This window comes from Spirillospora sp. CA-142024, assembly GCF_050942325.1.
GTDB lineage: Bacteria > Actinomycetota > Actinomycetes > Streptosporangiales > Streptosporangiaceae > Spirillospora.
The window spans coordinates 1,908,765-2,361,115 of sequence record NZ_CP192077.1 but is presented as its reverse complement, the minus strand read 5'-3'; the positions used below and the strand labels follow the sequence as shown (position 1 = coordinate 2,361,115).

The 452,351-nt window shown below is 71.4% G+C and carries 427 protein-coding genes, 2 tRNA genes and 3 pseudogenes (2 of these 432 cut by a window edge); 199 read left to right on the top strand and 233 right to left on the bottom strand.

Going from position 1 to position 452,351, the window contains the following annotated elements; all coding sequences use genetic code 11:
* The 10 genes from ACQPZP_RS11410 to ACQPZP_RS11365 all read right to left on the bottom strand — a co-directional run.
* On the bottom strand, positions 1-1,597 hold the 5' portion of the coding sequence (locus ACQPZP_RS11410) for a glycoside hydrolase family 38 C-terminal domain-containing protein (protein ID WP_433477604.1). Its footprint begins 1,478 nt before the window's first position; 1,597 of the gene's 3,075 nt are visible here — the first part of the coding sequence; the start codon lies at positions 1,595-1,597; its stop codon lies off the left edge, out of view.
* A 31-nt stretch (positions 1,598-1,628) separates the two neighbouring features.
* Positions 1,629-2,447, bottom strand: a complete 819-nt coding sequence (locus ACQPZP_RS11405; protein WP_433477603.1) for a carbohydrate ABC transporter permease — start codon at positions 2,445-2,447, stop codon at positions 1,629-1,631.
* Between the two features lie 59 nt (positions 2,448-2,506).
* The gene (locus ACQPZP_RS11400; protein WP_433477602.1) at positions 2,507-3,472 is read right to left on the bottom strand and encodes a carbohydrate ABC transporter permease; all 966 of its coding nucleotides are present in this window, start codon (positions 3,470-3,472) and stop codon (positions 2,507-2,509) included.
* Positions 3,473-3,481: 9 nt separating this feature from the next.
* Complete coding sequence (locus ACQPZP_RS11395; RefSeq protein ID WP_433477601.1) at positions 3,482-4,753, bottom strand: ABC transporter substrate-binding protein; 1,272 nt, start codon at positions 4,751-4,753, stop codon at positions 3,482-3,484.
* 112 nt (positions 4,754-4,865) lie between these two features.
* Complete coding sequence (locus ACQPZP_RS11390) at positions 4,866-5,570, bottom strand: FadR/GntR family transcriptional regulator (RefSeq protein WP_433477600.1); 705 nt, start codon at positions 5,568-5,570, stop codon at positions 4,866-4,868.
* A gap of 37 nt (positions 5,571-5,607) precedes the next feature.
* Positions 5,608-6,555, bottom strand: a complete 948-nt coding sequence (locus tag ACQPZP_RS11385; RefSeq protein WP_433477599.1) for an alpha/beta hydrolase — start codon at positions 6,553-6,555, stop codon at positions 5,608-5,610.
* Between the two features lie 119 nt (positions 6,556-6,674).
* A complete protein-coding gene (locus ACQPZP_RS11380; RefSeq protein ID WP_433477598.1) occupies positions 6,675-8,024 on the bottom strand; it encodes a DUF4185 domain-containing protein in 1,350 nt (449 codons plus the stop codon).
* Between the two features lie 89 nt (positions 8,025-8,113).
* Positions 8,114-8,917, bottom strand: a complete 804-nt coding sequence (locus ACQPZP_RS11375) for an SDR family NAD(P)-dependent oxidoreductase (protein WP_433477597.1) — start codon at positions 8,915-8,917, stop codon at positions 8,114-8,116.
* Positions 8,914-9,963, bottom strand: a complete 1,050-nt coding sequence (locus ACQPZP_RS11370; RefSeq protein WP_433477596.1) for a DUF4432 family protein — start codon at positions 9,961-9,963, stop codon at positions 8,914-8,916. The genes ACQPZP_RS11375 and ACQPZP_RS11370 overlap by 4 nt, the downstream gene beginning before the upstream one ends.
* A complete protein-coding gene (locus tag ACQPZP_RS11365; protein WP_433477595.1) occupies positions 9,963-10,727 on the bottom strand; it encodes a phytanoyl-CoA dioxygenase family protein in 765 nt (254 codons plus the stop codon). Before ACQPZP_RS11365 ends, ACQPZP_RS11370 begins: the two co-directional genes overlap by 1 nt.
* Positions 10,728-10,842: 115 nt before the next feature.
* On the opposite strand from ACQPZP_RS11365, the gene ACQPZP_RS11360 reads away from it, so the two are divergent.
* The 3 genes from ACQPZP_RS11360 to ACQPZP_RS11350 all read left to right on the top strand — a co-directional run bounded on the left by ACQPZP_RS11360 (position 10,843) and on the right by ACQPZP_RS11350 (position 13,144).
* On the top strand, positions 10,843-11,895 hold the full coding sequence (locus ACQPZP_RS11360) for a sugar kinase (RefSeq protein ID WP_433477594.1): 1,053 nt from the start codon (positions 10,843-10,845) through the stop codon (positions 11,893-11,895).
* Positions 11,892-12,320 (top strand): anti-sigma factor, encoded by a 429-nt coding sequence (locus tag ACQPZP_RS11355; protein WP_433477593.1) that lies wholly within the window; start codon positions 11,892-11,894, stop codon positions 12,318-12,320. The genes ACQPZP_RS11360 and ACQPZP_RS11355 overlap by 4 nt, the downstream gene beginning before the upstream one ends.
* Before the next feature lie 65 nt (positions 12,321-12,385).
* Positions 12,386-13,144, top strand: a complete 759-nt coding sequence (locus tag ACQPZP_RS11350; RefSeq protein WP_392901449.1) for an RNA polymerase sigma factor SigF — start codon at positions 12,386-12,388, stop codon at positions 13,142-13,144.
* 45 nt (positions 13,145-13,189) lie between these two features.
* Here ACQPZP_RS11350 and ACQPZP_RS11345 read toward each other — a convergent pair whose 3' ends face one another.
* Positions 13,190-13,714 (bottom strand): hypothetical protein, encoded by a 525-nt coding sequence (locus ACQPZP_RS11345; RefSeq protein WP_433477592.1) that lies wholly within the window; start codon positions 13,712-13,714, stop codon positions 13,190-13,192.
* Positions 13,715-13,803: 89 nt separating this feature from the next.
* Between ACQPZP_RS11345 and ACQPZP_RS11340 the strand changes: the two genes are divergently transcribed.
* Positions 13,804-14,745, top strand: coding sequence for a diacylglycerol/lipid kinase family protein (locus ACQPZP_RS11340; RefSeq protein WP_433477591.1), 942 nt, complete (start codon positions 13,804-13,806; stop codon positions 14,743-14,745).
* A 291-nt stretch (positions 14,746-15,036) separates the two neighbouring features.
* On the top strand, positions 15,037-15,291 hold the full coding sequence (locus tag ACQPZP_RS11335) for a WhiB family transcriptional regulator (protein ID WP_433467702.1): 255 nt from the start codon (positions 15,037-15,039) through the stop codon (positions 15,289-15,291).
* Positions 15,292-15,521: 230 nt separating this feature from the next.
* Here the strand turns inward: ACQPZP_RS11335 and ACQPZP_RS11330 are convergent, their stop codons facing one another.
* Entirely contained in the window at positions 15,522-17,195 is a 1,674-nt protein-coding gene (locus tag ACQPZP_RS11330; RefSeq protein ID WP_433477590.1) for a histidine kinase N-terminal domain-containing protein, read from the bottom strand.
* A gap of 75 nt (positions 17,196-17,270) precedes the next feature.
* On the opposite strand from ACQPZP_RS11330, the gene ACQPZP_RS11325 reads away from it, so the two are divergent.
* The 3 genes from ACQPZP_RS11325 (at position 17,271) to ACQPZP_RS11315 (ending at position 20,045) form a co-directional block, all read left to right on the top strand.
* Positions 17,271-18,434, top strand: coding sequence for an 8-amino-7-oxononanoate synthase (locus ACQPZP_RS11325; RefSeq protein WP_433477589.1), 1,164 nt, complete (start codon positions 17,271-17,273; stop codon positions 18,432-18,434).
* 112 nt (positions 18,435-18,546) lie between these two features.
* Positions 18,547-19,275, top strand: coding sequence for a GntR family transcriptional regulator (locus ACQPZP_RS11320; protein WP_433469944.1), 729 nt, complete (start codon positions 18,547-18,549; stop codon positions 19,273-19,275).
* A gap of 113 nt (positions 19,276-19,388) precedes the next feature.
* Entirely contained in the window at positions 19,389-20,045 is a 657-nt protein-coding gene (locus ACQPZP_RS11315) for a Uma2 family endonuclease (protein WP_433477588.1), read from the top strand.
* 164 nt (positions 20,046-20,209) lie between these two features.
* Here the strand turns inward: ACQPZP_RS11315 and bioB are convergent, their stop codons facing one another.
* Positions 20,210-21,205, bottom strand: coding sequence for a biotin synthase BioB (bioB, locus tag ACQPZP_RS11310; protein WP_433477587.1), 996 nt, complete (start codon positions 21,203-21,205; stop codon positions 20,210-20,212).
* Positions 21,202-21,933 (bottom strand): dethiobiotin synthase, encoded by a 732-nt coding sequence (bioD, locus tag ACQPZP_RS11305; protein ID WP_433477586.1) that lies wholly within the window; start codon positions 21,931-21,933, stop codon positions 21,202-21,204. The genes bioB and bioD overlap by 4 nt, the downstream gene beginning before the upstream one ends.
* Positions 21,934-22,078: 145 nt before the next feature.
* On the opposite strand from bioD, the gene ACQPZP_RS11300 reads away from it, so the two are divergent.
* Positions 22,079-22,840, top strand: coding sequence for a hypothetical protein (locus tag ACQPZP_RS11300; RefSeq protein ID WP_433477585.1), 762 nt, complete (start codon positions 22,079-22,081; stop codon positions 22,838-22,840).
* Between the two features lie 132 nt (positions 22,841-22,972).
* Entirely contained in the window at positions 22,973-23,443 is a 471-nt protein-coding gene (locus tag ACQPZP_RS11295) for a GNAT family N-acetyltransferase (RefSeq protein ID WP_433477584.1), read from the top strand.
* Here the strand turns inward: ACQPZP_RS11295 and ACQPZP_RS11290 are convergent.
* The 7 genes from ACQPZP_RS11290 to ACQPZP_RS11260 all read right to left on the bottom strand — a co-directional run bounded on the left by ACQPZP_RS11290 (position 23,440) and on the right by ACQPZP_RS11260 (position 30,523).
* Positions 23,440-23,640: a hypothetical protein gene (locus tag ACQPZP_RS11290; protein WP_433477583.1), complete on the bottom strand. Its 201-nt coding sequence runs from the start codon at positions 23,638-23,640 to the stop codon at positions 23,440-23,442. The two genes, ACQPZP_RS11295 and ACQPZP_RS11290, sit on opposite strands and share 4 nt — an antisense overlap.
* 4 nt (positions 23,641-23,644) lie before the next feature.
* Positions 23,645-24,988 (bottom strand): acetyl-CoA carboxylase biotin carboxylase subunit, encoded by a 1,344-nt coding sequence (locus ACQPZP_RS11285; protein WP_433477582.1) that lies wholly within the window; start codon positions 24,986-24,988, stop codon positions 23,645-23,647.
* 133 nt (positions 24,989-25,121) lie between these two features.
* On the bottom strand, positions 25,122-25,943 hold the full coding sequence (locus ACQPZP_RS11280) for an SCO6745 family protein (RefSeq protein ID WP_433477581.1): 822 nt from the start codon (positions 25,941-25,943) through the stop codon (positions 25,122-25,124).
* A 128-nt stretch (positions 25,944-26,071) separates the two neighbouring features.
* Positions 26,072-26,818 (bottom strand): XdhC family protein, encoded by a 747-nt coding sequence (locus ACQPZP_RS11275; RefSeq protein WP_433477580.1) that lies wholly within the window; start codon positions 26,816-26,818, stop codon positions 26,072-26,074.
* A complete protein-coding gene (locus ACQPZP_RS11270; protein ID WP_433477579.1) occupies positions 26,815-29,187 on the bottom strand; it encodes an aerobic carbon-monoxide dehydrogenase large subunit in 2,373 nt (790 codons plus the stop codon). The genes ACQPZP_RS11275 and ACQPZP_RS11270 overlap by 4 nt, the downstream gene beginning before the upstream one ends.
* On the bottom strand, positions 29,184-29,660 hold the full coding sequence (locus ACQPZP_RS11265; RefSeq protein WP_433477578.1) for a (2Fe-2S)-binding protein: 477 nt from the start codon (positions 29,658-29,660) through the stop codon (positions 29,184-29,186). The genes ACQPZP_RS11270 and ACQPZP_RS11265 overlap by 4 nt, the downstream gene beginning before the upstream one ends.
* Entirely contained in the window at positions 29,657-30,523 is an 867-nt protein-coding gene (locus tag ACQPZP_RS11260) for an FAD binding domain-containing protein (protein ID WP_433477577.1), read from the bottom strand. The genes ACQPZP_RS11265 and ACQPZP_RS11260 overlap by 4 nt, the downstream gene beginning before the upstream one ends.
* Positions 30,524-30,634: 111 nt before the next feature.
* On the opposite strand from ACQPZP_RS11260, the gene ACQPZP_RS11255 reads away from it, so the two are divergent.
* On the top strand, positions 30,635-31,558 hold the full coding sequence (locus ACQPZP_RS11255; protein ID WP_433477576.1) for a LysR family transcriptional regulator: 924 nt from the start codon (positions 30,635-30,637) through the stop codon (positions 31,556-31,558).
* 39 nt (positions 31,559-31,597) lie between these two features.
* On the opposite strand, the gene fusA is transcribed toward ACQPZP_RS11255, so the two are convergent.
* Both fusA and ACQPZP_RS11245 read right to left on the bottom strand, forming a co-directional pair.
* Positions 31,598-33,619, bottom strand: a complete 2,022-nt coding sequence (fusA, locus tag ACQPZP_RS11250; protein WP_433477575.1) for an elongation factor G — start codon at positions 33,617-33,619, stop codon at positions 31,598-31,600.
* Positions 33,620-33,728: 109 nt separating this feature from the next.
* Positions 33,729-34,349, bottom strand: coding sequence for a GntR family transcriptional regulator (locus tag ACQPZP_RS11245; protein ID WP_433477574.1), 621 nt, complete (start codon positions 34,347-34,349; stop codon positions 33,729-33,731).
* Between the two features lie 84 nt (positions 34,350-34,433).
* On the opposite strand from ACQPZP_RS11245, the gene ACQPZP_RS11240 reads away from it, so the two are divergent.
* Positions 34,434-35,195, top strand: coding sequence for a DUF1932 domain-containing protein (locus tag ACQPZP_RS11240; protein ID WP_433477573.1), 762 nt, complete (start codon positions 34,434-34,436; stop codon positions 35,193-35,195).
* 4 nt (positions 35,196-35,199) lie between these two features.
* Here the strand turns inward: ACQPZP_RS11240 and ACQPZP_RS11235 are convergent, their stop codons facing one another.
* The 5 genes from ACQPZP_RS11235 to ACQPZP_RS11215 all read right to left on the bottom strand — a co-directional run bounded on the left by ACQPZP_RS11235 (position 35,200) and on the right by ACQPZP_RS11215 (position 39,990).
* Positions 35,200-36,147: a catechol 2,3-dioxygenase gene (locus ACQPZP_RS11235; protein ID WP_433477572.1), complete on the bottom strand. Its 948-nt coding sequence runs from the start codon at positions 36,145-36,147 to the stop codon at positions 35,200-35,202.
* Positions 36,144-37,187 carry a 4-oxalomesaconate tautomerase gene (locus tag ACQPZP_RS11230; RefSeq protein ID WP_433477571.1) on the bottom strand — a complete coding sequence of 348 codons (1,044 nt, stop codon included), beginning with the start codon at positions 37,185-37,187 and terminating at the stop codon, positions 36,144-36,146. The genes ACQPZP_RS11235 and ACQPZP_RS11230 overlap by 4 nt, the downstream gene beginning before the upstream one ends.
* Positions 37,184-37,879 carry a 4-carboxy-4-hydroxy-2-oxoadipate aldolase/oxaloacetate decarboxylase gene (locus ACQPZP_RS11225; RefSeq protein WP_433477570.1) on the bottom strand — a complete coding sequence of 232 codons (696 nt, stop codon included), beginning with the start codon at positions 37,877-37,879 and terminating at the stop codon, positions 37,184-37,186. Before ACQPZP_RS11225 ends, ACQPZP_RS11230 begins: the two co-directional genes overlap by 4 nt.
* Positions 37,876-38,616 carry a PIG-L deacetylase family protein gene (locus tag ACQPZP_RS11220; RefSeq protein WP_433477569.1) on the bottom strand — a complete coding sequence of 247 codons (741 nt, stop codon included), beginning with the start codon at positions 38,614-38,616 and terminating at the stop codon, positions 37,876-37,878. Before ACQPZP_RS11220 ends, ACQPZP_RS11225 begins: the two co-directional genes overlap by 4 nt.
* A 159-nt stretch (positions 38,617-38,775) precedes the next feature.
* Positions 38,776-39,990: a YncE family protein gene (locus tag ACQPZP_RS11215; RefSeq protein WP_433477568.1), complete on the bottom strand. Its 1,215-nt coding sequence runs from the start codon at positions 39,988-39,990 to the stop codon at positions 38,776-38,778.
* Positions 39,991-40,072: 82 nt separating this feature from the next.
* Here ACQPZP_RS11215 and ACQPZP_RS11210 point away from each other — a divergent pair, with 82 nt between their 5' ends.
* Positions 40,073-40,774, top strand: a complete 702-nt coding sequence (locus ACQPZP_RS11210; RefSeq protein ID WP_433477567.1) for a TetR/AcrR family transcriptional regulator — start codon at positions 40,073-40,075, stop codon at positions 40,772-40,774.
* Here the strand turns inward: ACQPZP_RS11210 and ACQPZP_RS11205 are convergent.
* The 6 genes from ACQPZP_RS11205 to ACQPZP_RS11180 all read right to left on the bottom strand — a co-directional run bounded on the left by ACQPZP_RS11205 (position 40,722) and on the right by ACQPZP_RS11180 (position 46,780).
* Positions 40,722-41,534, bottom strand: a complete 813-nt coding sequence (locus ACQPZP_RS11205) for a VOC family protein (protein ID WP_433477566.1) — start codon at positions 41,532-41,534, stop codon at positions 40,722-40,724. The two genes, ACQPZP_RS11210 and ACQPZP_RS11205, sit on opposite strands and share 53 nt — an antisense overlap.
* Before the next feature lie 75 nt (positions 41,535-41,609).
* Complete coding sequence (locus ACQPZP_RS11200; protein WP_433477565.1) at positions 41,610-42,191, bottom strand: hypothetical protein; 582 nt, start codon at positions 42,189-42,191, stop codon at positions 41,610-41,612.
* A gap of 38 nt (positions 42,192-42,229) precedes the next feature.
* Positions 42,230-43,480 (bottom strand): alpha/beta hydrolase-fold protein, encoded by a 1,251-nt coding sequence (locus tag ACQPZP_RS11195; protein ID WP_433477564.1) that lies wholly within the window; start codon positions 43,478-43,480, stop codon positions 42,230-42,232.
* A gap of 143 nt (positions 43,481-43,623) precedes the next feature.
* Positions 43,624-45,174: an FAD-dependent oxidoreductase gene (locus tag ACQPZP_RS11190; RefSeq protein WP_433477563.1), complete on the bottom strand. Its 1,551-nt coding sequence runs from the start codon at positions 45,172-45,174 to the stop codon at positions 43,624-43,626.
* A 99-nt stretch (positions 45,175-45,273) separates the two neighbouring features.
* Positions 45,274-46,242: a TIGR03557 family F420-dependent LLM class oxidoreductase gene (locus ACQPZP_RS11185; protein WP_433477562.1), complete on the bottom strand. Its 969-nt coding sequence runs from the start codon at positions 46,240-46,242 to the stop codon at positions 45,274-45,276.
* A gap of 1 nt (position 46,243) precedes the next feature.
* Entirely contained in the window at positions 46,244-46,780 is a 537-nt protein-coding gene (locus ACQPZP_RS11180) for a ferritin-like domain-containing protein (RefSeq protein WP_433467674.1), read from the bottom strand.
* A gap of 252 nt (positions 46,781-47,032) precedes the next feature.
* Between ACQPZP_RS11180 and ACQPZP_RS11175 the strand changes: the two genes are divergently transcribed.
* The 4 genes from ACQPZP_RS11175 to ACQPZP_RS11160 all read left to right on the top strand — a co-directional run bounded on the left by ACQPZP_RS11175 (position 47,033) and on the right by ACQPZP_RS11160 (position 50,173).
* Positions 47,033-47,317 carry a hypothetical protein gene (locus ACQPZP_RS11175; RefSeq protein WP_433467673.1) on the top strand — a complete coding sequence of 95 codons (285 nt, stop codon included), beginning with the start codon at positions 47,033-47,035 and terminating at the stop codon, positions 47,315-47,317.
* Between the two features lie 97 nt (positions 47,318-47,414).
* Complete coding sequence (locus tag ACQPZP_RS11170; RefSeq protein ID WP_433477561.1) at positions 47,415-47,675, top strand: hypothetical protein; 261 nt, start codon at positions 47,415-47,417, stop codon at positions 47,673-47,675.
* Entirely contained in the window at positions 47,672-48,988 is a 1,317-nt protein-coding gene (locus tag ACQPZP_RS11165; RefSeq protein ID WP_433477560.1) for a hypothetical protein, read from the top strand. Before ACQPZP_RS11170 ends, ACQPZP_RS11165 begins: the two co-directional genes overlap by 4 nt.
* 210 nt (positions 48,989-49,198) lie before the next feature.
* Positions 49,199-50,173, top strand: a complete 975-nt coding sequence (locus ACQPZP_RS11160; protein ID WP_433477559.1) for an alpha/beta hydrolase — start codon at positions 49,199-49,201, stop codon at positions 50,171-50,173.
* Here the strand turns inward: ACQPZP_RS11160 and ACQPZP_RS11155 are convergent, their stop codons facing one another.
* Together ACQPZP_RS11155 and ACQPZP_RS11150 are read right to left on the bottom strand one after the other, a co-directional pair.
* The gene (locus ACQPZP_RS11155; RefSeq protein WP_433477558.1) at positions 50,174-51,376 is read right to left on the bottom strand and encodes a PP2C family protein-serine/threonine phosphatase; all 1,203 of its coding nucleotides are present in this window, start codon (positions 51,374-51,376) and stop codon (positions 50,174-50,176) included. It lies immediately after the preceding gene.
* A gap of 106 nt (positions 51,377-51,482) precedes the next feature.
* Entirely contained in the window at positions 51,483-53,324 is a 1,842-nt protein-coding gene (locus tag ACQPZP_RS11150) for a serine/threonine-protein kinase (RefSeq protein ID WP_433477557.1), read from the bottom strand.
* 273 nt (positions 53,325-53,597) lie between these two features.
* Here ACQPZP_RS11150 and ACQPZP_RS11145 point away from each other — a divergent pair, with 273 nt between their 5' ends.
* Genes ACQPZP_RS11145 through ACQPZP_RS11135 form a run of 3 tightly spaced genes read left to right on the top strand, consistent with a single transcriptional unit; the run spans position 53,598 to position 57,096 of the window.
* The gene (locus tag ACQPZP_RS11145) at positions 53,598-54,461 is read left to right on the top strand and encodes a HalD/BesD family halogenase (protein WP_433477556.1); all 864 of its coding nucleotides are present in this window, start codon (positions 53,598-53,600) and stop codon (positions 54,459-54,461) included.
* Between the two features lie 10 nt (positions 54,462-54,471).
* A complete protein-coding gene (locus ACQPZP_RS11140) occupies positions 54,472-55,281 on the top strand; it encodes a class I SAM-dependent methyltransferase (RefSeq protein WP_433477555.1) in 810 nt (269 codons plus the stop codon).
* A gap of 21 nt (positions 55,282-55,302) precedes the next feature.
* Entirely contained in the window at positions 55,303-57,096 is a 1,794-nt protein-coding gene (locus ACQPZP_RS11135) for a choline/carnitine O-acyltransferase (RefSeq protein WP_433477554.1), read from the top strand.
* On the opposite strand, the gene ACQPZP_RS11130 is transcribed toward ACQPZP_RS11135, so the two are convergent.
* The 5 genes from ACQPZP_RS11130 to ACQPZP_RS11110 all read right to left on the bottom strand — a co-directional run bounded on the left by ACQPZP_RS11130 (position 57,097) and on the right by ACQPZP_RS11110 (position 61,350).
* Positions 57,097-57,219, bottom strand: coding sequence for a hypothetical protein (locus tag ACQPZP_RS11130; RefSeq protein ID WP_433477553.1), 123 nt, complete (start codon positions 57,217-57,219; stop codon positions 57,097-57,099). It lies immediately after the preceding gene.
* 618 nt (positions 57,220-57,837) lie between these two features.
* On the bottom strand, positions 57,838-59,043 hold the full coding sequence (locus ACQPZP_RS11125; RefSeq protein WP_433477552.1) for an ABC transporter permease: 1,206 nt from the start codon (positions 59,041-59,043) through the stop codon (positions 57,838-57,840).
* Complete coding sequence (locus tag ACQPZP_RS11120; protein ID WP_433477551.1) at positions 59,040-59,720, bottom strand: ABC transporter ATP-binding protein; 681 nt, start codon at positions 59,718-59,720, stop codon at positions 59,040-59,042. The genes ACQPZP_RS11125 and ACQPZP_RS11120 overlap by 4 nt, the downstream gene beginning before the upstream one ends.
* Positions 59,717-60,841 (bottom strand): peptidoglycan-binding protein, encoded by a 1,125-nt coding sequence (locus ACQPZP_RS11115; RefSeq protein ID WP_433477550.1) that lies wholly within the window; start codon positions 60,839-60,841, stop codon positions 59,717-59,719. The genes ACQPZP_RS11120 and ACQPZP_RS11115 overlap by 4 nt, the downstream gene beginning before the upstream one ends.
* Positions 60,841-61,350 carry a hypothetical protein gene (locus ACQPZP_RS11110; protein ID WP_433477549.1) on the bottom strand — a complete coding sequence of 170 codons (510 nt, stop codon included), beginning with the start codon at positions 61,348-61,350 and terminating at the stop codon, positions 60,841-60,843. The genes ACQPZP_RS11115 and ACQPZP_RS11110 overlap by 1 nt, the downstream gene beginning before the upstream one ends.
* 154 nt (positions 61,351-61,504) lie before the next feature.
* Here ACQPZP_RS11110 and ACQPZP_RS11105 point away from each other — a divergent pair, with 154 nt between their 5' ends.
* Positions 61,505-62,161: a response regulator transcription factor gene (locus tag ACQPZP_RS11105; RefSeq protein ID WP_433477548.1), complete on the top strand. Its 657-nt coding sequence runs from the start codon at positions 61,505-61,507 to the stop codon at positions 62,159-62,161.
* Positions 62,158-63,417, top strand: coding sequence for a sensor histidine kinase (locus tag ACQPZP_RS11100; RefSeq protein ID WP_433477547.1), 1,260 nt, complete (start codon positions 62,158-62,160; stop codon positions 63,415-63,417). Before ACQPZP_RS11105 ends, ACQPZP_RS11100 begins: the two co-directional genes overlap by 4 nt.
* On the opposite strand, the gene ACQPZP_RS11095 is transcribed toward ACQPZP_RS11100, so the two are convergent.
* Both ACQPZP_RS11095 and ACQPZP_RS11090 read right to left on the bottom strand, forming a co-directional pair.
* Positions 63,392-64,021 (bottom strand): HNH endonuclease family protein, encoded by a 630-nt coding sequence (locus tag ACQPZP_RS11095; RefSeq protein WP_433477546.1) that lies wholly within the window; start codon positions 64,019-64,021, stop codon positions 63,392-63,394. The genes ACQPZP_RS11100 and ACQPZP_RS11095 overlap by 26 nt on opposite strands.
* A gap of 190 nt (positions 64,022-64,211) precedes the next feature.
* On the bottom strand, positions 64,212-65,462 hold the full coding sequence (locus tag ACQPZP_RS11090) for a D-arabinono-1,4-lactone oxidase (protein WP_433477545.1): 1,251 nt from the start codon (positions 65,460-65,462) through the stop codon (positions 64,212-64,214).
* Between the two features lie 168 nt (positions 65,463-65,630).
* Between ACQPZP_RS11090 and ACQPZP_RS11085 the strand changes: the two genes are divergently transcribed.
* Positions 65,631-68,411 carry a tetratricopeptide repeat protein gene (locus ACQPZP_RS11085; RefSeq protein WP_433477544.1) on the top strand — a complete coding sequence of 927 codons (2,781 nt, stop codon included), beginning with the start codon at positions 65,631-65,633 and terminating at the stop codon, positions 68,409-68,411.
* A gap of 100 nt (positions 68,412-68,511) precedes the next feature.
* The gene (locus tag ACQPZP_RS11080) at positions 68,512-69,561 is read left to right on the top strand and encodes a phosphotransferase (RefSeq protein WP_433477543.1); all 1,050 of its coding nucleotides are present in this window, start codon (positions 68,512-68,514) and stop codon (positions 69,559-69,561) included.
* On the opposite strand, the gene ACQPZP_RS11075 is transcribed toward ACQPZP_RS11080, so the two are convergent.
* Positions 69,460-70,254: a hypothetical protein gene (locus tag ACQPZP_RS11075; protein ID WP_433477542.1), complete on the bottom strand. Its 795-nt coding sequence runs from the start codon at positions 70,252-70,254 to the stop codon at positions 69,460-69,462. The genes ACQPZP_RS11080 and ACQPZP_RS11075 overlap by 102 nt on opposite strands.
* Before the next feature lie 64 nt (positions 70,255-70,318).
* The gene (locus ACQPZP_RS11070) at positions 70,319-71,158 is read right to left on the bottom strand and encodes a helix-turn-helix domain-containing protein (protein ID WP_433477541.1); all 840 of its coding nucleotides are present in this window, start codon (positions 71,156-71,158) and stop codon (positions 70,319-70,321) included.
* 316 nt (positions 71,159-71,474) lie between these two features.
* Here ACQPZP_RS11070 and ACQPZP_RS11065 point away from each other — a divergent pair, with 316 nt between their 5' ends.
* The 5 genes from ACQPZP_RS11065 to ACQPZP_RS11045 are packed head-to-tail and all read left to right on the top strand — an operon-like array spanning position 71,475 to position 75,357.
* Complete coding sequence (locus tag ACQPZP_RS11065; protein WP_433477540.1) at positions 71,475-72,797, top strand: ATP-binding protein; 1,323 nt, start codon at positions 71,475-71,477, stop codon at positions 72,795-72,797.
* A complete protein-coding gene (locus ACQPZP_RS11060) occupies positions 72,794-73,228 on the top strand; it encodes a roadblock/LC7 domain-containing protein (RefSeq protein ID WP_433477539.1) in 435 nt (144 codons plus the stop codon). The genes ACQPZP_RS11065 and ACQPZP_RS11060 overlap by 4 nt, the downstream gene beginning before the upstream one ends.
* The gene (locus ACQPZP_RS11055; RefSeq protein ID WP_433467650.1) at positions 73,225-73,581 is read left to right on the top strand and encodes a DUF742 domain-containing protein; all 357 of its coding nucleotides are present in this window, start codon (positions 73,225-73,227) and stop codon (positions 73,579-73,581) included. Before ACQPZP_RS11060 ends, ACQPZP_RS11055 begins: the two co-directional genes overlap by 4 nt.
* Entirely contained in the window at positions 73,559-74,158 is a 600-nt protein-coding gene (locus ACQPZP_RS11050; protein WP_433477538.1) for a GTP-binding protein, read from the top strand. Before ACQPZP_RS11055 ends, ACQPZP_RS11050 begins: the two co-directional genes overlap by 23 nt.
* Complete coding sequence (locus ACQPZP_RS11045; RefSeq protein WP_433477537.1) at positions 74,155-75,357, top strand: cytochrome P450; 1,203 nt, start codon at positions 74,155-74,157, stop codon at positions 75,355-75,357. Before ACQPZP_RS11050 ends, ACQPZP_RS11045 begins: the two co-directional genes overlap by 4 nt.
* Here ACQPZP_RS11045 and ACQPZP_RS11040 read toward each other — a convergent pair.
* The gene (locus ACQPZP_RS11040) at positions 75,326-76,747 is read right to left on the bottom strand and encodes an SPFH domain-containing protein (RefSeq protein WP_433477536.1); all 1,422 of its coding nucleotides are present in this window, start codon (positions 76,745-76,747) and stop codon (positions 75,326-75,328) included. The genes ACQPZP_RS11045 and ACQPZP_RS11040 overlap by 32 nt on opposite strands.
* A gap of 134 nt (positions 76,748-76,881) precedes the next feature.
* Between ACQPZP_RS11040 and ACQPZP_RS11035 the strand changes: the two are divergent.
* A pseudogene (locus tag ACQPZP_RS11035) lies at positions 76,882-78,564 on the top strand (cytochrome c oxidase assembly protein); the annotation flags it as partial.
* Between the two features lie 53 nt (positions 78,565-78,617).
* On the opposite strand, the gene ACQPZP_RS11030 reads toward ACQPZP_RS11035, so the two are convergent.
* From ACQPZP_RS11030 to ACQPZP_RS11010, 5 genes are all read right to left on the bottom strand, one after another.
* Entirely contained in the window at positions 78,618-79,946 is a 1,329-nt protein-coding gene (locus ACQPZP_RS11030) for an HD-GYP domain-containing protein (protein ID WP_433477535.1), read from the bottom strand.
* Between the two features lie 10 nt (positions 79,947-79,956).
* Positions 79,957-81,306 carry an HD-GYP domain-containing protein gene (locus ACQPZP_RS11025; protein ID WP_433477534.1) on the bottom strand — a complete coding sequence of 450 codons (1,350 nt, stop codon included), beginning with the start codon at positions 81,304-81,306 and terminating at the stop codon, positions 79,957-79,959.
* Positions 81,307-81,828: 522 nt separating this feature from the next.
* Entirely contained in the window at positions 81,829-82,755 is a 927-nt protein-coding gene (locus ACQPZP_RS11020; RefSeq protein WP_433477533.1) for an NAD-dependent epimerase/dehydratase family protein, read from the bottom strand.
* A gap of 19 nt (positions 82,756-82,774) precedes the next feature.
* Positions 82,775-83,071: a mycothiol system anti-sigma-R factor gene (gene rsrA / locus ACQPZP_RS11015; RefSeq protein ID WP_433477532.1), complete on the bottom strand. Its 297-nt coding sequence runs from the start codon at positions 83,069-83,071 to the stop codon at positions 82,775-82,777.
* Entirely contained in the window at positions 83,068-83,703 is a 636-nt protein-coding gene (locus tag ACQPZP_RS11010) for a sigma-70 family RNA polymerase sigma factor (protein ID WP_433479588.1), read from the bottom strand. Before ACQPZP_RS11010 ends, rsrA begins: the two co-directional genes overlap by 4 nt.
* A 342-nt stretch (positions 83,704-84,045) precedes the next feature.
* Here ACQPZP_RS11010 and ACQPZP_RS11005 point away from each other — a divergent pair, with 342 nt between their 5' ends.
* Complete coding sequence (locus tag ACQPZP_RS11005; RefSeq protein ID WP_433477531.1) at positions 84,046-84,831, top strand: methyltransferase domain-containing protein; 786 nt, start codon at positions 84,046-84,048, stop codon at positions 84,829-84,831.
* Positions 84,832-84,837: 6 nt separating this feature from the next.
* On the opposite strand, the gene ACQPZP_RS11000 is transcribed toward ACQPZP_RS11005, so the two are convergent.
* Both ACQPZP_RS11000 and ACQPZP_RS10995 read right to left on the bottom strand, forming a co-directional pair.
* Positions 84,838-85,164 (bottom strand): TraR/DksA family transcriptional regulator, encoded by a 327-nt coding sequence (locus tag ACQPZP_RS11000; protein WP_433477530.1) that lies wholly within the window; start codon positions 85,162-85,164, stop codon positions 84,838-84,840.
* Between the two features lie 32 nt (positions 85,165-85,196).
* Complete coding sequence (locus ACQPZP_RS10995) at positions 85,197-86,063, bottom strand: SOS response-associated peptidase (RefSeq protein ID WP_433477529.1); 867 nt, start codon at positions 86,061-86,063, stop codon at positions 85,197-85,199.
* Here ACQPZP_RS10995 and ACQPZP_RS10990 point away from each other — a divergent pair.
* The 7 genes from ACQPZP_RS10990 (at position 86,044) to ACQPZP_RS10960 (ending at position 93,758) form a co-directional block, all read left to right on the top strand.
* Entirely contained in the window at positions 86,044-86,874 is an 831-nt protein-coding gene (locus tag ACQPZP_RS10990) for a DoxX family membrane protein (protein ID WP_433477528.1), read from the top strand. The genes ACQPZP_RS10995 and ACQPZP_RS10990 overlap by 20 nt on opposite strands.
* 107 nt (positions 86,875-86,981) lie before the next feature.
* Positions 86,982-87,587, top strand: coding sequence for a sigma-70 family RNA polymerase sigma factor (locus tag ACQPZP_RS10985; protein WP_433467638.1), 606 nt, complete (start codon positions 86,982-86,984; stop codon positions 87,585-87,587).
* Positions 87,584-88,294 (top strand): zf-HC2 domain-containing protein, encoded by a 711-nt coding sequence (locus tag ACQPZP_RS10980; protein WP_433477527.1) that lies wholly within the window; start codon positions 87,584-87,586, stop codon positions 88,292-88,294. Before ACQPZP_RS10985 ends, ACQPZP_RS10980 begins: the two co-directional genes overlap by 4 nt.
* A gap of 76 nt (positions 88,295-88,370) precedes the next feature.
* Positions 88,371-89,642, top strand: a complete 1,272-nt coding sequence (gene aroA, locus ACQPZP_RS10975) for a 3-phosphoshikimate 1-carboxyvinyltransferase (protein ID WP_433477526.1) — start codon at positions 88,371-88,373, stop codon at positions 89,640-89,642.
* A gap of 29 nt (positions 89,643-89,671) precedes the next feature.
* Positions 89,672-90,667 carry a ribosome small subunit-dependent GTPase A gene (rsgA, locus tag ACQPZP_RS10970; RefSeq protein ID WP_433477525.1) on the top strand — a complete coding sequence of 332 codons (996 nt, stop codon included), beginning with the start codon at positions 89,672-89,674 and terminating at the stop codon, positions 90,665-90,667.
* Positions 90,668-90,706: 39 nt separating this feature from the next.
* Positions 90,707-92,215: a serine/threonine-protein kinase gene (locus ACQPZP_RS10965; protein ID WP_433477524.1), complete on the top strand. Its 1,509-nt coding sequence runs from the start codon at positions 90,707-90,709 to the stop codon at positions 92,213-92,215.
* 49 nt (positions 92,216-92,264) lie between these two features.
* Positions 92,265-93,758: an FAD-binding oxidoreductase gene (locus ACQPZP_RS10960; protein WP_433477523.1), complete on the top strand. Its 1,494-nt coding sequence runs from the start codon at positions 92,265-92,267 to the stop codon at positions 93,756-93,758.
* Here ACQPZP_RS10960 and ACQPZP_RS10955 read toward each other — a convergent pair.
* Positions 93,755-94,603 carry a hypothetical protein gene (locus tag ACQPZP_RS10955; RefSeq protein ID WP_433477522.1) on the bottom strand — a complete coding sequence of 283 codons (849 nt, stop codon included), beginning with the start codon at positions 94,601-94,603 and terminating at the stop codon, positions 93,755-93,757. The two genes, ACQPZP_RS10960 and ACQPZP_RS10955, sit on opposite strands and share 4 nt — an antisense overlap.
* Before the next feature lie 135 nt (positions 94,604-94,738).
* Here ACQPZP_RS10955 and hisN point away from each other — a divergent pair, with 135 nt between their 5' ends.
* From hisN to lhgO, 3 genes are all read left to right on the top strand, one after another.
* Entirely contained in the window at positions 94,739-95,542 is an 804-nt protein-coding gene (hisN, locus tag ACQPZP_RS10950; RefSeq protein WP_433477521.1) for a histidinol-phosphatase, read from the top strand.
* A gap of 130 nt (positions 95,543-95,672) precedes the next feature.
* Positions 95,673-95,864, top strand: a complete 192-nt coding sequence (locus ACQPZP_RS10945; RefSeq protein ID WP_141577897.1) for a hypothetical protein — start codon at positions 95,673-95,675, stop codon at positions 95,862-95,864.
* A gap of 75 nt (positions 95,865-95,939) precedes the next feature.
* A complete protein-coding gene (gene lhgO, locus ACQPZP_RS10940) occupies positions 95,940-97,127 on the top strand; it encodes an L-2-hydroxyglutarate oxidase (protein WP_433477520.1) in 1,188 nt (395 codons plus the stop codon).
* Here the strand turns inward: lhgO and ACQPZP_RS10935 are convergent.
* Both ACQPZP_RS10935 and ACQPZP_RS10930 read right to left on the bottom strand, forming a co-directional pair.
* Entirely contained in the window at positions 97,124-98,623 is a 1,500-nt protein-coding gene (locus tag ACQPZP_RS10935; RefSeq protein WP_433477519.1) for a carboxylesterase/lipase family protein, read from the bottom strand. The two genes, lhgO and ACQPZP_RS10935, sit on opposite strands and share 4 nt — an antisense overlap.
* A 78-nt stretch (positions 98,624-98,701) precedes the next feature.
* Positions 98,702-99,322, bottom strand: a complete 621-nt coding sequence (locus ACQPZP_RS10930; RefSeq protein WP_433477518.1) for a TetR/AcrR family transcriptional regulator — start codon at positions 99,320-99,322, stop codon at positions 98,702-98,704.
* A gap of 104 nt (positions 99,323-99,426) precedes the next feature.
* Between ACQPZP_RS10930 and ACQPZP_RS10925 the strand changes: the two genes are divergently transcribed.
* On the top strand, positions 99,427-100,290 hold the full coding sequence (locus ACQPZP_RS10925) for an oxygenase MpaB family protein (protein WP_433477517.1): 864 nt from the start codon (positions 99,427-99,429) through the stop codon (positions 100,288-100,290).
* Here the strand turns inward: ACQPZP_RS10925 and ACQPZP_RS10920 are convergent.
* The 7 genes from ACQPZP_RS10920 to ACQPZP_RS10890 all read right to left on the bottom strand — a co-directional run bounded on the left by ACQPZP_RS10920 (position 100,287) and on the right by ACQPZP_RS10890 (position 108,815).
* Positions 100,287-101,096 carry an SDR family oxidoreductase gene (locus ACQPZP_RS10920; protein ID WP_433477516.1) on the bottom strand — a complete coding sequence of 270 codons (810 nt, stop codon included), beginning with the start codon at positions 101,094-101,096 and terminating at the stop codon, positions 100,287-100,289. The genes ACQPZP_RS10925 and ACQPZP_RS10920 overlap by 4 nt on opposite strands.
* The gene (locus ACQPZP_RS10915; protein WP_433477515.1) at positions 101,093-102,451 is read right to left on the bottom strand and encodes a cytochrome P450; all 1,359 of its coding nucleotides are present in this window, start codon (positions 102,449-102,451) and stop codon (positions 101,093-101,095) included. The genes ACQPZP_RS10920 and ACQPZP_RS10915 overlap by 4 nt, the downstream gene beginning before the upstream one ends.
* A 100-nt stretch (positions 102,452-102,551) precedes the next feature.
* Positions 102,552-105,557 carry an AMP-binding protein gene (locus ACQPZP_RS10910; RefSeq protein WP_433477514.1) on the bottom strand — a complete coding sequence of 1,002 codons (3,006 nt, stop codon included), beginning with the start codon at positions 105,555-105,557 and terminating at the stop codon, positions 102,552-102,554.
* A 56-nt stretch (positions 105,558-105,613) separates the two neighbouring features.
* The gene (locus ACQPZP_RS10905) at positions 105,614-107,263 is read right to left on the bottom strand and encodes an AMP-binding protein (RefSeq protein WP_433477513.1); all 1,650 of its coding nucleotides are present in this window, start codon (positions 107,261-107,263) and stop codon (positions 105,614-105,616) included.
* A 95-nt stretch (positions 107,264-107,358) separates the two neighbouring features.
* Positions 107,359-107,733 carry a DUF3054 domain-containing protein gene (locus ACQPZP_RS10900; RefSeq protein ID WP_433477512.1) on the bottom strand — a complete coding sequence of 125 codons (375 nt, stop codon included), beginning with the start codon at positions 107,731-107,733 and terminating at the stop codon, positions 107,359-107,361.
* Between the two features lie 341 nt (positions 107,734-108,074).
* Positions 108,075-108,148 (bottom strand) — tRNA-Met (locus ACQPZP_RS10895).
* Positions 108,126-108,815 carry a helix-turn-helix domain-containing protein gene (locus tag ACQPZP_RS10890; RefSeq protein WP_433477511.1) on the bottom strand — a complete coding sequence of 230 codons (690 nt, stop codon included), beginning with the start codon at positions 108,813-108,815 and terminating at the stop codon, positions 108,126-108,128. Before ACQPZP_RS10890 ends, ACQPZP_RS10895 begins: the two co-directional genes overlap by 23 nt.
* A gap of 58 nt (positions 108,816-108,873) precedes the next feature.
* On the opposite strand from ACQPZP_RS10890, the gene ACQPZP_RS10885 reads away from it, so the two are divergent.
* Positions 108,874-110,079 (top strand): cytochrome P450, encoded by a 1,206-nt coding sequence (locus tag ACQPZP_RS10885; RefSeq protein ID WP_433477510.1) that lies wholly within the window; start codon positions 108,874-108,876, stop codon positions 110,077-110,079.
* Positions 110,080-110,091: 12 nt separating this feature from the next.
* Here ACQPZP_RS10885 and pruA read toward each other — a convergent pair whose 3' ends face one another.
* The gene (pruA, locus tag ACQPZP_RS10880) at positions 110,092-111,723 is read right to left on the bottom strand and encodes an L-glutamate gamma-semialdehyde dehydrogenase (RefSeq protein WP_433477509.1); all 1,632 of its coding nucleotides are present in this window, start codon (positions 111,721-111,723) and stop codon (positions 110,092-110,094) included.
* A 16-nt stretch (positions 111,724-111,739) separates the two neighbouring features.
* On the bottom strand, positions 111,740-112,648 hold the full coding sequence (locus tag ACQPZP_RS10875; RefSeq protein WP_433477508.1) for a proline dehydrogenase family protein: 909 nt from the start codon (positions 112,646-112,648) through the stop codon (positions 111,740-111,742).
* 116 nt (positions 112,649-112,764) lie between these two features.
* Between ACQPZP_RS10875 and ACQPZP_RS10870 the strand changes: the two genes are divergently transcribed.
* Entirely contained in the window at positions 112,765-113,862 is a 1,098-nt protein-coding gene (locus ACQPZP_RS10870; RefSeq protein WP_433477507.1) for a PucR family transcriptional regulator, read from the top strand.
* On the opposite strand, the gene ACQPZP_RS10865 is transcribed toward ACQPZP_RS10870, so the two are convergent.
* From ACQPZP_RS10865 to ACQPZP_RS10845, 5 genes are all read right to left on the bottom strand, one after another.
* On the bottom strand, positions 113,859-115,433 hold the full coding sequence (locus ACQPZP_RS10865) for an acyl-CoA synthetase (protein ID WP_433477506.1): 1,575 nt from the start codon (positions 115,431-115,433) through the stop codon (positions 113,859-113,861). The two genes, ACQPZP_RS10870 and ACQPZP_RS10865, sit on opposite strands and share 4 nt — an antisense overlap.
* 299 nt (positions 115,434-115,732) lie before the next feature.
* Positions 115,733-115,806: transfer RNA gene (locus ACQPZP_RS10860), tRNA-Met, on the bottom strand.
* A gap of 50 nt (positions 115,807-115,856) precedes the next feature.
* Positions 115,857-116,906 carry a YlbL family protein gene (locus ACQPZP_RS10855; protein ID WP_433477505.1) on the bottom strand — a complete coding sequence of 350 codons (1,050 nt, stop codon included), beginning with the start codon at positions 116,904-116,906 and terminating at the stop codon, positions 115,857-115,859.
* Between the two features lie 27 nt (positions 116,907-116,933).
* Positions 116,934-117,383 carry a molybdenum cofactor biosynthesis protein MoaE gene (locus ACQPZP_RS10850; RefSeq protein ID WP_433477504.1) on the bottom strand — a complete coding sequence of 150 codons (450 nt, stop codon included), beginning with the start codon at positions 117,381-117,383 and terminating at the stop codon, positions 116,934-116,936.
* Positions 117,384-117,409: 26 nt separating this feature from the next.
* Positions 117,410-117,940, bottom strand: a complete 531-nt coding sequence (locus ACQPZP_RS10845; protein WP_433477503.1) for a PPA1309 family protein — start codon at positions 117,938-117,940, stop codon at positions 117,410-117,412.
* Positions 117,941-118,058: 118 nt separating this feature from the next.
* Between ACQPZP_RS10845 and ACQPZP_RS10840 the strand changes: the two genes are divergently transcribed.
* Positions 118,059-120,980, top strand: a complete 2,922-nt coding sequence (locus ACQPZP_RS10840) for a UPF0182 family membrane protein (protein WP_433477502.1) — start codon at positions 118,059-118,061, stop codon at positions 120,978-120,980.
* A 41-nt stretch (positions 120,981-121,021) separates the two neighbouring features.
* Here the strand turns inward: ACQPZP_RS10840 and ACQPZP_RS10835 are convergent, their stop codons facing one another.
* Complete coding sequence (locus tag ACQPZP_RS10835; RefSeq protein WP_433477501.1) at positions 121,022-122,104, bottom strand: NAD-dependent epimerase/dehydratase family protein; 1,083 nt, start codon at positions 122,102-122,104, stop codon at positions 121,022-121,024.
* An 89-nt stretch (positions 122,105-122,193) separates the two neighbouring features.
* Between ACQPZP_RS10835 and ACQPZP_RS10830 the strand changes: the two genes are divergently transcribed.
* The 3 genes from ACQPZP_RS10830 to ACQPZP_RS10820 are packed head-to-tail and all read left to right on the top strand — an operon-like array spanning position 122,194 to position 124,374.
* On the top strand, positions 122,194-123,582 hold the full coding sequence (locus ACQPZP_RS10830) for a zinc-dependent metalloprotease (RefSeq protein WP_433477500.1): 1,389 nt from the start codon (positions 122,194-122,196) through the stop codon (positions 123,580-123,582).
* Positions 123,579-123,755: a hypothetical protein gene (locus ACQPZP_RS10825; RefSeq protein ID WP_433477499.1), complete on the top strand. Its 177-nt coding sequence runs from the start codon at positions 123,579-123,581 to the stop codon at positions 123,753-123,755. Before ACQPZP_RS10830 ends, ACQPZP_RS10825 begins: the two co-directional genes overlap by 4 nt.
* A gap of 52 nt (positions 123,756-123,807) precedes the next feature.
* Positions 123,808-124,374 (top strand): NUDIX hydrolase, encoded by a 567-nt coding sequence (locus ACQPZP_RS10820; RefSeq protein WP_433477498.1) that lies wholly within the window; start codon positions 123,808-123,810, stop codon positions 124,372-124,374.
* A gap of 23 nt (positions 124,375-124,397) precedes the next feature.
* Here the strand turns inward: ACQPZP_RS10820 and ACQPZP_RS10815 are convergent, their stop codons facing one another.
* The 3 genes from ACQPZP_RS10815 to ACQPZP_RS10805 form a co-directional block, all read right to left on the bottom strand.
* Complete coding sequence (locus ACQPZP_RS10815; RefSeq protein WP_433477497.1) at positions 124,398-125,057, bottom strand: DUF2064 domain-containing protein; 660 nt, start codon at positions 125,055-125,057, stop codon at positions 124,398-124,400.
* Positions 125,054-125,599, bottom strand: a complete 546-nt coding sequence (locus tag ACQPZP_RS10810; RefSeq protein WP_433469942.1) for a M48 metallopeptidase family protein — start codon at positions 125,597-125,599, stop codon at positions 125,054-125,056. Before ACQPZP_RS10810 ends, ACQPZP_RS10815 begins: the two co-directional genes overlap by 4 nt.
* A 182-nt stretch (positions 125,600-125,781) precedes the next feature.
* Positions 125,782-126,582 (bottom strand): enoyl-CoA hydratase/isomerase family protein, encoded by an 801-nt coding sequence (locus ACQPZP_RS10805; RefSeq protein ID WP_433477496.1) that lies wholly within the window; start codon positions 126,580-126,582, stop codon positions 125,782-125,784.
* Between the two features lie 172 nt (positions 126,583-126,754).
* On the opposite strand from ACQPZP_RS10805, the gene ACQPZP_RS10800 reads away from it, so the two are divergent.
* Positions 126,755-128,086 (top strand): ABC1 kinase family protein, encoded by a 1,332-nt coding sequence (locus tag ACQPZP_RS10800; protein WP_433477495.1) that lies wholly within the window; start codon positions 126,755-126,757, stop codon positions 128,084-128,086.
* Positions 128,087-128,270: 184 nt separating this feature from the next.
* Here the strand turns inward: ACQPZP_RS10800 and ACQPZP_RS10795 are convergent, their stop codons facing one another.
* The 4 genes from ACQPZP_RS10795 to ACQPZP_RS10780 all read right to left on the bottom strand — a co-directional run bounded on the left by ACQPZP_RS10795 (position 128,271) and on the right by ACQPZP_RS10780 (position 132,511).
* Complete coding sequence (locus ACQPZP_RS10795) at positions 128,271-128,546, bottom strand: hypothetical protein (RefSeq protein ID WP_433477494.1); 276 nt, start codon at positions 128,544-128,546, stop codon at positions 128,271-128,273.
* A 7-nt stretch (positions 128,547-128,553) separates the two neighbouring features.
* The gene (locus ACQPZP_RS10790) at positions 128,554-128,832 is read right to left on the bottom strand and encodes a WhiB family transcriptional regulator (RefSeq protein ID WP_433469941.1); all 279 of its coding nucleotides are present in this window, start codon (positions 128,830-128,832) and stop codon (positions 128,554-128,556) included.
* Between the two features lie 682 nt (positions 128,833-129,514).
* Complete coding sequence (locus ACQPZP_RS10785; protein ID WP_433477493.1) at positions 129,515-130,390, bottom strand: acyl-CoA thioesterase; 876 nt, start codon at positions 130,388-130,390, stop codon at positions 129,515-129,517.
* Positions 130,391-130,444: 54 nt separating this feature from the next.
* On the bottom strand, positions 130,445-132,511 hold the full coding sequence (locus tag ACQPZP_RS10780; RefSeq protein WP_433477492.1) for an ATP-dependent DNA helicase UvrD2: 2,067 nt from the start codon (positions 132,509-132,511) through the stop codon (positions 130,445-130,447).
* 175 nt (positions 132,512-132,686) lie between these two features.
* Here ACQPZP_RS10780 and ACQPZP_RS10775 point away from each other — a divergent pair, with 175 nt between their 5' ends.
* Complete coding sequence (locus ACQPZP_RS10775) at positions 132,687-132,968, top strand: mycoredoxin (protein ID WP_433477491.1); 282 nt, start codon at positions 132,687-132,689, stop codon at positions 132,966-132,968.
* 49 nt (positions 132,969-133,017) lie between these two features.
* Here ACQPZP_RS10775 and nudC read toward each other — a convergent pair whose 3' ends face one another.
* Entirely contained in the window at positions 133,018-133,935 is a 918-nt protein-coding gene (gene nudC / locus ACQPZP_RS10770; protein WP_433477490.1) for an NAD(+) diphosphatase, read from the bottom strand.
* 8 nt (positions 133,936-133,943) lie between these two features.
* On the bottom strand, positions 133,944-135,335 hold the full coding sequence (locus tag ACQPZP_RS10765; protein WP_433477489.1) for a dipeptidase: 1,392 nt from the start codon (positions 135,333-135,335) through the stop codon (positions 133,944-133,946).
* Between the two features lie 133 nt (positions 135,336-135,468).
* Between ACQPZP_RS10765 and ACQPZP_RS10760 the strand changes: the two genes are divergently transcribed.
* Complete coding sequence (locus ACQPZP_RS10760; protein ID WP_433477488.1) at positions 135,469-135,738, top strand: DUF4031 domain-containing protein; 270 nt, start codon at positions 135,469-135,471, stop codon at positions 135,736-135,738.
* A gap of 69 nt (positions 135,739-135,807) precedes the next feature.
* Here ACQPZP_RS10760 and ACQPZP_RS10755 read toward each other — a convergent pair whose 3' ends face one another.
* A complete protein-coding gene (locus ACQPZP_RS10755; protein ID WP_433477487.1) occupies positions 135,808-136,416 on the bottom strand; it encodes an HD domain-containing protein in 609 nt (202 codons plus the stop codon).
* Positions 136,417-136,619: 203 nt separating this feature from the next.
* Here ACQPZP_RS10755 and ACQPZP_RS10750 point away from each other — a divergent pair, with 203 nt between their 5' ends.
* From ACQPZP_RS10750 to ACQPZP_RS10735, 4 genes are read left to right on the top strand one after another with little or no spacing between them, the layout of a single operon-like run.
* Complete coding sequence (locus ACQPZP_RS10750) at positions 136,620-137,759, top strand: siderophore biosynthesis protein (RefSeq protein WP_433477486.1); 1,140 nt, start codon at positions 136,620-136,622, stop codon at positions 137,757-137,759.
* A gap of 55 nt (positions 137,760-137,814) precedes the next feature.
* Positions 137,815-139,389 (top strand): IucA/IucC family protein, encoded by a 1,575-nt coding sequence (locus ACQPZP_RS10745; protein ID WP_433477485.1) that lies wholly within the window; start codon positions 137,815-137,817, stop codon positions 139,387-139,389.
* Positions 139,380-140,981, top strand: a complete 1,602-nt coding sequence (locus ACQPZP_RS10740) for an IucA/IucC family protein (protein ID WP_433477484.1) — start codon at positions 139,380-139,382, stop codon at positions 140,979-140,981. The genes ACQPZP_RS10745 and ACQPZP_RS10740 overlap by 10 nt, the downstream gene beginning before the upstream one ends.
* Positions 140,978-142,081 carry an alanine racemase gene (locus ACQPZP_RS10735; RefSeq protein WP_433477483.1) on the top strand — a complete coding sequence of 368 codons (1,104 nt, stop codon included), beginning with the start codon at positions 140,978-140,980 and terminating at the stop codon, positions 142,079-142,081. The genes ACQPZP_RS10740 and ACQPZP_RS10735 overlap by 4 nt, the downstream gene beginning before the upstream one ends.
* Here ACQPZP_RS10735 and ACQPZP_RS10730 read toward each other — a convergent pair.
* Both ACQPZP_RS10730 and ACQPZP_RS10725 read right to left on the bottom strand, forming a co-directional pair.
* On the bottom strand, positions 142,044-142,682 hold the full coding sequence (locus ACQPZP_RS10730; protein ID WP_433477482.1) for a maleylpyruvate isomerase N-terminal domain-containing protein: 639 nt from the start codon (positions 142,680-142,682) through the stop codon (positions 142,044-142,046). The two genes, ACQPZP_RS10735 and ACQPZP_RS10730, sit on opposite strands and share 38 nt — an antisense overlap.
* Positions 142,683-142,720: 38 nt before the next feature.
* A complete protein-coding gene (locus ACQPZP_RS10725; protein WP_433477481.1) occupies positions 142,721-143,572 on the bottom strand; it encodes a PhzF family phenazine biosynthesis protein in 852 nt (283 codons plus the stop codon).
* A gap of 71 nt (positions 143,573-143,643) precedes the next feature.
* Between ACQPZP_RS10725 and ACQPZP_RS10720 the strand changes: the two genes are divergently transcribed.
* Positions 143,644-144,528 carry a LysR family transcriptional regulator gene (locus ACQPZP_RS10720; RefSeq protein ID WP_433477480.1) on the top strand — a complete coding sequence of 295 codons (885 nt, stop codon included), beginning with the start codon at positions 143,644-143,646 and terminating at the stop codon, positions 144,526-144,528.
* On the opposite strand, the gene ACQPZP_RS10715 is transcribed toward ACQPZP_RS10720, so the two are convergent.
* From ACQPZP_RS10715 to ACQPZP_RS10700, 4 genes are all read right to left on the bottom strand, one after another.
* A complete protein-coding gene (locus ACQPZP_RS10715; RefSeq protein WP_433477479.1) occupies positions 144,525-144,911 on the bottom strand; it encodes a hypothetical protein in 387 nt (128 codons plus the stop codon). The genes ACQPZP_RS10720 and ACQPZP_RS10715 overlap by 4 nt on opposite strands.
* 366 nt (positions 144,912-145,277) lie before the next feature.
* Entirely contained in the window at positions 145,278-145,613 is a 336-nt protein-coding gene (locus ACQPZP_RS10710) for a hypothetical protein (protein ID WP_433477478.1), read from the bottom strand.
* Positions 145,614-145,651: 38 nt separating this feature from the next.
* Positions 145,652-145,795 carry a hypothetical protein gene (locus ACQPZP_RS10705; RefSeq protein WP_433477477.1) on the bottom strand — a complete coding sequence of 48 codons (144 nt, stop codon included), beginning with the start codon at positions 145,793-145,795 and terminating at the stop codon, positions 145,652-145,654.
* Between the two features lie 328 nt (positions 145,796-146,123).
* Entirely contained in the window at positions 146,124-147,524 is a 1,401-nt protein-coding gene (locus ACQPZP_RS10700; protein ID WP_433477476.1) for a DUF222 domain-containing protein, read from the bottom strand.
* 916 nt (positions 147,525-148,440) lie between these two features.
* On the opposite strand from ACQPZP_RS10700, the gene ACQPZP_RS10695 reads away from it, so the two are divergent.
* Positions 148,441-149,934, top strand: coding sequence for an AMP-binding protein (locus tag ACQPZP_RS10695; protein WP_433477475.1), 1,494 nt, complete (start codon positions 148,441-148,443; stop codon positions 149,932-149,934).
* 56 nt (positions 149,935-149,990) lie between these two features.
* On the opposite strand, the gene ACQPZP_RS10690 is transcribed toward ACQPZP_RS10695, so the two are convergent.
* From ACQPZP_RS10690 to ACQPZP_RS10675, 4 genes are all read right to left on the bottom strand, one after another.
* Positions 149,991-150,299 carry a hypothetical protein gene (locus tag ACQPZP_RS10690; RefSeq protein ID WP_433477474.1) on the bottom strand — a complete coding sequence of 103 codons (309 nt, stop codon included), beginning with the start codon at positions 150,297-150,299 and terminating at the stop codon, positions 149,991-149,993.
* A gap of 70 nt (positions 150,300-150,369) precedes the next feature.
* Positions 150,370-151,149 (bottom strand): class I SAM-dependent methyltransferase, encoded by a 780-nt coding sequence (locus tag ACQPZP_RS10685; protein WP_433477473.1) that lies wholly within the window; start codon positions 151,147-151,149, stop codon positions 150,370-150,372.
* Positions 151,150-151,213: 64 nt separating this feature from the next.
* Entirely contained in the window at positions 151,214-154,705 is a 3,492-nt protein-coding gene (locus ACQPZP_RS10680) for an ATP-dependent helicase (protein ID WP_433477472.1), read from the bottom strand.
* Positions 154,706-154,827: 122 nt separating this feature from the next.
* Positions 154,828-158,052 carry an ATP-dependent helicase gene (locus ACQPZP_RS10675; RefSeq protein ID WP_433477471.1) on the bottom strand — a complete coding sequence of 1,075 codons (3,225 nt, stop codon included), beginning with the start codon at positions 158,050-158,052 and terminating at the stop codon, positions 154,828-154,830.
* Positions 158,053-158,326: 274 nt separating this feature from the next.
* On the opposite strand from ACQPZP_RS10675, the gene ACQPZP_RS10670 reads away from it, so the two are divergent.
* Together ACQPZP_RS10670 and ACQPZP_RS10665 are read left to right on the top strand one after the other, a co-directional pair.
* Positions 158,327-159,835 (top strand): hypothetical protein, encoded by a 1,509-nt coding sequence (locus ACQPZP_RS10670; protein WP_433477470.1) that lies wholly within the window; start codon positions 158,327-158,329, stop codon positions 159,833-159,835.
* On the top strand, positions 159,832-161,205 hold the full coding sequence (locus tag ACQPZP_RS10665; RefSeq protein ID WP_433477469.1) for an amidase: 1,374 nt from the start codon (positions 159,832-159,834) through the stop codon (positions 161,203-161,205). Before ACQPZP_RS10670 ends, ACQPZP_RS10665 begins: the two co-directional genes overlap by 4 nt.
* Positions 161,206-161,276: 71 nt before the next feature.
* Here the strand turns inward: ACQPZP_RS10665 and ACQPZP_RS10660 are convergent, their stop codons facing one another.
* On the bottom strand, positions 161,277-161,717 hold the full coding sequence (locus ACQPZP_RS10660) for a GlcG/HbpS family heme-binding protein (RefSeq protein WP_433477468.1): 441 nt from the start codon (positions 161,715-161,717) through the stop codon (positions 161,277-161,279).
* A 198-nt stretch (positions 161,718-161,915) separates the two neighbouring features.
* Here ACQPZP_RS10660 and ACQPZP_RS10655 point away from each other — a divergent pair, with 198 nt between their 5' ends.
* The gene (locus tag ACQPZP_RS10655; protein ID WP_433477467.1) at positions 161,916-163,667 is read left to right on the top strand and encodes a PucR family transcriptional regulator; all 1,752 of its coding nucleotides are present in this window, start codon (positions 161,916-161,918) and stop codon (positions 163,665-163,667) included.
* Between the two features lie 7 nt (positions 163,668-163,674).
* Here the strand turns inward: ACQPZP_RS10655 and ACQPZP_RS10650 are convergent, their stop codons facing one another.
* From ACQPZP_RS10650 to ACQPZP_RS10615, 8 genes are all read right to left on the bottom strand, one after another.
* Positions 163,675-165,015 carry an MFS transporter gene (locus tag ACQPZP_RS10650; protein WP_433477466.1) on the bottom strand — a complete coding sequence of 447 codons (1,341 nt, stop codon included), beginning with the start codon at positions 165,013-165,015 and terminating at the stop codon, positions 163,675-163,677.
* Positions 165,002-165,364: a Rieske (2Fe-2S) protein gene (locus tag ACQPZP_RS10645; RefSeq protein ID WP_433467575.1), complete on the bottom strand. Its 363-nt coding sequence runs from the start codon at positions 165,362-165,364 to the stop codon at positions 165,002-165,004. Before ACQPZP_RS10645 ends, ACQPZP_RS10650 begins: the two co-directional genes overlap by 14 nt.
* A gap of 76 nt (positions 165,365-165,440) precedes the next feature.
* Entirely contained in the window at positions 165,441-166,661 is a 1,221-nt protein-coding gene (locus ACQPZP_RS10640; RefSeq protein WP_433477465.1) for an NAD(P)/FAD-dependent oxidoreductase, read from the bottom strand.
* Positions 166,658-167,002 carry a Rieske (2Fe-2S) protein gene (locus tag ACQPZP_RS10635; protein ID WP_433477464.1) on the bottom strand — a complete coding sequence of 115 codons (345 nt, stop codon included), beginning with the start codon at positions 167,000-167,002 and terminating at the stop codon, positions 166,658-166,660. Before ACQPZP_RS10635 ends, ACQPZP_RS10640 begins: the two co-directional genes overlap by 4 nt.
* 67 nt (positions 167,003-167,069) lie before the next feature.
* Positions 167,070-167,783, bottom strand: coding sequence for a TenA family transcriptional regulator (locus tag ACQPZP_RS10630; RefSeq protein ID WP_433477463.1), 714 nt, complete (start codon positions 167,781-167,783; stop codon positions 167,070-167,072).
* Positions 167,784-167,806: 23 nt separating this feature from the next.
* Entirely contained in the window at positions 167,807-169,243 is a 1,437-nt protein-coding gene (locus ACQPZP_RS10625) for an aldehyde dehydrogenase family protein (protein WP_433477462.1), read from the bottom strand.
* 2 nt (positions 169,244-169,245) lie between these two features.
* Complete coding sequence (locus ACQPZP_RS10620) at positions 169,246-169,752, bottom strand: RidA family protein (RefSeq protein WP_433477461.1); 507 nt, start codon at positions 169,750-169,752, stop codon at positions 169,246-169,248.
* Entirely contained in the window at positions 169,745-171,361 is a 1,617-nt protein-coding gene (locus tag ACQPZP_RS10615; protein ID WP_433477460.1) for a gamma-glutamyltransferase, read from the bottom strand. The genes ACQPZP_RS10620 and ACQPZP_RS10615 overlap by 8 nt, the downstream gene beginning before the upstream one ends.
* A 255-nt stretch (positions 171,362-171,616) precedes the next feature.
* Here ACQPZP_RS10615 and ACQPZP_RS10610 point away from each other — a divergent pair, with 255 nt between their 5' ends.
* Together ACQPZP_RS10610 and ACQPZP_RS10605 are read left to right on the top strand one after the other, a co-directional pair.
* Positions 171,617-173,206: a hypothetical protein gene (locus tag ACQPZP_RS10610; RefSeq protein ID WP_433477459.1), complete on the top strand. Its 1,590-nt coding sequence runs from the start codon at positions 171,617-171,619 to the stop codon at positions 173,204-173,206.
* 8 nt (positions 173,207-173,214) lie between these two features.
* Positions 173,215-173,943 carry a YoaK family protein gene (locus ACQPZP_RS10605; protein WP_433477458.1) on the top strand — a complete coding sequence of 243 codons (729 nt, stop codon included), beginning with the start codon at positions 173,215-173,217 and terminating at the stop codon, positions 173,941-173,943.
* Here ACQPZP_RS10605 and ACQPZP_RS10600 read toward each other — a convergent pair.
* From ACQPZP_RS10600 to ACQPZP_RS10590, 3 genes are all read right to left on the bottom strand, one after another.
* Entirely contained in the window at positions 173,931-174,248 is a 318-nt protein-coding gene (locus tag ACQPZP_RS10600; protein ID WP_433477457.1) for an MGMT family protein, read from the bottom strand. The genes ACQPZP_RS10605 and ACQPZP_RS10600 overlap by 13 nt on opposite strands.
* Positions 174,249-174,252: 4 nt before the next feature.
* Positions 174,253-175,527 (bottom strand): S8 family serine peptidase, encoded by a 1,275-nt coding sequence (locus ACQPZP_RS10595; protein ID WP_433477456.1) that lies wholly within the window; start codon positions 175,525-175,527, stop codon positions 174,253-174,255.
* Between the two features lie 82 nt (positions 175,528-175,609).
* Positions 175,610-176,476, bottom strand: a complete 867-nt coding sequence (locus tag ACQPZP_RS10590; protein ID WP_433477455.1) for a hypothetical protein — start codon at positions 176,474-176,476, stop codon at positions 175,610-175,612.
* Between the two features lie 258 nt (positions 176,477-176,734).
* On the opposite strand from ACQPZP_RS10590, the gene moeZ reads away from it, so the two are divergent.
* Positions 176,735-177,916: an adenylyltransferase/sulfurtransferase MoeZ gene (gene moeZ, locus ACQPZP_RS10585; RefSeq protein ID WP_433477454.1), complete on the top strand. Its 1,182-nt coding sequence runs from the start codon at positions 176,735-176,737 to the stop codon at positions 177,914-177,916.
* A 70-nt stretch (positions 177,917-177,986) separates the two neighbouring features.
* Here the strand turns inward: moeZ and ACQPZP_RS10580 are convergent, their stop codons facing one another.
* Complete coding sequence (locus ACQPZP_RS10580; RefSeq protein WP_433477453.1) at positions 177,987-178,706, bottom strand: TetR/AcrR family transcriptional regulator; 720 nt, start codon at positions 178,704-178,706, stop codon at positions 177,987-177,989.
* A gap of 163 nt (positions 178,707-178,869) precedes the next feature.
* Here ACQPZP_RS10580 and ACQPZP_RS10575 point away from each other — a divergent pair, with 163 nt between their 5' ends.
* Entirely contained in the window at positions 178,870-181,029 is a 2,160-nt protein-coding gene (locus tag ACQPZP_RS10575; protein ID WP_433477452.1) for an MMPL family transporter, read from the top strand.
* A gap of 181 nt (positions 181,030-181,210) precedes the next feature.
* A complete protein-coding gene (locus tag ACQPZP_RS10570; RefSeq protein ID WP_433477451.1) occupies positions 181,211-181,513 on the top strand; it encodes a hypothetical protein in 303 nt (100 codons plus the stop codon).
* A gap of 27 nt (positions 181,514-181,540) precedes the next feature.
* Here ACQPZP_RS10570 and ACQPZP_RS10565 read toward each other — a convergent pair whose 3' ends face one another.
* The gene (locus ACQPZP_RS10565; RefSeq protein WP_433477450.1) at positions 181,541-182,449 is read right to left on the bottom strand and encodes a Ku protein; all 909 of its coding nucleotides are present in this window, start codon (positions 182,447-182,449) and stop codon (positions 181,541-181,543) included.
* Between the two features lie 112 nt (positions 182,450-182,561).
* Between ACQPZP_RS10565 and ligD (ACQPZP_RS10560) the strand changes: the two genes are divergently transcribed.
* The 8 genes from ligD (ACQPZP_RS10560) to ACQPZP_RS10525 all read left to right on the top strand — a co-directional run bounded on the left by ligD (ACQPZP_RS10560) (position 182,562) and on the right by ACQPZP_RS10525 (position 189,705).
* Positions 182,562-183,536, top strand: coding sequence for a non-homologous end-joining DNA ligase (gene ligD, locus ACQPZP_RS10560; protein WP_433477449.1), 975 nt, complete (start codon positions 182,562-182,564; stop codon positions 183,534-183,536).
* Positions 183,537-183,560: 24 nt separating this feature from the next.
* Complete coding sequence (gene ligD, locus ACQPZP_RS10555; RefSeq protein ID WP_433477448.1) at positions 183,561-184,469, top strand: non-homologous end-joining DNA ligase; 909 nt, start codon at positions 183,561-183,563, stop codon at positions 184,467-184,469.
* Between the two features lie 96 nt (positions 184,470-184,565).
* Positions 184,566-185,897 (top strand): dihydrolipoyl dehydrogenase family protein, encoded by a 1,332-nt coding sequence (locus ACQPZP_RS10550; RefSeq protein WP_433477447.1) that lies wholly within the window; start codon positions 184,566-184,568, stop codon positions 185,895-185,897.
* Between the two features lie 12 nt (positions 185,898-185,909).
* Positions 185,910-186,101, top strand: coding sequence for a hypothetical protein (locus ACQPZP_RS10545; protein ID WP_433477446.1), 192 nt, complete (start codon positions 185,910-185,912; stop codon positions 186,099-186,101).
* 213 nt (positions 186,102-186,314) lie between these two features.
* Complete coding sequence (locus ACQPZP_RS10540; RefSeq protein WP_433477445.1) at positions 186,315-186,944, top strand: TetR/AcrR family transcriptional regulator; 630 nt, start codon at positions 186,315-186,317, stop codon at positions 186,942-186,944.
* A 179-nt stretch (positions 186,945-187,123) separates the two neighbouring features.
* Positions 187,124-187,357 (top strand): DUF3107 domain-containing protein, encoded by a 234-nt coding sequence (locus ACQPZP_RS10535; protein WP_433467553.1) that lies wholly within the window; start codon positions 187,124-187,126, stop codon positions 187,355-187,357.
* Between the two features lie 124 nt (positions 187,358-187,481).
* A complete protein-coding gene (locus ACQPZP_RS10530; RefSeq protein ID WP_433477444.1) occupies positions 187,482-187,772 on the top strand; it encodes a GlsB/YeaQ/YmgE family stress response membrane protein in 291 nt (96 codons plus the stop codon).
* A 499-nt stretch (positions 187,773-188,271) separates the two neighbouring features.
* Entirely contained in the window at positions 188,272-189,705 is a 1,434-nt protein-coding gene (locus tag ACQPZP_RS10525; protein ID WP_433477443.1) for a DEAD/DEAH box helicase, read from the top strand.
* 53 nt (positions 189,706-189,758) lie between these two features.
* Here the strand turns inward: ACQPZP_RS10525 and ACQPZP_RS10520 are convergent, their stop codons facing one another.
* Complete coding sequence (locus ACQPZP_RS10520) at positions 189,759-190,484, bottom strand: glycerophosphodiester phosphodiesterase (RefSeq protein ID WP_433479587.1); 726 nt, start codon at positions 190,482-190,484, stop codon at positions 189,759-189,761.
* Between the two features lie 78 nt (positions 190,485-190,562).
* On the opposite strand from ACQPZP_RS10520, the gene ACQPZP_RS10515 reads away from it, so the two are divergent.
* Positions 190,563-191,447, top strand: a complete 885-nt coding sequence (locus ACQPZP_RS10515) for an alpha/beta fold hydrolase (RefSeq protein ID WP_433477442.1) — start codon at positions 190,563-190,565, stop codon at positions 191,445-191,447.
* Positions 191,448-191,480: 33 nt separating this feature from the next.
* Positions 191,481-192,314, top strand: a complete 834-nt coding sequence (locus ACQPZP_RS10510; RefSeq protein ID WP_433477441.1) for an NmrA family NAD(P)-binding protein — start codon at positions 191,481-191,483, stop codon at positions 192,312-192,314.
* 39 nt (positions 192,315-192,353) lie between these two features.
* On the opposite strand, the gene ACQPZP_RS10505 is transcribed toward ACQPZP_RS10510, so the two are convergent.
* Positions 192,354-193,280, bottom strand: coding sequence for an SDR family oxidoreductase (locus ACQPZP_RS10505; protein WP_433477440.1), 927 nt, complete (start codon positions 193,278-193,280; stop codon positions 192,354-192,356).
* A gap of 120 nt (positions 193,281-193,400) precedes the next feature.
* On the opposite strand from ACQPZP_RS10505, the gene ACQPZP_RS10500 reads away from it, so the two are divergent.
* Positions 193,401-193,967, top strand: a complete 567-nt coding sequence (locus tag ACQPZP_RS10500) for a TetR family transcriptional regulator (RefSeq protein WP_433477439.1) — start codon at positions 193,401-193,403, stop codon at positions 193,965-193,967.
* Positions 193,968-194,011: 44 nt separating this feature from the next.
* Here the strand turns inward: ACQPZP_RS10500 and ACQPZP_RS10495 are convergent, their stop codons facing one another.
* On the bottom strand, positions 194,012-194,452 hold the full coding sequence (locus tag ACQPZP_RS10495; RefSeq protein WP_433477438.1) for an N-acetyltransferase family protein: 441 nt from the start codon (positions 194,450-194,452) through the stop codon (positions 194,012-194,014).
* A gap of 194 nt (positions 194,453-194,646) precedes the next feature.
* Between ACQPZP_RS10495 and ACQPZP_RS10490 the strand changes: the two genes are divergently transcribed.
* A complete protein-coding gene (locus ACQPZP_RS10490; RefSeq protein ID WP_433477437.1) occupies positions 194,647-194,841 on the top strand; it encodes a hypothetical protein in 195 nt (64 codons plus the stop codon).
* A 116-nt stretch (positions 194,842-194,957) separates the two neighbouring features.
* On the opposite strand, the gene ACQPZP_RS10485 is transcribed toward ACQPZP_RS10490, so the two are convergent.
* The gene (locus ACQPZP_RS10485; protein WP_433477436.1) at positions 194,958-196,013 is read right to left on the bottom strand and encodes a TolB family protein; all 1,056 of its coding nucleotides are present in this window, start codon (positions 196,011-196,013) and stop codon (positions 194,958-194,960) included.
* Between the two features lie 303 nt (positions 196,014-196,316).
* On the opposite strand from ACQPZP_RS10485, the gene ACQPZP_RS10480 reads away from it, so the two are divergent.
* The 8 genes from ACQPZP_RS10480 to ACQPZP_RS10445 all read left to right on the top strand — a co-directional run bounded on the left by ACQPZP_RS10480 (position 196,317) and on the right by ACQPZP_RS10445 (position 203,909).
* Positions 196,317-196,679 (top strand): hypothetical protein, encoded by a 363-nt coding sequence (locus ACQPZP_RS10480; protein WP_433477435.1) that lies wholly within the window; start codon positions 196,317-196,319, stop codon positions 196,677-196,679.
* A gap of 291 nt (positions 196,680-196,970) precedes the next feature.
* Complete coding sequence (locus tag ACQPZP_RS10475) at positions 196,971-198,023, top strand: extracellular solute-binding protein (protein WP_433479586.1); 1,053 nt, start codon at positions 196,971-196,973, stop codon at positions 198,021-198,023.
* 24 nt (positions 198,024-198,047) lie between these two features.
* A complete protein-coding gene (locus ACQPZP_RS10470; protein ID WP_433477434.1) occupies positions 198,048-198,935 on the top strand; it encodes an ABC transporter permease in 888 nt (295 codons plus the stop codon).
* A complete protein-coding gene (locus ACQPZP_RS10465) occupies positions 198,932-199,786 on the top strand; it encodes an ABC transporter permease (RefSeq protein WP_433477433.1) in 855 nt (284 codons plus the stop codon). The genes ACQPZP_RS10470 and ACQPZP_RS10465 overlap by 4 nt, the downstream gene beginning before the upstream one ends.
* Complete coding sequence (locus ACQPZP_RS10460; protein ID WP_433477432.1) at positions 199,773-200,903, top strand: ABC transporter ATP-binding protein; 1,131 nt, start codon at positions 199,773-199,775, stop codon at positions 200,901-200,903. The genes ACQPZP_RS10465 and ACQPZP_RS10460 overlap by 14 nt, the downstream gene beginning before the upstream one ends.
* On the top strand, positions 200,900-201,706 hold the full coding sequence (locus ACQPZP_RS10455) for a hypothetical protein (protein WP_433477431.1): 807 nt from the start codon (positions 200,900-200,902) through the stop codon (positions 201,704-201,706). The genes ACQPZP_RS10460 and ACQPZP_RS10455 overlap by 4 nt, the downstream gene beginning before the upstream one ends.
* Positions 201,703-203,292: a class I adenylate-forming enzyme family protein gene (locus tag ACQPZP_RS10450; RefSeq protein ID WP_433477430.1), complete on the top strand. Its 1,590-nt coding sequence runs from the start codon at positions 201,703-201,705 to the stop codon at positions 203,290-203,292. The genes ACQPZP_RS10455 and ACQPZP_RS10450 overlap by 4 nt, the downstream gene beginning before the upstream one ends.
* Positions 203,292-203,909, top strand: a complete 618-nt coding sequence (locus tag ACQPZP_RS10445; RefSeq protein WP_433477429.1) for a TetR family transcriptional regulator — start codon at positions 203,292-203,294, stop codon at positions 203,907-203,909. The genes ACQPZP_RS10450 and ACQPZP_RS10445 overlap by 1 nt, the downstream gene beginning before the upstream one ends.
* Here ACQPZP_RS10445 and ACQPZP_RS10440 read toward each other — a convergent pair.
* On the bottom strand, positions 203,893-204,387 hold the full coding sequence (locus ACQPZP_RS10440) for an Imm21 family immunity protein (protein WP_433477428.1): 495 nt from the start codon (positions 204,385-204,387) through the stop codon (positions 203,893-203,895). The two genes, ACQPZP_RS10445 and ACQPZP_RS10440, sit on opposite strands and share 17 nt — an antisense overlap.
* A gap of 197 nt (positions 204,388-204,584) precedes the next feature.
* Here ACQPZP_RS10440 and ACQPZP_RS10435 point away from each other — a divergent pair, with 197 nt between their 5' ends.
* Positions 204,585-204,779: a DUF1059 domain-containing protein gene (locus ACQPZP_RS10435; RefSeq protein ID WP_433467540.1), complete on the top strand. Its 195-nt coding sequence runs from the start codon at positions 204,585-204,587 to the stop codon at positions 204,777-204,779.
* Positions 204,780-204,784: 5 nt separating this feature from the next.
* A complete protein-coding gene (locus tag ACQPZP_RS10430; protein WP_433467539.1) occupies positions 204,785-205,081 on the top strand; it encodes a hypothetical protein in 297 nt (98 codons plus the stop codon).
* On the opposite strand, the gene ACQPZP_RS10425 is transcribed toward ACQPZP_RS10430, so the two are convergent.
* The 4 genes from ACQPZP_RS10425 to ACQPZP_RS10410 are packed head-to-tail and all read right to left on the bottom strand — an operon-like array spanning position 205,059 to position 213,442.
* Positions 205,059-206,321, bottom strand: a complete 1,263-nt coding sequence (locus ACQPZP_RS10425; protein ID WP_433477427.1) for an RNA-guided endonuclease InsQ/TnpB family protein — start codon at positions 206,319-206,321, stop codon at positions 205,059-205,061. The two genes, ACQPZP_RS10430 and ACQPZP_RS10425, sit on opposite strands and share 23 nt — an antisense overlap.
* 10 nt (positions 206,322-206,331) lie before the next feature.
* Positions 206,332-207,222 (bottom strand): class I SAM-dependent methyltransferase, encoded by an 891-nt coding sequence (locus ACQPZP_RS10420; protein ID WP_433477426.1) that lies wholly within the window; start codon positions 207,220-207,222, stop codon positions 206,332-206,334.
* A 14-nt stretch (positions 207,223-207,236) separates the two neighbouring features.
* Positions 207,237-207,668: an acyl-CoA thioesterase gene (locus tag ACQPZP_RS10415; RefSeq protein ID WP_433477425.1), complete on the bottom strand. Its 432-nt coding sequence runs from the start codon at positions 207,666-207,668 to the stop codon at positions 207,237-207,239.
* Positions 207,665-213,442, bottom strand: a complete 5,778-nt coding sequence (locus tag ACQPZP_RS10410) for an SDR family NAD(P)-dependent oxidoreductase (protein WP_433477424.1) — start codon at positions 213,440-213,442, stop codon at positions 207,665-207,667. The genes ACQPZP_RS10415 and ACQPZP_RS10410 overlap by 4 nt, the downstream gene beginning before the upstream one ends.
* 574 nt (positions 213,443-214,016) lie before the next feature.
* On the opposite strand from ACQPZP_RS10410, the gene ACQPZP_RS10405 reads away from it, so the two are divergent.
* The gene (locus ACQPZP_RS10405; RefSeq protein ID WP_433477423.1) at positions 214,017-216,401 is read left to right on the top strand and encodes a SpoIIE family protein phosphatase; all 2,385 of its coding nucleotides are present in this window, start codon (positions 214,017-214,019) and stop codon (positions 216,399-216,401) included.
* 50 nt (positions 216,402-216,451) lie between these two features.
* Positions 216,452-217,360, top strand: coding sequence for an oxygenase MpaB family protein (locus tag ACQPZP_RS10400; protein WP_433477422.1), 909 nt, complete (start codon positions 216,452-216,454; stop codon positions 217,358-217,360).
* Here ACQPZP_RS10400 and ACQPZP_RS10395 read toward each other — a convergent pair.
* The 4 genes from ACQPZP_RS10395 to ACQPZP_RS10380 form a co-directional block, all read right to left on the bottom strand.
* Positions 217,357-218,352 (bottom strand): RecB family exonuclease, encoded by a 996-nt coding sequence (locus ACQPZP_RS10395; RefSeq protein WP_433477421.1) that lies wholly within the window; start codon positions 218,350-218,352, stop codon positions 217,357-217,359. The genes ACQPZP_RS10400 and ACQPZP_RS10395 overlap by 4 nt on opposite strands.
* 15 nt (positions 218,353-218,367) lie before the next feature.
* Positions 218,368-219,069 carry an MBL fold metallo-hydrolase gene (locus tag ACQPZP_RS10390; RefSeq protein ID WP_433477420.1) on the bottom strand — a complete coding sequence of 234 codons (702 nt, stop codon included), beginning with the start codon at positions 219,067-219,069 and terminating at the stop codon, positions 218,368-218,370.
* Between the two features lie 10 nt (positions 219,070-219,079).
* Positions 219,080-219,946 carry a PHP domain-containing protein gene (locus ACQPZP_RS10385; protein ID WP_433477419.1) on the bottom strand — a complete coding sequence of 289 codons (867 nt, stop codon included), beginning with the start codon at positions 219,944-219,946 and terminating at the stop codon, positions 219,080-219,082.
* Positions 219,947-220,016: 70 nt separating this feature from the next.
* Positions 220,017-220,664, bottom strand: a complete 648-nt coding sequence (locus tag ACQPZP_RS10380; protein ID WP_433477418.1) for a DUF6758 family protein — start codon at positions 220,662-220,664, stop codon at positions 220,017-220,019.
* Between the two features lie 83 nt (positions 220,665-220,747).
* Here ACQPZP_RS10380 and ACQPZP_RS10375 point away from each other — a divergent pair, with 83 nt between their 5' ends.
* Positions 220,748-221,137, top strand: coding sequence for an NUDIX hydrolase (locus tag ACQPZP_RS10375; protein ID WP_433477417.1), 390 nt, complete (start codon positions 220,748-220,750; stop codon positions 221,135-221,137).
* Here the strand turns inward: ACQPZP_RS10375 and ACQPZP_RS10370 are convergent.
* Positions 221,132-222,130: a lysostaphin resistance A-like protein gene (locus ACQPZP_RS10370; protein WP_433477416.1), complete on the bottom strand. Its 999-nt coding sequence runs from the start codon at positions 222,128-222,130 to the stop codon at positions 221,132-221,134. The genes ACQPZP_RS10375 and ACQPZP_RS10370 overlap by 6 nt on opposite strands.
* 84 nt (positions 222,131-222,214) lie before the next feature.
* Between ACQPZP_RS10370 and ACQPZP_RS10365 the strand changes: the two genes are divergently transcribed.
* On the top strand, positions 222,215-222,688 hold the full coding sequence (locus tag ACQPZP_RS10365) for a hypothetical protein (protein ID WP_433477415.1): 474 nt from the start codon (positions 222,215-222,217) through the stop codon (positions 222,686-222,688).
* Positions 222,689-222,744: 56 nt separating this feature from the next.
* Here ACQPZP_RS10365 and ACQPZP_RS10360 read toward each other — a convergent pair whose 3' ends face one another.
* The gene (locus ACQPZP_RS10360) at positions 222,745-223,683 is read right to left on the bottom strand and encodes an HpcH/HpaI aldolase/citrate lyase family protein (protein ID WP_433477414.1); all 939 of its coding nucleotides are present in this window, start codon (positions 223,681-223,683) and stop codon (positions 222,745-222,747) included.
* A 39-nt stretch (positions 223,684-223,722) separates the two neighbouring features.
* Here ACQPZP_RS10360 and ACQPZP_RS10355 point away from each other — a divergent pair, with 39 nt between their 5' ends.
* Positions 223,723-224,223, top strand: coding sequence for a hypothetical protein (locus ACQPZP_RS10355; RefSeq protein ID WP_433477413.1), 501 nt, complete (start codon positions 223,723-223,725; stop codon positions 224,221-224,223).
* Between the two features lie 7 nt (positions 224,224-224,230).
* Here the strand turns inward: ACQPZP_RS10355 and ACQPZP_RS10350 are convergent, their stop codons facing one another.
* Positions 224,231-225,136 (bottom strand): RNA polymerase sigma-70 factor, encoded by a 906-nt coding sequence (locus ACQPZP_RS10350; protein WP_433477412.1) that lies wholly within the window; start codon positions 225,134-225,136, stop codon positions 224,231-224,233.
* 100 nt (positions 225,137-225,236) lie between these two features.
* On the opposite strand from ACQPZP_RS10350, the gene ACQPZP_RS10345 reads away from it, so the two are divergent.
* Both ACQPZP_RS10345 and ACQPZP_RS10340 read left to right on the top strand, forming a co-directional pair.
* A complete protein-coding gene (locus ACQPZP_RS10345; protein ID WP_433477411.1) occupies positions 225,237-226,535 on the top strand; it encodes a magnesium transporter MgtE N-terminal domain-containing protein in 1,299 nt (432 codons plus the stop codon).
* Positions 226,532-227,029 (top strand): DUF1003 domain-containing protein, encoded by a 498-nt coding sequence (locus tag ACQPZP_RS10340; RefSeq protein ID WP_433477410.1) that lies wholly within the window; start codon positions 226,532-226,534, stop codon positions 227,027-227,029. The genes ACQPZP_RS10345 and ACQPZP_RS10340 overlap by 4 nt, the downstream gene beginning before the upstream one ends.
* Here the strand turns inward: ACQPZP_RS10340 and ACQPZP_RS10335 are convergent.
* Entirely contained in the window at positions 227,026-227,484 is a 459-nt protein-coding gene (locus ACQPZP_RS10335; RefSeq protein ID WP_433477409.1) for a MarR family winged helix-turn-helix transcriptional regulator, read from the bottom strand. The two genes, ACQPZP_RS10340 and ACQPZP_RS10335, sit on opposite strands and share 4 nt — an antisense overlap.
* A gap of 110 nt (positions 227,485-227,594) precedes the next feature.
* Here ACQPZP_RS10335 and ACQPZP_RS10330 point away from each other — a divergent pair, with 110 nt between their 5' ends.
* Complete coding sequence (locus ACQPZP_RS10330; RefSeq protein WP_433477408.1) at positions 227,595-228,734, top strand: Mrp/NBP35 family ATP-binding protein; 1,140 nt, start codon at positions 227,595-227,597, stop codon at positions 228,732-228,734.
* Positions 228,735-228,790: 56 nt separating this feature from the next.
* Here the strand turns inward: ACQPZP_RS10330 and ACQPZP_RS10325 are convergent, their stop codons facing one another.
* From ACQPZP_RS10325 to sigE, 5 genes are all read right to left on the bottom strand, one after another.
* The gene (locus ACQPZP_RS10325; RefSeq protein ID WP_433477407.1) at positions 228,791-229,141 is read right to left on the bottom strand and encodes a sec-independent translocase; all 351 of its coding nucleotides are present in this window, start codon (positions 229,139-229,141) and stop codon (positions 228,791-228,793) included.
* Between the two features lie 132 nt (positions 229,142-229,273).
* Entirely contained in the window at positions 229,274-231,076 is a 1,803-nt protein-coding gene (locus tag ACQPZP_RS10320; RefSeq protein WP_433477406.1) for a trypsin-like peptidase domain-containing protein, read from the bottom strand.
* A gap of 103 nt (positions 231,077-231,179) precedes the next feature.
* Positions 231,180-232,334: a sigma-E factor regulatory protein RseB domain-containing protein gene (locus ACQPZP_RS10315; protein ID WP_433477405.1), complete on the bottom strand. Its 1,155-nt coding sequence runs from the start codon at positions 232,332-232,334 to the stop codon at positions 231,180-231,182.
* Positions 232,331-232,972, bottom strand: a complete 642-nt coding sequence (locus tag ACQPZP_RS10310; RefSeq protein ID WP_433477404.1) for a zf-HC2 domain-containing protein — start codon at positions 232,970-232,972, stop codon at positions 232,331-232,333. The genes ACQPZP_RS10315 and ACQPZP_RS10310 overlap by 4 nt, the downstream gene beginning before the upstream one ends.
* Before the next feature lie 63 nt (positions 232,973-233,035).
* Positions 233,036-233,788, bottom strand: a complete 753-nt coding sequence (gene sigE, locus ACQPZP_RS10305; RefSeq protein WP_433477403.1) for an RNA polymerase sigma factor SigE — start codon at positions 233,786-233,788, stop codon at positions 233,036-233,038.
* 171 nt (positions 233,789-233,959) lie between these two features.
* On the opposite strand from sigE, the gene ACQPZP_RS10300 reads away from it, so the two are divergent.
* Positions 233,960-234,619 carry an O-methyltransferase gene (locus tag ACQPZP_RS10300; protein ID WP_433477402.1) on the top strand — a complete coding sequence of 220 codons (660 nt, stop codon included), beginning with the start codon at positions 233,960-233,962 and terminating at the stop codon, positions 234,617-234,619.
* 9 nt (positions 234,620-234,628) lie between these two features.
* Positions 234,629-235,234, top strand: a complete 606-nt coding sequence (locus ACQPZP_RS10295; RefSeq protein WP_433477401.1) for a hypothetical protein — start codon at positions 234,629-234,631, stop codon at positions 235,232-235,234.
* Here ACQPZP_RS10295 and ACQPZP_RS10290 read toward each other — a convergent pair whose 3' ends face one another.
* On the bottom strand, positions 235,235-236,695 hold the full coding sequence (locus ACQPZP_RS10290; protein WP_433477400.1) for a leucyl aminopeptidase: 1,461 nt from the start codon (positions 236,693-236,695) through the stop codon (positions 235,235-235,237). It abuts the gene before it with no gap.
* Positions 236,696-236,801: 106 nt separating this feature from the next.
* Positions 236,802-236,969 (bottom strand): DUF3117 domain-containing protein, encoded by a 168-nt coding sequence (locus ACQPZP_RS10285; RefSeq protein ID WP_083980698.1) that lies wholly within the window; start codon positions 236,967-236,969, stop codon positions 236,802-236,804.
* A 260-nt stretch (positions 236,970-237,229) separates the two neighbouring features.
* Between ACQPZP_RS10285 and ACQPZP_RS10280 the strand changes: the two genes are divergently transcribed.
* The 3 genes from ACQPZP_RS10280 to ACQPZP_RS10270 all read left to right on the top strand — a co-directional run bounded on the left by ACQPZP_RS10280 (position 237,230) and on the right by ACQPZP_RS10270 (position 239,663).
* Positions 237,230-238,015 (top strand): enoyl-CoA hydratase-related protein, encoded by a 786-nt coding sequence (locus ACQPZP_RS10280; RefSeq protein ID WP_433477399.1) that lies wholly within the window; start codon positions 237,230-237,232, stop codon positions 238,013-238,015.
* Positions 238,016-238,221: 206 nt separating this feature from the next.
* The gene (locus ACQPZP_RS10275; protein ID WP_433477398.1) at positions 238,222-238,887 is read left to right on the top strand and encodes an ABC transporter ATP-binding protein; all 666 of its coding nucleotides are present in this window, start codon (positions 238,222-238,224) and stop codon (positions 238,885-238,887) included.
* Between the two features lie 5 nt (positions 238,888-238,892).
* Positions 238,893-239,663 carry a hypothetical protein gene (locus ACQPZP_RS10270; RefSeq protein WP_433477397.1) on the top strand — a complete coding sequence of 257 codons (771 nt, stop codon included), beginning with the start codon at positions 238,893-238,895 and terminating at the stop codon, positions 239,661-239,663.
* Positions 239,664-239,711: 48 nt separating this feature from the next.
* Here the strand turns inward: ACQPZP_RS10270 and ACQPZP_RS10265 are convergent, their stop codons facing one another.
* Positions 239,712-240,908 (bottom strand): RNA-guided endonuclease InsQ/TnpB family protein, encoded by a 1,197-nt coding sequence (locus ACQPZP_RS10265; RefSeq protein WP_433477396.1) that lies wholly within the window; start codon positions 240,906-240,908, stop codon positions 239,712-239,714.
* Between the two features lie 108 nt (positions 240,909-241,016).
* Between ACQPZP_RS10265 and ACQPZP_RS10260 the strand changes: the two genes are divergently transcribed.
* Positions 241,017-241,439, top strand: a complete 423-nt coding sequence (locus tag ACQPZP_RS10260) for an ABC transporter permease (protein WP_433477395.1) — start codon at positions 241,017-241,019, stop codon at positions 241,437-241,439.
* Here ACQPZP_RS10260 and ACQPZP_RS10255 read toward each other — a convergent pair whose 3' ends face one another.
* The 5 genes from ACQPZP_RS10255 to ACQPZP_RS10235 form a co-directional block, all read right to left on the bottom strand.
* Positions 241,440-242,015, bottom strand: coding sequence for a DNA-3-methyladenine glycosylase I (locus tag ACQPZP_RS10255; protein ID WP_433477394.1), 576 nt, complete (start codon positions 242,013-242,015; stop codon positions 241,440-241,442).
* A 14-nt stretch (positions 242,016-242,029) separates the two neighbouring features.
* Positions 242,030-242,458, bottom strand: coding sequence for an SRPBCC family protein (locus ACQPZP_RS10250; RefSeq protein WP_433477393.1), 429 nt, complete (start codon positions 242,456-242,458; stop codon positions 242,030-242,032).
* Positions 242,455-242,886: a hypothetical protein gene (locus ACQPZP_RS10245; protein ID WP_433477392.1), complete on the bottom strand. Its 432-nt coding sequence runs from the start codon at positions 242,884-242,886 to the stop codon at positions 242,455-242,457. Before ACQPZP_RS10245 ends, ACQPZP_RS10250 begins: the two co-directional genes overlap by 4 nt.
* Before the next feature lie 193 nt (positions 242,887-243,079).
* Positions 243,080-244,396: an alkaline phosphatase PhoX gene (locus tag ACQPZP_RS10240; RefSeq protein ID WP_433477391.1), complete on the bottom strand. Its 1,317-nt coding sequence runs from the start codon at positions 244,394-244,396 to the stop codon at positions 243,080-243,082.
* Positions 244,397-244,525: 129 nt separating this feature from the next.
* A complete protein-coding gene (locus tag ACQPZP_RS10235; RefSeq protein ID WP_433477390.1) occupies positions 244,526-245,431 on the bottom strand; it encodes a Cgl0159 family (beta/alpha)8-fold protein in 906 nt (301 codons plus the stop codon).
* 116 nt (positions 245,432-245,547) lie between these two features.
* Here ACQPZP_RS10235 and ACQPZP_RS10230 point away from each other — a divergent pair, with 116 nt between their 5' ends.
* Positions 245,548-246,270: a GntR family transcriptional regulator gene (locus ACQPZP_RS10230; protein ID WP_433477389.1), complete on the top strand. Its 723-nt coding sequence runs from the start codon at positions 245,548-245,550 to the stop codon at positions 246,268-246,270.
* 13 nt (positions 246,271-246,283) lie between these two features.
* On the opposite strand, the gene ACQPZP_RS10225 is transcribed toward ACQPZP_RS10230, so the two are convergent.
* From ACQPZP_RS10225 to ACQPZP_RS10190, 8 genes and pseudogenes are all read right to left on the bottom strand, one after another.
* Entirely contained in the window at positions 246,284-247,105 is an 822-nt protein-coding gene (locus tag ACQPZP_RS10225; protein ID WP_433477388.1) for an inositol monophosphatase family protein, read from the bottom strand.
* A 45-nt stretch (positions 247,106-247,150) separates the two neighbouring features.
* On the bottom strand, positions 247,151-247,624 hold the full coding sequence (locus ACQPZP_RS10220; RefSeq protein WP_433477387.1) for a CBS domain-containing protein: 474 nt from the start codon (positions 247,622-247,624) through the stop codon (positions 247,151-247,153).
* A 48-nt stretch (positions 247,625-247,672) separates the two neighbouring features.
* Complete coding sequence (locus tag ACQPZP_RS10215; protein WP_433477386.1) at positions 247,673-248,275, bottom strand: TIGR00730 family Rossman fold protein; 603 nt, start codon at positions 248,273-248,275, stop codon at positions 247,673-247,675.
* Between the two features lie 27 nt (positions 248,276-248,302).
* Positions 248,303-249,961 (bottom strand): ABC transporter permease, encoded by a 1,659-nt coding sequence (locus ACQPZP_RS10210; RefSeq protein WP_433477385.1) that lies wholly within the window; start codon positions 249,959-249,961, stop codon positions 248,303-248,305.
* Positions 249,958-250,419, bottom strand: a complete 462-nt coding sequence (locus ACQPZP_RS10205) for a DUF4162 domain-containing protein (protein WP_433479585.1) — start codon at positions 250,417-250,419, stop codon at positions 249,958-249,960. The genes ACQPZP_RS10210 and ACQPZP_RS10205 overlap by 4 nt, the downstream gene beginning before the upstream one ends.
* A 33-nt stretch (positions 250,420-250,452) precedes the next feature.
* Positions 250,453-250,797: pseudogene (locus tag ACQPZP_RS10200) on the bottom strand (ATP-binding cassette domain-containing protein); the annotation flags it as partial.
* A gap of 77 nt (positions 250,798-250,874) precedes the next feature.
* Positions 250,875-251,543, bottom strand: a complete 669-nt coding sequence (locus tag ACQPZP_RS10195) for a TetR/AcrR family transcriptional regulator (RefSeq protein ID WP_433477384.1) — start codon at positions 251,541-251,543, stop codon at positions 250,875-250,877.
* 107 nt (positions 251,544-251,650) lie between these two features.
* Entirely contained in the window at positions 251,651-252,718 is a 1,068-nt protein-coding gene (locus ACQPZP_RS10190) for a S1C family serine protease (protein ID WP_433477383.1), read from the bottom strand.
* Between the two features lie 214 nt (positions 252,719-252,932).
* On the opposite strand from ACQPZP_RS10190, the gene ACQPZP_RS10185 reads away from it, so the two are divergent.
* Positions 252,933-253,559 carry a fasciclin domain-containing protein gene (locus ACQPZP_RS10185; RefSeq protein WP_433477382.1) on the top strand — a complete coding sequence of 209 codons (627 nt, stop codon included), beginning with the start codon at positions 252,933-252,935 and terminating at the stop codon, positions 253,557-253,559.
* Here the strand turns inward: ACQPZP_RS10185 and ACQPZP_RS10180 are convergent.
* Positions 253,528-254,727, bottom strand: a complete 1,200-nt coding sequence (locus tag ACQPZP_RS10180; RefSeq protein WP_433477381.1) for an MFS transporter — start codon at positions 254,725-254,727, stop codon at positions 253,528-253,530. The genes ACQPZP_RS10185 and ACQPZP_RS10180 overlap by 32 nt on opposite strands.
* A 130-nt stretch (positions 254,728-254,857) precedes the next feature.
* Here ACQPZP_RS10180 and ACQPZP_RS10175 point away from each other — a divergent pair, with 130 nt between their 5' ends.
* Together ACQPZP_RS10175 and ACQPZP_RS10170 are read left to right on the top strand one after the other, a co-directional pair.
* Entirely contained in the window at positions 254,858-255,367 is a 510-nt protein-coding gene (locus tag ACQPZP_RS10175) for a hypothetical protein (protein WP_433477380.1), read from the top strand.
* A 51-nt stretch (positions 255,368-255,418) separates the two neighbouring features.
* Positions 255,419-255,853 (top strand): archease, encoded by a 435-nt coding sequence (locus ACQPZP_RS10170; protein ID WP_433477379.1) that lies wholly within the window; start codon positions 255,419-255,421, stop codon positions 255,851-255,853.
* Between the two features lie 5 nt (positions 255,854-255,858).
* Here ACQPZP_RS10170 and ACQPZP_RS10165 read toward each other — a convergent pair whose 3' ends face one another.
* Positions 255,859-257,271, bottom strand: a complete 1,413-nt coding sequence (locus tag ACQPZP_RS10165) for an RtcB family protein (RefSeq protein ID WP_433477378.1) — start codon at positions 257,269-257,271, stop codon at positions 255,859-255,861.
* An 80-nt stretch (positions 257,272-257,351) separates the two neighbouring features.
* On the opposite strand from ACQPZP_RS10165, the gene ACQPZP_RS10160 reads away from it, so the two are divergent.
* Positions 257,352-258,317 carry an SDR family NAD(P)-dependent oxidoreductase gene (locus ACQPZP_RS10160; RefSeq protein WP_433477377.1) on the top strand — a complete coding sequence of 322 codons (966 nt, stop codon included), beginning with the start codon at positions 257,352-257,354 and terminating at the stop codon, positions 258,315-258,317.
* On the opposite strand, the gene ACQPZP_RS10155 is transcribed toward ACQPZP_RS10160, so the two are convergent.
* The 3 genes from ACQPZP_RS10155 to dapE are packed head-to-tail and all read right to left on the bottom strand — an operon-like array spanning position 258,318 to position 261,241.
* The gene (locus ACQPZP_RS10155; RefSeq protein ID WP_433477376.1) at positions 258,318-259,313 is read right to left on the bottom strand and encodes a LacI family DNA-binding transcriptional regulator; all 996 of its coding nucleotides are present in this window, start codon (positions 259,311-259,313) and stop codon (positions 258,318-258,320) included.
* 54 nt (positions 259,314-259,367) lie between these two features.
* Positions 259,368-260,168 (bottom strand): TIGR00730 family Rossman fold protein, encoded by an 801-nt coding sequence (locus tag ACQPZP_RS10150; RefSeq protein WP_433467482.1) that lies wholly within the window; start codon positions 260,166-260,168, stop codon positions 259,368-259,370.
* Positions 260,165-261,241 carry a succinyl-diaminopimelate desuccinylase gene (gene dapE / locus ACQPZP_RS10145; protein WP_433477375.1) on the bottom strand — a complete coding sequence of 359 codons (1,077 nt, stop codon included), beginning with the start codon at positions 261,239-261,241 and terminating at the stop codon, positions 260,165-260,167. Before dapE ends, ACQPZP_RS10150 begins: the two co-directional genes overlap by 4 nt.
* Before the next feature lie 29 nt (positions 261,242-261,270).
* Between dapE and ACQPZP_RS10140 the strand changes: the two genes are divergently transcribed.
* Complete coding sequence (locus ACQPZP_RS10140; protein ID WP_433479584.1) at positions 261,271-261,948, top strand: 4'-phosphopantetheinyl transferase family protein; 678 nt, start codon at positions 261,271-261,273, stop codon at positions 261,946-261,948.
* Here ACQPZP_RS10140 and ACQPZP_RS10135 read toward each other — a convergent pair.
* Positions 261,938-262,774 carry a 2,3,4,5-tetrahydropyridine-2,6-dicarboxylate N-succinyltransferase gene (locus ACQPZP_RS10135; RefSeq protein WP_433477374.1) on the bottom strand — a complete coding sequence of 279 codons (837 nt, stop codon included), beginning with the start codon at positions 262,772-262,774 and terminating at the stop codon, positions 261,938-261,940. The genes ACQPZP_RS10140 and ACQPZP_RS10135 overlap by 11 nt on opposite strands.
* 44 nt (positions 262,775-262,818) lie before the next feature.
* Between ACQPZP_RS10135 and ACQPZP_RS10130 the strand changes: the two genes are divergently transcribed.
* From ACQPZP_RS10130 to ACQPZP_RS10110, 5 genes are all read left to right on the top strand, one after another.
* Entirely contained in the window at positions 262,819-263,736 is a 918-nt protein-coding gene (locus ACQPZP_RS10130) for a hypothetical protein (RefSeq protein WP_433477373.1), read from the top strand.
* Positions 263,737-263,909: 173 nt separating this feature from the next.
* Complete coding sequence (locus ACQPZP_RS10125; protein ID WP_433477372.1) at positions 263,910-264,086, top strand: hypothetical protein; 177 nt, start codon at positions 263,910-263,912, stop codon at positions 264,084-264,086.
* A 337-nt stretch (positions 264,087-264,423) separates the two neighbouring features.
* Positions 264,424-264,957: a hypothetical protein gene (locus tag ACQPZP_RS10120; RefSeq protein WP_433477371.1), complete on the top strand. Its 534-nt coding sequence runs from the start codon at positions 264,424-264,426 to the stop codon at positions 264,955-264,957.
* Positions 264,958-265,114: 157 nt separating this feature from the next.
* Positions 265,115-266,287, top strand: a complete 1,173-nt coding sequence (locus ACQPZP_RS10115; protein ID WP_433477370.1) for a glycosyltransferase family 4 protein — start codon at positions 265,115-265,117, stop codon at positions 266,285-266,287.
* The gene (locus tag ACQPZP_RS10110; protein ID WP_433477369.1) at positions 266,266-267,540 is read left to right on the top strand and encodes an MFS transporter; all 1,275 of its coding nucleotides are present in this window, start codon (positions 266,266-266,268) and stop codon (positions 267,538-267,540) included. Before ACQPZP_RS10115 ends, ACQPZP_RS10110 begins: the two co-directional genes overlap by 22 nt.
* Here the strand turns inward: ACQPZP_RS10110 and ACQPZP_RS10105 are convergent.
* Together ACQPZP_RS10105 and ACQPZP_RS10100 are read right to left on the bottom strand one after the other, a co-directional pair.
* A complete protein-coding gene (locus ACQPZP_RS10105; protein ID WP_433477368.1) occupies positions 267,533-269,002 on the bottom strand; it encodes an MFS transporter in 1,470 nt (489 codons plus the stop codon). The genes ACQPZP_RS10110 and ACQPZP_RS10105 overlap by 8 nt on opposite strands.
* A gap of 14 nt (positions 269,003-269,016) precedes the next feature.
* Positions 269,017-269,649, bottom strand: coding sequence for a hemerythrin domain-containing protein (locus tag ACQPZP_RS10100; RefSeq protein ID WP_433477367.1), 633 nt, complete (start codon positions 269,647-269,649; stop codon positions 269,017-269,019).
* A 164-nt stretch (positions 269,650-269,813) separates the two neighbouring features.
* Here ACQPZP_RS10100 and sigJ point away from each other — a divergent pair, with 164 nt between their 5' ends.
* Positions 269,814-270,716, top strand: coding sequence for an RNA polymerase sigma factor SigJ (gene sigJ, locus ACQPZP_RS10095; protein ID WP_433477366.1), 903 nt, complete (start codon positions 269,814-269,816; stop codon positions 270,714-270,716).
* Positions 270,717-270,737: 21 nt separating this feature from the next.
* Here the strand turns inward: sigJ and ACQPZP_RS10090 are convergent, their stop codons facing one another.
* Positions 270,738-271,001, bottom strand: coding sequence for an ABC transporter permease (locus ACQPZP_RS10090; RefSeq protein ID WP_433477365.1), 264 nt, complete (start codon positions 270,999-271,001; stop codon positions 270,738-270,740).
* Positions 271,002-271,198: 197 nt separating this feature from the next.
* Here ACQPZP_RS10090 and ACQPZP_RS10085 point away from each other — a divergent pair, with 197 nt between their 5' ends.
* A complete protein-coding gene (locus ACQPZP_RS10085; RefSeq protein WP_433477364.1) occupies positions 271,199-272,104 on the top strand; it encodes a TauD/TfdA dioxygenase family protein in 906 nt (301 codons plus the stop codon).
* Positions 272,105-272,154: 50 nt separating this feature from the next.
* On the opposite strand, the gene ACQPZP_RS10080 is transcribed toward ACQPZP_RS10085, so the two are convergent.
* Together ACQPZP_RS10080 and ACQPZP_RS10075 are read right to left on the bottom strand one after the other, a co-directional pair.
* A complete protein-coding gene (locus tag ACQPZP_RS10080) occupies positions 272,155-272,634 on the bottom strand; it encodes a carboxymuconolactone decarboxylase family protein (RefSeq protein WP_433477363.1) in 480 nt (159 codons plus the stop codon).
* The gene (locus ACQPZP_RS10075) at positions 272,631-273,710 is read right to left on the bottom strand and encodes an NAD(P)H-dependent amine dehydrogenase family protein (RefSeq protein WP_433477362.1); all 1,080 of its coding nucleotides are present in this window, start codon (positions 273,708-273,710) and stop codon (positions 272,631-272,633) included. Before ACQPZP_RS10075 ends, ACQPZP_RS10080 begins: the two co-directional genes overlap by 4 nt.
* 215 nt (positions 273,711-273,925) lie before the next feature.
* On the opposite strand from ACQPZP_RS10075, the gene ACQPZP_RS10070 reads away from it, so the two are divergent.
* Positions 273,926-275,467 (top strand): GMC oxidoreductase, encoded by a 1,542-nt coding sequence (locus ACQPZP_RS10070; RefSeq protein ID WP_433477361.1) that lies wholly within the window; start codon positions 273,926-273,928, stop codon positions 275,465-275,467.
* 60 nt (positions 275,468-275,527) lie between these two features.
* On the opposite strand, the gene ACQPZP_RS10065 is transcribed toward ACQPZP_RS10070, so the two are convergent.
* The 3 genes from ACQPZP_RS10065 to ACQPZP_RS10055 all read right to left on the bottom strand — a co-directional run bounded on the left by ACQPZP_RS10065 (position 275,528) and on the right by ACQPZP_RS10055 (position 277,922).
* Entirely contained in the window at positions 275,528-276,871 is a 1,344-nt protein-coding gene (locus ACQPZP_RS10065) for a hypothetical protein (RefSeq protein ID WP_433477360.1), read from the bottom strand.
* A 74-nt stretch (positions 276,872-276,945) separates the two neighbouring features.
* Positions 276,946-277,122, bottom strand: coding sequence for a hypothetical protein (locus ACQPZP_RS10060; RefSeq protein ID WP_433477359.1), 177 nt, complete (start codon positions 277,120-277,122; stop codon positions 276,946-276,948).
* A 65-nt stretch (positions 277,123-277,187) separates the two neighbouring features.
* Positions 277,188-277,922 carry an AraC family transcriptional regulator gene (locus tag ACQPZP_RS10055; RefSeq protein WP_433477358.1) on the bottom strand — a complete coding sequence of 245 codons (735 nt, stop codon included), beginning with the start codon at positions 277,920-277,922 and terminating at the stop codon, positions 277,188-277,190.
* Positions 277,923-277,989: 67 nt separating this feature from the next.
* On the opposite strand from ACQPZP_RS10055, the gene ACQPZP_RS10050 reads away from it, so the two are divergent.
* Positions 277,990-279,372, top strand: coding sequence for an MFS transporter (locus ACQPZP_RS10050; protein WP_433479583.1), 1,383 nt, complete (start codon positions 277,990-277,992; stop codon positions 279,370-279,372).
* A gap of 30 nt (positions 279,373-279,402) precedes the next feature.
* Here ACQPZP_RS10050 and ACQPZP_RS10045 read toward each other — a convergent pair whose 3' ends face one another.
* The 3 genes from ACQPZP_RS10045 to ACQPZP_RS10035 form a co-directional block, all read right to left on the bottom strand.
* Positions 279,403-280,371, bottom strand: coding sequence for an NAD(P)-dependent alcohol dehydrogenase (locus tag ACQPZP_RS10045; protein WP_433477357.1), 969 nt, complete (start codon positions 280,369-280,371; stop codon positions 279,403-279,405).
* A 56-nt stretch (positions 280,372-280,427) separates the two neighbouring features.
* Complete coding sequence (locus ACQPZP_RS10040) at positions 280,428-280,802, bottom strand: glyoxalase superfamily protein (RefSeq protein ID WP_433477356.1); 375 nt, start codon at positions 280,800-280,802, stop codon at positions 280,428-280,430.
* A gap of 813 nt (positions 280,803-281,615) precedes the next feature.
* Positions 281,616-282,107 (bottom strand): hypothetical protein, encoded by a 492-nt coding sequence (locus ACQPZP_RS10035; RefSeq protein WP_433477355.1) that lies wholly within the window; start codon positions 282,105-282,107, stop codon positions 281,616-281,618.
* A gap of 60 nt (positions 282,108-282,167) precedes the next feature.
* On the opposite strand from ACQPZP_RS10035, the gene ACQPZP_RS10030 reads away from it, so the two are divergent.
* Both ACQPZP_RS10030 and ACQPZP_RS10025 read left to right on the top strand, forming a co-directional pair.
* A complete protein-coding gene (locus ACQPZP_RS10030; RefSeq protein ID WP_433477354.1) occupies positions 282,168-282,821 on the top strand; it encodes a response regulator transcription factor in 654 nt (217 codons plus the stop codon).
* A gap of 5 nt (positions 282,822-282,826) precedes the next feature.
* On the top strand, positions 282,827-284,107 hold the full coding sequence (locus ACQPZP_RS10025; protein ID WP_433477353.1) for a sensor histidine kinase: 1,281 nt from the start codon (positions 282,827-282,829) through the stop codon (positions 284,105-284,107).
* Here ACQPZP_RS10025 and ACQPZP_RS10020 read toward each other — a convergent pair.
* A pseudogene (locus tag ACQPZP_RS10020) lies at positions 284,092-285,699 on the bottom strand (FtsX-like permease family protein); the annotation flags it as partial. The gene ACQPZP_RS10025 and the pseudogene ACQPZP_RS10020 overlap by 16 nt on opposite strands.
* A gap of 596 nt (positions 285,700-286,295) precedes the next feature.
* On the bottom strand, positions 286,296-287,000 hold the full coding sequence (locus ACQPZP_RS10015; protein WP_433477352.1) for an ABC transporter ATP-binding protein: 705 nt from the start codon (positions 286,998-287,000) through the stop codon (positions 286,296-286,298).
* 162 nt (positions 287,001-287,162) lie between these two features.
* Here ACQPZP_RS10015 and ACQPZP_RS10010 point away from each other — a divergent pair, with 162 nt between their 5' ends.
* Positions 287,163-287,615: a hypothetical protein gene (locus ACQPZP_RS10010; protein ID WP_433477351.1), complete on the top strand. Its 453-nt coding sequence runs from the start codon at positions 287,163-287,165 to the stop codon at positions 287,613-287,615.
* A gap of 36 nt (positions 287,616-287,651) precedes the next feature.
* Here ACQPZP_RS10010 and ACQPZP_RS10005 read toward each other — a convergent pair whose 3' ends face one another.
* A complete protein-coding gene (locus tag ACQPZP_RS10005; protein WP_433477350.1) occupies positions 287,652-288,659 on the bottom strand; it encodes a MarR family transcriptional regulator in 1,008 nt (335 codons plus the stop codon).
* Positions 288,660-288,725: 66 nt separating this feature from the next.
* On the opposite strand from ACQPZP_RS10005, the gene ACQPZP_RS10000 reads away from it, so the two are divergent.
* Both ACQPZP_RS10000 and ACQPZP_RS09995 read left to right on the top strand, forming a co-directional pair.
* A complete protein-coding gene (locus tag ACQPZP_RS10000) occupies positions 288,726-289,364 on the top strand; it encodes a TetR/AcrR family transcriptional regulator (RefSeq protein ID WP_433479582.1) in 639 nt (212 codons plus the stop codon).
* Between the two features lie 181 nt (positions 289,365-289,545).
* The gene (locus tag ACQPZP_RS09995) at positions 289,546-291,624 is read left to right on the top strand and encodes a restriction endonuclease (RefSeq protein WP_433477349.1); all 2,079 of its coding nucleotides are present in this window, start codon (positions 289,546-289,548) and stop codon (positions 291,622-291,624) included.
* 25 nt (positions 291,625-291,649) lie between these two features.
* Here ACQPZP_RS09995 and ACQPZP_RS09990 read toward each other — a convergent pair whose 3' ends face one another.
* The 8 genes from ACQPZP_RS09990 to fdxA all read right to left on the bottom strand — a co-directional run bounded on the left by ACQPZP_RS09990 (position 291,650) and on the right by fdxA (position 298,198).
* A complete protein-coding gene (locus ACQPZP_RS09990; protein ID WP_433477348.1) occupies positions 291,650-292,792 on the bottom strand; it encodes an acyl-CoA dehydrogenase family protein in 1,143 nt (380 codons plus the stop codon).
* A gap of 77 nt (positions 292,793-292,869) precedes the next feature.
* The gene (locus ACQPZP_RS09985; protein WP_433479581.1) at positions 292,870-294,402 is read right to left on the bottom strand and encodes a polyamine aminopropyltransferase; all 1,533 of its coding nucleotides are present in this window, start codon (positions 294,400-294,402) and stop codon (positions 292,870-292,872) included.
* A gap of 86 nt (positions 294,403-294,488) precedes the next feature.
* On the bottom strand, positions 294,489-294,926 hold the full coding sequence (locus tag ACQPZP_RS09980; RefSeq protein ID WP_433467453.1) for a DUF350 domain-containing protein: 438 nt from the start codon (positions 294,924-294,926) through the stop codon (positions 294,489-294,491).
* A 10-nt stretch (positions 294,927-294,936) separates the two neighbouring features.
* Positions 294,937-295,371, bottom strand: coding sequence for a DUF4247 domain-containing protein (locus tag ACQPZP_RS09975; RefSeq protein WP_433477347.1), 435 nt, complete (start codon positions 295,369-295,371; stop codon positions 294,937-294,939).
* A complete protein-coding gene (locus ACQPZP_RS09970; protein WP_433467451.1) occupies positions 295,368-295,874 on the bottom strand; it encodes a DUF2617 family protein in 507 nt (168 codons plus the stop codon). Before ACQPZP_RS09970 ends, ACQPZP_RS09975 begins: the two co-directional genes overlap by 4 nt.
* A gap of 2 nt (positions 295,875-295,876) precedes the next feature.
* Positions 295,877-296,497: a DUF4178 domain-containing protein gene (locus ACQPZP_RS09965; RefSeq protein ID WP_433477346.1), complete on the bottom strand. Its 621-nt coding sequence runs from the start codon at positions 296,495-296,497 to the stop codon at positions 295,877-295,879.
* Positions 296,498-296,665: 168 nt separating this feature from the next.
* The gene (dapC, locus tag ACQPZP_RS09960) at positions 296,666-297,751 is read right to left on the bottom strand and encodes a succinyldiaminopimelate transaminase (RefSeq protein ID WP_433477345.1); all 1,086 of its coding nucleotides are present in this window, start codon (positions 297,749-297,751) and stop codon (positions 296,666-296,668) included.
* A 120-nt stretch (positions 297,752-297,871) separates the two neighbouring features.
* Positions 297,872-298,198 carry a ferredoxin gene (gene fdxA / locus ACQPZP_RS09955; protein WP_132203056.1) on the bottom strand — a complete coding sequence of 109 codons (327 nt, stop codon included), beginning with the start codon at positions 298,196-298,198 and terminating at the stop codon, positions 297,872-297,874.
* 112 nt (positions 298,199-298,310) lie between these two features.
* Between fdxA and ACQPZP_RS09950 the strand changes: the two genes are divergently transcribed.
* The gene (locus ACQPZP_RS09950; protein WP_433477344.1) at positions 298,311-298,571 is read left to right on the top strand and encodes a hypothetical protein; all 261 of its coding nucleotides are present in this window, start codon (positions 298,311-298,313) and stop codon (positions 298,569-298,571) included.
* Here ACQPZP_RS09950 and ACQPZP_RS09945 read toward each other — a convergent pair.
* The 3 genes from ACQPZP_RS09945 to ACQPZP_RS09935 all read right to left on the bottom strand — a co-directional run bounded on the left by ACQPZP_RS09945 (position 298,568) and on the right by ACQPZP_RS09935 (position 300,836).
* Entirely contained in the window at positions 298,568-299,458 is an 891-nt protein-coding gene (locus ACQPZP_RS09945) for a polysaccharide deacetylase family protein (RefSeq protein WP_433477343.1), read from the bottom strand. The genes ACQPZP_RS09950 and ACQPZP_RS09945 overlap by 4 nt on opposite strands.
* Positions 299,459-299,567: 109 nt before the next feature.
* Complete coding sequence (locus ACQPZP_RS09940; RefSeq protein WP_433477342.1) at positions 299,568-300,440, bottom strand: crotonase/enoyl-CoA hydratase family protein; 873 nt, start codon at positions 300,438-300,440, stop codon at positions 299,568-299,570.
* Between the two features lie 57 nt (positions 300,441-300,497).
* A complete protein-coding gene (locus tag ACQPZP_RS09935) occupies positions 300,498-300,836 on the bottom strand; it encodes a hypothetical protein (RefSeq protein WP_433477341.1) in 339 nt (112 codons plus the stop codon).
* A 45-nt stretch (positions 300,837-300,881) separates the two neighbouring features.
* Between ACQPZP_RS09935 and ACQPZP_RS09930 the strand changes: the two genes are divergently transcribed.
* Entirely contained in the window at positions 300,882-301,688 is an 807-nt protein-coding gene (locus tag ACQPZP_RS09930; RefSeq protein WP_433477340.1) for a class I SAM-dependent methyltransferase, read from the top strand.
* 20 nt (positions 301,689-301,708) lie between these two features.
* Entirely contained in the window at positions 301,709-302,371 is a 663-nt protein-coding gene (locus tag ACQPZP_RS09925; protein ID WP_433477339.1) for a hypothetical protein, read from the top strand.
* On the opposite strand, the gene ACQPZP_RS09920 is transcribed toward ACQPZP_RS09925, so the two are convergent.
* A complete protein-coding gene (locus tag ACQPZP_RS09920; RefSeq protein WP_433477338.1) occupies positions 302,372-304,279 on the bottom strand; it encodes a glycohydrolase toxin TNT-related protein in 1,908 nt (635 codons plus the stop codon).
* A gap of 210 nt (positions 304,280-304,489) precedes the next feature.
* Here ACQPZP_RS09920 and ACQPZP_RS09915 point away from each other — a divergent pair, with 210 nt between their 5' ends.
* The gene (locus ACQPZP_RS09915; RefSeq protein ID WP_433477337.1) at positions 304,490-305,578 is read left to right on the top strand and encodes an alpha/beta hydrolase family protein; all 1,089 of its coding nucleotides are present in this window, start codon (positions 304,490-304,492) and stop codon (positions 305,576-305,578) included.
* Here the strand turns inward: ACQPZP_RS09915 and ACQPZP_RS09910 are convergent.
* A complete protein-coding gene (locus ACQPZP_RS09910) occupies positions 305,562-306,518 on the bottom strand; it encodes a zinc-binding dehydrogenase (RefSeq protein ID WP_433477336.1) in 957 nt (318 codons plus the stop codon). The two genes, ACQPZP_RS09915 and ACQPZP_RS09910, sit on opposite strands and share 17 nt — an antisense overlap.
* Before the next feature lie 156 nt (positions 306,519-306,674).
* Between ACQPZP_RS09910 and ACQPZP_RS09905 the strand changes: the two genes are divergently transcribed.
* From ACQPZP_RS09905 to ACQPZP_RS09895, 3 genes are all read left to right on the top strand, one after another.
* On the top strand, positions 306,675-307,268 hold the full coding sequence (locus tag ACQPZP_RS09905; protein ID WP_433477335.1) for a hypothetical protein: 594 nt from the start codon (positions 306,675-306,677) through the stop codon (positions 307,266-307,268).
* 233 nt (positions 307,269-307,501) lie between these two features.
* Complete coding sequence (locus ACQPZP_RS09900; protein ID WP_433477334.1) at positions 307,502-308,053, top strand: hypothetical protein; 552 nt, start codon at positions 307,502-307,504, stop codon at positions 308,051-308,053.
* Positions 308,050-309,801 carry a serine/threonine-protein kinase gene (locus ACQPZP_RS09895; protein ID WP_433477333.1) on the top strand — a complete coding sequence of 584 codons (1,752 nt, stop codon included), beginning with the start codon at positions 308,050-308,052 and terminating at the stop codon, positions 309,799-309,801. Before ACQPZP_RS09900 ends, ACQPZP_RS09895 begins: the two co-directional genes overlap by 4 nt.
* A gap of 15 nt (positions 309,802-309,816) precedes the next feature.
* On the opposite strand, the gene ACQPZP_RS09890 is transcribed toward ACQPZP_RS09895, so the two are convergent.
* On the bottom strand, positions 309,817-310,305 hold the full coding sequence (locus tag ACQPZP_RS09890; RefSeq protein WP_433477332.1) for a cupin domain-containing protein: 489 nt from the start codon (positions 310,303-310,305) through the stop codon (positions 309,817-309,819).
* Positions 310,306-310,489: 184 nt separating this feature from the next.
* On the opposite strand from ACQPZP_RS09890, the gene ACQPZP_RS09885 reads away from it, so the two are divergent.
* From ACQPZP_RS09885 to ACQPZP_RS09855, 7 genes are all read left to right on the top strand, one after another.
* The gene (locus ACQPZP_RS09885; protein WP_433477331.1) at positions 310,490-310,894 is read left to right on the top strand and encodes a hypothetical protein; all 405 of its coding nucleotides are present in this window, start codon (positions 310,490-310,492) and stop codon (positions 310,892-310,894) included.
* Positions 310,885-311,028, top strand: a complete 144-nt coding sequence (locus ACQPZP_RS09880; protein ID WP_433477330.1) for a hypothetical protein — start codon at positions 310,885-310,887, stop codon at positions 311,026-311,028. Before ACQPZP_RS09885 ends, ACQPZP_RS09880 begins: the two co-directional genes overlap by 10 nt.
* 123 nt (positions 311,029-311,151) lie before the next feature.
* Entirely contained in the window at positions 311,152-311,490 is a 339-nt protein-coding gene (locus ACQPZP_RS09875) for a hypothetical protein (RefSeq protein ID WP_433477329.1), read from the top strand.
* A 377-nt stretch (positions 311,491-311,867) separates the two neighbouring features.
* The gene (locus tag ACQPZP_RS09870; RefSeq protein WP_433477328.1) at positions 311,868-312,200 is read left to right on the top strand and encodes a hypothetical protein; all 333 of its coding nucleotides are present in this window, start codon (positions 311,868-311,870) and stop codon (positions 312,198-312,200) included.
* Between the two features lie 200 nt (positions 312,201-312,400).
* On the top strand, positions 312,401-313,231 hold the full coding sequence (locus ACQPZP_RS09865; protein WP_433477327.1) for an NmrA family NAD(P)-binding protein: 831 nt from the start codon (positions 312,401-312,403) through the stop codon (positions 313,229-313,231).
* 155 nt (positions 313,232-313,386) lie between these two features.
* Positions 313,387-314,061 (top strand): methyltransferase domain-containing protein, encoded by a 675-nt coding sequence (locus tag ACQPZP_RS09860; protein WP_433479580.1) that lies wholly within the window; start codon positions 313,387-313,389, stop codon positions 314,059-314,061.
* 31 nt (positions 314,062-314,092) lie between these two features.
* On the top strand, positions 314,093-314,830 hold the full coding sequence (locus ACQPZP_RS09855; protein ID WP_433477326.1) for a VOC family protein: 738 nt from the start codon (positions 314,093-314,095) through the stop codon (positions 314,828-314,830).
* A gap of 10 nt (positions 314,831-314,840) precedes the next feature.
* On the opposite strand, the gene ACQPZP_RS09850 is transcribed toward ACQPZP_RS09855, so the two are convergent.
* Positions 314,841-315,716, bottom strand: coding sequence for an SDR family NAD(P)-dependent oxidoreductase (locus ACQPZP_RS09850; RefSeq protein ID WP_433477325.1), 876 nt, complete (start codon positions 315,714-315,716; stop codon positions 314,841-314,843).
* Between the two features lie 99 nt (positions 315,717-315,815).
* Here ACQPZP_RS09850 and ACQPZP_RS09845 point away from each other — a divergent pair, with 99 nt between their 5' ends.
* Positions 315,816-316,406, top strand: coding sequence for a TetR family transcriptional regulator (locus ACQPZP_RS09845; protein WP_433477324.1), 591 nt, complete (start codon positions 315,816-315,818; stop codon positions 316,404-316,406).
* Positions 316,357-316,524: a VOC family protein gene (locus ACQPZP_RS09840; protein WP_433477323.1), complete on the top strand. Its 168-nt coding sequence runs from the start codon at positions 316,357-316,359 to the stop codon at positions 316,522-316,524. The genes ACQPZP_RS09845 and ACQPZP_RS09840 overlap by 50 nt, the downstream gene beginning before the upstream one ends.
* Before the next feature lie 40 nt (positions 316,525-316,564).
* On the opposite strand, the gene ACQPZP_RS09835 is transcribed toward ACQPZP_RS09840, so the two are convergent.
* The gene (locus ACQPZP_RS09835) at positions 316,565-317,143 is read right to left on the bottom strand and encodes a hypothetical protein (protein ID WP_433477322.1); all 579 of its coding nucleotides are present in this window, start codon (positions 317,141-317,143) and stop codon (positions 316,565-316,567) included.
* Positions 317,144-317,280: 137 nt separating this feature from the next.
* A complete protein-coding gene (locus ACQPZP_RS09830; RefSeq protein WP_433477321.1) occupies positions 317,281-317,925 on the bottom strand; it encodes a TetR/AcrR family transcriptional regulator in 645 nt (214 codons plus the stop codon).
* A 94-nt stretch (positions 317,926-318,019) separates the two neighbouring features.
* Between ACQPZP_RS09830 and ACQPZP_RS09825 the strand changes: the two genes are divergently transcribed.
* The gene (locus ACQPZP_RS09825) at positions 318,020-319,471 is read left to right on the top strand and encodes an MDR family MFS transporter (RefSeq protein ID WP_433477320.1); all 1,452 of its coding nucleotides are present in this window, start codon (positions 318,020-318,022) and stop codon (positions 319,469-319,471) included.
* Between the two features lie 49 nt (positions 319,472-319,520).
* On the opposite strand, the gene ACQPZP_RS09820 is transcribed toward ACQPZP_RS09825, so the two are convergent.
* Positions 319,521-319,877 carry an ATP-binding protein gene (locus tag ACQPZP_RS09820; protein ID WP_433477319.1) on the bottom strand — a complete coding sequence of 119 codons (357 nt, stop codon included), beginning with the start codon at positions 319,875-319,877 and terminating at the stop codon, positions 319,521-319,523.
* 160 nt (positions 319,878-320,037) lie between these two features.
* Between ACQPZP_RS09820 and ACQPZP_RS09815 the strand changes: the two genes are divergently transcribed.
* The 4 genes from ACQPZP_RS09815 (at position 320,038) to ACQPZP_RS09800 (ending at position 322,430) form a co-directional block, all read left to right on the top strand.
* Positions 320,038-320,820 carry a helix-turn-helix domain-containing protein gene (locus tag ACQPZP_RS09815; protein WP_433477318.1) on the top strand — a complete coding sequence of 261 codons (783 nt, stop codon included), beginning with the start codon at positions 320,038-320,040 and terminating at the stop codon, positions 320,818-320,820.
* Positions 320,808-320,987, top strand: coding sequence for a DUF397 domain-containing protein (locus ACQPZP_RS09810; protein WP_433477317.1), 180 nt, complete (start codon positions 320,808-320,810; stop codon positions 320,985-320,987). Before ACQPZP_RS09815 ends, ACQPZP_RS09810 begins: the two co-directional genes overlap by 13 nt.
* 109 nt (positions 320,988-321,096) lie before the next feature.
* A complete protein-coding gene (locus tag ACQPZP_RS09805; protein ID WP_433477316.1) occupies positions 321,097-321,585 on the top strand; it encodes a hypothetical protein in 489 nt (162 codons plus the stop codon).
* Entirely contained in the window at positions 321,567-322,430 is an 864-nt protein-coding gene (locus ACQPZP_RS09800; RefSeq protein WP_433477315.1) for an alpha/beta fold hydrolase, read from the top strand. Before ACQPZP_RS09805 ends, ACQPZP_RS09800 begins: the two co-directional genes overlap by 19 nt.
* A 56-nt stretch (positions 322,431-322,486) precedes the next feature.
* On the opposite strand, the gene ACQPZP_RS09795 is transcribed toward ACQPZP_RS09800, so the two are convergent.
* From ACQPZP_RS09795 to ACQPZP_RS09785, 3 genes are all read right to left on the bottom strand, one after another.
* On the bottom strand, positions 322,487-322,873 hold the full coding sequence (locus ACQPZP_RS09795) for a peptidase inhibitor family I36 protein (protein ID WP_433477314.1): 387 nt from the start codon (positions 322,871-322,873) through the stop codon (positions 322,487-322,489).
* 134 nt (positions 322,874-323,007) lie between these two features.
* Positions 323,008-323,688, bottom strand: a complete 681-nt coding sequence (locus ACQPZP_RS09790; protein WP_433477313.1) for a response regulator — start codon at positions 323,686-323,688, stop codon at positions 323,008-323,010.
* Positions 323,658-324,989, bottom strand: a complete 1,332-nt coding sequence (locus tag ACQPZP_RS09785) for a sensor histidine kinase (RefSeq protein ID WP_433477312.1) — start codon at positions 324,987-324,989, stop codon at positions 323,658-323,660. The genes ACQPZP_RS09790 and ACQPZP_RS09785 overlap by 31 nt, the downstream gene beginning before the upstream one ends.
* Positions 324,990-325,276: 287 nt before the next feature.
* Between ACQPZP_RS09785 and ACQPZP_RS09780 the strand changes: the two genes are divergently transcribed.
* Positions 325,277-326,416, top strand: coding sequence for a GDSL-type esterase/lipase family protein (locus ACQPZP_RS09780; RefSeq protein ID WP_433477311.1), 1,140 nt, complete (start codon positions 325,277-325,279; stop codon positions 326,414-326,416).
* A 341-nt stretch (positions 326,417-326,757) separates the two neighbouring features.
* Here the strand turns inward: ACQPZP_RS09780 and ACQPZP_RS09775 are convergent, their stop codons facing one another.
* Positions 326,758-327,312 (bottom strand): TetR/AcrR family transcriptional regulator, encoded by a 555-nt coding sequence (locus ACQPZP_RS09775; protein ID WP_433477310.1) that lies wholly within the window; start codon positions 327,310-327,312, stop codon positions 326,758-326,760.
* A 42-nt stretch (positions 327,313-327,354) separates the two neighbouring features.
* Complete coding sequence (locus ACQPZP_RS09770) at positions 327,355-328,767, bottom strand: MFS transporter (RefSeq protein WP_433477309.1); 1,413 nt, start codon at positions 328,765-328,767, stop codon at positions 327,355-327,357.
* A 144-nt stretch (positions 328,768-328,911) separates the two neighbouring features.
* Here ACQPZP_RS09770 and ACQPZP_RS09765 point away from each other — a divergent pair, with 144 nt between their 5' ends.
* Positions 328,912-329,748: a thioesterase family protein gene (locus tag ACQPZP_RS09765; protein ID WP_433477308.1), complete on the top strand. Its 837-nt coding sequence runs from the start codon at positions 328,912-328,914 to the stop codon at positions 329,746-329,748.
* Between the two features lie 22 nt (positions 329,749-329,770).
* Here ACQPZP_RS09765 and ACQPZP_RS09760 read toward each other — a convergent pair whose 3' ends face one another.
* The gene (locus ACQPZP_RS09760; RefSeq protein WP_433477307.1) at positions 329,771-330,250 is read right to left on the bottom strand and encodes a GtrA family protein; all 480 of its coding nucleotides are present in this window, start codon (positions 330,248-330,250) and stop codon (positions 329,771-329,773) included.
* Between the two features lie 184 nt (positions 330,251-330,434).
* On the opposite strand from ACQPZP_RS09760, the gene ACQPZP_RS09755 reads away from it, so the two are divergent.
* Positions 330,435-331,970, top strand: a complete 1,536-nt coding sequence (locus tag ACQPZP_RS09755; RefSeq protein ID WP_433477306.1) for a hypothetical protein — start codon at positions 330,435-330,437, stop codon at positions 331,968-331,970.
* A 16-nt stretch (positions 331,971-331,986) separates the two neighbouring features.
* Here the strand turns inward: ACQPZP_RS09755 and ACQPZP_RS09750 are convergent, their stop codons facing one another.
* The gene (locus ACQPZP_RS09750) at positions 331,987-332,556 is read right to left on the bottom strand and encodes a hypothetical protein (RefSeq protein ID WP_433477305.1); all 570 of its coding nucleotides are present in this window, start codon (positions 332,554-332,556) and stop codon (positions 331,987-331,989) included.
* Between the two features lie 133 nt (positions 332,557-332,689).
* Between ACQPZP_RS09750 and ACQPZP_RS09745 the strand changes: the two genes are divergently transcribed.
* The gene (locus tag ACQPZP_RS09745) at positions 332,690-333,484 is read left to right on the top strand and encodes an IclR family transcriptional regulator (protein ID WP_433477304.1); all 795 of its coding nucleotides are present in this window, start codon (positions 332,690-332,692) and stop codon (positions 333,482-333,484) included.
* On the opposite strand, the gene ACQPZP_RS09740 is transcribed toward ACQPZP_RS09745, so the two are convergent.
* A complete protein-coding gene (locus ACQPZP_RS09740; RefSeq protein WP_433477303.1) occupies positions 333,472-333,825 on the bottom strand; it encodes an MmcQ/YjbR family DNA-binding protein in 354 nt (117 codons plus the stop codon). The genes ACQPZP_RS09745 and ACQPZP_RS09740 overlap by 13 nt on opposite strands.
* Positions 333,826-333,892: 67 nt before the next feature.
* On the opposite strand from ACQPZP_RS09740, the gene ACQPZP_RS09735 reads away from it, so the two are divergent.
* From ACQPZP_RS09735 to ACQPZP_RS09710, 6 genes are all read left to right on the top strand, one after another.
* Positions 333,893-334,228, top strand: coding sequence for a CU044_2847 family protein (locus ACQPZP_RS09735; protein ID WP_433477302.1), 336 nt, complete (start codon positions 333,893-333,895; stop codon positions 334,226-334,228).
* A gap of 7 nt (positions 334,229-334,235) precedes the next feature.
* Positions 334,236-335,906: a trypsin-like peptidase domain-containing protein gene (locus ACQPZP_RS09730; protein ID WP_433477301.1), complete on the top strand. Its 1,671-nt coding sequence runs from the start codon at positions 334,236-334,238 to the stop codon at positions 335,904-335,906.
* Positions 335,907-336,878 (top strand): AAA family ATPase, encoded by a 972-nt coding sequence (locus tag ACQPZP_RS09725; protein ID WP_433477300.1) that lies wholly within the window; start codon positions 335,907-335,909, stop codon positions 336,876-336,878. It abuts the gene before it with no gap.
* Between the two features lie 29 nt (positions 336,879-336,907).
* Positions 336,908-341,482 (top strand): SAV_2336 N-terminal domain-related protein, encoded by a 4,575-nt coding sequence (locus ACQPZP_RS09720; RefSeq protein WP_433477299.1) that lies wholly within the window; start codon positions 336,908-336,910, stop codon positions 341,480-341,482.
* Positions 341,483-341,524: 42 nt separating this feature from the next.
* On the top strand, positions 341,525-342,100 hold the full coding sequence (locus ACQPZP_RS09715; protein ID WP_433477298.1) for a TetR/AcrR family transcriptional regulator: 576 nt from the start codon (positions 341,525-341,527) through the stop codon (positions 342,098-342,100).
* 76 nt (positions 342,101-342,176) lie between these two features.
* Positions 342,177-343,361: a Cmx/CmrA family chloramphenicol efflux MFS transporter gene (locus tag ACQPZP_RS09710; RefSeq protein ID WP_433477297.1), complete on the top strand. Its 1,185-nt coding sequence runs from the start codon at positions 342,177-342,179 to the stop codon at positions 343,359-343,361.
* Positions 343,362-343,369: 8 nt separating this feature from the next.
* Here ACQPZP_RS09710 and ACQPZP_RS09705 read toward each other — a convergent pair whose 3' ends face one another.
* The 4 genes from ACQPZP_RS09705 to ACQPZP_RS09690 all read right to left on the bottom strand — a co-directional run bounded on the left by ACQPZP_RS09705 (position 343,370) and on the right by ACQPZP_RS09690 (position 347,875).
* The gene (locus ACQPZP_RS09705; protein ID WP_433477296.1) at positions 343,370-344,593 is read right to left on the bottom strand and encodes a hypothetical protein; all 1,224 of its coding nucleotides are present in this window, start codon (positions 344,591-344,593) and stop codon (positions 343,370-343,372) included.
* A gap of 117 nt (positions 344,594-344,710) precedes the next feature.
* A complete protein-coding gene (locus ACQPZP_RS09700) occupies positions 344,711-346,777 on the bottom strand; it encodes a M6 family metalloprotease domain-containing protein (RefSeq protein WP_433477295.1) in 2,067 nt (688 codons plus the stop codon).
* A 118-nt stretch (positions 346,778-346,895) separates the two neighbouring features.
* Positions 346,896-347,378, bottom strand: coding sequence for a ribonuclease E activity regulator RraA (rraA, locus tag ACQPZP_RS09695; RefSeq protein WP_433477294.1), 483 nt, complete (start codon positions 347,376-347,378; stop codon positions 346,896-346,898).
* Between the two features lie 38 nt (positions 347,379-347,416).
* Positions 347,417-347,875 (bottom strand): Lrp/AsnC family transcriptional regulator, encoded by a 459-nt coding sequence (locus tag ACQPZP_RS09690; RefSeq protein ID WP_433477293.1) that lies wholly within the window; start codon positions 347,873-347,875, stop codon positions 347,417-347,419.
* Positions 347,876-348,079: 204 nt separating this feature from the next.
* Here ACQPZP_RS09690 and rocD point away from each other — a divergent pair, with 204 nt between their 5' ends.
* The 4 genes from rocD (at position 348,080) to ACQPZP_RS09670 (ending at position 352,687) form a co-directional block, all read left to right on the top strand.
* Positions 348,080-349,246 (top strand): ornithine--oxo-acid transaminase, encoded by a 1,167-nt coding sequence (gene rocD / locus ACQPZP_RS09685; protein ID WP_433479579.1) that lies wholly within the window; start codon positions 348,080-348,082, stop codon positions 349,244-349,246.
* 129 nt (positions 349,247-349,375) lie between these two features.
* Positions 349,376-350,344, top strand: a complete 969-nt coding sequence (locus ACQPZP_RS09680) for an LCP family protein (protein WP_433477292.1) — start codon at positions 349,376-349,378, stop codon at positions 350,342-350,344.
* 97 nt (positions 350,345-350,441) lie between these two features.
* A complete protein-coding gene (locus ACQPZP_RS09675; protein WP_433477291.1) occupies positions 350,442-351,077 on the top strand; it encodes a PadR family transcriptional regulator in 636 nt (211 codons plus the stop codon).
* Positions 351,074-352,687 carry a DHA2 family efflux MFS transporter permease subunit gene (locus ACQPZP_RS09670; RefSeq protein ID WP_433477290.1) on the top strand — a complete coding sequence of 538 codons (1,614 nt, stop codon included), beginning with the start codon at positions 351,074-351,076 and terminating at the stop codon, positions 352,685-352,687. Before ACQPZP_RS09675 ends, ACQPZP_RS09670 begins: the two co-directional genes overlap by 4 nt.
* A gap of 35 nt (positions 352,688-352,722) precedes the next feature.
* Here ACQPZP_RS09670 and ACQPZP_RS09665 read toward each other — a convergent pair whose 3' ends face one another.
* The 3 genes from ACQPZP_RS09665 to ACQPZP_RS09655 form a co-directional block, all read right to left on the bottom strand.
* Entirely contained in the window at positions 352,723-353,226 is a 504-nt protein-coding gene (locus tag ACQPZP_RS09665; protein ID WP_433477289.1) for a DUF6113 family protein, read from the bottom strand.
* A gap of 54 nt (positions 353,227-353,280) precedes the next feature.
* Positions 353,281-354,180 (bottom strand): N-acetyl-1-D-myo-inositol-2-amino-2-deoxy-alpha-D-glucopyranoside deacetylase, encoded by a 900-nt coding sequence (gene mshB / locus ACQPZP_RS09660; RefSeq protein WP_433477288.1) that lies wholly within the window; start codon positions 354,178-354,180, stop codon positions 353,281-353,283.
* A gap of 84 nt (positions 354,181-354,264) precedes the next feature.
* Positions 354,265-355,698 carry a serine/threonine-protein kinase gene (locus tag ACQPZP_RS09655; RefSeq protein ID WP_433477287.1) on the bottom strand — a complete coding sequence of 478 codons (1,434 nt, stop codon included), beginning with the start codon at positions 355,696-355,698 and terminating at the stop codon, positions 354,265-354,267.
* 178 nt (positions 355,699-355,876) lie between these two features.
* Here ACQPZP_RS09655 and ACQPZP_RS09650 point away from each other — a divergent pair, with 178 nt between their 5' ends.
* Positions 355,877-357,958 (top strand): prolyl oligopeptidase family serine peptidase, encoded by a 2,082-nt coding sequence (locus ACQPZP_RS09650; protein ID WP_433477286.1) that lies wholly within the window; start codon positions 355,877-355,879, stop codon positions 357,956-357,958.
* On the opposite strand, the gene ACQPZP_RS09645 is transcribed toward ACQPZP_RS09650, so the two are convergent.
* Together ACQPZP_RS09645 and ACQPZP_RS09640 are read right to left on the bottom strand one after the other, a co-directional pair.
* Positions 357,947-359,683, bottom strand: a complete 1,737-nt coding sequence (locus ACQPZP_RS09645; protein ID WP_433477285.1) for an ABC transporter ATP-binding protein — start codon at positions 359,681-359,683, stop codon at positions 357,947-357,949. The two genes, ACQPZP_RS09650 and ACQPZP_RS09645, sit on opposite strands and share 12 nt — an antisense overlap.
* Entirely contained in the window at positions 359,680-361,308 is a 1,629-nt protein-coding gene (locus ACQPZP_RS09640) for an ABC transporter transmembrane domain-containing protein (protein WP_433477284.1), read from the bottom strand. Before ACQPZP_RS09640 ends, ACQPZP_RS09645 begins: the two co-directional genes overlap by 4 nt.
* Before the next feature lie 432 nt (positions 361,309-361,740).
* On the opposite strand from ACQPZP_RS09640, the gene ACQPZP_RS09635 reads away from it, so the two are divergent.
* The 5 genes from ACQPZP_RS09635 to ACQPZP_RS09615 all read left to right on the top strand — a co-directional run bounded on the left by ACQPZP_RS09635 (position 361,741) and on the right by ACQPZP_RS09615 (position 367,359).
* Positions 361,741-362,967, top strand: coding sequence for a PP2C family protein-serine/threonine phosphatase (locus tag ACQPZP_RS09635; RefSeq protein ID WP_433477283.1), 1,227 nt, complete (start codon positions 361,741-361,743; stop codon positions 362,965-362,967).
* A gap of 201 nt (positions 362,968-363,168) precedes the next feature.
* On the top strand, positions 363,169-363,858 hold the full coding sequence (locus ACQPZP_RS09630; protein ID WP_433477282.1) for a succinate dehydrogenase cytochrome b subunit: 690 nt from the start codon (positions 363,169-363,171) through the stop codon (positions 363,856-363,858).
* A gap of 2 nt (positions 363,859-363,860) precedes the next feature.
* Positions 363,861-365,798, top strand: coding sequence for a fumarate reductase/succinate dehydrogenase flavoprotein subunit (locus ACQPZP_RS09625; protein ID WP_433479578.1), 1,938 nt, complete (start codon positions 363,861-363,863; stop codon positions 365,796-365,798).
* 2 nt (positions 365,799-365,800) lie between these two features.
* The gene (locus tag ACQPZP_RS09620) at positions 365,801-366,553 is read left to right on the top strand and encodes a succinate dehydrogenase/fumarate reductase iron-sulfur subunit (RefSeq protein WP_433477281.1); all 753 of its coding nucleotides are present in this window, start codon (positions 365,801-365,803) and stop codon (positions 366,551-366,553) included.
* A 59-nt stretch (positions 366,554-366,612) separates the two neighbouring features.
* The gene (locus tag ACQPZP_RS09615; RefSeq protein WP_433477280.1) at positions 366,613-367,359 is read left to right on the top strand and encodes an arginase family protein; all 747 of its coding nucleotides are present in this window, start codon (positions 366,613-366,615) and stop codon (positions 367,357-367,359) included.
* Positions 367,360-367,377: 18 nt separating this feature from the next.
* Here the strand turns inward: ACQPZP_RS09615 and ACQPZP_RS09610 are convergent, their stop codons facing one another.
* Positions 367,378-367,815 (bottom strand): SgcJ/EcaC family oxidoreductase, encoded by a 438-nt coding sequence (locus tag ACQPZP_RS09610; RefSeq protein WP_433477279.1) that lies wholly within the window; start codon positions 367,813-367,815, stop codon positions 367,378-367,380.
* An 89-nt stretch (positions 367,816-367,904) separates the two neighbouring features.
* Here ACQPZP_RS09610 and ACQPZP_RS09605 point away from each other — a divergent pair, with 89 nt between their 5' ends.
* Positions 367,905-368,345, top strand: a complete 441-nt coding sequence (locus ACQPZP_RS09605) for a MarR family winged helix-turn-helix transcriptional regulator (protein WP_433477278.1) — start codon at positions 367,905-367,907, stop codon at positions 368,343-368,345.
* Here ACQPZP_RS09605 and ACQPZP_RS09600 read toward each other — a convergent pair.
* The 6 genes from ACQPZP_RS09600 to ACQPZP_RS09575 form a co-directional block, all read right to left on the bottom strand.
* A complete protein-coding gene (locus ACQPZP_RS09600; RefSeq protein ID WP_433477277.1) occupies positions 368,342-369,310 on the bottom strand; it encodes a LysR family transcriptional regulator in 969 nt (322 codons plus the stop codon). The genes ACQPZP_RS09605 and ACQPZP_RS09600 overlap by 4 nt on opposite strands.
* A 44-nt stretch (positions 369,311-369,354) precedes the next feature.
* Complete coding sequence (locus tag ACQPZP_RS09595; protein ID WP_433477276.1) at positions 369,355-370,053, bottom strand: Crp/Fnr family transcriptional regulator; 699 nt, start codon at positions 370,051-370,053, stop codon at positions 369,355-369,357.
* Positions 370,054-370,369: 316 nt separating this feature from the next.
* Positions 370,370-371,140: a succinate dehydrogenase/fumarate reductase iron-sulfur subunit gene (locus ACQPZP_RS09590; RefSeq protein WP_433477275.1), complete on the bottom strand. Its 771-nt coding sequence runs from the start codon at positions 371,138-371,140 to the stop codon at positions 370,370-370,372.
* Positions 371,137-373,143, bottom strand: coding sequence for a fumarate reductase/succinate dehydrogenase flavoprotein subunit (locus ACQPZP_RS09585; protein ID WP_433477274.1), 2,007 nt, complete (start codon positions 373,141-373,143; stop codon positions 371,137-371,139). Before ACQPZP_RS09585 ends, ACQPZP_RS09590 begins: the two co-directional genes overlap by 4 nt.
* 12 nt (positions 373,144-373,155) lie before the next feature.
* Positions 373,156-373,986: a hypothetical protein gene (locus ACQPZP_RS09580; RefSeq protein WP_433477273.1), complete on the bottom strand. Its 831-nt coding sequence runs from the start codon at positions 373,984-373,986 to the stop codon at positions 373,156-373,158.
* Positions 373,987-374,255: 269 nt separating this feature from the next.
* A complete protein-coding gene (locus tag ACQPZP_RS09575) occupies positions 374,256-374,915 on the bottom strand; it encodes a hypothetical protein (RefSeq protein ID WP_433477272.1) in 660 nt (219 codons plus the stop codon).
* A gap of 103 nt (positions 374,916-375,018) precedes the next feature.
* Here ACQPZP_RS09575 and ACQPZP_RS09570 point away from each other — a divergent pair, with 103 nt between their 5' ends.
* Genes ACQPZP_RS09570 through ACQPZP_RS09560 form a run of 3 tightly spaced genes read left to right on the top strand, consistent with a single transcriptional unit; the run spans position 375,019 to position 377,309 of the window.
* Positions 375,019-375,579 (top strand): hypothetical protein, encoded by a 561-nt coding sequence (locus ACQPZP_RS09570; RefSeq protein WP_433477271.1) that lies wholly within the window; start codon positions 375,019-375,021, stop codon positions 375,577-375,579.
* Positions 375,580-375,584: 5 nt separating this feature from the next.
* Complete coding sequence (locus ACQPZP_RS09565) at positions 375,585-376,142, top strand: OmpA family protein (RefSeq protein WP_433477270.1); 558 nt, start codon at positions 375,585-375,587, stop codon at positions 376,140-376,142.
* Positions 376,143-376,148: 6 nt separating this feature from the next.
* Positions 376,149-377,309: an OmpA family protein gene (locus ACQPZP_RS09560; RefSeq protein ID WP_433477269.1), complete on the top strand. Its 1,161-nt coding sequence runs from the start codon at positions 376,149-376,151 to the stop codon at positions 377,307-377,309.
* Positions 377,310-377,432: 123 nt separating this feature from the next.
* On the opposite strand, the gene ACQPZP_RS09555 is transcribed toward ACQPZP_RS09560, so the two are convergent.
* The 3 genes from ACQPZP_RS09555 to ACQPZP_RS09545 all read right to left on the bottom strand — a co-directional run bounded on the left by ACQPZP_RS09555 (position 377,433) and on the right by ACQPZP_RS09545 (position 380,075).
* Entirely contained in the window at positions 377,433-377,858 is a 426-nt protein-coding gene (locus ACQPZP_RS09555; RefSeq protein WP_433477268.1) for a hypothetical protein, read from the bottom strand.
* Positions 377,859-378,222: 364 nt separating this feature from the next.
* On the bottom strand, positions 378,223-378,789 hold the full coding sequence (locus ACQPZP_RS09550; RefSeq protein WP_433477267.1) for an N-acetyltransferase family protein: 567 nt from the start codon (positions 378,787-378,789) through the stop codon (positions 378,223-378,225).
* Complete coding sequence (locus tag ACQPZP_RS09545) at positions 378,786-380,075, bottom strand: hypothetical protein (RefSeq protein ID WP_433477266.1); 1,290 nt, start codon at positions 380,073-380,075, stop codon at positions 378,786-378,788. The genes ACQPZP_RS09550 and ACQPZP_RS09545 overlap by 4 nt, the downstream gene beginning before the upstream one ends.
* Before the next feature lie 139 nt (positions 380,076-380,214).
* On the opposite strand from ACQPZP_RS09545, the gene ACQPZP_RS09540 reads away from it, so the two are divergent.
* The 3 genes from ACQPZP_RS09540 (at position 380,215) to ACQPZP_RS09530 (ending at position 381,532) form a co-directional block, all read left to right on the top strand.
* The gene (locus ACQPZP_RS09540; protein WP_433477265.1) at positions 380,215-380,652 is read left to right on the top strand and encodes a hypothetical protein; all 438 of its coding nucleotides are present in this window, start codon (positions 380,215-380,217) and stop codon (positions 380,650-380,652) included.
* Complete coding sequence (locus tag ACQPZP_RS09535) at positions 380,649-380,852, top strand: hypothetical protein (RefSeq protein ID WP_433477264.1); 204 nt, start codon at positions 380,649-380,651, stop codon at positions 380,850-380,852. Before ACQPZP_RS09540 ends, ACQPZP_RS09535 begins: the two co-directional genes overlap by 4 nt.
* Before the next feature lie 263 nt (positions 380,853-381,115).
* A complete protein-coding gene (locus ACQPZP_RS09530) occupies positions 381,116-381,532 on the top strand; it encodes a radical SAM protein (RefSeq protein ID WP_433477263.1) in 417 nt (138 codons plus the stop codon).
* Here ACQPZP_RS09530 and ACQPZP_RS09525 read toward each other — a convergent pair.
* Positions 381,529-382,359, bottom strand: a complete 831-nt coding sequence (locus ACQPZP_RS09525) for a LysR family transcriptional regulator (RefSeq protein WP_433477262.1) — start codon at positions 382,357-382,359, stop codon at positions 381,529-381,531. The genes ACQPZP_RS09530 and ACQPZP_RS09525 overlap by 4 nt on opposite strands.
* A 94-nt stretch (positions 382,360-382,453) precedes the next feature.
* Between ACQPZP_RS09525 and ACQPZP_RS09520 the strand changes: the two genes are divergently transcribed.
* Complete coding sequence (locus ACQPZP_RS09520; protein ID WP_433477261.1) at positions 382,454-383,185, top strand: SDR family oxidoreductase; 732 nt, start codon at positions 382,454-382,456, stop codon at positions 383,183-383,185.
* A gap of 62 nt (positions 383,186-383,247) precedes the next feature.
* Here the strand turns inward: ACQPZP_RS09520 and ACQPZP_RS09515 are convergent, their stop codons facing one another.
* Positions 383,248-383,898, bottom strand: coding sequence for a PadR family transcriptional regulator (locus tag ACQPZP_RS09515; protein ID WP_433477260.1), 651 nt, complete (start codon positions 383,896-383,898; stop codon positions 383,248-383,250).
* 92 nt (positions 383,899-383,990) lie between these two features.
* On the opposite strand from ACQPZP_RS09515, the gene ACQPZP_RS09510 reads away from it, so the two are divergent.
* Positions 383,991-384,452: a cupin domain-containing protein gene (locus ACQPZP_RS09510; RefSeq protein ID WP_433477259.1), complete on the top strand. Its 462-nt coding sequence runs from the start codon at positions 383,991-383,993 to the stop codon at positions 384,450-384,452.
* Positions 384,453-384,517: 65 nt separating this feature from the next.
* On the opposite strand, the gene ACQPZP_RS09505 is transcribed toward ACQPZP_RS09510, so the two are convergent.
* Positions 384,518-385,366, bottom strand: coding sequence for a serine/threonine-protein kinase (locus ACQPZP_RS09505; RefSeq protein ID WP_433477258.1), 849 nt, complete (start codon positions 385,364-385,366; stop codon positions 384,518-384,520).
* A gap of 555 nt (positions 385,367-385,921) precedes the next feature.
* On the opposite strand from ACQPZP_RS09505, the gene ACQPZP_RS09500 reads away from it, so the two are divergent.
* Complete coding sequence (locus ACQPZP_RS09500; RefSeq protein WP_433477257.1) at positions 385,922-387,223, top strand: LCP family protein; 1,302 nt, start codon at positions 385,922-385,924, stop codon at positions 387,221-387,223.
* Between the two features lie 4 nt (positions 387,224-387,227).
* Here ACQPZP_RS09500 and ACQPZP_RS09495 read toward each other — a convergent pair whose 3' ends face one another.
* The 4 genes from ACQPZP_RS09495 to ACQPZP_RS09480 form a co-directional block, all read right to left on the bottom strand.
* A complete protein-coding gene (locus tag ACQPZP_RS09495; protein WP_433477256.1) occupies positions 387,228-387,848 on the bottom strand; it encodes a prepilin peptidase in 621 nt (206 codons plus the stop codon).
* A gap of 92 nt (positions 387,849-387,940) precedes the next feature.
* Complete coding sequence (locus ACQPZP_RS09490) at positions 387,941-388,360, bottom strand: DUF3592 domain-containing protein (RefSeq protein ID WP_433477255.1); 420 nt, start codon at positions 388,358-388,360, stop codon at positions 387,941-387,943.
* Between the two features lie 84 nt (positions 388,361-388,444).
* Positions 388,445-388,927 carry a hypothetical protein gene (locus ACQPZP_RS09485; protein WP_433477254.1) on the bottom strand — a complete coding sequence of 161 codons (483 nt, stop codon included), beginning with the start codon at positions 388,925-388,927 and terminating at the stop codon, positions 388,445-388,447.
* 125 nt (positions 388,928-389,052) lie between these two features.
* Entirely contained in the window at positions 389,053-389,655 is a 603-nt protein-coding gene (locus ACQPZP_RS09480; protein WP_433479577.1) for a ribonuclease III family protein, read from the bottom strand.
* A gap of 387 nt (positions 389,656-390,042) precedes the next feature.
* Here ACQPZP_RS09480 and ACQPZP_RS09475 point away from each other — a divergent pair, with 387 nt between their 5' ends.
* Entirely contained in the window at positions 390,043-390,483 is a 441-nt protein-coding gene (locus ACQPZP_RS09475; protein WP_433477253.1) for an ATP-binding protein, read from the top strand.
* Between the two features lie 510 nt (positions 390,484-390,993).
* Here the strand turns inward: ACQPZP_RS09475 and ACQPZP_RS09470 are convergent.
* Entirely contained in the window at positions 390,994-392,475 is a 1,482-nt protein-coding gene (locus ACQPZP_RS09470; RefSeq protein WP_433477252.1) for a helix-turn-helix domain-containing protein, read from the bottom strand.
* 120 nt (positions 392,476-392,595) lie between these two features.
* On the opposite strand from ACQPZP_RS09470, the gene ACQPZP_RS09465 reads away from it, so the two are divergent.
* From ACQPZP_RS09465 to ACQPZP_RS09435, 7 genes are read left to right on the top strand one after another with little or no spacing between them, the layout of a single operon-like run.
* Positions 392,596-393,657, top strand: coding sequence for a DUF917 domain-containing protein (locus tag ACQPZP_RS09465; protein WP_433477251.1), 1,062 nt, complete (start codon positions 392,596-392,598; stop codon positions 393,655-393,657).
* Positions 393,650-395,218, top strand: coding sequence for an ROK family protein (locus tag ACQPZP_RS09460; RefSeq protein ID WP_433477250.1), 1,569 nt, complete (start codon positions 393,650-393,652; stop codon positions 395,216-395,218). The genes ACQPZP_RS09465 and ACQPZP_RS09460 overlap by 8 nt, the downstream gene beginning before the upstream one ends.
* Positions 395,219-395,265: 47 nt before the next feature.
* On the top strand, positions 395,266-396,852 hold the full coding sequence (locus ACQPZP_RS09455; RefSeq protein ID WP_433477249.1) for an ABC transporter substrate-binding protein: 1,587 nt from the start codon (positions 395,266-395,268) through the stop codon (positions 396,850-396,852).
* A gap of 1 nt (position 396,853) precedes the next feature.
* Complete coding sequence (locus ACQPZP_RS09450) at positions 396,854-397,870, top strand: ABC transporter permease (RefSeq protein WP_433477248.1); 1,017 nt, start codon at positions 396,854-396,856, stop codon at positions 397,868-397,870.
* Complete coding sequence (locus tag ACQPZP_RS09445) at positions 397,867-398,760, top strand: ABC transporter permease (RefSeq protein WP_433477247.1); 894 nt, start codon at positions 397,867-397,869, stop codon at positions 398,758-398,760. The genes ACQPZP_RS09450 and ACQPZP_RS09445 overlap by 4 nt, the downstream gene beginning before the upstream one ends.
* Positions 398,757-399,521, top strand: coding sequence for an ABC transporter ATP-binding protein (locus ACQPZP_RS09440; protein ID WP_433477246.1), 765 nt, complete (start codon positions 398,757-398,759; stop codon positions 399,519-399,521). Before ACQPZP_RS09445 ends, ACQPZP_RS09440 begins: the two co-directional genes overlap by 4 nt.
* A 2-nt stretch (positions 399,522-399,523) precedes the next feature.
* Positions 399,524-400,471, top strand: a complete 948-nt coding sequence (locus ACQPZP_RS09435) for an ABC transporter ATP-binding protein (protein WP_433477245.1) — start codon at positions 399,524-399,526, stop codon at positions 400,469-400,471.
* Positions 400,472-400,718: 247 nt separating this feature from the next.
* On the opposite strand, the gene ACQPZP_RS09430 is transcribed toward ACQPZP_RS09435, so the two are convergent.
* The gene (locus ACQPZP_RS09430; protein WP_433477244.1) at positions 400,719-402,050 is read right to left on the bottom strand and encodes an EamA family transporter; all 1,332 of its coding nucleotides are present in this window, start codon (positions 402,048-402,050) and stop codon (positions 400,719-400,721) included.
* 1,303 nt (positions 402,051-403,353) lie between these two features.
* On the opposite strand from ACQPZP_RS09430, the gene ACQPZP_RS09425 reads away from it, so the two are divergent.
* Positions 403,354-405,189, top strand: coding sequence for a glycoside hydrolase family 15 protein (locus tag ACQPZP_RS09425; protein WP_433477243.1), 1,836 nt, complete (start codon positions 403,354-403,356; stop codon positions 405,187-405,189).
* Between the two features lie 807 nt (positions 405,190-405,996).
* On the opposite strand, the gene ACQPZP_RS09420 is transcribed toward ACQPZP_RS09425, so the two are convergent.
* Together ACQPZP_RS09420 and ACQPZP_RS09415 are read right to left on the bottom strand one after the other, a co-directional pair.
* Entirely contained in the window at positions 405,997-407,661 is a 1,665-nt protein-coding gene (locus ACQPZP_RS09420; protein ID WP_433477242.1) for a hypothetical protein, read from the bottom strand.
* A gap of 447 nt (positions 407,662-408,108) precedes the next feature.
* Positions 408,109-408,327 (bottom strand): DivIVA domain-containing protein, encoded by a 219-nt coding sequence (locus tag ACQPZP_RS09415; protein ID WP_433477241.1) that lies wholly within the window; start codon positions 408,325-408,327, stop codon positions 408,109-408,111.
* Between the two features lie 262 nt (positions 408,328-408,589).
* Between ACQPZP_RS09415 and ACQPZP_RS09410 the strand changes: the two genes are divergently transcribed.
* From ACQPZP_RS09410 to ACQPZP_RS09390, 5 genes are all read left to right on the top strand, one after another.
* Positions 408,590-409,386, top strand: a protein-coding gene (locus tag ACQPZP_RS09410; RefSeq protein WP_433479576.1) for an IS5 family transposase whose coding sequence is annotated in 2 segments (ribosomal slippage) — positions 408,590-408,932 and positions 408,932-409,386 — 798 coding nt in all. Because the reading frame shifts where the segments join, the coding sequence is not laid out codon by codon here.
* 455 nt (positions 409,387-409,841) lie between these two features.
* Complete coding sequence (locus tag ACQPZP_RS09405; RefSeq protein ID WP_433477240.1) at positions 409,842-410,735, top strand: trehalose-phosphatase; 894 nt, start codon at positions 409,842-409,844, stop codon at positions 410,733-410,735.
* A 247-nt stretch (positions 410,736-410,982) separates the two neighbouring features.
* On the top strand, positions 410,983-412,353 hold the full coding sequence (locus tag ACQPZP_RS09400; protein WP_433477239.1) for a CAP domain-containing protein: 1,371 nt from the start codon (positions 410,983-410,985) through the stop codon (positions 412,351-412,353).
* Positions 412,354-412,579: 226 nt separating this feature from the next.
* Entirely contained in the window at positions 412,580-413,923 is a 1,344-nt protein-coding gene (locus ACQPZP_RS09395) for a hypothetical protein (protein WP_433477238.1), read from the top strand.
* A gap of 207 nt (positions 413,924-414,130) precedes the next feature.
* On the top strand, positions 414,131-414,802 hold the full coding sequence (locus ACQPZP_RS09390) for a hypothetical protein (RefSeq protein WP_433477237.1): 672 nt from the start codon (positions 414,131-414,133) through the stop codon (positions 414,800-414,802).
* 145 nt (positions 414,803-414,947) lie between these two features.
* Here ACQPZP_RS09390 and ACQPZP_RS09385 read toward each other — a convergent pair whose 3' ends face one another.
* Entirely contained in the window at positions 414,948-415,502 is a 555-nt protein-coding gene (locus ACQPZP_RS09385; RefSeq protein ID WP_433477236.1) for a DUF4262 domain-containing protein, read from the bottom strand.
* 178 nt (positions 415,503-415,680) lie between these two features.
* On the opposite strand from ACQPZP_RS09385, the gene ACQPZP_RS09380 reads away from it, so the two are divergent.
* Positions 415,681-417,117, top strand: a complete 1,437-nt coding sequence (locus ACQPZP_RS09380; RefSeq protein ID WP_433477235.1) for a J domain-containing protein — start codon at positions 415,681-415,683, stop codon at positions 417,115-417,117.
* Positions 417,118-417,129: 12 nt separating this feature from the next.
* Here ACQPZP_RS09380 and ACQPZP_RS09375 read toward each other — a convergent pair whose 3' ends face one another.
* Positions 417,130-418,053, bottom strand: a complete 924-nt coding sequence (locus tag ACQPZP_RS09375; protein ID WP_433477234.1) for a S16 family serine protease — start codon at positions 418,051-418,053, stop codon at positions 417,130-417,132.
* A gap of 179 nt (positions 418,054-418,232) precedes the next feature.
* On the opposite strand from ACQPZP_RS09375, the gene ACQPZP_RS09370 reads away from it, so the two are divergent.
* Entirely contained in the window at positions 418,233-419,513 is a 1,281-nt protein-coding gene (locus ACQPZP_RS09370; protein WP_433477233.1) for an RNA-guided endonuclease InsQ/TnpB family protein, read from the top strand.
* Entirely contained in the window at positions 419,492-420,202 is a 711-nt protein-coding gene (locus tag ACQPZP_RS09365; protein WP_433477232.1) for a response regulator transcription factor, read from the top strand. The genes ACQPZP_RS09370 and ACQPZP_RS09365 overlap by 22 nt, the downstream gene beginning before the upstream one ends.
* On the opposite strand, the gene ACQPZP_RS09360 is transcribed toward ACQPZP_RS09365, so the two are convergent.
* A complete protein-coding gene (locus tag ACQPZP_RS09360; protein ID WP_433467313.1) occupies positions 420,159-420,902 on the bottom strand; it encodes a hypothetical protein in 744 nt (247 codons plus the stop codon). The genes ACQPZP_RS09365 and ACQPZP_RS09360 overlap by 44 nt on opposite strands.
* 10 nt (positions 420,903-420,912) lie before the next feature.
* Positions 420,913-421,686, bottom strand: coding sequence for a hypothetical protein (locus ACQPZP_RS09355; RefSeq protein WP_433477231.1), 774 nt, complete (start codon positions 421,684-421,686; stop codon positions 420,913-420,915).
* A 471-nt stretch (positions 421,687-422,157) separates the two neighbouring features.
* On the opposite strand from ACQPZP_RS09355, the gene ACQPZP_RS09350 reads away from it, so the two are divergent.
* Both ACQPZP_RS09350 and ACQPZP_RS09345 read left to right on the top strand, forming a co-directional pair.
* Complete coding sequence (locus ACQPZP_RS09350; RefSeq protein WP_433477230.1) at positions 422,158-423,087, top strand: sigma-70 family RNA polymerase sigma factor; 930 nt, start codon at positions 422,158-422,160, stop codon at positions 423,085-423,087.
* Entirely contained in the window at positions 423,084-424,247 is a 1,164-nt protein-coding gene (locus ACQPZP_RS09345; RefSeq protein ID WP_433477229.1) for a hypothetical protein, read from the top strand. Before ACQPZP_RS09350 ends, ACQPZP_RS09345 begins: the two co-directional genes overlap by 4 nt.
* Before the next feature lie 52 nt (positions 424,248-424,299).
* Here ACQPZP_RS09345 and ACQPZP_RS09340 read toward each other — a convergent pair whose 3' ends face one another.
* The 6 genes from ACQPZP_RS09340 to ACQPZP_RS09315 form a co-directional block, all read right to left on the bottom strand.
* Positions 424,300-425,013 (bottom strand): nuclease-related domain-containing protein, encoded by a 714-nt coding sequence (locus ACQPZP_RS09340; RefSeq protein ID WP_433477228.1) that lies wholly within the window; start codon positions 425,011-425,013, stop codon positions 424,300-424,302.
* A gap of 37 nt (positions 425,014-425,050) precedes the next feature.
* The gene (locus ACQPZP_RS09335; RefSeq protein ID WP_433477227.1) at positions 425,051-425,755 is read right to left on the bottom strand and encodes a hypothetical protein; all 705 of its coding nucleotides are present in this window, start codon (positions 425,753-425,755) and stop codon (positions 425,051-425,053) included.
* Between the two features lie 5 nt (positions 425,756-425,760).
* Positions 425,761-427,722, bottom strand: coding sequence for a helicase HerA-like domain-containing protein (locus ACQPZP_RS09330; protein ID WP_433477226.1), 1,962 nt, complete (start codon positions 427,720-427,722; stop codon positions 425,761-425,763).
* A 28-nt stretch (positions 427,723-427,750) separates the two neighbouring features.
* Positions 427,751-428,077 (bottom strand): hypothetical protein, encoded by a 327-nt coding sequence (locus tag ACQPZP_RS09325; protein WP_433467306.1) that lies wholly within the window; start codon positions 428,075-428,077, stop codon positions 427,751-427,753.
* Positions 428,078-428,107: 30 nt separating this feature from the next.
* Positions 428,108-429,301 carry a hypothetical protein gene (locus ACQPZP_RS09320; RefSeq protein ID WP_433477225.1) on the bottom strand — a complete coding sequence of 398 codons (1,194 nt, stop codon included), beginning with the start codon at positions 429,299-429,301 and terminating at the stop codon, positions 428,108-428,110.
* A gap of 76 nt (positions 429,302-429,377) precedes the next feature.
* Positions 429,378-429,956 (bottom strand): hypothetical protein, encoded by a 579-nt coding sequence (locus ACQPZP_RS09315; protein ID WP_433477224.1) that lies wholly within the window; start codon positions 429,954-429,956, stop codon positions 429,378-429,380.
* A gap of 101 nt (positions 429,957-430,057) precedes the next feature.
* Between ACQPZP_RS09315 and ACQPZP_RS09310 the strand changes: the two genes are divergently transcribed.
* From ACQPZP_RS09310 to ACQPZP_RS09300, 3 genes are all read left to right on the top strand, one after another.
* On the top strand, positions 430,058-430,702 hold the full coding sequence (locus ACQPZP_RS09310; protein ID WP_433477223.1) for a hypothetical protein: 645 nt from the start codon (positions 430,058-430,060) through the stop codon (positions 430,700-430,702).
* Between the two features lie 138 nt (positions 430,703-430,840).
* Positions 430,841-434,767, top strand: coding sequence for a hypothetical protein (locus tag ACQPZP_RS09305; RefSeq protein ID WP_433477222.1), 3,927 nt, complete (start codon positions 430,841-430,843; stop codon positions 434,765-434,767).
* Positions 434,768-435,082: 315 nt separating this feature from the next.
* The gene (locus ACQPZP_RS09300) at positions 435,083-435,667 is read left to right on the top strand and encodes a hypothetical protein (protein WP_433477221.1); all 585 of its coding nucleotides are present in this window, start codon (positions 435,083-435,085) and stop codon (positions 435,665-435,667) included.
* 105 nt (positions 435,668-435,772) lie between these two features.
* Here ACQPZP_RS09300 and ACQPZP_RS09295 read toward each other — a convergent pair whose 3' ends face one another.
* Positions 435,773-439,717: a hypothetical protein gene (locus ACQPZP_RS09295; protein WP_433477220.1), complete on the bottom strand. Its 3,945-nt coding sequence runs from the start codon at positions 439,715-439,717 to the stop codon at positions 435,773-435,775.
* Positions 439,718-439,830: 113 nt separating this feature from the next.
* Entirely contained in the window at positions 439,831-442,458 is a 2,628-nt protein-coding gene (locus ACQPZP_RS09290) for an ATP-binding protein (RefSeq protein WP_433477219.1), read from the bottom strand.
* Between the two features lie 152 nt (positions 442,459-442,610).
* Between ACQPZP_RS09290 and ACQPZP_RS09285 the strand changes: the two genes are divergently transcribed.
* Positions 442,611-444,389, top strand: a complete 1,779-nt coding sequence (locus tag ACQPZP_RS09285; RefSeq protein ID WP_433477218.1) for an AAA family ATPase — start codon at positions 442,611-442,613, stop codon at positions 444,387-444,389.
* A gap of 42 nt (positions 444,390-444,431) precedes the next feature.
* The gene (locus ACQPZP_RS09280) at positions 444,432-445,751 is read left to right on the top strand and encodes a hypothetical protein (RefSeq protein WP_433477217.1); all 1,320 of its coding nucleotides are present in this window, start codon (positions 444,432-444,434) and stop codon (positions 445,749-445,751) included.
* Positions 445,752-445,890: 139 nt separating this feature from the next.
* Here ACQPZP_RS09280 and ACQPZP_RS09275 read toward each other — a convergent pair whose 3' ends face one another.
* Together ACQPZP_RS09275 and ACQPZP_RS09270 are read right to left on the bottom strand one after the other, a co-directional pair.
* Positions 445,891-446,400, bottom strand: coding sequence for a hypothetical protein (locus tag ACQPZP_RS09275; protein ID WP_433477216.1), 510 nt, complete (start codon positions 446,398-446,400; stop codon positions 445,891-445,893).
* A 43-nt stretch (positions 446,401-446,443) separates the two neighbouring features.
* Positions 446,444-447,451 (bottom strand): hypothetical protein, encoded by a 1,008-nt coding sequence (locus tag ACQPZP_RS09270; protein WP_433477215.1) that lies wholly within the window; start codon positions 447,449-447,451, stop codon positions 446,444-446,446.
* A 274-nt stretch (positions 447,452-447,725) separates the two neighbouring features.
* Between ACQPZP_RS09270 and ACQPZP_RS09265 the strand changes: the two genes are divergently transcribed.
* From ACQPZP_RS09265 to ACQPZP_RS09255, 3 genes are all read left to right on the top strand, one after another.
* A complete protein-coding gene (locus tag ACQPZP_RS09265; protein WP_433477214.1) occupies positions 447,726-448,874 on the top strand; it encodes a hypothetical protein in 1,149 nt (382 codons plus the stop codon).
* A 210-nt stretch (positions 448,875-449,084) separates the two neighbouring features.
* A complete protein-coding gene (locus ACQPZP_RS09260; RefSeq protein ID WP_433477213.1) occupies positions 449,085-451,418 on the top strand; it encodes a protein kinase domain-containing protein in 2,334 nt (777 codons plus the stop codon).
* Positions 451,415-452,351, top strand: the 5' portion of a protein-coding gene (locus ACQPZP_RS09255) for a response regulator receiver protein (RefSeq protein ID WP_433477212.1). Its footprint extends 203 nt past the window's final position; the window shows 937 of its 1,140 coding nt (coding positions 1-937); its start codon is at positions 451,415-451,417; the stop codon falls past the right edge of the window. Before ACQPZP_RS09260 ends, ACQPZP_RS09255 begins: the two co-directional genes overlap by 4 nt.

The following is a 452,351-nucleotide window of genomic DNA, read 5'->3' as shown; positions in this document are numbered from 1 at the left end:
CCTGGTAGCCGACCTGCGACTTGCGGGTCCACTGCAGGCCGCCGGAGTCGCCGCCCTCCTCGGCGTCCTCCCACGGGTTCGCGGCGCCCCAGGTGTGCTCGTCGAACAGCGCGGCCCGGTCGTAGGCCTCGTCGATGGCTGTTGAGGCGCCCGTCCGGTCGCCGCTGCGGTCGTCGGCGAGGGCGTGCAGCGTCTCGGCGGACCGCAGGACGTTCTGGGCCCGCCGGACGTACCCGAGCGGGCGGGCGCCCGAGCCGAGGCCGTCGGCCCACCAGTCGGTCCAGTCGCCCTCGTGGGTCTGGAGCCTGTCGCCGTGGTGCTCCTCGACGTACTCGAAGAAGTCGGCGTTGGTCGCCATCCGCAGCCGCGGGTAGTCCCAGGTCTCGTTCCAGCGGTGCGCGATGTCGGCGGGGACGATCGACGGCCCTGCGTTGTCGGCGTGCGCGCCCTGGACGCGCAGGTGGACGGCGTCCAGGAAGTCGGGGTCCTTGGCCGCGCCGACCTGGCCCGGCGCGGCGTACCAGCCGAACGTGCCGGGCCCGTACGGGTAGGGCCGGTCGGCGAGGGAGCCGAGGTAGCGGGGCAGCAGGTCCTCGGCGAGGTCGTAGCCGTCGACGAGCCCGACCGTGTTGCCCTCCATGTAGGCCATGCCGTGCGGGGTGTCGGTGAACCAGACGATCAGCTCCCCGCCGCCCGGCGACCGCCACCGGAACGGCCGGGCGAGCCGGTCGCCGCCCGTGATGTACGGGACGGACCGTCCGGCCCAGTTGTGCGCGGCGGCGAGGTACCGGACGCCGGCCGAGTTCAGGGCGTCCACCGTCCCGGCGACCGCGCCCGGGATGTCGGTGTGCATGGCGGAGCGGACCTCGATGCCGTACTTGCGCCGCAGGTCCTCGACGAAGCGGAGCTGCCGGTACAGCTCTTCCGTCGAGCACGCCTCCGTGTGCAACTGCATCGGGAACGCGGTCACCTCGATGTTGCCCGCGCGGACCCGCTCGGTGAACTCGGCGACCTGGTCGTCGGGGCGGGTCGCGAGCCAGCGCAGCGCAGGCATCGACGACTCGACCGACCAGCGGAACCGCGCGTCGTCCGGCCGCCCGTCGGTCTCCCGCGACAGCCGGAGCGCCGCGTCGAGGTAGTCGAGGTGGTGCCGCAGGACGGTGCCCTGTGTGTCGGTGTAGCCGATGTCGAGATGCGAGTGGTGGACGACGAAGACGTTCCACTTGCGCTGAGGGGTGATGTCGAGCGGGGCGGCGCCGACCAGCCCGTCCGGGTCCCGGACCTCCAAGGTGACGCGGCGCGGGCCGTCCACCTCGGGGACCAGCAGGGTCAGCGTCTCGCCCTCCCCGGTCGCGGAGGCCGCTTCGGCGTCCCCGTCCTTGAGGACGACCTCGACCCGGCCGCCGCCGGAGAGCGTCACCCGGACGGCCTGCCGGAGCGCGCCGTCCTCACCTCGCTTGAACAGCGGCAGCACGGCGGCGCGGACGGACAGCCCCCGCACCGCGAGGACCTCGGTGGACGTGTCCTCCCGCAGCGCGGCGCGGATCCCGTCATAGTCAGGCGAGCCGAGGCTCGCCTGAAGCAGACGACTGGTCATTGTTATGCGTCAATCTTTCTCTGGGCGAGCACTAGAACTGGGCGAGGGTCAGGCCGCGGGTGAACAGCCGTTGTGTCGCGAGGAACAGCACGACGGTCGGCAGCGAGACCACCAGGCCGGCGGCCAGCGCGATCGGCACGGGCGTTCCGGCGTACACGTCGGTGGTCAGCGCGGACAGCTCGGCCCACACCGGCCGGACGGTCTGCGACTGCGAGAGCGTCAGGCCGAACAGCAGGTCGTTCCAGACGAAGGTGAACTCCAGGATGAACACGGCGGCGAGGGCCGCCGCCGACAGCGGCAGGTAGATCCGCCAGAAGATGCGGAACGTGGACGCGCCGTCCAGCCGCGCCGCCTCGAAGATCGAGACGGCGACGTTGCCGAAGAAGTTGCGCATCACCAGTGCGGCCAGCGGCACGTTGATCGCCGAGTAGATGACGATCAGCCCGAGCTGGTTGTCGTAGAGCGACACCTTGCTGTAGCCGACGAACAGCGGGACGAGCAGCATCTGGAACGGCACCACGGTCCCGGCGAAGATCACCACGAACCAGGCGAAGCCGTGCCTGAGCCGCAGCACCACGATCGCGTACCCGGCGAGCGCGCCCATGAGCACGGCCAGCGCCGGGGAGACGATGCTGTACAGCAGCGTGCTGAGCAGCGTGTCGCCCACGGCGGTGCGGTCCCACGCCTCCGCGATGTTGCCGAACAGGCCGATCGACGACGGCGGCTTCACCGCGTCCGACGGGTCGTAGTCGCCCGCCGGCCGGATCGCGTTCGCGATGATCAGATACGTGGGGAACAGCCACGCCACCCCCAGCACGGCCAGCACCCCGCGCCGCACGTTCAAGCTCACACGACGCGGTGCTCTCCGTGGGGGGGCGACCCCCCACACCCCCCGGTTCGCTCCGCTCATCATGAGAGTTCCTCCCTCCCGACCTGGCGGCGCAGGTAGACGTACGAGGCCAGGCCGGTGATGGTGGTGAGCAGCACCGCGACCGCCGACCCGTAGCCGTACTCGTTGGCGACGAACACGTCCCGGTACATGGTCACGGCCAGCGTCTCGGACGAGCGGCCGGGCCCGCCCTGCGTCATCACCCACACGATGTCGAAGTTCTTCAGCCCGGCGACGAGCGCGAGGCCGAGGACGACGGTGGTGATCGGCCGCATCAGCGGCCAGGTGACGTGCCGGAACATTGACCAGCCGGACGCGCCGTCGATGCGCGCGGCCTCGATCGGGGCCCGCGGGATCGACTGCAGGCCGACGACGAACAGCAGCATGTTGACGCCGAGCTGCTGCCACGTCCACACGACGATCATCGCGATGGTGTTGCCGGGGCCGTCCTGCAGGAAGGCGGTGTCACCGCCCGGCATGCCGAGCAGCGTGAGGATCTGGTTCGCCATCCCGTCGGGCTGCAGGATGAAGCCCCAGATCACGCCGAGACCGGCGCCCGACATCGCGTACGGCAGCAGGAACGGCAGCCGGAACCACGCGCCGCGCTTGAGGTCGTAGGACAGGACGGCGACGAGCAGCCCCAGCCCCACCGGCAGGACGATGGTCCCGACGACCCACAGCAGCGTGTTCCGGATCGAGGTGAGGAGCGCGTCGTCCTCGAAGAGCCGCCGGTAGTTGTCCAGGCCGCTGAACTCGGGTGACGCGAGCCCGTCGTAGCTGGTGAGGCTCAGGTACGCCGTCCACAGGAAGGGCAGGTACAGCAGGACGGCGACGAACAGCAGGGCCGGCGAGATGTAGAGGTGCCGGAACGTGCCGTGCAGCGCGAACCCCTTGCGGCGCCGGCCGCGCGCCTTGTGGCGGCCGGCACCCGGGGGCGGCACCACCGTCAGCTGCGGACGGTCGGTGGCGGCCTTGTGCATGCTCATTTCGGAGGATCAGCTTCCGGCCTTGTGCGACTTCCAGTAGTCCTCGTTCACCTTCTGGATGCTCTTGAGGACGTCCATGTAGGTCTCCGGCTTGTTGAGGAACTTGTCGAACCCGCTGAGCGCCTCGGTGAGCACGGGCGCGGGCGCGGCCTCGAAGTAGCGCAGGACGAGCCGGTTCCCGTTCGACGCGGCCTCCTTGGTGACCGCGGTCAGCTCGGGGTCGGCGACCTTCACCTTCGGGTTGCCGGACACGTCGCCGCGCGCGTTCGCCCACTTCTCCTGCGCGGCGGGCGTGATCCACCACTTGAGGTACTTGCTGCTGGCGGCCGGGTCGGGGGCCTTGCGCAGCGAGCACAGCGGGCCGCTCTCGAATATCAGCGACCGCTTCGGCAGCGCCGGGTTCGTGTTCGGGACGAAGAAGAACCCGTACTCCTTCCCCTGCTTGAGGCCGCGCTGGGTCATGCTCGTGTTGAACCACGTCCCGCTGATGACCATGGCGGCGTCGCCCGACTTGAAGTGGTCGGCGGGGTCGGCCTTGTCGCCCGGCTTGGAGAACCAGCCCTTGTCGATCATCGACTTCCAGCGCTCCATCACCTGCACGACGCCGGGGTCGGTGTAGGACGCCTGGCCCTTCGACAGCCGCTCGTACAGGTCGGGGTCGGTGCCGGCGAGGAGCTGCTCGAACCAGGCGAACGAGAACAGCGAGGTCGGGGTGGTGTGGTTGAAGGGCACCTGGCCCTTCGACTTGAGGGTCTGCGCGACCTTCTCCAGCTCCGCCCACGTCTTCGGCGGCTGCAGGCCGTACTTGGCGAAGATCTTCTTGTTGTAGAACATGCCCCAGTAGGCGGTGTTCAGCGGGACGCAGTACTGCTTGCCGCCGACCGTGTAGTACGTCTTCAGGTCCTCGGTCAGGTCGCCGCTCTTGATGGCGTCCTGCCAGATCTTCGTGGTCTCGGCGACCTGGTTCTGCTTGACGATCTCCTCCAGGCGCCCGCCGGTCGACCAGGTGAACAGGTCGGGCTTGACGTTCGTGCGGAAGGAGGTCTTGATGAACGCGGTGTAGGTCGGCTCGTCGGTGTAGCCGACCGGCGTCATGTCGAGCCCGGTCTCCTGCTTGCCGAGGGCTCCCATCTGCTCGAAGAAGGGCTTCCAGGCACCCTTGTCGTTGTAGAGCTTGAGCTCGGACTTGCTCCCGCCCGAGTCGCCGGATCCGCAGCCGGCGGCGAGCAGGACCGCGCTCGCGGTGAGCGCGGTCACCCGGAGTCGCGTGGACGGCACCATGGTGAGCCTCCTTCATCGGGCGCCGATGCCCGATCGGGGTGGTCGAAGGACTGAATCAGGGAATGGTGAACCGGCCGCACGGCGCGCGCCGGGCGGCGGGGGGTGCGGCCGCTCAGGCCAGCCGCTGCTCTATCACTTGCTTGATGTCGGCGAGGTGCGACCGCATGAGGGACTCGGCGTCCCGCTCCGCGCCCGACTCGATGGCGGCGAGGATCGCCGTGTGCTCCTCGAAGTCGCGGACGCGGTCGTCGAAGATGCGCTGTATCTCCCGCTGCTCGGACGCGTGCACCGACAGCAGCGAGTCGATGACCTCGCAGAGCACGGAGTTGCCGGCGACGCCGGCGACCTCCCGGTGGAAGGTCATGTTGGCCCGGTGCAGGCGCACTTCCGCGTCCTGCGCGTCGCCGCCGAGGTCCGCGCTCGCCTGGTCGAGGATCGCGTGGAGGAGTTCGACGTCGGCCGGCCCCGACAGCCGCGCCGCCCGGCCGGCCAGCGGCGGTTCGATCAGCAGCCGGGCGTCCAGCAGCTGGAGCAGCCGGTCGGCCTCCAGCTCCCGGACGTTGGGGTTGGGGATGACCACGCGTTCGAGGTCGGCGCCCACATAGATCCCGGAGCCGTGCCGGAGCTGGATGGCCCCGGTCGCCTCCAGCCGGCGCAGCGCCTCCCGCAGCGTCGGCGTGGTCACCGCGAAGCGCTGCGACAGCTCGCGCGCCGACGGCAGCCGGTCGCCGGCGCGCAGGCCGTCCGACCTGATCAGCTCCAGCATCCGCTCCGTGAGCGCGTCCGCCAGGCTCGGCCGGGCCACATCCTGTGACATCGCCACCTCGTTCCGCCAAAGAAGTAAAGTCATCTAATCACTTAGCGACTGTGCTGTCCAGCCTCCCGGTGAGACATCGCCGCAGGACGGCACGCTGTTCCGCGAACGCGAGCCGTCCCAGCCGCGCCGACAGGATGCCGTCGAAACCGTGGCAGGCGCCGGGCACATGGTGAAGCTCGGTGGGGACGCCCGACACGATCAGCCGGTGCGCGTAGCCGAGCCCCTCGTCCCGCAGCGGGTCGTACTCGGCGACCAGCACGTAGGCGCGCGGCAGCCCGGACAGGTCACCGGCCCGCGCGGGGGCCGCATAGGCGGGGACGTCGGCCCGTCCGCCCAGATAGTGCCGCCACATGTGCTCGACGTCGGTGCGGTTGAACAGCGGCGGCTCGGTGAACGCCCGCATCGAGGGGGTCTCCATCCGGTCGTCCAGGACGGGATAGAGCAGCATCTGGAACACCAGCGGCGGGCCGCCCTCGTCCCGCGCGCGCAGCGCCACGGCCGCCGCCAGCGCGCCGCCCGCGCTCCCCCCGCCGACCGCCACCCGCTCCGGATCGCCGCCGAACCCGCTCGCGTGCTCGTGCGCCCACACCGTCGCGGCGTAGCAGTCCTCGAACCCCGCCGGGTACGGATGCTCCGGCGCGAGCCGGTAGCCGACCGACACGACCGCGATCCCGTCCTCGGCGAACTCCAGGCATCGCCCGTGCTCGTTCTCCAGCTCTCCGGTCACGAAGCCGCCGCCGTGGAAGTACACGAGCACCGGCGCCGGACGCGCCGCCTCACGCGGCCGGTAGATCCGCACCCGGACGGGCGGCGCACCCGGCGAGCCCGGGATCGTCCGCTCCTCGACGCCGGAGCCGGCCGCGGCGGGGGGTTCGGCCAGCGCGGCGGCGAGGTCGCGCATGGACGCGCGGGCCTTGATCGGGTCGGCCAGGCCGACGTACGGCAGGCCGTCGAGGGCGGCGGCCAGTTCGGGGTCCAGCGTCATGGTCCGGCCTCCTGGGGTCGTGGACGGGACGCGCCCCCGGGCGGGAGGTCACCCGGGGGCGCGTGGGAGCGGTACCGCCGTGGACGGAACGGCGATGCCGCGGCTCGGGGGGGACGGGCTCAGCCGGAGACCGGGAGGCTGATGTACCGCGCCCGGTAGATGCTCACGTCCCGGTAGTTGTCGTTGGTCGGGCCCTTGGTGGCGTCCAGGCTGTTCACGTTGTAGGAGATGACCAGGCTGCCGTTGGACGACAGCGACGCGTGCTGGTGGGCGTTGTAGGTGAAGATGTCCGGGTCGCCGTACGAGCCGAACTGGCCGGTCTCGGGCGTCTGGTAGACGGTCTGCTCACCGGTGAAGGGGCCGTCCGCCGCGCACGACAGCAGGACGTCGATCTCGGAGCCGAACGCGATGTTCGCGTCCTGGTTGACCATGATGAAGTGCGAGCCGCGCTTGGCCACACTGAACTCGTTGGACACGCCGCTCATCAGCCGCGCCGAGTCCGTCTCCGCGTCCGACCAGCCGGAGGCCGTCCGGTACTCCCACGTTCCGCGCAGGTCCGTGCCGCTGACGCGCGCGATGTGCAGGTACTTCGTGTTCACCTGCGTCTCGGGATCGATGTAGTCCTCGGTGCCGTAGATGTAGGTGAAGCCGCCGTCCCTCAGGAGCGCCGACCCCCACTGGGTACCGGACGCCGACGGCATCGCCTTGACCTGCGTGGGCGTGGCCAGGTTGCCCGTGGAGAAGCGGGCCAGGACGTTGTCCTTGAACTTCATGTCCCACCCGGTGCCGTTGTCCGGGTCGGGGTCGTAGTACTCGCGGTAGAGCTGCTGGACCTCCGAGCCGCTCTGGGTGAGGTCGCCGGCCCAGTACCAGTGGGCGGCCTGCGCGGGCGGCATGACGGCCTTCGGCGCGGCGGCCGACCCGCCGTGCACGGTGGTGAGCGCACCTCCCGTCGCCTGGACGACGAACGAGTTGTTGATGAACGGCGTCGTCCCGCCCTCCTCGATGACGACCGGGCGTGAGCCGTTCGCGTTCACCTGGCCGAGGAAGGTGTCGGAGTAGGCGTAGACGATGCGTCCGTCCGAGAGCTTCAGGGAGTAGGTCGTGTCCGCGCCCGTCCAGTCGTCCAGGAGCGTGTTGCTGTTGCCGTACGAGGTGAACTTGCCGTTCAGCGAGGTGTTCTTTGTGGCCGTGCCGAACGTCGGCGGGGCGTGCCCGGAGCAGGTCGGCGCGGCGGCCTCGGCGGCATGACCCTGGCCGCGGGCCTTCTCGTGGCCCTTTCCGATGAACGGGCCGCGCCCGTTCGAAGGGCCGTGGCCGTGCGTGTCGGCGATCGCCGGCAGGGCGGGTGCGGCCGCGAGCCCGGCGCCGAGCAGCAGCGCGGAGGCGACGGCCGCGGCGCGCGTGCGGCGCCGCCCCGCGTGGACGGATGAGGGCCGATCGGGTGATGAAGGACGGGACTCCTGCATGGAAACCTCCGCGAGGTCGCTGTCACACGCCGCTCGTGCGCCCCACATCATGAGTCATCAAATGACTTGGTGTCTAGATCTTCAAGAAATCAGGTCCGGGTTTCCGGCAGCGCGGCGGGGTTGCGGGCCAGCAGGCCCCCGTCGACGCGATGCTCGGCCCCGGTCACGAAGGACGAGCGCGGCCCGGCGAGGAACGCCACCACCTCGGCGACCTCCGCCGCGGTCGCCACCCGGCCGAGCGGATGCGCCCGCCCCCACTCGGCCACCTGCGCGTCCTGGCCCGTCTCCCCGCGGAACAGGTCGGCGGCCCAGCGCAGCATCGGGGTGTCCACCGAGCCCGGGCAGACCACGTTCGCGCGGATCCCGTCGGCCGCGTGGTCCAGCGCCATCGCCCGGGTCAGCGCGTTGATCGCGGCCTTGCTCGCGCTGTAGGCGGCGACCCGGTCCTGGGACACGAACGCCTGCACCGAGGACATCGTGACGATCGTCCCGCCGCCCCGGCGGCGCAGCTCGGGCACGGCGGCGCGGCAGGCGAGGAAGACGCCCTTGACGTTCACGCCGAGCACCTCGTCCCACAACGCCTCGGACGTCTCCTCGACCGTCCCGTACCGCTGGACGCCCGCGCAGGTCACGACAACGTCAAGGCCCCCGTGCCGGGACACCGCCGTCCCGACGAGACCGTCCATCTGCGCGGCGTCGGTCACATCGGCCTCGACGCCGGTGACCTCCAGGCCGTCCGCGCGCAGCTCGTCCTCAGCCCGCCGGACCTCGTCCTCGCCGAGGCCGCAGAAGACCACGGCGGCGCCGTCCCGCGCGAGCCGTTCCACCACGGCCCGGCCGATGCCCAGCGACCCTCCGGTCACCACGGCGACCCTGCCCTCGAACTCCGTCATAGATCTCCTCCGATGACGCCCGCGCGCAGCCACAGGCTCCTCGTGGCGTGCGGGCCGAGCCTGAGCGCGGTGCCGTTGGCGACCGCCGCCGCCAGCCCGTCCGTCGGGTGTCCGGCGAACGGCTCCAGGCCCATCACGTACGCGCGCCCCCACCACGGATGGCCGGTGGTCGCTCCGGACTCCTGCCACAGCCACAGGTGCGGGAGGACCGCCGCGTCCCAGCGCACCCGCATCCCGAGCCCGCCGTCCGGGTCGACGACCTCGTAGCGGCCCTCGTCCAGGCCGGTGAGGTAGACGATCTCACTCGGCGCACCGTACTCGGGGACGACGCCGAGATCGACGACCCCGCCGCCGTCCGCCGGAACGCGCGGCCACGCGTGCGGCCCTCCCGCCCGGACACGCCTCCCGCCGGGGGCGATCGCGGTCTCGTGCGGGACGACCCGGACGCCGTCCGGGAGCCTGATCCGGTGCCCGGGACGCAGGAAGGGCGCGCCGAACACGATGTGGTGCCCCCACATCGCGCGCAGTTCCACCCCGGACTCGTTGGCCAGCTCCTCCTCGACGAGGAGCTCGGCCTCCCCCGACCGCAGCCGGAGCATCTTGGTCACCCGGAGCGGCATCCGGCGCGCCCGCACGGTCAGCCGGACGGCGACCTCCGCGGCGCCGTCGGCCACGATGTCGGCGTCCCAGGGCAGGCCCGCCACCTCGCCGTGCTGCGCGAACGCGGCTCCCTCGTAGGTGCTCGGCGCGCCGCCGTTCGGCAGGACCTCCTGCCACCCGCCCTCATAGCCGTCGAGGAACGCGGCGACGTCGTCGGCCGCACCGCCGGCGACGTCCCGCGGGTTGCGCAGGCCGTCCGGCGAAAGCCACACGAAGTCCATGTCGCGCGGCTTGTAGCAGAACTCGGCGATGTCGCCGCCCTTGCCCGCGAGGACGGTCACCCGCAGCAGCTCGTTCTCCAGCACCAGGGCGTCCAGGCCCGACCAGGTGATCTCGTGGACCCGGGCGCCCCAGTTGCGGGAGGGCCGGTGCCGGCGGTAGCCCATCAGCTCCAGTGCTCCGCGCCGTTGAAGGCGAAGTCCTGGCCGGGGACGTACATGGGGCGCGGCTGGTACTCGTTCACGCCCGGATCGCCGCGCAGCAGCAGCGCCGACGGGAACGGCAGCGGCTCCTCCGTGATCCTCGTCGACGTCGGGATGTACCGGATGGTCAGCCCGCAGCGCCGGTAGGGCGAGTCGTTGGCGTTGCTGCCGTGCATGATGTTCGGGTGGTGCACCTCGACGTCGCCGGGTTCGAGGACGAGGTCCACGGCGTCCGACTCGTCCACGCCGACCGCGCTCTCCACACCGAAGACGGCCTCGGCGTCGTCACGTTCGCGGACCTCGTGCAGCTCCTCCTTGTGACTGCCCGGAATGACGCGCAGGCAGCCGTTCTCCGGAGTCGAGCGGTCGATGGCGAGCCAGAGCGTCACGACGCGCATCGGGTCGAGCGGCCAGAACGCGCCGTCCTGATGCCAGAGGACGGCCTTGCCCGTGAAGGGCGGCTTCGAGATGTAGGCGGAGGCGAACAGGGCGATGTCGGGTCCGACGAACCGCTCCGCGACGTCCAGGAGGCGGTCGTCGGAGACCAGCCGCACCCAGAACGGGTCCCGCGCGACCAGTTCGGTGGACAGGTCCTCGCCGGTCCGCTCCGGGTGGCGCCGCTGCAGCCAGCGGACATGCTGGTCCGCCTCCGCGATCAGCGCCGGGTCCAGCACGTTTCTGAAGATCGCGTACCCGTCGTCGGCGTAGCCTCGCATCGGATCGTCCATGGGCGTCCCTTCTCCGTGCAGCTCTCCGTCAGCGCGACACCCGAAGTCTTAGTCATCAGATCACTTGCTGTCTAGATGTATCGTCTCCTCTGCCCGACCGAGGAGAGGAGCCGCCGTGCGCACACCGGACGACCGTCCCGCCCGGATCGCCCTGATCGGCGAGTGCATGATCGAACTGAGCCATGTCGCCCCGGACCGGCTCGCGGTCGGCTACGCCGGGGACGCCTTCAACGTCGCCGCCTACCTCGCGCGCAGCGCGGCCCCCGGCACGGCCGACGTCCAGTTCGTCACCCTCGTCGGCGACGACCCGTACAGCACGGAGATGCGGGAGTCCTGGGCCGCCCGCGGCGTCGGCTCGGAGCACACCCGCGCCGTCCCCGGCGGCCAGGCCGGCCTCTACCTGATCCGCACCGACGCGCACGGCGAGCGGACGTTCCACTACTACCGCTCCCGGTCGGCCGCCCGCGGCCTGTTCGGCCCCGCCCAGCCGGCCGAGATCGACGCGGCCGTCGCGGCGCACGACGTCGTCTACCTGTCCGGGATCACCCTGTCGATCATGACGCCCGGCGCCCGCGCCCGCCTCCTCGCGGTCCTGGACGAGACCCGCCGCCGCGGCGGGCTGGTCGCGTTCGACGGCAACTACCGTCCCGCCGGCTGGCCCTCCCCCGAGGCCGCCGCCTCCGCCATGTCCGCCGTCCTGGCCCGGACCGACATCGCCCTGCCCACCCTCACCGACGACCGGGCCGTCTTCGGAGACCGGACCGCCGCCGACGCCGTCGGGCGGCTGCGCTCCGCCGGAGTCGGCGAGATCGCCGTCAAGATCGGTGCCGAGGGCTGCGTGATCGCCGACCGCACGACCGCGGAGGCCGTCCCGGCCCTCCCGGACGTGACCGTGATCGACACCACGGCGGCGGGCGACGCGTTCAACGGCGGCTACCTCGCGGCCCGCCTGGCCGGCGCCGGCCGCCGCCGGGCGGCCGAGGCCGCGAGCGCCCTGGCCGCCGAGGTGATCACCCACCGCGGTGCCCTCCTCCCGGCCGATACGGAACACCTCCTTCCCCCCGCCGCGGACATTGGTGAGAAAGCCACGCGCGGCGGAGTCTCGTTGCACGGCTCGCAGGCGGTAGTTTCGAATGCAGCGGGACCATCCTGCGAGGGAGTGACGTGACAGAGGAAACCGCTGCAATACCGGCCAGTACGAAGTTGTCCGTCCGCGACGTGGTGACGGTGAAGCTGCCCGCCGCGAGCGCCTACCTGTCCGTTCTGCGGACCGCCACCGCGGGGCTCGCGGCCAGGCTGGACTTCACGCTGGACGAGATAGAAGACCTGCGCATCGCCGTCGACGAGGCGTGCGCGATGCTGCTCGCCCAGGCCCTGCCGGGAACCGATCTGACGTGCGAGTTCGAGCTGACCGGGGACGCCATGCGCATCTCCGTGTCGGTCCTCACGGTGGACGGCGAGGAGCCCAGCCGCGACACGTTCGCCTGGACCGTCCTGTCGTCCCTGGCGGGCGAGGTGGACGCCCGGGTGGGCTCCGACGACCGGGTCACCGTGACGCTGCAGAAGCGGCGCGGTGCGGCGGGGGCCCCGTGACGGAGAAGACGACGACGGAGCAGACGACGGTCGCCGGGGCGAGTACCGAGCGGTCGGAGAGCGCCGTGCCCGACCGCGCGCGGGCGCGCGCCCTGTTCGAGCGGCTCGCCGTGCTGCCGGAGGGCGACCCGGAGCGCCAGCGCATCCGCGACCAGCTCGTGGAGCTGCACCTGCCGCTGGTGGAGTACCTCGCCCGCCGGTTCCGCAACCGCGGCGAATGGCTGGACGACCTGATCCAGGTCGCCACCATCGGCCTGATCAAGTCCATCGACCGGTTCGACCTGGAGCGCGGCGTGGAGTTCTCCACCTACGCCACGCCCACGATCGTCGGCGAGATCAAGCGGCACTTCCGCGACAAGGGCTGGGCCGTGCGCGTCCCGCGCCGGCTGCAGGAGCTGAAGCTGTCGCTGACGAAGGCGATCAGCGACCTCGCCCAGCGCGAGGGCCGGGCGCCGACCGTCAGCGAGCTGGCCGCGCACCTGCAGATGAGCGAGGAGGAGGTGCTGGAGGGCCTGGAGTCGGCGAACGCCTACTCCACCGTGTCCCTCGACGCCCCCGACTCCGGCGACGAGGACGCCCCCGCGGTCGCCGACTCGCTCGGCATGGTGGACGAGTCGCTGGAGGGCGTGGAGTACCGCGAGTCGCTCAAGCCGCTGCTGGAGAAGCTCCCCGCGCGCGAGAAGAAGATCCTTCTGCTGCGGTTCTTCGGCAACATGACGCAGTCGCAGATCGCCGCCGAACTCGGCATCTCCCAGATGCACGTGTCCCGGCTGCTCGCCCGCACCCTCGCACAGCTCCGCGAGGGCCTGACCGCCGACGAGTGAGAACGTCAGGGCCCCGGGTCCGTTCCGGGGCCTCGGCCTGCCCGGTCAGTCCTTGGTGGGCTGTTCGTTCAGGCGGTCCCTGAGCCGGCGCCCGAGGGAGCGCGGCTCCTCGGCGGCCGGTGCACCGGCCGCGGCGGTCTTCGCGGGAACGGCTTCCTCCCGCACGTCGCCGTCACCGTCGTCCTCGTCATCGTGGTCCTCGACGAGCCAGGCGGTGCTCGGCGGGCTGAGCACGGCGATCAGCGCGAGGATCGCGACCACGCCCATCGGGATCGCGATGCCGGGACGCTCGCTCTGCCACAGCGACCAGGCGACCGGCAGCGCGAACAGCTGGGTCAGCACCGCGGGGGCGCGGCTCCACTGGCCGGCGCGCAGCAGCCCGCGGGCGCAGGCCAGCATGCCGAGGCCGCCGGCGAGGGCGAGCACGGTGACCCCGATGGCGCTCGCCGGGTCGACGGCCGCGCCGGTGGCCGTCTCGACGCCGGTGTAGGCGCCGAATCCGACGGCGGCGAGGCCCTCCGCGGCTTCGAGGGCGGCGGCGGCCTGCACGGTGATGGGACGCTTGGTCACACCCCGAAACCCTACTCGCACGGTGCCGCGGCCCGTCCCCCGGGCGAACCGCCGGAGAACGCATCCGGAACGATCGATACCCTGACGCCGTGCGCGCCATGCTCATCGCCAACCCCAAGGCGACCTCCACCTCCCGGCGGGCCCGCGACATCCTCATGCGGGCGTTCACCGGCGACCTCGACCTCGTCCTCGCCGAGACCGGCCACCGCGGCCACGCGACCGAACTGGCCCGGCAGGCGGCCGTGGACGGCTACGACGTCGTGATCGCGCTCGGCGGGGACGGGACGGTCAACGAGGCCGTCAACGGCCTCCTCGCCGACGGCCCCTCCCCCGACCTGCCGGCACTGGCGGTGCTGCCGTCCGGGAGCGCGAACGTGTTCGCCCGCGCGCTCGGCCTGCCCGACGACCCGATCGGCGCGACGAAGGCGGTGCTGGAGGCCCTGCGGGCCGGACGGCACCGCACGGTCGGGCTCGGCACGGCCTGCCACCCGGGCGGCACCGAGCGGTACTTCACGTTCTGCGCGGGCGTCGGGCTGGACGCGGAGGTCGTCCGGGAGGTCGAACGGCGGCGCGACGCCGGGTTCCGGGCCGACCCGTCGCTGTATGTGCGGACGGCGGTCCGGCATTTCTTCTCCGGAACGGACCGGCGGCGTCCCGCACTCACTTTGGAACAGCCAGGCCGCCCGCCGAAATCGGGCTTGTTCCTGGCGTTCATCTCCAATACGTCGCCGTGGACTTTCATGGGCCGGCTTCCCGTGAATCCGAGTCCGAAGGCGACCTTCGGGCGCGGCCTCGACGTGTTCGGAATGCGTTCCCTGGAGGTCGGCCCGACGCTCGGCGCGCTGGCCCAGATGCTGACGGCGCGCACCCGCCCCCTGCAGGGCAGGCACGTGGTGAACGTGCACGACGCGGCGGAGGTCACGCTGCGGGCCGAGCGTCCGGTGGCCTTCCAACTGGACGGCGACTACCTGGGCGAGCAGCACAGCGTGACGTTCCGCTCGGTGCCGAAGGCGATCCGCATCGTCATTTGAGGACGCTCGGGCCGCCAGGTGAGAGCCAAGCAACACGTTCGTCTCGCGGGTGTGACACATGCGACACCCATACTTTGAGAATCCTTTCTCAAAGGTCTTGCGTCGACCCTGCCCTCCTGAAACGCTCAAAGTGCGCCAGCCGACAGAGGCCCCAACGCCGCCGGTCGTCTGCTCGCGGCGCCGCCGAACAACCACCCCTGGACCTGGCCACAGCCACCCCGGGCGTTCGCGACATGTGAAACCGTTCACAAAAGTGGAGTGTCTCCACCACCTGACGAAGGAGTGGACCGCATGGACTGGCGCCACCGCGCAGCCTGCCGTGACGTGGACCCCGAGCTGTTCTTCCCGATCGGCAACACCGGGCCCGCGATCCTGCAGATCGAAGAGGCCAAGCAGGTATGCCGGCGCTGCGACGTCAGCGACGCCTGCCTCCGCTGGGCGCTGGAGTCCGGCCAGGAATCCGGCGTCTGGGGCGGCATGGGCGAAGACGAGCGCCGCGCCCTGAAGCGCCGCGCCTCCCGAGCCCGCGCACGAGCACGTATCTGATTGCGTTTCTCTCCTCCTTCGGGCCTGGCGGCCCTCCATCGTCGAGAAAAGCGGGCGATCGCCAGCATCGCTCCGACTCGCCTTGCGGCTCGCTGCGCGATCAGTTTCTCGCAAGCTCGAAACTGGCTTCGCACGCGATCGCAAACCCTAAGGTCGTCGACGGCTGAGGCGCCGGTCGCTCAATGTGCAGCAACGGGTTGCACCGTGCTGACACGGTGATCGGTGTGCGGTCAGGTGCGTGCTGGGCGGTGGTTGTGGTCCAGGGGGATGTCGACGACGACCTCGGTGCCGCCGCCGTCGCGGGGGCTGAAGTCCAGGCGGCCGCCCAGTTCCCCGACGATCAGCGTCCGGACGATCTGGAGCCCGAGGCTGTTGGTGCTCTCCACGTCGAAGTCCTCGGGGAGCCCCACGCCGTCGTCGGCGACGACGGCCACGAGCCGCCGGCCGGACGGCGGCTCCCCGCCGGTCTCGTCCGCGGGCGTCCGGGGCTCGTCGGCGCCGGGCGCGGACCACTCGCCCCAGAGCGGCACGCCGCCCGGCTTACGGGGCGGCTCGCCCTCGCCGTAGCGGTGCGCGACGACCTCCAGCGTTCCGAAACGGTGCGCGAGACCGTGCTCCAGGGCGTTCTGCAGCAGCTCGGTCAGGGCCATCGCCAGCGGTGTGGCGATCTCGGCGGGCAGGACGCCGAAGCTGCCGGTCCGCTTGGGCGCGACCTTCGTCTCCGGTGTGGACACCTCGCCCGCCATCGTGATCACCCGGTCCGCGATGTCGTCGAAGTCGATCAGCTCGTCCGGGGTGTGCGACAGCGTCTCGTGCACGATCGCGATGGATCCCACGCGCCGGACGGCCTCGTCCAGCGCGGCCCGGCCCTCCGGGATGCGCAGCCGCCGGGCCTGCAGCCGCAGCAGCGCCGCGACCGTCTGCAGGTTGTTCTTCACCCGGTGGTGGATCTCCCGGATGGTGGCGTCCTTGGTCATCAGCTCCCGGTCCCGCCAGCGCAGCTCCGTCACGTCCCGGCACAGGACGATCGCGCCGATCCGCGTCCCGCCGACGACCAGCGGGATCGTGCGCAGCTGCATGATCGAGCCGCGCGACTCGACCTCCACCTCGCGCGGGGCGCGGCCGGACAGCACGACGCTGAGCGCCTCCTCCCGCGGCTCGCCGGTGTCGCACAGATCCGCGGTGACCTGGCCGAGCGCCTCGCCGACCAGGTCGGCCGGGAAGCCGAGCCGCCGGTACGCCGACTGCGCGTTCGGGCTGGCGTAGGTGACCTTGCCGGAGCGGTCCAGCCGCATCAGCCCGTCCCCGACCCGCGGCGAGCGGACCATGTTCGGCTCCTCGCCCGGCACCGGGAACCGTCCCTCGGAGATCATCGTGGCGAGGTCGCTGGCGCTCTGCAGGTAGGTCAGCTCCAGCCGGGACGGGGTGCGCGCCGAGCTGAGGTTCGTGCTGCGCTGGATCACCCCGAGGACCTTGGCGCCGCGCCGCACCGGGATCGACTCCTCCCGGACGGGGATGCCGCTGCCCCACTCGGGGTCGCCCTCCCGGACGATCCGGCGCTCCCGCCACGCCACGTCGATCAGCCCGCGCCGGCCCGTCCGGACGACCTTGCCGACGAGGTCCTGCGGGTAGGCGGTGGGCCCGGTCGTCGGCCGCATCTGCGCGATCGCGACCCAGCCGGGCACGGTCGCGCCCGTGTCCAGCGCGCCCCGCTTGCCGCGGTCCGCGCGGGACGTCCCGCCGGCGGGCAGCGTGTCCGCGGACCGCAACGGCACCCACAGCAGCAGGTCCGCGAACGACAGGTCGGCCAGCAGCTGCCAGTCGGACACCAGCGCGTGCAGCCACTCCAGATCCGTCTCGGTGAGGTCGGTGTGGTCGCGGACCAAATCGGTCAATGTAGGCACGCGACCATCATCGCCCATCGGGTTTGGAGCGGGGGCCGCTGCCCCGCACCCTGCGCGACCTGGCAGGATTCCCGCATGACCGGTGAAGCAGACCCCCTGGCCCGGCTCCGGCACGCGGCCGCCCTGCGCGCCGAGGCCGGGCTGCGCAGGACGCTGCGCCCCCGTCCCGACGGGCTCACCGACCTGGCGTCCAACGACTATCTCGGACTCGCCGGCGATCCGCGGCTGGTCGAGGGCGCGGTCGCCGCCGCCCGCGCATGGGGCACCGGCTCCACCGGCTCGCGCCTGGTCACCGGGACGACCGGGCTGCACGCCGAGCTGGACCGGCGGCTCGCCGCGTTCACCGGCAGCGCCGCCGGCCTGGTGTTCTCCTCCGGCTTCCTCGCCAACCTCGGCGCCGTCACCGCCCTCGCCGGACCCGGCACGCTCGTGCTGTCCGACCAGGTCAACCACGCCTCGATCGTGGACGCGTGCCGGCTCTCGCGCGCCCGCGTGGTGATCGTCCCGCACCGGGACACCGCCGCCGTCGAGCAGGCCCTCGCCGACCGCGAGGAGGACCACGCCCTCATCGTCACCGACGCCGTGTTCTCCGTGGACGGCGATCTCGCGCCGCTGCGCGCCCTGCACGCTGCCGCCCGGGCGCACGGCGCGCTGCTGGTGATCGACGAGGCGCACGCGCTCGGCGTCGTCGGCGACCACGGAAGGGGCGCCGCGCACGCCGCGGGCCTCGCGGGCGAACCGGACGTCGTCCTCACCCTCACATTGTCGAAGTCGCTGGCCTCCCAGGGCGGCGCGGTGCTCGGCGCGCCCGAAGTGATCGAAACGCTGGTCGACACCGGGCGATCCTTCATCTTCGACACCGGGCTGAACCCGCCCGCCGCCGGCGCCGCCCTCGCCGCCCTGGAGATCCTGGAATCCGACCCGGAACTCCCCGGCCGGGCCCGCGAGCGGGCGCTCCGGCTGGCAAACCTCGCGGCCGGTTCCGGCCTGGAGACCACCGACCCCGCGGCGGCCGTCGTCCCCGTCTTCCTCGGCGAGCCGCACGCCGCCGTCCGGGCCGCCGAGATCTGCGCTGAGCACGGCCTCCGCGTCGGCTGCTTCCGTCCGCCGTCCGTCCCGAAGGGCCGCGCCTGCCTGCGCCTCACCGCCCGCGCGACGCTGGACGAGTCGGACCTCACACGGCTCCGGGCGGCCCTGGCGGAGGTGGCGTCTTCTACCGGCCGTAGTCTTCACACATAACATCGGGGAGAACCCGTGATGAACGTGAGGAGATGCCGTGACGGAGGTCAGGGGCGGGCCCCGGCACGGGGGCGGACTCGAGCACGGATTCGACCGGGCCTCGCTCGGCGACATCGGCAGGCGCCACCCTAACCAGGCGCCCCGGATCCCCAAGTACTACAAGCTCAAAGAGCTGCTCGTCGAGCTGATCCTCTCCCTGCCGGCCGGCAGCCCGCTCCCGCCCGAGCGCACGCTCGCCGAGAAGTACGAGACCTCCCGCACGACCGTCCGCCAAGCGCTCGCCGAACTCGTCGTCGAGGGACGCCTCCAGCGCATCCAGGGCAAGGGCACCTTCGTCGCCAAGCCGAAGGTCGCGCAGGAGCTCCAGCTCGTCAGCTACACCGAGGACATGCGGCACCACGGGCTGCGCCCCGAGACCCGCATCCTGGAGGCCGGCTACGTCAGCGCAGACGAGCGCCTCGCCGCCCTCCTCGGCATCCGCCCGGGCGGACGGGTCCTGCGCGTCCACCGGCTCCGCCTCGCCGACGGCGAGCCCATGTCGATCGACACCTCCCACCTCCCGGCCCGCCGCTTCCCCGGCCTGCGCCGCGAACTCCCCCGCCACCACTCCCTGTACGAGACGCTCGCCACCGCCTACGAGGTCCACCTGACCGAGGCCGAAGAGACCATCGAGACCGTCCTCGCCACCCCCCACGACGCGCAGCTCCTGGGCGTGGACGTCGGCCTCCCGATGCTCCTCCTCTCCCGCCACGCCTTCGACGCGACGGGCCAGCCCGTCGAATGGGCCCAGTCCCTCTACCGAGGCGACCGCTACAAATTCACCACCCGCCTCAGCCGCTGACCCCCGCCCGGCCCTCAAGATTTTCGACCACAGGTTCGAAGGATCCGACTACGCTGGGTACATCCCTTCTCTACGATGACCGGGAGCAGATCGTGAGGGAGGAGTCACACGGCGTGAAAATTCTTTCAGACGAAGAAGTGTCGCTGTTGCCCGATACGCCCTACAACCTGTGGGTGCGCGGGGACCTTGATGACTACGTCGACACCTCCGAAGGATCCCGGATCGAGATCATCGGAGGACAGGTCGTCGTGTCGCCGCCCCCCGAGTTCCCGCACAACGCAATCAGTGGGGACATCAACTACGCGTTCGTGCGCGCTCATGTGCTTCAGCCCGACTACGCCTGGAGGACCGACCAGGGGACTGGATTGTCTCTTATCGGAGTGGGAGACGGTTTCATCCCAGATCTGATGATCCTGGATCAGGAGGTCTTCCTGGCCGCGCGGCGCTCCGATGTGCGGACGCTGGTTCCGGACCAGGTCGAACTGGTCGTGGAGGTCACCTCCTACAGCAACGCGAAGTACGACCGGCAGCCCACCGGAAAAGGACGCGGCAACAACAAGTGGAACGGCTACGCCAGTGCCGAGATCCCTTACTACCTGCTGGTCGACCGCGATCCAAAGGTCGCGCAGTCCATCCTGTACACCATCCCGGACCAGACCCTGGGCGCGTATCTGCACCAGGAGGCTTGGGAGTTCGGCGAGACGATCCGCCTTCCAGACCCGTTCGACATCGAGATCGACACCGCCGAGTGGAAGCCCTGGAGCGAATAGGAATGGGCTACTACGTAGTACATCAGTTCTACTACATCGAACTCCCGGACAGGCCGTACAACCTCTCCAAGTCCCAAAATGGAGGCCTTGAAAGAGGAGTACCGCCGGGCATGGGAGGAGAAGGACAGCGACCCTGATGCTGGATTCTCCGAGCTGTGACGCCCCTACAAGGTCTGGCTCAGGGCCTTGACGGGCATTTGGAGGTCGGTGAGGAGGTCCAGGTCCTTCTGGGCGGGGCGGCCGAGGGTGGTCAGGTAGTTGCCGACGATGATGGCGTTGATGCCGCCGAGCATGCCGTCCCGGGTGCCGAGGTCGCCGAGGGTGAGTTCGCGGCCGCCCGCGTAGCGCAGGATGGTGCGGGGCAGGGCCAGGCGGAACGCGGCGATCGTCTTGAGGGCCTCCGTGCCCTCGACGAGCGGGTAGCCGGCGAACGGGGTGCCGGGACGGGGCGCGAGGAAGTTCAGCGGCACCTCGTCGGGCTCCAGCTCGGCGAGCTGCGCGGCGAACTCGGCGCGCTGCTCGATGGTCTCGCCCATGCCGACGATCCCGCCGCAGCACACCTCCATGCCGGCGTCCTTGACCATGCGGAGGGTGTCCCAGCGCTCCTCCCACGAGTGGGTGGTGACCACGTTCGGGAAGTGGGAGCGGGCCGTCTCCAGGTTGTGGTTGTAGCGGTGGACGCCCATCGCGGCCAGCTCGTCCACCTGCTCCTGGGTGAGCATGCCGAGCGAGCAGGCGATGTTGATCTCGACGGCGTCGTTGATGGCCTTGACGCCCTCGCGGACCTGCGACATCAGCCGCTCGTCCGGGCCACGGACGGCGGCGACGATGCAGAACTCGGTCGCGCCGGTCTTCGCGGTCTCCTTCGCGGCCTCGACCAGCTCGGGGATGTTCAGCCACACCGACCGGACGGGCGACTCGAACTTGCCTGACTGCGAGCAGAAGTGGCAGTCCTCCGGGCAGCCGCCGGTCTTCAGCGACACGATGCCCTCGACCTCGACCTCCGGCCCGCACCAGCGCATCCGGACGTCGTGGGCGACCGCGAGCAGGTCCTCCAGCCGGTCGTCCGGCAGGGTCAGCACCTCCAGGACCTGGTCTCGCGACAGGCCCTGGCCCTCGTCCAGTACCTGGCGGCGGGCGATGTCGAGGATGTCCGTCACGTGTTCTCCTTGTCGGGGCCGAAGCTGTCGCGGAAGGCGGCGGCGTCGAAACCGCCGCCGAACGAGGGGGCCAGGCCGCAGTGCGCGGCCAGCAGGAACTCCGCAGGGTCCAGGGCGCCCGCGCCGGCGGGCAGCGCGCCCGACAGCGGCCGGGCCGCGATGGTCTCCAGGTCACGGATGTTGCTGCGCATGGCGAGGTCCGGGTCGTCCGGCCAGGCGCCGATCACCACGCCGGCGAGCTGCACCCCGCGGTGCGCCATCGCCTCCAGGGTGAGCGCGGTGTGGTTGAGGGTGCCGAGGTCGGGGCGGGCCACGACGACGACGGCGGCGCCGAGCCAGCGCGCCAGGTCCGCGATCGTGGTGCCCTCCTCGTCGTAGCGGACGAGCAGCCCGCCCGCACCTTCGACCAGCACCAGGCGCCGGCTGCTCGCCAGTTCCTGGACGCGTTCGGCCACGTCCGGCAGCCGGACGGGCGGGACCCCGGCGCGGCGCGCGGCGGCGGCCGGGGACAGCGGGTCCGGGAACCGCGCGAACTCGTGCACGTCATCAAGCCCGGCGAGCCGGCGCACCTCCGCGAGATCACCGGGCTCACCGGCGCGGGCGCCCGTCTGGCCGGGCTTGACGACGGCGACCGGCGCGCCGCGCACGGCGGCGACCGCGGCCAGTGCCGCGGTGACGACGGTCTTCCCGACACCCGTGCAGGTCCCGGTGACGATGAGCACGCTCACAAGGCGGCACACTAGCGCGGGCCCTCGACCCGGTCCGCCGCCGGACCCCACAGTCTTCGACCGGGAGATTTTGTAACCGGCGGAACCCGGGCAGGCGCCGTGGCGTCCAAGCGTCATGGCCGGTCCGCACACACGCTCCCGCCGGGTGCCGGCACTCGCCTGCGCCGCCATGGCCGCCTGCGCCGCACTGACCGCGTGCGGCGACGACTCCGGCACGGCGGCGCCCGCGTCCCCCGCACCCGCCACGTCCGCGACGTCGTCGCCCGCCAAGGACTCCCCCACGGGCGAGAAGCTCGTCCTGCGCTGGCGCAAGACCGGCGGCATCGCCGGTCTCGGCCGCCCGGGAAGCCTCCCCGAGTTCTCCCTCTACTCCACGGGACGCGCGGTGGCCGCGTCCCAGAACCCCCAGGGCAAGCCGACCGAGTACCGCCTGAAGCCGGACGCGGTGCGGCGCCTCCTGGACGAGGCCCGCGCCGCCGGCCTCGACCGCTCCCACACGGTGGGCTCCGGCGAGATCGCCGACGCGATCACCACGGTCGTCACCATGGGAGACGCGACGACCCGGGTCGTCCAGCCCGAGTCGCAGGCAGGCCCGGAGGCGCGGTTCCTCAAGCGGCTCGACCCGGCCGGATGGTCCGCATCCGACCAGGCCGCCGAGCCGAGGCCGTACACGCCGGCGAAGACGGCCGTGCTGGCGGGCCCGGCCACAGGGGGCACCGTCAAGAACTGGCCGCTGGAGCCGCTCGGCAAGGGCGCCCAGGTGGGCGCCGCCGTATGCACTCTCGCCCATCCCAAGAAGGTCCCCGCGACCGGCGGCGAGGTCGCCTGGCGCAGCGAGGGCAAGACCTACTCCGTCCGCCTCCGCCCCCTGCTCCCCGGCGAGTCGTCCTGCCAGGACCTCGGCTGAGCCCGCCGGCCGTCCAGGTTGCCGCCACGGCCATCCTGGACGTATGAATTCCAAGGGAGAACGCCCTCCGCATGAGGGCGTCCCTTGATCGTCCGGAACAGGGTGGCGGAGAGTGAGACTGTGATCGTTCGGGTGGCTCGGACGGACGAGTACGAGCTGGTCGGCGAGCTGACCGTCGAGGTCTACGTACACGGCGGGCTGGTGAATCCCGCGTCGCCGTACGTGAGCACGTTGCGGAACGCCGCCGACCGGGCCGCCAACGCCGAGTTGCTCGTCGCCGAGGTCGAGGGCGAGGTGGTCGGCGCGGTCGCGTACTGCCCGCCCGGGAGCCCCTACGCGGAGCTGGCCGGGCCGGACGAGGCGGAGTTCCGGATGCTCGCCGTCCGGAAGACGGCGCGCGCCAACGGCGTCGGACGTGCCATGGTCCGTGCCTGCGCCGAGCGGGCCCGGACGGCGGGGCTCGCCGGGCTGCGGCTGTCGACGCAGCGGAACATGGACTCCGCCCAGCGTCTCTATGAGCGCATGGGGTTCGTACGCACCCCCGACCGGGACTGGGCGCCCGCCCCCGGCGTGGACCTGCTGACCTACGCGCTGTCCTTCTAGGACGCGTTCGCCATCGCGCCGTGGGCGGAGCAGCGGGCCGTCCAGCCCAGCGGCGTGACCTGGACGATCATGCGGCGGCGGCAGTGCGCGCAGTAGCGGGGCGGTTCCATCTCGCGGGCGGCGCGGCAGGACGCGTGGTCGCCCTCGGCGGCCGGGTCGCCGCAGCGGTCGCAGTAGATCGGGTCGTTCGGAGGCACGGCGTCACCCTACGCGGGCGCGCATGCGCCCGACGATCCCGGTGTCGTAGCCGCCGTCCGCGAACTCGGGACGGCCGAGGAGTTCGCGCAGGAAGCGCAGGTTCGTGGGCGGCCCCTCGATGCGGAACGCGTCGAGGGCGGCGCGGGCGCGTGCCAGCGCGTGGGCGCGGTCGTCGCCGTGGACGCACAGCTGGGCGAGCAGCGGGTCGTAGGAGGAGGTGACGGTGTTGCCCTCGGCGTATCCGGCGTCGATGCGGATGCCGTCGCCGACGGGCTCCTCCCACACCGTGATCTCGCCGGTGCCGGGCAGGAACCGCCGCGGGTCCTCCGCGTGGATGCGGAACGCGATCGCGTGGCCGCGCGGCGCCGCCTCGGTGAAGGAGACGGGCTCGCCGGCGGCGACGCGGAACTGCTGCTCCACGAGGTCGATGCCGGTGACCGTTTCGGTGAGGGGGTGCCCGGCGTCCAGGCGGGTGTTCATCTCCAGGAAGAAGAAGTTCTGCGTAGCCGGGTCGACGAGGCATTCGACGGTTCCGGCGCCGCGGTAGCCGACCGCCTCGCCCGCGCGGACGGCGGCGGCGAGCATCCGTTCGCGCAGTTCCGGGGTGATGCCCGGTGACGGTGTCTCCTCGACGACCTTCTGGTGGCGGCGCTGGACGGAGCAGTCGCGCTCGCCCAGCGCGAGGACGGTGCCGTCGGCGAGGCCGAGGATCTGCACCTCCACGTGCCGGGCGCCCTCCACGAACCGCTCCAGCAGGATGTCCCCCTGCCCGAAGAGCCGCTCGGCGCGGGTGCGGGCGGTCTCGAACGCCTCGCGCAGCGACTCCGCTTCGTACGCGGCGGCCAGGCCGATGCCGCCGCCTCCCAGGGCGGGCTTCACCATGACGGGGTAGCCGATGCGCTCGGCCTCCTCGACGGCAGTCGCGGCGTCCGGGACGGGCTCCCAGACGCCGGGCGCGACGGGGACGCCCGCCTCCTTCATCAGGTTCCGGGCGTTGATCTTGTCGCTCATCCGCGCGATGGCGAGCGGCGGCGGGCCGACCCAGACGAGGCCGTTCCCGGCCGCCTGCCGCGCGAACGCGGCGCTCTCGGCGAGGAACCCGTAGCCGGGGTGGACGGCCTGCGCGTTCGTCCGGCGCGCTGCCTCCAGCATCGCGGCGGTATTCAGGTAGCCGCGGGACGGGTCGGCGGGTCCGATCAGGACGGCCTCGTCCGCCTCCGCCACGAAGGGCAGGCCTTCGTCGGCCTCCGAGTACACCGCGATGGCCTTGAGCCCCATCGCGCGGGCGGTGTGCACGATCCGTCCGGCGATCTCCCCGCGGTTCGCCACGAGCACGGACTCGAACACCTGCGGACCCCCCTCGCGAATCGGGCGGGACGGGCGTCCCGACCCGGCCGAGACTAGTGGGGGCGGCCCCGTCGCGTCCGGCCGTGGGGCCCGCAATTGCCGGTCCGTTGATTTGCGCCGGCGGGTGGCCGCGCTACGCGGGGGTGAGGAGGCCGGCGTCCACGACGGCCCTGCCGAAGGGCCGGGCCAGTTCGGCGAGGCGCCCGCAGCCGTCCTCGCCGAGGGCCGAGTAGGCGGGGAGTGCCAGCGCGTCGGTGCGGTCCTCGATGTGCCGGCGGAAGTCCTCGCCCTCGGTGGTGAGGGATTCGCCGTCCAGCAGGCCCCGGCCCCGAAGACCCTCGACGGTCGCGTCCCATTCGGCGGCGGGCCACGCCCGGGTGGCCTTCAGGAAAGGCGTGGGGATGGTGCCGGTGGCGGCGTGCAGGACGAGGGCCTCCAGCGGGGTGACGCCCTCGGCGGTCAGGACGGCGACGTGCCCGTCGCCTCGGAACTCACGCAGCAGGGTCTGGGCCCACCAGAGCTGGAGGATCGGCTCGTCCGGCCAGGGCAGGGCCGCGTGCGCCGCGTAGAGGGGCCGGCCCTGCGCGTGGTCGCGAGCGCCCTCGGCGGCGCGGCGGGCCAGGGCGAGCGTCTCCTCCAGGCCGGAGAGCCGGTCGACGCCGGCACGGCGGAGGGCGGCGCCCGCCGCGTCCGCCCGCGCGGCGAGCAGTTGCTCCGGGGTCGCCTTCTCCCAGGCCGCCGGGAGCGCGCGGCGGACGACGGCGGGGTTGAAGTTGTAGAACGTCGCGATGACGACCTCGGCCGAGGCGCGTCCGAAGGCCGCCGCGCGGGAGGCGAAGTAGCCGGCCCGTGCGTCCAGGCCGAGTGCGGCGTACCGCTCGGGCGCCTCCGGCACGAAATAGATCATGCCGTGCACCGGTTCCAGCCGCCGCCATGCCTGCCGTGCCGCTCGCATCCGCCGCCTCCGTGTCGCCCTGTCGCGGTGTCGCGGTGTCGCCGCGCGCCGTGGTCGTCCGGACGGCGTGTGAGCATACCGACCGGTCGGGATGCGAATCTAATTCTAGTCGCGACCGCCGTCAACACTCAGTGGCAGCGCCCCGCCTCCGCCCCGGTGGAAGGCGCGGGCCCGGCCCCGTGAGCGGGGCGCGGACGCAGCGAGAGGATCTCCGCCAGCACCGACAGCGCGATCTCCGGGGCAGTGCGGGCCCCGATGTCCAGGCCAGCCGGGGTGTGGACGCGCTCACCGCCCTCCAGCGCCGAGGTCACCGCGGCGCCCCGCTTCCGGCTGGCGATCAGCCCGACGTAGCCGACGCCGGCGTCCAGCGCGGCCCGCAGGACGGTCTCCTCGTCCCGTCCGTGGGTGGCGACCACGACCGCCGCCGCGTCCGGCGACGGCGGGGCATCGGTGTCCGCCGGCCGCATGGCGAATCCCGCCGCCCGCCCCACCTCGGTGATCGCACGCGCGACCGGGCCGTCGCCGTACACGTCGACGAGCGCGGGCGGGATCACGGCTTCGAGGAACACGTCGAGCGTCCCGCCGGACAGGCACGGATTGCTGACCGTGACCAGCCCTTCGAGCGGGGCGGAGTCCTCGGCGGGGGTGATGCGCAGCAGGGTCGACTCGCCCGACCGCAGCAGCGTCAGCGCCTGGTCGCGCACCGCCGACTCGGCGCAGTGGCCGCCGACGAACCCCTCCATCGTCCCGTCGGGCAGGACGAGCGCGCGGTCGCCGGTCTTCGCGCTCGTCGGACGTTCCGCCCGCACGACGGTGGCCAGGACGTACGGCGTCCGTTCGCTGCGCAGCCGCTCGGCCCGGTCCGTGTCCGTCATGGGATCGCCAGGTCCGTGCGGAACGGCCGCCCCTGGACGACGCGCCAGACGTTCGCCGGGGTGAGCGGCATGTCGGCGTGCCGGACGCCGTAGGGCGAGAGGGCGTCCACCACCGCGTTGACGATCGCGGCGGGCGAGCCGACCGTCGCCGACTCGCCGACGCCCTTCGCGCCGAGCGGATGGTGCGGCGACGGCGTGACGGTCTCGCCCAGCTCCCACGACGGGCATTCCATGGACGTCGGCAGCAGGTAGTCCATGAACGAGGCGCCGAGGTGGTTGCCGTCCTCGTCGAACGCCATGACCTGCATGAGCGCCATCCCGACGCCGTCGGCGAGCCCGCCGTGCACCTGCCCCTCGACGATCATCGGGTTGATCCGGACGCCGCAGTCGTCGACCGCCACGAACCGCCGGACGGCGACCTTGCCCGTCCCCGGGTCGACGTCCACGACCGCGATGTAGGCGCCGAACGGGTAGGTGAGGTTGGGCGGGTTGTAGACGGTCGTCGCGTCGAGGTGGCCCTCCACGCCGTCCGGGAGTTCGAGGCTGCCGTGCGCGGCCATCGCGATCTCCTGCATGGTCGCGCCGGCCGACGGGTCGCCGCGGACGGCCCAGCGCCCCGGCGTCCATTCGAGGTCCTCCGGCGCGGCCTCCAGCATCGCCCCGGCGACGATCCGGGCCCGCTCGCGCACCTTCCGCGCGACGACGGCCGTCGCGGCGCCCGACACCGGCGTCGACCGCGACCCGTAGGTGCCGAGCCCGAACGGCGTCTGGTCGGTGTCGCCGTGGACGACCTCCACGTCGTCGACCGGGAGGCCGAGTTCGTGCGCGACGATCTGCGCGAACGTCGTCTCGTGTCCCTGCCCCTGCGTCTGGACGGAGATGCGCAGCACCGCCTTCCCGGTCGGGTGGACGCGCAGTTCGGCGCCGTCCGCCATGCCGAGCCCGAGGATGTCCATGTGCTTGCGCGGCCCGGCGCCGACCGCCTCGGTGAAGAAGCTGAGGCCTATGCCCATGAGCGGCTCGTCACCTGCCTGGCGCCGGTCGGCCTGCTCGGTGCGCAGCTTGTCGTAGCCGGCGATGTCCAGGGCCTTGCGCAGGGTGCGGGGGTAGTCGCCGGAGTCGTACTCCCAGCCGGTCGCGGTCGAGTACGGGAACTGGTCGGGGCGCAGCAGGTTGCGCAGCCGCAGCTCGGCCGGGTCGGCGCCCAGCTCCGCCGCCAGCACGTCGATCATGCGCTCGACCAGGTAGGCGGCCTCGGTGATGCGGAACGAGCAGGCGTAGGCGACGCCGCCCGGCGCCTTGTTGGTGTAGACGCCGGTGACGGCGCAGTGCGCGGCCTCGATGTCGTACGAGCCGGTGAACACGTGGAAGAACCCGGCCGGGAACTTAGTCGGCTGCGCGGTGCCGTTGAACGCGCCGTGGTCGGCGAGCACCTTCACCCGCAGTCCCCGGACGCGGCCGTCGCGGGTCGCGGCGATCTCCCCGCGCATGTGGTAGTCGCGGGCGAACGAGGTCGTCATGAGGTTCTCCGACCGGTCCTCCGTCCACTTGACCGGGCGCCCCGTCACGATCGACCCGACGATCGCGCAGACGTAGCCGGGGTAGATGCCGACCTTGTTGCCGAAGCCGCCGCCGATGTCGGGCGACACGACCCGGATCTTGTGCTCGGGCAGCCCGGCGACGAGCGCGTAGACGGTGCGGTGCGCGTGCGGGGCCTGGGTGGTGGTGTGGACGGTGAGCTTGCCGGTCACCTTGTCCATGTCCGCGACGATCCCGCACGTCTCCAGCGGCGCCGGATGCACACGCGGGTAGAGGACGTCCTGGGCCACGACCACCTCGGCCTCTTCGAAGACGCGGTCGGTGTGTTCTGCGTCCCCGGCCTCCCAGTCGAAGATGTGGTTGTCGGTGCGTCCCTCCAGGTCGTCGCGGATCAGCGGGGCGTCGTCGTCCAGCGCGCGGCGGGCGTCGATCACCGGGGTCAGCGCCTCGTAGTCGACGTCGATGAGCTCCAGCGCGTCCCGCGCGGCGTAGTGCGACTCCGCGACGACGAACGCGACCTCCTGCCCCTGGAAGCGCACCTTGTCGGTCGCGAGGACAGCCTGCACGTCACCGGAGAGCGTCGGCATCCACGCGAGGTTCAGGCCCGCCAGCGTCTCGCCGGTGATGACGGCCTTGACCTGCGGGTGCGCCTCGGCGGCCGCGGTGTCGACCGAGACGAGCCGGGCGTGCGCGTGCGGGCTGCGCAGCACCGCGCCGTACAGCATGCCCGGAAGCTTGATGTCATCGACGTAGGTGCCCTTGCCTCGGATGAACCGGGCGTCCTCCTTGCGCGGCACCCTGCCGAATCCGTGCTGCCCGTTCTCGCTCATGAGGTGGCCTCCCGCACGGAGTGCTCGGCCGCCCACCGCACGGAGCGGACGATGTTCTCGTAGCCGGTGCACCGGCAGATCTGGCCGGACACGGCCTCGCGGATCTCCGCCTCGGACGGGTCGGGATGATGGTCGAGCAGCCACCGCGCCGTCATCAGCATCCCCGGCGTGCAGAAGCCGCACTGCAGGCCGTGGCACTCGGTGAAGCCCTTCTGGACGGGGTCGAGCTCCCCGTCCCGCTCCAGGCCCTCCACGGTGCGGACCTCCTTGCCGGACGCCATCACCGCCAGCGCCGTGCACGACTTCACCGGCACCCCGTCGAGCCACACGACGCAGGCGCCGCAGTTGGACGTGTCGCAGCCCCAGTGCGTCCCGGTGAGGTCCAGTTCGTCCCGGAGGAAGTGGACGAGCAGCAGCCGCGGCTCCACATCGCGGGTGTACGGCCGCCCGTTGACGGTCACGGTGATGTTCATCCCAGGCACCTCTCGTAGGCGCGGCGCAGTGCGCGCGTGGTCAGCTCCCCGGCCAGGTGGCGCTTGTAGTCGGCCGGTCCGCGCTGGTCGGACCCGGGGTCGCAGTGCTCGGCGGCGATCCGCCCGGCCTCGGCGAACGCCTCCTCGGACGGGGCGGCGCCGCGCAGCGCGTCCTCCGCCTCGGCCGCGACGAAATGCTCGGCCCGCACCGCCGTCAGGCCGATCCCGGCCTCGGCGATGCGCCCGTCCGCCAGCCAGAGCGCGGCCCCGGCGGCGGCGAGCGGCCAGTCCCCGACCCGCCGCTCGACCTTCACGTACGCGCTCGAACCACCGGGCCTGATCGGCACCCGCAGCTCGGTCAGCAGCTCACCCGGCTCCACGACCGTCTCGTACGGGCCCGTGTGGAACCCGCGGACCGGCATCGTGCGCTCCCCGCCCGGCCCCCTGATCACGGTGGACGCCCGCAGCGCCGCGAACGCGGCCGACAGGTCCTCCGACGGGTCGGCCTGGCAGAGCGAGCCCCCGACCGTCCCCCGGTTGCGCACCACCGGATCGGCGATCACCCGCTCCGCGTCGTGCAGTATCGGGAAATGCACCCCGGCGACGGCCGAGTCCAGCAGCTCGGCGTGCCGGACGAGCGCGCCGACGCACAGCTCGTCGCCGTCGATCCGGATGCGGGCCAGCTCCGCGACGTCGTTGATGTCGATGAGGGCCTCGGGCTGCGCCAGCCGCAGCTTCATCATCGGGATCAGGCTGTGGCCGCCGGCCACCACCCGGGCCTCGTCGCCGTGCCGCGCCAGCAGCGCCAGCGTCTCCTCGACGGTCGTCGCCTTCGCGTACTCGAAATTCGCGGGTACCTGCACGGTGCCCCCTCAAGTCGGGTTTGGCGAGATTCTCACGCCGCCCGCCCGCGGGCACAACAGCCGGATAAGCGAAGGCTTAACGACGCTCGTCCGAGCGCTCACACTGGAGTCATGACGCTCACGCAGCTCGGCGCGTTCGTCCTCATCGCCCGGCTCGGGTCGGTGAAGGAGGCGGCGCGCGCCCTGAACGTGAGCGAGCCCGCCGTGTCGCAGGCGCTCACCGCGCTGCGGCGGCATCTGGGCGACCCGCTGCTCGTCCGGGGGCCGGACGGGATGACGCTGACCGAGGGCGGCGCCCGCCTCCTCCCGATCGCGTCGCAGATGGTGGTGCTCGGCGCGGAGGCCGAGAGCGCCGTCCGCGCGGCGCGGGGCGCGCCCGAGGCGCTGCGCGTCGTGGCCGTCCCCGCCATCGCCGAGTTCGTCGCGACCCCCCTGCTGGACGCGTTCGCGGCCCGTTCGGCGCGCAAGGTCGACGGCAGCGCGGGCGTGGTGTCCGGACGGGAGATGCCCGTCCTGCTGCACAACCGCCTCGCCGACGTCGCGCTCGGCCCCCGGATCTCCGGCGACCAGGGTCTCGTCAGCGAGCCGGTCTTCCGCGCCGGGCTCGTCGCCGTGGGCACCGCTCCCGCGCCGCACCCGTTGTGGCTGGTCGACCCGTCCGGCACCGACCCGTCCAGCGAGACCGCGGCGCTGCTGCGCCGCCTGAAGGTCCCGGAGGACCGGATCCGCGTCTACCCCAACCAGACCGCGGCGTGGGCGGCCGCCGCCGACGGCGACGGGCTGGCGATCGCGCTCGCCCACCTGGTGGCGCCCCGCGTCCAGCGCGGCGAGCTGCGCGTCATCTCCACCCCGGTGACCCCGGTGGAGATCGGCTGGCACGCCACGACGCTCGCCCCCGACCGGCGCCCGCCGCTGGCGGGCGCGTTCCGCCGGTTCCTGGCGACCGCCGAGGCGCTGCACATCATGCGCTCCCCCGGCTCGGGTGTTCCCCCGTCCCGCTTCCGGCCGCCGGTCTACGTGACCATCTGGAGCTGACCGGGGCCGCACGGTGTCATGCGGCCCCGGTACCCCCGATCAGCCCGCGGCGATGATCTTCTCGGCGACCTGCGCCGGGACCTCCGCGTAGGCGGCGAACTGCATGGTGAAGACGCCGCGGCCGGACGTCATGCCGCGGAGGTGCCCGACATAGCCGAACATCTCCGACAGCGGGACGAGGGCCTGGACGATCCACGCGCCCGCGCGTTCGCCCGTCCCCTCGATCCGGCCCCGGCGGGCGTTCAGATCGCCGATCACCGAGCCGAGGTACTCCTCGGGGGTGGTGACCTCGACGGTCATCACCGGTTCGAGCAGCACCGGGGACGCGCGGCGGACCGCCTCCCGGAACGCCAGCGAGCCGGCGATCTTGAAGGCGAGCTCGGACGAGTCGATGGGGTGGAAGTCACCGTCCAGCAGGGTGACCCGTACGCCCGTCATCTCGTGCCCGGCGAGGACGCCGGTCTGCATCGCCTCCTGGCAGCCCGCGTCCACGGACGGGATGAACTCCTTCGGGATCCGCCCGCCGGTGACCCGGTTGACGAACTCGTACCCGTCCTCGATGGGTTCGAGGGAGATCTGAACCTTCGCGAACTGGCCCTTGCCTCCGGTCTGCTTGCGGTGCGTGACGTCGACCCGCTCCACCGCCGACCGGACCGTCTCCCGGTAGGCGACGCGCGGCCGGCCGACGTTCGCCTCGACGCGGAACTCCTCCTTCATCCGGTCGATGAGGATCTCCAGGTGGAGTTCGCCCATGCCGCCGATGACGGTCTGCCCGTTCTCGTCGTGGACCTGGAACGACGGGTCCTCCTCCGAGAGCCGCTGGATGGCGACGCTCAGCTTCTCCATGTCGCCCTTGGACCTCGGCTCGATCGCGACCTCGATGACCGGGGCCGGGAAGTCCATGGACTCCAGGATCACGGGATGGGCGTCGTCGCACAGCGTCTCGCCGGTGGTGGTCTGCTTCAGGCCCATGACGGCGACGATGTCGCCCGCGCCCGCCGACTCGATCTCCTCCCGCGTGTCCGCGTGGATGCGATAGATCTTGCCGATCCGCTCCTTCCTCGACTTGACGCTGTTCAGCACCGGCGCGCCCGACTCCAGCCGCCCGGAGTAGATCCGGACGAAGGTGAGCCGGCCCAGATGCCGTTCGCTCATGATCTTGAACGCGAGCGCGGCCAGCGGCGCGTCGTCCCGCACGTCGGCGACGTCCAGCGGCGACGGCAGGTACCGCACGACCGCGTCCAGCAAGGGCTGGACGCCCTTGTTCTTGAACGCGCTGCCGCAGAGCACCGGGGTGACGGCGGACGCGACCGTGAGCCGCCGGATCGCCGCGTGCAGCTGCTCCTGCGACGGCTCCGCACCGCCCAGGTACAGCTCCATGACCTCCTCGTCGTGCTCGGCGACCGTCTCGACGAGCGCGGCCCGCCATCGGCGGACGTCCTCGGCCATGCCGGACGGGACGTCCGTGACCGCGTAGCGGTCGTCCGACCAGACGTGCGCGCGCCCGGACACGAGGTCGACGACGCCCGCGAACCCGGCCTCGGCCCCGATCGGCAGCTGCGTCACCAGCGGAACGGCCCCGAGCCGTTCCCGGATCATGTCCACGCACCGCAGGAAGTCGGCGCCGGCCCGGTCGAGCTTGTTCACGAAGCAGATCCGCGGCACGCCGTAACGGTCGGCCTGCCGCCACACCGTCTCCGACTGCGGCTCGACGCCCGCGACACCGTCGAACACGGCCACGGCCCCGTCGAGCACCCGCAGGCACCGCTCGACCTCGATGGTGAAGTCGACGTGCCCCGGCGTATCGATCAGATTGATCGTGTGCTCGGCGCCGTTGACGGCCCAATGGCATGTCGTGGCGGCCGACGTGATGGTGATGCCCCGGTCGCGTTCCTGCTTGGTGTAGTCGAGCGCGGTGTTCCCGTCGTGCACCTCGCCGATCCGGTGCGACACACCGGTGAAGAAGAGGATCCGCTCGGCGGTCGTCGTCTTACCGGCGTCGATGTGCGCCATGATCCCGATGTTGCGGACCTTGGTCAGTGCAAGGGTCGAGGTTGTCATCGGGGATCCTCCTCATCTCTCTGATGACGACCGCCGCCGGACAAGATCGTCCCTTAACGGCAAGGTGACGGTAACGGGGGGAAGGGGAGGACCGCGACGGGTTTTCCGGCTACGTGGCGATCTCGCGGAGGGTCCGGATGACGCTCTGGAGGTGGGCCCGGGCGGCCCGTTCGGCGGCGGGCGGGTCGTGCGCCGCTATGGCGTCGATGATCTCCAGGTGCTGCGGGAGGGAGACCTGGGGGCGGCCCGGGTGCATGGCCAGCCGGAACTGGTGGCGGACGTTCTGGGCGCGCAGGCGTTCGAGGACGCCGGAGGCGGTCCCCTGACCGCTGATCTCGCGGACGCGGCCGTGGAGGCGCTCGTTCAGCCGGGAGTACCCCATGACGTCGCCGGAGGAGACGGCGGCGCGCATCTCCTCGCCGATCGCCTGGAGGCCGGCGATGTCGGACGGGGTGGCGCGCTCGGCGGCCTTGGCGGCGCACAGGCCCTCGATCACCATCCGGACCTCGGAGATCTCGACGGCCTCCGTGAGCGAGACGGCGCGGACGCGCGCGCCGCGGTTCTGGACGCGCTCGATGAGGCCCTCGTTGGCCAGTTCGACGATGGCCGCGCGGACCCCGGCGCGGCTCGCGCCGAACCGCTCGGACAGGTCGGCCTCGATCAGCCGCTGGTTCGGGACGAACTCGCCGGTCAGGATCGCCTCCCGGATCCCGGCCACCACGTCGCTCACAGACTCCCCCAGATTGTCGCCAATTTTGTCGCTGATCTAGGGTAGCCCGTGGCAGGGGCATCCCGGTCGCGGAGGAGGGACGATATGGCGGTTGTCGCCGTACTGGGGCTCGGTGAGGCGGGCGGCGCGATCGCGCGCGACCTCGTCGCGGCGGGAGCGGTGGTGCGCGGATACGATCCGGCCGTCGCGGCGTCCGGCGGGATGGTCCAGGCCGGGAGCGAGGCGGAGGCCGCGGACGGCGCCGGTCTCGTGCTCAGCGTCAACAGCGCGCACGACGCGGTTGCGGCGCTGAAGGCCGGGATCGGCGGGGTCGGGGACGGCGTCGTGTGGGCCGATCTGAACACCGGGTCGCCGGGGTTGAAACGGGAGCTGGACGCGATCGCGGGGCAGGGCGGCGTCCGGTTCGCGGACGTGGCGATCATGGCGCCGGTGCCGGGCCGCGGGCTGCGCACGCCGATGCTCGCCTGCGGGGAGGGCGCCCGCGACGTCGCCGCGATCCTCACCCCGTCCGGTGCGGAGATCGACGTGCTGGACGCGGAGGCCGGCGTGGCCGCCGGACGCAAACTGCTCCGCAGCGTGTTCTTCAAAGGGCTGGCCGGCTCGGTGGTAGAGGCGCTGGAGGCCGCGCGGGCGGCGGGCTGCGAGGACTGGCTGCGCGAGAACATCGTCGCCGAGCTGGCTGCGGCCGGTGAGCACACCGTGGACCGGCTCGTCGGCGGGACGTACAAGCACGCCGTCCGCCGCGCCGCCGAGATGGAGGCGGCGGCGACCATGCTGGACGAGCTGGACGTCCCGCCGGCGATGGCCGCCGCCAGCCGCGACCTGCTGAGGCGCCTCTCCGGCTGACCTGTCAGCCGACCGGCGGGGTTCCGTGGGTGTGGAACGACTCGATGGTCCTCAGCCCCCATGCCTGCCCCTTGGCGCGTTCCGCCTCCGTCCAGGTGATCGTCTTCCAGTCGGGCGCGAGGACCAGCCGGGCGCACGGGTTGCACAGCTCGACGCGGTTGCCGCCCGGCTCGTAGACGTAGAGGAAGAACGTCTGCTGGATGGCGTGCTTGTGCGGTCCCGTCTCGATGAAGACGCCGTTGTCGAGGAAGATGTCGGCGGCGCGGAGGATGTCCTCACGGGTGTCGGTGGCGAACGCGATGTGGTGCAGGCGGCCGTTGCTGCGCGTCCGGTCGCGGGTGTAGACGAGGTCGTAGGACTTGTTGGTGAAGGTGACCCAGCGCCCGGCGATGATGCCGTCGTCCAGCCGGATCTGCTCGGTGGGGTGCCCGCCCAGGACGTCCCGCAGGAGATCGGTGCTGGGCTCGACCTCGGCGGCCAGGAAGTTGACGTGGTCGAGGCGGCGGACGCAGACGCCGAGCGCCGGGTAAGCCTGTGCCTGGTTCTTCAGGGCCGGCGCCAGCTCGGGCGGCGCCTGGTACCACTCCGACTCCCAGTAGATCTCCAGCTCGTGTCCGTCGGGGTCGCGGAAGACGTAGGTCGGGCCGATGCCGGGGTCGCCGTCCCGCCAGCCGATGCCGAGCCCGGCCGCCTCGATCGCCGCGACGCGCCGGTCCAGCGCCTCCTGCGAGGACGCGCGCAGGCCGGTCCGGCGGATTCCGGACGTGCTGTGCGCGGTGAGCTTGAGGGTGTGGTGCTCGTAGTCGTCCCACGTCCGCAGGTACACCGAGTCGCCCTCGGCGCCGACCTCGGTGAGGCCCATGACGCGGGTGAAGAACCACAGGCTCCGGTCCGGTTCGGGTGTCAGCAGCTCGACGTGCCCGACGTGCGCGATCTCGTGCTTGATGGTCACAGGGAACTCCGGGGGAAGACGGTGCCGTCGAAGAGTTTGCGGGCCGTCCGGACGACTCCGGCGCGCCGGACGGTCGTGCCGTCGAGCTCGACCGCCACGTCGAGTCGTCCGGTGGGGTGCTCGATGCTCATCGGCGCGCCGGGCGGCGGAAGCTCGGCGAGGTCGTGGCCGACGGCGCCGCCGATCAGCGCGGCGGTAGCGACGGTGACGGCGCCGAGCACGCCGATCGAGGTGTGCATGCGCAGCGGGATGAAGGTGCGGGTGCAGAGCGTCCCGCCGCCGCGGGGCGGCGCGACCAGCGTCGTCTTGGGCACCGAGGACGCCGAGACGTCGCCGAGGCCCATCAGCTCACCGGCCTGGAGCCGCAGCGACCGGATCCTGTCCCGCAGATGGGACAGGTCGGTCTCGTACCCGGTGACGCCGAACGAGGACGCGGCGGCGACCACGACCGGCATCCCGTTGTCGACGCACGTGACCTCGACGCCGTCGATCACATCGCGGAGACGCCCGGTGGGCAGCAGCGCCCCGCAGGACGCCCCTTCCGTCCCCGCCAAGTCGAGGTCGATCCGTGCGGCCGTGCCGGGCACCCCGGAGATCTCGGTGGCGCCCTCGTAGCCGACGGCTCCCCCGGGCGTCGGGAACGTCGCGGTCGCGACGCCTCCGGAGTTGAGCATCCTGATCCGGACGCTCGTCTCGTCCGGCTTCGCCGCGACCAGGCCGCGCTCGACCGCGAACGGGCCGACGCCCGCGAGCAGGTTCCCGCAGTTCTGCCGGTCGGAGACCGTCGCCTCCTCCACGCCGAGCTGCAGGAACAGGTAGTCGATGTCGGAGGCGCCGTCGGCGCTCGCCGACACGACCGCGACCTTGCTCGTCAGCGGGTGCGCCCCGCCGATCCCGTCGATCTGCCGGGGGTCCGGGCTGCCCATTATCCGCAGCAGCAGGCCGTCGCGCTCGGTGGCGGCGGACGGCAGGTCCCCGGCCAGGAAGTAGGCCCCCTTGGACGTCCCGCCGCGCATCAGCATGCAGCGCACGCCGTTCACGCGTCGTACTCGCCGTACTCGACGTACTCGATGCCCATCCCGGGCAGCCGGTCCCGCAGCCCGTACCGGTCGAGGCCGAGTTCGCCCTTCCGGAACGCCGCCCGGGTGGCGGCCTCCTTCTCCTCGCGGGCGCGGGCGGCGCCGGCGGCCTCCCGGACCGACGCGCGCGGGACGCACATCACCCCGTCCTCGTCGGCGAGGATCGCGTCGCCCGGCCGGATCAGCTGCCCGCCGATCGTCACCGGGACGTTCACCGCGCCCGGTGTCGCCTTCACCGTCCCCTGCGCGCTGACGGCCGCCGACCACACGGGGAAGCCCATCGCGCGCAGGTCGGCGACGTCCCGCACCCCGGCGTCGATGACGAGCCCGCGCACTCCCCGGTACTGCAGCGCGGTCGCGAACAGCTCGCCGAACATCCCGTCGGTGGACGGCGACGTGGTCGTCACCACCAGCACGTCGCCCGGACGGCACTGCTCGACCGCGACGTGGATCATCAGGTTGTCGCCCGGCCAGGACAGCACCGTCACGGCGGAGCCGGCGATCCGCGTCCCCGTCTGCACCGGGCGCAGGGACGGGCCGAGATACCCCGTGCGTCCGGTCGCCTCGTGGACGGTCGCGACCCCGTACGCGCCCAGCTCGTCCAGCGCGGCGGCCTCGGCCCGCGGAGGGTTCGTGACGACGACCGTCCTCACGCCAGCACCCCCGTCGTCTGCGGGTACAGCCGGACGTACGCCTCGGCCATCGTGTCGTGCGGCAGGCCCAGGTTCGGGCCCGCGTTCCGCTTCAGCTGGACGCCCCGCCGCTTCGCCAGATCGGTGTAGTAGTCCCACATGTGCACCTGCGCCGGAAGGCGCTCCATCGCCTTGCGCTTGCGCTCGAACACCGGCGTGATGTCCAGCAGGACGTCCGGTTTGAAGTCGCACTGCTCCGGCTGGTGCGGCTCGAAGAAGAACACCGGCGGGGCGCCCAGCGGCTCGCCCGGCGCCTCGTACCCGATGGCCTGTGCGAGCACCCTCGCCTGCAACGCCATCCGCGCGGCGGCCGGATGGTCGCCGTTGTACGGGTCGGCGAGCGTGTGCGTCAGGACGACGGCCGGCTCGAACTCCCGGTACACCCGGACGAGACGGTCGACCAGCTCGGGCGTCTCGCGCAGGGGGTAGTCACCGGCGTCCAGGAACTCGATCTCGGCGCCCAGTTCCGCCGCCGCGGCCTCCGCCTCGCCCCGCCGCAGCTCCTTGATCTCCTCCAGGCCCCTGCCCTCCCGCCAGGCGCGGGCCGACTCGCCGCGCTCGCCGTAGCTCAGGCACACGACCTTCGCCCGGTCACCGCGCGAGGCTGCCAGGGCGATCGCGCCGGCGGCGCGCCACACGAAGTCGCCCGCATGGGCGCTCACGACGAGCAGGGGGCTGGGCGGGGCAGAAGTACTCATGGCCCCACCCTCCAGCCTTGTAACCCAAATTGTCAACAATTCTGCAAACATTAGGGCGGCGGGTGCGGGCGTCGAACACGGAAGCCACCGCGCGGCTCGGCGGGGGATGTGACGAGCCGCGCGGTGGCCGGTCCGGGGGGTTACTCCTTGGCGGGGTGGTTACCCCTTGGCGGGGTCTAGCGAAGCCACGGCCGTGGGGGTGAGCTTGGCGGCGCGTTCCCGTTGCGGGAAGCGGCCGACGTCGATGCGGGCGACCTCCTTGGCCGTCCGGTAGTCGATCACGGAGATCTGGTCGTCCTCGGCCAGCGAGACGAAGCAGTCGTGGCCGTTCGGGCTCGTCTGCGTCCAGTACGGCAGGGCGTCGGTGGCGTAGTGGACGGTGCCGTCCGTGGTCAGGCCGGGACGGGACACGATGGAGACGTAGTCGTCGATCGTCCCCGCCATGCACAGCTTGGTCTCGTCGGCGTTCATGGCCATGCCGTGGTGCGCGGAGTTCTGCGGGTAGTCGTCCGGCTTCATCTTGGCGGCCTTGTCGCTGAACGGCATCTGCACCGTCCGTGTGGTCTTCCCCGCGGTCAGGTCGTACTCGATGAATCCGTTGAGGTAGGACAGCTGCGCGTACATCGTCTTGTTGTCGCGCGTGAACACCGCCGGGCGGATCCCGTAGTCGAAGGTGTAGGTGCGCAGCGGCTTGAAGGTCGCCGCGTCCACCGCCGTCACGGCCTTCGACCCTTTCAGCGCGTTGAGGAGTTTCGGTAGAGAGGTGATGCCGATGCTGGAGTTGTAGAGGATCCGGCCGTCCGGCGAGTAGTCGTTGGCGTGCGGGTACGTGCCGGTGGCGAAACTCGCTTCCAGCGACCCGGTGGCGGTGTCGATGACCTCGGCCTTGCTCGCGGTGGTGGCGCTGACGACGAACCGTTTCCCGTCCGGGGAGAGGGCGGCGTGGTCGGCCTTGAACCCCTCGGTCTTGTGCCGCCACAGCATCCGCTTCGTGGCGATGTCGAACGCGACGGCGTCCGACAGCGCGCCCCTGGACACGTAGATGGTGGCGCCGTCCGGTGACACGGCCATGTCGTCGACGAGCTTGCGGTAGCCCTGCGCGGCGTTGACGGCCTCGTAGCCGATGCGCTCGGCGGGCGTCATCGCGTCCAGGCGTTCCTGCAGGTCGGGGACGACGTTGATGGAGCCGAGGTTCGCGTAGGTGCCGGTGTCGATGAAGCTGACGGTGCCGCCCTGGCCGTTGCCGACGGCCATGACGTCCCGGAGCGCGGCGGCCTTGGCGGGCACGGCACCGGTCATCGCGGTCATCGCGGTCGCCGCCAGGACGGCGCAGCCGAGCAGCGCGGTACGCCTCCGGAGACTTCTGGAAGGCATGTCGTCCTCCTGGGGGTGGGGTCTCCAGTTTGAAAACGGCCGTGTTCAACCTTGTGGTTACTGGACAGTAAGCCAGGGTGGTGTGCGGCACAAGGCCCAGTTGCGGGAAAATGCCGTCCGGGCGAGCGGAGGGAACGACGTGGCGGGCAGGCGCGCGACACCGACCGGCAGGTACGGCGGCCGGTCCGCGGCCGAGCGGCGCGCCGAGCGCCGCCGCCGGTTCCTGGACGCCGGGCTGGAGATGTTCGGCCGCGGACCCGGCTACCGGGGCACCACCGTGGCCGCGCTGAGCGAGGCGGCGGGGCTGTCCACCCGCCAGTTCTACGAGGAGTTCAGCACCCTGGAGGACCTGCTCGCCGAGCTGCACCTGGAGGTCAACGACGCGGCCGAACGCGACGTCGTCGCCGCGCTCCCGTCCGTCGAGGGCCTCGGCCTGGCCGAGCGCACGGCCCGCCTCTTCCGCGCCTACGCCGCCAGCATCACCGGCGACCGGGCCCGGATCCGGATCGCGTTCGTCGAGATCGTCGGCGTCAGCCCGCGGATGGACCGGCAGCGGCTCACCCGCCGCGCCCGGTGGGTCGAGTTCATCTGCGCCGAGGCGGCCGCCGCCGCCGGGCGCGGCGAGATCGCCGACCGCGACTACCGGATCGCCGCCACCGCGTTCATCGGCAGCATCAACGGACTACTGCACGACTGGAGCGCCGGCTGGGTCGACGCGACCCTCGACGAGGTCATCGACGAGCTCGTCCTGATGCTCCTCGGCCGGCTTCACGCACCGGGGTGACGATGCCGAGGCGTGCTCCGGCGGGGTCGGTCATGACGGCGAACCGGCCGGGTTTGATGTCGGTCGGCGGAAAATGGATGCGCGCTCCCAGGTCCGCGGCCCGCGCCGCGGTGGCATCGCAGTCGGACACCCAGAAGAACGGCACCCAGTGGGCCTCGAAGTCGGCCGACCCCAACTCCTCCAGGGGGACCATGCCCGCCACGGTCCAGTCACCGATCTTCCAGTTGGTGTACGTGGGCGTGTAGTAGGAGCGGTCCACGGCCTTCCAGCCGAAGACGGCGCCGTAGAAGCGGCGGGCGCCCTCGATGTCGTGGGCTGCGAGTTCGACCCAGCACATGGCGGACGGTTCGTCGACGACATCGGCGCCCTGGAAGTCGTACGGCAGCCAGAGCGCGAAGTCGGCGCCCTCCGGGTCGCAGCAGTGGGCCATCCGCCCGAGGTTGGCGGCGTCGGTGGGTTCGCTCAGCTCCTGGCCCCCCATCGCGCGCACGGTCTCCAGCGTGGCCTCCATGTCGTCGGTCCGGAAGTAGCAGGTCCAGGTCGGCTGCATGGAGTCGTCCGCGAGCGGCTGCATGCCGGCGACCGCCGGGCCCCCGACGTCCCGCAGGGTGAAGACGTAGTACTCGCCGAGCGAACCGGTCAGCGTGTAGGCGTACCAGCCGAACACTTCGCAGTAGAAGCGCTTGGACGCGCGCACGTCAGGGCTGGCCAGTTCGGCCCATGTCGGGTAGCCGGGGGCGTGTGCGGTCACCTCGGGCATCGCCGGATCCTCGAAGCTCGCATACCACCACGCTAAGGACGCGGACGCAATCTACGGCCACGCAAATCACCAAGATCACCCAAACGTTCGACCTGCGCGGACGCTCACCACGGTCTGCAGGAGACCCCAGACGAAATGGGCGGTGCAGGCGGCCCCGTCCGGCCCGGTGAGAGTCGCGTGCCAGCGGCTCGGCACCTCGCCGTCGTCCTGGTGCGCGACGGCGCCGAACCGCTCGTCGACGTCCCCGACGACGCAGGACCAGGGGACGAGGTCGTGGACGCTCTCCAACCGCGGCACGGGGACGCCGTCGTCCCGGACGAGCCACTCGTGCAGGACCGCGCCGTCCGGCCCCATCATGATCTCGAAGCGCAGGCCGGGCCAGAGCGGCAGCGGCGGCCACCACGCCACCTCGCAGGCGACGTCACCGATCGGCCGCTCCTCGACGGCGGCGGGCGGGCCGAGGACGGTCTCGTAACGGCGCCGTCCCCGCGGGAACGTCCGGGACCGCACGATGCGCTGCCAGCGCGCGTTGACGCTCCGCATCTCCGTGCGGGACGCACCGAGCGACCGCATCGCGTCCTCGACGAGACCCGGCTGGTAGTCGGCCATCCGGCGGAGCAGCACGAGCTGGAACTCCCGCCGCGCGAATCCCTTCATCCCCGGTCACGCTACCGGGCGCCCGCGACGGCGCCGGGTCAGGACTTGCGGGCGCCGATGGCCTTGGCGATGGCGGGCCAGCTGCGGGACAGCTCGACGCGCCAGTACTTCCAGTTGTGCATGCCGGGCCCGTACAGGTGGGACGTGACCGGGACGCCCGCCCTCTTCGCGGCCGCGACGAAGTTGTCGTTCATCGTCCCGGCCAGCATCTCGCCGATGCGTCCCGCGTCCTGCGGCGGGGTGTTCGGGTTGTCGTAGGGGCCGGGCTGACCGTTGCCGGACGAGACGTAGACGCCGATGCCCTTCAGCTTGGACACCATGACGGTCGCGTCGTGCGCCCGCCAGTTCCCGCGCGCGGTGATCGGGTCGCCCCAGATGGCGGTGCCCGCCTGCCGGTTCACCGAGGTCAGGATGAGCGGCATGCCGGGGGCGGTGATGTTGAGGGCGCCGCTGTAGGACGCGGCGTACTTGAACAGGCGGTGCCGTTCGGCGTAGGTGATGGCGCCCTGCCCGCCGGACGACAGGCCGATCGCGGCGCGCACCGATCCCGCGTGGAAGTTGCGCTCCATCAGCGGGATGACCTCGCGGATGTGGAAGGTCTCCCACTCGGGGATGCCGCCCTTCCCGCCGTTGTACCAGTCGGTGTACGACCCGTTGGAGCCGCCCTCGGGCATCACGACCATCGCGTTGTACGGGCCGGCGACCTGCTCGATGTTCGAGTCCTTCGTCCAGGACGTGTAGTTGTTGTTGCCGCCGTGGTAGGCGTACACGGTCGGCCACGTCTTGCTGGTGTTGGACTTCCAGCTCTTCGGCACCATCACCCGGGTCTTCACCGCCGCGCCCAGCGCCGGCGAGGCGATCGTCACGTCGAAGATCCGCGAGCCGACCTTCTTGACGCCGGTGATGGCGGCGCCGTCCGGCGCCTTGGCGTACTTGCCGGACACGCCACCGCCGGGCATGTGCGGCTTCTTGCCGTGGCTGCCGGTGTCGGTGTCGGGGTCGGTGGAGCTCGGCGACCCGCCCGTGCCGAACGGGTTGCTGTTCAGCGGGACGTTCGGGAGCTTCGCCGCGCTCGGCGACTTCGTCGGCGACGCGGACGTCGCGCCGGGCGCCGACGGCTGCGTCGCGGGGCCGAACGAGGGGATCGGCTTGGAGTTGCCGGAAGCCTCCGACCTGCCCTTCGGCACGCCCACGCCCGCCTGCGCGAGCCCGACCATGACGGCGGGCAGGAGCACGGCCGCCGCCGCGGATCCGAAGATGGCGATCTTCCGGTCGGTACGCTTTTTCATGGACTCCCCAGCCGCCCGGGCCGCCCCGGCCCGACGCTCCGTTCGCCCGACGAAACTACTGTCCCGGACGTCACACCCGCAAGTATTGGCATCGAATGCAATAAAGGCGAGATGATCCGTGACTCTGCGCTACCGGACCCGTACTACTTTTTCGCCTTCCCGGAACGGATCGACTGGGCGTGCCGGAACACATCGCGCGGGTCCCAGTGCCGTTTGACCTCCTGGAGTTTCGCGTAGGCGTCCTTGTAATAGAGGGTCTCCCACGACTGGCCGGACCCGTTCCAGCGTCCGTCGTTCAGATCGGCGTCGGGATAGCCGATGTAGCAGCCGTCCGTGGTGTCGCCGTCCGCGACGGGCACTCCGCCGGTCGCGGCGAACGTCGCCTTGTAGATGTCGCGGATCCAGGCGATGTGCGTGTCCTCGTGGGCGTCATTCCGCGTCCAGTACACCTGGTACTGCAGTTTCAGAATGGAATCGCGCTGCCGCGACGCCGTCTGACGCAGCGGCTTGTTGACGGCGCCGCCGTACGAGTCGACCTGGATGAGCGCCTGTTTGTTCACGTAGTCGGTGTACTTCTCTTTGCCGAGATACGCCCACATCGCATTGATCTGCTGATCGGTGAACGGTTTCCGCAGGTAGGCGGACTTGTACTTTCCGCAGCGGATCTCGCCGCCGGAGTTCAGCGCCTGGGTCGCGGTCAGCCACGGCATCGCGCGCGGAATGTCCATGTGCACGAAGTGCTCGCCCATCGCCGACCGCATCCTCGTCGCCGCCGGGCCGATCCGCCCGTCGAGCGCGGCGACGAAGTCGGTCATCGCCTGCGGCCCGTCCGGGTCGTCGGCGTCCACCTGCGCGAGGAGCCCGATCTGCTCGTTGCTGACGTGGTTGAGATTCAGCATCGCGAACAGTTTCCCGGCCGCGGTGGACGGATTCTGGTGGTCGCGGAAGTACTCCCCGTAGGACCTCACGAGCGTGGCGAACTCGTCCTTGGTGAAGTCCTTCCAGTCCCACGCCAGCCCGGACAGCAGGACGTGTTCCGGCGGCTGCGGCAGCCCCCGGAACCAGAACCGGGTGACGAGCCCGAAGTTCCCGCCACCGCCTCCGGTGTGCGCCCACCACAGGTCGCGGAGCACCTGGTCCCTGGAGTCGCGTTTCGCCACCACGAGCTTGACGTTCCCGTGCTTGTCGACGACCGCGACCTCGACCGCATAGAGGTAGTCGACGGTGAGCCCGTGCTGCCGCGACAGCAGCCCGAACCCGCCCGCCGGAACGTGGCCGCCGAGCCCCACCGAGTAGCACGAACCACCCGGCAGCGCCTTGCCGCTGACCGGATACAGATGGTTGTAGACGTGCCGGTTCGTCGCCCCGGCCTCCATGCAGTACGCCCGCATCGCGCTGTCATAGAACACGCCGCACATCGGGCTGACGTCCAGGATCACCCGCACGTCGTCGCCGCAGACGAAGTCCTCGTAGCAGTGCCCGCCGGACTTCACGGTGATCCGCGTCCGGGCCGGGTCCGCCGGCTTCTCGCGCACCGCCTCGGCGAGCGCGGCCCGCGCCTCCTCGGGCGTCCGCACCAGCCGCACGTACTCCGGCTCGGCGATCCACCGCTGGTTGAACCCGCGGCTCAGCGCCGGATACCGCTTGTCACCACACCGGACGACCGTGCTGGGCAGCGCCGAGATCTCACTCATACGGCCAACGCCTCCGCGCCTCAGAAAGATACGCGCAGAACCCTTCCCACCCCACCCCGTGTGTAGTCGGCCAGTGACACTGCGATGACGCCGGCGGTGTCAGCCGAAGCGTTCGCGGAGGGCGGGGAGCAGATCCGCCTCGGCCCACGTCCGGAAGTCCTTCTGGTGGTCCGGCCCGGACTGGCAGAACGAGATGTGGGTGAAGCCCGCGTCCGCCCACTGCTGGACGGCCCGGAGGTAGTCCTCCACGTTGTTCCCGCACGGGACGGACTCGGCGACGTCGTCGGGGCGGACGGTCTTCGTCGCGGCCTCGAAGTTCACCGGCCCGGGAAGCTCCGCCATCACCTTCCACGCCGACGCGGAGAACTTCCAGACCCGGTGCGCGCGTTCCTTGCACTCGTCGTGGTCGTCGCCGTACGAGACGGAGATCTGCCCGTAGACGGGCTTCCCGGCTCCGCCGCCGTCCCGGAAGACGCCGACGGTGTCCGCGACGGGCTGGTCGGAGATGAGCAGGTCGGCGTGCTCGGCGGCGAGCCGCCCGGCGCGCGTGCCGTAGGCGGCCATGCCGATCCGGACGGGCTCGGACGGCAGGTCGTACAGCTTCGCGGAGTCGACGCCGAAGTGCCGGCCCCGGTAGTTGACGTAGTCGCCGGAGAACAGCGCGCGGATGATCTCGACGGCCTCGGTGAACATCTCGTGCCGGACGTCCACCGACGGCCAGCCGCGCCCGACGACGTGCTCGTTGAGGTTCTCCCCCGAGCCGAGGCCGAGCGTGAACCGGCCGTCCGACAGCACGCCCATCGTGGCCGCCTTCTGCGCCACCACGGCCGGGTGGTACCGCATGATCGGGCAGGTCACGAACGTCATCAGCGGGATGCGGTGGGTGGCCTGCGCGAGCGCGCCGAGCACCGACCAGGCGTAGGCGGAGTGGCCCTGGCTCTCCAGCCACGGGAAGTAGTGGTCGGAGATGACCGAGTAGCCGAACCCGGCCTCCTCCGCCTCGACGAGGTCGGTGACGAGCTGTTTGGGCGGTGTCTGCTCGCAGAGCAGCGTGTATCCGAACTCCATGTCAGTTCCCCAGCAGGTCCATGAGGTCGTCGGCGTGCTCTTCCTCCTCGGCGAGGATCTGCTCCATCAGCCGGCGCGTGGTGACGTCGCCGTCGCCGAGCCACCGGATGATCTCCTGGTAGGACTCGATGACGATCCGTTCGGCGACGAGGTTCTCCCGGAGCATGCCCTTCAGGTCGTTGTCGTCGAAGGTCTCGTAGGTGGTGTGGGCGCGTTCGGCGATCGTCTTCGGGTCGAAGTCGGGGTCGCCGCCGAGCTGGCTGATGCGCTCCGCGGCGCGCATCGCGTGGTCGCGCTCCTCGTCCGCGTGCTCGCCGAACTCCGCCGCGACCTGCGCGCGGTCGATCCCAGTCGCGCTGATCGCGTGCCGCGAGTACCGCATCCAGCAGACGATCTCGGTTGCGAGGACGTCGTTGAGGACGCCGATGACCTCCTCGGCGCTCCTGCGGTAGCCCTCGGTCACCGGGCCGTCGGTCATCTTCTGGCGGGCCCGGTCCCGGATCGCCGCGACGTCGATGCTGAAGCTGTTGCCGGCCATGCTCTCCTCCTGATCAGCGCGGACGTAGCCCTCCTACCCAGCAGGGGCCGCTCATGCGTCCGGGCCCCGGCGGAGGCCCCCGGTGGAGGGCCCGGCGGATGCGGCGCGAAGGAACCGCTGATCAACCCACACTTGGCCACGGTCCGTCACATCTGCTATACGTAGAGCTACCTCGCTTCGACCTGGAGCGGGGGAAGGGACATCCGGTATCCACCTTGAGATCCGGGCGTGACAAGGAAGAAAAGGAACCACATGAAGTCCTTCAGCTACACCGAACTGGACAAGCTGGCCGGCGAGGTTCTGCCGGAGCGCGCCGTGCTGTCCACCCTGCTCGTGGCCAACGGCGGCAACGACAACGACAACCTCAACCTGAACCACGGCGGCGGCCACGGCGACGGCACCACCGCGGTCGTGAGCACCTGCCAGAGCCAGCAGACCCGCGCCGACAGCGGCCTGCTGCAGCTCATCGGTCTGCACGCGCAGAACGACGCCAGCTCGCTCACCTGCACGCCGAGCACCGCGATCTCCGGCCACTGAGCCGAGCGCATGTAACCGCGGGCTTCGGCCCGTGATCGGAAGGGCTGGCGGTCTCTCGCCAGCCCTTCCCCCTTCCACCAAACGTGAAAGCGAACAAATGAGCGCTTCCAACCCACGACACCTCACCTACGCGGAGCTCGACCGGCTGACCGCGGAGGTCCTGCCGCGGCGGCTCCTGCTGTCCGCCGTCATGGGCGGCGGACACCGCGGCCACGACGGCCAGTCCGAGGTGTACTACGCCTGCCAGGCGACGCAGTCCGCCGGCACCACCGGGCTGCTCGGTACCGGCCTGCTCGCCGAGGCGCCGCACTCCACGATGACGTGCGTGCCCGCCGTGGTGATCACCCACGACTCATGACCGCGCCCGCCGCCCTCACCCTGCCCTCCCTCGTCGAGGGCGCCGAGCTCGTCGGCGAGTTCAAGAACTCCGGCTACCGCGAACCGCCGCAGCTCGTCTGCCTGCCCAACCGGCAGCTCGTCCGGCTGCCGCCGCTGCTGTTCCTGGTCGTCAGGACGCTGCACGAGCACCGGGACCTGACCGCAACGCAGGACACCGTCACAGCGCTCGACACCGTCGCCGACGCCGTCAGCCAGGAGGCCGGCGCGAGGCTGTCCGCCGAGCAGATCGTCTATCTGGTGGACCGCAAGCTCGCCCCGCTCGGCGTCACCACCTACAGCGACGGCTCCGCGCCGCCCGTCGTCAGGGCCGACCCGTTCCTGGGGCTGAAGTTCAAACTCGCCGTGTTCCCCGAGTCGGTGACGTGGGTGCTCGGCGGCCTGTTCTCCTGGCTGTTCCGCCCCCCGGTGATGGTCCTCATGATCGCCGCGTTCGTGGTCAGCGAGGGGTGGATCCTCACCTCCCGGTCGATCGCGGACGCGCTGTCGTTCGCGATCCTCACCCCGGTCAGCATCCTGCTGGTCATGGCCCTCGGAATCGCGTCGTGCGCGTTCCACGAGATCGGGCACGCCACGGCCTGCCGGTACGGCGGCGTCCGTCCGGGCGTCATGGGCTGCGGCATCTATCTCGTGTGGCCCGCCTTCTACACCGACATCACCGAGTCGTACCGGCTCGGGCGGGCGGGGCGGCTCCGCACCGACCTCGCGGGCGTCTACTTCAACGCCATCTTCGTCGTCGCGTTGACCCTGCTGTACCTGCAGACGGGATTCGAGCCGCTGCTCGCCGCCGTCCTTTACGTCAATCTTGAGATGATGCAGCAGTTGCTGCCGACGCTGCGGTTCGACGGGTACTACATCATGTCGGACCTGATCGGCATCCCGGATCTGTTCAAGTACATCGGGCCGATCCTGCGCCGCACCCTGCTGCGGCGCCCCGCCGACGTCCGGCTGGACGACCTGAAGCGCTGGCCGCAGATCTTCGTCACGTTCTGGGTGCTGACGGTGATCCCGCTGCTGGTGTTCCAGCTCGGGCTCATCATCACGCAGGTCCCCGCCCTGGTGGCCAAGGACTGGGGGATGATGCGCAGGCTCGCGTCCGCCGCCGCGGACGGGGCGGGCCCGCTCACGCTGGTCACCTCCGGGCTGCAGATCGTCCTGCTCGTGCTCCCGCTGATCGGCGTGGCGTTCATCCTGTACAGCGTGGGCCGTCAGCTGGTGCGGCGGGCCGTGCGCTACGTGAACGCGCCCGTCCAGGAGGCCGCGCCCGGGGCCTGACCCTCACGCTCGGACGCGCCGGGTGCCGCACAACGGCACCCGGCGCGTTCTCATACTCCCGGAAATGCATTTTATAAACTTTTACGGTAACGCTTCGAAGGGTCCGCGAACGGGGATCCACGCGGTGTAGGGAGAGAATGGCCGTATTACGGCGCTCCCCCTTTTCGAGGGCCGGCCCGCCCATGGCCGGTGTTCCCGGAAGGCCCCGCGTTGCTCCGTCGCATCACCCCCGCCGCATGGCTGGGGGCCTTCGTGCTGCTCCTCCCCCTCGTGTTCGCGGATCGCTCCACGGCGTCCGCCGAGGCCCGCGCCGAGGTCGTCGCCGAGACGGCCGTCGCGTCCCGGACCGTGGATCTCACCATCGCCTCACCGGCCATGGAAGGCCGCGAGAAGGTGCGCCTGCTGCTCCCGTCCGGCTGGTCGCGGCACGCCGTCCGCACCTGGCCCACGCTGTGGCTGCTGCACGGCGGCGTCGACGACTACACCGCCTGGACGCGCGACACCGACGTCGCCGAGCTCACCGCCCGCAGCGGCGTCATCGTCGTGATGCCGGACGGCGGCCGCTGCGGCAACTACTCCGACTGGTGGAACTACGGGCACGGCGGATCGCCGCGCTGGGAGACGTTCCACATGACCGAACTCCTGCGCATTCTCGAACGGGACTACCGCGCCGGGAGCGAACGCGTGATCGCCGGAAATTCCATGGGCGGGCTCGGCGCCATGCTCTACGCGGCCCGTTTCCCCGGGATGTTCGAGGCCGCGGCGGCCTTCAGCGGATACGTGGACACCCTGCACGACCACCGGCCGGGCGACAGCTCGACCGGCTGGGGGCCGTCCTTCGCCTGCCCCGGCACCGACTGGCGGCGGGTGTGGGGCGACCCCGACGAGCAGGCCGCGATCTGGCACGCGCACAACCCGACCGATCTCGCCGGGCGGCTGCGCGGCGTCCGGCTGTGGGTGGCGAGCGGCAACGGCAGGCCCGGGTCCCTCGGCGGGCTGCCGATCACCGACCCGGTGGAGGCCGCGGCGAACGACCACGCGCACGCGTTCGTGGACCGGCTGCACGCCCTCGGCATCCCGGTGACCGCCCGGTTCTTCGACGGGCAGCACGACTGGCCGTACTGGCAGCGCGACCTGCACGAGGCGTACCCGATGCTCATGGACGCCCTCGGCGTGCGGGGCTGATCAGGTCTGCCGCACCGCCTGCTCCGCGTCCGTGCGCGCGGACGTCCCGTGCCATTCGAGGACGAGAACGGTCGCGTCGTCGTCCAGGCGTCCCGCGTGGTGCCCCAGGATGCTGTGGATGAGACGCCGCAGCGTCTCGGGGACGGGCAGCCCGGCGGCGTTGTGGCGGATGATGAAGTCGACGAACCGGTCGAGGCCGAACTCCGCCTTCTCCGGGTCCCGGGCCTCCACGATGCCGTCGGTGTAGAGCAGGACGCGATCGCCCGGTTCGAGCTGCTCCGCGCAGACCCTGGCCGGGACTCCGAGATCGGTGCCGAGCGGGTGGCCCGGCTCGCATTGGAACGTGGTCACCCACCGCCCTCCGCGGATGACCACCGGCGCGGGATGTCCGTGCAGGACCCAGGAGAACATGCCGGTCCGCAGGTTCAGGTCCGCCAGCACGGCGGTGACGAACCGGCCGGACGTGTCGCGCTCCAGCAGCACCTCCTCGATCCGCCGCCCCACGTCCCTGAGGACCGTTCCCTGCAACCGGCTGTTGCGCCCCGTGGCGACGGCCAGGTTGGACGTCAGGCCGGCCGCGGTGTCGTGGCCCATCGCGTCGAACACGCTGAGATGGACGATGTCGCCGGCCAGGGCGTAGTCGAAGGCGTCGCCGCCGAGCCGGTACGCCGGCTCCAGGGCCGCGCCGATCGCCACCTGGTCGTTGGCGAAGGTCAGCGGCGGCATCATCCGCCACTGCATCTCGGCCGACACGCTCATCTCGCGGGTCCGCACCAGCCGCGCGTAGCCGTCGCTGTACGGCCTCTTGCTGACGATCATCAGTGCCACCAGGCTCGCGAGACACCCGGTCTCCCGCCGGGCGTTCTCGTCCTCCCGGCGGATGGTGACCCGGAGCACGCCGATCCGCTCGGTGCCGTCGAGGATCGGCGCCCAGTACTGGCAGGTCCCGTCGTCGAACACCTGGCCGAGCACCGGCCGCACGGTCTGGAACGCGCGGCCCGCCACGGTCCTGTCGATCTTGAGCTCCGCCTCGGTCCCGGCGTCCGGCCCCCTGCCCGGCAGCAGCCGGAGCACCGTCTGCTGCAGGTCCACGACGTAGATCACCACGTCCTGGAGGCCCGCCTTCGCGGCGGGACCGGCCACCGCGTCCGGCAGTTGCTCCATCGACATCAGATGGCTGGCCGCCAGCAACTCTCTCAGCATCGGCTCGCCGCCCCACGGTCTCGGCGCTTTCTCGGGCCCCGTCGCGGTATCTCCAGGTCACGGGCCTACCCGGTACGTCCCCCGATATGTCGGACGGCCGCCGATGCTAGGAGCGGGCCGGGGACGGCGTCTTGGGCAGCATCGCGGCGATCTCGGGCTTCAGCAGGGCCCGGACGCTCGCATAGGAGGCGCCGAAGTCCAGGTCGCCGCAGCCGTCACTGCCGGCGGCCAGGTAGGAGAGCTGGAACTCCCCAGGTGTGAAGAACGCGCTCAGGCGGGGCGGATCGTACTCGGCTCCACCGATGCCGCCCTTGCGGGGGGAGAAGTCGGCCGGTTCGAACCGCCCGTCGGGTGAGCAGTCGGTCCACTGCCGCTGGCCTTGCTGGAACGGGTGCTGCTTCATGAGCGTCTGCAGCCGGGCCAGGCCGCCGGCCGTGAGCGTCCCGGGCAGGAAGACGTCGCCGGCGGTGAGCCTGCGGCCGGTGCGCAGGTCCACGGTGATGACCTCGCCTCCGGGCGACCCGTCCGCCTGCTGGCACCAGTCGGAGAGCATGAAGTAGCGGACGGACACCAGCCGCGGGCCGCGCAGTCCGAGCCTTGTCTCCGTGCCCACCTTGATGGGTTTGCCCTGGCAGTTGGCCTTGCTCCCCTTCGCCATCGCGATGAGGCGGTCCAGGGGCCCGCGCAGTTCGGCGTTGATCCGGCGTTCCAGCGCCGGGTTCTTCAGCCCGCTGACCGTCGGGTACTGCGCGTTCTGGATCTGGATCGCCGGGTTGGTGAGCGTCCGGTTGTCGGAGACGAGCTTCACGACGGCGACCGGGGCGGGCGGCGGCGACTTGTGGTCCTGGACGGCGTAGACGGCCCCGCCCGCCGTCGCGGCGACCACGGCGGTGCCGGCGACGGCCATCGTCCCCTTGCCGGCCGCCGTGGCGAGGAAGCCCTTGCCGACGGCCGTTCCGGCCGTCCCGGCGCCCGACCCGGCGCCCCCGGCGCCGGCTCCGGAGGCGCCCACGGCGCCCGCGCCGCCCGCACCCGCCGCCGCGGACGCGCCCGGGGTGACGGCGAGCGCCCCCAGCGGGAACAGCGCGGCCAGGGCGACCGCGGCGGCGGCAAGCGCGCGGACGCCGCGCTGCTCCCAGTCGCTCCCGTAGGCGGCGACGGCGGTCGATTCGAGCCACGTCACGAACGCCGCCGCGCCGGGCGGCCGCTCCCCCGGGTCCTTGGCCATCCCCTGCAGGACGAGCGTGCGCAGCGGCTCGGGCACGTCCTGGACCTCGACCGGGGCGCTGAGGTGCTGGTTCATCAGGACCGCGCGCTCGGACGTCGTGAACGGCCGCCGCCCGGTGACGCATTCCATGAACACGCAGGTCGCGGCGTACACGTCGGTGGCGGGGGTCGCGGGCTCGCCGCGCCACTGCTCCGGCGCCATGTACACGGGGGTGCCCGCGAACGACCCCTCTCCGGCGAGAACGGCGACGCCGAAGTCGACCAGCTTGCTGAGCCCGTCGGAGCGCACCACGACGTTCGCGGGCTTGTAGTCGCGGTGGACGACCCCGACGGCGTGCGCCGCCGCGAGCCCGAGCAGCGACCCCTTCAGGACGAGCAGCGCCGCCTCCGGCGTCAGCGCGCCGTGCTCGAGCAGCACCTCCTTGAGGGACACGCCGTTGACCGCCTCCATCACGATCGCGGCGCCCTGCTCGCTCTCCACGAACTGGAAGAGGCGCGCCACGTACGGGCTGGTCAGCCGGCCGAGCATCTGCGCCTCGGCCCGCAGCCCCGCGACCGCCGCGGTGTCCCCGCCGGCGAGGTACTTGATCGCGACCGGTGTCCCGGACTCGTCGTGGTGGGCCAGGACCACCCGTCCCTGCGCCCCGCGCCCGAGCTCACGGTCCTCGGTGAACCCCGTCAGCCGCCATTCCATCCCGTGCTCCCGCCGCTCCTCGATCACGCTTCACAGGACGGTGACGCCGCTGCGTACCGAAAGGTTCGCGCAAGGTGCGGACCAGCGCCAGCCCCGGCGTGGCCGGGGCCCGGGAGGGCCGCGCGGTGAGATGGGACACATCGCCGTCGGCGCGGGCTCCGGCCCGGGACCGTTCGAAGGCACAGGTCACGGGCCGGGCTTATCGTTTTCTGACAAACCGCGACGGAAAAGCACGGTCATGAATTCGCCGGAGGAATGTGCTAAAACCCGTTTGGGGTTCGCCGACGCGAAAGGATCTTCATGGGCGCAGCGGAGGCTCTCGTCCAGGTCGTCGACACGGAGCGCTATCCGCTGGCCGCGCCGGACGGCGCCGGATGGGAGTCCGTCGTTTCCCGCACCCGGGCCGAGCTGGCGAAAACCGGATGCTGCGTGCTGCCCGACTTCATTCGCCCCGCATTGCTCGACGCGTTGCGCACCGAATGCGGGGCGATCGCGCCGCATGCTCATTACGACGTCGAAACGGTGAACGCCTACAACATCGATGTCCGCACTCCATTGCCCGAGGGACATCCGGGGCGCATCACCGTCGAGCGGGGCAACGCGTTCGTCGCCCGCGACCGCATCCCCGCGGACTTCATCGTCCACCGGCTTTATGCGAGCGGGCTCTTCCAGTGCTTCGTGGCGAGCTGCTTCGGGCTGCCGCGGGTGCACGAGCTGGCCGACCCGCTGTCGGGGCTGTGCCTCAACGTGGTCAACCCGGGGCTGGGGCATCCCTGGCATTTCGACACCAACGAGTTCACGGTCAGCCTGCTGACGCAGGAGCCGGAGGACGGGGGCGTCTTCGAGTACTGCCCGAACATCCGGTCGGCGGAGGCGGAGAACTTCGGCGACGTGCGGCGGGTGCTGGCCGGCGGCGGCGGGGATCTCGTCCGCCGGCTGACCCTCCGGCCGGGTGACCTGCAGCTTTTCAAGGGACGGTACTCGCTGCACCGGGTCGGCACGGTCCGGGGGGACACGGCGCGGCACACGGCGATCTTCGCCTACAGCGAGCGCCCGGGGGTCATCGGCAGCGTCGCGCGCACGAGGCAGCTCTTCGGCCGCGTCCTGCCCGAACACCGGGCGGCGGAGGGCCGCGCCGTCCGGGTCGACCGGCTGCTCGACTAGGAGGCCGCTGTTGCGCGTCGACGCGACTGGGAAGATCTCACTCGACCACATCTACACCCGCCCCGATCCGCGCGACTACTTCGGCACGCTGCGGGAACTCGACTACAACATCCCGGACCTGGCCAGACCGCACTTCCAGCGGCTCATCGCCGAATACCGGGAGGTCCAGGGGGTTCCGGCCCCGACCGTTCTGGATATCGGCTGCTCCTATGGCATCAATGCGGCCCTGGTGAAATACGGCCTCACCATGGGCGATCTGTACGACCGCTACGGTGGTCCCGACGCCGTCCGGCACACGCGCGCCACGCTGCTGGCCCGAGACCGGGAGTTGGTCCGTTCCCGTGCACGTACGAACCAGGTGCGTTTCCTGGGCCTGGACGCCTCGGAGAACGCCCTTTCCTACGGACTCGAAGCGGGCTTCCTCGACGGCGCCGTCCACGCCGATCTGGAGAACGTCGAGCCGACCGAGGAGCAGCGCGCGCAGCTCGCCGGAACGGACCTGGTCATATCGACGGGCTGTCTCGGATACGTCACCGAGCGCACCATTTCCCGCGTCGCCGGGGCGCACCCGGAGCGCAGGCCGTGGATGGCGCACTTCGTCCTGCGCATGTTCCCGTTCGACCCCGTCGCCGAGGCCCTCGACGCCGCCGGGTACGAGTCCGTCCAGCGCGGCGGCCTGTTCAGGCAGCGCCGGTTCGCGACCAGGGAGGAGCAGGCCCTCGTCCTCGACCGGCTCTCCGACGCCGGCGTCGACCCGAGCGGTCTGGAGACCGGCGGCTGGTTCTACGCGCAGCTCTACATCTCCCGCCCACGTGGCTGACCATCGAACGCGAGGAACGACTTGAACGCCGGTGAAGAACTCTCGTCCCGCACCTTCGGCAACGAGGAGCGCCTGCCGCGGGTGCCGCTGCCCACGCTCGACGCGACCTGCGAGCGGTTCATGGAGTGGTGCGGGCCGCTGCTGACCGAGGACGAGCGGGAGCGGACGGAGTCCGCGCTGGCCGCCTTCGTCCGTCCGGACGGGCCGGGCCGCACGTTGCAGGCGGCGCTCGAACGCTACGACGCGAGCGAGGGCGTGCACAGCTGGCTGGACACGTTCTGGCCGTACCGTTACCTGGGCCGCCGCGACCGGATCGCGCTGAACGCGAACTTCTTCTTCCTGTTCAAGGACTCCCCCGAGGGGCAGGTCGAGCGCGCGGCGGGGCTGATCGCCGGAGCGCTCGACTACAAGCTGCGGCTGGACCGGGAGGAGGTCCCACCGGTCGTCCAGCGCGGCCGGCCGCTGTCGATGGTGCAGAACAAGTTCCTGTTCTCGGCGACGCGGATCCCCGGCACCGGGCAGGACACCGTCCGCGTGCCCTACACGGACGAGTGGCCCGGCCCGTCGGACGCCCGCCACATCGTGGTGTTCTTCCGCGGCAACATGATCCGGATGGACGTGCTGGGCCCGGGCGGGCGCCCGCACACGCTGGACGAGCTGCGCACGGGTCTCGGCACGATCATGAAGGCGGAGGCCGCGCCGGAGCCGTCCGCCGGACATCTCACCACCAGGGCCCGCGCCGAGTGGGCGGCGAGCCGCGCGGCGCTCCTCGCCCTCGGCAACGAGAAGGCGCTCGACGACGTGGAGACCGCGCTGTTCTGCGTCTGCCTGGAGGACTTCGTCCCCGAGAACACCCTCGACGCCTGCGACCACCTGCTCCACGGCGACAGCGGGAACCGCTGGTTCGACAAGGCCGTGTCGTTCGTCGTGTTCGGCGACGGCACCGCCGGCATCAACGTGGAGCACTGCGGCCTGGACGGCACCACGATCCTCAGCTTCGTGGACGCGCTGCTGAGCGCGCCCCCCGAGAAGGCGTCGCAGCGGTCGGGCGCCAGGTCACAGGGCCTCCCGGCCATCGAGCCGATCGAGTTCGTCCTGGACGACGCCGTGCGGGGCGACATCCAGGACGCCGCGTCGTCCTTCGCCGCCTACGGCGCCGCGACGGCCACGACGACGGTGTCGTTCGACGGCTTCGGCACGGATGAGATCAAGCGGCTGAAGATGTCGCCGGACGCGTTCGTCCAGATGGCCTACCAGCTCGCCCACAAGCGCGCGAAGGGCCACGCCGGCGCCACCTACGAGTCGATCGCCACCCGCCAGTACCAGCACGGACGCACCGAGGCCATGCGCGTCGTCACCCCCGAGGTGCTCCGCTTCGTCGAGATCATGGACGATCCGGCGGCCGGTCCCGCGCCTCGCCGGGACGCGTTCCGCGCCGCCGCCGACGCCCACGTCCGCCGAGCGAAGGAGTGCCAGGCCGGGCAGGCGCCGGAGCAGCACCTGTGGGAGCTGCAGCTGATCCAGAAGCGGCGCGGCGCCGAACTCGGCGTGACCGAGCAGCCGTCACTGTTCGAGACGCCGGGCTGGACGGTCATGCGGGACGACTACCTGAGCACCAGCTCGGCGCCGTCGGTCAACATCCAGTACTTCGGCTTCGGTTCGACCAGCGAGCAGTGCATCGGCGTCGCCTACGTCCTCCTGCCCGACCGCTTCAACGTCTACCTCAGCACCCCGCGGGCGGTCGCGGACGCGATGCGGGTGTTCGCCGGCGGCCTCCGCGAGGCCGTCCGCGAGCTGCGCGAGCTGCTGCGGTGATCAGCGGCCGGGCCGCGCCGGCCGCTGCGCCCGCCCGATCGGGTACAGCCAGCGCCGGAAGGCCCGGCTCAGCGCCGGCATGACGAAGAAGGTGATCAGCGGGATCACGACGACCGGGAACACCAGCGCCTTCAGCCGAGAAGTGCGCCGAGAACCCCGAGGATGCCCGGTCTTCACACTGGAAAGAAATCGGACCATTGCGGAGCAAAAGCGGGAAACGGGGTTTCGCCTCCAAGGTTAAGACCGCCGATGCGACCCTTGGTAAGGTGTCTGACGTGCTTAGCGAGAACCAAGCTGGCACCGCAACAACAAGCTTGCAGTACCAAACCGGGCTGGTTCCAACCCGGCTGGTGTTGATCGTGGAAGACCCGATCGTTCGCTGAGCAACCGGGCAGCGTGAGCCAGGAATCCCTGCAGTACTCGTGAACGGGCGGAATCCCTCCGTTCAGGGAGGGGAGGGTTCAAGACGGTGTAGTACCGGTGACCCGCGCCCCCTCGGGCGCGCAGCCACGTCGTGTCCGGAGTACCGGGTCGCGACCTCGTGGAGTCGCTCCACTCACTCCTCGAAGCCGCGTTCCCGGCCGGGCCTGACGTCCCAGGTGAACACGATGGCGACGGGCTCGGTCGCCATTTTTCCCATACGTGCCTTTTCGCCGGCTCAGCCCGTTCCATGCGGAACCGCCGATCGCGTGCGGCCGCCGAACGCGGGACCCGGCCGCCGCGGGAGCCGCCGGGTCCGCGTCAGGTGGTCGCCAGGGCCTCGGTGGGGCTGAGGCGGGACGCCCTGATCGCCGGGTACAGTCCGGCGACCGCGCCGATGAGCAGGGTCGCGGCGACGCCCCCGAGGACCGCCCAGGCCGGGATGACGACGGGCCACCCCTGGTAGAGGGCGTAGATCGAGGTCACGATCATGCCGATCACCGCGCCGCCGACCCCGCCGAGCGCCGAGAGCAGCAGCGACTCGGAGAGGAACTGGGTGCGGATCTGGCCGCGGGTCGCGCCGAGGGAACGGCGCAGCCCGATCTCCGACCGGCGCTCCAGCACCGAGATGACCATCGTGTTGGCGACCCCCACGCCGCCGACCAGCAGCGCGACCGCGCCGAGGCCGAGCAGCAGCCCGGTGAACGCCTCGCCCGCGGCCTTCTTCGCCGCCAGCGCGTCCGACGGGCGGGACACCTGCACCTCGTTCGGCGCCTCCGGGTTCACGGTCGCGCCCAGCACGTCCCGGACGTCCTCGACGCTCGCGTCCTGCGACCGGGTGTAGATGGTGGTCGGATGCCCGTCGAAGCCCAGCCGGGCCTGCGCGGCGGGCCAGCCGACCAGCGCGGCGGTGTCCAGCTCGGGGGCCAGCGCCGCCGGTTTCAGGATGCCGATCACGGTGAACCAGCGTCCGCCGATGAGCACCTGGACGTCCGGCGCCGCGTGCCCGATCCCGAGGCGCTGCGCGGCGGTCGAGCCGAGGACGGTCGCGGGGAAGCTGCCGGTCGCGGCGTTCAGCCAGACGCCGTTGCCGAGCTCGGCGCCCGTCGCGGACCGCAGGTCGGTGCGGGCGGCGTACGTCGCGATCCCGTTGGTCTCGGTCTCGGGGATCTTGCCCGTCCGGTAGACCTTCGCTTCGTTCAGCAGGCCGATCGACGACACCTGCCGGACCGGGGCGATCCGCGACACCATGGCCTCGGATTCGTACGGCAGCTGCGCCGCCTCGCCCGTCAGGGTGCTGCCGGGCGAGACGGTCAGCAGGTTGGTGCCGAGCGAGGCCAGGGCGCGGTCGAGGTCGGCGCGGGACGAGGAGGAGACCCCGACGACCGCGACCATCGCGGCGATCCCGATCGCGATGCCGAGCGCGGACAGGAACGCCCGCATCGGCCGGGTCCGCAGGCCGACGGCGCCGACCTTGACCACGTCGCCCGGCCACAGCCGGGCCGGCTGCAGCGTGCCGGCCGTCATCGCGCCGCCCCGGTGAGGCGTGAGTCGTCCACCACGAGGCCGTCGCGCATCCGGACCCGGCGGGGCAGGCCCGCCGCGATCTCCCGGTCGTGCGTGATGATCACGACGGTGGTGCCGGCCGTGTTCAGCTCGCGGAGCAGCGCCATCACCCCGTCCCCGGACGCCGAGTCGAGGGCGCCGGTCGGCTCGTCCGCGAGGAGCAGGGCGGGCTCCCCGGCGACCGCCCGCGCGATCGCGACCCGCTGCCGCTCCCCGCCGGACAGCTCGTGCGGCTCGTGGTCCAGCCGGTGGCCGAGCCCGACCCGCTCCAGCGCCACCGCGGCCAGCCGCCGCCGCGCCGCCGGGCGCAGCCCGGAGTACAGCAGGCCGTCCGCGACGTTGTCGATCGCCCGGGTCCCGGCGGCCAGGTGGAAGTGCTGGAAGACGAACCCGATGCGGCTCGCGCGGAGCGCCGACAGCTTCGCGTCCGGCAGCCGTCCCACGTCGTGGCCGTCGATGCTGATGTCGCCCGAGGTCGGACGGTCCAGGGTGCCCAGCATGTTCAGCATGGTCGTCTTCCCCGAGCCGGACGGGCCGACGATCGCGACCAGCTCGCCCGCGTCGACGTGCAGCGACACCCCGGCGAGCGCGTGCACGCCGCCGGGATACGACTTCGTCACGTCCCGCAGTGTGATCATTTCGGCACCCCCACGAGCGTGCCCTCGGCGATCCCCGCGCCGGTGATCTCGACCTTGCCGTCCGCGAACATTCCCGTCTCCACCGGGACGTAGGACGATGTGGCGCCCTTGACGACCTCCACGCCGAAGCCGCCCTCGCGCAGCGCGACCAGCGCGGAGACCGGCACCGTCAGGACGTCCTTCCGCTCGCCCGCGGTGAACTCGACGTCCACCGAGGCGAGGGCGTAGGCGGCGGCCGCCTTCTTCGCCTTGGCGGAGTCGAGCCAGATGGTGACCTCCACCTTCGTCGTCGGATCCGCGCCCTGCTCGGCGGGCTCGATCACGGTCGTGACCTCGTCGATCTCGGCCGTGATCGTCTTGTTCTGGGGCAGCGTCACCTCGACGCGGGCGCCCTTCTTCGCCAGCCGCTGGTCGGCGGTGTCCAGCTCGACGGTGACGGCCTGCGTCGTCCCCGTGTATTCGAGCATCTTCTTGCCGGGTGCGGCCGGCTCCCCCGGATTCGCCGCGACCGACTCGATCCGGACGGGGCCGTTCGCGTAGGCGACCCGTCCGACGTCCACGATGCCGGTCTCGGCCACGCCGATGTCGTCCTGCCATTCCCGGACGGCCTCGGCGGTGTCGGACGTGTACTCGTCGTCCACGGTGAAGCCGTCGTAGCCGAGCGCGCCGAGGTTCTTCTCGAACCGCTCCACGTCGGACCCCTCGGTCCCGACCTGCAGCGGCCGGTAGGACGGCTTGGACCCGTACATCAGCACGACCGGGTCGCCGTCCACCTCGTACAGCGCGTGACCCCGGGTGATCACGTCCCCGCTCTCGGGAAGCTTGGTGATCGTGCCCTTCGTCTGGTTGGTCGCGGTCAGCGTCGGGCCGTAGCCGAGCTGCCCGTCCTCGGTCTGGGCGTCGCTGAGCGTCTGCTTCGCCACCTTCGTCGTGCTCGGCGGCAGGCCCGTCGCCCGGCCGCCGCCGTCGCCGCCGCCGCGGCCGAGCGCCGCCACGGCCGCGACGCCGCCGACCGCGACGATCGCGGCGACGGCCAGGGCGATCTTGAAGCGCGGCCGGCGGCGGCGCGCCCGGCGTCCCTCCTCCTTCGCCGGCGCACGTTCCGTGGTGGTCTCCCCCATCACTTCCCGCCGCCCTGAAGGACCTTCTGGCACGCCTCCTGCGCCTTCTCCAGGTCGGGGTCGTTGCCGACGGTGTTCCTGTCGATCCGGATGCCCGGCTGGTTCGGGTCCGGGTCCGGGAACTTCTCCACGCCGTTCTGGCGCATGCACTTGGCGAACTCGCGGGACCGCTCCTGCTGCTTCGGGTCGGGCGCGCCGGTGCGGTTGGCCATGGGGTTGTACTGCCGGCACGCCTCCATGGCCTTGTCGATGTCCTCCTTCTTGCCCTTGGTCCTGATCTGGATGCCCCCGCCCGGCTTCGGGTCCTCCATGTCGACGCCGTGCTCGCGCATGCACTGGGCGAACTTGACGCCCATCTCGTCCTGGCTCAGCTTCGGGCCGCCGCTCGCGCCGCCGTTCTTCGCGCCGCCCACCGAGGCCACCCCGCCGTCGCCCTTGTCGTCCGACCCGCAGCCGGTCAGCGCCAGTGTCAGCGCGAGCGGCAGCGCCGCCAGAATCTGCAGTCGCATGTCTTCCTCCTCGTCGCCGGCCGGAGCCGTTCCGGCCGTACGAGGAGCGATGCAACCGGGCGAAGCGTTTCCCCTGTGTTTCCCTTCCGGGCGGGCTGCCCCTTACGGAAACGAAACACCGAGCCCGGCACCATCGGCAATCGGAGGAGGCTTCATGAGAGTGCTGGTGGTGGAGGACGAACGGCTGCTCGCCGACGCGATCGCCGAGTGGCTGCGGGACGAGGCGCACGCGGTCGACCTCGCCTACGACGGGGCCGCGGCCCTGGAGCGCGTCTGCGTTAACGACTACGACGTGGTCGTCTTGGACCGCGACCTGCCGCTCGTCCACGGCGACGAGGTGTGCCGGGAGATCGTGCAGGACGGGACGACGGCGCGGATCCTGATGCTCACCGCCGCGGCGGAGGTCACCGACCGCGTCGACGGTCTCGGCCTCGGCGCCGACGACTACCTCACCAAGCCGTTCGCGTTCCCCGAGCTGGCCGCCCGCGTCCTCGCGCTCGGCCGCCGGTCCCGTCCCGCCGCGCCGCCCACCCTGCACCGCGCGGGCATCACGCTCGACCCGGCGCGCCGCGAGGTCTTCCGGGACGGGCGGTACGTGCCCCTGGCGAAGAAGGAGTTCGCCGTCCTCACCGAACTGCTTCGCGCCGACGGCGCCGTCGTGTCCGCCGAGCAGCTTCTGGAGAAGGCGTGGGACGAGCACGCCGACCCGTTCACCGGGGCCGTCCGCCTCACCGTCCTCAAGCTGCGCCGCAAGCTCGCCGACCCGCCCGTCGTCGAGACCGTCAAGGGAGCGGGGTACCGGATCCCATGAGGCTGTCGCTCCGCGCCAGGCTGACCTTCACCTACGCCGGCGTGTTCCTCGTCGCCGGCCTGGTCCTCCTCGGCGTCACCTACGCCCTGTTCAACCAGCAGCTCTCCCGGACGGGCACCACCAAGGTCCTTGCGACCCGGCTGAACCCCGGGCCGGGGTCCACCGGTGCCCCGCAGAACGTCCAGGCCGCCCCGAAGGACGCCCAGTCCGCCGCGGAGGCCAGGCTGCTGGCGGACTCCGAGCACTGGATGAAGAAGCAGCGCGAGGAGCTGCACGACGCCGCCGTCACGTCCCTCGTCACCCAGGGCTCCATCGCACTGCTGGTCGTCGGCGGCGCAGCCGCGGGCTTCGGCTGGCTCATCGCCGGCCGGGTCCTGACCCCGCTGCACCGCGTCACCGAGACGGCCCGCCGCATCGCCGGCTCCCCCGCCGCGGACCGCGGCCTGCACGAGCGCATCGCCCTGCGCGGGCCCCGCGACGAGGTCAAGGAGCTCGCCGACACCTTCGACTCGATGGTCGAGCGCCTCGACCGCTCCTTCGACGGGCAGCGCCGCTTCGTCGCCAACGCCTCCCACGAGCTCCGCACCCCGCTCACCCTGGGCCGTGCCCTGGTCGAGGTCGCGATGCACCGCGAGTCGGCGTCCCCGGACGTCCGGCAGCTCGGCGAGACCCTCCTGCAGATCAACTCGCGCCACGAGCGCCTCATCACCGGCCTGTTGCTGCTGGCCCGCTCGGAGAACGAGATCACCGCGCGGGCCCCCGTCGATCTCGCGGACGTCGTCGGGCACGTCGCGTCCCAGACCGCCGTCGAGGCCAAGGACGCCGGCGTCACCGTCGAGACGGCCACCGCCGAGGCCATGACGATGGGCGACGCCCTCCTTCTCGAACGCGTGGTGCAGAACCTCCTGGAGAACGGCGTGCGACACAACACCGAATCCGGCTGGGTCAGCCTGTCCTGCCGCACGGAGGACGACCACGCCGTCCTGGAGGTGGCCAACTCGGGCCCGGCCGTCCCGCCCTACGAGATCCCGGCCCTGTTCGAACCGTTCCGGCGGCTGGACAACGACCGCATCGTCACCGCCAAGGGCGCGGGCCTGGGCCTCTCGATCGTCCAGTCCATCGTCCGCGCCCACGAAGGCACCGTGACCGCCGAACCCCGCAAGACCGGCGGCCTCCACATCACCGTCACCCTCCCCGCGGCCCAGGCGGGGAGGGCGGACGCCGGGGAGCTCAGCAGGTCCCGAGCATCGTGGTGAGGGCGCTCTTCTCGGCGCTGTCGACGGTGAGCCCGTAGTACCACTTCACCTGGATCCAGGCGCGGGCGTAGGTGCAGCGGAAGGAGCTCACGGACGGCTGCCACTCGGCGGGGTCCTTGTCGCTCTTCGCCTGGTTGACGTTGTCGGTGACGGCCCACAGCTCGGGCCCGCCGAGGTCGTTGGCGTAGGTGCGGCGGCGGTCCGTGGTCCAGGCCCAGGCGCCGGACGCCCACGCCTCGGCGAGCGGCACCATGTGGTCGATGTCCAGATCGGACGCGGCCGTCCAGGTGGCGCCGTCGTAGGGCGAGTACCAGGACCCGGACGTCGCGGCGCAGGACGAGTCGGTGACGACGTTGGTCCCGTCCCGCTTCAGGACGGTCTCGCGCGTGTTGCACGACCCGGAGATCGTGATCCAGTGCGGGAACAGGTCGCGGTCGTAGGTGCTCTGGTGCGATTCGGCGGCGACCGTGAGGGTGGAGAGCCGGGACGTGGCCGTGGCGGCGGACGGGATGTTGGGCGGGGTGGCGGACGCCGGCGTCTCCAGGACGCCGATCAGTGCCGCGCCGAGGAGGGCCGGAAGCGAGAACAGGAGCAGACGTCGCATCGGGGGGAGCCCTTCTGCGGCCGTTCCCGGCCAGGGCCGGGGGCGCCCTGAGGGGGCGGGAACGGCGGCACTGCGACAGTGTCATTTACGGCAAATGCCAATAAATGTCACAATTCCCCAGCCGTGGCCCGGGCATTGGTCGGAAGCTGCCGTACGCCCCCACGGCCCTTTTCCTGACCTGCGGCGACCCTCACTCGAGCGGGAACAGCGCGGCCAGGAACGCGTTCCGGAACTTCCCCGCCGGATCGATTTTGCTCGCCAGTCGAGCAAAATCGCCGGCCCGCTCGTAGCGGGCGATGATCTCCGCGGCGGGCATGGTGGCGATCTTGCCCCAGTGCGGCCGGGCACCCAGCGGCACGAGCCTCTTCTCCAGCTCCGCGACCACGGGCAGCACCCCGCCGGGGTCGTTGCGCCACGTGAAATGGAGGGTCACCGTGTCCCGGCCGTACGCCGGGCTCAGCCAGAGATCGTCGCCGCGGACGGTGCGGATCTCGGAGATGTGCAGAACCGGCGCGACCCGCCCGGCGATCGCGCGGACCGCGGCGAGGGCCGCCGGCGCCGCGTCCCGGGGCAGGAACCACTCGGACTGGAGCTCGTCGCCCGCACTCGGGGTCATCTGCGGGCGGAAATGCGGAAGGCGCTCGTGCCACGGGCCGGGAATCCCCAGCTGGACGGTGCAGGACGCCGGCGCCATGCCGGGCACCGGATGCTCCGGCCCGGGGGCCTCGCGCCCGCCGGCCCAGGCCGGCTCGGGACGGCCGGTGCGGCGCTTGAGCCACACCCTGGCCTCGCCGCTGCGCCAGTCGGTGAACGCGCTGACGCTGTAGGCGGCGCCGAAGACCTCGTCGAACCGCGCCGCCAGGTCGTCGAGCGGCACCTCCAGCCGGACCCTCTGCTCCATTTCGAACGCGGGCTCGACGTCGAGCGTCAGCCGGGTGACGACCCCCAGCGCGCCGAGCGAGACGACCGCGCCCGGAAAGGCGTCGTCGGTGTCGCGGCGGAGCTCGAAGAGGTCGCCCTCAGGGCCGGCGAGTTCCAGCGCGGTCACGGACGCGGCCAGGCAGCGGAGGCCGTCGCCGGACCCGTGCGTGCCGGTGGCGCACGACCCGGCGACCGAGATGTGCGGCAGCGACGCCATGTTCGCCAGCGCGAACCCGTTCCGGTGCAGCTCGGCGGCGACGTCCGCGTACCGCATCCCGGCCCCGACGGTCACGCTCGACCGCGCCGTGTCGATCTCGACCATGGGCGGCAGCCCGTCGAGCAGGACGAGATCCCCGGTGGTGTCGGCGACGCGGCTGAACGAGTGCCCGCTCCCCAGCGCCCGCACCTGCTTGCTCCGCGCGACGACACGGCGCAGTTCGTCCACGGACTCCGGCCGATACGTCCGCGCGGCCCCGTACACGACGTTCCCGGCCCAGTTGCCGAGGCGCTCACGTGTCATCGGCTCCGCCTCCCGGCCGGCCCGGCCGGGCGACACGCCACGGCCTCACGGTGATCCACACCGGCACCGTACTTCCCCGCTCGGCCCGTGTGTGCATTTGTCCGCAGTGCTAGCAGATCGTCCCAGGTTACGGTGAGCTCAGGTCGATCTAACCGCGGAGGGCCCGGCATGACGACCTATCTCGGCGGGGCGAGAGCCGGAGGCGACCTGGTCTCGGGCGACAAGCACGTCCACATGGCCGCGGCGCCCGACGTGGAGGAACCCCCTCGGCAGCTTCCCCTCGACGTTCCCGGATTCGCCGGGCGGCAGGCGGTCCTCGCCCAGCTCAACGCGCTCGTGCACACGGCCGGCCCGGCCCCGGTGATCATCGCGCTCACCGGCATGCCCGGCATCGGCAAGACGGCGCTGGCGGTGCACTGGGCGCACCTGGTCTCCGACCACTTCCCCGACGGGCAGCTCTTCATCGATCTGCGCGGCCACTCCAGACGGGGCGCGCTCCCACCGCGCGAGGCGCTCGGCCAGGCGCTGCGGACGCTGCGGGTGCCGTCCAGCCGGCTGCCGGTCGACGAGGACGAACTCGCCGCGCTCTACCGTTCGCGGCTGGCCGACAAGCGCGTGCTGATCGTCTTGGACGACGCCGCGAACGCGCAGCAGGTCCACCCGCTGCTGCCCGGCACGTCGTCATGCGTCGTCGTGGTGACCGCCCGGCGGAAACTCACCGCCCTCGTGGCGAGAAGCGGTGCCCGGGCGACGGCACTGGACCTTCTGTCGGAAGAGGAGGCGTTCGAACTGGTCGGCGAGGTCGCCGGGCACGAGCGGACCCTGGAGGAGCCGGACGCCACCGCGGAACTCGTCCAGATGTGCGCACGGCTTCCGCTGGCGCTCCGCGTGGCCGCCGCGAACCTCGCCACCCGCCCCCAGCAGTCGGTGGCCGACACCGTGCACGCCCTGGCCGAAGGCGACCGGCTGTCGAAGCTGGCCCTGGGCGAGGACCCCGGCGAGGCCGTCGGCGCCGCCTTCGACCTGTCCTACCGGAGCCTTGCCCGGGAGTTGCAGCGCGCCTTCCGGCTCCTCGGGCTGGTGGAGGGGCCGAACGTCGCACCCCAGGCGGTGGGGGCGCTGCTGGGCACCACACCGGAGGCCGCCCAGCGGCTGCTCGACCGGCTGGAGACCGCCGGGCTCGTCCAGGAGATCGAGCGCGGCCGCTACCACCTTCACGACCTCCTTCGCGAGTACGCGCACAGCAGGGCGTTCAAGGAGGACTCCTCCCTCGTCCGGACGGCGGCGATACAGCGGCTCGCGATGTGCTACCTCACCACCGCCCAGCAGGCCGGGCGGTTCCTCGACAGGTACCGCCGGACGATCCGCCAGGAGCTGACCGCGCCGCCGGTGGACCCCGACCCTGCCGAACGGGCCCGCCACCTCGAATGGTTCGCCGCCGAACAGCAGAACCTGACCGAGCTCATCCGGCAGGTCGCCCGCCTCGAATGGAACCAGCTGACCTGGGAACTGGCCGACGCCGTCTACGACTTCTTCGAGCTGCGCCGGTACTGCCACGAGAACCTGGAGGTCCACCGTCTCGGCCTGGAGGCCGCCCAACGGGGAGCCAACCCGCTCGCCCGCTTCTTCATGCACCACCACATCGCGGTCATCTATCGAGAGCTCGGCCAGACTCGGGAGGCGCTCCTGGAGGCCGCGTCATCGCTGCGGCTCACCATCGAGACCGAGGACCGCTACGGCGAGTCGGCCGTTCTGGACAACATGGCGCGGACGCACCTCCAGCTCAGCGACTACAGGATGGCCTTGGAACTCGGCAGGCAGGCACTGGACATCCGCCGGGAGATCAGCGACCGGCATGCCGAGGCGACCACGCTCGACACCCTGGCCCGGGGCTACCAGGGGCTCAGCGAGTACGACGAGGCCTACGGGTGCGCCACGGAGGCCCTGGAGATCCGCAAGGAGATCGGGGACCTGCGGGGCGAGGCCGAGACGCTCGACAACCTGGCCAGGATCTACTACGGACCGGGACGGATCAGCGAGTCGCTCGCGTCCGCCGAACGCGCCCTCAAGATCCGCAGAGAGATCGGGGACCGGCACGGCGAAGGCGAGACCCTCGCGTTCCTCGGCTACCTCAACATGCGGATCGGCCGCCACCTCCAGGCCCGCGCGCACGCGGAGGAGGCGCTCAGCATCCGCCGCAAGATCACCGACCGCCAGGGCGAGGGCCAGGCCCTCGTGTACCTCTCCACGATCAGGCGCCGGCTCGGCTGGCACGAGGAGGCCGTGGAGGCCGGGCTGGAGGCGCTCGACATCCTCCAGGAGCTCCGGGACCGGCACGGCGAGGCGGAGGCGCTCGACAGCCTGAGCCGCTGCTTCCGCCGCATGGGCATGTACGAACGCGCACGCGAGGACGCGGATCGCTCGCTCACCATCCGCCACTCGATCGGGGACCGGCACGGCGAGGCCAACGTCCTGAACGCCCTCGGGCTCATCGAACTCAACACCGGCCGGCTCGACGGGGCGCGTCGCGCGGCGAAGCGTTCGCTCCGGCTCTGCTACATGATCGGTGACAAGCGCGGCAGCGCCGGGTCCCTCGACCTGCTCAGCAAGGTGTACCTCCAGATGGGCCTGGCCGAGAAGGCGCTGCGGACGGCCGATCGCGGCCTGAGCCTGGAGGACGATGTAGGTCACCGCTTCGGGAAGGTCGTCACGCTGCGCAATCTGGGCGAGATCCTCCTGCGCCTGGACCGGCCGGCCGAGGCGATGGTCCAGGCCCGGCGCGCGAGGGACCTCGCCGCGCAGATCGGCGTGCGGCACGAGGAGATCAAAGCGCTCACGCTGCTGGCCCGGATCTGCGACGCGGTCGACGCGCCGGACGAGGCCGCGGCCGCCCGCACCGAGGCCAAGACGATCACCCACGAGGTTGAGAAGCTTCTTGGGAACTCTTAGCCGTGGGGATATTTGGGTTCTGCACAATCAATGGTGCCGGTGTGGTGAAATTGCCGTCCGGGCCTAAGCGAGGCACGGACGCGATCACCTGGGACGTGCCTTGCTCGATCCGAATGACCGTTTTCTCACTTGTCGTGGGATTCTCAGATGGCATTACGGCCACCGGAGCCCTGAGTTCGACGGTCCTCCACGCCGGCACTACAGCCTGCACTATACGTATCGGAATGGCGACCAGATGTATGTGGCGTCAAAGGTGCGCAAGGAACGTGGGCGCGTTCCATTCCACCGCCAGTTCGCCATCCTGCGCGCCCTGGGAGACGGCGACCCGCAATCGGTGGTGCGGCCGCCGGTCCGCCCTCGCCGGGGTGGCCGTGACTGGGTGACGGGGCTGGGCAATCGCTGGTTCGTCCGCTCCTATACCGAACACGATCAGAGCCCCGACTGGCTCTCTTTATCACTGGTCAGGGACGCCGCCCGGAAGCTGGCGACCGTCCATCGGACATCGAGCACCATGGATGCCGACGTTCTGCGCACTCCCGCGCACAACCTGCGGGTTTACGACTGGCCGCTCCTGGACGTCCTCGGGCAGAGCGACGCCGTGGTCACCGATATGCGGACACGAGACCGCATTCCCAGACACATCGACATGGTCAGTGCCGGGCTCGGCCGGCTGCGGGCCGAGCGGCGGAGCCTGGATCTCGGACCCGAGGGGCTCACGCACCACGATCTGCGGACCGAGAACATCCTGGTGCGGGACGGCGAGGTCGTGGAGATCGTCGATTGGGACCGGGCGCACTGGGACGTCCAGTGGTACGACGTGACCTTGGCGGGCCTTCATCTGGCCAACCAGCGGCCGGGCGCTCCGCGCTGGGATCTGACGGACGTTTTCCTTGACGCCTATCGGGCCGAGTCCGGAACCGGGCTCTCGGCGGACGCACTGGCATGGCTGTTCCGCTTCACGGCCATCCGGAATCTCGCCGTTTCGCGTTCGCCGGACAAGTGGGCCCGGCTTTTGCCCAGAGTCGAGGAACGGTGGGGGGACGGCGGCCTAGCGTTCGTGAATGATTTTGTCGCCGAGGACCAGGTCGCCCCGGACTTGAACGTCACCGCTGAAGATGGTGGCACCGTTGGGGCCGTCACCGTCGGGTGAGCGTGGCGCGGGGGCGGCGGGACGGTCGCCTGCGCCGGCCAGGTACATCCAGGCGTCGGTGGTGGTCTCCTTGACCGTTACCGAGACGCGTTCGAAGGCTCGCGGGTCGATCGGGCCGTGCAGGTGCGCGACGAAGGCGTCGTAGACGAACGTTGAGACGATGAAGCCCAGGTCGGCGCCCGAGGCGGCGAGCGCCGCCTTCAGGACGGGGGCCTCCAGCAGGCGGGCGGTCTGGATGATGACCTGGCCGCCCAGGCCCTCGGCGTCCGGGATGACCGGGCCGACGTGCAGGGCGACGCGGAGCTGGACGCGGACGGAGTGGCTCGCGCGGTGGTTGTGCCCGCGGAGCGCCGCGGCCAGGTGGCCGGCGAGCGGGTCCACGAGGGACGCGGTGGGGACGGCGGGCGAGACGACGACCAGGGCTCCGTCGCCGCGGTCCTCGCGGTAGAAGTCCGCGGACGCGACGCCCGAGGCGTCCAGCGCGGACAGCAGGACACCATAGGTGACGTCGCGGACGACCCTGCGGTCGTCGTCATCGCGGGAGGGGTCGCCGAACCCGGCGACGTCGCAGAAGAGGACGGAGCAGTTCAGCCCCGACCAGGTCGCGAGGGCGCCCGCGGGGGCGCGGTCGAGCGGCGCGTCCACGGTACGAGTGAACGCCCCGGCGGGCCCGCCGTCCATGTCATGGGACACACATGGGATACAGAACGCCCGGCTTCGCCGCCGAGGCCGCTGGTGGGACACGTCGCCGGGGACGCTAGTGGGACACTCCGCGGGCGCCGTGGCGGCGGAGTTCGCGCGGGCTGACGCCGAAGCGCTGCCGGAACGCGTGGCTCAGCGCGCTGGCGGAGGAGAACCCGGTGGCGTGCGCGAGGTCGGTGATGGTGACGTGCCGGTCGAGCGGGTTGCGCAGCCGGTCCCGGACGAGCCGCAGCCGCTCCTCGCGGATCAGCTCGCGCGGCGTGGTCCCGGCCCGTTGCAGCGCGAGCTGCACCTGGCGCAGCGACCAGCCGAGGTCCTGCGCCATCGCGGCGCCGGTCAGGCCGGGGTCGGTGGCGTGCTCGCGGACGTAGCGGCGCACGACCGCCTCCACCTCGGCGAGATGGCCGGGCGCGGGCGGATGCTCGCCGCCGCCGAGGAGCAGGCACAGCAGCTCGGTGATCCGGTCGCAGGCGGCGTCGAACTGCGGCCCGGTGAGCGCACCGCGTTCCTCGCCGACGGCCCGCACCATGTCGGCGACGACGCGGCCGAGGCCGGTGGACAGGTCGAGCCCGGTCACCGGGAGGGACGGGGCGCTCAGCCGGCCGTCCATCTCGTGCGCGGGGATCGTCATGACGAGCGCGCGGGCGGGCCGCGGCTGGACGACCCGGAACGGGGCCGCCGGTGCGATGAGGCCGCCCGTCCCCGGCCGGAGCCGGGCCTCCCGGCCGTCCTGGAGCATCAGCATCTCGCCGTGCAGCGGCAGCAGGAACCGGTAGCCGCGGTCGCGGCGCGCCTGGCCCGCGGTGCGGACGTACTCGGCCTTGTCCGCCAGGTAGAGGACGAGCCGGTAGGCCGCGCCGCCCTGCCGGGCCGGCCCGCCGAGCACGTCGTCCACCGCAGGCCCTTCCGTCCGCGGCCGGGCAGGCCCGGCGTGAAGATCGCTCTCGCGTGAGAGTAGTACGATCGCCGTCGCCGAATCAGCCGAATACCCCGGAAAGTAGTGCGATTCAGACGGTGGGTGATCTTCCAATGCGCTCGGCGGCAAGTTCTCTGCGCGCGGGCACAAGCACCGCACCGGACACCCGTCCTACGGTGCCGAAACTGCGGCGTATCCGCGCCGTCCGAAACCCCCCACCAGCCACGAGACGGGCCGCCGGGTGTCGTGGAATCCGGCCGGTCCACCTCACCCGAATCCCTGCAGGGAGGATCTGATGGAGCTATTCCTCCTGGCGGCGGCGTTCGTCGTCGTGGCGGCCGCCGGCATCGCCGCCGCCGTCCAGCTGGTACGGCAGCGGCAGGAGACGGCCGGGCTCCGCGCGCAGAACGCCGTCCTGGCCCGCGGTCTCGACCTGCGCGAGAGGGAGCTGCGGCACCTGGCGGACGTCCGGCTGCCCGAGCTCATGGAGTCGCTGCACAACCCCGGCGTGCGCGTCGCCGGCCCGCTGCACGACCTGGACCGCGAGGCGCCCGCCTACGGTCAGGCGCTGCGGACCGTGATGGAGCTGTTCGCCGGCTCGGCCGCGCGCGTCCGGGAGCGGGCCGACCTGTCCGCCAAGTCGACGCTCCGGGCGATGATGCGCGCCGTGCAGAGCCTCGCCAACGAGCAGCAGCTCGCCATCTCGCACATGCAGGAGCGCCACGACGACCCGGACGTCCTGGAGGGCCTGCTCCGCATCGACCACATGAACGCCCAGCTCGGGCGGCGCGCCCAGGCCACCGCGGTGCTGTGCGGGTCGTGGCCGGGCCAGCAGCGCTCGGCGTCCTCGATGAGCGACGTGGTGCGCGGCGCGACCGGCCGCATCCGCGACTACCTGCGCGTCAACCTGCAGGGACCGCTGAACACCGCGGTGACCAGCCGGGCCGTGGAGCCGATCGTGCTGACCCTCGCCGAGCTGCTGGACAACGCGGCCCGGCACTCGCGTCCCGACACCACCGTCGAGGTCAACTTCCAGGCCACGCACAACGGCGTCGCCATCATGATCGACGACGCGGGCGTCGCGATGGACGTCGAGGAGATGCAGCGCGCGTCCGAGCTGCTGTCCGGCGACGCCTCGGTCGACATCCACCGGCTCGGCGACCCGCCCCGCGTCGGGTTCGCGGTCGCGGGCGTCCTCGCCGCCCGGTACGGGTTCCGGGTGTCGGTCGACACCCGCTCCCCCTACGGCGGCGTCCGCGCCGTCGTGTTCGTGCCGACCGCGCTGCTCGCCGCCGTCCCGGACGAGCGCAGAGCCGAACCGTCCGCCGCGCCCCGCCCGGCGGAGGAGCAGTCCGCGTCCACCGGGGCCGAGGCCCCCTCCACCTCGGGCGGCCTGCCCAAGCGAAGTCGCGTCGCGGTCGCCGAACGTCCCGCCGGGACGGCCGGCGAGGAAGCCGGCCCCGGCACGCGGGACACCGGGGAGCATCCGTCGGCCAGGCCGGCCCGGGACACCGCCGCCGGCCTCGGCGCCTGGCAGCGCGGAACCCGGTCCGGCCGCGCAGCCGCATCGCCCGACGACGACGGCCCGGGCATCGAGAGCAAGGATCTGCGGCCATGAACGAGGGATGGAACGGCGCGATGGACCACGGTACGAACCGGCTCGGCTGGATGCTGGACGACGCGCTGCGGATGCCGGAGACCCGCTACGCGATCCTGCTGTCGGCCGACGGCCTGCTCATGGCGCACTCCGAACGGATCAGCCGGGACGAGGCGGAGCGGCAGGCCGCGGGCATGGCGGGCCTGCAGTCGCTCGCCCGCAGCACCGCCGAGTTCTGCGGGAACGCCGACACGACCTGGCGGCAGACGGTGAACGAGTTCGACGACGGGTACGTGTTCCTCGTCGCCGCCGGGCCCGGCGCGTACCTGGCGGTGTCGGCGACACAGCACGTGGACATGGAGACCGTGTCGTTCCGGCTCCAGGAACTCGTGCAACGGCTGGGCAAGGAGATGACCAGCCCGCCGCGTCCCGGGGCGGGCCGTCCCGCATGACTCCGCGCCGGAATGAGCGGTCCCTCGTCCGCCCGCACGTCGTCACCGGCGGGCGCGCGCACCCGACCCGCAACGTGTTCGACCTCGTCACCCTCGTGATCGCCACCGGCGACCTGCCGCGCACCGGGCTGTCCCCGGAGAAGCTCCGCATCGTCGAGCTGTGCCGCGGCGGCGCGCTGTCGGTCGTCGAGATCTCCGGGCATCTGAGCCTGCCCGTCGGGGTCACCAAGGTGCTGCTCTCCGACCTCGTCGACAGCGGGCACCTCACCACCCGGGCCGCCGCGCCCGCCGCCCAGCAGTCGAAGGTCCGGCTCCTTCAGGAGGTGCTCGATGGACTCCGCGCTCGCCTCTGACTCGCGCTATCTGCGGGAGAGCGTCCGGACGGCCGTCAAGATCCTCATCGTGGGGCACTTCGCCGTCGGCAAGACCACCTACGTCGGGACGCTGTCGGAGATCCGGCCGCTGCGCACCGAGGAGCGGATGACGCAGGCCGGCGCGTCCGTGGACGACCTCGCCGGCATCAGGGACAAGACGACCACCACCGTCGCGATGGACTTCGGCCGCCTCACCCTCAGCGACGACCTCGTCCTGTACCTGTTCGGCGCGCCTGGGCAGCAGCGCTTCACCCGGCTGTGGGACGACCTGGCGCGCGGCGCCCTCGGCGCGCTGATCCTGGTGGACACCACCCGGCTCAAGGAGTCGTTCGCCGTCATGGACATCGTGGAGAAGCAGGGCCTCCCGTACGCGGTGGCCGTCAACCACTTCGACGGCTCGCCGGTGTTCCCGGACGCCGAGATCCGCGAGGCCCTCGACCTCGCCCCGGCGACGCCGCTCGTCACCTGCGACGCCCGCGACCGCAGATCGTCCACCAAGGCGCTGATCTCGCTCGTCGACCACCTGCTCACCCTGGACGAGGGGGAGACGCCATGACCACCGGCCACGTGCGCACCGAACCCGAGCGGATCGCGCTGTACGGCCCGGAGTTCGCCAGGGACCCGCAGCGCGCCTACGCCCGGATGCGCGCCTGCGGCGACCTCGCGCCCGTCGAACTGTCGCCGGGCGTCCCGGCCACGCTCGTCCTCGGCTACGACGCCGCGCTGGAGATCCTGCGCGACCCCGGCACGTTCCCGCGCACCAGCGAGGTGTGGGAGGCGGCGGTCGGCCCCGAGTGCCCGGTGCTGCCGATGATGATGGCGCGGCCCAACGCCCTGTTCACCAACGGCGCCGTCCACGCCCGGCTGCGGTCGGTGATCGTCGACAGCCTGGACCGGGTCGACCCGGTGTCGCTGCGCGAGTACGTCCAGCGCCACGCCGACACCCTCATCGACCGGTTCGCCGGCGACGGCAAGGCCGACCTCATCGGCCAGTACTCGCGGACGCTGCCGCTGCTGGTCTTCAACGAGATGTTCGGCTGCCCGCACGACATCGGCGACAAGCTCGTCCGGGGCATGAGCGCCATCTTCGACACCGTCTCCGCCGAGGAGGGCAACGCGCTGCTCGGGGAGGCCACCGGCGAACTGGTGGCGTACAAGCGCCGGAAGCCGGGCGCGGACGTGACGTCCTGGATGATGAGCCACCCCGCCGGGCTCGACGACCTGGAGATGGTCCACCAGCTCATCCTGCTGGTCGGCGCCGGCACGGAGCCGGAGCAGAACCTCATCGCCAACGGCATCCGGCTGCTGCTGTCGGACGAGCGGTTCGGCGGCGACCTGTCCAGCGGCAGCCTGCCCGTCGACGACGCCCTCGACGAGATCCTGTGGACCGACCCGCCGATGGCGAACTACGGGACGACCTTCCCCCGGCAGGACGTCGACTTCCACGGGTACCACCTGCCCGCCCACCAGCCCGTGCTGGTCAGCTACGCGGCGGCGAACACCGACCCGTCCCGGGCGACGGCCGACCGCAAGGGCAACCGGGCCCACCTGTCCTATGCGGGCGGGCCGCACACCTGCCCGGCCAAGGGCCACTCCCGGCTCATCGCGTCCGTGGCGATCGAGCAGCTCCTCGACCGGCTGCCCGACGTGGAACTGGCCGTCCCCGCGGACCGGCTGGAATGGCGGCCCGGCCCGTTCCACCGCGCGCTGACCGCGCTTCCGGTCACGTTCCCGCCCGTGTGGGACCGTCCGTAGCCGCACCCTCCGACGCGGCGCGGAGCGCTCCGACGACGGCGGTGAGCTGGGTGATCAGGCCGGCCACGCTGGTCTGGTCGACGCCGTTGACGGTGACGGTGCGCAGCTCGTCCGGCTTCGGCAGGGCCGCCATGATCTGCGGCAGCGCGGAGATGAGCCGCGTCTGGACGGCCGCCGGCGTCCGCTCGTTCTCCAGCGCGGCGCGGGCGCCGTCCCGCTCCAGGTCGAGGAGCGCCTGCTCGTGCCGGGACCGGGCGCGCAGGTCGGCGACGGCCAGCTCGCCCTCCGCCCGGAGCCGCGCCAGCTCGTGGTCGCGCTCGATCCGCAGCCGTCCCGTCTCGGCCTCCTCCTCGTGCCGCTCCCGCTCCATCCGCAGCGCGTGCCGCGTCGTCTCCGTCTGCAGCTCGGCGACCTCGCGGGCGTCGTCGTGCTCGCGCCGCGTACGGCGCGCCTTCTCCGTCGCCTCGGTGTCGAACAGCTGCGACTCGTTGCGGGCGCGCAGCTCGGCCAGCTCCCGCTCGTGCTCCAGCCGCTGCGTCTCCTTGATCCGGGCGGCGGCCATCTCGCGCTGCGCGACCGCCTCCTCGGCCTGCAGCTCGGCCAGCCGCGCGATCTGCCCCTGCTCGGCCCGGTACGGCTTCTGCAGGTTCTCCCAGAGCCGGGACGAGCTGACCACCGCCTCCTTGATCTGCACGGTGACGATGCGCAGGCCGAGGCCCTGGTCGCCGTTGTCCTCTCCCTCGGCCACCGCGCGCAGCCGGGCGGTCAGCTCCTCGATGATCGGCTGCTTGTCGCTGAGGACGTCCCGGACCCCCATCGTGGAGACCTTGTCCTTGATCGCCGCCTCCGCCTGCTCGCGGAGCTGCAGGTTGACCAGCCGCATCGGGTCGTCGGAGTCACCGAAGTCGAGCTTGCGGTAGGCGATGCCGAAGTCCTGGATGATCCACTGCACGTAGCCCTGGACGAGCACGCCCTGCAGCTCGCGGCAGATGCAGTACGCGTTGATCAGGATCGTCTGCGTCGCACCCGGCACCACGAGGAACGAGTCGGTGGACGGGTTGAACCGGAACGACACCCCGAGCCCGACGTGCAGCGGCTCGGGCCGCCCGCGCCGGGTGTGCACGACGAACGCGTTCGGCGGGACGAGCACGTTCTTCCACCGCCAGAACCCGCTGATCCGCACGTCCACCGGGCCGGGCGCCGGGCGGTCGCCCGCCCCGCCGCCGAGCGCACGGTCGCGTTTGGCCAGCGGGCCCGGCGGCGGCGGAACCGCGCCGGGCGCGGCGGGCGGCGCCGGCTGGGAGCGCCGGGCCCTCAGGTCGTCCTCCAGAACCGCCTGCTGCGCGACGACCTTCTCCAGATACGTGTTTCCCTGGTCGGGGGCGCTCATCTCGCTCCTCGGGATCGGCTTGGCCGATACATTAATGAACCCCCGGGGCCGGTGTGCGCGTATTTCCGGCCGTGACGACACATGAGGCGACACGGGCCTACGAGGCGGCACCGGAACCCCGGACCGACAAGCCGATGCTCGTCATCGGCGCCGCGGCGATCGCGCTGGTCGTCCTCGCGCTCGTGGTGCGGCTGGGCGGCGCGTTCAGCGACACCGCGACGCCGGGGCTGTCCCAGTCGGGGGCGCTGGCCAAGGTCGGCCTCTCGGTCGCGAAGCTCGGTGGCGACGTCGCCGCCGTCCTCACCGCGGGGTGGCTGCTGGTCGCCGCCGTGTTCGTCCCCGGGTCCTCCGAGGCCGGCCGGCGCTGCCTGAGCGCCGCGTCCCTGACCGCGATGGCCTGGGCCGTGTGCACCCTCGCGCTGATCGTTTTCAGCGTCCTGGACCTGTTCGGGACCGGCCTCACGAGCGTCACCGGCGACATGATGCGGACGTTCCTGATCGAGCTGCCGCAGGGCCGGGCGCTGTTCATCGTCCTCGCGGTCGCGGTCGTCCTGTCGGTCGCGGCGAGCACGCCCCGCGCCGGCGGCGGGGCCGGCTACCTGCTCGCCGGGGCGCTCGCCGGGATGCTGCCGCCGCTGTTCACCGGGCACGCCGCGAGCGGCGCGAACCACGCGCTCGCCGTCTACAGCCTCGTCGCCCATGTCGCGGGCGTCGCGCTGTGGATCGGCGGGCTCGTCGCCCTGGTCACCGTCGCGCCGTACGTCCGCGACCGGCTCCCCGAGGTCGTCGGGCGCTACAGCGGGCTGGCGCTCGTGTCGTTCGCCGTCGTCGGTGTCAGCGGCGCCGTGAACGCCTGGGTGCGGCTCGGCGGCGTCCACCTCGGCTCCCGGTACGGGATGCTGGTCGTCGCGAAGGCCGTCGCGCTCGCCGTTCTCGGCGGGCTGGGGTGGTGGCACCGCCGCGCCACGATCCCCGCGCTGCGGGACGGCAGGGGCGCGCGGCCGTTCCTGCGCCTCGGGACCGTCGAGATCCTCGTCATGACGGCGACGATGGCGCTCGCCGCCGGGCTGTCCCGCACGCCCCCGCCGGAGAACGTCCCCGACACCCTCGACCCGGTCACGCTGCGCCTCGGGTTCCCGCTGCCCGGCCCCGCCGGGCTCGGCCCGTACCTGGCGGACTGGTGGATCGACCCGCTGTTCTTCGTGCTGATCCTGGCCGGCGCCGGCCTGTACGGGGCGGGCGTCGCGCGGGTGGGCGACTGGCCGTGGCGGCGGATCGCCTCCTGGGACGCCGGGCTCCTCGTCGTGCTGGTCGCCACGTGCGGCGGCCTCTCCCGGTACAGCATGGTGCTGTTCGGCGCCCATGCCCTGCAGCACGTTCTCGTCGGGCTGGTGGCGCCCGCGCTGCTGCTCTACGGGGCGCCGGTCCGGCTGGCGCTCAAGGCGACGCGGGGCGAGACCCGGCGGCTGGTCGCGGCCGCCGCCGGATGCCGGGGGGTGCGCGTGCTCGGCCACCCGGTCGTCTCGTCGCTGCTGCTCCTGCTCAGCCTCTACGCGTGGTACCCGTCGCCGCTGTTCGGGCCGTCCCTCGGCAACCACGCACTGCACTCGCTCGCGATGGTCGCCTTCCTGATCGTCGGCCTGGCGTACTTCCATGGGACGACGGGCACGCTGATGCCGTTCGCCATCCTGCCGCTCCACGTCATCGCCGGGACGGCGCTGATGCGGGACGACACCGTCTTCGACCACTGGTACGAGCACCTCGGCCGCCGCTGGGGCGCGTCACCGCTGGAGGACCAGCAGCACGGCGTCCTGCTTCTCTGGACGGCCACCGCCGCCGTCACGATCGCCGTCGCGGTGGCCTACGAGCTCTACTGGCGGGGACGCCGGTCCACCACGCGGCTGAGCGCCTCCACCACGGTCGGGTCGTACTCGGCGGCCGAGTCCAGCCGCAGCCTCTCCAGCACGGCGGCGCCCCGGTCCCGGTCGGCCGAGTCGCCGACCAGGTCGTCGTAGGCGTTGGCGACCTTGATGATGCGGCCGGCGAGCGGCGGCGGGATCGGGCGCTCCCCCGAGTCGCCGGACGGCTCGCGTCCCGCCCGGTAGGGGTGCGACGACAGCTGGACGATGTGCGCGACCCGGTCCAGCACCCCGGTCTGTTTGATCACCTCGGCGCCCAGCTCGGCGATGCGGCGCTGCTCGGCCGGGGACGCCAGCACGGTCGCGCCGCCCGGGATCGGGTCGCCGAGGGACAGCTGCCCGATGTCGTGCATGAGCGCCGCGTACTCCAGTTCGAGCAGCTCCTCCTCCGACATCCCGAGCTCGCGCCCCATCTGCACCGCGAACATCGACACCCGGCGCGAGTGGCCCGCCTCCACGTAGCCGCCGACCTCGGTGACCCGGGACAGCGCCCGGACGGTCTGCAGGTATGTCGCGCGGATCCCGGCGTACCGGCGGAACGCGAACTGCGTCACCAGGATCGGCACCGTGAAGATCAGCAGCGCGGCCTTGCCCATCGCCGTCGTGGCGACCGCGATCAGCATGGCGGTCGCGCTGGTCGCGGCGCACAGCGCGATCTTCGCGTCGATCTCGTCCCGCAGCGCGATGCCGAACCGCGCCCGCACGGCCTCCGCCCGGATCATCGCGGCGATCAGCACGTCGGTGAAGCAGGACGCGGCCACCACCAGGCCCATCAGCGCCAGCAGCAGCTGCCAGGCGAGGCCGAGGGACAGCAGGGGCCGGAAGCACAGCGCGACGACCGCGACGGTGAACAGCCGGCGCGCCATCGCGTCCGGCCGCGGTGACCGGCCGACCGCGATGTGCGGCAGCGAGCCGACCAGCATCCCGACCGCGGTGACCGCGACGACCTGCAGCGCCGAGTGCTCGGCGGCGACGACGCCGAGCGGCGCGTCCGGGGGCGCGCCCTCCGGGCCGACGCCGACCAGCAGCGCGTATCCCATCGCGCCGGCGCCGGCGATCGGCGCGACCTCCCGGTTGCCCGGCATCACCATGCGGAACAGCTCGCCCAGCGCGATCAGCACGCCGAAGATGATCGCGATGTCGGGCTGCGCCAGCCCGACCGCGGCGACCTCGGCGATCGCGACGATGACGAACAGCCCGGCGGTGGCGATCAGCAGCAGCTGGCCGGAGTCGATGGTCTGCCACGCCGCCCGCTCGCGGGCGCGGATCTGACTGCTCATGGACGTCCCGTCACTGGCGCACTTCGTCGCCGCCGGCGACCCGCAGGGGGGTGCTCGGGTCGTCGTGGTCCTGCTGGGTGGTCTCGACGACGTCGTCGTCCGGCAGGACGACCGGCCGCGGCGGCTCCCAGCCGTCCCGCTCCAGCGCCCGCAGGAACGCCTCCACCATCGCCGGGTCGAAGTGGTCGCCCATCCCGCGGCGCAGCTCCTCGACGGCCTCCTCCTTGGTGCGCGCGGCCCGGTAGGAGCGGTTGGAGGTCATCGAGTCGAACGCGTCGGCGACGGAGATGACCCGGGCGAACTCGGGGATCTCGTCCCCGGCGAGGCCCATCGGGTAGCCGCGGCCGTTCATCTTCTCGTGGTGGTGCATGATGCCGGCGAGCGCCTCGTCCAGGAACCCGATCTCCCGGACGATCTCCAGCCCGCGCATCGGGTGCAGCTGGATCGCGGCGAACTCCTCCTCGGTGAGCGAGCCCGACTTCTGCAGCACCTTGGTGGGGACGCCGAGCTTGCCGACGTCGTGCAGCATCCCCGCGTACCGGATCGCCTCGACCCGGTCCGCGCGCATCCCGATCTCCTGCGCGATCATCACCGAGCCGCGGGAGACGCGCTCGGAGTGGCCGCGGGTGTAGAAGTCCTTGGTCTCGACCGCCTGGCACAGCGCGGCGAGGGTGGCGGCGTGCGCCTGCTGCTGCGCGTACGCCTGGTCCATCGCCCAGCGGGCGATGAACAGCGGGAGCAGGACGAGGACGGCTGCGAACGGCCCGACCCGCGGCCACAGCCCGGCGATCAGCAGCCCGACCATGCCGTAGCCGAGGCAGCCGACGGCGAGCTGGCCGCTCTCGTGCAGCAGCTCGCGGGGCGCGGCCTGCCGGCTGAGCAGCAGGACCCCGGCCATCAGGGCCAGGTTGACCAGGACGAAGGTGACCAGGGCGCCGAGGAACGGCCCGATGACGTTCTCCACCCAGCGAGCCTGCTCGGGATGGAACCGGTCACCGCCGAGGAGGTCGAACACCGTCCCGGCGACGAAGCCGCTGAGCGCGAACTGCGCGCCGTTGAAGACCCGCTTGACCGGGGCGAAGAACCGCTGCCCGGTGACCAGGGCGCACAGGCCGAGCAGCGCGGCGCCGACCGGGCCGAGCAGCACCACCGAGGCCAGGCTCGCGGCGAAGCTCAGCGACACCCTGGCCCGGGTGATGTTCAGCCGTGCGGGCGCCGAGTCGCAGATCAGGAACAGCAGGGCCAGGACGGCCAGCTTCGTCCAGTCGAGATCCGCGAAGGACGACGTCGCGATGAGACCCGCCGCAAGGGCGACCACACCACAGACGTACGCCCAGGCAGCGAGAGGTAGTCCACGCATTTGCCGCCCCTCGGGGAGTGACGAATGGCGGGCCGCCGCCGGGCTCACACGTGCCTGCCGGCACCTAGACCCAGGACACGCCCTTGGTCATCATCAGCGACGACGCCGGGGCGCCCGGGCGTCCGCCGCGTTCCTCCGGCATCACGCGCTTGAGCATGGCTCCTTGCCTCCCCCCAGCCGAACCGGGCCGTCCGGCCTCGCGGCCGGCCACCGGGACCGGTGCGGTCCAGGTTTCCCGGGCGAGCACATACCCCGAATTCACCGGAGTGCACGCGCTCCCGTCGCTGATTTCGGCACAAGCCTAACGCGAACTGCCCAGGTCACACAGGCATGCGGGAAAACGTGAGCAAAGCGTGAGTCATTCGTCACCTTAAGTGATCAATTGTCGCGGCGGAATACTCGCGCCGCACCCGCACAATCTGTCTGCACAACCAGAATGCACGTGCATCCGCGAATGCACCCTCATAAACCCAGGAAGGAGCCCCAAAACGGCATCTTGCGGGATTAGGACAAGGGGGCCATTCAGTCGTGCGCGGCGTCCCGCTCCCGCGCCCAGGCGACCGTCTCGGCGAGCCCCTCGGGCAGGCCGACCTCCGGCTGCCAGCCGAGCGCCTCCTGCGTCTCCCGCGGGTCGACGGACATCGCGGGCAGGTCGCCGAGCCGGGGCGGCGCGAACTCCGGATCGTCCGGCGCGCCCGCCGCCTCGGCGACGAGCGAGTGCAGGTCACGGTCGTTCGTCTGCACGCCGGTGCCCACGTTGAAGCGCCGCCCGCCGCCCACGTCCCCCGCCGCGCGGGCGAACGCGTCCACGACGTCCAGGACGTAGACGTAGTCGCGGGTCTGGGTGCCGTCGCCGAACACCTTGGTCGGACGGCCGGACAGCAGCGCGTCCGTGAAGATCGAGATGACGCCCGCCTCGCCCTCGGGCGTCTGCCGCGGCCCGTAGACGTTCGCCAGCGTCAGCGTCGTGAAGTCGATGCCGTGCAGCTGCCGGTACATCCCGGCGTAGACCTCGCCGGACACCTTCGACGCCGCGTACGGGGAGGCGGGCCGCAGCTCGGCGTCCGGGGGGACGGGCAGCGCGTCCGGCACCCCGTACACCGCGCAGCTGGAGGTGAACACGACCTTGCGCCCGCCGGCCGCCCGCGCGGCCTCCAGGACGTTGGCCGTCCCGACCACGTTGGTGCGGGCGTCGCCCAGCGGATCGGCCACGCTGAGCCGGACGCTGACCTGGGCGGCGAGGTGGCAGATCACCTCGGGGCGCCGGACCGCCGCCTTCTCCACGAGGGCCGGGTCGGTGACGTCCATCTCCCACAGCTCGAGGCCGGGGCGGACGTTGGCGCCGGACGACATGTCGTCGACGCCGATGACCTCGTGGCCGTCCGAGAGGAGCCTGTCGACGAGATGGGAACCGATGAATCCGGCCGCGCCGGTGACGAGTGCGAGCACACCGGCAAGATACCGGCGGTCAGGCGTTCTCGGTCTTGCCGGCGCTTCCGGACGACTGGATCTCGCCGCAGATCTCCTCGATGCGGCCGAGCACCTTGGCGCGCAGGTCGGTCGGCGCCTGCTCGCAGCCGCAGGACTTGTTCACGAGCTTCTTGACGGCCTCTTCGAGCCCGTACTCGCGCAGGCAGGGGCCGCACTCGTCGAGGTGCTGGCGTACCTCGCCGCAGCCGCCCTGGTCGAGCTCACCGTCGAGATAGGTGTAGACCCGGGCGAGGACCTCGTCGCACGGCGTCTCGTGGTGGTTGCCGCAGCTCATGATGACCCCCTGCTCGCGCGGGTGAGCCCGCGCTCTTCAGCGTAGTCCTCCAGCATGCCGCGCAACTGGCGCCGGCCCCGGTGCAGACGGGACATCACCGTGCCGATGGGCGTGCCCATGATCTCGGCGATCTCCTTGTACGCGAAGCCCTCGACGTCGGCGAGGTAGACGGCGATGCGGAACTCCTCCGGCAGGTCCTGCAGCGCCCGCTTCACGTCGGAGTCGGGCAGGTGCTCCAGCGCCTCGGCCTCCGCGGACTTAAGCCCGCTGGAGGTGTGCGACTCGGCGCGCGCGATCTGCCAGTCCTCGATGTCCTCGGTGGCGGCCTGCTGCGGCTGGCGCTGCTTCTTGCGGTAGGAGTTGATGAACGTGTTGGTGAGGATGCGGTAGAGCCACGCCTTGAGGTTGGTGCCTTCCTTGAACTGGTGGAAGGACGCGAACGCCTTGGCGAAGGTCTCCTGAACGAGGTCCTCGGCATCCGCCGGGTTGCGCGTCATGCGCAGCGCGGCCGAATAAAGCTGGTCCAAGAACGGGAGCACGTCGCGCTGGAAGCGCTCCTGGCGCTGCTCCACGGTCTCCGTGGTGCCCGGTACCTGACCCACCCCCTCGGCTGTGATGGCGCCCTTGCCCATGACCGGGCTGCCCTTGACAGGGCCGGCGGCGCCGTTTCCCACAGACGATATCGGTCCGCGCGGCCTGCTCACGCGGGCGGGTGCCCGCGCGCCGCCGCGGGGCGCCGCCGTACCCGCCCTCGGCTGCTGATCGGCGACGGCTGTGGTCATCTGGTTCGCACCTCCGCTGTACTGGGCTGTGAGACGGTGCAACACCGGAACTCCCCCGCCGATTCCCCGGCGATTCCCCGGCGGGGGAGGCCTGCCGGACACCGGGTCGCAGCAGCCCGTCCCTCACTCAGGGTGATGACCGGCCCTGGACGGGGAAAGATGTGACATACACGGCTAGAACAGGAGCAATTGGTGCACTCGGTGCCTTCGGCGCAACCTTCCGAGCCCACCGTCGCCAGCCTGCGTGACACCTCCGGAGACGGGTCGGCGGACTCCCTGGCGCGTTACTGGACGTTCTACCGGGCGGTGGCGGACGCCCAGCTCGCCCGGTGGCTGCCGCGCAGGCCGTCCCGCGTGCTGGACGTCTCGGGCGGGCACGGACGCAGCGCGGCCCAGGCCGCCGCGGCCGGTCACGCGGTGCTGGAGGTGCGCGACCCCGAACGCCGCGCCCGGCCCGCGTCCGGGCGCCCGGCCGAGGGAACGATCCCGCTGATCGGCGACACCGGGACGCTCTCCTACCTCGCCGACGCCTCGGTGGACGCCGTCGTCGCCGAGAACCGCGTGCTCTCCCGCCACCTGGCCACCGAGACCACGATCGCCGAGATCGCCCGCGTGCTGCGGCCCGGCGGCCGCGTCCTGGTCTGCGTCGACTCGCTCACCCTCGGCATGGCGCTGCTGGCCGAGCGGAACTACTGGGCGCACCTGTCGGACGTCCCGAGCGCCGAGGTCGTCCTCGTGCCCTGGCCGGACGGGACGATCACCCGCTCCTTCTCGTCCCACCAGCTCCGCGAGCTGCTCGCCGACGCGGGCTTCGAATGCGAGTGGATCAGGCCCCGCACCGTGCTGTCCCCCTCGACGGTCGAGCACGTCCTGGGCGAATCCCCGCGCGCTCTGCCCCGCCTCGTCCGCACGGAGCTCAACGCCCAGCAGACCGACGAGTCCCTTGGCATCCACCTGCTGGCCAGCGCGCGCCGCTAGGAGTGATCACCGGCGGTCGTGCTTGGTCTGGCAGGGGATGCAGCGGGCCGCGTCGGGACGTACCTCCAGGCGGCCCTCGGGGACGGGCCGGCCGCAGCCGACGCAGCGGCCGTAGGTTCCGGCGCCGATCCGCTCCAGTGCCGCGAGCACCCCGCCGCGGTGCCGTTCGAGCGAGTCCAGCGCCGCCTCGACGCGCTCGTGGGCGGTGAGGCCCGCCCCGGCGTCCGCGGCGGACGCGTCCCGTTCCGGGCTCTCCCCGCGGAGAATGGCGATGGAGCGGTCGAGATCTTCCAGCATGCCTCGAAGGCGGGAACGGGCGGCGGCGGCGTCCACGGTGCGGCGAACTCCTCCCGGTAAAGCCCCCGTCAGAACAGGCTGTCGGAATGGTTGCCGAAACTATCCCCAGAAATCGCCGGTTCTATGAGTTCCGGGCCGTTGTTTCGCACGCTGTTGACGGCCTTTGACACCGGGTAGGCGTCCATTGTCCCGGCCATGGCCGGGACCAGCAGGCCGCGCACCTGCTCGGTGTCGGTGAGCGCCGGATCGAGCCAGGCGTCCCAGCGGTCCGGCTCGACGATCATCGGCATCCGGTCGTGGATCCGGCCGAGGTCGTCCGGCGCGTCGGTGGTGATGACGGTGCACGTCCACAACCACTCGTCCTCGGGGGATTTCCAGAGTTCGTAAAGCCCGGCCATCGCCATCACCGCGCCGTCGCCGGGGTGGATGAAGTACGGCTGCTTCTGCGGCTTCTTCTTGGCCTTCTTCTCGCCCTCGGCCGGGTCCGGCGCGTCGCCCTGCTCCTGGATCGTGTACCACTCGAAATAGCCGTCGGCGGGCAGCAGGCAGCGCCGCCTCGCGAACGCGCGGCGGAACGACGGCTTCTCGTGCACCGTCTCGAAACGCGCGTTGATCATGCGCGAGCCGATCGACAGGTCCTTGGCCCAGGACGGGACGAGCCCCCATCGGACCGTCCGCAGCTGCCGCACCGCGGCGGCCTCCTCCGGCTCGTCCCTGGGCCGCCGCGTGAGGACGGCCGGGACCTGCTTGGTGGGCGCGACGTTGTAGTCGGGCTGGATGTCCGCGTCGACCGCGTCGAGCTGCACCTGGAACTCGTCCAGCAGCTCCTGCCGCGCGCGGGTGGTCGCATAGCGTCCGCACATGGGTCCCATCCTGCCGCGCTTGAGGCGCGGCGCGCTGGGCATGTAGCGGGTCATGCGACCCATCACGACCATGGCCCGCTCGTTCGTGGCGGCGCCGTACATCATGACCGGCCTGGACGCCCTCCGAGACCCGCGGGAACGCGCCGAGCGGGTCGGCCCGGCCGTCAAGCCGGTGGCCGACCGGATCGACTGGCTGCCGAAGGACGCCGAGACGCTCGTCCGGATGGAGGGCGCGCTCAGCGTCGGCACCGGCGTGCTGCTGCTCACCGGGAGGTTCCGGCGGCTGACCACGCTGCTGCTCGCCGCGCAGCTGGTCCCGGCCCTGGCGACCGAGCATCGCTACTGGACCGAGGACGACCCAGACCGCCGCGCCGGCGAGCGCTCGCACCTGCTGAAGAACGCCGGCATGTTCGGCGCGCTGCTCATGGTGGCGACCGAGCCGCGCCGCCCGCCGCGGACCGCGGAACTGCGCCGCGCGGCCCGCGAGACGCAGATCAGGACCGGCGCCGAGGCCAAGGCGCTGCGCCGGGAGGCCGCCGCCACGCTGCGGGAGGCGCGCCGGGAGGCGGCCCGGCAGGTGCGCATCGCCCGCGCCGAGGGCGGGCGCAAGGCCGCCAAGCAGTCCGCGAAGGCGGCGAGGTCCGGCAAGACGGTCAAGGCCCGCACCGCGTTCAAGGCGGGCCGGCTCGCCCGGGGCGGCTCGGACGTCCGGGCCGTGGCGGCCGCCCGCGCCGGAAAGGCGGCGAAGGCGGGCAGGTCCGCGGGCAAGTCGATCAAGGCCGGTACGGCGACGCGGACCGCCCAGGCGGTGAAGGCCGGCAAGACGGTCGGAACGGGAACCGCCGCGCAGGCGGGCAAGGTTCTTCAGGCGGTCAAACGCTGACTTTCCGAAGAGAACCTTAAAAGAACCTCAAAGGCGTTGAACCGCGGCCCCGGGCGGTCCCGTACTGCCTGGTGACCGCCTTCCACCACGACGGAGACGCCCCGGCCATGGCAGTTCCCGGATCGACCGGTCGCCAGAGCGGCGGGTTGCGGAGCCTGCTCCGCCGCCCCGGCCCGGCGCGACCCGCCCAGCAGTACGACGCGGCCGTGCAGGACGAGGAGATGGTGGCCGCGCTGTACCGCGAGTACCATCGGCCACTCCTCGCGTTCGTCCTCCGGCTGACGGGCGGTGACCGCCCGTGGGCCGAGGACGTCGTGCAGGAGACCATGATCAGGGCATGGCGCAGCGCGGACCGGCTCGACGACCGGACGTCCTCGCTGATGCCGTGGCTGGCCACGGTCTCCCGGCGTATCGTGATCGACAACCGGCGGCAGCGCGAGGTCCGGCCGCCGGAGGTCGGCGACGGCCCTCTGGAGAACCTGCCGATGGCGGACGAGATGGACGCGCTGCTTCGCAAGGTCGTGGTGACCGAGGCCCTGGACTCGCTGTCGCCCGCGCACCGGCAGGCGCTGACCGAGACGGTGCTGCGCGACCGGACGGTGAACCAGGCCGCCGAGTACCTGGGCATCCCGGTGGGGACGGTCAAGTCCCGCGTGTACTACGCGCTGCGCGCATTGCGCGTCGCCTTGGAGGAGAGGGGGGTGACGTCTTGAGTTCCCAGGTCGAGCACACCGATGTCGGCGCCTACGCGCTGGGCCTTCTCGAAGACGGCGACCGGCGGGAGTTCGAGGCGCATCTGCGGGAGTGCGGATCGTGCCGCGCCGAGCTGGCGGCGCTGTCCGGGACGGCCGGCGCCCTCTCCGGGCTGGCACCCGCCGCCGAACCCGGCTGGGAGGCGGGCGCGGACCGGCCGTCCACGGCCCCGGCGCCGGTGATCGACATGGTGCGCCGCAGGCGGCGCGCCGACCGGCGGTTCCGGCGCGGCGCGTACGTCCTCGGCGCCGCCGCGGCCGGTGTGGCGCTGGCCGCGGGCGTCGGCATCGGGACCGCGCTGAACGACGAGGGCTACGACCAGAAGCCGCCGGCGACGCAGGCCATCGCGGGCGACAGGTTCCACGCGACGAACGCGAGCACGGGCGCGTCCGGCACCGTCGGGCTCGTCGACAAGGGGTGGGGCACGCAGGTCGGGCTGGAGCTGCGCGGCGTCAAGGGGCCGCTGAAGTGCCACCTGGAGGCCGTGGGCAAGAACGGTGACCGCAGCGTCGTCGCCGGCTGGAGCGTCCCCGACAAGGGGTACGGCGTGCCGGGCTCGCCGAAGCCGCTGATCATGCAGGGCGGGACGGGGCTCGGCCGCGACCAGATCGACCATTTCGAAGTACGGCTCGACAGCGGCGGGACGCTGCTGACGATCCCGCTCTGACGCCGATCCCGCTCTGATGCCGATCCCGCTCTGATCGCCGTCGGGCCGGTGGCGGCCGGCCGGATAACCTTGGGGCATGTCCTCTCCGCACTGGTCCGCCCCGGTCGCCCATGCCCCGGTGGACGCCGTCGTGCCGCTGCCCGGCTCGAAGTCGATGACCAACCGGGCGCTGATCCTGGCCGCGCTGGCAGAGGCGCCGGTCTGCCTCACCCGGCCCCTGCACAGCCGCGACACCGAGCTGATGGCGGACGCCCTGCGCGCGCTGGGCGTGGGCATCGGGGAGGACGCCGCGGACTGGCAGGTGACGCCGGAGCGGCTGGCCGGCCCGGCCCGCGTCGACGTCGGGCTCGCCGGGACGGTGATGAGGTTCCTGCCGCCGGTCGCGGCGCTGGCGTCCGGTGAGGTGTCCGTCGACGGCGACCCGCGCGCCCGCGAGCGGCCGATGGGCCCGATCATCTCGGCGCTGCGGGCCCTCGGCGCCGAGATCGACGACGGCGGGCGGCGGGCGCTGCCGTTCACCGTCCGCGGCTCGGGCTCGGTGGGCGGCGGCCGTGTGACCATCGACGCGTCGGCGTCGTCCCAGCTGGTGTCGGGGCTGCTGCTGGCCGCGCCGCGGTTCGAGAAGGGCGTGGAGGTCAGGCACGAGGGACCGCCGGTGCCGTCCGCGCCGCATCTGGCGATGACCGTCCGGATGCTGCGCCAGGCGGGCGCGGAGGTCGAGACGGAGCACAACGTCTGGCGGGTGGCGCCCGGTCCGCTGCGCGGCGGCGAACGGGTGATCGAGCCGGACCTGTCGAACGCGGCGCAGTTCCTCGGCGCGGCGCTGGTCACCGGGGGGCGCGTCACCGTCCCGGACTGGCCGTCCGACACGACGCAGCCGGGCGACGCGCTGCGCGGGCTGCTCGCGGCGATGGGCGCCGAGGTGTCGCACGGGCCGGACGGCCTGACGGTGCGCGGCGCCGGCGGGTTCTCCGGGCTGGACGCCGACCTGCACGAGGTCGGCGAGCTGACGCCGGTGCTCGCGGCCCTCGCCGCCCTGGCGGACTCGCCGTCCCGGCTGACGGGCATCGCGCACCTGCGCGGCCACGAGACCGACCGGCTCGCCGCGCTGGCCGCCGAGATCAACGCGCTCGGCGGCGACGCCGCCGAGCTGCCGGACGGCCTGGAGATCCGGCCGAGGCCGCTGCGCGGCGGAGTGTTCCACACCTACGACGACCACCGCATGGTGATGGCCGCGGCCGTGCTCGGACTGGCCGTTCCCGGCATCGAAGTGGAGAATCCGGGCACCGTGGGCAAGACTCTTCCGAACTTCACCCGGCAGTGGGCGTCGATGCTGGCGCCCGCCTGACAGCAGGGACCGGACCACTGGCACGACGAGTGCACGACTATGACGAGGACGACGTCCGGGTGCGGCCCGGGCGCCGCGGGTCGCGGCCGCGCACCCGCCGCCGTCCCGCGCACGAGGACGCCTCGCCCGGGTTCGTGATCGCGGTCGACCGGGGCCGGTACCGCTGCCTGGCCGATCCCGGCACCGGCGACGAGCGCGCCGTGACCGCGATGCGGGCCCGCGAGCTCGGCCGCAAGGGCGTCGTCGTGGGCGACCGCGTGGCGCTGGTCGGGGACGTCTCCGGCGAGCAGGACACCCTCGCCCGGATCGTGCGGGTCGAGCCGCGCACGTCGTCGCTGCGCCGAACCGCCGACGACACCGACCCGTTCGAGCGGATCATCGTCGCGAACGCCGACCGGCTCGTCATCGTGACGGCGCTGGCCGATCCCGAGCCGCGCCCGCGGATGATCGACCGGCAGCTCGTCGCCGCCTACGACGCCGGGATGGACCCGCTGCTCTGCCTGACCAAGGCCGATCTCGCCGACGCGGACGACCTGGTCGCCGAGTACGCGCCGCTCGGCGTCCCGTACGTGGTGACGCGGCGCGGCGGCGACCTGGACGGGTTGCGCGGCCACCTGACCGGCCGGACGAGCGTCCTCGTCGGCCACTCGGGGGTCGGCAAGTCGACCCTGGTGAACGCCCTCGTGCCGGACGCGGAGCGGGCGGTCAGCCACGTCAACGCGGTGACCGGCCGCGGCCGGCACACGTCCTCGTCGGCGATCGCGCTGGAGCTGCCCGGCGGGGACGGCTGGATCATCGACACCCCGGGCGTGCGCAGCTTCGGTCTCGCGCACGTCGACCCGGAGAACGTGATCAACGCGTTCGAGGACCTCGCCGAGGGCGCGGCCGAGCGCTGCCCGCCCCATTGCGACCATCTTCAGGAGAGCTGCGGGCTGGACGGCTGGGTCGAGGAGGGCCGCGCCAGCCGCGCCCGCCTGGACTCCCTCCGCCGCCTCCTCGCCAGCCGCGAGGGAGAGGCCGAATAGCCCGCGACGGCAGGCCGTCCCGTCGGTATGGTCGCCTCTATGTCCCGGTTGATCGCAACGCGTTACGAGCTGGTGGAGGTGCTCGGCCGCGGCGGAATGGGCGCCGTCTGGCGGGCCCGCGACCGCACGCTCGGCCGCGAGGTGGCGATCAAGGAGGTGTCGCTGCCGCAGGGGCTGGACGACGCGCAGGTCGAGCGGATCTACGCGCGGACCTTCCGGGAGGCGCGGTCGGCGGCGCGGCTCGACCATCCCGGCATCGTGACCGTGTACGACGTCGTGGAGGAGGACGGCCGCCCCTGGATCGTGATGCAGCTCGTCCGGGCGGAGGGCCTGGACGCGGTCATCGCGCGGGAGGGGCCGCTGCCGCCGGGCCGGGTCGCGGCGATCGGCCTGGACCTGCTGGACGCGCTGGGCGCCGCGCACGCCGCCGGAGTGGTGCACCGGGACGTCAAACCGGGGAACGTGCTGATGCCGCGCGGCCGGGCCGTCCTGACCGACTTCGGGATCGCGACGATGGCGGGCGACGAGACCCTCACGCAGGCGGGGGCCATCGTCGGGTCGCCCGCGTACCTGGCGCCCGAGCAGGCCCGGCACCAGAAGGCCACCCCGGCGTCCGACCTGTGGTCGCTGGGCGGGACGCTGTACGCGGCGGTGGAGGGCCGGCCGCCGTACCGGCGCCCGGACGTGTGGGGCGTGATGGCGGCCCTCCTGTCGGACGACCCGGACCCCCTCCGGCTCGCCGGGCCCTTGGCACCCGTCCTCCACGGGCTGCTGCGCAAGGACCCCGAGCAGAGGATGCGCCCCGACGAGGCCGAGGGGATGCTCCGGCAGATCGCGCACGGTGCGCCGCTCCACACGCCGTCCGCGGCGCCGCCGCACAACGTGACGCTGCAGCCGCCGGCCGTCCCGCCGACGGTCGAGTCGCCCGCGTCCCCGCCGGCGGTGCCGCCGCGCGGGCGGCGGCGGATGCCCTGGCCGCTGCTGGTCCCGGCGGGGATCTTCACTGCCGCGCTGGTCGCCGCCGTGGTCGCGGTCGTGGTGTTCGCCAACGGCGGCGACAACGACGGCGGCAAGACGGGCGAGACCGGCAAGACCGGGGTGCCCGCCGGGTACGAGCTGTACCGGGGCTCGGCCTTCGAGGCGGCCGTTCCCAAAGGATGGAAGCAGGAGCCCTCGGGTGACGACGTCACCTTCCGCGACCCTGCCCCGGGCGTGACGCTCGGGTTCGCGATCCAGCGCATCGACTCCTCCGAAGCCGACCCCGGGGACGCTCTCGCCTCCGCGGTCAACGGCATGAAGAGCGACACCTCTCAATATCCCGACTTCAAGCAGGAGAAATTCACCCGGAACATCTCTTACCTGGGTGGGCAGGCGGCCGAGGCACAGTTCACCTTCACCAAGGACGGAAAGCCGGGCCGGGCGCGGGTGCGGGTGTTCAAGTTCGACAACGCGATGTACCAGGCGATCCTGGCCGGCGCGCAGAAGGACTGGGACCAGCGCGTACCGTACTTCGAGACGTTCCTCGACACGTTCCGGGCGCCGTCCTGAAAAGGAGAAGTTGCAGAAACTCGTGAGCGATCGCCGGGACAATGACGGCATGGAGCGGCGAGCGGTGCTCAAGGCGACGATCCTCGGCACGCTGGCCGTCGCGGGGTGTTCTGAGGAGAAGCCGAACCCGGGCGCTCACCGCCCCTCGCCGTCCCGGCCCGCCCCGACGGGTCCGGCCGACTGGAACGCCCTGGAACGCGGCCTGGACGGCAGGCTGATCCGGCCGTCCGACGCTTCCTACGCCGCGGCCAGGCGCCTCTACATCCCGCGCTACGACCGCGTCCGCCCGGCGGGCATCGCCTACTGCGAGACGCCACAGGACGTCTCCGAATGCCTTGCGTTCGCGACGTTGAAACGGATGCCGGTCGCGGTGCGTTGCGGCGGCCACAGCTACGCGGGCTGGTCGACGGGCACGGGCCTCGTCATCGACGTCTCCCCCAAGGACACGGTGAAGCGTGACGGCGACCATGCCGTCGTCGGCGCCGGGACCCGCCTGATCGACGTGTACGACAAGCTCGCCGACGACGGTGTGAGCGTCCCTGCCGGAAGCTGCCCCACGGTAGGCGTGGCGGGCCTGACGCTGGGCGGCGGCCTGGGTGTCACATCGCGCGCGTACGGGCTGTCGTGTGACGTCCTGGAGGCGGTCCAGGTCGTCACGGCGGACGGGCGTGTCGTCACCTGCGACGCACAGCGGAACGCGGACCTGTTCTGGGCGTGCCGCGGCGGAGGCGGCGGCAACTTCGGCGTCGCGGCCTCGTTCACGTTCCGGACGCACGAGGTCGGCGACGTCACGCCGTTCAGCCTGCGCTGGCCATGGTCGAAGGCCGCCGACGTGATCCGCGGCTGGCAGCGCTGGGCCCCGGCCGCGCCCGGCGAGGTCTGGACGAGCCTCCACCTCGACACCGAACCCGACCAGGGCACCCCGAGCATCGAGGTCACCGGGGTGGCGCTCGCCGACGCGGACGGGCACATGAACCGGCTGGCGGCCGCCGCGAACGCCGACCCCGCCTCATCCAGCGCGCAGAGCCGCTCCTACATGGACGCGATGAAGTTCATGGGCGGCTGTGCGGGCCAGACCGTCGGCCAGTGCCACGAGCAGGGCTCGCTGCCCGGCCAGAACCCCGCCGGCGCCTTTCCCCGGACCGACTACTCCGGAAAGTCGCACGTCGCCTACAAGCCCCTCCCCGACGACGCGATCAGCGCCCTCCTGGGCCGCTTCGGCAAGGGCAACGATGTCCGGAACCGGTCGGTGCTCATGGACGCGATGGGCGCCGCCATAGCGCGCGTAGGGCCGGGCGACACCGCCTTCCCGCATCGCAAGGGCCTGTTCTGCGTCCAGTACCTCTCGCCCGACGACGCCTGGCTGTCCGCCACCCACGACGCGATGGAGCCCTACATCGGTGGCGCGGCCTACGTGAACTACATCGACGCCGGCCTCAAGAACTGGGCGCACGCCTACTACGGCCCGAACGTGGACCGGCTCAGGAAGGTGAAGGCGGCTTACGACCCCGGACGGCTGTTCCGCTTCCCGCAGGCCGTCTAGCCCCTCGACTCCTCGAAGAGGCTCCGCGCCTTCGCCTCGGCCTCGTTCAGCGCCTGGACGTGCCGGGGCGCGAGTTCCTCCACGCACCGGGTCATCTCCTCGGTGACCTGGCTGAACGCGCTCTCCTCCGCGCCGCGCAGCGCGGCCCGGACGGTCGCCGACCGGGCGCCGAGCGCGGCCCACTCCAGCTCCAGCCGCGCGACGGCCTCGTCGAACGCACGGGACGTCTCGGCCCCGGCGGTCTTCAGCTCGTCCGGGACCGGGCCCCGCCCGGCCTTCCGCGCGTGGCTCGACAGGGTCGAGATCCGGCTGGCGAGGGTCAGGCCCTCGCGGGCCAGCGGGAGCACGTCGTGGATCAGGTCGGTGACCGCCTTGGCCAGTTCCTCGACCCGGGTCAGCAGGATCTGCGTCGCGCCCTCCAGCGCCCCGGAGGTGCGCTCGGCGACGCGCTCGGCGACGTCCTGCTGCTGCCTGGACAGCACCGGGACGACGTCGCGGTCGAGGAGCCGCCGCAGCTCCCGTTCCCGCGCGCCGCGGCCGCCGGGGCCCGCCCGGTCGGCCCAGTCCGCCCAGACCCGCTCGATGCGCTCCTCCCCGGACGCGGCGATCTCGCCGGTGATCTCGTCCAGGGCCTCGCCCACCCGGGCCTTCAGCCGTTCCACGCGCCCGTACAGCGCCTCGCGCTTGAACGGGTCGTTGAGCTCGTTGAGCTGCGCCTGCAATCGACGGGACACGTCGATGGCGTGCTCTGCCAGGGGGACGAGGCGGTCGGCGAGCTCGTCGAGCGTTTCCGCCCGGCGTGGGTCGGTCAGCTCGGCCACCCACTCGGGAAGGTCGTGCGCCATGGCCCCCATGCTGCCACCCCCCGTCCCGCGAAACCGCTCATCGCGCCCGGCGCGCCACGTCCGGCCGACCGAAAAGCCGGATCGAGCCGGGTAAGTGTGTCTGGACAGGCGGTGATCAGGGTAGCGTTGCACGCCGTGGCGGGCTATTCCGATGACCTGCGTCTCGCGCATGTGCTGGCGGACGGGGCCGACGACATCACGACCAGGCGTTTCCGCGCTCTCGATCTCAACATCGAGACGAAGCCGGACCTGACGCCGGTCAGCGACGCCGACCGCAGCGTCGAGGAGCAGATCCGCGGCACGCTGAAGCGGGCCCGCCCGCGGGACGCGGTGATCGGCGAGGAGTACGGCAAGACCGGCTACGGCAACCGCTGCTGGATCATCGACCCGATCGACGCGACGAAGAACTTCGTCCGCGGCGTCCCGGTGTGGGCGACACTGATCGCGCTGATGGAGAACGACGAGATCGTCGTCGGGGTCGTGTCGGCGCCCGCACTCAACCGCCGCTGGTGGGCGGCCCGCGGCGGCGGCGCTTGGACGGGCCGCAGCCTCACCCGCGCCACCCGCATGAACGTGTCGTCCGTGGGCGATCTCTCCGACGCGTCGCTGTCCTTCTCCAGCCTCAGCGGATGGGAGGAGCAGGGCCGCCTCACCCATTTCCTGGAGCTGACCCGGTCGGTGTGGCGGACGCGGGCGTTCGGCGACTTCTGGTCGCACATGATGGTCGCCGAGGGCGCGATCGACGTCTCGGCCGAGCCCGAGGTGTCCCTGTGGGACCTCGCCGCGCTCCAGGTGATCGTGGAGGAGGCCGGCGGCATGTTCACCGACCTGACCGGCGTCCCCGGCCCGGACGGCGGCAGCGTGGTCTGCACCAACGGCAGGCTGCACGCCGAGGTCCTCCGCACCCTGGGCGGCGGGCAGCTGTCGCTGCGGATCTGACCGGCCCGGATCTGAGGGCGGGATCTTACGGGGCGCGGCCTGGCCTTCGGCGAGACTCGCGACATATCGTGGAACAGCGGTCGCGGGACGGCCGTTGACATGATGGGCGGCCCGTAAACGGAGGTACCAGATGTCGACCCAGACAAAGCTCGTGATCGGCGGCGTCGTCGTCGGCTTCCTGACGCTGTTCGTGTTCCCGTGGTGGCTCAGCGCGCTGATCATTCTCGGGGTCCTCGGCGCACCGCTCGTCGGGTACATGATGCTCGACCCGTCCCAGCGCAAGCGGGTCCGCGCGCAGGGACGCAAGCGGCTCGGGAGCTGACGCGCCACACCGTCGGCGGGGGCAGGAGGGGGCGGCCCCCGGAGTGAGCAGGGCCCGCGCCGTTAGGGTGCGGGTGTGGCGGAGACACGGGCCGGCGTCGTCGGCGCGGGCATTCTCGGGCTGGCGATCGCGCGCCGGCTGGCGGAGACGCGTCCGGACGTGAAGGTGACGGTCCTGGACAAGGAGGACCGTGTCGCGGCCCATCAGACGGGCCACAACAGCGGCGTCGCCCACGCGGGCCTCTACTACGCGCCCGGCTCCCTGAAGGCGACGCTGTGCAGGCGCGGAATCGGCCTGCTCAAGGAATACTGCGCCGACCGGAACCTGCCGTACGAGGAGTGCGGCAAGGTGGTCGTGGCGCGCGACGCCGCCGAACTGGCCGCCCTGGACGAGATCGAGCGGCGCGCGACGGCCAACGGGGTTCCGGGGCTGCGGCGCCTGACGGGCGGGGAACTGCGCGAGATCGAACCCCACGCGGCCGGGGTCGCCGCCCTGCACTCCCCCACCACGGCCATCGCCGACTTTCCGGCGGTGGCCCGTTCACTCGCGGAGGACGTGACCAAGGGGGGCGGCGAGGTCCGGCTCGGCTTCGAGGTCGTCCGCATCGGCCGGGCGGGCGACCGCGTCACGGTCGCCTCCCCGCACGAGGAGCTGACGTTCGACCGGCTGGTGGTCTGCGCGGGCCTCCAGTCCGACCGGGTGGCGCGGCTGGCGGGCGACTCCCCGGCCCCGGCGATCATCCCGTTCCGGGGCGAGTACTACCGGCTCGTCCCGTCCAGGACGGACCTCGTCCGCGGCCTCATCTATCCCGTCCCCGACCCCCGCTACCCGTTCCTCGGCGTGCACTTCACGCGCCGCGTGGACGGCGGCGTGGACGTCGGCCCCAACGCCGTCCTGGCCCTGGCCAGGGAGGGCTACCGGCGGCGCGACGTCCGCCCCGCGGACCTGTGGGAGACCCTCCGCTGGCCGGGCTTCCGTCACCTCGCCCGGCAACACTGGCGGACGGGCGCGAGGGAGCTCTACGGCTCGGCGGTCAAGCGGGCGTTCGTCGCCGAAGCGCGCGGCTTCGTCCCGGAACTGACCGCCGCCGACGTCGTCCCGGCGCCCGCCGGAGTCCGCGCCCAGGCGGTGGACCCCGACGGCTCCCTCGTCGACGACTTCCGCATCGGACGTCTCGGCCCCGTCACCACCGTCCGCAATGCCCCGTCCCCGGCCGCGACGTCCTCTCTGGCCATCGCGGAGCACGTCACCGAGGGGTTCTAGTCCCAGAGCTTGCGGTCGTCGCCGTGCGGGTCGTTGACGACCTCGTCGGCCGGGTCGTCGAAGACGTTCACCAGGCGCGTGGACGGGTCGAACCGCGCCCAGCCGGGGTCTCCGGCGACGGCGAAGTCCACCCAGGCGCGGTGCATCCGGTCGGCGAGCGCCTGCGGCGGGTTCGGCCCGGTCAGGCCCTCGCGCTCTCCGGTCAGGTTGTCGAACACGAACCCCAGCTCCAGCGCGTGGCAGGCGCCGAGGTCGTGGTTGGGCGACCGCCAGGCGAACTCGTACATCCAGGTCCGCCCGCCCGATGCGGCGTGCCCGGCGGCGGCGCGGTCGGCGGGGATGCGGAACAGGCTGTCGGTGATGATCGTCGCCATCAGCTCGCCGGCCGTCATGTCCGGGTGGTGGTCGCGGTAGGCGGCGGGCAGCCCGGACGGGACGCCCATGCCCGCGGTGACGAAGCCCAGCACGTCGTCGGTGAGCTGGGCGGCGAGGCCGGTCGGCATCAGGAAGAACCGGAACTCCTCGGACGTGTAGCCGATGAGCAGGTCCACGCCGCTTCCGGCGCCGTCCGCGATGGCGTCCTCGGGGCGGCGGGTGAGCAGCTCGCCGTCCAGCACCGGGGTCAGCGACATCCCTCCCGCCGCGGTGGTGGCGCCCCAGCGGCCGGGGTCGGGCACCATCGAGACCTCGGCGGCGACGGCGTTCTGCACGGGGATGATCGCGGCCGGGTCGAGCGCGGCGAACGCCTTCGCGGTCGGCTCCACGCCGAGCCGCGCGGCCATCTCCGCGGTGACGAGCATCGCGTCGGCCGGGTCCTGGGCGATGGCGCCGGCGCCGCTCTGCGCGATGGCGCGGTGGAAGAGCCCGAGGTCGAGGGAGAGCAGGGTGGTGACGCTCATCCCGCCGGCCGACTCGCCGAACACCGTGACCCGGGAGGGGTCGCCGCCGAAGCCCGCGATGTTGTCGCGGACCCACTCCAGCGCGAAGATCTGGTCGCGCAGCCCCCGGTTGAGCGGCGCGCCGGGCAGATTCGCGAAGCCCTCGACGCCGAGCCGGTAGTTGATCGTCACGCAGACGACGCCGTCGCGCGCGAAGTTGTGGCCGTCGTACACGGGCACGGCGCCGGACCCGTTCCGGAACGCGCCGCCGTGGATCCACACCATGACGGGCAACCCCGGGCCGCCGGGCTCCGGCGACGCGTCGTCCAGGGGCCCTGAGAAACAGGGCGTCCAGACGTTCAGGTTCAGGCAGTCCTCGCCCGGGATGTCGGGGTCGGGAACGAGCTTGTCGAACGGCCGTGGGTAGCCCGGCTTGGGGGCGGTCGGCCCGTATTCGACGGTGTCGCGGACGCCGTCCCACGGCTCCGGCGGGCGCGGCGGCCGGAAGCGGTTCGGCCCGAACGGCGGCGCGGCGTAGGGGATGCCGAGGAAGGCGGTGACGCCGTCCCGTGCGGTGCCGCGAACCCTCCCATAGGACGTCTGAACGACCGCCGCCATGCCGCCGCCTCCGGCTCTAGAACGAAATTCGATAACCAGGAGCGTACGGGACGGGCGCGGGCGGCGGAACGTCCGGCGTCAGCCGTTTCCGGGGCGCAGCATCCGGGTGAGGTAGTCGCGGGCGAACGCGCGGATGGCGTCCTCGTCGTCCAGGGCGAGCCCGCCGCCCGGCAGGAGCAGCAGCGACACCGCGAGGCGCAGCAGCACCTCGGCGACGGTGTCGTGGTCCTCGGCGTCGCCGGGGCGGGCGCGGCGCAGCCGGTCGGCGAGGATGTCGCGGGCGGCGAGCATCACCGCGCCGCCGTTCATGCCGAGCTGCGGCAGGAACGCCTCCGGCTCGCTCGTCAGGACCCGCGTCATGAGCGGGTGGGTGCGGGCGCTCTGCAGCCCGACGACGAACCCCTCGACCACGGCGTCCTCGGGGGACGCCAGATCCTCGGTGGCCTCGGCGATCGCGGTGAGGAACCGGCGGCACTCGCGCAGGATCACGGCCTGGAGCAGCTGCTCCTTGTTGGTGAACCGCCGGTAGATCGTGGTGCGCGCGACCCCGGCCCGCTTCGCGACGTCCTCGACGCTGACCCTGCGCAGCCCGTAGGTCTCGAACTCCGCGAGCGCGGCGTCGAGGATGCGGGTGTCGAGATCGTCGGCGTCGGCCTCCGGGGTCGCGAGCCGGTCCCGCAGTGTCGCGTCCGTGGTCATAGCCGCACCCTAGCCGTCCGGGGCGCCCGGTTCGCGGCCGCCGAGCGCAACACAGTTACAATAATCGTCGTTCTGTAGTTCTGTCTCGGATCCCGGCGGTGCACATGACGGACCAGGCCGACGCGCGACCCCCGGCTCCCCTCGGGCTCGGCTCGCTGACCTGGCGGTACTTCGGCGACACCCGGATGGTCCTCGTCGGGCCGCGGGCGGCCGTCCTGCAGAACATGCTCCCCGCGCTCGGCCAGGGCGTCCTCGACCATTCGGTGTTCTTCTCCGACACGTTCGCGAGGGTGAAGCGGTCGGCCGGGCCGATCCTGGACACGGTCTACGGCGCTGAGCGGTCCGCCGAGACGGGCCGGAAGGTCCGCGACTACCACCGCGACATCAAGGGGACGATGCCGGACGGCTCCCGCTACCACGCGCTCGATCCCGAGACCTACTACTGGGCGCACGCGACCTTCCTCGACAACATGCTGTACGGCGTCGAGACGTTCATCAGGCCCCTGGACGAGGCGGAGAGGCGCCAAATCTACGAGGAGTCCAAGACCTGGTTCCGGATGTACGGGGTCAGCGACCGGGCCATGCCGGACGACTGGGAGGCGTTCCAGGCGTACTGGAAGCGGATGCTGGACGAGGGGATCGTCCCGCACAAGACCGCCAGGTACGGCGTCGGCTACGTCACGAAGGGCCTGCCCGCCCCCGCGAAGGTCCCGGCACCGGTGTGGCGGACGGTGTCGCCGCCGCTGAACGCGGTCGCCCGGTTCATCACGGTCGGCGGCCTGCACCCGCGGATGCGCGAACTGCTGGATCTCCCGTGGACCGCCGCCGACGAGCGCCGCTACCGGCGCTTCGCGGCGGCCGTCCGTGCGGCGAACCGCGTGTGGCCGCTGCTCCCCGAGGCCGTCCGCTACCTCCCCCAGGCCCGCCGCGCCTTCCGCAGGGCCCGGCGGGCGGCCGGGGCCGCCTAGGACCCGGTGCGGATCCTGGCGTCGTACGCCTTGCGGACCTCCGGGTCGTACTCCAGGAAGATCTTGTCGAGCCCGTAGCGGCGGGCGACGGCCCGCCTGACCCGGTCGGGCAGCAGCGCCCCGAGCCGCGCCTGCCTGCCGAGCTTCTTCGGGACGACGACCTGCGGGCGCGGGCGTCCGATCAGCTCGACGACGGCGGCGGCGATGTCCTCGGGCTCGCAGTTGCGCTGGCCCTTCGGGCTGCTCGTCCCGGCGACCAGGTCGGTGTTGGTGAACGTCGGCAGGACCGCGCTGACATGCACGCCCCGGTCCCGCACCTCCAGCCGGGTCGCCTCGGTGAACGCGATGACGGCGGCCTTGCTGGCGTTGTAGAGCGCGAGGCCCGGGGTGAACATCACGCCGGCCAGGGAGGCGACGTTGATGATGTGGCCCGAACCGCGCGGCAGCATCCGGCCGAGCGCGAGCTTGGTGCCGAGCATGACGCCGTGCAGGTTGATGTCGACGCAGCGGTGGGCGTCGGCATCGCTCTCGTCCGTGACCGGCCCGATCGGCATGATCCCCGCATTGTTGATCACGACGTCGGGCGGCCCGGCGGCCTCCTCGGCCCGGTCGAGGAACGCGGTGAACGACTCGCGGGAGGTGACGTCCACGGCCAGGCCCGTGACGCCGAGCGACTCGGCGGCCTCCTTGACGGCGGCCTCGTCGATGTCGCCGATGACGATCGTGGCGCCCTTCGCCTTCAGCGCGCGGGCGGTGGCGAGGCCGATCCCCCGCGCGGCCCCGGTGATGACGACGACCTTGCTCATGAGTTGTGCTCCAGACGGTCGAGACGAACGGGCAGGCCGTCCTTCGGCGACGGAAGGGACGTGGTGTCCAGCGGCCATTCGTACCGCGCGGGCACGCTCCACCGATACCGCTGCAGCACCTGGTGCAGGATCGTCTTCACCTGCATCCCTGCGAAGTGCAACCCGATGCACTTGTGCGCGCCGCCGCCGAACGGCGACCACGCGTACTTGTGGGCCTTGTCCTCGCGGCGCTCCGGGGAGAACCGCCCGGGGTCGAACTCGTCCGGGTCGGTCCACCAGTCGGCCATGTGGTGGTTGCCGAGCATCGGCACCACGACGGTCGTGCCCACCGGGATGTGGAACCCGAGGATGGAGGTGTCCTTGACGACCTTGCGCGGCAGCGCCGGGACGGGCGTGACCAAGCGCATCGACTCCTTCATCACCATGTCGATGCCGGTGAAGGCGTCCAGGTCGTCGAAGCCGGGCTGCGCCGTGCCGAGGTCCAGCGACTCCTCGCGCAGCCGTTCCTGCCATTCGGGATGCTTGGCCAGGTAGTACGCCATGGTCGTCAGCGTGATGGTGGTCGTGTCGTGCGCCGCCATCAGCGCGAAGATCATGTGGTTGACGACGTCCTCGTCGGTGAACCGCTCGCCGTCGTCGGTCTCGGCCTGGCACAGCGCCGCGAACAGGTCGTCTCCACCGTCACGGCGCTTGGCGGGCAGGTGCCGATGGAAGAACTCCTCCAGGACCTTGCGGGCCCGCAGGCCGCGGTGCCAGCGCAGGCCGGGGACGGGATACCGGACGTAGGCCGTCCCCGCGCGGACGGCGTCGATGAAGGCGCCGTTGATCCGCGCGCGTTCGGCGTCGTCCAGTTCGACGCCCATGAAGACGTCCGCCGCGAGGTCGAGCGTGAGCTTCTTGACGTGGTCGTAGACCTTGAATCCCTGGCCCGGCTCCCACGACTCGACGCCCTTGACGATGCCGGGCGCCATCGCGTCCATGTAGGCGCGCAGCCGGGGGCGGGTGAACGCCTGCTGCATGATGCGGCGGTGGTGCAGGTGCTCCTCGAAGTCGAGGAGCATGATGCCGCGGTTGAAGAACGGGCCGATGAAGTAGCTCCACGCGGGCCCGTTCGCGAAGGCCTTGTCCCGGTTGACCAGGACGATCTCGGCCGCCTCGGGGCCGTGGACGGTGACCGTCCGCTGGCCGAGCAGCCATCCCCAGGAGACCGCGCCGTACTCGGCGTACCGTTTGCGGGCCATCCCGATCGGGTCGCGCATCACGGCGAGCGTGCTGCCGATGTACGGGACGCCGGGCACCCCGGGGACCGGTTTCAGGCCGCTGCCCTGCGGCGGCGGCGCGAGGACGCTCGTCATGAACCCTCCGGAGGCGTGCAACAAAGAATCGAATTCTGTTGCTTTGTTCTTAACGTAGCGGGCGCCGGTAAGTCCAGGCTTATGGCCCGTGACTTGGCCGTCAGCGGGCCTCCCGGGCGGCGGGCGCCCTGAGCAGCCGCCGCCGCGCCGCCTCCGTCAGCGGCCGGTAGGCGCCCGCCTTGTCCCGGTAGTACGCGCGTCCGTCGCCGGCCGGCGGGACGCCCTCGTCCCGCAGCGGCGCGGTCCGCAGCCGCCGTCCCGCCGTGACGGGCACCTCGTCCACGACCCGGACGATCGAAGGCCGCAGCCCCGGCTCCACCCGCAGCAGCGCCTCCGACAGATCGACGGGCTTGAGCGCATCCCCTGTGGGGGGACGACCCCCCACACCCCCCGCCCGGCTCCGCCGGGAATCATCGACGCCGCGCAGGCTCACGGCCGCCGCCGCCAGCTCCGCGTCCCCCACCGGGATCCCGTAGACCGCCACGCTGTCGACATAGGGCAGGTGGCCGAGGGCGTCCCGGATCGGCTCGGGCGGGACGATCCCGTCGGCCGTGCGGATCAGCTCGGTCTCCCGCCCGACGAGCCAGTAGTCGCCGCCGGTGTCGCGCCGGAACAGGTCCCCGGTGATCGTCCAGGCGTCCTCGGGCCGGAAGACGCCCCGCACGGGACGGGCGGCCGTGCCGAGGGCCGACAGCCGCACCCGGGCGAGCAGCATGCCGATCTCGCCGGGCTCGCACTCGACGGCGAACCCGTCCGGCCCCTCGTCGAGCCGCCCGCGCTCCAGGTCGTACCGGGCGAGCCGCACCTCGGCGCTGCCCGGCAGCGGCCGGCCGAGCGACCCGGGCTTCTTGCCGCTCAGGTTGACCAGCACCGACTCGCCCTCGGTCGAGGCGTAGAACTCCAGCACCCGGGCGGGGGCGAACCGTTCCTCGACCCGCCGCCACAGGTTGCGCGGCATGCCGGAGCCGATGAACAGCCGGACGGCGTGGTGCCGCTCGGCCGGGTCCGGCGGCGCGTTCACGAGGTCGCGCAGCAGCGTCCAGGTGTAGGAGGCGACGGTCACGCCGTAGCGGCGGGCCTCGTCCCAGAACGTCTCCGGGTCGTAGGCGCTGGCGAGCGCGAGCCGCGCACCGCCCGCGACGGCGCCGCCGAGGCTCATCAGCAGCGCGGACGGATGCTGGAGCGGCGTGATGCTGTAGACGGTGTCGGACGAGGACAGGGCTGCCGAGGACGCGGTCCCGAACGCCGACAGGGCCCACCGCCGGTTGGTGATCCGGCTCGCCCGCAGCTGCTCCCCGTCACCGCGGAACACCACGAAGGCGAGATCGCCGGCACGTCCCGGATTCGGCCGGTACCACCCCGGCACCTCGACCCGCTCCGGGTCGATGGTCTCCATGTCCGTCAGCGACCCGCGCTCACCGCGCCCGGCCGCCCCCAGCAGATAGGTCCGGACGCCGTCCAGGTCAGCGGCCCGCGCGGCGTGCTCGGGGTCGGCGATCACCCGGGTGACCTGCCCGAGCCGCGCCTCCGCGGCGGGGTCGCCGTCGGGCCGCAGCAGCACCGCGACGGCGCCGAGCCGGTTGAGCGCGGCGACCAGCGCGAGCGCCGTCGGCCGGGTGCCCATGAGCACGCCGACGGCGTCGCCGCGCCGCACCCCGATGTGGATCAGCCCGCGCACGACGGCGTCGATGCGGCGCTTGGACGCCTCGTACGTGTAGGGCCGCCCCCGGTACAGGAAGAACACCTCGCCGGGCCTGCGGCCGGCCTGCTCGTCCAGGAGCAGCCCCATGGACATGCGGGTGTCGGACTGGATGCGTTCCAGCCGCGCGAGCCTCGGCAGGTTCTGCGCGGCCTCGCCGGACAGCTGCCGGGTGCCGTGCACGGCCCGCGACGCGGTCCGGTAGGCCGACCGGACGGCGCTCGTCCCGACGCCCATCGCGAGCTGCAGCCCGTATCCGGCGGGACCGCCGGGCAGTCCCGCCGGTTCGGCCTCCTCGTCCCCGGTGACGGGCGCGACGATCTCGGGAAGGCCGCCTTCGCCCGCCCGCCATCGCGCCCACGCCGCCACCGCGGGCCAGGTCCGCGCGATCGCGAGGCTGCCGACGACGAGGCCGAAGTGCCCGGCGCGCAGGGACGCCTCGTAAACCTGGGCGCGCGGCGCGGCCCGCCTGATCCCGCGCACCATCGGCGGCGGCGCGATCTCGTCCACCTCGCCGACGAAGGTCAGGACCGGGCAGGTGATGTCGGCGAGCGTGACGAGCCGGTCCCCGATGACGAACCCGCCGGTCAGCATCCTGTTGTGCTGGATGAACTGCCGGATGAACTCGGCCAGCGCCGGGCCGGGCCACGACACCCAGCCCTCCCGTTCCAGGAACCGCCGCTGCCGCTCCCGCGGAGCGAGCCGTTCCCGGTCGTGCAGCTGCAGGATGAAGTCGATCCGCGACCGCACCGACTTGACCGGGCTGAGCGCCTGGAACCCGAGCCGCGTCACCCACCCGGGCACCGCGAAGCCGCCCAGCAGCCAGTCGGGGACCCGCTCCACGCCCTCGGACGCGAGCCAGCCGGGCAGCCCGAACGGCAGCCCGACGCTCGTGTCGGCCGGGCTCCCGAAGGTCACGACGGACTCGATGCCCTCGCTGCGACGGTATGCGGCTGCCTGGTAGACGAACATGCCGCCCTGCGAGTACCCGGCGAGGTGCACGTCGCGCCCGGTCAGGGTGCGGATCCGGTCCACGGCGTCGCTGACGGCCAGCACATGGTCGGTGATCGTCCGCTCAAGGCCGCCCGGTTCCCGCTCGGGCGCCCCGAAGTCCACCACCCAGGGATCGACGCCGCTTTCACTCAGCACCCGCACCGCGCTGACCCGCGAGGAGATGTCGTACACCTCCGCGGTGATCATCAGCGGCGGGACGAGCAGCATCACCGGCCCGCCCGCCGACTCGGGGAAGTAGTGCCGCAGCCGGTACACCCGCTGCTCGGTCACCACCTCGCACGGGGAGGCGTCCTCGTCGGTGTCGAAGCCCCCGAACCGGGCGACCTCCAGGGCGTTCTGGGCGGTGGAGCCCAGGCGTGTGCCCAGGCGGAACAGCGTTTTGGCAACCGGCATCGTCGACCTCTCGCAGCGTCAACGCCATGTTGTCCTGTTATCACTGGCTTTAGCAATCAGGGCACGATGCGCGCGCCCTCCAGGTGCCCGCCCTGCAGCCGCTCCCACATGTAGCGGCGGCGCGGCTTGCCGCTGGACGTGCGCTGGATCAGCCCGGTCCCCACGACGACCGTCAGCTCCACGTCGTCCCCGACCCGCCTGCGCAGCATCTCCCGCACACCGCCGACCCAGGACTCGTCCTGGGTCTCGGCGAACAGGGCGAGCCCCTTCTGCCCGGCGCCCGGGACGCCGACCACGACGATCCGCCCCTTCCCGAGCCGGCTCACCTCGGCGATCTTCGATTCGAGGTCCTCGACGTAGACGGACCGTCCCCGCACCTTGATGCTGTCGCCCATCCGCCCGAGCACGAACAGCTGGCCCTCGTGGAAGAACCCGGCGTCCCCGGTGTAGACCTTCCCGTCCGCGAACCGGGTCGACTTGGCCTCGGCCCCCGCGAAGTACCCCGGGCAGGCCGACGGCCCCCCGACCACGATCTCCCCGAGGAGCCCGTCGGCCAGGGCGTCGCCCTCGTCGTCCACGATGGTGACGGGCACGTCGTCCTCGGGCTTCCCGCACCCGACGACCCAGCCCGCCTTCGCGCCGAGCGACTCGGGCCCGAGCAGGTGCTGCTCCAGGATCCGGACGGGTTCCCCGAACGTCAGCGCCTCCGGATCGGGCCGGACCGCGAGCGGGTTGCGCAGCGCGTTGTCCATGGTGACCAGCAGGGTGGTCTCGGCCATCCCGTAGGCAGGCTTGAACGTCGTCCGCGCGAACCCGAACGGCTCGACGAGCTGCGCGAACACCTCCAGCGCATGCGGGTCGATGGGTTCGGCGCCGATCAGCGCCATCTTCCAGCCCGACAGGTCGAGCCCTTCCAGCTGCTCCGGCTTGACCCGCCGCGCGCAGTACGCGTAGGCGAACGGCGGCGCCGCCGTGTGAGCCGCCTCCGCGAAGCAGCGGATCCACCGTGCCGGATCCCGGATGAAATGATCCGGCCGCATCAGCTTCAGCGACCCCTGCCGCACGATGGGCGTCAGGAAGCAGCCGATCAGCCCCATGTCGTGGTACAGCGGCAGCCAGGACGCCACCACGTCGTCATCGGCGAACCCGGCCGTCCGCGAGATCAGCTCGATGTTGGCCGCCAGGTTCTCCCAGGTGACCATGACGCCGCGCGGCGCGCCACTGGACCCGGACGTGAACTGCAGCAGCGCCAGTTCCCCGGCGGGCCGGACCTCGGCCTCCGCCGCGGCCTGCCGGGGCCGCCAGGGCCGCCCGCTCATCCCGGCCTCGCCCATGGCCCGTCCCGCGTACTCCGCGAGCCCCTCCGACGCGACGACCAGCGAAGGGGACGCCTGCCGCAGGATCGCGGCGACGTGCGAAACGTAGTCGTCCCCGTCCTGGAACAGCGGCGGCGTGATCAGGCAGACGGTCGCCCCCGCCGCCCAAACGGCGAAGTACGTCTCGATGCAGGTGAAGTCCGTGGGCAGGATGAGGCAGACGACATCGCCCGGCCGGACGCCCTCCTCGATCAGCGCCCCGGCGGTGCGCCGCGCGGCGGAGGCCAGCTCACCGTAGTCGCGGAACTCCCAGCCACCGTCGTCGGCCGCCAGGTGAACGCCGCGTCCGGTGTTCGGCTTGTCCAGCCAGTCGCGCAGCGCAGACTGCATCGTGTCCCCTCCGAGGAATGACAGACGTGACTCGCCGGTAACTTCACCAGGACGGCGCGTTCCCCGTCAAATGACGTCTTCCCACAACAAGATGGTCACCGCTCAGCGCCCGACGACACCGCCCGAACCCCCACAAATCGGGCCACGAGCCGCCATCCGAGCAACACCAGCCCCAGGAACACCGAAGCCACGATCACGAACGCGCCGGCGGTCCCCTGCCCGGAGACGGCCCGCAGCACCATCCCCAAGGCCACGGTCGTCACCCACACCCCGACCCCGGCGGGCACCACCTTTTCCGGCCGCCGCCAAACCCGCCAGGAAGCCCACCCGACAGCAAGCCCGCTCAGAAACGGCCAAGCGGTAGTGGCGAACCCACCCAGACTGGCGGCCTCCTCATGCGAGGCCCGCCCAATGGCAACAAAGACGAGCACACAAAGAACATCGAGCACCGCAGCCAAGGACCAACGCATCCCCCCAGGCTAAGCGCCACCCAAACCACAGGACCCCAACACGCAACCGCCAGCAGCACCCCGCAGCAACGAGGGAGGTCTGGGGCGGACCCGGCCCGCGGCCGGAGCGGAACCCGCGGCGCCCAACCCCCACCCGAACGCCACCGCACGTGAACGCCACCGCACGTGAACGCCAACAGCACCCCGCGACGACCCGGGGGATAGGGGCGGAACCCCAGGGGCGGGCGGGTGGGGGATGGCGGAGGCACGGGGGGCTCCGGGGGGTCGTCCCCCCGGGCGAAATGCGAAGAGTCCCCCTGGGGAGCAGGCAAAGCCTGCGACCAGGAGGACCCTAGGACTAGTAGCGGGGGCAGGATTTGAACCTGCGACCTCTGGGTTATGAGCCCAGCGAGCTACCGAACTGCTCCACCCCGCGGTGATGGGTCAACTGTATGGGGCTGGGGTGGGTTAGGCAAACCGGTTGGGGGTGGGGCTTGGAGGGCGGCGGTGAGCATGGCGGTGAGGTCGGCGGTGAAGGTGTCGTGGTCGAGGAGGGTGTGGTCGTTGGTGGCGGGGTCGATTCGTTGGGTGCGGTCGGCGAGGGCGGCGGTGAGGAAGGCGATGAGGAGGGAGATGCGTTCGAGGGCGATGGGTTCGGGGAGGGTGGCGCGGCAGGCGGTTTGGAGGTGGCGGAGTTGTTCGGCGAGTGCGGTGTCGTGGAGGAGGGCGGGGAGGCGGTGGTCGCGGATGCGGGCGTGTCCGGCGAGTTGGGCGGTGATGCGGAGGAAGTCGCGGCCGTGTTCGGTGCGGAGTTCGTCGGCGGTGGGCTGGACGATGGCGGCGGTGATGGTGTGGAGGTCGCCGTTGTGGAGGGTGGGGAGGGTGGCGGCGCGGGCGGGTTCCATGCGGGTGATGCCGGCGCGGAGGATGGCTTCGAGGAGGCCGGCGCGGGAGCCGAAGTGGTAGGTGATGGCGGAGTCGTTGGCCTGTCCGGCGAGGGCGACGATGTCGCGGGTGCGGGCGGCGTCGATGCCGTGGGCGGCGAAGAGGCGGGCGCCGGCGCGGATGAGGGCGTCGCGGGTGGCTCTTGCGTCTTTCGGCACCCGGTGATAATAACAGGGGGCGTTAATAACGGCGCCTGTTACAACCGGAGGCCGCGCCATGACGGATGTCTACGACCCGTTCGATCCCGCGTTCCAGGCCGACCCCTATCCGGCGTACAGGCGGCTTCGCGATGACGACCCGGTCCATCGTCATGACGATCCGCCGTTCTGGGCGCTGTCCCGGTTCGACGACATCTGGGCGGCGACGCGTGACGCGGAGGCGTTCTCGTCCGCGCAGGGCCTGACCTTCCATCCGGACGAGATCGGCATGCTGGGCCTGGCCCCGACGATCGTGATGCTGGATCCGCCCAGGCACACCGTCCTGCGGCGGCTGATCAGCCACGGTTTCACTCCACGCCGTATCGGCGCCCTGGAGGAGCTTCTCCGCGAGTTCGTCCGCTCCCGGATCGCCCTCATGGAACGCAAGGCGGCCGACGGCGTGGCACCGGACCTGCACCGGGACTTCTCCTCGCCCCTGCCGACGTTCGCGCTCGCGCATCTGCTCGGCGTCCCGGAGGCGGACCGGGCACGGTTCGACCCGTGGGTGAGCGCGCTGACGACCTTGCAGGACGACGGCTTCGAGCTGAAGGCGCTGAAGGACGACGCGGCCGCCGCCGTCGCGGAGATGTTCGCCTACTTCACCGACGTGATCGCCGCACGCCGCGCCGATCCGTCCGACGACCTGATCAGCGCTCTGACGGCGGCCGAGGTGGGCGGGGAACGCCTCTCCGACTGGGACGTCCTCGGGTTCTGCTTCGTCATGGTCGCGGGCGGCAACGACACGACCGGCAACCTGATCTCGCACGGCGTGGCCCTCCTGGACGGGGACCACGCCCAGCGCGAACGGCTGGCGGCCGACCCGTCTCTCGTCCCGAACGCGCTGCTGGAGTTCCTGCGCATGGAGAGCTCGGTGCAGGCACTGGCCCGGACGACGACACGTCCCGTGACCGTCCGCGGGACGGAGATCCCGGAGGGCGAGAAGGTGATGATGCTGTTCGGTTCGGCGAACCGGGACGAGCGCGAGTTCGGCCGGTCCGCCGGGGAACTGGACGTCACCCGGGAGATCCCGCGGCATCTGGGCTTCTCCAGCGGCGTCCACTTCTGCATCGGCTCGCACCTGGCGAAGCTCCAGGCCCGCGTCGCGTTCGAAGAGCTGCTGGGCGCGCATCCGGGCATCGGCGTGGACCTGCCGAACGCGCGGCGGATCTCGTCCCCCTTCACCCGTGGCTGGGTCTCGCTCCCAGCCACGGGCATCGGGGGGTGACCGACCGGCCGGCTATCCCATGTGCGGGTACCGGTAGTCGGTCGGCGGCACGAACGTCTCCTTGATGGAGCGCGGCGACGTCCAGCGCAGCAGGTTGAACACGGACCCGGCCTTGTCGTTGGTGCCGGACGCCCGCGCGCCGCCGAACGGCTGCTGCCCGACGACGGCGCCGGTGGGCTTGTCGTTGATGTAGAAGTTGCCGGCGGCGTACCGGAGCACCTCGGCGGTGCGGGCGGCGGCCGCCCGGTCGGTCGCGATGACGGCGCCGGTCAGCGCGTAGTCCGCGATCGACTCCATCTGGGCGAGCATCTCGTCGTACCGGTCGTCCTCGTAGACGTGGACGCCCAGGATCGGCCCGAAGTACTCGGTCCGGAAGATCTCGTTCTCGGGGTCACCGGACACGAGCACGGTCGGCCGGACGAAGTACCCGGCCGAGTCGTCGTACGTCCCGCCGGCCACGACCTCGACGTCCGGGTCGGCCTGGGCGCGGTCGATCGCCGCCTTGCTCTTGGCGAAGGCCCGCTCGTCGATGACGGCGCCGATGAAGTCGGACAGGTCGGCGACGTCCCCCATGGTCAGCCCGTCGACCTCGGCGGCCAGCTCCTCCTTGAACCCGTCGTCCCAGATGGAGCGCGGGACGTAGGCGCGCGATGCGGCGGAGCACTTCTGCCCCTGGTACTCGAAGGCGCCCCGCACGAGCGCGGTCCTGAGCACGGCCCGGTCGGCGGAGGGGTGCGCGACGACGAAGTCCTTGCCGCCCGTCTCCCCCACGATCCGCGGGTAGCCGCGGAACTTCTCGATGTTGTTCCCGACCGTCTTCCACAGGTGCCGGAACGTCGCGGTCGAGCCGGTGAAATGGATCCCGGCCAGATCGGGATGCTGGAGGAGCACGTCCGACACGGCGAGCCCGTCGCCCGTCACCAGGTTGATGACGCCGGGGGGCAGCCCGGCCTCCTCCAGCAGCCGCATGAGGAGCACGGCCGAGTACGTCTGCGTGGGCGACGGCTTCCAGACCACCACGTTGCCCATCAGCGCGGGCGCGGTCGGCAGGTTCCCGGCGATCGCGGTGAAGTTGAACGGCGTGATCGCGTAGACGAACCCCTCCAGCGGCCGGTGGTCGGACCGGTTCCACACGCCCGGGTCGCTGATCGGCTGCTCGGCGAGGATCCGCCGGGCGAAGTGCACGTTGAACCGCCAGAAGTCGACGAGCTCGCACGGGCTGTCGATCTCCGCCTGCTGGACGGTCTTGGACTGCCCGAGCATCGTCGCGGCCAGCAGCGTCTCGCGCCACGGCCCGGCCAGCAGGTCGGCGGCCCGCAGGAAGATCGCGGCCCGGTCGTCGAAGGACAGCGCCCGCCACGCCGGTGCGGCCTCCAGCGCGGCCGCGACGGCGTCCCGCGCGTCGTCCCGCGTGGCGGTGCCGAACGTCCCGAGGACGGACGCGTGCCGGTGCGGCTGCACGACGGCGACCTTGGCGCCGCCGCCGAGCCGCCGCTCTCCGCCGATGGTCATGGGCAGGTCGATCGGGGCCGCGGCGGTGAGTTCGGCGAGCTTCGCCTCCAGCCGGGCACGCTCGGCGCTGCCCGGCGCATATCCGCGCACCGGCTCGTTCACCGGCGCCGGCACGTTGGTCACTGCGTCCATGGAAAGGGGACCCTTCTTAGCGGGAGATGAACGAACGGAGAAAGAAGACGAGGTTGGCGGGCCGCTCGGCCAGGCGCCGCATGAAGTAGCCGTACCAGTCGGCCCCGTACGGGACGTAGACGCGCATCCGGTGCCCCTCGGCGAGCCGCCTCTGTTCGGCGGCCCGGATCCCGTAGAGCATCTGGAACTCGTGCGACGAGGGTGGCCTGTCCGCGGCCAGGGTCAGCGCGATCTCGATGATCCGCGGATCGTGGCTCCCGACCATCGGGTACCCGTCCCCCCGCATGAGGAGACGCAGCCCCCGCACATAGGCCCGGTCGATCTCGCCCCGGCCCTGGAAGGCCACCGAAGCGGGCTCCGCATAGGCGCCCTTGACGAGACGCACCCGCGAGCCCTCACCGACCAGCTCCCGCAGATCGCCCTCACTGCGCCGCAGCATCGCCTGCACGGCGACCCCGACCCAGGGGAAGTCGCTCCGGAGCTTGCCGAGGGTCTCCAGCGTCGCGTCGACCGTCGTGTGGTCCTCCATGTCGAGCGTGACCGTCATCCCGGCACGTCCGGCGGCGGCGCAGATCTCCCGCGCGTGATCGAGGGCGAGCTCACCGGGCAACGCCTGCCCCAGGGCGGACAGCTTCACGGAGGCATCGGCGCCCTGCGCGAGCCCCTGCTCGTCAAGGGCCGCGAACAACCGCAGATAGGCGTCCCGGGTGGCGACCGCCTGGGCGGGCTCCCGGGTGTGCTCGCCAAGGTGGTCGAGAGTGACGTCGAGCCCTGCCGCCGCCAGCTCCCGCACCACGCCGAGGGCGGCGTCCAGATCGTCACCGGCGACGAACCGGTCGACGACTCCCCTGGTCAGGGGCATGGAAGTGACCAGATCGCGCATCCGCCCGCTCCGCGCGGCGGCGAGCAGAAGAGGGCTGGGCATGAGCGCCTCCAGCGTCGGGGAACACCTCGCACGTTAGGAGCAGAAACCCTCGCCCCATATAGTCAGATGCCACTTTGAAGACCCACCATCTTCATACAAACGTACGAAGGATTCCCATGGCACCCGACCTCCAGGAGATCGTGGAACAGGCGGCCGACCTCCTCCGCGCGCCGGCGACCCTGGAGGACCGCGACTTCCACCTCGTCGCCTACGCCGCCCACGGCGACACGATCGATCCCGTCCGCACGGCCTCGATCCTGCACCGCCGCGCCACCGAGGCCGTCCGCGCCCGCTTCGAACGGCACGGCATCGCCCGCGCGACGGGCCCCGTCCGCATCCCCGCCGACACGTCACTCGGCCAGCTCGGCCGGCTGTGTCTCCCCGTCCGCTGGAACAACGTCACCTACGGCTACCTGTGGCTCCTGGACGACCAGGAACGCATAACGGACACCCAGGCGACAGAGGCCATCCCCCTCTGCGAACGCGCCGGTCTCCTCATGGCCCGCCAGGCCCGCGAACGCGACGACCTGGGCTACAAGGTGGCCGACCTGCTCTCCACCCACCCGGACGTCAGAACCCAGGCCGCCGACGACCTCACGGACGCCGGAGCGGCCGACCCGCCGCTGACCGTGGCCGTCCTGCGGACCCCGAGCCACGAACCGCTCAACCCGTGGCTGCTCCCCCACTCGGTCCTCACCACCGTCTGGCAGCGGGACCACGTCCTGCTCATCCCCGCCAACGCGCCGGCCACCATCGCCCGCGCCCGGCGCCTCCTGGAGGAACGCAACGCCCCCGTCCAAGCGGGCGTCTACACACCCTGCCCAACGCTGGACGACGTCCACGAAGGCTGGCTCCGAGCCCGAGTGGCGGCCCGAACCGCAGCCCCCGGCGAAACCCGCGATTGGACGTCCCTGGGCGTCCTGCGCCTCCTCCGCACGGCAGGCGACGAAGCCCTGGCCCAGACAACACAAACCAGGGGCACCGACCGCCTCCTAAAGCACAAGGACCTGGCCGAAACAGCCCGCACATACCTGGACCTGGCAGGCAACGTCCAGCAAACGGCCAAGACCCTGAACATCCACCGCCAAACCCTCTACCACCGCCTGCGCCGCATAGAAGACCTGACGTCCCTGACCCTCACCAACGGCCAAGACCGCCTGACCCTCCACCTGGCCCTGACCCTCACCCCGCACCTGAAGCAGGAAGGAACCTAGGCGTCGGCCAGGCCGGCGTGCCGGGCGCGGAGGTCGCGCTTGAGGATCTTGCCGCTGGGGTTCTTCGGCAGCGAATCCGCCAGCACCACGTACTTGGGCCGCTTGTACCCCGCGAGCCGCTCTCGCGCATGCGCGAGGACGTCGTCCACACTCAACGCGGCCCCCGCCTTGGGCACGACGACCGCGGTCACGGCCTCGATCCAGTGCGGGTGGCTGATCCCGAAGACGGCGACCTCGGCCACGCCGTCCAGCTCGTAGACGGCCTCTTCGACCTCGCGGCTGGCGACGTTCTCGCCACCCGTCTTGATCATGTCCTTCTTCCGGTCGACGACCGAAAGATGACCGTCCTCGGTCATGACCCCGAGGTCGCCGGAGTGGAACCACCCGCCCCGGAACGCCTCGGCGGTCTTCTCCTCGTCGCGGTAGTACCCGAGAGCCGCGTGCGGGCTCCGATGGACGATCTCACCCACTTCACCGGGAGGGACGGGCTCGTCGTCATCGTTCACCAGCATGGTCTCGACGTTGATGGCCGCACGCCCGGCGCTTCCGGCCCGTTCGAGCTGCTCGTGGGGGCGCAGGATGGTCGCGAGCGGCGCCATCTCCGTCTGCCCGTAGAAGTTCCACAGCCGCACGTCCGGCAGCCGCCGCATCAGTTCCCGCAGGACCTCCACAGGCATGGCCGAGGCCCCGTAGTACCCCTTCTTCAAGGAGGACAGATCCCGCTTGTCGAAGTCGGGATGCCGCAGCAGCGAGATCCAGACGGTCGGCGGGCAGAACAGCTTGGTGACCTTCTCCCGCTCGATCGTCTCCAGCAGCACCGCGGGATCGGGCCCGGGCAGGATGATGCTGGTGGACCCGAGATAGACGTCGACGGAGAAGAAGCAGTCGAGTTGGGCGCAGTGGTACATCGGCAGCGTGTGCACTTCCACGTCGTCGGCGCTCATCTCGCCGTCGATCACGCAGCTCACGTACTGGCTGACCAGCGAGCGGCTGGACAGCATCACGCCCTTGGGCCGGGATTCGGTCCCCGACGTGTACATGAGCCGCAGCGGATCATCGTCCCCGACGGGCACCTCGGGAGCCGCAGCGGGCCCTTCACGCCACCAGGCGCCGACGTCCTCCCACCCCTCCCCAGGGGAGGTTCCGGACAGCGGGATCCACCCGCGCACGCCCCCGGCGACACCCGCCGTGGCCAGCGCCTTCTCGGCGGTCGAAGCGAGCCCGTCCTCCGCGACGATCCCGGAAGCCCCGGAATGCCGGAGGATGTAGGCGATCTCCTCCGCGTTGAGCATGAAGTTGACGGGCACGAGCACCACACCGAGCTTCGCCGTGGCGAAGGCCAGCAAGGCGAACTCCCAGCAGTTGTGGCTGAGCAGCGCCAGCCGGTCCCCCTTACGCAGCCCCCGCGCCGAAAGCGCATGCGCAGCCCGGTTCACAGCGACGTCGAACTCCGAGAACGTGACCCGCAACTCCCCGCTGACCACGGCCACTTTCAACGGATACCGCCGCGCCGTCCGATGCAGCAGATCCCCAACAGAATGCTGACGAGCACGAACAACAGACGAGGACATAACCCCACACCCCCACAAAACCCCAGGCAGGACGCGTAAGCCGCGATAGTAACCACCTCGCACACCCCCCACACCACCCCCGAACGGGGGCAAGGGGATCGAGGAACGAAGCCCCAGAGGCGGCCAACGCCAACCGAAACCCCGCAACAACCCGGGGGATAGGGGCGGAGCCCCAGGGGCGGGCGGGTGGGGGATGGCGGAGGTACGGGGGGCTCCGGGGGGTCGTCCCCCCGGGCGAAATGCGAAGAGTCCCCCTGGGGAGCAGGCAAAGCCTGCGACCAGGGGGACCCGAGGACTAGTAGCGGGGGCAGGATTTGAACCTGCGACCTCTGGGTTATGAGCCCAGCGAGCTACCGAACTGCTCCACCCCGCGGTGATGTCTTAAGTCTATGGCATGGGGCGGAGTGGTCTGTACGGGCGGCGTCATTTGGTGCAGGCGGGGATGGTGCCTTTGCCGCTTGTGAGGGCGTTGAGGGACTGGACGGCGTCGTGGAGGGTGTCGGCGCGGATGAGGCGGAGGCCGTCGGGGCGGGCGCCGGCGGCGTCGGCGCAGTTGTCCTTGGGCGTGAGGAAGACGGTGGCGCCGGCGTTGCGGGCGGCGATCATCTTCTGCTGGATGCCGCCGATGGGGCCGACCTTGCCGTCGGGGGTGATGGTTCCGGTGCCGGCGATGAATTTGCCCTGGGTGATGGGGCCGGGGGTGAGTTTGTCGACGATGGCGAGGGAGAACATGAGGCCGGCGGAGGGGCCGCCGATGTCGCCGATGCTGATGTCGATCTTGAAGGGGAACTTGTACTGGTCGGCGAGGACGACGCCGACGACGGGGCGTTTGCCGGTGGGGTCGGCGACGGTCTTGAGGGTGGCCTTCTGCTCTTTGCCGTCGCGCGTGTAGGTGAGGGTGACCGAGTCGCCGATCTTGTGTTCGGCCATGGAGCCGGTGACCTGGGAGACGCTGGTGACCTTGGCGCCGTCGAGTGCGGTGACCTCGTCGCCCGGTTTGAGGGCGCCGTCGGCGGGGCGTCCTTTCTGGACGCCGTCGATGACGACGCGGGTGGTGACGGGGATGCCGAGTTCGTGGAGGGCGGCGGCTTCGGCGTTCTGCTGGGAGTCCTGCATCGCCCGGGTGTTCTCCTGGTCGACCTGCTTGGGCGACTCGTCCTTGGGGAAGATCGTGTCTTCGGGGACGACGGCGGTGTCGCCGGCGAGCCAGCCGCGCAGGGCGGTGAACAGGTCGATGCGGCCGCCGGGTCCGCCGCGGTAGGTGACGGTGGTGAAGTTGAGGTGGCCCTCGTCGGGGTAGGTCTTGCGGCCGTCGATCCTGATGAGGGGCTGTCCCTTGTCGTTCGTGCCGAGGGTGTTGCTCGTGGGTCCGGGCATGAGCGCCACGTAGGGCACCTGCATGACGGAGCCGATGAGGGCGAGCACGAGGACGAGCACGCTCGCGAGGCTGAGCGTGGCGGCACGACGAGACATGCCGGAAACTCTATGCGGTTCGGGCGGTCAGCAGGCTCCTACCCACTCGTCGCCGCCGTCGGCGAACGTCTGGTGCTTCCAGATGGGCACGGTCGCCTTGAGGTCGTCGATGAGCCGCCGGCAGGCGTCGAACGCTTCGCCGCGGTGGGGGCAGGACGCGGCGACGACGACGGCGATGTCGCCGATCCGCAGGTCGCCGACGCGGTGCAGCGCGGCGAGGCCCAGCACGGGGAAGTCGGCGGCGACCTTCTCCATCACGGCGCGGAGTTCGCGCTCGACGGTGGGGTGGATGCTGTAGGAGAGGGCGGTGACGGCGCGGGCGTGGTCGTTGTCGCGGACGGTGCCGACGAAGACGGCGGTGCCGCCGGCGCCGGGGGCGCCGACGGCGGCGTACACCTCGTCCACGGACAGGGGCGTGTCGCGTACGCCGATCAGCCTGATGACGTCTCCGCCGCTTTCCGGAACGCTTTCGCTCACGTCCCGCAGGCTACCCGGCGGGGCGGCTATCCCCGCGGTCCGGGTTCGTCTGGTTCGAAGGTGGCGGCGAGGGCTTCGGCGAGGGCGGGGACGAGGTCGGGCCCGGTGAGGACCTCGTCGTCGGCGTCGTGGCGGCGCAGCCGCAGGGCGGAGTGCCGGGCGCCGTCGCGCAGCACGCCGACGATCATGCGCACGTCTTCCCGCTTGGGGTGGGACGCGGCGTATTCGGCGGCCTCGGCCTCGTCTTCGGGGATGTCGTCCTCGGCGTCGGGCGGCAGGACGATCCGTTCCATGACGAGGGCGCAGCCTTCGACGGCGTCGGGCCAGGCGATGGTGGCGAGGGCGTCCTCGACGCTGGCCTTGTCGGGGAGGGACGGCTGTTCGAGTGCGGCGAGGGTGTCCGCGTCGGGGGGCAGGCCGAGCTGGTCGGCGAGGTCGGGTTCGGCGCGGCGCAGTTCGGTGCTGCGGACGAGGGCGTAGATGCGCGGCGCGCTGTCCCAGCCCTCCTGAGCCGAATGACGTTCAAGGTCCAGCACGACTTCTTCCAGAAGACTCACGCGCCCATCTTTCCCCCATTCAGCACGGGGAAATGCGGGAACCCGCGTCCCAGTCGGTAAGTTGCATCTACAGCACCGGCGGGCGGCCGGTGGGCGAGCTCTCGATCGGAGGGGCCACTTGACCTTCCGGACTCCCGGTTTCGGGCGCCGGCTCGGTACCGGACGGACACGGCTGCTGCTACCGGCGCTGGTGGCGCTGGCCGTGCTGCTGGTCGCGTTCATGGTCTTCACGTCGACGTACACGGACCTGCTCTGGTACCGCTCCATCGGATTCTCGTCGGTCTACACGACGCAGCTGCAGGCGAAGCTGATCCTGTTCTTCGGGGCGGGGCTGCTGATGGTGCTGGTGGTGGGCGCGAACGTGGTGGTCGCGTACCGGCTGCGCCCCGCGTACCGGCCGCTGTCGGTGGAGCAGCAGGGGCTGGAGCGGTACCGGGCGGTGATCGATCCGCGGCGGCGGCTGATCGCGGGTGCGCTGCTCGGGGTGCTTGGGGTGCTGACGGGGTCGTCGGTGGCGGGCCAGTGGCCGGTGTGGCTGGCGTTCCTGAACCGGACGCCGTTCGGGGTGAAGGATCCGCAGTTCCACAAGGACGTGTCGTTCTACGTCTTCACGTATCCGTTCCTCCGCCTCGTCCTCGGTGTGATCTTCGCGACGGTGATCCTGTCGATCCTGGCCGCGGTGATGGTGCACTACCTGTACGGGGGGCTGCGGCTGCAGGGGCCGGGCGACAAGGCGAGCCCGCCCGCGCGGGCCCACCTGTCGGTGCTGTTCGGATTGTTCATCCTGCTGAAGGCGGTCGCGTACTGGTTCGACCGGTACGGGCTGGTCCATTCGGAGCGTGGGGTGGCGACCGGCGCTTCCTACACGGACGTCAACGCGCTGCTGCCGGCCAAGACGATCCTGGCCGTCATCGCGTTGCTGTGCGCCGCGATGTTCTTCAGCAACCTGCTCCGGCGAGGGATGATGCTGCCGGGCGTGGGGTTCACGCTGCTGGTGCTGTCGGCGATCCTGCTGGGCGGTGTGTACCCGCTGCTGATCCAGCAGTTCCAGGTGAAGCCGGACGAGCTGGCGAAGGAGCGCCAGTACATCCAGCGCAACATTCAGTTCACGCGGCAGGCGTACGGGGTGGACGGGGCGAATGTCGTCCCGTACGGGTCGCAGCCGGTGACCGACAAGAAGAAGCTGCAGGAGGAGGCCGACAGCCTGGGCGGCGTGCGCGTCCTCGACCCGAACGTGGTGGGCGAGACGTTCCAGCAGCTGCAGCGCCGCCGCCCGTTCTACAGGTTCCCCGACACCCTGGACATAGACCGGTACCCGGTCGACGGCAGGACGGTGGACGCGATCGTAGCGCTCCGCGAGTTGTCCGGGGCTCCGGCGGGACAGCGCAGCTGGGTGAAGGACCACATGGTCTACACCCACGGATACGGATTCGTGTCCGCGTTCGGCGACCGGTTCGCCTCCGGCGGGGAACCCCAGTTCGTCACCAACAGCATGCCGGTGTCCCAGACACAGCAGATCAAGGTGGCGCAGCCGGAGATCTACTTCGGGGAGCGGTCGCCGCGGTACTCGGTGGTCGGCGGGCGCGGCCAGCAAGAGCTGAACTACCCCGACAACAGCCCGTCCGGGCAGCAGAGCAGCACCTATGACGGTCAGGGCGGCGTATCCATCGACTCGTTCCTGCACAAGCTGCTGTACTCGGCGAAGTTCCAGGACAAGAATCTGCTGCTGTCCGGCGCGATCAACAAGAACGCCCGGATCCTGTACGACCGGTCACCCCGGGAGATGGTGCACAAGGCCGCACCGTGGCTGACGCTGGACGGCGACCCGTACCCGGCGGTGGTGAACGGCCGCATCCTGTGGATCGTGGACGGCTACACGACGTCCAACAGCTACCCGTACTCGGAGGAGATGAGCCTCGGGGAGGCCACCCACGACACGATCACCGACACGAGGTCGGCGGTGGCGCGGCAGGCCAACGACCACATCAACTATCTGCGCAACTCGGTGAAGGCCACGGTGGACGCCTACGACGGCACCGTGCACCTGTACCAGTGGGACGAGAACGACCCGATCACCAAGACGTGGATGAAGGTGTTCGACGGCACCGTGCAGCCGCGGACGTCGATACCGCCGGAGCTGGAGTCCCATTTCCGGTATCCGCAGGACCAGTTCAAGGTGCAGCGGAAGATCCTCACGAAGTACCACGTGACGGACCCGTCGGCGTTCTACAACGGTGAGGGCTTCTGGGAGGTCCCGCAGGACCCGACGGTCAAGGGCAAGCGGCAGCCTCCCTACTACCAGAGCCTCCGCATGCCGGGCCAAGACGCCGCGTCGTTCTCGCTCACGACGGTGTTCAACCCGGTCAACAACCCGCAGCTCGCGGCGTTCATGGCGGTCGGGTCGACGCCTGGACGCGACTACGGGCAGATCCAGATCCTGCAGATGCCGCGGAACGCGCAGCCGACCGGGCCCGGGCAGGTGCAGAACTCGTTCGAGACGGACACACAGGTGAAGGGCGACCTGTTCGCGCTGAGACAGGGTGGCACGAAGACCGTGCCCGGCAACCTGCTGACGATCCCCTTCGGCGGGGACCTGCTGTACGTGGAGCCGATGTACACGAAGGCGGCGGGCGGTAAGGAGCAGGAGCCGTACCCGATCCTCGGCAAGATCCTCGTCCGGTACCGCGAGAAGATCGTCGCCGCCGACACGTTCAGCGAGGCGCTGGAGCAGGTCCTCGGCGGGACGAGCACGCCGGCGTCGCCGTCCGGGACGCCGGGCGGCCAGCTGAGCGCGGCGGCGCAGAAGGCGATCAGCGACCTCAACAAGGCCGTGACGGACTACGAGAACGCCCAGAAGAAGGGCGACTACCCGGGCATGGGCGACGCCTGGAAGCGGATCAAGGACGCGCAGGCGGCGCTGACGGCGGCGGGCCAGGCGGCCCCGAAGACCACGCCGAGCCCGGCGCCGTCGGGGTCGCCGTCACCCTCGGGATCGCCGTCCCCGTCCGGCTCGCCGAGCGCGACACCACCCTCCGGCTGAGGCCGCCCCTCAACCGGGGGGCGGGCCCGCCGGCCGAGGGCTCACCTGCGGCGCTTGCGGGCGCGGCGGATGGCGGCGGCCGCGCCGATCGCGGCGACGGTGGCGCCGGCGGCGGTCGCCATGGTGGCCTCCTTGCCGCCGACGCGGCGGCCGACGACGGCGTGCCGACCCGCGGTCTCGTCCATCACGGCGCGGAGGGCGGAGGCGTTGTCGTAGAGCGGCTTCCAGCCGGCGGCCCGCAGCCGCGCGCAGTCGACGACCCACGGGTAGGCGACGTAGTGCAGGTCGGTGGCGGGCGCCGGGGTCATGCCGAGCCGGTGCAGGCGCTGCGCCATCCCGAAGGTGAGCGCGGCGGGCAGCTCGAAGGTGCGCTTGCCGGTGATCTCGGTGACCTCCTCGGGGCCGAGCCAGCCCTCGCAGCCGACCGCGACGGGCCCGGTCACGTCCTCGATGACGACGACCTCCAGGGCGGACGCGAGGTCCTCGATGTGGCAGAACTGCCAGCCGGGGGTGCTGCCCTTGACCGACAGCAGCCGGGGCGCCTCGAAGTGCCGGGTGACGACGGTGTCGACGCCGGGCCCGACGAGCGCGGCGGGACGGACGACGGTGACGTCCAGCCCCGGGTGGGTGAGATGCGCGGTCGCCGCCAGCTCCTCGATCTCCAGGTAGTCGCCGGCGATGGAGGTGCTGGCCTCGGCGAGCAGCGGCGCGTCCTCGCCGAGCGGCACCTCGTTGCCGGGTCCGGCCCCGTACACCATCGCCGAGGTGATCAGGACCACGCGGCGGACGCGGGCGGCAGCGGCGGCGGTGACGACGGTCTGGGCGCCGCGGACGTTGTGGGTGCGCCGCTCGCGGGGGTCCGCGTCGGGGGACCGCTCGATGTCCAGATTGACGATCACGTCGACGTCGGAGAGCCGGTTGGACAGCAGCGGATCCCGGATGTCGACGACACGCCAGGTGACCGCGGGCACGTCCCCCCGGTGCCCGTCGATCGCGACGACCTTGCGGATCTCTTCCCGTTCGGCGAGCCGGGCGGCCAGCAGCCGCCCCGCCCCGGTGGCCGCGCCGGTGACGGCGACGACCGGGCCCTTGCTACGCCGAGGGCGAACCTTGCCCGTTGCCACGGAGGTGCCCCCTTCCTTGTGTACGCGACCTTGCCGGGACCGGCTAACGTTGCGGATATGAGCCCATCATGCATCCCAGGGGCAAACCGATGAGTGACACTCCCTTCGGCTTCAACCGTCCCGGCAACGGCGACGACGACGACAAGCCCCAGGATCCGTTCAAGGGCATGGGCGGCGACATGGCGCAGTTCGCCGACATGCTGCACCGGTTCGCGGACATGATCGGTGCGCAGGGTGCGGGCGGCGAGGGCGGCGGCCCCCTGAACTGGGATCTGGCCAAGAACATAGCGCGGCACACGGTGGTGGAGCAGGGCGACCCGTCGGTGGTCGACACCGAGCGGCGCCAGGTCGTGGAGGCGCTCCGGCTGGCAGAGCTGTGGCTGGACGAGCGGACGACGCTGCCCGCCGGCATCCGGACGCCGCAGGCGTGGAGCCGGTCGGAGTGGATCGAGCAGACGCTGCCGGTGTGGGCGAAGGTGTGCGACCCGATCGCGGCCCGCATGGTCGAGTCGATGGGCGGCGCGCTCGGCGGCGGCGAGATCCCCGCCGACATGCAGGCGATGGCGGGCCCGCTAATCGGGATGGTCAAGCAGATGGCCGGGGCGATGGTCGGCGGCCAGGCCGGGCAGGCGCTCGGCGCGCTGGCCCGCGAGGTGACCGGCTCCGCCGACGTGGGACTGCCGCTGGCGCCGGACGGCGTAGGCGCGCTGCTGCCCGCCGGCGTGGACGCCTTTGGCGAGGGCCTGGAGGTCTCCGGCGACGAGGTCCGGCTCTACCTGGCGCTGCGGGAGGCCGCGCACCAGCGGCTGTTCGCGCACGTCCCGTGGCTGCGGTCGCACCTGCTGGGCGCGGTCGAGGAGTACGCGCGCGGCATCACGGTCGACCTGTCCGGCATCGAGCAGGCGGTGCAGGGGCTCGACCTGAGCAACCCGGAGGCGCTGCAGGAGGCGCTCGGCGGCGAGATCCAGCTGCAGCCGGAGGAGACGCCGCGGCAGAAGGCGGCGCTGGCCCGGCTGGAGACGACGCTGGCGCTGGTCGAGGGCTGGGTCGACACGGTCGTGAACGAGGCCGCGGAGGGGCGGCTGCCCGGTTCGGTGAAGCTGGCCGAGGCGGTGCGGCGCCGCCGCGCGACCGGCGGCCCGGCGGAGCGGACGTTCGCCACGCTCGTCGGCCTGGAGCTGCGGCCGCGCCGGCTGCGGGAGGCCGCGGCGCTGTGGCGGTCGCTGACCGAGGTGCGCGGCACCCAGGGCCGGGACGCGGTCTGGGACCACCCCGACCTGCTCCCGACGGCGAGCGATCTCGACGACCCGGAGGGCTTCGTCCACGGCCGCGACGAGATCGAGGGCCTGTCCGACCTTGACCTGTCCAACCTCACCAAGGCGCCGGACGAGGACGGCAAGCCCGACGAGCCCGACGGCAAGCCCGGCGACGAGGGGCCCGGCGAGGGGCCCGGCCCGGACGACGGCGGGCGCGCATGAGCCGGTCACGCCGGTCGCGGGTGAGAGGCTGCCGCTACGAGCCGGGTTCGTCCACGAACGCGGTCAGGCGGCGGATCGAGCGCGCGGGCCTGTGCTGGCAGCGGCCGATCGACCAGGAACGCCGGCGCGGCCGGCCCGACAACTCCCACTACCCGCGCGTCGGCCGCGCATGACGCACCCCGAAGGCGTGTGCGGGCGGCGGGCTTCCGGCACGCGGGTCCGCCCGTGAGCGTCCGGCCGGCCGCATCGGAGTCGTTGTACGACGACGCGGTGCAGGTGCTGTCGTCCTGGCAGGCGCCCGACGAGGAGCAGGACAGGCTGCGGGTGGAGTTCCTGCGGCATCTCACGGAGCATCCGGCGGACGGGATGTGGCGGGAGTGCGCGGACGGGCACATCACCGCGAGCACCGCGGTGCTCGACGCGTCCCGGACCCGGGTGCTGCTGACCCTGCACGCGAAGGTCAAGGCGTGGCTTCAGCTGGGCGGGCACTGCGAGCCCGGCGATCTCACGCTCGCGGGCGCGGCGCTGCGGGAGGCGACGGAGGAGTCGGGCATCGCGGGCCTGCGGCTGCTGCCCGGGCCCGCCAAGCTGGACCGGCACGCGGTCCGCTGCCATCCGCAGGGGACCTGGCATCTCGACGTCCAGTACGTGGCGATCGCGCCGGACGGGGCCCGGCACGCCGTGTCGGACGAATCGGACGACCTCGGCTGGTTCCCGGTGGACGATCTCCCCGAACCGACCGACGACGCCGTCCGGGACCTGGTGGCGCGGGCGGTCTCGATCAGTGGCTGACACCCGCAGGGCGCGGTGCTCTCTCAGTGGGTGAGAGGGTGGCCCTCCAGGAGGGCCCTGGTGTTCTCCCAGCCTTCCAGCCCCGGGTCGAGGAAGCGCAGGTCGTCGACGGTGCGGAGGCGGTGCCAGCCGGGGCCTTGCGGTATGAGTCCGGGCCGGGGCGCGGCGGCGCGCAGCCTGGCCAGCGCGTCCGGGGTGTCGAGATCGACGTCGTGCAGGGCGGCGCTGAGCCAGTCCGGCAGTGGGAGGCGCGCGGCGAATGCGACGAGGCCGCGTCCGGTGTTCTCGGCCTGGCAGGCGGCGGAGGGGGCGGAGCCGAGGGCGCGGAAGAGCTTGCCGACCAGCAGCGGCGGCAGGTCGGGGGCGTCCGGCGCGATGATCGCGGCGGCCTCGGCGCCGAGCGCGTGCAGCGCCGCGAACGCGCCGGCGAGGGACGGCTCCCGGACGATCGGCGTGCCCGGCCAGGTGACGGCCTCGGCGTCCGGCTGGTCCGGCGGGTCCAGGACGAGCGCGGACGTCACGAGTTCGAGCCCGGCCACGACCTCGTAGGTGTCCTCCAGCAGCGCGAGGCGGAACTCGCCGGGATCGATCCCGGGCGGGGCGTCCGGGGTTCGGGACGGGCGCGACAGCACCGCGGCGAAGCGCGCCGAGGCGGCGGGCGTCCGGCCGGGGGCGTCGGTCACCCGGCGGCCTCGTGCGGGAACTCCTCGCCGGGGTGCAGGCCGTCGCCGTGGTGGATGCCCGTGACGTCGTCCCCGATGGTGTCCGCTTCGAGCGGCAGGTGGGCGGCGGCGGCGACGCCCTCCAGGTAGCCGCGGGCCCGGTCGGCCTTCGGGTAGTTGCCGACCAGCTCCCAGAAGTCGGCGCCGTGCCCCGGGATGAGCAGGTGCGCCAGCTCGTGGACGAGCACGTAGTCGACGACCCAGCCGGGCATGCCGCGCAGCCGGGTGGACAGCCGGATGGTGCCGTCGTCGGGGGTGCAGGATCCCCAGCGGGTGCGCTGGTTGGCGACCCAGCGGACGCTGACCGGGTCGGCTCGGCCGTCCAGGTAGCGGCGGGACAGCTCGCGGGCGCGGGACTGGAGGTGGGCGTCGGTGGGGCGCCGGCGGCGCTCCCTCTCCTCGAGCCGTTCCAGGATGGTCGCGATCCACTGTTCCTCTTCGGCCTTGCTCAGCCTGGACGGAACCATCACCACCACCTTGTCGCCATCGCGGTAGGCGGACACGGTTCGCCGCCGTCGGGCGCTGCGGCGGACCTCAACATTAGGGGGCACGCCAGAACCGTACTCGAAATTTTGCGTCCTCCACAGGGGGTGTTTGACGTTATCGCAGGTCAACCCCTATGTTTTTCACAGTTCTCCAACGGTTTCCACAAACCCGGTGGAGCGTTGCGCGGTGCGCTCCGGCTTTACTCGCCGGTGAATTGCGGGCTGCGCTTCTCGCGTTGCGCGGCGAGCCCTTCGAGCATGTCCTCGGACGACATCGTGACCGGCTGGGCGAGGGACTCCCACCGCAGCGCCGACTCCATGTCGGGGTGGCCCCCGTTCGACAGCGCGACCTTGGTGAGCCGGGTCGCGATCGGCGCCTGCGCGGCGATCTTCTCCGCGACGGCGACGGCCTCGTCCAGCACGGCCTCGCGCGGGACGGCCCGGTTGACCAGCCCGTGCGCCGCGGCCTCGGTGCCGGTGAGGACGCGTCCGGCCAGCAGCATCTCGCGGGCCAGCGGCAGCCCGGCCACCTCGGGGAACAGCCAGGTCGCGGCCATGCCGGGGTGCAGGCCCAGCGCGGTGAACGGGGCGAGCAGCTTGGCGTCCTCGGCCGCGTAGCGCAGGTCGCAGGCCAGCGCGAGGCACAGCCCGGCGCCGACGGCGTGGCCGTTGACTGCGGCGATCGTCGGCACCTCCAGGGCGCGGATCGTCAGCCACGTCCGGTAGAACTCCAGCATCCGGTCGCGCAGCGGCGGGACGGCGACGGAACCGGTGTCGGCGAGCCAGGACAGGTTGCCGCCGGAGCTGAACGCGCTGCCCGCGCCGGTCACCACGACGCAGCGCAGGCCGGCGTCGGCGCGGAGTTCCCCGATCGTCTTCTTCCACGCGGCGGTGAGCTCGTCCGACATGGCGTTGCGGCGGCCGGGGTCGTTCAGCGTGAGGACGGCGACCCCGTCGGGGCGGCGTTCCACCGGCAGTACATCGGCAGGCTCTGCGGGCATGGCTGGCACCGTATCGCGCCCGCCGCAGCGCCCGCCGCCCGCCCCCGAATGCGTGAGAAAGCGCACACTTACAGCATTCGCCCTGGTCATGTGGGCCGGTTTGCGCGCGGGAAGGGCGTGACTTCCGGTTGGTTGTGGCGTGAACGACAGTCGATCACCGACAATGGTCCGCGTGAGCGATCTTCCCCGCCGCGCGGTGACGCGGTCAGCAAAGCTGGCGTCCCTCCCCATCGGCTTCGCGGGACGCACCGCCCTCGGCATGGGGAAGCGGACCTTCGGCAAGCCGGCCGAGGCCGTCGCGATGGAGATCCAGACCCGCACCGCCGAGCAGCTGTTCAAGGTGCTGGGCGAGCTCAAGGGCGGGGCGATGAAGCTCGGCCAGATGCTGTCGATCTTCGAGGCGGCGCTGCCGCCGGAGATCGCCGGCCCGTACCGCGCGACGCTCACCAGGCTGCAGGAGGCCGCTCCCCCGCTGCCGGCGTCGACCGTCCACACGGTGCTGGAGGAGTTCCTCGGCGAGGAGTGGCGCGACTACTTCGAGTCGTTCGACGACCAGCCGGCCGCCGCCGCGTCCATCGGGCAGGTGCACCGGGCCGTCTGGCACGACGGCCGGGCCGTCGCGGTGAAGGTGCAGTACCCGGGGGCGGGCAAGGCGCTGATCAGCGACTTCAACCAGCTGGCCCGGCTCGGCCGGCTGTTCGGCGTGCTCATGCCCGGCCTGGACGTCAAGGCGATGCTGGCCGAGCTGAAGGAGCGGGTGGCCGAGGAACTCGACTACACGATCGAGGCCGAGTCGCAGACCCTCTTCCGGGACGCCTATCTGGACGACCCCGACTTCCACATCCCCGAGGTCATCGCCCAGTCCGGCAACATCCTGATCAGCGAGTGGATGGACGGCACCGCCCTCTCGAAGATCATCAGCGACGGGGACCAGGAGACCCGCGACCACGCGGCCCTGCTGTACTGCCGTTTCCTGCTGTCCGGGCCGAAGCGTTCGGGGATGCTGCACGGCGACCCGCATCCCGGCAATTTCCGCTTGTTGGCCGACGGCCGGCTCGGCGTCCTGGACTTCGGCGCCGTCGACCGCATCCCCGGCGGGTTCCAGCGGCGGCTCGGGCTGCTGCTGCGGATCGGCACGATGGCCGACATCGACGAGATCGAGGAGGCGCTGCGCCGGGAGGACTTCATCCGGGAGGGCGTCGAGGTCGACGCCGAGTCGCTCCGCGCGTTCCTCGCCCCGATCACCGAGCCGTTCGTCACCGAGACGTTCAAGTTCAACCGGGAGTGGCTGCGGGACATGGCCGCCCGGGTCACCGACCTGCGGCCGTCCAATGTCGTCCGGCAGCTGAACCTGCCGCCCGAGTACGTGATCATCCACCGGGTACTGTCGGCGGGCACCGGTGTGCTGTGCCAGCTGGAGTGCGAGATCCCGGCCCGCGCCGAGTCGCTGAAGTGGGTGCCGGGCTTTGCCGACGACGAGGACGGGGAGCTCGTCACCGGCTGAGCCCCCCGGGAAAAGCTCAGCGGGGCCCGCGCACTGATGAGGTGCGCGGGCCCCGCTCTTCGCGCGTCCGGTGAAGTGGGCCACCGGTCGCGCTCCACATGCCCGCCGGGAGGCGTACCGTCCGCCAAACCATCCAAGAAAGGACGGACGGCGGCCTGCGACCAAGCGGACCGGAGGTTCTGGTTCAGTGCCGCTGCGGCTGCGTGTACGTCTCGCCGCCGGTGGTGGGCGCGAGCAGGACGCGGCGGACGCGCGACGCCCTGGTCCGGGCGTCCCGGCGGGCGCGCCGCAGCGCGCGCACCCGTGCGGCCAGCTCGCCCGGCACGGTCTCGGGTATTCGTTCTCTGGACAGGTCCTGGCTGAGCAACGTCATCTCGTTCTCCCCGGCCGCCCGGAGGCGCGGTCCCCGCGCGGGGGCCGCGCCTCCGGGGTCGATTCGGCTGAGCGTGGTGGTCGGCATCGGTTCCTCACACCGCCACTTCGTCGGGGCGCGGGTGCTTCCGCGGGCGGCCGCGGGGCCGCTTGCGCGGGACGATCACACCGCGGACGAAGAGTTCGCCGCCCCAGACGCCCCAGGGCTCGCGGCGCTCGAGCGCCCCGGCGAGGCACTCCTTGCGGAGCGGGCACTCCAGGCACAGCGCCTTGGCGAGCTCGACGTCGGCGGGAGCCTCTGCGAAGAACAGCTCCGGGTCGGTCCGGCACGGAAGCGTGAGGTCCTCCTCGCTCACTGCGAGAGCCCCCTGCATCACAGTCACCCTTGTTCCTCTCGTTGGATCTCAACGGGCGTATCGGTGGGTTGTCCGGGCAAAGAAGAAGGCCGCGGATCCGGTCTGGATCCGCGGCCTGGGGGCTTGCCGGTCGTGTTGCTAAACCGGTCGCCTCCAGGGGTACGGACCCGACACGCCACCCGTGACGGTGACGCCCACGTGGGCCGTGGCCGGAGCCGGGACGCTCATGTCCTCGAGAAGGTGTTCGAAGACACTCCGCCCCCGGTCGTCCTGGATTCGCTGCTCGAAGCGCTGATCGCACGGATTCGTGCCATACCAGTCGCGCTGTCGCAGCAGGGACGCCGCGCCTTGGGCGAAGGATTCGCCGGGCATCAGGACGCGGGTCGCCGATGCGCTGGGGATCGAGGCGCCAGGGCACGCGGCGGTCCAGGACGACGCGGATTTGATCAACGTGTTACTCACCGGACTGCACACCACCTTCCTGGCTCCTCGGGCCGGGGCCGGCGGATCCAAGATCCACACCGGTCGGCCGGTTGATTGCTCGCGACGAGCGTACGGGGATTCCGCCGAATCAAGCAAGATATTTTTGACCTGCGGTTTTGTGGGTGAGTTCACCCTCGTCCCGGAGAACCCGCGACGCCTGGCGAGCGTCGAAGCTCCCGGGAGCCCCTGCGGAAACGATCATCTCACAGGCGACGGCTCAGCGCCCGCGTCCGTTGTCGGACACCCGGATCAGGCCCTCCTGCATGACGGAGACGACCAGCTCCCCCCCGTGGGTGAACACCTGGCCGCGAGCGAGGCCGCGGGCGCCTCCGGCGAACGGCGTGTCCTGGTAGTACAGCAGCCAGTCGTCGGCGCGGAACGGCCGGTGGAACCACATCGCGTGGTCGAGGCTGGCGCCCATCGTCCGCTTGTCGCCCCAGGCCAGGCCGTGGTTGAGCAGGACGGTGTCGAGCAGCGTCATGTCCGAGGCGTAGGTCATGAGGCAGACGTGCAGCAGCGGGTCGTCCGGCAGCTCGCCGTCCACTTTCAGCCACACCTTCGACTCGGGGGTGGCGAGGGAGGGGTCCTTGGCCGCCTCCCACGTCAGCGGCGTCGCGTGCCGGATGTCGAACGGGCGGCGGCCGACGAACTCGCGCGCGCCGACCTCCCCGAACAGCGGGGCGAGGCGGGTCTCGCCGTCCGGCAGCGTCTCGGGGCCGGGTGCGTCCGGCATCGGGGCCTGGTGGAACGGGCCGTCCTCGGCGATCTGGAACGACGCCGACAGCGTGAAGATCGCCTTGCCGTGCTGGACGGCGGTGACGCGGCGGGTGGTGAAGGACCGCCCGTCGCGGACCCGGTCGACGGTGTAGACGAGCGGGACGAGGGGGTCGCCGGGCCGGATGAAGTAGGCGTGCAGGGAGTGCACCGGCCGGTTCGCGGGGACGGTGCGCCCGGCGGCGACGAGCGCCTGCCCGGCCACCTGCCCCCCGAAGACGCGCTGCCGCCGCTCCTCGGGGCTGCGGCCGCGGAAGATGTCGTTCTCGATCTGTTCCAGGTCGAGCAGGTCCAGCAGTTCCTTCAGCGATTCCTTCACGGCCGCCAGTCTTCCCTATCGTGCGCAGTGAGCCAGGTCTCACCCCGGCATGCGTCAGTGGCCACAGAGGGTCAGGACGGCGTCGCCGTAGCGGTCGAGCTTGACCTTTCCGACGCCCGGGATGCGGGCCAGCTCCTCCAGCGACTCGGGACCGTGCTCGGCGATCGCCTGGAGGGTCGCGTCGGTGAACACCACGTACGCGGGGACCTTCTGCTCGGCGGACACCTGGGCCCGCCAGTCCTTGAGCGCGAGCAGGAGTTCCTCGTTCAGCTCGGAGGGGCAGTCCTCGCAGCGGCCGAGCTTGCGTTCGACGGCGGCGGTCAGCGGGCGTCCGCACACGCGGCACGGCTGCGGGCCCTTGGCGGGACGGCGTTTCGACCGGTCGACGGGGGCCGGCGTGTGCGTGGTGGTCTTGCCTGTCAGGCCGTCCAGGAAGCGGGACGGGCGGCGCATCTGGGCGCCGCCGGGTGAGCGGGACAGCGCCCACGACAGATTGAGGTGCACGCGGGCCCGCGTCACCCCCACATAGAGCAGGCGGCGTTCCTCCTCGATCTGTTCGGGTGTCTTGGCATAGACGATGGGCAGCGTGCCTTCGGCGAGCCCGACGAGGAACACCGCGTCCCATTCCAGGCCCTTGGCGGCGTGCAGCGACGCCAGCGTGACGCCCTCCAGCGGCGGCGCGTGCTGCGCGGCGGCGCGTTCCTCCAGTTCGGCGACGAAGTCGGGGAGGCCGGCCTTCGGGTTGTCGGCGGCCATGTCCTCGGCGAGCTGGGCAAGGGCCGCCAGGGACTCCCAGCGCGCGCGGGCCGCGCCCGCGCCCTCCGGCGGCTGGTCGGCGAACCCGGCCCCGGAGAGCACGTGCCGGACGGTCTGTATCAAGCCCATGCCGTCCGTCTCGGCGTCGCCGCCCGCCCGCGCGGCGCCGCGCAGCCGGACCACGGCCTCGCGCACTTCGGGCCGCTCGAAGAACCGCTCCGCGCCGCGCAGCACGTAGGGGACGCCCGCCGCCGCCAGCGCCGACTCGTACGTCTCGGACTGCGCGTTGATCCGGTACAGGATCGCGATCTCCCGCGCGGGGACGCCCTCCTCGATCAGTTTGCGGGCCCGCCGCGCCGCGTCGTCGGCCTCGGCGACCTCGTCGTCGTACTCGTTGAACAGGGGCTCGGGCCCCTGGTCGCGCTGGGCCACCAGCTCCAGCCGGTGCCGGACGCCCCTGGCCTGCCCGATCACCCCGTTCGCCAGCCGGACGACCTGCGGCGTCGACCGGTAGTCGCGGACGAGCTTGACGACCTTCGCGCCCGGATGCTCGCGGGTGAAGTCGAGCAGGTGGGACGGGGACGCGCCGGTGAACGAGTAGATCGTCTGGTTGGGGTCGCCGACGACGCACAGGTCGTCGCGGTCGCCGAGCCAGGTGTCGAGCAGCATCTTCTGCAGCGGGTTGACGTCCTGGAACTCGTCCACGACGAAGTACCGGTACTGCTCGCGGACCTGGCCCGCGACCTCGCGGTGCTCGGTGAGGACGGCCGCGGTCAGCTCCAGCATCCCCTCGAAGTCGAGCAGGTTGCGTTCCCGCCTGAGCTGCTCGTACATCGCGTAGACGCGGGCCACGTCCACGACCTCGGCGGGCGGTCTCCGGCCCGCCTTGACGACCGCGGCCGGGTAGTCCTCGGGGCGGTTCTGGGTGACCTTCGCCCACTCGATCTCGCCCGCGACGTCGCGCAGCTCCGTCCGGCCGAGCGACAGCCGGCACGCCCGTGCCGCGTCCGCCACCAGGCCGATCTTCGAATCGACGATCTTGGGCGGTTCGCCGCCGACGACCCGCGGCCAGAAGTAGGTCAGCTGCCGCAGCGCCGCCGCGTGGAACGTGCGGGCCTGCACTCCGGGCGCGCCGAGCTGCCGGAGCCGGCTGCGCAGCTCCCCCGCCGCCCGTGTGGTGAACGTCACGGCGAGCACCCGCTGCGGCGTCACGACGCCGGTCAGCGTGGCGTAGGCGATCCGGTGCGTGATGGCCCTGGTCTTGCCCGTCCCGGCGCCCGCCAGCACGCACACCGGCCCCTTCACCGCCTCGGCGACCGCCCGCTGCTCGGGGTCGAGTCCCTCCAGCACCGACTCTGCTGACATCCCCCCATACTCGCAGTCCGTCCCACCCGTCTCAGCCATCCCGCCACCTGTGGACAACTCCGGCCGGGAACCCGGCCCCCCGATCGCACGGCGGGCGACGCGGAATGAGAAGCCGGTGTCTACTGTTCTCGGGAAGGCACGGATCGTCCGAACGAACGAGGGAGACGCGGAAGCGATGGCGACGCCGACGACCGACCGGGCCAAGGGCACGGCCGGCCAGCTCACCATGTACACGACGTCCTGGTGCGGGTTCTGCCGCCGGCTGAAGAGCCAGCTGGCCCGCGACGGCATCGAGATGGTCGAGGTCGACATCGAGCGCGACCCCGAGGCCGCCGAGTTCGTCATGAGCGTCAACGGCGGCAACCAGACGGTCCCGACACTCGTCTTCCCCGACGGCACCGCCGCGACCAACCCCAGCGCCAAGGCGGTCAAGGCGAAGCTCGCCTCACTCGCCTGATCATGCGCCGAGCCCGGCGTCCCCGAGGGGGGCGCCGGGCTCGCGCGTGTCAGAACGGGGGCATGCTGGGCAGGTCGCCGCCGTACCAGCGCATGATGAGCTGGGCCGCGATGGACAGCGGGCCGGGGGAGACGATCTCCTCCGCCTCGATCGCCGTGCGCAGCTCGTCGCGGGTGTACCAGGCGGCGTCCAGGATCTCTTCGGGGTCTGGGCGCAGCGGGACGCCGCCGTCCGTCTTCGCGGTGAAGCCCAGCATGAGGCTCTGCGGCAGCGGCCACGGCTGGCTGCCGAGGTAGCGGACGTCCCGGACGGGCAGCCCGACCTCCTCGTTCACCTCCCGCGCCACGGCCTGTTCCAGGGACTCGCCCGGTTCGACGAACCCGGCGAGGATCGAACGGCGGTCGGCGGGCCACTGTGGGCCGCGGGCCAGCAGGATCCGGTCGGCCTCGTCGGTCACCAGCATGATCACGGCCGGGTCGACGCGCGGGAAGTGCTGCGATCCGTCCTCGGGGCAGACGCGCACGTGCCCGCCGGACGTCACGCGCGTCTCGGTGCCGCAGCGCGGGCAGTACCGGTTGGTCGCGTGCCAGTGCTCCAGCGCCACGATGTGGGTGAGCAGGCCGGAGTCCCGGTCGCCGAGGAGGGCGCCGACGCGGCGGAGCCCGGCCGGCCGGGTCCCCTCGATGGCGGGCAGCGGGCCGGGCGCGCCGAAGTAGGCGGTGCCGTCGTCGTCCACGCCGAGGAGCCAGCGGTCACCGTCCGGCGCCTGTTCCGGCGGGACGAAGACCAGCGCGGGGCTGGGCTCGTAGGTGACGAGCGACCGGCCGTCCTGGACGACCAGTACGCGCGTCCCAGGGGCGGCCCAGGCCTCGTCCAGCCAGGCGTCGTCGCGGCGGTTCAGCGCGACGCGGTCGAGCGTTCCACGCGCGAGCGCCAGCCATTCAAGGGGGCCGTCGTTCACTTTCATCCTCTCGTTCAGCGCAGCGCGGTGGCGAGTTCTTCCCACAGGTACGCGGCGGCCTCGGCGCCCTTGAGGAGCAGCGGGATCTCGACCTTCTCGTTGGGGGCGTGGATCCGGTCGCCGTCGAGCCCGACCGCCACGAAGATCAGCGGCGCCTCCAGGATGTCGGCGATGTCGGCCTCGGGGCCGCTGCCGCCTTCGCGGGTGAACAGCACCTCGGTGCCGAACGCCCGCTCCATGGCGCGCCGCGCGGCCTTGACGCCGGGCGAGTCGATCGGGGAGAAACAGGGCCGGACGCCGCCGCCCGGGACGCGGACCTCGGCCTCGACGCCGGCCGGGACGCGCTCGGCGACCCATGCTTTGAACTGCTCCTGGACCTTGCCGGGATCCTGGCCGGCGACGAGCCGGAACGAGATCTTGGCGTGCGCCTCGCGGGGGACGATCGTCTTGCCGCCCGGGCCGGTGTGCCCGCCCCACAAGCCGTTGATCTCGGCGGTCGGCCGGGCCCAGACGCGTTCGAGGGTCGTGTAGCCCTTCTCTCCGTGCGGGGCGCGGCTGTTCCCGGCGGTGCGCAGCCACTCGTCCTCGTCGAACGGGAGGCGCGCGAACAGGTCCCGCTCCTCGTCCGTCAGCGGGACGACGTCGTCGTAGAAGCCGGGGAGGGTGACGCGCCCGTCGGCGTCGTGCAGGGAGGCGAGCAGGGCGGCCATCGCCTGCAACGGGTTCGCGACGGCGCCGCCGAACGAGCCGGAATGCAGGTCGCCGTCCGGGCCGCGGAGGGTGACCTCGGCCTCGGCGAGCCCGCGCATGCCGGTGCACATGGACGGGACGTCGGCCGCCCACATGGTGGTGTCGCTGATGACGACGGCGTCGCAGCCGAGCCGGTCGCGGCGGCCGCGGAGCAGGTCGGCGAAGTGCACCGACCCCGACTCCTCCTCGCCCTCGACGAGCAGCTTGACGGTGACGGGCGGGGCCTGCCGCCCGGACGCGGCGAGCAGCGCGCGGATCCCGAGGGTGTGGAAGAAGATCTGGCCCTTGTCGTCGGACGTGCCGCGCCCGATGAGCCGGTCGCCCTTCTCGACGGGCTTGAACGGCTCGGTCTCCCACTCGTCCAGCGGCTCCACCGGCTGGACGTCGTGGTGGCCGTAGACGAGGACCGTGGGGGCGTCCGGGTCCTCGGAGGGCCATTCGGCGAAGACGGCCGGCAGTCCCGGCGTCTCCCAGACCTCGACGGTGGGGAAGCCCTGTCCGCGCAGGTACTCGGCGAGCCACCCGGCCGACCTGTGCACGTCGGCGGTGTGCGCCGGGTCCCCGGAGATGGACGGGATCGCCAGCCACTCCTTGAGGTCGGCGACGAACCGGTCGCGGTCCGCCTGGATGTAGGCGACTACGTCGTTCACCTGCATGCCCCTTCGCATGTCGTACTGTCGGGCTGAGTCTCTTCCATCCGGGTTCTCCGGACGCCCCCCGCAACGCCGGGTTTCGCGAGACGAGAAACTCACAGTAAGGGATCCCGTTGCCTGGTTCCTGGGAGTGGCCTTGATCCTCATCGATCCGCCGCTGTGGCCCGCGCGGGGACGCGTGTGGTCGCACATGGTCAGCGACGTGTCATACGAGGAGCTGCACGCGTTCGCGGCGTCGCTGGGAATGCCCGCGCGGGCGTTCGAGCGCGACCACTACGACGTCCCGTCCGAGTTGTACGAGGCGGCGTTGCTGCAGGGGGCCGAGGCGGTGGGCTGCCAGGAATTGCTTCTGCGGCTGACCAAGGCGGGGCTGCGCCGCCGCAAGGTCTACCGGCCTCGCAGCTAGGGCGGCCCTCCCTCATTCCAAGATCATCGACTGCAGTCGCCACGTCCACAACCTCTGTGGTCAGTACGGCTACGCGTTGAGGAGCAGCAGTTCTGTCCGGATGTTGTTGCGTGCACGTTCCTCGAAGCGGTCGTGCGCAATGGACGTGTGGAAGAGCTTGGGCAGCGCCAGCAGGCCGTTGAGCACTTCGGCCCGTCCCGCTTGGAAGAACTCGTCCGGGACGAACGCGTACTCCTCGCGGACGGCGGCCGCGTAGGCGGCGTACTGGTCGGGTTCCGCGCCGAGGATCGCGAGGTCGGCGTCGCAGAGGACCTGACCGTTCCGGTCGTCCTCGTCCGGCGCGTGCGTCGTGGTCAGTTCGACGAGCCGGACGACCTGCTCGACGTCCGCCTCCGGGAGGTCGGTGTCGGCGAGCATGCGTGCGGCCAGGCGAGCGCTGCGTTCCTCGTTGTCGGCGCGTTCCGGGTCGTAGACGGCGTCGTGGAACCAGGCGGCCAGCCGGACGACATCCGGGTCGTCGGCGTGCCCTGCCAGTTCGTCCACGAGGTCGAGGACGGCGGTGAGGTGCTCGCGCGTGTGGTAGCGGCGGTGCGTCTCCCCGTAGCGCTCGTTGAGTTCCGTCCCGATGTGCCGGGTGTGCCTTCCCGCGAGCGCCGTCCACCGGTCGACGAGATCCATGGGCTCATTCTCTCGGATCGGGGCGTCGGTGACGAAGCCGTCGGGGAGGCGGCCCGGGACACGCGATGGCATCGTTCTTGCATGGGGCCCGTGCCCCCGCCACTATGCTGATCATTGCGAATTAGGCAAGGCTTACCTCACTTGCCGCCTGTTCGCCTTCTCGCATTGCCCGCTCACTCGTTGGCCGACTGGAAGGGCCGCTCGTGGCCGCCTCTCTGTACCTGGTCGCCGGGAAGGCCACCGACTCGGTGACCCACGGGTTCCTGCCCGCCGCGGCGCGCCTGGGTCTCGACGTGACGCTCCTGACGGACCGTCCGGAGGCGCATGAGTTCGACGGGCCGGTCGTCGAATGCGACGTCTCCGACTACCGGGAGATCGTCGCGCGCATCGACGGGGAGCCCGCGGCGGTCTTCTCCAACAGCGACTTCCTGCAGGCGCCCGCCGCGCTCGCGGCCGCCTACTTCGGGCTGCCGGCCAAGGACTGGCGGGCGGCGACCCGCGCGAAGAACAAGGCGCTCATGCGGCGGCACCTCGCGCCCATGGACCCGGTCTTCTCGGCGGACGCCGACCGGGTGCCGCCCGACGCGCCGTATCCGCTCGTCGTGAAGCCGCGCGAGGGTGTCGCAAGCGAGGACGTGTTCCTTGTCCGGGACGCTCTGGAACTCGCCACGCGCGTCAAGGAGATCGCAGCGCGCCGCAAAGATCCCCTTGTGGCCGAGGAGTATCTGCCGGGCCACCTCCACACGCTGGAAACGCTGGGCAATGGACGAGAGCTACGGGTGCTGGGCTCGTTCAGGACGACGCTGTCCCCGCCGCCCTTCTTCGTCGAAGAGCGCCTTGAGTGGACGGCCCTTCCACCAGAGACGCCTCAGGTTCTGCGCCAACTGGAAGCGCTGGGCATCGGATTCGGGGCGTGTCACACGGAGTTCGTCGTCCACGAAGGCCGCGCCCGCATCATCGAGGTCAACTACCGGCTCATCGGCGATCACTGTGACTTCCTCCTGGCCGACCTGCTGGGCATACCGCTCTTCGAGCAGATTCTGCGGGTCCATCTTGGGGAGAGCCTCCCTGGTTGGACGATTCCTCATCCGCGTCATGCCGTCGCCGAGCCGGTCATAGCCGACCGCTCCGGCACGCTCACCGCCGCACCCGGGCCGCTGCAAATGGAGGACGGCCATGTCCGGCTCTCCTACCGACCTCAGCGCACAGTCGGCGACACCGTGGCCGTCACCCGCACCAACCGCGATTACCTGGGCACCGTTCGCGCCATAGGTCCCGGCCCAGAGGAGGTCAACGCCGCGCTTACCCGGTTCCGCGCTGCCCACGACTGGACGATCACGTGAGCGCTGACAACGCCGCGCTTACCCGGTACCGGGCGACCCACGACTGGACGATCACGTGACCGCAGCCGACGTCGAAGGCCCGCTCGCGGCCCGCGTCCTGGAGGCGCTCCTACGCGAGGACTACGCGGGCTTGAGGCGCTTCATCACGGACCGGACCCTGGAGATTCCCGGCCGTCGTGTGCGCCTCGCCGAGGCGCGCCCGGCCTTTCTCTCCGAACTCGTCGTGGCTCCCGAGGAGAGGTTATGGCTGAGCGACGTCTTCCACGCCGTCCGCATGGTGGCGGATCCTCGCGACGACACGGCCGCCTTCGAACGCGAATGCCTGGACGCGCTGGCGACGGCCAAGCTCCACAACGACGCGCGCCCAGCGGTGCACCGGCGGCTCGGACGGTTCCCGGACGAGCTGCGGACGGGCCCTGGCACGTTCTACGAGACGCTGGCGGCCTACCACGACCATCCGGTACACCCGACCGGCCGGAGCCGTGCCGGGCTGTCCATGGCCGATCTGAGCCGCTACGCGCCGGAGTTCGCCCCGTCGTTCCCGCTGCGCTGGGCTTCGGTACGCCACGCGACCCTCGCCGGGACGCTTCCCGGTTGCTGGCCGACCCCGGCCGACGTGGGCCTGGCCTCGGCCGACGCGCTCTTCCCCGTCCATCCGCTCGCGGTGCAGCAGGTTCGTGCCCGGCCTGGCGTGGCCGTCGCACCCGGCCCTTACCTCCAGGTCACGCCCACGCTGTCGATGCGGACCGTGGCCGCCGCGCCTCTCGGCCACCTGAAGATGCCGCTTCCGACCAGCACTCTCGGCCTCCGCAACAAGCGCACCATCATGCCGGGCACCCTTCCGGACGGCGCGCTCGTGGAACGCATCCTGCGCCAGGTCCTTCTGCAGGAACCAGCGCTTCCCGTACTTCTCGCCGACGAACAGACCTACGGCCACGCCGACGACCCGCTTCTCGGTTACATGGTGCGGCGTTTCCCAGCCGACACTGCCCGCGCGCACGTCGTCCCCGTCGCAGCGCTACTTGCCGAAGCTCCGGACAACGGTTGCGTGATCGAACGCTGGGACGTCGAAGCCCTCTTCGGCGTGTACCTGTCGGCGTTGTTCTCCTGGAACGTCATGCTGTTCCGCTACGGCATCGCGCTGGAGGCTCACCAGCAGAACGTGGCCCTCGTCCTGGACGACTCTCCGCTTCGCCTGCTCATCAAGGACAACGATGGCGCGATGATCGACCCGTCCCGGCTCCGTGAACGTCTCGCCCCGTCCCCCGGCACGGACCCGCGCGACCTCATCGACCGCCGGATGACGACCTCCGACCCGGAAACGCTCGCCCGCGTCTTCGTCACCATCACGCTGCACCTGTGCGCGGCCGCGCCCGCACTGGGCCTGGCCGAGCGTGGCCTGCTCCCGTGGCGCACCGGCCTGCGGATGATCCGGGAGCGGCTCGACGAGGCGCTCGGGCCGGAGGACGCGTTCCTGCGCAGCCGGACACTGGACGCCGCCACGCTGCCGGGCAAGGCCATGCTCACCGCCGGGACCCTCGTCGACAAGGCGAGGACCGGCGCGGCCGACATCAACAAGCACTACGGCCCACCAGGGCCCAACTACCTACGGGACGCGACGTGCTTCTGACCGAACCCGCCGTCGGCGCCGACGACGCCACCTCCACCGCGCTGCTCAACTGCCTGGTCCGGGAGGTGTGCGCACCCGAAGAGCAGACCTGGCCGGACAGCTCTCACCTTGTGGTCCGCCTCCCCCGGGCGGGTGTCGTGTTGCGTGCGGGCCTGGCTCGCCCCCCGTCGGGCCCTACCTACCGCCTGTCGCCGCCCTACGAGGAGCGTCGCGGGGACGAGTGGATTCCCGCTCCCTGGGACAGGCTGGCGAATCTGGTCGCAGGTGAACTGGAACTCGCGACCGGCCACCCGAACCCCGAATTCCTCACCCAGGTGGACGACAGCCACCGTGCGCTGACCTCCATCATCGCCGGCCGCGCCGAACCCTCGGGCGATCCCTATATCGACTCAGAGCAGTCACTTGTCGCGGGGCACCGTTTCCACCCGTCCCCGAAGGCCCGCCAAGGGTTGCCTGCCGAATGGCTCCGGTACGCACCAGAGACCCGGGCCCGTTTCCGTCCATTGTGGCTGGCCGTCCCGGAGCACCTCATCGCCGAAGAAGGGGACCCGGGCGCGTTCGCGGCTCTGGAGGCTTATGGGCCGGCCACGCCTCGGGGTCGCCGGCTGCTCCCCGTCCATCCTTGGCAGCTCTCCTTGCTGGCGGACAATCCCGTTCTGCGGAAGGCCATGGCAGACGGCTTGCTGCTCAACCTCGGCGCGTCCGAGACTGACGCGGTCCCCACGTCGTCCGTCCGCACCGTATATCTGCCGGACGCCGACGTGTTCTGCAAGTTCAGCCTGGACGTGCGCATCACCAACTGCGTCCGCAAGAACGCCTGGTACGAACTGACCGGCGCGATAGCCCTCAACGAACTACTGCGCCCAGTCTTCGAAAAGCTGAACGCCACTTTCCTCGCGGAACCCGCTTACCGCAGCCTCACCCTCCCCGACCGTCGCCTGTACGAGGGCCTTGGGGTGATTCTGCGGCAGGGCATCAAGTCTCTACCGGGAACTCCGCTTCTGGCGGGCGCCTTGGCCGATCCCTATAGCGCATTCCTCACAGACCTGCCCGCCTTGTCGGCCCTGGACGGCGCCCAAGCCTGGTGGGACGCCTACGTAGCCCAAGTTGCGCCGCCCGTACTGAGCGCCTACCTCGACCACGGCGTTGTCCTTGAGCCGCACCTTCAGAACGTACTCATCTGCGTGGACGCTGACGGAATGCCGATCCACGCCGCGTTCCGCGACCTGGAGGGCACCAAACTGACCGCAGGACGCTGGGACCTGACGCACCTCCCCGCCCGTGTGACCGATGCCCTCACCTATGGCCCCGAGCGAGGCTGGAACCGAGTCGTCTACTGCCTCCTCGTCAACCACCTCACCGAGATAGCAGCCGCAGTGGCCGACCTCCACCCGTCCTTGGAGGAAACGCTCTGGCGCAGAGCAAGAAAGCATTTCGCCGCCCACGACCACCACCCGCAGGTAAGGGCGTTGCTAGCCGGAGTCCCGCTGCCCGCCAAGGCGAACCTTCGCACCCGCTGGTCCCGGACGGCCGACCGAGGCGCGACCTACGTCCCCGTCCCGAACCCGCTGGCCGCGCCCCGACCGCTATGAACGAATACGCGCTGAACCTCGCCGGCTACCCGGCCTACCTCTACGACCTGCCAGAACTGGAAGCCCACATCCGCGCCGTTCGGGCCGCCCTCCCGGACACCGAACTCTTCTACGCCGCCAAGGCCAATCCCGACGCCGAAATCCTCCGGACCTTGGCCCCCCATGTGGACGGCATAGAGGTGTCATCCGGCGGCGAACTGGCTCACGTCAGGGAAACCCTGCCCGACATCCGCATCGCCTTCGGCGGCCCAGGCAAAACCCCCGATGAACTACACCTGGCCCAGACACTCAACGTCGACCGCATTCACATGGAAAGCCCGCGCGAGCTTTCTCACATAGCCGGACCGGCCAGCGTGCTCCTCCGCGCCAACCTCCCCCTGAACACCCCGAACGCCGCCCTGACCATGAGCGGCCCCTTCGGCATGGATGAGGACGCACTCAACGAATGCGCCCGCCGTATTGCAGAGACCACCCACATCGACCTACGAGGAGTTCACGCCCACCTGGCCTCCGGCCTGGACGCCCCCGCCATGCTGGACCTGGCCGGCCAGATCGCCGATTGGGCGCTCCCCTGGCTGGAGGCCCAAGGCGTTGACGATCCCGAACTGAACATCGGCGGCGGAATGGCCGTCGACTACGCCGACCCCGACGCCCTCTTCGACTGGGCTGATTACGGGCAGAAGCTCCCCGCAAGCCCCACCATCCGCATCGAACCGGGCCGGGCCATAACCGCCTACCACGGCTGGTACGTCACCGATGTCCTGGACGTGAAAACGACCCGAGGCGAGACCTACGTCATCCTCAGAGGCGGCACGCACCACCTGAGAACCCCCGTGACAAAAGGCCACAACCAGCCTTTCAAGGTCCTCACAACTACAGGGCCAGAAAGCCCGGCCACCCTGGTGGGGCAGCTATGCACTCCCAAGGACGTCTTCGCCCGCAACGTCCCCGTCCCGCCCCTGGCCCCCGGCGACATCATCGCCTTCACCATGGCGGGCGCCTACGCATGGAACATCTCCCACCACGACTTCCTCATGCACCCGAAGCCGGATTTCCACTACCTCACGGGCGAGGGCTGCCATACCAGCGCCAGGACGTAAGGCGCGGACGTCCGGGAAGCTCTCCGCGCCCGGTGGCCCACAGCAACGTCGGCCACGGCTCCGTGTCGTGCGGCGCGTCCGGAAACAGGCGTCCCAGCACACGCGCGCAAAGGTCGGCGGGCGGCTTCCAGGGCAGCCCCAGCCCCTCCGCCAGGTCATGTGTGTGGACGACCGTCTCCAGGATCCCCATGGCTGCGAACCCCTCGGCGTCTGCGGCGCCGAAGACGTGGTGGGCGCGGACGTCCGGGGGGACGGTGCGGACCATGGCGACCAGCAGCCCGCCGCACGCCTCAAGCACCTGCAGCAGGCCGGCGGGCCCGGCGTCACGGTTCGCATGGATCACGTTCGCGGGACCGCCGGGGCGCCGGCTCTCCCAGACGAACGGCACCTCACCGTCCATGGGCGGCGTCCCCGGCCCCAGCTGCGCGGCGTAGGCGAAGAGGTCGTCGCCGAGGTGCTCGACGGTCTCCCAGCACGTCCATTCGAGTGTCCCGGCCTTGGCGTCCCAGGCGTCGGCGGGGGCCTCGCGCAACGTGGCGACGGCAAGCCGAACGGCCAGGTCGAGATCGTCGGCGGTCACGGCGGCGGTCGGATGCGGCATGACACGACGCTACGCGACACGTGATCGCCGGCGGTCCGTCAGCCGCCGATCGGCGCGGCCGTTCCGCTCACCTCGATCCCGCCGTCTCCGGGCGGCACGTCCACGAGCAGCCGGCTGGGCCTCCCCATGTCCTCTCCCTGGTGGATGGTGATCCGCGCCGGAGGCCGGACGAGGCCGAGCGATCGCAGGTATCCGCCGAAGGCCGCAGCGGCGGCACCCGTGGCGGGGTCCTCGACGACTCCGCCGGGTGGGAACGGGTCGCGCGCGTGGAAGACCGTGTCGCTTTCCCGCCAGACGAGGTGGACGGTCGTCCAGCCGAGGCGTGCCATGAGGTCGCCGAGAGCCTCCTGGTCGTAGTCGAGGTCGGCGAGCCGCGCACGGGAGGACGCGGCGAGGATCAGGTGGTCGTTGCCCGCGTGGGCGATGCGCGGCGGAAGCGCGGCGTCGAGTTGTGAGGCGTCCCAGCGCAGGGCCGCCAGCGCCGAGGCGAGATCGGCTTCGCCGATGTCACGAACGCCGGGGGTGACGCTGGTGAGGGTGGCGAGGATCCGGCCGTCCGCCTGCCGCGTCTCGACCCCGACCTCTCCGGCCGAGGTGACGAGCCGGAGCCGTCCGGTTCCCTGCCGCTCGGCCAGCGCGACGGCGGTGGCGATCGTCGCGTGCCCGCAGAAGGCGACCTCCGCCAGTGGACTGAAGTATCGGATTCTGTAGCGGCGCTCACCCGCCTCCCCCACGTCCAGCAGGAAGGCCGTCTCGGAGTATCCGATCTCGGCGGCGATCTTCTGCATCCGCGCGGCGTCCATCTCCCGTGCGTCCAGGACGACGCCGGCCGGGTTGCCGCCCTCTCCGTCCACGTCGAAGGCGGTGTAGCGCAAAGCCGGGTTGTTCATGACGGCAGTCTGCCGCCGCGGCTACCATCGCGTCCAACGATGAATTTTGATGAATCACATCGGGATGATCGATGGAAACGCGTCTTCTGAACAGCTTCCTCACCGTCCTGCGGGCCGGGGGGATCACCGCCGCGGCCGCGGAACTGGGGTTCGTGCAGTCCACGGTCACGACGCACATCCAGACGCTGGAGCGCCTGGTCGGGACGCCGCTGCTCGACCGGCATCCCGCCGGGGTCTCCCCGACCCGCGCCGGTTCGCTGCTCGCCGAGCACGCCCGCCAGATCCTCGATCTCGAAGAGCGGATGCTCGCCGAACTCACCGCCGCCGAGCCGTCCGGTCCGATCCGGCTCTGGGCGCCGGAGTCGGTGTGCGCCTATTGGCTGGCACCTGCCCTGCCCGAGCTGCGCGCGAAGCTCCCGGACGTGAGCCTGTCGCTGTTCCCCGCCGCCACGCGGAGGGCGTTGGCCGCTCTCGCCGACCGCCGCGCCGATCTGGCGCTCGTCCTCGAACCTTCGCTGAACCCGCCCGGCGTCGACCTGGTGGATCTGGGCGTCCAGCAACTGTCTCTGGTCGCCGCGAGCACCAGCGACCTTCCACGGAACCGTCCCGTGACGCCGGCGGAGCTGGCCGCGACCGGCGTGCTGCTGCTGGAGGAGGGCTGTTCCTACAGCGACGAACTCGCCGGGTTGGTCGCCTCGTCCGATCCCACGATGTCCCCGCCCCGCTTCGGCGGCATCGAGGTCGCGAAACGATGCGTCGCCGCAGGCCTCGGTGTGTCGCTGCTCCCGACGGTGACGGTCGCGGACGAGCTCGCCGACAGCCGCCTGGTCGAACTGCGGCCACCGGCGGGGCTGGCCGAGCAGCACCTGTGGCTCGCGGAACCTTCGTCCAGATGGCGTTCCCCCGCAGTCCAGGCCGTCCACGCGACCCTCACCGCATCGATCCCCCGCATCTAGCCGAGCAGGATCGGGCTCTTGCAGCTGCCCCGCTTGTGAATGGACACCACGACGCAGACCCGGAAGCCCTCCGGCAGATCCCGGTCCTTCTTCGCGATCGAGGCGCCGCCATTCGACGGCTTCGGGAGCTTGAGTTCCCAGTTCAGCTCGAAGACGTTCGGCTGGTGCTCGACATATAGCTTGGCCGAGACCGAGGTGGACGTCGCGTTGAGAAGGCCGAAATGCTCTCCCTTGGCGTTGAAGGCCGCGTTCGCGGCAGCGTCGGTCTTCTTCCATTGGCGGGCCACCCCACCTGAGATGCCGCCCGGGTCGCCGTCGTACTGCGACGCCCAGCAGCGTGATCGCCCCTCGATCTCGCGACGCAGAGTTGGGCCATAGGCCACGGCCTGGTGTCACTTGTGGCCACCGGCCCACTCCCACACGAGGCACTCGCGCACGGGGTCCCTTTGCTGACCGCCTTGTTCGTCAGCGCAGGCGATGACCCAGGCTCATGCCGCCGGTCAGTGGAACAGGGCTGGGCACGGCCAAAGCACGATCTACAGGACAGGCCCTAGCACTCCAGCGGTAAGTCGCGATCTTCAGCGTCTTCGGGTTGCCGCGATCGAGCCACCGGACACGAGCAGCACCAGTCGCCACGGCGACACCGAGGCCGTTCCCTTTCTGCTCGGCCAAGAGTTCGGCGGCGCGGGAGACCCCGCGCCGCCGACCGTTCGTGCCCGTCTCGGGGACACATGATTGGTGCCCCCGGGCTACTCCTGGAGGGCGGTCCAGATGACGTTGCAGATGATCTTGCCGCCTTGCCGGATCTGCAGCGAGCTGCCGACCATCAGGCCACGCTCGACCTCCCGCCACTCGTTCTCGATGAGGGCCTTGATCTCGTAGGGAACTCCGTCCCCCTCGATGATCGTGCACGGCCTGCCATCGCCTGCAGCGCCCGGCGGCGGAGGCGACAGTTCGTATTCGCACTCGGTCACCTTCAGGCGGAACCTGGGCGCCCACCGGGCCAGGTCGGACGACGCCGGCCCGATCGCGGTGAGACGGATGTCCACAGGCAGGTGTTCGGGGTCTTTGCGTTGTGTATTCATGCGGTCTACCGTCGGCGCTCTCCCATGATCGGCAAGCGTCAATACGGCGTCGCGGCCAGCAGCAGCACCTCGGCCACCTGTCGCACGCGCTCGGGATCGTCGCGCATCCCCATCTGCACCATCGCAGCTCCCTCGCCAGGCGGCCCTTCAGTGCTCCAGCGGTGAGTCGTGATGACGGCCACCGCGTGATCAGCGCTCCCGCCACTGGTCACGCTGGCGCCGATGCCATCAAGCCAACGCCCTCACATGCCACCACCAGCGACAACAGACCCGAAGACGCTGAAGATCGCGACTTACCACTGGAGTACGAGCCGCCCCATCTCGGAGGCGCGCGGAGAAGCGTTCTTTGAGCGGCTCGTAGTCGTGCTCGGGGAAAAACTGCTAGTTGAAGGCACCCTTGGTCGGCGGCGGGCGCCTTGATCTCCTGCTCGCCCACGAGGCGGCGGCGGATGATCATCCCAGCCGCCCGAAACGGTACAAGGCGGCGAACAGGATGAACGCCGCAGGCGATCAGCGCCGGTCGGGGCGGGCGATGTACCAGGCGCCGGATGGTGTGATCCAGAGAAGGATTCCGGGCCAGACCTGATGGAGTTTCCAGCCCGGTGTCTGCTTCAACCTGTGATGCCGTCTGCAGAGTGGAGCGAGATTGCATCGGCAGGTAGTGCCGGGCCGCCAGGGAATGGTGTGGTCGATGTCACATCGATGGACCGGCTGGTTGCAGGTGGGAAACACACAGGTGGCGTGCCGAGCTTCTATTTCCAGGCGCAGTGCGGCGGTCGGTCGGTAACCGGGCCGCCCGTGCCGTTCATCGCGCCCTCGGCAGGCGGCGTCACGAGCTTCGGTGAGCTCGTGGTGGATACGCTGCGCGGCCCGTCGAACGGCGATGGGCAGTCGCCCAGGCTGAACACGGTCACGCACATGCGCAAGCCGCCGCTCGATCCCGTCGACCAACTCCGACACGAACACACCATCGCCCGCCACGGGACGCCCACCCTGTTCGGCGGCGTCAACGATGTTCAAAGAGCTGGAAGAGCTCAATGAGCTAGAAGCCGACTCGACCGCGTCAAGGCGTCCTTCAATGTCAGGCCCGAGGGCGCGTAGGGCGGCGGGGAGTTCGGTGCCGTGCAGGAGTTGGGTGGCCAGGTCGGCGCGGATGAGGTTCAGGGGCCGGGGATCGCCGTCATGCTTGAGGCCCTGCGCGGCAGCAGTGATCTTGTTGAAGATCGCGTGGGCGTCCTCGGCGGCCAGGTCGCACAGGGCCAGATCGGTGGTGCCGGACGGGGTGTCCCATATCTCCAGCCGCCGCTGCCGCACCGCTTCACGCTTGCGTTCCTCGACCGCCTCGGGCGCGAGCCGCTCCGCCAGCCGTTTGATCCGGCGGCGGAGTTGCCCGGTGGTCTGGGTGGACGCCTTCTCCAGGGCGGCGGCTTCGACCTTCTCGGTGGCCTCGTCGGGGAGGGTCTCGGTGGCGTCGCTGATAGCGCGGGCCTTGGACAGGTCGATTCGTCCGGCTTCAAGTGCGGCGCCGGTGGCGGCCAGTGGACCGACGAGGCGCTCGGCAAGGTGAACGAGGGTGGCGGCAGTGTTGCCGGTGACGCTCAGGGCCGCGCTGACCTCTTCGGTGACCGCCTCCTGCGCGGACAGCATGCGGTAGTCGGGGTCGCCGTCGGCTTCGGCTTCGGCGCGGGTGCGACGCTGGTGAAGCTCGGCGATTGCGGCCAGTTCGCGGGCCTGGGCCCAGGACGTCTGGCGGCGCGCAGCGGCAGCCACCTGAAGAAGTTCGTCGTCCGTGAGGTCGGTGAGGCGTTCCTTACCACCGGAAAGACAGATCGCCAATTGAGGACCAGGCGGGAACCACGCCCGGTCCTCCCATTCACGCTGACGATCAACGTTTTCGGCCGACACCGACACGCAGGTTCACCCCAACTTCAACCTTCCATAATTATAAGGCAATGCATAGACAATGACGACACAGCAATCCGGACAAGCCACATTATCGTCACATCTTTTTTCCTGCAATTCCAAAAACTGTAACCGGTTGCGGTTCCTGATCGTCCACCGGTCGGCGCATGGCTGGGGACGGCTTTATCGGAGTAGGTGTGGTTGCTGCAGGTGGACGGCTGAGGTGACCACTGCAGCCCACCGCGCATGTATCGCCGTCCAGCCGGTTGCCGTCACGTTGGTTGCGGTCGTAGGCAGGGGTTTTGTGTCTGGGGTGAAGGGCGGCACGGGGCACGGCGGCCAGCGCGCGCTTCGCGCGCGCCATCACCAACAACCCGTGCCCTCACCCTCCTTGCCGCCGCCTTTTTGCCGCGCACAGCGCGGCACCTGCAGCAACCACGCACCAAACCGAAACAAAATCACCCATCACTAACCGACCACCGCAACCAACGTGCCAGCAACCGACAACAACGCAAATGAGCGCAGCCGCCTTCGGAAGGCCACCTCAGCCGTCCATCTACAGCAACCACACTAAAACCAATAGAAAAAGAGGCCCCAGCCACGCACGCACCGGAAAGGAGCGCGCCAGTCCCAAGCCGACGGCGGCCCTGAGCACAAACGACGCCCTGAGCGCAAACGACACCGCACACCGGCAAATATCTCGCACGAAGCCGGGTATGCCAGACTCGTCCACGCGAAGCCCAATACCCCGAACAGGAGACGCGTGCAGTTGCTTGACCGGGTGCGTTCCGTCGCGAGTCTTGGAATCAGGGCGACCCGTGCCGTGCGGGACGCCGGGGTCATGCGCCCCGTCCGCCCCGATCGAGCGGCGCGGCTTGCGCTCCCCTATGCGCGGTTCGGCCCGGTCCCAGCAACGATAAGCGCGATGTCCGCGCTGCGATTCCCCGACCGGACGGCGCTGATCGACGAACGCGGCGCGCTGTCCTACGCGGAGCTCGAACAACGAGCAGCGGCGCTGGCCACGGCCCTGAGAACCCGCCTCGCCGACACGCGAGGCAACAGCAGAGTCGGAGTTCTGTGCCGGAACCACCGGGGCTTTGTTGAGACACTTCTGGCCGCGTCCCGCCTGGGCAATGACGTCGTGTTGCTGAACACCGACTTCTCCGCAACCCAACTGGGACAGGTCGTCCAGCGTGAAGGCATCGAACTACTCGTCCACGACGAGGAATTCGACCAAACAGTCGACGCTTCGAAATTCACCGGAACCCGCCTGATCGCCTGGGCAGAAAGCACGGACAACCGCAAGAACACAGACAACCGCGAGAACACCGAGAACACCGGCCCCGAGACGATCGACATCCTGATCGCCCAGACCGACCCCGAACCGGCAAAGCCCGACCGCACGAGCAACGTCATCGTGATGACGTCGGGAACGACCGGCACCCCGAAGGGCGCTCGCCACGACCTGTCGGTCTCGTCGCTCCTCCCAGCGGCGCTCAGTCATCTGATGCGCGTCCCGGTCCGTTCCGGGGCACCGATCGTCATCGCGCCGCCGCTTTTCCACATGCTCGGGTTCGCCTACACGACGGTCGGGCTCGGAATGGGCATGCCACTCGTCCTGTCCCGCCGTTTCGACGCCCGGCGGACATTGGAGACGATCGCGGACTGCAAGGCGGAGACGCTGGTCGCGGTGCCCGTCATGTTGCAGCGCATCCTGGACGTGGAGGACGCGCCGCGAACACCGTCCCTCCGCGTCGTCGTGTGCGGCGGCTCGGCGCTGCATCCGCACCTCTCCGATGCATTCATGGACGCGTTCGGCGACGTGCTCATCAACGTGTACGGCGCGACCGAGACCGGGTGGGCGACGATAGCGACGCCGCAGGATCTGCGGGACGCGCCCGGCACGGTCGGGAAGCCGTCCTTCCGGCTCACGATCAAGATCCTCGGCGAGGACGGGCGGGAACTGCCGCCGGGCGAGACCGGTGAGATCTACACCGGCGGCGGACTGCGGTTCGCCGGCTACACCGGTGGCGGCGGCAAGCGGGTGCGGGACGGCCTCACGGGCACCGGCGACCTCGGCCATTTCGACGAGGCGGGACGGCTGTTCATCGACGGCCGCGCCGACGACATGATCGTCTCGGGCGGGGAGAACGTGTTCCCCGGCGAGGTCGAGAACCTGCTCGGCGGCCACCCGGACGTGGCCGAGGTGTCGGTGACCGGGGTGGACGACGAGCGGTTCGGCCAGCGGCTCGCCGCCCACGTGGTCAGGAACGAGGGCGCGACGGTCACCGAAGACGATCTCAAGGCGTACGTGAAGGAGCGCCTGGCCCGGTACAAGGTCCCGCGGGACATCCGGTTCGTCCGGGAGCTCCCCCGCACCAGCACCGGCAAGATCAAGACGCGCGCCCTCGGCCGCTGACGAAGGGAACGCCCGGGCCCAAGGCCGCGAGGTCCCGGGCGTGCCCGGTCACGGGGTCAGGCCGCGCCGGCCCTGTTCTTGGCGGCCATGCAGATGCGGGCGAGGTCGTTGAGCGCGTCGGCCCGGCGCTCGTCCAGCGTCCGCCGGTCGCCCGGCCCGGCCTCGGCGAGGGTGTCGATCACCAGGGAGAACACCGGCCATTCGGCGGGGCCGATGGCGCCCTGGAAGTCGACGCCGTCCGCGAGGTCGTCCAGGTCGAGGTTGCGGGCGAAGGTGGCGAGGGCGGCCTCGGCCGCGACGACGCCGATGCGCATCGCCAGCGCGGCAGGCTCGCGATCGAGGGAGCGCACGTTGCTAGAACCCATGTTCGACAACCTAGAACATGCGAGCGACCCACGTCGAACGTTTGCTCGAAACGCAACCAGAATCTGGAACCTAGCCGGCGATCGCCTGTTGGAAAAGGTACGAATGCGTGAAGTGAAGCACGCCGTCGCGCATGCTCGGACGCATGCCGGTGACCGGCCCGCCCGCCAGCTCGTCCTCCAGCTCCCGCCTGACCTGGGCGGCGACGTCCGCCGGGGTGTGCGAGAAGTCCAGCCACGGGTCCAGCGGGCGGCTGTAGTCGAAACGCTCGGCGCGCTTGACCTCCGCCCCCGCCGAGGTGACGAGTTCCGCGATCCGCGACTCGGTGAGCGCGGTCCCGTGCGAGGGGTCGCGGAGCCGCTCGATGCGGTCGAGGTCTCCGTCCAGGCCCGCCGGACGGACGAGATCGGCGATGATCAGGGCGGCGCCGGGCCGGCTGACCCGGACCATCTCCTTCACGACGGCCTCCGGGTCGGCGACCTGGTGCAGCGAGAAGCGCGTGACGACCAGCGTGAACGACCGGTCGAGGTAGGGCATGGCGGTGGCGTCCCCATGCGCGAAGGTGACGTTCGTGAGGCCGGCGTGGTCGGCGCTCCGCTTGCCTTCGGCGAGCATCGCGGGCGTGAGGTCGAGTGCCGTGACGTGCCGGACGCGGCGGGCGATCGCGCGGGACACGATGCCGGTGCCGGCGGCGACCTCCAGCACGACGTCCTCCAGGTCGAGTTCCGGGTCCATGAACCGGACGAGCCGGTCCACGTGGCGGGTGAACGGGGCGTTCAGCCTTGGGTCGGCGAACCCGGCCGCCTGCTTGGAGAACTCCCGTACGACCTTCTCGTCATGGGTCACCGTCACGTCGCCTCCTCGGATGGTTGCCCGGATCATCCCCGAAACCACGCACGGTGAACAGAGGCAGTGACTAGGCGGCCGGGACGTTCTCCAGGAGGGCGGCGAGGCCGGTCGCGTCCAGGAGATCAGCGGGCCGGACGGTGATATTGGCGCTGACATAGTGGAATGCGGCGCTGACCTGTGAGACGTCCACTCCGGTCAGTTCGGCCCATGCGAGCCGATATGCGGCGAGTTGCACCGATACGAAGCGCGCCTCTTCCCCGGACGGCGGGGAGCCGGTCTTCCAGTCGACGACCTCGTATCCGCCGCCCGGCGACCGGAACACGGCGTCCATCCGGCCCCTGATCAGCCGGTCGCCGATGATGGTCTCGAACGGAACCTCGATGTCGAGCGGTTCCCGCGCCGCCCATTCCGACTCCTCGAAGCGGTCGCGCAGCCGCGCGAGGTAGGAGTCATCGGCGGCGCCCTCGTCGGCGGCGCCGGGCAGTTCGTCCGGGTCGAGGAGGCGCTGCTGCCCCCAGCGGCTCTCCAGCCAGGCGTGAAAGGCCGTGCCGCGCCGCGCGTACGGGGCGGGCGGACGCGGCATGGGCCGGCGGATCTGCCGGGCCAGCGCGGCCGGGTCGCGCGCGAGCGACACCAGCGACGACACCGACAGGTGGGCGGGCAGTTCGACGAGCAGCCCGTCGCCGCCGCGTCCCCGGTCGCGTTCGGCGAGCAGCAGTTCGACGTCGCGCGCCCACGCGGTCATGCGGCCCCGGTCGGCGTCGGACAGCCCGGCGTCCCCCGCCCAGTGCCGTGTCCGCCCGGCCATCTCGTCCTCGACCATGCGGGCGGCGTCGACGACCGCCTCGTACCGTTCTCGGGCCGAGATGTCCGAATGGCCGCGTTCTCCGGGCGTGGCGGGCCAGTGCGCCTCGTCGGGGTCGGCGAGCAGCGGGTTCTCGGCGCCCTCCTCCGGAGGGGCGGCCCACATCGCGACGGACCCTGCCCCGGCGACGCAGACCGCCCGTACCTCTTCCAGGAACGGGGACGGCCCGAGCGGGCGTCCCGACGCACCCCACCAGTAGCCGGTCGTGATGAGCAGGCTGGACGCCCGCGTGACCGCCACGTAAGCGAGCCGCCGCTCCTCCCGGAGGTCGCGCTCGGAGCACGCCTGGTCGAACGCTGCGAGGTCGTCCTTCTCCAGCCCGTTCAGCGCGGGCAGGTCGGCGCGGTCGCCGCGCAGCATGAACGGCAGGACGCGCGGGTTCGCCGTCCAGCGGGTCGCGTTCTGCGGCGGCGACGGGAAGATCGACCCTTTGGCGGGGGCGCCGTTCTTCTGCGGGACGTACGACAGGCCTGGGACGACGACGACCGGCCATTCCAGCCCCTTGGACGCGTGGACGGTCAGGAGCTTGACGCTGTCGGTCTCCCCGACCCGCCCCGCCTCCAGCCCGAACTCCTCGGTCTCGGCCGCCTTGAGGTAGGCGAGGAACGCGCCGAGCGTCGGGTCTTCGGCGTCGCCGGCGAACGTCGCGGCGGCGTCGATGAAGGCGTCGAGGTCGGCGCGGGCGGTGACCGGGTCGAGACCGGACCGCGCGGCGACCTCGATGTCGAGGCCGAGCGCGCGTTCCGCCTCGTTGACGAGGTCGGGCAGCGGCAGGCCGACCTGGCTCCGCAGCATGCGCAGCTCGTCGCGCAGACGCCGCAGCCGTCCGTATCCCTCGGGCGAGTACGCCTCGGACGCGCCGAGGTCGTCGAGCGCGTCGACGAGGCTGCCGGTCTCCTGGTTCAGCTCACTGACGAGCGCCCGAAGCGGATCGACAGCAGCCCCCGAGCCCTCCCCGGGAGGCTCCGCGCCGGACACGGCCTCCCTTGAGGCGACACTCCCCACGGCCCCCGCCGAGGCGACCCCCCGCACGGCCTCCGCCGAGGCGACATCCCGTGCCGCCTCCGGCGAAGCCGCACCGTGCGCCACCTCCGGAGAGGCGATACCTCGTGCTGGCTCTGGGGGGGTGACGTCGCGGGTTGTCTCGTGGGCCAGGGTGCGGGCTCGGCGGCCGAGGGCTACGAGGTCGCGGGGGCCGAGGCGCCAGCGGGGGCCGGTGAGCAGCCGGGCTAGGGACGCCCCGGCGGTCGGGTCGTGCATGACGCGCAGTGTGGCGACCACGTCCTGGACCTCGGGGACGGTGAGGAGCCCGCCGAGCCCGACCACCTCGACCGGGATGCCGCGGGCCTCCAGGGCCCGCCGGATCAGCGGGAACTGCGACCGTTTCCGTGCGAGGACGGCGACGTCGGAGTACTGGAGCGGCTCGGCCTGTGGCGCGCCGTCCGGGGAGGTCTCGGGGTCGGCGGACATGAGCGACGCGATGCGGGCGGCGATGCGGTCGGCCTCGTCCTCGACGGTGGGGAGGAGCGCGCATTCGACGCGTCCGCGGCCCTCCCGTCCGGTGCCCGGAATGAGGCGGGGCACGGCTTTGGTCTCGGCCCGCAACTCCTCCTGGATCCTGGCCGCCGCCTCCAGGATCTGCTCGCCGTTCCGGAACGACCGGCTCAGCTGGACGACCGGCGCGGGCACCGGGCGCCCGCCGGCGACCCCCGGCTGCGTGGGGAAGTCGTAGGCGAACCGCAGCAGGTTCCCGGCGCTCGCGCCACGCCACCCGTAGATCGACTGGCACGGGTCGCCGACCGCCGTGACGGGGTGCCCGTCCGCGAACAGGGAGCGCAGCAGGACGAGCTGCGCCTGGCTGGTGTCCTGGTACTCGTCCAGGAGGACGACGGAGAACCGCGACCGCTCGATCATCCCGACCTCGGGATGCTTGTAGGCGATGCGTGCGGCCAGGGCCATCTGGTCACCGTGGTCGATGACCTCACGGTCGGCCTTGGCGCGCCCGTACGCGTCGATGAGCGGCATGAGCTGTTCGCGGACGGCGTGCTTGGCGAGGATGTCGCGCTGCGCCTTGAGCGGCTTCTTCACCGCGGCGAGCCGCTCGTCCAGCCATGTCCCGACCTTGCGGACGTCCTCGGCGGTCCGCAGGTGCTCCGCCAGGTCTCCGGCCAATTCCATGACGGCCTTGGTGACGGTGTCGGGCTGCCAGTCGATGCGGTCCATGGGGCCGTTGTAGGTGTCGACCACCCGCGAGCAGATCTGCCAGGCGACGGCCGGTGAGACCAGCCGCATCGTGGGTTCGAGGGCCTCGCGCAAGGCGTGGTCACCGAAAAGCCGTGCCGCGTACGAATGGTAGGTGGACACCATCGGCTCGCCGTCGAACAGCGCTTCGCCGCCGAGCCGCTCCAGCTCGTCCCCGGGCAGGACCTCGCGGAGCTTGTCGAGCCGTTTCCGCACGCGCACGCCGAGTTCGGCCGCGGCCTTGCGGGTGAACGTCAGCCCGAGGACGCGCTCCGGCCGGACGAAGCCGTTCGCGACCAGCCACACGACCCGTGCGGCCATCGTCTCGCTCTTCCCTGACCCGGCACCGGCGATCACCGCCATGGGCGCCATCGGCGCCTCGATCACCCGGGCCTGTTCGTCCGTCGGCTCCGGGATCTCCAGCAGCCGGGCCAGCTCTCCCGGCGTGATCACCCCACTCCCCCCGAGCTAGCCGGTCACCAACCTGCCCGCGCCGTCATGGACGGGGCAGCAAGAGCGTACGGCAGCACCGCCCTGGTCCCTACCTCGCCGTACCGGTCCCCTACCGCGCCGCTCTAGTCCCCCACCTGTCCGCCCTCGTCGTGCACAGGGCAGCAGGAGCGTACGGGACAGGTGCGACACTTGTCGTTCGCCCGCGCCTGGAACACATCACCGGCCATGCCCGTCGCGACGATCTCGACGAGTTTCTTGGGCCAGTCGGGGTCCTCGTCGTCGGCGGGCGGCGGCTGCTCCTGTTCGCGCGCCTTCGCAGTGAACGCGGCCTTGCCGACCTGGACGAGCTTGGCCCCGCCCGGCTCGATCAGCCCGTGCCGCTCGAACGCGCCGAGCATCACCGCGTACTGGTAGACGCCGAGCTGCGGGTGGCGGGCCAGGTCGTCCTTCGGGACGGCGGTGGACGACGTCTTGATGTCGATGATGACCGCGCGGCCCTGCTCGTCGCGTTCGGCGCGGTCGATGCGGCCCTTGATGACGACGCGGCCGAGGTCGACCTTGAACGACTCTTCCAGCGCGACGACCTCGTTGGGGTTGTCGCGGTGCCACGCGAGGAACTTGTCGACCATCGTCGTGGCCTGCTCGCGCTGCTTCTCCGAGTACCAGGAGCTGCGGAACTCCAGGTCGTTCCAGATCTCGTCCAGCCGTTCGGCGACGTGGACCTCGTCGATGCCGTCGTCGGCGCCGGCCATCTCGGCGACCGCGTGGACGACCTTGCCCATGGTGCTGTACTCGTTGGGCCCGCCCTCCTGCGCGCCGACCGCCGACGCGAGCAGCCAGCGCAGCCCGCAGGTGGTGAACGCCTCGACCTGGGACGGAGAGATCGTGATGGGCTCGTCGTCGGCGAAGGCCGGTCCGGTGTCGGACAGCGCGGTGATGGCGTACCAGTTCTCCGGCTTCGCCCCGCGTACGCCCGCGCGCGCCAGGCGCGCCAGGTGCCCGGCGGCCGCGCGCCGCAGCGGTTCCGGACGGGACGGGTCCGCGACCGCGGAGCGCAGGTCGGCGACGAGCGCGGAGAGCGAGAGCCACCGGGTCTTCTCGTCCAGCTGCGACTGTTCGATCGCACCGGGGAGCAGCTCGTTCAGGAACCGGGACGGCCGTTCCTCCGTGTCGTCGCCGCCGACGGCCGTCACGATGAGGCGCTTGCGGGCGCGCGTGACCGCGACGTAGAAGAGGCGCCGTTCCTCGTCGAGCATCTTGGCGGCCATCGAGGCGCCGGCCGCGGCGTCCCCTTCCGGCTCGGCGCCGGCCGCGTGCTCGATCATCTCCTCGACGCCGAGCAGGGACCCGCGCAGCCGCACATCGGGCCAGACGCCCTCCTGGACGCCGGCGACCACGACGACGTCCCACTCCAGGCCCTTGGAGCGGTGCGCGGTGAGGATCCTGACCGCCTCGCCTTCCGGCGCCTGCTCGGCGAGCGTGTCGCCGGCGATCTCCTGGGACGCGATGTTGTCGACGAACAGTTCGGGCCCCGCCTGGGGGAGCCGGTCGACGAACCGCGCGGCATGGTCGAACAGCGCCACGACGGCGTCGAGGTCGCGGTCGGCCGCCGCGCCGCGCGTCCCGCCCTTGACGCTCTGCTCAAGCAGGACGTCGGCCTGGCCGCTCTCCTGCCAGACGGCCCACAGCACGTCCTCGGCGGTGCCGCCGTCGTGGACACTGCGGCGCGCCACTTCGAGCAGGTGCGCGATCCGTTCGGCGGGTGCGCGGACCTTCTCGTGGACGAGGACAAGCTCGCGAGCGTCGTCCACGGCCGCGACCAGAAGCTCCCCCAGCGGACGCTGCCCACCCGACAGCTCCTCCAGGTCACGCAAGGCGCGCTTGAGCCGGCGCATGGCCAACGCATCGGCACCGCCCAGCGGCCCTGTCAGCAGGTCTTCCGCCACGACCTCGTCCAGGAAGCCCTTCTTCAGTGCCGCCCGCAGCAGAACAAGGAAAGGACGGACGGCCGGCTCCGCAACCAACGGAACCTCGTCGCCGGCGACGACGACCGGCACACCGGCCTGCGCGAGAGCTCGACGCAGCACCGGGACTTGGCGCACGGCACTTCGCACCAGAACCGCCATACGCGACCAGGGGACGCCGTCGAGCAGATGGGCGCGACGCAGTTCGTCGGCGACCAGTGCCGACTCCTGGCTTTCGGAGTCGGCGATCACCGCACGCACTTCATCGGGGGGTCCAGGGGGGGCGCCCCCCCTGGAAGACGCAGCGCGCACTTCGCCGTCCTCCGGCTCCTCCACCGGGTTCAGCGCGCGGTGCTCGGCGGCACCGGCCGACCCGGCGGGCAGCCGCCGGGCGATCCGCCGCGACGCCGTGAGGATCTCCGGCCCCATCCGCCGGCACGTCCGCAGCGCCACCACGGGCGCCGGATCGCCGTCCAGAGTCAGGAAGCGGCCGGGGAACTCCTGGATGCCGCGCACGTCGGCGCCCCGGAACCCGTAGATGGACTGGTCAGGGTCGCCGACCACGACCAGGTCGCGTCCCTCCCCGGCCAGGTGGTGCAGGAGGGCCTCCTGCGCGGGGTCGGTGTCCTGGTACTCGTCCACGAAGACGATGTCGTAGGCGTCCCGTTCCCGGATCCGCACCTCCTCGTCCGCGAGCATCCCCGCGGCCATGTGAATCAGCTCGCCGTAGTCGTACGTGGGCACGGGGTCGAGGAGGAACCGGTCCACGTAGCGGTCCATGAACGCGCCGATGGCGGGCCAGTCGTCGCGTCCGCGCATGCGTCCCAGGGCGACGAGATCTTCCGCGACGTACTGCCGCTCGATCGCGCGCAAGGTGAAGTCACGCAGCTCTTCGGCGAAGCCACGCGTCGCCAGAGCGGCCCGGAGCCGCTCCGGCCAGTCACGCGCACCGTCCGCAAGCTCGCCCTCAAGCAGCCGCCGGACCTCCAGCAGCTGCTCCGGCCCGGACAACAGCCGCGGAGCCGGCTCTTCGTTCAGCACGGCATCGCGCCGGATCAGCGCGTACGCGTAGCTGTGGAAGGTGAGGGCGAGCGGTGTCCGCGTCGTCCGGTGCAGGCGGCCGGTGATGCGCTCCCGCAGTTCCCCCGCGGCCTTGCGGCTGAACGTCAGGACGAGCACGCGCTCGGGGTCGACGCCCCGGTTCTCGATGCGGTCGACGACCGCCTCCACGATCGTGGTCGTCTTCCCGGTGCCCGGCCCGGCCAGGACCAGCAGCGGCCCGCCGGCATGCTCGACGACCCGGCGCTGCCGCTCGTCGAGCACAGGCGGGACGGCCCGCGCGGGACCCGCGCGGCGCACGAGACGGTAGGAAGCAGACGGCACAACAGTTCATTGGAACAGATCACCGGGGCTGTTCTGACCACAACGCACGCATGTCGCGGAAGGGAAAAACCACCGCCGGCCCGTCTCCGCAGGGGGACGATCGCCCACACCCCGCGCGGGCCCGGGCCGTCCGGCGCGGCGACAGCCTGCACAAACCGCGGCCCCCGCCGTGTGCGGTTTCGTCATTGCTCCTGGCAGGAGTGATCGTGCACATTACGACGACCCTCGTGGACGGACGCGGACGCGCCGCGTCCCAGAGGTGGGAGGTAACCCGTTGTCCCCTGCCCACTGGATCTATCTCCTCGGCCTCGCCGCCCTCATCGCGACCGTGGTCGCGCGGAAGAACGTCGTCGGACTCGCCATCGCCGGGACGTTCGTCACCGCGCTCGTCTACAGCGGCAGCGTCACGACCGGTCTCGGCGCCGTGTTCAACGCCGGCATCACCGCGGCGAAGGAGCTGCTGCCCATCTTCGTCATCATCGCGATCGTGACGGCGATGCTCGGCGCGATGCGCACGCTCGGCTCCGACCTGATGATGGTGCGGCCCCTGCAGCGGTTCGTCCGCAACGGGCACGTCGCCTACCTGGTGCTCGCCGTCGTCACCTACCTGCTGTCGATGTCGTTCTGGCCGACGCCGGTGCTGCCGCTGATCGCGGCGATCCTGCTGCCCGCCGCCGTCCGGGTGGGGCTGCCGCCGCTGGCCGCCGCCATCGCGATCGCCATCACCGGGCAGGGCATGGCGCTCAGCTCGGACTACGTCATGGGCGTGGCGTCCGGCCTGTCCGCGCAGGGCGCGAAGGCGCCCGCCGGAGCGATCGCCGACCGCGCGCTCGTCATCTCGCTGATCGCCGGCGTGGTCGCGCTGGCCTTCTGCTACCTGCGCGACGTCCGCGGCAAGATCCTCGACCCCGCGGCGGCGGAGGCCGCCACCCTCGATCTGGCGGCGATCGGCGAGGGCGCGGCGCACGCGGCGACCGGGGACGGCGGCACCCGGGCGGTGGGCGGCGAGGGAACGGGCGGCGGCACCGCGACCCTGACGGCGACCGGCCAGGGCGGGGACGGCGAGGAGGCCCCCTCGGGGCGGGCCCGGTTCGTCGCCTTCGCGGTCCCGCTGGCGTTCGTCGCGCTGCTCGCGGTGATGCTGCTCGGGCGGTTCACCTCCCTCGTCCCCGGCATCGACGACGGCGCGGGCGCGCCCCTGGTCGGCGGGACTGCGGCGCTGGCGCTCGTCCTCATCAGCGTCGTCGCGAACCGGCGGACCTGGCTGCAGGACTGCGCCGACCACTTCACCGAGGGCATCGCGTTCGCGTTCCGGACGATGGGGGTCGTCATCCCGATCGCCGGGTTCGTCTACGTCGGGCTGTCCGACTACTCGGGGGAGATCCTCGGGCTGCCGGACGGCGCTCAAGGCCCGGCGTTCCTGCTGGACGCGATCGCGCACATCCAGCCGCACATCCCGCACGTCCCGGTGTTCGCCGCCTTCGCGATGCTGCTGGTCGGGATGGTGATCGGGCTGGACGGCAACGGCTGGCCGGGGCTGCCGTTCACCGGCTCGCTCGCCGGGGAGCTCGGCCACTCGGCGGGCGCGGACCCGGCGACGCTCGCCGCCATCGCGCAGAACGGCGCGAGCTGGACCGGCGGCGGAACGCTCGTCATCTGGTCCTCGCTGATCGTGGTGGCTGGACTCACCGGTGTCTCCGTCATCGACCTGGCCAGGCGGCTGTTCCTGCCGGTCGTGACGGGTCTGGTGGTGGCGACGGCGGTCGCGGCGGTGGCGCTGTGACCGCGGTCCGGCTGGCGGAGCAGGTCAGGGCCGGGCGGTGCTCCGCCCGCGAGGCGGTGACGGAGGCCCTGGAACGGATCGCGCGGCTGGACGGCGAGCTGGGCGCGTTCGTCCACGTCGACGCCGAGGGCGCGCTGGCCCGCGCCCGCGTGATCGACGCGATGGTGGTGCGGGGCGAGGATCCGGGGCCGCTGGCGGGGGTGCCGCTCGCGGTGAAGGAGCTGCACGCGGTGACCGGGTGGCCGCATGCGATGGGCAGCGTCGTCCACGCCGGACGGGTCGCGGACCACACGTCCACGATGGTGGCGCGGGCGATGGAGGCCGGTGCGATCCCGGTCGGGCTCACCGCGTCGCCGGAGTTCGGGCGGGCGTCGTTCACCGCGTCCGTCCTGCACGGCGTGACCCGCAACCCGCACGCGCCGGAGCTGACGCCCGGCGGGTCGAGCGGCGGGTCGGCGGCGGCGGTCGCGGCCGGGATGGTCCCGCTCGGCACGGGCACGGACGGCGCCGGGTCGCTGCGCATCCCCGCGTCCTACTGCGGGCTGGTCGGGTTCAAGGGCACGTACGGGCGGGTGCCGCGCGGGCCCCGGCACCGTGGCACGGCCGAGAACGACCACTACGGCGTCCTCACCCGCACGGTCCGGGACACGGCGCGCTTCCTGGACTGCGTCTGCGGGACGGACGAGTACGACCGCGCGTCCCTGCCCGCCCCCGCCGAGCCCTTCGAGAGGTCCTTGACCACGATCGACCTGCGCGGCCTGCGGGTCGCCTGGTCGCCCGACCTCGGTTACGCGCCCTGCGATCCGGAGGTCGCCGCCGTCGTGGAGGACGCGGCGAAGGCGTTCATCGCCGGAACCGGGGCGCGCCAGGTGCCCGCCGATCTCAGCCTGGAATCGTGCGGGGCCGCGTTCCGGACGCTCTCGGTCCCGGACGTCCACGCCGAGCTCCGGAACGCTCCAGAGGACCGCCTGGACTCCGTCCACCCCACGGTCCGCCGCTACGGCGACGCGGCGCGGGCCCTGGACGCCGACGCGCTGGTCGACGCGCACGAGGCCCGCGCCCGCCTGGTGGCCGCGCTGGCCGAGGGCTTCGGGCGCTTCGATCTGCTGCTGACCCCGGCGACGCAGGCGCCGGCCTTCCCGGCGGAGGGCCCGATGCCGGCCGAGATCGCGGGCCGCCCCGTCGACCACTGGGGCGCCCTGGCGGTCACGTTCCCGTTCAACCTGTCGGGCCACCCGGCGGTCTCCGTCCCGGCGGGCCACGCGGGCGGCGCCCCCACCGGCCTCCAGATCGTCGCCCGCCGCCACGAGGACGCCCGCGTCCTCGCCGCCGCAGCAGCCTACGAACACCTCCACCCCTGGCCCACCTGACCAGGGCGTTCCGGGCGGGCCCGAACCTCAGCCGGGCTCGTGACGGGGGTTCCAGGGGGTCGCCCCCTGGGCTACACAGCCACCTTTTCCTTGAAGGCGCGGAGGGCGGCGGCGCCCACGGCCTTGTCCTGGTCGCCGTTGCCGCCGCTGACGCCGACGGCGCCGACGACCTCGCCCTCGTGGACGATCGGGAAGCCGCCGACGAAGATCGCGAACTTGCCGGGATGCATCTGGTCGATGCCGAACGCCTCGTTGCCGGGCAGCGCCGGCCCGTTCGGCGGCTCGTTGAACTTGTGGGTGTCGCGCTGGTGGCCGGCCGCCGTGAAGGCCTTGGCGATGGCGATCTCGACGCCGGTGAGGCGGGCGCCCGTCATCCGGTGCACCGCGATCGGGTGGGCACCGTCGTCGGCGATGCAGATCGTCTGCTTGACGCCGATCCGGCGCGCCTCCTCCTCGGCCGCGGTGAGCATGATCAGGGCGTCTTCCAGGGTGAGCCGGTGAACGGTGTGCACGGAGGGCCTCCAGTCGGGCACCACCCCTCCAACCGAAAAGGGGTATTGCCGGATTTCGAACGGTAAAGCAGGATGTGGGGGACGGTCTTCCTCTCGCGCCGTCCGCCACGTACTCCTTCCACTCCCGTCAGTCTCGAAGGCCCGCGCGCATCGAGGCTATGTACACTCTGCCGAACGAACCGGACGGGATGTGGGCACATGGCACATCACCCTGCGACCGCGACGACCGCCGACGGGCATCTGCCGGTCGGCACACTGCTGGCCGAGCCGCTGCTGCGCGGCACCCTCCGCGCGGGCCGCGCCGGGCTCGAACGCGGCGTCGGCTGGTGCCTCCCGCTGTCGGAGACCCGCCGCTACACCGACGAGGCCACCCGCGAACCCGACCTGACCGGGGTCGCCGTCCACCTGCCCGTGACCGCGCTGGCCGCGCCGGACGAGGCGGCCGCCGTGGTCGCCGACCTCGCCCGCCGGGACGCCGCCGCGCTGCTGGCCTGGACCCCGCCGGGAGCCGACTCCGACCTCGACGCGGCGGCCCGCGCCGCGGACTCCGCCGGGATCCCGCTGCTCGCCCTGCCCGGGGAGGCCGACTACCGGACCGTGAGCCGGCTCATCGGGCAGAAGGCGCTGGCCCAGTCCGCGCACATCCTGGAGTACGGGTCGCGGGTGCACCGGACGCTCGCGGAGGTCCTCGCGCGCGGCCCGGGCGTGCCCGCCATGGCCCGCGCGGTCGTCGGGCTGTCCCGGTGCGGCGTCCTCATCTGCGACGCGGACGGCGAGCGCCTCGCCTGGGAGGAGGCGCCGGGCGCCGAGCCCGCCGACCCCGACGCGATCCTCGCGGCCCTCCCCGAGGACGCCCCCGACGACCATCCCGAGTTCACGGACGCGAACGCGCACGCGGCGGAGGTGCGGCTGCGCCTCGCCCCGGACGACCGGCCCGTGCACGCGCTCGTCACGCCCGTCCTGGTGGGCGGCCAGGTGTTCGGGCGGATGGTGATGGTCGAGCCGGTCTGCCCGCCGGACCCGCACGACCTGGCGCAGCACCGCGTGGTCGCCGAGCACGGCGCGACGCTGATCGGGTCGGAGATGCTGCGGCAGCGGTCGGTGCGGGCGGCGGAGGAACGCGCCCGCGGCGACTTCGTGGAGGCGCTCGTCCACGGGAGGTTCGCCGACTCGCACGAGCTGGGCGCGCGGGCCCGCCACCACGGGTTCGAGGTGGACGGGCACTTCGCCGTGCACGTGGTGGCGGCGGCGTCGCTGCTGCCCGTCGGCCGCGACTACCTGCGCCGGACGGTGTCGGCGACCCGCACCGCGCAGAACCTCGAACCCGGCGGCTGCGCGCTGACCGCCGCGATCAGCTCGACGATCGTGGTGATCCAGCGGGTCGGCGCGGAGCAGGACCCGATCCGGCAGCGGGCGGACGCCGCCCGGTTCGCCGAGCGGCTGCACCGCGCGCTGCGCCCGCAGCTGGGCGACGACCTGCGCGTCACGCACGGCCGTCCGGGGCAGGGCGCCGCCGGGGTCGCGGCCGGCTACCACGAGGCGCGGCTGACGATGGGCCTCGCCTGGCACACCGCCGCCGACCCGGTCTGCGGCTATGACGACCTGAGGGTCTTCGCCGCGCTGAAGGACGTGGCGCGCAACGCCGAGGCCAAGTCGTTCGCCCGCGAGACCCTCGGCCCGCTGCGCCGCGCCAACGGCGGCGACCTGGAGCGGATCGTGCTCGCCTACATCAGGACGTCCGGGAACCTGAACGCGGCGGCCCGCGAACTCGGCATGCACCGCAACACGATGCTCTACAAGCTCGACCGGGCGTCCCGCGCCCTGCGCATGGACATCCGCTCGGCCGACGCCCAGTTCACGTTCTGGCTCGCGCACCACATCGACACCCTGACGACCGTCACCGGCACCCTCGACGAGGAGGTGGCCCCGCCCGCCGCCGCCCCGCGCTGAGGCGGAGCTACACGGGATCGGGGCCCGCGAAGGACGCCAGGAGCCCCAGCGCGGCGGTCGCGGCGCAGACGGCGAACATCAGCCCGAAGGCGGGCGCCTGGTCGAGGACGGCGCCGACCCAGGCGGCACCGAGGGCGGACCCGCCGAAGCGCAGCAGGTTGAACAGGCCGAGGCCGGCGCCGCGGCGTCCCGCGTCCGAGCGGGTGGCGCCGGTCGCGGCGGGCGTCTGGACGAACGCGACCCCCGCGCCGGTCAGGGCGAGGGCGGCGAGCAGCCACGGGACGGTCCCGGACACGGCGAGGACGGCGGCGACCAGCACCTGCCCGGCGATGAGGACGACGAGCCCGCCGCGCAGCACGGCACGCGGCGACAGGCGCTCCATCAGGACGCCCGTGACCGGCCCCAGCAGCGACATGGCGACGGGCAGGCTCAGCAGGACCGCCCCCGCGTACAGGGTGCCGGTGTGCCGCTGCGTGGTCAGATAGACCGGGACCGCCAGGAGCGTCGCGCCCAGGCAGAACATCTGCGCCAGGACGCTCAGGCATGAGCGCAGGTAGCGGGCCTCAAGCAGCAGGCGCGGCGGGAGGAACGCGTCCGGGCGTCCGCGCGAGGACGCGACGTAGGCCGCGGCGGCGAGCACACCGGCGAGTGCGCCGCTCCAGACGAACGGCGAGGCGGCGCCCAGGGTCGCGGCGGAGGAGGTCGCGCCGAGACCGAGCCCGGCGGCGAGCGTCAGCAGGGCCGCGCCGCGCCAGTCCAGCGGCACGCGCCGCGGTCGCCCGGCCGGGACGAGCCGGACGGCCAGCGCGGCGGCGGCGAGGCACAGCGGCACGACCGGCCAGAACACCGCGTGCCAGCCGAACCAGGTGGCGAGGCCGCCGCCGAGCGCCGGCCCGGCGGCCTGCCCGACGCCGTTCGCCGCCGCCCACAGCCCGAGCGCCCGGCCGCGCCGCGCGCCGCCGAACCGCGAGGCGATCAGCGCCATGACGGCGGGCAGCATCGCCGCCGTCGCGACGCCCTGCACCGCGCGCATGCCGACGAGCACGGCGAGGTCGCCGGCGAGCCCGGCGCCCGCCGAGGCGAGTCCCAGCACCAGCATCGCGGCGACGAACACCCGCCGCGCGCCGCACCGGTCGCCGAGCCACCCCGACACCGGCAGCAGCACCGCGAAGGGCAGGGTGAACCCGATGACGACCAGGGTTCCGGACGAGATCGACGCGCCGAGGTCGCGCAGGATCAGGGTCAGCGGGACGTTGACGATCGTGTTGGCGACGGTCCCGGTGAACGTGCCGAGCAGCAGCGGCACGAGCGCCGCCCACGATCCGCGCCCCGGGTCAGGCTCGGCCAACGGGCCGCCGCCGTCGGGGACCGCCGTTCGCGGCGTCCTCCGGGGGGACGTGCACGAGGATCCGCCCGTCCTCCTCCTTCACCGGGTACACCTTGATCGGCTTGGTGGCCGGCGGCGTGATCGGCTCGCCGGACGCGAAGTCGAACACGCTGCCGTGGCAGGAGCACAGCAGCCCGTCCTCGGTCACCCGGCCGGACGACAGCAGGCAGTCCAGGTGGGTGCAGTAGTTCGACATGGCGTGCACCTCGCCGTCCCAGCGGGCGACGGCGACCTCCGCCTCGCCCACGAAGAAGCGGCGGACGACGCCCTCGGGCACCTGCCCGGAACGGGCCACGTGCTGGTATTCCATCGGTAGCTCCACGATGTCGGATGTCGGCTCCCTGCGCCGAACGGTCGGTCAGGGCGGCTGGATCGATCGGTCAGGGTCAGCCGAGCGTGTCGAACAGGTCGGTCAGGTCGGCGTCCTCGTCGCGCAGGACGTCGGGATCCAGGACGGCGTCGCAGGCGATCAGCTGCCGGGCGATCGCGAGGTCGCCGCCCCGGTCGACGGTGAACGCGGCCCGCAGCACGCCTCCGGCCAGGTAGAACGCGATGAAGTCGAAGTCCTCCACCCGGCCCCGGACGACGAGCCGGTCCGTGCCGTCGGCGTGGCCCGCGTGCTGGAGGCCGTGACCGAACTGGTCGGACCAGAACCACGGCGGCCCGTCGTGCGCCGCCTTCCCGCCGAGGATGTTCTTGGCCGCCGCCATGCCCTGCGAGTTGGCGTTGTCGAAATGCTCGGCGCGGACATGGCGGCCCAGGCTCGGCCGCCACTGGCAGGCGACGTCGCCGGCCGCGTAGACGCCGTCGACGCCCGTCCGGCAGTACGCGTCGACGGGGATGCCGCCCGCCGTCTCGATCCCGGCGCCGGTGACGGGCTCGACGTTCGGCACCATTCCGGCCCCGACCACCACCACGTCCGCCTCCAGGGACGTCCCGCCGCTGGTGGTGACGATCGCGCCGGACGCCGTCTCCTCGTACCGCTCGACCTTCTCCCCGGTGCGCAGGTCGACGCCGTTCGTGCGGAGCAGCGCCGCCATCACGTCGCCCATCAGGTCGCCGAGGACGTGCCCGAGCGGGCGCCCGGCCTGCTCCACGATCGTGACATGGGCGCCGCGGTCGAGGGCGGTGGAGGCGACCTCGCAGCCGATGAACCCGGCGCCGATCACCACGACGCGCGCACCCGGCCGCAGTTCGGCGCGGAGCCGGTCGGCGTCGGCGACGGTCCGCAGGTGGCGGACGCGGTCGCCCTCGACGCCGGGCAGCCGGCGGGGGCGTCCACCGGTCGCGATGAGGACGGCGTCGCCGCGCAGGCGCGTCCCGTCCGCCAGCTCCAGGGACCGCTCGGCGGGACGGATCGCGGCGGCCGCGACACCGAGCCGCAGCTCCACGTCGTTGGCCTCGCACCACTCCGGCGTGAGCAGGCACAGCTCGTCGCGGTCCTGCTCCCCCGCCAGGTACTCCTTCGACAGCGGCGGGCGCTGGTAGGGGGCGTCGTGCTCGGCGCCGACGAGCGTGACGCGGCCGTCGAAGCCGCGGCGGCGCAGCGTGCGGGCGGCGACGGCGGCGGTCTGCCCCGCCCCGGCCACCACAACAGACTCGATCATGGCTGCTCCTCCATCAGGACTCGGGGCTGCGGGTCCACGTAGACGACGTCGCCGTCCACGCGCACCGCGTGCGTCGGCTGGCATTCGTCCTGGTCCTCCGCCTCACCGGTGGCCGGGTCGAACACCCACTGGTGCCCGGGGCAGATCACCCGCCCGTTCAGGACGACGCCCCTGGACAGCGACCGCTGCTTGTGAACGCATACGTCGTCCAGCGCGTAGACGTCGTCGCCGACCAGGAAGAGCGCTATCCGCCGTCCCTCGACGGTGACGGCGAGGCGCCGGCGTCTGCGCAGCTCCGCGAGCGTGGCGGCCCGCACCCACTCGCCCGTCTGCTGGTCCACGGTCGTACTCCCTGCGTAGGGGGCCGGCGGCGGGACGGGGCCGCCCCGCCGCCGGGCCGGAATCGGATCAGGCGCCGACGAGGTCGGGCTTCACGTAGGTGTCGTAGAGGCCCTGCGTGTACGAGAACCGCATCTCCGCGCCCCACCGGCACAACCGCAGGCAGCGCTCCTGCAGCTCCGGCGTGTCGGCGTGGTCGAGGACGATCTGGTAGCCGCGCTCCCCGTGCACCACGTCCGAGGTGATGTGCAGGTCGAAGAACTCGATCTCGTCCTCGGTGAACCCGTACACCTCGCGCAGCGGCACGATCTGCTTCTTGTAGATGCTCGGGACCTGCGACTCCAGCCCGACCACGAGGGCTGCGGTGGCGACCACGAAGTGCTCGCGCATCGCGACCGCGTAGCACCACGCCTGGAGGCCGCGGGTGATGGCGTTCATGTTGGACGGGTCCTCGACGCGCTCCCGGGTGGTGCCGCACGCCTCGGCGAACCGGATGAGCAGGTCGGTGTGCCGGATGTCGGCCAGCTCCTCCTCGTACATGTTCTGGAGGGTGAAGTCCTTGGCGCCGGTGAACTCGTCGGGCGTGTTGGCGTAGACGTAGGCGAGGTAGTCGGCGAACGGCCCCACGTAGTGGTAGTGGTTCTCCGCCCAGCGGGCGAAATGCTCCCGCTTCAGCTCGCCGTCGGCCCACGCCTTGCTGAACGAGGCGTTCTTGGCCTCGCGGCCCTTGATCGCGTTCTGCAGCTCGGCGCGGAACGCGTCCTTGGACAGCAGCTCTGCCATTTCCTTGTTCCCTTCTGGGATCCTTACCGGGGTGAGATGTAAACGCTTTTCTCTTGCGTGTAAAAGAGCATCATCGAAGGTCCGGCCTGCTCCTTGAAGGTCTGTGTGCTGGACTCCTTGAGCCCGCCGAAGGGAACGGTCATCGCCATTCCGGAGGTCGGCTGGTTCACCTTCACGAGCCCGCTCTCGGACCGCCGCGCGAATTCCAGTGCCCGGTCGAGGTCCCGGGTGACGATCCCGGCGGACAGCCCGTAGCCGGTGCCGTTCGCCAGCTCGACGGCCTCGTCCGGGCCGGACGCCCGCAGGAACGCGAGCACGGGCCCGAAGATCTCCTCCCGCGCGATCCGCATGTCCGGCGTCACCCCGCCGAAGACCGCCGGCCGGACGAAGTACCCGTCGCCGGGCGCCCGCCGCCCGCCGGTGACCAGCTTGGCGCCCTCCTCCTCGCCGATCCGCACGTAGTCGAGGACCTTCTCCAGCTGGAAGTCCGCGGCGAGCGGCCCCATGTCGACGCCGTCGCGCAGACCGTCCCCGACGACCCGCGCCTCGGCGGCGCGTGCCACCCGTTCGAGGAGCTCGTCGTGGACGGCGTCGTGCGCGATCACCCGGCTCGTCCCCGTGCACGCCTGGCCGGACAGCCCGAACGCACCCTTGACGATGATCTGCGCGGCGCGGTCCAGATCGGCGTCGTCCAGGACCACGACGGGGTTCTTGCCGCCCATCTCCAGCTGGGCGCGCCGCGACGGGCCGACCGCCGCGTGGACGGCCCGTCCCGCCCGGGTGGACCCGGTGAACGTCACCGCGCCGACCCGCTCGTCCGCCGCCACCGCGGCCCCGGCCTCGGCGCCACCGTGCACGAGCGCGACGACCCGTGGCGGCAGCCCGCCCGCCAGCAGCGCCTCCACGAGCCGCTGCGCGAGCAGCGGGGTCACCGGGCTCGGCTTGAACACCACCGCGTTCCCGGCCGCCAGCGCCGGCCCGATCTTCCGGGACGGGATGTTCAGCGGGAAGTTCCACGGCGTGACGGCCCCGACGACCCCGACGGGCTCCCGCCGCGTGTAGACGATCCCGCCGTCGTCCGCCGGATGGCTCTGCCCGGTGACGCGATGGGCCTCCCCCGCGTAGAACCGCAGGTTCCGCGGCGTGCGGGAGACCTCCATCGCCGCCTCGGCGCGGGTCTTCCCCTCTTCCCGCACCAGCTCGACGACGAGTTCGTCCGCGCGCTCCTCCAGCCACCGGGCCGCCGCCTCAAGGACGTCGGCGCGTTTCTCGGCTGACGTGGCCGCCCATTCCGCGGCCCCTTCGACGGCCCCCGCGACGGCCGCGTCCACATCGGCGGCCGACGACTCGGGGAACTCCCCCACGATGTCGTCCGGCCGGGCCGGGTTGTGCCGCCGGAACGTCACGCCGTCCGCCGCCGGGCGCCATTCGCCGCCGACGAAGTTCAGTCCCTCATGCATGCTCACTCGTCCTCCACGCTCGGATGGGCCGCCGGTGATCCGCGTCCCGCGGCCGTCGCGGGCGCGGGGACCGCTCGTGCGACCGCGGTCAGTTCGACCTCGACCGGGGCGCCGCCGGGCAGGGCGCGGACGCCGATGGCGCCGCGTGCCGGGCGGGCGAGTCCCGGCGCCAGCTCGTCCAGGGCGGCCGACGCGCCGTCCGCCACGGCGGAGAGGTCGGTAAACCCGTCCGCGCAGGCGATGTAGACGGTCATCCGCATCCAGCGCCGGACCCGGCCGAGGTCTCCGTCCGCGACGGCGGCCGCGGCGTTGCGGGCCGCCAGGGCGGCGGCCTGGCGGGCACCGGCCAGGGTCAGGTCGCGTCCGACGAGGCCCGTGACGGTCAGGCGGCCGTCCTGGCGCGGGGTCATGCCCGCGCTCGTGACGAACACGTCGCCGGCGCGGAGGGGCTCAGCCACGGCGGGGACGTAGGCGCCCTGGGGGCGGGGCGTGGCGGGGAGCTCAGACACCGAGGGCCACCCCGTCCTGGCGCGGGTCGGAGGCGCCCAGGAGGGCGTCGTCCGCGACGGAGATGATCTGCGCGCTGCCGCCGGCGTCCCACGCGTCCTGCACGGTGACGTCGTGGCCGGACGAGCGGAGCGCGTCGATGCGGTCGGCGCCGAGACGCGACTCGACGCGGAGTTCGGGCGGCCGGCCGATCACGTCGGCGTCGCTGCCCGGGTGAACGGTGAAGCGCGGCGCGGCGACGGCCGTCGCCGGGTCGTGGCCGTGGTCGAGGAGGTGCGAGATGAGCTGGGTGTTCCACTGGACCTGGCCGTCCCCGCCCGGGGTGTTGCCGACGTGCAGGAGGCGGCCGGCGGTGCCGGTGACGAGCCAGGCGTTCAGGGTGTGCAGCGGGCGGCGGCGCGGCCGGACCTCGTTGGGGTGCCCGTCGATCAGGTAGGCGCCGCGGCCGAGCCGGTTGTTGAGGACGATGCCCGTGCCGGGGACGGTCATCCGGGCGCCGAAGGTGAAGGCCAGCGAGTGGATGAGGCTGACCGCGCGTCCCTCCGCGTCCACGGCCACCATGGAGGTGGTGTCGCCGCCGGAGGGGACGGGCGGCGGGGCGGGGACGGGGAGGTCGCCGGCGTCGAGGCGGGCGCGGGCGGCCGCCAGCGCGGACGGCACGAGCAGCGAACGCCAGTGGCCGCTGTCGGCTCCGCATCCGGCGAACCGGTCGGCGAAGGCCGTCCGGGCGGCGGACGCCATCCGGTGGACGGCCTCAGCCGACAGCCACGGAAGGCCGTCGAGGACGCCGTCGCAGAGGCCGGCCTGCTGTGCGACCATCCAGCCGGGTGTGGGGGGCGGGGTCAGGTGGACGGTCATCCCCTGGTAGGCGCAGGTCAGCGCCGGCCCGGCGGAGGAGTCGCCGCTCGCGATCCACTCGTAGCCGGAGAACGGCGCCCCGGCGTCCACGAGGGCGTCGACGGAACGTTCCCCGAGGTCACCCGAGTAAAGGTCGGCCGGGTCGGCGGCAAGGCGGCGGAGTGCGGCGCCCAGGGCGCGCTGGAAGATCGGTTCGCCCACGCGGGGGACGCGGCCACCGGGCAGGAACACCTCGGCCGTGCCCGGGTCGCGGGCGAGCGCGTCGCGGCGCTCGACGATGTCCGCGCGGGTCTTGACGCTGCAGGGCAGGCCGTCCTCGGCGGCGGCGATCGCGGGCGCCCACAGTTCGGGCAGGCTCCGGGACGCGGAGTCGGCGTGCAGCGCGGCCAGGGCGGCCACCGCGCCCGGGGCGGCGACGGCGAGGGCGCCCTCCAGCGGGACGGCGGCCAGCCCGCGGTCGCGGTAGAAGGCGGGCTCGCCGCCGTCCGGGCCGAAGCCGCTGCCGCCGAACGCGGCGACGGAGCCGTCCGGGCGGCGCAGCAGCACGAAGGCGTCTCCGCCCACGCCGCACTGGCCGGGCAGCGCCGGCCACGACAGGGCGGCCATGGCCAGGGCGGCGTCCACGGCGTTCCCGCCGCCGGCGAGGACCCGGGCGCCGAGCAGGCTCACCGCCGGATGGCTCGCGGCCACCATGCCGCCCGACGCGACCGTGGGCCCGCGGCCGGGGCGGCCGAATGCGTTCTCCGCTGACATGCCGCCAGTCTCGGCGGCCCCCGATCAGCGCCGATACGGACCGATCGCCGAAGATCCGGCACATTCCTTGGGCAGCGTGCACAGGGACGCGGTGCCCCGCCGCTTCGCTCGCGGGACGCCCGACATGGTGCACAAAATGACCAGGCGCGTAGTGTGCACGTTCCTCATTGTTCACCTCGGACCGATCGAGCAGATTCTCTGCAACCGTTGCGCCCGACGACCTCGCTGAAGGCGCGTACAGGGAGGGAGCGTCCCTTGGGAGCCGCTCACTGGATCTATCTGTCCGGAATCATCGTCATCATCGCCGTCATGATCGCCCGCAAGAACGTCGTCATCCCCGCGATCGCGGCGACGTTCCTCACCGCGTGGGTGTTCACCGGCAGCTTCGTCACGGGACTGGAGTCGATCTTCAACGCCGGGCTCACCGCGGCGTCCGAGCTGTTCAGCATCTTCCTGATCATCGCGCTGGTCACCGCGCTGCTCGGGGCGCTGCGCGCGCTCGGCGCCGACCGCCGGATGGTGGAGCCGTTCCGCGTCGTCATGCGGTCCGGCCACTCGGCCTTCTGGGTGCTCGCCGCCGTCACCTACGTGATCAGCCTGTTCTTCTGGCCGACGCCGGCGGTGCCGCTGATGGGCGCCATCCTGCTGCCCGCCGCGATCGCCGCGGGACTGCCGCCGATCAGCTCGGGGGTCGCGATCGCGATCGCCGGGCAGGGCATGGCGCTGTCCAGCGACTACGTCATCCAGGTCGCGCCCGGCCTGTCCGCCAAGGCGGCCGGGGTGCAGACCGGCGCGGTCGCCGACCGCGCCATGGTGCTGTCCCTGATCACGGGCCTGGTCGCCCTCGGCCTCGGCTACCTGATGACCCGCGGCGAGTTCCGCAAGCCGGACCCGGCGCTCCTCGAACGCTGGGAGGCCGGCGAGTCGGAGGCCGCGGCGCCGCGCCGCTCGCTCATCCGCGTCCTGCCGCGGCGCGTCCTGCGGGCGGAGACCATCGCGACCGGTGGCGGGGACGGCGGAGTGGCCGTCCTCGACCACGGTTCCGGAGGCAACGGCGGGGACGGCGGCTCGTCCGACGCGATGGCGCAGCGGGCCCTGTCGTCGCTGAACGAGGACGACCGGCCGGGCGCGGACTGCCCGAAGCGCTCGAAGGCGTTCGCCGCCATCGTCCCGCTGACCCTCATCGGGCTCGTCGGCTACATGCTGGTCGGCAAGTTCACCGGCCTCGTCCCCGAGGTCGTGGGCGGGGACGCGGCCGCGCTCGTCGGCGGCGTCGCCACGGTGCTGCTGCTGTGCGCCGCGATCGCGCGGAACGGCCGCCACAGCCTGGAGCGGTGCGCCGACCACATCGTGGACGGCCTGGTCTTCGCCATGAAGGCGATGGGCGTCGTGATCCCCATCGCCGGGTTCTTCTTCATCGGCAACGCCGACTTCGCCGGAAAGATCATGGGCATGGAGGAGGGGGCGAAGGCGCCGGGCTTCCTGTTCGACGCCGTCGTCCGGATGCAGGACGCCATTCCCGACAGCCAGTACGTGGTGGGCTTCGGCGTGCTGATCATCGGGATGATCACCGGGCTGGACGGCTCCGGGTTCGCCGGCCTGCCGCTCACCGGGTCGCTGGCCGGCACGCTCGGGCCGGCGTCCGGGGTGGACCCGGCGCTGCTCGCCGCGATCGGGCAGATGGGCTGCGTCTGGTCGGGCGGCGGCGTGCTGGTCGCCTGGTCCTCGCTGATCGCCGTGGCGGGGTTCGCCCGCGTGCCGGTGCTCGAACTCGTCCGCCGCTCGTTCCTGCCCGTGCTCGCCGGCCTGGTGGTCGCCACGGTCGCCGGGCTGATCATCTACTAGGGAGCACGGTGACCGCCTCGTCCGACCTCTCCGATCCGTCCCCCGCCGCCGCGCCCGCGGCGGCGGGGGACCCCTCCCGCTCCCCGCTCCGGCTCCGCGCCGTCCTGCTGGTGCTGCTCACGTTCGGCGCCGGGACGACCGACGTCGTCGGGTTCCTCGGCATGGAGAAGGTGTTCACGGCCAACATGACCGGCAACATCGTGCTGTTCGGGCTCGCCGCCGGCGAGGGGAACGGCGCCGACCTGGCCCGCTGCGGCGTCGCGACGCTCGCGTTCGCGCTCGGCCTGCTCGCCGGTTTCGGCATCGCCGGACGCTCCGGCCACGGCCGCGTCTGGCCGCCCCGCGTCACCGCCGTGCTCGGGTTCGTCCTGGCGCTGCAGACCGTCTTCCTCGCGGGCTGGGCCATGGCGGACGCCGAGCCGCGCGGCGGCGGGCTGCTCGCCCTCATCGCCCTGTCGTCCGTCGCGATGGGCGCGCAGACGGCGGCCGCCCGCAGCATGGCCGCCGACGGGATCACCACCACGTTCGTCACCGGGACGCTGACGTCGATGATGGGCGGGTTCGCGGCCGGGCAGGGCACGGCGGCCGGGCTCCGCACCGCCGTGATCCTCGCCCTCGGGGCCGGCGCGGCGGTGGCGGGCGCGCTGATGACGCACGCGCCCATCCTGGCCGCGGCCCTCAGCCCGCTCGTGCTGGCCGCCGTCATCGCCGGGGCGTTCCGCCTTCACCCGGGCTGATCCGGGCCCGTCCAGCGGGCTCGTGCCATATCCACTCGCCGCCCGTCCGTGCTGAGCGGAGTGCCCTCGGCGCGGTAGTTCTCGTGGGCCTCGACCTCCAGGCCGCTCGGCGGATGGCCGTTCGCGCGGATCACCCGCCACCACGGGACGGCGCCGCCGTACAGCGACATCACGCGTCCGACCTGCCGGGGCCCGCCCGCTCCGATCAGCTCGGCGATGTCGCCATACGACAGGACGCGGCCCGGCGGGATCCGCTCCACCGCGTCCAGCACCGCCTCGGCGTACTCGTCAGGTTCGGACCACATCCGCTCATTGTCCCGGACGCCGTGGGCCCATCAGGGGCGGGACGGGGCGCTCGGGGCCGTTCAAGGGCGGGCCACCCGCCGCGCTCGGATGGCGCCGGCGGAAGGCGACGGCGATCGCGACCGCCCCGGCCGTCCCGCCGAGGCCGAGCAGCAGGACCACGATGATCAGCGGGCGGACCCAGGCGGGATGCTCGATGACCTCCACCGGCCCGGGGTCCTCCTCGCCGAACCGCTGCCCGGCGGGCTTGGCCTTGGCCGGGCCCGGCTGCGCCGAGGCCAGCGAGTCCGCCGCCGACAGGGCGCGGGCGGCGTGCACCTCGCCGAACCCGACCTCCGGGTCGTAGCCGCCCGAGGGGCCGTGCCGGGTGCTCTGGATCAGCGCCTGCGCGACCAGCGCGGGCGCCATCTTCGGGTGCTTGGCCCGGACCAGCGCGGCGATCCCGGAGACGACCGCGCTGGAGTCGCTGGTGCCGTCGCTGACGAAGTACTGCCCGCCGGGCCCGGCCACGGGAAGGCCCGCGCCCGGCGCGGACAGCAGCACCGAGTAATTGCGGTTGGAGAACGGCGCGCGGGCGTGCCCCGGCTCCGTCGCCGCGACCGCGATGACGCCCGGGTAGGAGGCCGGGTAGGAGTAGGGCGCGAACCCGTCCCCGTCCAGGGCGCCCGGGTCCTCGCCGTCGTTGCCGACCGCCGACACCACCACGACGCCCTTGCCGATGGCGTAGCCGATGGCCTCGCGCTCCTCCGGCACCTCCTCGTTCTTGCCCAGGGAGAGGTTGATGACGTCCGCGCCGTGGTCGGCGGCGTAGCGGATGCCGCGCGCCACCGCCGTGTCCGCCTTCTCTGACGTGCGGTAGCGGACGAAGCTCGCGTCCTCCTTCTCGCCGATCGACCGGATCGCGAGGATGCCCGCCTCCGGGGCCATCCCGATGACCCCGGATCCGCCGCCCGTGCCGTGGCCGCGCCCGGCGATCAGCGACGCCATACCGGTGCCGTGCAGCCGCTTGGGCTGCGTCCCGGCGTCGATCTCGGCGAGCATGTTGGGGCCGGTGGTGACCTTGCCGCGCAGGTCCGGCTGCTGCGGGTCGACGCCCGAGTCGACGACCGCGACGGTCACGCCCGCACCCTTGGTGATCTTCCAGGCGGCGTCCATGCCGAGGAGGTTCAGGATCGGCTGCTGCCGGTCCCGGACCTCGTCCGCGTGCGCCTGGACGGGCATCAGCCAGGTGCCGGCCAGCGCCGCCGCGCCCGCGGCCGCCGCCACGCCACGCCGTCTCATCCGCGCTCCCTCAGCATCGCCACTCGGGTCAACACCGCCACTCGGGTCAATACCGCCACTCCGGTCAACACCGCCACTCCGGTCAGCACCGCCACTCGGGCCGGTCGCAGTCCGGCAGCGCCTTGGCCGACAGCGTCCGCGCGATCGCGTGGCCGACCTGCGGGGCCACCGCGAACGGCTCGCCCGGCCGCGCCTTCTTGATCGCGGACGCGGGACGGCCGTCCGCCTGGCCCGATGTCGTCAGCACCACGTACGGGCCGCCGCGGTCGATCGTCCGGTCCTGCCTGGCCGTGTCGGTGAAGCGGGCGGAGGCCGTCCCCGGGAACGCGGCGGCGTGCAGCGCGGGACGCACCGAACCCGTCCCGTCCGGGCCCTGCGCGCCGGGCAGCTCCTTGAACGCCCGGTCCGCCTTCCAGGCGTCGGGGAACGCCACCACGCCGACGGTGACGACGACGCCCTGCAGCTGGTCGACGTAGGTGGCGCGCAGGACGGCGCGGCAGCCGTGCTTGCCGATCGTCGTCCCGATCTCGTCGTCGACGCCCTGGGCGCAGCTCGTGTCCGGGACGATTCCCGTCCTGGACGCGTACTCGGTGTGGTCGCCCGTGGGCCGGTAGCTGATCTTCTCGGGGAAGATGCGCCGCGCGGGCCACGCCTGCCAGCGGCGGGCGACCTCCTTGTCGGCGGCGATCTGCAGCTCCGCGTTCGTGGGCTGGCGCCTGAGGGTGGTCCAGGCACCGGCGACGGACACTCCGGTGGAGATCAGGTAGCAGCACCCGACGACCAGCGCCACGATCATCCACTGGCGGCCGGTCAGCCCGAGCACCCTCGGCGGCCCGTACGGGCCCGCCGGCCCCGCGCCCATCGGACGCGGCGGCGGCGCGCCCATCGGACGGGGAGGCCCCCCGTGCGGGCCGCCGGGCATGCCGGGCGGACGGGCGGCACCGGGCATACCGGGAGGACCGGGCATGCCGGGGTGGCGCGGGGGCCGCGGCGGGGGCGGCTGCTGAGAGGGGGGCAGGAATGCCACAACAGTCAAGATTAACGGCGCTTCCCGAAATTCCGCCTGTCGTCCGGGTAAGGACCCCTCCCCGGGCGGCTCGCGGGCGGGTGGCCGCCGGGAATGCCGCAGCCCATGGCAAGGTTGTGCCGTGAGGACGATGAAGTCCCGCCCTCCATAACGCCGAGCGTCAGCACAGGAGCATCCACCGTGTCGTTGCCACCTCTGGTCGAGCCCGCCCCGGAGCTCACCCGCGACGAGGTCAACCGCTACTCGCGGCACCTGATCATCCCCGACGTGGGCATGGCCGGGCAGAAGCGCCTCAAGAACGCCAAGGTCCTGGTCGTGGGCGCGGGCGGCCTCGGCTCCCCCGCCCTGCTCTACCTGGCCGCCGCCGGGGTGGGCACGCTCGGCGTCATCGACTTCGACGTCGTGGACGAGTCCAATCTGCAGCGCCAGATCATCCACCGGCAGTCGTCCCTCGGAAAGCCGAAGGTCGAGTCGGCGGCCGAGACCGTCCGCGAGATCAACCCGCTGATCGACGTGGTCGTGCACGACACCGCGCTCGACCGCGACAACATCATGGACATCTTCGGCGGCTACGACCTGATCGTGGACGGCACCGACAACTTCGCCACCCGCTACATGGTGAACGACGCGGCCGTCCTGCTCGGCAAGCCGTACGTGTGGGGCTCGATCTACCGGTTCGACGGCCAGGCGTCCGTCTTCTGGGCCGAGCACGGCCCCTGCTACCGCTGCCTCTACCCCGAGCCGCCGCCGCCCGGCATGGTGCCGTCCTGCGCGGAGGGCGGGGTGCTCGGCGTCCTGTGCGCGTCGATCGGCTCCATCCAGGTGAACGAGGCCATCAAGCTGCTGACCGGCATCGGCGAGCCGCTAGTCGGCCGCCTGATGATCTACGACGCCCTGGAGATGACCTACCGCTCGGTCAAGGTCCGCAAGGACCCCGAGTGCCCGCTGTGCGGCAAGAACCCGACGCAGACCGAGCTGCTGGAGGACTACGAGGCGTTCTGCGGCGCGGTGTCGGACGAGGCCGCCGAGGCCGTCAAGGACTCCACGATCTCGGTGCGCGACCTCAAGGCCATGCAGGACCGGGACGAGGACATCTTCCTCGTGGACGTCCGCGAGCCCAACGAGTACGAGATCGTCTCGATCCCGGGCGCCACGCTCATCCCGAAGGGCGAGTTCCTGAACGGCTCCGCGCTGGAGCGCCTCCCGCAGGACAAGAAGATCGTCCTGCACTGCAAGTCGGGCGTCCGCTCCGCCGAGGCCCTCGCCGTCGTGAAGAGCGCCGGCTTCGGCGACGCCGTCCACGTCGGCGGCGGCATCCTGGCCTGGGTCAACCAGATCGACCCCAGCCAGCCCAGCTACTGATCCGCTCCGCACCCGAAGGGCCCCGCGTTCGCGGGGCCCTTCGGCGTTCCCGCCGGGCGGCGCCGCCGGCTCACTCCGCAGGCGGCGGGGTGTAGGTCAGGCCGAGCTCGGGGCCGACCTCGGAGAGCATCAGCTCGAACATGGGGGCGGCGTCGCCGAGCGCGAACTCCAGGTGGCCGAAGACCTCCAGGCTGACGCCGCCCTGGAGCCTGATCCAGCACTTGAGGAACTGGCGGATCACGCCGAGCGGCAACTCGACGCCGAGGACGTCGTCGCGGTAGCGGCGGAGCTGCTCGCGCAGCGCGGGCTCGATCTCGTCGTCGGCCGGCACCGGGAACGGGGCCTTGTTCCACAGTTCGAGGAAGAGGGTCATGAACGTCCAGCCGAACTGGCGGGCGCACTCCTCGGCGAAGTCGACCTCCTCCAGGTGCCCGGCGCCGCGGACCGGCGAGCCGAAGAGCAGCGCGTACTCGCGGGGATGCGCCAGGGCCCAGCTGCGGAACTGGCGCGACACCGTCAGGAACTTGCCGCTCATGTCGCCGTCCGGCACCTCCTTCATGGCCGCGTGCAGCTGGCCGGTCAGCTCGGTGAAGATGTCGCCGACCAGGTGCCTGAGCAGTTCGCCGTGGCTGCCGAAGTAGCGGTAGAGCGCCGGGGCGGTCATCCCCATGTCGCGGGCGATGGCCCGCAGGGTCACCGCCTCGGGGCCCTCGTCGACGAGGATCCGCCGGGCGGTCTCGGAGATCTCCTTGACCGTCGCCGCGCGCAGCCGATCACGTCGCGATTCCACTAGGCCGCCCTCTTTCCCTGGTCTCCGGCCGCACCCGGCCGCCTTCGCATGATTCCCCAGAAACACCCTTGACGGAAGCTAACGCTGTATGCGAAGTTAACGGCGTTCGCAGTTTACGGTGTTCACGAAGCTTACTCCATGTAACGGGACGGGGGAACGCGCGATGTTCGATCGATGGGGAAGGTGGGTCCACCGGCGCAGACGGTGGGTTCTGGCGGTCGCGGGCGCGGCGCTCGCCTTCGCCGCGGTGTGGGGGACGGGCGTGTTCGGCGCGCTGTCCTCGTCCGGCGGCTTCGACACGCCGGGCAGCGAGAGCGCGAAGGCGGTGCAGATCGCCGAGCGGGATCTCGGCCGGGACCAGGCCGACGTCGTGATCCTCTACCAGGGCAAGACGACGGTGGACGACCCCGCCTACCGGGCGTCGGTCGAGCGGGCCTTGGCCGCGTTGCCACATGACAAGGTCGCCAAGGCGAGCACGTACTGGACGACCAAGGCGCCGCAGTTCGTGAGCAACGACCGCACGGCGACCTACGCCGTCCTGCAGCTCGCCGGTTCCGACCAGGCCGCCAGGCACGACAGCTACGACGCGGTCAAGGACGACCTGGGCAAGGTCGGCGGCGGCCTCACCGCCAAGGTCGGCGGGGCGGTCGGCACCGAGGTGGCGATCAACGAGCGCGTCTCGTCCGACATCGGCAGGGCCGAGAGCATGGCGATGCCGATCCTCCTCGTCCTGCTGGTGGTGATCTTCGGCGGCCTGGTGTCGGCGAGCCTGCCGCTGCTGGTCGGCGGCCTGGCGATCCTCGGCTCGTTCACCGCCCTGCACGCGCTGACGTACCTGACCGACGTGTCGATCTTCGCGGTGAACATCACGACGTTCCTCGGGCTCGGGCTCGCGATCGACTACGGGCTGTTCGTGGTGAGCCGGTACCGGGAGGAGATCGGCCGGGACGGCGCCACCGGCGAGAACGCGCTGGCCGCGACGATGGCCACGGCAGGCCGCACCGTCGCCGTCTCCGGCGTCACGGTCGCCGTCTCCCTGTCGGGCCTGCTGCTGTTCGACCAGAACTTCCTCGTCTCCATGGGTTACGGCGGCATCGCGACCGTCTTCGTCTGCATGGTCGGCGCGCTGACCGTGCTGCCCGCGCTGCTGGCCGTCCTCGGCCCGAAGGTGAACGCGCTGTCCGTCCGGCGGCGTAAGACGTCCGGGAGCCGGTTCGACGGCTGGTGGGGACGCGTCGCGCGCAGCGTGATGCGCCGGCCCGTCATCTACGCGGTCGCGACCGTGGCGCTGCTCCTCGCGCTCGGCGGGCCGTTCCTGCGCATCAACTGGGGCGGCGTGGACGCCAAGGTGCTGCCGGACGGCAGCGAGGCGCGGGTCGTGTCCGAGACGCTGGAGACCCGGTTCGCGCGCAACGCCACCAGCCCGATCGAGGCCGTGGTCACCGGAACGTCCGACCAGGCCGCCGTTCAGGCGTACGGGGCCCGCCTGGACGCCGTGCCGGGCATCACGGGCGCGACGGTGACCGGCTCCGAGGGGACCACGACGCGGATCGCGCTGCGCTACGACGCCGACCCCAACTCGGGCGCCGCGCGCGACCTCGTCCAGCAGGTGCGGGACGTCCCGCCGCCGCCCGGCGCGCACGCATACGTGGGCGGCGTCACCGCCGACGTCGTCGACCAGCTCGACAGCCTCGGCGCGACCCTGCCGTGGCTGGCGGTGCTCGTCGGCGGTGCGACGTTCGTCCTGCTGTTCCTGGCGTTCGGGTCGGTACTGCTGCCGCTCAAGGCGATCGTGATGAACATGCTGTCGCTGTCGGCCACCTTCGGCGCGGTCGTGCTGATCTTCCAGGACGGCCACCTGTCCGGGCCGCTGGGGTTCACCGCGACCGGCTCGATCTCCCCCGCGATGCCGATCCTGATGCTGGCCATGCTGTTCGGGATCTCGATGGACTACGAGGTGTTCCTGCTGTCGCGCGTCCGGGAGCAGTACGACCTGACCGGCTCCAACACGACGGCCGTCGCGTCCGGCGTGCAGCGCACCGGCGCCATCATCACCAGCGCCGCACTGCTGTTCATCATCGTGATCGGCGCGTTCGCCACCTCCGGCATCACCTTCATCAAGATGACCGGCGTCGGGATGGCCATCGCGATCCTGGTGGACGCGACGATCGTCCGGGCGCTGCTCGTGCCGGCGACGATGCGGCTGCTCGGCCGGGCGAACTGGTGGGCCCCCGGCCCGCTCGCCCGCCTCTACGGCCGGTTCGGGATCCGGGAGAGCGACTCCGCGGCCGAGCCGCCGTCGCGGCTGGAACCCGTGGGCTGACCGGGCATCCGGTGGCCGGCACGCCGAAGTGCCGGCCACCAATGCATCCAAACCGCTTGTGATCTCCCCCACCCGGCGGAAGACTGAACGTCGTTCCACCGGCCGCACCTCGCGTGACGCTCACCGCGACGGAGCCTCGCCCGGCGGACCCACCATCACGGGATGTTCCTTGGGAGGCACCATGTCCGCGCAGGTGATCACCGAAGCCGAGACGGCGCTCGGGCACCTGGAACGCCTGACCGACGCGCTGCGCTCCGACGGCTGGACGGTCGAGGTCGCGGCGCCCGACGACCGCCGGCCCTCCGCGCTCGTCGCCGACCCGCTGATGCGGGCGCTGAGCGAGAACGTCATCGCCGTCCGGGAAGGGTCCGGCGACGACTGGGCCTACTTCTACGGCTGGGGCGAGCGGATCGCGCCGTGCACCGACCCGTCCGGCGCCGCCTCCGCCCTCGGCCGCGTGCTCACCGCCCGCCGCGACAACTGACCCTGCCCTGGGGCGGGCCGGCACAGATCACGCGGACTTGCGGCTCCGGGACTTCGCGGGTTCCTTCTTCGCGCCGGACCTCGACGACGTCTTGCGGGCCGCGGGCTTCTTCGCAGACGTCCCCTTGCCGGACGACGACGCGGCCTTGCCGTCCTTCTCGCCGCGGCTCTTCTTGGCAGCCTCGACGCTGGCGCGCAGCGCGCTGAGCAGATCGGCGGCGGGCTCCTCCTCGGCCTCCTCGGCGGGCCGCGCGACCTCCTTGCCCTCGATCTTCGCGTCGATCACCGCCTGGAGCGCCTCCCGGTAGGCGTCCGTGTACTCCGAAGGGTCGAACTCCCCCTCCATCGACTCGATCAGCGACGTCGCCATCGACAGTTCCTGCTTGCGGACCTCGATGTCCTCGTCCAGGAACGGGAAGTCGGGGGCGCGGACCTCGTCCGGCCACAGCATCGTCTCCAGGACGAAGACGCCCTCGCGGACCCGCAGCGTCGCCAGCGACTCGCGCTGCCGCAGCGCGACCTTGACGATCGCGACCTGGCCGGAACTCTCCAGCGCGTCCCGCAGCAGCACGTACGGCTTGGCGCCCTGCTGGTCCGGCTCCAGGTAGTACGACTTCGCGAAGTAGATCGGGTCGACCTCCTCCCGCTCCACGAACTGCAGGACGTCGATCCGGCGGCTGGACGACAGCGGCAGGTCGGTGAAGTCCTCGTCGGTGAGCACGACCATCTCGCCGCTCGGCAGCTCGTAGCCCTTGGCGATGTCGGAGTACGGCACCTCCTCGCCGTCGACCGTGCACACCCGCTTGTACTTGATGCGCCCCCCGTCCTCCCGGTGCACCTGGTGGAACGCGACGTCCCGCTGCTCGGTCGCCGAGTAGAGCTTCACCGGAATGGTCACCAGACCGAAGGAGATCGCGCCCTTCCAGATACTGCGCATGATCCGTCCTTACCCAGCACGTTCCCGCCCCTAGCGTCGCAACCGCGTTCGATTTGCGCCAGAACGGCCCCTTGATCCTTTTCTGTGGGCCGGGACCGGGTAAGACGCCCGTATGACCATGCCGTGGCCCGTTGAGCCGATGATGGCCTCCACCGGGAACCTCCCCTCCGACGGCGGGAAATGGGGTCTGGAGCTGAAGTGGGACGGCGTCCGCGTCTTGTCGCACGTCTCCGCCGACGGCGTCCGGGCCGTCGGGCGGCGCGGAAGCGAGGTGGCGAGCCGCTACCCGGAACTGTCCGCCCTCGCCGACCTGCTGCCCGACCACGACGTCGTCATGGACGGCGAGGTCGTCGCCTTCGAGGAGGGCCGGCCCAGCTTCGAGCGCCTCCAGCGCCGGATGCACGTGAGCCGTCCCGACCCCCGGCTGATCCGCGAGGTGCCCGTCCGGTACGTGGTCTTCGACGTCCTCTTCCTGGACGGCCGCCTCCTGTACGACCTCCCGTACGCCGACCGCCGCTCGGTGCTGGCCGAGCTGGACCTGGCCGGCACCGGACCGGTGGAGGTGCCCCCCTACCTCCACGCCGGCGACCAGTCGCAGGTGGACGAACTGCTCGCCTTCACCCGCGAACAGCAACTGGAAGGGCTGCTCGCCAAGCGTCTCGACTCCCCGTACCGTCCCGGCCGCCGCGTCGACTTCTGGCGCAAGGTGAAGAACTTCATGACGCGCGAGGTCATCGTCTGCGGATGGAAGCCCGGCAAAGGGCGACGCGAAGGCGGAGTTGGATCGCTCTTACTAGGCGAATACGACGTGAAGGGCCTGCTGGGTTTCGTCGGCCACGTCGGCACGGGCTTCACAGACCGCGCACTGGACGAGCTGTACGGGATCCTGTGGCCGCTGCGCCGTCCGACCAGCCCCTACGACGAGGTCGTACCGCGCGAGTTCTCCAGGGACGCGCAATGGGTTGAGCCGCAACTCGTCGGGGAGGTCGCCTACAGCGCCCGCACCAGGGACGGCCGCCTGCGTTTCCCTTCCTGGCGGGGCCTCCGTGATGACAAGGACCCCCTGGAGGTCACGAGTGAGCAGTGACACCTCCGCCGGAGGTGGCGGCGCGTGAGCGGCAAGCGGACCACCGTCGAGGTCGACGGGCAGCAGCTCTCCCTGTCCAACCTCGACAAGAACCTCTACCCGGAGTTCACCAAGGGCGAGGTCATCGACTACTACGCCCGCATAGCCCCGGTGATGCTGCCGCACCTGAAGGACCGCGCCGCGACCCGGATCCGCTGGCCGGACGGCGTCGACGGCGGCAAGTTCTTCGAGAAGAACGCGCCGTCCCACACCCCGGCCTGGGTAAGGACGGCGACGATCCCCACGCCCGGCAGCTCGACGGGCCGCGACACGCTCGACTTCGTCGTCGTCGACGACCTGCCCACGCTCGTGTGGTGCGCGAACCTCGCCGCGCTGGAGCTGCACGTCCCGCAGTGGAAGGTCGGGCCGCGAGGCAAGGTGCACGGCCCCGATCTCGTCGTCTTCGACCTGGACCCCGGCCCGCCCGCCACGATCGTGGAGGCCTGCGAGGTCGCCGGCCTGCTCCGCGACCTGCTCGCCGAGGACGGCCTGGAGTCCTACCCGAAGACGAGCGGCAAGAAGGGCCTGCACCTGTACGTGCCGGTCAAGGAGCCCACGGAACCCGAGCGGACGTCCGAGTACGCCAAGTCCGCCGCGCAACGCCTCGCCGAGGAGCATCCGAAGCTCGTCGTCGCGAAGATGGAGAAGCGGTTGCGCAAGGGCAAGGTCTTCGTCGACTGGAGCCAGAACAACCCCGCGAAGACGACCGTCGCCCCGTACTCGCTGCGCGCCGCGAGCCGCCCGTCCGTCTCGACGCCCATCACCTGGGAGGAGCTGGAGGCGTGCCGGGACGCCGCCGACCTCGTGTTCGGCCCCGGCGACGTCCTCGCCCGCGTGGACGAGGACGGCGACCTTCTCAAGCCGCTGCTGAAGGAGCATCAGCCGCTTCCCTGACAATTCGCGTGCCCTATGTGTTCGAACCTGCACGCTCCGGCACCGGATTCCGTCACCATGGTCAGGGGACACCACGCGTGGCGGAAGGAAGAGCAGTTGGCGCAGAACCACCACTACGACGCCGTGGTCCTCGGCGGGGGAACGGCGGGAGAGCTGGTCGCGACCGGTCTCGCCCGAGCCGGCCGGGACGTCGCCCTCGTCGAGAACCGCCTGGTCGGCGGCGAGTCGCCGTACTTCGCGTGCGTCCCGTCCAAGTCGCTGCTGCTGTCGGCGCGTCGCGGCGAGACCTGGGAGATGGCCGTCGCCCGCCGCGACGAGCTGGCCGGAGGGCGCAGCGACGCCCCGGCCGTCGCGCGGATGGCCGAGGCCGGCGTGACCGTGCTGCGCGGCCGCGGCCAGATCCTCGAACCCGGCCGGATCGAGGTGGACGGCACCGTGCACGGCTTCGGCGACCTCGTCGTCTGCACCGGCGGCGAGCCCGTGATCCCGGCCGTCGAGGGGCTCGCCGACGTCCCGCTGTGGACGAGCGACGAGGCGCTGTCGGTCCCCGACCTGCCGCGCCGCCTGGTGATCCTCGGCGGCGGGCCGATCGGCTGCGAGCTGGCACAGGTGTACGCGGCGTTCGGGTCGCAGGTCGCGCTCGTCGAGGCGTCCGGGCGGCTGCTGACCGCGGAGGCGCCGTTCGCCGGGGAGGTGCTCGCCGACGCGCTGCGCCGGATGGGCGTCGATCTGCGGCTCGGCGTCGACGTCGGCAACGTGGAGCGCAAGGACGTCGGGCTGCGGCTCTGGCTGTCGGACGGCGGGACGCTCGACGCCGACCGCGTCCTCGCCGCCGCCGGGCGCCGTCCCCGCGTCGAGGGCCTCGGGCTGGAGAACCTCGGCGTCGAGATCACGCCCGGGCAAGGGCTTCCTGTGGACGAGACCTGCCAGGTGCAGGCCGCCACGGGGGGTGTGTGGGCGGCCGGTGACGTCACGGGTATCGCCCGTACCACGCACGCCGCCCGCTACCAGGCGCGAGTCGCGCTGTCGAACCTCCTCGGGCAGCGGCGCGAGGCCGACTACCGCGCGATCCCCCGCGTCGTCTACACGACCCCCACGGTCTACTCGGTCGGGATCTCCCCCAGGCAGGCGGGCGAACTCGGCATAGACCTCCTCACCGCCGGGTACGACCTCGCCGCGACGGCCCGGGCGGCGGTCGAGGCCGACGAGCGCGGCCGCGTGGAACTGTACGCCGACCGGTCCCGCGGACTGCTGGTCGGCGCCGCCGCGGCCGGACTCTACGCCGAGGAGTGGATGAGCGAGATCGCGCTGGCCATCCGCGCGGAGACGCCGCTGAGCCTGCTCGCCGACGTCGTCCACGCGTTCCCGACCTACGGCGAGTCCGTCGAGGCGCCGCTGCGGGACCTGGCCGGCCGGCTGGAACGCTGAGGAGGACGCCTGATGAGCGAGATCGACGACCTGGAGCAGCCGCCGCCCGACGACGCCGACGAGGCCGACGCCGCCGAGCAGCGGACCGTGCTGGACGAGGCCGACGACCGCGTCGACCGGACCCCGATGCCCGACGACGCCAACGAGGCCGATGCCGCCGAGCAGCGGCGCGAGATACGGCTGGACGAGGACGACTACCGGTGACCCGTGCCACCGGGACCATGGGCGCGGATACTGGAGGAAGAACCGGGGCCGGGTCGCTCCCGGTCCCGGCGGGAATACACTGACCTGCGCGAAGTAACGTCGGCGGGCGTCGCCCGTGACCAACGGAGTTACTCGCGCGTAGGATAATGAGACTGTTCGCCCGCGACGGACGATCCCCCATCCGCCGCAACGATTCGGTGATCGGAGAGTGTGGTGACCGCGACCCCGGACGCCCGCCCCCGTGGCACGAGACTGCCGCGACTGGCGCGCCGCAGGCAACTGCTCGGCGCGGCCCAGGAGGTGTTCGTCGCGCAGGGGTACCACGCCGCGGCGATGGATGAGATCGCCGAGCGCGCAGGCGTCAGCAAGCCCGTGCTCTACCAGCACTTCCCGGGCAAGCTGGAGCTGTACCTGGCGCTGCTGGACGAGCACGCCGAAGCCCTGGTGAAGACCGTCCGCGAGGCTCTGGAGTCCACCACGGACAACAAGCTCCGCGTACAGGCGAGCATGCAGGCCTTCTACGACTTCGTGGCCGGCGACGGCGAGGCGTACCGCCTCGTCTTCGAGTCCGACCTCCGCAACGTGGCGCCCGTCCGGGCCCGCGTCGACCGCGCCAACCAGCAGTGCGCCGAGATGATCGCCCAGGTCATCGCCGAGGACACCAACGCCCCCGCCGAGGAGGCGCACCTCCTCGGCATGGGACTGGTCGGCATGGCCGAGGTCAGCGCCCGCTTCTGGCTGTCCCAGCACCGCGCGATCCCGAAGGACACCGCCGAGAAGATCATCGCCCGCCTCGCCTGGCGCGGCATCTCCGGCTTCCCGCGCACCAACGACCAGGGCTGACCCGCCCGAGTCGACGGCCTTTGCCGGGGGCTCTGGGAGTCGCCCCCGGGCAATGAATTCGGCGCCCCGGCGTTCACCCTCGGCACAACCGTGTGACGGCGCCCGCGGCGATCTGCGTGCGAACATCGGAGACGGGCCCGCCGGCGGTCGGCGGGACGCCCGGACGACGGGAGCATCGCGTGCAGGTTCGCATCGGGGTCCAGAACGTGGCCAAGGAACTCGTGGTCGACACCGACCAGTCGGCCGACGAGGTGCAGGACGCGCTCGCCGCGGCGCTCGCCGACCCGCAGGGCGTGCTGGCGCTCAAGGACCGCCGCGCCGGGCGGGTCGTCATCCCGGCCGGCCGGGTCGGCTACCTGGAGATCTCCGAGGACGAGCAGCGCAGCGTGGGCTTCGGCACCCAGTACACCTGAGCGGACCGGACTTTACGCCGTTTCCACCCGCCTTGACCTGGGCTTTGTTTCAATCCGGCAGGACGGGCATATCGGTCTCCGACCACGGGCCACCCGGCCCACGGATATGGAATGGATGATCGACATGCTCACGACGATCCTCTGGTTCATCGTCGTCGGGGCCGTCATCGGAGCCCTCGCGCGGCTGCTCGTACCCGGCCGCAACCCGATCGGCGTACTGCTGACGATCCTCATCGGGATCGCCGGCTCCATCGTCGGCGGCGTCATCGCCGACGCCCTCGGCGCGGGCGCGCTGATCGCGTTCGTGTTCGCGGTGGTGGTCGCCGCGCTCGGCGTGGCCGCCCTCACCTCACTGAACACCGGCGGCCACGGCGGCCGGCGGAGCGGCTGGCGACCGCGCCGCCGCACCTTCTGACCCCGGGACGCCCCGATGGAAGCCCCCGCCACCCCGTGCGGCGGGGGCTTCCCTCTTCGCGGATTGTCCGGATGTGGCCGTCCGCGCGCCGCCTTCCGTCCGCCCCGCGGACCCTTGTTCCCGGGCCGCGTAACGCCTGGCGAACCTGGGACGGAATAGATGAAACCGTGGAAACGTTGCATACGGAGATCGGCTATTGGTGTATGCAATCAACGGTCGGTACACTGCGTCGCGGAGTGTGACCGCACGCAGCCACAGCGAGTGACTGCTTTCAACCCCTGACTGCGGTCGCCGAGAGATTTGAGCAACGGCTGGTCCCTCCCGTGCGAGCGCGCGGTCAAGGAACGGCGGACACGCCCGCCACGGCGGAGCCCCGCCGGCGAGCCGCGCCGCACCCGGGAGCGGAGACCCCGCATATTGGAGGCTGAAAGCCCTGACTACCTTTCGTGAACTCGGGGTCGTCCCCGAGATAGCAGACGCCCTCGAAGCCGAAGGCATCGTGGAGGCGTTCCCCATCCAAGAGCTCGCCCTGCCGATCGCGCTGGGCGGGCACGACATCATCGGCCAGGCCCGCACGGGCACCGGCAAGACGCTCGCGTTCGGCGTGTCGCTGCTGCAGCGCATCGAGCACGGCGGCCGCGAGCCGCGCGCCCTCGTGGTCGCGCCGACCCGCGAACTGGCCCTCCAGGTCACCGACGACCTGCTCGTCGCCGGCGGCAAGCTCGGCACCCGCGTCCTGTCGGTCTACGGCGGGCGCGCGTACGAGCCGCAGATCGAGGCTCTCCGGGACGGGGTCGACGTCGTCGTCGGCACCCCGGGCCGGCTCCTCGACCTGGTCAAGCAGAAGCACCTCGACCTGTCCAAGATCGGCATCCTGGTGCTGGACGAGGCGGACCGCATGCTCGACCTCGGGTTCCTGCCCGACATCGAGCGGATCATCGAGCGGATCCCGGCGCAGCGCCAGACGATGATGTTCTCGGCGACGATGCCGGGCGAGATCGTCGCCCTGTCGCGCCGGTACCTGACCCGTCCGACCAACGTCCGCGCCGAGTCGCACACCGAGTCGGACGCGACGCCGCAGGTCGTCCAGCACGTGTTCCAGGCCCACCAGATGGACAAGCCGGAGATGCTCGCGCGCCTCCTGCAGGCCGAGGGCCGCGGGCTGACGATGATCTTCTGCCAGACGAAGCGGGCCTGCGACCGGGTGGCCGCCGACCTCGCGCAGCGCGGCTTCGACGCCGCCGCCGTGCACGGCGACCTCGGGCAGAGCCAGCGGGAGCGGGCGCTGCGCGCGTTCCGCAACGGCAAGATCGGTGTGCTGGTGGCCACCGACGTGGCGGCCCGCGGCCTCGACGTCGACGACGTCACGCACGTCGTCAACTACGAGTGCCCCGACAGCGCCGACACCTACGTGCACCGCATCGGCCGGACCGGCCGCGCGGGCAAGGAGGGCGTCGCCGTCACGCTGGTCGACTGGTCCGACCTCACCCGGTGGAAGCTGATCAACGGCACGCTGGACCTGCCGTTCGCCAACCCGGAGGAGACCTACTCGACGTCCCCGCACTTCTTCGCGGCGCTCGGCATCCCCGAGGGCACGAAGGGGACGCTGCCCAAGGAGCAGCGGCACGGGCGCGCCGGGCTGGACGCCGAGGAGCTGGAGGACATCGGCGAGACCGGCAAGGTCCGCAGCCATGTCCGCGACCGCGACCGGGACCGGGAACGTCCCCGGCCGCGCAGCCGCAAGCGCAGCCGGACCCGCACCCGCGCCGGCAAGCCGGTCGAGGCGGCCGCGGCGGAGGCCGAGACCGCCGCGGACGGCAACGTCGTCGACGCGGTCGCCACCGAGCGCAAGCGCAGCCGCACCCGCCGCCGCACCCGCGCCGGCAAGCCCGCCGCGGCAGGCACCGAGCCCGCCGCCGAGCAGACGGCCTAGCGGGTTTCAAAGGCAGTAGGTCCGTCCCGCCGAACCAGCCGCGAGACTCCCGTTCAGTCTCGCGGTTGCGTTCCGGGCCGGTCCTCTTCGCGCCCCGGCGGAACCGGCCGGTCGCCCCGCAGCCGCAGGGCGGTCTCCGGGTAGTCGGTGATGAGGACGGCGACGCGGGGGTCGCTGAGGAAGCGCCGCATCACCGGTTCGGCGTTGACCGTCCAGATCATCGCCGGGATCCCGGCGCGGCCGCACTGGCGCAGCACGCCGACGCGGGCGAGCCGGTGGTTGAGGGCGACCATGTCGGCGCCCGCCCGGCGGACCAGCCGGAGCGGGGCGAAGTCGTGCGCGGCGCCGCGCTGCAACAGGCTGCGTCCCACCGACAGGGCCGTCCGCACCCCCGGGAAGCTCTTCTTGATCTCCATGAGGGACGTCACCTCGCCGGTGGTCACCACGAAGTTCGCCGGCCCGAACGCCTCCATCGCGAGGGCCACGGTCTCGTGCTCGCAGCCGCGCTCCTTGAGGTCGAGATGCCCCTGCGCGCGGCCCGCGATGATCTTCATGGCGTCGCCGACGAGCGGGACGGGCCGGGTCGCGAGCTCCTGGATCCGATCGTAGGTGAGCCGGTTCAGCCGCAGCCCGCCGATCTCGGGGTCGTGGTGGACGACCAGCCGGCCGTCCCCCGTCCGCCTGATGTCGATCTCGACGTATTCGGCGCCGGACGCGACGGCCTCGCCGAGACCCGACAGGCCCGCTTCGTCACGGCGGTGCGCGGAGATGGCAGGCATCGGAAGCACGCTGGTGACGCTACCACCGAAACTTTTTCACCGAAGTCCGTTGCCGACCTTTGACTATGGTGGTCCCCCGTGAGTACGCCCCGGTTCGTGAGTCTGCCCCCCGGCGTCCGCCGGACGACCGTCGAGACCTCCCGCGGCCCGTTCGCCGCGCTGGAGGCCCTGCCGGGATCGGGCGTGCCCGAACGCTGCCCCGCGCTCCTCGTGCCCGGTCTCACCGGCAGCAAGGAGGACTTCCTCGCCGTCCTGCAGACCCTCGCCGCGTCCGGCCGCCGCGTCGTGGCGATCGACATGCGCGGACAGTACGAGTCCCTCGGGCCGGACGACGAGTCCGTCTACACCCGCGCGTCCCTGGGCGCCGACATCGCCGCCCTCCTGACGGCGCTCGGCCCGGAGCCCGTCCACCTGGTCGGCCACTCGTTCGGCGGGCTGGTGTGCCGCGAGGCCGTCCTCGCCGGGGCCCGGCCCGCATCGCTCACGCTGATGAGCTCGGGCCCGTCCGCCGTCACGGGCCAGGCCGCCGCCAAGGCCCGCGCCCTCCGCGACGCGATCCCCGAACTCGGCATGGCGCAGATCTGGGAGATCAGCCTCGAACCCGACTATGTGGGACGAGGCGTCCAGCGTGAGATCGTCGCCTTCCTCAGGGCCCGCACGCTCGGCAACTCCGAGAAGGGCCTCGCCCGCATGTCGGACGAGATCCTCACCGCCCCCGACCGCGTCGGCGAACTCGCCAAGCACTGCGCCGACACGGGCCTGCGCACCCTCGTGCTCTACGGCGAGGACGACGACGTGTGGGACCCTCGCGTCCAGGCGGCCATGGCGGAACACCTCAACGCCCCCAAGGTCGTCATCCCCAGCGCCGCGCACTCCCCCGCTTGGGACGCCCCCGAGACGACAGCCGCCGCCCTCCGCGACCTCTGGTACGACACCGAACGCACCCTTCGCTCGTCCGCTTGACCTCCAGCGCGGTTGAGGTTCTACGTTCGCTCCGTGAGCGAATTTCTGGTGACCGGGGCAACGGGCCGGGTGGGTCGGCATGTCGTGAACGCGCTGGCCGAGGCAGGGCACGACGTCCGCGCACTGGTCCGCGAGCCGGGCAACGCCGCGCTACCGGACCGGGTGGAGATCTTTCAGGGTGACCTGGCGTCCCCCCATGCGGTGGAGCGTGCGGCGCGGGACGTGGAGGGCGTCTACCTGATGTGGCCCGGACTGCCGGTCGAACCCCGCGTGGTGGACGCGATCGCGCGGGACGCCCGGCACGTCGTCTACCTGTCCACCGACGTGGCCGACCTCGCGGACGACGAGCCCGCCACGTCCTTCCACCAGGAGATCGAGCGGCAGATCAGGAGGTCAGGGGCCGGCTGGACGTTCGTCCGGGCGATCGACTTCGCCGCGAACACGCTCGCGTGGGCGGGCCAGATCAGGCAGGGCGTCGTCCGCTGGCCGTACGGGGACGCCGCACGGTCGCTGATCCACGAACGCGACATCGCCGACGTCGCCGTGCACGCGCTCACCACCCCCGGCCACGACGGGAACGCCTACGTGATCACCGGACCGGAGTCGATCACCCACCGGGAGCAGGTCCGCGTCATCGGCGAGGTGATCGGGCGCGAGGTGCGCTGGGAGGACCTCCCGGCGGAGATCGCCCGCGAGGAGCTGACGGCGGCCTGGGGCGACGCCGGCTTCGTCCAGGCCAGGCTGGACGCGTGGAAGCGGTTTGCGGACGAGCCGGAGCGCGTCACCGGCACCGTGGAACGCCTGCTCGGCCGTCCCGCTCGCACGTTCCGCCAGTGGGCCGAGGACCACGCCGCCGACTTCCGCTGACCGCACCGCCCGCAGGCTGCGGACGGTGCGGGCGACCGGTCACGCGGTCTGGAAGTAGTGGCCCTTGTCGAGGTCGTCGACGAGCCCGGGCTGCGTCGGCCGCCATCCCAGCAGCTCGCGGGTCATCGTGCTCGACGCCGGGGCGTCGGAGCCGATGAAGCCGCTCATCCAGCCGAAGTGCCCGGCGGCGTCCCCGGGGGCGACGGAGGCCACCGGGACGTCGAGATGACGGCCGATCACCTCGGCGACGGTGCGGATCGGCACCCCCTCGTCGGCGGTCGCGTGCAGCGCCGATCCCGCCGGAGCCTTCTCCAGCGCGAGTCGGAACAGGTGCGCGGCGTCGAGCACATGACCGGCGGGCCAGCGGTTGGCCCCGTCCCCGATGTGGCCGGAGACACCCTTGTCGCGGGCGATGCCGACCAGGAACGCCATGAAGCCCTTGTCGCCTTGGCCGTGCACCGTCGGAGGCAGCCGGACGACGGACGAGCGGACACCGCGGGAGGCGAGCGAGAGCGTCAGCCGCGCGGTGGCCAGCCGGGTCTGCGGCCCCCGCCCGAGTTCTTCGGCCGGTTCGCGGTCGAGCCCGTCCCGTTCGGTCGCCACGCGTCCCGGGGCGAGGCCGAGCAGCCCTGAGGCGAGGACGAACGGCCGGCCGGAGCCGGCGAGCGCGTCGCCGAACGTCTCGACGGCGCGGCGGTCCGCGTCGGCGGCGTCCTGGAAGCCGCCCGAGAACGCGATGTCGTGCTTGAACGCGAGGTGGACGACACCGTCCGAGGCGGCGGCGGTACTGCCCAGAAGGTCGAGGTCGTCAAGGGTGCCGCGGCACACCTCGGCACCGGCCGCGGTGAGGGCGGCGGCCGAGGCGTCCGAGCGTGCGAGCCCGGTGACCTGGTGGCCCGCCTGGACGAGTTCGGGGACGAGGGCCGAACCGATCCAGCCGGACGCCCCGGTGACGAAAACGCGCATGAGAAACCTCCGGTGAAGCCGGCCGGGCATGGCGATGCCCGGGAGACGCAACCGATGTCAGTTGCTGTCATCAGCATACAGCGGTCATGTCAGTCACTGTCATCGACTAGGATTCCGGGCATGGGGCGATGGGAGCCGAACGCGCGCGGCCGGCTCGAACGGGCGGCGCTGGACCTCTACGGCGAGCGAGGGTTCGAGAAGACCACGGTCGCGGAGATCGCCGGCCGGGCCGGGCTCACCGAGCGCACGTTCTTCCGGCACTTCGCCGACAAGCGCGAGGTCCTGTTCGGCGGCTCGGCCATGCTCCAGGACATGCTCACGGGCGCCGTGGCCGACGCCCCCGCCGCCGCGACGCCGCTCGACGCGACGGCCCACGCTCTGGCGACCATCGGCGCCGTGTTCGAGGGACGCCGCGAACACTCCCGCCAACGCCAGGCCGTCATAGACGCGAACGCGGAACTGCGCGAACGCGAGCTGATCAAACTCGCCGCCCTGGCCTCGGCCCTGGCCTCGGCCCTACGCCTTCGCGGCGTCCCGGACACGGCCGCGGCCCTGACCGCCGAGGCGGGAATCGCGGTCTTCAAAGTCGCCTTCGAACACTGGATCAACGAAACCGACGAGCGAGACCTGCCCCAGCACATCCGGGAGTCGCTGGACGAACTCAAGGCCGTGACCGCAAGCACCTGACCGCCCGCCGGATTGCAAGTCGCAGGTTCGGTCGTGGGGGCCGGTCAGTCGCCGAGCGGGTAGTCGTAGCGGATGAACCCGTGGAAGCGCCCCACCTTGTCGTACAGAGCGCGCGCGGGGACATTGTCCTGCTTGGTCGTCCAGTACAGGCGGGCGGCGCCCCGCTCCCGCGCCTCCTCGGCCACCTGCTCGATCAGCGCGTGCGCGGCACCCTGACCGCGCGCCGCCTCGTCAACGAACAGGTCTTGGAGATAGCAGGAATCGGCGGACCAGAAGGTGACGTGGAACAGATAGTGGGCGATGCCGACCAGCCGCCCGCTCGACCACGCACCGATGCCGTGCAACTCCGCGCCGCCCAGCAGCCGCTGCCAGGTCTCCTCATACCCCTCATCGGGCACGACGGTGCGGTAGAACGCCTTGTAACCGCGCGCCAGCACTTCCCAAGCAGCACGGTCCTCTGGACGCAACGGCCCGATATCGATCACGGCCACTCATCCTCGCACACGCCCCTCCAGCCGGAGGAAAGTCCGGGACCGGCTCCTTGCGGCCGACACCTTGACGGAGGTTGCCACCGGGTGACAGGTGAGGACGGTCCTTCCTTGTGTCCGGCGCACGGTGTGCCGGACGCATCACATCACCACAACCAAGAGCCCTGGAGGGCAGAAGTATGTCGACCCCCATGAACACTGGCGGCAGCACCGAGAGCGGCACGTCCGAGTCGCAGTCCGCGATCGGTCGGCCCGCCGGTGGTCTCCCGGTGGACAAGAACGGAAACCGCGTCTACCCCAACGACGCGAAGACCAGCCCCGCCGGCGGCCAGACGAGTGGCCTGCGCACCTACACGAGCGGCGGCGGCCACTACTACGGCGGCTGAGCGGTTGATATTCGCGGCGTAGCAGGCACCCTGCCGCCGCATGTACGTGAGTGGGCGGGAGGGGTTTCCCTCCCGCCTCACCTTTGGGATTCAGGGGCGCCCCGGCCTGATTCTCCCTAGTTCTTGTGGGTCAACGCCCTGGTGCCGTAGAAGACGTCGTCGTACAGATCGTTGACGCACACCATGGGTTGCTCTCCGGGCGACGACATGATGGTCACCGCCTCGCGGCTTGTCAGGGCCAGGTAGGGCTCGAGCACGGGCTGAGGATCGATGGAGCGGTAATTGATCTTGCCCCATCCCGTGTCGACAAGATGGTGCCAGGGGCCGTCGTCTTGTGCGATCGCCACGATCACACGGCCGAAATGCGCGTAGGTCCGGCAGCCGAGTTTCCAAGGGGCCTGTGCGAGGTCGAACTGACCGGTGACCGCAGGTTCAACGACACCATCCCGCCAACTGTGGAGGTTCCACCGGCCCGTCCGGTTGGAAATGAAATGCAGCACCCCTGCCGGACTCCAGGAGGGCTGACAGACCGACTCCTCATCACTTCCCACGACCAAGGTCACGTTCTCGATCGTTTGATCTGACCTCAGGTCGGCCACCCAGAGTCGGGAACCATCCCAGGGCATGTGCGGTGCGTCCCACGAAACCCAGGCCAAGCGACGTCCGTCGGCACTGGGCACCGGGGATGTGTAGAAGTCCTGGCCCGAGACGATCACCTTCGGCCGAGCCGAACCATCCGCAGGCAGTGCCACCAATTCATTGATGACTTCGCCTCGTTCGTGACGTTCCCGCACACAGATCAGGACGTTCGTCGCTCGGATGAGCTGTAGATCCGCATAGCGCAGCGACTGCGGGGACGGTGGTTCCGGCGTGATTGGTCGCGGTTTCAGTCCGGAATCGCCAAGGCGGGCCCGATAGATGCGCTGGTCGTCTGAGCGACAGAACCAGATATCGTCCTCAGTGGCGAGATAGGCACCCGCGTCATAATCATGCACGTTCGACGCGACACGGAATCCCGCCGGCAACACCTTTTCGGCGTCCGTTGAATCTGGCCATCGGGACTGCGGATCCTCATCTGGAACCGCACTTCGCCGCACCAGCACATCGCCGTCAGGACCGCCCTCGATCCAGTAGACCGTGTCCCCGACGGCCTGGAGTGCCTTATAGGACACCGAAGCTCCTGCGACTGGTTCCACTGAGGCCGACTCCACGCCTGCCACCCAACCACCGGAGATCACGAACCGCAACCGTCCGGTCCCGGAGATCGCCAGAGCCCATTCCTCTGGCCTGGTTCCGAGGGGTGGTGATTCTTGAGGGAATCTTTGGTTACCGCGTCGGTACGTGTTCTTGAACAAATCGGCTCGGCGGCTCGTTTCGATTGGTCGGGGCGGCCGAGGGGTGGACGGTTCCTGGCGTAAGACGTCCGGCAATGCCGTGAGCCGGACGTGACCAAACAAGGGAAATCGGAGTCGACCATGAATTCGATCACGCGGTCACCGCTGGTCAGGACCATCAGGGCGTGCGTCGCCCAGGTCCTGTACACGTTCGCTCAATTGGTGCTGCTGCTCGGGGCCCTGGAGGCCTGGAAGGAGCAGAGCACTCGGGAGACCCTCGTGCTCCTGGTCCTGTGGGTGTTCATGTGCGGCATGAACATTCTCCGCTGGGGCGACCGGTCGGACCGCCTCTACAACCTCTGGGACCAGCGCGCCCAGAACCGGAGCGGCGTCTGGAAGAAACTCGGTGCGGGTATCGCCACCGCCATGGCGATCTCGCTGGCGATCTACGTCCTCGGGTTCTTCGCGATCATCGCCACTCTCTCGCAGCACTCGGCGGCCTGACGCCGCCGGGTTCCCGACACCGCGGCCGCGGTCGGCTGGGTTGGTCCTACGCGACCACACCCCGCCGGCCGCGGCCGTTCCTGTAGTCGTCGCGATCACCACCGTCGTCCTGACCAGGTGATCGTTCCCGGGCGGGCGAGTGGACCGGGTTCTTCGTGGTCTTCGGGGGTGTGCGGCCTGACGGGGGGCTGACTGCGGCGGGCCCGCGATGTTGAGCGCAGATGGACTCTGGACAGGAAATCGAACGATCGATATGTTCACCTCTCAATTGGAGGTGATGACGTGGGTCACATGGTACGTGCGCTCTGTGCCGCCGCCGTCGTCCTGGCCGCTTCGGCGTGCGCGGACGGGGCGGCCTCGGGGGCGGGCGACTCGAAGCAGGTCGTGATCGCTAATTTCGGTGGGGCGGTGAAGAATGCCACCGAGACGTCGTTCTGGAAGCCGTTCACGGCCGGCGGCGGCCTCGCCGTGCGGTCCGATCCGGCGGGCGGCGGGTTCGCCGCCAAGCTGCAGGCCCAGGCGCAGAGCGGCCGGGTGAGCTGGGACGTCATCGAGGCGCTCGAAGGCTCCAGCGCGGTGCTGCTGTCCCGCAAGGGCCTGCTGGAGAAGCTTCCCGCGGACCTCACCGCGCAGCTGACGAAGGTCTCCGCGCCGGGCGCGGTGCAGCCCTACGGGGTGTCGATGGGCGACACCGGCGTCGTCATCACCTGCAATATGAAGGTCGTTCAGAAATGCCCGGCCAATCCGGCTGAATTCTGGGACGTCAAGAATTTCCCGGGACGCCGCGCGATGATCGACAATCCGTACGAGTCCATGGCGTCCGCCCTTATCGCGGACGGTGTTCCGGTCGGCGAGGTGTTCCCCGTCGACGTCGACCGGGCGCTCCGCAAGCTCGGTCAGATCAAGTCCGCGGTCAACGTGTGGACCACGAGCGGCGACCAGCAGATGCAGCTGATGCGCAGCGGCGAGGTCGGCATCGCGTTCATGTGGAGCGGGCGGGCCAAGTCGCTGGCCGACGAGGGCGTCAAGCTCAGGACCAGCTGGGACGGTTCACTCGTGAACCCGTCCTACACGGTCGTGGTCAAGAACGGGCCCAACACCGACGGCGGGCTGAAGTACCTGAAGTGGTACGCGACCCACCCGGACGCGCAGGCGAACCTCGTCAACGCGCTCGGCTACGGCACCTCCAGCCCCGGTGTAGGCGGCCTGGTGAAGCCGGGGGTGCGCGCGTGGATGCCGTCCGACCCGGCCAACGCCAAGAACCAGGTGCGCATCGACCCCGCTTGGTGGGCCGACAACCAGCGCAAGGTCGAGCCCCGCTGGCGCGACTTCATCGCGGGCTGACGCGGCCCGCACAAGGAGGTGACCATGACGGCCTCGATCTCGCTGCCGCGCCCGTTCCGGCAGGCCCGCTCTTCCGTATGGGGCGCCGGACTGCTCCTCGGGCTGCCGGCCTACCTGACCGTGCTCGCGGTCGTCGCCTACCCGATCGGCCGGCTCACCTGGGACGTCGTGAACGCCGCCGGGCCGGGCGGGATGCTCGATCCGCTGCGCAGCGCGGCCGAGCGGGCGGCGCTGCTGCGGACATTGCGCGTCAGCGCGCTGGTCGCGGTGGCGAGCGTCGCGCTCGGGTTGTTCGTCGCCTACGCGCTCGCCTGGTCGCGCAGCCGTGTGGTGCGGGCCTCGCTGTGGGCGTCGGTGCTCGCGCCGTTCTGGATGAGCGTCGTGGTCAAGAACTACGCGTTCGTCCTGCTGCTGCAGCAGCGGGGACCGGTCACCAAGGCGCTGCGGTCGGCGGGACTGCTGAGCGCTCACGGCGATCTCCTCTACACCGAGGGCGCGGTGCTGGTCGGGATGCTGTACGCGATGCTTCCGTACGCCGTGCTGGTGCTCTATCCGAGCGTCCGCGACGTGCGGGCCGAGCAGTTGCAGGCGGCGGAGACGCTCGGGGCGGGCCGGCTGCGCGCCCTGCGCGACGTCATGCTGCCGGCGACGGCGCCCTCCCTGCTGTCGGCGGGCACGCTCGTGTTCGTCATCTCGATCGGGTTCTACGTGACGCCCATCGTGCTCGGCGGGGTGGGGGCGCCGTTCGTCGCGGCACGGGTCCACGAGCAGATCTTCGAGTACTTCGACCTCGTCGGCGCCAAGTCGTACGCGCTGCTGCTGATGCTGACGGCGCTGGCGGTGTTCGGGCTCAGCCGGTTCGCGACCCGGTTCCTGCCGCAGAGCCGGGTGCGCGGGGAGGCCCGCCGATGAGCGCGACGGCGGGCCGCCGCGCCGCGGCCTGGACGGGACGCGTGCTGTACGGGGCGGTGGTGCTCGGCATCGTGGCGTTCATGCTGCTGCCCACCCTGGTCGTGGTCGGCACGTCGTTCTCCGCGTCCTCGTACATCGAGTGGCCGCCGTCGTCGTTCGGGCTGCGGCAGTACGACACGCTGCTGCACTCCGCCGACCTGGCCGCTGCGACCTGGCGCTCGCTGCTCGTCGCCGCGGGGACGGCGGCCGTCACGCTGCTGGTGGCGGCCCCGCTGGTCCTCGGCCTGAGCCGGGCGCGGGTGCCGGGCGGGAAAGGGCTCCGCGTCGCCGTCGTCCTGCCGATGGTGACGCCCGGCGTCGCCTACGCCGTGGCGCTGTACGGGATGTTCGCCGGCTTCGCCCTGGTCGACACCCTCCCGGCGGTGCTGCTGGCCCATGTCGCGGTCGGCCTGCCGGTGGTGCTGCTCGCGCTCGAACCCGCGATGGACGCGGTGCCGCGCGAGTACGAGCTGGCCGCGATGTCGCTGGGCGCGTCCCGGGCCCGCGCCTGGGCCGGGGTGACGCTGCGGCTGATCGCGCCGGGGCTGGTGGCCGCCGGGGTGCTGGCCTTCGTCACCAGCTTCGACGAGGCGACCCTGGCCAGCTTCTTGACCGGGCCGCGGACCGCGACGCTGCCCAAGGTCATCCTCGACTCGGTCAGCACCGGCGTCGATCCGGCGATCACCGCGGTGTCGGCGCTGCTCATCGTCGCGACCGGGCTGCTGATGTCGTTCGCGGGCACGGCCGGCCGGCTCCGGCAGGCGCTGCGGAACCGGAACGAGAGAAGGACGAAGACCCATGACGAGTCCTGACACCATCACCGGCGGGCGGCCCGGGACGGCGGCCGGGGAGCCGCCGCGGCTGCGGCTCGCCGGCGTCACCAAACGGTACGGGGACGTCGTCGCCGCCGACGGCCTGAACCTGGAGCTGGCGCCCGGCGAGTTCGTCTCCCTGCTCGGGGAGAGCGGCTCCGGCAAGAGCACCGCCCTCAAGCTGGTCGCCGGGTTCGAGACGCCGGACGAGGGCGCCGTCCACATCGGCGGCCGCGACGTCACCGGGCTGCCGCCGGCCCGCCGCGACCTCGGCATGGTGTTCCAGCAGTACGCGCTGTTCCCGTACCAGACCGTCGCCCGCAACATCGAGTACGGCCTGCGGCGCCGCAAGTGGGGCCGGGACGCCCGGCGGCGGCGGGTCGCCGAGCTGCTCGACCTGGTCCGGATGGCCCCGTACGCGCGGCGCTACCCGGCCCAGCTGTCCGGCGGGCAGCAGCAGCGCGTCGCGCTGGCCCGCGCGCTCGCCGCCGAACCGGGACTGCTGCTGATGGACGAGCCGCTGTCCGCGCTCGACCGGGCGCTGCGTCTCGACCTCCAGGACGAGATCCGTGCCGTGCACCGCGCGACGGGCGCAGGCATGGTGTACGTGACCCACGACCGTGACGAGGCGCTGTCGCTGTCCGACCGCATCGTCGTGCTGCGGCACGGCCGGATCGACGCGGCGGGCACCCCGGCCTCCCTCTTCCGGCGGCCCCGGACCGCGTACGTCGCCAGGCTGATCTCCGACGCCAACATCCTGCCGTGCGAGCGGGAGCCCGGCGCGGCGTCCGCGGGCGGGCGGATCCGGGTCCGGCTGCGGGACCGGGTCGCCGAGATCCCCGCCGAGGGCGAGCCGCCCGGGGACGCGGATCTCGCCGTGGCCGTGCCCCGCACCGCGATCAGCCTGACACCGCCCCCCGACGGCGGCTCTGCCGAGCTGCCCGCGCGGATCGAGGACAGGGTGTACCTCGGCGACACCGTCCGGCTCCTCCTGCGCCTGGACGACACGACGACGATCACCGCGCATATGCCGGAGGCGGCCGGATCAGGGTCGCCGGCGGGTGAGCGGGTCACCGCGCACATCGCGCTCGGCGTGTGCTCGGCGGTGACGCGTTGACCGAGGAGCTGGATCCCGTGTACTTCACCACCGGCGAGCGGGACTTCCTGATCCCCGCGGTGTGGGAGGGCACCGGCGACGAGCTGCACACGAACCGCCTCGTCGCGGCGGCCTCCGACTTCGGCGGCCGCATCATGTCCGGGATCGCGACGATGACCCTCGCCGTCGCCCGGCTGGACGGAGCCGACCTCGGCGCGCCTCCGGCCTGCCTCGAATGGGATTTCGCGGGGCCGGTCCGGGAGGGCGAGAAGGTCCGGGTGGACGGGTCCCGCGCGGGTGGCGACCTGACCGTCGCGACGTCCGTCGGCGGTGCGACCACCGGCACCGGTGTGCTGCGCGCCGCGCCCGCGGATCCCGCGGCGGCCGCGGATCCCCCGGCGCCCGGAGATCCTCCGGCGCCCGCCGGCGGGCCGGACGGCACCCGGAGCCGCGGCTGGACGATCACGGCGGCCGACCTCGAACTCTTCGCCGACTGGATCGGCGACGGGAGAGAGGACGGGAGGGACGGCGGAAGCGGTCCGGTGCCGTGGCCGCTGCTGATCCTCGTGACCTCGGGACTGATGGGCCGCGACCGGCTGTTCGGCGACGCCCCCTCCGGCCAGGTGCTCAACCGGTGGATGCGCTGGCGGTTCGCGAGCATGCCGGTGACCGGCGAGACCGTCCACTGCGTGCTGCGCTCGCACACGTCCCGCCGGAGCCGGACGAGGCCGGGCGACCAGGTCTCCCGCATCGTCCTGGACACCCGCTCGGCCGACGACGGCCGGGCCCTCACCGAGATCGAATGGGTGGTGCTGTCCCGATGACCGAACAGGAGACCCTCCCCGGCCGGGTCCCGGCCGCGCCGGAGCTGCCGCCGGCCGCCGAGTCCGGGTTCGCCGGCCTGCTCGCCTGGGCCGCGCGGACCCGCCCCGACGCCCCCGCACTGGAGGTCGAGGACGACGAGACCCTCACCCGTGCCGAGCTCGCGGCCCGCGTCGGCGCGCTGACGGGCGCGCTCGCGGACGCCGGCGTCACGGAGGGGACGGTCGTCGGCATGGCGCTGGACAACCGCGCCCGGTCCTACGTCCTCGTCCTCGCGGCGGCGGCGCTGGGAGCCGTCATCCTGCCGCTGAACCCCGGCTTCAAGCCCGCCGAGCTGGAGGCGCTCGCGGAGCTGGCCCGCCCGAGCCACCTCGTCGCGCTCCCCCGTTTCGCCGCCGACCATGCGGCGCTGCTGGCCGAACGCGGCGTCCGGATCGTCGACATCGAAGGCGCCGCACCGGCCGGCACGGCGCCGGCCACCGAGCGCGCACCGATGCGCGACCGCCCCGTCTGGTACGGGCTGACGTCGGGGTCCACAGGCCTGCCGAAGATCATCAGCAAGACGCAGGGCAAGTGGCTGGACGCCGCGTCGGTGCTGCGCTCGGTCCTGGCGCTCGCCCCCCGCGACCGCCTGCTCAGCGCGCAGCCCTGCTACTACGGCGATCCCCTGATGCTGTTCCTTGCCTGCCTGCAGAGCGGCGCCTGCTTCGTCCTGCTGTCCAGGTTCCGGTCGCAGACGTTCATGCGCAACGTCGCGGACCGCGCGGTCACCAAGTTCTGGACGATCGGCTCCATGCCGGCGATGCTCCTCAACGCCCCGCCCGGGCCGTCCGACCGCGATCACCGCGCGGTCGCCGCGTGGAGCATCGGCATACCGCGCGCCCTGCACCGCCCGCTGGAGGAGCGCTTCGGGCTGCGCTGGCTGGAGGTGTACGGGTCGGCGGAGGCGAACGCGGTCCTCGCGCAGACGCTGGATTCCCCGTCCACCCAAGGCGAGGGGTGGCTCGGCGGTATCGTTCCCGGCCAGGAGATCCGGATGGTGGACGAGCAAGGCGCGGAGCTTCACGGCAACGGCACCGGCCAGCTCCTCGTCCGCGGTCGCCTGGTCGTCGACGGATACCTGCGCAACCCCGAGGCCACCGGCGCCGCTTTCACGGACGACGGCTGGTACCGGTCGGGCGACATCATGGAACGGCGCGGCGGACGGTTCCGCTTCGTCCGCCGCGAGAAGGAGATCGTCCGGCGGGCGGGCGAGAACATCTCGACCGAGGAGGTGGAGCGGGTGCTGCGCACGCATCCGCTCGTCCGGGACGCGGCGGTCCTTCCGTACGCCGATCCGATCCGGGGCGAGGAGGTCTGGGCCGTGGTCGAACCCGTCCCCGGTGCGCGCCCGGAGGCCGGCGCACTCGCCGAACACGCGGGCCGCCATCTCGCCCGGCACAAGGTGCCGCGTTTCGTCAGCCTCGTCGACGCGCTCCCCCGCACACCGTCGGAGCGCGTCGCCAAGCGTCTCCTCCGCGACCGCGACGACATCGAGACCGTCGATCTCCGTCCCGGCGACGCACGCATCAGGAAGGACACCCCGTAGTGCCGCGAAACCAGCGCACGGACTCCGAGCCCGGCACCCGAGAGCGCATCCTGCGGTCGGCGGGCGCGCTGTTCACCGAGAAGGGCTACGCCGCGGTCGGCATCCGCGAGATCGCGACCCGGGCCGACATGACGATCGGCGCGCTGTACCACTACTACTCCAACAAGGAGGCGCTGCTCATCGCGGTGACCGAGGACGCGCTCCAGCGCGCGGTGGCGGTCGCCAAGGAGGCCGCGGACCTCGATCCCGACCCGACCGCCAGGCTGGCCAACCTCGTCCGGGCGCACGTCCGCGAGCAGGGGACGGGCGCCGAACTGTGGAACACCAGCGCCCGCGAGATGCCGAGGACGGACGCCGACGGAAGCTGGACGCCCGTCCGCGACCTGCGCGCCGCGTTCGAGCGCATCTGGAACGAGGTGCTGCGGGCCGGCGTGGAGGCAGGCCAGTTCGAGCTGCGCGACCTGTCGGTCACCCGCCTCTCGCTCCTCGCGATGTGCAACAGCGTCAGCACCTGGTACCACCCCGGCGGCCGGTTGTCCCTGGACGAGCTGGCCGACCTGATGGCCGAGATGGCCCTGGACCTCGTCCAGGGCGGCGCGGCTAGGGCACGGGAGTGAGCTGGACGAGGATCATCCAGTTGCGGTCGTCCTGCCTGTAGGCGGCGCTGACGCGGTAACGGGCGGCGGCCAGGTCGATGGTCAGGTGGTTGCCGGGCTCCGGGGTCGCGCCGGGCCAGGCCGAGTCGAAGAGGACGATCGCGCCGTCGACGTCCCAGGTGATCTCCTCGTCCCACGTGATGTCGTGGAGGGCCTGCCTGGCCGCGGACACGAGTCCGGCCTCCGAGTCCGCGGCGGCCCAGCGGAGGAAGAGTCGCTCGTCGGGCAGGTAGGTCGTCGTGGCGGGCTCGTCGCCGAGGACTAGGGCCTGCCCGGCGCCGATGTCGACCAGGCCGATGTAGCCTTCGACCGCGCACGCGCGCCCGTAGTCGCCCCACGTCTCGACAGGGCCCTCGTCGTCCGTGGCGCCCTCCCAGCGCGCAAGTTGGGACGCGGGCGCGGCCAGCAGCGGGCCCCCAGCGGACTCGACCCAGTCCATCGGCTCAGCCTCTCTTCGGCGGAGGCGTCACCGTACACCGCGCCTCCGACAGCTTCCCTCTGACATGGGCATATGTCACGATTGATAGGGAGTTGCCATGTGGTGGTGGTGTGGCGGGAACGGGCCTGGACGCCCGGCGCCGCGGAGCACGATCCCGCCTCGCGCCTGCCGGGACGCCGGGCCGGCGAGGGGGAATCATGCGCAAGGTGGCCGACTGCAGGGAGATGCCGAGCGAGTCCGGCTGCACGCTCACCATCAGCGGCGAAGAGGACGAGGTCGTCCGCGCCGCCACCGAGCACGCGGTATCGGTGCACGGGCACGAGGACACTCCGGAGTTGCGTGAGGAGATCCGCACCCACCTCAAGGACGAGCGAGCGATGGCAGGAGGTTGAGACAGATGAGCTTCGTACAGATCATCGAATACGAGACCGACCGCCAGGCAGAGCTGGACGGGCTGTTCGACGAGTGGGCGTCCGCGACCGAGGGCAAGCGCACGGCGACCCACGAGTTCCACACCCGTGACCGCGAGAACCCGGCCCACTTCGTGGACATCGTCGAGTTCCCCTCCTACGAGGAGGCCATGCGGAACAGCGACCTGCCCGAGACCAGGCAGATCGCCGAGCAGATGCAGGCGCTGTGCCGCTCCGGCCCGCGGTTCATGAACCTGGACGTCATGCGGGACGACACCCTTTGACATCCTCCCCCTCGTAAGCGTGGGGGATTCCAACAGCGACCGTCCGCCCTGTGAGGGGCAGGTCGTGTTGAGGTTCACGGTTCACAGGCCCGCCCAACGGCGGGCCTCCCCGTGCAGCAACCGCATGCCCTGCGGCCGTATCACGAATATTCAGTGCCGCGTTCACGTCGGCGTTGACCCGATGCCCGCAGGCCACGCACGAGAAGACCGCTTGGCTCTCACGGCTCTCCCCGGCGACATGCCCGCAGGCACTACAGGTCCGCGAGGTGTTACGCGGATCGATCTTCACCACGCGGCCGGGCGCCTTGTGCTCCAGCCGCCGCACCAGGCCGCCCCACCCGGCTGCGAGGATGCCGCGGTTCAGCCCAGCCTTCTGGGCCACGTTGCGGCCCGGTTCCTCCACCGTGCCGCGCGCCGAACGCGTCATCCCTGCGATGTTGAGGTCCTCGACGGCGATCAGGTCGAATCGGCGGGCCAGGCCGGTGGAGGTCTTCTCGATCCAGTCCTTGCGGCGGTCGGTCTCGCGAGCTTTCAGCCGGGCGATCGCGGCCTTGACCCGGGCCCGCCGCTTCGAGCCCGGCCGGGCGCGGGCGAGTCTGCGCAACAGCCGTGTCAGCCGGGCCCGCTCGGTCTCCCGCAGCCCGGGCGCAGCGAGCAGGTCACCGGTCGACAACGCCGCGGCCACGGCCACGCCACGGTCCACTCCCACGGCCTTGCCCGTGCCGGGTGCGGAGACGGGGTCGGGGACCGCGGCGAACGCCGCATGCCACCGGCCCGCCCGGTCCCGGGTGACACGGAACGATCTGGCCGCATGGGGGACGGGCCGGGACCAGCGGAACCGCACCCACCCCACCTTCGGCACCTTCACCTGGCCCGCCCGGCGGGACACCCGCCGCACGTCACCGGGTCTGACCGCCACGATCCGGAACCCCTCATGCCGTCCGGCCTTGCGCCAAGTCGGGCGGCGGTGGGTGCCTGCGAATAAGTTCGCCATGGCTTGGTGGAAGTCTTTGAGCGCCTGCTGCTGCACCGTCACCGACCCGCCCCGCAGCCACCCGTACTCCGCCCGCGCCTGGGTGAGCTGGCGGCACTGCTCGGCGAACCCCGGCGCCGGCCCGCGCCCCGGCCGCCAGCACGCATGCTGCTCCACCGCCAGATTCCACACGAAGCGGGCATGCCCACAATGCTCCAGGAGCGCCTGCTCCTGCGGGGGCGTCAGCTGCAGACGGTAGCGGGTCATGTCCGGAAAGCTACCGGCCGCCACCGACAGAACCTGCGGAACATCCTGCGGCACCGTGCCGCGTTTCCTCCCCGCCCTGAGGGACGGGGCCTCCACGCTGAAGACAACAGGTGAAGAGGTGGTTCATCGGGAAGCCGAGGGTGTCGCGGGGCAGCGGCGGCCACGGCCAGCGGCCGAAGGAGGCGCCGTCCTCGCCCGGCAGCCGCAGGTCGCCGGGCGTCCAGCCGCATGAGTTCAGGAACTCCGCGGGGCGGTCGGTGCCCCAGAGCCAGGGGCAGCCGTCCGCGCGCAGGCGCGCCAGCCCCTCCTGGGTGAACTCGCTGATCATCGACTGGTGCGCGATCAGGTCGCCGGCCAGGACGCTGCCGGGCGCCGAACAAGACGCGAGCCGCTCCAGCAGAGTCCGGGCGTCGGGTTCCGGCAGGTAGAACAGCAGCCCTTCGGCGATCCACAGGGTGGGGACGGACGGGTCCCAGCCGGCCGAACGGAGCGTCTCCTCCCACGGGCCGGTCAGGTCGGTGCCGATGCCGCGTCTGTCGCAGCGGTGGACGGCGTCCAGTTCGGCGAGCCGCTTCTCCTTCCACTCCATGAGGCCGGCCTGGTCGAGTTCGTACAGGACGGTCCCGGACGCCCAGTCCAGCCGCACCGACCGGGTGTCGAGGCCCGCCGCGACCAGGACGACCTGGGGCCGCGCGGAACGTCCGATGACCTCGTCGAGCCAGCGCGTCCGGATCGCGAGGAACTCGGTCGTGCCCGGATTGTCGTAGCGTTCGAAGCGGGCGAAACCCTCGGGACCGGCGAGCGCCTCGGCGAGGTCGTCGGTGAACAGGGCGTCGGGGCGGCGGGTCTCCACCGCGCGGGCGGCGGCCGTCCAGCGGGCCGTCGCGGATACGCCTTCCATGGTCGTCTCCTTCTTCAGCGGCCCGCCGACACGGCGTCCATCAGGCGGCGCATCGACTCGGGGATCCGGGCGGGGGCCATGTTGCCGTCGGCGTCCGCGCGGACGCAGGCGACGCGCTGCTCCCCCGTGGCGACGAGCTCCTCACCAGACGACAACCGCCTCCAGTACTCGAACTTCATCGTCAGCTGCGTCTGGCCGACCTCGCCGAGCGTCATCCGGACCGAGACCTCGTCGAAGATGGTCAGCTCCCGCAGGTAGTCGCACTGGCAGCTCACGGTGAGCAGCCGGACGCCGTCCCCGAAGCCGGCGACCACGTCCGGGGTGAACTCGCGCAAGCACAGTTCGCGGGCGCGTCCCTGCCAGCTGATGTAGTTGACGTAGTTGACGTTGCCGAGCAGGTCGGTGTCCTCGATGGTGACGATGTGCCGGTACTCGTAGCCCTTCACGAGGCGTCCTCCGTGAGGACGGCCAGGACGACGGGGTCGGCGACGCCACGGAGGCCGGTGGCCATGGTGGCCACGCGATGGTCGCCGGCCGCCAGGACGGCCCATCCGTCCTCGTGAGTGGAGTGGAGCGTGAACGGGGTGCCGGCGGGCAGGCCGGCCTTGACCGCCGATTCGCCCGCCGCCCAGACGCGGGTCGCGGCCGTGTCGAAGTCCTCGTCCAGCGTCTCCGCCAGGGCGAGGCCGTCGGGACCGAGCAGGCCCGCCCACGTCTCGCGGTCGCGGGCGGTGACCAGCTCCAGGTCGCAGCCGGGTGTGCTGGTCGCGAGGGTGACTCCCGCGCAGTGCGAGATCGACACGGCCCGTCCGCCGCCCGCCTCCGGCTTGCCGTCCGGGCGGTGCCGCAGCCGGACGTCGCCGCCGAGCAGCCGCCGGACGGCGAGCTCCGCGGCCTCGCGCCGGGACGCGCCCTCCGGGTCGGTGTCCACGATCGCCCTTCCCGCGAGGCCGAACTCCACGAGGGCGTGCTCCACGTAGGGGCCGAGCAGCGCGGGCACCCAGCCCGCGGGCAGCGGGAACTTCTCGACCATCCGGGTCGTGAAGCCCTCCCAGGTCTCGATCAGCTCACCGTCCTCGTCGGTGACGTCCATGTCCCAGCAGCCGTCCTCCACCCGGTAGCGGGCGTGGACGAAGGCGGCCGTCGCGCCGGCCGCCGGCCCGGGAACGAGCCGCCGCACCCCCGCCGGGATCGCCAGGACGGTCGGGGCGCACAGCGCGAGCGGCTGCATGTAGGCGTCGCGGGCGGCCGGATCGCCGAGCAGCAGTCGGCCGGGCAGGTACCGGCCGAACCAGTCGACGCGCGTGTCGGGCAGCAGCCGGGCGGTAACGTGCTTGGCGTCCGCCCGCCGGATGTCGCCCATCAGCCGGAACCGGGGCCCGTGGAACAGCATCGGCCCGTACAGCTCGGTCTGCGGATCGATCGCCATCGGCGGCAGCGCCGCGCTCTCCGGCCGGACGAGCCCGCTGCCCTTCGGCTTCCCGCCGGGCGCCTCGCAGACCGCGCGGAAGTGGTCCATCTGGAAGTTCGTGGTGCTGCACCGGACGACGGCGCTGACGCTGCCGGGCGAGGTGCGCAGCACGGCGACCCGGACGGTGACCGTCGCGTCCGCCGGGACGGCGATCGCCCGCAGGAACTCCACGTCGGTGAGGACCGGCACCGCCTCGGACCCGAGCAGAGCCGCCGCGCCCTGCGCCATGATCTCCATCCCGACGGTCCCGGGCAGGACGGCCTCGGTGCCGCCCCCGAAGACGTGCTCGGCGAGATAGGGGTCGCTGCCCCAGCCGACGTCCGCGTCGGCGACCAGCTCGATGCCCGGGTAGTTCACCCGGGGCCGTTCGAGGAAGCGCAGCAGCGGCAGCCGGCCCGCGCCGAACGACACCGTCGGCATCTCGCCGAACCGCCCGGTGACGACGGCGACGACGGGTGCGGCCGGGTCGGCGACGAGGTCGCGCAGCATCGCCACGCCCTGGTCGGGGGTGATCGTGGTGACGCCGGCGCGGGACAGGTTCTCCACCGAGCCGAGCCGCTCCCCCATGCCGACGCCCGACCACAGCGACCATTCGACGGCGCGGAACCGGCAGTGCGGATGCTCGGCGGCGAGCCGTTCGACCAGGTCGCTCTGCCATTCGTTGGCGACGGCGTAGTGGGCCTCGCCGCGCAGCCCGGCGCGTCCGGTCATGCTGCCGAAGGTGACGACGAGCCGCAGCCGGGCGGTGTCGACGGCGCCGAGGACGGCCTCCAGACCGGCGACCTTGGGGTCGATGGTGCGGGCGTAGTCGTCGTCGGTCAGCTCGTCCAGCAGCTTCGGGACGTTCCCGCCCGCGCCGTGCAGAACGGCGGTGACCGGGCCGAGGTCCGCCTCCGCCGCGGCGACGGCCGCGGCGACCCGGGCGGCGTCGGTGACGTCGGCGCGCAGGTAGCGGGCGGTGACGCCGGCGGCCTCCATCCGGTCGAGGTTGGCGGTCAGTTCCTCGTCGCCCGCCGGGTCGGAGCGTCCGACCAGGGCGAGCCTCGCGCCGCTCTCCCGCGCCAGCGCCAGGGCGCATTCGGCGGAGATGCCCTTGCCGCCGCCGGTGACGAGCAGCACGTCGTCCGGGCCGAGCGGCAGGTCGGTGCCGCGCGGCTCGACCGGCGCCAGCACGGGCTCGCGGCGGACGCCGTCGTGGATCACCTCGCGGAACCGGGTCGTGGCGGCGGCCTCGGCGGCGACCCGGTCCGGGGTGGCGGGGTCGTCCAGCGGGGCGGTCACGACGGTGGTCGCCGCCCAGGGCGCCTCCAGGTGCAGCGTCTTGGCGAACCCGGCCGCGCCGGGACCGTCCTGGACGAAGACGCAGCGCGTCACGTCCTTGCCGGCGAGGACGGCGGCGGCGCCGTTCCGCAGCGTGGCCAGCCGGTCCCCGCCGGACGGGACGATCACCAGCACGCCGTCGCCCAGCCGCGCGGACTCCAGCGCCGCGCGCAGCGGATCCGCCGCGGGATGGTCGCCGACGACCTGCCAGGCTCCGTCCGCCCGCGGGGCGGAGCGGCCGGGCACCGGGACCTCGCGGCGCTCCACCGCGAAGGCCCGCACCCACGGCCCCACGCCCGGCGGGACGATCTTCGCGGCGGCGGCCTCGGCGTCCTCCGCCCCGGCCGCCCCGCCCGCGACCAGCTCCCGCAGGGTCTCGGCGACCTGCCCGAGGGTCGCGGTCGCATAGCCGGTGGGAGCGGCAGGCTCGGCCAGCTCCAGCGTGCGCATCGCCTCGCCGACGAGCTCCGACACCACGATGGAGCTGAGGTGCAGGTCGTCCAGGAACTTGCTGTCCGCCTGGACGGCCTCCAGCGGGAACTCGGCGCGGCGCGCGACCAGCGTGCGCAGAAGCAGAAGAGGATCGTCGGTGTCCACGTCCCCCGGGACTCCCCCGTCGGACGCGGCGCCGGGCATGGCGGCACGCGCCGAGACGCCGGCGAGCAGCGCGGCGTCCACCTCGGGGACGATCTCGCAGAAGTTGCCGATGAACGCCGGCTCGCGGTCGGGGTCGAACGGCCGGATCAGCCGGTCGGCGAACAGTTCCGGGACGCGGACGCCCGCGCCGACGGCGAACGCGGCGCCGAGCGCGGCGAGCAGCCCGGTCAGGGAGTCCTCGTCGGTGCGGGTCGCCACGGCCGGGACGCCGGTGATCTCGCCGGCCAGCTGGGTGAGCACCTGCCCGGGCCCGACCTCGATGAGCAGGTCGGCGCCCGAGGTGCCTTCGCCGTTGACGGCGGCGGTGAGGGCCTCGGCGAACAGGACGGGCGCGGTGATCTGCTCGCGCAGCAGGTCACGCAGCTCGTCCGGCGTCAGCTCCGGGGACAGCGGCGCGCCGGTCACCGTGGAGAACACCCGGCGGCGCACGGGCGCGAGCGGCTCGCCGCGCAGCCGGCCCTCGAACGCCTCGGCGGCGGGCGCGACCAGCGGCGAGTGGAACGCGTGCGACACCGGCAGCCGGACCGCCCGCAGCCCGGCCCGGGTGGCGCGGCCGATGACCCGCAGCAGCCCGTCCGCCGGCCCGGACACCACGGTCTGCCGGGGACCGTTGTGGCCCGCGATGACGACCCCGTCGTCCTCCCCGGCGAGCAGCGCGGCGACGGTTTCGGCATCCGCGGTGATGCCGGCCATGGCGCCGTCGCTCTCGGCCAGCTCGCTCATCGTCGCGCCGCGCGCCGCCGCGATCCGCAGCAGCGCGTCCTCGTCGAGGGCGTCGGCCCAGTGCAGCGCGGTGATCTCGCCGAGGCTGTGCCCGACGGCGGCGCGGCCCTCCACGCCCAGCGCGGTGAGCACCCGCAGCCCCGCGGCGGACGCGGTCGCGATGCGCGGCTGGGCGACCGCGGTCTCCACCTGGTCGGCGCCGGCGGGCAGCGCCGCCGTCTCGTACAGCTCGTCGACCGACTCGAAGCGGCGGCGCAGCGCCCCGCCGTCCGAGCGGGTCCCCGAGCCCTGGCCGGGGAACAGGAACACGATGCCGGCCGGATCGGCCGGGCCGCCGACGAACACCCCGGACGCCGGGTCGATGTGGCGGGGCGTCTCCGCGGCGGCCAGCTCGGCGACGCGGCGGAGGGCGTCCGCCAGCTTCGCCGGGGTGCTCGCGACGACGGCGGCGCGCCACGGCCGCCGGTCCAGCCGTCCGGCCAGGTGGGCGGCGAGGTCGGGCAGCTCCGACCGGGCCGCCGCCTCCGCCGCGGCGGCCAGCGCGGTCGCGCGTTCGGCGAGCTCCGCGGGAGTACCGGCGTCCAGGGTGAACAGCTCCGCGTCCTGCGGCGAGTTGATCAGGGTTCGGGCGCGGGTGCCGACCCGGACGCGCCGGGACGGCCGCGGCGCCTCGACCACCAGGTGGGTGTTGATGCCGCCGAAGCCCATGGCGCTGACGCCCGCGCGGAGCGGCGCGCCGTCCGGCCACGCCTCGCCCTTGCGCAGGACGCGCAGCGCGTCGCGGCCCTCGTCCAGCAGCGGGTGCGGACGCTCGCAGCCGGTGGTCGGCGGCAGCACGCCCGCGCCCACCGACAGGACGCTCTTGATCAGCCCGGCGACGCCCGCGGCGGCCTTGGTGTGCCCGATGTTGGCCTTGATCGAGCCGACCGCGGCGGGCGGCGCGGACCCGCCGGCCGCGCGGCGCGCCTCGATCAGCGTCTCCAGCTCGGCCGCGTCGCCGACGGCCGTGCCGGTGCCGTGCCCCTCGAAGTAGGCGACCTCGTCCGGGCCGAACCCGGCGCGCCGGTAGGCGCGGTCCAGCGCCAGCCGCTGGCCGTCGGTCTCCGGGCGGGTGATGCCGCCCGCCCCGTCGGACGACACGCCCCACCCGTCGATGAACCCGTGCACGCGGTGGCCCTTCGCGACCGCGTCCTCCTCGCGCATCAGCACGACCATGCCGCAGCCCTCGCCGGGCCAGAACCCGGCGGACCGCTGGTCGTAGACGCGCATCTCCTCGACGGCCAGCGCGCCGGCCCGGGAGAAGCCGATCAGCTCGGTGGCGTCGACGCTGATGTCCACGCCGCCCGCGACGGCGAGGTCCATGTCGCCGGCCAGCAGCGAGTTGCAGGCGGTGATGACCGACAGCAGCGACGACGCGCACGCGCCGTCCACCACGTAGCCGCCGCCGTTGAAGTCGAAGTGGTTGCAGATGCGGCCGGCGATCGTGTTGGACAGGCCGCCCGCCAGCGAGTCGCCGTCCGGGACGGGGAAGGGCGCCTTGTAGGAGTGCTCCAGGTCGGCGAGCAGCGCCGCGAGCCGGTCGGTCTCGACGTCGCCCTTCAGCGCGTCCGCCACCACGCGGCGGACGTAGGGCCAGCGCAGCCGCATCTGCGCGGCGCGGATGCCCTCGCCGGTGAGGGAGTTGCCGACGAGCACGCCGGTGGTCTCGCCGGGCGCGCCGCGGCCCTCGGGGAATCCGGCGTCGGCCAGCGCGTCGGCCGCCGTCTCCAGCGCGAGCCAGTGGGTCAGGTCGGCGTTCCGGTAGGTGGAACCGGCGACCTTGAAGCGGACCCGGTCGAACTCCCAGTCGCGCAGCAGCGCCGCCTCGGTGATGTAGATGTGGTCGGCGGAACTCCGGTCGGCGTTGTAGTAGTCCTCCAGCCTGACCCGCTGGGACGGGATGCGGCGGAACGACCGCCGCCCGGCCAGGACGTTGTCCCACAGCTCTTCGGGAGACGAGGCGTCCGGGAACCGGCACGCCATGCCGACGATCGCTATTCGAGAACTCACATGCACCCCAATGCGCCTGCGCATTCCCGCGGACCCCGTTTCGGGCATGCCGGAACAAACGTCGGTGCCCGAGGGTGAGGAAATGCGGCAAAGCCGTGACCGACCATTCTCGGAGCGCGCGGAACCCATGCCGGAGACCGCGCCCGCTCCAAGATCAATCGCTAAGTTACTCGACTGTAGGAAGTCGGCTCAGCCTCCGTCAAGGGCCCAGGAGCAGCATTTAGAACGGACTTCTAGACCATGGACGGCCGCCGTCTGCCGCACTGTCCTCGGTCTTGCTCACTTACGCCCTGCCGTCCTGCGGCGTGCCCCGTTGACCGTTTCGCAGGCCATTCTCCATACACGCCGCGACCACAAGAAAGCCGAGTGTAATAACATGGCCATTAATGTCGACCATGCCGTCCAGATTCGGCGGCACGTCCGGAGAAATCCGATTGCAGAATGGGTGATCCGGCCGGCCGGGGAGTCGGCGGCACCGGCCCGAGCCCACCGCTGACACGAGAGATCATCGGGTCGGAGGTGCGGCCGTGTTGCCGGGTTGACCCCGTGCGACACGGGGGTCATCGTGGGTTGTATGACGAGTGCCGACTTCACGGCGATCGTCGATGCGCGGGGGATCGTGACCGGATGGAGCGATGCGGCCCAGCGGTTGACGGGGTACTCGGCTGAGGAAGTCGTGGGCCGCTCCGCGACCGGGCTGTTCGCCGGAGACCCCCTCGGAGAGTGGACGGCAGGCGCGCTCCCCCGGGTGGCCGTCCTGCGCCACCGGGACGGGCATCCCGTCGAACTGGCCCTGCGGGCCTGTCCCGTCCTGGGCGGGGACGGCGAACCGCAGGGATTCGTGGTCACCGCCACCGCCCCCGGCGGGCCGGAACCGACGGTGGCCGAGCGGGTGTTCCAGCAGGCGTCCGTCTCGATGTCCGCCTTCGACACCGGCCAGCGCTATCTGCGGCTCAACGACGTGGCCTGCCAGGTCATGGGGGCCGGCGAGGATTCGCTGACGGGCCGGTTCTACGGGCACACCGTGCCGGAGGACCAGACCAGCCTGGGCTTCCTCCGGCATCTGCGCGAGGTGGCCGAATCCGGAACCCCCTCCCACTACGAGAGCTACACGCACGCGCCCTCGGGGATCCGGGAGCACGCCTGGAACATCGAGATGTGGCCGGTCCGCGACGGCTCGGGCGAGGTGGCCGCGGTCGGCCTGGCCGCGTTCGACAGCAGCGAGCAGCACTGGGCCCGGCAGCGGCTGGCCCTGCTGAACGAGGCCTCGGCGACCATCGGCACCACCCTGGACGTGGTCCGGACCACTGAGGAACTGGTGGGGCTGGCCGTTCCGCGCTTCGCCGACTTCGCCAGCGTCGATCTGCTCGACTGGGTGCTGACGCCGGACGTACCGGACCCTCCCGAGGCGGCGGCGGCACGTCCCGGCCTCGCGCTGCGCCGGGTCGCGCACCTGTCCGGAACCGCGGGCACGCCGGAGGCCGTCATCGGGCTGGGCGAGATGGACTCCTACCCGCCGTTCTCACCGCCCGCCCGGTCGCTGGCGGACGGGCGCCCGGTGCTCAGCGGGGCGGGGGAACCGGACTTCGACCGGTGGATGTCGGAGCACGCGGCACGGGCGGCCAAGATCCATGAGCTCGACGTTCCCGTCCACTCGCTGCTGGCGGTGCCGCTGCGGGCCCGCGGGACCACGCTCGGAGTCGCGGTCTTGGTCCGCGCCCTGCGCCCGGAGTCCTTCGCCCGCGACGATGTCGCGCTCGCGGAGGAACTGGCGAGCCGGGCCGCCGTATGCGTGGACAACGCCCGGCGATTCACCCGCGAGCGGTCGACCGCGCTGACTCTCCAGCACAGCCTGCTGCCCCAGCAGCTGCCCGGGCAGGCCGCGGTGGAGGTGGCCCACCGGTATCTCCCGGCCGGTTCCCTGGCGGGCATCGGCGGCGACTGGTTCGACGTCATACCGCTGTCGGGATGCCGGGTCGCCCTGGTCGTCGGTGACGTGGTGGGGCACGGCATCCACTCCTCGGCGACCATGGGGCGCCTGCGCACGGCGGTGCGGACCCTCGCCGACGTCGACCTGCCGCCGGACGAACTCCTCACCTACGTCGACGACCTGGTGGTCCACCTGGCGACGGACGAGAACCGCGACGAGGACGTCGCGGAAATGGGCGCGACCTGCCTGTACGCGATCTACGACCCCATCTCGCGCGGCCTCGCCCTGGCGAGCGCCGGGCACCCCCCGCCCGCCCTGCTGCTGCCCGACGGCACCGTGCGGCTCGTCGAGATGTCCCCCGGACCCCCGCTCGGCATCGGTGGCCTGCCCTTCGAGTCGACGCGGCTCGAACTGCCCGAGGGCTCCCTGCTCGCCCTCTACACCGACGGGCTCGTCGAGGGCCGTGACCAGGACATCGACCGTGGCATCGAAGACCTGTGCGGGGCACTGGCCGCTTCCGGCGGCTCGCTGGACGACGTGTGCGACACCGTGCTGGGCGCGCTGCTGCCGGGACGGTCCGGCGACGACGTGGCGCTGCTGCTCGCCCGGACCCGCGCCCTGGGCGCCGATCAGGTCGCCACCTGGGACGTTCCGCCCGATCCCGCGGAGGTCGGCGCCGTCCGCAAGAACGTCCTCGCGCAGCTGGAGGACTGGGGGCTGATCGAGACCGGGTTCGTCACCGAGCTGATCGTCAGCGAGCTGGTCACGAACGCGATCCGGTACGGCGATCCGCCCATCCGGCTGCGGCTGATCCGCGACCGCACGCTGATATGCGAGGTGTCGGACGCCAACACCACCTCGCCGCACCTGCGCCGTGCGCACGTCTACGACGAGGGCGGCCGCGGCCTGCTGCTCGTCGCCCAGCTCACCCAGCGGTGGGGGACGCGGCAGACCACCACGGGCAAGACGATCTGGGCCGAGCAGTCGTTGCCGGAACCGGGGGCCGATCTGGCGGCCGCCTTCATGTAATGAGACACTTACTCCAGTTTGTTGCACAACGACTGGTGAGGTGTGAGATTTTGCCCGCGACCGTCCAGCCCCCCGAAAGCGTCACGTGGCGCGTGCACATCGACCGGTCCATGTGGGTCGGCGGGGTGCGCAGCCTCATGCTTCAGGCGCTGCACCCCATGGCCATGTGGGGTGTCTGGCAGAACTCCAACTTCCGCGAGGACCCGTTCGGCCGGCTCCAGCGCACCTCCGACTTCGTCGGCCTGGGGACGTTCGGCAGCCCCGAAGAGGTCGAGGAGGCCGCCTACCGGGTGCGGGAGATCCACCGGAGCCTGCGCATCCTGAACCACGACACCGGCAGGAAGGAACGGCTCGACCAGCCCGAACTGCTGCTCTGGGTGCACTGCGCCGAGGTCTACTCCTACCTGGAGGTGGCGCGCCGGGCAGGACTCCCGCTGACCGGCGCCATGGCCGACCGGTACCTGGACGAGCAGCGCTGGTCGGCGACGCTCGTCGGCCTCCACGCCGAGGACGTCCCGGGCAGCGTCGCGGACATGGAGGCGTTCTTCGCCGACATGCGTCCCCGGCTGCGGGTCACCGAGGAGGCGGCGGAGACCGTCCGGTTCCTGATGTGGCCCACCATGCCGGAGAACCTGCGGTTCCTCGCGCCGGGAAAGCCGGGCTACTTCCCGTTCGGGGCGCTCTGCTACTACACGCTGCCGGACTGGGCCCGCCGCATGTACGGGGTGCTGCCCGAGGTGCCGCGGCCCGCGGTGACGGCGGCGCTGAGGTCGTTCCGGCTCGCGCTGAACTCCGTGCCGGAGCGGCTGCACGACTACGCGTTCGCCAAGAACACCCGCGACATGCTCGAACGGTCGAGGCAGCGGCTCGCGGCGGAGGGATACGACCTCGGCAAGGGGCTCTACGGCCTGCGCGACCCGCGCCGCTGGCCCGGTCAGCGGGCCCTCGCCCCGGCCTAGCCGACGTCGACGGGAAGGGCCGCCCAGGGCTCCTTGCGCGGGGCGGCCTCCCGGCCCTCCGGGCAGTGGCGGGCGAAGTCGCACCACGAGCACAGGTTGCCCGGACGCGGCGGGAACAGCTCGTCGAACCGGGCGTGGTCGACACCGCCGTCCTGGAGTTCCGCCGCGCGAGGCTTCGGAACACCGCCCCCCGGAAGGGCCGGATTCCCTGTGGGGGGACGACCCCCCACACCCCCCGGAAGGGCCGGATTCCCTGTGGGGGGACGACCCCCCACACCCCCCGGAAGGGCTTTGTAAGCCTCGTCGGCGGCGGACGCCTCGGCGGCGATCTGTTCGGCGCGGCGCATGTGCCGGGCGAGCGACTCCTCGGTGTGCTCCCACACCGCGACCTCGCCCGACGGCAGGTGGTGCAGCTCGACGCGGCGGCACGGGCGGCGCAGGACGCGGGACGCCGCCACCGCGTAGATCGCCATGGCGAGCGAGCCGCGCGCGTCGTCGGCGGTCAGGACGTGCCGTCCCGTCTTGTAGTCGACGACGACGAGCTCGGGGCCGCGCGCGTCCAGCCGGTCGATGCGCCCGGACACGGCGATCCGGTCGGTGCGGGTCGCCACCGTGCGTTCGACGCCGAGCGGCTCGTCGTGGGGATCGAGACCGGCGGCGTACCGTTCGGTCATCTCGCGGGCGCGCTCCCGCCACTCGGCGGACTGGGCCTCGTCCCGGAACCCGTCCGTCAGCCAGCCGCGGGCCAGCAGGGTCCCGGCGGCCTCGGGCGTGCGCTCGCGGACGGGCAGCCGCCACCAGCCGGCGAGCGCGTTGTGCACGCTCACGCCGACGCTGTTGTGCGCCCACCGCGGCCCCTTCGGCGGCATCGGACGATCGAGGTACGTCATCCGGTAGCGGCGCGGGCAGTCCAGCCAGGTGTTCAGCCTCGACGGCGTGCACGCGTACAGCCGCTGGGGCATCCCGTCGAAGCCCAGCTGCTCAGCACCCACGCTCGGCGTCCCCGGTCAGTCTTCCTGCGCCAGGGAGCCCCAGCTCTCCCAGCGGGAGTCCTCGTCGCCGACCGTGGTCTCGTCGCCCTGGGCGGGGAGGATCCGCAGGTCCTTCGGCAGCGGGGTCAGCAGCGCGCCGATCGAGTTGAGCTGCTTGCGCAGGTCCTCGTAGACGCCGCCGATGGAGCCGGGACGGCCGCGGTGCAGGGTGTCGCCGGAGAACAGCAGGCCGAGCTGCTCGCTGATCACGCAGACGCTGCCGGGCGTGTTGCCCGGGGTGTGCAGGATCTCCAGCTGCGCCTCGCCGATCTCGAAGACGCCGCCGTCCTCCAGCCAGATGTCGGGTTCGAGGGACCGCAGCGCCTTGGCATCGTCCTCGTCCTCCTCCTCCTTGGCGAGGCGGCCGAAGTAGTCGCGCCACAGCAGCCGGTCGGCGCGGTGCAGCGCGATCGGCGCCCAGTTCTCCTCTTCCTCCTCGCCGGCGGCGGCGACCTCCAAGACCACGTTGAGGTGGTGCTCGTTGCCGTCGGTCAGCAGGACGGCCATGACCTCGCGGTCACCGACCTCCTTGAGGATGGCCTCGGCGTCGTACGCCGGGTCGATCACGATGACCTCGTCGTCGTCGCCGACGATGTAGGTGTTGCTCTCGACGTCGTACTCGGTGTCGTCGAGGGTCAGCGTCCCCGACGTCACCACCTGTTCGATGCGCGCGTCCACACTTCGCACCCTACCGTGATTCTCGGCGCCCATCGGGCAGACGGAGATCACCGCCGGTCGCGGCCGCGAGCAGCGTCTCGAAGGCGTCCGGCGCGGTCGTCTCGGCACCGATCCGGTCGCCGGTCAGCGCCCCGTGGTCGTCGCTGGACCCGGTCCCGACCAGGCCGAGCCCGGCGGCGAGGTCGCGCAGCCGGGCGCGGTCCTCGGGGGCGTGGTCGGGGTGGTCGATCTCGACCCCGGCGAGCCCGGCGGCGGCGAGGCCCTCGATCACCTCGTCCCCGAAGACGTATCCGCGGCGGCGCGCCCGCGGGTGCGCCAGCACGCACACTCCCCCGGCCGCGCGGACCAGCCCGACCGCCCGTGCCGGGTCGAGCGCGTACCGCTCGACGTGGGCGCGGCCGCCCTGCGCGATCCACTGCGGCGTGAACGCCTCCTCCGGCGCCTCGATCGCACCGGCCTCGACCATGGCCCGCGCGATGTGCGGGCGCCCGACCGCCTCGCCCCTGGCCAGCGCGCGGACCATGCCCCACGTGACGTCCACGCCCAGTTCACGGAGCCGGTCCACCATGCCCCGCGCCCTGATCACCCGGTCGTCGCGGACCCGGGCCAGCTCGGCGGCCAGCGCGGGCTCGGCGGGGTCGAACAGGTAGCCGAGGAGGTGGAGGCTCCGGCCGTCCTGCTTGCATGACAGCTCGATGCCGGGGACGAGCGTCAGGCCGTCCGGCAGCGCGCCGGCGGCCTCGTCCCATCCGGTGACGGTGTCGTGGTCGGTGAGGGCGAGGACGTCCACCCCGTTCCGCCGCGCCCGCCGGACGACCTCCGCGGGCGGACGGGTGCCGTCGGACGCGTGGCTGTGGCAGTGCAGATCGATCCGCATGGCCCCTTCATATCAAGCGGCCCAGCCGTCAAGGGGCACAGCATCAAGGGGCCACGGAGTCAAGGGACGGTCACGCGTCGAGGCGCGGGCTGTGGGCGCCGTAGGGGAGATCGAGTTCCATTCCCGGCTCGCGGAGGTCGAGGAGGGTCAGCCGTTCCAGCATGAGCACCCCGGCGTCGGCCGGCCACAGGACCGTCCACAGCCAGTTGCCCATCGCCTCCCCCGCGTAGACGGCCCGGTCGGGGCGCGCGCCGACCGCCCACATCGGCACGGACTGGCCGCACGTCGCGGCCGGGCCGCTCACGTCGAGCTTCACGTGCGGCGGGCTCCCGTTGAACGCCTCGCCGGGGTCGGCGCCCTCCAGCCCGGCGAAGTGGGCGCCGAGCCCGATCCCGGGCTCCTCGGCGATCAGCACCATGTCGGCGGGGCCGTGCAGAAGCCCCGGCCCGGACACGGCGACGGCCGTCGCCCGCGCGCCGGAACGATCGTCCCCGACCGTGGTGAACCCCGTGACGAGCCAGGCCGGCGGAAGAGGCCAGGGCGTCCAGACGGGGACTCTCGCGTCGCGCAGCACGGCGGCCAGCCCGTCCGGGCCGGGACGCTTGGACGGCTGCCTCGGCAGTACGGCGCCGTGCACGCCGCAGCTCCAGTCGCTGGACCAGAGGCTCGGCGCGCTGAGAGGGCCCGCGCATCGCGGGCATGTGGGCTCCGCCCTCATGAGTACCCACCCTGCGCGGCGACATCACGGCTCGTCAAGCGCGGGCCGGTAGCCGCCTGGAAAACAGGCGGAAAAATGGGGTCATGCGAGTGCGTTGCGTGGGCGGGATCGTGCGGGACGGCGACGGGCGGCTGCTCCTGGTGCGGCGCGGGCGCCCGCCCGGCGAAGGCCTGTGGTCCATTCCGGGCGGACGCGTCGAACCCGGCGAGGACGATCCGGCGGCGGTCGCCCGCGAACTGAGGGAGGAGACCGGCCTGGACGTCCTCGTCGGCCCGCCGGCCGGGACCGTGGAGCGTCCCGGGCCCGGCGGCGTCACCTACGAAATCCACGACTACACGGCGACCGTGGCCGGCGGGACGCTCCGGGCGGGGGACGACGCGTCCGACGTGCGCTGGGCCTCCCCGGACGACCTGCGCGAACTCCCGGTCACTCCCGGACTGCTCGACGCCCTCGCGCTGTGGGGCGTCCTATGAGACGGGTTCCGGCTCGGAGGCGGCCGCCACCGGCACCTCGTCCTCGGCCGTGACCCTCTGGATCCGCATCTTGCGCGCCACCAGCACGACGGCCCCCGCGTACAGCGCCATCGGGATGATGTCCGCCACGACGACCTGCCACGGGACACTGCCCTGCTCGATGTCGAGTTGGCCGACCGCCGCCGGGCCGAGGAACGCCATCAGGTTGTTGAACACGTGCATGGCGATGCCCGACTCCAGGCCCCCCGTGCGCACCGCGAGCCACGCCGCGATCGCGCCGAAGGCGAAGATGTCGAGGATCCCCCAGCCCGTGTAGCCGTGCCCGGCCGTGAACAGCGCCGAACCGACGACGATCCCCGGCCACGGCGTGCGGAAGACGACGCTGAACGCGCGGCCGGCGCGTCCCCTGGCGTTCTCCAGCGTGCAGGCGCCCATGGCCTGGAGCATCCAGCCGCGGAACGCGTACTCCTCCGCCGCCGACTGGAACGGCACCAGCAGGATGATGACGATGGCCGGGGCCAGGAACCGTCCCCACCCCACCCAGTGGTCGTCGCCGCCGGACTGGTCGTCCAGCGTGGCGGCCGCGATGAGCGACGCCCCGTAGGACACGGCGCAGTACAGGATCGCGAGGCCGGAGCAGACCAGCATCCAGCGCCGGCGCAGCCGCCCGGCGACCGACGACAGCGTCCCCGGACGCCGCCGCTGGACGCCCCACGCCGCGAGCAGCACCACCGGCAGGAACAGCGCCAGCGACCCGAGGTTGAACGCCAGGTCGGCGGTCTCGTCACCGAAGATCGAGTCGACGTCGGTGCCGGACGTGTCCGGGACGTCGCCGGTGACCACCAGCCGGACGACGGTCCCGATGACCATCACGCCGATCGCCAGGACCATCCCCACGACGACGATCCCGAGGCTCCCCACCAGCGGCCGCCACCACCGGTGCACCTCGTTGCGCGCCAGCCGGTGGAACGGGACCCCCTTCGGCGACTCCACCGTCCACGGCCGCTTGACGGGCGGCGCCCCGTACCCGCCGCCATAAGGCCCCGGCCCGTACGGCCCCGGAGGGTGCCCATAACCTTGCGCCGGGTCGTACGGCCGCTGCCCCCCGTAAGGCTGCTGGCCGTAGGGCGGCTGGCCATAGGGCTGCGGCTGGTTGTAAGGCTGCGGCCGGCCGTAGGGCTGGGCATATCCCTGCGGAGTACCGACGGGCTCCTGCTCGCCATAAGGCGGCTGACCATGGGCCTGCGGCTGACCGTAGGGCTGGGCATATCCCTGCGGACTGCTGGCGGACTCCTGCTCGCCAGGCGGCTGCTCGCCATAAGGCGGCTGGCCGTGGGCCTGCGGCTGACCGTAAGGCTGGGCGTATCCCTGCGGACTGCCGTAAGGCTGCGCCTGGCCGTAAGGCTGCGGCTCGCCATAGGGCTGCGGCCGGCCGTGGGGGTGTCCGGGGGCGCCGGGGTGTGCTGGGGCGGGCGGGGGCGGATCCGCCGGCGGCTCGCGGTCGAGATCAGGGTCCAGCGGAGCCCAGCCGTTGGTTTCCCCTGGCTCTGACACGTGTGACCCCTCCCGGAAACGTTCGCGTAGGTGGTACGAATCGTACGGGGCGTTCAGTTCCCGGGCGCGTCGAAGCGCTTCCTGCGCGTCAACCCCGCGGCGCGGCCCTTGGCGGCGATGACGAGCGCCATCTTGCGGGACGCCTCGTCGATCATCTCGTCGCCGAGGCGGGCGGCGCCGCGGCCCTCGCCCAGGGAGTGCTCGTAGGCGTCCAGGATCAGCTCGGCGTGGTCGTAGTCGTCCTGGGACGGGGAGAACACCGCGTTCCCCGCGTCGATCTGGGACGGGTGCAGCACCCACTTGCCGTCGAAGCCGAGCGCGGCGGAGCGCCGCGCGACGCGGGTGAAGGCGTCCACGTCGCGGACGTTGAAGTAGGGGCCGTCGATCGCCTGCAGATCGTTGGCGCGGGCGGCCATCAGGATCCGCATCAGGATGTAGTGGTAGGCGTCTCCCTCGGTGTAGCCGGGCGGCTGCTCACCGACCACCAGGGTCTTCATGTTGAGCGAGGCCATGAGGTCGCCGGGGCCGAGGACGAGGGACTCCAGCCGGGGCGAGGACGCGGCGATCGCGTCGATGTTCACCATGCCGCGGGCGTCCTCGATCTGCGCCTCGATGCCGATCCGGCCGGCGGGGAGGCCCGTCGCCCGCTCGATCTGGGTGAGGAGCCGGTCGAGCCACTGGACGTGGGTCGCGTCCGGCACCTTGGGCAGCATGATCGCGTCGAGCCGGGCGCCGGCGCCCTCGACGACCTCGATCACGTCCCGGTAGGCCCAGGGGGTCTCCAGGTCGTTGACGCGCACCACCCGGGTCTTGCCCGTCCAGTCGCCGTCGTTGAGCGCGGCGACGACGGTCCCGCGCGCGTCCTCCTTGGCGGACGGCGCGACGGCGTCCTCCAGGTCGAGGAAGATCTCGTCGGCGGGAAGCTCCTGCGCCTTCTCGATGAAGCGGGGATTGCTGCCGGGGACGGCGAGGGTGGTACGTCGAGAGCGCATGGCCCGGATGCTATCCAGCGGGTGTGAGACCCTCGGGGCATGGGTCTGAACAGGGCGCTGGTGGAGGAGGCGGCCAAGAAGTCGGGGCTGCTGTGGCTGGACCTGCCCGGCCTGCCGCAGCCGCGCGCCGCCTGGCACGTGTGGCACGACGGTTCCGCCTATGTGCTGACCGGCGGGGAGGGCGAGCAGCCGCTTCCCGGCCTGCCGGAGTCGGCGCACGTGACGGTGATCCTGCGCAGCAAGGACAAGGGCGGCCGGCTCGTCTCGTTCGTCGCCGAGGCCGAGCAGGTCGAGCCCGGCACCGAGCTGTGGGACGAGGTCACGCCGATCCTCGCCAAGGAGCGCCTCAACGCGGCCACCCACGAGGGCCAGGTGGAGGCGTGGGCCACCGAGTCGTGGATCATCCGGCTCACCCCCACCGACGAGGTGGTCGAGGCGTCGGAGGGGTATGCGACCGTCCGGCCCGTGCCGACCCCCGCGACGACGGCGGGCCCGCCCCCGCGCCTGTTCGGCGGCAAGCGCCGCGCCGTCGACCGGTAGATAGCCGTCACATCGGGAGTTCGCGCCCCTCGGCGATGGAGCGGAGCTTGTCGGGGTTGGCGACGAGGTGGATCGCCTGGACGCGGCCCGTGTCGTCGAGATCCACGGTGACCGTGCTGATCGGGCCGTTCGGGCCGTCCACGACGAGGGCCGGTTCGCCGTTGATGTCGACCCGCCGGATCAGCATGTCGGCCGGTTCGACGCCCGCGTAGGGCTGGCGGGAGATGCCGGTGAGCCAGCGGCCGACCTTGTCGGAGCCGTGGATGATCCGCCGCGCCGCCCTGACCTTGCCGCCGCCGTCCGTCCAGAGCGCGACGTCGGGGGCGAGGACCTCCATGAGCCGGTTGATGTCGCCGCCGAGGACCGCGTCCAGGAAGCGGTCGGTGACCTCGCGCCGCTCGGCGCCGCCCGCCTCGAAGCGGGGCCGCCGCGCCTCCACGTGCTTGCGGGCGCGGGTGCCGAGCTGCCGCACCGACACCTCGGAGCGGTCCAGCGCCTTCGCGATCTCGGCGTAGGGGTAGCCGAAGACCTCCTTGAGGACGAACACGGCGCGTTCGAGGGGGCTCAGCGTCTCCAGGACGACCAGCATCGCCATCGACACCGACTCCGACAGCTCGGCGTCCTCGGCGACGTCCGGGGAGGTCAGCATCGGCTCGGGCAGCCACGGTCCCACGTACGTCTCGCGCCGGACCTGCGCCGAGCGCAGCCGGTCGAGCGCGACGTTGGTGGTGATCCGGACGAGGTACGCCTTGGGGTCGGCCACGCCGGACCGGTCGGCCGCCGACCAGCGCAGCCAGGCGTCCTGCACGGCGTCCTCGGCGTCCGCCGCGGTGCCCAGCATCCGGTAGGCCACCGCGAAGAGCAGGTTCCGGTGCTCCTCGAAAGGTTCCTCGAACGCTTCGCTCACGGTCATCAACCCTTTCATGTCCCTCTCGCCACCAGGACGGGAGGGGCGGGCGCGATGTGACATACCGGTCCGGATCAGGCGGGAGATCATGGGTAGTGTCCTGGCCATGAGCGGAGCTCCGACACGGGTGTTCATCGCCCGGCTCGCGGGCATCGCGGTCTTCGACCCGGCGGGCGACCAGGTCGGCCGGGTGCGCGATGTCGTGGTCGCGCTGCGCCTGGCGCCGCGGCCGCCGCGGGTGCTCGGGCTGGTGGTGGAGGTCGCGTCCCGCCGCGCGGTGTTCCTGCCGATCACCCGCGTGACGGTGATCGAGGCGGACGCGGTCATCTTCGACGGGCGGCTGAACGTGCGCCGGTTCCAGAAACGCGAGTCGGAGACCCTGGTCATCGCCGAGATGCTGGACCGGACGGTCCGGTTCCGCGACGACGGCGAGCAGGTCTCCGTCCTGGACGTGGCGATGGAGCCGACCCGGACCCGCGACTGGCATGTCACCAAGGTCGCCGTCCGCCGCCGCACCGGCCGGGGCCTGCGCAAACGCGGGGAGAGCCTGGTCGTGGACTGGGACGCCGTGGAGGGGTTCTCCGCCGTCGAGCACGGGCAGGGCGCCGCCGGGCTGATCGCCGCGTTCGAGCGGATGAAGCCCGCCGACCTCGCCAACATCGTGCACGAGCTGCCCGAGAAGCGCCGCACCGAGGTCGCGGTCGCGCTGGACGACGAGCGGCTCGCGGACGTCCTGGAGGAGCTGCCCGAGGACGACCAGGTCGAGATCCTCGGCAAGCTCGGCGTGGACCGGGCCGCCGACGTCCTGGAGGCCATGGGCCCGGACGACGCCGCCGACCTGCTCGGGGAGCTGCCGACCGAGCAGCGGGAGCGGCTGCTGACGCTGATGGAGCCGCAGGACGCGGCGCCGGTGCGGCGGCTGCTCACCTACGCCGACCAGTCGGCGGGCGGGCTGATGACGACCGATCCGGTGATCGTCGCGCCGGACGCGACGGTCGCCGAGGCGCTCGCGCTGATCCGCAACCCCGACCTGAACCCGGCGCTGGCCGCGCAGGTGTACGTGTGCCGGCCGCCGACCGCGACGCCGACCGGCCGGTACCTCGGCACCGTGCACTTCCAGCGGCTGCTGCGGGAGCCGCCGCCGACGCTGGTCAGCGGGATCGTGGACGCCGAGCTGGACCCGCTGCGGCCCACCATGTCGCTGGAGGCCGTCGCGATGTTCCTGGCCACCTACAACCTGGTCGCGGGCGCCGTCGTGGACGAGACCGGACATCTGCTCGGCTCGGTGACGATCGACGACGTCCTCGACCACCTGCTGCCCGAGGACTGGCGGGAGACCGCGATGGAAGCGAGCACCGAGGGGTCCGCCGATCCCGAGGAAGAGGCTCTCCGGGGGACGACATGATGACGACACGCCAGCTGACCTCGCGCCTCGACCAGCCGCGGGAGCTCCGCCGGACGCTCCTGCCGCGCCCGCACTACGATCCCGAGTCGTTCGGGCGGCTGTCGGAACAGATCGCGCGGTTCCTCGGGACGGCCAGGTTCATCGTCTACATGACCGTGTTCGTCGCCGTGTGGATCGTGTGGAACCTGTTCGCGCCGCCGGCGTTGAAATTCGACCCGTACCCGTTCATCTTCCTGACGCTGATGCTGTCGCTGCAGGCGTCCTACGCGGCGCCGCTGATCCTGCTGGCCCAGAACCGGCAGGACGACCGGGACCGCGTCCAGTACGAGCAGGACCGGGCCCGCAACGACCGGAGCATCGCCGACACCGAGTACCTCACGCGGGAGATCGCCGGGCTGCGGGTCGGGCTGAGCGAGGTCGTGACCCGCGATTTCCTGCGCTCGGAGCTCCAGCAGATCCTCAGGGAGCTGGACGCCAAGGAGCCGATCCCCTAGAGGGGAGCCCGCTCGTCGGCGAGCTTGTCCAGGATGTGCCGGAGGGTGCGGATGTCGGGCTCGTCCAGCCTGCTCAGCACGTAGTCGCGGACGCCCTGCCGGTACGTGGGGGTGGCCTCGGCGAGCCGGTCCCGGCCCGGGCCCGTCAGGACGGCGAACAGCCCGCGGGCGTCGCTCGGGCAGGACTGCCTGATCACCAGCCCGTCCCGCTGCAGCCGGTCGACGAGCCTGGTCAGCCCGCTGCGGGACAGCAGCACGCGGTCGGCCAGGTCGTTCATCCGCAGCCGCCCGTCCGGTGCCTCGCCGAGGTGCATGAGCACGTCGTAGGAGCCGAGCGCGAGGTCGTGGCGGGCCAGCAGGTCGGCCTGCAGCCGGCGGGAGATCTGCGCCTCGGCGCGCAGCATCGTCCGCCATGCGATCAGCTCGGCGGCGGCCGAGAGGGTACCGCTTGTCACGGACCGATGGTACGGCCGGGCGGCCGCCCGGCGCGATGGGGACGCACACGGCGTGTGAGGACGGACACCCTGATTGGCGAGCATCGCCTCGGGGTTCGTACCATGGACGCATGGCCTCCCAGTTGACGACCGAGCGGGTGAACGCCGCGCTTGCCACGGTGCTCGATCCTGAGATCCGCAAGCCCATCACCGAGCTCGACATGGTCAAGAGCGTCGACATCGACGCGGACGGCACCGTCCGCGTCGGCGTCTACCTGACCGTGGCCGGATGTCCGATGAAGGACACCATCACCAAGAACGTCACGGAGGCCGTCGCCAAGCTCGACGGGGTGTCCTCGGTGCGCGTCGACCTCGACGTGATGAGCGAGGAGCAGCGCAAGGAGCTGCAGACAAAGCTCCGCGGCGGGCAGCCCGCCAAGGAGATCCCGTTCGCCCGGCCGAACTCGCTGACCAAGGTGTACGCGGTGGCGAGCGGCAAGGGCGGCGTCGGCAAGTCGTCGGTGACGGTGAACCTGGCCGCCGCGCTGGCCGCGCAGGGCCGCAAGGTCGGGGTCGTGGACGCCGACATCTACGGCCACTCGGTGCCGCGGATGCTGGGCGTGGACAGCCCGCCCACCAAGGTCGAAGACATGATCATGCCGCCGTCCGCGCACGACGTGAAGGTGATCTCGGTCGGCATGTTCACCGCCGGGAACCAGCCGGTCGTGTGGCGCGGGCCGATGCTGCACCGGGCGCTCCAGCAGTTCCTCGCGGACGTCTACTGGGGCGACCTCGACATCCTGCTGATGGACCTGCCGCCCGGCACCGGCGACATCGCGATCTCCGTCGCGCAGCTGCTGCCGTCCGCGGAGATCCTCGTCGTCACCACGCCGCAGCAGGCCGCCGCCGAGGTGGCCGAGCGGGCCGGCGCGATCGCCGCGCAGACCCACCAGCAGGTCGTCGGTGTGATCGAGAACATGTCCTACCTGACCTGCCCGCACTGCGGTGAGCAGCAGCACATCTTCGGCGAGGGCGGCGGCCGGACGGTCGCGGACGCGCTGACGAAGACGCTCGGGACCCGCGTCCCGATGCTCGGCCAGGTGCAGATCGATCCGCGCCTGCGCGAGGGCGGCGACAACGGCGTCCCCCTGGTGCTCTCCGACCCGGACGCCGGCGCCGCCAAGGAACTCCGCACCATCGCCGACAAACTCGGCGGCCGCTCCCGAGGCCTGGCCGGCATGTCCCTGGGCATCAGCCCCAAGGGCCGGTAACACACGACGGACAAGGCCCCGCCGGACGCGTCCGGCGGGGCCTTCTCACATCTCGATCAGGTCGCCTCGTTGTCGTACGGGGGCTTTTCGCCGTGGTCCAGGTCGGCGGCCGTGGTGGCGTATGAGGGCTCGTCGTCGAAGAGACCGGAGTCGTTCTTCAGGAAGGTGTCGTCGTCCTCAAGCAGGTGCTTGCGGACGAACGTCTTCGGGTTCAGGTCGTTGAGGTCGAAGTCCTTGAACTCGGGCCCGAGCCCTTCCTGCAGGTCGGCCTTGGCGGTGTTGGCCATCTCGCGGAACTGCCGCAGCATGCGGCCGGCCTGCCCGGCGACCTGCGGCAGTTTGTCCCCGAAGATGACCAGGGCGAGGACGACGAGCACCGCCATCTCACCGAGTCCGACGTCGAACAACCCGTCCTCCACACAGCCAAGGGGACCGGCCCTGCGGCGGGCCGGTCCCTTTAGCGTATCCCCAGCCCGGATGAACCAGGACTGAACATTCGTGCCCTTCGTACGGGGACGCCCCCCGCGCCTCGGGCCGGTCTAGTCGGCGCCGAGCGTGACCTCGGCCGTGCTCTCCTTGCCGCCCCGCTGGTAGGTGATCTTGACGCGGTCGCCGGGGGCGCGGCTGCGGATCTGCGCGATCAGGTCGGTGGCGTCCTCGATCGGCTTGTCGTCGACCTTGGTGATCACGTCGCCGGGCTTCAGGCCGGCCTTGTCGGCCGGGCCGCCCTTGGTCACCGGGTCCTGCCCGTTGACCGGCTGCGGCATGATCCGGGCGCCGCCCTCCTGGTAGCGCGGGTCGGGCAGCACGCCGAGCTTGGCCTGCTTCACGGTCCCGCTCCGGATGATCTCCTCGGCGACCCGCTTGCCCTGGTTGATCGGGATCGCGAAGCCGAGGCCGATGCTGCCGCTCTGCTGCTCGCCGCCGAGCGACTGGCCGCCGAGCGTGGCGATCGCGGTGTTGATGCCGATCACGCGGCCCTTGGCGTCCACCAGCGGGCCGCCCGAGTTGCCGGGGTTGATCGCGGCGTCGGTCTGGATGGCGTTGAGGTAGGACGCGTCGGCGCCGCCCTCGCCCTGCGTCGGCACGGCCCGGTTCAGCGAGCTGACGATGCCGGTCGTGACCGAGCCCTGCAGGCCGAGCGGCGAGCCGATCGCGATCACCGGGTCGCCGACGGCGATGGCGCTGGAGTCGCCGACGGCCAGCGGGGGCAGCGAGTGCTGGCCCTCGGGCTTCAGCACGGCCACGTCCGAGCTCGGGTCGGCGCCCTTGACTGTGGCGGGCAGCGTCTTCTTGTCGTTGAAGACGATCTGGATCTGCCCGGAACCGCCGGTGCCCGCGACGACGTGGTTGTTGGTGATGACGTAGCCGCCGTTGACGATGAAGCCGGTGCCGCCCACCTCGCCCTGCGAGGACTGGACGCGGATCATCACGACGCTCGGCAGCACCCGCTGCGCGACGCCCGCGACCGAGTCGGGCGGGCGGTTCTGCACCTTGGTGTCGTTGCTGTCGCTGCCGCCGAGGCTGACCGAGCCGCCATTGTCGTCGCCGGTCGCGATGACGCCGATCCCGGCGCCGACGGCGCCGGCGACGAGCGCGACGATCAGCGCGACGACGGCGAGGAGCCCGAGGCCCGGGCCGCCGCGCGACGACGGCGGGAGCGCCGGGACGGGCGCCCAGTTGGGCCCGGCGCCGCCGGGCGGCATCCCGAAACCGGCCATGGGCCGGGGACCGCCCGGCGGCGGCGGGCCCGGCGGCGCGGGCGGCGGGCCCATCGGCGGGCGGCCGGGCGCGGGCGGCGGCGGGCCCTGGTGGGAGTGCTGCGGCCAGCCCCCGTACGGGGCCCCCTGCGCGGCCCGCGGGTCCTGGTTGTGCGGGACGAACCCGGGGCGGTGACGGTCGTCGGGGGTGTCCACCGGCGGCTTGTCGAGCTGGACGGGCGGCGGGGGCTGCGGCATGTCGTGCGACGCGACCTCCTGCAGCGGCAGCTCCTGCGGCCCCATGTCGGTGCCGGACAGTACGTCCTCGCTGGTGTCGGGCGGGCCGCCGAGCGAGTCCGGCGGCGCGAATCCCCCGGCCACCAGGCGGTCCCCGTCCTCGCCCGGGTCGCGGGCGGGCTCCGGCTCGGCCTCGTCGGCGGCATCCGGCTCGGGGTCGTCGACCGCGTCGGCCGGGGAGCCCTGCCCGGGCTCGGGGTCGTCCGCCGGCTGCTCCAGGGGGATCTCCCGATCGGTCACCGTCTCGGGAGGAGCCGCCGCCTCCTGCCGCTCAGGCTCCTGGCCGGAGGCGACCTCGTCGTCCTCCGACGGCGCCCCGCTCGGGCCGCGGTTGTCTTCCGTCATCCCCATCTCTCCTACCGAGCATGGTCCTCGTTATCCGTGCTCATGCTGCCCCGTAAGGCATGTGGCGAGCATAAGACCAAATGCCAATTACTCTCATCTCGCCTTAATCGAAAGGATTCGCCTTCGATGCGAGGCGGCGGGCACCCCGGGACAGCCTGGTCCAGAACGGGGCGGAGTCGCGCGGCATGCTCACCGCCACCGCCACGGCCGTGCTCTGCGGCGCGTCCGTCACGACGGTGTAGACGTAGCCGTTCCCGGCGGACACCGCCCAGTGCCGCAGGGACTCGCGGCGGAACACCGTCCGGCCCCTGCGGACGGTCTTCTGCCAGCCCGTCAGACCGCGTTCGTCCAGGCTGCCGCGCTGCACGAACACCGAGACGGCGGCGAGGCCGTCGGAGTAGCTGAGGTGAAGGGCGCCGCCGCCGCTCTCCCGACGGGCGTCGTAGAGGGCGAGCCGGCCCGGCAGGCCCTCGGGAACGGGCCAGCCCCGGTGGCGGAGACCGGCGAGGACGGTCCGGTCGAGCGCCTCTCCCCACGGGCTCACGGTGTCCTGGACGCCGGCGTTCTCGACGGGCCCGTCCGCACTGGACCCGGGGAAGCGGGACGGCCCCCCGCGCGGCCGGGCCAGCGTGACCGGCTCCGCCGCCGGTGTGAAGCTGATCTCGGTGAAGCCGGTGGCGATCACCGGGCGGCCGGTGGCGTCGATCAGCTCGCGGTGCAGCATCAGCCCGGTCTCGCGGTCGATCCAGAAACGCCCGGCGGGGCTTCCGTCCGCCCGGCGCGCCTCCACGACGCGGGCGGACCGGCCGCAGACCGACGCGTCCGCGGCGCGGACCACCGAGTAGTTGCGGGTCAGCAGCGTCAGCGTCGCGGGGGTGAAGCCGGTCGTGTCGCCGGCGGCGGAGTCGGCGCGGTACGCCTCCCCGGTCGTCCCGGACCGGTACCGGACGCCCCCGCCGGGCGTGTGCGAGACGGCGACGCGCGACGTGACGGCCCGGCCGCGGTTCCGGGTGGTGAGGAACCGCCGGCCCTCGTAGGGGACGCGGCGGGCCGCGTCGGCGGCGGCGCGCAGCAGGCCGACGGCGCCCGGATCGCTGCGGGCGCCGCGCGCGGCGGCGGGGTCGCCGGGAAGCGCGCCCGCCAGCGCGAGAGCGCCCGCGAGCCCGCCGGCCAGCACCGCGCTGCGCCGGGCGCGCCGATCGGCGGGGCCGTCCCCGGAGGGCCTCCGGGGGCGGCCCGGCGCGGTCGGCGCGGTCACGGCCCCGGGGAGACCTGGACCTGGTTGACCGGGTCGGTGAGCGGGTCCGTCATCGGCGCGTCACCGGACGTGAGCGCGTGCTCGACGGCGAACCGGTCGAACGCGGGGGTGACGGCCGGGGCGTCCTGCCGCCCGCCCGCGACGTAGGAGGCGGTGCCGAGGCCTAGGAACAGGGTGGCGGCGCCCACGACCAGGTAGCGGCGCCGGGGCTGCGCGCCGATGGCGGCGGCGTGCCCGGCCGGGCGGGTGTCGCGCGGGCGCCCGGCGGAAGCGGGCCGGACGGGGCGCGTCGATGATCGAAGGGGCCGGGACGGGCGCCGCGCCGGGGTTCCGGTGGGCGCGGCGGACTCCGGCGGTGCGCCGCCGGACGCGGACGAGGAGGCGGACTCGGCGGGAAGGCCCGTGGACGCGGGCAGGGAACGCAGCCGGCTCAGGAAGTCGCCGGACGGGAGGTCGTCGGTGCCGTCCGAGGCGGGCATCCCGGACAGCCCCCGCAGCCGTCCCTTGAGCCGGCGCATCTGGTCCGCCTCGTCCCGGCAGCGGGCGCATCCCGCGAGATGGGCGAGGGCGCGTTCGCGCTCCTCATGCCCCAGCTCACCGTCGACCAGAGCGGTCAGACGCTCCCCCAGACAACTCACGCCGCCTCCGTCGGTTCCGTTCGGTCAGGCGCGCGGTCCCGCCCGCGCGCGGCAAGTACGGCTTTACACGCCCTCCGGCAGCGGCCTGACGCCGCCCGCCGCGTGCCGCTCCCGAGGCGCCCCGTCCAGGACCTCCGCATCGCGTGCGGCCCCCTCGTCCTCGGCGAGCGCGGTCTGGTAGTCGTTCCGGGTCCCCGGCCGGCGCCGGGTGGGCGCCCGGTGCTCCAGCGCGGCCCGCAGCTGCGCCCGCCCCCGGTGGATGCGGCTGCGCACGGTGCCGAGCTTGACCCCGAGGGTCGCGGAGATCTCCTCGTAGGACAGGCCCTCGATGTCGCACAGCACGACGGCCGCGCGGTACTCGGGGGCCAGCGCGTCGAGCGCGGCCTGGACGTCGGCGTCGAAGTTGCTGTCGTCGAACGCCTGCGCCGGGGTCGGCTCGCGGCCCTGGAGGCGCTCGGCGGCGTCGTCGGCGAGCCCCTCGAAGCGGATGCGCTGGCGGCGCCGCGCCATGTCGAGGAAGAGGTTCGTGGTGATGCGGTGCAACCAGCCCTCGAACGTCCCCGGCGTGTAGTTCGAAAGCGAACGGAACACGCGGACGAAGACCTCCTGCGTGAGGTCCTCGGCGTCGTGCTGGTTACCGGTGAGGCGGTAGGCGAGCCGGTAGACGCGGGCCGAATGCTCGCGGACGACCTCGTCCCAGGACGGCGGTGCCCACTCGGCCTCGGGGGCGTTCTCGCGGGTGCGAGCGGCGTTCCCGAGCCCCTGCCTGGGGCCGACCCCCACAGCGCTTCTGAAACTGAGTGCTGCGACTCCCATGGTGCCGGGCTGTTCCTCTCTCGTGAGCCAAGGCTCTCGCCTTGGAACGGCACGGTCTCGCCTGGGCTGGGGCGGTTCTGGACCGACTCGGTGCTTGCGCTTGCGCTGGTTACAACGCGCTGAAACTCCAGTTGGTTCCCTGTCAACGATATGGTCTTTCCAGCATGAGCCATGCGGGGGTCCCGCGAGGAGGCAGCCATCGACGCCATTGAGGCCACCCGGGCCTATGTGGAGGATTTCCTCCCCGAAGACGAGCCGCTCCTGGACGCCAGGCGCCGCGGCACGGAGGTCGGCGCGATGCCGATCGGCCCGGCCGGCGGCGCGGCGCTGCGGTTCCTCGCGACGCTGATCGGTGCCCGGACGGTCGTGGAGGTCGGCTCCGGGTGCGGCGTGTCCGGAGTCTGGCTGATGCGCGGCATGCCGAGGGACGGGGTGCTGACGAGCGTCGACATCGAGCCGGAGAACCAGCGGCTGGCGAAGCAGGCGTACCGGGAGGCGGGCCTGTCCGGCTTCCGCACCCGGATGATCATCGGGCCGGCGCTGGAGGTGCTGCCGCGGCTCACCGACGGCGCCTACGACATGGTGTTCTGCGACGCGGCGAAGCGGGAGTACCCCGAGTACCTGACGGACGCGCTGCGGCTGCTGCGGCCGGGCGGCGTCGTCGCGTTCGACAACGCGCTGTGGCACGACCGGGTCGCCGACCCCGCCCGGCGCGACCCCGAGACCGAGGCGATCCGCGAGGTGCACCGGATGATCCGCGAGGACGACCGGCTCGTCCCCCTGCTGATCCCGGTCGGCGACGGCCTGATCTGCGCCGTGAAACGCGGCTGACCCCTCCCCATGGACGTGACCGGGACGCGCGAGGTCTTCGCGGTGCGGAACCGGGTCACGTGGCGCGGGATCTGGCAGCTGGCGGCGTTCGTGATCCTTTTCCTGGCGTCGGTGGCGTTCATCGCGGGCGGGGTGCTGCGCGGCGCCGGCGTGGGCAGCGTCGCGATCATGATTCTCGGGGTGGCCGGGCTCGTGCTGTTCGGCGCGGGCCTGCTCGTGTCGGCCGGCGGGATGCTGGCGCGCCGTCCCGTCCTGGAGTTGGACGGCGACGGGGTGCGGCGCCCGGCGCGGTGGCCGCTGCCCCGGCGGGCAGGCCGGACGCTGGCCTGGGACGACGTGGCGGCGATCACGGCGCTGCGGCGCGGCGTCGGCGGTACCCGCAGGGGCGAGCAGGACTATGTCGTGTTCCTGCCGACGCCGGAGCTGGCGGAGCTGGCCCGCACGTCGGAGCGGCCGCCGCTGGTGGCGCTGACGATGCGGGACGTGCCGTCCACGGCCGCGGCGGTGCCGTGGTGCTTCGCGGTCGAGGCGGGCTGGGACGCGACGCTCCCGGAGATCGTCAAGCAGGCCAGGCGGCGCCGCCGCGTCCCGGTGATCGACCGCCGGACGAAGTGATCAGGGGGTCAGCCAGTCCAGCAGCAGGCGCGCGCCGAAGCCGGTGGCGCCGCGGGTGATCTCGGCGTCCTCGGCGGTGGAGCGGCCCGGACCGGCGATGTCGAGGTGCGCCCAGGTCCGGTCGCCGGCGAACTCGCGCAGGAACAGCGCCGCGGTGATGGATCCGCCGCCGTAGCCGCCGCGGCCGATGTTGTTGATGTCGGCGAGGTCGGAGTCGATCGCGGCGCGGTAGTCCTCCACGAGCGGGAGCCGCCACACGGGCTCGCCCGCCGCCGTCCCGGACCGGGTGAGCGCGGCGGCGAGGGCGTCGTCGTTGGAGAACAGCGCTGCGTGCCGCAGGCCGAGGGCGACCTTCGCGGCGCCGGTCAGGGTGGCGACGTCCACGACCACGTCCGGGTCGAGTTCGGCGTCGGCGTACGCGAGGGCGTCGGCGAGCACGAGACGCCCCTCGGCGTCGGTGTTCAGCACCTCCGAGGTCGTCCCGCCGAAGTGGGTGATCACGTCGCCGGGCCGCATCGCCGACCCGGACGGCATGTTCTCCGCCGCGGCGACAAGGCCGGTGACGCGGGCTCGGACGCCGAGACCGCGCAGCGCGCTCATGACGGCGATGACCGCGCCGCCGCCCGCCATGTCGGTCTTCATCGTCTTCATGTTGTCGTTCGGCTTCAGCGACAGGCCGCCGCTGTCGAACGTGATGCCCTTGCCGACGAGCACCACGTGCCGCCCGTCCGGCTCCTCGGGGTCGTAGGAGAGCTCGATCAGCCTGGGCGGCCGAGACGACCCGCCGCCGACGGCCAGCAGCCCACCGAAACCCTCGTCCACCAGCTCCTTCTCGCCGCGCACGCGGACGGTGAGGCCGGCCTCGGCGGCGACCCGTTCGGCCTGTGCGGCGAGCCACGACGGGTCCTTCTCCCGGGCCGGGGTGTTGGCGAGGTCACGGGCGAGCGCGGTGGCCGTGGCCCGCGCGGTGCCGAGCTCGATCGCCGGGGCGTCGGACTCGGGCCCGGCCTCGGTCAGCACGGCGAAGGTGCCGAGCGCCTTCCGGGCGGGCGCGGCGCCGATCTTGAACTCGTAGCAGGCGAGCAGCGCGCCCTCGACGAAGGCGGCGAGGTCGCCGTCCGGCACGCCCGCGACCAGCGCCGTCCGCCCCCTGCCGCGGCGGGCCAACGCGGCGCCGGCCCTGCGCAGGTCGGCCGGGGCCGCATCGCCCACCCCGTAGAGCAGCAGTTCGCGGACCCGGTCACCGACGCGCACCTGGGCGGCCGTGATCTCCCCGGGCTCGCCCTTCGCCTTGTGCAGCTCCAGCAGTTCGTCCAGCGTGAACGGCAGCGATGCCGCCACCTCGGCCGCCGGGGCGACCGGCCCCGAGCGGACCGGAACCGCCACCACCTCGGCCCCGAGGTCGACCGCGGTCTGCGACACGGTGCCGCCGGCGCCGTGCACGCGGGTCTCGATGGGCATGGCGGTAGGTCCCCCCTGATCGGTGACGCTGTCTTCTACGGGAAATGGCAAGGGCCCCGGCGGCATCGCCGGGACCGTCACCAACAGGCCGGAAGCGGCCGGGGCGTCAGCCCACGACGTCCTTGAGGGCCTCGCCGAGCTCCTTGGCCTCGTCCGCGGAGAGTTCGACCACGAGGCGGCCGCCGCCTTCCAGAGGGACCCGCATGACGATCCCGCGTCCCTCCTTGGTCACTTCGAGCGGACCGTCTCCCGTCCGCGGCTTCATCGCCGCCATGCGTGCATCCCCTTCCTGCGTAGGGCCGCGGCCTCGCGCACCTCTGGCCGCGTGGCCGCGTGTCGCATCCGCGTCATCAGTAGTGGTCCATTATCTCGTCTTCCGGGCGCGAAGTGGTAACGATCAGCCTCCAGATCAGCAGACCGTGCGCAGGAAGACCCGCCCGGCGGGGGCGGCGCGGGCGGGCCGGGGCTTGCCCGCCGCGTCCGGGTTCGTCGATGGTTGCCGGGGAAGATCTGTCCAGGACCGGGAGGACGACGATGTCTGAGACCGTGCTTTACGACGTGAGCGACGGTGTGGGAACGATCACACTGAACCGTCCCGACGGGATGAACTCGCTGACCGCCGAGATGAAGGAGGCGCTGCGCGCGGCGGTCGTGCGCGCCGCCGCCGACCCGGCCGTCCGCGCGGTCGTCCTGACCGGTGCCGGACGCGCCTTCTGCGCGGGTCAGGACCTCCGGGAGCACGGCGACAACCTCGCCGCGGGCAAGGGCCTGGACGACACCGTCCGCAGGCACTACAACCCGATCGTGCTGGCGATCGCGGGGATGCGGAAGCCGGTGGTGGCGGCGGTGAACGGCGTGGCGGCGGGCGCGGGCGCGTCGCTGGCGTTCGCGTGCGACCTGGTCGTCGCGTCCGACAGGGCCCGCTTCGCGACCGCGTTCACCGGCATCGGCCTCGCCCCCGACAGCGGCATGTCGTGGACGCTGCAGCGCCTCGTCGGCCGCGCCAAGGCCGCCGAACTGCTGCTCCTCGGCGAACCGGTCAAGGCGCCGGAGGCCCTGGAGATGGGCCTGGTGACGCGGGTCGTCCCGGCGGACGAGCTGGCTCCGGCGTCGGTGGAGCTGGCGCGGCGCCTCGCGTCCGGCCCGACGGTCTCTTACGGCGCGGTCAAGGCGGCGCTCGACTTCGCGGCGACGCACGACCTGGCGTCCGCCCTCGAACGGGAGGCCGAACTCCAGGACGAGTGCGAGAAGACCAGCGACCACCACAACGCCACCGAGGCGTTCCTGAAGAAGCAGCAGCCGACGTTCGAGGGTCGTTAGCAGGTCTACCTCGGGCCTTCCGTCGGGTGGAGGTAGGGCCTTCCCCCGCATGGGGTGGGGAGTCCGCGCCAATGTGGGCGAGGGGTCCGCGGCGGTTTGCTGGACGGCATGACGCAGACGACCGCCGCACCCCCTGCCGGGCAGGTTCACGACCATGTCGCCGTGGCGCGCGACGTGGTGAAGTCGTACGGGACGGGCACGGCGCGGTGACCGCGCTGCGCGGTGTGTCCGCGGCCTTCCCGCGGGGCCGGTTCACCGCGATCATGGGCCCGTCCGGTTCCGGGAAGTCGACGTTCCTGCACTGCCTGGCCGGGCTGGACACCGTCTCGTCCGGCTCGGTGCTGATCGGGGACGTCGACATCACCAAGCTGTCCCGGACGCGGCTGACGAAGCTGCGCCGCGACCGGCTCGGGTTCGTGTTCCAGTCGTTCAACCTGCTGCCGATGCTGACGGCGGAGGAGAACATCCGGCTGACCGGGCGGCTCGGGAACCGGCGGGCCGACCGCGAGTGGTTCGCCACGATCGTGGACGCGCTCGGGCTGCGGGAGCGGCTGGCGCACCGTCCGGCCGAGCTGTCGGGCGGGCAGCAGCAGCGGGTCGCGGTGGCGCGGGCGCTGCTGACCCGGCCGGAGGTCCTGTTCGCGGACGAGCCGACCGGCAACCTCGACTCCCGGTCGGGCGCCGAGGTGCTCGGGTTCCTGCGCACCGCCGTGGACGCCTACCGGCAGACGGTGATCATGGTGACGCACGATCCGGGGGCCGCCGCGCACGCCGACCGGGTGCTGTTCCTGGCCGACGGGGCGATCGTGCATGAACTGCTCCAGCCCACGATCGACCGGGTGCACGCCGTGATGCGCCGGATGGAGGGCTGACCGGCATGTGGCTGATCGCGCGCCGCTCCTTCGCCGAGGGCTGGATGCGGCTGGCCGCCACCCTGCTGGCCGCCGTCTTCTCGATCGGGCTGATCGCGGGCTCCCTGCAGTTCACGCTGCGGGCGCAGGAGGCGGTGTCGGGCAGCGACGCCAGCGAGTACTCCCGCGCGGACGTGCTCGTCCAGGGCGGGTCGGCCGACCCCGACGACCCGTACTCGCCGCCGGACGGCCGGGTCGCGCTCGCCGAGGTGGCGGGACGTCCCGGTGTCGCCGGGGTGGCGGGGGACGCGATGGTCCCGGTGACCGCGACCGGTTCCGCCGGCAGGACGATCCTGCCGCCGGCCGGGGCCCGGACGACGCTGCGGCCATGGACGTCCGACGACCGCCTCAACCCATACCACCTGGAGTCGGGCAGCGCGCCCGCCGCCGACGGCGAGGTCGCGGTCACCCGGCACGTCGCCCGCGCGGGGAAGCTGGACGTCGGCGACCCGCTGCAGGTGATGCTCCCGAAGCAGAGCCGGAAGATGCGGATCGTCGGGATCGTCACCGTGCAGGGGCACAGCGCCGTGGCGAGCGGGGACCTGCTGCTGGCACCGCCGGAGACCGTCCGGCGGGCGGCCGGGCTCCCGGCGGGGACGTGGCAGGGCGTCTGGGTGAGATCGGCGGGCGTCCCGCCTGCGGAGCTGCGCGGCGACCTGGCCCGCGACCTCGGCAAGGACGTGACCGTCCGGACGGCGGCGGGCGTCCGGGTGGTCTGGACAGGTCCGGTTACTTGACATCCTCCCCCTCGTGGATGTGAGTGCGGGGATACCAACAGCGACCAACTACCCAGTGAGGGGCAGGTCGTGTTGGGGTTCACGGTTCGTCGGCCCGCCCAGCGGCGGACCTCCCCGTGCAGCGACCGCATGCCCTGCGGCCGTATCGCGTATGTTCATTGCCGCGTTCACGTCGGCGTTGACCCGGAACCCGCAGGCCACGCACGAGAAGACCGCTTGGCTCTTGCGGCTCTCCCCGGCGACATGCTTGCAGGTGCTACAGGTCCGCGAGGTGTTACGCGGATCGATCTTCACCACGCGGCCGGGCGCCTTGTGCTCCAGCCGCCGCACCAGGCCGCCCCACCCGGCTGCGAGGATGCCCCGGTTCAGCCCGGCCTTCTGCCCAACGTTGCGGCCCGGCGCCTCCACTGTCCCGCGCGCCGAGCGGGTCATGCCTCTGATGTTGAGGTCTTCGACGGCGATCACGTCGAACCGGCGGGCCAGATCGGTGGAGGTCTTCTCGATCCAGTCGTTGCGGCGGTCGGTCTCACGGGCTTTCAGCCGGGCGATCGCGGCCTTGATTCTGGCCCGCCGCTTCGACCCGGGCCGGGCGCGGGCGAGTTTGCGCAGCAGCCGTCCCAGCCGGGCCCGCTCGGTCTCCCGCAGCCCGGGTACCTGCAGCAGGTCACCAGTCGACAACGCCGCACTGACCGCCACGCCCCGGTCCACCCCCACCGCCTCGCCCGTGCCGGGTGCGGGGATGGGGTCGGGGAGGGCGGCGAACGCCACATGCCAGCGTCCTGCCCGGTCCCGGGTGACGCGGTAGGACTTGGCGGCATCGGGGACGGGCCGGGACCAGCGGAACCGCACCCACCCCACCTTGGGGATCTTCACCTGACCCACCCGCCGCGATACCCGCCGTACGTCGCCGGGTTTGACCGCCACGATCCGGAACCCCTCATGGCGTCCGGCCTTGCGCCAGGTGGGGCGGCGGTGGGTACCGGCGAAGAAGTTGCTCATGGCCTGGTGGAAGTCCTTGAGCGCCTGCTGCTGCACCGTCACCGACCCGCCGCGCAGCCACCCGTACTCCGCCCGCGCCCGGGTGAGCTGGCGGCACTGCTCGGCGAACCCCGGCGCCGACCCGCGCCCCGGCCGCCACCACGCATGCTGCTCCACGGCCAGGTTCCACACGAACCGGGCATACCCGCAATGCTCCAGCAACGCCCGTTCCTGCGCGGGCGTCGGCTGCAGACGGTAGCGGGACATGCCCGGAAAGCTACCGGCCGCCACCGACAAAACCCGCAGAACATTGTGCAGCACCGTGCCGCGCCTCCTCCCGCCCTGAAGGACAGGACTCCACGCTGAAGGCAACAGGTGAAGACGGCGTCCAGCGCGATGACGAAGGGCATGCGGGTCATCTACGGCTTCATCGGGATGGCGCTCGTCCTCGCCCTCTTCGGCATGGCGACCACCGTCTCGATGAGCGTCGGCGAGCGGACCCGCGAGTTCGGGCTGCTCGGCGCGGTCGGCGCGACGGTGGCGCAGATCCGCTCGATCGTCCGCTGGGAGGCCGCGACGGTCGTGCTGCTGGGCAGCCTGCTCGGCATCGGCACGGCCCTCGGCACCGTCTTCCTGATGCACATGGCCACGGGCAGCTCGTTCCTGGCGCCGAACCCGCCGTGGTGGCTGTTCGCGGCGGTCGTCGCCGGCGCCGCCGCCGTCACCCTCGCGACGTCCGCCCTCCCGGCCCGCAGGGCCGCCGCGGTCCCCGTCCTCGAAGCCGCCAAAGCCGAGTAATCACCTGTACGCGTGGTGGCGGTGGCATCCGGTGAGGTGGTCGTCGACCAGGCCGCAGGCTTGCATGAGGGCGTAGGCGGTGGTGGGGCCCACGAAGCGGAAGCCCTGCTTCTTGAGGTGCTTGGCGAGGGCCTTGGAGGCGTCGGTGGAAGCGGGGACGTCGGCCATGTCGGTGTAGGCCGGGGAGTCGGGGTCGGCGTAGCGCCAGACGGTCTCGGCGAGGCCGCCGGAGAGGTCGAGGGACGCGCGGGCGTTGGCGATGGCGGCGTCGATCTTGGCGCGGTTGCGGACGATCGCGGCGTCGCCCATCAGGCGGCCGACGTCGTCCGGGCCGAACGCGGCGACCTTCTCGGGGTCGAAGCCGCAGAACGCGGCCCGGAAGCCCTCGCGTTTGCGCAGGATCGTCAGCCACGACAGCCCCGACTGGAACGCCTCCAGGCACAGCCGCTCGTAAAGGCCCTGGTCGTCGCGGACCGGCCGGCCCCACTCCTCGTCGTGGTAGGCGACGTAGTCGGGCGCCGACAGGCCCCACGGGCAGCGGGCCAGCCCGTCCTCGCCCAGAATCGCGGTGCTCACCCGGCCGTTCTACCTCACGCCTGCGACAGAACGGCCAGCCGGCGGAGCCCGACGGTCATGAACGCCTTCACTACCGGTCCCGCGACCAGCCATCCGGCGCGCCCGAGCGGGCCGAGCGGCAGGTCGACGCGCTCCGCCCAGACGACGCGGCTGCCCGTCCCCGCGGGGACGATCTTGAAGAACGCCTCGCCGCGCACCACCCGGCCGGTGTGCCGGACGGCGACGCGGCGCCCCTCCCGCCAGTCGGTGATCACCATGGTGTCGAGGAGGCCGACCGGGCCGATCCCCGTCCACGCCTTCAGCTCGTCGCCGGTCTTGTCGCCGCCTTCGGCGTGGGTGAACGGCATCCACTCGGCGTGTCGCGGCCAGTCGGTCAGGACCTCGAAGACACGCTCGGGCGGGGCCTGCGAGAGCGCCTCGGCGTGCACGGCGACCTGGCTCACTGCTGCTGTTCCTCCGTCGCGGTCTCCGGCTCCGCGGTGTCCTTGCCGAGCAGTACCCCGTTCGCCGAGGGCTCCTCGATGCCGTGCAGCGCGCCGACCGGGCGGGCCGACTCCCCCTCGCCGATGCGGCGGCGCAGGTCGCGCAGCTGCCGTTCCAGCTCGGCCACGCGGTCGTCACGCTCGTGCAGGGCTTCGGTGAGGCGGTCGACGGCCTCGTCCGTCACCTGCATCTGGTAGCCCCAGATGGTCGCGGGGAACCGGAACCGGGAGCCCACCCGGCCGAGGATCGGCCGTCCCCGGGCGTCCTCCCGGAGCGGCGCGTAGTCGGGATGGGTCCCGGCCAGCTCGCCGCCCCTGCCCATGGCGAGGACGACGACGGCGCCCAGCACGGCCACGCCGGCCAGGACGAGAACCACGACCACGATCACGCTCCGATCTCACGGCACCCCATAGGGGAGACGAATCCCAGTCCCCGATCGTGCCACGCCTGGCGGCATGGGTCGCAAGAGCGGGCGGTCCTTTCGCGGGACGCGCCGTCGGGCACGGGCACCATGGGCGCGAACATGGACGCGGGCGCGGCGCCCCCGGCGGGCCGTGCGGAACGGCCCGCCGGGGTTCCGCCTAGCCGCGGAGCTGGTGCCAGGGACCGGTGATGGCGAACGTCGCGCCCGGGTCGGACTGGCGGTTCGCGAACAGGATGCGCCCGTCCGGGGAGAACGTGACGCCGGTGAACTCGCTTTCGTTGAGGGCGTTGCGCGCCATCGCGAACGGCTTGTTCTTACGGGTGGTGCCGATGAGGTACTGCTCGCCGTCGCCGTCCTCGGCCAGGATCACGCCGCCGCCGTACGGGGAGACGGTGATGTTGTCGGGGCCGTCGAAACGCCCGCCCGGCTTGAAGATGAGCTGGAGCTCGATCTCGTTCTTGTGCGGGTCGTACGTCCAGACCTGCCCGGCGTGGTCGGCCGCGCCGCCGTCGGCCTTCTTGGAGTAGCTGCAGACGAAGTACGCCTTGCCGTGGCCCCACCAGGCGCCTTCGAGCTTCTGGCTCCGGGTGATCGTGTCGAACTGCTTGCGGACGGACGTCGACTTCGCCGACGGGTCCGGGACCTCCACCCACTGGGCGCGCAGCCGCGTCCCGGGCTCCTGCACGGCCGACAGGTCGGGGACGCCGGAGACGTTGAGGGCCTCCAGCTTCCCGCCCGCCATGTAGGCGTGGTAGCCGCCGCGGTGGGCGCGGGGACGGAACCGGTAGAACAGCCCGAACGGCTTGGCGGCGTCCTCGGTCAGGTACGCGGTGAGGGTGTGCGGGTCGACGGCGACGGCCTCGTGCGCGAACCGGCCGAGCCCCGTCAGCGGAACCGGCTCGGTGCGCCGGCCCTCCGGGTCGACCTCGAACACCCAGCCGTGGCTCTTGGTCTCGCCGGTGAACCCCTCGGTCTCCTCGCAGGTCAGCCAGGTCCCCCAGGGGGTGCGGCCGCCCGCGCAGTTCGTGGACGTCCCGGCGAGGCTGACGTACTGCGACAGCAGGTTGCCGCGGCTGTCGACCTCCAGCGTGGTGGTGCCGCCGTTGGCCGCCGGGTCGTAGGTCAGCTTGGCTGGCGCCACGGCGCGGGTGCCGTTGTTGCTCTGCTCGTGGTTGCGGACCAGCCGGGTGCGGCCGTGCCTGCTGCCGGGGAACGTGGCCGTCCCGTCGTGGTGCCCCGGGACGACGACGCCGTCGGAGATGGGATCGCCCTCGACCGACAGCGTCTTGTAAGAGAAACCCTTGGGCAGGTCCAGGACGCCCTTGGGGTCGGGAATGAGCGGGCCGTAGCCGTACGCCTCCCCTGTTTCGGCGCCCGCGGAGGTCTGGAAGATTCCGTCCAGGCTTCCGGCGAGTGCGATGGACAGCGCGCCGGCCGCGCCGCCCTTGACGACTCCGCGACGGGTCACGGACATGGGCACTCCTTCACGTGAGGGGATCACGCGGGAGCCTGGTCGCCGCCCCTGAACCGGCGGTGAACGACCATCGGCCGGACGGCAAACCCCCAGGACAATCTTGCTGTGGGCGCCGCCCGGCCGTGCGTCCTACAGGGCGTCCACCGCGGCGTCCACGGCCGCCGCGACGTCGCCGTCCGGCGGGTAGAGGAGCGAGCGGCCGACGACGAGGCCGCGGACGGTGGGCAGGCGCAGCGCGCGGCGCCACCCTTCGAGGGCGGCGCGCGGGTCGGCGGAGACCTCGCCGCCGAGGAGCAGGGCGGGCAGGGTGGAGGCGGCCATGACGCGTTCCATGTCCGGGACGACGGGGACCTTCAGCCAGGTGCGCGCCGAGGTGGCGCCGAGGCCGGAGGCGATGGCGATCGCGCGCATCATCGCCTCGGGAGACAGGTCGTTGCGGACGCGGCCGTCGACGCGGCGGGAGACGAACGGCTCGACCATCGCCATGAGCCCGTGCCCGGCGAGGTCCGTCACCGCGCGGGCGCAGCCCTCCAGGGTGTCCGCGGTGGCCGGGTCGTCGGCGTCCACGCGCAGCAGCATCTTGCCGCCGTCGAAGCGGGACGCGGCGATGGCGCCGGCGCTGTAGGCGGTGAAGCGGTCGTCGATCTCGAAGGACGCCCCGGCGAGTCCGCCGCGGTTCATCGAGCCGATCACGATCTTGTGCTCCAGGACGCCGAGGAGCAGCAGGTCTTCGAGCACGTCGGGGGTGGCCATCACGCCGTCCACGCCCGGCCGTTCCAGCGCGGTGCAGATCCGGTCGAGCAGCTCGCCGCGGTCGGCCATGGCGACCGGGTCGCCGCCGGCGGCGATGGCGCCGCGCGCGGGATGGTCGGCGGCGATGATCATCAGTCGTCCGGTCTCACCGAGCAGTGCCGGGCGCCGGGCGCGGCGCGCGGCCGCCTCGGCGATGGACTCCGGCCGCACGGCCCGGGTCTCGGTCAGCCCCCCGATCCGCCGGGCGCGCGTCCCGGCCGCGGACTCCGTGTCGAGCGTCATACCGCCACCTGCCTCACTGAAACTTTGTCATGACATTAGGAGGTAATAAGTTAAGCACACGACGGAGGGTACGATCGTCCCGGGACGAGAGGGGGCGATGGGTGTACCGACCGCGCGTGACCGTGGACCGCGGCAGCCCGGTGCCGCTGTACTACCAGCTCGCGCAGCAGCTTGAGGCGGCGATCCGGGCCGGCGAGCTGACCCCGGGCACCCGGCTGGAGAACGAGGTCGAGCTCGCCGGCCGCTGCGGGCTGTCGCGCCCGACCGTCCGGCAGGCGATCCAGCACCTGGTCGACCGGGGGCTGCTCGTGCGCAAGCGGGGCGTCGGGACGCAGGTCGTGCAGTCGGAGATCCGCCGCCCGATCGAGCTGACCAGCCTGCACGACGACCTCGCGGCGGCCGGCCGGGAACCGCGCACCGAGGTGCTCGAACTCGGCCCGGTCCCCGCCGCGGACGGGGTGGCCAAGGAGCTGGGCGTGCCGCCCGGCGCCGAGGTCACCCGGATGCGCCGGATCCGTTTCACCCGCGACGAGCCGCTCGCCCTGCTCACCAACTACCTGCCGAGCGGCGTGCTCGCGGTGACCGAGGACGACCTCGCCGGGCACGGCCTGTACGAGCTGCTCCGCTCGACCGGCGTCAACCTGCGCATCGCGAACCAGACCATCGGCGCACGCGGCGCGACGGCGGCCGAGGCCCGGCTGCTGGACGGGCGGCGCGGCGTCCCGCTGCTGACCATGACCCGCACCGCCTACGACGACAAGGGCGCCGCGATCGAGTACGGCAGCCACGTCTACCGCGCCGACCGCTACTCCTTCGCGCTCACCCTCGTCGAGCGCTGACCGTCGGCGGTGCTCACACGCCCTTGAGGTCGGTGACGCCGGCCATGACGGAGCCCTCCAGGTCGAAGCCGCCGACGCACGCCAGGTAGCCGGGGGCGTCCCAGTCGTCGCCGCCCGGCTCGCCGCGGAGCGGGACGTACGTGCCGCCCGCCTGCCTGACCAGCAGCATGCCCGCCGCGATGTCCCACGCGTTGATGGACGAGTCGTAGGCGACGTCGGTCCAGCCGGCGGCGACGTGCGCGAGGGTGAGCGCGGCGCTGCCGGGGCGGCGCACGGTGGCGAACGCGTCCACCATCAGGCCGAAGCGCCGCAGCGCCTCCTCCCGGTCACCGCGCAGGTCGTGCGCGCTCGGGAAGGACGTGGCGGCGACGGCGGTCTCGTCGCGGGCCGCCCCGCGGCTCCGTATCGGCTCGCCGTTGCAGGTGGCGCCGCCGAGGGACGCGGTGAACATGTCGTCCCGCACCGGGTCGTACACCGCGCCGGCGACCAGTTCACCGTCCGCGACGGCGCCGATGGAGACGCAGAAGAACGGCAGGCCGACGGCGAAGTTGGCGGTGCCGTCGATCGGGTCCACGTACCAGCGGACGTCGTCGGACTCGCCGCGCGCGCCGCCCTCCTCGCCCACGACGACGCTGCCCGGCGTGTGCTTGCCGAGGACCTCCCGGATGGTCTCCTCCGCCGCGCGGTCATGCTCGGTCACCGGGTCGTGCATGTCGCGCTTGGTGTCGACCTGGGGCCGCGAGCGGAACGCCGTCCGCAGCCGGTCGCCGGTGGCGCGGGCGGCGATCTCGGCGATTCCGGCGAGCTCCCGCGAGGCGGGGACATCGACGCTCATTCGTCTCCTTCGATGGCGTGGGTGATGGCGTGGGTGAACGGCCGGTCAGGCATCGCCGGCGGCCGGGAGCAGGCGGTCCAGCAGGTGGGCGGCGGTGACGACGCCGATCACCTCGCCCTTCTCGGGGTGCCGTTCGTCGTCGGAGACGGCGACCACGGGGCTGCGGGCGCCGGCCATCACGCTGGCGATCTCCATCACGGTCGCGTCCGCGTCGACGACCGGGAGCGGTGTCCGCTCGTCTTCCAGCAGGTCGGCGACGGTGCGGTCGGCGAGCTTGGCGCAGAGCCGGTCGGCGTGCCGCTCGTCGTAGACGCGGGCGAGGGCCGGATCGTCCCGGACGTGCGGCGGGACGATCTGGCGCACCAGCCGCGAGCCCGGGACCACCGCGACCGCGCGGCGCCGACCGTCCACGACGACCAGGCCGGGCAGACCCCGGCCCGCCAGGAGCCGGGCCGCGTCCATCGCGGTGTCGTCCGGTGTCACGGTGGGGTACTCGATGGCGAGGTCGCGGGCGCGCACACCACGACGGTATCCGAGCCGCCCCCGGCGCCATGGCCGGGTGCGCGGCTAGAGTTCGGCCTCCGCGTAGTCCTCGGGGGAGAACTCGATGCGGGGCTGCGACCGCTCCAGGAGGTCGAACGCCTCGGGGACGGAGTTCGTCCAGCCGATGGCGTCCCAGATCTTGGGGCGGGCGAAGCCCTGCTCGGTCAGGCCGGTCATGAGCTCGCGGAGCGGCTCGTAGACGCCGGTCGGGTCGAGGATGACGACCGGCTTGTCGTGCATGGCGAGGGCGCGGGCCGTCCAGACCTCGAACAGCTCCTCCAGCGTGCCGATGCCGCCGGGCAGGATGAGGAACGCGTCGCTGCGCCGGTCCATCTCGCCCTTGCGGGCCCGCATGTCCGGGGTGACGATCAGCTCGTCGTTGTCCTCGTCGGAGATCTCGGCGCTGACGAGGCCCTCGGGGATCACGCCGACGGTACGGGCGCCGCCCTCCCGCGCGGCGCGGGCGACGGCGCCCATGCACGACACCCGGCCGCCGCCGCTGACAAGGCTGTGCCCGCGCCGGGCGAGCTCGGCGCCGGCCTCCGCGGCGAGATCGACGTAGCGGCGGTCGATCTTGCCGCTGGAGGAGCAGAACACACAGATGGCGAGGGGCTTCGGGGCTGTCACCCCGTCAATCTAACCCGTGGCAGACCGTTAGCTCGACGCAATATCTCTGCGGCGGAACCCCGCCATGCCCAGTACGGTCAGGGCGGCCGTGAGCGCCACGAGCCAGATCATGGGCGTGGCCGTGAACGACTGTCCCGGCAGCTTCGGGATGTGGGTGAACGGCGAGACGTCCAGGGCCCACTGGTCCAGGTTCAGCCCGGCGCCGAAGAGCGTGATGACCGCGAACACGCCGACCGCGGCCCAGGCCGCGCCGGTGAACCGGGGCGCCAGCCCGAACACGGCGAGCGCGATCGCCGCGACCAGCCAGACGGCGGGCAGCTGCGCGAGCGCGGCGCCGAGGACGCGCGGCACCTCGCGGCCGGGGTCGCCGGTGTCCAGGCCGTGCGCCACCCCCGCGGCCAGCCCCGCGACGCCGAGCGCCGCGACCGGCCCGAGCAGCGCGAACACCAGATGGCTCGCCGCCCACCGGAGCCGTCCCGCCGGGGTGGCGAGCAGCGGCTCGGCGCGCTCCCCGGACTCCTCGGTGCGCAGCCGCAGCGTCGCCGACACCGCGTAGGCGGCGGCGATCAGGCCGAGGGTGCTCATGATCGAGGCGAAGTAGGCATCGGTGATCCCGGTCTGCCCGCCGATCCGGGTGAAGATCTTCTCCAGGTCGGGGTTGTCCTTCACCATGTCCCCCACGCCGCCCGCGACCGCGCCGTACACGACGCCGAGCGCGGTGAACCCGGCGAGCCATCCGTAGAGGGGACGGCTCTGCAGCCGCCAGCCGAGACCGAACGGCCCCGACAGCCTGCGTGGCGCGTCGGCCGGGCCGAGGCTCGGCGGCAGCACCCCCGCGCCCACGTCGCGGCGGGCCGACAGCACGCCGGCGGCGGCCACCAGGACGGCCACGAGCGCGACGATCAGCAGGAACGTCCACCAGCGCTCCCCGCCGTAGGCGCGCACCCGGTTGCCCCAGCCGAGCGGCGACAGCCAGCCGAGCCACGACAGCCCGTTGCCGTCGCCGCCGACGTCGGCGGCCATCCGGACCACGAACGCGGTGCCGAGCACGGCGATGGCGGTCCCCCGCGCGGCGCCGGCGCTCTCGCTGAGCTGGGCGGTGACGCCCGCGACGGCGGCGAAGACGCATCCGGCGGCGGCGAACTGCAGTCCGACGGCCAGCGAGCCCGCGACGGGCAGGTCCTGCCCGGCCATGCCCGCGGTGAGCAGGACGGCGAGCACGAGGTTCGCCGCCATGGTCACGATGAGCGCGGCGGCCAGGCCCGCGCCGCGCCCGGTGACCGTGGCGCCGAGCAGCTCGCGGCGCCCCGCCTCCTCCTCGGTCCGGGTGTGCCGGACGACGGTGAGAGCGCTGATCAGCCCGATGACGACGGGGATGAAGCCGACCCGCTGCGCGACGATGCCGCCGAGGTCGGAGTTGTACATCGGCCCGTACAGCGCGAGGAACGTGGGGTTCGTCCCGGTGGTGTGCGCGTACTCCAGACGGTCCGCGGCCGCCGGGTAGAGGCTGTCGGTGGCCTTCACGAAGTTGACCGGGATCAGCGTCAGCAGAAGGACCCACGCCGGGAGGACGAACCGGTCGCGCCGCAGGATCAGCCTGATCAGGGCGCCGGTCCCGACCAGTGCGCCCAGCCGTGTCCGCCGCGGGGCGAGGACCTCCGCCCTCGCCTTCGCCACCGTGCTCATCGGACCGCCTTCCGGTCGTCCGCGGCGAGCTCGTCCTTGTAGTGGCGCAGGAACAGCTCCTCCAGCGTCGGCGGGCGGCTGGTCAGGCTCCGCACGCCCGCCTCGGTGAGCTGCCGCAGCGCGGCGTCCAGCGCGGAGGTGTCGACCTCGAACCGGATCTTGTTGCCGTCGATGCGGACGTCGTGGGCACCGGGCAGCGGGAGCCCGTCGGGCGGCGACGCCAGCTCCGCGTCGATGGAGGTGCGGGTCAGGTGCCGCAGCTCGGCGAGCGTCCCGGACTCGGCGGCGGCGCCCTTCCGGATGATCGTCACGCGGTCGCAGAGCGCCTCGACCTCGGACAGGATGTGGCTGGACAGCAGGATGGTCCGCCCTTCGCTCCGCTCCTCCCGGATGCACTCCTGGAACACCTCCTCCATGAGGGGATCCAGGCCGGAGGTGGGCTCGTCCAGGAGCAGCAGTTCGGCGTCGGACGCCAGCGCGGCGATCAGCCCGACCTTCTGCCGGTTGCCCTTGGAGTAGGCGCGGCCCTTCTTGCGCGGGTCGAGCTCGAACCGGTCGAGCAGCTCGGCCCTGCGGCGCGCGTTCGTCCCGCCGCGCATCCGGCCGAGCAGGTCGATCACCTCGCCGCCGGACAGGTTCGGCCAGAGCGTCACGTCGCCGGGGACGTAGGCGAGGCGGCGGTGCAGCTCCGTCGCGTCCCGCCACGGGTCGCCGCCGAGCAGCCGGACCGCGCCCCCGTCGGCGCGCAGCAGGCCGAGCAGGATCCGGATGGTGGTCGACTTCCCGGCGCCGTTCGGGCCGAGGAATCCGTGCACCTCGCCGGGCCGGACGGTCAGGTCCAGCCCGTCCAGCGCGCGGGTCCGGCCGAAGTTCTTGACCAGGCCGGACACGGATACGGGGGGCTCGTTCGTTGTCACCGTTTCTCCTCGTGGGGCGGCTGCCCGCCGGCGGCGGGCAGGGATTTCAGCGCGGCGCGCACCTGCGCGGTCAGCTCGGGCGACATGATGTTGTCCTCAAGGACGTCCAGCATCGCGAGGGCCATCCGGGGGTAGCCCTCGCCCATCAGCACGTTGCCGCCCAGGCCGCGCGACAGGTGTTCGTGGAGGACGATGAGGCCGAAGCTCATGGCGGTCATGACGGTCGCGTAGCCGTGCAGGTCGTCGGTGTTCGGCGTGGAGATCCCGGGTCCTCCGCGTTCCAGGAAGTCCTCGCTGAACGCCACGGCGTCGTCGAACAGGGTGCGCGAGGCCGCCGAGTCTTCGGCCAGCACACGGGCGATGTAGCGCTGGACGGGCAGCGCCGTCCGCATGGCGACCGACAGGAAGCCGGGGCTGGAGATCCCCCCGTCGAGCGCCTCCCGCTTGGTCTCGCTGATGGTCTCGATCACGTACGCGTCGCACGCCTCGCGCAGCGCGTCCTTGGTCCCGAAGTGGTGCTGGACGAGGGCGGGCGACACCCCGGCGGCCTTCGCGATGCCCCGGATCGTCGCGCCCTTCACCCCGTGCTCGGCGAACTCCAGCAGTGCCGCGTCCCTGATGCGGGCGCGTCCGGTCAGATCCTCGGCCCGCTCGCTCGGCGTCATCCCCACCCCTGTACCAATGTTCAGCAACCTGTACGCTTGTACACTGTACCCGCGTACAGGCCCCTGTCAACGGGCCCTGTCCACCCGCCGGGGTGAGGGCGCCGGGGTCAGGCGCCGCCGGGGAGTTCGCCGAGCTTCACGTCCACCTGCTTCTTGGAGCCGTCCTGCTTCTGGATCTCGACCTTCACGGCCTGGCCCGGCTGGAGGTTCGCCAGGGTGGACGACAGCGCCGTCTGGTCGGGCGTCGCGGTGCCGTTCACCGAAAGGATCAGGTCTCCGGCCTGGATCCCCGCCGCGGCGGCGCCGCCGCCCTTCTCGACCTCGACCACGGCGACCGACGACCGCTGCCCGCTCTGCGGGTCGACGATCGTGCGCACCACCACGCCGAGCGCCGCCCGGCCCGAGTTCGACACCTTCCCCGTCCGGATGAGCTGCGGGACGATCCGCTTCACGGTGTCGCTCGGCGTCGCGAAGCCGATGCCGGCCGCCGCACCGCCGATCTGCGGGTCGGACGCGGCCGCGGTGGGGACGCCGATCACCTGCCCGTCCAGGGTGACGAGGGCGCCGCCGCTGTTCCCCGGGTTGATCGCCGCGCTCGTCTGGATGGCGTCGGCGATCGTCGAGCCCTGGAAGGAGCCCTCCCCCTTGGTCGTGACCGTCCGGTGCAGCGCGGAGACGATGCCGTTGGTGACGCTCCCGGCCAGCCCCAGCGGGTTGCCCATCGCGAGGACGATCTGGCCCACCTCGGTCTTGCCGGAGTCACCCCACGACGCCGGTTTCAGCGACCCGCCGTGCACCTTGACGACGGCCAGATCGTCGGCGGCGAACGCGCCGACAGGGGACGCGTCCAGCGGGGACCCGCCGCTGGAGGACGTGACCTGGATCTTCTTCGCGCCGGCGACCACGTGCGCGTTGGTCACGATGTCCCCTTGGCCGTCGAACACGACACCCGACCCTTCCCCCTGGTCGGTCTGGATCTTCACGACCGACGGCAGAACGGCGTCCACGACCTTCTCGTACTGCTGCTGCAGGTCCGACGCCCCGCCCGAGACCGGTGCCGACGTCCGCACCGCGGCCGGCTCGGCGTTCTCACCGTCCCCGCCGCTGCACCCGGCGAGCACCAGCACCCCCGCCACCGCCGCCGCGCCCGCCTTAACCTTCGCATTGCTGTCCACGCTCCACCTCCAGAGGGAACACTTCCCTCCCTCCGCGGAAACGCCCTGGTCAGGCCGCGATTTTGCGACGTCGTGCCACGGCCCGGAGCCGCAGCTGAGCTTGGGAGTAAGGGAAGGGGGCACCGGACGGCCGGCATTCGGTGGTGGCGACCGTGATCTGATCGCTGCAAGCTGTCCAGACCGGCTGTTCGTCGACCGCCATAGGAGTTCACCCATGCATCGCATCGGAATCGCCGTCGGCATCCTGGCCGCGGTGGCCCTGCCGGCCGGGCTCGCCGGCTGCGGCGACGACGCCTCGGGGGTGGCGTCGCCCAGCTCGTCCGCCCCGCCCAGCTCGTCCGCCTCGTCCGACACCGGCGACGGCCCGGGCCTGCCGTTCGGCCCGGGGTGCGCGGGCATCTCGACGACCGGCCCGGACGGCTCCAGCGGCATGTCCACCGAACCGTTCGCGACGGCGGCGTCCACCAACCCCATGCTGTCCAAGTTGGCCGACGCGATCGAGAAGGCGGGCCTCACCGGCACGCTCGACTCCGCCAAGGACATCACCGTGTTCGCGCCCGCCAACAAGGCCTTCGAGAAGATTCCGAAGAACAGGCTGGACAAGCTGCTGGCCGACAAGAAGACGCTCGCGAGCATCCTCAACTACCACGTCATCGGCAAGAGGATCTCGCCGAGCGGCCTGGGGGCCGGCAGGTTCAAGACCCTGCAGGGCGCCACGCTCACCGCCAGCGGCTCGGGCGACTCCTACATGGTCGGCGCCGCGAACGTGCTCTGCGGCAACGTCCAGACCGCCAACGCGACCGTGTACATCATCGACTCGGTCCTGATTCCGCCGACGTGAGCCGTGGACGGCCGACGGACGGCCAGAGCATGGCGAGCGCCACCGCCTGGACGGCGATCACCACCGGCGCCAGCGCGGCCGGCGCGTGCCCGTAGAGGGCTCCGAGCGCCGCCCCGCCGGCCAGCCACGCGACGCCGTAGACCGCCGCGAAGGCGCCGTAGGCCGTCGGTCTCCGCGCGGCCGGGACGAGGTCGGCGACGGCGGCGCGCATCGTGGACTCCTGGACGCCCATCGCCGCTCCCCACAGCCCCGCCCCGGCGAGCGCGAGGACGACCGAACCGGTGAGTGCGAGGACCGTCCCGCCACCGGCCAGCACCGGTAGCACCACCAGGACGCGCAGCCCCCACCGGTCGAACAGGCGGCCCGTGGCGAGCGCCGCGACCGCGTCCACCGCCATGGCCACCGCGTACACCACGGGGACCAGCTCCGGCCGGAGCAGCCCGGCGTCCACGAGATGGAACCCGATCAGGCCGAACGTGGCGAACCCCGCCATGGTCGCGGCCGAGAAGGCCGCGTAACGCCAGAAGACGCCGCCCAGTCCGGCGAGCGGCGCGCCCCGACGCCCGCCCGTTGCCCGCGGGTCCTCGGCCCCGGTCTCGTAGACGGAGGGGTCGGGGACGCGGCGGGCGAGCCACACCAGCACGGCGAGAACCGCCACGCCGGGGAGCACGAGCACGCCGAACCCCGCGCCGTACCCGTGCCAGGCGATGGCTCCCGCCACGATCAGCGGGCCCGCGAAGGCGCCCGTCTGGTCCAGCGCCTCGTGCACGGCGAATGCGGTCCCGCGTCCCATGGGGGTGCCGGCGTGCGAGAGCAGGGTGTCCTTGGCGGGGCTGCGCGTCGCCTTCCCGACCCGCTCGGCGATCACGAGCACGCAGGCGCCGGCCAGCCCGACCGGGAGCGCCAGCGCGGGCACCGCCACGACCGTCAGGCCGTAGCCGGCGATCGTCCAGGCCCAGTACCGGCCGGTCCGTTCCGCCGCTGGGCCGCTGACCAGCCGGAGCACCAGGCCCGCGGCCTCGCCCGCCCCGGTCACCACCCCGACCAGGGTGGCGCCGGCGCCGAGCGACCCGAGGAACGGTCCGGTGATCGACCGCGCGCCCTCGTACACGACGTCGGCCAGCATGCTGACCACGCCGAACACCACGACGAACCGCCACGGCGACATGCCTCCATGCTCGCTGAGGAAACCGGTGATCGCCTCCGCGACGGCCGGCGAAGGCGGGACCGGTCCCGCGGCGGATACCTAAGATCGGCGGCTACGCACCTCACGCGTCGATAGGAGCGATGGACCTCCCATGACGACACACTCATCGCCCGGTCTCACCGTCCGCGCAGCGTGCAGTCTGCTGGCCGGTGTCGCGGTTCTGGCACTGCCGGGCTGCGGATCGGGCGAGGACGGCAAGGCGTCGACGCCCACTCCACGCGCGGCCGCGGACGGAACCGATCTGAACGCCTGCAAGGACGGCACCTGTGAGGTGAAGGTGACCGGCCCGGTGACGCTCCCGGTGGACCGGAAGAAGTTCAAGATCGGCAAACTGGAGACCAAGCCGGAGAAGGACGACACGGTGTCGTTCACCATTACCGATTCCGGGAACTCCTTCACCTCCGTCCAGGTCTGCGGCACCGACGGCCAGTGCTTCGACCTCGGTGGGGGCGGCTACTCGTCCGGAGGCGACGGCCAGTCGGGGCGGTCGAGTACGTCGTGGACGGCGGGAGCGGGTACGCGCACCACGGCCAACGGGATCGTCATCACCGTGCTGTCGGCCGCCGACGGGTCGGCGATCCTCCGCGTGACGCCGGCGTAGCGCCCCACCCGGGCTCGTTTCGGCGGGACGGGGCCGGGTAGCCGATCCGGCGTGGAGGCAGGGCAAGCGCCCGCCCGAGGGCATCGCGGCGTTCCGCACACCGCGGATCTGCGGATCGAGGCGTGGGCGCCTACGCGGGAGGACTGCGTCGGCGAGGCGGTCGCCGGGCTCGTGGAGTCCTTCGCCGACGTCTCCGGTGTCCCGCCGTCGCGCGAGATCCGGGTGGACGTTCCGCCGGCGCCGGACGCCGACCTGCTCGTGGCCGTGCTGGACGAGGTGATCTACCGGCTGGACGCCGACGGGTCCCTCGTCCTCGGCACCGAGATCACCGCGGCGCCGGGCGGCGGGCTGAGCACCCGGCTGGCGGCCGGAGACGCCGGGGCGGCCACCGGGGTGGGCGCGGTGCCCAAGGCGGTGTCGCTGCACGACCTGCGTTTCGGCCGGGACGCCCGCGGCTGGTCCTGCGCGGTGACGATCGACGTGTGACGCCGTCAGCCCTTGACGACCCCGAGGGGCACGAGACGGGCGACCTTCCGGCAGAGCCCCGCACCCTCACCGGCCTCCACCACGGCGGACACGTCCTTGTAGGCGTCCGGCCCTTCCTCGGCCAGGCCGCGCCAGGACGACGGCCGCACTGCGATGCCCTGCCCCTCCAGCGTCGACCGCAGCCGCTCGCCGCTGACGCCGCGGGCGGCCTGGTGACGGCTCAGCACGCGTCCGGCGCCGTGGCAGGCGGACGCGAAGGCGGGCCCTCCCGGTACCCCGGTGAGCACATAGGACGAGGTGCCCATCGTCCCGGGGACCAGCACCGGCTGGCCCGCCTCGCGCAGGTCGGGCGGCAGGTCGGGATGGCCGGGCGGGAGCGCCCGGGTGGCGCCCTTGCGGTGCACGCACAGCCGCCGCCGTTCCCCGTCCACGACGTGCTCTTCGAGCTTGGCCAGGTTGTGCGAGACGTCGTAGACCAGGTCGAGCCGGACCCCGGCGGCCCGCTGGAAGACCCTCCGCGCCGCCTGGGCGAGCAGCTGCCGGTTGGCGCGGCCGTAGTTGGCCGCCGCCGCCATCGCGCCGAGGTAGGCGCGGCCCTCGCCGGAGCCGACCGGGACGCAGGCGAGCTGCCGGTCCGGCACCTCGATGCCGTACCGCGGCATCCGCCGCTCCATCGCCCGGACGTGGTCGGTGCAGATCTGGTGTCCCAGCCCGCGCGACCCGCAGTGGATCATCACGCAGACCTGCTCCGGCCGCAGCCCGAACGCCTCGGCCGCGTCCGGGTCGTACACCTCGGCGACCCGCTGCACCTCAAGGAAGTGGTTGCCCGACCCGAGGCTGCCGACCTGCCGGGCGCCCCGCTCCACCGCCCGCTCGCTCACCTGCCCCGGGTCGGCGCCGGCGACCGACCCGGCGTCCTCGCAGCGCAGCAGGTCGCGCTCGGCCCCGTGGCCCTGCTCCACCGCGTACCGCGATCCGCCGGTGAGGATGCCGGTCAGCTCCCGCCGTCCGGGGAGATGCCAGACGGCGCCCTTGCCCATGCCACGCGGAATGACGGGGTCGAGCCCGTCCATCACGGTCTCCAGGACGGGCTTGAGCCCGGACGCGTCGATGTCCGCCGCCATCAGCCGGACGCCGCACGAGATGTCGAAGCCGACGCCCCCGGGCGAGATCACACCGCCGTCGTCCGGGTCCGTGGCCGCCACACCGCCGATCGCGAAGCCGTACCCGAGATGGATGTCGGGCATGGCGTACGAGGCGTTCACCACGCCGGGGAGTGTGGCGACGTTGGCGACCTGCTGGATCGCGTTGGCGGCGGGCTCCAGCAGTTCCCGTGACGCGAACACGACCCCGGGTACGCGCATGGCTCCGGCCGGCTCGATCCGGAACCGGTACGGCCCGTCCTCCACGACGTCCATGCCCACAGGCCGGGAGTACCCGCCGGCCGGTCTCCCATGCGGTTGACCTGGAGTGTGCTCCAGCTCGTACGTTCGGTTCCATGACGACTCGGCAGCACAAGATCGGTTCGGGTTTCGGCGCGCAGAGCACCGCCGCGGAAGTCCTCGCGGGCATCGACCTGTCGGGGCGGCTCGCGATCGTCACCGGCGGCTACTCCGGTCTGGGCCTGGAGACCACCCGGGCGCTCGCCGCGGCCGGAGCGCGGGTGGTGGTGCCCGCGCGGCGGCGCGAGGTCGCCGAGGAGGCCGCCGGCGGGATCGACGGCGTCGAGGTGGACGAGCTCGATCTCGCGGACCAGCGAAGCGTGACCGCCTTCGCCGATCGCTTCCTCGGGACCGGGCGTGCCGTCCACCTGATGATCGGCAACGCCGGGATCATGGCCGCCCCGGAGACGCGTGTCGGCCCGGGCTGGGAGAGCCAGTTCGCCGTCAACCACCTCGGCCACTTCGCACTGGTGAACCGGCTCTGGCCGGCGATCCGGGAAGGGCGAGGACGGGTCGTGTCGGTGTCTTCCAGAGGCCATCAGCTGTCCGGCATCCGCTGGGACGACGTCCACTTCGAGCGCGGCTACGACAAATGGGAGGCCTACGGTCAGGCGAAGACGGCCAACGTCCTGTTCGCCCTGCACCTGGACTCCCTCACCCGGGATGCGGGAGTGCGGGCGTTCTCGCTCCACCCGGGCACCATCAGGACCGCCCTCGGCCGCCACATGTCGGAGGACGAGATCGCCGGGCTGAGCACGAGGATCGACGAGGGCGCGTCCGGCAGCGTGTGGAAGACACCCGAGCAGGGCGCGGCGACGCAGGTGTGGGCGGCGACGTCCCCGCAGCTGGACGGCATGGGCGGCCTGTACTGCGAGGACTGCGACATCGCCGAGCCCGCCGAGCCCGGCACCGTCCTCGGCCACGGGGTCAACGCATGGGCCACCGACCCGGACCAGGCCGCACGGCTGTGGCGGCTCTCGGCCGACCTCACGGGAGTGGACGCCTTCGCAACGGCCGGTTGATCAGCGAGGCGCTGCGGTGGAGGCCCGGACGACCAGTTCCGGCGCGATCGTGATGACGTCGGGGGCAGGTGCGCCGAGCAGTTCCCAGGCCCGCCGGCCGAGGTCCTGCTTGCCGACCCGGACGGTGGTCAGCCGCGGGCTGACCAGCCGGCTGAGCGAGGTGTCGTCGAAGCCGGTGAGGGAGACCTCGCCGGGGACGCCGACCCCCAGTTCGTCGAGCCGGGCCAGCACGCCCAGCGCCACGTGGTCGCTGAACGCGACGACGGCGGTCGCACCGGTGGCGAGGGCGGCGTCGGCGGCGCGGTATCCGTCCAGGTCGCCCGACCCGCACGGAACCTGGGCGACCTCGAAACCGGGACCGGCCGCCGCGCGCAGCGCCCGCTGACGCGCCCGCTCCGACCAGGCCCTGGACGGTCCGCGCAGGTAGACGACGCGGCGGTGGCCCAGTCCGCGCAGGTGCTTGCACACGGCGGCGACTCCGGCCTCGAAGTCGACGACGACGGCCGGAACCGTCCGTCCCCGGCCGAGCCGGTTCACGCACACCAGGCGGGGCACCCGGTCCGCGAGTGCGGCCAGGTCGGCGTCGGGCATGCGGGGGGAGCACAGCACCACGCCGTCCGTCCAGCGCGCCAGCTCCAGGGCGGCCGCGCACTCGGCGTCCGGGTTCTCGCCCGTGTCGGAGACGAGCGTGCGGAAGTCCGCCGCCTCCGCCGCGGTCGTGACCCCCTTGAGGACCTCCGCGAAGTACGGGTTGCCGAGGTCGGGTACGACCATTCCGATCGTGTGCGTGGCGCCCCGGAGCAGGCCCTGCGCCGCCGGGTTGGGCCGGTACCCCAGCCGCTCGACGGCCGCGCGGACCCGCCGCTCCAGATCGGCTGAGACCGCCTTGGTGCCCGTCAGCACCCGGGAGACGGTCGCCGGCGAGACGGCGGCCTCCCGCGCCACGTCGTTGATCGTCGCCCGGAACGGCCGCTCCCCGGCGCGCTCACTCCCCATGACCGAATTGAACCGCATGCCCTGCCGCGCCACTCCTGGCGCGACGGGCGCGGGTCACTCGCCGGCCGTCTCCGCGGCCTCGGCCTGGGCGCGGGCCTCGATGATCTCCTGCTCGGCCCGGGTGTGGCCCTCGTGGATGATCTTGACGACCTCCTCGGGGTCGTCGGTCAGGTGGATCAGGTCGATGTCCTGCGGCGAGATCTTGGCGCTGGTCAGCATGGACTTCTTGATCCACTCGATCAGCCCGCCCCAGAACTCCGTGCCGACCAGGACGATCGGGAACCGGGTGATCTTCCCGGTCTGGACGAGGGTGATCGCCTCGAACAGCTCGTCCAGCGTCCCGAAGCCGCCGGGGAGGACGACGAACGCCTGCGAGTACTTCACGAACATCGTCTTGCGGACGAAGAAGTAGCGGAACTCCAGGCCGATGTCGAGGTGGTCGTTGAGCCGCTGCTCGAACGGCAGCTCGATGCCGAGCCCGACCGACAGGCCGCCGTTCTCGTCGCAGCCCTTGTTGGCCGCCTCCATGATCCCCGGCCCGCCCCCGGTGATGACGGCGTAGCCGGCGTCGTGCAGCCGGGCGCCGATGTCGACGGCGAGCTCGTACTCCGGGGAGTCCGGCTTCGTGCGGGCGCTGCCGAAGACGCTGACGGCCTTCGGCAGCTCGGCGAGGAGGCCGAAGCCCTCGACGAACTCCGCCTGGATCCGCAGCACCCGCCACGGGTCGGCGTGCACCCAGTCGGCCGGGCCGCGGCTGTCGAGGAGGCGCTGGTCGGTCGTCGTCGGCGGGACGGCCCGCCCCCGCAGCATGGCCGGGCCCTGCCGGCGCGATCGGGGATTCACTTCCATGGTCATGGAGCCACGGTAGTCGGAGCCTCCAGCCAGGTGCGCATACGTTGCTCACACTCGGCGATCAGCGGGATCTCGACGTACTCGTCCTTCGTGTGGGCGAGGGTGGGCTCGCCGGGACCGAAGTTGACGGCCGGGACGCCGAGCTCGGCGAAGCGGGCGACGTCCGTCCAGCCGAGTTTGGCGCGGACCTCGGCTCCGCTGGACGCGGTGAACGCGGCGGCGGCCGGGTGCGTCAGCCCAGGCCGGGCGGCGGAGGCGGAGTCGGTGATGGTCACCTGGAAGCCGGCGAAGATTTCCCGAAGGTACGCCTCGGCGTCGGCCGGCGACTTGTCGGGCGCGAACCGGTAGTTCACGGTGACGACGCATTCGTCGGGGATGACGTTTCCGGCGACGCCGCCGGAGATGAACACGGCGTTCAGGCCCTCGTGGTATTCGAGTCCGTCCACAACCGGACGTGCCGGCTCGTAGGCGCGCAGCACGTCGAGGATCTGCCCGGCGGTGTGGATCGCGTTGGATCCCATCCAGGCGCGGGCGCTGTGCGCCCGCTCCCCCGTCGCGGTGACCTCGGCCCGCATCGTGCCCTGGCAGCCGCCCTCGATCAGCGCGCCCGTCGGCTCCATCAGCACGGCGAAGTCGCCCGCGAGCAGCTCGGGCCGCGCCGCCGCGAGCTTCCGCAGCCCGTTGCGCTCGGCCTCGATCTCCTCGCACTCGTAGAAGACGTAGGTGACGTCGCGGGTCGGCTCGGTGACGGTGGCGGCGAGCCGCAGCGCGACCGCGACGCCGCTCTTCATGTCCGTGGTGCCGCAGCCGTAGAGCCGGTCGCCCTCCACCCGGGACGGAAGGTTGCCGTTCAGCGGGACGGTGTCGAGGTGCCCCGCCAGCACCACCCGCTCGTCCCGGCCGAGATCGGTGCGGGCGACCACGTTGTGGCCCTCGCGCTCCACCGCCAGGTGCGGGAGCGCCCGCAGCGCCTCCTCGACGGCGTCGGCGAGAGGTTCCTCCGCGCCGCTCACCGACTCGATGTCGACGATCGCCGCCGTCAGGTCCGCCACATCCGAGAAGAGATCCAGGCCCATGCTCAAGTCCTATCATCGCGTTCGTGGAGATGCCTGTGCTGGAGTGCGCCGTCCACTGGGCGCGTCCCGCGGACGAGCCCGAGATGCGCGCGCTTCTGGACGACCGGGAACGCGAGCGCTACGACCGCTTCATGCGGCCCGAGGACAAGGCCCGCTTCGTCACCGGCCGCCACCTGGCCCGCACCGTCCTGGCCGACGCCACCGGCCTGCCCCCGCGGGGAATCCGGTTCACCACCGACTGCCCGCACTGCGGCGGCACGCACGGCAAGCCCCGCCTTCCGGGCAGCGACCTGGACTTCTCGCTCTCCCACTCGGGTGACCGCGTCGTTCTCGTCCTCGTCGAGGGCGCCGAGGCGGGAGTCGACGTGGAACGCCACAGCGACCGCGAGATCGACCGCCTCGCCGAGATGGTGCTGACCGCCCCCGAGCGCGAGGCCCTCGCCGCCATGGCCGACCGCAAACGCGGCTTCCACATCTACTGGAGCCGCAAGGAGGCCCTCCTGAAGGCGACGGGCCACGGCCTGGCCGCCCCCATGACGTCCATCCACGTCTCCGCCCCCGACGACCCGCCGGAGGTGGTCGCCTGGGAGGGCGAGGCGGCCGTCGCCCCCGTCCGCCTCGCCGACCTGGACCCGGGCCCCGGCTACGCCGCCGCGGTCGCCGTCCTCACCGCCCGCCCCCTGAAGATCACCGAGCTCAGGTGTTGATGCCGTGGTCGCGGAGGATGTCGTTCAGCGACGCCTTGTCGTGCCGCTGGCCCTCCTCCAGCCGCTTGAGGATCAGCACCGCCGGCAGGCCGAACGTGCCGCCCTTGAACTCCTTGTAGCGGGTGCCGCCGACGGCGACGCACCAGTCGGGGATGCGGCCGCGGCTGATCTCCTCGCCGGTCTCGACGTCGATGACGGGCATGGACGCGGACAGGTTCGTCCCGGACCCGACCACGGCGCCGCGGCCGACCCGGGCACCCTCGACGATCATCGAGCGACTGCCGATCATCGCCTCGTCCTCGACGATCACGGGCTTGGCGTTCGGCGGCTCCAGCACGCCGCCGATGCCGACGCCGCCGGACAGGTGGACGTTCTTGCCGATCTGCGCGCACGACCCCACGGTGGCCCACGTGTCGACCATGGTGCCGGAGTCGACATAGGCGCCGATGTTGGTGAAGGACGGCATCAGGACCACGCCGGGCGCGAGGTAGGCGCCCCAGCGGGCGATGGCGCCCGGGACGACGCGGACACCGTCCAGGCGGCTCTTCAGCGGGATGCGGTCGTGGTAGCGGAAGTCGCCCACCTGCGAGCGCGCCATGCCGAGGACCTTGAAGCTCAGCAGGATCGCCCGCTTGGCCCGCTCGTCGACGAGCACCTCGTCCGAGTCGGGGTCGATGCGGGCGACGCGGGCCTCGCCGGCGTCGATCTGGTCGACGGCGGCCACGATGGCGGCGCGCGCGTCGGCGTCGTCCGGTGTCAGGTCGGCGCGCCGCTCCCACAGCTCGTCGATGCCGCCGGAGATCGGGCTGGTGAACGTGTCGGTCATGGCTCCTGAGCTTAGTAGGGCCGATCTCCCGGTACCTTCTTCGCGTGGCTGTTTGGTCGAGGTTGAAGCCCCGTCCCGAGGAGGGGACGAACGGCGGCGGGCGCCGCCGCGGCCGCCGCTGGGCGGTGGGCGTGCTCGTCGTGGCCCTGCTGGCGGGCGCCGGCGCCTACGTGGCCTTCGACAGGGCACGGCCGTACCTGCACGGATCCGGCTGCGAGGTGCGGACGAGCCTCGGCACGATGCCGCTCGACCTGGAGCAGGGCGCGAACGCCGCGACGATCGCCGCGGTCGCGTTCCGCAAGCAGCTGCCCGAGCGGGCCTCGGTGATCGCCTACGCGACCGCGATCCAGGAGTCGCACATCCACAACCTGCCGGGCGGCGACCGCGACTCGGTCGGCATGTTCCAGCAGCGCCCGTCGCAGGGCTGGGGCACTCCGGACAAGCTCCGCGACCCCGTCCAGGCCACCAGCAAGTTCTTCGACGCCCTGGTCAGGATCAAGGACTACCTCGACCGCGACCTGCACGACTCGGCGCAGCTGGTGCAGCGCAGCGCGGACGGCGATGCCTACGCCCAGCACGAGCCGGACGGCAAGCTCCTCGCGACGGCGTTCACCGGCCGCGAGCCCGCCACCGCCCGCTGCTGGTACCCGCCCGACGACAAGACGAAGTCCCGCCGCCCGGAGGCGCTCCGCGAGATGCGCCGCGCCTTCGGCAGCCGCCTGAAGGTCGGCGGCCCGGGCCCCCTCAAGGCGGGCGCCCCGTCCCGCCCGGACTCCTGGAACGCGATCAAGGCGACGAACCCGCGGGCGGGCTGGGCGGTCGCGACCTGGGCCGTAACGCACGCCCAGGCCTACGGCCTCACCGAGGTCCGCTACGCGGGCAAACGCTGGCAAGCCGAAGCCGGCCACGACGGCTGGACCCCCGACAAGGACGCCACAGCGACCGCCATCATCGTCCGCTGACCCACCCGAAGAAGACCGACGCCCCCGGCGGTGAGCCGTGCCGCCCTGCCCTGCCGTTGCGACGCGCCGTTACGCCGAAACAGTCTTCTTAATCCGGCCCATCACGGGATCGGGTTGTCCCCGCTTTCGTGGCAGGGATTCGACGATCAAGAGAACCGAAAGAGAGGCTCACCATGGCCGATACACCAGGCCCGGCCGGCTCCGACGGCGGGCAGGGCAGCACTGAAGACGAGGTCAAGGCGGCTATCGACACGCAGGGGCGTGTCGGCGTCGACCTCGGAAACGGCATCGTTGTCACCTCCAGCGGACCCGGCGTAAAGGCCGCGTCCCTCGGGGACGACGACAGCTGATCCAGAGGCCCGCCCCCTGCACGCGCCACGCGCGTGCAGGGGGCCGGCAATTCCCCCATGGGGGCCACCGGCTCGGACAGGCCGGGCGCGCGGGACCATGCGACTCCCGGGAGGGATTGGTCCACGACTGTGCGGGAATTCCGTACGACCAACCCGGATCACGATCACTATGCGCGACCGTGATCTACCTCAATGCTACCAATTGTGGGTCAGGTGAACTCAGGGAGAACGCCAATCAAAGTAGCTAAGCACCGGCCGACGGGCCGTTAAGCGCAATCACTTTCGTTGCCAACTCGTGATGTTGGTTTCTTGATCATACTCGCTACAGTTTCCCCAGATGGCGGAAGCCAGCGCGCGGACGAATCTCCTGTCCGCGCGTGGAGAAAAGCCCTGGGGGGCACGCATGAACACGGCTCTGCGCCGAACCGTGCTGTCATTTACAGCACTCACCGTCACCACCGTCGGAACCCTGTCCCTCATGAGTCCAGCCAACGCCGCCGCGGCCTACTCCGTGCCGGGCGTCTGCGGAAGCAGCTACAGGGAAGTGCGAAGCATCGCACTTTCCGGCTATGACAAGAGCGCGGACGGCTGGGGAACCGTCGCATACGTGAAGATCGGCTACAACCCCAGCAACGGCAAGAACTGCGCCTTCACGCAAAAGTCCACGACGAACAACAGCTACGGAAAACTGTCCGACGTCAGCGTCAAACTGCGGGAGCTGCGCTACGGGGACACCTCTTACGACGTCGGCGGGCCTTACAGGTACTACGCGGGACCGGTCTACGTGTCCGCCCGCGACACCTGCATCGATGTCTGGGGCTGGGAAGACTGGGCCGGCTCGTATGACTTCGGTCCGATAGCCTGCGGCTGATCGCACACGGCTCATTCGCCCGTGGTCGCACTGTCGTCGACAGTGCGGCCACGGGCGTCCGCGTTCCCGCACCACGGCATCGAGACTCTTGGACCGCACCGCGAGGGCGTCGGCGCCGAGAAGGGTTGGTCCACGGCTGTGCGGGAAGTCGTGACGCATGGAGATCCCGCGGACCCTGGTGCTGACCGGGCACTTTCCACCCGAGCCCGGCGGTGTGCAGACCTTCACGTGGGAGCTCGTGCGGCGGCTGCCCGCCGACCGGCTGCTGGTCGTGGCGCCCGCGCGGGCCGGGGGTGCGGAGTACGACGCGGGGCTGGGGTTCCCCGTCGTGCGGCGGCACGGTTACCTGCTGTTCCGCGGGCTGCGGCGGCTCATCGTCCGGCACCGTGTCGAGGCGGGTTGGATCACCGCGGCCGCGCCGTTCGGGATGTACGCGCCGCTGGTGCGCGCCGCCGGGGTGCGGTGGCTGGTCGGGTCGGCGCACGGGCAGGAGCTCGGCTGGTTCCGGGCGCCGCCGACCCGGGCGGCGCTGCGGGTGGCGGCACGGTCGTTCGACGTCCTCACCCATCTCAGCGCGACGACGCTGCCGGAGCTGGCGAACGCCGTCGGGGACCGGACGCGGCTGGTCCGGCTCGCCGGCGCCGTGGACACCGTGCGGTTCCGCCCCGGCCTTGACGGTTCGGCGGTCCGCCGCCGGCACGGGCTCGGCGGCGGGCCGGTCGTGCTCAGCGTCGCCCGGCTCGTCCGCCGCAAGGGCCACGACATGCTGATCCGGGCGTGGGCCGACGTGGTGCGGCGCCGCCCGGACGCGCGGCTGGTCATCGTCGGGGACGGCCCGATGCGGCGCCGGCTCACCGAGCTGGCGGACCGGGACACCCCCGGGACGGTCACGCTGACCGGCCACGTCTCCGCCGCCGACCTGCCGCGCTACTACGCCGCCGCCGACGTGTTCGCGCTGCCGTGCCGCGACGACCGGCGCGGGCTGCAGACCGAGGGGCTCGGCCTGTCGGTGCTGGAGGCGTCCGCGGCCGGGCTGCCGGTCGTGGTCGGCCGGTCCGGCGGCAGCCCCGAGTCCCTGATCGACGGGCGGACGGGCGTCCTCGTCGACGCCGCCCGCCCGGACGAGCTGTCCCTGACCCTGCACCGGCTGCTCGCCTCCCCCGGCCGGCGCGCCGCGATGGGCGCCGCCGGACGGCGGTGGACGTGCGCGCACTGGAGCTGGGACGCCGCCGCGGCCCGGCTCGCCGCCCTGCTGAACGACTCCGCCCTCGCCGCGCCGCTGCAAGACACCCCGGGGATGGAGCCCGCATGGGACTCCGGGAGCAGCTGAACCGGCCCGACTTCCGGCGGCTCATCGTCGGCCAGACGGTGTCCTCGTTCGGCGACTGGATGGGCACCCTCGCACTGATGTACTTCGTGCTGGAGCTGAGCGGCTCCACGACGGCGGTCGGCGGCGTGCTGGTGCTGCGGCTGCTCCCGTCCGCGCTGGGGGCGCCGATCGCGGCGCGGGTGGTGACCCGGTGGCGGCGCCGCAGCGTGATGCTCTGGTCGGACCTGATCCGGGCCGGCATGGCCGTGGCGCTGCCGGTCGTGCCGTGGCTGTGGTGGGTGTACTTCTGGGCGTTCCTGATCGAGGTGGTGGGGCTGATGTTCCTGCCGGCCAGGGACGCCTCCATCCCGTTCCTCATCGAGGACGAGGAGAACCGGCACGACACCCGCACGCTGGAGCTCGCCAACGGCATCACGATGGCCACCTCGTACGGGATGATCCCCATCGGCGCGGGGGCGTTCGGGCTGATCGAGTGGGTGTCGGGGCAGGCGGGGTGGGAGGGGCACTGGCGGTACTTCGTCGTCTTCTGGCTGGACGCCCTGACGTACCTGGTCTCCTACCTCGCCGTGAAGGGGATCCCCGATCTCGGGCCGGGGCCCGCGGAGAAGCGGGAGATGGAGCGAACCCAGCGGGACCCGCTGCACGGCGGCTTCCTCGCGGCGCTGCGGCTCCCGGTGGTGCGCGGCGTCCTGCCGGGCATCGCGGTCGTCGCCCTCGGGCTGGGCGCGCTGTTCTCGCTGGGCGTGGTGTTCGTGAAGAACGTCCTGGACGCGGGCGCCGTCGGGTTCGGGGTGCTGGTGGTGCTGTTCGGGGTGGGCGCGCTCGCGGGCCTGCTGCTCCTGCACCGCAAGGCCGGGAACCTGATGACGCAGGTCCGGCTCGGGACGGCCGTGCAGGGCACGGTGATCGCCCTGATGGCCGGGCTGGGCTCCACGACCTGGTCGTTCGTCGGGGCCGTGGTGTTCGGCGCGTCCGCGACCAGCGCCCTGGTGGGCGGGATCACCTATCTCCAGGAGGCGCTCGGCGGTGTACAGAGGAACCTGGCCCTCACCGCGTTCCACGCCGTCCTGCGGTTCGGGCTGGCGCTGGCCGCCCTGCTGTCGGGGGCCGCGGCCGACCTCCTGAGGGAGGCCGGCGCGTCCCCGCTCGGCATGGCCCCGGGCCAGTTCGTGCTCGCGGCGTCCGGACTGGTCGTCCTCCTCGGGACGTTCCTCATCCGCACGCCGGGCGCCGCGAGCATGTCCCCTACTTGACCGGGACGGGTTCGGCGTCCGCCGGCACTCCCTCCGCCGAGGACGCCTCGCCGTGGCTGTTGGCGGCGCGGAGCGCGACGACCGCGGCGCCGGCCAGGAAGATGCTGCACGCGAGCAGGGCCCTGGAGAACCCGGAGGTGAGCGCCTCCGGGACCGGCGTCCGGTCCGCGAGCAGGTCGTCGGTGCGGGACGTTGCGACCGCGGAGAAGATCGCGAGCCCGAGCGCGCCGCCGAGCTGCTGCGAGGCGTTGAGCAGCGCCGCGGCGAGCCCCGCCTTGTCCGGCGGGACGTTGGCGTTGGCGGCGGTGGTGACGGACACGAACGCGGCGCCGAGCCCCAGCGACGCGATCATCAGGCCGGGCAGCAGGTCGGTCAGGTACGCGCCGTCCACCGGGATGCGCGAAAGCCAGTAGACCCCCCCGGCCGACATGAGCAGCCCCACGACCATGACCGGGCGCGTCCCGACCCGGGTGAGCAGCTGGGACGAGACGCCGGCGGCGATCCCGACGCCGAAGCACAGCGGCAGATAGGCCGACCCGGTCTTCATCGGCGAGTAGTGGAGGACGTTCTCCATGTAGAGGCTGAGGAAGAAGAACATCGAGCCGATGCCCGCGACGGCGACGAGCTGGGTGACGTCCGCCGCGGCCAGCCCCCGGATCCGGAAGATCGACAGCGGCAGCAGCGGGTTGCGGCCGCGCTGCTCGTTGACCAGGAACGCCAGGAGCAGGACCAGGGCGCCGGCGAGGCCGCCGATCGTCCGTCCCGCGTCCCAGCCGACCTCCGGCGCCTTGACCAGGGTGAAGACGAGCAGCAGCATCCCGCCGGTGACGAGGACCGTGCCGAGCACGTCGAAGTTCGCGAGCCGGGCGCTGCGCCGGTCGCCCTCGACGAGCAGGAACAGCCCGGCGATCACGAGGACGCAGACCGGGACGTTCACGAGCATCACCCAGCGCCAGCCGGGCCCGTCGGTGAGCAGCCCGCCGAGCAGCACCCCGGCGGCGGAGGCGCCGCCCGCGACGCCGCCCCAGACGCCGAGCGCCTTGTTGCGGTCGCCGCCCTCCTTGAACATGGTGGTGAGGATCGACAGCGTGCCCGGCAGCATCAGCGCGGCCCCGGCGCCCTGGACGAGCCGCGCGCCGATCAGCATCCCGGACGTGGTGGCGAGGCCGCCGACGACCGAGGACAGCGAGAAGACCACCGTCCCCGCGACCACGACGCGGCGGCGCCCGAGCAGGTCGGCGAGCCGGCCGCCGAGCAGCATGAACCCGCCGTAGGTGAGCAGGTAGCCGGACGGCACCCACTGCAGGTCCTGGACGGTGAAGTCCAGGTCCGAGCGGATCGCGGGCAGCGCCACGTTGACGATCGAGGCGTCGATGAAGTCCAGGAACGCGATGGCGCACAGCAGCGTCAAGGTGATCTTGCCGCGCCCGGTCGATAGGAACGATCTTTGAGGGTTCGTCATGGGAGGACCTCCGGTCAGTGGGCGCTCGCGGGCGCCTGCCAGCGGGGAGCGCGCAGGTAGCGGGGCCGCCACACCGCGCGGTAGAGGAGCCGGACGGGCGGCGGGACGACACCGAGCACCTTGCGCCGGGTAGCCTCCTCAGCGCCGTCCAGCAGCCAGGGGAAGAACGCGGCGGCGCCGCTGACGCCGAGCCTGCGGCGCTGCTCGTTGCCGAACGCGTCCCATTCGGCCTTGGTGAGCAGGTCCTGGACGAGCGGCAGCGCCAGTTCCTCCTCGTGCTCGCAGTGCGCGCCGAGCTCCTCGGCGAGCCGTGCCGCGCCGTCCGCCAGCCGGGCGGCGGAGCCGGCGGAGACGGCCGCGCCGACGATGTCCAGCAGTTCGTCCAGCCGGTCGTGCTCGGTCTGCATCCGGTCCAGGACGGCCGGATCCGCCGCCTTGGCCCGCAGGACGGGCCACAGGTGCGTGTCCTCGGCGGTGTGGTGGATGTGCAGGAACCGCTTGAACCGGTCCCATCCGGCCTCGACCGCCGGGCCGGAGGCGTCTCCGGCCTCCGCCATCGCCGTGAGGCGGTCGAGGTCGCGCTGGAACGCGTCGTGGACGGCGTACATGAACGTCACGTCGACGCGGTCGCGCCCTTGGTCGCTCATTTCAGTCCCCCTGTCGGAGCTGTTTCGCGACCAATGAGCGAATCGGAACCCGCGAGTGTGACGCCGTTGCGTGCGGATGAGGCCCACATCACATTTCCGTCGCCGATGTCACACTCGGGGTGTCGGCGGCCCTCTGAGGGGGTGAGCGCACAGGAGGTCGAGCCATGCCCGAAGGCACCACCGACGACACGGCGACCAGGGTGTTCGCCGGCCACCGGGAGCTGCTGTTCTCGGTCGTCTACAACATGCTGGGAAGCGTCGCCGACACCGAGGACGTCCTGCAGGACACATGGCTGGCGTGGGCGTCCCGCAGCGGCGGCGGCGGAATCGAGAACCCGCGCGCCTACCTGGTGCGGATCGCCGTCAACACCGCGCTCTCACGGCAGGCCGCGATCAGCCGCCGCCGCGAGACCTATGTGGGGCCGTGGCTGCCCGAGCCGCTGGTGTCGGACGGCGAAGAGGGCGACACCGCCGAACGCACGGAGGCGGTGTCGATGGCGCTCCTCGTCGTCATGGAGACCCTGACACCGCTGGAGCGGGCCGTGTTCGTGCTGCACGAGGTGTTCGGCTACGCGCACACCGAGATCGCGCCGATCCTGGACCGCAGCCCGTCCGCGGTCAGGCAGCTCGCGCACCGCGCCCGGGAGCACGTGCACGCCCGCCGCCCCCGCTACCAGGCCGACCCCAAGGTGCAGCGGGAGGCGACGGAGCGCTTCCTCAAGGCCGCCCTGGGAGGCGACATGGAGTCGCTGCTGGACATCCTCGCCCCGGAGGTGACGCTGTGGACGGACGGCGGCGGAAAGGGCCGCGGCAAGGCGGCCCTGCGTCCCATCGAAGGCCGGGACAAGGTCGCCCGCGTCATCGTGGCCACGACCGCCCGCCACAGCCCCAAGGCGCTCGACATCCGCTACCGGACCGTCAACGGCGATCCGTCCGCGGTGCTGTTCGACGAGGACGCGCCGTTCGCCGTCATGGTCCTCGACCTCGCCCCGGACGGCGACCGCGTCAGGGGCGTCTACGCCGTCACCAACCCGGACAAGCTCGCCCACATCGACGAGGAGGGGTGAGCCGTCCGGGCCAGCCGTCCGTCAGCGGTCTGGGGCCGCCCGCCACCGGGTGAAGCGGCGCTCCAGCAGGACGAGCGCGGAGTTGAACACGAGCCCGAGAGCGGAGATCGCCACGATCCCGGCGTACATGCCGGCGATCGCGAAGTTCTGCTGGGACGAGTTGATCAGGAACCCGAGCCCCTCCTTCGCTCCGACCATCTCCGCGACGAGCATCACCAGCACCGCGGTCGCGCCGACCGGCCGGATGCCGGTGAAGATGGACGGCACTGCGGCGGGCAGGATCACCTTCTGGAAGATGCGCGGGGCGGGCAGCCCGAGCGACCGCGCGGACTGACCAGCGTCGGGTCCACGGTGCGGACGGCGGTGATCGTGTTGTATTTCCTACTAAGTCAATCGGAATAGTTGACTTAAGAGGCGATGTCGTGATTCGCTACGGCTCGGTGGAGCTCCACAGTGTCCGTCGCCCTGAGAAGAGGTAGCCAATGTCCGAGTTCGACATCCGCAAGGTCGGGGGTCGCATCGGCGCCGAGGTCGTCGGCGTCGACGTGCGCGACCTGTCCGACGAGATCTTCGGTGAGATCCATTCCGCGTTGCTGGAGCACAAGGTCCTGGGCTTCCGCGGCCAGGAGCTGTCCGACGACGACCAGCTCGCGTTCGCCGCCCGGTTCGGGCCGCTCACCGGCGCGCATCCCACCGTGCCGGCCGTCGAGGGACGGCCCGAGATCCTGCCGGTGGACAGCGAGTCGGGGCGGGCCAACCAGTGGCACACCGACGTCACGTTCGTCCAGTCCCCGCCGAAGATCAGCACGCTGCGCGGCCTCGTCATCCCGCCCTACGGCGGCAACACCCTGATCGCCAACACGGCCGCCGCCTACAAGGACCTGCCGGAGGAGCTGCGTGCGCTCGCCGACCGCCTGTGGGCCGTCCACACCAACGACTACGACTACGTCCGGCCCGCCGACAGCGGCGGCGATCCCGACAAGGTGGCCGAGCACCGCAAGGCGTTCGTGTCCCGGACGTGGAAGACCGCGCATCCGGTCGTCCGGGTCCACCCGGAGTCGAGCGAGCGGAACCTCTACATCGGAGGATTCGCGCAGAAGATCGTCGGGCTCTCGTCACGCGAGGGACGGGCGATCCTGGACATCCTGCAGTCGTACGTCACCCGTCCGGAGAACGTCCTGCGCTGGGTGTGGCAGCCGGGCGACCTCGTCGTGTTCGACAACCGGATCACCCAGCACTACGCGCCGGACGACTACGGCGACCTGCCGCGGCTGCTGCACCGGGTCACCGTCGCCGGCGACATCCCGGTGGGCGTGGACGGCAAGGAGAGCTATCGGCTGGAGGGCGACGACGCGTCCCACTACACCCCTGCGGAGAAGGCCGCCTGACCTACCGGAGACTCGGGCCCGGCGCGGGGTGGCGCCGGGCCCGATCCATGTCAGGGCTTGGGCAGGACGCACATGGCGTCCAGGCCGAGGATGCGGTTGAGGCGGCCGAACGCCAGCCAGGAGCCGATGCACATGCTCAGCTCCACGATCTCGGTCTGGGTGTAGTGCGCGGTCATCCGGGTCCAGAACTCCTCGTCCAGGCCGTGGTGGTCGAGGGCGTAGCGTTCGGCGTACTCGGCGGCGAGACGGGTGCGGTCGTCGAAGGCGGCGGCGGTGCGCCATTCGGTCACCGCGTCGGCGAACTCCTCCTCGACCTTCTCGCCGTCGCGTTCCGTCCGCCAGTCGAGGCAGAACATGCAGCCGTTGATCTGGGCGATGCGCAGCCGGGCGGCCTCGAACTCGCGGAGGCCGAGGGTGGTGTGCGCGTAGACGGCGAGGGAGAGCTTCGAGGCGGCGGGGCCGATGCCGGGCACCATTTCGCCCCACACGTACTGGATCGGGTCCTTGCCCTCGGGGACGTCGATGTTCACGGGCGGGTCCTTCCGAGCTTGCCGACGGCGGGACGTACCGGGACGTCGAGCGCGTCGTAGAGTCCGGGTTCGGCGTCCACGAGCCAGTCGACGGCGTTCACCAGGCGTCCGACGGCGGTCGCGTTGCCGCCCGCGGCTCGGTTCCCGTACTCGTCGGTGGCCTCGACCGTGACCTCGATGCGCGGAACGCCCTCGATGATGACGCGGTGCGCGCCGTCGCCGTCCGGTGGCCTGGGCCAGTCGGGCGCACAGGACGGGTGGATGCGGGTGACATGCTCGACGACGATGCGGGGTTCACCGTCGACGATGCCCTGCACCTCGAACCGCACCGCGCCCTGCGTGCCCTTCTCGAAGTCGCCCATGGACGCGGTGGTCACGGTGTCGTCGAGCGGGCGCCGGTCGAGGGTCTCGCGGATCTCGTCCAGTTCGACGCCCAGCGCGCGGGCCATCAGCCGGACCTGCCCGCCCCACACCATGGTCGGGACGGTCGCCGCGAGCATCGGCGGCTCGTAGTCCATCGGCTGCCCCATGCCGACCAGGTAGCGGACGGAGTCGGGCTGGTCATAGGTGGAGTAGTCGAAGATCTCCTGGCAGCGGACGACGTCGATGGTGCCGCCGAGTCCGCTGATCAGCAGCGGCAGGACGTCGTTGCCCCAGCCGGGGTCGACCCCCGAGACGAACAGGGAGCCGCCGCCCTCGGCGACGGCGTCCAGCACCTCGCCCCGCATCCCGGGCGGCGCGTTGCGCTGGTCGTAGAGCGCGTACAGCGCCGGGGTGACGACCACGGCGCCGGCGCGGACCGCCTTGAGGATGTCGGCGAGAGCGTCGTCCGGGCGGATGTCGCCTGAGGCCGCGTACACCACGGCCTGCGGGCCGGTCGCGAGGACTGCGTCGACATCGGCGGTCGCGACGACGCCCAGGGTGTGACCGAGGCCGGCGAGGTCGCCCGCGTCCCGGCCGACCTTGCCGGGATCGTGCACGATCACGCCGGCGAGCTTCAGCTTCGGGTGGGCCTCGACGGCCCGGATGGCCAGGCGTCCCACGTTGCCCGTGCCCCAGACGATCGCGGAGATCATGCGCGGAATGTAGCACATTCCCAAGCAAGCACTTGGTAGCCACTTGTGGACACGAATCTACCTTTCGGTAGCCGGTGACGTACCTCACATTTCCAGGTAGAACACGTTTCAATCTCATCCAGAGTGAGGGAGGTCACATGCGTGACTCCACCGCGCCTCCCGGCGTATCCCGTCGCGGCTTCATCGTTGGAACCGGTTCTATCCTCGGGCTGGGGATGATGAATCGGACCGGCGCCGCGGCGGCCCCGGCACCGGCGCCCATCGGCAACGGCGCCCACGTCCCGGTCCTGGTCATCGGAACGGGCTACGGCGGCTCGGTCGCCGCGCTGCGCCTCGCGCAGGCGGGCGTCGACGTCCACATGGTCGAGATGGGCATGGCCTGGGACACCCCCGGCTCGGACGGCAAGATCTTCGCCAACACCCGTTCGCCCGACTACCGGTCCTTCTGGCTGCGGACGCGGACCAAGCAGCCCATCAGCAACTTCCTCGGCTTCCCCATCGACAAGGACGTCCCCCGCTACACCGGGATCCTCGACGCCGAGGACTTCGGCGGCATCCTCGTCTACCAGGGGCGCGGCGTCGGCGGCGGCTCGCTCGTCAACGGCGGGATGGCCGTCACGCCCAAGCGCTCGCGGTTCAGCGCGGTGCTCCCCTCGGTCAACGCCGACGAGATGTACAACGTCTACTACCCGCGCGCCAACTCCGGGCTCGGCGTCAACGAGATCGACCGGGCCTGGTTCGACACCACAGACTGCTACCAGTTCGCGCGGGTCGGACGGAAGCACGCCCAGCGGTCCGGGTTCGAGTTCGTCTACGTGCCGAACGTCTACGACTTCAACTACATGAAGCAGGAGGCCGCGGGCGCGGTACCGAAATCCGCGCTGGACGCGGAGATCCTCTACGGCAACAACTACGGCAAGAAGTCACTCCAGAAGACCTACCTGGCGCAGGCCAAGGCGACGGGCCGGGTCGCCATCTCGCCGCAGCACAGGGTGACGTCGGTGTCCCCCGCGTCCGGCGGCGGGTACACGGTCGTCATCGAGCAGATCGACACGACCGGGACCGTCGTGGCCACCAAGACGGTGACCGCCGACCGGGTGTTCTTCGCGGCCGGCAGCGTCGGCACCAGCAAGCTGCTGGTCAAGCTGAAGGCGACCGGCGCGCTGCCGGCCCTGAACGCCGAGATCGGCAAGGGCTGGGGCGACAACGGCAACGTCATGTGCGGCCGCGCCAACCACCTGTGGGACCCGACCGGCAGCCTGCAGTCGGCCATGCCCACCGGCGGCATCGACAACTGGGACGCCGGCGGGGCGTTCGCCGAGGTCGCGCCGCTGCCCACCGGGATCGAGACGTACGCCTCGTTCTACCTGTCGATCACCAACACCCCGCGCCGCGCCGAGTTCTCCTGGAACGCGGCGACCGGGCAGGTCGGGCTGAACTGGCAGACCGCCTGGAAGCAGACCAGCATCGACATGGCCAAGTCGATCTTCGACAAGATCAACAGCAAGGAGGGGACGATCTACCGCACCGACCTCTTCGGCGCGTACAAGATCTGGGGCGACCACCTCACCTACCATCCGCTCGGCGGCGCCGTCCTGAACAAGGCGACCGACAACTACGGCCGGCTGCGCGGCTACTCCGGCCTCTACGCCATCGACGGCTCGCTCATCCCGGGCAACACCAGCGTCAACCCGTTCGTCACGATCACCGCCCTCGCCGAACGCAACATCGAGAAGATCATCGCCACCGACCTGTGATCCGGCGGATCCGGCCACGGGCGCGTGTGGCCGGACCCTCCTCGGGGCAGGCGGTGGACCCTAGGGGCAGGCGGGGAACAGCCGCCGCGTCCCCGACCCGGCCGCGTAGGCGGCGGGATCGCTGAACCGGCAGCCGTAGTCCGGACGCGCCACCACCGACGGCTTCGTGGTCACGTCACCGGCGGGGCGCCTCCCCCGGTCGATCCAGCGGACGAGATCGTCCCAGGCCGTCCCCGCTTCCACGTTCGAGAACTCGCAGTGCTGGGTCGTGCGGATGGCGCGCTGGACGAGCAGGCCCGACCGGCGGTTCCGCGCGACCTCCTTCGCGTAGATCTGCTCCATGGAGAACGGGACGAACATGTCCCCCAGCCCATGCAGGCTCAGCACGGGCACGGTCGGACGCCCGTTGATGCGCGGCACCTGCGACAGCCGGTTCGACAGCCGCGCCGGAAGATTCGCGGCCCGCACCCGCTGCACCGTCGCGTTGACGTTCACCGGCTCGTTCGGCTCATACCGGGTGAACAGGTTGGTCGACAGCTGCGCCGGATACTCGGCCAGGGTGGCGTCCGGTGGCTCGGGCGTAGCGAGCGTGAACGGGAAATCCTTCCAAACCGCGAACGACTGGACGTCGCCGGGGCGCTTGCCACCCGTCCGGTCGATGACGATCGAGCGGAACTGCTTGCCGCGCTCGTTCGTGGTGTCCGGCCCGCCCGGCCGCAGACCGGTCAGCCCGAGCGCCGCCTCGATCTTCGGTACGGTCACCGTCGCGTACTGGTCCGTGACCGGGTACTCGCGGATGCCGGACAGATCCTGGGCGACCACGTTGTAGTCGAGGAAGAAGTCGAACAGTTCGTTGTCGCCGAGCACCCCGCACATGGGCAGCGCGCCGTCGTAGTAGCCCGGGAACTGTTCGAGCGAGCGTCCGATGATGTGCCCGCCCATCGAGACGCCGGCGATGATGCGCTGCTTGGGCCGTCCCACCTTGTCGGCGAACAACTCGGCCACGTCGCGGGTGCTCAGCACGCCCGCCCGGACGTCGTAACCGTTGTCGTAGTAGGACGACGCCGCCCACGCGTACCCCTGGTCGAGCAGCCGCTGCCGCAGCCCGAACGGCGGAGGCCCGACCGTCAGCACGAACCCCTGCCCGGCATAACCGTGCGCGTAGAGCGCCAGCTTGCCATTCCAGTGCGGCGGCACCTCGATGTCGTAGGCGGCATGGCGATGGACGCCCTGCAGCACCCGTGACGGCTTCCCGTGCACCAGGACGGGCGCGAGCGGCGGATTGTCGATCGTGTACCCGGGAAGCGGCTGGTCGTCGGGAACCCGGTCGGCATGCGCCGCGCTCGTCGGAACGACCGAGGCGAGAACGAGAGCGGCAAGGGCGGCAAGGGAACGGACGCGCATGATCCTCCTCTGGCAGACCCCCGCATTACATACCGTCCAGTCGGTCTGCAGAACGCCCAAGACCGCATCCGGCCTCAGTCGAACTGGCTGACCACGGCGGCGAGCCCGCACGGCGCGTGCACGAACAGGTGCCCGCCAGGCCGTTCCTCCCCGAGCACAAGGCGTACGGCGGGCGGATCCTCGGGTAGCAGCCTCCGCTCTTTCAGGTAGGCGGGGCTGGGTGGTGTGCGCGGACCAGGTCGCGCCGCCATCCGGGGTCACCTGCGCAAGGACGGTCGGGCCCTGGCTCGGGCACCAGGCGGTAGGCGAGTGCGGGTCAACGACTCAGCAGGTAGCGCCGGGGTGTGGTGCCGACCGTGCGGCGGAATGCCGCCAGGAACGCGCTCGCCGTGGCATACCCCACGTTGTGCGCCACCCGCGATACCGGCTGCCCCTCGGCCAGCAGCGGCAGGGCGGCGCGCAGCCGCACCCGCGTGCGCCACTGGTCGAAGCTCATGCCCGTGTCGCGCACGAACAGCCGCGTCATCGTTCGCCTGCTCACCCCCGCCGCGAAGGCGTGGGCCTCCAGGCTGCGCGGGTCCGCCGGGTCTGCCAGCAAAGCGGCCGCCACCACCTGGACGCGCTCGTCGGTGGGGTGCGGCACATCGATGGGGCGTGCGGGCAGCGGGAGCAGCAGATCGGGCAGGAGAGCCTCGGCGCGCAGCCGCGCGTCGTCGGCGAGGTCGGTGCGGGCCAGGTACTCGATCAGCTCGGCCAGCAGGCCGTCGATACCGACCACCGTCGGCTCGGGCCAGTCCAGCGGGCAGCGTTCCGGCGCGAGATAGAGGCTGCACAGCACCGCTTCGCGGGTCGCGCCGGTCGTATGGGTGATCCCCGCGGGCAGCCACAGCGCCCGGGTGGGCGGCAGGACCCAGTACACCTCGCCCACACCGACGCCGAGGACGCCGCGCCGGGTCCAGGCGAGCTGGTGATGGGTGTGGCTGTGCGGAGGGATCCACTCCCCCGAGGCCAGCGGGAAGCTGCCGACGATGATCGCGCCGATGTCCTCCATGCGACATAGCCTGGCCTCACCGCGGATTGTGGCCAAATTGAGCGCGCCATAGCGTCGTCGGGTGCCGATGATCGTGTTGTGCCTTGTCCAGTTCATGCTCGTGCTCGATGACACCGTCGTGAGCGTCGCCCTGCCCAGCATCCGCGATGAGCTGGGCTTCAGCGCCTCCGATCTGCCCTGGGTCGTCAACGCCTACTTCCTGGCCTTCGGCGGGCTGCTGCTGTTGTGCGGCCGGATGGCGGATCTGCTGGGCCGCCGCCGCGTCTTTCTCATCGGCGTGGCGTTGTTCGGGGTGGCCAGCCTGGCCTGCGGGCTCGCGCAAGAGCCGTGGCAACTGGTGATCGGGCGGTTCGTGCAGGGCACGGGTTCGGCGATGGCCGGTCCGGCGGCGATGTCGATGGTCACCTTGCTGTATCCGGGGCGGGAGGAGCGGGCCAGGGCACTGGGCATCTGGGGCGGCCTCGCGGCCCTGGGCGGAACTTCGGGTCTGGTGCTGTCGGGAGCGCTGACCGACCTGGTGTCCTGGCGGGGGATCTTCCTCATCAACCTTCCCGTCGTGGTCGTGGCTCTGGTGCTGCTTCCCCGCCTGATCCCCGAGTCGCTCGCCCCCGGCCGGGGCGGGCTCGATGTTCCCGGCGCGCTCCTGGCCACCGCTGCCGCGGTGTCGCTGGTGTACGGGCTGCTGCGGGTCGCAGAGACCGGCTGGGGCGATCCGGTCGTCATCGGTGCCGTCGCGCTGTCCACCGCCTTGGCGGTGGCGTTCCTGGCAGCGGAGTCGCGTGCGGCGGCGCCACTGGTGCCCGGAGCGTTCCTGGCCTCGCGGACGCGGACGGTCGCCAACGGCGCGACGCTGCTTTTCTCGATGGCGATGTACGCGATGTCGTTCCTGCTGATGATCCAGATCCAGACCGCTCTGGGGTACCGCCCGTTCCTGGCCGGCGTCACCTACCTGCCCTATGGCGCCGGCATCCTGGCGGGCATGTGGCTGTCCTCCCGCATCTCGCTCAGGATCGGGACACGGTGGGCGCTCATGCTGGCCTTCCTGGTCAACATCGCCGGCCTCCTGCTGTTGTCCGCCGTATCGGCCGGCGATTCCTATGCCGCCCACGTCCTGCCCGGCATGCTCATCCTGAGCGTGGGCAACGGGCTGAGCCTGCCCGTCATGGCCGCAGCCGCGGTCGACGGCACCACCGTGGAGAACGCCGGTCTCGGCTCGGCCCTGTTCACCTCCGTCCAACAGATCGGCGGCGCCGTCGGGGTGGCCACGCTGGCCGTAATGGGATACTCGGGCGGGCTCACCGCAGGCGCGATCTGCGTAGCGCTCGGCGCCGCTCTCGTCGCCGCGCTGCTGCCGTCCCGGACCCGCGGCCCACGACGACCCGCCGACCACACGGCCAAAGATCGTCCTCGCGGGCGACCGTCGGAACAGCGCGTGGATCACCGACCTTGAAGCGGCCCGTTGCCGAACCGTCCGTTGAGGTCAGTCCGGGACGATGGTGATGACGACATTGCCTATCTTCCGTCCGGTCTCGACGTACCGGTAGGCGTCGACGATCTGTTCCAGCGGGTAACGGCGGTCGATGACGGGTCTGAACTCTCCTGTTTCGATCAGGCCCCGGAAGATCTGCACCATGTCTTGCCCCTGCTTCGGCAGGGGGAACTTCACCTTCCTGCCCCGGAACAGGGGTGTGACCAACGGCAAGAGTATGTTCTGCCACCAGGGCCCCAGATCCGAGGACAGATATGCCCCACGTGGCTTTAACAGCCGCCTGCAACGTCCGAACGTGCTCTTGCCGACCGCGTCGAACACCGCGTCGTAGCTCTGTTCGTCCCTCGTGAAGTCCTGCGTCGTGTAGTCGACGACCCGGTCCGCGCCCAGGCCTTTCACCAGCTCCAAGTGCGCCGTGTCACACACCGCTGTCACGGTGGCCCCGCGTTGCTTCAGGAGCTGCACCGCCGCCGAGCCTATGGCTCCGGTCGCGCCATAGACGAGCACGTCGTGCCCCGCCCGGACGGCCGCCGTTTCGATGAATGACAGCGCGTAATGTGCGCCCTCGGTACCAGGAGCGACCTCCTCGAAGGTCACACCTGTCGGCATGGTCGCAACGGCCCCGCCCTGCGGAACGGACAGATACTCGGCGTGGGTTCCAAAGGCGCCTTCGTTGTACCCGAACACACGGTCACCGATGGCGAAGGCCGTGACGCCCGGTCCGGCTGCTTCCACCACTCCCGCGTACTCGGTCCCGAGGACGCGACGCCGCGGCCTGGCAAGTCCGGTGAGCAAGCGGATGAAGAAGGGCTTGGCCGCCCGGTAGCCGCAATCCGTCCGGTTGACGGTCGTCGCGTGAACCCGCACGAGAACGTCTTGATCTCCGATCGAGGGTTTGTCCACCTCGACGATCCGAACGACTTCCGGAGGCCCGTACCGGTAGTGCACCGCTGCCCTCATACGGGCGAATTCTAGCTTCGATGAACCAAAAAGTGGCCGGGTCCGTTCGGGCCTGCTCAGGCGGGGACTGTCGGCTGCTGGATGTTCCAGCCGTTGCCGTCCAGGTCCTTGAAGAAGACGAAGCGGCCCCAGGGGAAGTCCTGCACCTCGCTGACCTCGACGCCTCGGGCGGCCAGTTCCGCGCGGGCGGCGTCGGCGTCCTCGACGACCATCTGCAGTCCCTGGACGGAGCCCGGCGTCATCTCCACACCCAGCCCGGTGCCGATGGAGATCGAGCAGGCCGACCCGGGCGGTGTCAGCTGGACGAAGCGGATCTCCTCGTTCACCTGGTGGTCATGGTCGGCGTTGAACCCGACCTTGTCGGTGTAGAAGGCCTTCGCACGGTCGACGTCCGAGACCGGGACCTGAACCAGTTCCAGCTTGAAGTCCATGGCTGTCCTTTCCAGTGAGTGTGCCGGCACCAATGGTCGTACCCCGGTCGAGGCGCCGGTTCGGTGAAGGGGCGTCCGTGCAAAGGAAAACGGCAAGGAGATTCACTCCCTGCCGCCGTAGTTGGGAAGCGCTGAGGAGGTGTGCTCCTCGACGCCGGGTCGAATGGCGAAGGAGAGTGACATCTCCCCTTCGCAGGAAGGTCAGCGGCCAGGCCGCCGACCTCATCGGGGGGGTTCCAAACCCACCGTTGTGCATGAAGCCTCAGGTCAGACGGACCTTCGACCTCACGTTCGGTGTCTCCGTCTGAGACACCGATTACAGATGCGAGGCGAGGGTTTTGCCCTACCCTCATCGCACCCACCACACCCGTGTCTTGACCGGACACGGACGTTTCCCCGAATGGAGGCAAGGGTTGTCAACCCAAGCTCACACCCGAGCACCATGCCTTGACCGGACATGGGCGGTTCTCCGGGTGGGAGAGGAGGATCATCGACCCTCATCCACACTCGAAATACACCCATGTCTTGACCGGACACGGATGCTTCCCCGGACGCGAGAGAGGTTGTCAGGCCTCACTCACACCCGAGCACCATGCCTGAACCGGGCACGGACGGTTTTTCGGGTGCAAGGGCTGCCCAACCCTTGTTCGCACCCGAACACGCACATGCTTTACCGCGCACGTGCAGAGTGCGTACAAGAGTTGACCCGACCCTTGCGGCCCGCACTATACAGCGATCACGGAAGGCAGGCCACCTCTACCGTGTGGCCGGGTGACGGCGCCGGCGCGCCGCTCTTTCGCGGCGCCCGCAGGCTCAGGCGATGAACTGGTCCACCTTGCGGCGTTCCTCCGAGGAGAGGAGGTCCCAGGGGAGGAAGGGGATCGTCTCGCGGTTCGCCGGGAGGTAGGTCAGGGTGACGGCCCGGTTGCCCTGCTCGTCCTTGAGGAGCATCCAGTGGCCCAGGTCGACCTCGCCGGCGGAGAAGCCCGACGAGTGCAGGATCGGGTCCAGCAGGGCGAGGTAGCCGGACGGCAGCAGCTCTTTGCGGATCTTCCGGTACTTGACGGTCGGGAAGTGGCTGACCACGAGGAAGAGGCGGCCGAACGCGCGGTTCCGGTGGGCGATCAGACGGCCGGGCGGCGGGGTGAGGTCGGCGTTCACGACGTAGTCGAGGACGTCCGGGTGCCCGAGCCGCTGCCATGTCTCACGCGTGGTGATCGCGGAGGTGAGCTCGGCCCCATGGCGTTCGAGGTGCTTGATCATCAGTTCGCGGGCCCACTCGTTCCGGGCGGCCGTCCCCTCCATGCCCGTGATCTTAGCGGAGCGTTAACCGTCGGCTTATCCGTGTTCTGCGGGAATGGGACGATGCGGATACTCGTGGCCGAGGACGAGCGTTTTCTGGCCGATCTGGTGGCCGAAGGGCTGCGCAAGCGGGCGATGGCGGTCGACGTCGCCTACGACGGGGCCGGGGCCATGGAGCGGCTCACGGTCAACGACTACGACGTTCTCGTGCTGGACCGGGATCTGCCCGAGATGCACGGCGACGACATCTGCCGCGAGCTGGCGCGGCGCGGGGAGCCGGTGCGCATCCTGATGCTGACCGCGTCGGGGGCGGTGCACGAGCGGGTCGACGGGCTGAATCTGGGCGCGGACGACTATCTGGCCAAGCCCTTCGCGTTCGACGAGCTGGTGGCACGGGTCAACGCGCTGGGCCGGCGGAGCGTCCCGCCGCTGCCGCCGGTGCTGGAGCACGGCGGCATCACGCTGGACACGGCGCGGCAGCAGGTGCACCGCGACGGACGCCATGTGCCCCTGTCCCGTAAGGAGTACGCGGTGCTGGAGGTGCTGATGCAGGCGCGGGGCACGGTCGTCAGCACCGAGACCCTGCTGGAACGGGCCTGGGACGAGAACACCGACCCGTTCACCACCGTCGTCAAGGTGACCATGAGCAAGCTGCGGGCCAAGCTCGGCCGGCCGCCCGTCATCGTCACCGTGCCGGGAAGCGGGTACCGGATGTGAGGCCGATGACCGTGCGGGCCAGGATGACGCTGCTCTACGGCGGGCTCTTCGCCGTGATCACCCTGGGGGTGCTCAGCGCCGTGCTGTGGTACCAGAGGAGGATCGTCAACGACCGGGTGCGGGACGTCCCCTTCGTGAGGCCGAGCGACGGGGTCCCGTGCGTTCGGCGTGCCCCCGGCCCCTGCAGCGTCATCGTGCCGTCGCCGCCGGCCGCCCCGCGGCCGGGAGCGAAGGAGCCCGTCGGGCCGGAGGAGTTCCAGGAAAGCCTGGTGGTGTCGCAGCGGCTCGTCATCCTGGTCGCCATCGTGGTCATCGTCGTGCTGGCGTTCGCGGTGTCGTGGTGGCTCACCGGGCGCCTGCTGCGGCCGCTGCACCGCGTCACCGCCACGGCCCGCCGGCTGTCGCTGTCCACCCTGCACGAACGCATCGCGCTGGGCGGGCCCCAGAACGAGCTGAAGGAGCTCGCCGACACCTTCGACGCCATGCTCGACCGGCTGGAGAAGGCGATCGAGAGCCAGCGCCGCTTCGTCGCCAACGCGTCCCACGAGCTGCGCACGCCCCTCTCCATCCAGCGGACCGCCATCGAGGTCGGGCTGGCCGATCCCTCGCCCGGAAGGCTCGCCACGGTCCGGGCCGAGATGCTGCGCAACACCCTGCGGTCCGAGCGGCTGATCGAGGGGCTGCTCGTCCTGGCGCAGGGCGAGCGCGGGCTGGACGCGCGAAGCCCGGTGGATCTCGACGTGGTGGCCGGGCAGGTCACCGAGGACAACCTGACGCTCGCCGAGCAGGACGGTGTCACCGTCACCGCCGTCCTGGAGCCGGTCACGATTCCCGGGGACGAGGTCCTGCTCACCCGGATGGTCGCCAACCTGGTGCAGAACGCGATCCGGTACAACCATCCCGGCGGGAGCGTCTCCGTCGAACTGTCGCGGGATGCCGGGCTGGTCGTCCGCAACACCGGTCCGGACGTTCCGCCCGGCAAGGTGGACGAGCTCTTCGAGCCGTTCCGGAGGCTGCACGCGGACCGGACGGGGCCCGCCGACGGGGCGGGGCTCGGCCTGTCGATCGTCGCCGCCATCGCCGGCGCCCACGACTGCACCGTGGAGGCCACGGCGAACCCCGGCGGCGGGCTCTCGGTGACCGTGGCCTCCACGATGCCGCCTCATTCGCTGCGGAGCACCGAGGCGGTGCGGGTGGCGGCGGCCCAGCCGGCGGGCAGCCAGGCCCCGAGGACGGCGACGAGCAGTCCGGCGCAGGCGAGCGGCGTGAGGAGGGGCCAGGAGTAGACGTGGATCCACGACGCGGCCATCCCGCTGGCGAGCAGGTCACCGGTGAGCGCCACGACACCGTGGTGGGCGAGCACCCCGAGCGGGACCCCGATCGCGCCGCCGATGATCCCCAGGGCGGCCATCGACGTCACCATCATGAGGACGACCTGCCGCGGCGACATCCCGATGGCCTTGAGCACGCCGAGGTCCCGGCTGCGCTCCCGGGCGCTCAGCACGACGCTGTTCAGCACCCCGAGTCCAGCCGCCGTGCAGATGATCAGCGAGAACAGCAGGAACAGGCCGCTGAAGATCACCCTGCCGCCGAGATCGGGCGAGCTGACCTCGGCGAACAGCCCGCTGGACGGCGTCGTCGCGTTGATCCGGCCGGCGTAGCCGGTCGGGTCGGTCCCCGGCTTCACGATCACCGAGACCGGCCGCGGCTCGGACTCGTTCCCGGCGGGAACGCTCGCCGCGTCGAGCATCAGCCGGTCGGTGTCCGGGTGGGCGAACGAGCCCACGATCCGGGCCGTGACCTGCTTCTTGTTCACCTGCATGGTCAGGGTGTCGCCCACGTCCAGGTGCTGGAGCCGCAGGAACGCCTCGCTGGGCACGACCTCGCCGGCGCGGGTGAACCAGCGTCCGCGGACGAGGTTGTCGCCGAGGAACGGGCGGTAATCCCCGCTGTAGGTCTCGGCCTCCATCTTTGAAGGGAACCCCGCGATCGTCACGGCCGCGACGCCGGACGACATCACATGGGCGGTCCCCGGCTGGGAGCGCACCACGGCGAACATCTGCTGCTCGGACGGCCCCGACGTCCCGTCGGGGCGAGGGACGGCCCCCACCCGGACGGACGTGTGCCCTTCGGTGTCCGCCGTCATGATGCCCGTGGCCGTCTGCTGCAGCCCCGCCCCCATGGTCACCGCGGTCACGCCCAGGCAGAGCCCCGCGAGCGTGAGCGCCGACCGTGCGGGACGCGCCACGGGCAGGCTCAGCCCCAGCCCGAGCGGAGCGGGCAGCCGGGTCCGGGCCAGCCACCGCTGCGCCCGCCGTCCGCTCCCCCGCCGCGACACGGTTCCCGCGCTGATCGCCTGGACCGCCGGAAGCCGTCCGGCCCGCAGCGCCGGGAGGAGGCAGGCCAGCACCACCACCGCGAGGACGCCTACACCCGCCGCCCCGTCCAGCACGGGGGCGGCGCCGCCCGTGGACGGCAGGTCGAAGCCGGACGCCAGGTCTGCCGCCATCCGCGCGGCGAGCAGGTGGCCGGCCACCAGACCCGTCGCGCAGCCGAGCACCGCCGGGATCATGACCATCGAGACGTAGGCGGCGGTCACCTGGGCCGGGGTGAAGCCGATCGCCTTCATGACGCCGATGCGCCGGTACCCGGAGATGACCGCGCCGCTCACCACGTTGGCGATGAGGAACACCGACACGGCCATGGCGAGGGCGCCGAAGACGGTGACGAACGGGATCAGCTGGTCGAACCTCGTCTCGAACGCCCGCTTGACGATCACGTAGGACTCGTGGCCCCGCGTCGGCAGCCCGGCGGTCGCCGTGGCCAGGCTCTGCCGGACCTGGGCCGCGTCGGCGGCGCGGGCGAACCGGTACTCCATCAGCAGCCCGTCCGGCCGGAGCGCGCCGATCTGGCTCGGCGTCACCCAGCCGCCCGGCCCGGAGTCGCCGGGCCGGGCGTTCGTCACCGACGTGGCGAAACCGACGACGGTGAGCTCCGGCAGCCCCGGGGACGTCACCTTGCTTCCCAGCCGCAGCGGACCCATGGGCTTGCCCCGGAGCACGATCTCGCCGGGCGCCCTGGCCCACCGTCCGGACGTGACCGTCAGCCTGTCCACCGGTCCGCCGGGGTCGGCCCGCCCGGCGACGAGGAGACCGTCGCCTCCCGCCTCCATGGGGCCCGCACCTCGCGACTGCCGCAGCGTGGCCGTCCGGAAGGGGCCCGCGGCGGCGGTGACGCCGGACGCGTCCGCGGTCGCCGCGGCCCGCTCGGACGTCACCTTGGCGGCGTCGAAGGTGACGGTCGCGTGCGCTCCGCGGGCCTCGCCGAAGGCGTCGTCGAACAGCGAGTTCGAGGCGGCCAGCAGGCCGAGCCCGAACACGAGGGTCGCAGTGGACAGTGCCACGACGACGCCGATGCTGACCGTCTGCAGTCGCCGGCGCCGCACCCCGGCCCGCGAGGCCGCCCAGACGGCACTCATCGGAGGCTTCCCCGCTCGGGGACGGTCTCTCGGACGATCCGGCCGTCCATGAAGTCGACCAGCCGGGTCGCGCACCGCCTGGCGAGCGCCTGGTCATGGGTGACCAGCAGCACCGTCTGCCCCTTCCGGTTGAGGTCGAGCAGCAGGTCGACGACCTGCTCGCCGGTGGCGCTGTCGAGCGCCCCGGTCGGCTCGTCCGCCAGCAGCAGCGCCGGCCGGTTCACCAGCGCCCGCGCCACCCCGACGCGCTGCCGTTCGCCACCGCTCAGCACCGCCGGGTAGGCGTCGCGCCGGTCGGCGATGCCGAGCTCGTCCAGCAGCTCCAGCGCCCGGGCCCGCGCCTTGCGCGCCGGGACGCCGACCAGCCGTGCGGCCAGCGCGACGTTCTCCAGCGCCGGCAGGTCGTCGAGCAGGTTGAAGAACTGGAAGACCATGCCGACCCGGCGGCGCCGGAAGCGGGCCAGCGCCGCCTCGCCCATCCGGGTGATGTCCTCGCCGTCCACCGTCACCGTGCCGGACGTGGGCCTGTCCAGTCCCGCGACCATGTTGAGCAGCGTCGACTTGCCGCTGCCGGACGGCCCCATCACGGCGACGGCGTCACCGCGCCGGATCTCCAGGTTCACCCCGTCCAGCGCGGCGACGTCGCCGTATGCCTTGAGTACGGAACCGAGCCGTACGACCACATCCTCATGTGCGTTCACGCGCCCCAACGTGACACCCGAGGGGTTTCACCACGGTGAGCGCTCGACCATTCAGGCAGGGCTGAAAGGGGGGCTGTGGACTTGTGGTCCCTCCCGGAGGATGGCCATCGCCAGGACCTGGCAAGGGGAAAATCGCGAACCACTCTCACGGGGAGAAAGCTCATGCGCATTCGCACCACCGCGATCGCCGCCACCGCGGCTCTCGCCTTCGCCGCGCCCTCCATCGGCGCCGCATCGACGGCGAACGCGGCCACCACCCAGGCCGCGGCGTCGGCGCCGGTGGCCGGAGGCCTGCACGTGTCGACGAAGCTGATCGAAGGCCGCTACCTCACCGTCTACACCAACGACGACGATGGAACCATCTACGGCAAGGCCGTCCTCGACCAGAAGAAGCGCGACTTCACAGTGTGCGACAAGCGCAAGGACGGCCACGGGGTCTACGTCTCGTTCCAGAACCAGTCGCACATGGAGCACCCCAAGCCCTACTACTGGGACAAGAAGTCGGGCAGCAAGTGCAGCCACTACAAGAAGGCGCCCAAGAAGAAGCAGATCGCGGTCTGCCGGTCCGACGCCTGGTGGGACACCTGCGTCGAGCACGGCATCACCTGGCAGTGAGACCGGCACCGGGCCGCGCGGGGGCGGCCCGGTGCTTCATTCCGGCCGGTCCCGTTTCGTGGGGGCGTTGATCAGTGAGGTGCCGGCGGGTTGCAGGGTGTGGACGACGTGGGCTCCGCGGCGGACGGTGGTGATGAGGCCGGCGTCGCGGAGTACGCCGGTGTGCTGACTGGCCGAGGCCAGGGAGATCCCGGTGCGGTGGGCCAGTTCGGTGGTGGTGCAGCCGCCGTGGGCGGCCAGTGCGGTCAGCACTGTGGTGCGGGTGCGGCCGAGCAGCGCGGCAAGGGGGCGGCGGGGGTCGCGTCGGGCGGGTGGGGTGAGCCAGTCCAGGTCGTGTTCGACGGGGAAGGCGATGACCGGGGGCAGTCCGGGGTCGTGGAAGGTGAAGGGCCGTCCCCAGCAGAAGAAGGATGGGAGCAGGCGTACCCCGCGGCCGTCCAGGTGGATGTCGTGGTCTCTGCTGTAGGGCAGTTTCAGCACCGGCGGTTCCCACCGCGCGGCGGGGTGCAGGTCGGTGAGGACCGCTTCGATCCCCGCGTGCAGGAAGGTTTTGCCGCGGACGGTGAGGTCGGCCTGCACGCAGGTGCGGATGCGGTTCCAGAACGGGGCCAGGGCGTGGGTGTGGTAGTCGCGCAGCGCTTGCCCGAGCCGGTGCAGCGCTCTGCGGGATCCGTCCGCCAGGTCGGCGACCGGGCCGCGCAAGGGTTGCTGCGCCGCCAGCGTGGTCAGGTCGTGGCGGATGCGCCGTCGCGGCGTGGCCAGCACCAGGTCCAGGCCGGTGCCCAGGTCGCCGGCCTGCCTGGCGGGGGTCAGGAAGTCCGGGGAGTAGCCGACCGGTGGTGCCAGGTGCGCAAGCCATCGCGTCGAGGCGGGCAGCCCCGCCCCGCCCACCGGCCGGACGCGCCGCCGCCAGCAGTCGAAGACCATCCGCCCCTCGGCATCGGTCAGTTTGTGCAGGCTGAGCAACAGCTCCCACATCGGTTCCGGGCCCGTGGCCAGCCGCGTCCGGCCCAGATCCTCACCCGTGAAGTGGATACGCAGCATGGAGCAGACCCTTCCCCCGTCGGGTGCGCTGCCGTCAAAGACGAGAACGAACGTTCTTCCGGAGAAATGTATGATCGAGAACGATCGTTTTCAAGAAGATGTGGAAGATGGCCGGATATGGACAGCAGCTCCGTTGATAAGGACCGTGTCCGGGTGCTAGACGCCGCTGACGCCCTGTTTTATGCCCACGGCGTCCAGGCGGTGGGAATGGACCGCATCCGCGACACCGCCCAGGTCCCCCTCAAGCGTCTGTACCGGGCCTTTCCTTCGAAGGCCGCCTTGGTGGAGGCGTACCTGCGAAGGCGCGACGAGCGGGCGCGCGCCGCGCTGCGCGCCTACACCGCCGACCGTCCCACCCCGGAGGAGCGCGTCCTCGCGGTCTTCGACTGGCTGTACGAGTGGTACCAGCAGCCCGAATTCCGTGGGTGCGCGTTCAACAACGCCTTCGGCGAACTGGGCGAGGACTCCGAATCGGTCGCCCAGGCGGTCGCCGGCCACATGACCGCCATCCACGACTATCTGCGCGTACTGACCGCCGAGATCACCGCCTCCGAGACCCTGGCCGGCCAGCTGCACATCCTGATCAGTGGCGCGACCGTCCTGGCCGCCGTCCACCGCACCCCCGAACCGGCCCGCCAGGCCCGCACCGCCGCCCAAGCCCTCCTGACCGCCACGACCCCCGCCGGCGCTGGATCTGACCGCTGAGGTCGCGACGGTCCCACGCTCTCCATGCACCTGCGCGGCGCCCACCTGACACCGATTGATCGTTGGCCTGATCAGGCAAGAAGTCCCTCAACAGCAGGGGTAAATGCTTACTGTTGGCGATGTAGGGACATCGCAGGGTCGTCATCGATGGGTGAGGTGAATGGCGAGGCGTCAGGGATTCATGGCGACGGTCGCACGGATGCAGCGCGAAGCCGAGAGCGCGGCGGCGGCGCGGCGCAGGGCGGAGGCGGCCGCGCAGCGGGAGGCGGCGCGGGCCCAAGCCGCCTACAAGCGTGCGCGTGCAGCCGATGAGAAGGAGCGCAAACGCCTCTACGCCGAATCCCGGGTGGCCGAAGTCGCGGCCATGAACGAGAGCCTTGCCCAGCGACTGGAGGAATTGGATTCCGTCCTGGTGTCGGGCCTGCGCACCGACACCCGCTTCCACCTCGAACGGCTCAAGGAAAAGCCGAGGGTGACGCCTTTCGAGCCCGGTCCGGTAGGCCACCCGGAACCTCCGCCGCGGCAGGAGACGTTTCTACCGCCCCCGCAAACGGGGCTGTCCAAACTACTCGGCGGGGCGCGGCACGAGGAACAGGTCCGGCAGGGTCAGCTGAACTACCAGCGGGCCTGCGAAGAGCACGCTCAGCGGGAACAGGCCCGGCAAGCCGCGCTGGGCCGCCTCCAGCAAGAGCACGCACGGCGGACGAGCGAGGCGGAGGAACGGACGCGGCGGCAACACGCCGAGGTCGAAGCGTTCAAGCGCGAACTCGCAGAAGGCCGACCCGATGCCGTTGTCGCCTACTTCGACCTGGTCCTCAACACCGTCGCCTACCCCGACGATTTCCCATCGAAGTGGCGGATGGCGTACGTCCCCGACTCCGCTCAGCTCGTGGTCGAGTACGAACTACCGACCATCAACGTCGTCCCGACGGTCAAGACCTACCGATACGTCAAGACCTCCGACTCCATCACCGAGACGAAACGTCCGGCCACACAGGTCAAACCCCAATACACCTCCGTCATCAGCCAGATCGCGTTGCGGGTGGTCCGGGACCTGTTCAAGGCCGACGCCGCCGGTCACGTGACGACCATCGTCTTCAACGGCATGGTCGACACCGTCGACGCCGCGACGGGCCGTCCCGTCCGCCCCTGCCTGTTGACACTGCGAACGACCAAGGAGGCGTTCTCCGAACTCGATCTCGCGCGGGTCGAACCGGCCGCCTGCCTGAAGCACCTGGGCGCGGGGGTGTCCCGGAACACCGCCGAACTCTCGCCCGTTCGTCCAGTGCTGGAGTTCAACATGGTCGATCCGCGGTTCGTCGAGGAGACCGACGTCCTCGGGGAACTCGACGAGCGGCCGAACCTTCTGGAGATGAGCCCGACGGACTTCGAAGGGCTGATCCAGAACCTGTTCGGCCGGATGGGCTTGGAGACCCGGCAGACCAGACCGTCACGGGACGGCGGTGTCGACTGCGTCGCCTACGACCCGCGGCCGATCATGGGCGGCAAGGTCGTGATCCAGGCGAAGCGCTACCGGAACACCGTCGGGGTCTCGGCCGTCCGCGACCTCTACGGGACGCTGCAGAACGAAGGCGCGTCCAAGGGCATCCTCGTCACGACCAGCGGTTACGGTCAGGCCTCTTTCGACTTCGCGAAGAACAAGCCCATCGAGTTGCTCGACGGCGCGAACCTGCTGTATCTGCTCCAGGAACACGCGGGGGTGGACGCCCGGATCGAGGCGCCGGAGGGCTGGCGCGACCCCGACCTCGACAGGGCCGACTCCGCCGCTCCCCCGAGCCCGCTCCGGGCGGGCGGGAACGTCAAGATCGCCTCGGCGGCGCTCCGGTGCGTCTTCGCGCTCCCATCCGCCGACCACGACCCCTGCGCCCTGCTTCTGAACCACGATCGCAAGGTCCGTTCCGATGCCGACTTCATCTTCTACAACCAGCCGGTCTCCGCGGACGGCGCGGTCGAACTGGACACCGCGGCCAAGCAGGTCCGGGTGGATCTGGCCCGGCTGGCCACGGATGTGTCGACCGTCCTGCTGGTCACGAGCGGCCCGCCCGGCGCCGTCCGGCTCACGGTGACCGAGCAGAACGGCACCGCCCATGCCCTCTCGACAGACTCCACGACCGAGACCGTCCTTGTCTGCGCGGAGATCTACCGCCGCCAGGGCGGCTGGCGGCTGCGCGCCGTGGGCCAGGGATACGCGGACGGCTTGGCCGGCCTGGCCAGAGACCACGGCGTCGTCATCGAGTAGCCTGCGGCGCTCGGTTCGGTGGGTGTCAGACGCCGAGGTTGCGGCCGATGATCTCTTTCATGATCTCGGTGGTGCCGCCGAAAATGGTCTGGATGCGGACGTCCTGGTAGGCCTTGGCGATCGGGTACTCGGTCATGTAGCCGTAGCCGCCGTGCAGCTGGACGCAGCGGTCCACGACCCGCTTGAGCAGCTCGGTGTTCCACCACTTGAGCATCGCGGCCTCGTCGGCGGTCAGCTCGCCCTCGCTCTCCTTGGCGATGCACTCGTCGGTGAAGGCGCGGGAGACCGTCAGCTCGGTCTTCATCTCCGCGAGCGTGAAGCGGTTGTGCTGGAACTTGCCTATGGGACGCCCGAACGCCTCGCGGGTCTTGCAGTATTCGAGGGTCTGCTCGAACGCGGTCTCGGCGGCGGCCTGCGCGGTGGCGCCGATGGACAGGCGCTCGCGGGCGAGGTTCTGCATCAGGTAGACGAACCCCATGCCCTCCTCGCCGAGGAGGTTCGACGAGGGGACGCGGACGTTGTCGAAGAACAGCTCCGCGGTGTCCTGGGCGTGCATGCCGACCTTGTCGAGGTTGCGGCCGCGCTCGAAACCGTCCATGCCGCGCTCGACGGCGAGGAGGCTGACCCCCTTCGCGCCGGCGGACGGGTCCGTCTTCGCGACGACGATGACCAGGTCGGCCAGGATGCCGTTGGAGATGAACGTCTTCGAGCCGTTCACCACGTAGTGGTCGCCGTCCCGTACCGCGGTGGTCTTGATGCCCTGCAGGTCGGAACCGGCGGCGGGCTCGGTCATCGCGATCGCGGTGATGATCTCGCCGGTGCAGTAGCCCGGGAACCAGCGCTTCTTCTGCTCGGGAGTGCAGAGCTGGCGCAGGTAGCCGCCGTTGATGTCGTTGTGGACGGCGAAGCCGGGACCGTGGACGCCGGCCTTCGCCAGCTCCTCGTTCATGATCACGTAGTAGCGGTAGTCGGGATTGCCGCCGCCCCCGAACTCCTCCGGCATGTCGATGCCGAGCAGACCCGCGCGTCCCGCCGCCAGCCACACCTCGCGCGAGACGATCCCGTCCTTCTCCCACTGCTCGTGGTAGGGCGCGGCCTCCTTGGCGATGAAGGAGCGCACCATGTCGCGGAAGGCCTCGTGCTCCTCGGTGTAGATGTCCCGTCCCATCCGGCGGTCTCCCTCGGTAAGTGATTACTGATACAGGAATAATGTAACCACGTGGTTCACCGGCAGTCGGTTCCCGACTAGGAGTTCTTCCACTCCTGGCCCTCGTATTCCACCAGGCGAGGGTGGACGAGAGTGTTGACCTCGACGTCGCGGCTGCGGCGGTCCTTGGGGAAGACCGTCGACGCCTGGAGGACCGGCGCGTCGAGGAAGCGGAGCGAAGGGGCGTCCGGGGAGAGGCTGAGCACGGGCGCCTTCTTCGTGGGGGACGCCAGGACGTATCCCCAGTCGCCGAAGCTCGGCACGTCCACGTGGTACGGGGTGGTCGCAAGACCGGCCGCCGCTATCGACTTCTGGATGCTCCAGAAGGACTTGGGCGCGAAGTACGGCGAACCCGACTGGACGACCATCCGCCCGCCCGGCGCCAGCGTCCGCTTCACCATGCCGTAGAACTCGACCGAGTACAGCTTGGCCGTGGACACGTCGTCGGGGTCGGGCATGTCCACGATGACCGCGTCGTACTGCTCTTTCAGGCCGCGCAGCCAGGAGAACGCGTCGGCGTTGACGACCTTGGCCCGCGGGTCCTCGAACGAGCGCCGGTTGAGGGACACCAGGGGCTTGTACGTCCGGGCCAGGTGGATCATCTCCGGATCCAGCTCGACCAGCGTCGCGCTCCGGACGTCCTTGTACCGCAGCACCTCGCGCAGCGCCAGACCGTCCCCGCCGCCGAGGATCAGCACCCGGCCGTGCGGCCCCGACATCAGCGGGTGGACGAGCGACTCGTGGTACCGGTACTCGTCCACCGACGAGAACTGCAGGTCGCCGTTCAGGAACAGGCGCAGATCCGACGCCCCGAGCCCGGCCTGCCGGGTGATCACGATCTCCTGGTACTTCGTGCGCTTCGACACCGCGATGGGGTCGGCGTACAGCGCCTGCCGCGCCGTGACCTCGAACCGGTCCGCGAGCGCGTACGTCCCGCCGAGGACGGTGAGGACCGCGACCATGCCGAGGGCGAGGGCGATCCGGGCGACGCGCCCGACCTGGCGGCGGAACAGCCACAGAACGACCGCCATCCCGGCGACCGCGTTCACGACGCCGACGAGCAGCGCCCCCTTGATGTGCCCGAACGTCGGCAGCAGCAGGAACGGGAACGCCAGCCCGCCGATCAGCGCTCCCACGTAGTCGGCCGCGAACAGGTCGGCGACCGCGGACCCCGCGTCCTGCTTGCGGATCCGCTGCAGCAGCGTCATCAGCAGCGGGATCTCGGCGCCGATCAGCGCGCCGACCGCGAACGACACCACCACCAGCGCCGGAACGTACAGGTCGAGCCACGCGAACGCCGCGTACAGCGCCAGGACGGACACGCCGCCGACCAGCGCCAGCGCGCCCTCGACGACCGCGAAGGCCACCACCGCGCGGCCCTGCAGCGGCTTGGCCAGCAGCGACCCGACGCCCATGGCGAAGACCATGACCGACAGCACGATCGACGCCTGGGTGACGGAGTTGCCGACCAGATAGCTGCCCAGCGCGACCAGGGCCAGCTCGTACACCAGCCCGCACGCCGCGCAGGTGAACACGGCGGCGAGGACCAGCGCCCGCGCCGCCCGCGGCAGGACGCGCGGACGCCCCGGACCGCCGGTCTCGGGCGCGGACGTGTCCGGGGCGACCGGCTGGACGGCCTGGTCCAGGTCGCGGGGCGTCAGGAGACCGCCCCGGCCACGATCGCGGCGACGCCGAGGTCGGCGGCGGCGACCACCCAGCCGGCCGGGTGGATCGCGGTGCCCGCGCCGCCCGTCCCGACGAGCGTCGCGCCGAGCTTGCCCGGCGTCAGCACGTCCAGCAGCAGGAACGCGACGACCATCAGCACGATGCCGATGCCGCCGAACACCGCGGTGTCGACGAGGCCGTCGCTCAGGTCGTTGTCACTGGTGACGATCGCGGTGGTGACGATGATGCCGACGCTGAACAGCTTGACCGCCAGCAGGAGCGCGGCGCCGCGGTTGGCCTCGGTCCAGATCTGCTTGCCGAGCCTGCCGGGCGTCGTCACCTCCACCACCAGGTAGCCGAGCGCCATCAGCGCGATGCCGACCGCGCCGTAGGCGAAGGTGGCGCCGATCTCGTGCAGGATGTCGTTCATCTGTCGCTCCTCATTTACCCGACCCTGGCCCGCCGCCGCGGAAGGATGCGGCGCCGCTGCTCGTCCATCCGTTGCTGCCGGGGCTGGCCCAGCGCCCGCTCACGTGGTTGTAGTGGCGGTTGTAGCCGCTGCGGGCGTTGTCGACAGTGATCCGGCTGCCCGTCCCGTTCGGCAGGACGCCGACGACCAGCTTCGGGTAGCGCATGAAGATGCCGCCGTTCGCGCCCATGGTGGCCATGTCGTCCACCCGGTCGATCGGCTTGAACTTGCGGCCGATCTCCGAGGCGACCGTCTGCGGGGGTTTCCCGGACCGGTACGTGCCCGACCCGATCTTGGTGTACTTGTCGGCGATCCACGACGACTGCGAGGTTCCGCAGCCCCCGAGCGCCGCGACGGTCACGGTGGCGGCCGCAACGGCCCCGGCCACCCGGTATCTGCTGTTCACGATGGTCTCACCAGCCGGCTCCGCGTCATGACGATCTCCCGGGTCTGCGGGTAGGCGTGCCAGGTCCGCCATCCGAGCCCGGCTTCTTCCTGCGCTGTGTCTTCCAAGGCCAGTGCGGTGACGGCGTGCGGCGATCCGGGGAACGCCCCGGTCAGCGCGTCACCGCGGTCCGCGAGCCGCGCGCACACGGCCTCGACGGCGCGGGCGAACGCGGTCGCGTCGCTGTGCGCGGCGGTCGTCGCGGCGAAGTCGTACGTCCAGCCGGGCACGGAGGTCGTCGCGCGCCCGGGCAGCGGCTCGGTGACGTCCGGCAGGCACGCCACCGTCTCGCTCAGCGGCCCGGCGATGACCTGGTGGGACGCGCCGAGCAGGCGCAGTTCCACGGTCAGGCCGGCGCGCTCCACCGGAAGGACGGCGAGGGCGTCCAGCGGCGGCAGTCCGAGCGCGAACGAGAGTCCGTCGGCGCGCGCGTCCGCGTAGGGGGTTTCGAGGGTGGCGCGCAAGGTCAGCTACCGCCGCCGGGGTAGATCGTCATCGAGCCGGTCGGGACGCGTTCGCCGAGGCCCGCCTCCCACTGCCCGCCGCCGTACTGCTCGAACGACAGGTACTTCCCGCGCGGGCCCTCGTAGTCGACGTACTCGACCCGGCCCTGGACGCCGACGCCGGTCGTGCCCTCGCTGGTGTAGTCGGCGGTGCCGTGCTCGTCGCGGCGGTACTCGACGCCGTCCACGACGACGGTCTTCTCGCCGGGCCTGAGGTCGCCCGCGTCGTGCTCGGTCCACCAGACGACTTCGAGATCGGGGTCCTCCTCGACGGAGATCCACACCTTGGTGCCCTCGATGGTGTCGGCGTCGAGGAGGTGCTCGCTCCAGGTGAAGCCGCCCTCCTTCAGCCGCAGCGAGCCGCGGACGAAGTAGCGGGTGCCGAGGTACTCGACCATGTCGCCGGCCTTGAGGGTCCGCGGGTCGCCGGCCACCTGGTCCTCGGGGGCGAACGGGTCGTGCGGGACGGCCCGCGCGGGGGCGGGGGCCGGCGTGCCCGAACGGCGCCGCAGCAGGACGACGATCAGCACGATCAAGGCGGCCAGGATCAGCGCCAGCAGGATCACTATCGCCGCTTTGTCCACGGACACCTCCATCGTTTCGTCCGCATCTGACGTCACAGACCAGCGGATCCTACCGACTGTGGCGCCTCATGCCCATATCGCGATCAGACGTATCAAATGAACAGCCGGTTTCATGCGGAAACCCCGGAATCCGTCAGACAACGGTCAGGTTCCGCGGAGGGAAGGGCGTCAGAGGCGGGCGGCGGCGGCGTCGACGCGCTCGTCGGTCGCGGTGAAGGCGATCCGGACGTGCCTGGCGCCGGCCGGGCCGTAGAACTCGCCGGGGCCGACGAGGACGCCGAGGGACGCCAGGTGGGCGACGGTCTCCCAGCACGGCTCGTCCCGCGTGGCCCACAGGTAGAGGGACGCCTCGGAGTGCTCGATGCGGAACCCGTGCCGCTCGAACGCGGCGCGCAGCGTGGCGCGCCGCCGCGCGTACCGGGCGCGCTGCTCGTCCACGTGCGCGTCGTCGCCGAACGCGACGGTCATCGCGGCCTGCACCGGCGCCGGGACGATCATGCCCGCGTGCTTGCGGACCTCCAGCAGCCGCTTGACGAGCGCGAGGTCGCCGGTGACGATCCCGGCGCGGTAGCCCGCCATGTTGGAGCGCTTGGACAGGGAGTTGACCGCGAGCAGCCCCTCGTGGGAGCCCTCGCACACGTCCGGGTGCAGGATCGAGATCGGCGGCCTGTCCTCGTCCCAGCCGAACTCCAGGTAGCACTCGTCGCTGACGACGATCGCGCCCCGCCCGCGCGCCCAGGCGACGACCTTGCGCAGGTGCTCGGCGGGCAGCACCTTGCCGGTCGGGTTGGACGGCGAGTTCACCCACACGATCTTCGGGTTGACCGGGCCGAGGGACAGCAGCCCGTCCGTCGCGACGGGCACGGCACCGGCCAGCCGGGCGCCCACGTCGTAGGTCGGGTAGGCCAGCTCGGGGAAGACGACCTTGTCGCCGGGGCCGGCGCCGAGCAAGGTCGGCAGCCAGGCGACCAGCTCCTTGGTGCCGATGACGGGGAGCACCGCGTCGGGGTCGGCGCCGGACACGCCCACGCGGCGGCGCAGCCATCCCGCGACCGACTCGCGGAGCCGCGGCGTCCCGTAGGTCTGCGGGTAGCCGGGCGCGTCGGCGGCGCCTGCCAGGGCTTCCCGGACGGGCTCGGGCGTGGGGTCCACTGGCGTGCCGACGGACAGGTCGACGATGCCGTCCGCGTGCGCCAGGGCCCGCTCCTTGTACGGCGCGAGCCGATCCCACGGAAAGTCCGGCAACGTGAACAAGACCCCATCCCTCCTCAGAAAACCCGCCGGGCCGTGGTCGTTCCCCCGACCACGGCCCGTTTCGACACAAGCGGCCCTACGAGACGCGCCCTCGCGGGCGCCCCCGCCGACCGACCCGGCTCAGTCCTCCTGGCTCTGCGGAGGCAGCGCGGCGACGAGCGGGTGGTCCTTGTCGATCTTCCCGACCTTGGACGCGCCGCCGGGCGAGCCCAGGTCGTCGAAGAACTCCACGTTCGCCTTGTAGAAGTCCTTCCACTGGTCAGGCGTGTCGTCCTCGTAGTAGATCGCCTCAACCGGGCAGACCGGCTCGCACGCACCGCAGTCGACGCACTCGTCCGGGTGGATGTACAGCATGCGCTTGCCCTCGTAGATGCAGTCGACCGGGCACTCCTCGATGCATGCCTTGTCGAGCAGGTCCACGCAGGGCTGCGCAATGACGTAGGTCACGTCAGTGACTCCTCTCGGATATCCGGCCCCGCCGCACGTCACGGGTCACCGCAAGCTCGCTGTGAATAGTATGGCCACCCGGGCGCCGTCGATTCGACATGGGGGTCCTCACATGTCAGGCCGCTTCGCCGCACGCCTGGTGGTGGCCGTTACTAGCGCGGACGTGGGTCAGCGGATCTCGCTGCGCCGTCGTCTGCCAACGGGAGAGTACAGCGACGTCGTGGGCATGCTCGAATCGTGGTCCGGCGGGACGCTGGCGGTGCGCCGCCGCACTGGCGAACTGGTCGAGGTGCCCGAGGACGCCATGGTCGCGGCGAAGGTCGTCCCGCCGCAGCCGCCGCCCCGGCGCCGCCCCCGCCGGGAGGACGACTAGCGGGGATTCCCCGGGGCCGGACTGGCCGGCGCGGGGCTGGCGGGTGCCACGCTCGCGGGCGGCGGGCCGGTGGGTGAGCCGGACGGCGTCGGGCTCGCCGTGACCTGCTTGGGCTTCGGGATGCGCTCAAGGTAGGACCCACCCGGCTTGAGCCGCACCCCCTCGAACAGCTCCGACACGGTGACGAACGTGAACCCGCGCTTCTTCAGCCCGTCCACCACCTTCGGGATGGACTCGACGCTCGGCTTGTGGATGTCGTGGAAGAGGACGATCCCGCCGCTCTTCGGCTCCTTGATCCCCACCCGCGTGTCGCGGGCGGCGTCGCGGTAGCGCCAGTCGAGCGTGTCCACGCTCCACATGATCAGCGGCATGCCGACGGCGTGGCCGACGTGCTTGTTCGTCGCCCCGTACGGCGGCCGCACCAGCGTCGGCCGGATCCCGCCGGACGCCTCCCCGATGACCTTCTGCGTCCGCTGGATCTGCGACCGCACCTCGGCGGACGACAGCCCGGTCAACTGCGGGTGGGACCAGGTGTGGTTGCCGAGTTCGTGGCCCTCCAGCGCCATCCTGCGGACGAGATCACGATGGGCCCCGACGTTCTCCCCGAGCATGAAGAACGTGGCCCGGACGCCGTCCTTCTTGAGGGTGTCGAGCAGCCGCGCCGTGTACGGGCCGGGTCCGTCGTCGAACGTCAGCGCGACGCATTTCACCCGGTCGCAGTCGATCTTCCTGGGCGGGGGCGGTGTCGGGCTCGGCGCCCGGGTGGCGGGTGGCCTGCGTCCGAGTGTGGCGTGCTCGCCGGCGGTCCGCGCCTGTCGTTCCGCGTGGCTGCATCCCCCCGCGAGCAGCAGTCCGGCACCGACGATGGCGATATTCCTGATCCGCACCACGCACCCCCGAACGTGTTGCCTAGGGGCGCTTGATACCCTCCGTCACACTGGCAACACATATCCCCATGGTCCGGAAAATCAAGATCGTCCTTTGACTTCGCCGGGCCTACCGGACGGGCCAGTCGGGTACTTCGGGCGGAAGATCCTTGCCGACGCGCAGGGGAAAGTCGGCGTCGCGCTTCTCCAGGAAGGACGAGACGCCCTCGATCGCGTCGGCGCCGCCGCCAAGGGTGGCCATCAGGCGGGAGTCGGCGATGTGCGCGTCCCACGGGGACGGCGCGGACAGGCCCGACCACATGAGGCGGCGGATCGCGGCGACGGAGATCGCGGAGGTGCTGCCCGCGATCTCGCGGGCGAGCCCGTAGGCGGCGGGCAGGAGCTCGTCCGGAGCGTAGAGGCGGGAGACGAGACGTCCGGCGAGGGCCTCCCGGGCGTCGAAGACGCGGCCGGTCGCGGCCCATTCCATGGCCTGCGAGATGCCGACGATACGCGGCAGGAACCAGCTGGACGCGGCCTCGGTGACGATGCCGCGGCGCGCGAAGACGAAGCCGAACCTGGCCTTCTCGCTGGCGAGCCGGACGTCCATCGGGAGGGTCATGGTCACGCCGACGCCGACCGCGGCGCCATTGAACGCGCCGATGACGGGCTTGAGGCAGCGCGCGATCCGGAGCGCGACCGTGCCGCCGCCGTCGCGCAGGGTGCCGTCCTCCAGAACATCGTCCTCGCCTGCGAACATGTCCTTCGACTTCTCCTTGTCGAAGGTACCGCCGCCACCGCTCAGGTCGGCGCCCGCGCAGAAGGCGCGCCCGGCGCCGGTCACCACGACCGCGCGCACGTCATCGTCGGCGTCGATCCTGTCGAAGACGTCGAGCAGTTCCTTGCGCATGACGAACGTGAAGGCGTTCAGCTTCTCCGGCCGGTTCAGCGTGACCGTGGCGATCCCGTCCCGAACCTCGTACTCGATCTCTGCGTACGGCACCCTGTGCACCCTTCTCCCGGCCCGGCAGCTGGCCAGAATCCGATTCTAGAACGACTTTCAGATACTGGCCTCGGGAAACAGCCGGAGCAGAACGTCCCGGCGCCACTCGGCGAGGTCGCGGCCCGGCGGCGGTACGGGCTCCAGCGTGCCGTCGTCCGCGGGTGTGAGACGGATCTCAACGCCGGGCGCGATCTCTCCCCCCGGAATCTCGCCGGTGGCCGCGAGGCGCCGCGCGAGTTCGGCGAGGACGCGCGCCCACCCCTGCCCCAAATAGGGCGGGAGCCCCGAAGCGCGCAGTTCCGGCAGACCCCGCGCGGACAGGCCGGAGGTGCGGAGGGTCAGGCCGTCCGGCCCCTCGGCCCCCACGATGCGGACCTCCGACGTGACGTCCGCCACTGCAACGCCACCTCCCGAGCAGGCATTGTCCGATAAATTATGACAGTGAATTGGGCCGTGACGACGTACGACTCCGCCTTCGGGTATGTGTCCGCGCACGGTGCGCCCCTGGTCGATCTGCTCGATCCGCAGCCCGGCGAACGAGTCATCGACCTCGGCTGCGGCACCGGCTCGTTCAGCGCCGAGATCGCGGAGCGGGGCGCCGAGGTGCTGGGCATCGACGGCAGCCCGGAGATGGTCGCGCAGGCGACCTCGACGCACCCCGGGCTGTCGTTCATCGTCGGCGACGCCCACGACTTCGCCGTCGGCGAGTCGTTCGACGCGGTCGCCTCGAACGCGGCCCTGCACTGGATGACCCGCGACCCCGACGCCGTGATCGGCCGCGTGCACGCGGCGCTGCGTCCCGGCGGCCGGTTCGTCGGCGAGCTGGGCGGCGCCGGGAACTGTGCCGAGCTGATCGTCGCGATGCAGACGGCCTGGCGGGTGTTCGGCCTCGGCGAGCCCGAGCTGCCCTGGTACTTCCCGTCGCCGGCCGAGTACGCGACCAAGCTGGAGGAGACCGGGTTCACGCTGCGGCTGCTGGAGCACGCCGAACGTCCGACCCGGATGACCGAGGGGCCGAACGGCGCCGCCGACTGGGTCCGCGCCTACGCCGCGCGCGCTCTGGCCGAAGTCCCGGCGGAGATGGTCGACCCGCTGCTCGACCGGGTGAACGACCTGGCCGCGCCCGCGCTGCGCCGGGAGTCCGGCTGGGTGGCCGACTACGTGCGGCTCCGGTTCGCGGCCGTCCGCCGATCGGACGGCGCCGCGCCCGCGACCTTCGGCCCCCTGGCCTCCGACCGCCCGCTGTAGCCCCGCCCTAGGGTGGAGGCATGCTGCGGCTTCACGACCATCGGACGGGACGTGCGGAGGCGCTGCCGGCCGGGCGCGGGCTGCGCATCCAGGTCACGGGCGGCCCCGCGGGCGCGGGGTATCGCCGGGCGGTCGTCGCCGACCTGCTGCGGCGGGTCGCGGAACGGGCCGGGCGCCACGTCCAGGTGATGAGCACGGGCATCTCCGCGGAGGGTCTGGACGACTACAACATCCAGCCGTTCCAGGACGCTTCGGCCCCGGACGCCGACGTCTACGTGTCCGGTGCGGCCGACACGGACGCGCTGTGCCTGGTCGTGCCTCAGGAGACCGGGGAGTGGGCGTCGTCGGACGCGCTCACCGCGCGTTTGGCGATGCTGGAGGTCCCCTACCGGGAGCCGCTGGAGCTGTCGCCCGCCCGGTTGTCGTCCGCCGATGAGCGGCTGGACGTGTGGCGCGGCAAGGTCGCCGAATGGGCGACGTCGCCGGGGCGTCCCATGAACCGCGCGTACGCGGCCGAGGCCGAGGCCGCGCTGGCGGACGACCTGGACTCCCCCGCCGCGCTCGCCGTCCTCGACCGGCTCGCAGCCGACCCGGACGTCCCGCCCGGCGCGAAGCTGGAGACGTTCATCCACCTCGACCTGGTGCTGGCGCTGGGGCTGGTCTCGGCGATCGGCGGCGCGTGATCAGCCGGTCGGGACCTCGATGAGGCTGCCGTCGGCGAGCAGGTCGGCGAGGGACCGGCGGAACACGTGCGCCGTCCCGCCGCCCGGCTGCCCGAACCACGGGACGGCCGTGCCGGTCAGGGTCTCCGTCGCCCGCTGCAACCGGTAGACGTGGTACGGGCGGTCCTGCCATTCGGGTGGAAGCGACCTCTGCGGATACGGGGTGCGGGCCGTGTACGTGACGTTGCCGCTCGGGCCGCCGTAGCGGTCCACTTCCGTGCCTGGGGTCAGCTCCGTCACGTGGCGGTCGCGCAGAAGGGAGAGCGGAGGCTCTCCCGGGAGCGGCTCGAAGGGCCCGTCCTGGACGGTGTGGCGCGGGTCCATGAGAAGCCGTCCGAGCAGGTGCGCGGACGCCTGCTCGGTGTCGTCGAAGACGACCTCCTTGCGACGCTCACCGTCCCGCATCTGGAAGACCGACCAGCGGTCTGCCTGCGCTAGAAGGCACCAGACCCCTTCGGCCGTGTCGTTGACGCGGTATGCGGCGCGGTCCACACGCAGCTGGTCCAAGCGGTGCTGGAGCTTGCTCACCCAATCGGGCTCTGCCTCCGTACGGACGCGTTCGGGGACGGCCCGGCCCGTCACGTCGGCGTTCGCGGCGTCCAGGGTGTCGTCGTCCACCACCGGTACACGGAACTCGTTGGCCCTTATGTGCGCGACCAGGTCGGGCTCTGGCGGGATGCCGTGCTCGCTCAGGTAATAGGCCACCGCGCCCGACCACACCCACGTCCCGTCGGTGTGGAACGTCAGCGGCACCGACACACCGCGCGACGGGTCGAGCCTGTCGGGGGCCTTCGAGCGGGCGGCCATGACGGTCGGGGCCTCCCGCAGGTACTCGGCGACGCGGTCGGTCTCGTCCGGCGGGACGGGCGGGCGCGACACGGCCGGACGTCCCCCCTCCGGGGCGGCGTGGTCGAAGATCCGGGCCCGCCGGAGCCCGGTCCGCGGCATGGGAGGCGGTGTGTCGGCGAGCGTGACCGGTTGCGGACGCGTGCGGAGCCGCCGCGTCATCCACTCGGGAACGTCGTCGCGCGGGAAGCGTTCGAGCTCGCGACGGACGTCGTCGGCGGACGGCTCCCGGTCCCAGCGCGGCTCGTCGTCGTTGGTGAAACTCGCCCGGCAGCGGACCGCGCCGTCCTCGCACACGACCTCGAAGTCGATACGGAACCAGGTCGAGCCCTGGAACGCGTGCGTCCCGGCGCGGAGCCGGTCGAGGAGCCCGGTGATCGCCACGGGGGCCGTCCAGGGCGCCTGGGAGCCGTCGGCGCGCCGGCATGTCGTCGCGGGGAGTTCCACGTGCCCGCCGACCGCCTGGTAGTGCCCGGAGATCTTCTCCCACAGCGGCGGGGCGTGATCGGCGACCAGGACGGCGACCTGGTCGGACAGCAGCTCCATCTGCTCGACCGGGTCCATCGGCCCGGGGTCCGGGGCGGGACGGTCGACGGGCTCACGGCCGTCCAGACGGTCGCTCAGCCAGCCGGGCACGTTGGCGCCCTCCCGCGGCATGACGATCTGGTCGCGCCGCCAGGCGTCCACCGGTATCGGCGGGTTCCACAGCGGATCGAAGTCGAGGTTGTAGAGCGGACGCGCGGAATCGGGCTCGATGATCGCGATCATCGAGAACCAGGTGCCCCGCTCCGGCACGTAGTGGGCGCGGCGCAGCCCCATCAGCATGCCGGTCAGCTCCGGCGGGACGGTCTCGGCCGTCACGGTCTTGCCGTCCCCGGTCAGCACGGTCACCGCGACGTCGTTCACGGCGACGGTCGCGACGCAGCGCAGATCGATCCGCCGCCAGCCCGGCGGGGCCATCTGCCGGGCGAACCCGACGATCCGGCTCTCGAGTTCCGCGATGCGGTCCTGCTGCCCCGTCACCGGCTCCGTCCCTCCGTCCCGATGGCTTCCCCGATGGCACCTGCCCGGCAGGTTAACCGCACGGATCAATCTATTGCGGAGTGCCCCGGGCGTTCGCGACGCTCGCGGGAGGCTAACTTCGATGTTGTGTCGACCGCAGCGCCAGAGTCATCCGCCTCGGCGGCCCCCCGGCCGCCGGACCGCCCACGCCGCCGCCGTGCCCGCCGGCTGATGGCCGCGGCCGTCGCGATCATCGTGCTTCTTGGCGCGGTCGTCGGCGGTGTCGGCTGGTATTTCGCCGGCGTCGCCATTGAGGTCGATCATTCGGCCGAGTACCCGTTCACGATCGAGGACACGGGGAACGGCACGGTCACGCTGCCCCGCGATCCGGCGACGGAGCGTTCCGGAACCTGGGCGCTCGTCTGGAAGGGCGGACGCGCCATGCTCGGGCCCGTCGTCGGCGGTGACGATTCGCACGTGGTGCGGAAGGTGACGTCCGTCAAGGAAGGCGCCTTGGAGAAGGGCGCGCCGGTCGATATCGACCACTGGCTGTACGACGGCGATCCCAAGACGGCGCTCGGGCTGCCTTTCCAGGACGTCCTGTATCCGTCGGAGGTCGGGCCCATGCCCGCCTGGCTGATACCCGGAACGTCCTACAAGGGGACATGGGTCATCGGCGTCCATGGACGGAACGCCGACAAGGCCGAGACGTTCCGCGTCATGCGGGCCGTTCACGCGCAGGGCCTGCCGATGATGTCCATCGCCTACCGGAACGACGTGGGTGCGCCGCCGTCCCGCGACCGGAAGAACCATCTCGGCGCCACCGAATGGCATGACGTCGTCTCCGCCATGGGCTACGCGCGTGCGCACGGCGCGACGGACGTCGTCCTGTACGGGTGGTCCATGGGCGGCGCCATGGTGATGACGACGCTGCGGAAGGACCCGTCGTTCGTCCGAGGGGTCGTGCTCGATTCCCCCGTGATGGACTGGAGCGACACTTTTGACAAGCAGGGCGACGCCCGTCACCTGCCCGGCTTCATCACGGACTTGGCCAAGCGCATCGTGGAGTGGCGCATCGGCATCGACCTGTCCGACTTCGACCAGCGCCGGTACGCGCCCGATCTCCGCACACCGGTGCTCATGTTCACCACGAAGGACGACGAGATGGTCGCCAACAGGCCGGCCTTCGCGTTCGCCCGGACGGCGCCGCCCGGCATGGTCACGCACATCGCCACGCCGGGCGACCACACCCAGTCCTGGAACGTCGACCCGGCCGCCTACGAACGTTCGCTGGACGCATTTCTCAAGAAGGTCGGCTGACCTCAAGGAGGGTCTTGCCGACGGTTCGGCGCGACTGGATCGCGGCATGCGCGCCGGCGGCGTCGTCGAGCGGGAACCGCTGGCCGATCAGCGGCTTGAGCCTCTTCCGGGCCGCTTCTTCCAGCGCGCTCATCGTGAACTCGCGAAGTTCCTCGGGGGTGGCCGACGGGCGGACGATCGTCACACCGCGCTCCTGCGCGTCCTCCTCGGGGATGCTCGCCCATTCGCCGCTGGCGAGTCCGAAGCTGACCATGCGCCCGCCTTGCCGGAGCAGCGTGAACGCCTCACGGGCCACGTCGCCGCCGACGCCGTCGAAGACGACGTCCACCTTCCCGACCTTCTGCGCCCAGCCGGGCTCGCTGTAGTCGACCGCCTCGTCCGCGCCGAGCCGCATGGCCGTCTCGGTCTTGCGCGCGCCCCCGGCCGCCGCGACCACCCGCGCGCCATTCGCCTTCGCCAGCTGGACGAGGAGCGTGCCGACGCCACCGGCCGCCGCTTCTACCAGCACACGCTCACCGGGACGGGGGCGCGCGGCTCGCAGCATCATCGTCGCCGTCCGTCCATCGGCCAGGAGGGCCACCGCGTCGTCGAGCGCCAGGCCGCCCGGCACCTCGAACAGGCCGTCCGCGGCCACGACGGCCTTCTCCGCGTAGGCGCCGGTGCCGCCGGTGCTGCTGACGACCCTGCGCCCGACGAGCGTCCCGTCGACACCGTCCCCGACCGCGGTGACCACGCCGCCGACCCCGTTGCCCGGGATGACCGGCGGCTCCAGCCGCACCGGCGCCGGACCGGTGCCCGACCGCAGCTGCGTCTCCACGAACGTGATGTTGACGAACTCGACCCCGATGAGCGCCTGCCCCTCCCCCGGCACCGGATCAGGCGCGTCCCCGGGCACCAGCACTTCCGGCCCGCCGAACTTCGTCAGCCACACCGCACGCATCAAAACCCCTCTCATCTGCGGTAGTAGTCTCAGCGTGGTACCTCAAGCATGGTCGAGGTCAAGTCAGTCGCAACGAATGGCTTTTCTCGCCCCACGCGGCTCTGTAAGCTTTCGCGCGTATTCCGCCCCGTTGTCTGCTGCCGCTCAGGGATGGCGATGCGCACCCGGTTGGTCCGTTCCTCCCCGCTGAGATCTCGCCGCGCCGCCTTTCTGCCCGTCCTCCTGGCCCTGGGCGCGGCCGCGGGATGTGGTTCGTCCGGCTCGTCCTCCAGCGGCGAACTCGCCCCCAACGGCCAGTTCGACACCGGCGGCACCGCCCCGGCATCGGCCGCCGTCGCCCCGTCCGCCATCCCCACGGCGCAGCTTTACAAGACGGTGCTCGACCGCTACCGCGCCTACCAGGACGCCTACAAGCAGGCGTACGACACCAACGATCCGGCGAACCTCACCGACGTCGCCATGGACCCGCTCTTGACCAGGATCACGAACGAGGTGGACGCCGTCCGGGCAAAGGGCGAGATCTGGCGCTTCACCAGCACCTTCAACCCTCGTGTCTACGCCCGGTCCACTGACTACACGAAGGTGTACGTCATCGACTGCATCCGGACACTCGCCAGTTACCGCTACTCCGCCAAGACCGGAAAGCGCATCGACGGCGGGCCCGGCGAAGCCTACGTCTTCCGGACGACTCTCCAGTACGAATCCGGCACCTGGAAAGCCGTCGCCTTCGTCCGGGACAAGAAATGCTGACGGTCGGCAGGGAAGGACACGCGATGCCTCCCAAACACCCCACTCACCGCCGCGCCGCGTCCGCCGCTATCTTCGCGGCAGCCCTCGTGATACCCGGTCTCGGCGCCACCGCCGCACATGCGGACAACTGCAAGGACGGGAACCCTTTCAGCTGTACAGGGACCATCCACGGGGGCCGGCCGGGCGGATCCGGCGGGCAGGGCGGATCACCCGGCGGCGGAGCCTCCGGCCCGGTGGAACCTCCCCCGCCGGTAGGCCTGACGGAAAACGAGGCCCCGGGCTTCGTCCCGCTCGACGGCGGCGCCCCACCGCAGGCGGCAGCACCCACCACGCTGGACTGGGTGGCGGTGGCCAAGAGCTCCGCAGCGCTGCCGACCCCGGTGGTGCACACCGCGCCGGACGGCAAGACCTTCGTCCAGGTGCGGACGTCCCTCTGGGTGGACGGCTACAACGTGGTGAAGACCAAGCCGGTCGGTGGGAACGGGCAGTCGGTCCAGGCCACGGCGACTCCCGTCTCCGTCACCTGGAACCTGGGCGAGTCTCAGAAGACCTGCAATGATCCGGGCAGCAAGGACGGCAAGACCTGCAACTACACCTACCGGCGGGCCTCGGCCGGCCAGCCCGGCGGCGCCTACCAGGTCACCGCGACCATCAACTGGGCTCTCACCTGGGCGTGCGACGGGCCCGCCTGCGACCCCCAAGGCGGTGAGCTGGGCACCGAGCCCATGACGTCCGCACCGACGCCGCTGGTCGTCAGCGAGATCCAGACGAACACTGGGCAATGACTTCGGCCGGTCACCGGCTACCGGGCTTCGTCGAGCTGGCCGAGCTGGGGTCCGGAGCCCAGGGCGAGGTCGTCCTCGCACGGCATGCGTCCGGCGGCGGACCGGTGGCGATCAAGTACCTGGCCGCCGGCCTGCTCGGAGACACGAACGCCCGGAACACCTTCCGGGACGAGGCGCAGATGCTCAAGCGGGTGAACGACCCGCACGTCGCGCGGCTGCTGGATTACCTGGAATCCCCATGGGGCGCGGCGATCATCCTGGAGGCGGTGCCTGGACGTCCGCTCCGCAAGATGCTGGACGAGCATGACGGGCCGCTCGCACCCGAGGCCGCCCTGGCGACGCTGAAGGGATCGCTTCTCGGCCTGGCCGCGGCACATGCGGTCGGCGTCGTCCATCGGGACTACAAGCCCGCGAACGTGCTCGTCCAGGACGACGGGCAGAGCAGGCTGATCGACTTCGGCATCGCCGTCCTCACCGGTCAGGGCGGTCAAGCCGGGACGCCGGCGTACATGGCACCGGAACAATGGGCCGGCGAACCCGCCACTCCCGCGACCGACCTCTACGCGGCCACCGGTGTATTCGTCGAATGCGTCACCGGTAGGAAGCCGTTTCGCGGGACGACGCTCGCCGAATTGAAAACGGCGCACACCCAGGGCTTCGCATCGTTCGAACAGGTGCCTGAGCCCCTGCGTCCACTCGTCCGGCGGGGCCTGGCCCAGACGCCGTCCGAACGGGTTTGGAACGCCTATGAGTTCGTGAGCGAGCTGGAGGACATCGCGGTCCGGACATACGGCACGGACTGGGAGCGGCAAGGGATCCTCGCGCTGGGCGCGGTCGCCGCGACCGTGGCCACCACGGTTCCGTTGGCGATGCTCGGAGGCGCGCTGCTGGCTCCCGGGGCATCGACCACGGCAGTGGGCACCGCCGCCTCCGGCGTGGCTGGTCACGCCTCCTTGGGCTCCGCCCAGAGCGCCGTGACATCGGACGTGCTGGCGAAGACCGGAACGTCGGCGTCCAAGGGTGTCCTGGGCAAGGTCGGCGGAGCGAAGGGCGCGGCGGCCATCGGAACGGCCGGTGTCGGCGCAGTGATCGCCGCCTGGGTGTTCTGGCCTGCGGGGCCGGGCGTCGGTGGAGAGAGTCACGGCGGCATCCATGCGTATTGGACCCGGCCGGGCATCCTGACCGGGCAGATCGACATGCCCGCCTCCGACACGCCTTACATGGACGTGACCATGACGGTGACCCCGGCCAGGGTCAAACGCGGAACGAGCCTGCGGTTCGTTCAGCGGTTCAAAGCCCGGACCCCGGAAGGCGCGAAGTACTTCCCGGGCGGGCGGCGCCAATGCTTCGGCAAGAACCCGAAGCGTACGGACACTGTCGGCGGCTTCCAGTTCGGCTGGAATGGGGACGATGCGCCTTTCAAAGGCGACCATCTCGCCTTCTACCGCGTCCCGCCCGCAAAACCGAAGGAACTCCCCACGGGTACGGGCGCCATCTTCGTGCGGGCGAAGTTCACACGGCCGGGAATGGCGCAACCCTATGTGGCGGCGGAATGCGCCTATCTGAGCACTCAGACGGCCACCGCAACACTCCGGATTCCGGGGCCGAAGGTCCTGGAACCCGGGACCTATCTCGTGACGTCGATCTCCCCAATGCGCATCACGGGCACCAGGGCCGGCGTCTCCCAGGAGGCCATGGGAACGGTCAACGAGGGCGCCGCACCGCTGATCGAGGTCCTGGACGACTGACGTGGCCCGCTGGGGTCAGACCATGTACTGGTCGTGGCGGTGGTAGAGGTCGGCCCACTCCTCCTCGCTGAGTTGCCGGCCGCTCTCCACGATCTCGGCGAGCTCTTCGAAGTAGGCCTCGCGCGGAGCGCCGGGGGCGAACAGCACCAGCATCGTGGCCGGTCCGTCCGTGTTGCGGAACGCGTGAATCCCGCCTGGGGGGACGTAGAGGAAGTCGCCGGGGGAGCCGCTGCGCCAGTCTTCGCCGTTGTACAGGCTGACCGTCCCGCTCAGGACGAAGAACGATTCGGAAAAGGTCCGGTGGAAGTGCGCCCCGGAGCCTGACGGCTCGGTGCCCATCTCCCACCGGTAGAGCCCGTAATGGCCGCCGGTACTGGCGCCGGTGGCCAGGTAGTGGACGTTCGTGCGTCCGCCGATGGACAGTTCCGGCGCGGTGTCCACGGTCCGGAGCGCGCCGCTGATCTCGCCCTTGTCTCCCAGGTAGAAGGCGTCTGGATAGGACATGCGTTCCTCCTCGTCGAGCCCGCGCCGTCGCCGCGTGATCTCCTGCTTCGTTTGTGACAGCTTCCCAGGGTCGCGAGCGACGTGGATCCCCGTCCGTGCACGTCCAGGGGCGTGTGCCGAAGTGTGTTCGGGTCGCCTCTGGTGAAGAAACAGGCAGGCCAGAGTGCGTGTGAGGGGATGGATCATGTGGAGACCTGACGGCTGGGATGTGACCGGCCGGATCGGTGTGCTGACGCCCCATGCGGACGTCGGTCCGGAGTCCGAACTGCGGGCCATGGCGCCGAACGGTGTCGGCGTGCACGCCTCCCGGGTGGAGTTCGGCGCCACGAGGGCCGGCGGCGGGATGGATCCGACGATTCCGCCTGAGCCGGTCCGGGCGTTCGCCCGGCTCGAAGGGCGCACCGGCGGGATTCCCGTGGTCGCCACCTGCACCGCCGCGCTTCGCGCCCTCCGCATGCTGGAGGCGCGGAGCATCGCCCTGCTCGACCCGTCACCCCGGCCGGGCTGTACGAATGGATTCGGGGGAACGTGCCCGCGGGAGTCGACGCGCTGTTCATCGGCGGGAACGGATTCCGGGCCGTGGGAGTGATCGAGGCGCTCGAAGAAGCCCTCGGCTGTGCCGTCAACCAGGTGCTCTTCTGGCACGCCCTGCGCAGGGGCCGGATCTCCCTGCCGGTCACCGGCTACGGACGCCTGTTCGGCCTCGACGGCCCCACCGCCTGACGACAAGGAGCCCCTGACCCTGCCACTCCGGGACGCGAATGCCCTTGCAGTACTGCGGATCGCTCACCGACTCGGACGGTCTAGAGCGAGCCCCATGTCCAGCTAGCCAAAAACAAGGCAACCATGCCCTCCAAGATTTCCCTCGGAATCATCACGCCCTTCGCACTCGCCGTGGCGGCCGTGATCTCGGCCGTGGCAGGATCGTGGCTGCTGTTCACCTGCCTCTCCACCGCGACGGCGATCACGGTATCCATTGCCGTCAAGGAGTGGCCCTGGCTCCGCTTCCCACTGAAGGGCGCGCTGGCCATCGCGCTGGGCATCGCCGTTGTGCTGATGCTCGTGTACATGGGCATCGAATGGCCGTGGCTGCTGGGCATCCTCGTGGTCCTCTTCGGAATCGGCTTCATCTGGGCCAACCACAAGCGACCTGGCATCGAGTCGCTCCGCAACAACAGGCGATGACGTCGACGAAGGCCTCGGCCTCCGCGGACGGCAATCCCTGGCCGGGGTCCGGGCGCCCGGTGCCGTCTTCCGGCAGACGATCATGCAACCCCCTTGGGCCCTGCGGTCGGCCGGCGATGCCCCGCTGACGCCGGCCGCGTTGCAACACGAAGGCGGGCACCTGAAAGGGCAGCGCAATCCACACGTGATGCTCTGGACCGGGCTCGCCATTGTCGGAAGACCTCAGATACTGGACTGCTCCCTGGCACCGAACGCTCTCGGGTTCCTTGTTGCGCATCGCGCACCGGCCCGGACGGTCTAGAGCGAGGCCCGTATCCAACCAGGCAAACAAATAATCCAACCAACAAACCAGAAATACAAACAAGAAAGAGGCAGTCATGTTCTCCAAGAAGTCTTTCTACGCCGGAATCCTCACGCCCTTCGTGCTCGTCATGGCGGCCGTGATCTCGGCTGCGAATGGAGAGTGGCTGCTGTTCACCTGCTTCTCCACCGCGACGGCGGTCACGGTATCGATCGTCGTCAAGCAGTGGCCCCACCTCCGCTACGTGATGTGGGGTGCAGTGGCCATCGTCTGCGTGATGGTGATCGTGTGCATGGCTTCCGAAGCGCCGTGGCTGCTGGGCACCCTCGTGGTGATCTGCGGCATCGGCTTCATCAGCGCCAACAACAAGCGACCCGGCAAAGAGTCGCTTCGCATCCCCCGGCGATGACGGCAACGTCGTCGCTCCCCAGTCACGGCCCCCGAGTTTCACAAAGGGGGCCGTCTTATTTTGGAGCCCTCAGCCTTAACGATGGCCTCGCCTCCTCCACGCGCCGCACTACCGAGGCGGTAGTTGGCCACCGGTGGCGGCTGGCTTGACCTCAAGGGCGGTTGAGTTTCTAGCGTCGTCGGCGACGAAAGGACTCAACTGTGACGACACTGGTTACGGGTGCCACCGGGAACACCGGCCGACATGTGGTGGCGGAGCTGGTCCGCCGAGGAGAGCGGGTCCGGGCGCTGACGCGGAATCCCGCCGCGGCCGCGGGAAGGTTTCCGGCCGAGGTGGAACTGGTGGACGGGACGCACACCGCACCAGCGAAGCTGGGCACCGCTCTTGATGGTGTCAGCCGGTTGCACATCACTGTGACGGCAGGGCTCGCCGAGGTAGGGCCCGAGCTCGTGCGGCGGGCGGTCGATGCGGGGGTGCGGCGCATCACCGTGGTCTGGGGTGGTGGTGTGGGGCCGGTCGAGCAGGCCGTGGCCGACTCGGGTGTGGAGTGGACGCGCCTGGAACCCCAGGAGTTCATGTCCAACACCCTGACCTGGATCGAGCCGATCCAGGCGGAGGGGATCGTCCGCGAGCCGTACGACTTTCCCAGCGCTCTCGTCCACGAGGCCGATATCGGGGCGGTGGCGGCGATCGCGCTGCTCGACGACGGCCACGCGGGGCGTGCCTATAACCTCACCGGGCCTGAGACGCTGACCCCGCGCGAACGGATCGCCGTCCTGTCGCAGGCGACCGGCCGCGATATGGCCTTCGCCACGATCACCCACGAACAGGCCGTCGAGAGGCTGATGGCCACCGGTGTCTCTCGGGCGGACGCCGAATTCGTCATCGGCTGGTACGCCGCTTCCGACGACGCCTCCAGGACCGTCGACGACACCGTCGAGCGGGTGACCGGCCGTCCGGCGCGCACGTTCGCCCAGTGGGCGGCCGAGCACGCGGAACGCTTCAGAACGCCCCGCGTCACGGCCGGCTGAGGCGCTGACGACCTGGCCGCGCCCCCGCGCGTCCTGGTTGGCTTGGATCATGGATTGGGTACGCGAGTTCTACTCCAAGACCGGTCAGTGGTGGGGACGGGGCGACGCCCGGATCACCGAACGCGACCACCGCCGGGTGCGGCTCCTGCGTGACCATGGCGCCGAGGCAGGACGGGTTCTGGAGTTGGGGATCGGGTTACGGGGCAACGGCGGCGGCCGCCGCGAAGGCGGGCTTCGCGGTGACGGCGGTCGAAGTCAGCGATCGCGCGGATCTGTCCGGTGAACTGGTCCGGAACGTGGCTCCGGGCTCGCTGACCGTCCACAAGGCCGACTTCTACGAGGTGGACCTGCCGGACCGGTATGACGTGGTCTGCTACTGGAACGGCTTTGGCGTAGGGACCGACGACGACCAGCGTCGGCTCCTGGTACGGATCGCTTCCGAGTGGCTCCGGCCGGGCGGGGTCGCTCTGATCGATGTCTTCAACCCTTTCGTCTGGGCTCGCTGGGACGGAGACCAGGAGCATCGGACGCCCGACGCCGCCGCCGGGTATGACCGCGAACTCGATGAGCGGACGCTTTTCGACCCCGTCACGTGCACGGCGATCGACACCTGGTGGGAGACGTCGAGCCCCGATCAGCGGATCAGCCAGGTCCTGCGGTGCTACACGCCCGCCGACCTCGGGCTCCTGCTCGCCGGGACCGGTCTGGCGTTGAAGAGGATCGTGGTGGGGGACCGGGCGCTGCCACTGTCACCGCATCCCGGCCTGGGCGAACTCCTGCGGGAGCAGCATGAGTACCTTGCGGTACTCGCCCATGAGCCTGGGCGGTGAGACCTCCCACCTGGCCCCTATGATCGGCGGCATGGCGCTACGGCTTGTTCAGGTGAACTTCAAGGCTCAGGACGACTCGGCGCTCGGCCGGTTCTGGGCGGAGGTGCTCGGCTGGGGTGTTGACAGCGAGGGACCCGGCGTGACCAACATCGCACCCGTGGGCTTCGACTGGCCGGACCCCGCCGCCTTCTACATCGATTTCGTCGCCGTTCCGGACCCCGAGACGGTGAAGTACCGCGTGCACCTCGATCTCGCCACGACCTCTGCGGCCCATCAGGCGGAGCTGGTCGCGCGCCTCCAGGATCTCGGTGCGACGCCTGCGGATGTGGGCCAGGGCGACGTCCCGTGGACGGTTCTGGCCGACCCCGAGGGCAACGTGTTCTGCGTGCTGGAGCCTCGGGAGGTCTACCGGGATACCGGGCCGATCGCCGCGGTCGTGGTCGACTGTGAGGATCCGCGTGCCATGGCCCGGTTCTGGGACGAGGCGATCGAGTGGACCCTGCACGAGGTGACCGATGATCATGCGGTGCTGCGTTCGCCCGAGGGCGTCGGGCCGTATCTGGAGCTCCTTCGCACATCCGGCGCGAGGACATGGTGGAACCGCGCGCATGTCGACCTGATTCCGGACCCCATTGACGACAAGGAGCCGGAGGTGGCCCGGCTGCGGGCTCTCGGCGCGACCGACGTCGACCTCGGCCAGGGCGACGTCCCGTGGACGGTTCTGGCCGACACGGAAGGCAACGAGTTCTGCGTCCTCGGCCGCGGCTGACGCAGGGCGCTCACTCCGGGTTCAAACCGCTGAGACGTTCGCATAGTGACCACACCGCTTCTTGCCCTCGCTCGTCCAACGCACCGGAAGGCCAGACCGCGCGGCGCGTCCTGGCGTCGAAGTATGCGCCCGTAACTCCCTCCACCTCGGGGCTGGAGGCCAAGTAGACGCTGGAACGTGAGGCCTTGGTCAGATCCGACAGCAGCAGGGGGCCGAACAGTTTGATCAGGGGCGCGACGGGCCGGTAGAGGTAGGGGAACGCACGCATCGGGGTGGCCTGGTTGCCGGGCGTGTAGGCGTGCCCGGGGTAGGCCACGTTGACGGTCACCCCTTGGTCCTTCAGCCGGGACGCGAACCGGTGACTCATCGCCATGAGCGCTGTCTTGGCGTGGTTGTACTGCGTGAACGTCCACCCCAGAAACCTCTTTTCGCCCTGCAGGTTGTCCGGGTCGATCGTCCCGTCGGGCATGCCACCGGTCAGGTTGACCACGCGCGCCGTGCCCGCTGCACCCAGCAGCGGCAGCAGCAGGCAGGTGAGGGCGTACGGGGCGAGCACGTTGACGGCGAAGGTGGTCTCGACGCCGTCGGGAGTGAGCCGTCGCCCGGGGTTCATGCCTCCGGCGTTGTTGACCAGGACATCGAGCCGGTCGTACTGCTCGGCCACCTGTTCGGCAAGGCGACGCAGTGCGGCCAGGTCTGACATTTCTGCGGTGAGCCACGTGACCTGACCTGTGGCTTCTTGGGAGAGTTCGCCGGCGGCATCGCGCGCACGGTCGGCGTTCCGCCCCACGAGGATCACGTGCGCGCCGAGCCGGGCCAGCCTTCGCCCGGTCTCCCGGCCGATACCCGCCGTGCCGCCGGTCACCAGGACGGTCTTGCCATGCATGTGTCGTCTCCTAACGAAGGCGCCATCATGCTGACTAAGTACAACATATGGCATCCAATCTAGCTTATGCGACTCAGTCTCATAAGCTATCCTCAGTCCATGACAAAGGCGGAGGCGACGGGGCTGCGGGCACGCACACGGCGAGCGGTGCGAGCCGAACTCGCCGAACTGGCGCTGGGGATGTTCATCGAACGCGGCTATGAGCGGACGACGGTGGAAGGTATCGCCACCGCCGCGGGTTTGTCCCGGAGCAGCTTCTTCCGTTACTTCCCGACCAAGGAGGACGTGCTGTTCGGCGACGTCGACGACCTCGCCGAACAGATCGCCGACGACATCCGCGCACGGCCGGGCGACGAGGACGCATGGTCCTGCCTGCATGTCGTACTGCGCGACTGGGAGGGGCGCATCCACGCCGCCCAGCGGGATCTGACCGGCCTGCGCCTGATCGAGACGACCCCGTCTCTGCGCGCTCGCCTGCACACCAAGCGCGACGAGCTTCGCGCCCGTGTCGCCGCCGCACTGCTGGAACGCCGCGGCGCGTCCCTCGACGCCTTCACCGCCGATCTGCTCACCGCCGCCGCCGGCGCCGCCTTGGACGCGGTCGCCCGCGAATGGCTGCACTCAGAGGGCACCATCGACCGTGCCGCCCTCATCGACCAGGCTTTCACCCAGTTGTCGCCACGTTCCTGAGGTGGCCCGGCTGCGGGCTCTCGGCGCGACCGACGTCGACCTCGGCCAGGGCGACGTCCCGTGGACGGTTCTGGCCGACACGGAAGGCAACGAGTTCTGCGTCCTCGGCCGCGGCTGACGCAGGAGGTGGAGTGATCGGGCGGTGAGGTCGTCCACGATCACCCCCGCACGATCACCCGCAGATGCAGGTCCGTGCCGTTCCGCCCCTGCCCGGGTGCCCGCACCAAGGCCCCCGATCTGACCTTGGCGGGCACTTCGAACGTGACCGCACGGCCGTCGACCATCGCCTTCATCCGGCCGCCGGCCAGCGCCGCCTCTCCCGACAGGTGAAGGGGGTGCACCCGGCCGCGCCGGATCTTGACGACCACCCACACCGCCAATCCCGTCCCTACCGCGAGGTAGAAGAACAGGTGTCCGGCCGCCTCACCGGCCATTCCGGCCACGACGGCCCCCGCCGCCAGGAAGAACAGCCCGCCGACGAACCAGGTGGTGTTCTGCATCGGCGCGCCCATGAACTCGTGCCGATTGTGGAACACCCGGCCCCGCGGCGTGACCGTTGAATTCAGCCGGACGCCCACCAGGTGGTTGACGGCCGCGCCCGCCAGGAAACAGGGCACCGCCGCGACGACGGCGGGCAGGCCGGTCAGCGACAGCACTCCGACCAGCGGCAGCGGCGCGCCGAACAAGATCAGCGGGCTCAGCCAGCCGTGTCCTCGGTAGGAGATCACCGTCGCCATCGCGTGGCCCCTCTCCGGCCCCGACGGCGGCCCCGGTGCACCGTCGGAACGTCCATTGGTCAAATAAACAATACCGTCTACCAGAGAGACGGTCCGGTGGGCCTGGCCCCAGGGACGGAGCGGTGCCGCGCCGGCGGTCAGCCGTCCGCGTCCGGTGCGCCGCCCCCGCACAGAAGCTTGATCATGAGCCGAAGCTGCTCGCCGTACCGCTGCTCGAACTCGGGTGAGCCGGGATCGAGGCCGAACGCCACGCGGACCACGTGCGGCATGAGCATCGGCGCGGCCGTCATCGCGTTGACCGCCAGCCGCACCGAGGCGGGATCGAGTTCGGCGGGCAGTTCGCCGCGCTCCTGGCGCTTCCTGATCTGGTCGAGGTCGTCGCGGATCGACTGCGCGACCGGGGTGTCCTCCGGTTTGGGTCCGTCCTCAAGGCCGTTCCACAGCATCAGGCGGGTGGGGCGTGGATCTTCGACGCAGCGCCGCAGGTAGCGGACGGCCACCTCGTCAAGAGGCACGTCCTCGCCTGCGAAGTCCCTCTCATGCTCCACCCAGCGCCGCTGCAGCTCGCGGTAGAGCCCCTGCTTGCCGCCGAAGTAGTAGCTGATCAGATGCTTGTTGACGCCTGCCCGGTCGGCGATGTCCTGGACGCGGGCGCCCGCCTGGCCCTTGGCCGCGAACTCCTCCAGGGCGGCCTCCAGGAGCGCGGCGCGGGTCCGTTCGGCGTCGCGTTGCCGTTCCTCGGGTGCCGGGGCACGCCAGCGCTTCGCAGGCTTCTCCGCCATATGCCCAGTCTAGGTGACCGTTGCCCGGCCGGACAATCATGTTGATTGTCCAGCCGGTTGACAGAATTGTCCATCTGGATAAATGCTGTCGGCCATGACCGCAGAAATCCGCGAAGACCCCCCACCGGCCCCGGCCGCCGCGTCCTCCACCGGCTTTCCGCCCGAGCTGCGCCGCGTGATCATCGTCGCGATGCTCGGCGGGTTGGTGGTGATGCTCGACTCCACGATCGTCAACATCGCGCTGCAGACGCTGTCGGCCGATCTGCACGCTTCCCTCACCGTCGTCCAATGGGTGGTGACGGGCTACATGCTGGCCATGGGCATGGTGATCCCGGTGAGCGGCTGGCTGGCCCGGCGGCTCGGCGCGCGGCGGGTCCTGGCCGCGGCGACCGCCGCGTTCACCCTCGCCTCGCTCGCCTGCGGCCTCGCCCAGAACACCGAGCAGCTCGTCGCGTTCCGTGTCCTGCAAGGTCTGGCGGGCGGCCTGATGACGCCGGTCGGGCAGATCATCATCGTCCGCGCGGCGGGCCCACGGCGGCTCGCCCGCGTGATGGCGCTGATCGGGATCCCGACCATCATGGCGCCGGTCGCCGGCCCGACCTTGGGCGGACTGCTGCTGGAGCACGCCTCCTGGGAGTGGATCTTCCTGGTGAACGTGCCGATCGGGGCGGTGGCGGCCTGGCTGGCCTTGCGCATGCTGCCGCACGACGCACAGGAGGAAGCCGGGACGCTGGACGTACCGGGGCTGGTCCTGGTGGTGGCCGGGTCGGTCGGCGTCACCTACGGCCTGGCCAAGGTCGGCGAGCGGGGCGACGCCGCGCTCGGGGCGGCGTGGACGGCGGGCGGCGCCGTGCTGCTCGGCCTCTTCGTGCTGCGTTCCCTGCGGGTGGAGCGCCCGCTGCTGGACGTGCGCCTGTTCCGCAACCCCGCCTTCAGCGCGGCCTCACTCGTCACCTTCGGCTTCGGTGCATCGATCTTCGGCGGGATGATCCTGCTGCCGATCTACTTCCAGGTCGTACGGCACGAGAGCACGGTCGCGACCGGACTGCTGCTCGTGCCGCAGGGGCTGGGGGCGCTGGCCTCGATCTGGGCGTCCGGCCGGATCACCGAGCGGTTCGGCCCCGGGCGGACGTCGCTGGCCGGCGGGGTGATCGCCGTCGTGACCACCGTGCCGTTCCTCTTCATAAGCGCGGACGTCCCGTACCCGCTGCTGGACACGGGCCTGGTCGCGCGCGGCCTGGGCATCGGCCTCTCGGGCATGCCCGCCATGACCGCCGCCTTCAACGCCCTCGGCCGCGCCGAGATCGCCGACGCGACCCCGCAGCTCAACGTCGTCCAGCGGTTCGGGGCGTCGGTCGGCACGGCGATCTTCGCCGTCGTCCTCCAGCACGGCCTGGACGGTGCCGGTGGAATGGCTTCACGCCAGGCGGACGCATTCGGGACCGCCTTCGCCTGGGTTCTCGGCGCCACGGTCGTCGCCGCAGTGCCGACCGTCCTGCTGATCGCCACCGAGCGCCGCCGGTCGGCCCGCGGCAGCGATCAGTAGCAACGCCTTCCCTGCGCGGAGCCGGACGGCCGCCGCCCATCCATCCCGTTCACTGCGCGGCTTCGGGCAGTAAGGCCCACACGGCCTTTCCGCCGCCGCCGAGCGGCTGGGCGCCCCACTCCTTGACCAGGGCACCGAGCATCGCCAGCCCTCGCCCGCCCTCGGACATCAGGTCCGCCGGAGCGGTGACCGGGAGGACGTCGCAGGAGTCGAAGACCTCCACGACCGTCCCCTTGTCCACCTGGACGACCCGCACGGTCGCCGTCGCGCTTCCGGTGTGGCGGAGGACGTTCGTCACCAACTCCGACACCACGACCTTTGCGACGTACGCGTCCTGGCCCAGCCGTGCCAGGACGTCCTCCACCCAGTCCCGAGCCACCTTGATCGACTCAGCCCGAACCGGCACAACGATCTCCGCGGGGCCCTCCATGAACGATCACCTCCGTTTTCCGTAACTCCCCGCACAGAATCCACTCCAAGGCGTAATGTGACCATGCAAGCTCCGAGACGCACACCGAGCACTCAAAACCGCTTAAGAAGCAGTTCGGATCCGCTGGAGGCCCCCCATGGCCAAGCGCAAGCCCTCCCCCGCACTTAAGGCGTTCGGCGCGGAAGTCAGACGCCTGCGGGAAGATGCCGGCATCACCCGAACCGAACTCGCCAACCGGGTAGCGGTGACGCCCTCGTACACATCGCAGGTCGAAAGCGGCAACACCCGCTGCCGCAAGGACTTCGCTCAGCGCCTGGACCAGATGCTGGGCACGGGTGACCAACTCACGGCGGCCTGGACCAAACACCTCCGCTCCGCGAGTTACCCGAAGTTCTTCGCCGACTACCCGGAGGCCGAAGCGACCGCCGACCTCCTCCGCGCCTACGAAGCAACGTTCGTGGTTGGGCTTCTACAGACGAAGGAGTACGCCGGCGTCCTCCTTCCCTCCGAGGCCGCCCTCGACGGACGTCTCAGGCGGCAGGAGATCCTGGCCCGCGAGTCTCCGCCAAAGCTCATAGCCGTCATGGAAGAGAGCGTGCTCATGCGCAAGGTGGGCAGCCGGGAAGTGATGCGGGACCAGTGCGAATACCTTCTGACGATGTCAGAGCGAGAGAACATCATCGTTCAGATAGCCCCGATCGCCTACTATCGTGGCATCTCGGGTTCGTTCAACATCGCCACTCAGCCGACACGCGAGGAACTGGTCTACCTGGAAACCTCACCCGGAGGGATCACATCGGACGATTCGCGAGATATCTTGCACGTCGTCAGCGCCTTCGCGGAGTTGCAGGCACGTGCGCTGAGCGTTGACGACTCTCGCGACTTCATACGAAAGGCGATGGACCGGTGGAAGATGTGACCTGGCGTAAGTCGCAGCGAAGCAACGACCAGGGTGGGGCTTGCGTCGAATTGGCGGCCTTCGTGAAGGGGGTGGGCGTGCGGGACTCCAAGGATCCGGATGGGCCCAGGCTTCTCCTCGAACCGACCGCGTTCCGCGCTCTCCTGACCGACCTCAAGCAGCAGTAACTCCCCGACCAGCCCTGAGCCCCGGCCGCCCCCGGCCGGGGCTCAGGCATGTCCGGATACCTCACCACTACTTGACACCTGAGAGCAAGTACTTGCTATCTTTCGTCAAGTGACGACCACGGAAGATCATGTCGAGCTGGTGGCCGAGCTGGTCCGGGTGCTGGAGACGCGGATCCTCGATCCTCTGGAGATCCTGCTGGCCTCCGACGAGCCGCTCGGACCGATCAGGGCACAGCTGCGCGTGGAGGCCGAGGTCTGGGCCGCCCAACTGCTCGGCGCCGACCGGGAGCGGGCCACCCTCACCGCCGCCCGGCTCATCGGGGTGCTGTTCCCCAGCGACGCACCCTTCGACCCGCCCGCCTCGTGGTGGCGTACGGCGCTGGGGCGGGCCGTGGCCCGCTCGACCGGTCACCCCGCGGCGGCGGCCGTGCCGTACTCCACGGCCGGGGCGATGCTCGGCATCACCCGGCAAGGCGTCCACGACCTGGTCAAACGCGGCAAGCTCGACAAGGGTCCCGACGGCGGCGTCACCACCTCATCCATCCGCGACCGGCTCAACCGCCCCCAGGAGAGCATCCCGTGCCACCCCGAGAAGTGATCATCGATGATCGTCCGGTGCATCTGGCCGTCCGCGACCACGGCGGCGGTGGATCTCCCGTGCTGCTGCTCCACGGCCTGGGCGGCACCCTCCTGCACTGGGACGCGGTCGCACCGCTGCTGACCGGTGCACACCGGGTCGTCGCAATGGACCTGCGCGGCCACGGGCTGTCCGGCGACGGGCCTTGGGAGTGGGAGGAGGTTCTGGACGATGTGCAGGCGGTCATCGACCATTTCGGCCTGGGCGCTCCCGTGGTGGTCGGCCACTCCCTCGGCGGCATGGTCGCGGTGCGATGGGCGCTCCGCCACCCGGACGGCCCCGGAATCGTCAACCTCGACGGCCTGCGCTCGGCCGAGACCGCGCCCCGGCACTACGCAGGCATCGGACAAGAGGAACTGACCGCGCTCCTGGCGGAACTGAAGGCCGTCTTCGACGCCCAGGCCGAGGCGATGGCCCTGCCGCTGCCCGAGACCCACGCCGCGATGCTCCCCCAGCGGGCGCTGCGCACCACTGACGAGGGTGTCTACGTGCGGCCTGACGCCGCGCTGGCCAGGCAGATCAGGTACGACCCGTACTTCCAGGACAGCGTCGCGGCGGTGGCCGAGATCCGCTGCCCCGCCCTGTTCGTCCTGGCCACTGAGAACCTGCCCGGCTTGCCGGGCCGCGTCGGCGATCTCATGCCGGCGCTGCGCGCGGGAATCCGCCGCGACCTGCTGCCCCTCACCGCCGATCGGCCGCACCTGCAGGTGCTCGAACTCGCGGGCAGTCACAACATGGTCGCCGAACTACCCGAGCAGGTCGCCCAAGCCGTGCTGGGACTCCGGGCACAGACCGGGGTTGAGTAATCCGGCGCGGAGGAAGGGCCCCGGCGGCGATCGCCGAGACCCCTGCCGGTGATCGCTCAGCAGCCGGTGTTGAAGATGCCGTAGCTCTCCGCCTCGTTGTCGTAGCCGTTCAGTTGAAGGTTCGACCTCAGCCTCTGGGTGCCGGACTTCTGGATGGAGTGCGTTCGGCCCGTCCATCCGTCGTTGGCGTAGAGGACGATGCACTTGCCCGTGTTGTTGACCACGGATGAGATCTCGTTGTCGCCGTTCCACCCGTCGATCTCATAGCGGCCGTTCTGGCCCGGCTGTTCGACGTACTTGCTTCCGGAATAGCCGGGGTCCTCCCACATGCAGACGTAGCCGTTCAGGCAGTCGCCGGCGGCCTGCGCGGGAGGCGCGGTCAGGCCGAACCCGAGCACGGTCAGCCCACCGGTGACGGCGAGAGCCTTGTGGAGTCGTCGCATACTTCCTCCTGAACCGGACGAGCCCTGCGATGAGGGGCTGGCACGGCGCAGTCAAACAGCGGCCGGCTTCAGATCAGCCTCAGATCGGCTTCACCGCTGGTCATGCCGGTCGGCTTCAACTTGGTCCGTGCCGGTCAGGGAATCCGGGGGCCGTGGCCGCGGAGGTAGGTGAGGACGGCCAGGACTCTTCGGTGGGTGTCCTCGGTCTGGGGGAGGTCGAGCTTGGTGAGGATGCTGCGGACGTGCTTGCCCACCGTCGCCTCCGTGATGACCAACTGCCTGGCGATGGAGGCGTTGGAATGGCCTTCGGCGATCAGGGCGAGCACTTCGTGTTCGCGAGGCGAGAGTCCCGCCAGGGGGTTGCGTCGGCGGCGCAGCAGCTGGCGGATGACCTGCGGGTCCACCACGGTTCCGCCGTTCACCACCTGGCGCAGCGCCGCGACGAACTCCGTCACGTCCACCACCCGGTCCTTGAGGAGGTAGCCGACTCGGCGGCCGTCCGCGGAGTCGAGCAGGTCCGAGGCGTAGCTGAGCTCGACATACTGGCTGAGCGCCACCACCGCCAGCCCCGGATCGGCGCGGCGCAGTTCCACGGCGGCGCGCAGGCCCTCGTCGGAGAAGTCCGGCGGCATGCGGATGTCGGTCACCACGAGGTCCGGGTCGTGCTCGGCAACGGCGGCGTACAGGGCGGCCGCGTCCTCCACGGCGGCGACGACCTCGAACCCGAACCGGGCGAGCAGGCCCGAGAGGCCCTCCCGGAGCAGGACGCCGTCCTCGGCGAGGACTACCCGGGTGAGTGATCGTTCAAGCTGCACGGAAGCTCCACGCGGACGACGGTCGGGCCCCCGGCCGGGCTCGACACCAGTAGTCTGCCGTCGATCACGGCCACCCGGTCGGCCATGCCGGTGAGGCCGGTGCCACGGCCGGGGTCGGCCCCGCCGACACCGTCGTCGGCGACCTCGACGGTGAGGACGTCTCCGTCCCACCGTGCGGCCACCCGCGCCCGGCCCGCCTCGCTGTGCTTCGCGGCGTTGGTGAGCGCCTCGGTGGCGGCGAAGTAGGCCGTGCTCTCCACGTGGACGGGCGGCCGCGCGGGCAGTTCGGCCTCGACGGTGACGTCCAGGGGTGAACGGTCGGCCAGTTCGCGCAGTGCGGCGGCGAGTCCCCGGTCGGTGAGCACCCGGGGATGGATGCCGCGGATCAGCTCGCGCAGCTCCTCCATGAGCCGCTTGGCCTGCTGGTGCGCGTCGGCGACGCCGTCGGCCGCCGGGGACCCGGGCGGCAGGTCCAGGTGGACGAGGCCGAGCCGCATGGTCAGATCGAGCAGGCGTTGCTGGGCGCCGTCGTGGAGGTCGCGTTCGATCCGGCGCCGTTCGGCCTCGAAGGCGTCCACAAGCCGGGCCCGCGACCGTGCGACCTCGACGAGTTCGGCCTGGAGCCGCTCGCCGGAGCCGCGTTGCAGCAGCGCCCTGGCCAGCGCCCCATGCGCCCCGGCGGACACCGCCAGCAGGTACGGGACGGCGGGCAGCAGCACCAAGGCGCTGATCGCGAACGGCAACGCGTCCGCGGTGGTGCCGACCTTCGCCGGGCCCAGCGCCATCGGACCGTCGCCGCCGAGAAGTATCAGCGGGCTCGCCAGGCAGGCCGCGAGGAACGCCAGCATGGACAGCAGCGCCGCGTACGCGAGGGGCACCACGCTGATCATCAGCAGGAAGTAGCCGAGTTCCCGCCAGGTGACCGGCTCGCGGTAGCGGGTGCGCAGCCAGGTCCGGACGCCGGGGCCTGACAGCGGGCGGTGCCCCGCGCGGACGGGACGGTCGTCCACCAGACGCAGGCGGTGGCTCTCCAGCCGGGCGAGCGGCATGGTCAGCAAGGGCCCCAGCCCGGCGATCAGCAGCGCGCCGAGCGCGGCGAGGAACGCCCGCTCGCCGAAGTCCGCGTCCGGGGAGAGCGCGAGGAGCCACGGCAGGCCCAGCATCGCCAGTGGCAGTCCAGCCGTGAACGCCACCGGCACGCTCGACACCAGGTAGCCGGCCGACCGCCACGGCCATGCGGTCAGCAGGAACCGGCGCCGGCCGATCGCCGCGAGCGGCGTGGGCGGGGGGACGGCTGGCACACGGCGTACGTTAACCGACACCCGCCGTGCTCCTCGTCCCTTCGCGGCAGAGGTAGTGCTAGGTATACCTCGAAGTTGGGGGACTGGCGTGATGTAGGTGACGGCGCCTCAACGGTGGGATTCACACTATGAAATGGAAGCTCTCCCCCAGCAAAGCCGTTCCCCTGGCCACCGTCACCGGTTTGGTGCTGATCGGCGGATTTCTGCACCCGACCTCCTCTGCTCCGCCGTCGGCCCGCTTGGCGTCCAATCCGTCTTCGCGCTGGTTCCAGAGCTGGGGCGCCGCGATGCAGCGGCCCCAGGCGGGCAATGAGGACAACGGGCCGAACTGGTCGACAGAGGGGTTCCGGAACCACTCGCTGCGTCAGGTGATCCGGATGAGCGCGGGCGGCACGCGGGTCCGGATCCGGCTCTCCAACCTTTACGGGACCAAGCCGCTGAAGGTCGCCGGAGCCACGATCGGCCGATCCGCCGGCGGGGCCAAGGCGTGGCCGGGCACCGTGGTGCCCCTGACGTTCGGCGGCGGCCGTTCCGCCGTCGTGCGCCCCGGCGGCGAGCTGGCCGGCGATCCCGTGCCGCTCGCCACGTCTCCGCTGGAGAAGCTGGTGGTCACCCTGCGTTTCACCGAGGCGACCGGGCCGACCGCCTTCCATCGCTTCACCCCGCAGCCCGCCTACCGGGCACCGGGCGACCACCTGTCCGATGTCGGTTCCGATGCCTACGGCGAGTCCACCGACGCGCTGTACTACCTGTCGGGCGTGGACGTACCGGACGAGGGTGCCGCAGGCCAGGGCACCGTGGTGGCCTTCGGGGACTCGCTCGTCGACGGCGTCGGTTCCGCGCACGGCGCCGACGGCCGGCTGCCCGACGTGCTGGCCGAACGGCTGGCCGCGGCGCGCCGCCCGCTCGGCGTGGTCAACGCCGGGATCGGCGGGAACCGGCTGCGTCACGACTCCTCGTGCGGCGGCGACCGGGCCATCGCCCGTTTCGGCCGTGACGTCCTGGACCGTCCGGGCGTCCGGGCCGTGCTCGTTCACCTGGGCGCCAACGACATCCGGGACACTCCCGGCGACCCCTGCCTGCGCCCGGGCGGCCCGGCGACGGCACGGCAGGTCATCGACGCCCAGCGGCGGCTGATCCGGGCCGCCCGCGCCCGCGGCGTCAAGGTCGTCGGCGCCACGATCCTGCCGATGAAGGGGGCCCTGTTCCCCGTGTGGACGCCGCAGGTCGAGAAGGTCCGCGACGCCGTCAACCACTGGATCCGGACCGGCGGCGAGTACGACGCCGTCGTGGACGTGGACCGGATCCTGGCCGACTCCGCCGACCGGGACCGGCCCCGGCTCGCCTACGTGTACGAGGACGGGCTGCACCCCAACGACGCCGGCTACCAGGCCATCGCCCGAGCGATCGACCTGAAGGCCCTCTGATGGGCGGCCGCAGACTCCTAGCGCGTGGCCTGGGCCGGGGGGATCCACTGGAGTTTGCGGCGTATGTGCGAGGCCATCTTCGAGTCCAACTGCATATGCAACTGGGTATTCCCGCAGGCCGCGCAGATGAAGGCGTCGAAGATGGGCTGCTTTGCCCCGAACCCACTCCCGCCCGTCTGGCGGAGCGCGCTCTGTGCCCTGTACTCGCCTCGGAACACCTCGCCGGCGCCGCACGCGCCGCACTGTCCGTAGCGCATATCCCCATTCGTCATGGCGATCAGCCTAGGGTTCGCGCCCCGCGAGTGAGCCGCGCCGCGGCGGCCGCGGAGCGGGTGCGGGGTTCAGTCGCGGCGGAGGATCATGTAGAGCATCAAGTCCCGGTAGCGTTCCTGCTCTTCGACGCTCGCCGGCAGGGCGCTCGGGACGGCGTGGATCATCTGCACCTTCCCGAGGTGGGCGGTGTAGGCCAGCAGACCGCGGAGGCGAGCCTCGTCCGGCGGGAAGCCGAGATCGGTGAAGATCTGTGCGACGTAGTCGATCCGCCGCTCGGTGACCCGTCGCAGCACCTCCGCGACCTGCGGGTTCTTCGCGGCGGCCATCAGGGAGATCTCCACCGGGTCGCCGCCGGTCGCCGACGGCACCGCGGAGAAGAGTTTGCGCAGCCGCAGCGCCGGGTCGGGTTCGGCGTCGACGGTGGCGATGACTCCCTCGGTGTTCTCTTTCTCCCAGTGGGCGAGTGCCGAATCGACAAGTGCGGTCTTGTTGGGGAAATGCCAGTAGAAACTGCCCTTGGTGGCGCCGAGGCGAACGGCGATCGGCTCCACCGCCACCGCCGGCAGCCCGCCCTCGCCGATGAAATCAAGGGCCGCTCTCACCCAGTCCTGCGCGGTCGGCATCGTTTCCCGTATTCGTCGGTGCGGTCATGTCCGGTCGCCCCATCATGCCGGAGGATCCGACAAGGCGGTGCCCGCCTCGCGCTCGCGCATCCACAGGGCGGTGACCGCGCCCGCGAGCAGGAATCCGGCGACCAGGAGCCACACGTTCATGAAGGCGCGGTGTGTCGCCGCGTATCCGATCGGCGTCCCGAGGACGGCGACCAGGAGGCTCACGCCGAGCACGCTCCCGATCTGCCGGCTCATGTTCACCACGGCGCTGCCCGTGGCGAACCGGTGCGGGGGCAGGCCCTCGGACGCGGCGGAAAGGATCGTCGGGAGCGCGAGGCCCGTCCCGGCGCCCCCGATCAGCCAGGCGGGCAGGATCTCCGTGGCATAACCGGGCGACTCCCCCACGCGCAGAACCGTGACCAGGGCACCCAGTGCGCACAGCGCGCAGCCCGCCGCCGTGATCACACCGGCGGCGACACGGCCTTGCAGACGACCGGCCACCACGGCGGTGACCGGGACCATCAACGCTCCCGGGGCGATGGCGAAGCCGGTGCGGACCGCCGAGTAACGCCAGGTGCCCTGCAGCCACATGATGGTGAGGAGCAGGTTCGCCGCGAACGCGATCGAGAACAGCAGCATGGTCACGTTCGACCAGGCGAACACCCGGACGCCGAGCAGGCGGGGCTCGATCACCGGTGACGGATGGCGCCGCGACCGGAACCAGAACCAGGCGAGCAGCAGCACAGCCGCGAGCACCAGTGCCGCGGTGCGCGGGACCGGCCAGTCGTTGAGCTTCACCAGCCCGAGCGACAGCAGCCCGATCGCGGTCCCCAGCAGGCCGGCGCCGAACAGGTCGGGAATCCTCGTGCCGGCGCCGTCCCGGGGGTCGGGCACCAGCCGGACGGCCGCCACGGCCGCGGCGATCCCCACCGGAATGTTGATCTCGAACACCCAGCGCCACGAGGCGTTGACGAGGAAACCGCCCAGCACCGGACCGGCCGCCGCGGCCAGCGCGGAGCTGGCCGACCAGATCCGCACGGCGGCGGTCCGGCGCTCCGGCGGGAACACCATCAGCAGCAGGCCCAGGCTTGTCGGGATCAGCGCCGCCGCGCCCACCGCCTGGAAGGCCCTGGCCACCACGAGCATCCAGAGGGACGTCGACGCCGCGCACGCCTGCGATGCGGCGGTGAACAGCAGGATGCCCGCGACGAACCCCGTTCTGCGGCCGTAGCGGTCGGCGAGGCGGCCCAGCGGTACGAGCAGGGCGGCGAACACGATGGCGTACCCGTTGAGGACCCACGACACGTCGGACGCCTGCGCCCCGAAGTCACGGCCGATGTCGCTGAAGGCCACGTTCACGATGAACAGGTCCAGGGCGGCCATGAACGAGGCCGTGGACAGAATCGCGAGCACCCACCGCAGGCGCACCGGGCTCAGGCTCGCCCGTGAATGGTCGACCACTGTCACTTCAGGCTTCCCCCATTCGGTCTGATTATGACCATACTGTTGCGTATGGAATGACCATACGCTAGCGTATTGTCAAAGACAAGGGAGCATCTGGCGACGTCGGACCATTCGCTTCTTTCTCGTCCTGCCGAAATTGGGGGATTCGTGCGAGACTTTGTGACGGCGACCGCGGTCGAGCCGTTGAAGACGACCGGAGGGCTCGAACGGTTCACGGCGGAACTGCACGCTCAATGGGGTGTGGACACCAAGCTCCACGGCGGCTACCTGCTGGCGATCCTGGGGCGGGCCGTGGGACGGGTCGCCGGGGACGCGCATCCGCATCTGTCCGCGTCCAGCGCGGCCTTCCTCCGGGCCCCCGTGCCCGGGCCGGCCGAGGTGCGCGTGGAGACCCTGCGCGTCGGCCGCACAACGGCCCAGTACCGGGCCCGGCTCATCCAGGACGACCAGCCGATGGTCGAGGCGCTGATCACCCAGGAGCGCCTGGAGGACGCCGATCCCTGGTGGACGTCCATGAGCCCGGTCGAACTACCCGAACCTCAGGACTGCTTCCTCGCCCCGACCAATCCGCCCGGCGCCGGCTTCCCGGTGCCGCTGATGGACGTCGTCGAGGAGCACGTCGACCCGGGCGTCCTCGGGTTCGCGTTCGGCCGGCCCTCCCGCCGGGGGCTGGTCGCGGGCTGGCAGCGGCTGGCCGACGGCAGCGACTGGGACCCGCTCAGCCTGCTGGTGGCCCTGGACATGCTCCCCGCCGCCACCTTCGACCTGGAACTCCCCGGCTGGGCGCCGACGATCCAGTTCACCGCCTACATCCGGTGCCTCCCGGCCCCCGGCCCGGTCCGTGTCCGCATGCAGGCGACCCAGGTCACCACCGACCGCGTCGACGAGCTCGTCCACATCTGGGACGGCAAGGACCGCCTGGTCGCTCACGCCACCCAGCTCGCCGCCATCCCCAGGACAGAGCCCAGGAAGACCACCGCCTGAGCGCCGGGACGCCGCCGGAAGATCAACCCACTCGGGTCGATGGGGGTGTGGATTCCGGGATCTCCACCGGTTCCAGATCACCGGCGTCACCCACGGCGGCACCCCGGCGCGGGTGGAAGACCCAGCCGCCCAGCAGCACGAAGCGAACCAGGGTGGCCAGGGCGTAGGAGCCCAGCATCGCCGTGATCTCGACGGCCCGCGGGGCGGTCGGCGCGAGCCAGTGCACGAGGCCGAGCCCGCCGCTGCTGAGGGCCAGGCCGATCAGGAAGACCACGCCGCCCTCCAGCTGATGCCGCAGCGCGCCCTCCGACCCGGTCACCCCGAACGTGAAGCGGCGGTTCGCCGCCGTGTTCGCGACCGTCGTGATCACCAGCGAGAGCGCGTTGGCGGCCAGCGACGGCATCACCATCCGGAACACGAGATAGAGCACGAGCCAAGCAAGGGTGCACAGCGCCCCGATCACGGCGAAGGCGGACAGGTGACGTGCCAATCCCTTGAACAAGGTCTGCTCTCCAACTCATGACCGCAGCAGGCCGCTGCCGGGAGACTGATGTGGCGGGGGGGTACGGCAGTAATGACCGTCCGGGCTCCGCGACCCAAGTCAAGAACCTTTACGAACCGCCCCGGCCATGTGCGGGACGGCCTCGGGAGGGTGACGGGGGGCGCTGGTAGGATCTCGCCGATACGTGGGCGGTAGTGGTGACGTCCCCCGCCCAGGCGTGACGCCGCCGGTCCTGGATCGGCGCAGGATCCTGTCCGCCCGCACGTCCACAGTTAGGTTCCCGGTGCCGTTCTCCCCCCTGGCCGTCCGCCGCAACTGGCTGTTCTGCGCGGTGCTGCTCGCCGGCGTCGTGCTGCGGGTGGTCACCATGCTGGGGTTCCGGGGCGTGCTGTGGTTCAACGACAGCTACGACTTCGTCAGGATCGCGGACGACCCGTTCCCGCATCCGCTGAGGCCGTCCGGGTACGGGCTCTTCCTCTGGGCGTTGAAGCCGTTCCACAGCCTGATGCTGATCACGGCGTTGCAGCATGCGGCGATCGTCGGGGTGGCGGGGCTCGGCTACCGGATGCTCGTGCGGAACTTCGAGGTGCGGCGGACGTGGGCCGCGCTGGCCGTCACACCCGTTCTGCTGGACTCCTACCAGATCGAGCTCGAACATCTGCTGTTGTCGGACACCGTCTTCACCGTTCTGGTGTTCGGGGCGATGCTGCTGCTCGCGAAGCCGGGGGCGACCGGGTGGCGGCGGGCCGCGCTCGTGGGGACGCTGCTGGGGCTGGCGTCCGTCACGCGCACGATCGGCCTGCCGCTGTTCCTGATCGCCCTGCTGTATCTGCTCGTGAGGCGGACGCGATGGCCCGTTCACGTGGCCCTCGCGGTGACGTTCGTCCTGCCGGTCGGGGCGTACGCGACGTGGTTCCAGCAGGAGCACGGCCGGTTCCAGATGACCGGGGTCGACGGCATCTTCCTGTGGGGACGCGCGGCCGCCTTCGCCGACTGCGACCGGTTCACGCCCCCGCCCGACATCGCGAAGCTCTGCCCGTACGGCGCGAAGGACGACCGGCCCGCCTCGTCCCATCAGATCTGGGAGGACAACTCGCCGACCGGCTGGTCCAACGGCGAGGCGTTCGACGAGGAGACCAACGCACGGGCTCAGCGTTTCGCGTTCTGGGCCATCAAGAACCAGCCGCTCGACTATCTGCGCGTCGTTTCGTACGACTTCTTCGTCCGGACGTTCTCATGGCACCGCTCCCGCTATCCGACGGTCGGCACCGAAGCGCGGTACCACTTCCCGACGAAGCCCGCCGCGCGGAAGCCGGATCTCCCCGTGCTCGGCGGCGGTGACCGCCGGGAGGTGGTGGACGAGTACTCGCACGGGACGGGCCGCACGCACATCGTCGACCCCTACGCCGGTGTGATGCGCGACTACCAGAAGCACGTGAGCGTGCCCGGCACCGTCCTCGGCGGGGTTCTGCTCGCCGGCGCGGCCGGGATCGTGTGGAGGCGGGCGCGCGCGCGGACCGCGCTCTTCTGGACGTCCGCCGTCACCCTCCTGGCCGTCCCTCCGGTCACGGTGGACTTCGACTACCGCTATGTACTGCCCGCGCTCCCGTTCGCGTGCTTCGCCGCCGCGATGGCGTGGGGCCGCCGCGTCCCGGCCGTCCTGCCGGAGCCGGAGCCGGCCGAGGACGCGGCGCCCGAGGTCGAGCCCGCCGACGCCTGAGCGGACGGCCACCGCGTCACGGCCGCCAAGGCGGCGGTGGAGGCGGCGGGCCGGGACGGTCGACCTCCACCTCGCCCTGCATCAGCGCCTGCTCTTTCGCCATCCGCAGACCGGGCAGGGCGAGCAGCAGGCCGGGAACGGCCACCACCGCGCAGACGATCAGTCCCCGGAAGAGGATCTTCTCCCCTTCGCCCGGGTCGCCGGTGTCCAGCGCGGAGATGATGAAACGCGTCATGATCACCATGGCCGCGCAGATGACGATGTACCCGAGAATGATCAGCAGCCGGCCGAGCCGGTCGCGGGCGCCGCGGCGGCGCGCGCCGCGCCACAGGTAGCGGCCGATCGTCATCACCGTGCAGCCGACGATGACGGCGGTGAAGTCGTTGACCAGCGGCTCCAGGTCGTCTCCGGCATCGCTGAGATCGCCGGGACGCAGGTCGGCGCCCAGGATCCCCTTGGCCCCGTAGAGCAGCCCGGCCAGCATCGCCGCCAGGCCGGCGAGGATCAGGATCAGGCCGGCGAGTAAGAACAGGACGTTGGGCCGGACCCGCTCGGGCCGGGCCGCCGGACGGTAGGGCTGGTTCATGGCGTGGATCCCCCGGTAGACGGTGCCGCCTCCGCCACGGTCGCCGAAACCGGCCACGGAACGCCAGAGGAGCGTGTCACTGAGTGACCCGGTCCGGTGGCTTTCCGTCCGCGCAGGCCCGACCATGGGTGGTATGGACGACCGCACCGTGACCGGACGTGTCGTCGCCGTCCTCGACGCGGTCGCGGCCCACGGCCGGCCGGTGACGCTGGCCGAGCTCACGCGGGAGGTCGGCATCCCCAAGCCCACGGTCCGCCGCATCGCCGCGGACCTGGTCGCCCGGCGGATGCTGCAGCGGCGCGCCGACGGGCGCTACCTGCTGGGCCCGCATCTGCTGGAGCTCGGGACGCGTGCCGCGGTGCAGCACGGCCTGCTCCAGGCCGCCACCCCGCACGTGCAGGACCTGTTCGCCCGCACCGGAGAGATCGTCTGGGTGTGCCAGGTCGGCGATTCCGGGGTCAGCCTCATGACCACCGCCTTCGGCGTCAACCGGGCCTCCGACATGCGGCACGCGAGCTGGCCGGACGACCTCCGCAGCGCCGCGTTCCAGGCGTCCGCGCTGGGGCACGTGCTGCTGGCCGACCGGCCAGGCCTGCTGGACGGGCTGCGCGGCCGGCCGCCGGCGCCGCGGACTCCGCACACCACCACCTCGTGGCCGCGTTTCCTGGCCGAAATCCAGGCCGTCCGCGACACCGCCATCGCGGTCGAACACCAGCAGTCCCTGCTCGGCTTCAGCTGCGTCGCCACCGGGCTGCGCCGCCCGGACGGCTCGCTGATCGGCTGTATCGGCGTCACCGGACGCACCGGCAACCTGCCCACCCGCCGGCTGACCCGCCCGCTGCTGGCCGCGGCGGACGACATCAGCCGGTACGCCGCGCTCTCCCCCGAGTGGAACGAGCCGCCCGCCGACGGGCGTCAGCCGTCCTGAGGGCCGAGGCGGGCGGCGGCGACCTTCTTCGGGACGACCATCCGCCACGCCTCGATGACCAGTTCGCGCATCTCGGGTTCGTCGAGCGCCGCCGTCCAGGCGTGCACCCAGTTGAAGCGCATGTCGGATTCGCCCGGCAGGTGGAATTTCGCCGGTTCCGACTCGACCAGCGCGGCCCTCTCCTCCTTGGGGAAGGCGAAGCCCATCACGGTCTCGTCCTGCGAGAACGCGACGTAGACGATGGCGCCGACGCGGAACTTCACCCGGTCCCTGATCAGGTGCTCGGACGTGCGCGGCAGCGTCATCGCGAGGGCCCGCACCTGCTCGACCGTGATCACCATGTCCTCCTGTGGCCGTGGTCCTTCCAGCAAAGCACCCCGGATCGCATGATCTTGTTAGGTTTGCCGGGTGAACGAACTGGTGCGCTGGCAGACCGAGAACGGCACGATCGTCGTGGAGAGCGACGACCGGGAACCGGGGTTCCAGTCGGTGTCCCGTGCCGGTGACCTGATCCACGACGCGGCGGGCAGGTTCGAGGACGCGTTCCAGAACGTCCGGGACGCGGCGGAGGCGGCCCTCGCGTCGCTGCGCGGCGGCGCCCTCGACCCCGACACCGTCGAGCTGGAGTTCGGCGTCAAGCTCAACGCGGCGGCCGGCGCCGTCATCGCGAAGACGTCCGTCGAGGGACATCTGAAGGTCAAGATGACCTGGGGGCAGCCGGCGAGGGCTGCGGAGGAGGCGTAGCCGCATCGTGGACGACTGGCAGTGGCGCGCCTGGGTCGGGACTCCGTCCGGCGGCAAGCTCGGCGCGGCGTTCCTCGTCACCGGCACGCGGCTGCTGACCTGCGCCCACACCGTCCAGGGACTGGACGAGGCGAGGGTCGGGTTCCCCGGGCTGCGCGAGGATCTGCCCGTCAGGGTCGTGCGGTTCGGGGACTGGCGGCGGGAGGGGAACCCCGGCGACGTCGCCGTCCTCGAACTGCGTGAGCCCGTCCCCTATGCGGCCGCCCGGCTGGCCGATCCGAACGGGCTGCACGAACGCACCTCCGGCGGCCGGACGTTCGGCGTCTGCGGGTTCCCGCGGCGTCGCGACCAGAACGAACGGCACGCCTCCGTGACGACGTTCCCGCATCGCGGCATGCGGCGCGAATGGTGGGAGCTGAAGACGGGGCCGGGCGACTGGCTGGAGGAGGGCTACAGCGGCTCGGCCGTGTACGACACGGAGACGGGCGAGGTCATCGGCATGGTGACGAACGCCGAGCTGCGGCACGACGGCCGGGCCGACCTCGGCTGGATGCTCCCGATCACGCACATCCGGGCGTACTGGGAAGAGCTGGACGATCTGCTGCCGCTGCGGTGGCTCACCCCGGACGCGCGGCGTGAGCTGCGGGAACTCCTGGCCGGCGTGCGCTTCACCGATCCGCTCGCCGCCGACGTCGAACGGATCACCGGCCGGCCCGCGCTCGGCGGGTTCCGGTCCGCGTGGGGCTCCGTGCGGTATGTCGCGGAGGGCTGGGAGGAAGAGCGGCTCGTCCGGTACGTCGCGACGCTCGGCCCGCATCTGACCGAGGCCGGACGGCGGCGGCTCACCGCGTGGTCCGCGCGGCATCTGCCCGGTGCCGGGCCGGCGGCCCCGCGGTCCGGGCCCGCGTCGGTGATCGTCCGGCTGGAGCGGGTCACGTTCGACAACGCCTTCGACGTGACCGTCCACACCTGGATCGACGGCGCGGAGGGACCGGGACGGCCGACCGAGCGCGTCCCGGAGAAGCGGGTCCGGCCGGTCGTCGAGGCGGGCGTCGCCGCGCTCGCGCCCGCGCTGTTCGGCCGCGACTGGATGATCGAGTTCGCGGTGCCGGAGGGCTGGCTCGGCAAGCCGTTCGAGCAGTGGTACGTCGACCCGCGCAACCGGATCTCGATGCGCAAGTACCCCGTGGTGGTGCGGGACGTGGAGCGGCTGCGCCCCGACTCGATCCGCCGCGACCAGGCCCACCACCGCTGGCGGCTGCTGAACGAGCGCGGCCGCAGCGAGCCGCGCCCGATCGCGTGCGACGCGCCGCGCAAGGGCAGCGACTTCCAGGACTGGCTTGAGGCCAACATCGACTTCTGCGTCCTCGTGTACGGGTCGCGCCCGGTGAAGACCTGGCTGACCGCCGCGCTCAACAACGGCATCCCCGTCATGCTGTGGACGCGCACCCCCTGCGACGCGTCGTCCCATGACGACTGCCGCGGGCACCATGTGCTGGACGAGCTGACCGCCGCCGTGGGCGACAAGCATCCCGTAGACCTGCCGCACGTCGCGCTCGCCCTGCGCAAGGCCGCCCTCATCGCCCCCAAGGGCACGCCGCACTGCGGGCGTGACCTGACGCTGCTGTGGGACGATCCGTCCCGGCTTCCCGACCCCCCGCTCGCCATGGAGGTATAGGTGCCCGACTGGCTGCTCTACAACGGGAGCCGTCGCACGCACGACGGCATCGACCGGCTGCCTCCACCGCCGCCTTGGCGCGCGTTCGACGGCGGACCCGTCCTGCCGATCCCGTCCGGTGGTTCGGGGAACGAGCATCAGGCGACCACGTACCGTCCGTCGGACGATGCCGTGCAGCAGGTCAACGCCGCCTTGTATCTGCGTCGTCCGCTGCTGGTGACGGGGGTCCCCGGAACGGGGAAGTCGACGCTCGCCTATGCGGTGGCGCACGAACTCGGTCTCGGGCCCGTCCTGCACTGGCCCATCACCAGCCGAACCACCCTGCGCGACGGCCTCTACCAGTACGACCCGCTGACCCGCCTCTACGCGGCGGGACGCGACGACGCGCCGCGCGAAGAGGACATCGGCCGCTACATCCGGCTCGGGCCGCTCGGCACCGCGCTGCTCCCCTACGAGCGTCCCCGGGTGCTGCTCGTGGACGAGATCGACAAGAGCGACATCGACCTGCCCAACGACTTGCTCACCATCTTCGAGAAGGGCGAGTACGAGCTGCCCGAACTCAGCAGGCGGGCCGACCCGTCCGCCGAGGTCATGACCGCCGACGGGCCGGGCTCGCGGGTCACCGTCACCGCCGGGACCGTCCGCTGCCGCGCGTTCCCGCTGGTCGTGATGACCAGCAACGGCGAACGCGAGTTCCCGCCCGCCTTCCTGCGGCGCTGCGTCACCGTCGAGCTGCGGCAGCCTTCGGGCGAGGCCGAGCTGTCCGCGATCGTCCGGGAGCATCTGGGCGCGCTCGCCGACCAGAGCGACGACCTCGTCCGCCGCTTCTTCGAGCGCTCCACGTCCGGCACGCTGGCGACGGACCAGCTCCTCAACGCCGTCTACCTGTGCCGCCACGCCGACACCGACGACCGCCGCGCCCTGGCCGACCGCATCATGCCCTACCTGACCGGGCCCATCGATGACGACTGACCGGCGCCTGGATCGGGGGGTCGCCCTCCTTGAGTGAGATCGAACGCTTGCGGGAGGCGTTGTCGGCCGTCGGGCCGCCGCCGGACGCCCGCGAGCTGAGCGAGATGCTGTGGCTCGCCTGCCACATCTCTCCCGCCCCGGAGCAAGCAATCCCCGCCCGTCCGGTATCGCCTCCGGTCCCCGACGAACCCGCGGACGCCCCCGGCCTGGTGCCGCCGCCGACCCCCGCGCCTCTACCTGCTTCCGAACCGCTGACGGGGCTTCATCCGCGTCCCGCCGCCGCGGCGGAACCGGCCGGGGAGGCGTCGGAGGTGCTCGTCCCGACCGCGCCGATGCTGGCCGATCCGCTCGGCGTGCAGAGGGCGCTGCGTCCGCTGAAGCGCCGCGTCCCGTCCAGGCACCGCCGTGAGCTGGACGAGGAGGCGACCGCCGCGCGCATCGCCGACACCCGCCTGTGGACGCCGGTCCTCGTCCCGTCGCCCGAGCGCTGGCTCGGCCTGAGCCTGGTCGTCGACACCGGGCCGACCATGCGGCTCTGGCGTCCCCTCGCGCGCGAGCTGGCCGATGCGCTCCTCCGCCAGGGCGCCTTCCAGGACGTCCACGTCTGCCATCTCGACGGCACGGGCCGCATCGCCTCGACACCCGAGGCGCCGCGACAAGATCCCGGCACCCTCCTGGACGCGTCCGGCCGCCAGGCTGTGCTCGTTCTCAGCGACTGCTCCGGGCCGCACTGGTGGAACGGGCGCGCCGTGCACGCCGTCCGCCGCTGGGCGCAGGCCGGGCCGGTCGCGATCCTCCAGCCCCTCGCCGAACGCCTCTGGCGGCGCACCGCCGCCCCCACCTCGCCCGGCCTCGCCGTCCTCCCCCGGCCGGGCGCACCGAACACGGACCTGCGTTTCACCCCGTACGACGGCACCTCCGGGCCCGGCGTGCCCGTACCCGTCCTGGAGATCACGCCGCGCTGGTTCGGCGCGTGGGCCCGGCTGGTCTCCGGCTCGGACCCGCAGCCGGCCGCCGTCGCGGTGCTGCCGCCCCGCCCGTCCGGGCCGGCCCCGGTGCGGCGCGAGCACGAACTGCCGATCGCCGAGCGCGTCCGCCGCTTCCTGGCCACGGCCTCCCCGGACGCCGCCGAGCTCGCCGCGCACGTGGCGGTCTCCGTCCCGTCCCTGCCGGTGATGCGCCTCATCCAGCACCGCGTCCTCGGCGGCTCAGGGCCCGGGCAGCTCGCGGAGGTCCTGCTCAGCGGCCTGCTGCGCCCGATCGGCGGCGTCCGGTACGAGTTCGTCCCAGGCGCCCGCGAGGCCCTCCTCGACACCCTGCCGCGCCCCGAGGCCCTGCACACCCGCCACGTCCTCGAAGCCGTCTCCGCCGAGATCGAACGCCGCGCCGGAACGTCCGCCGAGACCTTCCGCGCCCTCCTCCCCACCGACGGCGGCCCGGTCACCCTCGCGGCCGACACCGACCACTTCGCCCTCCTCACCCCGCGGACCCGCTCCCACCTCGCCCCGTCCTCGGTCCCCGCCGCGGCCCCGGACCTGCTGGAGCTCCTCGACACCCCCGTCGACGAACTCATCGGGGACGACTGGGACCGGCGTCCGCGGCCCACGGTGATCGGCGCGGACGGCGACGATCTGGTGTCGGTGGACGTCCTGCACAGCAACCCCGATCTCCCGCACGGACTGATCAACGGTCCCCGCCCCGCCCGTGACGCGCTGCTCCGGACCCTGGTATTCAGCCTCGCGCTCAGCCACTCGCCGAATATCGTCAACTTTGCCTTCATTTCCTCCTCCAAAATGGGACGGCCTTACAACGACCTGTGGAATCTTCCTCATGTCGCCGTCGGCATCCCCGGCGGGCCCGCAAGCTCGCCGCAGATAGGCGACTTGCCGTGGGTCCTCGAATCCGAGCGGATCCGCCGCGAGGCCATCCTGCGATCCGCCGGAGTGAGCACGTGGGACGAGTATCAGGCCGCCATCGCTGGCGGCCGGCCGCTCGATCCGCTGCCCGCCCTCGTCGTGATCATCGACAACGCGGGCCCCCTGCTGGAGGAGCGCCCGGACTTGCTCGCGCCCCTCGTCGCACTCTGCGACGCGGGTCCGGCCCAGGGAATCAAATTCCTCTTCTGCTCGCCGAACGATTCGCTCCCGCCTTCCCCCATCACCGGTTTCGCCGGTTGGAACATCGGGTTCCCGAGCCAACGGGGAGATCACCTGGCGTTCCTCCACATTTTCGCGCAGGAAGCCCGTCCTGCCTTTGAGCCCGCACACATATCCCCCGACGTCAGCGCCCCGATCATGGAGCTGATGCGCCAACGCGGGCCTGAGGCGGAAAAGCTTCCCTCGCCCAGAGAACCGACGGCGTCAGCGCCCCCGGACTCACCCCCACCCCAGCTCGACGTTCTCGCTTTGAACGGGGGCGGGCCCGGGCAGAGGTTCCATGAGGTGTGGGCTCGCCCGGCGTCCACGCCACGGAACCCTGCGATCGGCTACGACACCGACGGAAACGTCGTCAGCCTCTATCCACTCGACGCCTCCGCTGGGATTCCGCACGGCCTGATCGTGGGCACCCCCGAAGCCCGCCAGAGAATCGTGCGCGCCATCACCCTCGCGCTCGCCGCCGTGCATTCCCCGGCAGACCTCACGTTCGTGTTCGCCGGCCTGGGCGAGCATCCACTCGGCGAACCGATCGACCTCCCGCACATCCGTTCCTCCGAGGAGGAGCTGCTGGGATGGCCGGAGAAGCTCCAGCGGCTCTTCGATTTCCTGTCGAGCGAGCTGGTTGCCCGTGCCTCCATACCATCAGGGGGGTTGCCAGGGGCTTCGGATTTCGGCACCAACGAGTGGCTCGTCGAGGAACTGTACGAGCAGTACCGCCAGGACCCGAACTCGGTCGACCAGGCCTGGTGGGACTTCTTCGCGGACTACCAGCCCGGCGACCAGCCCGCCGTCATGCCCGCTACGGCCTCCCCCGAGAAGCCGCGCCTGCTGGTGGTGGCGGACGTGTCGCTGACGTTCCCGCCGAGCAGGCGCGAAGTCGGCGAAACGCTCCTGTCGCTGGCGCAGCGGGGCAGAGCCCTCGGCGTGCAACTGCTGCTCACCTCCTCCACCGTCGACAACGCCACGATCTGGGACCGCTTCCTCCCCCTGCTCGGCTGGCGGATCGCGGCAAGTGCGCTGCGACCCGCTGAACTCCAGCGCGTCCTCGGGCAGGCGAGCGTTCCGTTTCCCGACGACGGGCGGACGGCCTACCTCCTCGCCGGCGGCGGCTCCCCGCACAGATTCACCGTCGCGGAAGATCCACCCAAGGCCGCCATTGACGACTTCGTCCGGCGAGCGCGCGACCGCTGGCAGAGTTCCGCACTTTCCGAGGGGGCGGAAAGCCTGGCCCACCTCGACGGCATGATCTCCGAGATCGATGCGAGGACTGGGAACGAGAGGGTGCGCGCGGCCCTGCGAGAAATTCTCGGGGCCGATGCCGAAACCGTGCGCTCAGGCGGTCCGCTCGCGCCCCGCCACCTGATCTTCCCGGCCCCGTTCAGCCCGGAGATGTCCACGACGGCGGAGCTCTACGGGGAAATGCTCAAGGAGCTCGGCGTACTCCCGAACGGCGACCGCCAATTCTTCAGGTTGGCGTACGGCGAGCGCGGTTTCGGCGCCGATCCCGCTTCCATTGTCGCGGACCTCTTTAGGACGAACCGGGGCAGCGTCGCCCTCGTCCATGACAGACGGGGGCAGGACGCGGAGACCGGTTACCTCCGCCGGGAGACGATCGAAAGCCTGCTCTTGGTGATGCAGTACGAGCACGACGAAACCCTGATGGTCCTCTGCGGCGACCCGGATCGGTTCCGCGAGCTGCGCCGCGCCATCCCCGAGTTCGCCGAACGGTTCAGGTGGATCAGCGCCTTCGAGGCGGGGCCTCCGCCGCACTCCGCCGGGATCGTCCCTGGACGGCGGGTGCGGCTCGGGACCGACCCCGGCACGGGCGAGCCCGTGTTCATCGACTTCGAGACCGATCGCCATCTGCTGATCAGCGGCCCGTACGGCTCCTGGAAGACGAGACTGGTGCGCCGGATCGTCGACGAGCTCGCGCTGAGCGGCACCGAGAAGGATCGGCTCGTCTACGTCCTGGACACGCGCACGAGCCCGCGGACTCTGGCGCGCGCGGAAGCGTGGGTACGGTCCGGCGTGCGGTTCACGACATCGGCGGAGGAGTTCGGCACACTGCTCTCCGAGGCGATATGGTCCGCCCGGGCCCGTCTGCTCAGCGGCAAGGGTCCCGAGGTCTACGTCGCCGTGGCGGGTCGTGATCATCTGCTCAGGGACGACCCTCTCGCCCCCGTCCTACCCCAGCTGAGAACGATGCGCGAGCACGGCCTCCACCTCATCCTGGCGCGGAATCAGATCACGCTCGGCGAGCCGCTCGACCCGGTGGTCCCCGTGGTGCGGGAACTCGGCGGACCCGTGCTGCTGACCAGTCACGTCGGCGGCCACGAGGCGAGGCTCTGGCACGTGCCCGACGCGCTGCACGGCTCCCTGCCGCAAGGCCATGGCCTCCTCGCGCATCCCGACCGGCAGCGGCTCGTCCAGCTGGACGATCTCGGCTAGCCGTATTGGATCGAGCTGTCCATAACGTGTTACGGTGACGGCATGGCGCGGCCGAGGAAGTTCGATGAGGGGCGGGCCGTCGAGGCGGCCATGCGGGCCTTCTGGACGGCCGGGTACGAGGCGACGTCCACGCAGGAGTTGTGCACGGCGACCGGGCTCGGGCGCAGCAGCATCTACAACACGTTCGCGAGCAAGCGCGAGCTGTTCGTCAAAGCGCTGTCGCACTACATGGACGTGCGCACCGCCCGGCTCATCGAGCTGCTCCAGGACGGCGACGGGCCGGTGCGCGAGCGGCTCCGGACCGTCCTGGAATGGGCCGTCGCCCCGGACGAGGACGATCCGTCCGGGTGCCTGGTGGTGAACGCGACGGTGGAGCTGGGCCCGCACGACCCCGGCGTCGCGGAGCGGCTCGAACGGGACCGGCGGCGGCGGTTCGCCACCCTGAAGGCGGCGATCGAGGACGGGATGCGGGCCGGCGAGATCGACCCCGGCAAGGACGCGGACGCGCTGGCGCACTACATGATCTCGACGATCAGCGGCATCCAGGTGGCCGCGCGCGGCGGCGCCGGCCGGGACACGCTGCGGACGATCGCCGACACGGCGATGGCCGGTATCTGAGACGGGGCGGTCGCGGGCCGCCCTTTTTTCACATCCCAATTTTGTACTGATCAATCCAATACAGGAGGCGACACCGATGCCACTGGCCGTCTACGTGCTGGGGCTGGCGATCTTCGCGCAGGGGACGTCGGAGCTCATGCTGGCGGGCCTGCTGCCCGGCATGGCGCACGACCTCGGGGTGTCCGTGCCGGACGCCGGGCTGCTCATCTCGGCGTTCGCGATCGGGATGCTCGTGGGTGCGCCCGTGCTGGCCGTCCTGACGCTGCGCTGGCCGCACCGGCGGGCGCTGCTGGCGTTCCTCGCCGTGTTCGCGCTGACCCACGTGATCAGCGCGCTGACGCCCGGGTACTGGACGCTGTTCGCGATGCGGGTCGTGGGCGCGTTCGTCTACGCGGGGTTCTGGGCAGTGGCGGCCGCGACGGCCGTCGACCTCGTCCCGGCGAACGCCCGCGGCAAGGCGATGGGCATCGTCGCGGGCGGACTCACCGTCGCGGCGATCGTGGGACTGCCCGCCGGGACGGTGGTCGGCCAGCATCTCGGCTGGCGGGCGGCGTTCTGGGCGGTGGCGGCGATGTCGGCGGCCACGATGGCGGGGGTGGCCGCGACGATCCCCGCCCGGCGCTCGGAAGGCCGGCCGCCCCGGGTGCGGGACGAGCTGCGCGCGCTGGCCGTCACCCGGCTGTGGCTTCTGTACGGGACGACGGCGCTGGCCACGAGCGGGCTCCTCGTCACCTTCGGCTACCTGGGCGCGTTCCTGACGGAGGCGACCGGGATCGCGGAAGCGTGGGTGCCCGGGGTGCTCGCGCTCTACGGAGTGGGCGCGCTCATCGGCATCACGACCGGAGGACGGACGGCCGACGCGTGGGGCGTCCCGACCCTGTACGCGGGGTTCACCGGGCTCACGGTCGTGTCCGTGCTGCTCGCCCTGGCGGCGCAGTCGCCCGTACCGGTCATGGTCCTGGTGTTCCTGCTGGGCTTCGTCGGTTTCGGGACGAACCCGACCCTGAACTCGCGGGCGTTCGGGCTGGTGGACGGTGCACCGACGCTGGTCGCCGCCGGGAACGTGGTCGCGTTCAACATCGGCATCACCGTCGGGCCGTGGCTCGGCGGGCTCGCGCTCGACGCGGGGCTCGGCTACCCCTCGATCGGCTGGATCGGGGCCGCGCTCGGCGTCGCCGCCCTCGGCACCGTCGCGCTCGCCCAGGTCCGGCGCCGTCCCACGAAGGAGACCGAACAGACCAAGACCCCCGTCAACGTGTGACGCCGAAGTCAGGAGCAGGATGCTGCGTGGAACGCCCAGAGGGCGCGTTTGCCCGGCCATTCCGCGAGCGTGAAAACGCGGTGGCGGCCGCGGTAGCAGGACAGGTCCTCCGGGCCGTGGGAGATCGTCCGGTGCTTCACGCGGGACCAGCCCCGGTGGGTGTAGCGGGTCGCCAGCAGGTGGCCGCGCCGGCCGCCGCGGCCCTGGGTGAACCACCAGCGGTCGTGCGTCCTGACCCCGCCCTGGATCCTGTCGGCCGGAAGCCAGGCGCCCCCGTTCGGGTGGGCGGTGCCGCCCCCGGACAGCGCGGCCAGCGGCCAGGTGATGACCCGTCCCCGCGGCCAGTTCGGCCGGCAGTACTCGCCCGCGATGAGCACGTGCGGCCTCGTCGTGCGGTCGACCGCGACCCACGACATGCGCAGCGGGCCCGACCCGCGGCAGGTGCCGCCGACCCTGCCGTGGGCGAACTCCCAGCTGCTCGTCTGCGCCATCACGTACCGGTGGCCGTGGCCGTAGTACTTGCCGCCGTGCAGCCCGACCCGGTCCGCGTGATGCGTCGAGCCCGCCCCGCTCCTCGCCAGGTCGTAGATCTGCCTCATGTCGAACTCGCGGACCCCGTGGCGGGTGTCGGCCACGTACAGCTTGTCGCCGTACCAGGCGATGCCGCCCGCGTGGATGCCGATGTCGGTGTAGTCGGCATGCCCGTTCCTCATCACCGGCGCGACGAGCAGGACGTGCGCGTACGTGCGCCGGCCCGGGTTGACGAACGTGAGCCTGACCTTGCCACCGTTGTGCCAGGACACGATGATCGGCCGGCCGCCGCCCGCCCACCGTTCGCCCGCCACCGCGTCCGAGACGGTCGTGACTCCCTGCGGGACCCAGCTGTGGGTGGCGGTGTCCTTCTTGTTGAAGCAGTACACGAGCGAGTGCGCGGGCACCGCGGCCGCCTTGCCGCAGCCGCGGCCCATCCTGTTCTGGCCGGACGAGCTCAGCAGCCCGTTCACGCTGCTTCTGCCGAGCCTGCTCGCGAGCGCCCTGAGCGGCCCGCTCCGGTCGGCGCCCCGGCGCAGATCGAAGTCGCGGGCGTTCAGGGGCGCGGCGGCCGTCTTCGCCTGCGCCGCGGGCGCCGCGCCGGGGACGGCGGCCACCAGCGCGGCCAGCGAGGCGCCGGCGGCGAGGACCGCGATGCCCGGCCGCCGGATTCCGGTCACTGTACGCTGCAAAATCATCACAGTCCGCAACATAACCCGGGCCGGACACAACGGACGACCCCGAAATGACCTTGGGAGATCCAACTTGTGATGGGAACGGGACGGCCCCCGATGGAGACCGTCCCGTTCGAGAAGGAGTCAGCGCAGGCGGCACGTCCCGGAGTCGGTCTTCGACGGGTCGCTCTCCGAGGTCCCCGTCAGCCGCAGCGTCGCGTTCCGGTGCGCGCCCGGCTTGGGCTTCGCCCAGACCTCGACCGCCGTGCGGCCCTTGAACGGCGCGGTGGCCAGCTCGTTCGGGAGCCACGTCGTCCAGCCGTCACCGGACACGCCGGCCTTGAGCCGGAACACGTCGGAGCCGTTGCGGCCGCTCCCGCCCTGGCCGGTGTTGCGGAGCGTCATCGTGCACTTCGTCCAGCCGGCCCCGGTCGGCCGGGCGCGGCCCGGGTCGACCTTCACGCCGCGCCGCTGCGGCCCGGCGCCGTCCAGTGAACTCACCGCGACCGTGTACGACAGGACGCCCTTCTTGTCCCGCTTGAGGTTCAGGACGTAGAAGTGCAGCCGGTTCGCCTGGTCGACGTACTCGTACTCGCTGCCGGAGTTCGTCCCCGCGTGGTACAGGGCGTCAGACAGCTGGCGGTAGTCGCCGATCGTCATCTTCTGCGGCGTCCCGTCCGGCAGGACGAAGTCGACCTTGCCGATGTCCTGCGGGTTGGCGTCCTGGACCCAGATGAACGGGGCACGGTCCTCGTCCTTGGTCTTCGCCAGCAGGACGCCCGAGTCGGGGGTGAAGGAGTCGGTGCCCATCCGGTCGACGACCTCAAGTGTGTAGTTGTTGTAACCGCCGCCGTCGCACAGCGGGTCGGTGTCGGTGTCGCACGCCGGGCTCTTGTCGCCGCCCTCGCCGAGCTTCACATTGATGCCGGCGAGACCGTTCTTGCCCGGATCGACGGAACGGGCCGTCACCCTGGCGACGACCATGCCTGAGGAGGCGAGCGCGTCCCGGCTCAACTGGAGGACGTTGTCCGGGTTCACCATGCCCAGCTTCATCTTGTTACGGAGCATGTGCTGCGCGCCCATGGAGCCGCCGCCCGTCGCCGGGATCGTCCACCGGCTGTGCGGGCCGCCCGGCCCGTTGAACGTGCCCCGGCTGAGCATGTCCCAGGGCCCGCTGTAAGCGCGGCGCGGCGGGTCGCTGTACGGGTTGTTGTAGTTGTCGCCGACGCCGATGATGTGGCTGAACTCGTGCGCGAACACCGACATGCCGGAGCTCTCCGCCTGCGTGGAGGAGACGCCCGCGATCGCGTTCGGCCAGATCGTCGAGCCCGACTGCCAGGACGTCCAGGGGACGTACCGGGTCTTCACCCAGTTCGGCAGGTTCGGGTCGCCCGGCCCCCACTCGTTCGGCACCTGCTCCTTCGTGCCGAACTTCATCTCGCCGAACTCCTGCCAGGTGGACGACTCGTCCTGCCCGGCGCTGAGGAAGAACACGAAGTCGAACTTCCCGGCCGCCTCCTCGCCGACATCGGCGACCCACGCGGCCCGCGCGTCCTTGCGCAGGTCACGGTTGCAGGTGTCGCCCGCCGGGCAGCCGGTCCCGCCCTGCATGCCGTCGACGCCGTACTCGTGGTCCTTGGCGGGCATCCGGTAGGCGCCGAACCCGGTGAGGTTCACCCCGTACCGGCCGCCGGAGTCCTCCATCCAGTACTCGTGGAGGGTGTGGCCGTGGTTCAGTTCCTGCGGCTTGTTGAGGAAGTCCTGGTAGAACTTGGCGACCTGGTCGCGCGGGACGTCGCCGACCTTGGTCGGGTTTCCGAAGATGGACGAGTTCTTCGGCTGCGTCACCTCGAAGGGCTGGTTCGGGTAGTCGACCAGCACGACCGCGCCGTTGAAGTTCTTCACCGACCCCTTGCGGGCCGGGTCCGACCAGGACGTCCCCGGGATGGACCTGTAGTCGTCCCAGGTCATCGTGTCGGGAAGCTCGTAGTTCTGCGGGTCGGCCGGACGCGGGGTGCCCGCCGCGAAGGTGCGGGCGGACGGCTGGGCCCGCTGCCAGGGCTGCGTCTGCGGCCAGTGCCGCATCTGCCAGGGATTCGCGGTCGGTTTCGGGATCGGGGGCCTCGGCTGCGCGGCGGCCGGCACGGCCGCGAGTCCCACGACCAGCCCCATCGCCGCCGCGGGCACCAGCAGCATCTTCTTGACGCGCATGTCTCCCCTGCCTCAGGTGGGTTGCTGAGTGAAGGTAGGACAGGCGATTCCGCCCGGCTACGGCCGACTTAGACGATCTTGCGTCGAATGCCCTGGCATGTCGCACGATGCGCCCAGGTCACAGGGGCAGCTCCCGCTCGGCGACGACGATGCCGTCCTCGTCGCTGTACAGCCAGTCGCCCGGACGGAACTCCACGCCGCCGAACGTCACCGGGACGTCCGCCTCGCCCGCGCCGTCCTTGGCGCTCTTGCGCGGGTTCGAGCCGAGGGCCTTCGCGCCGAGGTCGAGCCCGCGCAGCGCCGCCACGTCACGGACCGCGCCGTTGATCACGACCCCGGCCCAGCCGTTCGAAACCGCCGCCGCGGCGATCATGTCGCCCATCAGCGCGGACGCCAGCGAGCCGGCCCCGTCCACGACCAGCACGCGGCCCTCGCCGGGCGTGTTGAGCAGCCTCTTCACCAGGCCGTTGTCGCGGTGGCAGCGCACGGTCGCCACCGGCCCGGCGAACGCGGTCCGCGCCCCGTACTGCCGGAACTGCGTCTCGCAGCTGCGGAGCTCGTCCCCGAAGTCGTCGATGAGGTCAGCGGTCGCGAAGTCCATGCCCGGCAGCCTACTGGCCGGTAATGGCGTCGATCCCTTCAGCCGTGCGAGGGCGCGTCGGTGGGGCGGCCGATCAGCCGCGACAGCACGATCGCCGTCTTGGTCGCGGTGATGTTGTTCTCCCGGCGCAGCCGTTCGAGGGCCTGTTCGAGGTGCTGGATGTCGCGGGCCCGGACGTGCACGAGGGCGCTGGCGTCACCGCTGATCGTGTACGCCGCGACGACCTCGGGGTGGCCGCGGACGCTGGAGTAGATCTCGTCGGGGGACGTGGCCCCGGTGCAGAAGATCTCGATGAACGCCTCGGTCGTCCAGCCGAGGGCGGCCGGGTCGACGACGGCCGCGAAGCCGTTGATCACGCCGTCCGCGCGGAGCCGGTCGACGCGCCGCTTCACCGCCGGAGCCGACAGCCCGATCTTGTCGCCGATCTGCGCGTACGAGGCGCGGCCGTCTTCCAGAAGCCGCGCAACGATTCGACGGTCAAGCTCGTCAAGACGCAACAAATAACACCCCCCAAGTAGGTTTTCGTCATTGGTCGTCAGTCATTTCCGAACATACGCTGGGAAGTGGACCGGCGGCCACCTGACCCGCCCGGCCTCCTCCCCCAGACACCGGGCCCCGCCCGGTGTCCCAGCCATGCCCGGCCGACCGGCCGGACCGAGCCGCGAAGGAGCGTCGTGACGCCGACCGATCAGCTGCGAGCGATGTCCGAGGACCACAGCGCGCACAATTACCACCCCCTGCCCATCGTGGTCTCCGAGGCGGACGGCGTGTGGCTGACCGATGCCGAGGGCCGCCGCTACCTCGACATGCTGGCCGCCTACTCGGCCGTCAACTTCGGGCACCGCAACCCCCGGCTGACCGAGGCCGCCCGCCGCCAGCTCGACCGCGTCACGCTGGTGAGCCGCGCGTTCGACCACGACCAGTTCGGCCCGTTCGTGTCCGAGCTCGCCGAGCTGTGCGGCAAGGACATGGTGCTGCCGATGAACAGCGGCGCCGAGGCCGTCGAGACCGCGCTGAAGACCGCCCGCAAGTGGGGCTACGAGGTCAAGGGCGTCCCGGCGGACCAGGCGAACATCATCACGTTCGAAGGCAACTTCCACGGCCGCACCACCACGATCATCAGCTTCTCGACCGACCCCGACGCCCGCGACTCCTACGGCCCCTACACGCCGGGCTTCCGGACCGTCCCGTACGGCGACGTCGGCGCGCTGAAGGCGGCGATGGACGACGCCACGGTCGGCGTGCTGATCGAGCCGATCCAGGGCGAGGCCGGCGTCAACGTCCCGCCGAGCGGGTTCCTGCGCGCCGTGCGGGAGCTGTGCACCGCCAACGGGTCGCTGATGATCGCGGACGAGATCCAGTCCGGGCTCGGCCGCACCGGCACCACGTTCGCCGTCGAGCACGAGGACGTCGTGCCCGACGTCTACATCCTGGGCAAGGCCCTCGGCGGCGGCATCATGCCGGTCTCCGCGGTCGTCGCCGACCGCGACGTCCTCGGGGTCTTCAAGCCCGGCCAGCACGGCTCGACGTTCGGCGGCAACCCGCTCGCCTGCGCGATCGCACGCGAGGTCATCGCGATCCTGAAGACCGGCGAGTACCAGGAGCGGTCCCGGACGCTCGGCGCGCACATGCACGACCGGCTCGGCCGGCTGCCCGGCGACCTCGTCCGCGAGGTCCGCGGCCGCGGCCTGTGGGCCGGGGTCGAGCTGCACGGGAGGGCGCGCCCGGTCAGCGAGCGGCTCATGGACCTCGGCGTCCTCGCCAAGGAGACCCACGAGACCACGCTCCGCCTCGCCCCGCCGCTGGTCATCACGCGCGACGACCTCGACTGGGCGCTCGACCAGCTGGAGATCGCCCTCAAGGGCTGATGAGCCGGGGAGCCGCCGGTCAACGGCGCCCGGCGGCAACCCCTCTGCAAACCCCTCATTCGTCAAAGAGTCGGCCCCCCGCCCGCCCGGCGCGCCCACCCGGTCCCCCGCCCCGGACAGGGTGGGCGCATGCTGCGGATCAGGGGTGGGCGCCGGGTGGTCATCGGCTGCGGCGGGCTGGCGGTGGGCGTCCTGCTGCTGCTCGCGGGCGGTCTCTACCTGCTGCAACACGCGTACGACGGAGGGGTCAGGCGGGTCGCCGGCGCGCTGCCCACCGGGGCCGGGCGTCCCTCCTCCACCGGGCGCGGCGAGAACTGGCTGCTGATCGGGTCCGACCGGCGGGCGGACATCCCCTCGATGGGTGCCCGGGCCGACACGATCATGCTGGTGCACCTGTCCGGCGGCGGCGACCGGGTGTCGCTGATCTCGATCCCGCGGGACGGCTGGGTGCCCGTCCCGGGGCACGGCACGTCGAAGATCAACGCGGCGTTCGCGTTCGGCGGGCCGTCGCTGCTGATCAGGACGGTCGAGCAGCTCACCCATGTGCGCGTCGACCACTACGCCGCCCTCGACTTCAACGGGTTCGTGAAGATGACCGACGCCCTCGGCGGCGTGGACGTCACCATCACCAAGGACACCTACGACCCTAAGCACGACCGCAGGTGGACGGCGGGCCACCGGCATCTGAACGGTCTTGAGGCGCTGGACTTCGTCCGGCAGCGCTGGAACCTGCCGGGCGGCGACCTCGACCGGATCAAGCGGCAGCAGGCGTTCCTGCACGCGCTCGCAGGCAAGGCGCTGGACACCCGCAACCCGATCAAGATCGACCGGTTCATCCGGGCCGCGACCCGCTCGGTGACCGTGGACGACTCCGTCTCCTCCGGCACGCTGCGCGGACTGGCGCACCGGCTGCTCCAGACGTCGCTGATGGAGTACCTGACCGCGCCGGTCGCGGGGACGGCCGAGCGGGACGGGCAGAGTGTCGTACTCCTGGACGACGATGGCGTCGGCGAGCTCTTCACCGCCGTCCGGGAGGACCGGGTCGGCGAGTACGTGTCCCGCAACGGCGCGGCCAACTCGGTGAACGCGGTGCGGTGACCTGCACGGATATGTCCGATCTCTAACTTAGGTGACACGAGCGGTCTATTTGGATTAGTCTACGTGGACTAATCGAGTTCGACCAAAGGCCGCCGGCATGTCCCGACCCATCACACCGCTCGCGCTGACCGTGCTGCGCATGCTGTGCGACGGGCCCATGCATCCGTACGAGATGCAGCAGCGCATCCGCGACCACGCCTACGACCACGCCGTCAAGATCACGCACGGGTCGCTGTACCACTCGGTGGAACGGCTCGCCTCGTGCGGGCTGATCGAGCCGCTGGAGACGAGCCGGGAGGGCCGCCGGCCCGAGCGGACCGTCTACGCGGTGACCACCGCGGGGCGCGACGCCGCGCAGTTCCGGCTCGCCGAGCTGCTCTCCCGTCCCACCGAGGAGTTCCCGCTCTTCGGCACCGGGCTGGCGTTCATCAACCTGCTGCCGGAAAGCGAGGTCGCGCGGCACCTGCGCAGCCGCGCCGTCGCCCTGGAGGCGGCGCTCGCGGGGCACCAGACGGCCCACGACTCCCTCCTCAAGCAGGGCATCGAGCGGTACAAGCTGATCGACCAGGAGTGGCTGATCGCGCGGTTGCGCTGCGAACTGGACTTCGTCCGGGGCCTGGGCGACGACCTGGAGTCCGGCCGGCTCACCTGGAAGGACAACGAGACGAGGGCGATCTGCCACCCCCGTCCCCGGCCACGACCACAACTCAATGACGACAAGGGGGCCTCATGAGCAGATGGCGCGGCAATCCCTGGGCGATCCTGTTGACGCTCTCCCTCGGATTCTTCATGACGCTGCTCGACCTGACGATCGTGAACATCGCGATCCCGAGCATGATCGACAAGCTGGACGCCTCGCTGGACGAGGTGCTGTGGGTGGTCAACGCCTACATCCTGGTGCTGGCCGTCCTGCTCATCACCGCCGGCCGGCTCGGCGACCTGTGGGGCAAGAAGAACCTGTTCATCGCCGGCGTCGCGCTGTTCACGCTGTCCAGCCTGGCGTGCGGCCTGTCGCAGGACCCGGCGCAGCTGATCGCCGCCCGCGCCGTACAGGGCCTCGGCGCGGCGCTGCTGATGCCGCAGACCATGTCGATCATCATCAGCGTGTTCCCGCCCGAGCGGCGCGGCGCCGCCCTCGGCGTCTGGGGCGCGGTGGCCGGGGTGTCCACCATCGCCGGCCCGACGATCGGCGGCCTGCTCGTCACCAGCCTCGACTGGCGGTGGATCTTCTTCGTGAACCTGCCGATCGGCGTCCTGGTGCTGGCCATGGCCGTGCCGATCCTGCCCGGCCACACCCGTACCGTCCGGCACCGGTTCGACGTCCCCGGCGTCCTGCTGGCGTCCGCCGCCCTCTTCTGCATCACGTTCGCGCTGACCGAGGGCCAGAAGTACGAGTGGAACGAGGGCATCTGGGGGCTGATCGCCGCCGGGCTCGGGCTGTTCGTGATCTTCGTGGTCTACCAGCGCGGCAAGCAGGACGGCGAGCCGCTCGTCCCGTTCTCGCTGTTCAAGGACCGCAACTTCACCATCCTGAACCTCGTCGGCGCGGCCGTGTCGATCGGCATGATCGGCATGTTCCTGCCGATGACGATCTACCTGCAGTCGGTGCTCGGGTTCAGCGCCCTCAAGGCGGGGCTCGTGATGGCGCCGTCCTCGGTGGTGTCGATGTTCCTCGCGCCCGTCGCGGGCCGGATGTCGGACCGCATCGGCGGCAAGTTCATCCTGATGACCGGCCTCACCCTCTACGCGGCCGGCATGGCGTGGATCGTCGTCATCGCGGGGGCGGGCTCGGACTGGACCGCGTTCATCGCGCCGCTCGTCGTGTCCGGGTTCGGCATCGGCGGCGTGTTCGCGCCGATGGCCACCGAGGCGACCCGGAACGTCCCGCCCCGGCTCGCGGGCGCGGCGTCCGGCGTCAACAACACGATCCGGCAGGTCGGGTCGGTGCTCGGCAGCGCGGCGGTCGGCGCCGTCCTGCAGAACCGGCTCGCGTCCTCGCTCCAGGACGAGGCGACCGCCCGCTCCACGGCGCTTCCGGCCGACATGCGCGGCGGCTTCGTCAAGGGCTTCGCGGGCGCCGCGAAGGGCGGCCTGGAGGTCGGCGCCGGGCAGAGCGGCGCGAAGCAGCAGCTTCCGCCCGGGGTCCCGCCGAGCGTCGCGCACCGCGTCCAGGAAGTGGCCGGCCAGGTGTTCTCACATGGCTTCGTCCACGCGATGAAGCCGACGATGTGGCTGCCGATCGGCGTCATCCTCCTCAGCGCCGCGGCCTGCCTCACCCTCAAGGGGCACCGGACCGACGTCTCCGCCAAGGTGGACCCGGAACCGGCCTCGATGGCTACGTGACGTGAGGGTCCGCCCGGGGCGACCCTGGGCGGGCCCTACTCGCGGGCGCGTCCGGCCCTTGCCGTCAGCCACGCCCCCGGCGGGCCCGCCGGGGGCACCATCATGACCCCGATCACGGCGGCGAACAGGCCGCCGACGAAGAACACGTATCCGGACAGGCTCCCGGGGACGATCAGATCGCCTTCCGGCCGGCGCATCGTCATGACGAACACCACGATTCCCCACACCAGCGCGGGGACCGTCGCGCCGAGCCGTCCGCCCATCCCCATGCCGGACAGCCGTGCCATCACGAAGACCAGCCCGGCCAGGACGATCGCCGGGATCGGCACGGGGCCGGTGTACCAGTCCTGCGCGAACGAACCGACCAGGCCGAACAACCCGCCGAGCAGCCCGAGGACCGCGTAGGCGGCGCCGGACACGAACGCGTCCAGCGGAGCCTCGCCGCCGGCCTCCTTCAGGGCGGACGCACCGGCGTCGCCGTCCGCCGGGAGACCCTCCTTGGCGAGGCTCACCCGCGCCTCGTCGTCGTCCTTTTCCACGGGCTTCAGGGTACCGGGGGCGTGGGGTCCCCCCGTCGGGGAGCGGCGCTCCGGTCAGGGCCGGGCTTCGGTGAGGCCGGCGAAGAGGTCGCGTTCGCGGCGGCCGGGGCCGACCGGGCCGAGGTCGCCGGCCTGGAGGATGAAGTACTCGGTGCCGAACGCCTGCTGGCCCAGGTTGTTCGACAGCGCGAAGAACGGGCCGACCTGCTCGGGCGCGACGACGATCTGGGTGCGGTGGGCGCGCAGGGCCGCGAGCTTGGCGGGCAGGTGCGCACGGGCGTCGACGACCGTCGTGACCTGGCCGTCCGGGACGCCCGAGCCCAGCTCGTCCAGCCCGGCGACGCGGGCGAACGGCAGCCTGGCCTCGCGCATCACCGCGATCGCGCGCGCGAGGACGGTCCGCGGGGTGGCGTAGGCGTAGAACTTGGCGGCCCGCCACGGTTCGGCGCCGTCCACGTGGGACGGGTCCGCGGCCAGCTCGTACGCCCGCCACGCGACACGGTGCGCCTGGATGTGGTCGGGGTGCCCATAGTTGCCGCGCTCGTCATAGGTGACGATGACCTGCGGGCGGAGCTCCCGGATCACCGGGACGAGGTCCAGCGCCGCGGTCGTGACGTCGGCCTGCCAGAAGCAGCGCGGGTCGTCGTTGGTGGGCCCGCCCATCATGCCGGAGTCGCGCCAGCGGCCCGGCCCGCCGAGGAACCGGTGGTCGCGGACGCCGAGCGCCGCGCAGGCCGCCTCCAGCTCCCCGATCCGGTACTCGCCGAGGCTGTCCTCCTTGTCGGACGCCAGGTGGCGCAGCTCCTCCGGGATGACCTCGCCCTCCTCGCCCAGCGTGCAGGTGACGAGACAGACGTGGGCGCCCTCGGCGGCGTACTTGGCCATGGTCGCCCCGGTCCCGATGGACTCGTCGTCCGGATGGGCGTGGACGAACAGGATCCGCGGCTCCTTCATAGTCAACGAGCCTACTCAGGGCCCGGCATCGCGGCGATGACCGCCCTGCCCCGCGCTTCCCGGCGGCGCCGCCGCGGCCCCGGCTCAGCCGCCTCCGGTGCCGGTGCCAGGGCCGCCTCCGGTGCCGCCGTCGCCGCCCGCTCCGGTGCCCCCGTCCCCGGTGCCGCCGTCGCCTCCGCCGCCGGGGGTGGTCGGCGTCTCGGTCGGCGTCTCGGTGGTCGGCGTCTCCGTCGGCGTCTCGGTCGTCGGCTGCTCGGTGGGGGCGGACGTCTGAGGCGGCGGCGTGTTCTGGCGTGTCCGGGTGCGGGTCGGCGCGGGCTCCTCCGTCGGCGTCTCGGACGTGGGCGTCTCCGAAGGCCCGGAGTCGGTGACCGTCGGCGTGCTGGGCGTGTTCGGGGAGTTGCCGCCCCTGGTCGCCATGAACACGCCGACGACCAGCGCGAGCACGGCGATCGCCGCGACGGCCGCGAAGATCGGCCACTTGGACTTACGCTCGGGCTCCCAGTCGTCGTAGCGGCCGCGGCCGGCTCCGCCCACGGGCCGCGCGGGCGGCAGGTCCCCGGTGTAGTCGCGGGGCGCCACGCGGCGCGTCCCGCCGCCCGGGTGCGTCGAGCCCGCCAGCCCGGCGGCGCCGAGCCCGCCCGCGGCGAGCGTCGAGCCCTCCGCCAGCATCGTGGTGGCCTGCGCCGGATCGTCCATCCGGGTCCGCCCGCCGCCCGGGCCGCTGCCGATCAGCGCCATCATGATCTGCTGCGCGGTCGGCCGCCGCTCCGGCTCCTTCACCAGGCACGCCCCGATCAGCCGGTGCAGGTCGGCGGGGACGCCGTCCAGCGACGGCGGCTCGTGCATCACCCGGTTGATCACCGCGACGACGGTGTCGTCGCCGAACGGCGGGCGCCCGGTCGCGGCGAACACCATCGTGGTGGCCCACGCCCAGACGTCCACGGCCTCGGTGAGCGTCGCGCCCGCCACCTGCTCGGGCGCCATGTAGGACGGCGTGCCGATCGCCTTGGTCGCGTTGGTCTGCCCGGTGTCCAGGGCGCGCGCGATGCCGAAGTCGATCACCCGGGGGCCGTCCGGCGCCATGATGACGTTGTGCGGTTTGAAGTCGCGGTGCACGATCCCGGCCTGGTGGATCGCCACCAGCGCGGTCGCGGTGCCGATCGCCAGCCGGTCCAGCGGCGCGCCGCCGATCGGGCCGGTCTCGGTGACCTGCTTGTACAGCGACGGGCCCGGGACGTACTCGCTGGCGATGTAGGGCTGGTCGCCCGCGACATCGGCCTCCAGGACCTGCGCGGTGCAGAACCGCGCCACCTGCTTGGCGGCCTGCGCCTCGCGGACGAACCGGTTGCGCGCCATCGTGTCCCCGGCCAGATCGGCGCGGAGAAGCTTGATCGCGGCCTTGTTCCCGGAGGGGTCGACGCCGCCGTAGACGACGCCTTGGCCGCCCTCGCCGAGCCGTTCGACGATCTCGTACGAGCCAAGCCGCCGGGGATCTCCCGACTGCAGCTCCGGCATTGACCACTCCTCAGCCCGCGACGACAAAAGTGCTTGGGGAAGCTTTGAGCTTACGCGAGCGCGGACCCGGGCACGGGTCTTTACCCCGTCCACCACGCGACGACCCGTGATCATAGGGGCAGGAGGCCGCCGTGCGCCGTACTTCCACTCCGTTGCCGTACTGGCAGACTCGGATGCCATGAGCATCAGCTATCCGCGGCAGAGCGCCCGCACCCGACGGTTCAGCCTCGGCGTCCCGCGCGCCTTCCAGATCGCGCCGGACGAGTCGCGCGTCGCCTTCCTGCGCACCAGGGCGGGCGACGACCCGGTGACCTGCCTGTGGACGCTGGACACCGGCACCGGTGAGGAGCGGTGCGTCGCCGACCCCGCCGCGCTGGACGTCCCCGGCGAGGAGAACCTGCCCGCCGAGGAGCGCGCCCGGCGCGAGCGCGCCCGCGAGCAGGCGGGCGGCATCGTCGGGTACGCGACCGACCGGGGCATGCGGCAGGCGGTCTTCACGCTGGGCGGGCGCCTCTACGTCGCCGACCTCGACACGGCGCTCGTCCGCGAGCTGCCCGCGCAGCCGCCCGTCTTCGATCCCCGTCCCGACCCGGCAGGCCGGCGCGTCGCCTACGTGTCGGGCCGGACGCTGCGGCTCATCGAGATGGACGGCACCGACGACCGGGCACTCGTCCAGCCCGAGTCCGACCAGGTCTCCTACGGCCTCGCCGAGTTCGTGGCGGCCGAGGAGATGGACCGCATGCGCGGCCACTGGTGGTCGCCCGACGGCGGGACGCTGCTGGTCGCGCGCGTGGACGAGACGCCCGTGCAGCGCTGGCACATCGCCGACCCCGCGAACCCCGACCGGTCCCCTTCCGAGATCGCCTACCCGGCGGCGGGCACGCCGAACGCGCTGGTGTCGCTGGTGCTGCTCAAGGTCGACGGCGGGCGCCTCGCCGTGGCCTGGGACCGCGGCATGTTCCCCTACTTCGTGGCCGCGTCCTGGGACCGGCACGGCCTGATGATCATCGTCCAGCCCCGCGACCAGCGCACCCAGCGGGTGCTCAAGGTGGACCCGACCAACGGCGAGACGTCCCTCCTGCACAGCGAGCACGACCCGCTGTGGACCGACGTCGTCCCCGGCCTGCCCGTCCGGACGAACGGCGGAGAGCTCGTCTGGGTCACCGGGGACCCCGAGACCGACACGCGCCGCATCACCGTCGCCGGCAAGCCCGTCACGCCCGGCGGCATGCAGGTCCGCGCCGTGCTCGGGGTGGACGCCGGGTCGATCCTGTTCAGCGCGTCGGAGGAGCCCACCGAGGTCCACCTGTACTCCTACGAGGCAGGCGAGGTGACCCGGCTCACCGAGGGGCAGGGCGTCTTCGGCGGCACCCGCTCCGGCGGCGTCACCGTGGTGACGGGCGCGCGGCTCGACCGTCCCGGCACGGAGGTCGAGGTCCGCACGCCGTCCGGGACGCATCCGGTCGTCTCGTTCGCCGAGACGCCGGTGATCACCCCGCGGGTGGAGCTGCTGCGCGCGGGCGACCGCGAGATCCGCACCGCGGTGCTGCTGCCCACCGGGTGGGAGCCCGGCCACGGCCGCCTGCCCGTCCTCATGGACCCCTACGGCGGGCCGCACGCGCAGCGCGTCCTCGCCGTCCAGCGCATGTACTGCGAGCCGCAGTGGCTCGCCGACCAGGGCTTCGCGGTCGTGATCGCGGACGGCCGCGGCACGCCCGCGCGCGGCCCCGCCTTCGAGCGCGCCGTCCGCGGCGACTTCGTCGAGCCCGTCCTGGAGGACCAGATCACCGCGCTGATCGAGGCCGCGCGCCGGCATCCCGCCGCATTCGACCTCGACCGCGTCGCGATCCGCGGCTGGTCGTTCGGCGGCTGGCTCGCCGGTCTCGCCGTCCTGGAACGCCCGGACGTGTTCCACGCCGGCGTCGCGGGCGCCCCGGTCACCGACTGGCGCCTGTACGACACCCACTACACCGAGCGCTACCTGGGTCATCCCGACGAGGAGCCGGAGAACTACGCCGCCAACTCCCTCATCGAGAAGGCCGCCGGCCTGAAGCGGCCGCTCATGATCATCCACGGCCTGGCGGACGACAACGTGGTGGCCGCCCACACCCTGCGCCTGTCCTCGGCCCTCCTGGCCGCCGGACGCACGCACACCGTCCTCCCCCTGTCGGGCGTCACGCACATGACCCCGCAGGAGGTCGTGGCGGAGAACCTCCTGCACGTCCAGGTCGACTTCCTCAAGTCCGCCCTATCCCGGTGAACCTCCGTGCCAGGACGTCCACAGGGCGGCGTAGGAGCCGTCGGCGGCGATGAGCTCGTCGTGCGTGCCGAGTTCGGTGATGCGGCCGTCCTCCACCACCGCCACGCGGTCGGCGTCGTGGGCGGTGTGCAGGCGGTGCGCGATCGCGACGACGGTCCGGCCGTCCAGGACGGCGGCGAGCGAGCGTTCCACGTGCCGGGCGGCGCGCGGGTCGAGCAGCGAGGTCGCCTCGTCCAGGACGAGCGTGTGCGGGTCGGCGAGGACGAGCCGGGCCAGCGCGAGCTGCTGCGCCTGGGCGGGCGACAGGGTCTCGCCGCCCGAGCCGACGACCGTGTCGAGGCCGGGGCCGTCCCAGTCGACCGCGGTCAGGACCTGGCCGATCTCGTCGTCGGACGCGCCCGCGCGGGCCATCACCAGGTTCTCGCGGAGCGTGCCGCGGAACACGTGATGCTCCTGGGTGACCAGGGATACGTGGCCGCGCAGGTCGTCCAGCGGCAGCTCGACCAGCGGGACGCCGCCGTCGGCGCCGACGGTGACCTTGCCTGAGCGCGGTCCGTCCACCCCTGCGAGCAGGCGGCCGAGCGTCGACTTGCCCGCGCCGCTCGGCCCGACCATCGCGAGCCGTTCACCGGGTCTCAGGTCGAGGTCGACGCCGTGCAGGACGTCATGCCCGGGCCGGTAGGAGTAGCGGACGGCGCGCGCCGTCAGCCGTTCCCCGGCGGGCGTGCGGCCGTTCGGTGTGCGGTCCGGCGGGACGTTGCCCACGCCGAGGAGACGGGCCAGCGACGCGCCGCCGAGCTGCAACTCGTCCAGCCATGACAGGACCGTGTCCACCGGCTCGATGAGCTGCTGCGCGTAGAGGGTCGCGGCGGTCACCTGCGCGAGCGACGCCATGCCGTTGATGTAGAGGAGGCCGCCGACCAGCAGCGTCGACACGACGGGCAGGACGAACCCCAGCTCGGCCACCGGGAACAGAACCATGCGCAGCCGCAGCGTGTACCGCTCCGCCCTGTAGGACCTCGCGAGGTCGGCGTCGCCGCGCTCGTGCCGCCGGCCGGCGAGGCCGAGCGCCTCCACCGTCCGGGCGCCCTGGACGGTCTCCGTCAGCCCGTCCGCGATCTGCGACCACGCCGCGTTCTCCCGCAGGTAGCCGCCGTGGGCGCGGGGCAGGTACCAGCGCATCACGAGCACCAGCATCGGGGCGGCGACCAGCGCGGGCAGCGCGACGAGCGGGCCGTTCAGCAGCAGCGCGGCGACGGTGAAGGCGCCCACGACGACGGCGACGATCGTCTCCGGCATCGCATACCGGACGGACGTGCTCAGCGTGTCCACGTCACGGGACGCGCGGGTGACGAGGTCGCCGGTCCCCGCGCGCTCGACCGTGGAGAGCGGCAGTTCCAGCACCCGGTCGACGAACTCCTCGCGCAGCTCCGCCAGCACCCGCTCGCCCATCCGCGCGGACGCGAGGTAGGCGTACCGGATCAGCACGCCCTGGGCGATCACGAACGCGGCGATGGCCAGGCCGGTCGTGTCGATGCCGGCATGGCCGTCGCGGACGTCCTCCACCAGGGCGCCGAGGAGCCGGGGCGTCACCAGCCCGGTCACGGCGGCCAGCGCGTGCAGAGCCAGGACCTTGGCGAGGTCGCGGGGGTGCCGCAGGACGAGCCGCCGCGCGTACGCCCGTACCTGCGCGGGCGTCGCGATCGGCAGTGCCCCGGCGCTCATGTCCCTGCCCTTTCTGCGCTTTCTCCTCGGGTGACCGCCGCCGCGTAGCGCGGGTCGGTGTCCAGGAGGTCTCGGTGGGTTCCTTCTGCGACGACCAGGCCGTCTTGGACGAAGGCCACGTGGTCGGCGCGGTCCAGCATCAGCGGGCTCGTCGTACACACCACGGTGGTGCGGCCCGCGCGCGCTTGGCCGAGCCTGTCGGCGATGCGTGCTTCGGTGTGCGCGTCCACCGCGCTGGTCGGCTCCACAAGGACGAGGACGTCCGGGTCGGCGGCGAACGCCCGCGCAAGGCGAAGGCGTTGCTGCTGGCCGCCGGAGAACTCCCGTCCTGCCTCGGCCACGTGCGCGTCCAGCCCGACCGAGGCGACCACGTCCTCGGCGCAGGCCGCATGGACCGCCGCCCGCAGCGCGGCCTCGTCGCCGTCCGGCGCCAGCGATCCGGCCAGGGGCCCGGAGAACAGACGGTCCTCGTTGACCGCGACCAGGATCCGCTTCCGGACGTCGGCGACCGCGCGCAGCGGGACGCCGCCGAAGTCCACATCGCCGTCGGTGTACCGGCCGAGCCGGTCGGCGATCGCCTGCGCGTCGCGCGGCTCGGCCGCCGCGATCGCGGTGACCCGGCCCGGCCGCACGACCAGCCCGGACGCGATGTCGACCAGCTCCGCGTCCGCCGCCGGGCGGGCCGTCCCGGCGTCCGGCAGCTCGGGGTCGAGCCGCAGCAGCGCGGTGACCCGGCCCGCCGCCACCAGCCCTTTCGTGATCTTGCTCGCGGCCTCGCCGAGGGTCTTCAGCGGGACGATCAGGAACACCGCGTACCCGTAGAACGCGACGAGCTCGCCGACACCGATCGTCCCGTGCACGGCGAACCGGGCGCCGGCCCAGGTGACCAGCGCGATCAGCAGCCCGGGCAGCAGCACCTCGGCGCCGTTCATCCGCGTCTCGGCCCGCGCCACCGCCACCCCGGCCGCGCGCACCCGCTGCGACTCGGCCCGGTAGCGGCCCGAGAACAGCGACTCGCCGCCGATGCCGCGCAGCACCCGCAGGCCGGCGACCAGGTCGGTGGCGTGCGTGGTCAGCTCGCCGACCAGCTCCCGGTGCGCCAGCTCGCGGTCCCGGTAGGGGCGCAGCAGCGGCGCCGCGACCAGCAGGATCAACGGGACGCCGACCAGCACGATCAGGCCGAGCGGCGGCGACGTCGCCAGCAGGATGCCGGCCACGACGACGATCGCGACGACGGCGCCCGACCCGCGGGCGACGATGTCCAGGACGTCGCCGATGTGCGACACGTCGGACAGCCCGATGCTGACCACCTCGCCGGCGCTCAGCCGCTTCGGCAGCGTCCCGCCGAGCCGGGTGGCCTGCCGGGTGACGAGCTGGACCGTCCGGTACGCCGCCGCCAGCCAGTTGTAGACCGCGAACCGGTGCCGGACGGCGCCCGACGCGGCCTGCACGACGCCGAGGCCGAGCAGGACGGCCGCCCACGTCACGAGGGCGCGCTCGTCCCGCGCCGCGACGCCGTCGCCGATGGCGCGGCCGATCGCGGCGGGCATCAGGGCCTGGCTGAGCATCCAGACCACCCCGAGGAGCGCGCCGGCGGCGATGCTGCGCCACTGGGCGCGCATCATCCAGAGCAGGAATCGCGCAGGGGATCCACGATCGGCGCCGGGGGCGCTTCGGGTGGTGCGGGGGGTCGTCCCCCCTCGAACGGAGTGGTCGGGGCCGCCAGGATCTTTCTCCGGCAACGGCTTCACACGTCGAAGGTTATGCAGCGGAACCCTCGATGCACGACTGGTTTTCCAGCCGGCCCGATCGCTTTTCGGTCAGTCCGGAAACAACGTCCGGAACGCGCTCGGGGGATGCGCCCCGGCGGCGGGACACGCTATGGTCGGGTCCGTACGGAGCGACGCTTCCTCCGCTCCTTGAGCCGGGACCCTGGCGGCTAGGCCAACGCCGCTCCCCCGGCGCGGCCCGTACCGCTCCCCTGCCGCCCGCAGGAATAGAGCGAGACGTCCCGGTCGTTGCCAGTGCCGTCGCCAGCCCGACTTTCCGGAAGCCTTGTGAGCACTATCAGCCGCCAGACGCACCCCTTCACGCCGGGGACCGAGGACAGGGTCGACCTGCTCCTCATCGACGACGACCCGTCGGACGTCCTCATGGTCGAGAAGATGCTCGCCGAGAGCGGCATGGACGCCGGCATCACGGTCGCGAGCGACCTCGCCGCCGCCGGGCGGACGCTGACCCGGCGCACCCAGTGCATCATCGTCGACCTGTCCGCCCCCGGCATCGACCGGCTGGAGGCGCTCCGGAAGGTGCTGGCGCTGTCGGGCCCGGCCGCCGTCGTCGTCCTGACCGGCCTGGAGGACGCCCACCTCGGCGTCCAGGCGGTCGCCGCGGGCGCCGAGGACTACCTGGTCAAACAGGAGGTGGACGCGCCGCTGCTGGCCCGCGCCATCCGCTACGCCATCGAGCGCAAGCGCTCGGAGGAGACCGAGCGCCGGCTGGTCGAGGCGCGCATCCTCGGCCGGGAGAACGCGCGGCTGGAGCGCGGGCTGCTGCCCGTCCCGCTGATCGACGACCCGTCGCTGCGGCACCACACCCGCTACCGGCCCGGCCGGCGGCGCGCGCTGCTCGGCGGCGACTTCTACGACACCGTGCAGACCGAGGGCGGCGCCGTCCACCTGATGATCGGGGACGTGTGCGGGCACGGCCCGGACGAGGCGGCCCTCGGCGTCCAGCTCCGGATGGCTTGGCGGACGCTCGTCCTCGCCGGGCACACCGGCGAGCAGCTCCTCGGCACCCTGGACACCGTCCTCGGCCACGAGCGGCGCAGCGAGGAGATCTTCACCACGCTCTGCATGATCACGATCGCGCCGTCCGGGCGGACCGCCCGGATGCACCTCGCCGGGCACCCCGCGCCGCTGCTGTTCCGGGGCGCCCCCGGGCGGGACGGCGAGGTCACGGCGCTGCCCGACTACGCGCACGGCCCGGCGCTCGGCCTGGTGCCCGGCGCCGAGTGGCCGACCACCGAGATCGACCTCGGCGATTCCTGGGGCCTGATGCTGTACACCGACGGCCTGATCGAGGGCAGGATCGGCGAGGGCTCGACCCGGCTCGGCACCGACGGCCTGCTCGGCCTGGCCCGCACCGCGCGCGGCCGGGGCGCGGCGGGCCGGCATCTGATCGACGAACTGGTGACCGAGGTCGAGCGCCTCAACGGGGACGCCCTCACCGACGACCTCGCCGTCCTGCTGCTGACCCGCTGGGCGGACCGGACAGGGCACTGACCACAAGGCCCTGACCTGAGTCAATGTCGTCTGGATCACCGACCGGCGTAGTTCCCTGACCCACTGTGAAGTCGCTCACCCACGCGGGCGTCACGGAACGGACACAAGTCCTGCGCTGCTTGTGTTCATAGCCTGCGGCTATCGCAACGAGTGCGCCGATGACTTGGAAGTAATCGCCGAACCGGACATAGCGTGCAGGTCGTGGCTATAGCGATACCTGCGATCTACCGATCGACCATCGGTAAGAAGGCCGTCATGGCGGTCACCGGCGGCATCCTCGTGCTGTACCTGGTCGCGCACATGATCGGGAACCTCAAGATCTTCCTCGGCGCGGAGGAGTTCAACCACTACGCGCACTGGCTGCGCACGATGGGCGAGCCCGCGGTGCCGCACCGGACGGTGCTGACGCTCATCGAGGTCGTGCTCGGCGCCTCGGTCGTGCTGCACATGTGGTCGGCGGTATCGCTCGCGCGCCGCGCCTCCGCCGCCCGTCCCGTGAAGTACCGGTCGAAGAAGAAGTCGCACGCGCAGGGCTATGCCACCCAGACGATGCGGTACGGCGGCGTCATCATCGCCGTCTACGTCATCTGGCATCTGCTTGACCTGACGTTCTTCGTCGTGAACCCCAAGGGCGCCGACGCCACCCCGTACGAGCGGATGGTCGCCGACTTCGACCCGTCCCGCTGGTACATCACCGTCTGGTACGTCGTCGCCATCCTGCTCGTCGGGCTGCACCTCAACCACGGCATCTGGAGCGCGTTCCAGACGCTCGGGCTGCGCAGCCCGCGCAGCCACAACGCCCTGCGGAGCCTCGCCGGGACCGTCGCCGCGCTCGTGACGCTCGGTTTCGTCGCCGTCCCCGTCTCCATCACGTTCGGATGGGTGAGCTGACCATGACCGACAGCTTCTACAAGTCCGGCGAGCCGATCGCCGACGGCAAGGCGCCGGGCGGGCCCATCGAGGATCGCTGGACGACCCGCAAGTTCGAGGCCAAGCAGGTCAACCCGGCCAACAAGCGCAAGAAGAAGATCATCATCATCGGCACCGGCCTCGCGGGCGGCTCGGCCGGCGCCACCCTCGGCGAGGCCGGCTACCACGTCCAGCAGTTCTGCTTCCAGGACTCCCCGCGCCGCGCCCACTCGATCGCCGCGCAGGGCGGCATCAACGCCGCCAAGAACTACCGCAACGACGGCGACAGCGTGTACCGGCTGTTCTACGAGACGGTCAAGGGCGGCGACTTCCGCTCCCGCGAGTCGAACGTGTACCGGCTCGCCGACATCTCCCGGCAGATCATCGACCAGTGCGTCGCGCAGGGCGTCCCGTTCGCCCGCGAGTACGGCGGCCTGCTCGACAACCGCTCGTTCGGCGGCACGCAGGTGTCCCGCACCTTCTACGCCCGCGGGCAGACGGGCCAGCAGCTGCTGCTCGGCGCCTACCAGGCGCTGATGCGGCAGGTGGACGCCGGCAACGTCGAGCTCTACCCGCGGCACGAGATGCTCGACCTGATCATGGAGGACGGGCGGGCCCGCGGCGTCGTCGTCCGGAACCTGATCAACGGCGAGGTCAAGCACTACACGGCGGACGCGGTGGTGCTGGCGTCCGGCGGCTACGGCAACGTGTACTTCCTGTCCACGAACGCGATGGGCTCGAACGTCACCGCGTCCTGGCGCGCCCACCGGCACGGCGCCCTGTTCGCCAACCCCTGCTACACGCAGATCCACCCGACGTGCATCCCGGTCAGCGGCGACCACCAGTCGAAGCTGACGCTGATGTCGGAGTCGCTGCGCAACGACGGCCGCGTGTGGGTTCCGAAGAAGGGCGGCGACACGCGCAGGCCCGCCGACATTCCCGAGGACGAGCGCGACTACTACCTGGAGCGCATCTACCCGTCCTTCGGCAACCTGGTGCCGCGCGACATCGCGTCCCGGGCGGCGAAGAACGTCTGCGACGAGGGACGCGGCGTCGGCCCCGGCGGGCTCGGCGTCTACCTCGACTTCTCCGACGCGATCGAGCGGCTCGGCCGCGACAAGGTCGAGGCCAAGTACGGCAACCTCTTCGAGATGTACGAGCGCATCACCGGCGAGAACCCGTACGACACGCCGATGCGCATCTACCCGGCCGTCCACTACACGATGGGCGGGCTGTGGGTCGACTACGACCTGGAGTCCTCGATTCCCGGCCTGTTCGTGATCGGCGAGGCGAACTTCTCCGACCACGGCGCGAACCGGCTCGGCGCGTCCGCGCTGATGCAGGGCCTCGCGGACGGCTACTTCGTCCTGCCGAACACCATCGGCGACTACATCGCCCGCAACGCCCTCGCCCCGGTCGCCGAGACCGCGATCAGCGAGGCCGAGGAACGGGTCACGTCACGGATCGACAAGCTGCTGTCGGTCGACGGGGACCGGTCCGTCGACTCCTTCCACCGCGAGCTCGGCCACATCATGTGGGAGTACTGCGGCATGGAGCGCACCGACGAGGGGCTGCGCAAGGCGCTGGAGCTCATCCCGGCTCTGCGCGAGGAGTTCTGGACCCGCGTCAAGGTCACCGGCAAGGGCGAGGAGCTGAACCAGCAGCTGGAGAAGGCCGGCCGCGTCGCCGACTTCTTCGAGCTGGCCGAGCTGATGGTCATCGACGCGCTGCACCGCACCGAGTCCTGCGGCGGCCACTTCCGGGCCGAGAGCCAGGACGAGGACGGCGAGGCCAAGCGCGACGACGACAACTTCAGCCACGTCGCCGCCTGGGAATGGGCCGGGGAGGGCGAGCAGCCCGTCCTCCACAAGGAGGCCCTCAACTTCGAGTACGTCAAGCCCACGCAGAGGTCATACAAGTAATCATGAAGCTCACACTGCGCGTCTGGCGCCAGAGCGGCCCCCAGGACAAGGGGAAGATGATCGAGTACAAGCTCGACGACATCTCCCCCGACGCCTCGTTCCTGGAGATGCTGGACGTCCTCAACGAGAAGCTCATCGCGGCGGGCGAGGAGCCGGTGGCGTTCGACCACGACTGCCGCGAGGGCATCTGCGGCATGTGCTCGCTGGTCATCAACGGCACCCCGCACGGCCCGGAGCGCGCCACCACCACGTGCCAGCTCCACATGCGCAAGTTCAGGGACGGCGAGGTCATCGACGTCGAGCCGTGGCGGGCCAAGGCGTTCCCGGTCGTGAAGGACCTGGTCGTCGACCGGTCGGCGTTCGACCGGATGATCCAGGCGGGCGGCTACATCACCGCCCCGACCGGCACCGCCCCCGAGGCGCACTCGACGCCCGTCCCGAAGCCGGACGCCGACCAGGCGTTCGAGGCCGCCGAGTGCATCGGCTGCGGCGCCTGCGTCGCCGCCTGCCCGAACGGCTCCGCCGCGCTGTTCCTCGGCGCCAAGGTCACCCACCTCGGCCTGATGCCGCAGGGCCAGCCGGAACGCTGGGACCGTGTCGTGTCCATGCTGGACACCCACGACGAGGAGGGGTTCGGCGGCTGCACCAACACCGGCGAGTGCACCGTCGCCTGCCCTAAGGGCATCCCGCTGGACGTCATCGGCCGCCTCAACCACGACTACCTGAAGGCGACCGCGGGCGGCAAGAAGCGCTGACCGCTCCCAGTCCCCGACCCCGCCCGGAGCACTTGGGCGGGGTCTTCTACTGTGAGCGCATGACGGTCACATTGGTGCCTTACCACCAGGACGAACGACTTCCCGACTCCTCCTTTCCGCTACCCGGTCCCGACATCATCCCGGTGACGCGGGACCTGCCCGAGGGCGACGTGTGGCGGCGCGTCGCCGCGCTGTTCGAGCTGGTGTCGGCCGAGGTCGCCGACCAGGTCGCCGGCGGGTCCCGCCCGCGCGTGGTGTCGGGCGACTGCCTGACGTCGGAGGCCGTCCTCGCAGGTGTGCAGAGGGCCGGGGTTGACGCGTCCATCGTCTGGTTCGACGCCCACGGGGACGTCCACACGGTGCGGAGCTCGACGTCCGGCTACATCGGCGGGATGCCGTTGCGGCAGATCCTCGGGGCCGACTCCGGACTGCTCGCGGACCCGCTGGGCCTGCGTCCGCTGCCGGAGGACCGCGCCGTGCTGGTGGACGCCCGCGACCTCGACCCGGCCGAGGCGGAGTTCCTGGCGTCGTCGAAGGTGCGGCGCTGCGGCGTGGACGACGTCGCCCTGCCGGACGGGCCCCTCGTCCTGCACATCGACGTGGACGTGATCGATGCCGGTGACCTGCCGGGGCTGAAGTTCCCGGTCGGCGGCGGGCCCTCGCGGGACGCGGTCGTCGAGTCCGTCCGCCGGATCATGGCCACCGGCCGCGTGGCCGCCCTGGACATCGCGTGCCCCTGGAAACTTCCGGAAGGCGACGACAACACCGTCCGCGCGCGTCTGCTGGAGGACCTGCTCACCGCCTGATCGGGCCGCTCGCACATGTCAGTTGGCGGGGGCGGGCCTGGTGGCGGGCTGGAACTTGAAGGAGACGGCCTCCATCAGGGACTTGTGGAGGGTGTTCTGGAAGGCGGCCAGGCGCCACTGGCCGTCGGCGCCCCGGACGACCGTGTTCGTCTGGAGCTTCTTGAGCTTGCCGGGGGCCTTCTTGTAGGTGTCGCCCCGGGTGATGACCACCGCGGTGTCCGGGGTCGTGAGGCGGATGTCGACGATCTCGCAGGCCAGTTTCGTGCCCTTGAGGAAGCTGTCGAAGAGGGCCTGGTGCGCGTCGCCGATCTCCTCGGCACCGCGGTAGAGGGTGCCGACGTAGGTGATGTAGGTGGCGCCGGCGGTGAAGCAGGCGCCGTAGGCGGCGCCGTCGCCTGCATCCCAGGCCGCGGTGAGGCGGGCGAACAGGTCCTGGATCGCGGTGGTGTCGTTCATGGCCGGCTCCTTCTGGTAGCTTCGGCAGAGAAGTTTCTGCCTTGAAGATTTCTCTTCGTTGAGGAAGAGATTAGGGAACGGGGTGCGACGTGTCAACACCCGAAGAGGCGTCGGCGGCCTACCGGCGGTACCTCAGCGCCGTCATGCTGCACGGCCACGCCAGCGCGCGGGCCTGTGACCTGGGCGGGACGGACCTCTACGCGCTGAACATCCTCGACCTGGCGGGCGCCATGACCCCCGGCGAGCTGTCCGCCCGGACGGGCCTGACCACCGGGCCGACCACGCGGCTCATCGACCGGCTGGAACAGGCGGGCTACGTGCGGCGCGTCCCGTCCCCCGACGACCGCCGCAAGGTCATCGTCGAGCCGGTGGCGGCGCCCGCCGAACTCGACCGCGTCATGGCGCCCGCCCGGAAGCGGATCGGCGAGATCGTCGGCGGCTACACCGACGAGCAGCGCGCGGTGCTGTTCGACTACTTCGAACGGGCCGCGACGGCGTTCCGCGAGGCGGCCGACGACCTGCGCGGCTAGCCGTCGACCAGTGTCTCGACGCCTGCGGGGAGGCTTCCGGCGAGTGCGGCCTCGACGAGGAACGTCTGCAGGGTGTCCTGGAACGCGCGGGCGGCGTGCGTGAGTTCGACGTCCTTGCGGTGGGCGAGCGCGATCGTCCGGAGCAGGCCGGGGCCATGGCGGCCGCGCCGCGTCTCCTCGTCGGCCAGGACGAGCGGCGTTCCGCGCAGGCCGGGGCGCCCCGAGAGGACCATGCTGGGGACGACCGCGATGCCGAGGCCTACCTCGACGAAGCGCAGAACGGCGTCCATCTCGCCGCCCTCGACGGCGAACCTGGGCTCGAACCCGGCCGCCCTGCATGCGCTGATGGTCGCCTCACGCAGGTCGTACCCGGGACGGAACATCACCAAGGGACGGTTCTGCAAATCCTCAATCCGCAGGTAGGAACGACGCGGTAGCTGTGCGGCTTTAAGAGAGGACGCCACCACCAGGTATTCGCGCAGTATCGGGGTCGTGTCCAGGGGCGGGTCACCGTGGAGCGGAAGGATGACCAGGGCCATGTCCAGTGAGCCACGCGTCAGCTCCTTGACGAGGTCCCGCGAGCCTCCCTCTTCGACGATGAGCTGGATCCCCGGGTACGTGTCGTGGAAGCGGCGCAGGACGTCCGCCAGCAGGCCCGCGCACAGGGACGGTGTAGCGCCGAGCCGTACCCGCCCACGCTTGAGGCCGACGAGCTCCTGCACTTCCAAGCGCGCCGTGTCGACATCGGCCAGGATGCGCTTCGCCAGCGGCAGCAGCGCCTCACCGGCGGGGGTCAGCGTGATGTTCCCCCTGGCGCGGCTGAACAGCGACACGTTCAGCTCGTTCTCCAGCGCCCGGATCTGCTTCGACAGCGAAGGCTGCGCGACCCGCAGCAGCTCGGCGGCCTGCGTGAAGTGGCGAACCTCCGCGACCGCGACGAAGTAGGCGAGCTGCTGGAACTGCATCCAGCACAGAGTACGGGTCGCCGTACGTCCCGGCGTCCACCGGGTCAGCGCGCGTGACGGCGAAGAGCCTGGAGGTCGTGGACGATCAGGCGCCGCCGGCCCGTCTCGATCCAGCCGTGCCGGCGCAGCGTGCGCAGCGCCTTGCTGACCGCCTCGCGGGACGCACCGACCCAGCCCGCCAGCTCCTCCTGCGACAGGTTCAGCGTGATCCGCACGCTCTCCCCTCCGGCGTTCGCGCCCGTCCGGTGGTCGTACGGCACCCCGAAGCGCTCCGCCAGTTCGACGAGGCGCTGCGCGACCCGTCCGGTGGCGTCGAACATGCCGAACTCGACGCGCTTGCGGTCCGCGTCGCGCCAGCGTTGGCAGAGCATCCGCATGATGATGATGGAGACACGGCCGTGGGCCTGAAGGAACGCCATGAACTCGTCCGCCGTGACCGCGATCGCCCGCACCGGTTCGAGCGCGGTGACCGTCGCCGACCGCGGCAGCCCGTCGATCGCGGCGACCTCGCCGAGCAGCGCCCCGGGGCCGCGCACGGCCAGGATGGCCTCCCCGCCCTGCTCACGGTAGGAGAACGCCTTGACCCGGCCACTCAGCAGGACGGCCACCCAGCCGGGGTCCTCGCCCTCGACGAAGAGCGTGTCTCCCCGGTCGAAGTCGCGGACGCGGCCACGTGACTCCAGGTCCTCGCGTTCCGCCGGGGTGAGGTCGGCGAGGAAGGAGCCCGGTTCGAGGGCGCTCATGCCCACCACGCTAAAGCGATCCGCCCCTCCAGGCGTCGTGGGAAAGAATCACGGTTCAATCACGCGTTGTGTGCACTTATGCCTGTTCCAACGGCGGGACGTGCGTCATGGTTGGTCCCGGCGTGTGCGGCCGGAGGCCGTCCAGCGTCACGGCGTCCACGGGGAACGGCGGGCGGCGGGCGGCGGTCCGGGGGCACGCCGCCCGTCGCGCCCTCGGGGCGGCGCATGCCAGCGCGCCGGCCCGCGGGCGAACAGCGGCGGAGAACGCGACCGGCCCCCACCGTTGCGGGGCGGCGGGGGCCGGTCGCGAGAAACGTCAGGCGGACGGGGTGTCCTGGCCCTTCTTCACGATGCCGAGCTTGCTGCCGAGCCACACCACCGGGTCGTACTTGCGGCCCACGACCCGTTCCTTCATCGGGATCAGGGCGTTGTCGGTGATCTTGATGTGCTCGGGGCAGACCTCGGTGCAGCACTTGGTGATGTTGCAGAAGCCGAGGCCATGGTCGTCCTGCGCGATGTTGCGGCGGTCGGCCTCGTCCGCCGGGTGCATCTCCAGCTCACCGATCCGCATGAGGAAGCGCGGTCCGGCGAAGCTCTCCTTGTTCTCCTCGTGGTCGCGGATGACGTGGCAGACGTTCTGGCACAGGAAGCACTCGATGCACTTGCGGAACTCCTGCGACCGCTCCACGTCCACCTGCTGCATGCGCAGCTCGCCCGGCTTGGCGTCGCCGGGGTCGAACGAGGGGATCTCCCGCGCCTTCTGGTAGTTGAACGACACGTCCGTGACCAGGTCGCGGATGACCGGGAACGTGCGGACCGGCGTGACCGTGATCGTCTCGTCCGGCTCGAAGGTCGACATCCGGGTCATGCACAGCAGCTTCGGCATGCCGTTGATCTCGGCCGAGCACGAGCCGCACTTGCCCGCCTTGCAGTTCCACCGGACGGCGAGGTCGGGCGCCTGCGTGGCCTGCAGCCGGTGGATGATGTCGAGGACGACCTCGCCCTCGTTCACCTCGACCGTGTAGTCGGTGAGCTCGCCGTCGCCGTCGTCGCCGCGCCAGACCCTGAACTTGGCCTCGTAGCTCATCGGCCGCCCTCCTCGTTCTCCTCGCCGGAGCCCGCGGCGGTCGCGCCCGACCCGGCCGCGGCCTCCGCCTCCTCGTCCTCGGCCTCCTCGGCGAGGCCGGCCGGCAGTTCCTCGGCGGTCAGGTACTTCTTCAGCTCGTCGTTGTCGAACAGTTCGAGCAGGTCGTTCCGCATCGGCGTCAGCGGCTGGCGCTTCAGCTCGACGTGCGGGGACGCCGGGTCGCCGGCCAGCGAGCAGACCAGGTTGATCTTCCGCCATTCCGCCGACATCTGCGGGTGGTCGTCGCGGGTATGGCCGCCGCGGCTCTCCTGCCGCTCCAGCGCCGCCTTCGCGACCGCCTCCGACACGAGCAGCATGTTGCGCAGGTCCAGCGCGAGGTGCCAGCCGGGGTGGTAGCCGCGCCCGTCGCCGACCGCGACGGGATCGACGCTGACGTTCGCGACCCGCTCGCGGAGCTTGCCGAGCGCCTCCAGCGCCTGCTGCAGCTCCTCCTCCTTGCGGATGATGCCGACCAGCTCGTTCATCGTCTGCTGCAGCTCGGCGTGGACGGCGTACGGGTTCTCGCCGCCTTCCCGCTCGAATGGGGCGAGCGCCTCGGCCGTCGCCGCCTCGACCACGTCCTCGGGGACGGCGGGACGCGCGTCCAGCCCGTCCACGTACTCGCACGCCCCGAGCCCGGCGCGCCGGCCGAACACCAGCAGGTCGGACAGCGAGTTGCCGCCGAGCCGGTTCGAGCCGTGCATGCCGCCGGAGACCTCGCCCGCCGCGAACAGCCCGGGCACGAGCGCGGCCGCGGTGTCGGGGTCAACCTCGACCCCGCCCATCACGTAGTGGCAGGTCGGCCCGACCTCCATCGGCTCCTTGGTGATGTCGACGTCCGCCAGCTCCTTGAACTGGTGGTACATCGACGGCAGCCGCTTGACGATCTCGGCGGCGCCGCCCGGCATCCGGTCGACGACGGTGAGGAAGACCCCGCCGTGCGGCGATCCCCGTCCCGCCTTGACCTCGGAGTTGATCGCGCGCGCGACCTCGTCGCGCGGCAGCAGCTCGGGCGGGCGCTTGTTGTTGTCGGGGTCGTCGTACCAGCGGTCGCCCTCCGCCTCGGAGGTGGCGTACTTGTCCTTGAACACCTCGGGGATGTAGTCGAACATGAACCGCTTGCCCTCGGAGTTCCGCAGGACGCCGCGGTCACCGCGCACCGACTCGGTCACGAGGATGCCCTTGACGGACGGCGGCCAGACCATCCCCGTCGGGTGGAACTGCACGAACTCCATGTTCAGCAGCGTCCCGCCGGCGAGCAGCGCCAGCGCGTGCCCGTCCCCGGTGTACTCCCAGGAGTTGGACGTGACCTTGAACGCCTTGCCGATGCCGCCGGTCGCCAGCACCACCGCGGGCGCCTCGAACACGACGAACTTCCCGCTCTCCCGGACGTAGCCGAACGCGCCGCAGATCTTGCCGTCGGCGTCCTTCAGCAGCCGGGTGACCGTCGTCTCGGCCCACACCTTGAGGTTGGCCTCGTAGTCGCCGTGCTCGGCGTGGTCCTCCTGCTGGAGCGCGACGATCTTCTGCTGGGCGGTGCGGATCAGCTCAAGGCCCGTCCGGTCGCCGACGTGCGCCAGCCGCGGGTACTCGTGCCCGCCGAAGTTGCGCTGGCTGATCTTGCCGTCCTTGGTGCGGTCGAACAGCGCGCCCCACAGCTCCAGCTCCCAGATCCGCTCCGGGGCCTCCTTGGCGTGCAGCTCCGCCATCCGCCAGCTGTTCATGAACTTGCCGCCGCGCATGGTGTCGCGGAAGTGGACCATCCAGTTGTCGTTGGCGTTGACGTTGCCCATCGCGGCGGCGGCGCCGCCCTCGGCCATCACCGTGTGGGCCTTGCCGAACAGCGACTTGGAGATGATCGCGGTCTTCTTGCCCTGGAGGCGCGCCTCGATCGCCGCGCGCAGCCCGGCGCCGCCGGCACCGATCACCACGACGTCGTACGAGTGCCTCTCGATCTCAGTCATGATTCCTTGGCCTCAGTTGAAGATACGCAGGTCGGAGATGGTGTTGCTGGCCACCAGCGCCACGTACAGGTCGGCCGCCACCAGCGAGCCCAGGGTGATCAGGGCGTACATGCCGTGCCGCTGGTTGATCGCCGACACCCAGCCCCACATCCGGTACCGGAAGGGGTGCTTGGAGAAGTTCTTCAGCCGGCCGCCGACGATGTGCCGGCACGAGTGGCACGACAGGGTGTACAGCCACAGCAGGACCACGTTCGCGACCAGGATCAGCGTGCCGAGCCCGATGCCGAAACCGCCGTCCTTGCCGTGGAAGGCGCGGATGGCGTCGTAGGTGTTGATGACGGAGATGAGGAAGGCGGCCAGCCAGAAGTAGCGGTGCAGGTTCTGGCCGATCAGGGGGAAGCGCCGCTCCCCGGTGTACTTGCCGTGCGGCTCGCGCACGGCGCACGCGGACGGCGACGCCCAGAACGACCGGTAGTACGCCTTGCGGTAGTAGTAGCAGGTGAGCCGGAACAGCAGCAGGAACGGCAGCGAGATGGCCGCGAACGGGATCCAGCCCCGGGTGCCCTCCGGCAGGAACGTCCCGAACTCCGCCGCGTCGCCGGTGTGGCCGTCCACCGTCACGTTGTTGCAGATCTCGTTCAGGCACGGCGAGTAGAACGGCGTCAGGTAGTGGTACTCCGGCACGTAGAAGGCGGAGCCCCAGAAGGCCCTGACCGTCGCGTACACCACCCACGCCGTGAAGATCACGAAGGTCGTGAGCGGATACAGCCGCCAGTTGTCCTTGCGTAGCGTGCGGGCCTTGATCTGGGCGCGCGACCTGGCCGGCGCCTCCACAGTGCTCATCGATCGCTCTCCTGAGCTCGGGTCGTCGTGTCCCCGTACCACGGTGTGCGCGCACCCATGCGGCCGAAGGCCGTGCCGCGTGCGGGCGGTGACGCCTCGTGTGCGCTTCCAGCGAAGCGACCCTACGCCACCCGCCAGGACCTGTGACATACATAACAGCCGGACCCGTATGTGACCCTGACCACAGACTTTAGCCGCCTCGCGAGCCCGTGGCACCGGCCCTCACCCATAACCAGTCGTTATGGTCCAGGAGAATCGAGACGAGTGCCCTAAGGCATGACCGTCCGGTCGCGCAGCGTCTCCTTCAGGACCGTCCGGACGAAGTGGGCCTCGGCCTCGCTGGTGCGGCCGGTGCCGTACACGCGGAGCACCTCCGCGAGGTCGGGGAAGCGGTCGGCGATGAGGCCCGCGGCGGCCTCGATCTCGGCGGCGGACGCCACTTCGCGCAGCAGCGCCTGGACGAGGCGGGCCGACTCCGCCGGGCCGCGCCCCTCCCCCGGTTCGCCGGACTGCCCGGCGGCGACGCGTCCGGTGTGCCCGCCGGCAGGGACACGCTCGGACGTCGCCATCCGCATGCCGGACGTGGTGGCGGCCGACTCCGCCTTGATCTCTTCGAGGCGCGCCTTGATCCCGGCGGCGGTCAGGGCGTCGAACCCGGGATCGGCGACCAGTTCCTCGACCGCCATCAGCCGGTGCAGGACGGCCGGATTGCTGATCTTGGCCCGCTGCCCGGACATGAGCTGGGAGAGCATCGGCGCGGACAGGCCGAGCACGCCGGCCAGGCCGGACTGCGACATGCCGAGCCGGCCGAGCAGCGGCCGGACGCGGTCGCCGAGCGGCTCGCCGTACCACTCCGCCTGAAGTGCGCGGTTCCGGGCGACCGTGTCCTCGGCGACGCTCACCTCATCGACCCCCTTGACGATTCGCAAGTGCAAACGCTATGTTTACAGCCGCACATGGCAGCCCGGCTCACAGGCCATGCTCCCATGGAACATGAGATTTGCATATGCGACAAATTGGAAAGGATCGATCATGCGCCTGGCATATCGCCTGGTGACCGCCACCGCGGCGGCCCTGCTCCTGGCCGGCTGCTCCCCGCTCGGGCAGGGCACCGGCTCGTCCTCGGGCGACGGCGACCGGGGGTCCGGCACCGAAGGCTCGGTGGGCAAGGCGAGCTTCGACAACAACACGAAGCCGATCGTGAAGGGCACCTTCGACAGCCCGGAGGCGCAGGGCGCCAAGGTCGACATCGCCATCATGGGCCTCAAGGTGAAGGGGAAGCTGGCCACGCTCACCGTCCAGTTCGTCCCGCATGTGCCGGGCGCCCAGCCGAACCAGATCAACGCCTACGGCCTCAACGGCGAGCGCGGCCTGGACACCTCGCTGATCGATCCGGTGAACCTCAAGCGGTACGTGGTGGTGAAGGACTCCAGCGGCAGGGAGCTGCAGACGGACGACATCTTCACGCACATGACCAACGACCAGCCCACGTCGTCCTTCTACACCTTCGCCGCCCCTCCGGACAGCGTGAAGTCGATCGACGTGCAGCTCGGGAACTGGCCGACGTTCCGCGACGTCCCGGTGGAGCGGTGAACCACATGCGCAGGTCCATCGCCGTCGCCGGTGTCCTGGCACTGGTGCTCGCCGTCCCCTCAGTGGCCGGGGCGGACCCCGGCGTCCCGGACGGCGACCTCACCAAGAGCGTCCTTTCCTTGGACCCGAACTCCGCCGTGCGCGGCATCGACCTGTCCCAGGCGATCATCCCCCTGGAGGAGGAAGAGACCAACGGCAGCCAGGTCACCGTCCGCATCTCGGCGGACGTCCTGTTCGACTTCGGCAAGGCGACGCTCACCGACGCCGCCCGGCGGCGCATCGCCGGCCTCGCTCCCCGGCTGCGCGACGCCAAGGGCACCGTCCAGGTGTCCGGGCACTCCGACTCCGTCGGCGACCCCGGCTACAACCTGACCCTGTCCGAGCAGCGCGCCGAGGCGGTCAAGACCGAGCTGCAGCGGGCTCTGCAGGGGGCGAACCTGCAGATCGAGGCCAAGGGCTACGGCGAGACGAAACCCGTCGCCCCCAACGAGCAGGGCGGCAAGGACAACCCCGAAGGACGCGCCAAGAACCGCCGCGTCGAAATCACCTACGAGAAGAGCTGATCGGTAATGCAGCGAGAATCGCGAATACTCGCCGTCTTCCTCGCCGCCGGGCTGTGCCTGGCCGCGTGCGGCGGCGACGGACGGCCGAAGGGAGCCGAAGGCGGCCACGACCGGCCGGGCGGCGGACCCGCGCCGCCCACCTCGCCACCGGCCGCGACTCCCACCGGGCCGGAACCGACCAGCTGCCCGGGCGGCGGGCAGCTGATCAAGGCGGTCGACATCCCCGCCGTGCACGCCGACCCGGTGCGAGTCCCGGAGGCGACGATCAGCGGTCAGAAGGTCCCGGCCGTGACGATTCCGGGCGTCGACATCCCGGCCCAGCACGTCCCGGCGCAGTGCGTCGAGCACAAGCCCGCCCCGGGCGGCTGCCTCGGCGCCATCACCATCCCGGGCGTCACGATCCCCGCCGTGAAGATCCCCGCCGTGACCATCCCCGGGGTCAAGGCCCCGGGCATCGACGCCCCGCCGGTGACGCGCTCGGAGATCTCGCGCCTGGCCGTGACGCGCCTCGGCGTCACCCGCGAGGAGGTGTGCCAGAGCAAGCCGTCCAAGGAAGGCGAGTACGTCAGCTCCGTGTACCGGGCCTCGCTCTACCGCAGCTCCCTCTACCGCAGTTCGCTTTACCGGAGCTCGCTCTACCGCGCGAGCGTCTGCAACGACAAGCAGGAATGCATCCCGGCGGTGAGCGTCCCAGGCGTGTCGGTGCCCGGGGTCAGCGTTGACGGGGTCAGCGTTCCCGGAGCGTCCCTCAAGGCGTACGTGGCCGGTCCCGGGGAGGTCATCAAGGGCGACGACAGCATCGCCTACAACATCAAGGCGGACGTCCTCTTCGACTTCGGCAAGGCCGACATCAAGCCCGCCGCAGAAGCCGAACTGACCAAGATCGCCGAATCGATCGGCAAGGAGGTCCCGGCGGGCGCCGCCATCCAGGTCGACGGCCACACCGACGCCAAGGGCGACCCGGCGTCCAACCAGACCCTCTCCGAGCGCCGCGCCCAGGCCATCGTCGGCTGGCTGGCCGCCAAGGGCGGCATCGACCGCTCCCGCCTCAAGGCCACCGGCTACGGCGAGACCAAACCGGCCGCCCCCAACACCCGCCCGGACGGCTCCGACAGCCCCGACGGCCGCGCCAAGAACCGCCGCGTAGTCATCTCCGCCACCCGCTGACCCGCCGCGTCGGTGACCCGATCGGCCTCGCCCCTCACCGGCCCGCCGGTGGGAGCGCAAAGCGGAACAGGCGGCCGGGATCTGCGACCCCGACCGCCTGCCACTGGTGTCAGTTCTCCGGCCTCACTGCTTCTGTGAGGAGTCGCCGGAGGACTGCGGCTTCTGGACCTTCGCGGTCACCGCGGCGCTGACGTCGACGTCGGCGCGGCGGGCGATGAAGTCAGCGAGAACACCCGCGAGGACGCTCAAGCCAATGATGGCGACAGCGGCCCCGTGGTAGTGGCCGAGGGCGCCCATCCAGCAGCCCACGCAGAGGAACATGAAGCCGAGGATGAGGCTGACGGCCCGGGCGACCTTGCCGAAGATGACAACGGACGAGCTGGCGATGATGGCGATGGCGGCGCCACGGGCGCCACCGTCCACAGCGAACCCCACGGCCTCGGTGGTGCCGACGACGCCGGGCTCGGCTTTGATGGTGATGAGACTGCCGCTGACACCACCGATGAGTGTTGCGGCGACGACGGTGAGAAGGTTCAGGATGCCCTTCACGGTCTTCTCCTGTTCTGGGTTTTTCCCGTCCACTCGAACGGGCACAGGAGGGACCGTGCAGAACCCGGCCGCGTCGGCCAGAGGCAGGGCTGGGTGCCGGCGGCTGCGGCACGTGTCGCGGTCGAGGACCCGCAGGGGTGTCACGAGCCCGGTGCTGCCTGCTGCCCGTGTGGCGGTGAGGAGTTCGAGGCGGCTGTCGCGTTCTCCGTGCGCAACGACGGTTCGGTCCGCTGGGTCACAGTGGGTTTGCGGTGCCGGCAGGACGGATTCAGCGGGGTGTATGCCGACTGGAAGATCGACTACAGCCCTACGGATCACCTCCTGAGCATGGTTTAAGTCCTGGACCAGCGCCCGGACGGGGTGCCTACGACACGGGGCGCCCGCTCAGCGGCAGGTCGACGATCATCACGTCGAAGTGCGGCGAGTCGGGGAACGGCTGCGCCTTCCCGGCCTTGCGCCAGCCCCACCGCGCATAGGCGCGCTGCGCGGGTTCGTTGTCATCGCGAACCAGCAGCGTCGCCCGCTCCTCGCCCCGGTCCCCCAGCAGGGCGTCGTGCAGAGCGTGCGCCACCCCCTTGCCCTGCCACTCCGGGACGACCATCAGCTCGTTGAAAGCGAACGTTCGCGACCCGGTCTCGGTGGTGAACCCGTCCGGGACCGGCGTGGTCAGCCCGTCCCACCAGCGGGCGTTCACCGGCAGCGCGTACCCGAACGACTGGCCGACCGGCTCCCCGGCGATGTGGGCGATGACGATCTCGAAGCCGGGTGACCGGGCGTAGCGCGGGAATCGCTCAGCGAACCGCTCCGCCGAAAAGAATGGCTGGTCGATCACGTCCTGATGTGACGCGACGTAGACAGGCACGATCACGCTGTCGAGGATCTTCTCCGCGTCGCCGGGCTCATGGCGGGTGAAGGCGAGGTCCGAGGTCATCGGTCTCCTGTGGATGTGAGTAGTTCACGTGCCTGCCGCATCGAGGGCCGTTCGGACTGGGCGGGTGCCGCAAGCCGCAGCGACGTCATCGCGCTGCCCTCCAGGAACCGGTCGCCGCGCTGTTCGGGCGGTAGGCCCTCCAAGACCCGCGTCATATGACGAGCGCCCTCGTCGACGTCTCCAGCACAGATCATCACCCCGGCCCGGTGCATTCCGATCTGCCCGCGGAATCCCCAGTTCTGGGCTGGACAGGCCGCCAAGGCGGCGTCCTGAGCGGCCATCGCAGGTCCGACGTTTCCGGCACAGGTGTGGACGAGGCTGGTGACGAAGTGGAGACGACGGTCCGACCAGCTCCACTGCCCGTCCTGTTCCGCCCGCACGGCGTCGGGGAGTTGTTCGAACATGTCGCGCAGGTCATCGAGGGCGTGCTCGGCCTCGTCGCGCCGACCGAGTTCGGCAAGCGCCTGGGCCTTGGCGGCGTGCCCCGAGATGACGCCGAAGGGAGCACCCCGGCCTACCGCGATCGCCTCTTCGGCCGCCTCGATGACCGACAGGCGGGGCGACCGGACGTAGAGCAGGGAGAGGGCGGCGTGGCTGCGGACGAGGGCGGCGGCGGTGTGGTCGCCGGTCTGATCGGCGGCGCGGGCGGCGGTGCGCCACCAGCGGCGCGCGGCCCGTCCTTCGCCCAGGCTGGTCAGGTTGATCGCCATGAGCGCGGCTAACTGCGCGGCGACATGGACCAGTCGGTTCCGGGCGCTCCCCCGGGCAACCGGGATCAAGCGCGTGAGTTCGGCGAAGTCGGTCGCCAGCTCCGGCTGGACGACCGCGGCGGGAGACGAGCCGACCTCCCGGGCGTAGTCGTAGGCGACGCGTTCCCACATGTCGGCGTCACGGCCAGACGCGTCCGCGGCGACCGCGGCCTCGAATGCGTCCCGCAGCGGCTCGGCGTCACGGGCCAGGGAGCTGACCGTGGTGGCGGTGGCCACGAGGCCAAGGAGTGTGCGGCGGTCCACGTCTTCATTGTCATCGCTGCCGCCGGATCGCCCAAACAGTTCTTCCTCGGTTGTTTCGAACACGGCGGCGTAATGGGTGGCCCACTCACGCGGGTAGTGCTCGCCGCGCTCGTACTTGCGGATCTGCCGCGCCAGCGAGGTGACCTGCTGCTTGCTGGGTTCCAGGCCGGCGGCGCGGAACAGGGCTCGCGCGGTGGCCGGCTTGGACCATCTGCGGGCCTCGCGGGCGGCCGCCAGGCGCGGCGCCCACGGAGGGATCGGGTCGTCTGTCATGCGTGCACCATTCGCCAGGACCGGACAGGCGGACTACCGAACAGTCAGCGTTCTGACCGCCAGTATCCGCCTATCGCACTCCCCGCATACGGAGTTTCACTGACCGTGACCTATTCGCCACGAGTGCAGGGAGCGCACGGTGCACGCGACCCCCGAGCCGATCGGCTTGGACGCCGATGCCGAATCCATCAAGGCGCGGCTGTGTGAGGAATTTCCAGGCTGGGACATCAAGGTGAGGCGGGGCAGCCCCTCGTTTCAGGCGTCCCGCGACGGCGGGCACGCCGGACCCATAACGGTCGGCGCCGACTCCTACGGCGGGCTTCGCACGGCACTGGACGAGGTGGACAGGCTCGACTGCCGTCACGCCATCTTCGCGTTGCGCGACGCCCTTCGGGCCCGCGGCCTGACGGCCGAGATCTTCGGCCTGACCGTCTCCACCGAGACGCGCACCGGGATCCTGCGCGTCGTGGCCGCCCGGCATGGCGTGTACTCGTGGACGACGGGCGTCGAGCTGGCGCCGATCGACGATCCGGAGCTCGCCGCCGAGCGGATGCTTCCCGGGCTGGGGCTGGCGTGAACGCCGAGACCAGGGTGGACATGTCGCCGATCACCGATCCGCCGCCGATCCCGGACGGCATCACGCACTGGCACGGCCACGCGACCGGCAGCTGGTGGGCGATCGTCCCCACGCAGCATGGCCCCCGCCTGGTCGAGGCGCCCAGTCATGACGCGCTCGCCGTCACGGTCCACGGGTACCTGCGGACGTGGACGCGATGACGCTGGGATCGCGGCTGGAGTCCTTCGGGCCCGCAGAGCGGCTGTACGCGGCCGTCCGGCGCCGATCCTGAGGAGGTCGCAGACCGCATCGCCGAGATGCTCGGCGCGCAGGTGGCCCCGGCGGGCGAACACACCTGAACCCCGCGGCACCGGTCGCAGGCGCGTGCCCGGGGCCGCGGCGCCACACCATGAGGCGTGCCGCGGGAGGTAACCATGATCATCACCCCTGGAGTCCGAGCACCCCCGGGCGGGCGGTGCCTGACATGCTCTGGCTCGACCTCAGCCGCGAGCGCCAGCTCCCCTGCGTCCGCTGCTTCAACGGCTCCGGCCCGACGGGCGGCCACGGCACTACGACCCGCGACGACTGGGTCCGCGTCCTCGACCAGGCCGCCGCCTGGGGAGTCCGCCGCGTCCAATGCATCGGCGGCGAGCCGACGATGCACCCGGATGCCGCCGACCTGGTCGAGCACGCCCCCAAGATCGGCCTGTCCGTCGAGGTGTACACCGACCTCGTCCACGTCTCTGTCCGCTGGGGGACGCTGTTCCGGCGGCCCGGCGGCCCGGCGTCTCGGTGGCGACGTCCTACTACTCCGACGCCCCGGCCGAGCACAACACCGTCACCGGACGGCTCCGACGGCCGCGCCAAGACCGCTGCGTGGTCATCTCCGCCGCCCGCTTAAAGGCGGGTGGCCGTCTGGATCAGCCCGGCGAGGGCCAGGGACCGGCTGTGCGGCGGCCAGGCGATCACGGTGGTGACGGTCGGCGCGTCCAGGATCGGTACGAAGGCCAGGTCGCGGCGGAGATGGGCCCGGGCGGTTTCCGGCAGCAGGGCCACCGCCCTGCCCAGCGCGATCAGCTGCAGGAGCTGGGCGTGGTCGTGCACCTCGGGTCCCGGGCCGTCGGGGTAGCCGCCGTCGCAGTGCGGCCAGCGTGGCAGCGGAAGGCCGGCGATGTCGGCCATGCGCAGGTCCGTACGGCCTTCGAGGGGATGGTCTTTCGGCAGGACCAGAATCTGGCCCTCGGCGCTCAGCTCCTCGATGTCCAGGCCGGTCGTCGAGTCGAACGGCCTGTGCAGCAGGCCCACGTCGGCCCGGCCGTCGCGGAGCAGCCGCTCCTGCTCCCCGATCCCGCACAGCAGGACCTCGACGGCGACCGCGCCGGGCTCGGCGGCGTAGGCGTCCAGGAGTTTCGGCAGCAGTTCACTCGACGCCCCGGCCTTGGTGACCAGCACCAGTCTCGGCTCCCCGGCGGCGGCGCGGCGGGTGCGGCGGGCGGCGGCGCCGACCGCGTCGAGGGCGGCCCGGCCCTCTCTGAGCAGGACCTTTCCGGCCTCGGTGAGTTCGACCGTACGGCTGGTACGTTCGAGAAGCTGAACGCCCAGGCGGCGTTCCAGCTGCTTGATCGCCCGCGAGAGGGGCGGCTGGGCGATCCCGAGGCGCTCGGCGGCGCGGCCGAAATGGAGTTCCTCGGCGACGGCGACGAAGTACCGCAACTCTCGCGTCTCCATGCTCTCACCGTACCCGGGATCAATACCCGCGAGGTATCGAACGCTACCCAGGCGGTGTTGGAGTGCTCTCGGCCGTACGGCCAGGATCTCAGGTATGAGCGAACAGACGATCACGCTGATCACCGGCGCCAACAAGGGAATCGGATACGAGATCGCCGTCGGGCTCGGCGCCCTCGGCCACACCGTCGGCGTGGGGGCCAGATCCCCGGAGCGGCTCTCGACGGCCGTCGAGAAACTCCGCGCCGAGGGGGTCGACGCGTTCGCGGTACCCCTCGACGTGACCTCCGACGAGAGCGTCACTGCCGCGGCCTCCCTGCTCTCCGAGCGTTTCGGACGGCTCGACGTGCTGGTCAACAACGCCGGGGTGACCGGTGGGATGCCACAGACGCCCACGACCGTCGACCCCGCGACCATGCGAACGGTCGTGGAGACCAACGTGATCGGCGTCATCCGCGTCACCAACGCCATGCTGCCGCTGCTCAGGCGGTCCGCCGCACCGAGAATCGTGAACATGTCCAGCAGCGTCGGGTCTCTCACCCGCCAGAGTTCTCAGTCCGGCGTGGAGGCCGTAGGCCCGATCTCCGCCGCCTACTCGCCCTCCAAGACCTTCCTCAACGCCGTGACCCTCCAGTACGCCAAGGAACTGCACGACACCAACATCCTGATCAACGCCGCCTGCCCCGGCTACTGCGCAACCGACCTCAACGGCTTCCGCGGCATCCGCACGGCCCGACAAGGCGCCGCCATAGCCATCCACCTGGCCACCCTGCCCGACAACGGCCCAACCGGCTCCTTCTTCGAAGACGACGGCGTGGTGCCCTGGTAACTCGTCAACCAGACCGCACGAAACCCGCGTCCCCGATCGGTGCGGCCGGTTCACGGGGCCTTTCAGGCGCCGTCGTTGCCACCGGTCGCGGCGTTTCGGGGGCGGGCGGCGTCGGCGAAGATGTCGCGGGCCTGGCCGGACCAGGTCTGGGCCGGGGTGGTGGTGTCGTCCCACCCGTCGATCTCCTCCAGCGCCCAGTCGGACCAGGCGGTGAGCTGGTCGAAGTAGGCGGCCATGAATCGCATGCCGAGGGCGTTGACGTGGGCGCGGTGCGGGTATTCGCCGCCGGTGGCGAGGATGCCGGCGGCCATCTCGGCGAAGTGGGCCCGGCGTGCGGCCGCCTGGGCGGCGACGGCCTGGATGGACTGGCGGAGCTGGCCGATGCTCCCCTGATCGGCGAACAGGACCCGGAGCATGCCCTCGAACTCCAGAGCGGGCGGCGCCGGCTCGGTGCCGAGCCAGCGGGCGAGGGCGTCCCGCCCGGCGGGGGTGATGGAGTAGGTGGTGCGCCGGCGCCGTCCGACCAGGTCCCTGACCGCTTCGGCGTATCCGGCGACGACCAGGCGTTTGGGCTCGTCGTAGAGCTTGCGTTCGGCCCTGGGCCAGATATAGCCGACGGTGCGCTGCATCTGCTTGGTCAGCTCGTAGGTGGTGTGGTCGCGCAGCGCGAGCAGCCCGAGGATCGCATACGAGGTCGTCGTCAGCTCCGCCACATCGACTCCCTTGACATACTGCCTTTGGCAGTATCACGCTGGAAAGCACTTACTGCAAAGGGCAGTATATGGAGGAGTGGGGTCGGACCGCCGTGACTCACGAGGCCACCGCCCGCGCGGGCGAGATGATCTGGATGCTCAACACCTGGATGCGGCATGTCACGACCGCCGCGGACACCGGGGGCAGGCTCGCGGTGCTCGAACAGCGCTTCACCCCGGCCGGTGACCCGCCCCGGCACGTGCACGCCAACGAGGACGAGGCGTTCTACGTCCTCGACGGGCGGCTGGGGGCCACCATCGGCGATGACGCCATGGTCAGCGCCGGTCCTGGCGAGCTGGTGTTCCTGCCTCGGGGGGTTCCGCACGGCCTGCACGCACAGACCGATGAGGTCCACGGACTGCTACTGCTCACCCCCGCCGGATTCGAGCGGTTCTTCGCCGCCATGGGCCGGCCCGCCCCCGGCAGCGAACTGCCCGAGCCCACCACCCCCGACGTGGACGTGGTCGCAGCCGCAGCCGCCCGCTACGGCTGCACCGTCCTCCCTCCCAGCTGACCGTCGACCGGCACCGCAACGGCACCGGCGCCCGCCGAGGTGGTGCAGGCTTCCGCGGCGTGCGGTCAGCGGGGTGGGGGGCCCAGGTGGTCGAAGATCTGCAGAGGCTCCCCGTCCAGCGTCCGGACGGGGAAGCGGAGTTCGAGATGGCACGCGGCCAGCGCGCGGCGGGCGGCGTCGGCGCCGTCGGGACGTTGCGCCGGGTCCGTCGCGCACAGGTGGGCGACCACGGCCCACAGCCTCGGCGGCACGCCGGGGGGCGGCGCCCCCACCCGCTGACGCGGCTCAGGGTCGCCCGCGCCGGTCAGCATCCGCCAGGCGACCATGCCGGCGGCGTACAGGTCCTGGCGCGGCCCCGGCCGGTTCCAGTCGAGCACTTCGGGCGCCAGGTATCCGGGCGTGCCCACGACGAACCCGGTCGTGGTGAACCGCATCCCGTCTTCCCCGAGCGCGATTCCGAAGTCGGCCAGCCGGACGTGCGGCGCCCCGACCGGGCTCGGCTCCAGCAGCAGGTTGGCGGGCTTCACGTCCCGGTGGACCACCCCAGTGCCGTGGATGTGGCTCAACGCCGCCAGCAGCTGATCCAGCACCTCGGCCGCGTACGCAGGAGGCAGCCTGCCGTAGTCCCCCAGGAGCGTCTCCAGGGAACCGCCGCTCACAAGGTCCATGGCCAGGAGGACGTCGTCGTACGCCATGCACGACGCATAGGGCGTCAGCACATGCGGGTGCGCGAGCCGCAGCGCCCGTTCCCGGACGACCCGCAGCATCGACGTGGGACCCGGCTGCCGCACGAGCTTGGCCGCGCAGTACCGGCCCTCCTCATGGTCATAGGCCCGCCAGACACGGCTCGTTCCCCCCGTTCCGATCCGGTCGAGCATCGTGAACCGGCCGCCGATCACCCACCCCTCGTTCACGGCACGATCGTACGGAAACCGGCGGGCCCGGGACGCCAAGATTTCCGCACCCTTGTCAACAAAACGGGCATCTCGCGCATCCAATAAAGGGAGGCGCATGCTCCAAGGGATCAGCCACCTCCCACGACTGACCGACCATGCAGACCACGCGCCCTCGACAAGGGCCCGCCTGAGACGGGACCGATGAGCGACGAAGACCCTCGCCGCGACGACCTCGCGGGGGACAAGGCCGCCCAGAGCACTCCTGGCACCGCCGGGGACCCAGGTCCCGAACGTCCGAGCGCCCCTCCGCCCGCAGATGAAGGCGACCAGCCGGCGGCCAAGGCCTCGCATGGCAGCCGCGCCTCGGCCGGCGGCGAACACGCGGACCGGACCGACGACGAACCGTCAGCCGATGATGGCGACGAGGCGGCAACGGCCATGAGTCCGGATGGCGGCCGCACTGTCGATGGGGACGCGGATACCGGTGAAGCCGGGCCGGGCGGCGTGCCTCCGGGGGCTGGAGGCGGGAAGCGGCGGCGAGTTCTGCGGTGGGTTGCGGTCAGTGTGGTCGCCTTGCTGCTGGTCGGGGGCGGCGGGGCGGCGTGGCTGTATCACGATCTGGTCGGCGGGATCGAGCAGGAACACGTCACCGACAAGCTCGGCACGGATCGGCCGAAGAAGCTGAACAGGTCACTCAACATCCTGCTCGTCGGCTCTGACACTCGGGAGGGCGACAACGCGCGGTACGGGGTGGGGATGACCGGGGCCCGCTCGGACACGACGATCCTCCTGCATCTGTCGCCGAACCGGGATCAGGCGGTCGGCATCAGCTTCCCGCGGGATTCGATGGTGAAGATTCCGGCGTGCAAGAAGGAGAAGGGCGGCACCGTCCCGGAGCAGTTCGGGATGCTGAACGCGGCGTTCGCGTATGCGGGGCCGACGTGCACATGGAAGACGCTGGAGTCGCTCACCGGCATCCACATCGACCATTTCGTGCAGGTGGACTTCGCGGGATTCAAGCGGATGGTGGACGCCCTCGGCGGAGTCGAGATCTGCGTCGACAAGCCCGTGAACGATCCCAGGGCCGAGCTTCATCTGAAGGCCGGGAAGCAGACCGTGAAAGGCGAGGAGGCGCTCGGTTACGTGCGCGCGCGTTACTCGCTCGGTGACGGCTCCGATCTGGAGCGGATCGAACGGCAGCAGAAGTTCATGGCGGCGGTCGTCGACAAGGCGACCAGCGGGTCCGTCCTCACGGATCCGGCGAAGACGTACAAGTTCCTCAAGGCCGCGACCAAGTCGATGACGACCGATGACGACCTCGACCTGGCGGCGATGCGGAAGCTGGCGGACGGGCTCAAGGGGATGAGCGCCGGGCAGGTGCGGTTCGTGACCGTCCCGGTGGAGCGGTACGCGCCTGACCCGAACCGCGTCCAGTGGAACGAGGAGCTCGCGAAGCCGCTGTTCGAGGCGATCCGGCACGACGACGAGCTTCCCGCGCAGACGACCAACCCCGCCCAGGGGCAGCCGGCGCCGCTCGCGCCCGGCAAGGTGCACGTCACGATCGTGGACGCGGGGGGACGGGACGCGCTGGTGAACCGGGTCGCGAACCAGCTCCGGCAGCGTGGGTTCAAGGTGGCGGAGAAGGTGGAGAAGGCCGACGCGACGCCGGCGAGCCGCCTCGTCTACGCGCCGTCCGCGGAGGCGCAGGCGACGGCGCTCGCCCGGGACGTCCCGGACGCGCTGCTCACCGCGGACACCGCCGCTCCCCAGGACGGTGTCCGACTCGTCATCGGGAAGAACGGCGTGCGTCTCGCGGCGCCCGCCATCAACAAGATCGGTGGAGGCGTCAAGGCCGGCCGCAAGCTCTGCGACTGACGTCTCAGCCGGTGGCGGCGAGGACCGCGACGAGCGCCCCGGCGAGCATGTACGGGCCGAACGGGAACTCACCCTTGCGCGTCCGGCGGACGATCAAGATGCCGACGGCGACGAGGCCGCCGAAGAGGTAGGTCGCCAGCACGCCGGTGATCCAGGCGTCCCGGCCGAACCATCCGAGGTAGAGGCCGAGCACGCCGGACAGCTTGACGTCCCCCATCCCGATCCCGGACGGCGCGGCGAACGCCTGCGCGAAATACAGCACGAACAGCGCCGCCATGCCGATGAGCGCGTGCTCGAACCGCTCCAGGCCGTCGCCGGTGAACGGCGCGGCGGCGGCGAGGAGCGCGGCCGCGATGCCGTACGAGGGCAGGGTGAACCGGTCGGGCAGCCGCTTGACCTCGACGTCGATGAAGCCGAGCAACGCGCCGACCGCGGCGAGGTAGAGAAGCGCCGGCAGGACGGGCTCAGGTCCGACCCGCCATCCGAGCACGCCGTAGAGCACCGCCGTGACCAGCGCCACCAGGACGCGGCCGCGGCGGGAGATCGCGCCGACGAACGGCGCCGCCATCGGCGCCGCGAGCAGGCCGACGACGAGCCCGGCGGGCACCAACACGAACGCGACCATCGCCCCTCGCCCCGATCCGGCATCTGCGCACCCTCCGGCACCCTAACCGGACGGACGCACCGCCGCGGCCGCCCCTACGGGTTCCGGAACCGTCAGGTCGCGGTCGCGATCAGCATGACGATTCCGATCAGCGCGAAGACGCAGCCGGCGGCCACCATGCCGACCGAACCGGCGAGGGCCCGGCCGGACGAGGTGTCCATCCGGGCCTTGCGCGGATCCTGAGGGTCGTAGAGCACGGGGACGGGACGCCCTTTGAGCCGGGTCAACTCGAACGACCCGCCTCTCGTTTCGCCGACCGTCTCGATGTCCGTGCCGTCCAGCGTCCGGAATCGCAGCACCGGGAAGAACTCATAGGAATCGGTCGTCGAAACCCGGTGGATTCCGGCGACGATTCCCGGCACCCGGTGCGCGGTGGCCATGAACGCGCGGCTCGTCCGGTAGCGATGAATTCCGCCGATGACGAAGGCCGCACCGAATGCGATCGCAAGAAGCGCGAGAAGCCAGGACGACATCACCGGCGCCCGTCATGATCGACGCCGATGACCGCTGCCGCGGCTCCGGCGGCGTACCGCGCCTCGACGCGTCCAGGACTGCGTTCAGCGGCGGTCGTAACGGCGGTCATACCGGCGATCATAACGACGGTAATCGTCATAGTCGTCGTCGTCGAAGAGCACTATCCAGATGATGTAGCACAGCAGCAGCCCGGCGAGGATCCCGCCGATGTCGATGGCGCCGGCGCCGGTGAACTCCTGGTGGGTCGCGGCCGCGGTGCAGACGTCACGCTTGCATTTGGCGTCCTTGTGTTTCTTGTGCCACCTGTCGGTCGGTGACGTCACGCGGACGTGCGGCTTCTTGTCGATCATCACAGCCGTCTGCCGTACGCCGTCCTCCACCGCGGACGCGCCCGGCTTGAAGTACTTGCCCGCGTGGATCTGGGGCCGACCCTCGTAGATCGCGTTGACGGCCTTCTCCTGCAGCCAGGAGCGGTTGGCCACACAGATGAGCACCACGATGCCCAGGAACACCATGAGCACGATGCGGGAGATCAGGCCGAAGCAGCCCATCCGGCGGTAGGACATACTGAGGATCCGTCCGGAGTCCGGCGGCAGGTGCAACCCGGCTCCGATCGGCGCGAAGGAACACGCCGGACGAAGACGAGACGGCCCCTGTCAGGGAGCGTCCCGGTTAGGACCTCACAGGGAGGTCATTTCGACAAGCCGTCCCCCGAGGTCCGGGGGGTGGCGACTCCGCCGGTGGTCTGGCCGCTGATCGCACGCCAGGCGATCTCGGCGGCGTTCTTCTCGGCCTCCTTGAAGCTACGGCCCTTGCCTGAGCCGTACTTGACCTCGCCGCCCCAGACCCAGGCAGTGAACTCCGCGTCATGGTCCCTACCGCCGCTCTGCTCGGCTTCGTAGACAGGCTCCTCCAGGCCCTCGTCCTTGGCGAGGTCCTTCAGGGCGTCCTTCCAGTCCAGCCCCGGGCCCAGCAGCAACAGCCGTTCGATGGGTTCATCGAACAGCCGGTACACCAGCGCGAGGGTCTGGTCCATCCCGAATCGCAGGCGGACCGCTCCGATCAGGGCCGTCAGCGTGTCGGCCAGGATGGAGTCCTTGTTCGCCCCACCGCCGGCCTTCTCACCCCGGCCCAGCCGGATGTTTCGGCCGACCCGGAGCGAACGGGCGACCTCGGCCAGCTCCGGCGCGGAGACAGCAGCACTGCGCAGCTTGTTCAGCGCACGGTCCGTGACCTCGGGACTGCGGTCGTACACCAGGTCGGTGACGCCCGTCAGCACGGCCGGCTGGCCCACGAAGGTCAAAGGCTTCTCGGTGGGCAGGCCGTTCTCGTCGCGTAGGAACGGTGTGTGAGAGCCCGCACGAAGAACTCGTCATCGTGCGCGAGGCCCAACTTGCGGGCCAGTACCTCTCGATCCGATGCGGACTGACCTCGCCGCTCCGGTTCTTTGACCGTCATCCTCGTCTCCTGTCTTGTTTGGGGAAATCGGTCGCGGGCGCCCCTGGGGCCACCCACGACGTACCGTGCGGTCCGCGGAAGAGGCCGCAACATGCCACCAACGTGGCGGCAGGCACATCGGAGTCGTCGTCTTGCTGAGAGCCGTCGCGGGCGGACGGTCCTCACTGCGAGGTGCTCGGAACCTCGCAGTCGTACAAACCACTCTTTAGGAAAGGGGCATCTCGTGAGAGAGATCCTCGATGAGGAGCGCTTCCCGCCCTTCAGGAAGCTCTTCTTCGCGCTGGAGCAGGCACGACCCGAGTTCGCGGGCACCGTGACGCGTCTCAAGCTGGCGGAGCTGAACCACCCGGAGGCGGATGTCGCGGGGGTGCTGGCGCGCGAGCTCATGCGCAACGCCTACCAGCACACCACGGGGGCGAACCTCGCGGAGCTGGACGGTGAGCTGCCGCGCACCGTCCGCCTGGAGGTCGGCATGGTCGACGTGCCGGGCTGCGCCGAGGCCCGGGTCCGCGTCGCCGTCTTCGACCAGGGGGACCTGTTCGGGTTCTCCCCGGCGAACGTCCGTCGCGGCCTGATGCTCGCCCAGGCCTTGGGCGACCGGTACGGCTACGGCTGCGACCGCGTCCGACGGCCGGACGGAAAGGTCGTGTGGGTCCAGTTCTGATCTCGGGCCGCGCCTGAGATCCGCTCCAACGGCCGCAGCGGCTCGTGTCAACGGGCCTCGGCGGTGACACGGACCGGCCTCCATCCCCGACGGGATGGAGGCCGGCTCTTTTCGTTGGGGCACGCCAAGCCGGCATGCATGTCCGACCTCACGCCGAAGGGCAAGTTGCCAGGCGGGCCGGTTCTGTGTGCAATGGAACACACACCCGATCCGGAAATAGGTACTTGCGGATCCGGCCGGGCTCCGTACAGTCCACTATGCGGGTCTTCGGGCTCGTAATTGTTGATTACAGTTGATTGCAAATGAAACGGGGTTATTGATATGTCCAAGGAAATCGGAAAGAACGACGAAGGCACCATCGTCATCACCGACGAGGGTGTGATCGACGTCGAATCCAACAAGTGATCGACGTGGCCGCTGAGGCCACGATGATTTGATTACCGGCCGCTCTCGTTCCAGGATTCCTGGGACGAGGGCGGTTCTTTCGTTCCCGGCCGGGGCGCGGGCGGGTCAGTCGCGGAGGCGGACGCGGCAGGCGAGGTGCAGGGCGAATGCGGTGTCCGGGTCGGCCAGGTCGGCGCCCAGCCGTTCGACGATCTTCCTGATCCGGTAGTTGACCGCGTTCGGGTGCAGTGCCAGCCGGGACGCGGCGGCCTTCAGCGAGCCGCGCGCGTCGAGGTAGGCGCACAGGGTCGCGATGGCCTCGGCCGACCGTTCCGCGCCGAGCGCGTCGAGCGGGCCGAGCAGGTCGTCGACCACCCGGCGGCTGAGCGGCGAACCGGCGATCTGGGCGAGCACCCGGTTGATCCCCGCGGCGTCGAAGGTGTGGACGAGCTCGCGGGAGCGGGCGGCGATCGCCGCCGCCGCGCGGGCCTCCGTGGCCGACTGGCGCAGCCCGTCGATCCCCCGCTGCGGCGTGCCGATCCCGAAGCGCAGCACCATGCCGGGGTGTTCGTCGGCCACGGCCGCCCGCATGGCCTCGATCATCTGCCTGGCGCGCGCCTCGCGTATCTCGACCCGGGCGGTGCCGACCAGCACGATGTCGGCGGCGAGCCGGGCCACGTTCCACGACTCGCCGGGCGGCAGCGGAGCCTGGTGCGTGCGCAGAGTGAGAGTGTCGAACAGCCGCCGCCGTTCCGCCAGCTCGGCCGGGTCCGGGCCGGGCGGCCGGTCCGGAGTCGTCCAGATCGCGGTGTGCAGGTCGTCGACGGCCAGGCCGAGCAGCCGGGCCCGGTCGGCCAGCGCGCCCGCCTGGGCGCGCTCGGTGACGATCAGCTCGGTGAGGATGTCGGACCGGGTCTGGCCGGGTGCGGTCGCCCGCTCCAGGGCGAGCTGCCGCAGCCGCCCGATCGCGGCGGCCACGGCGGGCAGCACCAGCCGTACCGCGTCGTCGGGCGGGCCGGTCACGCCGCCGTGCCGCCGCCCCGCCACCCAGATGGGCTCGGCGTCGCCCGGCCGGGTGGTGTCGGTCGTCGTCAGGGTGCGGCCGAGCACGGCGCCGACCTTTTCCAGCAACGCGGCGACACGGTCTCCGGCGTCGGCGGGGTCAGGAGATTCGGTGATCTGGCGGACGATCCGGAGCGCGGCCTGCGCTCGGGCGAGCGAGTCGGCGGCGTCGCCCCGGATGACCTGGCCGAGGTAGAGCACGACCTCGGCGACGTCACAGTCCTCCTCGGCGGCGAGCACCGCCAGGCCGGCCCGTTCGGCCAGCCGGGCGGCGGTGACGGGAAGCGGCCCGCCGCCGATGAGGACGAGCGCCGGCACGCCGCGTTCGGCGGCGGTCCGGATCGCGATGTCCAGCTGGTATCCGGCGGCCTTCGCGGCCGAGCGTCCGGTCACGACGACGAGCGCGCCGGCCGGGGCACGCTGCAGCCGGGCCAGTTCCTCGACCGCGGTGACGGAGGTGAGCGGCACGGCGTCCGGCGGCCCGGCGAGCAGGGTGAGGGGGATCCGGGGGGAACCGGATCTGAGCAGATCCGCGACATGGGACACGAACGGCATTGTGCCAGTGGCACAAACTCAGCCGAAACCTTGTGCCGCCCGCCCTTCCCCCAGGTCAGACGACCAGGGGATTCTTCCTGCATGCAGATGACACCTTCGAGGACCGGTCGCGTGACGCTCGACGACGTTCCGGCGCTCGCCCGCGGCTGCGCGATCCTGGGCACCGGAGGCGGCGGGGAAGTCGAAACGGGCGCGCTGACCACGGTCCGGGCCATCGACCAGTTCGGTGAGGTGCCGCTCATTCCACTGTCGGGAGTGCCCGACGACAGCCTGATCCTGCCGCTGGGGGCGATCGGGGCGCCCACCGTCTCCCACGAGATGCTGATGAGCGGGGAGGAGCCCCTGCTCATCCGGGACGAGGTCGAGCGGATCCTCGGCCGTCCCGTGGCCGCGGTGATGGCGTGCGAGATCGGTGGCGCGAACGGCGTCGAGCCGGTCGCCTGGGCGGCACGGCTGGGGCTTCCGCTGGTCGACGCCGACGGGATGGGACGGGCGTTCCCCGAGGTCCAGATGGTCGCGATGCACGTGGCGGGACGGCCGGTGACCCTCGCCGTCCTGGCCGACGTGCAGGGCAATGTCACCACGGTCCGCCCGGTCGACGGGCTGTGGTCGGAGCGCATCTCCCGCGCGGTCGCGGTCGCGTGCGGAGCCTCGGCGCTGATGGCCGACTACGTGATGACCGCCGCGCAGGCGCGCGGCGCCGTCATCGAGGGAACGGTGAGCAGGGCCCTCGCGATCGGCCGCGCCGTGCAGGACGGCTCCGACCCGCTCGGCTCGCTGCGCGCGACGCTGGACGCCACCCTGCTGATCACCGGGAAGGTGATCGACGTGGAGCGGCGGACCGGCGGCGGGTTCGTCCGCGGCAGCCTGGTCGTCGACGGCACCGGCGACGACCGCGGACGGCTGCTCCGGGTGGAGATCCAGAACGAGAACCTGATCGCGCTCGAGGACGGCCGGCCGCGCGCCTGCGTCCCCGACCTGATCACCGTGGTGGACGCGCAGACCGCCGGCGCCATCTCCACCGAGTCGCTGCGGTACGGCCAGCGGGTGGCGGTGCTGTCCTGGCCGTGCGACCCGATCTGGCGGACCGAGCGCGGTCTGGCCACGGCCGGCCCGCGGGCATTCGGCTACGACATCGACTACACGCCCGTGGAGGAGCTCACTCATGGCTGACCGTAAGTCCGGCGGCACCGCCCAGGACCTGCGCATCGGCGTCGACGTCGGCGGCACGAACACCGACGCGGTCGTCCTGACCGCGAAGGGCGAGGTACTGGCGAGGACGAAGCAGCCGACGAGCGCGGACGTCACCTCGGGTCTCCACGCCGCGCTGACGACGGTGCTGGACCGGCTCGGCGACGACGCCCACCGGGTGGGCCGGGTCATGCTCGGCACCACGCACGCCACCAACGCGATCCTGGAACGCCGCGGCCTCGGCCGGGTGGCCGCGATCCGGCTCGGCGGCCCGGCCACCACCTCGGTCCCCCCGGCGCAGTCCTGGCCGGCGGACCTGTCGGCGGCCATCACCGCGCGCACCGCCGTGCTGCCCGGCGGCTACTACGTCGACGGCCGGCCGATCTCGCCGCTGGACACCGACGCGCTGCGGGCGGTGCTGGCCGACTCCGCCGACGCGGACGCGATCGCGCTGACCGGGGTGTTCAGCCCCGCGTCCGCCGACCAGGAGCTGGAGGCGGCGGAGATCGTCCGGGCCGAGCTCGGCGACGGGGTGCCCATCTCGATGAGCCACGAGATCGGCACGCTCGGGCTGCTGGAGCGCGAGAACGCGACGATCCTCAACGCCGGCCTCTACCGGGTGATCAGCGCGGTGTGGGAGGGGCTGCAGAACACGCTCACCGAGCGCGGACTGGACGTCACGACCTACTTCGCGCAGAACGACGGCACCCTGATGGCGATCGACTACGCCGTCCGGTACCCGGTGCTGACGATCGGCTCGGGCCCGGCCAACTCCATCCGGGGCGCGGCGTTCCTCTCCGGTCTCGCCGACGCGATCATCGCGGACGTCGGCGGGACCTCGACCGACTTCGGTGTGCTGTCCTCCGGCTTTCCCCGGGAGTCGTCCGCGGGCGTCGAGATCGGCGGGGTGCGGACCAACTTCCGGATGCCCGACATCCTCGCGCTCGCGCTCGGCGGCGGCACCGTCATCGGGCCGGACGGGACGGTCGGGCCGCAGTCGGTCGGCTACCGGATCACCGAGAAGGCGCTGACCTTCGGCGGCGACACCCCCACGATGACCGACGCGGGCGCGCTGGCGGGCCGCGGCGCGCCGGCCGGGGCACCGATCCCGGCCGGCCTGCACGGCGCGCTGGCCTCGGCGGTGGAGACGGCCGACCGGATGCTCGCCGACGCGGTGGACCGGATGACCCTCGGCAAGACCGACCAGCCGCTGATCGCGGTGGGCGGCGGGTCGTTCCTGATCGGCGACGCCCTGGCCGGCGTCGCCGAGGTGATCCGCCCCGGCCACGGGGACGTGGCGAACGCCGTCGGCGCGGCGATCGCCATGGTCAGCGGCACGATCGAGACCATCATCCCGGCCGGCGAGGGCCGCCGGGACGCCATCGCCGAGGCCTCCGGCGACGCCGCCCGCCGGGCCGTGCAGGCCGGCGCCGACCCGGCCGGCGTGGAGGTCGTGGAGATCACCGAAGTTCCGATGAGCTACCTGCCCGAACCCGCGCTGCGGCTCCGGGTCAAGGCCGCCGGCCCGCTCGGCAGCCTCTGAGCCCGGCCCTACTCCCCTGTCCGGTCCCCTGCAAGGAGATCCCCGTCATGTCCTGGCGCATGAGATCACTGGCGCTCACGGCGGCAATCGCCGTCGCCGCCACCGGCTGCTCGGGCGGAACCGTCCGCAAGTCGGCCTCGTCGAACAGCTCGTTCATCTACTCCTTCAACCTCAACGTCGTCACCGACTGGGACCCCGCGACCTCGTACTCCAACGAGATCATCGCGATGCAGAACGTCTACGAGTCGCTGACCCGGTACGACACCAAGGCCAAGAAGGTCGAACCGCGGCTCGCGACGAAGTGGGCCTCGTCCGACGGCGGCAAGAAGTGGACCTTCACCCTGCGGGACGGGGTGAAGTTCCACACCGGCACCGCGCTGACCTCCAGCGTCGCCAAGGCCGCGATCGAGCGGACGATGAAGATGAAGGGCGGGGCCGCCTACATCTGGGACGCGGTGAAGACCATCGAGACCCCGGACCCGCACACCATCGTGTTCAACCTGAAGTACGCGGCACCGCTCGACCTGGTCTCCTCCTCCGGCTACGCCTCGTACATCTACGACACCAAGGCGCCCGGCGGCGGGGACCTGAAGGACTACGTCGCCAAGGGCCACGACACGGGCACCGGACCGTACACCGTCGCCTCCTGGAACAAGGGACAGGAAGCCGAGGTGCGGCTGGGCCAGTTCAAGGACTACTGGGGCGGGTGGAACGGCGCGCACTACACCAGCGTCGAGTTCCGCAACACCCCGCAGGTCACCACCGCCTGGCAGCAGTTGCAGGCCGGTGACGTCACCTACGTGCACAGGCTCAACCCGCAGCTGTTCGCCCAGGCGAAGGGGATGAAGAGCCTCAAGACGGAGTCGGTGCCGTCGTTCCAGAACCTCATCGCGTTCTTCAACACGAAGTCCGGCCCGATGAAGGACGTCAACGTCCGCAAGGCCGTCCAGGCCGCGATCGACTACAACGGCCTGGTGTCGACGCTGAAGGGTTCGGGGACCGCCGCCAGCGGCGTCGTCCCGACCGGGCTGACCGGGGCGACCCCCGGTCTGGCCGGGAACCGGAACACCGCCGAGGCGACGCGGCTGCTGAACCAGGCCGGATACGGGCCCGGGAAGAAGGCGCTGACGCTCGACCTCACCTACGCGCAGGGTGACGACGACCAGCAGAAGTTCGTGACGCTGCTCAGCTCGGCGCTCAAGAGCCTGAACGTGAAGCTCCAGGCCAAGCCGATGCAGTGGGACGCGCAGTGGGACCGGGCCAAGAGCAAGGACCCGTCCAAGCGCCAGGACATCTTCGTCATGTACTGGTACCCGGACTACCCGGACGCCTACAGCTGGTTCCTGAACCTGTTCCGCTCGGCCGACCCGGTCAACTTCAACCTCACCTACCTCGACGACTCCGGCGTCGACGGCGAGATCGACAAGCTGCCCGAGCTGACCGCCACGAACCGGTCCGCGGCGGAGGCGGCGTACGCGTCGCTCCAGCGCAAGCTGCTGGTCGACCAGGCCGTCGCGGCGCCGCTGTTCGTCCAGCAGTACCAGCGGGCATACTCCGCGGACGTCGACGGCTACACCGACGACCCGGCGTACCCCAACGTCGTGTTCGCGCACGAACTCCGTCCGGCCGCGTGACATGACCCGTTACCTGCTCCGGCGCCTGGCACAGGCCGCGTTCGTCGTGGCCGGTGTCGTGGTGCTCACCTTCGTGGTGATGCGGCTCGTTCCCGGGGACCCGGCGGTCACCTACGCCGGGCCCCGGGCCTCCGCCGCCGAGCTCGCCCGCACCCGCGCGGAGCTCGGCCTGGACGACCCCCTGCCCCTCCAGCTGTGGGACTACCTCACCTCGCTGGTCCAGGGCGACTGGGGGATCAGCCTGCACACCCGCCAGGACGTGCTCGGTGACATCTCCACCGCCTTCCCCGCCTCACTGGAACTGGTCGGCACCGGGGTGATCATCGCGGTGCTGGCCGGCATCCCGCTCGGCGTGCTCGCCGCCCGGTACCGGGGCCGGCCGGCCGACGGCTCCATCCGGATCTCGTCGATGGCGGGCGTGTCGGTGCCGGTCTTCCTGCTGGCGCTCTTCGCGCAGAACATGTTCGCGACGAAGCTCGGCTGGCTGCCCGTCGCCGGCGAGTACGACCCCGAGCTCGACGGCACCAGCCCGCTGCACCTGTTCACCAACATCACGGCGGTCGACGCGCTCATCACCGGGAACTGGCCGATCCTCGGCAGCACCCTGGCCCACCTGGTGCTGCCCGCGGCCGCGATCGCCGCGTACCCGACCGGCGTGGTCGCCCAGATGACCCGGGCCGCGCTCATCGAGGAGTCGGCGCAGAACCACGCGCGGCTGGAACGGGCCCTCGGTTTCACCCGGTGGCAGGTGCTGACCCGGTTCTCGCTGCGCCCGGCGCTCAGCCCGGTGCTGGCGCTGCTGGCGCTCGTCTTCGCCTTCTCCCTGGTGAACGCCTTCCTGGTCGAGGCGATCTTCAACTGGCCGGGCCTCGGCCGGTACGCCGCCGACTCGATCCGCTCGTCCGACGCCCCCGCCATCGCGGGCGTCACCATCGCGATCGCGTTCACCTACGTCATCGTCAACCTGCTGGTGGACCTCGCGCAGGCCGCCATCGACCCGCGGGTGAGGATCAGATGACCGCTGTCGACACCACCAAGGCGCCGCCCATCCGAGAACGGCCCGTGCACCGGCTGATGCGGGCCGCCGGCACCGACCGGCTCGCCACCGTCGGCGCCGTGATCCTCGTCCTCATCGTGATCGCGGCCATCGCGGCCCCGCTGCTGTCGCCCTATCCGGCCGACGGGACCGACGCGACCCACCCGGCGGAGGCGCTGCGATCGCCGAGCGCCGAGCACTGGTTCGGGACCGACGCTGTCGGACGCGACATGCTCACCCGGGTGCTCTATGGAGCGCGCACCTCCCTGACGATCGCCGTCGCGGTGCTCGCCCTCTCCGCCGTCATCGGCGTGCTGCTGGGCGTCTTCGCCGGCTACGCGGGCGGGATCGTCCGGGACGTGATCATGCGGATCACCGACGTGTTCCTGGCCTTCCCCGCGCTGCTGCTGTCGGTGGCGCTGGCGCTGGTGCTGCATCCCGGGGTGCAGGAAGCGATCATCGCCATCACCGCCTCCTGGTGGCCCTGGTACGCCCGGATGGCCGCGGTCGCCGCGACGTCCATCAGATCGCGCGGCTTCATCGACGCGGCCCGCTGCCTCGGCGGATCCCGGACGCGGATCGTGCTGCGGCACGTCCTGCCCAACTCGCTGACCCCGGTGCTGGTCCAGCTCTCCCTGGACGCGGGCGGGGTCATCCTCACCGCCGCGGCGCTGTCCTTCCTCGGCCTCGGGCCGCAAGAGCCCACCGCGGAATGGGGACTCATGGTCCAGCAGGGGCAGAGCCTGTTCACCACGAACTGGTGGGTGGTCGCCTTCCCGGGCCTCGGCATCGTCATCACCGCGTTCTGCTTCAACGTGCTCGGCGAAGGTCTGCGGTCCGTCCTCGATCCCCGGCGGGAGGTCACCCGATGAAAGCGGTGCTCACTGCGGAGAACCTGCGGGTACGGGCCGGTGACCTGCTGCTGGCCTCGCTCGACGAGCTGAGCGTCGGCCCCGGCGAGTGCGCGGCGATCGTCGGCGAGAGCGGCTCGGGCAAGACCACGGCCCTGAACGCGATGCTCGGGCTGACCGACGGGCTGGAGGTCAGCGGGAAGATCGTCGTCAACGGCACGGACGTCGTGACGGCGGACGACCGGACGCTGTCCCGGATGCGCGGCTCGGTGCTCGCTCTGGTCAGCCAGAGCCCGCAGTCGTCCCTCAACCCGACGATGCGGCTCGGGACACTGCTCAAGCGGGTGCTGGCCCGGCACGGGCTGCGCGGCGCCGAGGCCCGGAAACGCACCGAGGAGGCGCTGCGGAGCGTCCTGCTCGACCCCGGGCTGCTGCGCCGCTACCCGCACCAGGTCTCCGGCGGCCAGGCGCAGCGCTTCGCCATCGCCATGGCCGTCGCCCTGCGCGCCGACGTCATCCTCGCCGACGAGCCGACCAGCGCGCTGGACGTCACCGTGCAGGCCGCGGTGCTGGACCTGCTGGCCCGGTTGCGCGACGAGCACGGCATCGCCCTGGTCTTCGTCTCGCACGACCTGGCCGTCGTGTCCGGGATCGCCGACCACGTCGTCGTCATGCGGCAGGGCCAGGTGGTCGAGGCCGGGCCGGCCGCCGACGTCCTGCGACGTCCCTCCGCCGCCTACACCCGGGAACTGCTCGACGCGGTCCCCGCGATCGGGGAGTGAACATGCTCAGCGCGGACGATCTCACGATCAGCTACGAGCGGACCCGGGTGGTCCACGACGTCTCCCTCACGGTGCCGGAGACCTCCGGCGGGGTCGCCGTCATCGGGGAGAGCGGCTCGGGCAAGACCACCATCGCGCGGGCGCTGCTCGGCCTGGTCAAGCCCGAGCGCGGCAGCGTGCTGTTCCGCGACCGGAACATCGCCGAGCTCGACCGGGCGGGCCGGGCGCTCTACCGGTCGCAGGTGCAGCCGGTGTTCCAGGACGGCAGCGAGGCCCTCGACCCCCGGATGCGCGTCGGCGCCTCGATCTCCGAAGCGTTGCGGCTCCGGCGCCGCCGCGCCCTTGCCGGGCGCGCGGCGCCATCGGTTTCGGATCTGCTCACCGACGTCGGTCTCGACCCGGCCCTGGCCGACCGGCGTCCGCACCAGCTGTCCGGCGGGCAGCGGCAGCGCGTGGTCATCGCGCGGGCGCTGGCGGTCGGCCCGCGGCTTCTCATCCTGGACGAGCCGACCAGCGCCCTGGACGTCACCGTCCAGGCCCACGTGCTGGACCTCCTTGCCGGGCTGCGGGACGAGCACGGGCTGAGCTACCTGCTGATCACCCACAATCTGGCCATCGTCGACCGGCTCTGCGACACCGTGCACGTCCTGTTCGCCGGACGGATCGTAGAGTCCGGCCCGATCGGCGACGTGCTCGGCGCCCCGGCCCATCCGTACACGGCCGCGCTGCGCGACGCCGTCCCCCGGCTGGGCGCCGCGCACCGCGCCGCCGGCGCCTCGGACGCGCTGCCGGCGACCACCGGCTGCCCTTTCCGGCACCGCTGCCCGATCGCGGTCGACCGGTGCGCCACCGAGGAGCCGAAGCGCCTGCCCATCAGCGACGGCCACAGCGTCGCCTGCCACGAGGCCGCCCCGGCCAAGGACGACTCCAGGTCCGGCGTCAGGCAGTGAAAAAGAAGGGACGGCGGGAGGACGAATCCTCCCGCCGTCATATGTGGACGTGACGCTGGCCAAGGCGTCACGCTGCTGTGGAATTCCCACGGTTCCGGTGCTGGATGGCCGATCCAGCCCGAATCCGTGTTCATGGTCTGCGGAGACCGTGGTCTCCGCACCCTGCTCCGCCTCTAAGGCGGTTTCTCCCCCCTCTAGGGCGGTGTACGTCCTGCTGCGGGCGATGTGGCTGCCACCGCGACCGTGGCTAGGACGTCGTGGTGGTTGGTGCCGTCTCCCGAGCGAGACGGATCGCTTCCTCGGCCTCCTTGACGGCGGCCTGAGCGGCCTTGTCCCGGGCCGCAGCGGTGTCCGTCTCGTCCGTGGGCTTCTTGGCCGCTTCCCGTGTCTTCCTCGGGTGTCGGTCCTTCTCCGCGTCGGCGTTGGCCTTCACGCGCTCGGCCTCGGCGACCTCCCGTTCGGCCTGGGCAACGGCCTCCTCGCAATCCGCATACTCCTGGGCCTTCCGCTCAAGCTCGTCCAGGAGCTTGCGACGCTGCTTCCGAGCGTGCTCCAGAACGACCTCGAGCGATGCCGGCGACAGCTCGACGAGCGGAGTGTGGCTCAGCTCCTTCAGGCTAAGGCTCATGTTGGCGACCGCCGTGGCGGACACCGTCATGACGACGAGCCCCGCCCACTGGACCACGTCCAGGCGGTCGCCCAGGAAGGTCACCCCGACAAGGGTGGCGATCACCGGGCTGGCGGCGAGGAACACCGCGTACACGGCGTCCCCGGCGAGCTCGCGCGCCGGCATCTGGATGATGCGCGGCAGGGTGTTGTTCAGCAGCCCCACCACGACGGCCCAGATGATGACGGACCAGTTCATGAGCGGAGCGAAGCCACCGGTGACCCAGGCGACGCCGCCGGCGAGAACGCCGACGAACACCAGCGACCACGCGATGGCCTTTTCGGTGTAGACCCGTCCCGCCCCTTGGATGAGGCGGTCCGTGACCGGCAGGAAGAGCGTCTTGGCCGCCCCGGCCCCCACGGCGCAGATCACGCCGAAGAGAAAATGGTCTCCCTGTACCGTCCCGTTTTGCTGAACGAGAAGGACCACGCCGACCGCGAGAGCCGCCGCGAACAGGGTGAGGACGGCGGCACGCCCCCTGTGCCCGCTCCTGATGCCCCAGATGACCGGGACGAGGAGCGGGATCGCGTAGTAGATCCCTCCGGCGATGCCGAAGGGGATCATGGTGAGCGCGAGGACGAACAGCGCTTTGTCCCCCGCGATGGTCGCGAAGGTCAGCAGGGCCAGCCTGCGCGACCCCTCCGGCCTTTCGGCGGCGCCCTCCGGCGCACCGGTACCCTGCCCCCTCCGCCACCGCGCCGGAATCGGCAGGTAGATGCGAAGGAGCAGGAGCAGTCCACCGATGGTGGACTCCAGGAACGTGGCGTGCTGGACCTGCAGCGGCCCGTTGGGCTGGATGAGCCGCTCGTCCAGAATCGCTTTGCCCCCGGCCGAGCTGAGCCTGTCGAGGCCGCCCAGCAACACCCCGAAGCCTGGGTGTCGCTTACGTGTAACAGCATTCTTGTTTGTCATTGTCGGAACTCCTCGTACGAGGCGCGCACAAAGAGAACCGGTCGTGACCCCGGCTCCCCATGTGTCACGCCCGTTGGATGGGCACGACTCCGTGGAGCCAGGGTCGTTCGCCTCCGATGGTCGAGCATGGCCGCTCAGCTGCGGAGACCTGCAGGTTGCCGCCCGGTGAACAGGCCCTTACGAACTGTTGATCACGCTCAGCCGCCCCCTGGGCCGCGGGCGTGCACGCCCTCCCTTGGAACCGGCGTCGCCGCGCACCACCGGCGAGACACACGGAAACGGCGGGACGGCCCTCCGGCAGAACTTTCCGGAAACCGACCCGCCGTTTTCGTTGACATTTTTACGACCAGGGGCGGACATACCTCCGCCGCGCACGGCGCGCGAGAACACTGCCAAGGCGGGTGGCCTCCTCCGGCAAACCATTCAGCGGCCAATGTGAGAACCATTCAGGATCGGGCGCCACTGCCAGGTGACATTTCTGTATCGCTTCTGGTTCTTTTGCCGCTCACCGGTCATCCGTTCACTTCGCCTGGTCAGGTCACGCGGTCGGCAAAGGAGCCCAGAGTGATCAACACTGGCGCATCCAAGTCCTGCCGCCCGCCGGCGCCGACGCACCGCAGTCGTTCACGCCGGCCCCTACGAGCCGCTCAGGGCGTCCGGATGAAACGTGTACGCATCCACGCTGTGGTCTCGGGCGGCCCGTACCGACGGCATCGTCCCACTGCAAGCCCTGCCCGACCTCGGCCGCCTTTTGGGTCGCCCTCAACCGCGGCTTCCGCCGGGACCCGGACTCCCCGCCCCGCGGCAAGCGCCGGAAGGCACAGGACCCTCGGCCCCTGGCCTGGGTCCCCCGGCCCGCCCTCGCCGGACTGGCCGGATGCTGCCAACCGCCACCGCACCCGGGAAACGGGCCGGCACTATCCCCCCTGGGACCCGGTATCCGGACACCGGGGTCACCCGTCCCCGGTGTCCGCGCGCCCAGCGTTGCGAACCAGGCCCTCGCAGCTCCGGCGCCTCCCCCGCCCGACGCAGACGGCCCCTCCGGCCTCGCGGAACGCGGCCCTCGGCTCAACGTTTTCGCCGAAAGGGCCATAAATCCAACACTGTCCAGAGCCGCTACGGCAATAGCCCCGTCGGCTTGAGAGGTGAGGCGGCGACCCTTTTGAGTCCTGCATGTGTCGGCCGTGTTGCCGACACGTGAACTCCCCGTACGGTCATACCTGCGCGCAGTTCAACTATGTGCGCAGTCAGGAGCGCCGGCTCAGCCGGGTCGCTCACGAACAAGAGACAAGGAGAACGACTCATGATGAGTCCGTTCAAACCGGCGGACCCGGGGAATTCGCCCTGGCCCGCCCGACCGAGTGAGGTCCCCATCAAGGACCTCGCTTTCCTGTACAACTGCCGGACGGCGGCCGCGGTGTCGTCGGACGGCGTGGTCCGGCTGCTGTCGATCCCGTACATCGACGACCCCAGCGTCTTCACGAAGCTCCTCGAAGGCCCGGGCTACTTCCGGGTGGCCCCGGTGGGGTGCCGAGTGCCGGACGCGTTCGACTACGTCACCGGGACGAACGTCCTGGAGACGGAGTGGCTCACGAACACCGGTGACGCCAAGGTCGTCGACGGGCTGATCTGGACCCCCGACGAGGGGTCCGGCGAGATGCTGGTGCGCACGATCGAGTGCACCAGGGGAACCATCGAGATGGAGGTCGACTGCGACATCCACTTCGACTACGGTGCCAAGCCCGGGCGGTGGCAGCGGCGAGACCGCGGCGACCACATTGAGGCCCGTGCCAGTCACGACGGAGTCGAACTCAGGCTCCGGAGCGACCTGGACCTCAAGTTCGACGGCCCCCGGACGGCGGCCCGCTTCACCCTCCGAGAGGGCGAGCGCGGCTTCATCGTCCTGGGCTGGGGTGACCGCCACATGCCGCGGACCTTCAAGCAGGCGAAGCGGCAACTGGCGAACACCATCCGAGGGTGGCGTTCGTGGCTCGCCACGGGCAACATCCCCCGCCACGCCCTCCGGCCGGAGATCGTGCGGGACCTGCTCACCATGAAGGGCGCCTGCCTCGACACGGGCGCGGTCATCGCCGCACCCACGTTCTCGCTGCCGGAAGAACCCGGTGGAGTCCGCAACTGGGACTACCGGAAGTGCTGGCCGCGGGACGCGAAGGAGGTCCTGGAGGCGCTGCGACTCGCCGGCTTCACGCAGGAGGGTCACGCGTACATCGAGTTCCTCCTGGAGCTCTCGGACTACCAGGTCAGGCCCCAGATCATGTACGGGCCGCGTGGCGGGTCCCTGATGCGCGAGGAGGCGCTGGAGCACCTTCCCGGGTTCGGCGGAGCCAGGCCCGTGAACATCGGCAACGATGCCGCGGACCAGCCCCAGCACGACCTTCCCGGGCAGGTCAACCGGGCGATCTGGCTCTTCAAGCGAGACCAGCTCACCTCCGAGTTGTACCGACTGGTGAAGTTCAACGTCCGGTTCTCCCAAAGCACGTGGAACGTTCCCGACGCGGGGCCGTGGGAGCAGCGGGGGGAACCCCGGCGCTTCAACGGCTCGCGGCTCATGCAGTGGGCCGCCGTCGCCTACGGAGCGGACCTCGCCCGTGCCTTCGGCGAGCTGGAGGACGCCATCGAGTGGGAGGCCGCCGAAAAGGAGATGCGAAAGCAGATCCTGGACGACGCCGCCCGCTACGGCAAGTTCACCGCCGCCCCGGGCATGGAGGCGATGGACGTGTTCTGTGTCCGATTCGCCCTTGAGGGCTTCGTGTCGGCAAAGGACCCGTTTTTCGTCGCCACCGTACGGGGCATCGAGGCGGAGCTGACCCACAAGGGTCTGCACCGCCGCTACGACAACCAGAAGTACGGCGACGGGCTGCCGGGTGAGGAGATGATGTTCCTCATCGGCTCCTACTGGCTCGTCGAGGCGTACGTCGAGATGGGCGAGCTGGGCCAGGCGCGCAAGCTGTTCCGGTACCTGCGGACCTTCGACACGCGTCTCCTCCTCCTCCCGGAGGAGGTCGACCCGGAGACGTGGGAGTTCTGGGGGAACCACCCCCAGTCCTTCGTCCACGCCGCCCGTACCAAGGCGGCCCTGGCGCTGGCCCGCGCCGAGGCTGTTGGGGTCGTCCTGTAAGGGACGCTCTCAGTCGTCGTAAACCGGTCCGCTCGTTAGCGGGCCGGTCCAACTGAATAGGTCGGACCGGGTCGCTATGGCTCAGATCGCGGGCCGGTTCCGACCGCAACACAACAGCACTGCACCGGCTCGCGCCCCTCGGGGCGCGACCAGTGGCACGACCGCAACAAGACCGGCTCGTTCCTCCCCAGGAGCGAGCCGGTTTCTTTTGTGCCGCGAAGGCCCGGTCGAGGCCGGGTCCGGTTACACAAAGAAGTACGGCCGGTCCTGGGCAGGACCGGCCGTAACGACTTGCGGGTCGGCGGGGGCGTCCCCCCGCCGACTACTGGGAGCGGAAGGGGGGCCACCCCTCCGCCGGGGTACTGCTAGCGGAGGGGAGGGCCGCTCCCCCCCGCTGACACGGAGACCGAGGGCGGTGTTGCTGCCCTCGTCCCCCATGTGAAGTTCCGGACCTCGCTCGGCTCGGACACGTTCGGTTCGTCAGACTGCGAATCGGGTGGCCAAACCCTCCTCGCAAACCCGACTCCCCTGCAGTGTCCGCCAAGGCGGAGCACGGTGTCGCCGAGATACGAAGTGGGTGGCCAAACCCTCCTCGCACTCTGCTACACCGCGACATCCGCCGAGGCCGACGCCATGGTGTCGCCGAGATACGAAGTGGGTGGCCAAACCCTCCTCGCACCCGACTACACCTGGCATCTGCCGAGGCCGACGCTACGTTCGTCGAACACGAGGGAAGGGGGCCAAGCCTTCACCTCGCACGCGACTAAACGCAGTGCCGGAAAAGGCCGGTTCCTTGAGCGTTCGCCCCTACTCGACGCTGGAAGCGCCGAGAGAGCTCTCGCTCTGGGTCTTGTTCTTGATCGTGAAGTGTCCGCCGGGGCGAGCCGTCAGCTCGCCCTCTCGGACCTCGGTCTCGCAGGCACCGTTGCTGACGGTGCCGCGGGTCACCAGGCCCGTGAAGCGCCCCTCCTTGAGGAACGCCCCGTGCTGGACCTCACCCACGATCGTGTAGTTGTCACCCTGGATGGTCACCCGGGTGGTGTCGCCGTTGAAGATGGCCACACCGTCCGGACGGACGTCGACGTCATTCGACGCCATGTAGACCGACACGCCACCGATCTTCACGAGAGGCTGCGCCTCCGCGTTCGGGATGGCGAGTTCGGCCTGCAACCGCTCGAACCTGGCGTTCGCCTCGTCGAGCTGCCCGGCCAACCGGTTGCGGTCGGCGACCGCCGCCTCGCAGCCGGCGTTCGCCTGGTCGATCTTGGCGACCGCGTCGTTGCGCTCGGTGGTCACCGTACGCAGCGAACCGGTCACCTCGCGGACCTTCTCGGTCAGCTCACCCACCATGGCGTTCGCCTCGCGGGTCTCGGCGCGCGACCGCTCCAGTTCGGCGTCCTTCTCCTCGGACGCCTTGTCGCGGGCGACGTCGTTCCCCAGTGCGATGGCAACGAGGACGACCATCCCGATGGCCACCCACTGTCCGAAGTCGATCTCCGGGGTGTTGGCCCAGCCGATGTAGGACAGCGAGAGGGCCGCGATGGCACCCGCGATGGGAGCCAGCGACGTCCACATCGCCTGCTCCGTCTCCTCCAGGTGTCCCCGCGCCCAGTTCATCAGCAGGACGGGGGCGACCATGACGCAGACCGGGACCAGCACGTAGAGCGCCTGCCACGGCAGCAGAGCACCCTGGAACTTGTCCGGGGTGGGGAAGCTGTCGTTCAGCAGGGCCCAGCCCACGATGAGGACGAACGTGATGCCGTTGCCGAGGGTCATACCGATGTCTCGGTACCGCCGGCTCAGCGCCTCGTTCTCCTCAGGGTCGGCGGACTTCGTGGTGCCGAATGCCGTCAGGGCCTTCTGCACCATGAACATGTGGAACCCGACGACGCCGGCCCACATCAGCCCACTGGCCTGGATGTTCCCATTGCTGCTGAACAGCGCGATCGCGTAGGCGATCGAACCGAACAGCACGACCCGCAGGATGATCTGGTTCCACCGACGGGGCTTCCAGATCACGAAGATCAGGACTCCCGCCAGCAGCGTGCCGAGCGTCTGGACGGCGGTCCGGGGTCCGGTGCCGATCGTGCTGTCGGCCTCGGCGATCCCGATGTTGATGCCCAGGCTGGTCAGCCCGATCACCACGACGAAGAACCACCGGAGCCTGCACGCGTCGACCTCGAAGCCTCCGCGCACGGTCTTGAAGATCCTCGTCTTCTCTTCCCCGACGGTGCCCATGCTGAACATCGAGCGACCGTACTCGCGGTACACGATGGCCGTGATGAGCTGGAGCGCGGGCCATCCGATCAGGACGATGAGGGTGGCGGCCGACAACCGGGGGAAGATACCCGTCGTCAGCGCGCCTCCCACGCCCTGGGCGAACACGGCGACGATCAGCGCGATCGTCGCCAGCCCCGCCTTCTGGGGAGTGGAACTGCGGTCGAGTCCGACCACAGCGGTTTTTGTGGACACGAGAGCATCCCTCTTTCTTTTTCGTTGGGTCCCACCAGCTCTGCAGCGCCGGCGGTTTTGTTGCTCGCAGGCCCTCCGAGGGGCCGATGCGAACCGACTATGGAGTCGGCACAGTTGACCGTCCCGAAGCGTGCGAGAACGGCAACAGAGTCCGTGGAACCAGGAGGGGTCCTGCAGTGATGACGGTGAAAACCGAACACCCCATGCCGGACACACCGCCGCCCACCCGCCCGACCCTGCTTCGCTGGACCTGATGCCGCGCTGGTCAGCCCGCGCGAGCCTGCCCTGCGGGTGCGGTCGGCGCCGACAGACACGTGGTGTGTACGGGAGGCTGCTGCGTCCGGCGGCATGGTCGTACTGGCCACAAGAGGCCGGGAATGCTTCAAATGGTGGCAACCAAGCGAAGAAGACCCCCGCCTGCGTCGGGCGGGGGCCTTTCTGGTGCACCTAGCGGAGCGCGTCGCGCTCGCGGCGCGCCTCGTCGCGCTCGACGGTCAGCACGGCGATCTCTTCGGCGACCCCGTCGAGGAACTGGTCGACCTGCTCGATCGAGTGGCCGGTCGCCAGGCGCGTCGTCGCGAAGCTCGCCTTCATGACCTCGGCGACGGTGAGCCGGTCGACGCCGGGCACGGACCCATGGCGTGCCTTGATCGAATCGCCGCTCACACCGAGCGCCCCGGGCGAGCGCGGACACCGAGTCGCGGACAGCGTCGAGCTTCCTGTGGAGTTCAGGGTCGGTCATGGCCATGTCCAAGCAGGTCCTCGGGGCCGATGCAGGGCGTTCGGGCCTCGGTGTGGGTCAGGTCGGCCACCAGTTCGTCCGGGCTTAGCATCCGCACATGACCGGGCAAACGGCCCCGCTCACGGTTGCGCTCGTAGTAAGACGCCATCTCATTTGGGTTGGGGCCGGTAGTCTGCGGCCGTGGAGATGGTGGAACGGTTGGTGCCTGAGGAGTTGTGGGAGCTGTTCCAGCGAGTGGTGCCGCCCGCTCCGACGCGGCCGCAGGGCGGTGGCCGGCGTCGGCACGGGGATCGCGAGGTGCTGGCGGCGATCATCTTCGTGGCGACCACCGGCTGTACGTGGCAGCAGTTGCCGCCGGTGTTCGGGCCGTCGGGCCCTACCGCACACCGGCGTTTCGCCGAGTGGACGGCTGCGCGGGTGTGGGCCAAGCTGCACCGCCTGGTGCTGGACGAGCTGGGCGGGCGCGGTGAGCTGGACTGGTCGCAGTGCGCGATCGACTCGGTCAGCGTCCGCGCGAGCAAAGGGGGGAACTGACAGGCCCGAATCCTGTCGACCGCGGCAAACGTGGGTCGAAGATCCATCTGCTGGTCGATCGTGCCGGACTGCCGCTGTCTGTCGGTATCTCTGCGGCCAACACCCACGACAAGCTCGCGCTGGAGCCGCTGGTGCGGGGCATCGCGCCGATCCGTTCCCGGCGCGGGCCGCGCCGACGCCGCCCGGCAAAGCTGCACGGCGACAAGGGCTACGACTACACCGACCTGCGGCGCTGGCTACGCGAGCGCGGCATCATCCCGCGCATCGCCCGACGCGGCATCGAGTCCTCCGACCGGCTCGGCCGGCACCGCTGGGTGGTGGAACGAACAGTGTCCTGGCTGAGCGGCTGCCGTCGACTGCACCGCCGCTACGAACGCAAACCCGAACACTTCCTGGCCTTCGTCGGCATCGCCGCCACACTCATCTGCCACCGCCGACTCACCAAATGAGATGACGTCTAAGCGCGATGCTCCGGTCCGGCCGGCAGGTGGGCCACCTGAGGCTGCCCAGTAACCCCCGGTTGCCTCCGAGCAGCATCAGCGTGTCGAAGGTCGTCGGCGGCGTGGCGATGAGCTGCCCGCGATGTAGGTGGGCCCGAGTTCACGTCCACTCCAGGCTCTGATCCACCGCTGGGCCGCTTGACCAGGCTCGCCGTGGGGGCCTGAGCGGTCCGTGAGGCTTCGCTCCACGGTGCGCGACACCAGTGCGGCCCGCGCCGGCCCGTACATGATCGCCGTCGAGGCTTCGACACCACGCGCGCACGCCCCTCGGTGCCCCCAGGGTTGCGTCCGGCGCCTGGTCAGGGACGGTCTCACTTAGTGGCGGCACGCGGCCGTCACGAAAAAAACCAGCTGTGTGGCGTGCAAGGCAAGACGTCACGCACAAACGAAAGGGGCATAAGCCCATGACCAAGGAATCCGGAGCATCCGGAGACCAGCTGTTCTCCTTCCAGACGAAGGAGGGCGAGAAGGCGATGGAAGCCTTCGAGCAGGACCCCCAGCACGCCGTGGTCGTCGAGGACTGGGACGGGAACAAAGCGCCCACCGTCAAGTTCCCGGACATGCCGTTCGTCGACCCGCGGTACCGCGGGCTGTACGAGCAGCTCGTCGAGCAGATCGGCGCCGCCGGCCTCCTGACCGGCCGATCGGTCGGCCAGATCCGGCAGTTCGGCCAGGAGTACGGCTGGGAGAACGGCCTGCTCGTGCCGGGTACTCACATGATCGGACAGTTCGGCTGCGAGTACTGGCACCACGGTCGGCTCACCGTGCCGGTCGCGCGCCCGAGCAAGTTCGACATGGTCGTCGAGGAACTGCCCGGGGTCCTGGCGGACGCCGGCGTGACCAGCCCGTCCATCGAGAAGGTGAAGTCTCACTTCGTCGCCGGGCACTACGACGCCGGTACGGACGAGGAGACGGTCGCCCGAGTGGTCTCCGGGTGCACGGCGCTGGCCAAGAGGGCCTCGACGCCGGAGTCCCGCCTGGTGTGCCACGCGGGTAACTCGGTGGTCGAGATCGGCCCGGCGGGGGTCAACAAGGAGAACTCCCTCGCCTGGTTCGTGTGCTCACTCCCGTTCCTTCCCTCGGTGGTCTACTTCTCGGGGGACGGCGAGCAGGACGAGCGGGCCTTCAGGGCCCTCAACTGGCTCCGCAAGCAGGGTGTGCCCGTCATCAAGGGGGGCACGTCCGGCAGCAACGGGGTCTTCGCCAACAAGAACGTGGAACGGCAGGCCGATCTGCACCTGCGGGGGCCCCAGGGGAACCTCGCGTTCATGCAGTGGGTGTGCCAGCTCACGGCGTAACAACGGCGCCGTAGTCGGCTGACTGCGGCACCGTCGCACCACCCGTGGCCCCCGGAGAGATCCGGGGGTCACACTTGTTGCGCCTCCAGCGTGCCGCTCGGGACCTGGGCGCAGGTATTCGATCGGCGGATCTCTTGCCTGTTCGGTGCGCCCTCGTACGGTCCTTGAGGAGGCCTTGTGTTCGCTTGGCGTGGTCGTCCGGACGCCCGTCCTTCGTGGGGACGACCTCTTCAGACGGGGGATGGCGATGCGCGAACTGGTTTCCGGCGGGAACCTTCCGCTGCCCGACGGCGCGATCTCGATCGAGGTGCCGGGGCCCTTCGATCTGTCCGCGCTGATCACGGGCGATGACCGGAAGGTCGGAGGCGACGAGGACTTCGTGTTCTTCAACCAGCCGTCGGCCCCGGGGGCCCGCCTGCGGCCCGGAGCGGTCGTGGTTGATCCGCCGCGGTTGCGGGCCGGGGCCAGCCGAGTCACGGTGGTCATCAGCGCCGCCGACCCTGGGACCCCGCTGAGCGGCCTGCCCGCCCCCGCGCTGCAGGCCGTCGGCGGCAACGGTGCGGTGGTGGCCCGGTTCACCCCGCCACGTCCGGGGACCGAGACCGTTCTTCTGCTTGTGGAGATCTACCGGCGCGGCGCCACGTGGAAGCTGCGCGCCCTCGGCCAGGGGTACGCCGACGGCCTGGCGGGGCTGGCCCGCGACTTCGGTGTCGACGTCTCCGACGACGGCACCCAGGCGCCGCCCCCGGCCGCGCCTCCTCCGCCGCCCCGGGCCGCGGCGCCACCGCCCCCGCCCGCCGTCAGCCGTCCCGTCCGGCCGCCGGTCGCCGTCGCCCATCTGAACGGCTTCGGGCACCACGCCAGCGCCTTGCGGGCCAGGAGCGGGCTGCCGCCCATCACGCTCGACGGCCGGCTCACCGCGGCCGCCCAGGCGCACGCCGCGGCCATGGCCGCGCAACGCCGGCTCGACGCCGACGGGCCGGACGGGATGTCGGTCTTCGACCAGGTCACAATGCACGGTTACATCTACCTGACCATCGACGAGCAGCTCGTGTCCGGTCCGCGCACGCTGGAAGAGTTCATCCAGTACTACCTGAACGGCGGGCAACCGGTGGAGGCCCTGCGCAACGGGGAGCTCTGTGACGTCGGTATCGGCCACGCGTCCGGGAGGGGCCGCGACCGCGACCTCTACTGGACGGTGCTGTGGGCGACACCGTTCTCCCCGGCCGGCCGGACGCGGTTCGCCGCCGAGGTCGTCTCGCTCACCAACGCCCAGCGGGCCGCCCATGGGCTCCGGCCGCTAGCCGACGACCGGTGCCTGGCCGCGGCGGCCCAGGCGTACAGCGAGGACATGGCCGCCCGCCGCTTCTACTCTCATACGTCGCCCGAGGGAACCCAGCCCTGGGACCGCGCCGCCGCGGCAGGCTCCACGCACCTCGGCATCGGCGAGAACATCGCCTGCGGCCAGCGCTCCCCCGCCGAGGTCGTGCAGGGCTGGATGGACAGCCCGGGGCACCGCGCCAACATCCTCAAGCCCGACTTCACCCACATCGGGATCGGCTTCCAGGGTGGGGGCAAGGCGGGCACCTACTGGACGCAGCTCTTCGGGTCCGTCTGAGCAAGTCGCGCATCCGCCTCACGCGGGTGACGGCCTGAAACGGACGTTACTACGCGGAGCAGGTCGCTCACCCTTTCCGAAACGGCGATTCGCCGGAAACGGCCATGGCTCTTCGGCGGCATTGCCAGCCGCGAGGAGACCGGCACGGTCATCTCTGCCTGGTCCTCGGACCGGGCCGTCCGCACGTCGCGTGCGGGCGAACGACAACGCAAAGGAGAGATGACACGTGTCACCCGCCTACAGGGGATACATCGCCGAACCGTGGGGCCAGCCGGCACCCAGGGTTCTGCAGAGGCTCACACCGTTCACGCTGGCGGCAGGCGAGTCCCTCGTCGGCCGGCATCGCGAGGTCGGCGAACCGGGCCGGGCGCTGAGCGTCACCTCGCAGGAGGCCTGCCGCCGTTTCGGCACGATGGTGGACGCGCTTCGTCTGCGCGGCATCACCGGTAAAGACGAGACCCTCGTCGACACCACCGCGGGTGGTCCGGACGGGCTCGCCTCCGCCGGGTTCGCCGACGGCGGCGACGTGGACCACTGGTGGATCGGAGGCGACTTGGACCACGCGTTCGAAACCGCCCCCGACGTCATCACGCTCCTCGTGGGCGCCGGCGGCCTGCGCAGCAGGCGCCGTGCGGTCGCGAGGACGCCGGAGTCCGCCGTCCCGCTGGAGTGGCCGGCTTCGGAGAGCGACCTGAGCGAGTTGGACGGGGATATCACGTCCATCGGCTTCGGACCTCGGGGCCACATCCTGGGGGTCGAGGATCTGCTCTGGTGCCTCAAGAGTGCCGTCACCCGGTTGGTTCGGGCCCTGCCCGCCGACGGGCCGACGGTACGACTGCGGTTCCGCGTTCCCGTCGAGGAGCGCTGGCTCCCGCTGCTCACCGCACTGCGGCTGGGCCGCGTCCAGCCGGAGGTGTGCACCACCTGGTTCGAGAGGACGAGGCGAGACCGCCGACTCCTTACGAGCTGGTTCACCGGGCAGCTGGCCGGGATGCTGGGCGAGCACCGGCACCGCGTGCAGGTGGTCTTCCACGACGCTCTTCGTGAGGTCGGCGAGGAGCTCGAAGCGGCCGTCATCCGGGGTGAGAAACCGGGGCCGGCCGACCTCATCGTCAAGATGCGCGCGAAGGACGACGAGGTCTGGAAGTTGGCCTTGCATCCGCGCGTCCAGGCGGCGGTCTCGGACGAACTCCACACCGAGGGACTGTTCGCACCCGGGCAGCCTCCCGAGCTGGGCGGCCTCAAGGGCCTCGTCGACGCGGCCGACGTCGTCGACATGATGAGATTCGGCCTTGACGGCCTGGCCATCGTGATCGACGAGCCGAGCGCCGCCTGGCGAATGGTCACCATGACCGAGCGCTTCGCCCGGCACTACGTGGGCGAAGCGACGCGGTCGATGGCGATCGGCGCGCCGACAAGGGTCTGGGGCAGGATCCCGGACCCGTCCGGTCCCTTCGCCCGATTCCGGGGAGACCCCGGGCACATGGTCGTTCTCAACCCCGACGACCCCTCCGTGGGGAAGCGGGTGCGGAGCAACGTCCTGTTCAACGAGCTCTACTCCGTGCGGTGACCGCATAGGGGTGAGCCCGACTCGGTGTCCCGGTGGGGCGGCTTCGAGCCGCCCCACCGGGACGCTTTTCGTGTGCCCCCGGGTCGATTCCCCTTCGCCACCGGCGGCACCCCGGTTGCCATTCGGCGTCCGCTTCGCACGGTCGTCACTACCTGCCGATTCCTCGGGACCGGCAGAACAACGACGCAACCGAAAGGGGAAACGAACATGTCCAAACCCGCATTCAGCAGGACTCTCGTACTCCGAGTCCTGTACACGAGCCTCGCCTGGCTCGGCGTCATCCTGTCGCTGTTCGCCGTCTCGACGACGCTCGGCGACGCAGCCCCGAACAACGTCCTGTGGATGATCACGGCGGCGACGGGCCTCACCGCCGTTCTCTTCCGGATGGCTCTGCAAGTCCCGCGAATTCGCAAGATCGCGGGAATCCGGAACGTCGAGCGAGGCGAGATCCGCGCGAGCTGGTCGATGTACCCGATGGAGATCCGCCAACTCGCGATCTTCCCCACGATCGCCAACCTGTTCATGCTGTGGGCGTTCGAACTGATCAAGCACATGGACGCGGCGAAGCCGGTGGAGGACTGGTCTGCCGGAGAGCTGATGGTCCCGCCGCTCATGGGCGCGGCCCTCGGCCTCTACATCCTGGCCGTGAACGCGATCCTTTCCATGCGGCGCAAGGCGTGGCCCGGCAGCCGGCACCGCCCCGTGCTGGGTGTGGTGCTCGCGAGCTGGCTCACCGCCACCGTCTGCCTGCTGCCATCGGCCTTCATGGGCGCGGCTTCGGCCATGACCCTGCAGGTCCTCGTCACCTCCGCCATCACGGGGGCGATGACAGTCATCGCAGCGCTGATCACCCTGAAGGCGGTCTCCGCGGCGAAGTGACCGGCGCTGGAAGGCGCACCAATGACGGGTGGGGAGGAGCACTTCTCCCCACCTTGTTGTTTTTCGCGCCGGCGGATTCGAGAGAAAGCACCCCACGTCGTCAACGTGAGGTGCCTTCTGGTGCGGGCGTCCGGACCTGGCCGGTCTACGACAGGGTCGTCCAGACGCATTTCGGGTGGCGCCTCCTCGGGATGTCCAGATTCGGCTGGAGCTCTTTGAGCGCCTCGTCGAAGCCGTCGTCGCCGGGGAACCTCCCGTCGGCGTCGGCCCAGATGAGCTGGCGGTACTCGGGCAGCCGGCCCTCGTAGAAGGCACAGGCAGTGCTCAGCAGCTCCGTGCCATGCCAGCTGGCGTGGACCCTGACGACCTTCAGCTTCAAAGACGTCAGCTCATGATCGACGGTGCCCACCCCGAGCAGATCGTGGTCCAACGGTGGGACGGCCTGCTTGAGGATGTAGCGACGTTCACCGCGGGGCAGACCGCAGATGAGCAGTTCCGGAAAGCCGAAGTTGTGCCCCAGACCCACGGTGCAGGACCAGGCCGGACCTTCGTAACACCAGTCCAGAAGGTCATGGTCGCCGTGGTCGACGAACGTCCAACGGAGGCTGCGAATTCGATCGGCGACGCGACCGACGTCCTCGTCCGTCCGCTTCCCCTGGTGGATCAGGCAGCGGCATGATGTCCGATCAAACTCGGTCATCGGTATTCCTCCCTTCTTTGATTTGTGGGGCCCCACTTGTCTTGCCGGGACCCACTGAGAACCGTCCGGGCGCGGCAGCCCACGACCACGTACGCGCGTGACCGGTGGCCGAAGTCGGCAGCCACAGGCCACGAACCACGGACTGTCGAGATGGAGACCGGCCGACGAGTGGGATGCCATGGGAAACGACCAACCGGACTACTACGAGCTCCTCGGCGTGGAGCGGACCGCGCCCGCGGAGGAGATCACCCGGGCATACCGCCGCGCGATGCGAGCGGTGCATCCCGACGCCAGCGGCACCTCCGGGCTGTTCCGGCTGGTCAAGACGGCGTACGACACGTTGAAGGACCCGGCGTCCCGCGCCGCGTACGACGCCCGTTCCCGCACGGTTCCGCCCGAGCCGCCGCCCCGGCCCCGGCCCGAACCGGAGCCCGAACCGGAGCCGAAGCCGCGGCCGGGCCCGGAGAGCGGGAACCAGCAGGACAGGAAACAGCAGCGGACGAAACAGCCGGGCGCGGAGCAACAGAGCAGGGAGCAGGAGTACAGGGAGCACCAGCAGGCGGGGCAGCAGAACACGAAGGCCGGTCCGCGGCGCCCTTATGGCACTGGCTCATCCCAGCCCCGCGTCTCCTTCACGAAACCCCGGGCGCCCGAACCCGAACCCGAATCTGCCCCACGCGTCCGTCCCCGGTTCGGTGCTCACTGGTTCCGGGTGGTGGCCATCGTCGTCTGGACGGTGGCCGCCCTGGCCGCGGTGTACGCGCTGTGGCCCGCCGGCTTCCCGGTCGAGTTCATGCTGCTCCTGCTCCTGCCGCTGATCGCGCTGCCGGTCGTCGCACTGGAGCCCACGCTGCGGTCCCAATCCTGGCTCTGGGCCGTGTGCGTGCTGCCGTTCGCGGCCGCCACCGCGCTCGCCGCGGCCGACGCCGACGGCGGCGCCTTCTGGACGCTCTGCGCCGCGCTGGCGGCACTCGCCGCGGGGGGCGCTGGGCTGGCGGCGGCGCCGCACATCGTCCGGCAGGGCCGGGAACTGGACCGGCTGATCGCCCCCGACTCACTCGGCTACCAGATCTTCAACGTGGCCGGAGCGGGACTCGACGGCGACCCCCTGCGCCAGCGGCTGGCGCAGGAAAGCGCCACCGGGCTGGAGACGCTCGCGCAGCTCAACGGCGTTCGGATCGTGCATGCGATCACCGCTCCGCAGCCGTCGGGGCAGCCCCTCCCCTATGTCGACCACGTCGTGATGCGCGGCAACCGGCTCGCCCTCGTCATGGCCCGCCGCTGGCCCGCCGGGACCTACGCCTGGACGGGCAAGGGGGTGATCACGACCGTCGGACGCCCGTTCTCCGACGGCGACACCGGCATCGCCGCCGCCGTGAAGGAGATCCGCAAGGTGGTACCGCGCGGAGTGCGGGTCCGGGGGTTCGTCGCCGTGCTTCCAGACGACCCCGTGCGGTCGTCTTCGGTGAAGTTCCCGGTGCCCGAGAACGGCGACCTGCTCGTCGGTGACCTGGCACAGGTCCGCGAGGCGATCGAGGCGTGGCTCGGGGAGGGCGACCCGGTCGTGCAACGGCGCGTGCTCGCCGCGCTGCTGCCCCATCTCCGCCACCCCTGAGCGGATCGGGTGTCAGCAGAGCGGAGCGCGACCGCCGGCGGCGCAGAGCCAGCCGACGGCCTCCGACACCGTGCGGACCGGCACGACCCGTACGCCGGTGCCCTTGGCCGCCGCGGCCGCGACGGACCGCTGCCAGATCGGCACGAAGAACACGTCCATGCGCGCCTTCGCCGCCGCGTGCACCTTCTCGGGTATGTCGCCGACCGCGGTCACGTCCCCGTCGAGGCTGATCCCGCCGGTGCCGGCGACGCGGCGCCCGCCGGTCAGGTCGCCCGGGGTGAGCGCGTCGACCCGGGCCAGCGCCAGGATGAGCCCCGCCGAGGGGCCCTCCACCGAGCCGAGCGGGTAGGCGGTGGCCGAGACGGCAGGGCCGGCCTGCACCCCGGCGAGCCGGCCCGCGGGCATCCGCCGGATCTCGGCGGTCCCCCACGTACCGCCGGACGTGTACGGGACGACGAGCACACGCACGGCCGTCCCCCGTACGGTCACGGCCTCCAGGTCGGACGGCGCACGCAGCGGGGTCAGGTCGTCTGATTCGCCCGCCGCCAGCAGAACGTCGCCGGGGTGAAGGCCGGAGGCGGCCGCCGGCCCGGTGACCGCGGTCACCTGCAGACCGGCGGCGGCCACGGGTGCCCGCCCGGCGGCGAGCTGGGCGGCGACCAGCACGGCGTGGGTCTGCGAGGTGCTCATCGCGTCATCGGACCGGGGCGGGCCCTTGTCGCCGCCGGACCCGCCTCCGTCGGCCCGGATCGTGCGTTCTCCGGTGAGCTCCGCCTTCGCGTACTGGAACCAGTTGCTGCGCTGCACGCGGGCCGTCAGGACCGACCAGGACCCGCCCTCGGGCCGGCCGACCTCGATCGCCGGCCCCGGACCGACTCGGTTGTACGGCGAGCCGCTCATCCCGAAAACGGCCAGGACGACGAAAGACGCGATCACGCCGTACAACACGCTGCGCCTCAACGACATCCCAGCCCGTTCACTGCCGCTCCGGACGGCCGGCTTCACCTGGCGCCCACAGCGTGGAGGCGCCATCCTTCAGGACGAGAAGGATACGCGGCACGATGCCGGACGGTGCTCTTCGAGTTTTGTCGGTGGTGGTCGGTAGCTTGTTGGGCATGTCCCGTTACCGTCTGCAGCCGACACCTGCTCAGGAGCAGGCGTTGCTGGAGCATTGCGGGCACGCCCGGTTCGTCTGGAATCTCGCCGTCGAGCAGCACGGTTGCTGGCGGCCGGGCCGCCGCTCGGCACCGCGGTTCGCCGAGCAGTGCCGCCAGTTGACGCGGGCGCGGGCGGAGTTCGCTTGGTTGCGGGCGGGGTCGGTGACGGTGCAGCAGCAGGCGCTCAAGGACTTCGCCCAGGCCATGGGCAACTTTTTCGCAGGCACTCACCGGCGCCCGACCTGGCGCAAGGCCGGACGCCACGAAGGGTTCCGGATCGTGGCCGTCAAGCCCGGCGACGTGCGGCGGGTGTCGCGGCGGGTCGGTCAGGTGAAGGTGCCCAAGGTGGGGTGGGTGCGGTTCCGCTGGTCCCGGCCCGTCCCCGGGGACGCTAAATCGTTCCGGGTCACCCGGGATCGGGCGGGGCGCTGGCATGTCGCGTTCGCCGCGATCCCCGACCCCATCCCCGCGCCCGGCACGGGTGAGGTAGTGGGGGTAGACCGAGGTGTGGCCGTCAGTGCCGCCTTGTCGACCGGCGACCTGCTCACTGCACCCGGCTTGCGAGAGACGGAGCGGGCTCGGCTGGCGCGGCTGCTGCGCAGACTCGCCCGCGCCCAGGGCGGCTCGAAGCGGCGCGCCAGGGTCAAGGCCGCGATCACGCGATTGCGGGCCCGCGAGACCGACCGGCGCAAAGACTGGATCGAGAAGACCTCCACCAGCCTGGCCCGCCGGTTCGACCTGATCGCCGTCGAGGATCTCAACATCCGGGACATGACCCGGTCGGCGCGCGGCACGGTGGAGGCACCAGGCCGCAACGTTCGGCAGAAGGCCGGGCTGAACCGGGGCATCCTCGCCGCCGGCTGGGGTGTGCTGGTGACCCGGTTGGAGCACAAGGCACCCGGACGCGTCATCAAGATCGACCCGCATAACACGTCGCAGACCTGTAACACCTGCAAGCATGTCGCCGGGGAGAGCCGCAAGAGCCAAGCGGTCTTCGTCTGCGTCGCCTGCGGGTTCCGGGTCCACGCCGACGTGAACGCGGCAATGAACATACGCGATACGGCCGCAGGGCATGCGGTCGCTGCACGGGAAGGCCCGCCGTTGGGCGAGCCGGTGAACCGTGAACCTCAACACGACCTACCTTTACGGGGTAGTGGTTGCTGTTGGGATCCCCTTGGCTCAGATGGGGAGGATGTCAACTCCGTTATCATTGCGCCATGGCGCGGATCCTGCTGGTAGACGATGATGCGCGTCTCGTCAAGCTGGTCTCGGGTCTGCTGCGCAAGCGGCATTACCAGGTGGAGTCGGTCGCCAACGGAGAGTTGGCCCGGGTGGCGTTGCGCCGCGGCGACATCGACCTCGCGCTGCTGGACATCAACCTCCCCGACATCGACGGGCTGTCCCTCATCGACCAGTTGCGCGACGAGGGGAACACCACGCCGCTGATCCTGCTGACCGTCCGCTCCGAGCCGCACGAGCAGGCGCTCGGGCTGCGGCTGGGCGCGGACGACTACGTCGTCAAGCCCTTCCATCCGGAGGTGCTGGTCGCGCGGATCCAGGCGCTGCTGCGGCGCAGCGCGGGAAGCATCGCCCGGCACTCCGGCGAGACCCGCGGTGACATGCTCGACATCCCTCCGGTGCGGGTCGACTTCACCGCCCGGCAGGTGTTCCGGGACGGATCCGAGGTGCGGCTGGCCCCCATGGAGTACTCCGTCCTGGAGTTCCTGGCGGTGAACCGCGGCCGGGCGGTCTCCAAGGAGGAGATCATGCTGCACGTGTGGGGCACCGACCGGGGGGTCTCCCGGACGCTGGCCGAGCACGTGTCCCGGCTGCGCCGCAAGCTCGGCGACGGCGTGATCATGACGAGGACTGGGTTCGGGTACCTCATTCCGGCGGCTCCGGAGGATTCCGCAGCCACAGCTCAGTGACCAGGACGTTCTGCGCTTCGAGCCGGCACCACATCTGGTCGCCGTTGGACTGCATGGTGATGCGCCACCGGGCCAGCCCCAGGTGATCGCCGACCCCGTTGGTCACGCGCGCCGGCCAGGGCAGCCCGATCCGGGCCCGCATCGGCTCCAGATCGGACCGGGTCAGGTGCCGGGAGACCGAACGCACCGTGTGGACGGTGAAGTCGCCCTGCTCCCGTGCGGAGACCTGCGGGCGCATGAGCCCGCCGAGCAGCGCGTTGTGGGTCCGGACGGTGTCGGCCACGATCTGCTCGGCCCGCACGCCGGGCGAGCGCACCTCCTCCAGGTCGGTGAGCAGCCGGGCGAGCCCGTCGATCGCCGAGCCGAGCAGTTTCACGTCCTCGGAGGCCGCCTCGCCGAGCAGCCCCGCGGTGACCGACGCGATGGTGAGCTCGCCCGCCATCCGGTAGGCGAACCCCCGGGTGAACCGGTCGTGCCACAGTTCCGCCGGCGTTCCCGCGTCGCGATCGACGAGCACCGCGGAGGCCGCGGTCAGCGGGATCGCGGTGAGCGAGCCGCTGGTGAAGACCGACCGCCAGGTCAGCGCCTGGCCGGCCGCGACGAGCGAGTCCCGGTCGAGGCTTCCCCCGCCCGGAACGCTCAGATCGTCGACGCCGGAGGGTTGGACCCCCGCCCGTGCGTGCACCACCACGGGAAGCACGGGGGTCCCCTCAGTCCTTCTCCGCGGCGGCCTTGTCGGCCACGAGCTGGTCGAGCGCCTCGCGGAGATCGGTACCGGTCTTGACGACCCGGACGTAGTGTCCGGTCAGCCGGCCGGCGAGCTGGGCGTTCAGGCCGCCCTCGCCGATACCGCCGGAGAGCTGGTGCTCCTCGACGGCCACGATCGCGTTCCCGCGCTCGGCGAGGGCGTCGGTGACCTGCACCGGGTTCATGGCGTTGACCAGAAAGGTCGCCGGGTCGTTGGAGAACTCGATGATCTCCAGCCGCTCCCGTCCGTAGCCGTGGTTCAGCAGGCTCTCGGCGCCCTTGAGCCGGCTCGCGCCGCGGCCGATGCACGCTCCGCGCGCGTCGACGCCGGGGACGGTCGGCGCCACCGCGATCTTCGTCTTGGTCCCGGCGACCCGGGCGATGGCCTTGATGACGACCTTGCCGGAGAGCAGTTCGTCGACGAACCCCGCCAGCAGGCGTTCGACCAGCTCGGGCGCCGTCGCCGAGAGCATGAGGCGCTCCGAGCCGTCCGGCCCCGGGGACACGCCGACGACGAGCGCGACGACCTTGCTGCCCGACGCCAGCTGGGGCTGTGGAGCCCCCTCCGGGAGGTCGAAGGCGTCGGCGCGCGGCAGGAGGGCGTCGCGCGCCTCTCCGGTCGCGACGTCATAGACGGCGCAGCGGAACCCGTCCGGCCCGCTCGACTTGATGTGTGCGGTCACGGTCGTCCCGACGAGCGGGGATTCGAGACCGAGATCGCTGAGGATCGTTCGCACCGATCAACTTCCTTTCCGTTGGCAGACGGAGCCCGTGGCCTCCGCCTGGTCCACGCAGCCTAAGCGCGCACCCCCTGACCTCTAGAGTCCGGGCATTCCCGGATCCGCAACCCGACGCGGCGAACCGGCTGTGCGTTCCCTCGATCAACACACCGCGTGTACACCGAACGGACATCAACAGGTCAACACTGTGTCTACGTGATCTCAATTCTTTGTCAACGAACTTGTCGCGGAGTCCCCTCCCCGGACAGTCGCGCCACCCCCCGGCGAAGCGCTCAACTGCGATCTTCCGTCGGCGTTCGCGTGAGCGGCCGCCACAACCGTTCAACACAGGTTCCCGCAGCCGTCCGAACGGCCTGCGAACGTATCAACGATCTGTTTCCGTTCCGACCGTTCCCGGGCCATCCGGCATCGAACGTGCATAGCTACAAAACTCCAGCCTCTGCATTCCTGACTAGCCGAGGGAGACGGATGGACATCGAGCAGCCAGCGCGTGGCGAACGCCCCACCGCCGACGAGTTCCGTACCCGCAATGACGAGCTCTTCGCCCGGCGCCACGAACTCCAGGAGCGGCTCACCGCGCTGCGCGCGAGGGCCGGCTCCGACGAGCTCGACATACTCTCGGAGCTGGTGTTGCGACGGGCCGAGCGGGAGTTCGAGGACCTCACGCTTGAGATCATGATTGCGAACTTCGGCCTCGTCCGCAGGTACGTCACCATGTTCACCTCGAAGTCCAGCGAGCACATCGAGGACTTCGAGAGCGCCGGCAAGGTCGGGTTGCTGTGGGCGATCGCCTCCTACGACCCGAACCGCGGGCCTTTCGCCAGCTGGGCCTTCAAGCCCATCCAGCGGGAGGTGCTGCGCGCGGTGCGGGACGCCGATCATCCCAACCTCAATCCCGGGGACTTTGAGAAGCGCCCGGCCATCCTTGCGGCCGAGCGGGCGTTCCTTGAGCAGGCCGGACCGGACGCCCCCGTCGACCACGCCGACATCGCGCGGCGCGCCGGGGTGACCGAGGCCCAGGTGCGCCGCGTGCTCGACGCGCCCCGGTTGGACAGCCTCCACACGGTGGCCGGCGCCCCCGGGGAGGACGAGGTCGCGTGGGAGGACCGGCTCCCCGACTCCGCCCCGAGCATCGAGGAGGAGGTGCTGCTCCGCTTCGACCTGCGCGCCCTCAGCAGCCGCGGCTTGCCGTTGCTCGACCCCCGCGAACGGTACGTACTGACGCGCCGTTTCGGGCTGGACGGCGAGCCGGAGCAGGCGCTGCGCGTCATCGGTGAACGGCTCGGGCTGTCCCGCGAAGGTGTGCGGCAGATCCAGCAGAAGGCCCTCGCCAAGCTGCTCCAGCCCATCGTCGACGCGTCGGACGGCCCTGGGCGACTCGAAGGAAGGGCAGGATGAACGACGGACGGGAGCACGCGGGCCGGCCCGGCGGGGGGCCGGCCGGCGGTGTCGGGGAGACGACCCCGTGGGTCATCATCGATGACACCGACGCCTCCGCCGAGGAGCCCGCCGCGCCGCCCGCGGCGGGGCCCGGGCAGACGCCCGCCGCCCCCGCGCCCGAACAGCCGCAGGAGGCGGCGAAGCCCGCGCAGAGCGACCCCTGGGGTTCGCTCGGAACCTGGGACTCCATGGCGGGCGCCGCGCCCGCGGCGCCTTCCGACCCCTGGGGCGCTTCCGCCGCGCCGCCCGGCTCCGGCGCCGAGGGCACGCCCGGCAACGGCTCCACCGCCGCCGCCGGGCCTCAGGGCGCCCCCAGCGCCCCCCACAGCGCCCCCTCGGGCACGCAGAGCGCCCCGGCGAGGCCGCCGCACAACATCCCACCCAACGCCCCGCACAGCCCGCCTGGCGCCCCTCACGGCGCTTCCCCGGCCCCTGCGCCCAGCGCCCCGCACACTCCGCCAGGCGCCCCGCACAGCGCTCCCCCGAGCCCCGCGCCCAGCGCCCCGCCGAACACCCCGTTCAACGCCGCGCCGGGAACCGCGCCGGGCAACCCGTTCAACACCCCGCCGAACGCCCCGCCGGGAACCGCGCCGGGCAACCCGTTCAGCGCGCCGCCGAACGCCCCGCAGGGCACTCCGCCGGGCAACCCGTTCAGCGCGCCGCCGAACGCCCCGCAGGGCACTCCGCCGGCCAACCCGTTCAGCGCGCAGCAGAGCGCCGCCTACAGCGCCCCGCCGAACGTCGCGCACAGCGCGGCGCCCGGCGCCGGCTACGGGCAGGCGCCCGAGACGGCGCCCGGAGCGGCGCCGCACGGCTGGCCTGGGCCCAGCGGGGTCTCCCAGCCGGAGCCGGCCGCCGCCTGGGGGGAGACCGCGGATCAAAGCGGCACCGCCGACGCCGCGCAGAACGCCTGGTTCTTCGACGGGGACGCCGACGGAGACGGCGGCGGTGCGGACCAGAAGGGCGGCCCCGTGGGGGCGATCCGCCGGGGCCTGTCCGGCCGGGTACCGCGGCCCAGCGCCCTCGACCTCGGCCCCTTCATCCTCACCTTCTTCATCACCTGCATGGGCGTCCTGCTGGTCGTCGCGTCGCTCGTCTGGCGTCCAGACCTTCCGTGACCCCCCAGGGCGCCGGCGGCCGAAGCCCGCATCGACGCCCCGGACCGGCCGCTCAGGCCGGGCTCGCCTCCCAGAGATTCCGCATGGTCTCCTGGGCCTCCTCGGCCGCTCCGAAGACACGCGGGGCACGGTCCAGAACCCCTTTCAGGTCTTGGGCCGAGCACACCCACACTCCGTTGGCGGCGGTGAAGGGCCGGTTCCGCATCCCGGGCACGCAGACGACGGCGAGCACCCTCTTGCCGCCCATCTTCCGGGACAGCCGCCGGGCCTGGTTCGCCGCCTGACGGACGGGGTCGCCGTGCAGCACGCGCGCCCCCACCCGCATGGTCCCGTTGTCGGCGGACACCTGACCGTGCCCGGTCTTCACCTCGATGGCCGCGGCCCCGCCGCCGCGGGTGAAGACCACCGTGTCGCAGTCGCCGCCGCGGTTGCCCAGCACGAGCCCGTACGCCGCCGCGATCGATCCCGTGCGCCGGACGGCCGCTCGCACCTCCCGCTCGGACCGCGCGCCGACGGCGGACCGGCGGGCCTGCCGCAGCACCCGCGTGGCGCGGATCCACGCGTACCCGCAGCCCGCCAGCGCGGCCACTCCCGCGACCGCCGCCAGCACCCGCGGCACACTGGCGTCGAAGACCAGCAGCCCCAGGAAGCATCCGGCCGCCGCGACGGCCAGCGCCGCGGCCGCGGCCGCGTAGAGCGAGCCGACGGTCCGGTGGCGCCACATCTGCCGGGAGACGAAGGCTCCGGCCCGCCCGACCTCGTACATTGTCTCTCTCCTGGGACGCTCGTATCCGGAACCCGGATCAGGCGCGGGCGCGCAGCCGCTTGCGCCGTGCCTTCTCGGCGTCCGCGCGGCGCGGCGTCGGCCGGCCCTTCGGGTCCTGGGGGCCGCGGGCCGTCTCGTCCGCCTTCTCCGCGCCCGCCCGGCGCCGCCGGATGTTCCGCAGCGCCTTGAACCAGATGACGCCCTGCTCCGACCCGTCGCGGATCACCAGTCGGATCTCCCGCGCCAGTTTCCGGACGAGCCGCCAGAACCCCAGCGCGAAGCCGGCGACCATGAAGTTCAGCACCGCCCCGAGCCCGGCCACCTGTCCCCAGGCGGCCGCCTCGCGCACCCCGCACCGTCCCGTGCTGAACAGCCCGCCGGGGCACTCGCTCGGGATCATCACCACGAGGGCACCGGCGGCGGCGGCGAGGGCGCACAGCGCGGCGGCGGCGGTGTACCTGCCGATCGTCTTCTTCCATCGACGGTGGAGCCGCACGGTCAGCCGGACCACCGCGCCGGCCGCGACACCGGCCGCGCCGGCGGTGATGAGGTCTCCGGCGTCGAACGTGACCACATCTCCGTACTGGAAGATGAGGAGCTCGATCGAAAGGCCGGCCAGGACGAATCCGAGCAGCACGATGATCGAGGCTTCGAGCGCGATCGCCAGGGGATCGAACCGGCGCGTCCGCGCCTCGTCGGGCGGCGGCGCCTCGTCCTTCGGCCGCCGCCGCGGCATTCTCACGGCCTTCACATCGGCCCCGTCGTCTGCTGGGGCTGGAGACCGGGCGCGGTCGGCGCCGGCACCGCGAACGGGTCCGGCGGCTGGTAGCGGTCCAGCTCCTGCTTCCGCATCGGAATGATCACGTACTCGACCCGGCTGGCGGGCTTGTTGACCCGCAGATAACCCTCACCGGTGCCGAGGGCGCGCAGTTCCTTGGGGGCGACGATGTACTGCTCCTCCCCCATGGCCTGCAGGTTCTGGGTGTGCCCGTCCTGGCCGACGCGCTCGCTGAACTTGTTGTTGTCCCGCATGCCGAGGAAGTCGGCGCATTTCTCCGCGGCCTCGGGGGACGACTGGGCCATCGCGACCAGCCAGTTGATGTTCTGGGTCAGCCGGGACCAGTCGTCGCCGTCCTTGTCGATCCAGTCCGTCGGGCCCTGGGTGCAGAGGATCATGTTGAACAGCGCGGACCGGACTCGCGACAGCATGTTCATCGCGATCTCCCGGTCGATGAAGTTCGCCTCGTCCACCACGATCAGCCGTGGCCGGTCCTTCGGGGCACGGCCCTGGATCCGCTGCGCGGCGTAGACCGACAGGCGCTGCAGCGCCGAGGACGAAAGGATCTTGGCCATGTCGGGCTGACCGAGGGAGTTGAGCCCGATATAGGTCAGCCCCTCCCTCCGGACGTCGATCATCTGCCGGTCTCCGGCCGGGACGAGGATGCGCCGGCCGGCGCCGGAGTCGTACAGCCCGGTCAGCTTGGTGCCGAAGCTGGCCGCGGAGACGCCCTCGTCGCGGGACGGCCGGAGCACGTTGGTGTAGCGCTCCGTGCAGTAGCCGATACCGCGCGCCCGGTCGATCGTGAGGACGTGCTCCTTGACGGCGCCCTTCATGGTCTCGCCGTGCTCCATGATCTTGCCGATGCCGAGCATGGTGGGATGGCCGAACGTGTCCGGCGCGATCTCGTTGGCCTCGTAGCACATCTGGACGACCTGCTGCAGGACCTTGCGGTTCAGGGCCTGCCAGTACGCGTCGTCGAACTCGACCATCGTCATGATGGTGTCGAACGCCTCGTCGGCGGACATGCCGGCGAGCGCGTTGAACCAGTAGGACGGGCGGTCGTCGCCGAGGGCGATCTCCTGCATCGGCACCCGGTGCGCCTGCCCGTAGGCGCGCAGGAAGTCGCGCAGGCCGCCCGGCTCGGTGTCCTCCTTCATGTCGATGACGGTGACGTCGAAGCCCATGTCGAGCGCCGCCCCGATGATCCACATCAGCGTGACGGTCTTCCCGCTGCCGGTGGAGCCGACGACGGCGCCGTGCATGCCCATCTCCTGGGTGCTCAGCCACACCGGCCGGTCCCTGGCGCCCAGGCCGAGCGGGACGGCCTTGGCCTTGTACGGCGTCCTCCGGGCCTTCTCCGTCGCGTGCGGGCCGTGCACCGCGGAGATGTCGGCCACGGTCACCCGTGTGGACACCCGCTTCTTCAGCATCTCGCGCCGGCCGTCCCGCGGAGTGATCGGGTCGTCGACCAGCTCCTTGTGCCGGAACCAGGTGCCGTCGAAAATGTCGACGAACTTCTTCTTCTTGCGCAGGAAGGACGCGAGCCCCGCGATCGCCGAGCCCCTGGCCTTGCCGACGATCAGTCCGAAGCAGCCCGCGAGGACCGCTGTCAGGGACAGCAGCACGGTGACGGGCACTTTCCCGGGCTGACCCGGGCCGAAGTCGGCGAAGCTGGCCAGCCAGTAGCCGTACGCGTACGCGTTCTCCTTGGCCCGCAGGGCGAACCCCACCACTCCCGACAGCGTCACGATGGCCCAGTCCCGGCGGGCCAGGAATCGGCGCAACGCGATCAGGAGCATCCAGGCGCAGAGGGCCGGAACGAGCACGGCCAGGATGACCGCGAACACCAGCAGGACCACGGTGGGGAAGACATAGCCGCCGCCGGCATAGTCCGTGGGCCTGCTGTCCGGCCCCCTCGGGTCCGCCATGTTCACTCCCTACACTGAGATGCCTGTCTCAGTTGTTGCTGTTGCTGACGGTGTTGACGCTGGAGAAGACCTTGCCGACGAGGTCGCCCATCATGTTGACCCCGGTGAGCGTGAGATTGAGGTTGAACAGAAGCCCGCCGATGAGCAGGGCGAAGATGAGCGACTTGAACGCCTCACCCGGCCTGCCCCGGCCGATGCCGTTGATCATCCGGAAGACTCCGAACACCACGATGACGACGGCGATGGCGCCGCAGATCGCGACCAGTGCCTTGCCCGCGGGCGAGTCGTCCAGGAAACTGTTGGCGCCTTTGTCTCCGACAGGCGCCGCGAGCAGGTAAAAACCAGGAGCTGACATCCTCATTACCTCCATGTTGTGAGGTCCCGGTCAGTTTTTCTGTGCGTTGTAGTAGGGCTCCAGATCCGCCGCGGAACCGGCCGGTCCCCAGGCGAGCACCGGTGGCTGAGCCCCACTGGCTCCGACCAGCAGGTCGAAGTCGGCGAAGTTAGTGAACGGCTGTACGTTGTTCTTCTTTCCAGGAACCGTCCCGATTTGATCCGTTCTGGCAAGCATGAGACGTACCCGAACGATGATTTGTTCGTCGGTGGATTTGATCGCCGAGAGAACCTGTACGGCCTGAGCGGAGTTCGCCAGGCCGAAGCCGGATAGGCCCTGGTAGCTATGTGAGTTGTCCTGGTCGCCGGTGACGGCGAGCAGGCCCGCCGAATCACCTGTGGCGTAGGCCGTCGCCCACCGCAGGATCTGGTTTTTCGCCTCCTCGCTGACCTGGACGGTCAGTCCGGAGTAATTGGTGTAGTCGCCGGTTCCCTCCGGCTTGCCGGCCCCGTTCTTCCAGACCGAGAAGGCGGGTGACGCGGCCAGCCGCGGCCCCGAGGTGTCGAGCAGCACCGGCACGTCCAGCTGGAGCACGTCCGAGACCGGTGCGGGCGTCTCGGTGCCCCCGGTCGGCGGAGTGGGCCCAGAGCTGATCGACGGAGTGATCTGTGGGGTGGGCGTCGTGCCCGGGGACGGCGCGCCCGCCGCTCCCGTCTGGGACGCCCCACCGCTCGGCGTCGAGGACGGTGTGCCGCTCGGCGTCGAGGACGCCGCGCCACCAGGCGTCGAGGACGGGGTCTGCGAGGCCCCCTGTCCCGGATCGCTCATGACGACCAGGAAGTGATGGACCTCGAAATCGGTGAAGCCGAGCTTCTCCGAACCGAAATGCTGAGGGGTGAACCCCACCCAGTTCAGAGACCGGTAGTCGAGGGCGGCGGCGCGCCTGCCAGGGGTCTGCGCGGACGCCTTCTGCGGGTCGAAGGTATCGGCGTGGGGCACGTCCTGCTGCTTGCCGGCCAGGAAGTTCACCGCCGCGGTGTAGGCCAGGTCGCGGCCCTGCGGGTCGACCGCCGACAGATCGGGCTCAGTGCTTCCCTTGGAGAAGGCGACGACCAGGGCGACGACGCTCAGGCCTGCCGCGAGGAAGAGCGCACCCAGGATTCTCCTGGCCCGCCTGCGAGCGGTCGGCTCGCTTGAACGCCGGGCGGGCACCATGGTGAAACGAGTGGGTGACTGTTCCGGCATTGTGTCTCTCCTCGATTTGTTCACGCTGCAGCCAGGACCGTGCGGCGCTCACGCGGATGCGCAAGTGCCGGTCGGCTCAGCGCCTGCGCTTCGGGCGACGGCGGCCGCTGGACAACTGGGTGGACGCCTTCAGCCCGCGGCCGCCGCGACCGCGGGGACGCAGCCGGTCCGCACCGGGCATCTTCTGCTGCGGGTAACCGCGCGAGTCCCAGCTGACGGCGTCCACCGGAACACCGCCGGGCAGCATCCGGACGGTGCCCGCGGCGGTGCGGCGAAGCGGCGCGATGCCGACGTACAGCCGGACCTGCCGGCCGTCGACGACGAGCTTCCGGTTGCGGGTCCCGTTCACCTGCAGCCCCAGCCACTTGGCCAGCGACTCCCCGCGCAGCGGGGAGAAGTTGACGGCCGACCAGCCGGCCGCTCCGCCGAGCACCGGTCCGTACATCAGCGCGTTCAGGCCCGGGCCGAGGACCATGAAGGCGATCAGGAAGCCGAGCGACGATCCGATGACCACCGCGATGAGTGTGGTCAGCCGGACGGTACGGGGCAGCGTGACGCTCTTGTTCAGGCTGCCGATCACCGCGGGCGGCGGCTTCAGCATGTTGGTCGCGGCCAGCATCGCCGGCCCCCTGACACGGTCGTCCTCCTCGCTCATGCCTGGGACCGTGCGCGGTTGCGCTCCGGGCGCCATAACAATTCGCTACATGTCGCCGTCCGCGGGTTGCCCGGACGCCCTGGTCGGCGACGGTCAGAGGCATGCCGAAGTTGACCGACTACGCTCGCCAGGGCTTCCGGCGGCGTCGCCTCCTGCGCGAGAGCGAGCTGCCCGAGTGGTGGAACATCGCCGTGTGGGCCGGTGTCGGAGGCATCGTGCTGATGCTGGTGGCCGGTGCGGTGTTCAGCGGTGACGATTCCGCCGGTACCACCACCGCTCAGAGCCAGGCGCCGCGCTACCAGGTCCAGACGCTGGATCCCCGCGGCCTCAGCGCCTCGCCCAGCCCGGGAAGCACGACGCCCGGCGCCACGCCCACACAGGTGCTCCCGACGGGGCCCTCCGCGAAGAACTTCACCGCGACCGCCGCGACCAAGATCCCGATGACCGGCGGCGGCACGACGGTCGTCCCCGCCGGCGCGCTGAACGCGGCAATGGCCGCCGCCCAGGCCGCGGTGACCGGGAACTGGAAGGACGTCCCCCTCGTCGGCGCGACCCGGCCTCCGGCCAAAAAGGCCATGCCGCAGGGGTCGGTGGTGAAAGGGATCAGCGTCACGGATCCCTCGATGACCGGAAACAGCCAGTACCGGTTCAGTGCGACGATCACGCATGCCGGAGGGGCCCGGCCCGACGTCGTGGAGCTTCTGGTGGAGCCGGACGGGAGCGGATACGCCGTCCGGGCGAAGTAGCGCTTCCCTGCCCCGCGCACGACCTTCCCTTGCCGTCGCCACGAACCGACGGACGGTCATGATCGATCGGCTCCCACGTCGGGGGCGACCGCAGAGCTGAGCAAGGTACCGGAACAGAGGTAGCGGCCGATGCCCTGGATGGACGATCGCAGCAACCTTGGGGGCCAGTCCGACCCGCCGGTCGAACTGCAGCCTCTGAACGGCGATGAACTGCTCGACGAGTCGTCGGAAGAGCCACCCGCCCCGACGGCCGCCGGGGCCGAACTGCGGCCGGTGGCCGAGGGTGAGCAGCTGGACGACCTGGCCGAGCTCTCGCCCGAGGAAGCCGCCACGTTGGGGTCGGACCCTCGCATCGGCGCGTCGTTCCAGCGACCGGAGAACGTCTCCGACATCCTCGCCGCGCATGCGCGCGACGACCGGGGGACGGACGGGCAGGGCAAGAACCCGTACGGCGACGCGGCGGTTCTGGGCGGGCAGGTCAAGAACGATCCCTCGAACCCGCTCGGACTGCAGCGGATGCTGGACGCCGCCGCGCAGGCGGCACAGCTGGCCAAGGACCTCAAGAACCCGCCCACCGGCTCGCCGTCGGAGCCGCCGGCCGCCGGCAACGGCAACGGACCGACCACCGGCAAGGACGCGCTCAAGAAGGCGGCCGGCGACTTCGCCGAGGACAAGCTGCGCCAGGCCGCTGAGAAAAAGGGTCTTCCGACAAAGTACGTTCCGTCGATGCCAGAAGGCGACAATCTGGCGGAAAAGGGCCTCAACCTCTTGGGGCAGGCCGCCGACATCGGCGCCCGAGCCGTTTCCGACCGGTACGCGCCCCAGGCGTACGACACGGTCAAGGACTCCAGCGCCGGCGGTGGCGCGCTGGACAAGCTGGAAGCGTCCAAGATCGGGCAGAAGATACCGAAATCGTTCTGGGACGGGTTCCGGCGCCGCAAGGGCGGCCAGAACGCGGCCGGAGCCGGCCAGGGCGGTCAGAGCAGGGCCGACGGTTCTGAGAAGAGCAAAGAGAAGAACCACGGGAAGCTCAAGATCCTCCTCGCGGTCACTCTGCCGGTCGTCGCCGTCCTGGTCTCCATTCTCCTGATCGCCGCGCTGATCCTGGGCGTCAACGTCGACGACGACGTCGCGGAGTCGCAGCCGGAGCAGGCCTCGGACAACAAGGTCTCCGAGTACTTCCCGGGGAATTGGCAGCGGATCCTGAAGCAGGCGTCGGAGCAGACGTCGGGCAATGCGCAGGACTACTCCGAGGTGCCCTGGACGATCCTGGCGGGTCTGGTCAAGACGCAGACCGACTTCGCCCGGTACAGCCCCTACGACAACGTCGACCGTGACCCCGGGCGCAAGTCCAAGGAGGTTCCCAGCGGGAACGGCTCCGGCAATGGCGGCGGGGTGAACACCGATGTCAGCAACACCGTCGGCGCCGGGCCGGGGCCGGTCCAGGGGGTCGACGGTGAGGGCTCGGCGGCCACCGTGCCCGGCACCGGCAGTAACCATGTCGCGCCGCCGGACGGAGACCTGAGCCACCAGTTGGGCTGGTTCCTGTGGGCGCTGCGGATGCAGGAGTCCAACGGCAACTACACCATCGGCGCCGGCACGAGCCAGAGCACCGCGTGTGGCGCCTACCAGTACATCACCAGCACCTGGAACAACTACGGGGGTTACACCAGGGCGTGTGACGCTCCGCCGAGTGTGCAGGACCGGCGGGCCAAAGAGGACGTGCTGCGCAAGTGGAACCAGTACCACAAGTGGCAGCCGATCGCGGTCGACCACTTCACCGGGAGCTGGGGACCCAACCCGGAGAAATGGGGCCAGTGCCCGGGGGCGTGTGACTTCAACCCGACGGCGTGGGAGTACGTCGACGGCGTGATGACCAAGATGCGGGCCGCGGCGCGGGACCACCCGGCCGGCGGCGTACAGCCCGCATCCTTCCGCATCGCGCCCGGGTCCGACACGCCCGGCGGGTCCGGGACGCCGTCGGCCGCCCCCCGCGCGGATGCCAGGCCGGCACAGGGCAGGCCCGCACAGGGCGCGCCGTCACAAGGCGGGTCGGCAGAAGGCCGCCGCCCCGGCGTGTACGCCTGGGGTTGCGATGTGGAGAACCCCGACCCCGATATCGGCGGCAAGGACAACCAGGGCACCGGGCCGTATCTGTTGACACCGGCGGCGGCGGGTCAGATGCGGTCGCACTTCCTCGATCCACAGAATCCCTGCCAAGCTTCCTACTTCGTCGCGTACTCCCTGGTCAAGACGGCCGAGCAGGTGCACCGCGACCCGAAGAGCCCCAAGTGGAAGGCGGACGGGAACGCCAAGGACCAGGAGAACGCGCGCAAGTACTGGAGCAAGGTGATCGCGTCCTCGGGGATCTTCATGGACCGCTCGGCCAACCCCGACGGGCCGTGCGCGGTGCCCCCGCCCGACGACCCGGAGAAGCCGTGGTCGATCAGCTTCAAGATCATCACGATCTGGCGGTGCGAGGCCAACCGCATCCAGGACCTGTACCTGGTCACCAGCGGCAAGTACGACAGCGGCGGGTTCAAGTACGCCGTCCAGGACAACCGGGCCGCCGCGGTGGAGACCCTGGTCAACGAGGCGATGTCGGTCAGCTACGGGGCCGGCAAATGGAAGACCGACAAGTGCGACAACGGCAAGGACTCGCGCCAGGGCGTCTTCCCGATGACCAAGAAGGAGGCCGAAGAGGCCGACCTGGAGGACCGCTGCGATGTCGACAAGAACATCGCCGCCGCCGCCAAACTGGTGCTCTCGGTGGAGAAGACCAAACCCGAAGACCGCCCGCACGACCTGGGCGTCTTCCAGCCGATGATCGGCGGCTGGCAGAAGATCAGCATCGCCATGGGCACCGACCTGGAACTGTTCTCCCTGATCGGGCCGGGGCAGAACGGCTTCCACGGGACCGAGAAGTGCACTGCGGTGATGCGCAAGTTCCTCACCGACATCGCCCCGCACGCCACCGAGTTCGGCAAGATGGAAAAGGCCCCCACCGCCGACGAGGTCTACAGCAAATGGCAGCCGAAACTCGAGGCGCTGGAACAGGCGCACAACATCAAGGACCCGAGCAGCGATCCCGCCTGCCAGATCGGGTCCTGGGCCCCCGGATTCAACAGCTCGCTGGCCCAGATCGCCACCGACCTGGTCGGCAACGGGACCGACAGCGCCAACCTCAGCGGCCTGGGCAACTACTACCAGGCTCGGGAGGAGGCCAACCAGGAGACCCCACCGGTCGTCGGCGAGGACACCCTGGTCATCCCCCGGCTGGCGCTGCGCCCGCTGAAGCCGATCGGCGCGCCGGTGGCCGCCGACGCCACCCAGGCATGGTCGCGGCTCGGCAACACCGAGGGAGTGCTGCTTCCCCTGGAGCAGGTCGCCGTCGAGTACGCCTGGTTCTTCGGCGGCGTCATTCCTCCGTTCAACAGCGCGGGCAAGTTGATCGGCTCCCTCGCCACCGGCGAGGGCACGACGGGAGACCCGGGCACCGTCCAGACGACGGTCGGACCCGACGGATGCCCCGAGGACGTCCCTTCGAACGCTCTGCACGACGGGGTGGTGAACAAGGGGAAGGGGAAGGGGAAGGACTCTGGCGAGCTCACCATCCACCAACTATGCGTGGACTCCGTGAAGGAGGCCCGCACCCCCCAAGCCGCAATGGCCATCAAATGGGCGCTGACCCACCTCGGCTGGCCCTATGCCTCGCTCACCCCCGGCAAACCCGGCTACGGGAAGCGGAACGACCCCGGCTGGGCCGACTGCTCCAGCTTTGTTTCCCGGGCCTACCGCGACAGCGGCGCCATCCCGAACCTGTACCCGAAGGGCAGCAACGCCCCCACCACCAATACGTTCTTGGGCGTCCGCTGGACGCACAAGATTTCACTGAGTCAGGCGAAGCCCGGCGATCTGGTCGAGCCGCATGACGGCCACGTGGCCATGCAACTCGCCGACGGATACAAAGTGCACACCAACCAGACCGGAGACGTCTCCAAGGTGGAACGCGCCTACACCGGTGACGTTTTCTGGGTCGGCTGGATCGACCCCAGCAAGGTGTAATTCCCGAACCGCGACCACTGTCTCCATATGATAGAAATCTCTCCTTTACCAGAGGGGTCTTATCTACCAAACAGCCTCTCCCTGCACCAGGCAGGGAGAGGCTGTTTGTTTTTGGCGCGAAATCCGTTCACAAAGCCCATCGATATGAATCCATCGAGCAGTCGACTTGCGATCACGGTGCGCTATGAGCGATAATTGATGGGTACCATAGCAAACGGAGCCCGTCCTGGCCTCGTTTGCGCACGTCACCTAAGACGCGCGCAGAGGCCGGGATGTCATCCGGCCTCGCGCGCCTTTCATCCGAAAGGATTAACCATGAGCGCGAAGCCGAACAACAACCTGCGACTCATCGCCATCGTCGGCGCCGTGGTCGCCGCAGTCGGACTGCTCGCCGGCCTGGCGTTCGCCACGCTGACGACGAACTCGGACAGCGACAGCGAGGTGCACCGTCCCGAGGCCTCGGCCACCGCTCCGGCGGCCCAGCCCATCAAGATCATCGCCACGGTGGACAACGGCATGCCGGGCAACGACCGACAGTTCGCCATGCTGGAGTTCGAGGTCAACCCGGAGGGCGGTCAGATCACTGGGACGTACACGAAGGTGACCATCAACGGCTCCGGCAAGGCGGTCGGGATGGAAAATCCGACCCAGATCGGCGGCACCGGCGGGGCCACCACGTTCAAGCTCCAGGTGCCCGACGGGACCGTCAAGGGCAACCTCCTCGGCGCCAACTCGCCGGGGACGATCCTGAAGTTCGACCGGACCTTCGGCGTGGAGAAGTACGACTGGACGATCATCTCCTCCGCGCAGGAGTTCAAGAACACGGTCACGACGTACCTTCAGCGGTTCGCCGATTGCTCCAAGAAGCACGCGGTCGACCCCTGCGAGGGCGTCGTTTGAGCCGCGCGCAGCAGCGCGCAACAGCGCGCAGCGCCAACATCGACCGGCCTCCACCCCCGTGACGGGAGTGGAGGCCGGTACTGTTTTCGGGTCAGCGGCTTCCGGCTACGTCCTGGACATCTCGTCCTGGTACATGTCCCGCAGCACCCTCCGGATGTCGACCGGGGTGTTGGCGTTCGCCGCCAGCCGGGGGTCGACCTGGGTCATCCGCCTGCTGGCCTGCAGGGACTGCTGGAGGTCTTCCAGCCGGTTGAGCACGACGTCATTATCGGCCCGCTCCATACGCGCATGGCCTTCGAGTGACTGCCGGAGGCGATCCAGGTCCTCGATGATGGCGCCGGCGCCATTGGCGTTCTGTGGTGTCTGGGAGATGGCGCCGATCAGCCTGTCGAGCTCCTCATGCCATTCCTGCTGTGCCTGTTGGTTCTGCCTGCCGATCTGGTCGGCGAGCCGCGCCAGCTCGTCGGTGTCGATCATGGTGCTCGGATCGGCCATCTGGACCCGCAGATCGCAGACTCCGCGCGCCGTCCGGGACGCGTCGACGGCATCACGGAACATCGCGCTCAGCCTGTCGACCCGCTGGGCGGAGTCCTGGTACTCCGCGGTGAGACGGATCTCTTCCGCATTGAAGAATTCTGGGGCGAGCACAACGCGCGCGTCGTGCAGATTCTTCGTCTCCGTGGCGTTCATCAGCATGGACTGGACTTCCCGTTCGATCTGACGCTGGATATTTCCGGCCGACGTGGCGGTGCCGTCCGGCAGATCGATACGAATATTGTTGAAGTCCAGCTCGCTTTGCGCGGCTTGCATCACGCCGCTCACCGCCCCCAGATCGCGCAGGTTGCGGACGTCGGGGGTCGGCATATCGACGTCAGCGGCCCAGTTCCGAGCCATCTCCACGGCGGCGGTCTCCCCCCGCCGGGGGGCGACGACGATGCGTGAGATCTCCTCGTCCTTGCCCCCATCGAGCCAGCGCTCCACCCGCACCCTCACCTCGGGAATGCGCGTGTCGAGTCCGTTGGCTTCGAGGATGTTGACGATCTCGCCGTCATCGGTCATGTAGCCGCGTTCCCTGACCTGCGCCGTCATCCGGGCGATCTGCTGGTCCTTGGTCTCCAGGACCCCGTCGGCGGTCATCTGGGGCCGCCGGTCGCGCGGGGGGAGCATCAAGAACGCCCCGAGTTGGCCGAACTGCTCGGCGGTGAGGCCCTGCGGCCGCCCGCCCACGAACTCCACATCGGGGGCGATCAGCCCCTGGTTGCTGACCTGGAGCTGACTGGGGTTCAGTCCCATCGCGTTCGCCGCGTCGGCGAGCGCCCGCATCTTCTCCTCGTCGTTGACGAACCCGGTGAACTCCGGGTTGAGCCCTCCGTGCATCCCGGCTCCCCACAGCCGGGCCCGATGCATGTTCAGGCCGTCCTCGGTGTGTTCTCTTTCCAGCCGCCGCTGCTCCTCGGGGTCGCTGACCCGGATGATGTTGCGATGCCAGTCGTCGGCCTGCCGCAGGCCCGTCCGGGCGCTCGCCGCCGTGGGCATGCCGGCGGCCGAGATCGGCGTGCCCGACCCGTCGCCGTTCGGGCCGCCGTTGCGCGCGCCGGCGATCAGGCCACCGGCGGCCTGACCTCCGCGCAGGGCCGCGGCGCTGCCGGTGAAGGCCATCAGCGGCAGCGTCGCCAGCACCGCCGGCGGCGCCACCATCGTCAGGCCGGCCAGGCCCGCGGTCAGGCCGGCGTACGCCGCCGCACGCTGCGCGGGCGAACCCGACGCGGCCTTCCGCTGCAGGTTGTTGACGCCCCGCTGCAGCCGCGCACGGGTGCCGTCGTACCGGTCCCGCGCCCAGTCGGTGATCGGACGGGTGGCACGCTGCGCACCCCGCTTGGCGACGCCTGCCACCGCCCGCGTCGCACGGTTGTTGACCAGGCGCCGCTGCAGCGACTTCTCGTCCAGCGCGGCCAGCCGCGCCCGGCCTACGCCGAGCCGGCCGAGCCGTTGGCCCACCTGCTGGCCGGGGTTGCGCGCCATCCTCCGGTCGCCGCTGCTCTTCAGGATGATGGCCGAGGCGAATCCCGTTGCCCCGGTGGTGGACGAGATGTCCCCGAGGCTCAGGATCCTGCTGATCTTCCTGAACAGGAACAGCGCCACCAGCGGAGCCGCGCCCTGCGCGACCTGCTGGAAGAAGTTCGGAGTGCCGTCGTTGGTGGTCGCCTCGACGGCCTGATACGTGGTGTCGGTGAGCATCACCATGAACGTCAGGCCCAAGGTGAACAGGAAGTCACCCGCCGCCGCCGCGCCGGTGAGCTTGAGCAATCGCATGCCTTGTGGCAGGCCCGCGCCTATCAGCAGTAATGTGATCGGCAAAATCATTACCAGGCCTGCCAAGCCCACACTGGAAACTGTCATACCGATCGCCATGGGTCCCATGACGAACAGGAAGACGAAGGCGACGATCATCGCCATCAGGCCCTGGGTGAGCCGCTGAGCCTGGTTCTTGCCCAGCCACGCGGAGGCGAAGTTCCAGTCGGCACGGCATTCCGGCTTGGTCGAGTAGCAATCTCCCAGCTTGTCCTTGAGCTCATCATCGCCGTTGAAGTAGAACGGGCCCATCGTGCCGTTGTCACACATGAAACAGAGCACGTCGATGCCGGCGACACTGAACTGGGTCCCGCTTTTGTCGTCTTCGTAGGAGATGTCACTGAAGAGCTTCTTGCAGGCCTTCGACTTATCCGCGATCTTGGTGGCCGCGTCCCATTGCAGGATCGTGTGCCCACCGTCGTCGTCGCCGTCGTCGCCGTACCTTCCGCCGTCAGGGCCCTTGCAGGCGCCCCAGGCGATGAAGATCATCTGCTCGTCCGCGCCGGGGTCGATGTAGTACCCGCGGGCCATGCTCGGCTGGGTGGTACCCGGCTCGTTACCGGTCGACAGGTCGTAGGCGATCAGCTTCTTGTCGTTGCCGACGTCGGATTTGGCTTCGAGAAAACGGCATGACGCATGGGCCGGAGAGGGGAACTTCTTCGTTCCCTCGCCGAACTGCGCGGCCTGCCAGGAGCGGACGAGCGAGATCTCCCACATCTTGCTCACCTGGGCCATGGCCGTTTTGCCGTCGTCACCGATAGTGGTGCCGGCATTCTCGTTCGAGTACTGCTCGTAGAGCGTCTTGTCGAGTTTCGCGCAGGTGACCGGGCCGGCCCCGGCTTCAGAGTGGTTGTCGTAGAACACGGGGTTGGTATCCGTGCCGTCGTTGAATCTCCCGAGCTGCTGCAGGCTGTTCAGCGAGTCCGCCGCGGTGCCGAACCAGCCCTGTACAGTCGTGGCCGCCCACGGCGCGGTGTACGGCGCCGTCGGGTTGTCCTGATGCTGGTCGGCCTGGTCGCCCATGAAGAAGATCACACCGTTCGCGGCGAGGAAGACCGCGATCAGGCGCATCCCGGACGCGGGCCCCTTGCGGGCCCCGCTGGTCCAGCGTTTGACCACCGCCGCCAGGACGAACAACCACGAGGGGATCAAGAACCAGGCCGCGTACAGGGAGAAGGTCCGGAAGACCGAGTTGATCGCCTTCGCCGCGTCCGGCTGGCAGATCATGTCGAACGTGTAGCCGAACCCCATGAGCGAGCCGATGATCCGCCAGCAGAGGCCCCCCGCCATGAACATCAGGCTGGCGATCATCGAGACGAACCGCTGGGTCTTGAAGATCCGGGCGTTGTCCACCACGAAGAGCTCGAAGGACGTCCACCGGTGCAACGGCAGGTAGTCCCTTTGCTCGTTGTAGACGGAACAGGCGTCGCCGCCCCCGTTGCCGTCGTCCTCTATGGGCCTCTGGGCCGCCGCGAGCAGGCGCCCGCCGGCGCCGGTCCCGGTCTGCGCCGCCGGCGCGGGCGCCGGTGCAGGTGCGGACGCCGGCGCGGGCACAGATGACAGGGCGGGCGCGGACGCCGGTGCGGACGCGGACGCCTGCGGCTTCTGATTGCCGGGCGTGTTGCCAGGTGTGAGACCACTCCCCTGACCGGACAGCATGGCCAGGCCGCCGAAAACGGTCGCGGCCAGCAGCCACACCAGTAGCTGCCGTCCGCGGCGCGGACGTTCACGAGCCGCCTTCGCGCCCCCCCGCGCCGCACCAGCGGAGCGGGCCTCCCCCCGCGGGTCGCCGCCGCGGGGCGGGCCTGGCCTCAGCCGACGAGCCATTGATTCTGCTCCTCCCCCGCCTGCGGCGCGGTGGTGATGTCGTGCCCCGTGTGCGCCGCCGCTGTGACGTCCTGTCCGTTCGGAGCGGGTGCCGGAGAACCGCCCTGCTCCATCCGCGTCGCGGCCTCGACGGCCGCCTCGTACTCGGCCCGCTCGGCTTCCTCCCGCTCCTGGCGCTGTTCCTCGCGTCTGCGGCGGTCCTCCGGGTTGGTGCTGTACGCCTCGGCCGCCTCGGGCGGCGTGGGGCCGAGCACGACCTGGGCGTGCCGCTGCCACAGATCACGGAAGATGCCACGGGCCCAGCGCGCCGGCTTGCCGTTCTCCGCCGGCAGCGGGCCGAACTCGCGGATCTGCGCGAGCCGTTCGGGGGTCGGCTGCAGACCGCACAGGCTCAGCGCCGTCTCCGCCTCCCGCTTCTCGTTCAGCTTCAGGACCAGCACCCGGCTGAGGTAGGACTCCAGGTCCTTGGTCACCACGTCCGCGATCCGCTGGGTGAGGAACACCGGCATGATGTTCAGCGACCGGCCTTCACGGGAGATGCGCTGCAGGGACGCCAGCCCCTCGGCCTGCGAGAGGAAGGTCCACGCCTCGTCCACGATCAGCACACCGGAGCGGTTGGCGATGAGGATCTCCAGCGAGGCCCGGATGACCAGGCGCACCGCCGCGAGCGCGATGCGCTCCGACACCGAGTACTCGCTCGGCGTCTTTCCCTCGGGCAGGCCGAGCTCGCGGTCGAAGTCGACCAGCGTGAGCCGCTGCGACATGTCCAGGCGGGGCAGCGGCTGGAGCGCGATGCCGAGGGAGAACATGGAGGACGCCTCCATCTGCTGCTCCACCAGGCTGCGCACCCGCTCGGCGTCGTCGCCGGGGACGAACTTCAGGGCGTCCCACACGCAGCGTGCGCCGTTGAGCGCGCCCCGCTTCAGTCCGGAACCGAGCGCGAGCCGTTCCGACAGCGAGAGCCCGTCACGGGAGTCGTCCAGCGCGGACAGGATGTGCACGTTCGCGATCTCGGCCGCGATCGTCGGCGGCGCGTACCGGAACGGGTCGAAGGCCCCGGGGGACTCCTCCAGCGCCGACATCGACACCCGCCCCGCGGGAATGCCCAGCCGCTGGACGTAGTCCACCATCCCGTAGAGCGAGTCGCCGCCCTTGGGGTTCACGAAGATCACCGGCAGGCCGTTCAGTGCGGACTGGGTGGCGACCGACTGCGCGAAGAAGGTCTTGCCGCTGCCCGGGTCCCCGAAGATGCCGAAGACCGGGGGCAGGTTCTTGCGGGGCGCGCCGAGCGGATCGACGAAGAACGGCGTGCCGTCCGGGTCGATGAGCCCGCCGAAGACCCCGGCGTCGTCACCGAGGTCGGAGAACGCCTGGAGCCCCGCGTGCGAGACCATCGGCACGTTGACGTCCTGCAGGAACGGGTTCACCCGGACCGAGGAGCAGGGCAGGGTCTCCTCCAGCGCCTGGATCTGCCGGTGCTCCAGGGCCTTCATCTGGATCCCGTAGTACTGGTTGAGGAACTCCAGGTACGTCTCGGTGGCCTCGGTCATCTCCCGGGCCATGATGAAGCTGCACCTGGCCAGCATCGGCTGGTTGGAGTTCGCGAGGTAGTCCTCGACCTCCTTGGCCTGCTGGAAGGTCTGGGACAGCTCCACCTTCTCCAGGTCCTGGGTCTTGCGCTCCTCTTCCATGTTGGACATGATCCGGCGCTGCGCCCGGCGGGCCCGCGCCCGCGTCAGGTTCGCCGGTTCGAGCTCGGCCCGGATCGAGATCACGTGCGGCGCGTCGCCGGGATGGCTGATCACGTCCAGCGCCCACTGGGCCTCCGGGGACGGCATGACCGGCTGGTCGAACCGCATGACGGCGGCCATCTCCAGTTCCCCGATGCCGGCGACGCCGAGCCGCGTCGGCATCTCCTCGATCACCGCGTCCGGGCCGCGCCCGAGGTTGTACCAGGACTCCAGCTGGTCCATCTCCTGCCGGGTCGGCAGCTGCGCGTCCGCCCGCTTGAAGATCGACTCGATGTGCTCCTGATCCTTGACATAGTCGGACAAATCGGGGGTGTCGTCGGCCATGGAGTCCTTGACCAGGTCCGTCAGCGCCTGGACGGTCGACATGGCCCCCTGTGAGCCCGAGCCCTTGCCGGCGCGGGACGCCTTGTCCATGATCGACGACCGCAGTTCCACGCCGATGAAAAGGACGCGTTTGGGCGCCAGGAAGCCGAAGGCGCCGGCCTGGTAGGCGCGCAGCTCCTCGGTGTTCTCCTTCGGCGGCGTCACGAGGTCGTCCCAGGTGATCGAGACGAGGTGGACGTTCCGGTTGTTGGACAGCGTCGCCAGCCCGCCCACCGGCTGTCGGGAGGTCCGGCCCAGGTCACCGAGGAGCCTGGCCAGCGGCGCGGCCATCGACAGCTGTTCCGCAGGGTCTTCCCACTTCATCGGCGACAGCCGCACGGTGCGGTACATCCACACCTCGCCGTTGTAGCCGACGTAGATGCCGTCGGCGGTCCGCCATGCGTACGGAGTGGTCCACATGGTGGCCGTGTCAGCCTCGGAACGACCCGCGCGGCTGGTCCCGGTGAGTCGCCCGAGCGCCGCCCTCAGGTTGGCCATGCGTGTCATCTCCCAGGTTGTGATTGCTCTCAGGGAGACAGTCCGGCATCCGAGGCTGGCGGCAGCCGACATTGTCCGCACAGTCGCTTATAGAGAAACTCCGGCCGGTCCGCCGGCCGGGTGACAACCAGAGCACCTGAGGACACTGAGTGATGGCAACTGCGCCGAACCTCGTCGTGGCGGGGGATCCTGGCGTCGCCCGCAGCCTGCGGGCGACCGGCCGGTTCTCTTCGGTCTTCGAGGCCGCCTCCGCGGCGGAACTTCGCGACCTGTCCAGGAGTGGGCGGGTCGGCTCGCCGGCCGCGTTCATGTTCGCCCCAGGCTTCGTCGAGGACCTCCCGGGGGCAGGGGTGGCCGTCCTTGCGAACGGGCTCGCCGGCAACGGGTTCACCGTGCTGGTGCACGGATACTTCGCCGAACGCGGCGACGTCTTCGACCCGGGAGTGAAGGTCACCGGAAGACAGCTCAAGATGTCGGACCTGCTGGCGACCTTCGGCATCGCCGATCCGCCGCCGGCACAGCCCGCCGATCCGCCGCAGGCACAGCCCGATCCGCCGCCGGCTCCCGCACAACCGCCGGCGCCGCCCCGAACGACCCCTCCTGCCCAGACGCCGGCCGCCGACCAACCTCCGGCCGCCGCCCAGTCTTCCGCGGCAGGCCAGCCCTTCGGGGCGGCCCAGCCGCCGGCCACCGGCCAACCTCCTGCCACCGGCCGGCCTCCCGCGGCCGGTCAGCCCGCGGCCGGCGGTTGGCCATCGGCTCCCGCGCAACCGCAGGGCTTCGGCCAGGCGCCGGGTGCCGTGCCGCCGTCGGCCGGACAACCCGCGCCTCCGGCCCCGGCTCCGAACCAGCAGTGGCCGGCGCCGGCGCCGGGACAACAGCCCCTCCAGGGGCAGCAACCCGTCGCGGGAGCGCCGCCGCAGCAGACGCCCGAGTCAGGGGCCGCGACGAGGCACGACCAGAACGCGCTTCCGGCCCAGCCGCCCTCGAACGCCCAGCCGTCCTCGAACGCCTGGCCGGGCCCGCAGCAGACGCCCCCGCCCGCACCGGCCGCGGCCCCGGCGCCCGCCCCCAGGCTGGGACGGGTCATCGCCGTCGCCTCGGCCAAGGGCGGCGTGGGCAAGACCAGCACGGCCGTGAACCTGTCGGTCTACGCGGCCAGGCATCTGCAGGCGGCCGGCCGGCCGGGGTCGGTGGCGCTGGTGGACACCAACTTCCAGCAGGCCGACGTCGCGCGCTACCTGAACCTGGAGTCGCCGACGATCCTCGACCTGCTCCGGGTCAACGGGGCGTTCACGGCGATGAGCGTGCGCGAGCATCTCGCGCGGCTCCCGGACATCGAGCTGTACACGCTGCTCGGGCCGATCGACGTCACCATGGCCGACCCGGCGCTGATCAACGCGATGCTGTACAAGCGGATCCTCGGGGTGCTGCGCCAGGCGTTCGACTACGTGTTCGTCGACACGCCGGTCGCCGAGCTCTACCACATGACGTTCACCGACCTGATCCTGCCCGAGGCCGACGCGATCCTGATCCCGGTCGAGCCCAACCGGGTGACGCTGGAGGCCGCCCGTGCCTGGCTCGGGGCGATCACCATGCCCCGGCACTCCCGGAGCGGCGGCGTCGACCCCGAGAAGCTGTCGCTCATCCTCAACCGGGCCCGCACCGACGTGGACTGCAGCCCGGAGGACGTCATGGACCTGTTGCCGGGCTGGCGGTTCGTCGGGATGATCCCGGAGGACCCGGAGTGGACGCAGGCGGCCAACAACCGCCGGCTGAACGCCCTGCAGATCGGCCCGGACCTGGACGCGACCTTCCGCGAGATCCTGCAGTTCGTCACCGGGGATCCGGTGTTCGGCCAGCCCATGGCGACGCAGTCGAGCGGCCGGGGCGGCATCTGGAGGAAGCTCCTCGGCATGGATCCCAAGTGACCATCCTCCCGCCGGCCAGATACGAAGAAAGGAAACGGCCATATGCCAGCGCAAAATGAGCCCGCCACCGGGATGGACTTCTGGGCGGCCATCGGCGTCGGCCAGGAGCCGGAGGACGAGCCGGAAGAGAGCCCCGCGCAGGACCAGCTCCTGGTGAACGGCGCCGCAGCCCCGGCGGCACCGGCGGACACGGCCGCCCCGGAGTCCCCGGCGGGAGCCGAGGAGCAGAAGCCGCAGGACGACTGGGCTTCGCTGTTCTCCGCCTGGGACGACTCCGCCGGCGGCGCCCCGCCCGCGTCGGGGCAGCCCGCCGCCGCGCCGGCCGCCCCGAAGGCCCAGGGGCGGAAGCCGAAGAAGCCCGAGGACGCGCCGGCGAAGCAGCCCCCCACGGACGTCAAGGTCGCGCAGGCACCGGAAACGCCGGCCCCGGAGGCGGGACAGGCGGCACAGTCTCCGCCCCCCGCAGGGGCGTCGTCGGCTCCGCCGAGCACGCCTTTCGCGGCGGCCGGGCAGGCCGCCCAGCCCGCGGCGGCCGCGCAGGCTCCGAAGACCGCGCAGACCTCACGTGAGGTGGACGGCGCCACGGCGCAGGCCGCGCCCGTGGCGGATCCGGCGTGGACGACCGCGGAGCGCATCGCCACCTCGCTCCGCCCGCGGGTGGCCGAACTCTGGCTGGAGGTGCTCACCCAGCACACCGACGGGGATCCGGCCATGGCCAGCAGGGTCTACCACGTCCTGAACGGCACCCACCTGCTCGGTGAGCTGATGCGCGACGAGACAATCGACGAGGTGCACGTCCACGGCACCCAGGTCACCGTCTGCGGAGCGAACGGCATACGCCAGATCCCCGGGTTCCCCAACCTCACCGCGTCCCGCCGGGCCGTCAAGACGATCGCGGCCTCGCGGGAGAAGAGGGGGCTCGTCGTCTCGAAGGTCGGAGACTCGGTCGTGATCAGCCGGCGGAACGGCACGGTTCCGGACACGGACGTCCTGCTGGCCGGCGGAGTCGTCACCGAGGACCAGATCGCCCGGATCCGCGGGGCGCTCGGGCAGATGCAGGCGGTGACCGTCACCGGCCCCGCCGCGCGGATCGTCATCCGCGCGCTCGCCTCGCTGATCCCGGACGGCAGCCGCGTCTTCCTCGGGGCCTACGCGGCGCTGCCCGCCGGGTGCGTCACCGCGGTGAGCCCGATGGAGGCCGACTACGTGCTCGGGGTGCGCCCGGGAGCGGTGGCCGAGGAGATGGCGGCCGCGGGGCAGGTCGGCGCCCTCATCGCCAACCCGGAGACGCAGTTCCAGCCGGCGCTGCGGTTCGCCGTCACCGGCCCGTCCGCGGCTCCGGAGAAGCTCGTCGACCGCTGAGATCCCAAGGCCGCCCAGACCACCGGCCGGCCCGCCTCCGCGGCGGTGACGCCCACCGCGGAGGTGGCGGCCGGATCCCTGCGGAAACGCCATGGGGCGCCGCCCGCCACGTCTGCGGCGGGCGGCGCCCCATGGCGCGTCAGCCCAGGTGTACCGCGCCCTTGTGCTCCCAGTCCCCCACTTCGAGCACCCGGGCACGGGCCGCGGCCTCGGCCAGCGGCGCGATGAGGCGGCCCAGGGACGTGCGCCGCGGGGTCCCGGGCACGTCGGCGAGTTCGGTGACCCGCCGGACGCCGGTCTCCCCGTGCAGTTCGAAGCCGCGGACCGGATGCACCCAGAGCCTGCCCTGCTCGGTGTCCATCACCGGCATCGCCCGGTCGCCGGGGGCGACGGCGATCTCCCCGAGCACCCAGCCGGTGCGCCGGGCCGCGTCCGCGAAGGCGATGATCTGCTCCAGGTCGCGCCGCAGCCGCGGCATGCAGGCACCGGCGAACGAGACCGGCGGGCTGCCCAGCGCCACGGCGCTGCGGCAGCCCAGCCGGCCGGCGATCTCGCCGACCCGATCGAGGACACTGCGGTGAACGAGGCCCACGTCCGCTCCATCCACGGTCAGCAGCACCACGTTCACGCGGCCCTGCGAATCGGCCATCGGATTCCCCCTGCCCGGACGGCCCCCGGCCGTCCGGGACCGTTCAGGCGGTGCGCATGTCCACAACGCGGTCGGAGTCCAGGATGAAGCTCGCGGCCTCGTCCGGCGTGACGCCCAGCACGTCGACGACCAGCCGGATCGGGCCCACCTTCTCGGCGTCGCAGCGGTGGCATCTGGTGCGGTTGTCCCCGTACACCTTCATCGAGGGGTTCTCGTCGCCGTTGCTGTGCCGTCGCGGGCGGGGGCAGTGCCACAGGTTCTCGTCGTCGGACGAGGACCCGAGCCGCGTCAGCACCTTCCGGACGTCCACGGCCTTGGCCTCGGCGATCCGCTGGTTGTGCGGCGACACGGGCAGGGGCGCGACGATGTCGGCGGCGCGGCGTCCGGCCCGCAGCTCCTGGCGGTACTTGCCCGCCTCCCGCCGCAGCTTCTCCAGGTCGACGCCCTGGGCCGGATCGTCCTTGACGATGGGGACGGGCTCGGTTCCGGTGGACAGGTAGGGGAAGCGGTCGTCGGACCGCCGCCGCAGCGCGGCGACGAGCACGAAGGTGGCCAGCGCGTCCCTCGCCGACTCCGGCGGGACCATGCGCAGCCGTGCCGCGTACCGGATCACCGTGGCGGCCTCCGGCGCGACCAGCCGCTGCGAGCCGGAGCCGACCTGCACGGTCGGGACGCCTTCGGCGTCCGGACCGCCGACCTGGCCCCACATCATGTGCCCGGGCGGCCGGCCCGCGTCGGGGAACGCCTCGCCCTTCGGGTCCAGCCGGGAGAACTCCAGGACCGTCCCGCCGGCGTAGGCGTCGACGCGGCGGCCGGCGAAACCGCACAGCGCCGCGTACGGAATGAGGCAGTCGGGGCTCTCGGGCGCGAGGAAGATCACCCGGGATCGGAAGTCCGCCGCGGTCAGGCCGCTCGCCCGCAGCCCGGCCATGGTCGCCGCGATCACGTCATCGTCCTCGCCCGGAACCAGGTCGACCGACTTGATCCCTTCGATCGCCGGGGGTGAACCGGTCGTCCGAACGGCCAGTACGTAGTCGCTCAACTGGTGCATCAGGTCTCCTTTGTAGTGTGCCGCCCCCGTGTGTCACGCATGACCGTCCCGGCTGTGGGGCGACTCGCACGTATTTCTTTGCGTTTCGTTGGCCTGGACGCTCTCGTCTGATTCTCTGGTACTTGCCGATCCGACCTGGCCCGAAACGGTTAAGGGGTGAGGAGTGGACACCGGACCAGTGCCACCGGTGCCGCACCTGGCCGGAAGCGGCCGGGTGCCGACGTTACCGCCGGCCGTTCGCGGCCGGCGGCAGGACACGGAGAAGGGTGCAGCAGTGCCAGCACAAACCAAGGAAGAATTCTACGTCCGGCGCCTCTTCGACGACGACGTCCCTGTGTTCGTGGACGCGACCAAGAACGTCCGGCAGGATCTTCCGTACCCGCTCAGCGCCAAGAAGGCGCTGAAGGCGACGTGCGGGGTGCGGACGGACAACGAGGTCGTCGCGTTCAGCCTGCGCAACTACACCGGCAAGCAGGCCGAGCGGGAGGTCGAGCACGTCGAGAGCACCGTCGACGGGAGGGTGACGGCGCAGAACCAGCTGCGGCTGCGAATGCCCCGCAGGACCCTGCACGGCCTGAACGAGACGGCGCGCGCCCTGTCGGTCGTCCTCGGCGACGAGGTGATCACCGAGCTGGACGGCGACCTCTACGTCCTCACCCTCGCCCGCAACGGCAACGAGGGCGAGCTGACCCTGGCCGGCAAGCTGACCAGGTCCGAGGGCGGCTACGTCCGGTCCGAGCTGTCCGACGCCGACACCGAGTTCGAGCTCCCGGTCGCGGGGGTGCGGCTGCGCATCTTCCTGCGCTCCCCGGTCCGCGAGCGCATCATCGCCTACGGTTTCAGCGGCTACCTCACCCGCAAGCCCGGTGAGATGGAGACGGTGACCCGGGCGACCGCGCTGGCCCTCAACAGCATCCTCGGCCTGGCGACGTTCCGGATGCTGTCCCAGCTGGAGCGCATCGACGTCCCGCCCGTCCCGCGCGGCAACGCGGCACGCCCGCGCAAGGCGGCCGACCGGGTGACCTTCACGGTCCCGGCGCTGCTGTTCACCGAGGACGGGACCCCGGCGGCCCGCGGCCACGTCGCCGCCGAGATCGATCTGGACCAGGTGGACCCGGTGACCGGGGGCCTGCAACTCCACGTCACCGCGGGCGACCAGCTGGAGTGGAACCCGGCGGTGGCCGAGACGGTGCAGTTCGACGCCTACGAGAGGGTGCTCACCGAGACCATCGGCGCCATGCTCCACTCGGTGCTCGGCGCCGACACGGTCCGCGACCTCGCCTACGACATCATGCTGGGCGACCTCGGGCCGGACTCCATCACCCGCCTGCGGGCGGCGACCACGGGCCTTCCGGGGCTGGCGGCCAAGCCCAGCCAGGCCGAGGTGCGGTCCGCGCAGCCGACCGGCGCGCCGGCCGCCTGACCCCGGAACGGTCCTCACCGTTCGCTCAGCCCGGTGGTGCCGGGGCCGCACGGCCCCGGCACTCCGGCGTAGGGACCCGGCCGCACGAACGGTCCTCGCGCGATGCGGGACCGCCGTGCGGCGGGTTCCGGCGGGGGCGCGGGCCAGGCTCTAAAGTCTCCTGTAGCGGCCCCTTCGGGCCATCGAGGACAAGGGCTGGACGGGACGGCTGTGGGCGAGTTCGATGGCACTCCGCCGCGGGACACCCGGCGGGATGCCGGGACGACGCGGCGGGACGCGCGGGTGCCCGGGCAGCGCCCGGCCGCGGAGACCCGGCGGGAGGGGCACGCTCCCGGGGGTCCGCTCATGCGGCTGCCGGCCGTGCTCGGCGAGCGGTACACGGTCGTCGCCGAGCTGCCCGTGACGGGTGCCGAGTCCGACCTGCTGCTGGTCCGGGACGACCACGGCGCCGAGTACGTGGCGAAGATCTTCCGTCGCGGATACCGCGCCGACCGGGAGGTGTGGGCGAAGCTGCCCACGCTGGACTCGCCGAACGTGCTGCGCGTCCTGGAGACGGGCCACGCGGACGGGCGCGACTACGAGGTCGCCGCCTACGTGCCGGACGGCAACCTGCGGACGCTGATGGAGGAGGGACCGCTTCCCGGAGAGACGGCCGGCGAGGTCGCCGCGCAGCTCGCCGCCGGCCTCACGGCGCTGCACCGGGCGGGCATCGTCCACCGGGATCTCAAGCCCGAGAACGTCCTGGTGCTGGGAAGGGAGCCGCTGCGGCTCGCGATCGCCGACTTCGGGCTGAGCAAGGTCCTCGACCAGAGCGTGGTGTTCGCCTCGTCGTCGCGGACGCTGGCCTACGCGGCGCCGGAGTCGCTGTCCGGCCAGGTGTCGCCCGCGCGCGACTGGTGGTCGCTCGGCATGATCGTCCGGGAGCTGGCGACGGGCCGGGCGCCGTTCCAGGGGCTGAGCGAGACGGTCGTGGTCGACCATCTCGCGACGCGGCCGGTCAGGGCGGACGACGTTCCCGACCCGAGGCTGCGGCTGCTCTGCCAGGGGCTGCTGACCCGGGACCCGCGCAGAAGGTGGACGGGCGAGCAGGTCCAGGCATGGCTGGACGGGGGCTCACCGCAGGTCGCCGAAGAGACCGTCCCCGCGGGTGGCGGGCTGCCGTTCAGGGGGCGGCGCTACACCGACAGGGGCGAGCTGGCGCGCGCCCTCGTCGAGAACTGGGACCACGCCGCTCAGTACTTCTTCGGGCGTGGCGAGACGGGCGAAGCGTGGCGGAGCCTGCGGGAGTGGCTCGCGGACGTCCCGGACGACGGCCGCATCGCGCTCGTAGACGACCACCTCATGACCGCCCTGCCGCCCGATGTGAAGCTCGTCCACCTGGTGCGGTGGCTGGACCCGGCGATGCCCCCGCATTTCCTCGGCCGGCGGGTCACCGCCGCCGACCTGCCCGGCCTCGCGGCCCTGGCCGATGACCGGCGCCATCCCGACCACCGCACCGCCTGCCTCATCGGGCGGGGGCTGTGGGAGCACGGCCTGCTGCGGGTGTTCGCGGGGTTCGAGGGCGGCGAGGACCTCGGCCGGGTCGACGACCAGTGGCGCGCCCACGCGTCGGCGTGGAACGACCTGGCGCGCTGGCTGCGCGGGCAGGGCGCCACGCCGCCGGGTCTCGCCCGGCGCCTGCCCGACGCCGGGGCGGAGGACCCGCCCGTCGTTCTTCTCACGCTGCTCGCCCTGGCGGCGCGTCCGGCGGAGAGCCACCGCCTGATCGCCGAGGGCGCGGCGCGGGCGCGCGCGTCGGCCCCCGAGCCCGTCCCTTGGTTCGCGTGGATGGCGGACGGGGCCGGAGACGACCCGCTGCGGCTGCTCGCCGTGACGCGCGCCGCTCCCGAGGCCGTCGCGGCGAGCGAGTCGCGAGCGCGTGAACGGCACGCCGCCGAGCAGCGGGACGAGGCGCTCCGCACGCACCGGGCCGACCGCGAACGGCAGCGGCTCGCCGGGCGCAACGCGGCCACGGGGAAGGCCGTCGCGCTGACGTTGCCGTTCCTGCTCTTCTGGCTGCTGGGCAGCTGGGTGATCGGCTCCCTGTTCGGCGGCGGCGAGGACGACGGGACGGCGTCGGTCGGCCTGCACAGTTCCTCCTCGGGCATCTCCTTCGGCGTCCTGGCGGCCCTCTCTGTCTTCGCCTGGGCGGTTCAGTGCGGCGGCGAGGTGCTCCTGGCGCGCGCACAGGGCAAGGACTACCTCCCCCACGGGCCGTGGGGGATCCTTTCGGAGATCCTCGGCGCGGGCGGCCGCGGGCTGTCCTCGGCGTCCCAGACGATGTCGGGCGCCGCGCAGCGGACCGGGCGGCGCGGCTGCGGGTGCGTGCTCATCGCCGCGACGGTGCCGCTGCTCCTCTTCCTTCTGCTGCTCGCGGCGGTCACCTCCATCGCGAGCCTGCTGTGGGCTCTCGTCCTCGTCGCCGCCCCCGCCGCGCACGCCCTCGCGGCGGGTGTGCGGCTGCACCGCTGGCGGCAGGAACGGACGAACGGAGGACCCCTTTGAGCAGCGGGATCGACGCGGACATCGCGCTGGACGCCGCGGTGGTGCTCAGCCTCGGCATGACCCGCCTCCTCGGCGGCGGCGCGGGCCTCGCCGGGCGGGGCGCGGAGGCGCTGGCCGCGCTCGCCGCCGGACGCGCCGAGGCGCGGGCCGCGGCGCTCGCCGAGGCCGAGACGCACGAGCGGGCGCTGCGCGAGGTCGTGGAGCGCAACGCGCGCATCGCCGCGCTCACCGAGACCCGCGCGAAGATCGGCGCGGACGTGCCGCTGCCGGGCCGGCTCGACCCGGGCGAACGGTCCCCCGAGGAGCTGACCGCCTGGTGCGCCGCCACCGACCCCGTCCTGGACGAGGCCGAGCGGCACCTGTCCGAGCATCTCGCCGCCCAGGTCGGCACGCAGATCTTCGAGGTCCCGGCCGAGGGGCTGACGGCGGACGTACAAACCGGTTCCCGGAGCGGAGCGCCGCCGCCACCGCGGACCGGCGACGTCCGGGACCATCTCGAACGGATCATGACGCGGCTGCTGCCCGATGCGGAGGACGCCGAGCGCCGGGCGGTCGTGGAGGCGGCGGGGCTGCTGGCCGGGGTGGCGACGCCGGAAGAGGCGGAGGGCGTCCTGCAGGAGGTGCGGCTGCGGATCCAGGACGCCAACCGCCGCACCCGGGAGCGGCGGGACGAGCAGCGTCGGCGGGCGGCCGAGCGGGACGCCGCCGAGCAGGCCGAGGCCGAGCGCCGCTACGTCCTCGACTCGATCACGGCCGCGTTCGAGGACATGGGGTACGAGGTCCAGGCCGGGTTCGAGACGCTGACCGCCGGCGACGGCACCGTGACGCTGACCAAGGGCGCCTGGCCCGACCACAGCGTGCGCATGCGCGTGGACGGCGCCGCCCACGTGCGGGCTTCGATGGTGCGCGGGCGCCCCGCCGAAAGCGAGGACG

Coding starts and splice junctions, on each gene's coding strand:
- ACQPZP_RS10010 (WP_433477351.1), top strand. CDS start 287,163: ATGCGCATTCGCACCACCGCGATCGCCGCCACCGCGGCTCTCGCCTTC.
- ACQPZP_RS09590 (WP_433477275.1), bottom strand. CDS start 371,140: ATGAGCTACGAGGCCAAGTTCAGGGTCTGGCGCGGCGACGACGGCGAC.
- ACQPZP_RS09740 (WP_433477303.1), bottom strand. CDS start 333,825: ATGGTGATCACGGTCGAGCAGGTGCGGGCCCTCGCGATGACGCTGCCG.
- ACQPZP_RS09340 (WP_433477228.1), bottom strand. CDS start 425,013: ATGTACGAGGTCGGGCGGGCCGGAGCCTTCGTCTCCCGGCAGATGTGG.
- ACQPZP_RS10340 (WP_433477410.1), top strand. CDS start 226,532: ATGATGACGACACGCCAGCTGACCTCGCGCCTCGACCAGCCGCGGGAG.
- ACQPZP_RS11180 (WP_433467674.1), bottom strand. CDS start 46,780: ATGGCCGGCAACAGCTTCAGCATCGACGTCGCGGCGATCCGGGACCGG.
- ACQPZP_RS10830 (WP_433477500.1), top strand. CDS start 122,194: ATGAGTGACACTCCCTTCGGCTTCAACCGTCCCGGCAACGGCGACGAC.
- ACQPZP_RS10175 (WP_433477380.1), top strand. CDS start 254,858: ATGACGACACACTCATCGCCCGGTCTCACCGTCCGCGCAGCGTGCAGT.
- ACQPZP_RS10025 (WP_433477353.1), top strand. CDS start 282,827: ATGACCGTGCGGGCCAGGATGACGCTGCTCTACGGCGGGCTCTTCGCC.
- ACQPZP_RS09560 (WP_433477269.1), top strand. CDS start 376,149: ATGCAGCGAGAATCGCGAATACTCGCCGTCTTCCTCGCCGCCGGGCTG.
- ACQPZP_RS10565 (WP_433477450.1), bottom strand. CDS start 182,449: ATGCGCAGTATCTGGAAGGGCGCGATCTCCTTCGGTCTGGTGACCATT.
- ACQPZP_RS10825 (WP_433477499.1), top strand. CDS start 123,579: ATGAGCCGGTCACGCCGGTCGCGGGTGAGAGGCTGCCGCTACGAGCCG.
- pruA (WP_433477509.1), bottom strand. CDS start 111,723: ATGGACGCAGTGACCAACGTGCCGGCGCCGGTGAACGAGCCGGTGCGC.
- ACQPZP_RS10710 (WP_433477478.1), bottom strand. CDS start 145,613: ATGAATACACAACGCAAAGACCCCGAACACCTGCCTGTGGACATCCGT.
- ACQPZP_RS10530 (WP_433477444.1), top strand. CDS start 187,482: ATGCTCACGACGATCCTCTGGTTCATCGTCGTCGGGGCCGTCATCGGA.
- ACQPZP_RS10790 (WP_433469941.1), bottom strand. CDS start 128,832: ATGCAGGGGGCTCTCGCAGTGAGCGAGGAGGACCTCACGCTTCCGTGC.
- ACQPZP_RS09350 (WP_433477230.1), top strand. CDS start 422,158: ATGGACATCGAGCAGCCAGCGCGTGGCGAACGCCCCACCGCCGACGAG.
- ACQPZP_RS11095 (WP_433477546.1), bottom strand. CDS start 64,021: ATGCGACGTCTGCTCCTGTTCTCGCTTCCGGCCCTCCTCGGCGCGGCA.
- ACQPZP_RS09455 (WP_433477249.1), top strand. CDS start 395,266: ATGTCCTGGCGCATGAGATCACTGGCGCTCACGGCGGCAATCGCCGTC.
- ACQPZP_RS10345 (WP_433477411.1), top strand. CDS start 225,237: ATGAGCGGAGCTCCGACACGGGTGTTCATCGCCCGGCTCGCGGGCATC.
- ACQPZP_RS09320 (WP_433477225.1), bottom strand. CDS start 429,301: ATGCCGGAACAGTCACCCACTCGTTTCACCATGGTGCCCGCCCGGCGT.
- ACQPZP_RS10430 (WP_433467539.1), top strand. CDS start 204,785: ATGAGCTTCGTACAGATCATCGAATACGAGACCGACCGCCAGGCAGAG.
- ACQPZP_RS09400 (WP_433477239.1), top strand. CDS start 410,983: ATGCGCGAACTGGTTTCCGGCGGGAACCTTCCGCTGCCCGACGGCGCG.
- ACQPZP_RS09530 (WP_433477263.1), top strand. CDS start 381,116: ATGCTCTGGCTCGACCTCAGCCGCGAGCGCCAGCTCCCCTGCGTCCGC.
- ACQPZP_RS09380 (WP_433477235.1), top strand. CDS start 415,681: ATGGGAAACGACCAACCGGACTACTACGAGCTCCTCGGCGTGGAGCGG.
- ACQPZP_RS11195 (WP_433477564.1), bottom strand. CDS start 43,480: ATGAAAAAGCGTACCGACCGGAAGATCGCCATCTTCGGATCCGCGGCG.
- ACQPZP_RS09815 (WP_433477318.1), top strand. CDS start 320,038: ATGGCCAAGCGCAAGCCCTCCCCCGCACTTAAGGCGTTCGGCGCGGAA.
- ACQPZP_RS10875 (WP_433477508.1), bottom strand. CDS start 112,648: ATGCCCAGCCCTCTTCTGCTCGCCGCCGCGCGGAGCGGGCGGATGCGC.
- fusA (WP_433477575.1), bottom strand. CDS start 33,619: ATGACAACCTCGACCCTTGCACTGACCAAGGTCCGCAACATCGGGATC.
- ACQPZP_RS10240 (WP_433477391.1), bottom strand. CDS start 244,396: ATGTCCGTGACCCGTCGCGGAGTCGTCAAGGGCGGCGCGGCCGGCGCG.
- ACQPZP_RS09655 (WP_433477287.1), bottom strand. CDS start 355,698: ATGCCGGAGCTGCAGTCGGGAGATCCCCGGCGGCTTGGCTCGTACGAG.
- ACQPZP_RS09460 (WP_433477250.1), top strand. CDS start 393,650: ATGGCTGACCGTAAGTCCGGCGGCACCGCCCAGGACCTGCGCATCGGC.
- ACQPZP_RS10505 (WP_433477440.1), bottom strand. CDS start 193,280: ATGCGCGTTTTCGTCACCGGGGCGTCCGGCTGGATCGGTTCGGCCCTC.
- ACQPZP_RS10735 (WP_433477483.1), top strand. CDS start 140,978: ATGAACGAATACGCGCTGAACCTCGCCGGCTACCCGGCCTACCTCTAC.
- ACQPZP_RS10290 (WP_433477400.1), bottom strand. CDS start 236,695: ATGCCCATCGAGACCCGCGTGCACGGCGCCGGCGGCACCGTGTCGCAG.
- ACQPZP_RS09405 (WP_433477240.1), top strand. CDS start 409,842: ATGACCAAGGAATCCGGAGCATCCGGAGACCAGCTGTTCTCCTTCCAG.
- ACQPZP_RS11205 (WP_433477566.1), bottom strand. CDS start 41,534: ATGCCCGAGGTGACCGCACACGCCCCCGGCTACCCGACATGGGCCGAA.
- ACQPZP_RS11265 (WP_433477578.1), bottom strand. CDS start 29,660: ATGAACATCACCGTGACCGTCAACGGGCGGCCGTACACCCGCGATGTG.
- ACQPZP_RS09300 (WP_433477221.1), top strand. CDS start 435,083: ATGAGCGCGAAGCCGAACAACAACCTGCGACTCATCGCCATCGTCGGC.
- ACQPZP_RS09565 (WP_433477270.1), top strand. CDS start 375,585: ATGCGCAGGTCCATCGCCGTCGCCGGTGTCCTGGCACTGGTGCTCGCC.
- ACQPZP_RS11385 (WP_433477599.1), bottom strand. CDS start 6,555: ATGACGCTGGACCCCGAACTGGCCGCCGCCCTCGACGGCCTGCCGTAC.
- ACQPZP_RS11335 (WP_433467702.1), top strand. CDS start 15,037: ATGGACTGGCGCCACCGCGCAGCCTGCCGTGACGTGGACCCCGAGCTG.
- ACQPZP_RS10475 (WP_433479586.1), top strand. CDS start 196,971: ATGGTACGTGCGCTCTGTGCCGCCGCCGTCGTCCTGGCCGCTTCGGCG.
- ACQPZP_RS11380 (WP_433477598.1), bottom strand. CDS start 8,024: ATGCAGGAGTCCCGTCCTTCATCACCCGATCGGCCCTCATCCGTCCAC.
- ACQPZP_RS09855 (WP_433477326.1), top strand. CDS start 314,093: ATGGCGCTACGGCTTGTTCAGGTGAACTTCAAGGCTCAGGACGACTCG.
- ACQPZP_RS10795 (WP_433477494.1), bottom strand. CDS start 128,546: ATGCCGACCACCACGCTCAGCCGAATCGACCCCGGAGGCGCGGCCCCC.
- ACQPZP_RS10235 (WP_433477390.1), bottom strand. CDS start 245,431: ATGACGCTCGACACGGAGTCCGCGGCCGGGACGCGCGCCCGGCGGATC.
- ACQPZP_RS09915 (WP_433477337.1), top strand. CDS start 304,490: ATGGCCGCGGCCGTCGCGATCATCGTGCTTCTTGGCGCGGTCGTCGGC.
- ACQPZP_RS09980 (WP_433467453.1), bottom strand. CDS start 294,926: ATGAACGACATCCTGCACGAGATCGGCGCCACCTTCGCCTACGGCGCG.
- ACQPZP_RS11030 (WP_433477535.1), bottom strand. CDS start 79,946: ATGAGCAGTCAGATCCGCGCCCGCGAGCGGGCGGCGTGGCAGACCATC.
- ACQPZP_RS10320 (WP_433477406.1), bottom strand. CDS start 231,076: ATGACGGAAGACAACCGCGGCCCGAGCGGGGCGCCGTCGGAGGACGAC.
- ACQPZP_RS10865 (WP_433477506.1), bottom strand. CDS start 115,433: ATGTCCTCGTCTGTTGTTCGTGCTCGTCAGCATTCTGTTGGGGATCTG.
- ACQPZP_RS10060 (WP_433477359.1), bottom strand. CDS start 277,122: ATGGCGGCGCGACCTGGTCCGCGCACACCACCCAGCCCCGCCTACCTG.
- ACQPZP_RS10725 (WP_433477481.1), bottom strand. CDS start 143,572: ATGAACAACCCGGCTTTGCGCTACACCGCCTTCGACGTGGACGGAGAG.
- ACQPZP_RS10645 (WP_433467575.1), bottom strand. CDS start 165,364: ATGGAATACCAGCACGTGGCCCGTTCCGGGCAGGTGCCCGAGGGCGTC.
- ACQPZP_RS11175 (WP_433467673.1), top strand. CDS start 47,033: ATGAAGTCCTTCAGCTACACCGAACTGGACAAGCTGGCCGGCGAGGTT.
- ACQPZP_RS11050 (WP_433477538.1), top strand. CDS start 73,559: ATGGACTCCGCGCTCGCCTCTGACTCGCGCTATCTGCGGGAGAGCGTC.
- ACQPZP_RS10085 (WP_433477364.1), top strand. CDS start 271,199: ATGTCCGAGTTCGACATCCGCAAGGTCGGGGGTCGCATCGGCGCCGAG.
- ACQPZP_RS11325 (WP_433477589.1), top strand. CDS start 17,271: ATGACCGGTGAAGCAGACCCCCTGGCCCGGCTCCGGCACGCGGCCGCC.
- ACQPZP_RS11255 (WP_433477576.1), top strand. CDS start 30,635: ATGACGCTCACGCAGCTCGGCGCGTTCGTCCTCATCGCCCGGCTCGGG.
- ACQPZP_RS11145 (WP_433477556.1), top strand. CDS start 53,598: ATGGGCGCAGCGGAGGCTCTCGTCCAGGTCGTCGACACGGAGCGCTAT.
- ACQPZP_RS10470 (WP_433477434.1), top strand. CDS start 198,048: ATGACGGCCTCGATCTCGCTGCCGCGCCCGTTCCGGCAGGCCCGCTCT.
- ACQPZP_RS11220 (WP_433477569.1), bottom strand. CDS start 38,616: ATGAGTACTTCTGCCCCGCCCAGCCCCCTGCTCGTCGTGAGCGCCCAT.
- ACQPZP_RS09450 (WP_433477248.1), top strand. CDS start 396,854: ATGACCCGTTACCTGCTCCGGCGCCTGGCACAGGCCGCGTTCGTCGTG.
- ACQPZP_RS09290 (WP_433477219.1), bottom strand. CDS start 442,458: ATGGCCAACCTGAGGGCGGCGCTCGGGCGACTCACCGGGACCAGCCGC.
- ACQPZP_RS10160 (WP_433477377.1), top strand. CDS start 257,352: ATGACGACTCGGCAGCACAAGATCGGTTCGGGTTTCGGCGCGCAGAGC.
- ACQPZP_RS10330 (WP_433477408.1), top strand. CDS start 227,595: ATGGCCTCCCAGTTGACGACCGAGCGGGTGAACGCCGCGCTTGCCACG.
- ACQPZP_RS09680 (WP_433477292.1), top strand. CDS start 349,376: ATGCTGCGGATCAGGGGTGGGCGCCGGGTGGTCATCGGCTGCGGCGGG.
- ACQPZP_RS10110 (WP_433477369.1), top strand. CDS start 266,266: ATGGGACTCCGGGAGCAGCTGAACCGGCCCGACTTCCGGCGGCTCATC.
- ACQPZP_RS09550 (WP_433477267.1), bottom strand. CDS start 378,789: ATGACCTCGGACCTCGCCTTCACCCGCCATGAGCCCGGCGACGCGGAG.
- ACQPZP_RS09570 (WP_433477271.1), top strand. CDS start 375,019: ATGCGCCTGGCATATCGCCTGGTGACCGCCACCGCGGCGGCCCTGCTC.
- ACQPZP_RS10925 (WP_433477517.1), top strand. CDS start 99,427: ATGACGGACCAGGCCGACGCGCGACCCCCGGCTCCCCTCGGGCTCGGC.
- ACQPZP_RS09345 (WP_433477229.1), top strand. CDS start 423,084: ATGAACGACGGACGGGAGCACGCGGGCCGGCCCGGCGGGGGGCCGGCC.
- ACQPZP_RS10465 (WP_433477433.1), top strand. CDS start 198,932: ATGAGCGCGACGGCGGGCCGCCGCGCCGCGGCCTGGACGGGACGCGTG.
- ACQPZP_RS10720 (WP_433477480.1), top strand. CDS start 143,644: ATGGAAACGCGTCTTCTGAACAGCTTCCTCACCGTCCTGCGGGCCGGG.
- ACQPZP_RS09520 (WP_433477261.1), top strand. CDS start 382,454: ATGAGCGAACAGACGATCACGCTGATCACCGGCGCCAACAAGGGAATC.
- ACQPZP_RS09435 (WP_433477245.1), top strand. CDS start 399,524: ATGCTCAGCGCGGACGATCTCACGATCAGCTACGAGCGGACCCGGGTG.
- ACQPZP_RS10165 (WP_433477378.1), bottom strand. CDS start 257,271: ATGGACGTCGTGGAGGACGGGCCGTACCGGTTCCGGATCGAGCCGGCC.
- ACQPZP_RS10775 (WP_433477491.1), top strand. CDS start 132,687: ATGGCGACGCCGACGACCGACCGGGCCAAGGGCACGGCCGGCCAGCTC.
- ACQPZP_RS10385 (WP_433477419.1), bottom strand. CDS start 219,946: ATGCGGATCGATCTGCACTGCCACAGCCACGCGTCCGACGGCACCCGT.
- ACQPZP_RS09995 (WP_433477349.1), top strand. CDS start 289,546: ATGGCGACGGTCGCACGGATGCAGCGCGAAGCCGAGAGCGCGGCGGCG.
- ACQPZP_RS10960 (WP_433477523.1), top strand. CDS start 92,265: ATGGAGCGGCGAGCGGTGCTCAAGGCGACGATCCTCGGCACGCTGGCC.
- ACQPZP_RS10450 (WP_433477430.1), top strand. CDS start 201,703: ATGACCGAACAGGAGACCCTCCCCGGCCGGGTCCCGGCCGCGCCGGAG.
- ACQPZP_RS09860 (WP_433479580.1), top strand. CDS start 313,387: ATGGCGCCGAGGCAGGACGGGTTCTGGAGTTGGGGATCGGGTTACGGG.
- rsrA (WP_433477532.1), bottom strand. CDS start 83,071: ATGAGCTGCGGCAACCACCACGAGACGCCGTGCGACGAGGTCCTCGCC.
- ACQPZP_RS10460 (WP_433477432.1), top strand. CDS start 199,773: ATGACGAGTCCTGACACCATCACCGGCGGGCGGCCCGGGACGGCGGCC.
- ACQPZP_RS10280 (WP_433477399.1), top strand. CDS start 237,230: ATGTCTGAGACCGTGCTTTACGACGTGAGCGACGGTGTGGGAACGATC.
- sigE (WP_433477403.1), bottom strand. CDS start 233,788: ATGGGAGTCGCAGCACTCAGTTTCAGAAGCGCTGTGGGGGTCGGCCCC.
- ACQPZP_RS09595 (WP_433477276.1), bottom strand. CDS start 370,053: ATGAGCGCCCTCGAACCGGGCTCCTTCCTCGCCGACCTCACCCCGGCG.
- ACQPZP_RS11090 (WP_433477545.1), bottom strand. CDS start 65,462: ATGACACGTGAGCGCCTCGGCAACTGGGCCGGGAACGTCGTGTACGGG.
- ACQPZP_RS10590 (WP_433477455.1), bottom strand. CDS start 176,476: ATGCCCGGTGCCGCCCGTCCGCCCGGCATGCCCGGCGGCCCGCACGGG.
- ACQPZP_RS09700 (WP_433477295.1), bottom strand. CDS start 346,777: ATGCGCGTCAAGAAGATGCTGCTGGTGCCCGCGGCGGCGATGGGGCTG.
- ACQPZP_RS09615 (WP_433477280.1), top strand. CDS start 366,613: ATGACGGTCACATTGGTGCCTTACCACCAGGACGAACGACTTCCCGAC.
- ACQPZP_RS10405 (WP_433477423.1), top strand. CDS start 214,017: ATGACGAGTGCCGACTTCACGGCGATCGTCGATGCGCGGGGGATCGTG.
- ACQPZP_RS11365 (WP_433477595.1), bottom strand. CDS start 10,727: ATGGACGATCCGATGCGAGGCTACGCCGACGACGGGTACGCGATCTTC.
- ACQPZP_RS10380 (WP_433477418.1), bottom strand. CDS start 220,664: ATGAGGGCGGAGCCCACATGCCCGCGATGCGCGGGCCCTCTCAGCGCG.
- ACQPZP_RS09440 (WP_433477246.1), top strand. CDS start 398,757: ATGAAAGCGGTGCTCACTGCGGAGAACCTGCGGGTACGGGCCGGTGAC.
- ACQPZP_RS10150 (WP_433467482.1), bottom strand. CDS start 260,168: ATGACCATGGAAGTGAATCCCCGATCGCGCCGGCAGGGCCCGGCCATG.
- ACQPZP_RS10910 (WP_433477514.1), bottom strand. CDS start 105,557: ATGCCGGTTGCCAAAACGCTGTTCCGCCTGGGCACACGCCTGGGCTCC.
- ACQPZP_RS10115 (WP_433477370.1), top strand. CDS start 265,115: ATGGAGATCCCGCGGACCCTGGTGCTGACCGGGCACTTTCCACCCGAG.
- ACQPZP_RS09750 (WP_433477305.1), bottom strand. CDS start 332,556: ATGAACCAGCCCTACCGTCCGGCGGCCCGGCCCGAGCGGGTCCGGCCC.
- ACQPZP_RS09365 (WP_433477232.1), top strand. CDS start 419,492: ATGGCGCGGATCCTGCTGGTAGACGATGATGCGCGTCTCGTCAAGCTG.
- ACQPZP_RS10995 (WP_433477529.1), bottom strand. CDS start 86,063: ATGGTCGTGATGGGTCGCATGACCCGCTACATGCCCAGCGCGCCGCGC.
- ACQPZP_RS11170 (WP_433477561.1), top strand. CDS start 47,415: ATGAGCGCTTCCAACCCACGACACCTCACCTACGCGGAGCTCGACCGG.
- ACQPZP_RS11045 (WP_433477537.1), top strand. CDS start 74,155: ATGACCACCGGCCACGTGCGCACCGAACCCGAGCGGATCGCGCTGTAC.
- ACQPZP_RS11100 (WP_433477547.1), top strand. CDS start 62,158: ATGAGGCTGTCGCTCCGCGCCAGGCTGACCTTCACCTACGCCGGCGTG.
- ACQPZP_RS10055 (WP_433477358.1), bottom strand. CDS start 277,922: ATGGAGGACATCGGCGCGATCATCGTCGGCAGCTTCCCGCTGGCCTCG.
- ACQPZP_RS10030 (WP_433477354.1), top strand. CDS start 282,168: ATGCGGATACTCGTGGCCGAGGACGAGCGTTTTCTGGCCGATCTGGTG.
- ACQPZP_RS09715 (WP_433477298.1), top strand. CDS start 341,525: ATGGCGCGGCCGAGGAAGTTCGATGAGGGGCGGGCCGTCGAGGCGGCC.
- ACQPZP_RS10425 (WP_433477427.1), bottom strand. CDS start 206,321: ATGACCCGCTACCGTCTGCAGCTGACGCCCCCGCAGGAGCAGGCGCTC.
- ACQPZP_RS11055 (WP_433467650.1), top strand. CDS start 73,225: ATGACTCCGCGCCGGAATGAGCGGTCCCTCGTCCGCCCGCACGTCGTC.
- ACQPZP_RS10780 (WP_433477492.1), bottom strand. CDS start 132,511: ATGTCAGCAGAGTCGGTGCTGGAGGGACTCGACCCCGAGCAGCGGGCG.
- ACQPZP_RS09580 (WP_433477273.1), bottom strand. CDS start 373,986: ATGAGCACTGTGGAGGCGCCGGCCAGGTCGCGCGCCCAGATCAAGGCC.
- ACQPZP_RS09910 (WP_433477336.1), bottom strand. CDS start 306,518: ATGCGTGCGGTGTGGCTGACGAAGTTCGGCGGGCCGGAAGTGCTGGTG.
- ACQPZP_RS10755 (WP_433477487.1), bottom strand. CDS start 136,416: ATGGATCTCGTCGACCGGTGGACGGCGCTCGCGGGAAGGCACACCCGG.
- ACQPZP_RS09990 (WP_433477348.1), bottom strand. CDS start 292,792: ATGGGACGGGACATCTACACCGAGGAGCACGAGGCCTTCCGCGACATG.
- ACQPZP_RS09310 (WP_433477223.1), top strand. CDS start 430,058: ATGCCGAAGTTGACCGACTACGCTCGCCAGGGCTTCCGGCGGCGTCGC.
- ACQPZP_RS11190 (WP_433477563.1), bottom strand. CDS start 45,174: ATGAGTGAGATCTCGGCGCTGCCCAGCACGGTCGTCCGGTGTGGTGAC.
- ACQPZP_RS10855 (WP_433477505.1), bottom strand. CDS start 116,906: ATGTCTCGTCGTGCCGCCACGCTCAGCCTCGCGAGCGTGCTCGTCCTC.
- ACQPZP_RS10930 (WP_433477518.1), bottom strand. CDS start 99,322: ATGACCACGGACGCGACACTGCGGGACCGGCTCGCGACCCCGGAGGCC.
- ACQPZP_RS11155 (WP_433477558.1), bottom strand. CDS start 51,376: ATGCTGAGAGAGTTGCTGGCGGCCAGCCATCTGATGTCGATGGAGCAA.
- sigJ (WP_433477366.1), top strand. CDS start 269,814: ATGCCCGAAGGCACCACCGACGACACGGCGACCAGGGTGTTCGCCGGC.
- ACQPZP_RS10180 (WP_433477381.1), bottom strand. CDS start 254,727: ATGTCGCCGTGGCGGTTCGTCGTGGTGTTCGGCGTGGTCAGCATGCTG.
- ACQPZP_RS10075 (WP_433477362.1), bottom strand. CDS start 273,710: ATGATCTCCGCGATCGTCTGGGGCACGGGCAACGTGGGACGCCTGGCC.
- ACQPZP_RS11375 (WP_433477597.1), bottom strand. CDS start 8,917: ATGACGGAGTTCGAGGGCAGGGTCGCCGTGGTGACCGGAGGGTCGCTG.
- ACQPZP_RS10600 (WP_433477457.1), bottom strand. CDS start 174,248: ATGTGGTCCGAACCTGACGAGTACGCCGAGGCGGTGCTGGACGCGGTG.
- ACQPZP_RS11115 (WP_433477550.1), bottom strand. CDS start 60,841: ATGGGGGAGACCACCACGGAACGTGCGCCGGCGAAGGAGGAGGGACGC.
- ACQPZP_RS10420 (WP_433477426.1), bottom strand. CDS start 207,222: ATGGAAGGCGTATCCGCGACGGCCCGCTGGACGGCCGCCGCCCGCGCG.
- ACQPZP_RS10120 (WP_433477371.1), top strand. CDS start 264,424: ATGGCGGAAGCCAGCGCGCGGACGAATCTCCTGTCCGCGCGTGGAGAA.
- ACQPZP_RS10695 (WP_433477475.1), top strand. CDS start 148,441: ATGTCCGCGCTGCGATTCCCCGACCGGACGGCGCTGATCGACGAACGC.
- ACQPZP_RS10375 (WP_433477417.1), top strand. CDS start 220,748: ATGCGAGTGCGTTGCGTGGGCGGGATCGTGCGGGACGGCGACGGGCGG.
- ACQPZP_RS11065 (WP_433477540.1), top strand. CDS start 71,475: ATGGAGCTATTCCTCCTGGCGGCGGCGTTCGTCGTCGTGGCGGCCGCC.
- ACQPZP_RS10050 (WP_433479583.1), top strand. CDS start 277,990: ATGATCGTGTTGTGCCTTGTCCAGTTCATGCTCGTGCTCGATGACACC.
- rocD (WP_433479579.1), top strand. CDS start 348,080: ATGTCCGAGGACCACAGCGCGCACAATTACCACCCCCTGCCCATCGTG.
- ACQPZP_RS10655 (WP_433477467.1), top strand. CDS start 161,916: ATGGCACATCACCCTGCGACCGCGACGACCGCCGACGGGCATCTGCCG.
- ACQPZP_RS10360 (WP_433477414.1), bottom strand. CDS start 223,683: ATGCGCTCTCGACGTACCACCCTCGCCGTCCCCGGCAGCAATCCCCGC.
- ACQPZP_RS10140 (WP_433479584.1), top strand. CDS start 261,271: ATGCCTGTGCTGGAGTGCGCCGTCCACTGGGCGCGTCCCGCGGACGAG.
- ACQPZP_RS11185 (WP_433477562.1), bottom strand. CDS start 46,242: ATGGAGTTCGGATACACGCTGCTCTGCGAGCAGACACCGCCCAAACAG.
- ACQPZP_RS10900 (WP_433477512.1), bottom strand. CDS start 107,733: ATGCGTTGGTCCTTGGCTGCGGTGCTCGATGTTCTTTGTGTGCTCGTC.
- ACQPZP_RS10285 (WP_083980698.1), bottom strand. CDS start 236,969: ATGGCGGCGATGAAGCCGCGGACGGGAGACGGTCCGCTCGAAGTGACC.
- ACQPZP_RS09445 (WP_433477247.1), top strand. CDS start 397,867: ATGACCGCTGTCGACACCACCAAGGCGCCGCCCATCCGAGAACGGCCC.
- ACQPZP_RS10805 (WP_433477496.1), bottom strand. CDS start 126,582: ATGCCCGCAGAGCCTGCCGATGTACTGCCGGTGGAACGCCGCCCCGAC.
- ACQPZP_RS10100 (WP_433477367.1), bottom strand. CDS start 269,649: ATGAGCGACCAAGGGCGCGACCGCGTCGACGTGACGTTCATGTACGCC.
- ACQPZP_RS11200 (WP_433477565.1), bottom strand. CDS start 42,191: ATGAAGGGATTCGCGCGGCGGGAGTTCCAGCTCGTGCTGCTCCGCCGG.
- ACQPZP_RS10350 (WP_433477412.1), bottom strand. CDS start 225,136: ATGACCGTGAGCGAAGCGTTCGAGGAACCTTTCGAGGAGCACCGGAAC.
- ACQPZP_RS10295 (WP_433477401.1), top strand. CDS start 234,629: ATGGACGTGACCGGGACGCGCGAGGTCTTCGCGGTGCGGAACCGGGTC.
- ACQPZP_RS10915 (WP_433477515.1), bottom strand. CDS start 102,451: ATGACGAGCGTCCTCGCGCCGCCGCCGCAGGGCAGCGGCCTGAAACCG.
- ACQPZP_RS09545 (WP_433477266.1), bottom strand. CDS start 380,075: ATGACAGACGACCCGATCCCTCCGTGGGCGCCGCGCCTGGCGGCCGCC.
- ACQPZP_RS10575 (WP_433477452.1), top strand. CDS start 178,870: ATGTTCGATCGATGGGGAAGGTGGGTCCACCGGCGCAGACGGTGGGTT.
- ACQPZP_RS09430 (WP_433477244.1), bottom strand. CDS start 402,050: ATGACAAACAAGAATGCTGTTACACGTAAGCGACACCCAGGCTTCGGG.
- ACQPZP_RS10765 (WP_433477489.1), bottom strand. CDS start 135,335: ATGCAGGTGAACGACGTAGTCGCCTACATCCAGGCGGACCGCGACCGG.
- ACQPZP_RS09905 (WP_433477335.1), top strand. CDS start 306,675: ATGCGCACCCGGTTGGTCCGTTCCTCCCCGCTGAGATCTCGCCGCGCC.
- ACQPZP_RS09390 (WP_433477237.1), top strand. CDS start 414,131: ATGTCCAAACCCGCATTCAGCAGGACTCTCGTACTCCGAGTCCTGTAC.
- ACQPZP_RS10040 (WP_433477356.1), bottom strand. CDS start 280,802: ATGGACTTCAAGCTGGAACTGGTTCAGGTCCCGGTCTCGGACGTCGAC.
- ACQPZP_RS10135 (WP_433477374.1), bottom strand. CDS start 262,774: ATGACCGACACGTTCACCAGCCCGATCTCCGGCGGCATCGACGAGCTG.
- ACQPZP_RS10000 (WP_433479582.1), top strand. CDS start 288,726: ATGTATGATCGAGAACGATCGTTTTCAAGAAGATGTGGAAGATGGCCG.
- ACQPZP_RS10630 (WP_433477463.1), bottom strand. CDS start 167,783: ATGGCAGAGCTGCTGTCCAAGGACGCGTTCCGCGCCGAGCTGCAGAAC.
- ACQPZP_RS10935 (WP_433477519.1), bottom strand. CDS start 98,623: ATGGCGGCGGTCGTTCAGACGTCCTATGGGAGGGTTCGCGGCACCGCA.
- ACQPZP_RS09270 (WP_433477215.1), bottom strand. CDS start 447,451: ATGCACCAGTTGAGCGACTACGTACTGGCCGTTCGGACGACCGGTTCA.
- ACQPZP_RS10955 (WP_433477522.1), bottom strand. CDS start 94,603: ATGGCGCACGACCTTCCCGAGTGGGTGGCCGAGCTGACCGACCCACGC.
- ACQPZP_RS11120 (WP_433477551.1), bottom strand. CDS start 59,720: ATGATCACACTGCGGGACGTGACGAAGTCGTATCCCGGCGGCGTGCAC.
- ACQPZP_RS10185 (WP_433477382.1), top strand. CDS start 252,933: ATGCATCGCATCGGAATCGCCGTCGGCATCCTGGCCGCGGTGGCCCTG.
- ACQPZP_RS09925 (WP_433477339.1), top strand. CDS start 301,709: ATGCTGCGGCTTCACGACCATCGGACGGGACGTGCGGAGGCGCTGCCG.
- ACQPZP_RS10210 (WP_433477385.1), bottom strand. CDS start 249,961: ATGAGCACGGTGGCGAAGGCGAGGGCGGAGGTCCTCGCCCCGCGGCGG.
- ACQPZP_RS09285 (WP_433477218.1), top strand. CDS start 442,611: ATGGCAACTGCGCCGAACCTCGTCGTGGCGGGGGATCCTGGCGTCGCC.
- ACQPZP_RS10920 (WP_433477516.1), bottom strand. CDS start 101,096: ATGAGCAAGGTCGTCGTCATCACCGGGGCCGCGCGGGGGATCGGCCTC.
- ACQPZP_RS10065 (WP_433477360.1), bottom strand. CDS start 276,871: ATGCGCGTCCGTTCCCTTGCCGCCCTTGCCGCTCTCGTTCTCGCCTCG.
- ACQPZP_RS09490 (WP_433477255.1), bottom strand. CDS start 388,360: ATGTCGTCCTGGCTTCTCGCGCTTCTTGCGATCGCATTCGGTGCGGCC.
- ACQPZP_RS10270 (WP_433477397.1), top strand. CDS start 238,893: ATGTGGCTGATCGCGCGCCGCTCCTTCGCCGAGGGCTGGATGCGGCTG.
- ACQPZP_RS11085 (WP_433477544.1), top strand. CDS start 65,631: ATGACGACCTATCTCGGCGGGGCGAGAGCCGGAGGCGACCTGGTCTCG.
- ACQPZP_RS10595 (WP_433477456.1), bottom strand. CDS start 175,527: ATGAGACGGCGTGGCGTGGCGGCGGCCGCGGGCGCGGCGGCGCTGGCC.
- ACQPZP_RS09425 (WP_433477243.1), top strand. CDS start 403,354: ATGATGAGTCCGTTCAAACCGGCGGACCCGGGGAATTCGCCCTGGCCC.
- ACQPZP_RS09325 (WP_433467306.1), bottom strand. CDS start 428,077: ATGTCAGCTCCTGGTTTTTACCTGCTCGCGGCGCCTGTCGGAGACAAA.
- ACQPZP_RS11040 (WP_433477536.1), bottom strand. CDS start 76,747: ATGAGCGCCCCCGACCAGGGAAACACGTATCTGGAGAAGGTCGTCGCG.
- ACQPZP_RS10545 (WP_433477446.1), top strand. CDS start 185,910: ATGAGCGAGATCGACGACCTGGAGCAGCCGCCGCCCGACGACGCCGAC.
- ACQPZP_RS11010 (WP_433479588.1), bottom strand. CDS start 83,703: ATGGGCAAGGGCGCCATCACAGCCGAGGGGGTGGGTCAGGTACCGGGC.
- ACQPZP_RS11165 (WP_433477560.1), top strand. CDS start 47,672: ATGACCGCGCCCGCCGCCCTCACCCTGCCCTCCCTCGTCGAGGGCGCC.
- ACQPZP_RS11390 (WP_433477600.1), bottom strand. CDS start 5,570: ATGTCACAGGATGTGGCCCGGCCGAGCCTGGCGGACGCGCTCACGGAG.
- ACQPZP_RS10045 (WP_433477357.1), bottom strand. CDS start 280,371: ATGAGGGCAGCGGTGCACTACCGGTACGGGCCTCCGGAAGTCGTTCGG.
- ACQPZP_RS09890 (WP_433477332.1), bottom strand. CDS start 310,305: ATGTCCTATCCAGACGCCTTCTACCTGGGAGACAAGGGCGAGATCAGC.
- ACQPZP_RS09870 (WP_433477328.1), top strand. CDS start 311,868: ATGTTCTCCAAGAAGTCTTTCTACGCCGGAATCCTCACGCCCTTCGTG.
- ACQPZP_RS09305 (WP_433477222.1), top strand. CDS start 430,841: ATGGACGATCGCAGCAACCTTGGGGGCCAGTCCGACCCGCCGGTCGAA.
- ACQPZP_RS10520 (WP_433479587.1), bottom strand. CDS start 190,484: ATGCCTGCCATCTCCGCGCACCGCCGTGACGAAGCGGGCCTGTCGGGT.
- ACQPZP_RS11060 (WP_433477539.1), top strand. CDS start 72,794: ATGAACGAGGGATGGAACGGCGCGATGGACCACGGTACGAACCGGCTC.
- ACQPZP_RS09710 (WP_433477297.1), top strand. CDS start 342,177: ATGCCACTGGCCGTCTACGTGCTGGGGCTGGCGATCTTCGCGCAGGGG.
- ACQPZP_RS10265 (WP_433477396.1), bottom strand. CDS start 240,908: ATGTCCCGCTACCGTCTGCAGCCGACGCCCGCGCAGGAACGGGCGTTG.
- ACQPZP_RS11395 (WP_433477601.1), bottom strand. CDS start 4,753: ATGGTGCCGTCCACGCGACTCCGGGTGACCGCGCTCACCGCGAGCGCG.
- ACQPZP_RS09315 (WP_433477224.1), bottom strand. CDS start 429,956: ATGAGCGAGGAGGACGACCGTGTCAGGGGGCCGGCGATGCTGGCCGCG.
- ACQPZP_RS09875 (WP_433477329.1), top strand. CDS start 311,152: ATGCCCTCCAAGATTTCCCTCGGAATCATCACGCCCTTCGCACTCGCC.
- ACQPZP_RS09885 (WP_433477331.1), top strand. CDS start 310,490: ATGTGGAGACCTGACGGCTGGGATGTGACCGGCCGGATCGGTGTGCTG.
- ACQPZP_RS09280 (WP_433477217.1), top strand. CDS start 444,432: ATGCCAGCGCAAAATGAGCCCGCCACCGGGATGGACTTCTGGGCGGCC.
- ACQPZP_RS09830 (WP_433477321.1), bottom strand. CDS start 317,925: ATGGCGGAGAAGCCTGCGAAGCGCTGGCGTGCCCCGGCACCCGAGGAA.
- ACQPZP_RS09485 (WP_433477254.1), bottom strand. CDS start 388,927: ATGTCCTACCGCCGGATGGGCTGCTTCGGCCTGATCTCCCGCATCGTG.
- ACQPZP_RS10440 (WP_433477428.1), bottom strand. CDS start 204,387: ATGGACTGGGTCGAGTCCGCTGGGGGCCCGCTGCTGGCCGCGCCCGCG.
- ACQPZP_RS10035 (WP_433477355.1), bottom strand. CDS start 282,107: ATGGAGGGGACGGCCGCCCGGAACGAGTGGGCCCGCGAACTGATGATC.
- ACQPZP_RS10870 (WP_433477507.1), top strand. CDS start 112,765: ATGGCACCCGACCTCCAGGAGATCGTGGAACAGGCGGCCGACCTCCTC.
- ACQPZP_RS10125 (WP_433477372.1), top strand. CDS start 263,910: ATGGCCGATACACCAGGCCCGGCCGGCTCCGACGGCGGGCAGGGCAGC.
- mshB (WP_433477288.1), bottom strand. CDS start 354,180: ATGAAGGAGCCGCGGATCCTGTTCGTCCACGCCCATCCGGACGACGAG.
- aroA (WP_433477526.1), top strand. CDS start 88,371: ATGTCCTCTCCGCACTGGTCCGCCCCGGTCGCCCATGCCCCGGTGGAC.
- ACQPZP_RS10480 (WP_433477435.1), top strand. CDS start 196,317: ATGAATTCGATCACGCGGTCACCGCTGGTCAGGACCATCAGGGCGTGC.
- ACQPZP_RS10730 (WP_433477482.1), bottom strand. CDS start 142,682: ATGCCGCATCCGACCGCCGCCGTGACCGCCGACGATCTCGACCTGGCC.
- ACQPZP_RS10195 (WP_433477384.1), bottom strand. CDS start 251,543: ATGACGCCGAGCGAGCGGGCCGAGGATCTGACCGGACGCGCCCGCATC.
- ACQPZP_RS09795 (WP_433477314.1), bottom strand. CDS start 322,873: ATGCGACGACTCCACAAGGCTCTCGCCGTCACCGGTGGGCTGACCGTG.
- rraA (WP_433477294.1), bottom strand. CDS start 347,378: ATGGACTTCGCGACCGCTGACCTCATCGACGACTTCGGGGACGAGCTC.
- ACQPZP_RS09825 (WP_433477320.1), top strand. CDS start 318,020: ATGACCGCAGAAATCCGCGAAGACCCCCCACCGGCCCCGGCCGCCGCG.
- ACQPZP_RS10945 (WP_141577897.1), top strand. CDS start 95,673: ATGTCGACCCAGACAAAGCTCGTGATCGGCGGCGTCGTCGTCGGCTTC.
- ACQPZP_RS10105 (WP_433477368.1), bottom strand. CDS start 269,002: ATGACGAACCCTCAAAGATCGTTCCTATCGACCGGGCGCGGCAAGATC.
- ACQPZP_RS09895 (WP_433477333.1), top strand. CDS start 308,050: ATGACTTCGGCCGGTCACCGGCTACCGGGCTTCGTCGAGCTGGCCGAG.
- nudC (WP_433477490.1), bottom strand. CDS start 133,935: ATGAAAGTGAACGACGGCCCCCTTGAATGGCTGGCGCTCGCGCGTGGA.
- ACQPZP_RS09950 (WP_433477344.1), top strand. CDS start 298,311: ATGTCAGGCCGCTTCGCCGCACGCCTGGTGGTGGCCGTTACTAGCGCG.
- ACQPZP_RS10625 (WP_433477462.1), bottom strand. CDS start 169,243: ATGCATGAGGGACTGAACTTCGTCGGCGGCGAATGGCGCCCGGCGGCG.
- ACQPZP_RS09780 (WP_433477311.1), top strand. CDS start 325,277: ATGCAGCGGCCCCAGGCGGGCAATGAGGACAACGGGCCGAACTGGTCG.
- ACQPZP_RS10570 (WP_433477451.1), top strand. CDS start 181,211: ATGTCCGCGCAGGTGATCACCGAAGCCGAGACGGCGCTCGGGCACCTG.
- ACQPZP_RS09495 (WP_433477256.1), bottom strand. CDS start 387,848: ATGGTCGCGTTCGTGTTGGTGCCCGCCGGGCTCGTCGTCGGCCTGCTC.
- ligD (WP_433477449.1), top strand. CDS start 182,562: ATGACCATGCCGTGGCCCGTTGAGCCGATGATGGCCTCCACCGGGAAC.
- ACQPZP_RS10615 (WP_433477460.1), bottom strand. CDS start 171,361: ATGTCAGCGGAGAACGCATTCGGCCGCCCCGGCCGCGGGCCCACGGTC.
- ACQPZP_RS10690 (WP_433477474.1), bottom strand. CDS start 150,299: ATGGGTTCTAGCAACGTGCGCTCCCTCGATCGCGAGCCTGCCGCGCTG.
- ACQPZP_RS09775 (WP_433477310.1), bottom strand. CDS start 327,312: ATGCCGACCGCGCAGGACTGGGTGAGAGCGGCCCTTGATTTCATCGGC.
- ACQPZP_RS10005 (WP_433477350.1), bottom strand. CDS start 288,659: ATGCTGCGTATCCACTTCACGGGTGAGGATCTGGGCCGGACGCGGCTG.
- ACQPZP_RS09275 (WP_433477216.1), bottom strand. CDS start 446,400: ATGGCCGATTCGCAGGGCCGCGTGAACGTGGTGCTGCTGACCGTGGAT.
- ACQPZP_RS10885 (WP_433477510.1), top strand. CDS start 108,874: ATGACGGATGTCTACGACCCGTTCGATCCCGCGTTCCAGGCCGACCCC.
- ACQPZP_RS11105 (WP_433477548.1), top strand. CDS start 61,505: ATGAGAGTGCTGGTGGTGGAGGACGAACGGCTGCTCGCCGACGCGATC.
- ACQPZP_RS11270 (WP_433477579.1), bottom strand. CDS start 29,187: ATGAGCGAGAACGGGCAGCACGGATTCGGCAGGGTGCCGCGCAAGGAG.
- ACQPZP_RS09850 (WP_433477325.1), bottom strand. CDS start 315,716: ATGCATGGCAAGACCGTCCTGGTGACCGGCGGCACGGCGGGTATCGGC.
- ACQPZP_RS09625 (WP_433479578.1), top strand. CDS start 363,861: ATGACCGACAGCTTCTACAAGTCCGGCGAGCCGATCGCCGACGGCAAG.
- ACQPZP_RS09670 (WP_433477290.1), top strand. CDS start 351,074: ATGAGCAGATGGCGCGGCAATCCCTGGGCGATCCTGTTGACGCTCTCC.
- ACQPZP_RS10965 (WP_433477524.1), top strand. CDS start 90,707: ATGTCCCGGTTGATCGCAACGCGTTACGAGCTGGTGGAGGTGCTCGGC.
- ACQPZP_RS10905 (WP_433477513.1), bottom strand. CDS start 107,263: ATGCAGTCTGCGCTGCGCGACTGGCTGGACAAGCCGAACACCGGACGC.
- ACQPZP_RS11215 (WP_433477568.1), bottom strand. CDS start 39,990: ATGCCTTCCAGAAGTCTCCGGAGGCGTACCGCGCTGCTCGGCTGCGCC.
- ACQPZP_RS10355 (WP_433477413.1), top strand. CDS start 223,723: ATGGGTCTGAACAGGGCGCTGGTGGAGGAGGCGGCCAAGAAGTCGGGG.
- ACQPZP_RS09330 (WP_433477226.1), bottom strand. CDS start 427,722: ATGGCGGACCCGAGGGGGCCGGACAGCAGGCCCACGGACTATGCCGGC.
- ACQPZP_RS10990 (WP_433477528.1), top strand. CDS start 86,044: ATGCGACCCATCACGACCATGGCCCGCTCGTTCGTGGCGGCGCCGTAC.
- ACQPZP_RS09675 (WP_433477291.1), top strand. CDS start 350,442: ATGTCCCGACCCATCACACCGCTCGCGCTGACCGTGCTGCGCATGCTG.
- ACQPZP_RS10490 (WP_433477437.1), top strand. CDS start 194,647: ATGAACACTGGCGGCAGCACCGAGAGCGGCACGTCCGAGTCGCAGTCC.
- ACQPZP_RS10070 (WP_433477361.1), top strand. CDS start 273,926: ATGATGAATCGGACCGGCGCCGCGGCGGCCCCGGCACCGGCGCCCATC.
- ACQPZP_RS09845 (WP_433477324.1), top strand. CDS start 315,816: ATGACAAAGGCGGAGGCGACGGGGCTGCGGGCACGCACACGGCGAGCG.
- ACQPZP_RS09835 (WP_433477322.1), bottom strand. CDS start 317,143: ATGGCGACGGTGATCTCCTACCGAGGACACGGCTGGCTGAGCCCGCTG.
- ACQPZP_RS10155 (WP_433477376.1), bottom strand. CDS start 259,313: ATGGGGAGTGAGCGCGCCGGGGAGCGGCCGTTCCGGGCGACGATCAAC.
- ACQPZP_RS11370 (WP_433477596.1), bottom strand. CDS start 9,963: ATGGGCTACCGCCGGCACCGGCCCTCCCGCAACTGGGGCGCCCGGGTC.
- ACQPZP_RS10985 (WP_433467638.1), top strand. CDS start 86,982: ATGGCAGTTCCCGGATCGACCGGTCGCCAGAGCGGCGGGTTGCGGAGC.
- ACQPZP_RS10500 (WP_433477439.1), top strand. CDS start 193,401: ATGGGGCGATGGGAGCCGAACGCGCGCGGCCGGCTCGAACGGGCGGCG.
- ACQPZP_RS11280 (WP_433477581.1), bottom strand. CDS start 25,943: ATGCGAGCGGCACGGCAGGCATGGCGGCGGCTGGAACCGGTGCACGGC.
- ACQPZP_RS09585 (WP_433477274.1), bottom strand. CDS start 373,143: ATGACTGAGATCGAGAGGCACTCGTACGACGTCGTGGTGATCGGTGCC.
- ACQPZP_RS11025 (WP_433477534.1), bottom strand. CDS start 81,306: ATGCGTGGACTACCTCTCGCTGCCTGGGCGTACGTCTGTGGTGTGGTC.
- ACQPZP_RS09645 (WP_433477285.1), bottom strand. CDS start 359,683: ATGAGCGCCGGGGCACTGCCGATCGCGACGCCCGCGCAGGTACGGGCG.
- ACQPZP_RS10300 (WP_433477402.1), top strand. CDS start 233,960: ATGCGGGGGTCCCGCGAGGAGGCAGCCATCGACGCCATTGAGGCCACC.
- ACQPZP_RS09370 (WP_433477233.1), top strand. CDS start 418,233: ATGTCCCGTTACCGTCTGCAGCCGACACCTGCTCAGGAGCAGGCGTTG.
- ACQPZP_RS11125 (WP_433477552.1), bottom strand. CDS start 59,043: ATGACGGCCGGCACGCTGCAGCCGGCCCGGCTGTGGCCGGGCGACGTG.
- ACQPZP_RS11110 (WP_433477549.1), bottom strand. CDS start 61,350: ATGCGACTGCAGATTCTGGCGGCGCTGCCGCTCGCGCTGACACTGGCG.
- dapE (WP_433477375.1), bottom strand. CDS start 261,241: ATGGGCCTGGATCTCTTCTCGGATGTGGCGGACCTGACGGCGGCGATC.
- ACQPZP_RS11275 (WP_433477580.1), bottom strand. CDS start 26,818: ATGACGGACACGGACCGGGCCGAGCGGCTGCGCAGCGAACGGACGCCG.
- ACQPZP_RS10435 (WP_433467540.1), top strand. CDS start 204,585: ATGCGCAAGGTGGCCGACTGCAGGGAGATGCCGAGCGAGTCCGGCTGC.
- ACQPZP_RS11400 (WP_433477602.1), bottom strand. CDS start 3,472: ATGAGCATGCACAAGGCCGCCACCGACCGTCCGCAGCTGACGGTGGTG.
- ACQPZP_RS09640 (WP_433477284.1), bottom strand. CDS start 361,308: ATGATGCGCGCCCAGTGGCGCAGCATCGCCGCCGGCGCGCTCCTCGGG.
- ACQPZP_RS09525 (WP_433477262.1), bottom strand. CDS start 382,359: ATGGAGACGCGAGAGTTGCGGTACTTCGTCGCCGTCGCCGAGGAACTC.
- ACQPZP_RS09610 (WP_433477279.1), bottom strand. CDS start 367,815: ATGAACGACACCACCGCGATCCAGGACCTGTTCGCCCGCCTCACCGCG.
- ACQPZP_RS10225 (WP_433477388.1), bottom strand. CDS start 247,105: ATGAGCGTCGATGTCCCCGCCTCGCGGGAGCTCGCCGGAATCGCCGAG.
- ACQPZP_RS09385 (WP_433477236.1), bottom strand. CDS start 415,502: ATGACCGAGTTTGATCGGACATCATGCCGCTGCCTGATCCACCAGGGG.
- ACQPZP_RS10640 (WP_433477465.1), bottom strand. CDS start 166,661: ATGATCGAGTCTGTTGTGGTGGCCGGGGCGGGGCAGACCGCCGCCGTC.
- ACQPZP_RS09745 (WP_433477304.1), top strand. CDS start 332,690: ATGGACGACCGCACCGTGACCGGACGTGTCGTCGCCGTCCTCGACGCG.
- ACQPZP_RS11240 (WP_433477573.1), top strand. CDS start 34,434: ATGGCGGTTGTCGCCGTACTGGGGCTCGGTGAGGCGGGCGGCGCGATC.
- ACQPZP_RS09620 (WP_433477281.1), top strand. CDS start 365,801: ATGAAGCTCACACTGCGCGTCTGGCGCCAGAGCGGCCCCCAGGACAAG.
- ACQPZP_RS09650 (WP_433477286.1), top strand. CDS start 355,877: ATGAGCATCAGCTATCCGCGGCAGAGCGCCCGCACCCGACGGTTCAGC.
- ACQPZP_RS09600 (WP_433477277.1), bottom strand. CDS start 369,310: ATGCAGTTCCAGCAGCTCGCCTACTTCGTCGCGGTCGCGGAGGTTCGC.